The 456,205-nt window shown below is 69.5% G+C and carries 415 protein-coding genes, 7 tRNA genes, 3 rRNA genes, 1 other RNA gene and 5 pseudogenes (1 of these 431 running past the window's edge); 240 read left to right on the forward strand and 191 right to left on the reverse strand.

Going from position 1 to position 456,205, the window contains the following annotated elements:
- Window positions 1-138 precede the first annotated feature (138 nt).
- From AC2IPW_RS00515 to AC2IPW_RS00525, 3 genes are all read left to right on the forward strand, one after another.
- A complete protein-coding gene (locus AC2IPW_RS00515) occupies window positions 139-816 on the forward strand; it encodes a fasciclin domain-containing protein (protein WP_289380088.1) in 678 nt (225 codons plus the stop codon).
- A 23-nt stretch (window positions 817-839) separates the two neighbouring features.
- On the forward strand, window positions 840-1,421 hold the full coding sequence (locus AC2IPW_RS00520; RefSeq protein ID WP_003936574.1) for a lipocalin family protein: 582 nt from the start codon (window positions 840-842) through the stop codon (window positions 1,419-1,421).
- 227 nt (window positions 1,422-1,648) lie between these two features.
- On the forward strand, window positions 1,649-3,508 hold the full coding sequence (locus AC2IPW_RS00525) for a BCCT family transporter (protein WP_450120511.1): 1,860 nt from the start codon (window positions 1,649-1,651) through the stop codon (window positions 3,506-3,508).
- A gap of 51 nt (window positions 3,509-3,559) precedes the next feature.
- On the opposite strand, the gene AC2IPW_RS00530 is transcribed toward AC2IPW_RS00525, so the two are convergent.
- The 3 genes from AC2IPW_RS00530 to AC2IPW_RS00540 all read right to left on the reverse strand — a co-directional run bounded on the left by AC2IPW_RS00530 (window position 3,560) and on the right by AC2IPW_RS00540 (window position 8,070).
- Window positions 3,560-5,104, reverse strand: coding sequence for an SDR family oxidoreductase (locus AC2IPW_RS00530; RefSeq protein ID WP_486376020.1), 1,545 nt, complete (start codon window positions 5,102-5,104; stop codon window positions 3,560-3,562).
- On the reverse strand, window positions 5,101-6,465 hold the full coding sequence (locus AC2IPW_RS00535; RefSeq protein ID WP_486376021.1) for a TIGR01777 family oxidoreductase: 1,365 nt from the start codon (window positions 6,463-6,465) through the stop codon (window positions 5,101-5,103). Before AC2IPW_RS00535 ends, AC2IPW_RS00530 begins: the two co-directional genes overlap by 4 nt.
- 240 nt (window positions 6,466-6,705) lie before the next feature.
- Complete coding sequence (locus tag AC2IPW_RS00540; RefSeq protein ID WP_486376022.1) at window positions 6,706-8,070, reverse strand: cryptochrome/photolyase family protein; 1,365 nt, start codon at window positions 8,068-8,070, stop codon at window positions 6,706-6,708.
- Window positions 8,071-8,138: 68 nt separating this feature from the next.
- On the opposite strand from AC2IPW_RS00540, the gene AC2IPW_RS00545 reads away from it, so the two are divergent.
- Window positions 8,139-8,363 carry an RNA-binding S4 domain-containing protein gene (locus tag AC2IPW_RS00545; RefSeq protein WP_054370894.1) on the forward strand — a complete coding sequence of 75 codons (225 nt, stop codon included), beginning with the start codon at window positions 8,139-8,141 and terminating at the stop codon, window positions 8,361-8,363.
- A 3-nt stretch (window positions 8,364-8,366) separates the two neighbouring features.
- On the opposite strand, the gene AC2IPW_RS00550 is transcribed toward AC2IPW_RS00545, so the two are convergent.
- The 5 genes from AC2IPW_RS00550 to rraA all read right to left on the reverse strand — a co-directional run bounded on the left by AC2IPW_RS00550 (window position 8,367) and on the right by rraA (window position 11,572).
- Window positions 8,367-9,620 (reverse strand): SLC13 family permease, encoded by a 1,254-nt coding sequence (locus AC2IPW_RS00550; protein ID WP_450120514.1) that lies wholly within the window; start codon window positions 9,618-9,620, stop codon window positions 8,367-8,369.
- A 137-nt stretch (window positions 9,621-9,757) separates the two neighbouring features.
- Complete coding sequence (locus AC2IPW_RS00555) at window positions 9,758-9,964, reverse strand: hypothetical protein (protein WP_486376023.1); 207 nt, start codon at window positions 9,962-9,964, stop codon at window positions 9,758-9,760.
- 75 nt (window positions 9,965-10,039) lie between these two features.
- Window positions 10,040-10,444, reverse strand: coding sequence for a hypothetical protein (locus tag AC2IPW_RS00560; RefSeq protein ID WP_371384532.1), 405 nt, complete (start codon window positions 10,442-10,444; stop codon window positions 10,040-10,042).
- Between the two features lie 96 nt (window positions 10,445-10,540).
- Window positions 10,541-11,059, reverse strand: coding sequence for an acyl-CoA thioesterase (locus tag AC2IPW_RS00565; RefSeq protein ID WP_486376024.1), 519 nt, complete (start codon window positions 11,057-11,059; stop codon window positions 10,541-10,543).
- Between the two features lie 18 nt (window positions 11,060-11,077).
- On the reverse strand, window positions 11,078-11,572 hold the full coding sequence (rraA, locus tag AC2IPW_RS00570; RefSeq protein WP_371384534.1) for a ribonuclease E activity regulator RraA: 495 nt from the start codon (window positions 11,570-11,572) through the stop codon (window positions 11,078-11,080).
- 146 nt (window positions 11,573-11,718) lie between these two features.
- Between rraA and AC2IPW_RS00575 the strand changes: the two genes are divergently transcribed.
- Window positions 11,719-12,471, forward strand: a complete 753-nt coding sequence (locus tag AC2IPW_RS00575; RefSeq protein WP_054370897.1) for a FadR/GntR family transcriptional regulator — start codon at window positions 11,719-11,721, stop codon at window positions 12,469-12,471.
- 123 nt (window positions 12,472-12,594) lie between these two features.
- On the opposite strand, the gene AC2IPW_RS00580 is transcribed toward AC2IPW_RS00575, so the two are convergent.
- A complete protein-coding gene (locus tag AC2IPW_RS00580; RefSeq protein ID WP_003936562.1) occupies window positions 12,595-12,972 on the reverse strand; it encodes a DUF5313 family protein in 378 nt (125 codons plus the stop codon).
- Window positions 12,973-12,991: 19 nt separating this feature from the next.
- Window positions 12,992-14,830 (reverse strand): AMP-dependent synthetase/ligase, encoded by a 1,839-nt coding sequence (locus tag AC2IPW_RS00585; protein WP_486376025.1) that lies wholly within the window; start codon window positions 14,828-14,830, stop codon window positions 12,992-12,994.
- Window positions 14,831-15,289: 459 nt separating this feature from the next.
- Between AC2IPW_RS00585 and AC2IPW_RS00590 the strand changes: the two genes are divergently transcribed.
- The 8 genes from AC2IPW_RS00590 (at window position 15,290) to AC2IPW_RS00625 (ending at window position 26,831) form a co-directional block, all read left to right on the forward strand.
- The gene (locus tag AC2IPW_RS00590) at window positions 15,290-16,456 is read left to right on the forward strand and encodes an integrase (protein WP_486376026.1); all 1,167 of its coding nucleotides are present in this window, start codon (window positions 15,290-15,292) and stop codon (window positions 16,454-16,456) included.
- Window positions 16,457-16,458: 2 nt separating this feature from the next.
- Entirely contained in the window at window positions 16,459-17,484 is a 1,026-nt protein-coding gene (locus AC2IPW_RS00595; RefSeq protein ID WP_486376027.1) for a hypothetical protein, read from the forward strand.
- Window positions 17,485-17,664: 180 nt separating this feature from the next.
- A complete protein-coding gene (locus tag AC2IPW_RS00600) occupies window positions 17,665-19,212 on the forward strand; it encodes a type I restriction-modification system subunit M (RefSeq protein WP_486376028.1) in 1,548 nt (515 codons plus the stop codon).
- Between the two features lie 95 nt (window positions 19,213-19,307).
- Window positions 19,308-20,393 carry a restriction endonuclease subunit S gene (locus tag AC2IPW_RS00605; RefSeq protein ID WP_486376029.1) on the forward strand — a complete coding sequence of 362 codons (1,086 nt, stop codon included), beginning with the start codon at window positions 19,308-19,310 and terminating at the stop codon, window positions 20,391-20,393.
- A complete protein-coding gene (locus AC2IPW_RS00610) occupies window positions 20,390-21,316 on the forward strand; it encodes a restriction endonuclease (RefSeq protein WP_486376030.1) in 927 nt (308 codons plus the stop codon). The genes AC2IPW_RS00605 and AC2IPW_RS00610 overlap by 4 nt, the downstream gene beginning before the upstream one ends.
- 111 nt (window positions 21,317-21,427) lie before the next feature.
- Window positions 21,428-24,853 (forward strand): DEAD/DEAH box helicase family protein, encoded by a 3,426-nt coding sequence (locus AC2IPW_RS00615; RefSeq protein WP_486376031.1) that lies wholly within the window; start codon window positions 21,428-21,430, stop codon window positions 24,851-24,853.
- A 156-nt stretch (window positions 24,854-25,009) separates the two neighbouring features.
- A complete protein-coding gene (locus tag AC2IPW_RS00620) occupies window positions 25,010-26,161 on the forward strand; it encodes a toll/interleukin-1 receptor domain-containing protein (protein ID WP_486376032.1) in 1,152 nt (383 codons plus the stop codon).
- A 4-nt stretch (window positions 26,162-26,165) separates the two neighbouring features.
- Window positions 26,166-26,831 carry an SLOG domain-containing protein gene (locus AC2IPW_RS00625; protein ID WP_486376033.1) on the forward strand — a complete coding sequence of 222 codons (666 nt, stop codon included), beginning with the start codon at window positions 26,166-26,168 and terminating at the stop codon, window positions 26,829-26,831.
- Window positions 26,832-26,966: 135 nt separating this feature from the next.
- Here AC2IPW_RS00625 and AC2IPW_RS00630 read toward each other — a convergent pair whose 3' ends face one another.
- On the reverse strand, window positions 26,967-27,848 hold the full coding sequence (locus AC2IPW_RS00630) for an HIT family protein (protein WP_486376034.1): 882 nt from the start codon (window positions 27,846-27,848) through the stop codon (window positions 26,967-26,969).
- Window positions 27,845-28,330 (reverse strand): TIR domain-containing protein, encoded by a 486-nt coding sequence (locus AC2IPW_RS00635; RefSeq protein ID WP_486376035.1) that lies wholly within the window; start codon window positions 28,328-28,330, stop codon window positions 27,845-27,847. Before AC2IPW_RS00635 ends, AC2IPW_RS00630 begins: the two co-directional genes overlap by 4 nt.
- Before the next feature lie 553 nt (window positions 28,331-28,883).
- Here AC2IPW_RS00635 and AC2IPW_RS00640 point away from each other — a divergent pair.
- Window positions 28,884-29,324, forward strand: a complete 441-nt coding sequence (locus AC2IPW_RS00640; RefSeq protein ID WP_486376036.1) for a TIR domain-containing protein — start codon at window positions 28,884-28,886, stop codon at window positions 29,322-29,324.
- An 877-nt stretch (window positions 29,325-30,201) separates the two neighbouring features.
- Window positions 30,202-31,770, forward strand: a complete 1,569-nt coding sequence (locus tag AC2IPW_RS00645) for an IS1634 family transposase (protein ID WP_450121930.1) — start codon at window positions 30,202-30,204, stop codon at window positions 31,768-31,770.
- Between the two features lie 45 nt (window positions 31,771-31,815).
- On the opposite strand, the pseudogene AC2IPW_RS00650 reads toward AC2IPW_RS00645, so the two are convergent.
- The 3 genes and pseudogenes from AC2IPW_RS00650 to AC2IPW_RS00660 form a co-directional block, all read right to left on the reverse strand.
- Window positions 31,816-32,076: pseudogene (locus tag AC2IPW_RS00650) on the reverse strand (hypothetical protein); the annotation flags it as partial.
- 15 nt (window positions 32,077-32,091) lie between these two features.
- Window positions 32,092-33,252: a serine hydrolase domain-containing protein gene (locus AC2IPW_RS00655; RefSeq protein WP_486376037.1), complete on the reverse strand. Its 1,161-nt coding sequence runs from the start codon at window positions 33,250-33,252 to the stop codon at window positions 32,092-32,094.
- Window positions 33,253-33,334: 82 nt separating this feature from the next.
- Window positions 33,335-35,146: a flavin-containing monooxygenase gene (locus AC2IPW_RS00660; RefSeq protein WP_486376038.1), complete on the reverse strand. Its 1,812-nt coding sequence runs from the start codon at window positions 35,144-35,146 to the stop codon at window positions 33,335-33,337.
- Window positions 35,147-35,653: 507 nt separating this feature from the next.
- On the opposite strand from AC2IPW_RS00660, the gene AC2IPW_RS00665 reads away from it, so the two are divergent.
- Window positions 35,654-36,295 (forward strand): TetR/AcrR family transcriptional regulator, encoded by a 642-nt coding sequence (locus AC2IPW_RS00665; protein ID WP_486376039.1) that lies wholly within the window; start codon window positions 35,654-35,656, stop codon window positions 36,293-36,295.
- 635 nt (window positions 36,296-36,930) lie between these two features.
- Here AC2IPW_RS00665 and AC2IPW_RS00670 read toward each other — a convergent pair.
- From AC2IPW_RS00670 to AC2IPW_RS00690, 5 genes are all read right to left on the reverse strand, one after another.
- Window positions 36,931-38,328, reverse strand: coding sequence for a DUF7159 family protein (locus tag AC2IPW_RS00670; RefSeq protein WP_486376040.1), 1,398 nt, complete (start codon window positions 38,326-38,328; stop codon window positions 36,931-36,933).
- Between the two features lie 55 nt (window positions 38,329-38,383).
- Window positions 38,384-38,905, reverse strand: a complete 522-nt coding sequence (locus AC2IPW_RS00675; protein WP_486376041.1) for a DinB family protein — start codon at window positions 38,903-38,905, stop codon at window positions 38,384-38,386.
- A 75-nt stretch (window positions 38,906-38,980) separates the two neighbouring features.
- Complete coding sequence (gene selB, locus AC2IPW_RS00680; protein WP_486376042.1) at window positions 38,981-40,723, reverse strand: selenocysteine-specific translation elongation factor; 1,743 nt, start codon at window positions 40,721-40,723, stop codon at window positions 38,981-38,983.
- Window positions 40,723-42,027 carry an L-seryl-tRNA(Sec) selenium transferase gene (gene selA / locus AC2IPW_RS00685; protein WP_486376043.1) on the reverse strand — a complete coding sequence of 435 codons (1,305 nt, stop codon included), beginning with the start codon at window positions 42,025-42,027 and terminating at the stop codon, window positions 40,723-40,725. Before selA ends, selB begins: the two co-directional genes overlap by 1 nt.
- A 32-nt stretch (window positions 42,028-42,059) precedes the next feature.
- Window positions 42,060-42,154: transfer RNA gene (locus AC2IPW_RS00690), tRNA-Sec, on the reverse strand.
- 57 nt (window positions 42,155-42,211) lie between these two features.
- Between AC2IPW_RS00690 and selD the strand changes: the two genes are divergently transcribed.
- From selD to AC2IPW_RS00715, 5 genes and pseudogenes are all read left to right on the forward strand, one after another.
- The gene (gene selD, locus AC2IPW_RS00695; RefSeq protein ID WP_486376044.1) at window positions 42,212-43,234 is read left to right on the forward strand and encodes a selenide, water dikinase SelD; all 1,023 of its coding nucleotides are present in this window, start codon (window positions 42,212-42,214) and stop codon (window positions 43,232-43,234) included.
- Window positions 43,235-43,346: 112 nt separating this feature from the next.
- A pseudogene (fdh, locus tag AC2IPW_RS00700) lies at window positions 43,347-46,580 on the forward strand (formate dehydrogenase); the annotation flags it as partial.
- Window positions 46,581-46,714: 134 nt separating this feature from the next.
- Window positions 46,715-47,629, forward strand: a complete 915-nt coding sequence (locus tag AC2IPW_RS00705; RefSeq protein ID WP_289381632.1) for a 4Fe-4S dicluster domain-containing protein — start codon at window positions 46,715-46,717, stop codon at window positions 47,627-47,629.
- Window positions 47,626-48,645: an NrfD/PsrC family molybdoenzyme membrane anchor subunit gene (gene nrfD, locus AC2IPW_RS00710; RefSeq protein ID WP_289381630.1), complete on the forward strand. Its 1,020-nt coding sequence runs from the start codon at window positions 47,626-47,628 to the stop codon at window positions 48,643-48,645. Before AC2IPW_RS00705 ends, nrfD begins: the two co-directional genes overlap by 4 nt.
- A 35-nt stretch (window positions 48,646-48,680) precedes the next feature.
- On the forward strand, window positions 48,681-50,003 hold the full coding sequence (locus AC2IPW_RS00715; protein WP_486376045.1) for an L-lactate MFS transporter: 1,323 nt from the start codon (window positions 48,681-48,683) through the stop codon (window positions 50,001-50,003).
- A 115-nt stretch (window positions 50,004-50,118) separates the two neighbouring features.
- Here the strand turns inward: AC2IPW_RS00715 and AC2IPW_RS00720 are convergent, their stop codons facing one another.
- The gene (locus tag AC2IPW_RS00720) at window positions 50,119-50,682 is read right to left on the reverse strand and encodes a helix-turn-helix domain-containing protein (RefSeq protein ID WP_054370914.1); all 564 of its coding nucleotides are present in this window, start codon (window positions 50,680-50,682) and stop codon (window positions 50,119-50,121) included.
- A gap of 78 nt (window positions 50,683-50,760) precedes the next feature.
- Here AC2IPW_RS00720 and AC2IPW_RS00725 point away from each other — a divergent pair, with 78 nt between their 5' ends.
- Entirely contained in the window at window positions 50,761-52,332 is a 1,572-nt protein-coding gene (locus tag AC2IPW_RS00725; RefSeq protein WP_486376046.1) for an FAD-dependent oxidoreductase, read from the forward strand.
- Between the two features lie 554 nt (window positions 52,333-52,886).
- On the forward strand, window positions 52,887-57,452 hold the full coding sequence (locus tag AC2IPW_RS00730; RefSeq protein WP_486377068.1) for an AAA domain-containing protein: 4,566 nt from the start codon (window positions 52,887-52,889) through the stop codon (window positions 57,450-57,452).
- Between the two features lie 477 nt (window positions 57,453-57,929).
- Here the strand turns inward: AC2IPW_RS00730 and AC2IPW_RS00735 are convergent, their stop codons facing one another.
- Entirely contained in the window at window positions 57,930-59,081 is a 1,152-nt protein-coding gene (locus tag AC2IPW_RS00735) for an alpha/beta hydrolase fold domain-containing protein (protein ID WP_486376047.1), read from the reverse strand.
- Window positions 59,082-59,382: 301 nt separating this feature from the next.
- Complete coding sequence (locus tag AC2IPW_RS00740; RefSeq protein ID WP_486376048.1) at window positions 59,383-60,354, reverse strand: hypothetical protein; 972 nt, start codon at window positions 60,352-60,354, stop codon at window positions 59,383-59,385.
- 375 nt (window positions 60,355-60,729) lie between these two features.
- Here AC2IPW_RS00740 and AC2IPW_RS00745 point away from each other — a divergent pair, with 375 nt between their 5' ends.
- The 3 genes from AC2IPW_RS00745 to AC2IPW_RS00755 are packed head-to-tail and all read left to right on the forward strand — an operon-like array spanning window position 60,730 to window position 64,827.
- Window positions 60,730-62,283 carry a succinic semialdehyde dehydrogenase gene (locus AC2IPW_RS00745; protein WP_486376049.1) on the forward strand — a complete coding sequence of 518 codons (1,554 nt, stop codon included), beginning with the start codon at window positions 60,730-60,732 and terminating at the stop codon, window positions 62,281-62,283.
- Window positions 62,284-62,340: 57 nt separating this feature from the next.
- On the forward strand, window positions 62,341-63,672 hold the full coding sequence (locus AC2IPW_RS00750; protein WP_371384185.1) for a diguanylate cyclase domain-containing protein: 1,332 nt from the start codon (window positions 62,341-62,343) through the stop codon (window positions 63,670-63,672).
- 51 nt (window positions 63,673-63,723) lie between these two features.
- Complete coding sequence (locus AC2IPW_RS00755; protein WP_003939366.1) at window positions 63,724-64,827, forward strand: CapA family protein; 1,104 nt, start codon at window positions 63,724-63,726, stop codon at window positions 64,825-64,827.
- Window positions 64,828-64,837: 10 nt separating this feature from the next.
- Here AC2IPW_RS00755 and AC2IPW_RS00760 read toward each other — a convergent pair whose 3' ends face one another.
- Together AC2IPW_RS00760 and AC2IPW_RS00765 are read right to left on the reverse strand one after the other, a co-directional pair.
- Window positions 64,838-65,704 (reverse strand): DUF427 domain-containing protein, encoded by an 867-nt coding sequence (locus AC2IPW_RS00760; RefSeq protein ID WP_486376050.1) that lies wholly within the window; start codon window positions 65,702-65,704, stop codon window positions 64,838-64,840.
- Window positions 65,705-65,745: 41 nt separating this feature from the next.
- Window positions 65,746-67,221, reverse strand: coding sequence for a flavin-containing monooxygenase (locus tag AC2IPW_RS00765; RefSeq protein ID WP_486376051.1), 1,476 nt, complete (start codon window positions 67,219-67,221; stop codon window positions 65,746-65,748).
- Window positions 67,222-67,313: 92 nt separating this feature from the next.
- On the opposite strand from AC2IPW_RS00765, the gene AC2IPW_RS00770 reads away from it, so the two are divergent.
- Window positions 67,314-67,907 (forward strand): TetR/AcrR family transcriptional regulator, encoded by a 594-nt coding sequence (locus AC2IPW_RS00770; RefSeq protein ID WP_416062398.1) that lies wholly within the window; start codon window positions 67,314-67,316, stop codon window positions 67,905-67,907.
- A gap of 13 nt (window positions 67,908-67,920) precedes the next feature.
- Here the strand turns inward: AC2IPW_RS00770 and AC2IPW_RS00775 are convergent, their stop codons facing one another.
- Together AC2IPW_RS00775 and AC2IPW_RS00780 are read right to left on the reverse strand one after the other, a co-directional pair.
- Entirely contained in the window at window positions 67,921-68,223 is a 303-nt protein-coding gene (locus tag AC2IPW_RS00775) for a DUF1540 domain-containing protein (RefSeq protein ID WP_289379161.1), read from the reverse strand.
- 148 nt (window positions 68,224-68,371) lie between these two features.
- The gene (locus AC2IPW_RS00780; protein WP_486377069.1) at window positions 68,372-69,760 is read right to left on the reverse strand and encodes an MFS transporter; all 1,389 of its coding nucleotides are present in this window, start codon (window positions 69,758-69,760) and stop codon (window positions 68,372-68,374) included.
- 194 nt (window positions 69,761-69,954) lie between these two features.
- Here AC2IPW_RS00780 and AC2IPW_RS00785 point away from each other — a divergent pair, with 194 nt between their 5' ends.
- The 4 genes from AC2IPW_RS00785 (at window position 69,955) to AC2IPW_RS00800 (ending at window position 75,060) form a co-directional block, all read left to right on the forward strand.
- Window positions 69,955-70,458, forward strand: coding sequence for a MarR family winged helix-turn-helix transcriptional regulator (locus tag AC2IPW_RS00785; RefSeq protein WP_486376052.1), 504 nt, complete (start codon window positions 69,955-69,957; stop codon window positions 70,456-70,458).
- A 78-nt stretch (window positions 70,459-70,536) separates the two neighbouring features.
- On the forward strand, window positions 70,537-71,163 hold the full coding sequence (locus tag AC2IPW_RS00790) for a TetR/AcrR family transcriptional regulator (RefSeq protein WP_371384209.1): 627 nt from the start codon (window positions 70,537-70,539) through the stop codon (window positions 71,161-71,163).
- A gap of 25 nt (window positions 71,164-71,188) precedes the next feature.
- Window positions 71,189-74,377: an acetyl-CoA carboxylase family protein gene (locus AC2IPW_RS00795; RefSeq protein WP_486376053.1), complete on the forward strand. Its 3,189-nt coding sequence runs from the start codon at window positions 71,189-71,191 to the stop codon at window positions 74,375-74,377.
- Between the two features lie 44 nt (window positions 74,378-74,421).
- The gene (locus AC2IPW_RS00800; protein ID WP_003939375.1) at window positions 74,422-75,060 is read left to right on the forward strand and encodes a UdgX family uracil-DNA binding protein; all 639 of its coding nucleotides are present in this window, start codon (window positions 74,422-74,424) and stop codon (window positions 75,058-75,060) included.
- A gap of 55 nt (window positions 75,061-75,115) precedes the next feature.
- On the opposite strand, the gene AC2IPW_RS00805 is transcribed toward AC2IPW_RS00800, so the two are convergent.
- Genes AC2IPW_RS00805 through AC2IPW_RS00815 form a run of 3 tightly spaced genes read right to left on the reverse strand, consistent with a single transcriptional unit; the run spans window position 75,116 to window position 78,268 of the window.
- Window positions 75,116-76,489, reverse strand: coding sequence for an MFS transporter (locus tag AC2IPW_RS00805; protein WP_486376054.1), 1,374 nt, complete (start codon window positions 76,487-76,489; stop codon window positions 75,116-75,118).
- Window positions 76,486-77,409, reverse strand: a complete 924-nt coding sequence (locus AC2IPW_RS00810; protein WP_486376055.1) for an NAD-dependent epimerase/dehydratase family protein — start codon at window positions 77,407-77,409, stop codon at window positions 76,486-76,488. Before AC2IPW_RS00810 ends, AC2IPW_RS00805 begins: the two co-directional genes overlap by 4 nt.
- A gap of 46 nt (window positions 77,410-77,455) precedes the next feature.
- Entirely contained in the window at window positions 77,456-78,268 is an 813-nt protein-coding gene (locus tag AC2IPW_RS00815) for an SDR family NAD(P)-dependent oxidoreductase (RefSeq protein WP_416062401.1), read from the reverse strand.
- Between the two features lie 143 nt (window positions 78,269-78,411).
- Here AC2IPW_RS00815 and AC2IPW_RS00820 point away from each other — a divergent pair, with 143 nt between their 5' ends.
- Window positions 78,412-79,173 (forward strand): IclR family transcriptional regulator, encoded by a 762-nt coding sequence (locus tag AC2IPW_RS00820; protein WP_486376056.1) that lies wholly within the window; start codon window positions 78,412-78,414, stop codon window positions 79,171-79,173.
- 363 nt (window positions 79,174-79,536) lie between these two features.
- On the opposite strand, the gene AC2IPW_RS00825 is transcribed toward AC2IPW_RS00820, so the two are convergent.
- Together AC2IPW_RS00825 and AC2IPW_RS00830 are read right to left on the reverse strand one after the other, a co-directional pair.
- Entirely contained in the window at window positions 79,537-81,234 is a 1,698-nt protein-coding gene (locus tag AC2IPW_RS00825; RefSeq protein WP_486376057.1) for an alpha/beta hydrolase, read from the reverse strand.
- Window positions 81,228-81,368, reverse strand: a complete 141-nt coding sequence (locus tag AC2IPW_RS00830) for a hypothetical protein (RefSeq protein WP_416062404.1) — start codon at window positions 81,366-81,368, stop codon at window positions 81,228-81,230. Before AC2IPW_RS00830 ends, AC2IPW_RS00825 begins: the two co-directional genes overlap by 7 nt.
- 300 nt (window positions 81,369-81,668) lie before the next feature.
- On the opposite strand from AC2IPW_RS00830, the gene AC2IPW_RS00835 reads away from it, so the two are divergent.
- Window positions 81,669-82,406 carry a DUF998 domain-containing protein gene (locus AC2IPW_RS00835; protein ID WP_486376058.1) on the forward strand — a complete coding sequence of 246 codons (738 nt, stop codon included), beginning with the start codon at window positions 81,669-81,671 and terminating at the stop codon, window positions 82,404-82,406.
- Here AC2IPW_RS00835 and AC2IPW_RS00840 read toward each other — a convergent pair.
- The 5 genes from AC2IPW_RS00840 to AC2IPW_RS00860 all read right to left on the reverse strand — a co-directional run bounded on the left by AC2IPW_RS00840 (window position 82,359) and on the right by AC2IPW_RS00860 (window position 85,986).
- On the reverse strand, window positions 82,359-83,087 hold the full coding sequence (locus AC2IPW_RS00840; protein ID WP_486376059.1) for an ABC transporter substrate-binding protein: 729 nt from the start codon (window positions 83,085-83,087) through the stop codon (window positions 82,359-82,361). The genes AC2IPW_RS00835 and AC2IPW_RS00840 overlap by 48 nt on opposite strands.
- Window positions 83,088-83,243: 156 nt before the next feature.
- Window positions 83,244-84,191 carry a CopD family protein gene (locus tag AC2IPW_RS00845; protein ID WP_486376060.1) on the reverse strand — a complete coding sequence of 316 codons (948 nt, stop codon included), beginning with the start codon at window positions 84,189-84,191 and terminating at the stop codon, window positions 83,244-83,246.
- A gap of 16 nt (window positions 84,192-84,207) precedes the next feature.
- Window positions 84,208-84,783 carry a copper resistance CopC family protein gene (locus AC2IPW_RS00850; RefSeq protein ID WP_486376061.1) on the reverse strand — a complete coding sequence of 192 codons (576 nt, stop codon included), beginning with the start codon at window positions 84,781-84,783 and terminating at the stop codon, window positions 84,208-84,210.
- A gap of 31 nt (window positions 84,784-84,814) precedes the next feature.
- Window positions 84,815-85,300 carry a hypothetical protein gene (locus tag AC2IPW_RS00855; RefSeq protein WP_289379174.1) on the reverse strand — a complete coding sequence of 162 codons (486 nt, stop codon included), beginning with the start codon at window positions 85,298-85,300 and terminating at the stop codon, window positions 84,815-84,817.
- A gap of 11 nt (window positions 85,301-85,311) precedes the next feature.
- A complete protein-coding gene (locus tag AC2IPW_RS00860; RefSeq protein WP_054372574.1) occupies window positions 85,312-85,986 on the reverse strand; it encodes a DUF6474 family protein in 675 nt (224 codons plus the stop codon).
- 106 nt (window positions 85,987-86,092) lie between these two features.
- Here AC2IPW_RS00860 and AC2IPW_RS00865 point away from each other — a divergent pair, with 106 nt between their 5' ends.
- A complete protein-coding gene (locus tag AC2IPW_RS00865) occupies window positions 86,093-87,685 on the forward strand; it encodes a TM0106 family RecB-like putative nuclease (protein ID WP_486376062.1) in 1,593 nt (530 codons plus the stop codon).
- A gap of 121 nt (window positions 87,686-87,806) precedes the next feature.
- On the opposite strand, the gene AC2IPW_RS00870 is transcribed toward AC2IPW_RS00865, so the two are convergent.
- From AC2IPW_RS00870 to AC2IPW_RS00900, 7 genes are all read right to left on the reverse strand, one after another.
- Window positions 87,807-88,622 (reverse strand): alpha/beta hydrolase, encoded by an 816-nt coding sequence (locus AC2IPW_RS00870; protein WP_486377070.1) that lies wholly within the window; start codon window positions 88,620-88,622, stop codon window positions 87,807-87,809.
- 65 nt (window positions 88,623-88,687) lie between these two features.
- Complete coding sequence (locus AC2IPW_RS00875) at window positions 88,688-89,455, reverse strand: SDR family NAD(P)-dependent oxidoreductase (protein ID WP_486376063.1); 768 nt, start codon at window positions 89,453-89,455, stop codon at window positions 88,688-88,690.
- Window positions 89,456-89,637: 182 nt separating this feature from the next.
- On the reverse strand, window positions 89,638-90,858 hold the full coding sequence (locus AC2IPW_RS00880; RefSeq protein WP_486376064.1) for an MFS transporter: 1,221 nt from the start codon (window positions 90,856-90,858) through the stop codon (window positions 89,638-89,640).
- Complete coding sequence (locus AC2IPW_RS00885) at window positions 90,855-91,274, reverse strand: MarR family winged helix-turn-helix transcriptional regulator (protein ID WP_003939394.1); 420 nt, start codon at window positions 91,272-91,274, stop codon at window positions 90,855-90,857. The genes AC2IPW_RS00880 and AC2IPW_RS00885 overlap by 4 nt, the downstream gene beginning before the upstream one ends.
- A 124-nt stretch (window positions 91,275-91,398) precedes the next feature.
- Window positions 91,399-92,103: a TMEM165/GDT1 family protein gene (locus AC2IPW_RS00890; RefSeq protein ID WP_486376065.1), complete on the reverse strand. Its 705-nt coding sequence runs from the start codon at window positions 92,101-92,103 to the stop codon at window positions 91,399-91,401.
- Window positions 92,104-92,357: 254 nt separating this feature from the next.
- Window positions 92,358-92,885 (reverse strand): hypothetical protein, encoded by a 528-nt coding sequence (locus AC2IPW_RS00895; RefSeq protein ID WP_003939396.1) that lies wholly within the window; start codon window positions 92,883-92,885, stop codon window positions 92,358-92,360.
- A 179-nt stretch (window positions 92,886-93,064) separates the two neighbouring features.
- Window positions 93,065-93,688 carry a superoxide dismutase gene (locus tag AC2IPW_RS00900; RefSeq protein ID WP_003939397.1) on the reverse strand — a complete coding sequence of 208 codons (624 nt, stop codon included), beginning with the start codon at window positions 93,686-93,688 and terminating at the stop codon, window positions 93,065-93,067.
- 275 nt (window positions 93,689-93,963) lie between these two features.
- Between AC2IPW_RS00900 and AC2IPW_RS00905 the strand changes: the two genes are divergently transcribed.
- From AC2IPW_RS00905 to AC2IPW_RS00915, 3 genes are all read left to right on the forward strand, one after another.
- The gene (locus AC2IPW_RS00905; protein ID WP_054372570.1) at window positions 93,964-95,067 is read left to right on the forward strand and encodes an acyltransferase family protein; all 1,104 of its coding nucleotides are present in this window, start codon (window positions 93,964-93,966) and stop codon (window positions 95,065-95,067) included.
- Window positions 95,068-95,076: 9 nt separating this feature from the next.
- Window positions 95,077-95,745 (forward strand): peptide-methionine (S)-S-oxide reductase MsrA, encoded by a 669-nt coding sequence (gene msrA / locus AC2IPW_RS00910; protein ID WP_003939399.1) that lies wholly within the window; start codon window positions 95,077-95,079, stop codon window positions 95,743-95,745.
- Between the two features lie 141 nt (window positions 95,746-95,886).
- Complete coding sequence (locus AC2IPW_RS00915) at window positions 95,887-96,483, forward strand: Rv1733c family protein (RefSeq protein WP_003939400.1); 597 nt, start codon at window positions 95,887-95,889, stop codon at window positions 96,481-96,483.
- A 13-nt stretch (window positions 96,484-96,496) separates the two neighbouring features.
- Here AC2IPW_RS00915 and AC2IPW_RS00920 read toward each other — a convergent pair whose 3' ends face one another.
- Complete coding sequence (locus AC2IPW_RS00920) at window positions 96,497-97,423, reverse strand: LLM class F420-dependent oxidoreductase (protein WP_003939401.1); 927 nt, start codon at window positions 97,421-97,423, stop codon at window positions 96,497-96,499.
- A gap of 469 nt (window positions 97,424-97,892) precedes the next feature.
- Here AC2IPW_RS00920 and AC2IPW_RS00925 point away from each other — a divergent pair, with 469 nt between their 5' ends.
- From AC2IPW_RS00925 to AC2IPW_RS00940, 4 genes are read left to right on the forward strand one after another with little or no spacing between them, the layout of a single operon-like run.
- On the forward strand, window positions 97,893-98,234 hold the full coding sequence (locus AC2IPW_RS00925; protein ID WP_486376066.1) for a rhodanese-like domain-containing protein: 342 nt from the start codon (window positions 97,893-97,895) through the stop codon (window positions 98,232-98,234).
- On the forward strand, window positions 98,234-99,220 hold the full coding sequence (locus AC2IPW_RS00930) for a DUF4328 domain-containing protein (protein WP_486376067.1): 987 nt from the start codon (window positions 98,234-98,236) through the stop codon (window positions 99,218-99,220). Before AC2IPW_RS00925 ends, AC2IPW_RS00930 begins: the two co-directional genes overlap by 1 nt.
- Window positions 99,217-99,990, forward strand: coding sequence for a glycerophosphodiester phosphodiesterase (locus AC2IPW_RS00935; protein WP_054372568.1), 774 nt, complete (start codon window positions 99,217-99,219; stop codon window positions 99,988-99,990). The genes AC2IPW_RS00930 and AC2IPW_RS00935 overlap by 4 nt, the downstream gene beginning before the upstream one ends.
- A gap of 9 nt (window positions 99,991-99,999) precedes the next feature.
- Window positions 100,000-100,914, forward strand: coding sequence for a DUF5926 family protein (locus AC2IPW_RS00940; protein WP_486376068.1), 915 nt, complete (start codon window positions 100,000-100,002; stop codon window positions 100,912-100,914).
- Between the two features lie 122 nt (window positions 100,915-101,036).
- Here AC2IPW_RS00940 and AC2IPW_RS00945 read toward each other — a convergent pair whose 3' ends face one another.
- Complete coding sequence (locus tag AC2IPW_RS00945; protein ID WP_486376069.1) at window positions 101,037-102,326, reverse strand: LCP family protein; 1,290 nt, start codon at window positions 102,324-102,326, stop codon at window positions 101,037-101,039.
- 79 nt (window positions 102,327-102,405) lie between these two features.
- Window positions 102,406-103,209 carry a CPBP family intramembrane glutamic endopeptidase gene (locus AC2IPW_RS00950; RefSeq protein WP_054373418.1) on the reverse strand — a complete coding sequence of 268 codons (804 nt, stop codon included), beginning with the start codon at window positions 103,207-103,209 and terminating at the stop codon, window positions 102,406-102,408.
- Between the two features lie 249 nt (window positions 103,210-103,458).
- On the opposite strand from AC2IPW_RS00950, the gene AC2IPW_RS00955 reads away from it, so the two are divergent.
- On the forward strand, window positions 103,459-103,728 hold the full coding sequence (locus AC2IPW_RS00955) for a GlsB/YeaQ/YmgE family stress response membrane protein (protein WP_003939408.1): 270 nt from the start codon (window positions 103,459-103,461) through the stop codon (window positions 103,726-103,728).
- 16 nt (window positions 103,729-103,744) lie between these two features.
- On the opposite strand, the gene AC2IPW_RS00960 is transcribed toward AC2IPW_RS00955, so the two are convergent.
- Entirely contained in the window at window positions 103,745-106,786 is a 3,042-nt protein-coding gene (locus AC2IPW_RS00960) for a Kelch repeat-containing protein (RefSeq protein ID WP_486376070.1), read from the reverse strand.
- A 65-nt stretch (window positions 106,787-106,851) separates the two neighbouring features.
- Window positions 106,852-107,616 (reverse strand): DUF2470 domain-containing protein, encoded by a 765-nt coding sequence (locus AC2IPW_RS00965; protein WP_486376071.1) that lies wholly within the window; start codon window positions 107,614-107,616, stop codon window positions 106,852-106,854.
- Between the two features lie 82 nt (window positions 107,617-107,698).
- Here AC2IPW_RS00965 and AC2IPW_RS00970 point away from each other — a divergent pair, with 82 nt between their 5' ends.
- The 4 genes from AC2IPW_RS00970 (at window position 107,699) to AC2IPW_RS00985 (ending at window position 110,799) form a co-directional block, all read left to right on the forward strand.
- A complete protein-coding gene (locus AC2IPW_RS00970) occupies window positions 107,699-108,400 on the forward strand; it encodes a hypothetical protein (protein WP_416062416.1) in 702 nt (233 codons plus the stop codon).
- Window positions 108,401-108,455: 55 nt separating this feature from the next.
- Window positions 108,456-109,370, forward strand: coding sequence for a prephenate dehydratase (pheA, locus tag AC2IPW_RS00975; protein ID WP_486376072.1), 915 nt, complete (start codon window positions 108,456-108,458; stop codon window positions 109,368-109,370).
- Window positions 109,367-110,029 (forward strand): histidine phosphatase family protein, encoded by a 663-nt coding sequence (locus AC2IPW_RS00980; protein ID WP_486376073.1) that lies wholly within the window; start codon window positions 109,367-109,369, stop codon window positions 110,027-110,029. The genes pheA and AC2IPW_RS00980 overlap by 4 nt, the downstream gene beginning before the upstream one ends.
- A gap of 119 nt (window positions 110,030-110,148) precedes the next feature.
- Entirely contained in the window at window positions 110,149-110,799 is a 651-nt protein-coding gene (locus tag AC2IPW_RS00985; RefSeq protein WP_486376074.1) for a TetR/AcrR family transcriptional regulator, read from the forward strand.
- 9 nt (window positions 110,800-110,808) lie between these two features.
- On the opposite strand, the gene AC2IPW_RS00990 is transcribed toward AC2IPW_RS00985, so the two are convergent.
- Window positions 110,809-111,591 carry an enoyl-CoA hydratase gene (locus AC2IPW_RS00990; RefSeq protein ID WP_486376075.1) on the reverse strand — a complete coding sequence of 261 codons (783 nt, stop codon included), beginning with the start codon at window positions 111,589-111,591 and terminating at the stop codon, window positions 110,809-110,811.
- A gap of 32 nt (window positions 111,592-111,623) precedes the next feature.
- Window positions 111,624-112,592 (reverse strand): NADPH:quinone oxidoreductase family protein, encoded by a 969-nt coding sequence (locus tag AC2IPW_RS00995; protein ID WP_486376076.1) that lies wholly within the window; start codon window positions 112,590-112,592, stop codon window positions 111,624-111,626.
- A 188-nt stretch (window positions 112,593-112,780) separates the two neighbouring features.
- Between AC2IPW_RS00995 and AC2IPW_RS01000 the strand changes: the two genes are divergently transcribed.
- From AC2IPW_RS01000 to AC2IPW_RS01050, 11 genes are all read left to right on the forward strand, one after another.
- Window positions 112,781-113,581 carry a crotonase/enoyl-CoA hydratase family protein gene (locus AC2IPW_RS01000; RefSeq protein ID WP_486376077.1) on the forward strand — a complete coding sequence of 267 codons (801 nt, stop codon included), beginning with the start codon at window positions 112,781-112,783 and terminating at the stop codon, window positions 113,579-113,581.
- A gap of 100 nt (window positions 113,582-113,681) precedes the next feature.
- Window positions 113,682-114,875, forward strand: a complete 1,194-nt coding sequence (locus AC2IPW_RS01005) for a thiolase family protein (RefSeq protein WP_486376078.1) — start codon at window positions 113,682-113,684, stop codon at window positions 114,873-114,875.
- 32 nt (window positions 114,876-114,907) lie between these two features.
- Window positions 114,908-115,669 carry a 3-hydroxyacyl-CoA dehydrogenase gene (locus tag AC2IPW_RS01010; RefSeq protein WP_003939419.1) on the forward strand — a complete coding sequence of 254 codons (762 nt, stop codon included), beginning with the start codon at window positions 114,908-114,910 and terminating at the stop codon, window positions 115,667-115,669.
- Between the two features lie 37 nt (window positions 115,670-115,706).
- Complete coding sequence (locus tag AC2IPW_RS01015; protein ID WP_486376079.1) at window positions 115,707-116,345, forward strand: TetR/AcrR family transcriptional regulator; 639 nt, start codon at window positions 115,707-115,709, stop codon at window positions 116,343-116,345.
- Window positions 116,346-116,391: 46 nt separating this feature from the next.
- Window positions 116,392-117,549 (forward strand): acyl-CoA dehydrogenase family protein, encoded by a 1,158-nt coding sequence (locus tag AC2IPW_RS01020; protein WP_054373405.1) that lies wholly within the window; start codon window positions 116,392-116,394, stop codon window positions 117,547-117,549.
- A gap of 28 nt (window positions 117,550-117,577) precedes the next feature.
- Complete coding sequence (locus AC2IPW_RS01025; RefSeq protein ID WP_486376080.1) at window positions 117,578-118,336, forward strand: SDR family NAD(P)-dependent oxidoreductase; 759 nt, start codon at window positions 117,578-117,580, stop codon at window positions 118,334-118,336.
- Between the two features lie 46 nt (window positions 118,337-118,382).
- Window positions 118,383-118,670, forward strand: coding sequence for a putative quinol monooxygenase (locus AC2IPW_RS01030; protein WP_371384152.1), 288 nt, complete (start codon window positions 118,383-118,385; stop codon window positions 118,668-118,670).
- Window positions 118,671-118,804: 134 nt separating this feature from the next.
- Window positions 118,805-118,963 carry a hypothetical protein gene (locus AC2IPW_RS01035; RefSeq protein WP_003939424.1) on the forward strand — a complete coding sequence of 53 codons (159 nt, stop codon included), beginning with the start codon at window positions 118,805-118,807 and terminating at the stop codon, window positions 118,961-118,963.
- A gap of 77 nt (window positions 118,964-119,040) precedes the next feature.
- Window positions 119,041-120,099: an ATP-grasp domain-containing protein gene (locus AC2IPW_RS01040; protein ID WP_486376081.1), complete on the forward strand. Its 1,059-nt coding sequence runs from the start codon at window positions 119,041-119,043 to the stop codon at window positions 120,097-120,099.
- Complete coding sequence (locus AC2IPW_RS01045; RefSeq protein WP_486376082.1) at window positions 120,096-121,169, forward strand: SagB/ThcOx family dehydrogenase; 1,074 nt, start codon at window positions 120,096-120,098, stop codon at window positions 121,167-121,169. Before AC2IPW_RS01040 ends, AC2IPW_RS01045 begins: the two co-directional genes overlap by 4 nt.
- A gap of 6 nt (window positions 121,170-121,175) precedes the next feature.
- Window positions 121,176-122,468 (forward strand): MFS transporter, encoded by a 1,293-nt coding sequence (locus AC2IPW_RS01050; protein ID WP_486376083.1) that lies wholly within the window; start codon window positions 121,176-121,178, stop codon window positions 122,466-122,468.
- On the opposite strand, the gene AC2IPW_RS01055 is transcribed toward AC2IPW_RS01050, so the two are convergent.
- The 4 genes from AC2IPW_RS01055 to AC2IPW_RS01070 all read right to left on the reverse strand — a co-directional run bounded on the left by AC2IPW_RS01055 (window position 122,361) and on the right by AC2IPW_RS01070 (window position 125,123).
- Window positions 122,361-123,338, reverse strand: coding sequence for an NAD(P)H-dependent flavin oxidoreductase (locus tag AC2IPW_RS01055; protein ID WP_486376084.1), 978 nt, complete (start codon window positions 123,336-123,338; stop codon window positions 122,361-122,363). The genes AC2IPW_RS01050 and AC2IPW_RS01055 overlap by 108 nt on opposite strands.
- 100 nt (window positions 123,339-123,438) lie before the next feature.
- Window positions 123,439-123,837, reverse strand: a complete 399-nt coding sequence (locus AC2IPW_RS01060) for a nuclear transport factor 2 family protein (RefSeq protein WP_416062427.1) — start codon at window positions 123,835-123,837, stop codon at window positions 123,439-123,441.
- Window positions 123,838-123,906: 69 nt separating this feature from the next.
- Window positions 123,907-124,764 carry a crotonase/enoyl-CoA hydratase family protein gene (locus AC2IPW_RS01065; protein ID WP_193788770.1) on the reverse strand — a complete coding sequence of 286 codons (858 nt, stop codon included), beginning with the start codon at window positions 124,762-124,764 and terminating at the stop codon, window positions 123,907-123,909.
- 110 nt (window positions 124,765-124,874) lie between these two features.
- Window positions 124,875-125,123, reverse strand: coding sequence for a WhiB family transcriptional regulator (locus AC2IPW_RS01070; RefSeq protein WP_003939431.1), 249 nt, complete (start codon window positions 125,121-125,123; stop codon window positions 124,875-124,877).
- A gap of 521 nt (window positions 125,124-125,644) precedes the next feature.
- Here AC2IPW_RS01070 and AC2IPW_RS01075 point away from each other — a divergent pair.
- Window positions 125,645-126,406: a crotonase/enoyl-CoA hydratase family protein gene (locus AC2IPW_RS01075; RefSeq protein WP_010596001.1), complete on the forward strand. Its 762-nt coding sequence runs from the start codon at window positions 125,645-125,647 to the stop codon at window positions 126,404-126,406.
- A 73-nt stretch (window positions 126,407-126,479) separates the two neighbouring features.
- Here AC2IPW_RS01075 and AC2IPW_RS01080 read toward each other — a convergent pair.
- A pseudogene (locus tag AC2IPW_RS01080) lies at window positions 126,480-126,874 on the reverse strand (DUF6325 family protein).
- Between the two features lie 275 nt (window positions 126,875-127,149).
- Between AC2IPW_RS01080 and AC2IPW_RS01085 the strand changes: the two are divergent.
- The 3 genes from AC2IPW_RS01085 to AC2IPW_RS01095 are packed head-to-tail and all read left to right on the forward strand — an operon-like array spanning window position 127,150 to window position 129,556.
- Window positions 127,150-127,554, forward strand: a complete 405-nt coding sequence (locus tag AC2IPW_RS01085; RefSeq protein ID WP_003939434.1) for a DUF7144 family membrane protein — start codon at window positions 127,150-127,152, stop codon at window positions 127,552-127,554.
- Window positions 127,555-127,584: 30 nt separating this feature from the next.
- Entirely contained in the window at window positions 127,585-128,124 is a 540-nt protein-coding gene (locus AC2IPW_RS01090; RefSeq protein WP_003939435.1) for a potassium channel family protein, read from the forward strand.
- Window positions 128,125-128,137: 13 nt separating this feature from the next.
- Window positions 128,138-129,556 (forward strand): DUF2252 domain-containing protein, encoded by a 1,419-nt coding sequence (locus tag AC2IPW_RS01095; protein ID WP_003939436.1) that lies wholly within the window; start codon window positions 128,138-128,140, stop codon window positions 129,554-129,556.
- A gap of 75 nt (window positions 129,557-129,631) precedes the next feature.
- On the opposite strand, the gene AC2IPW_RS01100 is transcribed toward AC2IPW_RS01095, so the two are convergent.
- The 3 genes from AC2IPW_RS01100 to AC2IPW_RS01110 form a co-directional block, all read right to left on the reverse strand.
- Window positions 129,632-129,904, reverse strand: a complete 273-nt coding sequence (locus AC2IPW_RS01100; protein WP_003939437.1) for a hypothetical protein — start codon at window positions 129,902-129,904, stop codon at window positions 129,632-129,634.
- 223 nt (window positions 129,905-130,127) lie between these two features.
- Window positions 130,128-130,598, reverse strand: coding sequence for a DUF6325 family protein (locus tag AC2IPW_RS01105; protein ID WP_486376085.1), 471 nt, complete (start codon window positions 130,596-130,598; stop codon window positions 130,128-130,130).
- Between the two features lie 306 nt (window positions 130,599-130,904).
- Entirely contained in the window at window positions 130,905-132,140 is a 1,236-nt protein-coding gene (locus AC2IPW_RS01110; protein WP_416062431.1) for a cation:proton antiporter, read from the reverse strand.
- Between the two features lie 332 nt (window positions 132,141-132,472).
- Here AC2IPW_RS01110 and AC2IPW_RS01115 point away from each other — a divergent pair, with 332 nt between their 5' ends.
- Entirely contained in the window at window positions 132,473-134,827 is a 2,355-nt protein-coding gene (locus AC2IPW_RS01115) for an arylsulfatase (protein WP_486376086.1), read from the forward strand.
- 357 nt (window positions 134,828-135,184) lie between these two features.
- Here AC2IPW_RS01115 and AC2IPW_RS01120 read toward each other — a convergent pair whose 3' ends face one another.
- Window positions 135,185-135,598, reverse strand: a complete 414-nt coding sequence (locus AC2IPW_RS01120; protein WP_486376087.1) for an SHOCT domain-containing protein — start codon at window positions 135,596-135,598, stop codon at window positions 135,185-135,187.
- A gap of 240 nt (window positions 135,599-135,838) precedes the next feature.
- Here AC2IPW_RS01120 and AC2IPW_RS01125 point away from each other — a divergent pair, with 240 nt between their 5' ends.
- The 5 genes from AC2IPW_RS01125 to AC2IPW_RS01145 all read left to right on the forward strand — a co-directional run bounded on the left by AC2IPW_RS01125 (window position 135,839) and on the right by AC2IPW_RS01145 (window position 140,276).
- Complete coding sequence (locus AC2IPW_RS01125; protein WP_416062433.1) at window positions 135,839-136,456, forward strand: Rv1733c family protein; 618 nt, start codon at window positions 135,839-135,841, stop codon at window positions 136,454-136,456.
- 76 nt (window positions 136,457-136,532) lie between these two features.
- On the forward strand, window positions 136,533-136,760 hold the full coding sequence (locus AC2IPW_RS01130; RefSeq protein WP_054373396.1) for a hypothetical protein: 228 nt from the start codon (window positions 136,533-136,535) through the stop codon (window positions 136,758-136,760).
- 71 nt (window positions 136,761-136,831) lie between these two features.
- On the forward strand, window positions 136,832-137,293 hold the full coding sequence (locus AC2IPW_RS01135) for a DUF7144 family membrane protein (protein ID WP_486376088.1): 462 nt from the start codon (window positions 136,832-136,834) through the stop codon (window positions 137,291-137,293).
- Window positions 137,294-137,424: 131 nt separating this feature from the next.
- On the forward strand, window positions 137,425-138,924 hold the full coding sequence (locus tag AC2IPW_RS01140) for a hypothetical protein (protein ID WP_203011346.1): 1,500 nt from the start codon (window positions 137,425-137,427) through the stop codon (window positions 138,922-138,924).
- Window positions 138,921-140,276, forward strand: coding sequence for a diacylglycerol/lipid kinase family protein (locus AC2IPW_RS01145; RefSeq protein WP_416062435.1), 1,356 nt, complete (start codon window positions 138,921-138,923; stop codon window positions 140,274-140,276). Before AC2IPW_RS01140 ends, AC2IPW_RS01145 begins: the two co-directional genes overlap by 4 nt.
- On the opposite strand, the gene AC2IPW_RS01150 is transcribed toward AC2IPW_RS01145, so the two are convergent.
- The 4 genes and pseudogenes from AC2IPW_RS01150 to AC2IPW_RS01165 all read right to left on the reverse strand — a co-directional run bounded on the left by AC2IPW_RS01150 (window position 140,237) and on the right by AC2IPW_RS01165 (window position 144,524).
- Window positions 140,237-141,898, reverse strand: coding sequence for an MFS transporter (locus AC2IPW_RS01150; RefSeq protein ID WP_486376089.1), 1,662 nt, complete (start codon window positions 141,896-141,898; stop codon window positions 140,237-140,239). The genes AC2IPW_RS01145 and AC2IPW_RS01150 overlap by 40 nt on opposite strands.
- 103 nt (window positions 141,899-142,001) lie before the next feature.
- Entirely contained in the window at window positions 142,002-142,823 is an 822-nt protein-coding gene (locus AC2IPW_RS01155) for a class II glutamine amidotransferase (protein WP_003939449.1), read from the reverse strand.
- Window positions 142,824-142,882: 59 nt separating this feature from the next.
- Window positions 142,883-143,640 (reverse strand): annotated as a pseudogene (locus AC2IPW_RS01160) (SDR family oxidoreductase).
- On the reverse strand, window positions 143,637-144,524 hold the full coding sequence (locus tag AC2IPW_RS01165) for a slipin family protein (protein ID WP_486376090.1): 888 nt from the start codon (window positions 144,522-144,524) through the stop codon (window positions 143,637-143,639). The pseudogene AC2IPW_RS01160 and the gene AC2IPW_RS01165 overlap by 4 nt, the downstream one beginning before the upstream one ends.
- A gap of 182 nt (window positions 144,525-144,706) precedes the next feature.
- Between AC2IPW_RS01165 and AC2IPW_RS01170 the strand changes: the two genes are divergently transcribed.
- Window positions 144,707-145,081, forward strand: a complete 375-nt coding sequence (locus tag AC2IPW_RS01170; RefSeq protein ID WP_486376091.1) for a glutaredoxin domain-containing protein — start codon at window positions 144,707-144,709, stop codon at window positions 145,079-145,081.
- A complete protein-coding gene (locus AC2IPW_RS01175) occupies window positions 145,081-145,713 on the forward strand; it encodes a class I SAM-dependent methyltransferase (RefSeq protein ID WP_289379648.1) in 633 nt (210 codons plus the stop codon). Before AC2IPW_RS01170 ends, AC2IPW_RS01175 begins: the two co-directional genes overlap by 1 nt.
- Before the next feature lie 126 nt (window positions 145,714-145,839).
- Here the strand turns inward: AC2IPW_RS01175 and AC2IPW_RS01180 are convergent, their stop codons facing one another.
- The gene (locus AC2IPW_RS01180) at window positions 145,840-146,142 is read right to left on the reverse strand and encodes a metal-sensitive transcriptional regulator (protein WP_054373386.1); all 303 of its coding nucleotides are present in this window, start codon (window positions 146,140-146,142) and stop codon (window positions 145,840-145,842) included.
- 128 nt (window positions 146,143-146,270) lie between these two features.
- On the opposite strand from AC2IPW_RS01180, the gene AC2IPW_RS01185 reads away from it, so the two are divergent.
- Window positions 146,271-147,650, forward strand: coding sequence for an MBL fold metallo-hydrolase (locus AC2IPW_RS01185; RefSeq protein WP_486376092.1), 1,380 nt, complete (start codon window positions 146,271-146,273; stop codon window positions 147,648-147,650).
- A 136-nt stretch (window positions 147,651-147,786) separates the two neighbouring features.
- A complete protein-coding gene (locus AC2IPW_RS01190) occupies window positions 147,787-148,557 on the forward strand; it encodes a thioesterase family protein (RefSeq protein ID WP_416063758.1) in 771 nt (256 codons plus the stop codon).
- A 39-nt stretch (window positions 148,558-148,596) separates the two neighbouring features.
- Here AC2IPW_RS01190 and AC2IPW_RS01195 read toward each other — a convergent pair whose 3' ends face one another.
- Both AC2IPW_RS01195 and AC2IPW_RS01200 read right to left on the reverse strand, forming a co-directional pair.
- Complete coding sequence (locus tag AC2IPW_RS01195; RefSeq protein WP_486376093.1) at window positions 148,597-150,990, reverse strand: ATP-binding cassette domain-containing protein; 2,394 nt, start codon at window positions 150,988-150,990, stop codon at window positions 148,597-148,599.
- Between the two features lie 55 nt (window positions 150,991-151,045).
- A complete protein-coding gene (locus tag AC2IPW_RS01200; RefSeq protein ID WP_003937200.1) occupies window positions 151,046-151,495 on the reverse strand; it encodes a helix-turn-helix transcriptional regulator in 450 nt (149 codons plus the stop codon).
- A gap of 188 nt (window positions 151,496-151,683) precedes the next feature.
- Between AC2IPW_RS01200 and AC2IPW_RS01205 the strand changes: the two genes are divergently transcribed.
- Window positions 151,684-153,474, forward strand: coding sequence for a glycoside hydrolase family 15 protein (locus tag AC2IPW_RS01205; RefSeq protein ID WP_486376094.1), 1,791 nt, complete (start codon window positions 151,684-151,686; stop codon window positions 153,472-153,474).
- Between the two features lie 95 nt (window positions 153,475-153,569).
- The gene (locus AC2IPW_RS01210) at window positions 153,570-153,980 is read left to right on the forward strand and encodes a VOC family protein (RefSeq protein ID WP_407040536.1); all 411 of its coding nucleotides are present in this window, start codon (window positions 153,570-153,572) and stop codon (window positions 153,978-153,980) included.
- 222 nt (window positions 153,981-154,202) lie between these two features.
- On the opposite strand, the gene AC2IPW_RS01215 is transcribed toward AC2IPW_RS01210, so the two are convergent.
- Together AC2IPW_RS01215 and mihF are read right to left on the reverse strand one after the other, a co-directional pair.
- Window positions 154,203-155,111, reverse strand: coding sequence for a cation diffusion facilitator family transporter (locus AC2IPW_RS01215; RefSeq protein ID WP_416062441.1), 909 nt, complete (start codon window positions 155,109-155,111; stop codon window positions 154,203-154,205).
- Between the two features lie 113 nt (window positions 155,112-155,224).
- Window positions 155,225-155,542 carry an integration host factor, actinobacterial type gene (mihF, locus tag AC2IPW_RS01220; RefSeq protein ID WP_003937196.1) on the reverse strand — a complete coding sequence of 106 codons (318 nt, stop codon included), beginning with the start codon at window positions 155,540-155,542 and terminating at the stop codon, window positions 155,225-155,227.
- Window positions 155,543-155,740: 198 nt separating this feature from the next.
- On the opposite strand from mihF, the gene AC2IPW_RS01225 reads away from it, so the two are divergent.
- The 3 genes from AC2IPW_RS01225 to AC2IPW_RS01235 all read left to right on the forward strand — a co-directional run bounded on the left by AC2IPW_RS01225 (window position 155,741) and on the right by AC2IPW_RS01235 (window position 158,860).
- Window positions 155,741-156,370 carry a TetR/AcrR family transcriptional regulator gene (locus AC2IPW_RS01225; protein WP_248957412.1) on the forward strand — a complete coding sequence of 210 codons (630 nt, stop codon included), beginning with the start codon at window positions 155,741-155,743 and terminating at the stop codon, window positions 156,368-156,370.
- Between the two features lie 174 nt (window positions 156,371-156,544).
- Complete coding sequence (locus AC2IPW_RS01230) at window positions 156,545-157,606, forward strand: phosphotransferase family protein (RefSeq protein WP_416062442.1); 1,062 nt, start codon at window positions 156,545-156,547, stop codon at window positions 157,604-157,606.
- Between the two features lie 24 nt (window positions 157,607-157,630).
- Window positions 157,631-158,860, forward strand: coding sequence for an acyl-CoA dehydrogenase family protein (locus AC2IPW_RS01235; RefSeq protein WP_416062443.1), 1,230 nt, complete (start codon window positions 157,631-157,633; stop codon window positions 158,858-158,860).
- 235 nt (window positions 158,861-159,095) lie between these two features.
- On the opposite strand, the gene AC2IPW_RS01240 is transcribed toward AC2IPW_RS01235, so the two are convergent.
- The 4 genes from AC2IPW_RS01240 to AC2IPW_RS01255 all read right to left on the reverse strand — a co-directional run bounded on the left by AC2IPW_RS01240 (window position 159,096) and on the right by AC2IPW_RS01255 (window position 163,652).
- Window positions 159,096-159,269, reverse strand: coding sequence for a hypothetical protein (locus tag AC2IPW_RS01240; RefSeq protein ID WP_161628485.1), 174 nt, complete (start codon window positions 159,267-159,269; stop codon window positions 159,096-159,098).
- A 31-nt stretch (window positions 159,270-159,300) separates the two neighbouring features.
- On the reverse strand, window positions 159,301-160,842 hold the full coding sequence (locus AC2IPW_RS01245) for an acyl-CoA synthetase (protein ID WP_486376095.1): 1,542 nt from the start codon (window positions 160,840-160,842) through the stop codon (window positions 159,301-159,303).
- A gap of 79 nt (window positions 160,843-160,921) precedes the next feature.
- Window positions 160,922-162,268, reverse strand: a complete 1,347-nt coding sequence (locus AC2IPW_RS01250) for an MFS transporter (RefSeq protein ID WP_486376096.1) — start codon at window positions 162,266-162,268, stop codon at window positions 160,922-160,924.
- 460 nt (window positions 162,269-162,728) lie between these two features.
- Complete coding sequence (locus AC2IPW_RS01255; protein WP_003937190.1) at window positions 162,729-163,652, reverse strand: AEC family transporter; 924 nt, start codon at window positions 163,650-163,652, stop codon at window positions 162,729-162,731.
- A 46-nt stretch (window positions 163,653-163,698) separates the two neighbouring features.
- Between AC2IPW_RS01255 and AC2IPW_RS01260 the strand changes: the two genes are divergently transcribed.
- Complete coding sequence (locus AC2IPW_RS01260; RefSeq protein WP_486376097.1) at window positions 163,699-164,205, forward strand: CGNR zinc finger domain-containing protein; 507 nt, start codon at window positions 163,699-163,701, stop codon at window positions 164,203-164,205.
- A 171-nt stretch (window positions 164,206-164,376) separates the two neighbouring features.
- On the opposite strand, the gene AC2IPW_RS01265 is transcribed toward AC2IPW_RS01260, so the two are convergent.
- Window positions 164,377-164,502 carry a hypothetical protein gene (locus AC2IPW_RS01265; protein WP_268744397.1) on the reverse strand — a complete coding sequence of 42 codons (126 nt, stop codon included), beginning with the start codon at window positions 164,500-164,502 and terminating at the stop codon, window positions 164,377-164,379.
- A gap of 31 nt (window positions 164,503-164,533) precedes the next feature.
- A complete protein-coding gene (locus AC2IPW_RS01270; protein WP_010596221.1) occupies window positions 164,534-165,313 on the reverse strand; it encodes an acetoin reductase in 780 nt (259 codons plus the stop codon).
- 139 nt (window positions 165,314-165,452) lie between these two features.
- On the opposite strand from AC2IPW_RS01270, the gene AC2IPW_RS01275 reads away from it, so the two are divergent.
- From AC2IPW_RS01275 to AC2IPW_RS01290, 4 genes are all read left to right on the forward strand, one after another.
- Window positions 165,453-166,124 carry an IclR family transcriptional regulator gene (locus tag AC2IPW_RS01275; RefSeq protein WP_486376098.1) on the forward strand — a complete coding sequence of 224 codons (672 nt, stop codon included), beginning with the start codon at window positions 165,453-165,455 and terminating at the stop codon, window positions 166,122-166,124.
- Window positions 166,125-166,449: 325 nt separating this feature from the next.
- Window positions 166,450-167,877, forward strand: coding sequence for a rifampin monooxygenase (gene rox, locus AC2IPW_RS01280; protein WP_486376099.1), 1,428 nt, complete (start codon window positions 166,450-166,452; stop codon window positions 167,875-167,877).
- 249 nt (window positions 167,878-168,126) lie between these two features.
- Window positions 168,127-170,448, forward strand: coding sequence for a cytochrome P450 (locus AC2IPW_RS01285; RefSeq protein WP_486376100.1), 2,322 nt, complete (start codon window positions 168,127-168,129; stop codon window positions 170,446-170,448).
- Window positions 170,449-170,474: 26 nt separating this feature from the next.
- A complete protein-coding gene (locus AC2IPW_RS01290) occupies window positions 170,475-171,803 on the forward strand; it encodes an MFS transporter (protein WP_450120014.1) in 1,329 nt (442 codons plus the stop codon).
- Between the two features lie 262 nt (window positions 171,804-172,065).
- Here AC2IPW_RS01290 and AC2IPW_RS01295 read toward each other — a convergent pair whose 3' ends face one another.
- Window positions 172,066-172,404, reverse strand: a complete 339-nt coding sequence (locus AC2IPW_RS01295) for a metallopeptidase family protein (protein WP_017681155.1) — start codon at window positions 172,402-172,404, stop codon at window positions 172,066-172,068.
- Between the two features lie 13 nt (window positions 172,405-172,417).
- The gene (locus AC2IPW_RS01300; protein WP_486376101.1) at window positions 172,418-173,494 is read right to left on the reverse strand and encodes a septum formation family protein; all 1,077 of its coding nucleotides are present in this window, start codon (window positions 173,492-173,494) and stop codon (window positions 172,418-172,420) included.
- Window positions 173,495-173,542: 48 nt separating this feature from the next.
- Between AC2IPW_RS01300 and AC2IPW_RS01305 the strand changes: the two genes are divergently transcribed.
- Both AC2IPW_RS01305 and serS read left to right on the forward strand, forming a co-directional pair.
- Entirely contained in the window at window positions 173,543-173,932 is a 390-nt protein-coding gene (locus AC2IPW_RS01305; protein WP_003937182.1) for an ankyrin repeat domain-containing protein, read from the forward strand.
- A gap of 42 nt (window positions 173,933-173,974) precedes the next feature.
- Window positions 173,975-175,237, forward strand: coding sequence for a serine--tRNA ligase (gene serS / locus AC2IPW_RS01310; protein WP_486376102.1), 1,263 nt, complete (start codon window positions 173,975-173,977; stop codon window positions 175,235-175,237).
- A gap of 135 nt (window positions 175,238-175,372) precedes the next feature.
- Here the strand turns inward: serS and AC2IPW_RS01315 are convergent, their stop codons facing one another.
- Complete coding sequence (locus AC2IPW_RS01315) at window positions 175,373-175,765, reverse strand: hypothetical protein (protein WP_040782735.1); 393 nt, start codon at window positions 175,763-175,765, stop codon at window positions 175,373-175,375.
- Window positions 175,766-175,796: 31 nt separating this feature from the next.
- Window positions 175,797-176,216 carry a PaaI family thioesterase gene (locus AC2IPW_RS01320; protein WP_338012379.1) on the reverse strand — a complete coding sequence of 140 codons (420 nt, stop codon included), beginning with the start codon at window positions 176,214-176,216 and terminating at the stop codon, window positions 175,797-175,799.
- Between the two features lie 168 nt (window positions 176,217-176,384).
- Here AC2IPW_RS01320 and AC2IPW_RS01325 point away from each other — a divergent pair, with 168 nt between their 5' ends.
- Window positions 176,385-177,563, forward strand: coding sequence for an MFS transporter (locus tag AC2IPW_RS01325; RefSeq protein WP_486376103.1), 1,179 nt, complete (start codon window positions 176,385-176,387; stop codon window positions 177,561-177,563).
- Between the two features lie 11 nt (window positions 177,564-177,574).
- Window positions 177,575-178,549 (forward strand): hypothetical protein, encoded by a 975-nt coding sequence (locus tag AC2IPW_RS01330; RefSeq protein ID WP_486376104.1) that lies wholly within the window; start codon window positions 177,575-177,577, stop codon window positions 178,547-178,549.
- Window positions 178,550-178,578: 29 nt separating this feature from the next.
- On the opposite strand, the gene AC2IPW_RS01335 is transcribed toward AC2IPW_RS01330, so the two are convergent.
- Window positions 178,579-180,129 (reverse strand): Rieske 2Fe-2S domain-containing protein, encoded by a 1,551-nt coding sequence (locus AC2IPW_RS01335; protein WP_486376105.1) that lies wholly within the window; start codon window positions 180,127-180,129, stop codon window positions 178,579-178,581.
- 174 nt (window positions 180,130-180,303) lie between these two features.
- Here AC2IPW_RS01335 and AC2IPW_RS01340 point away from each other — a divergent pair, with 174 nt between their 5' ends.
- Window positions 180,304-181,065 (forward strand): lysophospholipid acyltransferase family protein, encoded by a 762-nt coding sequence (locus AC2IPW_RS01340; protein WP_003937175.1) that lies wholly within the window; start codon window positions 180,304-180,306, stop codon window positions 181,063-181,065.
- Between the two features lie 62 nt (window positions 181,066-181,127).
- Complete coding sequence (locus AC2IPW_RS01345; RefSeq protein ID WP_003937174.1) at window positions 181,128-181,949, forward strand: Cof-type HAD-IIB family hydrolase; 822 nt, start codon at window positions 181,128-181,130, stop codon at window positions 181,947-181,949.
- Window positions 181,950-181,961: 12 nt separating this feature from the next.
- Here the strand turns inward: AC2IPW_RS01345 and AC2IPW_RS01350 are convergent, their stop codons facing one another.
- Entirely contained in the window at window positions 181,962-183,977 is a 2,016-nt protein-coding gene (locus AC2IPW_RS01350) for an N-acetylmuramoyl-L-alanine amidase (protein ID WP_486376106.1), read from the reverse strand.
- Between the two features lie 326 nt (window positions 183,978-184,303).
- Between AC2IPW_RS01350 and AC2IPW_RS01355 the strand changes: the two genes are divergently transcribed.
- A complete protein-coding gene (locus AC2IPW_RS01355) occupies window positions 184,304-185,851 on the forward strand; it encodes a SpoIID/LytB domain-containing protein (protein WP_486377071.1) in 1,548 nt (515 codons plus the stop codon).
- A gap of 88 nt (window positions 185,852-185,939) precedes the next feature.
- On the opposite strand, the gene AC2IPW_RS01360 is transcribed toward AC2IPW_RS01355, so the two are convergent.
- Window positions 185,940-187,049, reverse strand: coding sequence for a glycosyltransferase (locus tag AC2IPW_RS01360; protein WP_486376107.1), 1,110 nt, complete (start codon window positions 187,047-187,049; stop codon window positions 185,940-185,942).
- 158 nt (window positions 187,050-187,207) lie between these two features.
- Window positions 187,208-187,798, reverse strand: coding sequence for a PadR family transcriptional regulator (locus tag AC2IPW_RS01365; RefSeq protein WP_289379600.1), 591 nt, complete (start codon window positions 187,796-187,798; stop codon window positions 187,208-187,210).
- A 124-nt stretch (window positions 187,799-187,922) separates the two neighbouring features.
- On the opposite strand from AC2IPW_RS01365, the gene AC2IPW_RS01370 reads away from it, so the two are divergent.
- Genes AC2IPW_RS01370 through AC2IPW_RS01380 form a run of 3 tightly spaced genes read left to right on the forward strand, consistent with a single transcriptional unit; the run spans window position 187,923 to window position 191,472 of the window.
- Window positions 187,923-189,038: an aromatic ring-hydroxylating dioxygenase subunit alpha gene (locus AC2IPW_RS01370; RefSeq protein ID WP_486376108.1), complete on the forward strand. Its 1,116-nt coding sequence runs from the start codon at window positions 187,923-187,925 to the stop codon at window positions 189,036-189,038.
- Window position 189,039: 1 nt separating this feature from the next.
- The gene (locus AC2IPW_RS01375) at window positions 189,040-190,077 is read left to right on the forward strand and encodes a PDR/VanB family oxidoreductase (protein WP_486376109.1); all 1,038 of its coding nucleotides are present in this window, start codon (window positions 189,040-189,042) and stop codon (window positions 190,075-190,077) included.
- A gap of 42 nt (window positions 190,078-190,119) precedes the next feature.
- On the forward strand, window positions 190,120-191,472 hold the full coding sequence (locus AC2IPW_RS01380) for an MFS transporter (RefSeq protein WP_486376110.1): 1,353 nt from the start codon (window positions 190,120-190,122) through the stop codon (window positions 191,470-191,472).
- A 10-nt stretch (window positions 191,473-191,482) separates the two neighbouring features.
- Here AC2IPW_RS01380 and AC2IPW_RS01385 read toward each other — a convergent pair whose 3' ends face one another.
- Window positions 191,483-191,947, reverse strand: a complete 465-nt coding sequence (locus AC2IPW_RS01385; RefSeq protein WP_416062459.1) for a DUF2231 domain-containing protein — start codon at window positions 191,945-191,947, stop codon at window positions 191,483-191,485.
- 162 nt (window positions 191,948-192,109) lie between these two features.
- Between AC2IPW_RS01385 and AC2IPW_RS01390 the strand changes: the two genes are divergently transcribed.
- The 14 genes from AC2IPW_RS01390 to AC2IPW_RS01455 all read left to right on the forward strand — a co-directional run bounded on the left by AC2IPW_RS01390 (window position 192,110) and on the right by AC2IPW_RS01455 (window position 214,354).
- Window positions 192,110-192,862: a MerR family transcriptional regulator gene (locus AC2IPW_RS01390; RefSeq protein ID WP_486376111.1), complete on the forward strand. Its 753-nt coding sequence runs from the start codon at window positions 192,110-192,112 to the stop codon at window positions 192,860-192,862.
- A 73-nt stretch (window positions 192,863-192,935) separates the two neighbouring features.
- Window positions 192,936-194,156 carry a UDP-galactopyranose mutase gene (gene glf / locus AC2IPW_RS01395; RefSeq protein WP_486376112.1) on the forward strand — a complete coding sequence of 407 codons (1,221 nt, stop codon included), beginning with the start codon at window positions 192,936-192,938 and terminating at the stop codon, window positions 194,154-194,156.
- Window positions 194,153-196,069, forward strand: a complete 1,917-nt coding sequence (locus AC2IPW_RS01400; protein ID WP_486376113.1) for a glycosyltransferase — start codon at window positions 194,153-194,155, stop codon at window positions 196,067-196,069. The genes glf and AC2IPW_RS01400 overlap by 4 nt, the downstream gene beginning before the upstream one ends.
- Entirely contained in the window at window positions 196,053-196,589 is a 537-nt protein-coding gene (locus AC2IPW_RS01405) for a phosphatase PAP2 family protein (protein WP_003937162.1), read from the forward strand. Before AC2IPW_RS01400 ends, AC2IPW_RS01405 begins: the two co-directional genes overlap by 17 nt.
- Window positions 196,586-197,491 carry a decaprenyl-phosphate phosphoribosyltransferase gene (locus AC2IPW_RS01410; protein WP_054372879.1) on the forward strand — a complete coding sequence of 302 codons (906 nt, stop codon included), beginning with the start codon at window positions 196,586-196,588 and terminating at the stop codon, window positions 197,489-197,491. The genes AC2IPW_RS01405 and AC2IPW_RS01410 overlap by 4 nt, the downstream gene beginning before the upstream one ends.
- Window positions 197,472-199,427, forward strand: a complete 1,956-nt coding sequence (locus tag AC2IPW_RS01415; RefSeq protein ID WP_486376114.1) for an arabinofuranosyltransferase AftB family protein — start codon at window positions 197,472-197,474, stop codon at window positions 199,425-199,427. The genes AC2IPW_RS01410 and AC2IPW_RS01415 overlap by 20 nt, the downstream gene beginning before the upstream one ends.
- A gap of 308 nt (window positions 199,428-199,735) precedes the next feature.
- A complete protein-coding gene (locus tag AC2IPW_RS01420; protein WP_029540191.1) occupies window positions 199,736-200,746 on the forward strand; it encodes an alpha/beta hydrolase in 1,011 nt (336 codons plus the stop codon).
- Between the two features lie 252 nt (window positions 200,747-200,998).
- A complete protein-coding gene (locus AC2IPW_RS01425) occupies window positions 200,999-202,864 on the forward strand; it encodes an alpha/beta hydrolase-fold protein (RefSeq protein WP_486376115.1) in 1,866 nt (621 codons plus the stop codon).
- 152 nt (window positions 202,865-203,016) lie between these two features.
- Window positions 203,017-203,568 carry a DUF732 domain-containing protein gene (locus tag AC2IPW_RS01430; RefSeq protein ID WP_054372885.1) on the forward strand — a complete coding sequence of 184 codons (552 nt, stop codon included), beginning with the start codon at window positions 203,017-203,019 and terminating at the stop codon, window positions 203,566-203,568.
- Window positions 203,569-203,579: 11 nt separating this feature from the next.
- Entirely contained in the window at window positions 203,580-204,542 is a 963-nt protein-coding gene (locus AC2IPW_RS01435; RefSeq protein ID WP_003937156.1) for a cutinase family protein, read from the forward strand.
- 151 nt (window positions 204,543-204,693) lie between these two features.
- Entirely contained in the window at window positions 204,694-205,695 is a 1,002-nt protein-coding gene (locus AC2IPW_RS01440; protein ID WP_003937155.1) for an LLM class F420-dependent oxidoreductase, read from the forward strand.
- Window positions 205,696-205,864: 169 nt separating this feature from the next.
- Window positions 205,865-207,754, forward strand: coding sequence for a long-chain-fatty-acid--AMP ligase FadD32 (gene fadD32, locus AC2IPW_RS01445; protein WP_003937154.1), 1,890 nt, complete (start codon window positions 205,865-205,867; stop codon window positions 207,752-207,754).
- 50 nt (window positions 207,755-207,804) lie between these two features.
- Window positions 207,805-212,802, forward strand: coding sequence for a polyketide synthase Pks13 (gene pks13 / locus AC2IPW_RS01450; protein WP_486377072.1), 4,998 nt, complete (start codon window positions 207,805-207,807; stop codon window positions 212,800-212,802).
- A 7-nt stretch (window positions 212,803-212,809) separates the two neighbouring features.
- Window positions 212,810-214,354 (forward strand): acyl-CoA carboxylase subunit beta, encoded by a 1,545-nt coding sequence (locus AC2IPW_RS01455; protein ID WP_003937152.1) that lies wholly within the window; start codon window positions 212,810-212,812, stop codon window positions 214,352-214,354.
- A gap of 68 nt (window positions 214,355-214,422) precedes the next feature.
- On the opposite strand, the gene AC2IPW_RS01460 is transcribed toward AC2IPW_RS01455, so the two are convergent.
- The 5 genes from AC2IPW_RS01460 to AC2IPW_RS01480 all read right to left on the reverse strand — a co-directional run bounded on the left by AC2IPW_RS01460 (window position 214,423) and on the right by AC2IPW_RS01480 (window position 223,251).
- Window positions 214,423-215,373 (reverse strand): hypothetical protein, encoded by a 951-nt coding sequence (locus tag AC2IPW_RS01460; protein ID WP_486376116.1) that lies wholly within the window; start codon window positions 215,371-215,373, stop codon window positions 214,423-214,425.
- A 221-nt stretch (window positions 215,374-215,594) separates the two neighbouring features.
- Complete coding sequence (locus tag AC2IPW_RS01465; protein ID WP_486376117.1) at window positions 215,595-215,969, reverse strand: hypothetical protein; 375 nt, start codon at window positions 215,967-215,969, stop codon at window positions 215,595-215,597.
- Between the two features lie 280 nt (window positions 215,970-216,249).
- Window positions 216,250-219,561 (reverse strand): arabinosyltransferase domain-containing protein, encoded by a 3,312-nt coding sequence (locus AC2IPW_RS01470; RefSeq protein ID WP_486376118.1) that lies wholly within the window; start codon window positions 219,559-219,561, stop codon window positions 216,250-216,252.
- Window positions 219,562-219,622: 61 nt separating this feature from the next.
- Window positions 219,623-222,874, reverse strand: coding sequence for an arabinosyltransferase domain-containing protein (locus AC2IPW_RS01475; protein WP_486376119.1), 3,252 nt, complete (start codon window positions 222,872-222,874; stop codon window positions 219,623-219,625).
- A gap of 107 nt (window positions 222,875-222,981) precedes the next feature.
- A complete protein-coding gene (locus AC2IPW_RS01480) occupies window positions 222,982-223,251 on the reverse strand; it encodes a helix-turn-helix domain-containing protein (protein ID WP_486376120.1) in 270 nt (89 codons plus the stop codon).
- Window positions 223,252-223,289: 38 nt separating this feature from the next.
- Between AC2IPW_RS01480 and map the strand changes: the two genes are divergently transcribed.
- The 3 genes from map to AC2IPW_RS01495 all read left to right on the forward strand — a co-directional run bounded on the left by map (window position 223,290) and on the right by AC2IPW_RS01495 (window position 227,459).
- Window positions 223,290-224,057 carry a type I methionyl aminopeptidase gene (map, locus tag AC2IPW_RS01485; protein ID WP_486376121.1) on the forward strand — a complete coding sequence of 256 codons (768 nt, stop codon included), beginning with the start codon at window positions 223,290-223,292 and terminating at the stop codon, window positions 224,055-224,057.
- A gap of 71 nt (window positions 224,058-224,128) precedes the next feature.
- Window positions 224,129-226,903, forward strand: a complete 2,775-nt coding sequence (locus AC2IPW_RS01490) for an FAD-binding and (Fe-S)-binding domain-containing protein (protein ID WP_486376122.1) — start codon at window positions 224,129-224,131, stop codon at window positions 226,901-226,903.
- Between the two features lie 136 nt (window positions 226,904-227,039).
- Window positions 227,040-227,459, forward strand: coding sequence for a DoxX family protein (locus tag AC2IPW_RS01495; protein ID WP_416062470.1), 420 nt, complete (start codon window positions 227,040-227,042; stop codon window positions 227,457-227,459).
- A 51-nt stretch (window positions 227,460-227,510) separates the two neighbouring features.
- On the opposite strand, the gene AC2IPW_RS01500 is transcribed toward AC2IPW_RS01495, so the two are convergent.
- From AC2IPW_RS01500 to dprE1, 3 genes are read right to left on the reverse strand one after another with little or no spacing between them, the layout of a single operon-like run.
- Window positions 227,511-229,424 (reverse strand): galactan 5-O-arabinofuranosyltransferase, encoded by a 1,914-nt coding sequence (locus AC2IPW_RS01500; RefSeq protein ID WP_416062471.1) that lies wholly within the window; start codon window positions 229,422-229,424, stop codon window positions 227,511-227,513.
- A gap of 39 nt (window positions 229,425-229,463) precedes the next feature.
- Window positions 229,464-230,261 (reverse strand): decaprenylphospho-beta-D-erythro-pentofuranosid-2-ulose 2-reductase, encoded by a 798-nt coding sequence (dprE2, locus tag AC2IPW_RS01505; protein WP_003937142.1) that lies wholly within the window; start codon window positions 230,259-230,261, stop codon window positions 229,464-229,466.
- Complete coding sequence (gene dprE1, locus AC2IPW_RS01510; protein WP_054372883.1) at window positions 230,261-231,685, reverse strand: decaprenylphosphoryl-beta-D-ribose oxidase; 1,425 nt, start codon at window positions 231,683-231,685, stop codon at window positions 230,261-230,263. Before dprE1 ends, dprE2 begins: the two co-directional genes overlap by 1 nt.
- Window positions 231,686-231,941: 256 nt before the next feature.
- On the opposite strand from dprE1, the gene AC2IPW_RS01515 reads away from it, so the two are divergent.
- On the forward strand, window positions 231,942-232,364 hold the full coding sequence (locus AC2IPW_RS01515) for a GtrA family protein (protein ID WP_052033982.1): 423 nt from the start codon (window positions 231,942-231,944) through the stop codon (window positions 232,362-232,364).
- A gap of 55 nt (window positions 232,365-232,419) precedes the next feature.
- On the opposite strand, the gene AC2IPW_RS01520 is transcribed toward AC2IPW_RS01515, so the two are convergent.
- On the reverse strand, window positions 232,420-232,998 hold the full coding sequence (locus tag AC2IPW_RS01520) for a dTDP-4-dehydrorhamnose 3,5-epimerase family protein (RefSeq protein ID WP_486376123.1): 579 nt from the start codon (window positions 232,996-232,998) through the stop codon (window positions 232,420-232,422).
- Window positions 232,999-233,001: 3 nt separating this feature from the next.
- Window positions 233,002-233,874, reverse strand: a complete 873-nt coding sequence (rfbA, locus tag AC2IPW_RS01525) for a glucose-1-phosphate thymidylyltransferase RfbA (protein WP_486376124.1) — start codon at window positions 233,872-233,874, stop codon at window positions 233,002-233,004.
- A gap of 56 nt (window positions 233,875-233,930) precedes the next feature.
- On the opposite strand from rfbA, the gene rfbB reads away from it, so the two are divergent.
- Window positions 233,931-234,938: a dTDP-glucose 4,6-dehydratase gene (gene rfbB, locus AC2IPW_RS01530; protein WP_486376125.1), complete on the forward strand. Its 1,008-nt coding sequence runs from the start codon at window positions 233,931-233,933 to the stop codon at window positions 234,936-234,938.
- Window positions 234,939-234,942: 4 nt separating this feature from the next.
- Here rfbB and AC2IPW_RS01535 read toward each other — a convergent pair whose 3' ends face one another.
- Window positions 234,943-235,938 (reverse strand): lysylphosphatidylglycerol synthase domain-containing protein, encoded by a 996-nt coding sequence (locus AC2IPW_RS01535; protein WP_486376126.1) that lies wholly within the window; start codon window positions 235,936-235,938, stop codon window positions 234,943-234,945.
- Between the two features lie 55 nt (window positions 235,939-235,993).
- Window positions 235,994-236,707, reverse strand: a complete 714-nt coding sequence (locus tag AC2IPW_RS01540; RefSeq protein WP_486376127.1) for a DapH/DapD/GlmU-related protein — start codon at window positions 236,705-236,707, stop codon at window positions 235,994-235,996.
- A gap of 96 nt (window positions 236,708-236,803) precedes the next feature.
- Between AC2IPW_RS01540 and AC2IPW_RS01545 the strand changes: the two genes are divergently transcribed.
- Both AC2IPW_RS01545 and AC2IPW_RS01550 read left to right on the forward strand, forming a co-directional pair.
- Window positions 236,804-237,907, forward strand: coding sequence for a DegT/DnrJ/EryC1/StrS family aminotransferase (locus AC2IPW_RS01545; RefSeq protein ID WP_486376128.1), 1,104 nt, complete (start codon window positions 236,804-236,806; stop codon window positions 237,905-237,907).
- Window positions 237,904-238,869 carry a Gfo/Idh/MocA family protein gene (locus AC2IPW_RS01550; protein ID WP_486376129.1) on the forward strand — a complete coding sequence of 322 codons (966 nt, stop codon included), beginning with the start codon at window positions 237,904-237,906 and terminating at the stop codon, window positions 238,867-238,869. The genes AC2IPW_RS01545 and AC2IPW_RS01550 overlap by 4 nt, the downstream gene beginning before the upstream one ends.
- Here the strand turns inward: AC2IPW_RS01550 and AC2IPW_RS01555 are convergent.
- On the reverse strand, window positions 238,866-241,064 hold the full coding sequence (locus AC2IPW_RS01555) for a hypothetical protein (protein ID WP_486376130.1): 2,199 nt from the start codon (window positions 241,062-241,064) through the stop codon (window positions 238,866-238,868). The two genes, AC2IPW_RS01550 and AC2IPW_RS01555, sit on opposite strands and share 4 nt — an antisense overlap.
- A 76-nt stretch (window positions 241,065-241,140) precedes the next feature.
- Between AC2IPW_RS01555 and AC2IPW_RS01560 the strand changes: the two genes are divergently transcribed.
- Both AC2IPW_RS01560 and AC2IPW_RS01565 read left to right on the forward strand, forming a co-directional pair.
- On the forward strand, window positions 241,141-241,917 hold the full coding sequence (locus AC2IPW_RS01560; RefSeq protein WP_486377073.1) for a glycosyltransferase: 777 nt from the start codon (window positions 241,141-241,143) through the stop codon (window positions 241,915-241,917).
- A 77-nt stretch (window positions 241,918-241,994) separates the two neighbouring features.
- Window positions 241,995-243,884, forward strand: coding sequence for a glycosyltransferase (locus AC2IPW_RS01565; protein ID WP_486376131.1), 1,890 nt, complete (start codon window positions 241,995-241,997; stop codon window positions 243,882-243,884).
- Window positions 243,885-243,944: 60 nt separating this feature from the next.
- Here the strand turns inward: AC2IPW_RS01565 and AC2IPW_RS01570 are convergent, their stop codons facing one another.
- From AC2IPW_RS01570 to AC2IPW_RS01590, 5 genes are all read right to left on the reverse strand, one after another.
- The gene (locus AC2IPW_RS01570; RefSeq protein WP_486376132.1) at window positions 243,945-244,799 is read right to left on the reverse strand and encodes a TylF/MycF/NovP-related O-methyltransferase; all 855 of its coding nucleotides are present in this window, start codon (window positions 244,797-244,799) and stop codon (window positions 243,945-243,947) included.
- 132 nt (window positions 244,800-244,931) lie between these two features.
- On the reverse strand, window positions 244,932-245,831 hold the full coding sequence (gene glfT1, locus AC2IPW_RS01575) for a galactofuranosyltransferase GlfT1 (RefSeq protein WP_289378949.1): 900 nt from the start codon (window positions 245,829-245,831) through the stop codon (window positions 244,932-244,934).
- Window positions 245,828-246,652, reverse strand: coding sequence for a galactan export ABC transporter ATP-binding subunit Wzt/RfbE (gene wzt, locus AC2IPW_RS01580; RefSeq protein ID WP_003939528.1), 825 nt, complete (start codon window positions 246,650-246,652; stop codon window positions 245,828-245,830). Before wzt ends, glfT1 begins: the two co-directional genes overlap by 4 nt.
- 12 nt (window positions 246,653-246,664) lie before the next feature.
- Window positions 246,665-247,540, reverse strand: a complete 876-nt coding sequence (gene wzm, locus AC2IPW_RS01585) for a galactan export ABC transporter permease subunit Wzm/RfbD (protein WP_054372839.1) — start codon at window positions 247,538-247,540, stop codon at window positions 246,665-246,667.
- 38 nt (window positions 247,541-247,578) lie between these two features.
- Window positions 247,579-248,166 carry a bacterial proteasome activator family protein gene (locus AC2IPW_RS01590; protein WP_054372837.1) on the reverse strand — a complete coding sequence of 196 codons (588 nt, stop codon included), beginning with the start codon at window positions 248,164-248,166 and terminating at the stop codon, window positions 247,579-247,581.
- A 156-nt stretch (window positions 248,167-248,322) separates the two neighbouring features.
- On the opposite strand from AC2IPW_RS01590, the gene AC2IPW_RS01595 reads away from it, so the two are divergent.
- Window positions 248,323-249,531 carry a cysteine desulfurase-like protein gene (locus AC2IPW_RS01595; RefSeq protein WP_289378940.1) on the forward strand — a complete coding sequence of 403 codons (1,209 nt, stop codon included), beginning with the start codon at window positions 248,323-248,325 and terminating at the stop codon, window positions 249,529-249,531.
- Window positions 249,532-249,546: 15 nt separating this feature from the next.
- On the opposite strand, the gene AC2IPW_RS01600 is transcribed toward AC2IPW_RS01595, so the two are convergent.
- On the reverse strand, window positions 249,547-250,533 hold the full coding sequence (locus AC2IPW_RS01600; RefSeq protein ID WP_289378938.1) for an NAD(P)H-quinone oxidoreductase: 987 nt from the start codon (window positions 250,531-250,533) through the stop codon (window positions 249,547-249,549).
- Window positions 250,534-250,629: 96 nt separating this feature from the next.
- On the opposite strand from AC2IPW_RS01600, the gene AC2IPW_RS01605 reads away from it, so the two are divergent.
- From AC2IPW_RS01605 to AC2IPW_RS01620, 4 genes are all read left to right on the forward strand, one after another.
- The gene (locus AC2IPW_RS01605; protein WP_486376133.1) at window positions 250,630-251,118 is read left to right on the forward strand and encodes a MarR family winged helix-turn-helix transcriptional regulator; all 489 of its coding nucleotides are present in this window, start codon (window positions 250,630-250,632) and stop codon (window positions 251,116-251,118) included.
- Between the two features lie 10 nt (window positions 251,119-251,128).
- Window positions 251,129-251,216, forward strand: a tRNA-Ser gene (locus AC2IPW_RS01610).
- Window positions 251,217-251,415: 199 nt separating this feature from the next.
- Window positions 251,416-252,723, forward strand: a complete 1,308-nt coding sequence (locus AC2IPW_RS01615; protein WP_486377074.1) for a DUF1254 domain-containing protein — start codon at window positions 251,416-251,418, stop codon at window positions 252,721-252,723.
- A gap of 127 nt (window positions 252,724-252,850) precedes the next feature.
- The gene (locus tag AC2IPW_RS01620; protein WP_054375152.1) at window positions 252,851-253,822 is read left to right on the forward strand and encodes an alpha/beta hydrolase; all 972 of its coding nucleotides are present in this window, start codon (window positions 252,851-252,853) and stop codon (window positions 253,820-253,822) included.
- A gap of 11 nt (window positions 253,823-253,833) precedes the next feature.
- Here AC2IPW_RS01620 and AC2IPW_RS01625 read toward each other — a convergent pair whose 3' ends face one another.
- Complete coding sequence (locus AC2IPW_RS01625; protein ID WP_486376134.1) at window positions 253,834-255,516, reverse strand: bifunctional metallophosphatase/5'-nucleotidase; 1,683 nt, start codon at window positions 255,514-255,516, stop codon at window positions 253,834-253,836.
- 105 nt (window positions 255,517-255,621) lie between these two features.
- Window positions 255,622-256,707, reverse strand: coding sequence for a histidinol-phosphate transaminase (gene hisC / locus AC2IPW_RS01630; RefSeq protein ID WP_003939519.1), 1,086 nt, complete (start codon window positions 256,705-256,707; stop codon window positions 255,622-255,624).
- A gap of 63 nt (window positions 256,708-256,770) precedes the next feature.
- On the opposite strand from hisC, the gene AC2IPW_RS01635 reads away from it, so the two are divergent.
- From AC2IPW_RS01635 to AC2IPW_RS01645, 3 genes are all read left to right on the forward strand, one after another.
- A complete protein-coding gene (locus tag AC2IPW_RS01635) occupies window positions 256,771-257,478 on the forward strand; it encodes a dienelactone hydrolase family protein (RefSeq protein ID WP_040784577.1) in 708 nt (235 codons plus the stop codon).
- A 76-nt stretch (window positions 257,479-257,554) separates the two neighbouring features.
- A tRNA-Ser gene (locus AC2IPW_RS01640) sits at window positions 257,555-257,646 on the forward strand.
- A gap of 64 nt (window positions 257,647-257,710) precedes the next feature.
- Window positions 257,711-257,783 (forward strand) — tRNA-Arg (locus AC2IPW_RS01645).
- Window positions 257,784-257,860: 77 nt separating this feature from the next.
- On the opposite strand, the gene AC2IPW_RS01650 is transcribed toward AC2IPW_RS01645, so the two are convergent.
- From AC2IPW_RS01650 to AC2IPW_RS01670, 5 genes are all read right to left on the reverse strand, one after another.
- Entirely contained in the window at window positions 257,861-259,210 is a 1,350-nt protein-coding gene (locus AC2IPW_RS01650) for an MBL fold metallo-hydrolase (protein WP_003939517.1), read from the reverse strand.
- 86 nt (window positions 259,211-259,296) lie between these two features.
- A complete protein-coding gene (locus AC2IPW_RS01655; RefSeq protein ID WP_003939516.1) occupies window positions 259,297-260,070 on the reverse strand; it encodes a sulfite exporter TauE/SafE family protein in 774 nt (257 codons plus the stop codon).
- A gap of 19 nt (window positions 260,071-260,089) precedes the next feature.
- A complete protein-coding gene (locus AC2IPW_RS01660) occupies window positions 260,090-260,512 on the reverse strand; it encodes a very short patch repair endonuclease (protein ID WP_486376135.1) in 423 nt (140 codons plus the stop codon).
- 17 nt (window positions 260,513-260,529) lie between these two features.
- The gene (locus tag AC2IPW_RS01665) at window positions 260,530-261,675 is read right to left on the reverse strand and encodes a DNA cytosine methyltransferase (RefSeq protein ID WP_040784567.1); all 1,146 of its coding nucleotides are present in this window, start codon (window positions 261,673-261,675) and stop codon (window positions 260,530-260,532) included.
- A 123-nt stretch (window positions 261,676-261,798) separates the two neighbouring features.
- Complete coding sequence (locus AC2IPW_RS01670; RefSeq protein WP_003939513.1) at window positions 261,799-262,047, reverse strand: hypothetical protein; 249 nt, start codon at window positions 262,045-262,047, stop codon at window positions 261,799-261,801.
- A gap of 620 nt (window positions 262,048-262,667) precedes the next feature.
- Between AC2IPW_RS01670 and AC2IPW_RS01675 the strand changes: the two genes are divergently transcribed.
- The 4 genes from AC2IPW_RS01675 to AC2IPW_RS01690 all read left to right on the forward strand — a co-directional run bounded on the left by AC2IPW_RS01675 (window position 262,668) and on the right by AC2IPW_RS01690 (window position 268,724).
- A 16S ribosomal RNA gene (locus tag AC2IPW_RS01675) occupies window positions 262,668-264,190 on the forward strand.
- A gap of 301 nt (window positions 264,191-264,491) precedes the next feature.
- Window positions 264,492-267,627 (forward strand): 23S ribosomal RNA (locus tag AC2IPW_RS01680).
- 155 nt (window positions 267,628-267,782) lie between these two features.
- A 5S ribosomal RNA gene (gene rrf, locus AC2IPW_RS01685) occupies window positions 267,783-267,899 on the forward strand.
- Together the 16S, 23S and 5S rRNA genes form the textbook arrangement of a ribosomal RNA operon.
- A 216-nt stretch (window positions 267,900-268,115) precedes the next feature.
- Window positions 268,116-268,724: a hypothetical protein gene (locus tag AC2IPW_RS01690; protein WP_040782585.1), complete on the forward strand. Its 609-nt coding sequence runs from the start codon at window positions 268,116-268,118 to the stop codon at window positions 268,722-268,724.
- Window positions 268,725-268,782: 58 nt separating this feature from the next.
- On the opposite strand, the gene AC2IPW_RS01695 is transcribed toward AC2IPW_RS01690, so the two are convergent.
- Complete coding sequence (locus AC2IPW_RS01695; RefSeq protein ID WP_003936925.1) at window positions 268,783-269,919, reverse strand: GIY-YIG nuclease family protein; 1,137 nt, start codon at window positions 269,917-269,919, stop codon at window positions 268,783-268,785.
- 217 nt (window positions 269,920-270,136) lie between these two features.
- Between AC2IPW_RS01695 and AC2IPW_RS01700 the strand changes: the two genes are divergently transcribed.
- Window positions 270,137-270,748 (forward strand): putative glycolipid-binding domain-containing protein, encoded by a 612-nt coding sequence (locus AC2IPW_RS01700; protein WP_072786589.1) that lies wholly within the window; start codon window positions 270,137-270,139, stop codon window positions 270,746-270,748.
- Here AC2IPW_RS01700 and AC2IPW_RS01705 read toward each other — a convergent pair.
- Window positions 270,745-272,103 (reverse strand): amidase, encoded by a 1,359-nt coding sequence (locus AC2IPW_RS01705; protein ID WP_486376136.1) that lies wholly within the window; start codon window positions 272,101-272,103, stop codon window positions 270,745-270,747. The genes AC2IPW_RS01700 and AC2IPW_RS01705 overlap by 4 nt on opposite strands.
- On the reverse strand, window positions 272,091-273,053 hold the full coding sequence (locus tag AC2IPW_RS01710) for a prephenate dehydrogenase (RefSeq protein ID WP_486376137.1): 963 nt from the start codon (window positions 273,051-273,053) through the stop codon (window positions 272,091-272,093). The genes AC2IPW_RS01705 and AC2IPW_RS01710 overlap by 13 nt, the downstream gene beginning before the upstream one ends.
- Before the next feature lie 48 nt (window positions 273,054-273,101).
- On the opposite strand from AC2IPW_RS01710, the gene AC2IPW_RS01715 reads away from it, so the two are divergent.
- The 3 genes from AC2IPW_RS01715 to AC2IPW_RS01725 all read left to right on the forward strand — a co-directional run bounded on the left by AC2IPW_RS01715 (window position 273,102) and on the right by AC2IPW_RS01725 (window position 274,251).
- Entirely contained in the window at window positions 273,102-273,641 is a 540-nt protein-coding gene (locus AC2IPW_RS01715) for a tRNA adenosine deaminase-associated protein (protein ID WP_054374157.1), read from the forward strand.
- The gene (locus AC2IPW_RS01720) at window positions 273,642-274,115 is read left to right on the forward strand and encodes a nucleoside deaminase (RefSeq protein ID WP_486376138.1); all 474 of its coding nucleotides are present in this window, start codon (window positions 273,642-273,644) and stop codon (window positions 274,113-274,115) included.
- Between the two features lie 45 nt (window positions 274,116-274,160).
- Window positions 274,161-274,251, forward strand: a tRNA-Ser gene (locus tag AC2IPW_RS01725).
- Between the two features lie 112 nt (window positions 274,252-274,363).
- Here the strand turns inward: AC2IPW_RS01725 and AC2IPW_RS01730 are convergent.
- The 4 genes from AC2IPW_RS01730 to AC2IPW_RS01745 all read right to left on the reverse strand — a co-directional run bounded on the left by AC2IPW_RS01730 (window position 274,364) and on the right by AC2IPW_RS01745 (window position 278,421).
- On the reverse strand, window positions 274,364-275,311 hold the full coding sequence (locus tag AC2IPW_RS01730; RefSeq protein WP_486376139.1) for a CobW family GTP-binding protein: 948 nt from the start codon (window positions 275,309-275,311) through the stop codon (window positions 274,364-274,366).
- Entirely contained in the window at window positions 275,308-276,591 is a 1,284-nt protein-coding gene (gene gntH / locus AC2IPW_RS01735) for a guanitoxin biosynthesis MBL fold metallo-hydrolase GntH (RefSeq protein WP_486376140.1), read from the reverse strand. Before gntH ends, AC2IPW_RS01730 begins: the two co-directional genes overlap by 4 nt.
- A 218-nt stretch (window positions 276,592-276,809) precedes the next feature.
- Window positions 276,810-277,769 (reverse strand): sterol desaturase family protein, encoded by a 960-nt coding sequence (locus tag AC2IPW_RS01740; RefSeq protein WP_486376141.1) that lies wholly within the window; start codon window positions 277,767-277,769, stop codon window positions 276,810-276,812.
- A gap of 76 nt (window positions 277,770-277,845) precedes the next feature.
- On the reverse strand, window positions 277,846-278,421 hold the full coding sequence (locus AC2IPW_RS01745) for a TetR/AcrR family transcriptional regulator (protein WP_486376142.1): 576 nt from the start codon (window positions 278,419-278,421) through the stop codon (window positions 277,846-277,848).
- Between the two features lie 94 nt (window positions 278,422-278,515).
- On the opposite strand from AC2IPW_RS01745, the gene AC2IPW_RS01750 reads away from it, so the two are divergent.
- The 6 genes from AC2IPW_RS01750 (at window position 278,516) to AC2IPW_RS01775 (ending at window position 286,887) form a co-directional block, all read left to right on the forward strand.
- Window positions 278,516-279,514: an ABC transporter permease gene (locus AC2IPW_RS01750; RefSeq protein ID WP_486376143.1), complete on the forward strand. Its 999-nt coding sequence runs from the start codon at window positions 278,516-278,518 to the stop codon at window positions 279,512-279,514.
- A gap of 100 nt (window positions 279,515-279,614) precedes the next feature.
- Complete coding sequence (locus AC2IPW_RS01755) at window positions 279,615-280,076, forward strand: RrF2 family transcriptional regulator (RefSeq protein ID WP_003936914.1); 462 nt, start codon at window positions 279,615-279,617, stop codon at window positions 280,074-280,076.
- A 96-nt stretch (window positions 280,077-280,172) separates the two neighbouring features.
- Window positions 280,173-280,769, forward strand: a complete 597-nt coding sequence (locus tag AC2IPW_RS01760; RefSeq protein WP_040782579.1) for a TetR/AcrR family transcriptional regulator — start codon at window positions 280,173-280,175, stop codon at window positions 280,767-280,769.
- A gap of 37 nt (window positions 280,770-280,806) precedes the next feature.
- On the forward strand, window positions 280,807-283,149 hold the full coding sequence (locus tag AC2IPW_RS01765; RefSeq protein WP_486376144.1) for an MMPL family transporter: 2,343 nt from the start codon (window positions 280,807-280,809) through the stop codon (window positions 283,147-283,149).
- 82 nt (window positions 283,150-283,231) lie between these two features.
- A complete protein-coding gene (locus AC2IPW_RS01770; RefSeq protein WP_289380980.1) occupies window positions 283,232-284,959 on the forward strand; it encodes an ABC transporter ATP-binding protein in 1,728 nt (575 codons plus the stop codon).
- Window positions 284,956-286,887, forward strand: a complete 1,932-nt coding sequence (locus tag AC2IPW_RS01775; RefSeq protein WP_003936910.1) for an ABC transporter ATP-binding protein — start codon at window positions 284,956-284,958, stop codon at window positions 286,885-286,887. The genes AC2IPW_RS01770 and AC2IPW_RS01775 overlap by 4 nt, the downstream gene beginning before the upstream one ends.
- Window positions 286,888-286,990: 103 nt before the next feature.
- On the opposite strand, the gene AC2IPW_RS01780 is transcribed toward AC2IPW_RS01775, so the two are convergent.
- The 4 genes from AC2IPW_RS01780 to AC2IPW_RS01795 form a co-directional block, all read right to left on the reverse strand.
- Window positions 286,991-288,178 carry an MFS transporter gene (locus AC2IPW_RS01780; protein ID WP_003936909.1) on the reverse strand — a complete coding sequence of 396 codons (1,188 nt, stop codon included), beginning with the start codon at window positions 288,176-288,178 and terminating at the stop codon, window positions 286,991-286,993.
- A gap of 95 nt (window positions 288,179-288,273) precedes the next feature.
- A complete protein-coding gene (locus AC2IPW_RS01785; protein WP_486376145.1) occupies window positions 288,274-289,590 on the reverse strand; it encodes a WS/DGAT/MGAT family O-acyltransferase in 1,317 nt (438 codons plus the stop codon).
- A gap of 37 nt (window positions 289,591-289,627) precedes the next feature.
- The gene (locus AC2IPW_RS01790; RefSeq protein ID WP_486376146.1) at window positions 289,628-290,572 is read right to left on the reverse strand and encodes an alpha/beta hydrolase; all 945 of its coding nucleotides are present in this window, start codon (window positions 290,570-290,572) and stop codon (window positions 289,628-289,630) included.
- A gap of 16 nt (window positions 290,573-290,588) precedes the next feature.
- Window positions 290,589-292,106 carry a flavin-containing monooxygenase gene (locus AC2IPW_RS01795; RefSeq protein WP_486376147.1) on the reverse strand — a complete coding sequence of 506 codons (1,518 nt, stop codon included), beginning with the start codon at window positions 292,104-292,106 and terminating at the stop codon, window positions 290,589-290,591.
- Window positions 292,107-292,291: 185 nt separating this feature from the next.
- Between AC2IPW_RS01795 and AC2IPW_RS01800 the strand changes: the two genes are divergently transcribed.
- The gene (locus AC2IPW_RS01800; protein WP_052033976.1) at window positions 292,292-293,479 is read left to right on the forward strand and encodes a PucR family transcriptional regulator; all 1,188 of its coding nucleotides are present in this window, start codon (window positions 292,292-292,294) and stop codon (window positions 293,477-293,479) included.
- A gap of 63 nt (window positions 293,480-293,542) precedes the next feature.
- On the opposite strand, the gene AC2IPW_RS01805 is transcribed toward AC2IPW_RS01800, so the two are convergent.
- The gene (locus AC2IPW_RS01805) at window positions 293,543-294,424 is read right to left on the reverse strand and encodes a LysR family transcriptional regulator ArgP (protein WP_054374174.1); all 882 of its coding nucleotides are present in this window, start codon (window positions 294,422-294,424) and stop codon (window positions 293,543-293,545) included.
- A 72-nt stretch (window positions 294,425-294,496) separates the two neighbouring features.
- Between AC2IPW_RS01805 and AC2IPW_RS01810 the strand changes: the two genes are divergently transcribed.
- A complete protein-coding gene (locus AC2IPW_RS01810) occupies window positions 294,497-295,096 on the forward strand; it encodes a LysE/ArgO family amino acid transporter (protein ID WP_450119563.1) in 600 nt (199 codons plus the stop codon).
- 24 nt (window positions 295,097-295,120) lie between these two features.
- Here the strand turns inward: AC2IPW_RS01810 and AC2IPW_RS01815 are convergent, their stop codons facing one another.
- Window positions 295,121-295,537: a pyridoxamine 5'-phosphate oxidase family protein gene (locus AC2IPW_RS01815; protein ID WP_003936902.1), complete on the reverse strand. Its 417-nt coding sequence runs from the start codon at window positions 295,535-295,537 to the stop codon at window positions 295,121-295,123.
- Window positions 295,538-295,690: 153 nt separating this feature from the next.
- Between AC2IPW_RS01815 and AC2IPW_RS01820 the strand changes: the two genes are divergently transcribed.
- Complete coding sequence (locus AC2IPW_RS01820) at window positions 295,691-298,414, forward strand: cation-translocating P-type ATPase (RefSeq protein WP_486376148.1); 2,724 nt, start codon at window positions 295,691-295,693, stop codon at window positions 298,412-298,414.
- Between the two features lie 165 nt (window positions 298,415-298,579).
- Here the strand turns inward: AC2IPW_RS01820 and AC2IPW_RS01825 are convergent, their stop codons facing one another.
- Window positions 298,580-299,104 (reverse strand): DUF6448 family protein, encoded by a 525-nt coding sequence (locus AC2IPW_RS01825; RefSeq protein WP_238586503.1) that lies wholly within the window; start codon window positions 299,102-299,104, stop codon window positions 298,580-298,582.
- 292 nt (window positions 299,105-299,396) lie between these two features.
- Here AC2IPW_RS01825 and AC2IPW_RS01830 point away from each other — a divergent pair, with 292 nt between their 5' ends.
- From AC2IPW_RS01830 to tgt, 4 genes are all read left to right on the forward strand, one after another.
- A complete protein-coding gene (locus AC2IPW_RS01830) occupies window positions 299,397-300,302 on the forward strand; it encodes an amidohydrolase family protein (RefSeq protein WP_152442235.1) in 906 nt (301 codons plus the stop codon).
- 180 nt (window positions 300,303-300,482) lie between these two features.
- Window positions 300,483-300,980: a cysteine dioxygenase gene (locus AC2IPW_RS01835; RefSeq protein WP_486376149.1), complete on the forward strand. Its 498-nt coding sequence runs from the start codon at window positions 300,483-300,485 to the stop codon at window positions 300,978-300,980.
- Between the two features lie 388 nt (window positions 300,981-301,368).
- Window positions 301,369-302,499, forward strand: a complete 1,131-nt coding sequence (locus AC2IPW_RS01840) for an MFS transporter (protein ID WP_486376962.1) — start codon at window positions 301,369-301,371, stop codon at window positions 302,497-302,499.
- 25 nt (window positions 302,500-302,524) lie between these two features.
- Complete coding sequence (tgt, locus tag AC2IPW_RS01845; RefSeq protein ID WP_003936896.1) at window positions 302,525-303,790, forward strand: tRNA guanosine(34) transglycosylase Tgt; 1,266 nt, start codon at window positions 302,525-302,527, stop codon at window positions 303,788-303,790.
- A gap of 42 nt (window positions 303,791-303,832) precedes the next feature.
- On the opposite strand, the gene AC2IPW_RS01850 is transcribed toward tgt, so the two are convergent.
- The 5 genes from AC2IPW_RS01850 to AC2IPW_RS01870 form a co-directional block, all read right to left on the reverse strand.
- Window positions 303,833-304,558, reverse strand: coding sequence for a queuosine precursor transporter (locus AC2IPW_RS01850; RefSeq protein ID WP_289382494.1), 726 nt, complete (start codon window positions 304,556-304,558; stop codon window positions 303,833-303,835).
- 94 nt (window positions 304,559-304,652) lie between these two features.
- A complete protein-coding gene (locus tag AC2IPW_RS01855) occupies window positions 304,653-305,675 on the reverse strand; it encodes a DUF2189 domain-containing protein (protein WP_450119559.1) in 1,023 nt (340 codons plus the stop codon).
- Window positions 305,676-305,724: 49 nt separating this feature from the next.
- A complete protein-coding gene (locus AC2IPW_RS01860) occupies window positions 305,725-306,678 on the reverse strand; it encodes a DUF2189 domain-containing protein (RefSeq protein ID WP_416062495.1) in 954 nt (317 codons plus the stop codon).
- A gap of 146 nt (window positions 306,679-306,824) precedes the next feature.
- Window positions 306,825-307,748: a tRNA glutamyl-Q(34) synthetase GluQRS gene (gluQRS, locus tag AC2IPW_RS01865; RefSeq protein ID WP_416062496.1), complete on the reverse strand. Its 924-nt coding sequence runs from the start codon at window positions 307,746-307,748 to the stop codon at window positions 306,825-306,827.
- A 54-nt stretch (window positions 307,749-307,802) separates the two neighbouring features.
- Complete coding sequence (locus tag AC2IPW_RS01870) at window positions 307,803-308,705, reverse strand: LysR family transcriptional regulator (protein WP_416062497.1); 903 nt, start codon at window positions 308,703-308,705, stop codon at window positions 307,803-307,805.
- Between the two features lie 123 nt (window positions 308,706-308,828).
- Between AC2IPW_RS01870 and AC2IPW_RS01875 the strand changes: the two genes are divergently transcribed.
- Both AC2IPW_RS01875 and AC2IPW_RS01880 read left to right on the forward strand, forming a co-directional pair.
- Window positions 308,829-310,214 carry an MFS transporter gene (locus AC2IPW_RS01875; protein WP_003936890.1) on the forward strand — a complete coding sequence of 462 codons (1,386 nt, stop codon included), beginning with the start codon at window positions 308,829-308,831 and terminating at the stop codon, window positions 310,212-310,214.
- A complete protein-coding gene (locus AC2IPW_RS01880) occupies window positions 310,211-310,948 on the forward strand; it encodes a 3-hydroxybutyrate dehydrogenase (RefSeq protein ID WP_450119558.1) in 738 nt (245 codons plus the stop codon). Before AC2IPW_RS01875 ends, AC2IPW_RS01880 begins: the two co-directional genes overlap by 4 nt.
- Window positions 310,949-311,038: 90 nt before the next feature.
- Here AC2IPW_RS01880 and AC2IPW_RS01885 read toward each other — a convergent pair whose 3' ends face one another.
- From AC2IPW_RS01885 to AC2IPW_RS01915, 7 genes are all read right to left on the reverse strand, one after another.
- Entirely contained in the window at window positions 311,039-311,623 is a 585-nt protein-coding gene (locus tag AC2IPW_RS01885) for a TetR/AcrR family transcriptional regulator (RefSeq protein WP_003936888.1), read from the reverse strand.
- 98 nt (window positions 311,624-311,721) lie between these two features.
- On the reverse strand, window positions 311,722-312,372 hold the full coding sequence (locus AC2IPW_RS01890) for a superoxide dismutase family protein (protein ID WP_054372980.1): 651 nt from the start codon (window positions 312,370-312,372) through the stop codon (window positions 311,722-311,724).
- Between the two features lie 48 nt (window positions 312,373-312,420).
- Window positions 312,421-312,825: a hypothetical protein gene (locus AC2IPW_RS01895; protein WP_003936886.1), complete on the reverse strand. Its 405-nt coding sequence runs from the start codon at window positions 312,823-312,825 to the stop codon at window positions 312,421-312,423.
- Between the two features lie 249 nt (window positions 312,826-313,074).
- Entirely contained in the window at window positions 313,075-314,595 is a 1,521-nt protein-coding gene (locus AC2IPW_RS01900; protein WP_486376150.1) for a metallophosphoesterase, read from the reverse strand.
- A gap of 19 nt (window positions 314,596-314,614) precedes the next feature.
- A complete protein-coding gene (locus AC2IPW_RS01905) occupies window positions 314,615-315,172 on the reverse strand; it encodes a TIGR03086 family metal-binding protein (protein ID WP_003936884.1) in 558 nt (185 codons plus the stop codon).
- Complete coding sequence (locus AC2IPW_RS01910) at window positions 315,169-315,981, reverse strand: helix-turn-helix domain-containing protein (RefSeq protein WP_416062503.1); 813 nt, start codon at window positions 315,979-315,981, stop codon at window positions 315,169-315,171. Before AC2IPW_RS01910 ends, AC2IPW_RS01905 begins: the two co-directional genes overlap by 4 nt.
- Window positions 315,982-316,041: 60 nt before the next feature.
- Window positions 316,042-316,692 carry a YoaK family protein gene (locus AC2IPW_RS01915; RefSeq protein WP_486376151.1) on the reverse strand — a complete coding sequence of 217 codons (651 nt, stop codon included), beginning with the start codon at window positions 316,690-316,692 and terminating at the stop codon, window positions 316,042-316,044.
- A 133-nt stretch (window positions 316,693-316,825) separates the two neighbouring features.
- Between AC2IPW_RS01915 and AC2IPW_RS01920 the strand changes: the two genes are divergently transcribed.
- The gene (locus AC2IPW_RS01920) at window positions 316,826-317,863 is read left to right on the forward strand and encodes a GmrSD restriction endonuclease domain-containing protein (RefSeq protein ID WP_486376152.1); all 1,038 of its coding nucleotides are present in this window, start codon (window positions 316,826-316,828) and stop codon (window positions 317,861-317,863) included.
- Window positions 317,864-318,000: 137 nt separating this feature from the next.
- Here AC2IPW_RS01920 and AC2IPW_RS01925 read toward each other — a convergent pair.
- A tRNA-Ser gene (locus AC2IPW_RS01925) sits at window positions 318,001-318,088 on the reverse strand.
- 117 nt (window positions 318,089-318,205) lie between these two features.
- Between AC2IPW_RS01925 and ffs the strand changes: the two genes are divergently transcribed.
- Both ffs and AC2IPW_RS01935 read left to right on the forward strand, forming a co-directional pair.
- Window positions 318,206-318,300: signal recognition particle sRNA small type (gene ffs / locus AC2IPW_RS01930), an RNA gene on the forward strand.
- A 49-nt stretch (window positions 318,301-318,349) separates the two neighbouring features.
- Window positions 318,350-319,639, forward strand: a complete 1,290-nt coding sequence (locus tag AC2IPW_RS01935) for an aspartate aminotransferase type Ic (protein WP_416062508.1) — start codon at window positions 318,350-318,352, stop codon at window positions 319,637-319,639.
- Between the two features lie 128 nt (window positions 319,640-319,767).
- Here the strand turns inward: AC2IPW_RS01935 and AC2IPW_RS01940 are convergent, their stop codons facing one another.
- Together AC2IPW_RS01940 and AC2IPW_RS01945 are read right to left on the reverse strand one after the other, a co-directional pair.
- On the reverse strand, window positions 319,768-321,252 hold the full coding sequence (locus tag AC2IPW_RS01940; RefSeq protein ID WP_486376153.1) for an alpha/beta hydrolase: 1,485 nt from the start codon (window positions 321,250-321,252) through the stop codon (window positions 319,768-319,770).
- A 57-nt stretch (window positions 321,253-321,309) separates the two neighbouring features.
- Window positions 321,310-321,477, reverse strand: coding sequence for a hypothetical protein (locus tag AC2IPW_RS01945; RefSeq protein ID WP_160320134.1), 168 nt, complete (start codon window positions 321,475-321,477; stop codon window positions 321,310-321,312).
- A 260-nt stretch (window positions 321,478-321,737) separates the two neighbouring features.
- Between AC2IPW_RS01945 and AC2IPW_RS01950 the strand changes: the two genes are divergently transcribed.
- Both AC2IPW_RS01950 and AC2IPW_RS01955 read left to right on the forward strand, forming a co-directional pair.
- Complete coding sequence (locus AC2IPW_RS01950) at window positions 321,738-322,190, forward strand: DUF6098 family protein (RefSeq protein WP_081005210.1); 453 nt, start codon at window positions 321,738-321,740, stop codon at window positions 322,188-322,190.
- Between the two features lie 100 nt (window positions 322,191-322,290).
- On the forward strand, window positions 322,291-322,866 hold the full coding sequence (locus AC2IPW_RS01955) for an HhH-GPD-type base excision DNA repair protein (protein WP_486376154.1): 576 nt from the start codon (window positions 322,291-322,293) through the stop codon (window positions 322,864-322,866).
- Between the two features lie 39 nt (window positions 322,867-322,905).
- On the opposite strand, the gene AC2IPW_RS01960 is transcribed toward AC2IPW_RS01955, so the two are convergent.
- The 4 genes from AC2IPW_RS01960 to AC2IPW_RS01975 form a co-directional block, all read right to left on the reverse strand.
- On the reverse strand, window positions 322,906-323,088 hold the full coding sequence (locus tag AC2IPW_RS01960) for a hypothetical protein (RefSeq protein WP_486376155.1): 183 nt from the start codon (window positions 323,086-323,088) through the stop codon (window positions 322,906-322,908).
- 218 nt (window positions 323,089-323,306) lie between these two features.
- Window positions 323,307-323,585 (reverse strand): GlsB/YeaQ/YmgE family stress response membrane protein, encoded by a 279-nt coding sequence (locus tag AC2IPW_RS01965; RefSeq protein ID WP_003936871.1) that lies wholly within the window; start codon window positions 323,583-323,585, stop codon window positions 323,307-323,309.
- Window positions 323,586-323,736: 151 nt separating this feature from the next.
- Window positions 323,737-324,012: a DUF4193 family protein gene (locus AC2IPW_RS01970; RefSeq protein ID WP_003936870.1), complete on the reverse strand. Its 276-nt coding sequence runs from the start codon at window positions 324,010-324,012 to the stop codon at window positions 323,737-323,739.
- Between the two features lie 174 nt (window positions 324,013-324,186).
- Window positions 324,187-325,332, reverse strand: a complete 1,146-nt coding sequence (locus AC2IPW_RS01975; RefSeq protein ID WP_486376156.1) for a beta-mannosidase — start codon at window positions 325,330-325,332, stop codon at window positions 324,187-324,189.
- 282 nt (window positions 325,333-325,614) lie between these two features.
- Here AC2IPW_RS01975 and AC2IPW_RS01980 point away from each other — a divergent pair, with 282 nt between their 5' ends.
- Both AC2IPW_RS01980 and AC2IPW_RS01985 read left to right on the forward strand, forming a co-directional pair.
- Window positions 325,615-325,944 (forward strand): hypothetical protein, encoded by a 330-nt coding sequence (locus AC2IPW_RS01980; protein ID WP_054372959.1) that lies wholly within the window; start codon window positions 325,615-325,617, stop codon window positions 325,942-325,944.
- 96 nt (window positions 325,945-326,040) lie between these two features.
- On the forward strand, window positions 326,041-326,382 hold the full coding sequence (locus tag AC2IPW_RS01985; protein ID WP_486376157.1) for a YciI family protein: 342 nt from the start codon (window positions 326,041-326,043) through the stop codon (window positions 326,380-326,382).
- Between the two features lie 96 nt (window positions 326,383-326,478).
- On the opposite strand, the gene AC2IPW_RS01990 is transcribed toward AC2IPW_RS01985, so the two are convergent.
- On the reverse strand, window positions 326,479-327,273 hold the full coding sequence (locus AC2IPW_RS01990; protein ID WP_486376158.1) for an SDR family NAD(P)-dependent oxidoreductase: 795 nt from the start codon (window positions 327,271-327,273) through the stop codon (window positions 326,479-326,481).
- 74 nt (window positions 327,274-327,347) lie between these two features.
- On the opposite strand from AC2IPW_RS01990, the gene AC2IPW_RS01995 reads away from it, so the two are divergent.
- The 3 genes from AC2IPW_RS01995 to AC2IPW_RS02005 all read left to right on the forward strand — a co-directional run bounded on the left by AC2IPW_RS01995 (window position 327,348) and on the right by AC2IPW_RS02005 (window position 331,945).
- Complete coding sequence (locus AC2IPW_RS01995; RefSeq protein WP_486376159.1) at window positions 327,348-329,576, forward strand: DNA polymerase III subunit gamma and tau; 2,229 nt, start codon at window positions 327,348-327,350, stop codon at window positions 329,574-329,576.
- Between the two features lie 147 nt (window positions 329,577-329,723).
- Window positions 329,724-331,139 (forward strand): amidase, encoded by a 1,416-nt coding sequence (locus tag AC2IPW_RS02000; protein WP_054372953.1) that lies wholly within the window; start codon window positions 329,724-329,726, stop codon window positions 331,137-331,139.
- A 92-nt stretch (window positions 331,140-331,231) separates the two neighbouring features.
- A complete protein-coding gene (locus AC2IPW_RS02005; RefSeq protein WP_486376160.1) occupies window positions 331,232-331,945 on the forward strand; it encodes a response regulator transcription factor in 714 nt (237 codons plus the stop codon).
- A 46-nt stretch (window positions 331,946-331,991) separates the two neighbouring features.
- Here the strand turns inward: AC2IPW_RS02005 and AC2IPW_RS02010 are convergent, their stop codons facing one another.
- Together AC2IPW_RS02010 and AC2IPW_RS02015 are read right to left on the reverse strand one after the other, a co-directional pair.
- The gene (locus AC2IPW_RS02010) at window positions 331,992-332,747 is read right to left on the reverse strand and encodes an IclR family transcriptional regulator (RefSeq protein WP_486376161.1); all 756 of its coding nucleotides are present in this window, start codon (window positions 332,745-332,747) and stop codon (window positions 331,992-331,994) included.
- Window positions 332,744-334,165, reverse strand: a complete 1,422-nt coding sequence (locus AC2IPW_RS02015; protein WP_003935394.1) for an APC family permease — start codon at window positions 334,163-334,165, stop codon at window positions 332,744-332,746. The genes AC2IPW_RS02010 and AC2IPW_RS02015 overlap by 4 nt, the downstream gene beginning before the upstream one ends.
- A 446-nt stretch (window positions 334,166-334,611) precedes the next feature.
- Between AC2IPW_RS02015 and AC2IPW_RS02020 the strand changes: the two genes are divergently transcribed.
- From AC2IPW_RS02020 to AC2IPW_RS02095, 16 genes are all read left to right on the forward strand, one after another.
- Window positions 334,612-336,117, forward strand: a complete 1,506-nt coding sequence (locus AC2IPW_RS02020) for an aldehyde dehydrogenase family protein (RefSeq protein WP_486376162.1) — start codon at window positions 334,612-334,614, stop codon at window positions 336,115-336,117.
- 198 nt (window positions 336,118-336,315) lie between these two features.
- Window positions 336,316-337,797: an APC family permease gene (locus AC2IPW_RS02025; RefSeq protein WP_486376163.1), complete on the forward strand. Its 1,482-nt coding sequence runs from the start codon at window positions 336,316-336,318 to the stop codon at window positions 337,795-337,797.
- A complete protein-coding gene (locus AC2IPW_RS02030) occupies window positions 337,794-339,740 on the forward strand; it encodes a primary-amine oxidase (protein ID WP_450119543.1) in 1,947 nt (648 codons plus the stop codon). The genes AC2IPW_RS02025 and AC2IPW_RS02030 overlap by 4 nt, the downstream gene beginning before the upstream one ends.
- 5 nt (window positions 339,741-339,745) lie before the next feature.
- Entirely contained in the window at window positions 339,746-340,210 is a 465-nt protein-coding gene (locus AC2IPW_RS02035) for a hypothetical protein (RefSeq protein WP_486376164.1), read from the forward strand.
- Window positions 340,207-341,052 (forward strand): polysaccharide deacetylase family protein, encoded by an 846-nt coding sequence (locus AC2IPW_RS02040; RefSeq protein WP_486376165.1) that lies wholly within the window; start codon window positions 340,207-340,209, stop codon window positions 341,050-341,052. Before AC2IPW_RS02035 ends, AC2IPW_RS02040 begins: the two co-directional genes overlap by 4 nt.
- Before the next feature lie 119 nt (window positions 341,053-341,171).
- A complete protein-coding gene (locus tag AC2IPW_RS02045) occupies window positions 341,172-341,858 on the forward strand; it encodes a cutinase family protein (protein WP_003935388.1) in 687 nt (228 codons plus the stop codon).
- Window positions 341,858-343,072, forward strand: coding sequence for a M50 family metallopeptidase (locus tag AC2IPW_RS02050; RefSeq protein ID WP_486376166.1), 1,215 nt, complete (start codon window positions 341,858-341,860; stop codon window positions 343,070-343,072). Before AC2IPW_RS02045 ends, AC2IPW_RS02050 begins: the two co-directional genes overlap by 1 nt.
- Window positions 343,073-343,165: 93 nt before the next feature.
- On the forward strand, window positions 343,166-343,798 hold the full coding sequence (locus AC2IPW_RS02055) for a hypothetical protein (protein ID WP_235157172.1): 633 nt from the start codon (window positions 343,166-343,168) through the stop codon (window positions 343,796-343,798).
- The gene (locus tag AC2IPW_RS02060; protein WP_486376167.1) at window positions 343,798-344,025 is read left to right on the forward strand and encodes a helix-turn-helix domain-containing protein; all 228 of its coding nucleotides are present in this window, start codon (window positions 343,798-343,800) and stop codon (window positions 344,023-344,025) included. The genes AC2IPW_RS02055 and AC2IPW_RS02060 overlap by 1 nt, the downstream gene beginning before the upstream one ends.
- Window positions 344,026-344,135: 110 nt before the next feature.
- Entirely contained in the window at window positions 344,136-344,273 is a 138-nt protein-coding gene (locus AC2IPW_RS02065; RefSeq protein WP_017681507.1) for a hypothetical protein, read from the forward strand.
- Window positions 344,274-344,507: 234 nt separating this feature from the next.
- The gene (locus AC2IPW_RS02070; RefSeq protein ID WP_054372939.1) at window positions 344,508-345,194 is read left to right on the forward strand and encodes a hypothetical protein; all 687 of its coding nucleotides are present in this window, start codon (window positions 344,508-344,510) and stop codon (window positions 345,192-345,194) included.
- Between the two features lie 44 nt (window positions 345,195-345,238).
- Window positions 345,239-347,173 (forward strand): sensor histidine kinase, encoded by a 1,935-nt coding sequence (locus AC2IPW_RS02075; protein ID WP_486376168.1) that lies wholly within the window; start codon window positions 345,239-345,241, stop codon window positions 347,171-347,173.
- Window positions 347,158-347,820 (forward strand): response regulator transcription factor, encoded by a 663-nt coding sequence (locus tag AC2IPW_RS02080; protein ID WP_486376169.1) that lies wholly within the window; start codon window positions 347,158-347,160, stop codon window positions 347,818-347,820. Before AC2IPW_RS02075 ends, AC2IPW_RS02080 begins: the two co-directional genes overlap by 16 nt.
- Window positions 347,821-347,969: 149 nt before the next feature.
- Complete coding sequence (locus AC2IPW_RS02085; protein ID WP_003935381.1) at window positions 347,970-349,184, forward strand: acetyl-CoA C-acetyltransferase; 1,215 nt, start codon at window positions 347,970-347,972, stop codon at window positions 349,182-349,184.
- A 43-nt stretch (window positions 349,185-349,227) separates the two neighbouring features.
- Window positions 349,228-351,363, forward strand: a complete 2,136-nt coding sequence (locus AC2IPW_RS02090; RefSeq protein ID WP_193788758.1) for a 3-hydroxyacyl-CoA dehydrogenase NAD-binding domain-containing protein — start codon at window positions 349,228-349,230, stop codon at window positions 351,361-351,363.
- Between the two features lie 120 nt (window positions 351,364-351,483).
- Window positions 351,484-352,518, forward strand: coding sequence for a type IV toxin-antitoxin system AbiEi family antitoxin domain-containing protein (locus AC2IPW_RS02095; protein WP_486376170.1), 1,035 nt, complete (start codon window positions 351,484-351,486; stop codon window positions 352,516-352,518).
- A gap of 38 nt (window positions 352,519-352,556) precedes the next feature.
- Here the strand turns inward: AC2IPW_RS02095 and AC2IPW_RS02100 are convergent, their stop codons facing one another.
- Both AC2IPW_RS02100 and AC2IPW_RS02105 read right to left on the reverse strand, forming a co-directional pair.
- Window positions 352,557-353,858, reverse strand: a complete 1,302-nt coding sequence (locus AC2IPW_RS02100) for a class I SAM-dependent methyltransferase (protein ID WP_486376171.1) — start codon at window positions 353,856-353,858, stop codon at window positions 352,557-352,559.
- The gene (locus tag AC2IPW_RS02105) at window positions 353,855-355,288 is read right to left on the reverse strand and encodes an FAD-binding oxidoreductase (protein WP_486376172.1); all 1,434 of its coding nucleotides are present in this window, start codon (window positions 355,286-355,288) and stop codon (window positions 353,855-353,857) included. The genes AC2IPW_RS02100 and AC2IPW_RS02105 overlap by 4 nt, the downstream gene beginning before the upstream one ends.
- 136 nt (window positions 355,289-355,424) lie before the next feature.
- On the opposite strand from AC2IPW_RS02105, the gene AC2IPW_RS02110 reads away from it, so the two are divergent.
- Window positions 355,425-355,859, forward strand: a complete 435-nt coding sequence (locus AC2IPW_RS02110; protein ID WP_003935377.1) for an SRPBCC family protein — start codon at window positions 355,425-355,427, stop codon at window positions 355,857-355,859.
- Here the strand turns inward: AC2IPW_RS02110 and AC2IPW_RS02115 are convergent.
- A complete protein-coding gene (locus AC2IPW_RS02115) occupies window positions 355,856-356,614 on the reverse strand; it encodes an Rv3717 family N-acetylmuramoyl-L-alanine amidase (RefSeq protein WP_486376173.1) in 759 nt (252 codons plus the stop codon). The genes AC2IPW_RS02110 and AC2IPW_RS02115 overlap by 4 nt on opposite strands.
- A 77-nt stretch (window positions 356,615-356,691) precedes the next feature.
- Between AC2IPW_RS02115 and AC2IPW_RS02120 the strand changes: the two genes are divergently transcribed.
- The 4 genes from AC2IPW_RS02120 (at window position 356,692) to AC2IPW_RS02135 (ending at window position 359,787) form a co-directional block, all read left to right on the forward strand.
- Window positions 356,692-357,015, forward strand: a complete 324-nt coding sequence (locus AC2IPW_RS02120) for a YbaB/EbfC family nucleoid-associated protein (protein WP_040781537.1) — start codon at window positions 356,692-356,694, stop codon at window positions 357,013-357,015.
- Window positions 357,016-357,024: 9 nt separating this feature from the next.
- On the forward strand, window positions 357,025-357,633 hold the full coding sequence (gene recR / locus AC2IPW_RS02125) for a recombination mediator RecR (protein ID WP_003935373.1): 609 nt from the start codon (window positions 357,025-357,027) through the stop codon (window positions 357,631-357,633).
- Window positions 357,630-358,187 (forward strand): TetR/AcrR family transcriptional regulator, encoded by a 558-nt coding sequence (locus tag AC2IPW_RS02130; RefSeq protein WP_003935372.1) that lies wholly within the window; start codon window positions 357,630-357,632, stop codon window positions 358,185-358,187. Before recR ends, AC2IPW_RS02130 begins: the two co-directional genes overlap by 4 nt.
- Before the next feature lie 100 nt (window positions 358,188-358,287).
- Window positions 358,288-359,787: an MFS transporter gene (locus tag AC2IPW_RS02135; RefSeq protein ID WP_054373314.1), complete on the forward strand. Its 1,500-nt coding sequence runs from the start codon at window positions 358,288-358,290 to the stop codon at window positions 359,785-359,787.
- 57 nt (window positions 359,788-359,844) lie between these two features.
- On the opposite strand, the gene AC2IPW_RS02140 is transcribed toward AC2IPW_RS02135, so the two are convergent.
- Together AC2IPW_RS02140 and AC2IPW_RS02145 are read right to left on the reverse strand one after the other, a co-directional pair.
- Window positions 359,845-360,819, reverse strand: a complete 975-nt coding sequence (locus AC2IPW_RS02140) for an oxygenase MpaB family protein (RefSeq protein ID WP_486376174.1) — start codon at window positions 360,817-360,819, stop codon at window positions 359,845-359,847.
- Window positions 360,820-360,824: 5 nt separating this feature from the next.
- The gene (locus tag AC2IPW_RS02145) at window positions 360,825-362,339 is read right to left on the reverse strand and encodes an aldehyde dehydrogenase family protein (protein WP_486376175.1); all 1,515 of its coding nucleotides are present in this window, start codon (window positions 362,337-362,339) and stop codon (window positions 360,825-360,827) included.
- A gap of 129 nt (window positions 362,340-362,468) precedes the next feature.
- On the opposite strand from AC2IPW_RS02145, the gene AC2IPW_RS02150 reads away from it, so the two are divergent.
- Both AC2IPW_RS02150 and AC2IPW_RS02155 read left to right on the forward strand, forming a co-directional pair.
- Window positions 362,469-363,620, forward strand: a complete 1,152-nt coding sequence (locus AC2IPW_RS02150) for an acyl-CoA dehydrogenase family protein (RefSeq protein ID WP_486376176.1) — start codon at window positions 362,469-362,471, stop codon at window positions 363,618-363,620.
- 3 nt (window positions 363,621-363,623) lie between these two features.
- Window positions 363,624-364,301: a GntR family transcriptional regulator gene (locus AC2IPW_RS02155; protein ID WP_486376177.1), complete on the forward strand. Its 678-nt coding sequence runs from the start codon at window positions 363,624-363,626 to the stop codon at window positions 364,299-364,301.
- Between the two features lie 193 nt (window positions 364,302-364,494).
- Here the strand turns inward: AC2IPW_RS02155 and AC2IPW_RS02160 are convergent, their stop codons facing one another.
- The gene (locus tag AC2IPW_RS02160; RefSeq protein ID WP_486376178.1) at window positions 364,495-365,772 is read right to left on the reverse strand and encodes a TetR/AcrR family transcriptional regulator; all 1,278 of its coding nucleotides are present in this window, start codon (window positions 365,770-365,772) and stop codon (window positions 364,495-364,497) included.
- 248 nt (window positions 365,773-366,020) lie between these two features.
- Here AC2IPW_RS02160 and AC2IPW_RS02165 point away from each other — a divergent pair, with 248 nt between their 5' ends.
- The 5 genes and pseudogenes from AC2IPW_RS02165 (at window position 366,021) to AC2IPW_RS02185 (ending at window position 369,429) form a co-directional block, all read left to right on the forward strand.
- A complete protein-coding gene (locus AC2IPW_RS02165) occupies window positions 366,021-366,185 on the forward strand; it encodes a hypothetical protein (RefSeq protein ID WP_486377075.1) in 165 nt (54 codons plus the stop codon).
- Window positions 366,182-366,961, forward strand: coding sequence for an enoyl-CoA hydratase (locus AC2IPW_RS02170; protein WP_486376179.1), 780 nt, complete (start codon window positions 366,182-366,184; stop codon window positions 366,959-366,961). The genes AC2IPW_RS02165 and AC2IPW_RS02170 overlap by 4 nt, the downstream gene beginning before the upstream one ends.
- A 271-nt stretch (window positions 366,962-367,232) precedes the next feature.
- Window positions 367,233-368,816: a fatty-acid--CoA ligase FadD5 gene (gene fadD5 / locus AC2IPW_RS02175; protein ID WP_486376180.1), complete on the forward strand. Its 1,584-nt coding sequence runs from the start codon at window positions 367,233-367,235 to the stop codon at window positions 368,814-368,816.
- Window positions 368,817-368,824: 8 nt separating this feature from the next.
- A pseudogene (locus AC2IPW_RS02180) lies at window positions 368,825-369,094 on the forward strand (ABC transporter permease); the annotation flags it as partial.
- Window positions 369,031-369,429 carry a hypothetical protein gene (locus tag AC2IPW_RS02185; protein WP_486376181.1) on the forward strand — a complete coding sequence of 133 codons (399 nt, stop codon included), beginning with the start codon at window positions 369,031-369,033 and terminating at the stop codon, window positions 369,427-369,429. The pseudogene AC2IPW_RS02180 and the gene AC2IPW_RS02185, both read left to right, overlap by 64 nt.
- A 44-nt stretch (window positions 369,430-369,473) precedes the next feature.
- Here the strand turns inward: AC2IPW_RS02185 and AC2IPW_RS02190 are convergent, their stop codons facing one another.
- Together AC2IPW_RS02190 and AC2IPW_RS02195 are read right to left on the reverse strand one after the other, a co-directional pair.
- Entirely contained in the window at window positions 369,474-369,614 is a 141-nt protein-coding gene (locus AC2IPW_RS02190; RefSeq protein ID WP_200863118.1) for a hypothetical protein, read from the reverse strand.
- A 214-nt stretch (window positions 369,615-369,828) separates the two neighbouring features.
- Window positions 369,829-370,062, reverse strand: coding sequence for a hypothetical protein (locus tag AC2IPW_RS02195; RefSeq protein WP_003935361.1), 234 nt, complete (start codon window positions 370,060-370,062; stop codon window positions 369,829-369,831).
- Window positions 370,063-370,318: 256 nt separating this feature from the next.
- On the opposite strand from AC2IPW_RS02195, the gene AC2IPW_RS02200 reads away from it, so the two are divergent.
- Window positions 370,319-371,035: an ANTAR domain-containing protein gene (locus AC2IPW_RS02200; protein WP_486376182.1), complete on the forward strand. Its 717-nt coding sequence runs from the start codon at window positions 370,319-370,321 to the stop codon at window positions 371,033-371,035.
- Between the two features lie 165 nt (window positions 371,036-371,200).
- Here the strand turns inward: AC2IPW_RS02200 and AC2IPW_RS02205 are convergent, their stop codons facing one another.
- The gene (locus AC2IPW_RS02205) at window positions 371,201-371,908 is read right to left on the reverse strand and encodes a type 1 glutamine amidotransferase (RefSeq protein ID WP_003935359.1); all 708 of its coding nucleotides are present in this window, start codon (window positions 371,906-371,908) and stop codon (window positions 371,201-371,203) included.
- Window positions 371,901-373,154, reverse strand: a complete 1,254-nt coding sequence (locus AC2IPW_RS02210; RefSeq protein WP_486376183.1) for a MurT ligase domain-containing protein — start codon at window positions 373,152-373,154, stop codon at window positions 371,901-371,903. The genes AC2IPW_RS02205 and AC2IPW_RS02210 overlap by 8 nt, the downstream gene beginning before the upstream one ends.
- A 156-nt stretch (window positions 373,155-373,310) precedes the next feature.
- Here AC2IPW_RS02210 and AC2IPW_RS02215 point away from each other — a divergent pair, with 156 nt between their 5' ends.
- Window positions 373,311-374,729 (forward strand): potassium channel family protein, encoded by a 1,419-nt coding sequence (locus AC2IPW_RS02215; RefSeq protein ID WP_416062537.1) that lies wholly within the window; start codon window positions 373,311-373,313, stop codon window positions 374,727-374,729.
- A gap of 42 nt (window positions 374,730-374,771) precedes the next feature.
- The gene (locus AC2IPW_RS02220; protein WP_486376184.1) at window positions 374,772-375,308 is read left to right on the forward strand and encodes a DUF488 domain-containing protein; all 537 of its coding nucleotides are present in this window, start codon (window positions 374,772-374,774) and stop codon (window positions 375,306-375,308) included.
- Here AC2IPW_RS02220 and AC2IPW_RS02225 read toward each other — a convergent pair.
- The 3 genes from AC2IPW_RS02225 to leuA form a co-directional block, all read right to left on the reverse strand.
- Complete coding sequence (locus tag AC2IPW_RS02225) at window positions 375,305-376,087, reverse strand: crotonase/enoyl-CoA hydratase family protein (protein ID WP_486376185.1); 783 nt, start codon at window positions 376,085-376,087, stop codon at window positions 375,305-375,307. The two genes, AC2IPW_RS02220 and AC2IPW_RS02225, sit on opposite strands and share 4 nt — an antisense overlap.
- Before the next feature lie 25 nt (window positions 376,088-376,112).
- Window positions 376,113-376,487, reverse strand: coding sequence for an SHOCT domain-containing protein (locus tag AC2IPW_RS02230; RefSeq protein ID WP_003935354.1), 375 nt, complete (start codon window positions 376,485-376,487; stop codon window positions 376,113-376,115).
- A 132-nt stretch (window positions 376,488-376,619) separates the two neighbouring features.
- On the reverse strand, window positions 376,620-378,428 hold the full coding sequence (gene leuA, locus AC2IPW_RS02235; RefSeq protein ID WP_003935353.1) for a 2-isopropylmalate synthase: 1,809 nt from the start codon (window positions 378,426-378,428) through the stop codon (window positions 376,620-376,622).
- Between the two features lie 354 nt (window positions 378,429-378,782).
- On the opposite strand from leuA, the gene AC2IPW_RS02240 reads away from it, so the two are divergent.
- Window positions 378,783-380,000 carry a glycoside hydrolase family 183 protein gene (locus tag AC2IPW_RS02240; protein ID WP_003935352.1) on the forward strand — a complete coding sequence of 406 codons (1,218 nt, stop codon included), beginning with the start codon at window positions 378,783-378,785 and terminating at the stop codon, window positions 379,998-380,000.
- 15 nt (window positions 380,001-380,015) lie between these two features.
- Here the strand turns inward: AC2IPW_RS02240 and AC2IPW_RS02245 are convergent, their stop codons facing one another.
- Entirely contained in the window at window positions 380,016-381,185 is a 1,170-nt protein-coding gene (locus tag AC2IPW_RS02245; RefSeq protein WP_486376186.1) for a low temperature requirement protein A, read from the reverse strand.
- 209 nt (window positions 381,186-381,394) lie between these two features.
- Here AC2IPW_RS02245 and AC2IPW_RS02250 point away from each other — a divergent pair, with 209 nt between their 5' ends.
- Together AC2IPW_RS02250 and AC2IPW_RS02255 are read left to right on the forward strand one after the other, a co-directional pair.
- The gene (locus AC2IPW_RS02250) at window positions 381,395-382,660 is read left to right on the forward strand and encodes an aspartate kinase (RefSeq protein WP_003935350.1); all 1,266 of its coding nucleotides are present in this window, start codon (window positions 381,395-381,397) and stop codon (window positions 382,658-382,660) included.
- A 3-nt stretch (window positions 382,661-382,663) separates the two neighbouring features.
- On the forward strand, window positions 382,664-383,695 hold the full coding sequence (locus AC2IPW_RS02255; protein ID WP_003935349.1) for an aspartate-semialdehyde dehydrogenase: 1,032 nt from the start codon (window positions 382,664-382,666) through the stop codon (window positions 383,693-383,695).
- Between the two features lie 91 nt (window positions 383,696-383,786).
- Here the strand turns inward: AC2IPW_RS02255 and AC2IPW_RS02260 are convergent, their stop codons facing one another.
- The gene (locus AC2IPW_RS02260) at window positions 383,787-384,173 is read right to left on the reverse strand and encodes an SPW repeat domain-containing protein (protein ID WP_486376187.1); all 387 of its coding nucleotides are present in this window, start codon (window positions 384,171-384,173) and stop codon (window positions 383,787-383,789) included.
- A gap of 101 nt (window positions 384,174-384,274) precedes the next feature.
- On the opposite strand from AC2IPW_RS02260, the gene AC2IPW_RS02265 reads away from it, so the two are divergent.
- Entirely contained in the window at window positions 384,275-384,832 is a 558-nt protein-coding gene (locus AC2IPW_RS02265) for a TetR/AcrR family transcriptional regulator (RefSeq protein WP_486376188.1), read from the forward strand.
- A gap of 82 nt (window positions 384,833-384,914) precedes the next feature.
- Here AC2IPW_RS02265 and couM read toward each other — a convergent pair whose 3' ends face one another.
- The 3 genes from couM to couN are packed head-to-tail and all read right to left on the reverse strand — an operon-like array spanning window position 384,915 to window position 387,207.
- Entirely contained in the window at window positions 384,915-385,394 is a 480-nt protein-coding gene (gene couM / locus AC2IPW_RS02270) for a p-hydroxycinnamoyl-CoA hydratase (protein ID WP_054373299.1), read from the reverse strand.
- A 14-nt stretch (window positions 385,395-385,408) separates the two neighbouring features.
- The gene (gene couO / locus AC2IPW_RS02275; protein WP_486376189.1) at window positions 385,409-386,299 is read right to left on the reverse strand and encodes a 4-hydroxyphenyl-beta-ketoacyl-CoA hydrolase; all 891 of its coding nucleotides are present in this window, start codon (window positions 386,297-386,299) and stop codon (window positions 385,409-385,411) included.
- Window positions 386,296-387,207: a 4-hydroxyphenyl-beta-hydroxyacyl-CoA dehydrogenase gene (gene couN, locus AC2IPW_RS02280; protein ID WP_450119518.1), complete on the reverse strand. Its 912-nt coding sequence runs from the start codon at window positions 387,205-387,207 to the stop codon at window positions 386,296-386,298. Before couN ends, couO begins: the two co-directional genes overlap by 4 nt.
- 115 nt (window positions 387,208-387,322) lie before the next feature.
- Here couN and AC2IPW_RS02285 point away from each other — a divergent pair, with 115 nt between their 5' ends.
- Entirely contained in the window at window positions 387,323-387,772 is a 450-nt protein-coding gene (locus tag AC2IPW_RS02285) for a MarR family winged helix-turn-helix transcriptional regulator (RefSeq protein WP_416062543.1), read from the forward strand.
- A gap of 399 nt (window positions 387,773-388,171) precedes the next feature.
- On the opposite strand, the gene AC2IPW_RS02290 is transcribed toward AC2IPW_RS02285, so the two are convergent.
- Entirely contained in the window at window positions 388,172-389,962 is a 1,791-nt protein-coding gene (locus AC2IPW_RS02290; protein ID WP_486376190.1) for an AMP-binding protein, read from the reverse strand.
- Between the two features lie 154 nt (window positions 389,963-390,116).
- On the opposite strand from AC2IPW_RS02290, the gene AC2IPW_RS02295 reads away from it, so the two are divergent.
- Entirely contained in the window at window positions 390,117-390,482 is a 366-nt protein-coding gene (locus AC2IPW_RS02295) for an HNH endonuclease (RefSeq protein WP_416062546.1), read from the forward strand.
- A 42-nt stretch (window positions 390,483-390,524) separates the two neighbouring features.
- Here AC2IPW_RS02295 and AC2IPW_RS02300 read toward each other — a convergent pair whose 3' ends face one another.
- Entirely contained in the window at window positions 390,525-391,115 is a 591-nt protein-coding gene (locus AC2IPW_RS02300) for a TetR/AcrR family transcriptional regulator (RefSeq protein WP_486376191.1), read from the reverse strand.
- Between the two features lie 89 nt (window positions 391,116-391,204).
- Here AC2IPW_RS02300 and AC2IPW_RS02305 point away from each other — a divergent pair, with 89 nt between their 5' ends.
- The 3 genes from AC2IPW_RS02305 to AC2IPW_RS02315 all read left to right on the forward strand — a co-directional run bounded on the left by AC2IPW_RS02305 (window position 391,205) and on the right by AC2IPW_RS02315 (window position 393,610).
- Window positions 391,205-392,446, forward strand: coding sequence for an oxygenase MpaB family protein (locus tag AC2IPW_RS02305; RefSeq protein WP_486376192.1), 1,242 nt, complete (start codon window positions 391,205-391,207; stop codon window positions 392,444-392,446).
- Window positions 392,447-392,573: 127 nt separating this feature from the next.
- Complete coding sequence (locus AC2IPW_RS02310) at window positions 392,574-393,122, forward strand: GNAT family N-acetyltransferase (RefSeq protein WP_486376193.1); 549 nt, start codon at window positions 392,574-392,576, stop codon at window positions 393,120-393,122.
- A gap of 80 nt (window positions 393,123-393,202) precedes the next feature.
- Window positions 393,203-393,610: a hypothetical protein gene (locus AC2IPW_RS02315; protein WP_289377593.1), complete on the forward strand. Its 408-nt coding sequence runs from the start codon at window positions 393,203-393,205 to the stop codon at window positions 393,608-393,610.
- Between the two features lie 13 nt (window positions 393,611-393,623).
- On the opposite strand, the gene AC2IPW_RS02320 is transcribed toward AC2IPW_RS02315, so the two are convergent.
- Entirely contained in the window at window positions 393,624-394,304 is a 681-nt protein-coding gene (locus AC2IPW_RS02320) for an NUDIX hydrolase (protein ID WP_486376194.1), read from the reverse strand.
- A 67-nt stretch (window positions 394,305-394,371) separates the two neighbouring features.
- On the opposite strand from AC2IPW_RS02320, the gene AC2IPW_RS02325 reads away from it, so the two are divergent.
- On the forward strand, window positions 394,372-395,370 hold the full coding sequence (locus AC2IPW_RS02325) for an ADP-ribosylglycohydrolase family protein (RefSeq protein WP_486376195.1): 999 nt from the start codon (window positions 394,372-394,374) through the stop codon (window positions 395,368-395,370).
- Window positions 395,367-395,876, forward strand: a complete 510-nt coding sequence (locus tag AC2IPW_RS02330) for an O-acetyl-ADP-ribose deacetylase (RefSeq protein ID WP_486376196.1) — start codon at window positions 395,367-395,369, stop codon at window positions 395,874-395,876. Before AC2IPW_RS02325 ends, AC2IPW_RS02330 begins: the two co-directional genes overlap by 4 nt.
- A 30-nt stretch (window positions 395,877-395,906) precedes the next feature.
- On the opposite strand, the gene AC2IPW_RS02335 is transcribed toward AC2IPW_RS02330, so the two are convergent.
- Together AC2IPW_RS02335 and otsB are read right to left on the reverse strand one after the other, a co-directional pair.
- Complete coding sequence (locus AC2IPW_RS02335; protein WP_486376197.1) at window positions 395,907-398,339, reverse strand: glycoside hydrolase family 65 protein; 2,433 nt, start codon at window positions 398,337-398,339, stop codon at window positions 395,907-395,909.
- A gap of 37 nt (window positions 398,340-398,376) precedes the next feature.
- Window positions 398,377-399,189 carry a trehalose-phosphatase gene (gene otsB, locus AC2IPW_RS02340; RefSeq protein ID WP_054373290.1) on the reverse strand — a complete coding sequence of 271 codons (813 nt, stop codon included), beginning with the start codon at window positions 399,187-399,189 and terminating at the stop codon, window positions 398,377-398,379.
- A gap of 164 nt (window positions 399,190-399,353) precedes the next feature.
- Here otsB and AC2IPW_RS02345 point away from each other — a divergent pair, with 164 nt between their 5' ends.
- From AC2IPW_RS02345 to AC2IPW_RS02435, 19 genes are all read left to right on the forward strand, one after another.
- A complete protein-coding gene (locus AC2IPW_RS02345; RefSeq protein WP_486376198.1) occupies window positions 399,354-399,746 on the forward strand; it encodes an ArsR/SmtB family transcription factor in 393 nt (130 codons plus the stop codon).
- Between the two features lie 72 nt (window positions 399,747-399,818).
- Window positions 399,819-400,148, forward strand: a complete 330-nt coding sequence (locus AC2IPW_RS02350) for a hydrogenase maturation nickel metallochaperone HypA/HybF (protein WP_003935329.1) — start codon at window positions 399,819-399,821, stop codon at window positions 400,146-400,148.
- A gap of 4 nt (window positions 400,149-400,152) precedes the next feature.
- The gene (gene hypB, locus AC2IPW_RS02355) at window positions 400,153-400,992 is read left to right on the forward strand and encodes a hydrogenase nickel incorporation protein HypB (protein ID WP_371383710.1); all 840 of its coding nucleotides are present in this window, start codon (window positions 400,153-400,155) and stop codon (window positions 400,990-400,992) included.
- A 111-nt stretch (window positions 400,993-401,103) separates the two neighbouring features.
- Window positions 401,104-402,159, forward strand: a complete 1,056-nt coding sequence (locus tag AC2IPW_RS02360; RefSeq protein WP_003935327.1) for an NADH-quinone oxidoreductase subunit B family protein — start codon at window positions 401,104-401,106, stop codon at window positions 402,157-402,159.
- 24 nt (window positions 402,160-402,183) lie between these two features.
- Window positions 402,184-403,968 carry a nickel-dependent hydrogenase large subunit gene (locus tag AC2IPW_RS02365; RefSeq protein ID WP_486376199.1) on the forward strand — a complete coding sequence of 595 codons (1,785 nt, stop codon included), beginning with the start codon at window positions 402,184-402,186 and terminating at the stop codon, window positions 403,966-403,968.
- Window positions 403,969-403,971: 3 nt separating this feature from the next.
- Window positions 403,972-404,844, forward strand: a complete 873-nt coding sequence (locus tag AC2IPW_RS02370) for a NifU family protein (protein WP_486376200.1) — start codon at window positions 403,972-403,974, stop codon at window positions 404,842-404,844.
- Window positions 404,844-405,470, forward strand: a complete 627-nt coding sequence (locus tag AC2IPW_RS02375; protein ID WP_003935324.1) for a DUF5947 family protein — start codon at window positions 404,844-404,846, stop codon at window positions 405,468-405,470. Before AC2IPW_RS02370 ends, AC2IPW_RS02375 begins: the two co-directional genes overlap by 1 nt.
- The gene (locus AC2IPW_RS02380) at window positions 405,467-406,138 is read left to right on the forward strand and encodes a DUF6084 family protein (RefSeq protein ID WP_486376201.1); all 672 of its coding nucleotides are present in this window, start codon (window positions 405,467-405,469) and stop codon (window positions 406,136-406,138) included. Before AC2IPW_RS02375 ends, AC2IPW_RS02380 begins: the two co-directional genes overlap by 4 nt.
- Window positions 406,135-407,508 (forward strand): hypothetical protein, encoded by a 1,374-nt coding sequence (locus AC2IPW_RS02385; protein ID WP_486376202.1) that lies wholly within the window; start codon window positions 406,135-406,137, stop codon window positions 407,506-407,508. The genes AC2IPW_RS02380 and AC2IPW_RS02385 overlap by 4 nt, the downstream gene beginning before the upstream one ends.
- Window positions 407,505-407,624 carry a DUF6893 family small protein gene (locus AC2IPW_RS02390; protein WP_003935321.1) on the forward strand — a complete coding sequence of 40 codons (120 nt, stop codon included), beginning with the start codon at window positions 407,505-407,507 and terminating at the stop codon, window positions 407,622-407,624. The genes AC2IPW_RS02385 and AC2IPW_RS02390 overlap by 4 nt, the downstream gene beginning before the upstream one ends.
- 4 nt (window positions 407,625-407,628) lie before the next feature.
- On the forward strand, window positions 407,629-408,123 hold the full coding sequence (locus AC2IPW_RS02395) for a hydrogenase maturation protease (protein WP_003935320.1): 495 nt from the start codon (window positions 407,629-407,631) through the stop codon (window positions 408,121-408,123).
- A gap of 3 nt (window positions 408,124-408,126) precedes the next feature.
- Window positions 408,127-408,384: a HypC/HybG/HupF family hydrogenase formation chaperone gene (locus AC2IPW_RS02400; RefSeq protein ID WP_003935319.1), complete on the forward strand. Its 258-nt coding sequence runs from the start codon at window positions 408,127-408,129 to the stop codon at window positions 408,382-408,384.
- Window positions 408,381-410,723 (forward strand): carbamoyltransferase HypF, encoded by a 2,343-nt coding sequence (gene hypF, locus AC2IPW_RS02405; RefSeq protein ID WP_003935318.1) that lies wholly within the window; start codon window positions 408,381-408,383, stop codon window positions 410,721-410,723. The genes AC2IPW_RS02400 and hypF overlap by 4 nt, the downstream gene beginning before the upstream one ends.
- Window positions 410,720-411,475, forward strand: coding sequence for a HypC/HybG/HupF family hydrogenase formation chaperone (locus AC2IPW_RS02410; RefSeq protein ID WP_486376203.1), 756 nt, complete (start codon window positions 410,720-410,722; stop codon window positions 411,473-411,475). Before hypF ends, AC2IPW_RS02410 begins: the two co-directional genes overlap by 4 nt.
- Complete coding sequence (locus AC2IPW_RS02415; protein WP_054373157.1) at window positions 411,472-412,152, forward strand: D-sedoheptulose-7-phosphate isomerase; 681 nt, start codon at window positions 411,472-411,474, stop codon at window positions 412,150-412,152. Before AC2IPW_RS02410 ends, AC2IPW_RS02415 begins: the two co-directional genes overlap by 4 nt.
- The gene (hypE, locus tag AC2IPW_RS02420; RefSeq protein ID WP_486376204.1) at window positions 412,149-413,234 is read left to right on the forward strand and encodes a hydrogenase expression/formation protein HypE; all 1,086 of its coding nucleotides are present in this window, start codon (window positions 412,149-412,151) and stop codon (window positions 413,232-413,234) included. Before AC2IPW_RS02415 ends, hypE begins: the two co-directional genes overlap by 4 nt.
- A 16-nt stretch (window positions 413,235-413,250) precedes the next feature.
- The gene (locus AC2IPW_RS02425; RefSeq protein ID WP_003935313.1) at window positions 413,251-413,523 is read left to right on the forward strand and encodes a HypC/HybG/HupF family hydrogenase formation chaperone; all 273 of its coding nucleotides are present in this window, start codon (window positions 413,251-413,253) and stop codon (window positions 413,521-413,523) included.
- Between the two features lie 27 nt (window positions 413,524-413,550).
- Complete coding sequence (hypD, locus tag AC2IPW_RS02430; protein ID WP_054373156.1) at window positions 413,551-414,684, forward strand: hydrogenase formation protein HypD; 1,134 nt, start codon at window positions 413,551-413,553, stop codon at window positions 414,682-414,684.
- An 18-nt stretch (window positions 414,685-414,702) separates the two neighbouring features.
- Window positions 414,703-415,443, forward strand: coding sequence for a DUF6390 family protein (locus AC2IPW_RS02435; RefSeq protein WP_486376205.1), 741 nt, complete (start codon window positions 414,703-414,705; stop codon window positions 415,441-415,443).
- A gap of 6 nt (window positions 415,444-415,449) precedes the next feature.
- On the opposite strand, the gene AC2IPW_RS02440 is transcribed toward AC2IPW_RS02435, so the two are convergent.
- From AC2IPW_RS02440 to AC2IPW_RS02455, 4 genes are read right to left on the reverse strand one after another with little or no spacing between them, the layout of a single operon-like run.
- Entirely contained in the window at window positions 415,450-416,202 is a 753-nt protein-coding gene (locus tag AC2IPW_RS02440; RefSeq protein WP_450119499.1) for an energy-coupling factor ABC transporter ATP-binding protein, read from the reverse strand.
- Complete coding sequence (gene cbiQ, locus AC2IPW_RS02445; protein WP_486376206.1) at window positions 416,199-416,957, reverse strand: cobalt ECF transporter T component CbiQ; 759 nt, start codon at window positions 416,955-416,957, stop codon at window positions 416,199-416,201. Before cbiQ ends, AC2IPW_RS02440 begins: the two co-directional genes overlap by 4 nt.
- Entirely contained in the window at window positions 416,954-417,313 is a 360-nt protein-coding gene (locus AC2IPW_RS02450) for a PDGLE domain-containing protein (RefSeq protein ID WP_486376207.1), read from the reverse strand. Before AC2IPW_RS02450 ends, cbiQ begins: the two co-directional genes overlap by 4 nt.
- Window positions 417,310-417,999, reverse strand: a complete 690-nt coding sequence (locus AC2IPW_RS02455; protein WP_289377575.1) for an energy-coupling factor ABC transporter permease — start codon at window positions 417,997-417,999, stop codon at window positions 417,310-417,312. Before AC2IPW_RS02455 ends, AC2IPW_RS02450 begins: the two co-directional genes overlap by 4 nt.
- Window positions 418,000-418,244: 245 nt before the next feature.
- Between AC2IPW_RS02455 and AC2IPW_RS02460 the strand changes: the two genes are divergently transcribed.
- Complete coding sequence (locus AC2IPW_RS02460) at window positions 418,245-418,547, forward strand: hypothetical protein (RefSeq protein WP_486376208.1); 303 nt, start codon at window positions 418,245-418,247, stop codon at window positions 418,545-418,547.
- 36 nt (window positions 418,548-418,583) lie between these two features.
- Here AC2IPW_RS02460 and AC2IPW_RS02465 read toward each other — a convergent pair whose 3' ends face one another.
- Entirely contained in the window at window positions 418,584-419,018 is a 435-nt protein-coding gene (locus tag AC2IPW_RS02465) for a hypothetical protein (RefSeq protein WP_054373152.1), read from the reverse strand.
- Window positions 419,019-419,148: 130 nt separating this feature from the next.
- On the opposite strand from AC2IPW_RS02465, the gene AC2IPW_RS02470 reads away from it, so the two are divergent.
- From AC2IPW_RS02470 to AC2IPW_RS02480, 3 genes are read left to right on the forward strand one after another with little or no spacing between them, the layout of a single operon-like run.
- Window positions 419,149-419,478 (forward strand): ArsR/SmtB family transcription factor, encoded by a 330-nt coding sequence (locus AC2IPW_RS02470; protein WP_003935304.1) that lies wholly within the window; start codon window positions 419,149-419,151, stop codon window positions 419,476-419,478.
- Window positions 419,478-420,215, forward strand: coding sequence for a cation diffusion facilitator family transporter (locus AC2IPW_RS02475; protein ID WP_486376209.1), 738 nt, complete (start codon window positions 419,478-419,480; stop codon window positions 420,213-420,215). The genes AC2IPW_RS02470 and AC2IPW_RS02475 overlap by 1 nt, the downstream gene beginning before the upstream one ends.
- Window positions 420,215-420,556 carry a DUF3703 domain-containing protein gene (locus AC2IPW_RS02480; RefSeq protein WP_003935302.1) on the forward strand — a complete coding sequence of 114 codons (342 nt, stop codon included), beginning with the start codon at window positions 420,215-420,217 and terminating at the stop codon, window positions 420,554-420,556. The genes AC2IPW_RS02475 and AC2IPW_RS02480 overlap by 1 nt, the downstream gene beginning before the upstream one ends.
- A 29-nt stretch (window positions 420,557-420,585) precedes the next feature.
- On the opposite strand, the gene AC2IPW_RS02485 is transcribed toward AC2IPW_RS02480, so the two are convergent.
- The 4 genes from AC2IPW_RS02485 to AC2IPW_RS02500 form a co-directional block, all read right to left on the reverse strand.
- Window positions 420,586-421,431, reverse strand: coding sequence for a PhzF family phenazine biosynthesis protein (locus AC2IPW_RS02485; protein ID WP_486376210.1), 846 nt, complete (start codon window positions 421,429-421,431; stop codon window positions 420,586-420,588).
- A 214-nt stretch (window positions 421,432-421,645) separates the two neighbouring features.
- The gene (locus AC2IPW_RS02490) at window positions 421,646-422,986 is read right to left on the reverse strand and encodes an MFS transporter (protein ID WP_003935300.1); all 1,341 of its coding nucleotides are present in this window, start codon (window positions 422,984-422,986) and stop codon (window positions 421,646-421,648) included.
- A gap of 25 nt (window positions 422,987-423,011) precedes the next feature.
- Window positions 423,012-424,535: an acyl-CoA synthetase gene (locus AC2IPW_RS02495; protein ID WP_486376211.1), complete on the reverse strand. Its 1,524-nt coding sequence runs from the start codon at window positions 424,533-424,535 to the stop codon at window positions 423,012-423,014.
- A 48-nt stretch (window positions 424,536-424,583) separates the two neighbouring features.
- The gene (locus AC2IPW_RS02500) at window positions 424,584-425,750 is read right to left on the reverse strand and encodes an acyl-CoA dehydrogenase family protein (protein ID WP_416062566.1); all 1,167 of its coding nucleotides are present in this window, start codon (window positions 425,748-425,750) and stop codon (window positions 424,584-424,586) included.
- Between the two features lie 190 nt (window positions 425,751-425,940).
- On the opposite strand from AC2IPW_RS02500, the gene AC2IPW_RS02505 reads away from it, so the two are divergent.
- Genes AC2IPW_RS02505 through AC2IPW_RS02520 form a run of 4 tightly spaced genes read left to right on the forward strand, consistent with a single transcriptional unit; the run spans window position 425,941 to window position 430,352 of the window.
- Window positions 425,941-426,519 carry a TetR/AcrR family transcriptional regulator gene (locus AC2IPW_RS02505; protein WP_059175027.1) on the forward strand — a complete coding sequence of 193 codons (579 nt, stop codon included), beginning with the start codon at window positions 425,941-425,943 and terminating at the stop codon, window positions 426,517-426,519.
- A complete protein-coding gene (locus tag AC2IPW_RS02510; protein ID WP_486376212.1) occupies window positions 426,516-428,021 on the forward strand; it encodes a flavin-containing monooxygenase in 1,506 nt (501 codons plus the stop codon). The genes AC2IPW_RS02505 and AC2IPW_RS02510 overlap by 4 nt, the downstream gene beginning before the upstream one ends.
- The gene (locus tag AC2IPW_RS02515) at window positions 428,018-429,733 is read left to right on the forward strand and encodes an FAD-dependent oxidoreductase (RefSeq protein ID WP_486376213.1); all 1,716 of its coding nucleotides are present in this window, start codon (window positions 428,018-428,020) and stop codon (window positions 429,731-429,733) included. The genes AC2IPW_RS02510 and AC2IPW_RS02515 overlap by 4 nt, the downstream gene beginning before the upstream one ends.
- The gene (locus tag AC2IPW_RS02520; protein ID WP_003935294.1) at window positions 429,726-430,352 is read left to right on the forward strand and encodes an acetoacetate decarboxylase family protein; all 627 of its coding nucleotides are present in this window, start codon (window positions 429,726-429,728) and stop codon (window positions 430,350-430,352) included. Before AC2IPW_RS02515 ends, AC2IPW_RS02520 begins: the two co-directional genes overlap by 8 nt.
- Window positions 430,353-430,367: 15 nt before the next feature.
- Here AC2IPW_RS02520 and AC2IPW_RS02525 read toward each other — a convergent pair whose 3' ends face one another.
- Window positions 430,368-431,165: a DUF5602 domain-containing protein gene (locus AC2IPW_RS02525; RefSeq protein WP_003935293.1), complete on the reverse strand. Its 798-nt coding sequence runs from the start codon at window positions 431,163-431,165 to the stop codon at window positions 430,368-430,370.
- A gap of 2 nt (window positions 431,166-431,167) precedes the next feature.
- On the reverse strand, window positions 431,168-431,962 hold the full coding sequence (locus tag AC2IPW_RS02530) for a DUF5602 domain-containing protein (RefSeq protein WP_124258499.1): 795 nt from the start codon (window positions 431,960-431,962) through the stop codon (window positions 431,168-431,170).
- A gap of 134 nt (window positions 431,963-432,096) precedes the next feature.
- On the opposite strand from AC2IPW_RS02530, the gene AC2IPW_RS02535 reads away from it, so the two are divergent.
- The 7 genes from AC2IPW_RS02535 to AC2IPW_RS02565 all read left to right on the forward strand — a co-directional run bounded on the left by AC2IPW_RS02535 (window position 432,097) and on the right by AC2IPW_RS02565 (window position 440,024).
- On the forward strand, window positions 432,097-432,528 hold the full coding sequence (locus AC2IPW_RS02535; RefSeq protein WP_289377562.1) for a Fur family transcriptional regulator: 432 nt from the start codon (window positions 432,097-432,099) through the stop codon (window positions 432,526-432,528).
- Between the two features lie 76 nt (window positions 432,529-432,604).
- Entirely contained in the window at window positions 432,605-434,065 is a 1,461-nt protein-coding gene (locus AC2IPW_RS02540; protein WP_371383729.1) for a catalase, read from the forward strand.
- 295 nt (window positions 434,066-434,360) lie between these two features.
- Window positions 434,361-434,834: a Dps family protein gene (locus AC2IPW_RS02545; protein ID WP_003935289.1), complete on the forward strand. Its 474-nt coding sequence runs from the start codon at window positions 434,361-434,363 to the stop codon at window positions 434,832-434,834.
- 155 nt (window positions 434,835-434,989) lie between these two features.
- On the forward strand, window positions 434,990-435,799 hold the full coding sequence (locus AC2IPW_RS02550) for a metal-dependent hydrolase (protein WP_003935288.1): 810 nt from the start codon (window positions 434,990-434,992) through the stop codon (window positions 435,797-435,799).
- 87 nt (window positions 435,800-435,886) lie between these two features.
- The gene (locus AC2IPW_RS02555; RefSeq protein ID WP_486376214.1) at window positions 435,887-437,662 is read left to right on the forward strand and encodes a cholesterol oxidase substrate-binding domain-containing protein; all 1,776 of its coding nucleotides are present in this window, start codon (window positions 435,887-435,889) and stop codon (window positions 437,660-437,662) included.
- Between the two features lie 126 nt (window positions 437,663-437,788).
- Window positions 437,789-439,237, forward strand: coding sequence for a family 43 glycosylhydrolase (locus AC2IPW_RS02560; protein ID WP_450119486.1), 1,449 nt, complete (start codon window positions 437,789-437,791; stop codon window positions 439,235-439,237).
- A 49-nt stretch (window positions 439,238-439,286) separates the two neighbouring features.
- On the forward strand, window positions 439,287-440,024 hold the full coding sequence (locus AC2IPW_RS02565) for a maleylpyruvate isomerase family mycothiol-dependent enzyme (RefSeq protein WP_450119485.1): 738 nt from the start codon (window positions 439,287-439,289) through the stop codon (window positions 440,022-440,024).
- A gap of 6 nt (window positions 440,025-440,030) precedes the next feature.
- On the opposite strand, the gene AC2IPW_RS02570 is transcribed toward AC2IPW_RS02565, so the two are convergent.
- The 3 genes from AC2IPW_RS02570 to AC2IPW_RS02580 all read right to left on the reverse strand — a co-directional run bounded on the left by AC2IPW_RS02570 (window position 440,031) and on the right by AC2IPW_RS02580 (window position 442,233).
- Window positions 440,031-441,050, reverse strand: coding sequence for an ABC transporter substrate-binding protein (locus AC2IPW_RS02570; protein WP_486376215.1), 1,020 nt, complete (start codon window positions 441,048-441,050; stop codon window positions 440,031-440,033).
- Window positions 441,051-441,151: 101 nt separating this feature from the next.
- A tRNA-Pro gene (locus tag AC2IPW_RS02575) sits at window positions 441,152-441,225 on the reverse strand.
- A 54-nt stretch (window positions 441,226-441,279) separates the two neighbouring features.
- The gene (locus AC2IPW_RS02580; protein WP_486376216.1) at window positions 441,280-442,233 is read right to left on the reverse strand and encodes a metallophosphoesterase; all 954 of its coding nucleotides are present in this window, start codon (window positions 442,231-442,233) and stop codon (window positions 441,280-441,282) included.
- 65 nt (window positions 442,234-442,298) lie between these two features.
- Here AC2IPW_RS02580 and AC2IPW_RS02585 point away from each other — a divergent pair, with 65 nt between their 5' ends.
- Window positions 442,299-442,775: a GatB/YqeY domain-containing protein gene (locus AC2IPW_RS02585; RefSeq protein WP_054373134.1), complete on the forward strand. Its 477-nt coding sequence runs from the start codon at window positions 442,299-442,301 to the stop codon at window positions 442,773-442,775.
- A gap of 42 nt (window positions 442,776-442,817) precedes the next feature.
- On the opposite strand, the gene AC2IPW_RS02590 is transcribed toward AC2IPW_RS02585, so the two are convergent.
- A complete protein-coding gene (locus tag AC2IPW_RS02590) occupies window positions 442,818-445,169 on the reverse strand; it encodes a penicillin-binding protein (protein WP_450119578.1) in 2,352 nt (783 codons plus the stop codon).
- A 301-nt stretch (window positions 445,170-445,470) separates the two neighbouring features.
- Here AC2IPW_RS02590 and AC2IPW_RS02595 point away from each other — a divergent pair, with 301 nt between their 5' ends.
- On the forward strand, window positions 445,471-445,794 hold the full coding sequence (locus AC2IPW_RS02595; protein ID WP_040781514.1) for a WhiB family transcriptional regulator: 324 nt from the start codon (window positions 445,471-445,473) through the stop codon (window positions 445,792-445,794).
- Between the two features lie 21 nt (window positions 445,795-445,815).
- Here the strand turns inward: AC2IPW_RS02595 and bagB are convergent, their stop codons facing one another.
- Window positions 445,816-446,955: an ATPase BagB gene (bagB, locus tag AC2IPW_RS02600; protein ID WP_486376217.1), complete on the reverse strand. Its 1,140-nt coding sequence runs from the start codon at window positions 446,953-446,955 to the stop codon at window positions 445,816-445,818.
- Window positions 446,952-447,965, reverse strand: coding sequence for an ATPase BagA (gene bagA, locus AC2IPW_RS02605; protein WP_486376218.1), 1,014 nt, complete (start codon window positions 447,963-447,965; stop codon window positions 446,952-446,954). The genes bagB and bagA overlap by 4 nt, the downstream gene beginning before the upstream one ends.
- A 42-nt stretch (window positions 447,966-448,007) precedes the next feature.
- On the opposite strand from bagA, the gene sp36 reads away from it, so the two are divergent.
- The 3 genes from sp36 to AC2IPW_RS02620 are packed head-to-tail and all read left to right on the forward strand — an operon-like array spanning window position 448,008 to window position 449,505.
- The gene (gene sp36 / locus AC2IPW_RS02610; RefSeq protein ID WP_006945567.1) at window positions 448,008-448,172 is read left to right on the forward strand and encodes a Sp36 family protein; all 165 of its coding nucleotides are present in this window, start codon (window positions 448,008-448,010) and stop codon (window positions 448,170-448,172) included.
- Between the two features lie 5 nt (window positions 448,173-448,177).
- The gene (locus tag AC2IPW_RS02615; RefSeq protein ID WP_003935276.1) at window positions 448,178-448,657 is read left to right on the forward strand and encodes a RidA family protein; all 480 of its coding nucleotides are present in this window, start codon (window positions 448,178-448,180) and stop codon (window positions 448,655-448,657) included.
- A gap of 59 nt (window positions 448,658-448,716) precedes the next feature.
- Window positions 448,717-449,505, forward strand: coding sequence for an MBL fold metallo-hydrolase (locus tag AC2IPW_RS02620; RefSeq protein ID WP_486376219.1), 789 nt, complete (start codon window positions 448,717-448,719; stop codon window positions 449,503-449,505).
- A gap of 66 nt (window positions 449,506-449,571) precedes the next feature.
- On the opposite strand, the gene AC2IPW_RS02625 is transcribed toward AC2IPW_RS02620, so the two are convergent.
- Together AC2IPW_RS02625 and AC2IPW_RS02630 are read right to left on the reverse strand one after the other, a co-directional pair.
- The gene (locus AC2IPW_RS02625) at window positions 449,572-450,246 is read right to left on the reverse strand and encodes a Crp/Fnr family transcriptional regulator (protein ID WP_003935274.1); all 675 of its coding nucleotides are present in this window, start codon (window positions 450,244-450,246) and stop codon (window positions 449,572-449,574) included.
- 198 nt (window positions 450,247-450,444) lie between these two features.
- Window positions 450,445-450,714 (reverse strand): hypothetical protein, encoded by a 270-nt coding sequence (locus tag AC2IPW_RS02630; RefSeq protein WP_026137871.1) that lies wholly within the window; start codon window positions 450,712-450,714, stop codon window positions 450,445-450,447.
- A gap of 72 nt (window positions 450,715-450,786) precedes the next feature.
- On the opposite strand from AC2IPW_RS02630, the gene nth reads away from it, so the two are divergent.
- From nth to AC2IPW_RS02650, 4 genes are read left to right on the forward strand one after another with little or no spacing between them, the layout of a single operon-like run.
- Window positions 450,787-451,581: an endonuclease III gene (gene nth / locus AC2IPW_RS02635; protein ID WP_486376220.1), complete on the forward strand. Its 795-nt coding sequence runs from the start codon at window positions 450,787-450,789 to the stop codon at window positions 451,579-451,581.
- Window positions 451,582-451,618: 37 nt separating this feature from the next.
- Window positions 451,619-452,242, forward strand: coding sequence for a TlpA family protein disulfide reductase (locus AC2IPW_RS02640; protein WP_416063604.1), 624 nt, complete (start codon window positions 451,619-451,621; stop codon window positions 452,240-452,242).
- Window positions 452,239-452,937, forward strand: a complete 699-nt coding sequence (locus AC2IPW_RS02645; RefSeq protein ID WP_054373128.1) for an NUDIX hydrolase — start codon at window positions 452,239-452,241, stop codon at window positions 452,935-452,937. The genes AC2IPW_RS02640 and AC2IPW_RS02645 overlap by 4 nt, the downstream gene beginning before the upstream one ends.
- Entirely contained in the window at window positions 452,934-454,124 is a 1,191-nt protein-coding gene (locus tag AC2IPW_RS02650) for a MarP family serine protease (RefSeq protein WP_486376221.1), read from the forward strand. The genes AC2IPW_RS02645 and AC2IPW_RS02650 overlap by 4 nt, the downstream gene beginning before the upstream one ends.
- 12 nt (window positions 454,125-454,136) lie before the next feature.
- Here the strand turns inward: AC2IPW_RS02650 and AC2IPW_RS02655 are convergent, their stop codons facing one another.
- The 3 genes in view from AC2IPW_RS02655 to nhaA are tightly spaced (at most 8 nt apart) and all read right to left on the reverse strand, a layout consistent with a single transcriptional unit that may run on beyond the window.
- A complete protein-coding gene (locus AC2IPW_RS02655) occupies window positions 454,137-455,081 on the reverse strand; it encodes an alpha/beta fold hydrolase (protein WP_486376222.1) in 945 nt (314 codons plus the stop codon).
- Between the two features lie 8 nt (window positions 455,082-455,089).
- Complete coding sequence (locus AC2IPW_RS02660) at window positions 455,090-455,590, reverse strand: phage holin family protein (RefSeq protein WP_003935267.1); 501 nt, start codon at window positions 455,588-455,590, stop codon at window positions 455,090-455,092.
- A protein-coding gene (nhaA, locus tag AC2IPW_RS02665) for a Na+/H+ antiporter NhaA (RefSeq protein ID WP_486376223.1) crosses the window boundary here: on the reverse strand, window positions 455,587-456,205 show its 3' portion. 599 nt of this gene lie beyond the right edge of the window; 619 of the gene's 1,218 nt are visible here — the last part of the coding sequence; its start codon lies off the right edge, out of view; it ends in the stop codon at window positions 455,587-455,589. Before nhaA ends, AC2IPW_RS02660 begins: the two co-directional genes overlap by 4 nt.

Raw genomic sequence — 456,205 nt, forward strand, 5'->3', positions numbered from 1 at the left:
TCGGAGCGTGGCCCGAATCGGATGGGTCGAAAAAAACTCTCGACATCCACCCATCCGCCTTCCCGACCGTGCCGAATGGCAGATGACACACCTGACCGACGTGGTCGCACGGATCACGACACCGAAGGGAAGAGGGCCATGGTTATCAACACGCGAAAGAGCTTGGCGGCAGTCGGAATCGGCGCGATGGCGATGATGGGTGTCGCGGCGTGCTCGTCCGACGACTCCGGTTCGTCGACGGAGACGACGGCCACGTCGGCGATGGAGAACGCCACGTCGGCGATGTCTCCGACCACCTCCGAGGACGCCATGGCGGCGGGCCTCGTCGGCCCGGGCTGTGACGCCTACGCGGCCGCGGTACCGACCGGGCCGGGCTCGATCGAGGGTATGGCGCAGGAGCCGGTGGCCGTCGCCGCGTCGAACAACCCGGAGCTCACGACCCTGACCGCAGCGGTGTCGGGTCAGCTCAACCCCGAGGTGAACCTGGTCGACACGCTCAACGGTGGCGAGTTCACCGTGTTCGCGCCGGTCGACGACGCCTTCGCCAAGATCGATCCGGCCACCATCGAGAGCCTGAAGACCGACACGGCCACCCTTACGAGCATCCTCACCTACCACGTGGTGCCGGGTCAGATCGCGCCGTCGGACATCGAAGGCACCCAGACCACCGTCCAGGGCGGTACCGTCGAGGTGACCGGTGAAGGCGAGGAATGGAAGGTCAACGACGCCAACGTCATCTGTGGCGGTGTGAAGACGGCCAACGCGACCGTCTACCTCATCGACACCGTCCTGATGCCGCCGGCGCCGCAGCAGTGACCCGGTAGCACCCGAGGAGTGACGTGAGACGAACGATCCGAGGCCTCGCGGCGGCTGCTCTGGCCGCCGCGGGCGCCGCCCTCATGGCGGCACCGGCGCAGGCAGCTCCGCTCACCCCGGTGGCGGAGCTGGACGTGAACCGGTACATGGGCACCTGGTATCAACTGGCCGCCAATCCCGCGCCCTTCAATCTCGACTGCGTGCTCGACACCACCGCGAACTACACGCTGATCGACGAGCGCAACGTGCGGGTGGAGAACTCGTGCACCACCGTCACCGGTGAGCGGCGGGGAATCGTCGGCAACGCGCGGGTCAACGACACCGCCTCGTTGCACGTGAGCTTCCCCAGCGTGCCGACCCAGGATTCCCTGGACGGGCCGAGCAACTACATCGTCGCCTACCTCGCGGACGACTACTCGTGGGCGCTCGTGGGGGATCCGACCCGGGTTTCCGGGTTCGTCCTGTCCCGGTCACCGGTGGTCGACGCCGCCGCGTGGCAGCAGATCCGGTCGGTGGTCGAGCAGCAGGGCTACAACAGCTGCCTCATGCTCACCTCGCCCACCACGGAGGGCCTGCAGGAGATCAAGCCGCTCTGCACCGTGTGAACGATGCTCTGCGCGTAGCGGTCTCGCTTCGGCCCCGCCCGCCCGGCCGAATGTCACATTGCGTCGGTTCGATCGACCGCATGTGACATTCGGTCGCGTGCGGGCGGCGCCGGAGCCCGGATGCGTTTCCCCCGGGCACGCCCCGGCTCTGTTAGGTTCGATTCGCGACGTGGACGAGCCTTCCGATCGTCGGACCCCGCTCGTCGCGACACGAGGAGCTGGTGAAGATGATCCGCGATGCATGGCGGGGTTTGCGCAAGCCCGTATTCGTTCCCGCCTCGCTCGTGATCCTGGGGATGATCGTATTCGCGGTCGTCTACGCGGGATCGGCAGAAGGGGCGGTCGACGCGCTCAACCGTGCCATCACCGACGGCGTCGGCTGGTGGTACATCCTGATCGCCACCGGATTCGTGATCTTCGCCCTGTACTGCGGCCTCAGCCGCGTCGGCAACATCAAACTCGGCCGCGACGACGAACAACCCGAATTCGGCCTGCTGTCCTGGTTTGCGATGCTCTTCAGCGCCGGCATGGGCATCGGTCTGGTGTTCTACGGTGTCGCCGAACCACTCTCGCACTACGTCGACCCTCCGCAGGCGGGCCGCATCCCCGGTTCGACGGATGCCGCCGCCAATCAGGCCATGGAACTGACCATGTTCCACTGGGGTCTGCACGCGTGGGCGATCTACGTCGTCGTCGGTCTCGGCCTGGCCTACATGACGTACCGCAAGGGCCGGCCGCTGTCGGTGCGCTGGCTGCTCGAACCGCTCCTCGGACGTGCCCGCGTCGAGGGTCCGATCGGGCACGCGATCGACGTGATCGCGATCGTCGGCACCCTGTTCGGCGTCGCCACCTCGCTCGGCTTCGGCGTCCAGCAGATCTCGGCGGGCCTCGACTACCTGGGCTGGATCGAGACGAACAACTGGCTCACCGTCGCACTGATCGTCGGGGTGACGGGCCTGGCGACCTTCTCGGTGGTCTCCGGCGTCTCGCGCGGTCTGAAATGGCTGTCCAACATCAACATGGTGCTGGCGGCCTCGCTTGCGGTGTTCGTCCTGCTGCTGGGGCCGACGCTGTTCCTGCTGCAGTCGTGGGTGCAGAACCTCGGCGGCTACGCGCAGGCCCTGCCGGAACTGATGCTGCGCACCTCACCGTTCGCCGAGGACGGCTGGTCGGGCGCGTGGACGATCTTCTACTGGGGCTGGTGGATGAGCTGGGCGCCGTTCGTCGGCATGTTCATCGCCCGTATCTCCCGCGGCCGCACGATCCGCGAGTTCGTCTTCGGTGTTCTGCTCGCCCCCACGTTCGTTGCGTCGCTGTGGTTCACGATCTTCGGCGACGCCGGAATCCTGCGGCAGCGCAACGAGGGCAACATGCTCGCCGCGGACGGCACCGTGGACACCGACACCTCGCTGTTCGTCCTCCTCGACGGCCTTCCGCTGGCCGTGCTGACGAGCCTGCTCGCGATCTTCGTGGTCGTGTTCTTCTTCGTGACGTCCTCGGACTCGGGTTCGCTCGTGATCGACATCCTCTCCACGGGTGGCAACCTCGAGACCCCGCGCATCACGCGTGTCTACTGGGCGGTGCTCGAGGGGATCGCGGCGGCGGTGCTGCTGCTCATCGGCGGAAGCGGCTCGTTGACCGCGCTGCAGACCGCATCCATCGCGACGGCGGTGCCGTTCTCGATCGTCATGGTGCTCGCCTGCGTGTCGATGCTCAAGGCGTTCCGCTACGAGGTGGCGACCGCGCCCCGGTACCTGCAGGTGGCGGTGGGCGCGGCGGCACCCGCCGCGGCCGGCCACGGCGCCCCGCACCGGCGGGGCATCTCCGCGACGCTCGCCGGACTCGACACCAACGGGAACGGCGCCGCAGCGCCGGACACCCGCGCACCGCTCGTCGTCGCCGTCCACGAGTTGCCGGCCAGTTCGGTCAGCGTCGACGCCGACACCGGACGGGTCGAGATCGACCACGGTGCCCGCCCGCAGGACCCGCTCGGTGGCGAGGTGTTCGACACCCCGGAGTTCGCCGAGTCCGCCGAGGGCGTGGCGCAACGGGAAGCCGACGAGCGACGCGCGGCCACGCGCGGCTGACGCTCGCCGCAACCTCCCGCCCGGACCCCCCGCCGCGGCGGCGACCCGATGTCACATTGCGTCGATCGAATCGACCGAATGTGACATCGGGTCCCCGGCAGACGGGGTGCGTGCCGGATCGCGGGCGGCGCGGTGCGCGGCGCCGGCGATGTTCTCGAGCATGCCCTTGAAGATGATGCCGTGGAACGGCACGAGCGCGTACCAGTAGACCCGTCCCGCAAGCCCCTTCGGGAAGAAGATCGCCCGCTGGTGCAGCCGGGCCCGGCCCGGATCGAGCGGTTCGATACGCCACTCGAGCCAGGCCCCGCCCGGCGCCCGCATCTCGGCCCGCAGCCGCAGCAGGGTGGGTCGCTCGAGGCGCTCGACGCGCCAGAAGTCCAGCGCGTCCCCGGTGTGCAGGGTGCGCGGATTGCGGCGTCCCCGGGACAGACCGACGCCGCCGGCGAAGCGGTCGAGCCATCCGCGGATCGTCCAGGCGAGGGGGAAGGAGTACCAGCCGTTCTCGCCGCCGATGCTCTCGACGACCTCCCACACCGTGCCGGCGTCGGTGTCGCAGTCGATGCAGCGTTCGTCGACGAAGACCACCTCGCCGGCCCAGTGCGGATCGGACGGCAGCGGTTCGGCCGGTGCGCCGACGGGTGACGCACTCGCCCAGGTGGTTTCGACGTCGCCGCGTTCGATCTTGCGTAGCGCCAGCCGGACCGCCTCGCGATAGCCGGTCAGTCCGCCGGGCGGCGGCGGGATCACGTCGTCGATGTCGTGTTCGGAGACCACCGCGTCGTTGCTCAGCGATTCGATCAGCGCCCGGCCCAGCGACGGTGGGATCGGGGTGACCAGCCCGATCCACAACCCGGCGAGCTTCGGGGTGAGCACGGGCAGCACCAGGATGCGCCGCCGGCGCAGACCCGCGACCTCGGCGTACACCTGCATCATCTCGCCGTAGCGCAGCACGTCCGGGCCGCCGATGTCGTAGGTGCGGCTGCGGGGGAGCGGAGCGGTGGCCGCGCCCACCAGGTAGTGCAGTACGTCGCGCACCGCGATGGGCTGGATCTTGTTGTTCACCCACTTCGGGGTGGTCATCAAGGGCAGGCGGTTGCTCAGGTGCCGGATCATCTCGAACGACGCGGAGCCCGAACCGATCACCACCCCGGCCTGCAGCACCAGGGTGGGCACCCCGGATTCGACGAGGATCCGGCCGACCTGCTCCCGGGACCGCAGATGGGTGGAGAGGTCGGCCGTGTCCGGATGCAGCCCACCGAGATACACGATGCGCCGCACCCCGGCCGCGCGGGCAGCGGCGGCGACGTTCTCGGCTTCCGCGCGCTCGGTGTCGATGAACTCCCCGCGCCCACCCATCGAATGCACCAGGTAGTACAGGACGTCGACGTCCCGGCAGGCGACGGCTAGGGACTGCGGATCGGTCAGGTCACCGCGCACGATCTCGACGTCGCCGGCCCACGGCACGTCCCGCAGCTTGTCCGGGGTGCGGGCCAGGACCCGCACCCGGTGGCCCGCGTCGACAAGCAGCGGCGCGAGCCGGCCCCCGATGTAGCCGGTGGCCCCGGTGACGAGGATGCGCAACACAGGGGTGTTCATTCGTTCTCCACGATGTGTCCGAGCTGGTGTCGCAGGCAGGCTTCGAGCTTCGGCCGGCGGAACCGATGTCCGTGATCGACCAGGCACTGCGGAACCACGAACTGATCGGCGGTGGCGACCTCCCGCGCGCCCTCGTCGCCGAGCAGCAGCCGGGGCCCGAACCCCGGCACCGGCAACAGCGCCGGCCGGTGCAGTACCCGCGCGAGCGTGCGGGTGTATTCGTCGTTGCGAACCGGTTCGGGCGCAACGGCATTGATCGGACCCTTCACCCTCGGATCGGCAAGGGCCCGGTGGTAGACGTCGAGCAGGTCGTCGAGGTCGATCCACGACAGCCACTGCCGGCCGCTGCCGAGCCGGCCACCGAGGCCGGCCTCGAACAACGGGCGCAGGAGTTGCAGCGGTCCGCCGCGCGGGGTCTGCACGATCCCGGTCCGCACCAGCACCACCCGCAGTCCGCCGGAGGCGGCAGGGGCGGTGGCGGCCTCCCAGTCGGCGACTACGTCGGCGAGGAACCCGGACCCCCGTTGCGCGTCCTCGGCGAGCGGTTCGTCGCCGCGGTCGTAGCCGTAGAGCCCGATCGCCGACGCGGACACGAACGTCGCCGGTCCGTTGGGGGTGCGTGCCGCGAGTTCGGCCAGCAGCCGCGTGGGCCGGATCCGGCTGTCCCGGACGGCGGCCTTGTGGGCGGCGTTGAAGCGCCCGGCGATCGAGGCGCCGGCGAGGTGGACGACGGCGTCGATGCCCTCGAGCAGGTCGGGCGCGGGCGAGTCCGGATCCCAGCGACGTTCGTCGTCGCCGCGCGGTTCGCCGCGTACGAGCCGCACGACCCGGTAGCCGCCGGTGCTCAGGTAGGCGCTCAGCGCGGTGCCCACGAGACCGGACGCTCCGGTGACGGCGACCGTGGCGGGGCGTACTCCCTGCTCGAGGAACCACTGATGGGCGGCGAGGTCGTCGGCGAGCTGGCGGTGCCGGTAGTAGAAGGTCTGCTTCAGCAGCGACTCCGGGACGGGCGTGTCGACCCGGTCGACGACCCGGGTGCGACGGGAGCCGAGTGCCTCGAAGGTGTGCTCGTGCCGCCAGGACATCACCAGTCCGGCGGGCAGTGAGGTGAGCCCGTCGCGGCCGACGCTGTCGACGAACCGCGCCGGCGGGTCGTAGGCGTCGGCCTGGTGTTCGGCGACCCAGCGCAGTCCGCCGGGCAGGCCGAGCACGGCCCGGCCCGACTTCAGGGACTCGGCCTCGGAGATCACCCGCAGCGGCTGCCACGGGGGGAGCAGACGCATGATCGCGCCCGGTCGGCTGTGCCAGTCGAAGACGTCGTCGCGCGGCGCGTCGACGACGCTCGAATACGTGATGCCCATCGTGCCTTCCTCCGCCTGGTCCGGGTTCGCGGAAGCGGGCGCCGGGAGCGACCCCGGCGCCGCCGCGGAATCAGCTGGGGATCATGTTGATCAGGATGGTGTAGGCGTTCACCAGAGGAGTGTGGATTGCCATGAATGCTGCCTCGACGAGTTCTCGCACGGTGGTGTTCCTCTCGGTTGTCCGTCCGGGACGGGCGTTCCGTCCCCTCGGTATTCGGAGTAGCGCGCGACCCGGATGGGTCAGCCTTTTCCGGCGATCCGCCCGTACCGGTCGAGCGCTACCTGTCTCTCGTGGGCGTGGTCGACGATCGGCTCCGGGTACCCGTCCGGCGGACCGTCCGGGAGCCGGTGCACGCGTTTGCCGTTCACACCTCGCAGCTCGGGTACCCAGCGGCGCACGTATTCACCCGTCGGATCGAACTTCTCCCCCTGCGTGATCGGGTTGAACACCCGGAAGTAGGGCGCGGCGTCGGTTCCGCTGCCGGCGGTCCACTGCCACCCGTGCTGATTCGAGGCCAGGTCGCCGTCGACGAGCCGGTCCATGAAGTGCCGGGCACCCCACCACCACGGCAGATGCAGGTCCTTGGCGAGGAAGGACGCGACGATCATGCGGAGCCGGTTGTGCATCCAGCCCTCGGCGAGCAGCTGCCGCATGCCCGCGTCGACGATGGGGAAGCCGGTCCGGCCCTGCTGCCATGCGGCGAAGTTGCGTTCGGCGTCGGGTCCGCTGTCGTAGGCGATGTCGTCGAAGCGGCGGTTGTAGTTGCGGCGGGCCGTGTCGGGCCGGTGGTGCAGCACGTCCGCGTAGAAGTCGCGCCAGGCCAGTTCGCTGCGCAGGCGGTTCGCGCCCGCGCTGCGATCGGAGCGCACGTCGTGCAGGAGGGTGCGCGGATGGATGCACCCGAATTTCAGGTACGGCGAGAGGCGGCTGGTGCGATCGAGGTCGGGCCGGTCCCGGTCGGTGTCGTAGTGCGGCAGGTCGTCGTCGCGGAACTCGTGCCAGCGGTGCAGCGCGGCAGCTTCCCCGGCGGGTGGCAGCGTGGTGCCGTCGAGATCGTCGTCGGCGGGGATCGCTACGCGCGCGTCGAGATCGCCGGGGTCGATCCACTCGACGGTGCCGGCGTCGGTGGCGGCGGGTGCGCGCCAGCCGTGTTCGTGCCACGCCCGCTGGAAGGGGGTGAACACCTTGTAGGGGGTGTCGTCGGCCTTGCGGATGCGTCCGGGCGCGACGGCGTAGGGCGAGCCGGTGCGCAACAGCGGGACGTCGCCGAGCGCCCGCTCGACGGCCTCGTCGCGGCGGGTGCCGTAGGGCCCGTGGTCGGCACTGACGTGCACCGCGTCGGCGTCGAGCTCCCGGGCCAGCGCCGGAACGACCGTGGCGGGGTCGCTGTGGGTGACGAGCAGACGTCCGCCGAGATCCTCGTCGAGGGCGCGCAGGCACCGCATCAGGAAGGTGCGGCGCGGGGACCCGGAGGGACGCAGCAGCGATTCGTCGAGCACGAACAGTGCGAGAGCACGGTCGGTGGAGTCGGCGACGGACAGCAGGGTGGGCAGGTCCCGCAGCCGCAGGTCGCGGCGGAACCAGACGATACCGGGGCGGCTCACCCGTCCAGTGTGCGGGAGAACGGGCCCGGGCGGGCGGGTAGCTGTCGGCCCGGTGAGAGACTGGCCCCATGTCCGACGTGTTCGAGGTGCCCATCCGCGACGAGTCCATCCGGCTCGGTCAATTCCTCAAGCTGGCGAGCCTGATCGAGTCCGGTGCCGAGGCGAAGGAAGTGATCGCCGAGGGACTCGTCAGCGTCAACGGGGAGGTCGAGGTGCGGCGTGGGCGGCAGCTGCACGTCGGGGACGTCGTGGAGATCGGGGCCGCGGCCGCGCGCGTGACGTCGGGGGCGTGAACCTCAGGTGACCGCCCACAGCGCCGCGACCGCGACGAGCAGGGTGAGCGGCGTCGTGACCGCGCCGAGCCGGGTGTAGGTGGACAGGTCCGGGCGGGCTTCGGAGCCGTCGAGCAGCCGTCGCCACAGCATCGTGGCCAGGGAGCCGACGTAGGTGAGATTGGGGCCGAGGTTCACCCCGAGCAGCATCGCGAGGATCAGAGCAGGCGGGGCCGAGGGGCCGAGCGCGGCCAGGAACATCAGTGTCGCCGGGATGTTGTTGACGAGGTTGGCGATCAGGGCGGCAGCGGCCGCCACCCCGAGCAGCGCGACGAACGTCGGTTCGGTGGGCAGCGCGGCCGCCAGTGCCTCGCCGGCCGCCCCGGCCGAGACACCGGCAACGACGACGGCCAGGGCGAGGACGAACACGCAGAACCACAGGTCGGCGGCGGCGAGGATGCGCCGGGGTGTGGTTCGTCGCCGGCGCAGTGCCGGGACGCCGAGAGCGACTGCGCCCGCTGCCGCGGCCCACACCGGTTCGATTCCCAGCGGGCCCGTGGCCGCGAACCCGGCGAGCGTGGCGGCGACGACCCCCAGGGCGTAGCGCGGGGCGTGGACGGGGACGGCCGGTGCCGCACCGGGCGACGTCGGCGACGGTGCGAGGTCGCGTGCGAAGAACCACCGGAACAACAGGGCCTCGACGAGCACGACCGCCAGCCACGGCAGCGCCATGAGCGCCGTGAAGTGCAGGAAGGTCAGCCCGGTCGCGGCGAAGGCCAGCAGGTTCGTCAGATTGGACACCGGCATCAGCAGCGACGCCGAGTTCGCCAGGTGGGCGGTGGCATACACGTGCGGTCGCGGTGACATCCGCAGTGTGGTCGCCGCGCGCAGGACGATCGGCGTGAGCAGGACGACGGTGGCGTCGAGGCTGAGCACGGCAGTGACGACGGCGCAGGTGACGAACACGGCGGTCAGCAGCCGCCGGGGGTCGCTGCCGGCACCGCGGACGAGGACCGACGCGACCCAGGTGAAGACGCCGAGCGCGTCGGCGAGATGACCGAGCACGAGGATCACGGCGAGGAACGCGACCGTCGGGAACAGCGTGTGCAGTTGCCGTCCGGCGAGTTCCGGCGTGACGATGCCGAGCGCGACGACCGCGAGGGCCGCCGGCAGGGCGACGAACACCTCCGGCAGTCCCCACGGACGCACGACGGCGAAGCCGAGCACGAGGGCGAGCAGCGCCGACGCCACGAAGGTCGCCGCCGCCACGGAAGTCACCGGGCCGATGCTGCCACGCGGCGCCGGCCGAACGGCCCCCCGGTCATCGGCCCGGCGGCGACGTCCCGGTCCGCGAAATCCTCGACCCTCAGGGCTCAGGGCTCAGGGCTCAGGGCACAGGGCACAGGGCACAGGACTCAAGGGACGTGCATCAGCTGCCGGGCAAGGCTGAACAGACGGCGGGCGAGCCGCATCACGGGGATGCCCAGCGGAATGAGGATGATCGTCACGCACAGCAGGCCGCCGACGAGCCACACGACGGCCGCGACGATTCCCAGCACCGTGCCGAGCACGGCCGTCACCAGTCCCAGCACCACATCCAGCAGGCCCCGAAGCGCGTTCATGACGACCTCCTGGTCACCAGTGTGCGCTTGCCCGGGCCGGTGCGCTCGCAGTTCGGGTCGCCCCCTCGGGCCGGATCAGCCGGTCTCGTCCGCGTCGGTCTCCTCGCGCCGGTCCAGGATCCCGGCGGTGACGCCGTAGGGCAGGAAGCGCACCGATCGGCGCGGGTCGGTGTTGTTCTTGTGCGCGCGCAGCGCCTCGAGTTCGGTGGGGAAGACCTGCTCGACGCGGGCGGTCCCGTCGTCGTCGAGTGTGTAGATCACCCACACGCCGTCGCCGGTCTCGCCGGCGGTGGGCGGTGCCGGGCGGGTGCGGGGTGCGCCCGCGAGGTCGGGGAAGATGCTCGCCCACGGGATTCCGGCGTCCGGTTGCTCGACGAACCGGCCGATCTTGGCGGCCAGGTCGCGCAACCCCTCTCCGGCGTCGCGGAAGACACGGTCGAGGTCCTCCGGGTCGAATCCGAACGGGTTGTTCTCGCCCATGAGGGCCTCCTGAGGTCGCGGGCCGCGCGTGCGGCCGTGATTCCTCCAGTGTGGGCACTGCCGCCGAACCGCGCCACATTCCGGCGTCACGCGAGGTCAGGAGGCGTGCGCCGTGCGGACGTTCTGCGCCCAGTCGTGTACCCAGTCGGGCAGGTCGGGTAGATCGGTGAGCGCGGGGAACGTCTGCGCGACGGTGTCCGGCGGGACGGAGCGGCCGTCGCGATCGAGCACGCGGAGTCCGATCACGGCCCGGGCACTGCTCGTCCCGTCCACCGTCACGTGCTGTTCGGCGTACAGGTTCCTGGCATCCGTACCGAGAAGGCGGGTCGCCACGTCGAACTGCTGCCGATGCCGCAGCGACCGGTGGTAGGTCGCCGTCTGGACGACGACGACCGTCTGCCACCGGTGCCGGCGCAGCACCTGCCAGAGTCCGGTGCGGACGAACAGCTCGAACCGGCCGAGGTCGAGGAGGGTGAGGTACCGGCCGTTGTTCATGTGCATCGCCGCGTCGAGGTCGGCGACGGCCACGCGGAACGGGGTGTGCACCGTCTCGTGCGGCCGGACCGGATCCGCCTTGCGGGCACGAAGGAAGGTCCGCGCGGTACGCAGCGCCATGAGCATGCCGGCCCCCGGTCAGTCCTCGGCGCGGACGACGATGCCGTCGTGGTCGCTGTAGAGCATCTCGCCCGGGTTGAACGTGACGCCGCCGAACTCGACCGGCACGTTCTTCTCGCCGGACCCGGTCTGAGTGCTCTTGCGCGGGTTGGTGCCGAGCGCCTTGATGCCGATCCCCAGGGTGCGCAGGATGGCCGAGTCCCGGACGGCGCCGTTGACGACGACCCCGGCCCAGCCGTTGTCGACGCCGCGGCCGGCGATGATGTCGCCGACGAGGGCGGTGTGCACGCTGGCGTCGCCGTCGACGACGAGGACGCCGCCGTTGCCCGGCTCGCTCAGGGTCTGCTTGACGAGCAGGTTGTCCTGGAAGCAGCGGATGGTGGTGATCCGGCCGGCGAAGACCTCGTGACCGCCGAACTGGATGAACTGCGTGTCGCAGCTCCGGATGTCGGGGCCGATCTCGTCGGCGAGGTCCGCGGTGGCCGGAACGTCGTTGGTGGAGGGTTCGCTCATGTCGCCGAGAGTAGTGGGGCGACGCCGTCCGTACGGCGCTGGGATGATACCGGCAGATCATCTGACTGTTTGAGTTTCATACCGGTAGATTCTTGTATCCTAAGAGCCATCGGGGCTGGGATGGATTACGCACACAGGACGGTCAAATGCCACTCGACGGAAGCTCTGCGGTCGTTCGCGTGCCCAAGGCAGGTGAGCTGATCGCCGCGAGCCTGCGCCGCCAGATCATCACCGGGGAACTGCACGCCGGCGAGCCGTTGCCGAACGAGGCCGCGCTGATGGAACGGTTCGGCGTCTCCCGTCCTACGTTGCGGGAGGCGTTCCGCATCCTGGAGTCGGAAGGCATCATCACCGTCCTGCGCGGCGCCCACGGCGGTGCCCGCGTGCAGGCACCGGACGGGTCGACCGCCGCCCGCTACACCGGACTGCTGCTGCAGTACCGGGGAGTCCCGCTGGCCGACGTCTACCGCGCGCGCACCGAACTCGAGGTGGACGGCGTCGGTCTGCTCGCGGCCGCCCCGGCCGAGCGGATCGACACGCTCGCCGACCTGGTCGAGCGGGGCGAGGACCTCCTCGGCGACCCCGCGGCCTTCGCCAAGTACGACACCGAGGTGCACCGGGCGGTGATGGAGCTGGCCGGCAACCAGACGATGGCGGCCCTCGCGGGGATGCTGCTCGACATCATGGACGCCCACAACGCGCTGTATCTCTCCACCCGCGCCGATGCGGCGGAACGTCCCGGAGCGTCGGCGGCGTTGCGCGCCAACCGCAAGCTCGTCACGTTGCTGCGCGAGGGTGATTCCGAAGCGGCACAAGCATTCTGGCGCAGGCACCTCGACAGCGTCGAGCGGTACATGACGGGCGATTCGGCGACCACGCTCGTCGAGGTCCTGTCCTAGCCGCGCCGCCGAACGGGGGGAACTCGTGGCGAGCGGGCGGTTGTCGCGCCGACGTGCGAGTGAGATCGACGGAAACCACCCGTTCGGCGGCGGAACCGCCCGCTCGGCTCGGTCTGCGCCGGATCAGCGCCCGAAACGTCGCTCGTACTCGTCGCGTTCGCGGTCGGCCCGCACCCGAGCCTTCTCGCCGAGCAGGTTCGGGTCGAGTCCGTGCTGCTCCAAGCGGTGCCGCCGCCAGATCTGCATCAGGGCGATCGCGAAGTACACCAGGGGGATGAACAGCAGCGCCATCATCGCCAACGGCACCCACACCGGCCCGGGGATGAGCAGGAACAGCGCGAGGAACGGCACGATCGGCAGGGTGAACCGCACGAGGTACCGCACCGTCGCCCCGGGCCCGACGAGGTCGTTGCGCACCCAGTCCTGAAGCGAGTCGGGGAGCGTGCGGCCAAACAGGTATCCGACGTACTGGGTGAAACTCGGTCGCGCACTACTCCTCATACCACCGAGGATAGGCCGCTCATCCGTACAGCCCGCTGAGCCGGTCGGAGAAGTTGTCGATGACGATCTTGCGACGCAGCTTCATGCTCGGCGTGAGGTCCCCGGCCTCCACCGACAGCTCGCGGTCGATGATGGTGAACTTCTTGACCTGCTCCCACCGGTTGAGCTGCTCGTTGAGCTGGTCGATGTAGCCGCCGATGAGGTCGCGGGTCTTCTCGTCGTGCGCGATCTCCTCGAACGACTTGCCGCCCAGTCCGTTCTTCTCGGCCCACTCGTGGATCGCCTCGGGCTCGAGGCCCACCAGGGCCACGCAGTACGGTTGGCCTTCGCCGTGGACGATGATCTCGCTCGCATAGGGGCACATGCCCTTGAAGGTCGCGGCGATGGCGGACGGCGCGACGTACTTGCCCTGCGAGGTCTTGAACATGTCCTTCTTGCGGTCGGTGATCCGCAGGAACCCGTCGGAGTCGATCTCGCCGATGTCGCCGGTGTGGAACCAGCCGTCGTCCTCGAACGCCTCGGCGTCCGCGTCGGGACGATCGTGGTAACCGCTCATCACCCCGGGACCCTTGACGAGGATCTCACCGTCCTCGGCGATCTTGACCTCGGTTTCCGGGAAGGGCCAGCCGACCGTGCCGAAGCGGTACGCGAGCGGCCGGTTGAGGAACGACGCCGCGGAGGTCTCCGACAGCCCGTAGCCCTCGAGGACGATGATGCCGACGGCATCGAACCACTGTGCGACGTCGCGGTCCAGCGGAGCGGACCCGGAGACGAAGAACCGCAGCCGGCCGCCGAACCGCTCCCGGATCTTGGTGAAGACGAGCTTGTCGGCGAGCTTGTACTGCAACCGGTCCAGCGGCGACGGGTCGCGGTCCTCCTGCTTTGCCTTGGAGACCCGCGTTCCGACGCCGACGGCCCAGTCGAAAATCTTCTTCTTGGAGCCGCCCTCCTCCTCCATCATCGCCTCGATGCGTGCGTGGGCCTTCTCGAAGACGCGCGGGGCCGCGCCCATGAAGGTCGGCCGCACCACGGCGAGGTTCTCCACGATCTTCTCGACTCGGCCGTCGATGGCGGTGGGCATGCCCACCTGTAGTGGCAGGCTCAGCAGCACCTTGCCGAACACGTGCGACAGGGGCAACCACAGGTACTGCAGATCGTCCGGACCGAGGATGCCGAGGGCGTCGACGGCGGCAGCGGTGTACGTCCACGCCGAGTGCGGTAGCCGTACGCCCTTCGGCTTGCCGGTGGTGCCGGACGTGTAGATGAGGGTGGCGAGGTGATCCGGCCGGATCGCCCGGACCCGATCCTCGACGACGTTCGGCGACTCCGCGATCAGTTGCCGGCCCCGCTCCTCGAGTTCCGCCAGGGTGATCACCCAACCCCCGTCCCCGGGGCCGTCGATCACGACCACCTGCTGCACGTCCGGCAGCTGGGCGCGCTGCTCGACAAGCTTGTCGACCTGGGCCTGGTCCTCGGCGACGACCACGCGGCTGCCCGAGTTGGACACGATGAACGCCACGTCGGGAGCCTTGGTGGTGGGGTAGACCGTCGTGGTGGCGGCGCCCGCGCACATCACCGCGAGGTCGATGACCACCCACTCGTACCGGGTCGACGACGCCAGTGCGATCCGGTCCTCGGGCTCGACACCGAGCGCGATCAACCCGGCGGCGAGCAGACGGACTCGGTCGCCGACCTGCTGCCAGGTCACGCTCTCCCACCCGTCGTCCTTCGGGAACCGGAATGCCTCCGTGCCCGGACTGGCCGCGATCCGGTCGAGGAAGAGCTGGGCCACCGACGGTGCCCGCTTCTCGATCTTCGAGTGGTCGACCGGCTCGTCGGAGATTCGCAGCGCTGTCATACCCCGAGTTTAGAAAGACCGCTCGAACCGTGGGGAGGGTTTGGCCTGTTCGTTCCGGCTTCCGGTCCATGCTCACCGCGCCTGCCGGTGCTGCCGGGCGTGGGCGAGAGCCACGGCCGTCCGCAGCACCCGCGGTGCGCGCCGGGCGGTGCGGAGGACGGCCCGGTCGAGCACGGACAGATCGAGGTATAGGTGTGCGATCGGGGGCGGGTCCGTGATCGCGGCGGTGAGTCGCACCCACTGCGCGACGAACCTCACGGCTGTCTCGGCGGGGTCGTCGTTGCCTGGGGGTGCCGTCCGCTTGCGGGACGATGAAGACATTTCTGCATTCGGTCTGGATCTACGACTTACAGATAGTGATGAAAAATGCCATTTACGCAGCTATCCCCGCGAAACCCCAGCTGAGCGTGTTTTCGGTCGCCGGGACGGTGTCGGAGGCCTCCGGTAGCGTGCCCACCCGTGGATCTCGAGACGAACGACGCGGGAGACGGGCAGATGATGGTGCCCGGGACCCCGGCGGTGCCCGCGGTGCCGGACCTCGCGCCCGGTGCGGCGGCGCGGATCGCCGAGTCCGTGGCCGCGGCCCGGGCCGCCGGCACCCGCCGCACCTACGCCTCCGCGTGGCGGGCCTTCACCACCTGGTGCGCCAATGAGGGGCACACCGCGGTGCCGGCGCATCCGGTCACCGTCGCCGCCTACCTGGTCGCCTGCGCCGACACCGTCACCGAGGCGGGACAGCGGGCCTACGCCCCGGCCACCCTCGCGCACCGCCTCGCCGCGATCGCCCACCACCACCGCACCGCCGGGCACCCCAGTCCCACCGGGGACGACCTGGTGAAAGCGACCATGTCCGGGATCCGCCGCGGCTACGCCACCGCGGGGGAGCGGCCCCGCAGCCCGCGGGCCCCGCTGCTCACCGCCGATGTCCTCGCCATCGTCGACAAGGCCCGCGCCGACTGCCAAGGCTGGGCGGACGAGGTGGTCGAACGCCGCGACACCGCAATCCTCCTATTGGGGTTCGCCGGGGCGTTTCGCCGCAGCGAACTCGTCGCCCTCACCTGCGGGGACGTCAGCCTGCACCGGCTCGACGGCCTGCACATCAAACTCCGCCGCTCGAAAACCGATCAGGAGGGCCGCGGCACCATCCGGGCCCTGCCCTTCACCCACAGCCACACCAGCTGCCCGCCCTGCGCGTGGATGCGGTGGGCCCAGATCGTCGCCGCCCACGACACCGCCGGGCGCCCCGGCGTGATCCGGCTGCTCCGGGGCGGCGAGCCGTTCGCGGCGCACGTGTGCCGCGGCCCCCGCCCCCGCACCATCTCCGGGGCGCCGTTGCTGCGCGCGATCCGCCGCAACGGCAACCTCTCCGCCACGGCACTCTCGGGGGCGGCGGTGCACGCAGCGATCCGCCGCCGCGCCGAGTCGGCCGGCTACGACCCCGACCTCGTGAAGCAGTTGGGTGGGCATTCGCTGCGGGCCGGGTTCGTCACCCAGGCCTTCCGCAACGGCGCGTCCGCGCACGCCATCATGCGCCAGACCGGGCACACCACCCCGGCCATGCTCGAGGTCTACGCCCGCGAACACGCCCCCCTCATCAATAACGCCGTGACGAACCTGGGATTGTAGGAATGGGCGCAGTCACGAAGCCACACAACGAATCTGGAGAACCAGGACCTGACCTGCAGGTCCCGGCGCGGTATCGGCACGACTGGGCGCTGTTCACTGACTGGTGCGCCGCCACCGACCAGCCCCCGCTGCCCGCCGACCCTGAGACGCTCGCCCTGTTCCTCCGCGAGCATCCCGCCGCGCCCGCCACCGAGCGGCGGCGCGTGTCGGCGATCAACACCGTCCACACCCACCACGACCATCCGGCGCCCGGCCGCAGCGAGACCGTCCGCCGCCGCCTCGATGCCGCCCGCGCCGCCCGGCTCGACCGCCTCGCCCCGCTCCTGCTGCACAAAGCCGCCGAGCTACCCACCACCGGCTGGCCGAGCGGGCTGTTCGGCCGCCGCGACGCACTCCTCCTGATTTTGGCCGCGACCGGGATGCCGTTCGCGCAGCTGGCCCGGCTGCGCCGCGGCGATGTCACCGTCGACACCGGCACCCTCGTCGCTACTACGGTGGGCGGTGAACGATTCTGCCTGCGACCGGAGCCCGGCACCGGTGAGAGTCCGGCGGTGGCGGTGTATCGCAGGTGGGCGGAGATTCTGGCGTTCCTGGACGCGTACCCGAACACCGACCTGCTCGCCCAACACCTCACCGACCCGCTCGCGGTCGCGGTCGACCAAGTTGTGCTCACCGACCGGCAGGCCCGGCAACCCCTGCTGACCCCGATCGACCGCTGGGGACACCTGCCACTGATGCCGCAACCGATGACGGCACAGTCCATCGCTTCGCTGGTCCGCGACCACCTGGCCGGCCGAGCCCCGGCCCGCACCCCGCTGCCCCTTCGCAAACAGAGGTACCGAGACGACGACCCGCACGTCCGGCTCGAGACCGCGGTCGATCTCGACCCGCATTATTACGAACGGGGTATTGCAGCACGCCGCCAGGCCCGCCACAGCCTCGACGGTCTCGCCGACGTCTTCGACGAAATCGAAGATCGCGCCGATGCCCTGCTCGAGGAGCTGCTCACCGTGCTTGATTCGCTGTGATCGTCCACTCTTCTGTCGGTATCGGCCGCGGACTCTAAGCCGAGACGGCCGCGGCGCAGTTCGGCGCGTGTGCTCGCACGAGCCAGGCGCATCTGAGGAGCCTCCTGCCCGGCCGTCTTGTCAGAGTGGGTCTGTATACAGTCCTGTTGGTCATTTTCAAGAAGGAACGGACGGTACGGCATGATCACAGGCGCAGTAAAAGGGCAGATCGACACGATCTGGAATGCCTTCTGGTCGGGCGGTATCGCCAACCCGCTGGAGGTGATGGAACAGCTCACCTACTTGCTCTTCATCAAACGGCTCGATGACCAGCACACCCTCGCCTTGAACAAGGCCAACCGCCTTGGCCGCCCTATCGAAGGCAATCCCTTCCCGATCGGCACCGACGACGAGGGCCGCGACTACGACGATCTGCGCTGGTCGAAGATCAAGAACATGCACCCCGACGAAGCGTTCGAGGTGGTCGGCCAGCGTGTCTTCCCGTTCATCCGCACCATGCGCTCAAACGACTCTACCTATGCGCACCATATGAAGGACGCGCGACTGTCTATCCCGAGCCCGGGTCTGCTGATGAAGGTCATCGATCTGCTCGACAAGGTGCCGATGGAAAATCTGGACACCAAGGGCGACGTGTATGAGTACATGCTCTCGAAGATTGCCTCTGCGGGTCAGAACGGCCAGTTCCGCACCCCTCGTCACATCATCCAGATGATGGTCGAAATGATGGCTCCTCAGCCCGGGGACCGGATCGTCGACCCGGCCTCCGGCACCTGTGGATTCTTGGTGGCGGCCAGCGAGTACGTGCGTACACACCATGCCGAGGAGATCAGCTCAGGCACTGGACGTGAGCAGTACCACCACGACATGTTTCACGGGTTCGACTTTGATAACACCATGCTGCGCATCGGATCGATGAACATGATGCTGCACGGCATCGAGAATCCCGATGTGCGCTACCGGGATTCACTCGCCGAGGCCAACACCGCCGATGCCGGTGCTTACTCGATGGTGCTGGCCAATCCGCCATTCGCCGGCAGCCTAGACTACGAGAATACCGCCAAGGACCTCCAGCAGATCGTCAAGACCAAGAAGACCGAGCTGCTGTTCATGGCGCTGTTCCTGCGGCTGCTTAAACCCGGCGGCCGAGCAGCGGTGATCGTGCCCGACGGCGTTCTCTTCGGCAGTTCCACAGCGCATAAGGCGCTCCGGAAGATGCTCGTGGAGGACCATAAACTCGATGCGGTCGTCAAGCTCCCTGCCGGTGCGTTCAGGCCGTACGCCGGCGTCTCCACGGCGATCCTTTTCTTTACCAAGACCGACTCCGGTGGCACCGACCATGTGTGGTTTTACGAGGTCACGGCCGACGGCTACTCACTCGACGACAAGCGCACACCGCTGTTGGACGAACAGAAGCTCGGTGTGCTCGCCGTCGGACTTACCGACGAGGAGCACGCAAAGAACAACCTGCCCGACGTCCTCTATAGGTGGAAGCAGCGGGACAGTAAGGAACTAGCTCGTCCCCGGACCGCGCAGAGCTTCTGCGTACAGAAGGACGATATTGCCGTTCAGGGATATGACCTGTCCTTGAACCGATACAAGGAGATCGTCCACGAGGAAATTGAACACCGGGCACCAGAGGAGATCCTCGACGTACTAGATCGGCTTGAGAAGGAGATCGTCGACGACCTGGCACAGCTGCGCGGAATGCTCACTGGTGGTGCGCAGTGACGAGATGGCCGGTCCTGGCACTCGGAAGGGTCGTCGAGGCACGATCAGGATTTGCATGTGGAGAGGTCGCGCCTGACGGTGTACCACAATTCCGAATGAACAACGTAACAAGGGATGGTCGCCTCGACTACACCAAGGTCCGCCGCGTTCCGCAGGACAAGGCGCGCCTCGATACGTTCCGCCTCCGTACAGGCGATGTTCTCTTTAACGCCACAAATAGTCCGGATCTGGTCGGCAAGACCGCCCTATTCGTCGAGCGGGATGAGCCGACCGTCTTCAGCAACCATTTCCTTCGCATCCGGACAAGCGAGGAATTGGACCCCGGCTACCTGACCCGCTGGCTCCAGAGGGAATTTGAGCGGAGAACGTTCCAGAGCATGTGCCGCCAGTGGGTGAACCAAGCAACTGTCGGCCGTGATGCTCTACTGGGTCTTAGCATCCCGCTTCCGCCCATGACAGAGCAGCGGCGGATCGCGGCGATCCTCGATCGTGCCGACGACGTCCGCACCAAGCGTCGCAAAGCCCTTGCCCAGCTCGATGACCTGAACCAGTCGATCTTCATCGACATGTTCGGTGATCCGGCGACAAACCCAAAGGGCTTACCGATCACAACAATCGGATCGATGTTGGAATCGGCCAACTACGGCACTAGCGAAAAGAGTGGGACGTCCGGTCAGTATCCCGTTCTTCGCATGAACAATATCACCTACCAAGGCCATCTGGACATTGCTGATCTGAAGTACATGGATCTTCCAGAAAACAAAGTCGATCGGTTCACCGTGCGAGACGGCGATGTTCTCTTCAATCGGACCAACAGTGCCGAACTCGTAGGAAAGACCGCTGTATTTCGCGGCGAGGTTCCTATGGCATACGCCGGCTATCTGATTCGGTTGCGGACCAACTCTACGAACTCACCGGAGTACCTCTCGGCTTTCTTGAACTCCGCCTACGGCAAGGCTGTTCTACGCGGTATGTGCAAGAGCATCATCGGCATGGCAAACATCAACGCTAAGGAAGTGCAAGGGATCAAGTTACCGCGGCCAACATTTGAGTTGCAGCAGACATTCGCAAACTATGTCGCGCAGATCGAGCGCATGAAGATCCCGCACCGTGATCACTTGACCGGACTCAACAGTCTTTTTGCTTCGCTGCAGTCACGTGCTTTCCTGGGGAAGTTGTGACCGGCTCGGGCCCGGTTTCCGCGATGCCGGTCTGGTACGGGTTCCTCACTCCGGTGCTGGAGGTACTCAGCGATGGTGCGGTCTGGCGGAAGCGGGATCTGCACGAAGCGGTCGCCAAGCACGTTGGGTTGACTGAGAACCAACGTGCCGAGCTCCTGCCTTCCGGGCAGCGGCGCGTCGACAATCGCATCGGCTGGGCCCTGAGCGGGCTCAATCGAGCGGGGCTGGTGTCCAAACCGGCGCGGGCGACGTTCACCATCACCACCGCCGGACGGGAGATCCGCGCTGCGCACCCCGGCGGCCTGGACGAGAAGATCCTCAAAAGCCTCCCCGCTTACCAGGACTACACCCCCATGAGGACTGCCGCAGTGGTAGGGGCAGCGACTGCCGAGGACGAGGAGACCACCGCCGACCCGTTCGAGCAGATCGAGTCCGGCGTGGCTCGCCTGCATGGTCATGTGGCAGCGGATCTTCTCAAGCGGTTGCGGGAGCTGCATCCGGATTTTCTGGAGCAGTCGGTGCTCGATGTGTTGGTAGCGATGGGGTACGGCGGGGCCGAGCAGCGGGCCACCCGCATCGGCGGCAGCGGTGACGGCGGGGTCGACGGCGTGATCGACCAAGATCCGCTCGGCCTCGAGCGGATCTATGTTCAGGCCAAGCGGTATGCGCAGGACAACACCGTCGGCCGCCCGGAGATTCAGGCCTTTGTCGGTGCCCTGCACGGTGTCGGCGCCGCTCGTGGCGTCTTCATCACCACCAGTCAGTTCACCCAGGGGGCGCGGGAGTACGCCGACAGCATCGCGACCCGGGTGATCCTGATCGACGGGACGCGGCTGGCATCACTGATGATCAAGTACGGCATCGGCGTGCAGAAGCGGGAAGTGTTCACCGTGGTCGAGGTCGACGAGGACTACTTCGAGTAGCTGACCACAGCTGAGTCGGTCTGGCTGGCGCCTAGCGTTGCAGGTCATGGCTCCGCGCTGCTCGGGTTGTGTCAAGATCACGGAATAGGGGAGTGAGGAAGTGGGGTGGGTATGTCGGGCAATTTCGGGTTCCTAGAGGCCGAGTGGCCGCAGCTGCATGCCGAGGCGCGCAAGGCGGAGCGCGATGCCTTGTTCGATCCGCGCACCACGTGCTTCTACGCCCGGCGCACCGTGGAGCTGACGGTCAAGTGGCTGTTCCAGGTCGAGGCCCTGCCCGAGCCGTACAAGGACGATCTGTCCGCCCGGATCCACGAGCCGGCGTTCGTGTCCCTGATCGGGCACGGGCTGCAGGCGAAGATGAACCTGATCCGCAAGCTCGGCAACACCGCGGTCCACGATCAGCGTCCCGTGCCCCCGGACGCGGGCCTGAAGGCATTGGCGGAGTTGTTTCACATCCTGTCCTGGCTGGCGCGCCGCTATGCGACGCAGTCGTCGAGCAAACCGGATCCGAAACTGCAGTTCAATCGCGAGTTGCTGCGCAAGCCGACCGGGCAGGCGGCGGTCGCCAAGACCATCGCCCAGCTCGGCAAGCTCGAACAGGACCTCAAAGCCAAGGACGAGCAGCTCGCGCAGGCCGAAGCGCAGAAGACACTGCTGCTCGAGCAGTTGCAGGCCCGCGACGCCGATCTGCAAGCCCGCGACGCCGAGAAGGCATCCACCGAGGAACTGATCGCGACTCTGCGCGCCCAGGTAGCCGCGGCGGAAAAGGCCGCCGCTGCGGCCCTGGACACCCACGACTACAACGAGGCCCAGACCCGATCGGACCTCATCGACCTGCTGCTGCGCGAAGCCGGGTGGACCCTCGACCAGGACCGGGACCGCGAGTACCCGGTCACCGGCATGCCCGGCGGGAAGAACGGCTTCGTCGACTACGTGCTGTGGGGCCGCGACGGCAAACCGCTGGCGGTCGTCGAGGCCAAACGCACCAGCCGGGACCCGGTAATCGCCCAGCAGCAGGCGAAACTGTACGCCGACTGCCTCGAACAGCAATGGGGCCAACGCCCGGCGATCTACTACACCAACGGCTACGAACACTACTTCTGGGACGACCTGCGCTACCCCCCGCGCCCGATCCAGGGCTTTCACACCCGCGACGAACTCGAACTGCTGATCCAGCGCCGCACCACCCGCAAGACGCTCGCCGAGTTCCCGGTGCCGACCCACATCGTGGAACGGCACTACCAGACGCGGGCGATCCGCCGCGTCGCCGAACGCTTCGAGACCGAGAACCAGCGCGAAGCCCTGCTGGTGATGGCCACCGGCGCCGGCAAGACCCGCACCGTGATCGCGCTGACCGACATCCTCACCCGCGCCAACTGGGTCAAACGGGTGCTGTTCCTGGCCGACCGGATCGCCCTGGTGAACCAGGCCGCGAACGCCTTCAAGACCTTCCTGCCGGACTCGTCCCCGGTGAACCTGCTGACCGAGAAGAACACCGACGGCCGGGTCTATCTGGCCACCTATCCGACCATGATGGGTCTGATCAACCAGGTCGACAACGAGCAGCGGCGGTTCGGGCCCGGATACTTCGACCTGATCGTCATCGACGAGGCCCACCGCTCGGTGTATCAGAAGTACCGGCACATCTTCGCGTACTTCGACTCCCTGCTCGTCGGCCTGACCGCCACCCCACGCGACGAGGTGGACCGCAACACCTACCAGCTGTTCAACCTCGAACACGGGGTTCCCACGGACCATTACGACCTGACCGAAGCGATCGCCGACGGGTTCCTGGTGCCGCCCCGCGCGGTGAAGGTGCCGCTGACCTTCCAGAGCCGCGGCATCCGCTACGACGACCTCACCGAGGACGAGCAGGCCGAATGGGAGTCCGCGGACTGGGGCGACGACGACCCCCCGGAGAAGGTCGAGGCCGAGGCGGTCAACAAGTGGCTGTTCAACATCGACACCGTCGACAAGGCCCTGCAGACGCTGATGACCCACGGCCACACGGTCGCCGGCGGGGACCGCCTCGGCAAGACCGTCATCTTCGCCAAGAACAACGCGCACGCCGAGTTCATCGCCGAACGGTTCAACAAGAACTACCCCGAGTACAAGGGCGCGTTCGCGCGGGTGATCACCCACGCCACCGAGCACAGCCAATCCCTGATCGACGACTTCTCCCAGCCGGAGAAGGCCCCGCACATCGCGATCTCGGTGGACATGCTCGACACCGGGATCGACATCCCGGAGATCGTGAACCTGATGTTCTTCAAACCGGTGCGGTCGAAGACGAAGTTCTGGCAGATGGTCGGCCGCGGCACCCGGCTGCGACCGAACCTGTACGGGCCCGGGCTGGACAAGAAGGACTTCTTCCTCTTCGACCTGTGCGGCAACCTCGACTTCTTCCAGGCCCACCCGGACGCATCCGAAGGATCGCTCACCCCCTCCTTGTCGCAGCGGATCTTCACCGCCCGCACCGAACTGCTCGCGCACCTGACCGCCAGCGACAACCAGCCCGAGCTGCGCAAGGCGGTCGCAGACGTGCTGCACGCCCAGGTACAGGGCATGCAACTCGACAATTTCCTCGTCCGCCCGAAGCAGCGCTACGTGGAGAAGTACGCGGACCGGGCGGCATGGGATGCGCTCACCCAAGACGATGTCGACGACATCGTAGAGAATCTGGCGCCGTTGCCGACCGCGGTGCGCGACGACGACGAGAACGCCAAACGGTTCGACCTGCTGCTGCTGCAGACCCAGCTCGCGGTCCTTGAGGACCTCGCGAAACTGCCACCGTTCCAGAGCCGGATCCGGGACATCGCCGACGGGCTGCTCGAGCAACTGTCCATCCCCGCGATCCGGGCGCAGGAAGAGCTGCTGCGGGAGATCGCCGACGAGGACTGGTGGATCGACGTCACCCTCCCCATGCTCGAGCAGGCTCGACGCCAGATCCGCAGCCTGGTCGGGCTACTGGAGAAGTCGAAGCGGCCGATCATCTACACCGACTTCACCGACACCCTCGGCGAGGTCGAAGAAGTGGATATGCCGCACCTGGTGACCGGCACCGACACCGACCGCTTCAACGCCAAAGTCCGCGACTACCTCTACCGGCAGCCCGACAACCTCGCCCTGCAGAAACTCCGCACCGGCAAACCCCTCACCGACGCCGACCTCGACTCCCTGCAGCAACTGCTCGAAACCAGCGGCGTCGGCACCGCGGAGGACGTACAGCGCGCCATCGACAACGCCCAGGGCCTCGGGCGGTTTATCCGCTCGCTCGTCGGCCTCGACCGGCAGGCCGCCACCGACGCCTTCGCCGACTTCCTGGGCGGCCGCACAGCCACCTCACAGCAGATCGACTTCGTCAACCTCATCATCAGCCACCTCACCCGGCACGGCGTGATGGATCCCGGTCTGCTGTACGAACCGCCCTTCACCAACAACGCCCCCATGGGCCTGGACCAAGTCTTCGAAGGCAATGACGCCGATCGAATTGTCACGGTCATACGGCAGATCAACGATTCGGCTCAGTCCGCATAAGTTCCTAGAAGTATGCGGGCATGCTATCTGTGTCTCTCATCCGATTCCCCGACGCAGTCGATACTACCCACCTACAATTAGAATCCCATCATGAACGGAACGCCTAGTATACTACTAGGCGCAGTATGGCACCGCGACAATCAGGAAGGCCTCGGTGTGAACGCAACGTATATCATTGAGGTGTTTCATTCGGACCGCGACGCTTGGGTTACCGAGCTTCGCCAAGCCGTAGCTAAAGAGATTCTAGAACTCGGGCTACACCGGACAGTAAGTGTGATAGTGACCGAGTCGGGCCCAGCTGCAGAAGGTCCAATTGTCGGCGCATACTTCGGCAGCCCGACTGCGGCCACCGACGCAGATCTCGGCGAACGGATTGCATCCGCCCTGGCTGCAGGAGTGGTCGTCATCCCAGTCGTGGAAGAGCTCGCGCAATTCGCCGTCAATGTTCATCAATTGCTGGCCTTTGCAAACGGGTTTGAGTGGCGCAATTCCAAGGATGCCCGAAGACTGGCTCGCATCCTTTTAGAAAATCTTGGAATTGAAGACCGAGATCGTCGAGTCTTCATCAGTCACAAACGTGAGGACGGGCTTGGTGCGGCCGAACAACTGCATGATCACCTCACTCACGCCGGATTCCGTCCCTTCATCGACCGATTTGCTATTCAGAGCGGTAAGGATGTCCAAGAAAGTATAGCCGACGCCCTGGAGGACTACGCCTTTCTGCTGCTGATAGAGACGCCTCTTGCCCACACATCGGAATGGGTGTTCGATGAGGTGGACTATGCCCTGAGCCATACGATGGGCATACTTATTCTTCGATGGCCCGGATCTCCGCCACCGGTGCCCGGCAGCCAAGGGATACCTCGCTTCCAGTTGCACAACGCTGATCTGATTGAGGACCGGCACCACTATGGCACCTTTACGCCGGAAGCTCTCGACAAAATCGTCGCCGCTATCGAGGAAGGTCATGCCCAAGGCCTAGTTAGACGGCGCCGAATGCTCATCCGTAGCATTGAAGAAGCTGCTAAAGCCTCCGGCAGTATATCTTGCCTTCCCTTGCCGGATTGGAGACTCTTGGTTGAGCACCCGGGGGCTTCGACGCTCGTGGGCATCACGCCCCGCCTGCCGAGCGCGACTGACCTACAGCAACTTGACCATGCTCGGGGTACGGTGAGCACCACCCCGAATGTTCTTTTGGTACACAGCGCCCGCGCTCTTCGACCAGCCCTACGTGAACACCTTGAGTGGGTAGCGGGGCCACGGGACCTTGCTTTGGCACCTGAGAATGCAATAGGAGGATGGTGGTAAAACGATGCCTTTGGTTTTCTCGCCGATGCAGCAAACACTTGATCGTTGCGAGTCCATCTTCGTTTCGGCCAGTATCCCCGATCCTCAACGATGGCGCGGCGAATTTGACGCTCTCGAAATTACCGATGCTGTCGTCGCACTGGCGCGAACCTTTTTGACTGCTGGTTTTCGACTCGTGACCGCCGCGCATCCCACCATCGCTCCGTTGCTTCTTTACGTTGCTGCAGAGTTCCCGTTTGAGACACGGGAGCGGGTTGCCGTCTACCAATCCGAACTGTTCGTCGACGTCCTGCCGCCTGCGACTCGGCGCTTCGAGGCCGAAGGCGTCGGCCACGTAATCTGGACAGCGGCGGCCAGCGGTGACCGTCCTGAGCCCGGTGCGTGGAACGACAGTCTTGAGATAATGCGTCACCGGATGCTCGTTGAGACAAATCCGATTGCTGCATGTTTCGTCGGGGGCATGGAAGGAATCCGAGACGAATACTCCCTATTCACGGATCATTTCCCAGAACGCCCGACCTACCCCGTCGGCCGACCTGGTGGCGAGGCTCGGGCGCTACTCACCTTCGACGATGACAGGCCATCGTGGCTAAAGACTCGATTGGCAACTGAGGATACGTACCCCGCCCTGTGGCGCGCAGTGATCGGTGATCTGGAAGAAAACAGATAACAGATACGTACTGGCGTCCTGTTATAACTATGAGGCAGGGACTCATCCACTGTGATTAAGCAGGCGACTATTGACAGTGGCCGCAGGCAGCTTCGTCTTTTCGATAAAAATTCCAATACAGGCTGTGCCGTTCTCTCATCTTGTGAGAATCGTGTGAATCCACGGACCGACAGAGATTACCACTCCACCAAGTATGAGTGGGACGTATACCGGCGCGATCGCCCATGACCAAATGTCACGGCGATCAGGCCAGTAGTTGTCTTTTCGGCCCTCGGTCGCTGCCAATGCTGGATTCATTGAGAAGTGAGGAACGTCCCCGCCCTCTGCGACCTCGTCGTAGAGCCTGCGGAAAGCGCGCTCCTGCTTCAGGTAGTTCGCGTCCAGAATTCCGAACACGAGGAGTGCGAACATACCCAACACCGCAACAAGTGGAGAACTCTCGGCCAGAGCGTACCCGTACGTCGCGGTCACGATCGGCAGTACCCACGTCTTCGCTGTCGCCGATGACTGAGACATCCGCGAAATGATCGACTGGATGAATGCAAGGTGCTGGCGTCGGTCATCCGCCGATGGTATTGGGGACGAGGTGCTCACTGTCCCTCGAACCGCGTCGGCGGCGCGGTCCAGTGAATCAGCGCTCTCGGCGGATCCATCCGGCCAGAGGTCCGGCATCCGGTCGCCTTCCCAACGCGGCACAAGATGTACATGCAAGTGCATCACCGTCTGGGTCGCCACCCGACCGTTCGACTGAATGACATTAAGCCCATCCGGCGCCAGGGCGGCTCGTATTGCGCGAGCTACCCGGACAGCTGCTTCCGAGACTGCCGCCGCTTCGGATTCCTGCAGGGCCCACAGGTCGGGGATGTGCCGCCGCGGAATGATGAGGGTATGTCCCCGCGTTGCCGGTTCGAGTGGAAAGAACGCAACCACCTGGTGGTCTCGATACACCTCGCGCACGTTAGGATCGCGCCCCTCCACGATGCGGCAGAAGGGACACGCGGGGTCAGTACCTGTCACGCCGTCCTCACGACACCGCGGTCCGACCAAGTCTCAAGGTTCTCCCGAAGCACGTTGTAGGTCGCTTGGGAATTGATCTTTCCGGCCCCGTCAATTCGAGTTGGGTCGAAAATCGGGACAGAGGTGCTGATCCCGGCCTCCTTGAATGGATCCGCTCCGGCGCGGTCCACGGACCCCATCGACGAGAGCCCATGGATCCGAACACCGAGAAGCGGCTTACGGTCTCGCCATGCCTTGGTTATTTCGTACTGCACCCAAGGTCGAGTAGCGGTCTGCTGGCCGACGAGCACGATCACCGCTCTCTTGTACTTCATCTTCTCGTCGATCCACGCCTCGACCGCAGCGCGCCCTCGCCCCTTCACCTGCTCCCACTCTTGTGCATTCAACAGCGGCTGTCCTTCCAGCGCGTTGACGTTGCGCACCAACTGCACGCGATGCACGTCGCGGGTGTAGTGGAAGCTATAAAAGACAGTCTTAGCCATGAGTCTCCACCGTGCCGGCGGCAGAGCTCATCTCTGCCAGTTGAGAAGAGAATAGCCGGATGCACCGACACCGAGTCCGGTCATGGAGCGGGGGATCAGCTCAAGGTCCGCCGCTCGTCGTTCATTGCTGGTTCAGTTCTGACCCGGCAGTGCGGGAACTCGACAGCGCGGGGAGGTGCTTGTACCGCACGGCCGGAACAGGGCAGGGGCTAATGAGGAGCCAGAGTTTGAGTATGGGGTACTGCGCGAGTTCGACATCCTACTCAAGAACGGGCACACCTAACTCCCCGTTTGAGCGACAGAGTGGGCTGCAGCCGAGCTCTACAAGAAAGCGCTAGATTGATTCGATGAGTCCCCACCAGGAGCGTCCAAAGACAAGATCGAAAAGTTAGGATATGCTGACGCTACGGATGCTGAATTGCTGAAAGAAATCATTGAAGCGCAAGTCCTGACTGCACGCTCCGCCTTCTTCTGTCTCACTGGTTAGTGCGAGTATCCACGCCTCGTTATCGAAAACCGTACGACCACCATCCTTTGTTCAAGAAAGGTCGCCATGCCGCATCGGACGTTCTTTAGCTTTCATTACGAGCTCGACGTTCAACGATCCTCGGTCGTTCGAAAAAGTTCGCAATTCAAGGAAGGAATTACGGCGGAATGGATTGATGCCTCACTGTGGGAAGAAACGAAGAAAGATGATTTCGCTATCCGTCGCCTCATCGCCAAGGCGCTTGAGCGGACAACCGTCACGGCTGTGTTGATCGGAAGCCGGACGGCAAACCGCCATTGGGTTCAACATGAGATAAGGGAAAGCCTTGCACGGCGCAATGGGCTTTTTGGAATATACACCCATAACATTCCGGGTTTTGATGGCAAGACTGCCATCAAGGGAGCAAACCCGCTTCCATCTTGGGCTCAAACATATGACTGGGTTTTAGACGACGGTTATCAAAATCTAGGAAAATGGGTAGACTCGGCATACGCATCTCGATCATAGAGCGCTAATGTTGCGAATGAGGCAGAGGAATAGAGGTGACCGCAGATGGCGTTGTACACGCAAAGCGAAGTTCGCGCAGTAGCGAATCGGCGCATCGCAGCAAGCCGATATACTGATGCTGGTGAACTGCTGACCAGATCTATGGTACCTAGTCCGGGTCAACGGTTCGATGTATTTCTTAGCCATAGTTTTCAGGATGCGCAGTTAATACTTGGCGTTGTGGAGATACTTCATTCGGTCGGTGTGTCCGTTTACGTTGACTGGGTGGTTGATCCAGGACTGCACCGATCGAATGTCAACCGGGCCACTGCAGAACGCCTACGAGTCCGGATGAAATCATGTAACTCATTGATTTTCGCAAGCTCGACTACATCTTCCACGTCGAAGTGGATGCCTTGGGAGTTGGGATTCTTTGACGGTCTCCGCGGTGAGCGGATAGCGATCATGCCGCTTGAGGGTTCTTCTGGAACTAGTCGTGGCCAAGAATACCTGGAACTTTATCCTCAAATCGAGAAAGTGGCTCTCACTGACGGGAGGAAAGTTCCCGCCGCTGTGCGTATAAACGGTCGACGGGAGTACATTCTCCTCGGAGACCTCGCTAGAAATCCTGTTCGGTACAGGTCTTTTAGTTAGACAGCGATGGGGAAACAACTGCGTTTCGGCTGGCCCTCCGCGCATCCAAAATGCAGCACTACCGCATGATTGATGGATAATCGTGCTTATCCATCAAATGCTGGGGCCTTGTAGGTGACACCTGACCCTCGGACCTGAGTTGCACCAGGTAAGTCGGTTTCCGGGGTAGTCGCGGACATTTGTGCAGGTAGCGGCGGTGCGTTGCCGGAAAGTGGCACACTAACGGCTCGGTAGACTCCGCCCCGTGGCCGCCTACATCCGCAAAGTCCGCACCGCCTCGGGAGCAACCGCGGTGCAGATCGCGGCCAAGCAGGGCCGCCGCGACAAGGTCCTCGAGCACCTCGGATCGGCCCACACCGACAGCGAACTCGCCGCCCTGCTCGAAACCGCTCGAACCAAGCTGCTCGCCGGCCAGCAAGAGCTCGACCTCGACCTGGGCACCACCAGCTCTGCACCGACGATCACCGGGAAACGCTCCCGCTGGCTGATCGAGGTCATCGCTGCGGCCTGGCGACGTCTCGGCTTCGATGTGCGCGACAACGACGCGTTCTTCCAGCTCGTGGCAGCCCGCCTCGTCGAGCCGACGTCGGTTGCGGATGCGGGCAGAGTGCTGCGGGAGATCGGGATCGCCCCGGCCCACCGCAACACCTTCGTGCGGACCCTGCAGCGATGCACTGGCCACGGGTACCGCGACGACATCGCACGACGCTGCTTCGAGCATGCCGCCACCGCGGGGGATCTGAACCTGCTGCTCTACGACGTCACGACCTTGTATTTCGAAGCGGAGAAGGAAGACGAGCTCCGTAAGGTCGGCTACTCCAAGGAGCGGCGGGTCGACCCGCAGATCGTCGTCGGGCTGCTCGTCGATCGCACCGGATTCCCGTTGGAGATCGGATGTTTCGAAGGAAACCACGCCGAGACCCGCACCATCGTGCCCATCGTGCGCCAGTTCCAGGCCCGCCACAATATCGAGGGGGTGGAGATGGTCATCGCCGCCGACGCCGGGATGTTGTCGGCGACGAATCTCAAGGATCTCGATGCCGCCGGGCTGAAGTTCATCGTCGGTTCGCGGGTGACGAAGGCCCCGGCGGATCTGGCCAGTCATTTCCACTGGAACGGGGACGTGTTCACCGACGGGCAAATCATCGACACCGTCACCCCACGGCACGCCAAGAGCACGGTCAACGACCTCACCCGTCGCAGCGAGCCGGTGTGGGCGCCGGCCGACACGACGGCGTGGCGGGCGATCTGGGCGTACTCGACCAAGCGTGCCCTGCGGGACAACCAGACGCTGAACGCGCAGGAAGCCCGGGCCCGGGAGGTCGTCGACGGCACCCGTGCTGCTAGAACACCGCGGTTCGTCAAGAGCACCGCGAAGGGCAAATCCCTCGATACCGATGCTCTGGCCCGGGCGCGTTCCCTGATCGGTCTGAAAGGCTACGTGACGAACCTGCCTGTCTCGCTGATGAATCCACAGGAAGTCATGGCGAAGTATCACGATCTGTGGCATGTCGAGCAGTCGTTTCGGATGTCGAAGACCGACCTGCGGGCCCGCCCGATCTTCAGTCACACCCGCGATTCCATCGAGGCGCACCTGACCACCGTGTTCGCCGCGTTGGCGATCTCACGCTATCTGCAGGACGCGACCGGGATGTCGATCCGGAAGATCGTGCGGACCCTGCGTCCCTTGCAGGAAGTCACAATCACGATCGCCGGCCACGAGCACACCGCCTTCGATCCGCTCACCGACGACGCCGTGCACATCCTCGATTCCCTCGGCATCGCGAATCCCCGGTCAGGGTTGGCACACTAATCTGGTGCAACTCGGGTGACCCTCGGCGCCGACTCGTCGTCGAACTCAAACCAATGAGAGCAGGTAGGTGAGGGCCGCGACGGCCGGAGTAGCACTCACTGCGACGAAACACTTCGTCGCCAGGGGGCGGGGGTCTTGCGGATCGGCGCGGTAGCGTCGGCGTCGCTGAGCCAGTCCTGTACAGGTGGCACCGATGGCGATGCAGCTCAGGGCAGTGGCGGCCAGCATGGGCAGTGATGGTCGATCCGTCCAACTTTGCCAGCAGACTACGGTCACACATGCGGCGGTGAGTACCGTACGTCGCCACGCGAGGGCTGTGTGTCACGCCATGACTGTCTCGCCGAGGGCGTCGTAGGCTGCACGCAGGTACTGCTCGCTACGGGCCGATCCGATGATGCCTGGCCCCATCTTGTTCATCACGTAGGTGAACGTCATCCGGCGGTCGAGGTCCATCACTGTCATCGATCCACCCCATCCACCCCAGAAGCAGATCCGGCCCTCCGGGATGCTCGGCGTGGTGTCGGGGCGCGGCAGCGCGTATCCGATGCCCCGCCGGAACGGCACACCGAGGACAAGGTCGACGTCGTTGTTCTGCTCTTCGAAAATCCTGTCGATCGAGGTGCTGTGGAGGAGGCGGATGCCGTTGCTCTCACCGCCCAGCGTGATCGGCGAGAGGATCCGAGCGAGCGAGCGTGCGTTGCCGTGACCATTGAGGGCTCCCATGTCGGCGTGCCGCCATCCGGAAGTATTGGCCGCGTTCGCGTCGGCTACCGGTCCCGTCATCGTCTTCACCATGACGCTGTCGGGATCGAGTGCGGCGAGATCGATGTCGAAGGGGGGCGGTGCGACGATCTCGGCGAGACGGCCCCAATCGTTCTCGCGGGCGCCGATCTGGAAGTCGGCAGCGAGCGGACCGGCGATATGTGTGGTGACGAACTCCTTGAACGGGCGGCCGGTGATGCGGCGGACGATTTCTCCGATGAGGTGGCCCTGGTTGTTGGCGTGGTAGCCGGCGGCCGAACCCGCCGGCCACCATGGTGCCTGCTGCGCGAGCAGGGTCGTCGACTTGTCCCAGTCGTACATGTCCTCGAGGACGAAAGGCTGCTCCCAGCCCGACACCCCGGAGGTGTGCGAGAGAATGTGCCGTACCTCGATGTCGCTCTTGCCGTTGACGGCGAACTCGGGCCAGTAGCGCGCGACGGGTGCGTCGAGGTTCAGCTCGCCGGCGTCGACGAGCATCAGTGCCGCCAATGCCAGTACCGACTTCGTGCTCGACCACACGTTGACGATGGTGTCCTCGGTCCACGGCGTGGACCGGGCCTGGTCGCGGAAACCTCCCCAGATGTCGACGCGCGTCTCTCCGTCGATGTCGACGACGAGGGAGGCACCGAGCTCTTCCCCGGACGAGACGTTCTGCTCGAAAATGTGGCGCACGGCGGCGAATCGGTCGTCGCAGAATCCGCCGATGGTCGGTTCATCCATAGTGGTGTCCTCGAGATCTGGGTGGGTGGGGGCGCCGGATCCCGTCGGGTCGACGGGATCCGGCGTGTCGTGGCCGGAGCGCTCAGCGGAAGGTGAGGCCGTCGAAGCTGTCCGCCGCAAGCCAGTGGTCCATCATGCGGAAGAACGCTGCCGAGCCTGCCGGATAGCCGACGTTGAGCCGATCCTTCAGTTCGGCGGGTTTGCCTTCGTTGTTGTAGTAGCCCGGAGTGCATTCGGGATTACCGAGGGGCCGGCCGTGGTCGAGGAGAAGCTGCACCCACGCCTGCTCGGCTTCCTTCGTCGTCTCGACGCTGGATGTGCCGGTGGTCAGCACGTGATCGACTATCGCGGCGACGACGCGGGCGGCTTCGACGAAGTTGTGGGGAATGTTGGATCCGAGGGCTGCGCCCTGCATCAACTGGAGCACGAACAGGTTGGGGAATCCGTAGGTGTGCATGCCGTGGAGGGTTCGTGTGCCCTCCGCCCAATGCTCCGAGAGTTTGACCCCGTCGCGTCCCGTTGTGTCGAATCCGGCACGGTCGGTGTAGTCGGTGCCGAGGAATTCGAACCCGGAGGCGTAGACGATGCAGTCCACCTCGTACTCGACGCCGGCAACGACCACGCCGTTCTCGGTGATGCGCTCCACCCCTTTGCCGCCGGTGTCGACGAGGTGTGTGTTGGGCCGATTGAACGCCGGCAGGTAGTCGTCGTGGAAGCACGGGCGCTTGCACATCTGACGGAACCAGGCCTTGAGCTGTGCGGCAGTGGCGGGATCGGTGACGAACTCGTCGACGCGGGCGCGGATGCGCTCCATCTGCTCGTCGTCGGCCTCCTCGAGGGCCCGTTGCACATTTTCCGGCGAGTACTGCTCGATCGGCACGGATCCGACGGCTGCACGCATCCTCTGGCCGAGCGCGGTCCACCCGTCCTGGACGAGATCCTCGTGTTCGATCGCCAACTCGCTCGGGTCGGTGAGCACGCCGTCCCAGATGGCGGTGAAACTGTCCAGCCATCGCTTCTGCCAACCGGGTGTCGCGATCTGCTCGAACCACTTCTCGTCGATCGGGTGGTTTCCCCGCTCATCGACCGCCGACGGCGTGCGTTGGACGACGTACAGCTCCCCGCAGTACTTCGCCAATTCAGGCACGCATTGCACCGCGGTCGCGCCGGTTCCGATCACCGCAACACGCTTGTCCGCCAGCTTGTCCATCGGCGCGCCCAGCACGTCGCCGCCGGTGTAGTCGTAGTCCCACCGACTGGTGTGGAACGACTTGCCGCGGAACGATTCGATCCCGGGGATGCCCGGCAACTGCGCCACGTGCAGCGGGCCGGTGCCCATACCCACGAATTGGGCCGTGAAGTGGTCACCCCGGTTCGTCGAGATCCGCCAGCGCTGGTCGCGCTCCTGCCAGACCAGGTCGGTGACCTCGGTGTGGAACAGCGCGTCGTCGTACAAACCGAAGTGTTTGCCGATTCGTTGGCAGTGTTCGAGGATCTCCGGGCCGTGCGCATACTTCTCGGTGGGCATGTAGCCGGTTTCCTCGAGCAGCGGCATGTACACCATGGCCGCGGTGTCACACATCGCGCCGGGGTACCTGTTCCAGTACCAGACGCCACCGAAGTCGCCGGCCTTGTCGATGATGCGAACGCTCTCGACTCCGGATTCTCGAAGGCGTGCGGCGGTGACCAGGCCGGAGAAGCCGCCGCCGATGAATGCGAACGTCACATGGTCGAGCTTGGGTTCGCGGGGCGTGACCGGCATGTACGGGTCGTGCGACCCGCCGTCCACGCGATCGAGGCGAATGTACTGGTCGTTTCCGTCCGGTCGGATCCGCTTGTCGCGCTCTTCCGCATACTTCCTCCGGAGCGCTTCACGGTCGATGCTCGTCGTCATCACGGGACCTTTCACAGTCGTGGTTCCTCGTCACCGGGCTCATCACGCGCAGCGCTGCGCTGTCACGTCTTTCGGCGACCGAGATCAGGGAGTCGCGGTTTCTGCGGCGCCGCTTCTTCCGGGCGAAGGCGGTGTAAGTAAGTATTTACTTTAATACCGGGTGTGTCAAGGGTCACAGGGAAAGGCGCTGGAGGTCACCTCTCGGTGTGCTCCCGCCTCGGCGCGCCGGGGACCGGCCGCGGCGTCGCCTCTCGACGCCGGTCCGTACGACACGAGCCGCCGGCGGGCCCTTCCCTCCGAGCGGGGCACCGCCAGCCCCCGGAGGGTGTTCCGGGCCGTGCGTGCCATCGCTTCCGGGCCCGGGGGTGCGTCTCGGTTCCGCTAGTCTTGGGCTATGGAGTACTTGCTTACTACCGTTGTCGCGTCGCGATGAGTGAAGCTCGCCGGCCCGCAGCGGCGCCGGCGTCCGCGGGGACGCAAACGCGATTGACCGCGGACGAACGCCGGGTGCAGATCATCGAGGCGGCTCGTCAGGTCTTTCAGCGCACCGGCCTCGCCGGTGCCCGGACCCGGGACATCGCCGCGGCAGCCGGGGTGAACGAGTCGCTGTTGTACCGCCACTTCAGGTCGAAGGAGGAACTGTTCGAGGCTGCGGTCGCAGCGCCCCTCGAAGAGGCGGTGGCCAAGCTGGTCGAGCTGTCCGGAACGCCGCCGGCCGATTTCGACAGTACCGGCGACCTCATGCACGAGCGAACGTACCGCTTCGTGCGCGACCTGCTGTCCGCCATGGACGAGATCGGTCCGCTGTTGGGGATCGTACTGTTCGGGCAGGCCGACCGGGCCGCCGAGTACTTCCGCAAGCGCATCGAACCATCGTTGGAACAAATCCGAAAGGTGGTCGACGCCAACATGGTTGCGTGGTCGCATCGGGAGTTCGATTCCGACCTGACGGTGCGCCTCACGCTGGGAATGACCTGGTTTCTCTCGATCTCGGACAAGCTGAGCGGCCGGCAGCGTGACCTGTCTGCAACGGCGGACAGCATCACGAAAATGATCTTGCAGGGACTGGGTTCCCCGCAGGGGAGCGGACCCGCAAAGCCCCCGCGTGCTCGCACATCGGCGCCTCGGAAGCGACCGTCGGGCCGCTGACCGTCTGCCGCCCTGTGTATCGGGCGCGTGCGCGCTCGAGTCGGCAACCTACGAGCGCCCCTCGCATCCCGTAATCGGCACGGCGGCGAGCGGAACGGACGATCTCACACGCGACGACTTCGCGACGGTGGTCGAAGTCCTCACCGGCACACCCCTGGCTCTGCGTCACAGTTGAACCGGCGATGACCACGGGGCATGCCGTCGGTGGCCGGTGTTCTGGGTATGGAGCACGTTAGGCTCCTGCGCTGTCACGAAACACCGTTCCGGCGCGATCCGACGTGAGACATGCAGGGGCACCCCGATATACGCACAAAGTTGGGAAAGTGCGAACGGTTGAGATTACGTAATATGTTGATCTACAGTAGTTTTCGTGCTCCATAAGTCCGAGCTCTCATGGGAACGAGAGGCAGGACGAGCGCACGCGCACGGCCTGGTCGGCGGTGGCGGCGCGGTGAAGGCGTTGTCGGGGGGGCGGCCATAGCGTGACTGCTGCGCTTGTCGTGCGTACCGGAGGGGATTGTCCGCGGCCGACAGCACCGACGTACCGGATGTCACCACGTGGGACGGGATGATTCACTGACTCGTCGAGTCGTTCACCGGCCAGCCGGTGGGGCTGGTCATCGACCTCGGACCGTTCAGAGCCCGGGTATCCGGGGCAACTCCGGTAGGGGGAGCGGCGGCGGAGGCGGGGGAAGTGCCGGCAGCTGGAACTGTGGCAGACCGGGTACGAGCGGGGCTGGTTCCGGCGGGGGTGCAGGAGCCGATGCGTCGGCAGGCGCGCTGTTCTGCGTCTGCGGGGTGAAGGGTGCCTGAGTCGCGCTCTGGGTTTGCGGCTGGTCCGCGGTACGACCCTGGCCGGGGGCCGGGGGCTGCGTGCCGGCCACCGGTGGGGTGCTTTCCGGAGGCGGAGCTACCGCCGGGATCTTCGTGGGCTGTGGCAACACTGCTTGCCGCGCCGGTGCCTGCGTGTTCTCTTGCGTGACGGTGGGGTGTGCGTCGGAACCCTGCAGCAACGCGGCGCCGAGGCCGATCGCAGCGACGGCGGTGACGACACTGCCGGCGAGAAGAAGGCCCCGACGCTTCCGCGACGGTGGGGTGGTGTCGACGGTGTGCCGGGTGTCGATGGTGTCGCTCGTCTCGTGTGGCGCGGGTACCTCGGTCGGGAACACGGCCGCGCCGGTTGCCGGGCGGGCCAGCAGCGCCGCACCCTCCGCCGCGACGAGCTCGGGCTGTGCGGGCACGATCACCGGAAGCTCGAGCCACGACTCCATCACGGAGGTGACCAGCGGAATGTTCGCGCCGCCCCCGATGAGAACCGCGGCGTCGGGGGTGCGTCCCGAGCGGCGGATGACCTCACGGGTGAGGCGGGCCGACGCCTTCACAGGGCTGTCGATGAGCGAATCGAAGTTGTCCTGGGAGAGCAGCAGCAGGCCACCGTCGCCCGGCATGCACACCGCGCCCTTGGTGGACAGCTGCTCCTTCGCGTCGCGGCACCTGGCGGCGAGGGCGAGCTGTGCTGCGGTGTCGTCGGGCTGGGTGAAGCGGTGCAGTGCGAGGTGGTGGTCGTAGATCAGCCGGTCGACGAGGTCGCCGCTGATCTGGTCCGAGCGTGCGGTGCTCAGCACGATCCCGGTGGTGCGGTCGACGACGGTGACGGTGAGGCCGGAACTGCCGAGGTCGTAGAACACGAGCGTCTCGTGGTCGCCGAGCTCCCCGGACGTCTCCAGCATCTCGAGCGCGGCCGTCACTTCGGGCACCAGGTGGAAGTTGCCGATCTCCAGTCGGGTCATCGCGGCCTGGACGGCACCGGCCTGTGCCTGGTTCCGGTACGCGACGCCGATGGCGTCTACCTCGTCGATCTCGTCGGTTTCGGTGAGCACCGTTTCGAGGGATTCGGCGGTCGGGTCCCCCGGCCGTTCGAGCGTCGCGGTCACCGACCGTGACCGGAAGACCGGACCGTGGGGGCTCTCGGCGTCGCGGCATGCGAAGCGCACAGCGCTGGCCCCGACCGACACACCGAGAACTGACGTCATGACGCCGACTATAACGGTTCGGTCACGGGTCGTGCGAGGTGCCGACTCGGCCGGATCAGCCCGCGACGTCGTGCAGATGGTGCTCGACGTCGTGCAGCAGGTATCGACACAACTGAGCAATGGTGAACCTGCGGCCGTCGCTGCGCAGGCCGTCGCGCTCCCAGTCCTCGACGCCCTCGACGATCTTCACGGTCTCGTCGGTGCGTGCCGCGATCTGCCGGGCGACCTCGGCGGGATCTGCTGCCCAGAACCGCCGACGGATCGCCTCGGCCTCGCCGTCGTAATCGGCGAACACCGGGGTGTCTTCGGTGATCATCGCCCGCCCCCGCTGCCCGAGGACGGCGATGAGGTCACGCGAGTGGCAGGCGTACTCGAGCGTCGACCACACCGTCGGAGCGGGACGCTCGGCGACGTCCGGCCGTCGCAGCACGGCCTGCCAGCGGTGCACGCCCGCTCGCAATCGTGCACCGGTCGTGGCCGGATCGTGCGGCGCGTACCCGCACTCGGGGCACCCTCCGTCGAGCACGAAGGTCCAGTCGCGAGTGTCGGGCGTAGCGGGTTCGGGCGCGATGTCCATGGCACCCATGGTGCCGCCGTACGGGCTCCTCCGGATCCGGATCGATCGGGTCGCCTCGGTATCGCTGTAGCGGCCTTACCGGGCGACCTCGCGGCGGTCGTCGGCGAGCCGTCGCGTGCGGCCCGCCCGGTCGAGTTGGTCGAGCAGCGGGAGCACCACCCGGCGAGTCGTCTGCAGCCGCTCGCGCGCGGCACTGGTCGTGAACGGCTGTTCGAGCTCCCGGAGCCGTGCGACGGCTGCGTCGCCGGCGTCGGGGAGCAGGACGATCCCCGGGGCGACCCGCCACAGCTGCCCGCTGCGATGCGCTGCTCCCAGAGCGCGGTCGTCGAGGCCGAGTTCGCGAAGCCGATCGGCGGTCGGGGCGACGAACGGAGCGGCCAGCAGGTCGCGGCGCACCACGTCGACGGCCTTCCGGACATCGCTCGGCAGCACGTCGGCTCCGGGTCCGACGACCCGGCCTCCGACGACCCGCAGCGGCGGGCGCACCAGCGCTCGGACCAGGTCGGGGGCAGGGAGTCGCAGCTGCGAGGCCAGAACGGTCAACGGGACGGCCGGATCCAGCGGGTGTGCGCGGGCATGCTCCTCGACGAGTGCGGGCAGCCGGTCGGCGACCGCTTTCGCGAAGGCGGGTGCGACGAGCCACGGCCCGACCACCAGGTGGTCGCCCTCCTGGCGAGGAATGCCCAGCTGACGTAGCCGATCCTGGTGCAGGAGTCCGCGGCGGCCGAGCTCGTCGGCCAGGTGTGGAGTGCCGTCGGCGCCCGCGAGTCGGCGGGCGCGGCGTGCCGCGGCACCGCGGCGCCGCAGGCGGGGCGGGTCCGGATCGAGTACGTCGGCCCGCCAGATCATCCGGCGGCCCGGGTCGCGCAGCAGGGCACGGTCACCGATTCGGAGTGGCAACGGCCGGTCGAGGGTGAGTCTGACGAGATCGTCTCCGAGTGGGCGGCAGCGGACACCGACGTCCGCGGCCCCGACGTGCAGCACGGGGCTGACAGGGGGCCGGTCCGAGCCCGTGATGCGCACGTCCACGACGGAAGTGTGATGCCACGCGCCGGGGGTCACGAGCACACGGCCGCGGGCCAGGTCGTCGATTCGGCCGGTGACATTGAGAGCGACCCTGGCCACGCCGCTCACCGCCTCCCGGTCGCGCCCGAGTGCCTGAACCCCGCGCACCCGCAGCGGTGTGTCGCCGAGAGCGAGGGTGTCGCCGACCCGGACCGTCCCGGCGGGAAGCGTTCCGGTGACGACGGTCCCGGCTCCGCGCACGGTGAACCGGCGGTCCACCCAGAGCCGGACATCGGCGTCCGGGTCCGGGTCCGGCAGGGCGGCGACCGTCGTCGCCAGAGCGGCGCGGAGGTCGTCGAGGCCCTCTCCGGTGTGGCCGCTCACGGCGACGACGGGAGCTCCCACCAGACCGGTGCGAGCGACCTCCGCGGCGGCCCGCGCGGCGGCGGGACCCGGATCGGCGAGGTCGGCGCGGGTCACCGCGACGACCGCGTGCCGCACACCCAGGGCGTCGAGCGCGGCGAGGTGCTCGGCTGCCTGGGGCATCCACGGGTCGTCGGCGGCCACCACGAACAGGGCGGCCGGGACCGGGCCCACCCCGGCGAGCATGGTGGTCAGGAACCGCTCGTGTCCGGGGACGTCGACGAAGGCGACCTCTCCCACCCCCGGCCAGGAGGTCCAGCAGTAGCCCAGCTCGATGGTCAGCCCCCGCCGCTGTTCCTCGGCCAGCCGATCGGGGTCGGCCCCGGTCAGCGCTTTCACCAGCGTGGACTTGCCGTGGTCGACGTGCCCCGCGGTCGCGACGACGTGCATCAACGCTCCTCGAGCTCGGCGGCGCGTCGTACGGCATCGACCAGGTGGTCGTCCTCCTCGGGAGCGACCGTCAGCAGGTCGAGCAGCAGCCGGCCACGCTCGAGGCGGCCGACGACGGGGGGCTCGCCCCGGCGCAGCGGACCGGAGAGGCGCTCGGGCAGCGCGATCGCGATGCTGGGCAGGACCACGTCCGGGGCTCCGCCGCCGCCCACCACGCCTTCGGAATCGACCACCTCCGGCTCCGTTTCGGCCGGGAGCGCCGCGCAGATCGTCCGGGCCCGGTGCCGAAGGTCGTCCGGCCGGCGGGCCAGCGCAGCCGGTACGGGAGGCGTCGGTCCGGTCAGCGTGGCCTCGAGCGCCGCCAGGGTGAGCTTGTCGACGCGCAGCGCACGGGCGAACGGGTCGCGTCGCAGCCGCTCCACCAGTCCGGCCTCGCCGAGCAGCAGCCCGGACTGCGGGCCCCCCAGCAGCTTGTCGCCCGAGGCGGTCACGAGGTCGGCTCCGGCGCGCAGCACGCTGGTGGCGTCGGGCTCGTTCGGCAGGCGCGGATGAGGGGCCAGCAGTCCCGACCCGATGTCGGCCACGACGGGAACGCCCAGTCCCGTCAGCTCCCGGACCGACACCGACGACGTGAAGCCGCTGACCGTGAAGTTGGAGGGATGCACCTTGAGAACGAAGGCGGTGTCGGAGTCGACCGCCGCGGCATAGTCGCTCAGGCGCACCCGGTTGGTCGTACCGACCTCCCGCAACCTGGCGCCCACCGACTCCAGCAACTCCGGGATCCGGAAGCCGTCGCCGATCTCGACCAGCTCGCCCCGCGCGATCACGACCGAGCGGCCGCCGCGGGCGAGCACCCGGGTGACCAGTGCGAGGGCGGCGGCGCCGTTGTTGACCACGTGGACGGCGCCGGCGTCGGGCACCTGCGCGGCGAGTGCCTCGAGAGCGCCGCGCCCGCGCCGGCCGCGCCTGCCGGTGGCCAGATCGAGCTCGACGTCGGTCGCGCCGGCCGCCGTGCTCACGGCGTCCACCGCGGCGCGAGAAAGCGGGGCGCGTCCGAGGTTGGTGTGCACCACCACGCCGGTCGCGTTGACCACGCGGCGCAGGGTGGTCGCGCCGGCCGGCAGCAAGGCGACCGCGTGGTCGACGACGGCGGCCGGCTCGATCTCGCCGTCGCGGCACCGCTGCTGGGCCGCGACCACCGCTTCCTTGACCAGACGGGTACCGAGCCGGTCGACGGCCGCACGCAGGCGCGGCTCCGCCAGGACCTGGTCGGTGCGGGGGATTCCCCGCCTCGGATCCGGCACGCGCCTCCTCATCCCACGGCTGACGGAAGAACTGGCGGAGGCGGACGGGAATCGAACCCGCCTGGCCCAGCTACTGGGCCACAACGGTTTTGAAGACCGCGTCCGTCACCAGACGAGAACCGCCTCCGCGCTCACCTTAACCGGAAGTCGAACCCGGGGTCGCAGTCGGCCGTATGTTGAGGCCATGACCGCACACGTCGACCTGCCCGAGGCCACCTTCCGGCTCACCCAGTTCGCCGCCGGTGGCGGCTGCGCCTGCAAGGTCCCGCCGGGTGAGCTCGAGCGAGTGCTCGGTGGTCTACCGGGAGGCCGCGCGACGGGCGACCTGTTGGTCGGTGTGGAGAACGGTGACGACGGCGCCGCGGTCCGGATCGACCCGGCGCCCGACGGGAGCGGCCGGGCGGTGATCGTGACTGCCGACTTCTTCACCCCGGTCGTCGACGACCCCTACGACTGGGGACGAATCGCCGCCACCAACGCCATGTCCGACGTCTACGCGATGGGGGGCACGCCGATAGTTGCGGTCAACCTGCTCGGCTGGCCGCGGGAGATCGTCCCCTTCGAACTGGCCGCCGAGGTGATGCGGGGCGGTGCCGACGCGTGCGCCGAGGCCGGCGCTCACCTCGCCGGCGGGCACAGCATCGACGACCGCGAGCCGAAGTACGGGCTCGCGGTCACCGGGCTGGGGGACCCGGACCGGTTGCTGCGCAACGACGCTGCCGAGCCGGGCCTGCCGCTCACCCTCACCAAGCCGCTCGGTCTCGGCATCCTCAACAACCGCCACAAGGCCACCGGCGAGCGGTTCGACGAGGCGGTCGCGGTGATGACGACCCTCAACCGCGACGCGGCACAGCTCGCCCACGCGGGCGGGGTCCGTGCCGCCACCGACGTGACGGGCTTCGGCCTGCTCGGGCACCTGATGAAGATGATGCGGGCCAGCGGCACGACTGCCGTCCTCGACGCCGCGAGCGTGCCGTATGTCGGCGGGGCGAGGGAATCGCTCGCCGAGGGGTTCGTGCCGGGCGGGAGCCGCCGCAACCTCGAGTGGGTTCGCAAGGAGGTGGACGCCGACGTGGACGAGGACGAACTGCTCCTGCTCGCCGACGCGCAGACGTCCGGCGGCCTGTTGGTCGTCGGGGAACTGCCCGGCCATCCCGTCATCGGCGAAGTGGTTCCCGCCGGCGCGCACGCGATCCGGGTGCGCTGACGCGGCGCCCGCGGGCGACATCCCGAGCGACCTGCGCCGGTGTCCCCGATACCCGGCACGACACGAACTCAGCCGGTAGGTTTGGGATCGACAGCGCACCGGAGGAGGTTCGATGGCGGAGAAGGATACGTCCCTCCCATGGCCCGTCCTGCGCCAGTTCCTCGGTAAGGATCTGCTCGGGCGCGGCAAGGCGGCGCGGTCGCGACGTACCGACGAGATCGAACCGCGCACCTCGACCGCCGATCGGGTCGCGCGCAGTGTGTGTCCCTACTGCGCCGTCGGATGCGGACAGAAGATCTTCGTCAAGGACGAGCGGATCGTCCAGATCGAAGGGGATCCCGACAGCCCGGTCAACCGCGGGCGACTGTGTCCCAAGGGATCTGCGAGCAAGAATCTCGTCACCAGCGATTTGCGCGAGACCCGGGTCCGCTACCGCCGGCCCTACGGCACCGAATGGGAAGACCTCGACCTCGACACGGCCATGGAGATGGTCGTCGACCGCGTGCTGCAGACCCGGCACGACACCTGGCAGGAACTCGACGAGAAGGGTCGCCGCGTCCGGCGCACGATGGGCATCGCCAGCCTCGGCGGCGCCACGCTGGACAACGAGGAGAACTACCTCATCAAGAAGCTGTTCACGGCGATGGGGGCGATCCAGGTCGAGAACCAGGCCCGCATATGACACTCCGCCACCGTCCCCGGTCTGGGGACCAGCTTCGGGCGCGGCGGCGCCACCGGCTACACAGCCGATCTGGCCAACGCTGACTGCATCATCATTCAGGGCTCCAACATGGCCGAGGCCCACCCGGTGGGCTTCCAGTGGGTCGTGGAGGCCCAGAAGCGGGGTGCCCGCGTCATCCACGTCGATCCGCGCTTCACCCGCACCAGCGCGGTGGCGGACACGCACGTGCCGATCCGGGTCGGCAGCGACATCGCCTTCCTCGGCGGCATCGTCAACTACGTACTGAGCAACGGGCTGGATTTCCGCGAGTACGTCGTCAACTACACCAACGCCCCGGTGCTCGTCAGCGACAAGTTCGTCGACACCGACGACCTCGACGGTCTCTTCTCGGGCTTCGATCCCGAGAAGCGGACCTACGACCCGACGAGCTGGCAGTACGACGTCGAGGACGAGCCGGGTGACCTGCACGAGTCCCAGGCCGACACCTCCGAGGATCACGCGAAGCACCGGGCGACCGCTGCAGGTATGCAGCACGAGGCGCACGGCATCCAGACTGCGGGCCACCCGAGGCGCGACGACACCCTGCAGCACCCCCGCTGCGTCTACCAGATCCTCAGGAGGCACTTCGCCCGCTACACCCCCGAGATGGTGGAGCAGGTGTGCGGCGTCTCGCAGGCGGATTTCCTCGACGTCTGCCGAGCGTGGACGGAGAACTCCGGTCGGGAGCGGACGACCGCGCTGGTCTACAGCGTGGGCTGGACCCAGCACAGCGTGGGTGTGCAGTACATCCGCACCGGCGCGATCCTGCAGCTGTTGCTCGGCAACATGGGCCGTCCGGGCGGCGGCATCATGGCGCTGCGCGGCCACGCGAGTATCCAGGGCTCCACCGACATTCCGACCCTGTACAACCTCCTTCCCGGCTACCTGCCGATGCCCAATCCCGACGAGCACGGGTCGCTCTCGGACTGGATCGACGCCGTCCGCAAGCCCGGCAGCAAGGGCTTCTGGTCGAAGGCCGATGCGTACGCGGTGAACCTGCTCAAGGCGTACTGGGGCGATGCGGCCACCGCGGACAACGACTTCTGCTACGACTACATGCCCAAGATCACCGGCGACCACGGCACCTACCGGTCGGTGCTCGACATGATCGACGGAAAGGTCAAGGGCTACTTCCTCCTCGGCCAGAACCCGGCGGTGGGGTCCGCCCACGGCCGCGCCCAGCGGCTCGGGATGGCGAATCTCGACTGGCTCGTGGTGCGCGATCTGTTCGAGATCGAGAGTGCGAGCTTCTGGAAGGACGCGCCGGAGGTCGAGACCGGGGAGATCGTGACCGAGGAGTGCGGCACCGAGGTGTTCCTGTTCCCGGCGGCCTCCTATGCGGAGAAGGAAGGCACCTTCACGCAGACCCAGCGGATGCTGCAGTGGCGCGAGAAGGCCGTCGAGCCGCCGGAGGACTGCCGGTCGGAGCTGTGGTTCTTCTATCATCTCGGGCGCATGATGCGGGAACGCCTGGCCGGGTCGACCGACGAGCGCGACCGTCCGCTGCTCGACCTGGCGTGGGATTATCCCGTGCACGGGGAGCACGACGAGCCCAGCGCCGAGGCGGTGCTGATGGAGATCAACGGATACGACCTGGCGTCCCGACGGCCGCTGTCGTCGTTCACCGAGATGAAGGCCGACGGCTCCACGCTGGGTGGCTGCTGGATCTACACCGGTGTGTATGCCGACGGTGTCAACCAGGCCGATCGTCGCAAGTCCCGCCACGAGCAGTCGCTCGTCGCTCCGGAGTGGGGCTGGGCGTGGCCGATGAACCGCCGCATCCTCTACAACCGGGCCTCCGCCGACCCCGAGGGCAGGCCGTGGAGCGAGCGCAAGGCCTACGTGTGGTGGGACGCCGACACGCAGCAGTGGACCGGCGAGGACGTGCCGGACTTCGAGAAGACGAAGCCGCCGAGCTACCGCTCGCCCGTGGGCTCCGAAGGCATCGAGGCCATCGAGGGCATCGATCCTTTCATCATGCAGGGCGACGGCAAGGGTGCGCTCTACGTGCCGCAGGGACTCGTCGACGGCCCGATGCCGACCCACTACGAACCCGTCGAGTCGCCGTTCCGCAATCCGTTCTACGGGCAGCAGGCCAACCCGACGCGTTTGGAATACCGGCGCGACGACAACCCGATGAATCCGGCACCGCCGGAGGAACACGTCGACGTCTTCCCCTTCGTCTTCACGACGAGCCGGCTCACCGAACATCACACCGCGGGCGGCATGAGTCGCTATCTCGAACACCTCGCCGAACTGCAACCCGAGATGTTCGTGGAGGTCTCTCCCGCCCTGGCCGCCGAGCGCGGACTCGAGCACATGGGCTGGTGCCACGTGATCACCGCACGTTCGGCGATCGAAGGCCGCGTGCTGGTGACCGACCGACTGCGACCGCTGAAGGTCGAGGGCCGGACCGTCCACCAGGTGTGGATGCCCTATCACTGGGGCAGCGGCGGCAAGGTGACGGGCGACTCGACCAACGATCTGATCGGGATCACGCTGGACCCCAACGTGCTCATCCAGGAAAGCAAGGTCGGCACGTGCGATGTGCGTGCAGGACGCCGTCCGACCGGAGCGGCGCTCCGGGAGTACGTCGAGGGATACGCGCGCCGGGCCGGGGTAACCGACGGTGTCTACCCGCCCATCGTCACGGTCGCGAGCGACCCCGTCGGCACGGTCGCGAGCGACCCCGTCGGCACGGTCGCGAGCGACCCCATCGGCACCGTCTCGGACGGCGCGCGCACCCCGGAGGAGAACGAGTGACCGGCCGCAACAGTCTTTTCGGACCGCTCGATCCGGCACCCGACGCCGGTTACGAGGATTCGCCGGCGCGGAAGGGCTTCTTCACCGACACCAGCGTGTGCATCGGCTGCAAGGCCTGCGAGGTCGCATGCAAGGAGTGGAACGACGTCCCCGAGAACCTCTTCGCGATGCTCGGCACGTCCTACGACAACAGCCATTCGCTCAACGCCAACCAGTGGCGCCACGTCGCCTTCATCGAGCGACCGGCCCAGAAGCAGGCATCGGTGTCGCTGGGGATGCCCACCGTCGGGGCGGCGGCGAGCGACCGCCCGGACGAGGAGAAGCCGGATTTCCAGTGGCTGATGTCCTCGGACGTCTGCAAGCACTGCACCCACGCCGCCTGCCTCGACGTGTGCCCCACCGGGTCGTTGTTCCGCAGCGAGTTCGGCACGGTGGTCGTGCAGGACGAGATCTGCAACGGCTGCGGTTACTGTGTGGCCGCCTGTCCGTACGGCGTCATCGACCGCCGCAAGGGACCGGACGGTGACCCGAAGGTCGGCATCGCCCAGAAGTGCACGCTGTGCTACGACCGGCTCACCGACGACCAGACGCCCGCGTGCGCGCAGGCGTGCCCCACCGAGTCGATCCAGTACGGCGACGTCGAGGAATTGCGTGCGCGGGCCGACGAACGACTCGCCCTGTTGCACGAGCGGGGCGTGGCGGAGGCACGGCTGTACGGCAACGATCCCGAGGACGGGGTCGGCGGAACCGGCGCCTTCTTCCTGCTCCTCGACGAGCCCGAGGTCTATGGACTGCCTCCGGACCCGGTGGTGACCACCAAGGACCTGCCGGAGATGTGGAACCGGGCGGCCGTCGCGGCGGTCGCGATGCTGGCGGGCGCGGCCGTGTCGTTCCTGAGGAGGCGCGGATGACCCAGGTGCAGCACGGCGGCAGCCCGGGCAGCCCGCACCGGTCGGGAGCCGGTCGCGGTGGCGACCAGCTGATGGTGCCGGAGGCCGACTTCGACTCCTACTACGGGCGCCCCATCGTGAAGCCGGCACCCTGGGAACACGACATCGCCGTCTACCTGTTCACCGGAGGGGTGGCGGCCGGATCCTCGTTGCTCGCCGCGGGCGCGGACCTGACCGGCCGTCCTGCATTGCGTCGGGTCGCCCGGTTCGGGTCGCTCGCGTCATTGCTCGTCAGTGTGGTCGCCCTCGTCCACGACCTGGGCAAACCGAGCCGTTTCCTCAACATGCTGCGGGTGGCCAAGCCGACCTCGCCGATGTCGGTCGGCACCTGGATCCTGTCCCTGCACGGTCCGTTCGCGGGTGTCGCCGCGGCAGCGGAACTGGCCGCAATGCTGCCCATTCGATGGCAGCGCGGACCGGTCCGGCTCCTGCTCGCCCTCGGCCGGCCCGCCGGGATCGTGGGGGCCGTGACCGCGCCACCCGTGGCCGCCTACACCGGAGTGCTGCTGTCCGACACCGCCACCCCGGCCTGGCACTCCGCCTACAAGGAACTGCCCTTCGTGTTCTGCGGGTCGGCGGCCGCCGCGTCCGGCGGTCTCGGCATCCTGGGTGCGCCGGTCGCCGAGGCCGGACCCGCGCGCGCCTTCGCTGTGGGCGGCGCGCTCGTCGAACTCGCGACCGAGCAGCGGATGGAACAGTCGATGGGTCTGCCGGCCGAGACGCTCCACCGGGGCAGGGCCGGACGACTCATGAAGGCCAGCAAGGCATTGACGACGGCAGGTGCCGTCGGTGCCCTCGTCGGCCGTCGCAACCGGGCGCTGTCGATGGTTTCCGGTGCCGCACTCATGGCCGGTTCGCTGTGCACTCGTCTCGGCGTCTACGAAGCCGGCATCGCCTCGGCGAAGGACCCCAAGTACACCGTCGTCCCGCAGCGTGACCGGGTCGATCGCGGGGAACCCGTGCGTTATCGGAGCTGACGGTCCGGCTCCCGGGCACAACGAAGGAGAACGGCATGGACTCCGAGAAGGTTACGCACGAGCGGCGCGACATCACTGCACGGGACGCACAACCGCCGGGAAGCTTCCGCTGGTTGCTGGTGGCCGGAGGACTACTGCTGCAGTTCTCGATCGGCGCGGTCTACGCCTGGTCGGTCTTCGGCGGGGCACTGGAGAGCGCCGACTCCTGGCAGCTCAGCACGGTCCAGGCCTCGTTGCCGTTCACCGTCACCATCGGCATGATCTTCGTCGGCACCTACGCCGGGGGTCGACTACAGGACGTGAAGGGCCCCCGCATCGTCGCGCTCATCGGGGGTGTCGTCTACGCCCTCGGCATCCTCCTCGCCTCGTTCACCAACGGTGCCGAGGACTACTGGCTGCTCATCCTCGGATACGGCATCATCAGTGGCTTCGGGCTGGGCTTCGCATACATCGTCCCGATCGCCATGCTGCAGAAGTGGTTCCCCGACAAGACCGGTCTCATCACCGGATTGGCGGTGGGCGGCTTCGGATTCGGCGCAGTGCTCACGTCGCCGGTCGCGCAGTGGCTGATCAACCGGAACCCCGAGGACCCGACCAGCGCGTTCCTGCCCCTGGGCATCGCCTATCTCGTGATGTCCCTGGCCGGCGCAGCACTCTTCCGCAATCCGCCCGAGGGCTATACGGTGCCCGGGTACGAGCCTGCTTCCGAGAACGGGGCGGGAGCCGACGGTGGTAAGGAGTTCACCCAGGGTGAGGCCTTGCGCACGCCCCAGTGGTATCTCCTGACCGCGATCCTCACCCTCAGCGTGGCAGCGGGCATATCCCTGATCTCCCAGGCCAAGCCGAGCGCTACGGACATCGCGGGCTTCAGCGTCACCGGTGCGGCGGCACTGGTGGGTGTGCTGGCGATCTTCAATGGAGCAGGCCGGATCGTGTGGGCGGCCGTTTCCGACTACCTCGGCCGGATGAAGACCTTCACCGCCATTCTCGTGCTCCAGGGTGTGTGTCTGATCGTGTTGCCGCACGCCGACAACATGGTCCTGTTCTCGATCCTGGCTGCGATCGTCTACCTGTGTTACGGCGGCACTTTCGGCACCATGCCCGCCACCGCCGGCGACTTCTTCGGGGTCCGCCACGCCGGTGCCATCTACGGATTGATGCTCGTCGGCTGGAGTCTCGGGGGCATCATCGGCCCGATCATCGCATCCACACTCATCGGCGAGGACAAGGCCTACACCCTCGCCTACACCACCATCGGCATCATCGCTCTGGCGTCGGTGCTGCTGACGTTCGTCACCAAAGTTCCCGCAGCACGCCGGACTCCGCCGCGATCCAGCTCTGAGGCACGTCTGCTGTGACGTGGCGAATCCACTGCCGAGCAAGGGCGTCGATCGAGGCCCATCGTCGAGCCGGCGGGGGCCCGCCGGTGTGGGGTGGGGTGTCGGGGGCGCGAGGGCGGGGACTGGGCGCTCGTCATGAGCGCACGTGCATTCGTTCTCCTTGGGGGCCGAAGATTGCGAGTACTTCGCACGGGGTGGGTCCGGGGTTGCCGATCCAATGTGGGGTGCGGGTGTCGAATTCGACTACCTCCCCGGGTTCGAGCACCATGTCGCGGCTGCCCAGGATCAGGCGCAGCCGACCGTTGAGCACGTAGAGCCATTCGTAGCCTTCGTGGGTTTGCAGCGTCGGGTGGGCGACGTCGTCCACGGTGGGCAGCACCATTTTGAACGACTGGAGGCCGCCGGGGCGGCGGGTCAAGGAGATGAAGGTCCGGCCGTGCCGGGTCACCGGCTTCGACCGGATTCTGGGGTCACCGGTGTCCGGGGCGTCGACGAGTTCGTCCAGGGCAACCCGGTGGGCGCGGGCCAGTGGAAGCAGCAGCTCGAGGGTGGGCTTGCGCTGTCCGGATTCCAGTCGTGAGAGGGTGCTGAGCGAGATTCCGGTCTCCTCTGCCAGATCGCTCAGGGTGGCTTCACGTTCCAGTCTGAGCTGTCGCAGCCTCGGGCCCACGTTCTTCAATACGTCCTGGTCCATCATGTCGCCCAGTGTGCCGGAGCTTTGCCATTTCGGCAAGAATGTTTGCTGTCATGCGGGAGGGGCCTGCACCCTGGAGACATGACTGAGAACGAGAGCTTCGATGTGGTGGTCGTCGGCGGCGGCGCTGCCGGTCTGAGTGGCGCGATGGTGCTGGGGCGGTCCCGTCGCCGGGTGCTGGTGATCGACGCGGGCGAGCCCCGCAATGCCCCCGCCGATCATGCCCACAACTATCTCGGCCGTGAGGGGGTCCCCCCGCTCGGCCTGCTGGCCGACGGCCGGGCCGAGGTGGCGGCGTACGGCGTGGAACTGGCGAGCGACCGCGTGACCGCAGTGACCCGTACCGAGCACGGCTTCACCGTGGCCACCGGAAGCGGACGCGAAATCACCACCCGGCGGGTGCTGGTTGCTGCAGGGGTAGTCGATGCGCTACCCGATGTCCCCGGCCTGGCCGAACGCTGGGGCCGCGACGTGCTGCACTGCCCCTACTGCCACGGCTGGGAGGTGCGCGGTCGAGCGATCGCGATACTGGCGACCAGCCCAGTCGCGGGACACCAGGGTCTGCTTTTCCGCCAGCTCACCGACGACGTCGTCCTCGTCGTCGCCGACGGAGTCGAATTGCCGCCCACCGACGTGGAGCGGATGGCCGCGATCGGCGTGCGGATCGAGCACGGCACTGCGCGTGAGGTCGTCACCGACGGCGACCGGCTGATCGGGTTGCGCTTGGCCGACGGCTCGCTGCTCGAGCGCGAGGCGATCGTGGTGGCCTCCCGGCCGCAGGTACACCTCGACTTCCTGGCACCCCTCGGCCTCGAGCCGCAGCCCGTCGAGCTGGGCGGGGCGCGGTTGGGATCGGTGATTGCGGTCGACCCCGTAGGAGCAACCACGGTGCCGGGCCTCTACGCGGCCGGCAACGCCACCGACATCAGCATGACCCTGATCGGCTCGGCCGCTCACGGCAACCGGGTGGGAGCCTTCCTCAACGCCGACCTGGCCACCGAGGACGCCGACCGTGCGGTCGGCGAGCGCCGCGCCGAGATGTTCGAGCAGCCCGCCTGGGAAGATCGCTACAGCGGGGAGCGGGTCTGGAGCGGACGGGTCAACCCCCAACTCGAGGCCGAGGCCTCGTCCCTGGTACCCGGACGGGCCCTGGACGTGGGCTGTGGCGAGGGCGCCGACACGGTCTGGCTGGCCGGCCGCGGCTGGTTGGTGACGGCCCTGGACTTCGCCGTCGCCGCCCTGGAGAAGACTGCCGCGCACGCCGCCGAGGCCGGCGTCGGTGACCGTGTCACCACCCTTGCCGCCGACGTCCGCAGCTGGCAGCCCGGCGAGGAACAATGGGACCTGATCTCCTCGCAGTTCCTGCATCTTCCCGACGGCGGGATGGTCGAGTTGACCCGGCGCCTCGGCTCCGCGGTCGCCCCCGGCGGCACCTTGCTCGTGGTCGGTCACCACCCCGACGACCTGGCCACCGGGCTCCGCCACGGCCACCACTGGTTCCTCTTCACTCCCGAGTCGCTGATTCCGGCGCTCGAGGACGGGCAGTGGGAGATCGAGGTCTGCGAGGTCCGGTCCCGGACCACGGCCCACCCGCACTCCGGGGAGCAGGTCACCGTCCGCGACTCGGTGCTGCGGGCGCGACGACTCGACTGAGCCTGCACGGTCGTGACGAGACAGGCCATCGACCGTGCAGTCGACACCCCCTACCGCGCGCCGCCGGTCGCTGTTGCCGAGCCCGTGGCACCGCTCGACGTTTCCCATCGTGTCGGGGTTCACGACCGACGACCCCGGCCGGGTCGGCGGCAGGTACCCGAGTAAGGGGAGGGAGGTTGCCATCTGAAGGTGGACACCGCTTTTCATGCAGCGAGGGACAGCGTCGACGTCGGTGTCGTCGCCGGTCCGCGGCAGACGCGAGTCAGGAGATATCGATCGGTGGGAACGGACCGCCTATGAGCGTGCGTCTGCCGTGACCTACCCGCCCGTACCATCCCCGTGCACTCGATAACTGTTCTTCCCACCGGCCAGGGGCGATCTCAGTGAGCAGTTCGGTGGGAGGCAATCGGCGACACGCGAGACCGGACACGGGCATGCCGGAGATGGTTCCTAAGCTGGGGTTGCCCGTTTCCGTCGACGGGCGGAAGGACGTCCGCAGGGTGAGTGGAGTGGGTGTGGAGCCGAGGGTGAGCGAACCTGAACTCAGGGATCGCGTGCAGCGCCTGCTTGCCTTTCTGGCCGAGCTCGTCAAAGCACGTAGCGCACCTGTCCGCACCCTCGACAAACACCGTGCCGTGATGTCTCTCGACGAGAAGAACCTCGACGTCGGCCTGACCGCCGACGCCGCGGCAGGCGACGTCTTCCTCCGTGCACGGCGCGTTGTTCTCGAAGATCCACCGCGTCCTCCCGCGCAGGTCGCGAAGTATGTGCAGGGGGCAATCGACAACTCTGCCGCGGAACCCACACTCAACCCACAGGCCCCCGACGCCGTCGACGGCTTCGAGACCTGGTCGGCGCGATGGCGGGCGTGGGCGGCCGTGGATCGGCAACGACGGCCCGCGTCGCAGCTGTACACGTTCCTGCAGCACGCGATGCTGGACCTCGACGCCCAACCGGAATCGCTCGAGCTCGTCGTCGCGTCGGGGTTGCTGCACCTGTCCGACGATGTTGCGGGCGCGCGGGTGCACACGCACTTGATCACCCAGTCCGCCCTCGTCGAGCGGCACGAGGAATCCGGCGACCTGCTGGTCCGGCTCAATCCTGACGCCGTCCCGTCGCTCGAAGACACCCAGCTCCTCACCGGACTGGACGTGTTCGATCCATCGAGTACCCGCGACCTGCACCGATCCCTCGCCACTCGGGTCGCGTCGCCGCTGGACCCCGCGGCTCGGGTGTTTCTCGAGGACTGGACCGACCGGGCGCTGACCGTGCGCGTGGACGTCGTCGACCAGGCGGAGGAGGCATCGACGCCCGAGTCGTTCGTGAGACCGTCGCCGGCCCTGGTGCTCCGCAAACGCGGCGCCTATGCACTCATCGAGTACTACCACCGCATGAGCGAGGCGATCGCCGACGAGTCGAACCCGGTGCCGCTGGGTCTGGCGCAACTCGTCGAAGCGATCGAACCGGCCGAGCGTGTCGCATGGCTCGACCGCATCGGCACACCGTCCGCGCTGTTCGCCGAGGATCCGTTGTTCCCGTTACCCGCCAACGATGAGCAACGCGACATCCTCGATCGGCTCACCGGCGACAGCGGCGTCGTGGTCGAAGGCCCACCCGGTACCGGTAAGACCCACACCATCGCCAACCTGGTGTCCGCGCTGCTCGCGGGGGGCCAGCGCGTGCTGGTCACCAGTGAGAAGGCGCAGGCGCTGCGTGTACTGCGCGACAAACTTCCGCCCGAACTGCAGGAGCTGTGCGTGGCGGTGACCGACCCGGTGCGCGGAGGATCGGCGGAGCTCAACCGCAGTGTCAGCGAGATCGCCACCCGCAAGGCGCAATTCAACGGGCGGCGCGCAGCGCAGCGCATCGAGGAGCTCACCACGCACCGCAACGACGTGCTCAGCCGTCGGGCGATGCTGACGGAACAGATCCGGCAGACGCGCGCGCAGGAGACGGTCGTTCACACCGCGGTCGCCGCCGGTTACGAGGGGACGGTCGCGTCGATCGTCCGGAGGGTCCGCGCACAGGAATCCCGACAGGGGTGGCTGCCCGTACCGCTGTTCACCGACACCCCACCTCTGAGCGTCGAAGAATTCATCACCCTCCATGCGCTTCATCAGCGGTCGAGCGTCGAGCGGGCGCGTCGCCGGCACCAAGCGTTCCCCGACTTGTCCCTGCCCACCCAGAAGGAGGTGCAGGACGCGTGCGCCGCGGTCGCACAGGCATCGCAGGACGTGACGGGCGAGATGCCGGAGTTGCTGCGGGTACTCGAGGGCGCGTCACCCGACAGGCTCGCTCGTATCCGCGATCTCTGCGAACAACTGCAGGGCGCTCTGCACGATGCAGAACGGCTCGACGTGGGATTTCGACGCGTGGCCGACGATGTCCTGTCGGGGAGGGCGCAGCACCTGTGGGGAAAGACCGCCGAGTTCGCAGGTCTCGTGCAGGCCGCGCAGGAGGCCGATCGCGTCGTCGGTGCCAGCACGGTGCAGACGCCGGTGACCGGGCGGCTCGCGTTCGAGGCGTACGACGCGCTGGCGCGCAAGCTGGAGGCGGGGGACCCATGGCGCAGTGGCTTCTCCCGGTTCCGCAGGAGCGACGAGCAGTCGGCGGTCGAGGCGCTCGGCGAGCCTGCGACCGTCGACGGGGTCGCAGCCACTACCGCCCACTCGGTGCGTATCGTCGCCGAGCACCTCCGGGCGCTCGACGCGGTGCGGGTCGTGGGGATCGTCCTGCGCGATCTCGGTATCGACATCGCGCTCGACGACTCACGCAGCCGTGCCATCGGCACCCTGGCACTGATCAACCGGGACCGTGGCATCGTGGACAACCTCGTTACCCGGGTACGAGATGTCGAATCGGCGCTGCGGGACCTCCACCCTGGTGCGCCGCGGATCGTGAGTGTCGAACACGCGCGGTCGGTTGCGGAGTCGGCGCGCGCAATCGCCGCGGTCGGCACTGCGCAAGCGAGCAAGGCCCGGCTCGAATCCGTCGGCCTGTATGTGCGGGGCCAGATCGCCGGGGGAGCGTCGCCCGAAGGGCGCGCCCTGGCACGGGCCTTCCACGATGCGGACGTCGACGGCATCAATGCAGCTCTGGATGCATGGGATCGTGCGGCCGGTGAACAGCGTGAGGAGCTCGAACTCTTGTCGCTGCACGCGCGTTTGACCGACGCCGCACCGGCGCTTGCGCAGGCCATCGCAGAAAATCCGTCGTGGCCGCAGTGGCCGGTTCGTCTGGCAGACATCGAGAGCGCGTGGGCGTGGCGTCGCGCAAAGGAGTGGGTGCGGAACCTCAACGAGAGGCGTGAGGACGGGCAGCTCGAACGTGACCTCGACGCGGTCGAGAAAGACCTCTCGCGGTTGACCACGCAGCTCGTCGCGGAGAAGGCGTGGAGCGCGTGTCTCGACCGCACCACCGCCGAGCAGGTCCAGGCCCTGCACTCGTACCGCGACCATGTCGCGAGCATAGGAAAGGGTACCGGCAGATACGCAGAGCGGTATCGGGCTGCAGCGCGTGAGGCCATGCAGGTCGCGCAGGGTGCGGTGCCGGCGTGGGTGATGCCGTTGCAGCAGGTGCTGTCTTCGGTTCCGCCCGTGCAGAACTTGTTCGATGTCGTCATTGTCGACGAAGCAAGCCAGGCCGATATCGGTAGCTTGTTCCTGCTGTGGTTGGCGCCGCGTGTGATCGTGGTCGGGGACGACAAGCAATGCGCGCCGAGTGCGGTGTCGTTGGGTGCGCTCGACGGAGTGTTCAGTCGTCTCGATTCCTCCCTGCCCGATATCCCGAAGTACCTGCGCGACAGTTTCACTCCCCGCTCGAGCATGTTCTCGTTGTTGCGTTCGCGGTTCGGGAGCATCGTCCGGTTGCGTGAGCATTTCCGATCGATGCCGGAGATCATCGCCTGGTCGAGCGAACAGTTCTATGCAGACGACCCTTTGGTTCCGTTGCGGCAGTACGGGTCCGATCGCCTTCCGCCCCTGCGCACCACCTACGTCGACGGTGGTGTCGTCACCGGGCAGAACTCGACGTTGACGAACCGTGTCGAGGCCGCTGCCCTCGTCGAGGCTCTCGTGCAGTGCGTCGACGACCCCGCCTACGACGGGAAGACCTTCGGCGTGGTGGTCCTGCAGGGGCAGTCGCAGGTCGACGTCATCCAGAACGAACTGCTCGACCGGCTCACCCCGCACCAATGGGACGAACGCAGACTCCGCGTCGGCACCCCTCCGGATTTCCAAGGCGACGAGCGGCACGTGGTGTTCCTGTCCATGGTGGTCGCGCCCGACCAGAACATCGCGGCGATGACGAGGACCGAGTACCGACGACGGTTCAACGTCGCCGCCTCGAGGGCACAGGACCAGTTGTGGTTGTTCCATTCGCGGACCGTCGACACGTTGCGGCCGACGGACCTGCGGTATTCGCTGCTCACCTACCTGCAGTCGACCTCGCCGATGCCGGCGGCGCCGATGCCGGCGGGGGTGACCGGTGAGGAGCGGCACGAGGCATTCGACAGTCTCTTCCAGCAGGCGGTGTTCCTCGACATCGCTGCCCGCGGATATCACGTGAACCCCCGGGTGGAGGTGAACGGTCACGTCCTCGATCTGGTGGTGACCGGTGCGGCAGGCAAGCTGGTTGTGGCGTGCGACGGCGAGCAGTGGCACATCACTCCCGACCGGCAGCGCGCCGACCTCGAGCGGGAACGTGAACTGCGCCGCAGCGGGTGGAGGTTCTGGCGGGTCCGCGAATCCGAGTACTACCTCGACCCGGACGCGTCGATGTCGGGGCTGTGGGGCGAACTCGCCCGGCGCGGCATCACCTCCGATCGTGCGGATGTCGTTGCCGTGTCCGACGCCGAGCCGTCCGGATTCACCGAGTCGTCGGTGGCCACGCCGGTGTCGTCAGCGCTGGCCGACACCATTGTGGAGGCCCTCGGGAACGAGGAATGTCCGGTCGTCGAGCTTGCCGATCGGCTCGAGATGGACTGGACGGTCGTGCTCGCGGTGCTCGAAGAGCTCGTCGTCGCGGGGCGGGTCGACGAGCTTGTTGCGCCAGGGCAACGGACGACCTATCGGGTTGCGGGTGTAGTCGATCGCACTGCCGACGATGGTGCCGGCTTCTGACCGACTCGGACGATCGGACGATTCGTAGATCGGGTTTCGAGACGTCGGTGCCGCTGACCTTCGCAAGCGCGTCGTCCACTCGTCGAATCCGACACCGCCGACGCCGAAGAACACCGTCGTACCCTCGAGGAGTGCTTCGCTTCCCAACGCCGGGGATCACGAAAGCTCCGGTGTAGAAATGGGATACGTGTACACCAGCCCGGTGATCGCATCGGACGGCAGCGTCGTCCCCGACAACGACGGTTCGACCTCAGCGGTATCGGGTCGGCGTCCAGACCGAGATCGGTCAGCCTTCGAACGGCCGAACAGCGCACCGCAGGGAGGGATGAGGACGATCACGGGGCGGCCGCCGGTGCCCTGGCCGACGTGTTCGTCACGGGCGGGCGGTAGCCCGGCACGGTGCGTCGTTCGGCTGGGTGGTGGTACAGATGGTCTCGGCCAATTCCTCGCCGGCACTTCCGTGCTCGACCACAGGGATCAATCCGCGAGTTCGTTCTCCAGGAACTCGCGGAGCTCGTGGCGGACGATCTGGGTGTCCCAGCCGCCCCAGGCGCCGTCGAACCCGTGCCTGGCCTCGGGCAGCCGGACGAGGCGGTGGGGGACGCCTTCGTCCTCCAGCCGGTTCGCCAGCAGCTCGGCCTGCTCCGGCGGAGTGACCTGATCAGCACCACCCTGAGCCAGGAACGTCGGCGGATCCGCCGGGTCGACGTGAGATGTCGGCGAGGTGAAGAGGAAGGGCTCCGCTTCGTTTTCGGTGCGGTCTCCCGCGGGGTCGTATTCGTCGCCGACGCTCGGCCTCCACCACGGTGGCCGCCACTCGTCGAGGCTTGTCTGGTCGGTGGCTGCGTAGAAGGCGGCCACGGCCTCGACGCCGGTGTCTCGGACGTCGCAGCTCGGCGCAAGCCGGGGGTCGCCGTCGTCGTAGGCCGCGAGCAGGGCCGCGACGCCGCCGGCGGAGCGGCCCAGGAGAGCGATACGGTCGGGGTCCACGCCGTAGCGCTCCGCATTCTGCTCGACCCAGCCGACCGCGCATTTCACGTCAGCGGTCACTTCCTGCCCGAGCGGTCTCTGCCCGAGCCGGTAGTCGATGCTGAAGACCACGTATCCCTCCTCGGCGAGCCACGCGCTCCAGAGGACGTCCTCGGTGCGGCTGCCGGTGACCCCACCGCCGCCGTGCACTGTGACCACCGCCGGTCGCAACTCCGGACCGGCTTCATGACCTTCGGGCGGCGGGCGGCGGATGTCGAGCATGAGCTCCTCGCCCTCCGGCCGCGCGTACGTGACGGTCTCGAGCGGACTGTCCAGGGAGGGAAGGGAGAAGTATTCCGAGAGCGAGAGCGGGACGTCCTCCTGCGAGGCGGTGCGCCATCCCTGAGCCACGGGCACCAGGGACAGCGCCACGGTCACCACGCCGAGCACCACCGCCACGAGTGAGGTCCTGCGTAGCCCGGAACGACGCGCGAGAGCGGCCAGGCCGAGGCCGAGTACGGCGAAAAGGGCGACCAGCAGGCTGTACCCGCCGACGAAGACGGCGAGGTACATGAGGACCAGGCTCGGCCACAAACCCACGGCCGGGGTGGGCAGCACGACGAGGAGCCCCAGGAGTAGGCCGACGGTTGCCCACCCCACCGCTGTCACCGCCAGCAGTCGTCGTCGAAACCCGTGTCGGGTATGACCTTTTCCGTCCGCTGGGGTATTCGCGGGTTGCGCGCTGTCCCGAGTATCCACTTCCCCCTCCTCGCGAACCTCGACGGGGCGCCGATCTGCCCTCGAGCGTCATCCCTGCTCCGGGTATGGCGCAGGAGAGTTCGGACATCGAACTGCTCCAGGCGTGCCGCCTGTGACGAAGATGGCTCGAAAGCGCTGCCGGAAATCATGATTCGATTCTGCGTGCCACCCATTCATGGAACGCTGATCGGATTCCGCCGGCTCATTGTCGTGGTGCCTTGGTTCGAGGCGGCAGAGGCGGCGGTGTGAACCACGGCGGCAGCGGCAGCGTCATCGGTATCTCGGTGGAGGTGTCGTACCAGAGAGCGCAGATGTGGCTCTTCCCGGAGGGGTCGTATCCGGGGTCGCGCGAGGTGAATACGACGTGCTGGGTGTGCTCGGGACCGAACGCGTGCCGAAGGTACGGCGGGTCGAAGACGTAGCCGATCGGGCCGCGGTCCAGGTGCGGGACGCCCGTGGCGGCCGTCAGATCGGTGTGGTGCCAGCCGGTGCTGTCCCACCGCAGCTCGTGGATGTGTTCGCCGTCCGGCTCGGCGCCGGGGTAGAGGACGTGCCGGGTGTACCAGGCCGCACACGCGTAGCTCGTCAGTCGTCGAGTGCGTTCCGCGCTGCGCTCGACGGGTACGGCAGGGGCGCCCGCGGCGGCGGTCAGGTCGGTGTGGTGCCAGCCGGCGCTGTCCCACCACAGCTCGTGGAGGTGGCCGTCCGCGCGGCCGATGTAGACGACGTGCTGGGTGTACTGGATGTCGAATGCGTACCCGGAGAGCCAGTACGACCAGTTCGGTTCCGGGGCGCCGGTGGCAGCGGTCAGATCGTGCAGATGCCAACCGTGGATGCCCTGCCATAGCTCCCAGATGTGACCGTTCAGGCTCGCGCACACGACGTGTGCCGTGCCGTGTGCGCGGAATTCGTAGCCGGCCAGAGGCACCAGCAGCGGGGCGCCGACGGCGGCGGTCAGATCGGTGTCGTGCCAGCCGGTGCCGTCCCACCGCAGCTCGCGAATGGACGACACCGTCGGAGTCGCTCCTGACTGCCCGCCCGCCGGAACGACGTCGCCGGCGGCGTAGACGATGTGTTGGCTGCCCGCCGCCTCGGACACGAAGGCGACGGGCTCGGACAATGCCGTCGGCGCCCCCGTGAGGGCGGTCAGATCCTCGAACTGCCACTTGGTCACCGGAGAGCCCCCTCCGCGTCGGCGGAACATCTCTGCGGGAACATCAACCGCGTCGGCCGCACCTGCGCCTGGCCACGCTGTTCCTCGTCACCCCCGTGCACTCCAGAATATGACTCGAGGAAGGTCGGTCGTGCCGGAACGGGTCCCTCACCCACCCCGCCGAATCCCGGCACCGGACGCCCCGAGAGCCTCCGAGTTCGGCTCCGTCCGAAACGCGAACTCGTGTCGGCGCGGGGGAGATGCCGAGTGGCAGGAGGACTCATTCCCCCAGTTCAGCGGGGTGGACGAGGGAGGACCAGTCCGCCCTGTGACAAGCGCCACGCCACACGGTAGGTTGGTGTAACTGCCAGAACTACTCACCAGTAGGGGTTCGACATGCCTGCTCCCAGCGCCGCCACCTTCGCACGGTTGGCCGAGCTCATCGCCATCCCGGACGCGGCGAGCCGTCCCACCCGCTCGGTCGTGGAGGCTTTCACCGGTCGTGAACTCGCGACGGTCCCGGTCGGCAACGCCGACGACGCCAGAGCCGCCATCGAGCGTGCTCGCGTCGCGCAGGCCGACTGGGCGCGCCGCTCCGTCGAGCAACGCGCCGAGATCTTCCACCGGTATCACGACCTGGTGCTGGCCCACCGCGAAGAGCTGATGGATATGGCCCAGGCCGAGACCGGCAAGGCCCGCGCCTCGGCGCAGGAAGAGGTCCTCGACATCGCCCTCACCGCGCGCTACTACGCGCGCACCGCGCCGAAGGTGCTGCGACCGCGACGCGCCACGGGCATGCTGCCCGGTCTGACGAAGACCACGGTGCACTACCACCCGAAGGGGGTCGTGGGGGTCATCGCGCCGTGGAACTACCCGATGACCCTCGCCGTCTCCGACGCCGTCGCCGCGCTGCTCGCCGGCAACGCCGTCGTCCTCAAGCCCGACAGCCAGACCCCCTACTGCGCGCTGGCCGTCGTCGAACTGCTCTACCGGGCGGGCCTGCCGCGTGACCTGTTCGCCGTCGTGCCCGGACCCGGCTCCGTCGTGGGCACCGCCCTCGTCGAGAACGCCGACTACCTGATGTTCACCGGCTCCTCGCAGACCGGCAGCCTCCTCGCCGAGCAGGCGGGCCGTCGCCTGATCGGGTTCTCCGCCGAGCTCGGTGGCAAGAACCCGATGATCGTCACCGCCGGGGCGAATCTGCGTGAGGTCACCGACGCCGCCGTGCGGGCGTGCTTCTCCAACTCCGGACAGCTGTGCATCTCCATCGAACGGATCTACGTCGAGAAGTCCGTCGCCCCCGAGTTCATCCGCATGCTCGGCGAGCGGGTGCGGAACATGACCCTCGCTCCGGGCTACGAATACGGCGTCGAGATGGGCAGCATGGTCAACGAGACGCAGGTCAAGGCCGTCTCCGGGCATGTCGACGACGCGGTCGCCAAGGGTGCCACCGTCGTTGCCGGCGGCAAGGCCCGGCCCGATCTCGGCCCCCTGTTCTACGAGCCGACGGTGCTCACCGACGTCCCCGAGGACGCCGAGTGCTATCGGGAGGAGACGTTCGGCCCGCTCGTGTCGGTGTACCCGGTGGACAACGTCGAGGAAGCGATCCGTCGCGCCAACGACACCGAGTACGGACTCAATGCCAGTGTCTGGGCGGGCACCAAGGCGCAGGGCGAGGCGATCGCGGCGCGGGTGCGGGCCGGCACCGTCAACGTCGACGAGGGCTACGCACCCGCATGGGGCAGCACCGACGCACCGATGGGCGGTATGGGCATCTCGGGCATGGGCCGTCGCCACGGCGCGGAAGGCCTGCTCAAGTACACCGAGCCGCAAACGATCGCGACGACCCGGGTGATGAACCTCGGTGGGCCCCGTGGGGTTCCGCCGAAGCTGTGGTCGAAGGTGATGCCGCCCTTCGTCAAGGCGATGCAGTGGCTGCCGGGCCGGTGACGCCGCGCATTTTCCCGAGCCGGACACGAACGGTGCGACGAACGGGATAATTCGGGTGTGGGCGATCGCCAGGTGCTGCACGGTGCGACGGAGAATCTCCGTGTCCAGCGGCGCCGTCTGCTCGCGTGGTACCTGGCGGTCAGCACAGGACTTGTTGCAGTAGGAATCCTTGCGGCTCTGCTGGATCCGACGATCACCCGATCCGGCAGCTTCGTCGGCATGGCCTCGGCGCTGGCGCTGGGCATCGCCGGGCTGGCGATCCTGCGGTGGGCGCCACGGCGTCTGGGACGCATCCCCATCGTCGCCGCCACCGCATGCGCGGTGGCCGCGATGCCGGCGGTGATCGCGTTCCACGTCGACCCCTCCCGCATCCTCATCAGCGTCATGGGCTCGATGTTCCTGTCGATGTACCTCGCGGCGTTCTGGCCGCCGCGGCAGGCCGTCCTGTGGATCGGGGCGCTCACCACGGCGACCCTCGCCGCCGCGGCCGTCGCCCCGACGCGCCTGCTGTGGGTCGGTTACGTGATCGTCGCCGCCGCCCTGCTCGGCTCCGGAGCGATCTTCGGGGCCGTCGGGCGCCTGCTGGTGAACGCGGCGACCCGGGATCCGCTCACCGGGCTGCGCAACCGCGCCGGCCTCGACCTCGAACTGCGTTCACGGCCACGCGACCGCAGCAACCAGGTCTGCCTCGGCCTGCTCGACGTCGACGGGTTCAAGGCGTTCAACGACGAGCATGGGCATCCCGCAGGGGACGCCCTGCTCCGTGATGCCGCCGAGGCGTGGGCGCAGCAGGTGCCACGCGGTGGGATCCTCGCCCGACTCGGTGGCGACGAATTCCTCGTCGTCCTCCCGGACACGGGGGAGGAGGAAGGGCGCGCGGTGCTCGAGAACATGGCCCGCGCGAATCCCGTACCGGTCAGTTTCGGCGTCGCAGCCGGCGTCGTGGGCGACCCCATGGATCTGTACCACGACGCCGACATGGATCTGTACCGGGCCAAGGCCGCAGCCTGGGCTCACCTGCCGGACCGACTGGCCCCACTGCCCCTGCCCGATGTCCTCGACCTGCTGCCCGTCCCCATCCTCGCCGTGCGCGACGGCGGGGCCGTCGCCTACGCCAACCCCTCCTTTGCCGCGCTGTTCGGTGTCGACGCCCGACAGGTGGAGAATCGGCCGCTGAACGAGATCCTCACCGGCGGCACATGGCCCGACGGGGCCGTCACCGTCCGCTCGCTGCACGACCGGACCGGGCAACTGTGCGAGTTCGGCCGGCCGGACGGGACGGTGGTGCAGGCGACGGTCGGCGCCGCCCGGATCCGGTGGGAGAACACCCTCGCGACCCTGGTGGTGCTCGGCGACGTCACCGAACAGCCCAGTTACGTATCCCGATGACCGCCGCTCGGTGACCACGCGGATCCGGGTTCGGCGACTACCCTTTCCTGTGTGCCGCGCACGGTGACGCTGTTCCTCGCCGGAGACGTGATGACCGGCCGGGGCGTGGACCAGATCCTCCCGCACCCCGGAGGGCCGAGGCTGCGCGAGTCCTACGTGAAGGACGCCCGGGACTACGTCGAGCTCGCAGAGACCCACAGCGGGGTGATCCCGCGGCCGGTGGATTTCGGCTGGCCGTGGGGTGTCGCGCTGCCCGTGCTCGACGAATGCGCCCCCGACGTGCGGATCGTCAACCTGGAGACATCGGTGACCACGTCGCGGGACTTCGCGCCGGACAAGGGCATCCACTACCGGATGAACCCGGCGAACGTCGAGGTGATCACCGTCGCGCGAGTCGACGTGTGCACACTCGCCAACAATCACGTGCTCGACTTCGGCATCCGCGGTCTGCGCGAGACCGTCGAGGTCCTCACGGCGGCGGGACTGCGGCTCACCGGTGCGGGCGGCGACGACCGGGCGGCACGGCAGCCGGCGACGGTCCCCGTCGGATCGTCCCGGGTCCGGGTGTGGTCGGTCGGTGCGGTGTCGAGCGGGATCACTCCTTCGTGGGCCGCCACGCCGACGCGGCCCGGCGTGGCCCTGCTGCCGGTGTCGGAGGCGGGCGCCGACGAACTGCTCGCCCGGATCGACGCCGACCGCGGGGCCGGCGACGTGGCGGTGGTGTCGGTGCACTGGGGGTCCAACTGGGGCTACGCCGTGCCGGACGCGCACGTGCGGTTCGCGCACCGGCTGGTCGACGGTGGCGTCGACGTCGTGCACGGGCACTCGTCCCATCATCCGCGCCCGCTGGAGATCTACCGCGGCAGGCCCGTGCTCTACGGGTGCGGCGACCTGATCAACGACTACGAGGGCATCGGCGGTTACGAACGCTTCCACGACGAACTGCGGCTGCTGTACCTCGTCACCTTCGACGCGGACACGCGGGAACTGCAGGAGATGCGGATGCTGCCGGTGCGGGCGCGGCGGATACGGCTCGAGCACGTCACGCAGTCGCAGCAGCGGTGGCTGCGCGCGACGCTCGAGGAGGCGTCTGCCGGTTTCGGCACCCGCCTGCAGCCCGGGGACGACGATCCGTGGATCCGGATCGCTTGCTGAGACCGCGTGGTCACCCGCCGGGACGCGGCACGGGCACACCGTCGACGACGAGGTCCACCTTCTCGTTGTAGAACGCGACGTGGCCGGCGATCGGTGCGACGGCGGGAATCGGATCCGGGTACGCCCACGCGACGTTCTCGACTCGCGGCGATCCGGTGAAGGTCCAGTACCGGGCCGTGCCCTTGTAGGGGCACGAGGTGTGCAGGTCCGTTTCCTCGAGCACCGAGAAGTCGACGTCCGCGGGCGGGAGGTAGTACCGCACCGGCAGCCGGGTCTCGAACAGCAGCACCGGCGTGCGGGTGTCGGCGACAATCGTGCCGGCGACGGACACCTGCACGTGCCGGCTGCTGGGCAGCGCATCGACTCGGTGATACGGGTCGCGGGGATGAACGAAGATTTCCGTGTCCTCCTCGTACCAGTGCTGAATGCCCGGCCCGCCGGGGTGCTGAATGCCCGGCCCGCCGGGGTGCTGAATGCCCGGCCCGCCGGGGTGCTGAATGCCCGGCCCGCCGGGGTGCTCGATGCCCGGCCTCTGGTGACCGACCCATTCGAAGCCGACGTACTCCTCGAGCCCCGCGACGTCGAGCCCGAACGCCGCGGCGGGCGACCGGGTCTCGCCGTCGGTCAGGTCGAACCACTGCCCGACGTCGTTCCTGTCGCCCGGTACCAGGGCGGGCGACAGGAGATCGGTGCGCACGTCGTCGCGGGGAAACAGGTAGAAGGGGACGGGGTGGCCGGGCGGCCACACCAGCAGCGCGCGGACGGTGTCGATCACGGTGTGGCCGGCCCAGGTTCCGCGGATCCGCCGCTCACTGGGCTCGTACAGGTAACCGTCCGATGGGGGTGGACGGCGGCGGACGGCGGACCTGCGGGCCATGCCCCGACGGTACGCCGGCAAGACGTGCGCCGAGGCCCGGATCACCCGGCGGGCACGCGTTCGTCGTCGCGCGTGACGGCGTAGACGTCCGGGTCGAACGCCGACACCCGGCGCCGGAGCGCGGCCGACGACCACGGCCAGTTGAAGCTGTTGCGGCCGTTGACGTCGAAGAAGTAGCTGCGGCATCCGCCGGAGTTGTAGACGGTGCCCGGAAGGGCGGCCTGAACCTCGTCGTCGAAGGCGTCCTGGGCCTCCCTGCGCACCTCGAGGGTGCGCCAGCCGTGGCGCAGGGCCGTGTCGATCGCCGTCACGACGTGGTCGAGCTGGGCTTCGAGAATCAGGAAGGCCGACGTGTGGCCGGTGCCGAGGCTCGGTCCGAGCAGGACGAACGCATTGGGGAAGCCCGCGACCGACGAGCCGAGGTAGGCCCGCGGGCTGCCCTGCCAGTGCTCGTCGAGGCTGCGGCCCTGCCCGTCGAACACCCGGCCCGCGATCGGCATGTCGAGAATGTGGAAGCCGGTGCCGAAGACGATCGCGTCGACCTCGGTCTCGCTGCCGTCCCGGGCGATCACGGTGGAGCCGCGGATCTCCTGTACCGCTGCGGGGTGGACCTCGACATTGGGCCGGGTCAGGGCCGGGTAGTACGTGTTGGACATGAGCAGCCGCTTGCAGCCGAGGGTGTAGTCGGGCGTCAGGACCCGGCGCAGCCGCGGGTCGCGCACCTGGGCGCGGAGCTGGGCCCGGCCGATCCACTGCAGCCGGCGCATGATCCAGGGGTGCCGGAAGCCGAGGCCGAGGGCCTCCATCAGGCCGTATTCGATCGTCTCGACCAACCGTCGCGCGCCCGGCAGGCGAGCGAGCAGCCGGCGTTCGGTCGCGGACAGGTGCCGGTCGGGTTTGGGCAGCACCCACTGCGCCGTCCGCTGGTACAGGTGCAGGCGTGCGACGTCGGGTGCGATCTCGGGGACGAACTGGACCGCCGAGGCGCCCGTGCCGACGACGGCGACGCGTTTGCCGCGCAGGTCGTAGTCGTGGTTCCAGCGCGCGGAGTGGAACACCTCGCCGGGGAACTGCGACAGACCGGGGATCTCGGGCACGAGCGGTTCGTTCCACGGCCCTGCGGCGGCGACGAGGAAGTGCGCCCGGACGGTGCCGGCGGTGGTGGTGATCGTCCAGCGCGCGTCCACGTCGTCCCAGTCCGCTCTCAGGACCTCGACTCCGAACCGGACGTGGGACGTCACGTCCTGTGCGTCTGCGGTGTGCTCGATGTAGTCGCGGATCTCCCGCTGTCCGGCGAACAGGCGGCTCCAGTCCCGGTTCCGGGCGAAGGAGTACGAGTACAGCAGCGACGGCACGTCGCATGCGCAGCCCGGGTAGGTGTTGGCACGCCACGTCCCGCCGAGGCTGTCGGCCTTCTCGAGGACGACGAAATCGGTGATGCCGCGCCGTCGCAGGGCAATCGCCGCGCCGATGCCGGATATCCCGGCGCCGATCACCACCACCCGGTGTTCGCCCATTGCGTTGCCTCTCGTCCGCGTCCGATCCGAATACCGCCGGTATTCGGATAACCACAGTATCCGAGTTTAGGCCGCTCCGGTACCGTCGAGCCGTGGCACGACAGACCCGGCAGCAGACTCAGGCACGCACACGCGAGGATCTGCTGGCCACGGCGACCGAGCACTTCCTCGACCGTGGTTACTCCGCGGCGTCGCTCGAGCAGATCGCCGAGGACGCCGGCTATTCCAAGGGCGCGGTGTACTCGAACTTCCGCAACAAGGACGAGCTGTGCTTCGCGGTGCTCGACCGGATCCGGGCCGAGCGCATGGGCGAGATCGCCGCGACGCTCGAGGGCGGTGCGTCGCTCGACGACGTGGTGGCCGCCTTCGGCGCCTGGGCCGAGCGCACCATCGGCGACCGGAGGTGGACCCTCCTCGAGATCGAGTTCTCGGTGCGCTCCCGGCACGACGAACTGATCCGTTCCCGCATCGCGGCCGGTGCCGCCGGGGTGCGGACACTGATCGCCGAGCTGATCCGATCGCTCGCCGCCCGGTTCGGCCTCGAACCGGCGGTCGAGCCCGAACAGGCGGCGACGATGCTGCTCGGGCTCGGCATCGGCCTCGGCCTGCAGCGCGCGATCAGCCCCGACCTGCCGGCCGCGGCGCTCACCGGCGCCGTGCGTGCGGTGCTGGGAGTGGGACGATGACCGGTTCGATCCGCTAGCGGGCCTGATAGGTCAGGCAGTTGGCGGCGTGCTCGCCGCTGCCGCTGCCACCGACCCGGATCTCGCTCGCGGTGCACTCGAGATCCTGGTTGTGCACGCAGTCGGCGCGCTGGCAGGCGCCGACCATGCTGGTGACGGTGTCCAGGCCGCCCTTGGTCGACAGCGGGATGAACGTCTCGCAGTCGGCGCTGCCGTTGTGGCCGGCGACGTTGATGGCGTAGGCGTGACAGCCGTCGTGGTTGTAGGAGCAGGTGCTGACGCTGCACGCGGTGACGTGCGGCATTTCCATCGTGGTCATGATCGAACCTTCCCGAAGGGGGTTGTCCACTGAGGGCTGCCCACCATGCTAGTGCCGCGCCAGGCGTCCGGACAGGTCGATCGGCCGACGGATGTCGTTGATACGCCGCCCATTTCGGACACGTCGCTGTTGCGCAATACCCGTGGGCTCACATCCGGGCGGGCTCGTGCACCGGCTCGAGGCCCGGTCGCCGGGCGGGGATGGCGAAGGTGACGGCTGCGGCGACCAGGGCGACACCGCAACCGATGAGCATTCCGGTGCGGAACCCGGCCTCGGTGGGCAGGGTGTAGCCGCCGGCCTGCACGCTCATCTGCGACAGGACCACGCCGACGACCGCGGCCGACACCGAGGTACCCACAGCGCGCATCAGGGCGTTGACGCTGTTCGCCGAGGCCGTCGCGGACTGCGGCACCGCACCCATGATCAGCGCGGGCATGGCCCCGTAGGCGAAGCCGACCCCGGCGCTGCAGATGCAGACGACGAGCATCAGACCCCACGTCGAGCCCATGAGTAGCAGCGACGAGCCGTACCCGGCGGCGATGACCAGGCAGCCGACCAGCAGGGTGACCTTCGGGCCCCGGGTCGCGGACAGCTTGCCGCCGATCGGTGACACGGCCATCATCACCAGGCCGCCCGGTGCCATCCACAGGCCCATGGCCAGCATCGACTGGCCGAGGCCGTAGCCGGTCTCGGCGGGCAGCTGCAGCAGTTGCGGCACGATGAGCGACTGCGCGTACATCCCGAAGCCCACCACGATCGAGGCGGCGTTGGTCAGCAGCACGGGGGGCCGGGCGGTGGCCCGCAGGTCCACGAGCGGATGCGGTCGGCGCAGCTCCCACCAGCCCCACAGCAGCAGTGCGACGAGGGCGGCGACGAACAGATCGAGTGTCGTCGTGCTCGTCCACCCCCAGTCGGCGCCCTTGGACACGGCGAGCAGCAGGCACACCAGGGCGATGCCGAGCCCGATCGCCCCGACGACGTCGAAGCTGCCGGCTCTGCCGTGCACCGGGATCTCGGGGATCACGACCCACAGCAGCGCGAAGATCGCCACGCTCAGCACCGCGACGGCCCAGAACAGCACCCGCCAGTTCGCGTGCTCGGCAACTGCCGCCGCGACCGGTAGGCCCAGGGCTCCGCCGATGCCCATGGAGGCACTCATCAGGGCGATGGACGAGTGCAGGCGGTGTGGGGGCAGCAGGTCCTTGAGGGCGCTGATACCCAGCGGGATGAGGCCCACACCGACGCCCTGCAAGGCCCGGCCCGCCACCATCGGCAGCAGCGACGACGACAGCGCGCACACCACCGAGCCCGCGACCAGTGGAACGGTGCAGATCAGCAGCATCCTCCGCTTGCCGTACATGTCACCCAGGCGTCCGGTGACGGGCGTGGCGACCGCACCCGCGAGCAGCGTCGCGGTGATCACCCACGACGCATTCGACGACGTCGTGCCCAGGATGGCGGGCAGATCGGCGATGAGGGGCACCACCAGCGTCTGCATCAGTGCGGCGACGATGCCGGTGAACGCCAGCACCCCCACCAGGGCGCCAGGTCGCACCGAGGGTGGTACGGGCGGTGCCGTGGCCGTTGTCGATCCGTCCACGCGGGTTCTCCCTCCGGGCGCGGGCCTGCGCCTCGCAATGTGTACTACACACAAAGTATGCATTATGCACATTTGGCGGCGATCAGCGGCCGGATAATGAGGACGGACGCTGTCGCCGACGGAAGAGACACATGGACAAGCCCACGCACTCGATCGAGTTCGAGATGATGCTGCTCGGCCGGCACCTGAACCTCTTCGGGCCCAAGGGCCGGGACGCCGGTCGGCTCGACCGCAGTGCCTACACCGTGCTCAGCCGACTCGCCGTGCAGGGACCGATGTCCATCGGCCAGCTCAGCGACGCCTTCGGCCTGGACGCGTCCACGCTGAACCGGCAGACGGCCGCGCTGCTCAAGGCCGGCCTCGCCGAGCGCATCCCCGACCCCGACGGGGGGATCGCGCGCAAGTTCCGCATCACCGCGGAAGGGGTCCGTCGTCTCGACGACGAACGCGCCAGCTCCGTCGCCGGCCTCGAGCGGGTGCTGGTGGACTGGGATCCGTCCGAGGTCGCCGAGTTCGCTCGCTGGCTCGCACGGTTCAACACCGACATCGAGCGCCTCACGGGACACCCCTGGCCCCGTCCGGCGGGTTCGTGCGGACCGTCCCCGTCCCGCAGCGAGGGCGACGGCGGGTCCTGACCGGCGCAACCGCCCGGGAGGGGGCTCGGACCGGTTCGGTCCCGATCGTTGACATTGACGTCAATGTCCACGCATGCTGTGCGGGTGACCACGAGCGAAGCCCAGGAGCGGGCCCGATCCGCGCGCCGCGACAGCGACGGACCGCGTCGGCGGGAACTGCTCGACGCCGCCCGCGACTGCTTCGGTGAACTCGGCTACGAGCGCACCACCGTCGCGGTGATCACCGACCGCGCCGCCGTCTCCCGCGCCACCTTCTACGCCTACTTCTCCTCCAAGGAGGAGGTGTTCCGCGCCCTCGCCACCCTCGTGTGCCGGCAGTTCCTCGACGCCCAGCACGTGGAGGGACCGACGGTGGACGATCTGCGGGAGGTGCTGCGCACGACGACCCGGGCTTCCATCGAATCCATGTACGCCAACGGCCGCATCCTCGAGCTGATCGAGCACCGTGCCCGCCTCGACGACGAGGTGGGCAAGGAATGGGAGAGCGTGCGCGAGCGGCTCGTCGGGCGCTACGTCCGCTTCGTCGAGCGCATCGACGCCACCGGCGACGTCACGCTCAGCGCGCACCCGGAACGGATCGCGCGCACCCTCGTCGACGCCCAGCGTGCCGGCGCCGTGCGCCTGCTCGATGCCCCGCGACAGGAACAGCTCTCCTACATCGACGACATGATCGCGATGTCCGAACGGCTCATCGGCTTCCGCTGACCGGCCCCGACCGACAGGACCACCCATGCTGCTCGTAGCCAACCGCGGCGAGATCGCGCTGCGCGTCGTCCGCTCCGCCACCGAACTCGGCATCGACACCGTCGCCGTGTATGCCGAGGACGACGCCGACAGCCCCCACGTCGCCGCCGCCACCCGCGCCGTCGCGCTGACCGGTGCCGGGCCCGCCGCCTACCTCGACGGCCAGGCCCTGTTGCGCGCGGCCACCGAGACCGGCTGCACCCTCGTCCACCCCGGATACGGATTCCTCAGCGAGAACGCCGAATTCGCCGACGCCTGCGCCGCGGCCGGGATGACGTTCGTCGGACCCGACCCGCAGGTGCTGCGGATCTTCGGCGACAAGGCCGCCGCCCGCCGCGCCGCCGTCGCCGCCCGGGTGCCCGTGCTGCCCGCCACCGACGGGGGCGTCACCGTCGACGCGGCCCGCGACTTCCTCGCCGCCCACCCCGGCGGCATCGTCCTCAAGGCGCTCGCCGGTGGCGGTGGCCGCGGCATGCGGGTGGTGCGCGACGCCGCGACCCTCGACGACGCCTTCCGGGCGTGTACCACGGAGGCGGAACACGGCTTCGGCAACGGCGCGCTGTTCGCCGAGGCGCTGTGCGACCGCGCCCGGCACATCGAGGTGCAGATCGTCGCCGCGGCCGACGACGCGGGCGGAGTGCGCGCCCTCGCGCTCGGCGACCGGGACTGCAGCGTGCAGCGGCGCCACCAGAAACTGGTGGAAGTCGCTCCCGCGCAACGGCTCGACGCGACCGTGCGACGCACGCTGCACGAGGCCGCGGCCCGGCTGTGCGCGTCGGTAGGGTACCGCGGCCTCGCCACCGTCGAGTTCCTCGTCGCCGGCGATCAGACGGTGTTCCTCGAGGTGAACCCGCGAATTCAGGTGGAGCACACGGTGACCGAGGAGGTCACCGGCATCGACCTCGTCGCGACGCAGGTGGCGATCGCCCGCGGTGCCCGGTTCGGCGAACTCGGCCTGCCCGGCGGCATCACCGCCGACGGCGCCGGGGTGCGTGGTGAGCCCGCCGCCGCACAGGGGATCGCCGTCCAGGCGCGCGTCAACACCGAGACCATGCGCCCGGACGGACGGGCCGTACCCGCGTCCGGCACGCTCACCGCGTTCACCCCGCCCACCGGGCCGGGCGTCCGCGTCGACACCTACGGCCGTCCCGGGCTGACGACCAGTCCGCGCTACGACTCGTTGCTGGCCAAGGTGATCACCCACACCCGCATCGACGACTTCGCCGCGGCGCTGCGCAAGACGGACGCCGCCCTCGGGGACCTGCTCGTCGCGGGGGTCGCCACCAACACCGAATTCCTGCAGAACATTCTGCGCGACAAAGACTTCGCCGCCTGCGACGTGCACACGTCGTGGCTGGACGAGCGGATCGCCGATCTCGCCGTCGCCGGCCCCGACGACGCACCGGCCGTCGCGCCGGAACTGCACGCCGGGGAGGAGGCGGTGCGTGCCGACATGGTCGGCACCGTCGTCGAGACCGCCGCCGACGGCGACGCGCTCACCGCGGGCGCTCCCGTCGTCGTGCTCGAGGCGATGAAGATGCAGCACGTGGTGTCCGCCTCCGGACCCGCCACCGTGGTGCGTCTGCTGGTGCGGCCCGGACAGACCGTGCAACCGGGGGAGGTGCTGGCCGTGGTGCGCGCCGAGTCCGGCGCAGCGGCCGTCGGTGACGACGGTGAGCGCGACCTCGACACCGTGCGCGACGACCTCGCCGAGATCCGCGACCGGCACGAACGCACCCTCGACGCCGCCCGCCCCGACGCGGTGGCCAAGCGGCACCGGACCGGGCGCCGCACGGCGCGGGAGAACATCGCCGAACTCGTCGACGACGGCACCTTCGTCGAATACGGGCCGCTCGTGCTCGCCGCGCAGCGCAGCCGCCGCAGCGAGGAGGACCTGATCGCCAACACACCCGCCGACGGCCTCGTCGGCGGCCTCGCCCGCATCGACGGCGCCGAATCGGTGGTGCTCTCCTACGACTACACCGTCCTCGCCGGTACGCAGGGCATGCGCAACCACGCCAAGACCGACCGGCTGCTCGAACTCGCCGCCCGGCGCGAGGTACCGCTCGTGCTGTTCGCCGAGGGCGGCGGCGGGCGTCCCGGCGACGTCGACGCCGGACCCGGACAGGGTCTGGAACTGTCGACCTTCCGGGCGATGGCCGCCCTGCGCGGACGCGTCCCGACGATCGCGGTGGTCTCCGGTCGGTGCTTCGCCGGCAACGCTGCCCTCGCCGGCGTGTGCGACGTGCTGATCGCCACCCCCGAGGCCAACATCGGCATGGGCGGTCCCGCGATGATCGAGGGCGGCGGTCTCGGCGTCTTCCGACCCGAGGACATCGGCCCGGTCGACGTGCAGCGCCGCAACGGCGTCGTACACCTCGCCGCGCGCGACGAGGCACACGCCGTCGAGCTGGCCCGGCAGTACCTCGGGTACTTCACCACCGCGACCGACGGCTGGCAGGCCCCGGATCCGCGGCTCGCGCGGCACGTGGTTCCGGAGAACCGGTTGCGCGCCTACGACGTGCGCGCCGCGATCGACGCGATCGCCGACGTCGGCTCCGTGCTCGAACTGCGCGGCGACTACGGCGTCGGCATCGTCACCGCCCTGGTCCGCGTCGAGGGCGCGGCGTACGGGGTGCTCGCCAACAGCAGCCACCACCTCGGCGGCGCGATCGACGCCGAGGCCGCAGACAAGGCCGCCGACTTCCTCGAACTGTGCCAGGCGCACCGCGTGCCCGTCGTGAGCCTGTGCGACACACCGGGATTCATGGTCGGACCCGAGTCGGAGAAGGAGGCCACGGTGCGCCGGTTCGGTCGGCTGTTCGTCGCCGGCGCGCGCCTGACCGTCCCGTTCGGCACGATCATCCTGCGCAAGGGCTACGGCCTCGGCGCCATGGCGATGGCCGGCGGGTCCTTCCACGCCCCCGAGTTCACCGTGGCGTGGCCCACCGGCGAGATCGGCGGCATGGGACTCGAGGGTGCGGTGCGGCTCGGCTTCCGCAAGGAACTCGAGGCCGCCCCCGACCCGGCCGCGCGTGACGAACTGTTCGCGCAGCTCGTCGCCGCCGCCTACCAGCACGGCAAGGCGCTGCAGGCCGCGACGATCTTCGAGCTCGACGACGTCATCGATCCGGCCGACACCCGGGCCTGGGTGTCGCGGCTGCGCATGTCCTGAGCGAGGGCGGGTACCCGTCCGGCACCGACGTGAAGGAGGTGGCGGTGAGCAGGCAACCGGGAGCCGGGGAGTTCGTGCCGGAAACGACCGACCTGGCCGAGCTGGCTGCCGCGGCGAGCGGCTGCCGCGGATGCGATCTGTACCGGAACGCCGAACGCACCGTGTTCGGCGCCGGTCCGGCCACGGCCCGGCTCGTGCTCGTCGGCGAACAGCCCGGCGATCAGGAGGACCGGGCGGGGGAGCCGTTCGTCGGCCCCGCCGGGCGGCTGCTCGACCGGGCCCTCGAGGAGGCGGGCATCGATCGCGGCGAGGTGTACGTGACCAACGCGGTCAAGCACTTCAAGTTCGAGCGGGCCGCCGCGGGCGGGCGTCGCATCCACAAGAAACCGGCACGCGGCGAGGTCGTCGCGTGCCGGCCTTGGCTGGTCGCCGAGCTGCAGGCGGTGCGACCCGAGGTGCTCGTGTGCCTCGGCGCCACCGCGGCCCAGTCGCTGCTCGGGCCGTCGTTCCGGGTGACCGCACATCGCGGGGAGATCCTGCACCCGGATGCGGAGATCCCGTCGGATCCGGCCGTCGTCGCCACGATCCACCCCTCGGCGATTCTGCGCGGACCGAGCGAGCAGCGGGAGGAGGCGCTCGCCGGGTTGGTCGCGGATCTGCGGGTGGCCGCCGGGGCGCTGTAACGGGCGTCCTCCAGGACCACTTCGTGATCTACCTCCTTCTCGAGCTGTCGATTCGTCAGACCGAGTTCTCGGACCCGGCGCCGACAGCATCCTCTCTCACAGAAGCGTCGACGTTTCCACGCTCACCTGCATCAGAGTCCGCTCCGAGCGCTACCCCGCGCGTTTCGGCGGTCAGAGCAATGGCGACGATCGAGATCCCGGCGGTCGCGGCAATGATCAGGCTCAACGGCCAACTGCCCCCACCGAGCGCTGCGAGCAGGGCGCTGGCGATCAGAGGTGTGAAGCCGGCACCGATCAGGCTTGCGCCCTGGTAGCCCAGCGATGCTCCCGTGTACCGCACGGTGGCGCCGAACATCTCCGACAGCAGCGGCACCAGCGGAGCGAACATGATGTTCTGGATGACCTGTCCGATGACCAGGCCGACGACCAGCAACACCACCGAGCCGGAGTCCACGAGCATGTACAACGGAAACGCGTAGAGCACTGCCGCGACGGCGCCGGTGAGCACGATCGGTCGGCGCCCGACTCGATCGGACAACGCTGACGACAGTGGGATGACGACCAAGGAGACCACCGACAACAGCACCAGCACCTGCATGACGGTGGATCGCTCGTAACCGATCCCGGTCGTGTAGGAGATGATGTGCGAGGTGATCAGCGCCGTCAGCGCGAACGGCGCGATACCGGCACCGCAGGCGAGCAGTACGGGGCGCGGCGTCCTCAGCACGCGCGCCAACGGTATGCGGTCGGCACTAGTGGCGGCAGCCTTCTTGACCGCCTGCTCGAAGATGGGACTCTCGGTGAGCTGCGAGCGAATGTAGAGACCGACCACCACCAGCAGTGCGCTGAACAGGAACGGCACGCGCCAGCCCCAGGTCTCCAGGCTTTCGTCGGGTAGCAGACTGACGGTCGCCACCGCGACGGTTGCCATGAGAAAGCCGATGGGCGAGCCCAGGTTCATCACGCCGGCCCACTTGCCGCGGTTGTCGGCATCAGCGTGCTCGACGACCATCAAGGCCGCGCCGCCCCATTCGCCGCCGATGGCAATCCCCTGCGCGAACCGCAGTACGACGAGCAGTATCGGGGCTGCCACACCGATGGTCGCGTAACCGGGCAGCAGCCCGATGAGGAAGCTCGCGCTACCCATCAGGGCCATAGTCACGAACAGGATGTATTTGCGGCCCACGCGGTCACCGAAGTGGCCGAAGATGAGCCCGCCCAGTGGCCGCGCAACGTAACCCACGGCCAGGGTCCCGAACGCGGCGATCGTCGACACTGCCGGGTTCTCTCCGGGAAAGAACACCTCCCCGAACACCAGGGCGGCCATTGTGCTGTACAGCAGGAAGTCGTAGTACTCCAGAACCGTTCCGAACAGGGCCGAGAGTGCGACCTTCCGAATGTGCTTGTCGGTGCCGGTGCCGGTGCTCATGCGACGCTCCGTTCGTACTCGCGGACCGTGTTCACCAGGGCGCGGATCGCGCGGGTGCAGTTGCCTCGGGGGTAACCGAGCACACGCATCGTCTCGGCGCTGGGCTCATAGGAGAGGGTGTTCCCGCGCCCCTGCATGATCGCCGCATCCGGCAAGAGCGGGTGCGGCTCGTCACGTTCGACGATCGTGCGCCCACCCCCGGCCGCGTCGACGAGACGTTGGAAGAACTCGCGGTACCGAAGGTTCTCGTCACCGACCAGGTACGCAGCACCGGGCTCGGCGTTGCGCAACGCTCCAGCGATGGCATGCGCCAACGACTCGGCAGACATGTAGTTCGTGCCGCCCGGCGGGGCGAAGTCCGGGATCTGCGGCTCGTTGCCCGCCGCCCACGAGACGAAACGGCGGTACCGCTCCGATGAAGGCCCCGGCACGGCCCCGATGATCGACGGCGGGTTCAGCGTGCACGCGACAAACGAATCGTCCGCGAGTGCCCGGGTCTGTTCGTCAGCTTCCTTACGCGCGGCGACGTACGGATTGCCGTCGGCGAATCGCTCATCGAGTTGGTGGTAGTAACTGCCTACCTGCACGAAGTGGCGAACTCCCGCCTCTTTGGCGAGAGCAGCGAAGCGAGGCACGCCAGCACTTTGGGTGTCACGCCAGAAACGTTCGTCGTCGCTTTCCCGCGGCTTGTGCCGCACATCCTGTCCTGCGGCGAACACGATGCCGTCGAACACCGACAACTGCTCCGCGGTGAAAGTGGGGACCGTATAGTCGCCGGCCGAGACTGGAAGGCCGGCCACCGGCGAAGCGCTCGGTACCGGGCCGCGCGCTGCGACGGTGACGTCGTCTCCCAGCTGCTGGAGAAGAGTCGCGGTGGTGGCGCCGATCATGCCGGTGCCGCCGACAACAAGGATCTTCATTACTGGACGTCCTTCGGGAAGGTGGGCGGGTCAGGGTCGGGTGTGGTCAGGGGTTGCGGGGGCGATTGGTCCACCCGGATCCGCGCGGCACCCAGCCGCCGGCCGCGTGAGTGCCGCCGTCGACGTGAATGGTTCCGCCGGTGACGAATCGCGCCAGGTCACTGGCCAGGAACAAGACGGCTCCGGCGACGTCCTCGGGCTGCCCGGGGCCACCGAGTGGCGACCAGTTCGGCCACAACGGCACGTCGTCGAGCGGAACAAGAGTGGCGTACGGGACCTGCACCGTTTCGATGAGATCAGGCGCGACGGCGTTCACCCGGACCCCCGACGGGCCGACCTCTGCGGCCAACGACCGGGTGAACTGCGTGAGCGCAGCCTTGTACGCCGAGTACACGGACTGCCCGGGGATGGCCCGGTGCGATTCGACTGTCGTCAGGTTGATGATCGAGCCGCCGCCGCGCTCCACCAGTCCCGGCAGCAGCGTCTGGGTCAGGCGCAGGACGTGCGCGAAATTGATCTCGTGCAGCTCGTCCCACAGCGAGGCAGCGTTGTCTGTGAACGGTTGCTGCGCGTGGAGGAAGTGTCCGACGTTGTTGACGATGATGGACGGCCGGTGATCGACGACTTCCGCAGGGCACGGCGAGGTGCGCACGTCCCAGTCGAGGGTGGTGACGGCACCACCGGCGGCGGCGTCGAAGACAGGAGGAGGTGCCGGTGTGCTGTCCACCACGAGGACGTGGGCGCCGTGTGAGGCGAATGCTGCGGTGATCGCGGCGCCGATCCCCGCCGCCCCGCCGGTGACGACAGCGCGCCGGCCCGCCAGTAACGCTGTTGGTGTAAACCGCTGTGCTCCGGTCATGTCCCGATTACAGGCCCGCCGACCGCATTGTCCTAGCCGTTGTTCCAGTGAATGGAAGAACCGGTGAGGTGGGACATGCGGACTGTTACTACTTGACGGGCGGCACTACCGACCGACCCAGCGATGGTGTGTAAGGACACAGAATGAGCTCGAAAAACCCGGAGGAACAGGACCCAGGACAACCGCCGACCGGAGTCCTGCGGCGTGCGGCACGGATCCTCGATGTCTTCGCGGCCAAGGCCGGCACGTCCCCGGCGGGGCTGACCCTGACGCAGGTAGTTGTGGCCACCGGTCTGCCGCAGGCGTCGGTGCACCGGGCGCTGGAGCAGCTGGTAGCGCTGGATTGGCTCCGCCGCGAGGGCATGGAGTATCGGCTGGGGATGCGTATGGTCGAACTGGGTTCGGCGGCGGTCGACGCCGACGCTCTCCGCCTGGCGGCCCTGCCCAGCCTGCGATGGCTTCACCAGCAGACCGGTTGCATCGTCCAGCTCGGGGTTCTCGACGGCGACGACGTGGTCTACCTGGAACGAATCGGCGGTGAATCCCTTCCCGCGATCAAGACGCGGGCAGGCAGCAGGACGCCGGCACGACAATCCACGATCGGCACGGCTCTGCTTGCGCTCGAATCGGCACCCTCCGTCGTCGACCTCGCGATCGTGCGTGTGCGTGAATCCCGCATCGCCTACAAGCGCGACGGCTGTCTGGAAGGATTCGCCTGCCTCGCGGCTCCCATCGGCCCGCAGGGGTACGGTCGTCCCGCCGCCGTCTCGGTGTTCGGATCGGCACGGCGGGTCGACAACGAGCAACAGGTCCGCATACCGCTGCAGAGCGCTGCCGCCGCCATCTGGCAACGACTCAACGCGCCGGCAACGCCCCACCCTATGGCGGAGAAAGTACGGGCCTGAACCGCATTTCGTGCCACGAGAGGGTCGCGTCGGGACAACTCACGAAGGCCGACGATCGCCGAGGCGCCGGGTAACCCGCAACTGGAAAGTCCAGATCCTCTGCTTGAAAAATCTGGACGATCGAAGTCTCGTGTCACATTGCGATGCAGTACTTTTCATGGGATTTCGGATCGACCGACTGGGGCGGTCCCGGCCCTGAACGAGCCCGAACGTGTGTTCGCGCGCGACATGGGCACCGGCGTCAGGGCAACGCGTTCGCCCCGCCGCGAGTTCCACGAGCACGCAGGCTTTTCGGTGATTCTTGTCGAGCGTGGCCAGGACCGTGCCCATTCCGTCGTAGGGAGTTCGACCGGGACGGGATGTTCAGCTGGGTGAGGTATCGCCGCCGAGCGCGTCGACCACCCGCTGGGTGACCGCGTCGTTCCAGCCCTCGGGGGCCAGGATGTCTGCCCACAACTCGGCGGCCTCGGGACCGTAGGCGTGCCCGAAGCCGGACGGCACGTCCGCGGAGAACACCATGTCCAGCGTGACCTGCCAGAACGTGACGAACGGCAGCCAGCGCATGCCGGGGTCCACATCCGGGCCGAGCGGTTCGCGCAGCCAGTCCGGCCGCTGCAGCAGCAGCCGGAACGACCACCAGGTGATCGGATCGCTCGCGTGCTGCCAGAACACCACGCGGGGGAACTCCCACGTCGCCGGCAGAACCGCATCGTCGGGGCGGGACGCGAACCGGATGTTGCGGCCGTCGTCCACCACGGGCAGCCGCTCGAGGGAGCCGGGGTCGCGGTCGGCGGTGATCCGGCCCCACGGTTGCGCGAAGTTCGGGGTGCCCACCAGCAGCGCCCCGTCGGTGCGCGCCACGATGTCCTGACCCGACGCGAACGCGGCCTGCCCGCCGTACGAGCCGAGGCTCTCGCCGAACACCACCAGCTTCGGACGCTGCCCCTCGGGCCGGGCCGACCACTGCCGGTACACCGCCTCGAACAGGGCCCGCCCGGCCTGCTGCGGGGTCTCGCGGTCGGCGACGAACGACAGCGCGCTGGGCAGGAACGAGTACTGCATGGCGGCGATCGCCGAGTCCCCGCCGTTGACGTACTCGAAGGCCCCCGCGACGTTCGCGTTCACCCACCCGCGGCCGGTGGTGGTCACCACCGCCAGCACGCGGCGGTCGAAGGCGTTCGTGCGTTCGAGTTCGGCGACGACCCGCTCGGCGATGCCCTCGACGGAGTCCGCCGATTCGCGCCCGGCATATACGCGGATCGGGGTGCGCGCAGGCGCGCCGGTGACGGCTTCGATCTGTTCGGCGGTGGGGCCGCCCGCGACGAAGGTGCGGCCCTCCCGGCCGAGGCTGTCCCACGGCTCGTTCGACGCCGGCGACCCGGACCGTTCCGTCAGCTGGGGCTGGGTGACGCCCTCGGCGGTGCCGGTGTCGGCGACGGCCGCCGACCGCTCCGCGGCGCCGAGCAGGACCCGGTCGACGGCGCCGTCGAGCACGAACACGGCCAGCACCACGACGACGAGCACCGCCGCCAGGCGGGCGACGGGCCCAGGCACGAACCGGCCGCCGAGGCGGGTCAACCGGTCGGTGCCCCGGCGCACCGCCCGGGCCACCGTGAGCAGCAGCAGCGCGACGGCCAGCGCGATCAGCAGCACCAGTAGGTAGAAGGAACGCTGAGCCCGCGGCACGCCCACCAGATCGCGGATGATCTGCTGCCACCACGACCCGAGCACCAGGAAGGTCGGCACCAGCACCAGCGCCGCGCCGGCGAGCACCCACCAGCCGATCCGCCGGGCCCGCTCGGACCAGTGCGGATCGACGCCGCAGCGCCGGACCACCCAGGCGATCAGACAGCCCACCCCGTAGCCGATGGCGACGCTGATTCCCGTCGCCACCCCCTGCAGGTACCACACGCGCGGCAGCAGCGACGGCGTCATCGACCCCACGAAGAACACCAGCGCCAGACCCAACCCGACCGGGTGGAACCGGCGCCCGTAGCCCCGCAGCCGAGCGCGCGGCGTGCCCGTCTGCTCGTGCTCGAGGTCGGCCGCGGCGGTCAGCACAGGGCCTCGGCTACGTCGGACGTGGAGCGATCACGGAACGGGTCCGTCGGCATCTGGAACAGGATCAGCAGGTACGCGAGGAACGCGAAGACGATGGGGTTGTGCAACAACGGGTCCCACAACGAATCCAGCATCACACACGCCCCTCAGGTTCGGAGGTGTCCGGATGCGGCCGGAACGGACACCCGGACGCAAACAGGTACACCATCTTCGCCGGGCACCGGGCACCGGGACACGGCGACGCACAATGTACGGCGCTGACGCCGAATTCACCACCCGGACGGTCGCGCTCGGCGTGATCGAGCCCAGGCAGACCCACGTCGCCGATCTCCGGAATCGGGGACGAAGGTCCCTGGCGCCGCCTCCCCGGCCGGATCATGCTGGACCCATCGGGCGCCCGCACCGCCGAGTCGGCGTCCGGGGGGAGGTCGACGGTGTCCACTCCTGGTCCGTACACATCCCAGCTTCGGCGCGACGGTCCGCGGCGTCCGGACACGACGTCGACGGTGCTGCTCGCCTGCGGGATCGTGTCGTTGCTGCTGTATGTGGGAGCGCACGAGGTAGTCGCGGCCGCCCTCTACGACGGCTACGACCGCTTCGATCAGGCGATCAGCGAGCTGACGTCGGTCGGCGCACCGACGCGGGCACCCCTGACCGTCGTGGGATTCGTGTACGACGCACTGATCGTCGCCTTCGGAATCGGCGTGTGGCGCACGGGCCGTGGAGTCCGCACCCTGCGCATCGCGGGAGTTCTCCTGGTGGCCTACGCATTCGTGGGACCACTGTGGCTACCGTTCCCGATGACCGGACGCGAGAACATCGAGGCCGGGGCCGCGATGCCGCTCGCCGACACGATGCACCTGGTGCTCAGCGCGGTGACGGTGTCGCTGTGGTGCGCGCTCATCGGGTTCGCGGCCGCTGCCTTCGGCACCTGGTTCCGGGTCTACTCCGCCGTCACGGTCGCGACGATCCTGGTATTCGGCGCATGGACGGGCCGGTACGTCCCGGCCGTCGCCGCCGCCGAACCCACCCCCGGCATGGGCGCGGTCGAACGGGTGATGTTCGGTGCGTTCGTGCTGTGGATCGCGGTGCTGGCGATCGTCCTGCTCGTCGGCCGCCCGGCGTCATTTCGTGCCGAGCGACGTGCCGTCGTCCGGGGCGAGCCAGCGTGAGATCAGCGCATCGAGGGTGCCGTCCTGTGCGAGTGCACGTTGCGCATCCTCGAGTTCGCCACGCAGCACGTCGTCGCCGAGGCGCACCGCAAGCGCGATCTCCTCGCGGGTGATGCCGTACTCGACGACGTCGACGTGGGGGCGGTCGCGCGTGAGCCACCTCAGCACGGGACCGAGTTTCATGAAGGCGTCGCAGCCGCCGGTCGACAACTCGTCCAGGGCACGGTCGATCTCGTGGTACGCATACACCCGGATTCCGCCGATACGGCCTTCGGCGAGAAGGCGTTTCACCACCGGCTCACTGGTGTTGCCCTGCTGCACCCCGACGGTCAGGCCTGTCAGGTCTGCCACCCCTCGTACCGCGGGATGGCGGGCGGTGTCCACCGCCAGGGACTGCCCGGACCCGAAGTACGGCGCGCAGAACGCGGCCCGCTCCCGGCGCGACCCGGTGACGGTGGTGCCGGAGGCCACGACGTCGAAGCGCCCCGAGGCCAGCTCGTCGAAGATCGTCTCGAAGTCGTCGCCCTCGTGCGGGACGAACTCCCAGCGCCGGCCGAGACGCCGGGCAAGCGCCTGGGTGAGATCGATGTCGAATCCGACGGGCCGGTCCCGCTCGTAGAACTCGAACGGTGGGTCGGGCATCGCCGATCCCACCCGAAGCGGGGAGGCCGGGGTGGTCATTGCGGACGGCCCGGGTGAGGCCGGACCCGTGTCGTCACATCGGTTTCGGACATCGGCAACGGTCCCGTCGGTTGTGCCTGTCCGTTCCGTCGCACACTTGTCGGCACCCACTCATTGTGCGCGGCCGCCCGCCCGCAATCCAGATTCGCGAGCGGTTCAGGCGCTGGTGGCCAGCGCCGCTGCGAGCCCGAACGCGACGGACGTCGCGGCGACCTCGAGCACCGCGTTGCGCAGCGACACCTCTGCGGTGACCCGGTGCGCGGCTGCGGCCGGCACCCACGTCCGTCGCCACCACCACGCCAGCGTCAGCAGCGCCAGCAGGGTCAGGGCCTTGGCCAGCACGATGCGGCCGTAACCGGTGTCGATCAGGGCCGTGACCGAGCCGAGTCGAACGGCAGCGTCGACGACGCCCGTCGCGACGAGCACGACGACGCATCGCGCCGCGAGCACCGAGTAGCGGGGGAGCAGCCGGGCCCACGCGCCGCGGGACCGGACCGTCAGCGCCAGCGCGACGAGGGTTCCGAACCACAGCGCCGCAGCGAGCGCGTGCGCGGCGTCGAGCGGCGATCCGAGGATCTGCTGCGACATGTGCCCGGTGACCGGCCGGGCGATGAGCGCCAGCGCCGCGGCGACGAGGACCGGCACCGTCGACCACGTCGCCGACCGGCGATACGCGAGTGCCGCGACGACGGTGCACGTCAGCACGCACACCAGCGCGGCCACCCCGATCCGGCCGGTGCCCGCGCTGCCGAGATACTCCGCGAAACGCGACAGCCCGAGCCGGGACACCGGGACGTTCGTCGTGTCCGCGGCCTGTTGCACGAGTTGCACGAGCTCCGTCAGGACCCAGATCCCGCCGAGCCCGGCGATCGCGCGCCAGAGGTCGGCCGGGGCGACTGGGGGCCGCCGCTCGTCGCGCACCATGACGCCGAGCGTGGCCAGGCCGAGCACCGTCGCGCCCAGGCACAGCGACAGCGCCCGGACCCAGCTCGACGCGGCCGGGTCCGCCAGCAGCCAGCCGGCGACGACGCCCGCGGTGGCGCCGACGCCGGCGGTGAGCAGCCACGCGCGGTGCGCGGCGGTGCCGGTGCCGCTCGTCGTCAACGCTCGGCCACCGGCGTCAGGCCTTCTTCGGCTTGCGCAGCACGAACCACAGCACGCCGGCGAGGACGACGACGCCCACGACGACAAAGATCCACACGGCCGGGCCGCTGTCCTCGTCGCTGTCGGACGCGGGCGCCGCGGCACCGGCGGCGGCTGCCGCACCGGGGGCGCCCGGGCCGTCCTGCGTGAGGGTGAAGACCTGGGTGCCGGTGACGGGATGCCCGTCCGCGGAGGTCACACGGTAGGCGATGGTGTACTCGCCGGCCGGTCCGAGATCGCCGACCGCCACGGACACCGTCGCGTCCTCGACGAGGGGATCGCCCTTGGACCACAGGTTGCCGTCCGGGCCGACGACGGTCAGGGCGGCGAAGGATTCCTGCAGGGCTTCGTTGAAGGTCAGGCTCACGCGCTCGGGGCCCTGGGCGATCTGCTCGCCCGGTGCGGGCGTGCTGGCGATGACGACCGAGTGTGCGGCGGCCGGCCCGGCAGCGAACAGCAACGCTGCCGCGATCGCGCCGAGGAGCCCGGCGAGCCGGGCGAGAACGAGTGGGGTCTGTCGCCGGCGTGCGGCGACCGTGTTCGGGATGTTCATGGACTTCTCTCTCCGGTGGGGTGGGTCGCGGTCATGCCGCGACCGGTGGCCCCCGCCGTGAGATGCCCGGTGCCGCCCGGGCCGCCGCGATCGGCCGCACCGTAGCGGGCGGCAGCAACGTCCGAACCACCTCGACGCGAGGGGGCACGGTGAGCCACGCGGCCCGCACTGCCCGGGTCAGCGGCCCGCACAGGCGTTGCGCCGCCTCGAGCAGGGCCGCACACGCGACGACCGCGACGGTGTGCGCGGCGAGCATCGGCACCGACGTGTGCAGATGACCCGTCGTCACCGCGGCCAGTACCAGGTGCGTCGCCACCTGCCCGCCCGCGAGCAGCACGATTGTGGGCACCGCGCGCAGGTGGGCCGCGACGAGCCCGATCCCGGCTGCGACGGCGACGAGCAGCGTCACCTCGGCATCGCCGGGCACGCCGCCGCCCGCACTGCCGTGGGCGGCGACCGCCAGGGCGGCGGTCAGCGCTCCCGCGGCGGTGCCGCGCAGGGTCGAGCCGGGTGCCACGGTGGTCGTCGCTAGCGCACGCCGAGCCGGGCCAGCAGGTCGGCCTCGATGCCGTCCAGTTCCCGCGAGATGCCGGCGTGCGCGGCCTTCCGGCGCGGCGCCGGCATCTGCTCGGCCGCGTGCACCGCCGCGGTCAGGTCGCTGAGCCGGCCACGGATGGCGTCGGCGAACTTCTGGGTTTCGGCGTCCTTGGGGTGGCGCTCGAGGATCTCGGCGAGCGATTTCTCGGCCCCGGCGATGCGGGCGCTCAGGTGCGCGCCGTGTCCGGTGTACTCGCCGAGCTGGTCGACGGCGACGCCCATGCGCTGGGCGCGCGCGGCGTCGAGCTGGCCGCGCAGCGCGGTCACCCCCTGGTACACCAGCGGCACGAGGACCGGTGCGAGCAGTCGCACGACGGCGAGGTAGCGCCGGACCTTCGCCGCGGTGAAGCCCTTCTGCGCGGCGGCCTTCTCCTGAGCCTTGAGCGTGGCGATCTGCTGCTTCTCGACCCGGGACTGCGAGGCGATCAGCGCCTTGTCGGCCTTGACCTGCGCCTTGGCCGCCTTGATCTCGGCCTTCGCCAGGCGGCTGTCGCGCCTGCGCTGGTTCTTCGCGTTGAGTTTGGCCTCGAGCTTCGCCTTGTGCTTGAGAGCCTTCGCCTCCGCCTTGCGGGTGGCGCGGCGCTTCCGCCTGCTGAACAACGCCATCGAACAGGACCCTCCATTCGGTGTACGGCACCCACGGCGCCACGATCAGCCTATCCGTGACGGTCGTTTCCGGTTGACCCTAGGTGGGCGAATACTGTTCTTCACTGTGAACGTATCCAGCGAGAGGCGGACCTCGCCGGTCCTGATCGAGGCGAGCGCGCTGACCCGGTGCCGGCACCGTGTCCATCTGGACGCGGCTTTTCCGGACGCGTTGAGCGCGGCCCCGGAACACCCGGGAGCCAAGCAGCGGCAGGAGGCGGCGGCCACGCACCGCGAGGCCGTGCGGCAGCGGCTGTTCGACGCCCACCCCGGTGAGTGGGTGTGGATCGATCCCGAGGGACCGGCGTCGCGGCGTGCCGAAGCCACCCTCGATGCGTGCCGTCGCGGCGCGAACCGGATCTGGGGTGCGGTCCTGCCGGCGGAACCCGATACCGGTCGGCGCGGCCGGGCCGAAATTCTGCTGCGCGACGTCGAACGCGGCGGCTACATCCCGGTGATCGTGGTCAATCACAAGGTCACCGACCCGGGTCGCGGTGCGGCGACCTCCGGGCTGTTCGTGTGGGAGCCGGTGGTCGACGAGACCCGCAAGGTACGCGGTCAGGTGCGCGACCAGATGCGGGTGGCCCACCTGTACCGGATGCTCGAGCGTCACGGGTTGGCCAGCCCCGCGCAGGTCGGGGGCGCCATCGGCTACGGCGGGGACTGCATCCTCGTGCACGACCTCGGCGCGATTCTCGAGGACTACGACACGCGGCTGGCCGACCGGCTCGCGATCGCGCGGGGCGAGACCCCGACGGAACCGTCGCAGATCGGGGAGTGCAAGACCTGCCCGTGGTGGCCACGGTGCCGCGAGCAGCTGAGCGCGACGCACGACGTGTCCCTGGTTGCGCCGGGACAACGCGCGACGGTGCTGCGCGAGCTGGGTGTGCACACGATCGACGAGCTGGCCCGCTGGGAGGGGGACCCGCCCGAGGTCTGGCCGCAGGGCTCGTTCGAGGACACCGTCGTGGTGGCCAAGGCATGGCTGGCGGGTGCGCCGCTGGTGCGACGGCACGACCACGTGCACGTGCGTCGGGCGGACATAGAGATCGACATCGACATGGAGAGCTACCACGAACACGGCGCGTACCTGTGGGGCACGCTGCTCAACGTCGACGGGATCTCCGCGTACCGGGCGTTCGTCAGTTGGGATCCGGTGCCGACCGACGACGAGGCCCGCTCGTTCGCGGAGTTCTGGACGTGGTTGTCCGCGGAGCGCGCCGCCGCCGCGGCGAGCGGGAAAACCTTTGCGGCCTACTGCTATTCCCGTACCGCGGAGGACAAGTGGCTGCTCGGCTCGGCCCGCCGGTTCGCCGGCTTCCCGGGGGTGCCGACCGAGGCCGAGGTGCGCGAGTTCATCGACTCGCCGCAGTGGGTGGACATCTACCAGGTCGTCACCGATCAGTTCGTGTGCCCGAACGGCAAGGGGCTCAAGAAGATCGCGCCGATCGCGGGTCACCGCTGGCGCGACGAGGAGGCCGGCGGCGAGGCGTCGATGAGCTGGTACCGCGAGGCCGTCGGCTACGACGGGGATCCGGACCCGCAGCAGCGACGCCGGCTGCTCGAGTACAACGAGGACGACGTGATCGCCACGAAGGTGCTCCGTGAGTGGATGAGCGAGCGTGCGGTGCACGAGATCCCGCACATCTCGGACCTGTAGGTCACTGCCGCGGTGCGGCGCCAGGTCACTGCCGCGGTGCGGCGCCAGGTCACTGCCGCGGTGCGGCGCCAGGTCACTGCCGCGGTGCGGCGCCAGGTCACTGCCGCGGTGCGGCGCCAGGTCACTGCCGCGGGGGAGGCACCGCCTCGGCGAGCCGGATCAGGGCGTCGACCACCGGCGGGCCGAACATCACGGGATCGTTGTGCTCGGCGCCCGGCAGGGCCACCTTCTCGACGAGCCGACGGGCGGCGGCGGCCACGGTTTCGCTCTGCCCGGGCGGGACGATCGTGTCCGCGGTCCCGTACACGACGGTGATCGGCACGTCGAGTCGCGCGACGGTCTCGGCGACCGGGAAGCGGTCCCACATGAGCGCGGTGGGCAGCAGCGGGTAGTGGTGCCGGCCGACGGTGGGCAGATCGACGAACGGCGAGCGCAGCAGCATGCCGGCGGGTGGATGCTCGGCGGCGAGGCCGGTCACCACCCCGGTGCCCAGGCTCTCCCCGAGGTAGAGCAGCCGGTCCGGAGGGACGTTCTCGCGCTCGAGGAGGTACTGCCGGGCGGCGCGCACGTCGCGGGCGAGGCCGTCCTCGCTCGGGCGGCCGGGGTTGCCGCCGTAGCCGCGGTAGTCGAAGAGCAGGGTGTCGAAACCCGCCCGGGCGAGTGCCGTCGCCAGCGGAGCGCGGTCGAGGCGGTTGCCGCCGTTGCCCGAGGCGAGCAGCACCGTGAAGCCGCGCTGGACGGGGCGGGCCGGGACGAACCAGGCGCCGAGTTCGAGCCCCTCGGAGGTCGTCAGCCGCACGTCGCGGGCTCCGGGGATCAGCGACTGCGCCGGCGGGGGCGGGGACCGGTCGGGCAGGTAGATCAGCCGGCGCTGCCCGAACCACAGCACCGAGGCGAGCACCGCGACGACCGCGACCACGAGCCATACCAGGCGCATGAGTTGCATGGTGTGTCCTTCGGGCGGCCCTGGCAACCCGAAGGACACACCGGCGGCGGAGCGGCCTACCGCGGCGCCATGCGCAGTGCGCCGTCCATGCGGATGGTCTCGCCGTTGAGGTAGTCGTGCTCGGCGATCATCTGCACCAGCTGGGCGTACTCGGTCGGCTGGGCGAGGCGGGACGGGAAGGGCACGCCCGCCTCGAGGCCCTTGCGGTACTCCTCGGTGACGCCGGCGAGCATCGGGGTGTCGACGATACCGGGGGCGATGGTGTTGACCCGGATGCCGTACTGGGCCAGGTCGCGGGCCGCGGGGACGGTCATTCCGTGGACGCCGCCCTTGGAGGCCGAGTACGCGATCTGGCCGATCTGGCCCTCGAACGCGGCGACGGAGGCGGTGTTGACGATGACGCCGCGCTGGCCGTACTCGTCGACGGGCTCGGTCTTGGACATCGCGTCGGCTGCCAGGCGCAGCACGTTGAACGTGCCGAGCAGGTTGACGGTGATGACGGTGCGGAACAGCTCGAGGTCGTGCGGGCCGTTCTTCGACAGCACCCGGCCGGCCCAGCCGACGCCGGCGCAGTTGACGACGATGCGCAGCGGCACGCCCGAGGCGACGATCTGGTCGACGGCGGCCTGCACGTCCTCGGCGCTGGTGACGTCGGTGGCGATGAGGGTGACGCCGGCGGGCGCCTTGTCGCCGACGCGTTCGATGGACTGTGCGAGGTCGAGACCGAAGACGGTCGCGCCGGCGTCGGCGAGACGCTGGGCGGTGGCTGCGCCGAGACCGGACGCCGCGCCGGTGACCAGTGCGGCGGTTCCCTGAATTTCCACTGCCGTGCTCCTTTCGTGGCGCCACCGTTCGGCGTGCGCCTTGTCGACGGTGGCACCTTAGCGCGCGCTAGCTCCGCTCGGTGCGCGGCGGCGGGCCGCATGCCACCCTCGGGGGATGGCGCGGACGTGGTTGCCGGTGCCGGTGGAGCCGCTCGGCACCCGCCGGCGCGCAGAGCCGGAACCTACCGCCGGTCGCCGCGTCCGAGGCGCGTCGCGCCGATTCCGGCGGCGACGAGGCACGCCGCGGCGCCGAGCAGCAGCCCGGCCCGCCCGCCCCACTGCTCGCTGACCCACCCCGCGATCGGGCCGCCGACGGCGGTGGAGCCGAGGAAGGCCACGGCGAACAGCGCCATCACCCGCCCGCGCATGCCGGGGGCCGCGGCGAGCTGCAGGGAACTGTTGGTGGTGGCGGTGAACGCGACGCTGAGGACGCCGACCAGCACCATCGCGGCGAGCATGAGCTCGAGGGTGGGCGCCGCCGCGGCCGCGATCAGCACCACGCCGAACACTGCGGAGGTGACCACGACAGCGGTCGTGCCGGTGCGACCCCAGGTGGCGACGGCGAGACCGCCGACGACGGCACCCGCACCCATCGCGGCGGTGAGAAAGCCGTAGGTCTCGGCGCCGGCGTCGAAGGTCTGTCGGGCGACGACGGGCAGCACCACCTGGAACTCGTACGCCAGGCAGCCCACCAGTGCCATCATCAGCAACGGAACCGCGAGGGCCGGGGTCTGCCGCACGTGGGCGAAGCCTTCGCGGAGCTGCCCGCGGGCACGGGCGGCCGGTGGCGACGGGCGCAGTAGGGACAGGTCCAGGCCGGCGAGCGAGGCGACGACGGCGACGAAGCTGAGCGCGTTGAGCAGGAAGCACACCCCGAGGCCGCCGACGGCGATGATCAGTCCCGCGACGGCCGGGCCGATCAGGCGCGCGACGGACGCCAGCACCGATTGCAGGCTCACGGCGTTGCGCAGGTCCTCCGGCCCGACGAGCTCGAGCATGAACGACTGGCGGGCGGGGTTCTCGAAGCACTGCTCGAGGCCGAGGACGACGGCGAGGACGTAGACGTGCCACAGTTGGACGGCGCCGGTGACGGTGAGCAGGCCCAAGACGAGGGCCTGCACGCCCATCGCGGACTGCAGGCCGATCATGAGCCGGCGCTTGTCGACGCGGTCGGCGACCACACCGCCGTAGGGGCCGAGCAGCAGCATCGGCACGGTCTGCAGGGCCAGGACGAGGCCGATGGCCGTGCCGGAACCGGTGAGTTCGAGCACCAGCCAGGACTGGGCGACCGTCTGCATCCACGTGCCGATCAGGGAGATCGCCTGTCCGCTGATGTAGCGACGGAAGTTGGCGCCGCGGAAGGCGGCGAAGGTCTGTCCGCGCAGGTCGGCGAGGACGGTCATCGGCGTTCCTCTGCGGAGCGACGGCACATCTGCTCGGCGAGCGCTTCCAGCGCCGGCAGGGCGTCGTGCAGGGCGTGGAGCCGATCGGGGGACAGTTCCGCGAGGTGCTCGGTGAACACCGCGGTACGCATGCGACGCAGGTCGGCGAAGGTGCGGGCACCGGTGTCGGTGATGTGGGCGCGGACGACGCGCTTGTCGTCGGGATCGGGGGAGCGGGTGAGCAGCCCGGCGTCCTCGAGCTTGCCGAGCATCCGCGAGAGCATGGTGGGGTTGAGGCCCTCGATCTCGGCGAGTTCGCGCACGCCGACGGTCTCGCGGCGGGCGACGGTGGCGAGGATCGAGAACTGGGAGCGGGTGAGTCCACCCGCCCCGGTGGTGCGGCGGTCGACGCGGCGCGCGATGCGGCCGAGCGCCACGCGCAGGCGGTTGACGTCTTCTTCGTCGAAGCGATCGTGTGCGGTCGTGATGCCACCTCCATTTAGTTGCCTATCGGCAAGCATACTCCTGGAGGCGGCCGCGCAGGCGTCCGGAGCGCGCCCTCTACCGTTTGACGGAGTCCGAGGGGACGGGGACCGGCCGGGCCTCGACGCGGCGGCGCAGCAGGGCTCGACCGGCCACGACGGCGAGCGCGAGGGCGAGCGTCACACCGCCCGCGACGGGGCCGACGGGCGAGCCGGGAAACAGGCCCTCGCCGAGCATCCAGGCGCCGAACCCGAAGAACAGCGCCGCCGCCGCCAGCCGGATCGCGTTCTCCGGCAGGTGCCTGCCGAGGACGGCACCGAGGACGATGGCCAGGGCGTCGGCGGCCACCATGCCGACCGTCGAGCCGACCCACACGCCGGCCCAGTCGTTGTCCGCGGCCAGGGTGATGGTGGCGAGCATGGTCTTGTCGCCGAGTTCGGCGAGGAAGAAGGCCGACAGGACGGCCAGGAAGGCCGAGCGGGTGACGCGGGCGGCCTTGCCCTGCTCGTCCTCGTCGAGAGAGTCGCCGCGCAGTGTCCACAGGCCGAAGAACAGGAAGGCCAGGCCGCCGACGACCGCCATGGCCGAGGTGGGGATCGCAAGACCCAGGTAGTGGCCCACGGCGACGGAGACGAGGTGCACGGCGGTCGTGGCCGCGAGAATGCCGGACAGCACCACCCACCAGCGGTAGCGAAGCGCGAACGTCATCGCCATGAGCTGCGACTTGTCGCCGAGCTCGGCCACGAACACCACGGCGAAACTCAGAACCAGGGCGGACCACATTCCGGGTTGCTCCTCCTCGTGTCGATGTGGAGGAGGTGGGGACCTTCCTCCGGCCGGGCGACGCGGATGCGTCACGGCCGAAGGTCTCGCCCACCGGTGCGGATTCCGGTTCGCCGGGCCGGGCTGAACGCCAGTATGTCGACCGGGCGATTGCGGGCTACTCCCCTTCGCTTAGGCAACCATAATTGGCACGGCACGAAATCGCAAAGGCGCCAACAAGTTTGGGAACCCGAACTTTCGGCTGCGGGTGCCGGTCAGGAGGCGAGCAGCATGGCCAGAACCGCGGTGTCGGGATCGCTGTTGGGGTCCACGCCAACCCGGCTGACCAGCGACGTCACTGTCCCGTCGGCCTCCGCCTCCACCCACGCGGCCCGGTGTTCGAGACCCAGGTGCGGCAGCCCCGGCAGCAGCACGCAGCCCGAGGCCGCCCCCGTGCACTCCGGCAGCGACGGCCGGGTCTCGGACGGCGGGTGGAGCACGATCAGGGCGGGCGGCTGATGCGCCGCGAACCGGCCCGGCTCCACCGCCTCGTCGCCGATCACCGGTCCCTCCGCGAGGACCAGGCCCACCGTGCCCGGCTCGGGGTCGTCCGGCAGCTCCTCGCGCACCCCGAACACCGTCGAGGTGGTCAGCAGGCCGGGCAGCGACGCCACCCGCACCGTCACCGCGAGCAACTGCGCCCACTCGCGCGTGCTCTCCGGCCACCGCCCCGACACCACGAATCCGCGCAGGGATCCTGCGGTGTGGAAGGCGGCGAGGCCGATCTGTTCGTTCCCGTTCATCCCGCTACCTCCTCGGTGTGACCACAGTCGATGACCGATACACGCCGTTGGGTAGGTGAAGAATGACCGTTTCGTCCGCTGGCACACAAGAGCCCCCGAGTGCCAGCTACGTCCGAGGCCCCTCGAACACGTGGAGGGGACGCCGGAAACCGGCGTCCCCTCCACGACGTGCGACGCGACTAGACCAGCAGACCGGAGGTCTGGGTGCGGGCGCGCTCGAAACGGGCCTGCACGTCGGCCCAGTTGACGATGTTCCAGAATGCCTTGACGTAGTCGGCCTTGACGTTCTGGTACTGCAGGTAGAAGGCGTGCTCCCACATGTCGAGCATGAGCAGCGGGGTCAGGCCGATCGGGATGTTGCCCTGCTGGTCGTACAGCTGGACGATGATCAGGCGCTGGCCGATGGAGTCCCAGGCCAGGATGGACCAGCCGGAGCCCTGGATCGAGTTGGCGTTCGCCGAGAAGTGGTCGCGGAAGGCGTCGAAGGAACCGAACGCGTCGTCGATCGCGGCACCGAGCTCACCGTCCGGCTTGTCGCCACCCTCCGGCGACAGGTTCTTCCAGAAGACGGAGTGGTTGGTGTGGCCGCCGAGGTGGAAGGCCAGGTCCTTCTCCAGCTTGGTGGCCTGCGCCGCCATCGTGCCGTTCTCCCGCGCCTCCGCCATCTTCTCGAGGGCGGTGTTGGCGCCGGCAACGTAGGTCGCGTGATGCTTGCTGTGGTGCAGCTCCATGATCTTCGCCGAGATGTGCGGCTCGAGCGCGGCGTAGTCGTAGGGCAGGTCCGGAAGTGTGTACTCAGCCACGAAGGGTCCCTTCTGTTCGGGCCCGGTGGGGCCCGTGCGTGATTTTCAAGTACTCCTGGGTTTCCACCCAAACCCATAAGTACACCCTCTGCAAGATCGCCCCCGCAGCCGGTCGGCGCCGGGACATCGGGCGCCGCCACGTCGACCTGGAGCAGACGGGTCGTCTACCTGCGGAAACGCCGCGCAATTCGGCCGGCACGTGAACGCCCGCTTAACATCGGCGGGTGTTTCGGCCCTTCGCGAGCGACGGGACGCGCGATGCCCCGGCGCCGCGCGTGGACCTGCCGGGTGTGAACCTGCTCCGCACCATTGCGGTCCTGGCGGTGCTGTACTCGCACATCTCCTTCTATCTGATCGACGACCTCGGCACCGGCTGGTGGGTCATCGACGTCGTGTACCGGGTCTTCGTCGAGGGCGCGGGTCTCAACCAGCACCTGTCCTTCCTCGGCGTCGCGATGTTCATGACCCTGACCGGGCTGCTCATCACCCGCTCCGCCATCCGCGACGAACCGCGCCGCTTCCTCGTCGCCCGCAGCGCGCGGCTGATCCCGGCGTTCTGGGTTGCGATCCTGGTCGCGATCCTGCTGGTGCGGCTCGGGGTCAACGGCATGTTCAGCGGCCAGACCGGCGTCTCCGACGTCGAAGCCGTACTCAGCTTCTTCCTGGGCGGGTTCTTCCTGAAGCCCGAGGTGGCGGTGCTCGGGGTCACCTGGACCCTCGCCGTGCAGATCACCTTCTATCTGTACTGCGTGGCCGCCCGGCCGCTCCTGCGCACCCGGCCCATCGTCGTCCCCGTCCTCGGGGCAGTGGTGTGCATGCTGGTGCTGCTGTACAACCTGTACCTGCCCGAGCCGTACACCGTGCCGTTCCTGTCCAAGGTCGCGGCCACGATGCCGACCGTGTTCCTGGGTCAGATCGTGTACCTGGGCTGGGCACGGGCGACGTCCCGTCGCTGGCTGATCGTCGCGTTGCTCGCCCAGGTCCAGGTGATCCACCTGGCCACCGACTACCACGTGTACTGGGCCGGCAGCCGCTACCTGTGGACCATCGTCGTGGTCACCGCGTGTGTGGTGCTGGTCTCCCGCATCGACGGCCGCTTCGCCCGCTCGCGGGTGCTGCACTGGACCGCCACCCGCAGCTACGCGATCTACCTGGTGCACACGCTGGTGCTGTACCGGGTGTACGAGAACACGGTCGCCCACCTCGGCCGCACCGGGGCCGTGCTCGCGTTCCTGGTGGTGTGCGCGGCCGTCTCCGAACTGCTCTACCGCGGCGTCGAGGTGCCGGCCGCCCGCTGGATCAGCGCCCGGTGGCTCCCACCCCGCCCGTCGCCCCAGGTCACGGCCGAGGCAGAACCCATGGAGAAGCCGCGCGCGTAACATCGAGGCATGTCCTGGTTCGACGACATCCTCGCCCGTGCGGGTTCGAAATCGGTGATGGTCGCGCAGGAGCAGGCGCTGCCCGGTCGCGCCGAGCCGCTGCCCGTCCCCGACACCCACTACGTGAACGGACACCGCCTCACCCCGCCGTTCCCCGACGGAATGCAGACCGCCGTCCTCGGGATGGGGTGCTTCTGGGGAGCCGAGAAGGAGTTCTGGCAGCTCGAGGGCGTGTACTCCACGGCCGCGGGATATGCCGGCGGATACACCCCGAACCCCACCTACGAGGAGGTCTGTTCGGGCCGGACCGGGCACACCGAGGTGGTGCTGGTGGTGTTCGATCCGAAGGTGATCTCCTACGAGGGCATCCTCAAGCAGTTCTGGGAGAACCACGATCCCACCCAGGGCATGCGGCAGGGCAACGACCACGGCACCCAGTACCGCTCGGCGATCTACACGTTCGACGAGGGACAGATCGAGATCGCCGAGGCCACCGCCGAGAGTTTCGGCGCCCGCCTCGCCGCCGCCGGCTACGGCGCCGTGACGACCGAGATCGCGCCGCTCACGCAGTTCTACTACGCGGAGGACTACCACCAGCAGTACCTGGCGAAGAATCCGAACGGGTACTGCCCCGTCCACGCCACCGGGGTGAGCTGCCCGGTCGGACTCGGCGCCTGACGGCAGCGTCCCGTCCCGGGCGGATCGGCCGCGGCGACGTCCGGAGCTTCTGTGACGTTGGCCGCGACACCTTGCAGTCCTTAGCTGTGCGTATCACTCTGGAGTGAGGGAGCTGTCGCGGGGGAGAGGATCGAGGCCGAGATGACGGGGAACACGAGCGAGTATCTGCGGGTTCTGCGGCGAGGGCTGCGGGGTCGCGACCCGCTGGTCCGGCGCACCGATCGCGTCGAGGCGCGACTCGCGGTCGCGGTGCTGGTCCTTCTCCTGGCGGCGATCCCCCTCGCCGGCTGGGTCGGCGCCCGTACCTGGGACACCCAGTCCGCCCTCGCCGTGCAGCAGACGGCCGAGCGCACCCTCGTGACGGCGACGACACAGGCCCCGGCCGAGACCACGGACGTCACTGCCGGCGAACTCGCGATGACGGCCTCCGCGTCCGCACCCGCCACCTGGACGTGGCGCGACGAGAAACGCCGGGGCGACGTCACCGTGGACTACGGCACACCGGCCGGCGCCGACGTGCAGGTCTGGGTCGATCCGAACGGCGAACAGGCTCTCGCGCCGCTGAGCGCGACGAGCGCGAAGATCTCCTCGATCCTGGTCGGGGTCGCCCTCTGGTGCGCCGCGGCCCTGCTCGCCGCCGCGGTGTTCGGCTACGGCCGGTGGCGACTGGATCGCACCCGCCGCCGGGAGTGGAGCCGCGAGATCGCGGCCTTCCTCGGTTCCACCAGCAGCCACTGACCGAGCCGGTTCGTCACACCTCCGGCATGACCTCCCGCGCCACCAGTTCGAGGTGGTCGAGGTCGGCCAGGTCCAGCACCTGCAGGTAGATGCGCTGCGACCCGGCCTCGGCGTAGCGGCCGATCTTGTCGATCACCTCGGCGGGCGTGCCGGCAAGACCGTTCTCCCGCAGCTCGTCCACCTCGCGTCCGATCCGGGCGGCGCGGCGGGCGATCTCTGCCTCGTCGCGACCGCAGCACAGCACGAGCGCGTTGGAGTACGTCAGTTCGGCGGGATCGCGGTCGGCCGCGCGGCACGCCTCCTGCACGCGCGCGAACTGGGCCGCGGTCGCCTCCGACGACTGGAACGGGATGTTGAATTCGTCCGCGTACCGCGCGGCGAGGGCCGGGGTGCGGCGCTTACCGCCACCACCGATCACGATCGGCGGACCGGAACGCTGGTGCGGCTTGGGCAGCGCCGGCGAATCGACGATGCGGTGGTGCGCTCCCTCGTACGAGAAGGTCTCACCCACGGGCGTCTGCCACAGGCCGGTGATCACGGCCAGGGACTCCTCCAGCTTGTCGAAGCGCTCCCCGAGCGAAGGGAACGGGATCCCGTAGGCGAGGTGCTCCTCCTCGTACCAGCCTGCGCCCAGTCCGAAGTCGACCCGGCCGCCGCTCATGGCGTCGACCTGCGCGACGGAGATCGCGAGGGGGCCAGGATGGCGGAAGGTCGCGGAGGTCACCAGCGTGCCCAACCGGATCGTGGAGGTCTCCCGCGCCAGGCCGGCCAGCGTGATCCAGGCATCGGTCGGACCGGGCAGGCCGGCGGAGTTCATTGCGAGGTAGTGGTCGGAACGGAAGAAGGCGCCGTAGCCGAGCCGCTCGGCCGTCTGCGCGACGGCGAGCAGGTCCTCGTAGGTGGCACCCTGCTGAGGTTCGGTGAAGATCCGTAGTTCCATGCCGTCGATCATTTCAGTTCGACGAAGACGATGTGGGTCGGCGTCGCACCGGCGTTCTCGGCGGAACGGACCCGTACGGGAGTCGGCCGCACTCCTCGGGCGCAACCGATCCCGACGTTTCGTCGCCGAGGCCCTTTCGCCGCACGCGCGGATCCGCCGGGGAAGCGGACGACGCGGTCGATCTTCGCGCTGCTGTGCGTGGTGGTGCAGAAGATGTCTGTGGGGCAATGGATGACGTGGGTACGCCGACGTCTCACCGCTGAAATGTTCCCGGAGTGAGGCGATGTGCCGCTGTGGAAACTGTGCCTTCTGTGGATGAAGCTGTGGAAACTGTGGATAACTCCCGCGCGGAGGCGATTTCACGCGACGCCCGGGACCCGGCGAATCGGACGGGTTCCAGTTTCTGCGGGGCCGCGCGGGATGCCTGTGCTCGCTGCATACGCCCCAGCGGCGTGCCAGTATTGACGATGTGAGCTTCTCCGACGTGCCCACCGTCAACGTCTCGGACGTGCCGCCGATCGGCCCCGAGGTCGTACTGCTCGACGTACGCGAAACCGGCGAATGGGATCTCGGGCATGCGCCCGGGGCCCTGCACATCCCCATGAGCGACGTTCCCGCCCGCCTGGACGAGATCGACATCGACGCCGAGGTGTACGTCGTGTGCCGGCAGGGCGGACGTTCCCTCGCCGTCGTCGAGTACCTGGCCCACGTCGGCTACGAAGCGATTCAGGTCCACGGCGGAATGGTGTCCTGGCAGCAGAACGGGCTACCCCTCACCGCCGACGGCGAGACCCCGGCGAAGATCTATTGATGGCTGCCTACCAGATCTGCGTCCGCTGCGGGCACCGCTGGCCCGTGTCCTGGCAGCCCCGGCAGTGGTGCCCGGGCTGCCGCGGCCTGTTGCTGTCGCCCGACGACACCACCGCCCCCGTGCCGCCGGGGCGCCGCAACTTCCGCTGGGTCGCACGGCCGCCGCAGGCCCGGTCCGCCGCGGACGGTCACCGGCCCCGGTGCCGGTCCGCGGGACCGACCCCGCACTACCGCGAGGTGCCGCGCTGGGGACTTGCCGACCCGCGTCCGGTCGACGAACCGGCGGAGCCGTCGCGGGAGGAGACCCTCGCCGACCTCGCCCCGACGCTCCTCGCGGGCGCGGCCGTCGTGTTCGGCCTCGCCGCCGTCGGCGAGGCCGTCCGGTACGGGCTGCTGCTGTACAACCGCACGCGCCTCGTCGACCCCCTCGCTCTCGCCGCCTCCGACGCCCTGGTGTGGGCCACCCAGCTGTGCGGACCCGCCGTCGCCCTCGCCGCGGGTGTCGCGGCGACGCTGCGCCTGATCCGGGTGCGGCGACGACTGTTCGCCGCCCGCGGGCTCGCCGACCCGCGCAGCCGGCTGTCTCTGCTGCTCGGCTGCCTCGTGCCCGGAGTGAACCTCGCGCTGCCCGGCGTCTTTCTCACCGAGGTCACCGGGCCCGACGACCCGCGGCTGCGACGAGCCGTGCGTACGTGGTGGGTGCTGTGGGTGCTCGGCGGCGTGCTGTTCGTCGTCAACGTGTTGTGGCGGCAGCGGGACGCCCTGCAGGCGCAGGCCGACGGCGTGCTGCTCGCCGCCGTGACCGCGGCCCTCGCCGCGACCGTCGCCGTCGCGGCCCTGCACGTCGTGCGGCTGTTCGACCACCACGATCTGCGCGGCCGTCCTCGTCGCCTGACCCGGCGCACCGTGGCGACCGGCCCGAAGTACGAGCCCATCGCTCCGATCGAACCGGTCGGCGCTCGCACCGACGAGGTGCCGGCCTCGTGACCGCGGGCCGGGAACCGCGCGTCGTCGCACACCGGGGCGCGTCCGCCGCCAAGGCCGAGCACACCCTCGCCGCCTACGAACTGGCGCTGCAGGAAGGCGCCGACGGCCTCGAGTGCGACGTACGGCTGACCCGCGACGGGCACCTGGTGTGCATCCACGACCGCACCGTCGACCGGACCTCCACCGGCAGCGGCATGGTGAGCGAGATGACCCTCGCCCAGCTCGAGGAACTCGACTACGGCACCCCCGGCGAGCCGGCGCGGCTGCTGACGCTGCGGCAGCTGATCGAGCTGACGCTCGATTGGACCAGCCGGCCCGTCAAGCTGTTCGTCGAGACCAAACATCCCGTGCGCTACGGCGGTCTCGTGGAGGCGAAGCTCCTCGCCGAGCTGGCCCGCTTCCGGCTCGCGACCCCCGCCTCCGCGGACTTCTCCCGCGTGGTCGTGATGTCGTTCTCCGCGGCCGCGGTGTGGCGGGTGCGCAGGTCCGCACCGCTGCTGCCGACGGTGCTGCTCGGCGAGACGTCGCGCTATCTCGGCGGCAGTGCCGCCACCACCGTCGGTGCCACCGCGATCGGCCCGTCGATCTTCACGCTGCGTCAGCATCCCGAACTCGTCGACAAGGCGGCTGCCGCGGGCCGCGCCACCTACTGCTGGACCGTCGACGATCCCGCCGACGTCGACCTGTGCCGCGACCTGGGCGTCGGCTGGGTGGCCACCAACCATCCGGGGCGCACCAAGCTTCTGCTCGGCGCTTCCCGCGGCGTGTAGTTTTGCGCCGTGGCCAAGAAGAGTAAGAGAAACAGCGGACCCAAGCCCGGCGGCAACCGCGCCGCGAAGCTCGAGCAGCGGCGGCTCGCCCGCGAGGCGGAGGCCGCCACGGTCACCCGGCCGTTCGAGGGTCTCGCCCTCGAATGCGACCTGGTGGCCCTGCGCGAATTCGTGCCGTCGGCGGTGTTCCCGTTGCCGACGACAACCCCCGGCCGGGTCGTCCGGGCGGCCACGGTGCTGCCCGGCGCCGTCGCCGCTCTCGTCCGCGAGGAAGGGGACGAGACCGCCGCGTACATCGGGCTGCAGCTCGCTGCCGCCGGCCCCGATCCGGCCGCCGAACTCGGCGCCGCGCTCGCATGGGTCCAGGAGGCGGACGCCGGGTCGTCCCTCGCCGTCGCCGAACCCGGACCGGACCGGCCGCGCCTGCACGACCTGATCGACGTCGACGTCGTCCCGGAGATCACCGTGTACCGGGATTTCGACTGGTGGATCCCCGAGGGCGTCGAGGTCTCGCCCGACGTCGCGAACACCGTCCGGCACGCCAACGATGCGATCATGCCGTCCGCGCGGCTCGAGGGCGAAGGACTCGTCGCCGCGTGGTGGGTCGACGCCGGGGAGAAGGCGCACCTGCGCTGGGTGCGACCGGAGGACGAGGACGCGCTGATGGCCGCGCTCTCGCGGGTTCACGCCGCGGGCGGGCTGCACCTGGGGGACGGTTCCCGGTTCGCCGGGTCGTTCCGCACCCACGGGCTGCTCGTGCCGGTGTTCGATCTCGATCCCGAGCGGCACCCGGACGAGTGGGTCGCACCCACCGCCGAGTTCGGTGCCCGGCTCGACGAGGCGCTGGCCGTGGACGCGCCGCTCACCGGCGCCGAACGGCGCTCGCGTGACGGCCTGCGCAGCCGTCAGGTCACTCTGCGCTGAGCGAGTTCCGGCGTCCGCCCCCGCCGAGCGAACGTGCCGTTCCGTCGGTCTACGGAGATGAGCGATACCTTCGCTCGGCGAGGGGGTCGCGGCGGCAGCGACCCGGCCGGCGCCCTGGGGGGTCACGACGGCGGCGTCAGCAACTCCGGTGAGATCTGCTCGTCCCGGGCCAGGGCGTCGAAGAACGGGACGGCTCGCGACCGATCCCACACGAGCACGTTGCCGATCCCGGAGACGTCCTCGAAGCCGCCGACCGGGACGGTGGCGGTCACCGTCTCGCCCCGCATCGCCCACCCGAGCCGGGCCAGGTGCCACATGTGGTCGCCCTCGTCGACCCGCAGGGAACCGGCGACCCCGGAGGCCAGCGACCACATCCGGACCGGGTTCAGCAGCGTGCTGAGACCGGTGGCCTTGCTGAGCAGGGCGGACATGAACAACCGCTGGTTGTTCATCCGGTCGAGGTCGGCCAGCGCCGTCGCGCGGGTACGCACGAAGCCGAGGGCTTGCGGACCGGTGAGTTCCTGGCATCCCGCCGGCAGGGAGATTCCCGCCAGCGGATCGTCGATGGCCTGCGGCAGGCACACGTCCACACCGCCGAGGTCGTCGACGATCGAGGCGAAGCCCCCGAACCCGATCTCGGCGTAGTGGTCGATGTGCACCCCGGTGGCGCCCTCGACGGTCTGCACCAGCAGCGACGGGCCGCCCAGCGCGAACGACGCGTTCAGCTTGTCCTGGCCGTGGCCGGGGACCGGGACGTACGAATCGCGGGGCAGGGACACCATCGTGGTGGGCCCGCCACCGCTGGGCACATGGATCAGGATGACGGTGTCGGTGCGGTCCGGGCCGGTCTCCCCGCCCGTCGCGAGTTCCTGCTCCTGCTCCGCGCTGAGACCGGTGCGACTGTCCGAGCCCACCAGCAGCCAGTTGGTCCCCGGGGTGTCGCCGACGCGGTCCGGGTAGTCGGCGAGCGCCTCGACACGGGTGAGCTTGCCGTCGAGGTAGACGGCACCGGCGCCGACGAGGGCGATCAGCACGAGCACGACGATCGCGGCACGGCGCACGACGCGACGGGCGACGCCGGGCCGGCGGCGCGGGGCCGGTTCGGGCGCGGGCGGGGCGGGCCGGCGCCGCGGTGGGGGCGCCGACGGTGGGGGCGGCGCCGCGCGGCGCGGCTCGTCGTACCGCTCGGGAGTCTGGGTGGGCGCCCAGTCGCGCTGTTGCCTCGGCGGCGGCGGTGGTGGTGGCGTCGGCCGCTGCTGCCGCGGCGGGGGCGCCGGCGGCCGGTACTGCGGGGTGGGCGCCTGCGACCAGGCCTGCTGCGGGCCGGGGGGACGTCCGTCGCGGCGGATGATCTGCGGTCCCTCCGGCGGTGGGGGCCGGTCCATCGGTGCCGGTCGGCGCGGCGGCGGCATCTGCGGAGGCTGCCGCGGCGGCCGGGGTCGAGGGTCGGGATGGTCGCCGTTCACGACCTCCCAATGTACGCAGGCCGGGTCAGGGCAGCCAGGACACGTGCCCGCGAAGTGCCTGGTAACCGACAAATGCGACGCTGTCGATCAGGGCGTGCGCCACCACCAGCGGCCACAACTGCGACGTGCGCTGCCAGTACCGGCCGAACACCAGGCCCATCACGACGTTGCCGATCCCGCCTCCGACCCCTTGGTACAGGTGGTAGCTGCCGCGCAGCAGCGCCGACGCGAGCAGGGACGAGTTCTCCGACCAGCCGAGCTGCCGCAGCCGGGTGATCAGGTACGCGACGACGAGGACCTCCTCGGCGGCGGAGTTGGCGATCGCCCACAGCACCAGCGCCGGCAGCCGCCACCAGTAGTCCTCGAGGGTGCTGGGTGCGACGGTGAGGTTGAGACCCACCGCGCGCGCCACCAGGTACAGGCCGAGGCCGGGGATCCCGATGAGCGCGGCGAGTCCCACTCCCGGCAGCAGGCCACGCCGGAACTGGTCGCGGGCGAAACCGATCGCCCTGGGGCCGATGCCGCTGCGCCAGAGCAGGTACACGCCCAGCGCCGCCCACGCCAGCAGCCGCACGATGCCGAGCAGCTGCCGGGCCAGGTCGATGAACTGCTGCGACGAGCGGGGAACGTTCAGCGCGACGGTCTGGTCGGACAGCGGCGCCGGCGCCAGCGCCGACTCGAGCAGCGACAGCATCGACGACAGGCCGCTCAGGCCGAACGTGACGAGCAGGACGATGGTGATCTCGATCCACAACGCGCGCCGGTCCGACGGGTCGAGGGGTTCGGCCGGTCGGCGCGGGGGCGGGGTCAGCCAGGTGCGGATCGTCACGGTCGCGATTGTGCCGGGTCGCCGCAAACCGCTCACCTCCTGATCGCGTCCCGGCGGGAGTCGAGGCCCGGCTTGCGGGAGATCGAGCGCGGCGATCTCCTCCGCCGTCCTCGGTGTGCGGAGGTAGGCGAGTATCTCCCGCTCCCGGGCGGACAGCCCGACGGCCGGGACCCCCGCAGCCGCGAGAATGACGAAAGACGTTCGCTCCGATAATCATTCGAATTCGGAGTCGGCGTCTATGCTGTCGCCATGTTGCTCATCGGAATCCTCGTGTTCGGGATGGTCGTCGGCGCCGCGGCCCAGTTGCTGCTGGGCAGGTCGACGGGAGGGATCAATTGGCCCCTCGCCTTCGCTGCCGGGCTCGCCGGGTCGTTCGTCGGCGGGCTGCTCGTCAGTCTTCTGGCCGGCGACGGACTGTCGCTACGGCCGAGCGGGATCATCGGCTCGCTCGTGGGGGCGCTGCTCGTCACCGGTGCGGTGGGCTGGTGGCGGGCGCGTTCCGCCACGCCGAAGCCTTGATCCGCGGAGCGGCCTGTCACCAGAAGTCGAGGGCTTCCGCGAGCGAGGTGGACTGGGCGTGGGTGGGCCGCTGCGCACCGTCGACGGTGTAGACGGTGGTGCCGACGGTCGCGACGACGAGTCCGTGCCGGGCGACGCCCATCGGCGGCAGCTCGGACCAGGTGCCGGTGGTCAGGTCGAACGCTTCGACGTCGGCGAGGACGCGGGTGGGTTCCTCGCCCCCGGCGGCGACGATGCGGCCGTCGAGATGGGTGACGCCGAGCCCGCCGCGCGGGGTAGGCATGTCGGGCAGGGCGGTCCAGGTGTCGGTGCCGGGGTCGTAACGCTCGACGGTGGCGACGTTCTTGTCGGCGGACAGGTCGCGGCCGCCGAGCGCGTAGGCGTAGGTGCCGTCGGTGGTGGCGGCGAGATGCTCGCGTGGGGTGGGCAGGTCCGCGACGCTGCTCCAGCTGGTGCCGTCGTACACGTCGGTGGTGGTGAGGAGGGTGTCGTCGGCCTGCCCGCCGAACACGTAGATCCTGTCCCCGATGGTGACGGCGGCCCCGGCGGCGCGTGCCTGCGGCATGGCGGGCAGTTCGGTCCACTCCCCGCCGCGCAGCGCGAACACCCGATCGGACGGCTGGGCGGTGAGATCGGCGCCCTCGGGCACCCATCCGCCGAGCACCACGAGTTCGTCCGCGTATTCGACGGCCATCGCGTGGTTGAGCGGAAGGGGGAGGTCGGGTCCCACCTTCCAGGTGTCGATGGCCGGGTCGTAGCCCTCCACCCGGGCCGTGGATCCGTTGTTGTCGAGACCGCCGAGGACCCACACGGTGCCGTCGGCGACGGCGGACGCGGTCTGCTGGCGGGCGGTGGGGGCGTCGCGCAGCTGCCGCCACGCCGGGCCGGGCTGGACGCGGCGCGGCGGGATCTGCAGCGCCTCGGTGACGGAGGTCGACTCGGCGTGGGTGGGTTCGGTGGCGCCGTCGATGGCGTAGACGGTGTCGCCGACCGCACCGAGTGCCAGCCCGTGCCGCGGCGTCCGCAGATCCGGTAGCTCGGACCACGTCCCGGTGGTCAGGTCGAACGCCTCGACGTCGGCGAGGACACGGGTGGGTTCCTCGCCGCCGGCGGCGACGATGCGGCCGTCGATGTAGGTGGCGCCGAGCCCGCCGCGCGGGGTGGGCATGTCGGGCAGGGCGGTCCACGATCCGGTGGTGGGGTCGAAGCGTTCGACGGTGGCGACGTTCTTGTCGGCGGACAGGTCGCGGCCGCCGAGCGCATAGGCGTAGGTGCCGTCGGTCGCGGCCGCGAGGTGCTCGCGTGGGGTGGGGATGTCGGCGACCGTGCTCCAGGCGGTGCCGTCGAACACGTCGGTGGGCCGGATCAGGGTGTCGTCGGCCTGACCGCCGAAGACGTAGATCTTGTCCCCGATGGTGACGGCGGCCCCGGCGGCCCGGGCGCGGGGCATGGGCGGCATCTCCACCCATTCACCGTTGCGGACGGCGAAGACCCGGTTCGACGGGGTGGCGGTGAGGTCGGGCCCGTCCGGGATCCAGCCGCCGAGGACGACGGGCACGCCGTCCCACGTGACGGCCATCGCGTGGTTGAGCGGGATCGGCAGGTCCGGTCCGGCCTTCCAGGTGTCGATGGCCGGGTCGTAGCCCTCGTGGGCGGGCGACGCCCCGGAGTCGTCCAGGCCGCCGAACACCCACACGGTGCCGTCGGCGACGGTGGCGGCGGTCTGCTGGCGGGCGGTGGGCGCGTCGCGCAGCGGTCGCCACTCGGCAGTCGGGGCGACCTCGGTGGTCTCGCCTGCCGCGGCGGTCCCGGCGTCGCCGGCCTGCCGGGTCGCCACGTAGACGGCCGTGGCCGCGACGGCGAGCAGTGCGACGGCGAGCACGGCGAGGAGAACCGGTAGACGCACGGTCCGTCGCGCGGGGGACTCGCCCGGGCGGGGTGGACCGGACGGTGGCCGCGACCCGGATGTGGGCGGAGGACCGGAGGAGGGCGGGGGACCGGACGACGGTGGTGGACCGTTCGGGCGCGGTGGGGCGGACCCGGCGGAGACCGCGGTGACCGTGGCAGGCGCGGCTGTGCCGGGCCCGGTACTGCCAGGCCCGGCTGGGTGGGGTCCGGCGAGGGGGTGCCGGCCCGTCGGCTGGTCGTGGAACCGCGACTCGCCCGGCAGGGCCATGTCGTCGACGTGGCGGCCGTGCCGGGCCTGGGTCTGCTGCAGCTCCCGGCCGAAGTCGGCGGCCGTGGCGGGCCGCCGGGCCGGATCCACCGACATGGCGTGCTCGATGGCGGTGCACACGTCGTCGGGGATGCCGTGGGGGCGCAGATCCGGGATGGGCTGGCTGGTGATGCGCAGGAACTGGGCGATGATCTCCTCGCCCGTGCGTCGCTCGAACGCGGCGCGGCCGGTGATGAGGGCGAACAGGGCGGCGCCGAGGCCGTAGATGTCCGAGGCGGGGGTGGGTGGCTTGCCCTCGAGCACCTCGGGGGCGGTGAACGCGAGCGATCCGGTGAACGCGCCGGTGGCGGTTTCGAAACCGCCGGCGATGCGGGCGATGCCGAAGTCGGTGAGCTGTGGCTCGCCGTACTCGGTGACCAGGATGTTGGCGGGCTTGACGTCGCGGTGCAGGGTGCCGGCGCGGTGAGCGGTCTCGAGGGCGCCGGCGAGTTTGACCCCGACGCGGACGACGTCCCACCACGGCATCGGCCCGTCGCGGCGAACCCGCACCGCCAGCGAGTCGTTGGGGTGGTACGGCATCACGATGTAGGGCCTGCCGGTGGAGGTGACGCCCACCTGGAGGATGTTGACGATGTTCGGGTGGCCGGACAGGCCGCCCATCGCGAACCCCTCGCGCAGGAACCGTTCGCGGTTCTCGGCGTCGAGGTCGGAGGAGAGCACCTTGATCGCGACGGTGCGTCCGAGGGAGCGTTGCCGGCATCGATAGACCACTCCGAAGCCGCCGCGGCCGACGACGAGGGCGTCGTCGAATCCCGCCGCGGCGAGTTCGGCCGCGATCCCCTGTCCCGCGGGGCGGGTGGCTTCCGGATCGAAATCGGCCATGGTTTGCGGCTTTCGACATGCGACGCACTGCTGACTCGAGGATACCGCCGAAGCGGGCGGGAAGATCAGTGCCGGGCGCGCAGTCCGTTGGCGAAGGGGCAGCCCACGAGTCGGCGCAGGGCGCGACCGAGGGAGTCGGCGTCGGCGACGGGTTCGGGGAACGGAATCCGCACGTCGTGGTCGCCGTGCCCGGACTCGAGGCGCAGGCGCAGGCCGTAGCGGTCCAGGCCGAGGGGCCGGATGCGGCCACGCCGGTCGGCGGCGGGGATGTGCCGGGCGATGCGGTGGACCAGGTCGCTGTGGTCCTGCTCGAGGTGCTCGAGCCAGGCGGGCTCGACGGCGGCGAACGGGTCCGGGGTGGCGGCGAGGACATCGGCGACCTCCACGGCCTCGGCGCCGGTGGTGTCGGCGGCGACGACGGATGTGAGCCGCAGGCGCAGCAGTTCGGCGCGGTGCCCGACGTCGAGCAGCGCGGGGTGCGGCAGGATCGCGGCGATGTCGGCGGCGAGCTGCCGGGGCTCGGCGACGGTGTGAGCGGTGCCGCGGAGCCAGATGAGCGAGCGGACGGGGTTGCGCAGGCGCAGCGGCGAATGGTCGGTCAGTTCCAGCACGGCATGCAGACCCGCGGCGCCTTGCTGCCAGGTCAGCGCGACGGCAGCGCAGTCGTCGGGGACGACGACGAACAGGTCGCCGTCGCTGTGCAGGTGGTGCAGCACCGTGGTCACGGGCGCGGCTCCGTCGGTGGCGAGCACGGCCGAGTCGGCACGGACCACGGCGGTGCGGACGGTCTCGGCAGTGGAAGGCGCGGGGAGTGCGGTGGTGGCCGGCATCGGAACCTCCTTGAGTAGTAGGTGAGGCAAACCTAAGTCATGGTGACCGGGGTCGCAACACCCCGGCGACTAACCTGGTGAGGTGCCCATCCCGCTCACGCTCGGAATGCCGCCGTCCCGCGAGGAGCCCCGCGGCCTGCTCACCGCCCTGCTCACTCGTCGGCACCCGACCCTCGCCGATGCCCTCGACGCCCCCGACCACGCCGCGATCGGCGACCCCGTGGTGCCGGTGTCCGCGCTGACCGAGGCTCCCGGGGAGGCCGCCGCGCTGCGGATCGTCGGTGAACTCGACGTCGCGCCCGACGCCGAGCACCTGTCCGGCCTGCACCCCGCCCCGGTCCGCTACCAGCTCGAATGCCCCGCGGCGGAGCTTGCCGAGGCGCTCGCGATCGCCGTCCCCGCTCCCCTGACCGTCTACGTCGACACCGGTGACCTGCCCGAGACGGCCCGCGCTCTCGTCGGCGCCGGGCACAGCCCCGGTCTGCCCGCCGGACGCGACGCCGGCGAGATCGCCGACTTCCTGTCCGTCCTCGCCCATGCCGGCACCGGCTTCGCCGCGCGTGCTCGCGACGCCGGCGAGGTGCTCGCCCTGCTCGCCGCCACCGTCGCCGCCCTGCGCGGCGACGACGTGCGCGCCGCGCTCGCCGCACCCGACCCCGCCCGGCTGACCGGCCTGATTCCCGAGGCCGCGGCCGCGGTGCGCGAGATCCTGCTCGCCGTCGAGGTCGACGACCCGGCGGCCGTCGCGCGGGATCTCGCCGGCCTCGGCCTGCCGCCGCGATGATTCCGTTTGCCGCGACGACAGGGTCCGGACGAATTCGGTGCGTACCCTTCTAGGCGTGCCACGCATCGCCTACTTCGGTCCCACCGGAACCTTCACGGAGATGGCCCTCGCCCGGTTCGAGGACGCCGGAACCTTCGACGGTCCGGTCGAGCGGGTGTCGGCCGCCAGCCCGCCCGCGGCGCTGCAACTCGTGCGCGACGGCGTGGTCGACGCCGCCGTGGTGCCGATCGAGAGCTCGGTGGAGGGTTCCGTGCCCCCCACGATGGACGCCCTCGCGGTGGGCCCGCGCCTGCAGATCGTGGCCGAGACCGAGCTGGACGTGGCCTTCACGATCGTGGGCCGGCCCGGCGTCACGCTCGGCGACGCCCGCACCGTGCACGCCTACCCGGTGGCCGCCGCGCAGGTGCGCCAGTGGATCGCCGAGCACATGCCGCGCGCCGAGGTGGTGGCCGCCTCGTCCAATGCCGGGGCCGCCGAGGACGTCGCGGCCGGCAAGGCCGACGCGGGCGTGTCCACCGCGCTGGCCGGGCAGCGACTCGGCCTGCCGGTCCTCGCCGACGGCGTCGCCGATCACGCCGGCGCCCGCACCCGCTTCGTGCTGGCCACCCGGCCCGCCGCCACCCCGGCCCGTACCGGCGTCGACCGCACCTCGGTGATCCTGCAGCTGCCGAACGAACCGGGCTCCCTCGTGCGGGCCATGACCGAGTTCGCCACCCGCGGCATCGACCTCACTCGCATCGAGTCCCGCCCCACCCGCCAGGAATACGGGACCTACTTTTTCCACTTGGACTGTGTCGGCCACATCGACGACGCACTCGTCGCCGAGGCGCTCAAGGCGCTGCACCGCTTCGCGCAGGTGCGGTTCCTCGGCTCCTGGGCGGCGGTGTCCCAGCACGGTGTGGCCCCGGTGTCGGACGAAGAGGATGCGCAGTGGCTGCAACGGCTGCGGCGCGGGGAGGAAGAGCGTTGAGCGGCCGATTGATCCTGGTCCGGCACGGACAGACGGTGGCGAACGTCGCGCGTCGCCTCGACACCAAGCTGCCGGGCGCCGAACTGACCGAACTCGGCGTCGCGCAGGCCCGCACCCTCGGGCGGGGGTTCTCGCAGCAGCCGCCGACAGCCCTGTTCGCCTCGCAGGCCCTGCGCGCCCGGCAGACCGCCGAGCACGTCGAACTCGCCGCAGGGGTGCCCACCGTCGTCCGCGAAGGCCTGCACGAGGTGCAGGCCGGGGAGCTCGAGGACCGCAGCGACGAGGAATCCCACACGCTGTTCATGAAGGTGTACGAGTCCTGGCACACCGGCGACCTGCGCGACCGGGTGCCCGGCGGCGAATCGGGCATGGAGGTCCTGGATCGCTACCTGCCGGTGGTCGAGTCGGTGCGGGCCGACTATCTCGACAACGGTTCCGGGGACGTCGTGGTGGTCAGCCACGGCGCCGCCATCCGCCTCGTCGCCGCCCACCTCGGCCGGGTGCCGGGCAGCTTCGCGACCGGCAACCACCTCGCCAACACCGAGAGCGTCGAGCTGGTCCCGCGGCCGGGTGGCGGCTGGGAGTGCGTGCGCTGGGGCACCTTCCATGGGCCGTTCCACGACACCGGGCGTGCCGGCGCCGACGATCCGATGGGCTGAGTTCGCGCCCGACCGTCCGCCTCCGGGAGCGTCCGGGCGCGGAGGCGTCCCGCGTGCTGCCGGCGCACGGGTATCCTCGAGCCGTCCGAATGTAGCGATCGATAGGTTGGGTACGGCACATGGGAACTTCCACCGACGGCACCGTCGCGGACGGTGTCGCTGGGCCGGACTGGCGACGTCTCGAGCCGATGGAGCTGACTCCCATCCTCTCCGCGGCGCTCGATGCGTTCTACGAGACCGGGTTCCACGGCACCTCGGTGCGGGAGATCGCCCGCCGGGTGGGCGTGACCGTGCCCGCCCTGTACTACCACCACGAGAACAAGGAAGGCCTGCTCATCGCGCTGCTCGAGCTCTCGACCAGTGACGTGATGGCCCGCGCCTACGCCGCGGACGCCGACGGCGGCGACGACCCGGTGCAGCGGCTCGCCAACGCCGTCGAGGCCATCGTGCTGCGCATGACGAACCGTCCCCGCCTCGCCGCGCTCGAGGGCGAGGTGCGCTACCTCAGTCCCGAGAACCGGCAGCGTTACCGCGCGGTGCGCAAGGAGATCGAGAAGCTCGTCCTCGAGATCGTCGAGGACGGGACCCGGCGCGGGGTGTTCGACGTCGACGACCCGGCCGAGACCACCCGCGCTTTGCTGGGCATGTGCCAGTCCATCCCGCGGTGGTATCACCGCGAGGGCTCCCTGACTCCGGAGGAGGTGGCGCGCAAGTACGTCGCGATCGCCCTCAAGACGGTCGGCGCCACCCCCCCTGCCTCGAAACCCTGACGGGCGGGCTCAGCCCCGCCCGAACACCGCCGTCCGCTTCTCCTGAAAGGCGCTCACGCCCTCGTGGAAGTCCGCGGACGCCAGCAGCTCGAGCTGACCGGCCCGTTCGCGGCCGAATGCGCTGTCGAGCTCGCCGAGGGTCGCGTCGTTGATCGCGTCCTTGGTGGAACGGAAGGCCTCGACGGGGCCGGCGGCGAGCCGGGCGGCGAGCGCGTCGACGGCGGCCGCGAAACCGTCGTCGGGGTACACCTCGGCGATCAACCCGGCCGCGAGAGCCTCGCGTGCGGGCAACCGTTCGGCGAGCAGCGCCATCTTCAGCGCCCGGGCCCGGCCGATCGACGCGGCGACGAGTGCCGTCGCACCGCCGTCGGGCATGAGGCCGATCCGGGTGAAGGCGAGCAGCAGGTAGGACGACTCCGCCGCGACGGTGAGATCGCAGCCCAGGGCGAGGGACACACCGACGCCGGCAGCGGGACCGTTGACGGCGCCGACGACCGGCCGGGGGAAGGCGCGGATCGCGGCGACGGTGCGGTTGGCCGCGTCGATGGTCTCGGCCGACGGCGGCGCGGACAGGTCCTTGCCGGCGAGGTCGGCGCCGGTGCAGAACGCGCGGCCGGCGCCGGTGAGGACCGCGACGCGCACGGCGTCGTCGCCGGCGTACTTCTCGAAGGCGTCGGCGACGGCCTCGAGGGTGGCGGTGGTGACGGCGTTCATCCGGGCGGGCCGGTCGAGGGTGATGCGCAGGATGCCGTCGCCGACGGTCACGTCGACACCGATCGGGTCGATGGTCATAGGGTCCTCCGTGGGTCGGGTGCTCGGGACGATCAGGGGCGCAGGCTCAGGGCGACCTTGCCGGTCGCGGTCCGGTCGGCGAGTGACCGCAGCGCCTCGGCGGCGTGCGCCATGGGGTGGACGGTGGGTTCGGGGACCTGCAGGGCCCCGGAGCGCAGCAGCGGTTCGAGCTGCGCCCATTGGCGGGCGGTGTAGTCGGGGGAGGTGCGCACGTACTCGCCCCATCCGGCGCCGAGGACCGAGATGTTGTTGAGCAGCAGGCGGTTGACCTTGACCGTGGGAATCTCGCCACCCGTGAAGCCGAGGACCACGAGGCGTCCGTTCGGTGCCAGGCTGCGCAGGCTGTCGGTGAACCGGTCCCCGCCGACGGGGTCGAGGACGATGTCGACCCCGCGGCCGCCCGTGAGTTCGAGGACCCGGTCCTTGAAGCCGTCCGCGAGGACGGTGTGGGTGGCGCGGTTGGCCTTCGCGACCGCCGCCTTCTCCGCGGTACTGACCACCGCGACGGTCTCGAGGCCGAGGGCGGCCGCGACGTGCAGGGCGGCGACGCCGACACCGCCCGCGGCGCCGTGCACGAGCACCGTCTCGCCGGCGCGGTATCGGGCCCGTTCGTCCAGCGCGAAGTGGACGGTGAGGTAGTTCATGAGGAACCCGGCGCCGGCGGTCAGGGACACCGAATCGGGAAGTGGGAACACCGATTCCGGGGCCACCGCGACGGTCTGCTGCCACGCGCCCGCGGCGGCGAGCACGGCGACGCGCCGCCCCGGTGTCAGGCCGCTGCCTTCCGGGGCGGAGCGCACGACGCCGGCCCCTTCGACGCCGAGTACACACGGCAGGGGGCGGACAACCTGGTAGCCGGCGGTGGTCTGCAACAGGTCCGGAAACGAGACGCCGGCGGCGTGGAGGTCGACGAGGACACTGCCCTGTGGGTCGGGTTCGGGGAGGTCCACGAGCCGCACGCCGTCGGGCCCGGTTCTGTCGGTCAGCTGCACGGCCTGCATGGGCTCTCCTGCCGTCCTTGTGGCCGAGCGGGTTTCGGTGCTCCGCGGCCCGGTGATCGCGTACCGCTCATCCATACCAGAACGTCCTGATCGGACGCTAGCTCGAGGAAATCGTTGACCGATCGATCGATCCGTGATAGTGATTTAGCGATCGATAAGTAGACCTGACCGTTTCCGGGAGGAGCCCCATGGCCGACGAGTCCACCGTCACCGAAGCCGCCGCGCTGTACGAGCGGCGCGGCAACGTCGCCGTCATCACGCTCAACCGTCCGAAGGCGCTCAACGCCGTGAACGCGGCGCTCTCGACAGCGGTCGGCACGCTGCTCGAGCAGGCCGAGGCGGACGAGCAGGTGCGCGTGGTGGTCCTCACCGGCGCCGGCCGCGCGTTCTGCGCGGGCGCCGACCTCAAGGTGCTCGCCACCGGCGGGAGCATCGCCGCCGACGGGCATCCCGAATGGGGCTTCGCCGGCTACGTCCAGCACTGGATCAGCAAGCCGACCATCGCCGCGGTCAACGGCTTCGCCCTCGGCGGCGGCACCGAACTGGTGCTCGCGTCCGACCTCGCGATTGTCGACGAGGACGCCGAGCTCGGCCTGCCCGAGGTCAAGCGGGGCCTGTTCGCCGCGGCGGGCGGGGTCATCCGCCTCCAGCAGCAGATCCCGCGCAAGATCGCCCTCGAGATCGCGCTGACCGGCGAGCCGATCTCCGCCGCCCAGGGCAAGGAACTGGGCCTGGTCAACCGGGTCGCCCCCGCGGGGACCGCGCTCGAGGTGGCGCTCGAGCTCGCCGAGACGATCGCCGCGAACGCGCCGCTGTCGGTGCGCGAATCGAAGGCGATGATCCACCGCACCGCGCACGGCGACGACTGGGAGCAGGGCGTCTGGGACGCCAACGCCGCCGCGCTGAAGGTGGTGTTCACCAGCGAGGACGCCAAGGAAGGCCCGACCGCGTTCGCGCAGAAACGGGCCCCCGTCTGGACGGGTCGCTGATCCCCTGATCTCGGCCCGGGGTCTCGCCGATCCCCTTCGGGGCAGTCACCTCGACCCCTCCGGGGCCCCGGGCCGCTCCAACTCTCGAAAGGAACTCCTCATGACCAACGCTGTCATCGTCGACGTGGTCCGCACCGCGGTCGGCAAGGGCAAGCCCGGCGGCGCCCTGTCCGGCACGCATCCCGTCGAACTGCTCGCCCACGTCCTGCGGGAGATCACCGCCCGCAACGACCTCGACCCCGCGCTGGTCGACGACGTCATCGGCGGCTGCGTCAACCAGGCCGGCGAACAGTCCCTGAACATCTCCCGCACCGCGCTGCTGTCGGCCGGGTTCCCCGAATCGGTGCCGGCCACCACCATCGACCGCCAGTGCGGCTCGAGCCAGCAGGCCGCGCACTTCGCCGCGCAGGGCGTCATCGCCGGCGCCTACGACATCGTCATCGCGTGCGGTGTCGAGTCGATGAGCCGCGTGCCGATGGGCACCTCGTCGATGGGCCAGGACGCCGCCGGCCCGGGCATCGCCGCCCGCTACCCGGAGGGCCTGGTCAACCAGGGCATCTCCGCCGAACTGATCGCCGCGAAGTGGAAGTTCGACCGCGAGGCGCTCGACGCGTTCTCGGCGCAGTCGCACCAGCGCGCCGCCGAGGCGATCGCCGCCGGGTTCTTCGACCGCGAGATCGTCCCGATCACGGTCACCAACGCCGCCGGCGAGCAGGTCCGGCACACCGTCGACGAGACGGTGCGCGCCGCGACCACCGTCGAAGGCCTGGCCGGACTGAAGCCCTCGTTCTACACCGAGGCGTACGCCCAGCGCTTCCCCGAGGCGCAGTGGCTCATCACGCCGGGTAACTCGTCGCCGCTGACCGACGGTGCCTCCGCGGCGCTGATCATGAGCGAGGAGACGGCGGCCAAGCTGGGGCTGACCCCGCGGGCCCGGTTCCATTCCTTCGCCGTCGCCGGCGACGACCCGCTGTTCATGCTCACCGCGCCGATCCCGGCCACCCGCAAGATCCTCGCCAAGTCCGGGCTGAGCATCGACGACATCGACGCCTACGAGGTCAACGAGGCGTTCGCCCCGGTGCCGCTGATGTGGGCGCACGAGTTCGGCGCCGACCCGGCCAAGCTCAACCCGCGCGGCGGCGCCATCGCCCTCGGCCACGCCCTCGGCTCGTCCGGCACCCGCCTGCTGACCACGCTGGTGAACCACCTCGAGGCCACCGGCGGCCGCTACGGCCTGCAGACCATGTGCGAGGGCGCCGGCATGGCCAACGCCACCGTCATCGAACGCCTCTGACCGACAACCACACTCGAAAGGATCCCCACCACATGATCGTCAACGACAGCGTCGCCGTCGTCACCGGTGGCGCCTCCGGCCTCGGCCTCGCGACCGTCAAGGCCCTGCTCGCCGACGGTGCCCAGGTCGTCATCATCGACCTGCCCTCCTCCAACGGCGAGACCGTCGCCAAGGAACTCGGCGACCGCGTCCGCTTCGCCGCCGCCGACGTCACCGACGAGGCCGCCGTAACCGAGGCCCTCGACCTGGCCGAATCGCTCGGCCCGCTGCGGGTGGCGGTCAACTGCGCCGGCATCGGCAATGCCGTCAAGACCGTGAGCAAGAAGGGCGCGTTCCCGCTCGACGCCTTCAAGAAGGTCGTGGACGTCAACCTCTTCGGCACGTTCAACGTCATCCGCCTGGCCGCCGAGCGCATCGCGAAGACCGAGCCCGTCGACGGCGAGCGCGGCGTCATCATCAATACCGCGTCCGTCGCCGCGTTCGACGGTCAGATCGGGCAGGCCGCCTACTCGGCATCCAAGGGCGGTGTCGTCGGCATGACCCTGCCGATCGCCCGCGACCTCGCGTCGCTGCTCATCCGCGTCGTCACCATCGCGCCTGGCCTGTTCAAGACCCCGCTGCTCGGGTCGCTGCCGGAAGAGGCCCAGAAGTCCCTCGGCCAGCAGGTCCCGCACCCGGCCCGCCTCGGCGACCCGTCCGAGTACGGTGCCCTGGCTGCGCACATCGTCTCCAACCCGATGCTCAACGGCGAGGTCATCCGCCTCGACGGCGCGATCCGCATGGCCCCCCGCTGATCGTCGCGGACGATCGACATGTGAGAGGACGGGGTCGATGACTGCCCAGCCCACACCCCGCCGGTTGGCGAACTGGCGGGAGTTCGAGGCGCTGCAGCTCGACCCCATCCTCGAGCATGCCCTGGACGCCTTCGGCGAGAACGGTTTCCACGGCACCAGCGTCCGGGATCTGGCCCGCCGGATCGGAGTGACGGTACCCGCGCTGTACTACCACTACGAGAACAAGGAAGCCGTCCTCGTCGCGCTCCTCCACACCGCCGTACGTGATCTCACCGAACGCGCCCTCGCGGCCGTCGCCGCGGGCGGCGACGACCCCGTGCGGCGCTTCACCCACTTCGTCGAGGCGATCGTGCTGAACTCGACCTACCGATCCCGGCAGTCCGCCCTCGACTCCGAGCTGCGCCACGTGTCGCCGCAGAATCGCCGCCACTACGCCGAGACCCGCAAACATGTCGAGTTGATCGCCCTCGACCTGGTCGACGAAGGCGTCGAACGCGGCGTGTTCGTCGTGGACGACATCGCCGAGGCGGTGCGGGCCCTGCTCGGCATGTGCCAGTCCATCGCCCGCTGGTACCGGATCGGTGGGCCACTGACCCCCCACCAGGTCGCCGCGCGCTACACCGTCATCGCGCTGCGCATCGTGGGGTGCCCGTCCGCGGCGGCGCGCGCACGGTGACTGTCGTGCCGCACCGCCCGCCCTGCACACCGAGGTAAGGACTTCCATGAAGCGCCACTTCTTCGACGCCGACCACGACGCGTACCGGGAGACGGTACGCGAGTTCCTCGCCCGCGAGGTCGAACCGAACTACGAACGCTGGGAGGACGAGCGGCTCATCGACCGCTCCGCCTGGATCGCCGCGGGCAAGGCGGGCGTCGTGGGCCTCGGCGTTCCCGAGGAGTACGGCGGCTCCGGCGTGAGCGACTACCGGTTCCGCTGCGTCGTCGCCGAGGAGATCGCCCGCACCGGCACCACCTCTTTCGGCTCCGGCATGAGCCTGCAGGACGACATCGCCGTCCCCTACATCGCCGACCTCGGCACCGAGGAGCAGAAGCGCCGCTGGCTGCCCGGCATGGCCGCCGGCGAACTCATCGGGGCCATCGCCATGACCGAGCCCGGCACCGGGTCAGACCTGCAGGGGATCAAGACCACCGCCGTGCGCGACGGTGACGACTGGATCCTGACCGGGCAGAAGACGTTCATCACCAACGGAATCCACTCCGACCTGGTGATCGTCGTGGCCCGCACCGACCCGAAGGCCGGCGCCCGCGGCTTCTCCCTGCTCGTCGTCGAACGCGACATGCCGGGCTTCACCCGCGGCCGCAAACTGCACAAGGTGGGCCTGGCCGGCCAGGACACCGCCGAGCTGTCCTTCGACGCCGTGCGGGTGCCGGCGGGCAACCTGCTCGGGACCGAGGGGCAGGGGTTCGTCCACCTCATGGAACACCTTCCCCTCGAACGTATCTCCATCGCCGTCGGTGCCGTCGCCGCGGCCCGGGCGGCGTACGAGTGGACCAAGGACTACGTGTTCGAACGCACGGCATTCGGCAAGCCGATCGGCGCCCTGCAGAACACCCGCTTCGCTCTCGCCGAGATGCTCACCGAGATCGAGGTGACCGGTTCGCACGTCGACCGGTGCGTGCTCGCGCTGAACGCCGGGGAGCTGACCGCCGTCGACGCCGCCAAGGCCAAGTGGTGGGCCACCGAGCTGCAGAAGCGCGTCGTGGACCGGTGCGTGCAGTTGCACGGCGGCTACGGGTACATGATGGAGTACCCCATCGGGCGCGCCTACGTCGACACCCGCATCCAGACCATCTACGGTGGCACCACCGAGATCATGAAGGAGATCATCGGCCGCGACATCGCTGCCGAATTCGCCTGATCCACTCCACCTTCGAAGGAGCGACACGATGTTCGATCTGTCCGGTAAGCGGGCACTCGTCACCGGCGGCTCGGCCGGCATCGGCCTGGGCATGGCGCGCGGGCTCGCCTCCGCGGGCGCCGACGTCGCGCTGTGGGGCCGCGGCACCGAACGTCTCGCGAAGGCGGCGGCCGACCTCGAATCGACCGGGGTCCGCGTGCTCACCCGATCGGTGGACGTGTCCGACGAAGCGGCCGTCCGTGACGGTGTCGCCGCGACGGTCGAGGAACTCGGCGGGCTGGACGTCGTCGTGGTCAACGCCGGAATCGGGGGGCGGTCCGCGCGATTCGTCGACTCGAGCACCGAGGACTACCGGAAGGTGATGGCGGCCAACCTCGACGGCGCGTACTTCACCCTGCGCGAGACGGCCGGGGTCCTCGTCGGCCAGGGCACCGGCGGATCGATGATCGTCACGTCGAGCCTGGGCGCGATCCACGGCGCCGGACGCAATCAGGCATACGCCGCCACCAAGGCCGGGGTCCTGGCTCTGGCCAACGGCTGCGCGGTGGAACTCGCCCGGCACCGCATCCGCGTCAACAGCGTGCTGCCCGGCTGGATCGCCACCGACATGACCGGGCCGCTGCAGGACTCGGAGACGTTCGAGTCCCACGTGATCTCGCGGGTACCGTTGGGCCGGTGGGGAACTCCCGAGGACTTCGCCGGCATCGCCGTGTACCTTGCGAGTGACGCCTCCGCGTTCCAGACCGGATCGTCCACCCTGATCGACGGCGGATACTCGATCTTCTGAACCGCCGGAAGTGTTGTCCAGCAAGATTCGACCACGAGGAGGAGCTATGGCACTGACCGCATTCCTGGAGCTCGAGTTCAAGCCCGAGACGCTCGGGGAGGCCCGCGCACTGATGGACCGGGTTCTGAAGGAGACCCGTGCGTTCGACGGCTGCCTCGGCATCGAGGTGCTCGCCGACCGGTCGAACGAGGCGCACTGGGTCGTCGTGGAGAAGTGGGAGTCGGAGCAGCACGACGCCGCCTACCGCGAGTTCCGGGCCGGGCCCGGCGCCATCACCGATCTCGGTCCGCTGCTCGCCGGCGCGCCGAAGCTTACCTACTACGACGAGGTCTGACCGGTAGGGGGTGAGCAGATTCCGCCCTGGGGTGCCTGGGCGGAGGCGGCGCCGTCGCCGACGATCGGTATGTCGGATCGACGCCCGCCCACCCGGTCCGGGGACGGCGGAACCTCCCAGGAAAGGCGGACGCCATGAACGTCGAAGAGATGGCCCGGACCCTGCTCACCCTCGACGACGAAGCGGCGCTGCGCAGCGCCGCAGCGATCGAGGACGCCACCTTTGCCGCCTACGCGAGCGACTACGTCGAGGCCATGACCCGGCCCGGCTGCAAGGGGTGTCACGGCGGCTGATCGACGGACGTGCAGCGGCCGGAGTACCACGGTGCTCCGGCCGTCCCGTCCCCACGACCGCCACCGAAGGAACCCTCATGACCGCTGCGCTGCCGCTGTTGTTGCGCTCGCACCCCCATCTCACCGCGGCCTCCGCCGAATCCCTGGACTTCCAGGCCCGCGTCGGGCATCCCACGGGGCCGGATCCCGCGCCGTGCGTCCTCGTCCTCACCCGTGCCGCCGACCGCGAGGTCGACGATCTGTCGCTGTGGCTGGCCGCGCGCGGCACCGCGCTGGTGCGGCTGGACAGCGACCGGTGCGCCGGCACGGACGTGCAGTGGGATCCGCTCACCGGCCTGCTCGTCCGTGACGGCCGGACGTTCCGGCCCCGGGTGTGCTGGCTGCGGTACTTCGACGTGGACGCCCTGCGCAGCGGGCACCCCGCGCCCGACGCGACGCTGCACGTGCGTGACCAGTGGCAGGCGTTCGTCACCGCCCTCACAGCGCACGAGGGGGTGCGCACGCTCAATCCGGCCGCGCGGCCCGGAACCCCCGATCGCCTCACCCAGCTCGCCGCCGCTCGGGCGGCCGGGCTGCGCGTCCCCGCGACCCTCGTGACGACGCGGCTCGACGTCGCGGCCCGGGCCCTGCCGGGCACCGGCGATCTGCTGGTCAAGAGCCTCGGCCGGCACTGCGTCGAACCGCGGCCCGGCCGTCTGCTCGGTGTCTACCCGCAGCGCATCCCCCGCACGGCGCTCGACGATACACAGCACACGGGCGCCCCGGTGCTCGTCCAGGAATATGTGGCCGCCGACCGAGAGCTGCGCATCCACGCCGTCGGCGGAACGCTGATCGGGTACGCCGTCACGCGCCCCACCCCGGAGTCGCTGTGGACCCGTCCGGAGTCGATCACCGTGCGGCGCTGCGACATTCCCGCCGACGTCGACGGCGCCGTGCGGAGGCTCCTCGACCGGTTCCGGCTCGACCTCGGCGCCGTCGACCTGCTCGACACCCCCACCGGCCCCGTCTTCCTCGAGGTCAATCCCGAATTCGATTGGCGCTGGACCGAACACGGCGCCGGTGACTCCGACACGACGAACGCGGTGCGTGCTCTGATCGCCGCCGCCGTCCCCGCACACCGAGGAGAGAACCGATGACCCGTGTCGCCGTCGCCGAGTACGCGGTGCTGTTCTGGCGCAACGGCACGCTGGTGTGGGACGACTACCTGCACCACCGGCAGTTCGCCCTCACCCCCGACAGCGAGCGGGTCCTGCGCTGGTTCGCGTCGTGGCGCGAACTCGACAGCATCGCCGAACTAGGGGAGGTGCCCCTCGGAATCGCCCACCGGCTGCTCGAGGCACAGGTGCTCGTCGCCGAGGGTTCGGCCGAGCACGCCGAGCAGGAGCAGATGCTCGTCGAATGGGGCACGTGGGGTCCGTCGGCCCGTTACCTGCACTTCGCGGCCCGCACCGGCTCGGACGTCCGGTTCGCGGACGTGGTCGACGACGAACTGCGGTCGGCTGCCAAGGCGAGCGAGCAGCCGGCGCCCGCAGCCGCCAAGTCCTATCCGCAGCACCCGATGATTCCCGTGCCCGGCGACCGGCCGGACTCGTCGGGATGGCAGCGTCCGGGCCTCGTCGATGCCCTGTTCGAGCGCCGTTCGGTCCGGCAGTTCACCGCCGATCCCGTGTCTCTCGACGCCGTGCGCACCGTCGCCCGCGTCGCGGCGGGGCCCGTCACGGTGATCGACCATCCGCAGGTCGGGCAGGTGCTGCTGAAGACCAGCCCGTCCGCCGGTGCCCGCACCCCCCTCGAGCTGTATCTCTACGCGAACCGCGTCGACGGACTCGAGCCGGGGTTCTTCCACTACGCGCCGATGCGCGGTGGGCTGGAACGGATCGGGCAGAGCGTGCCCCGGTCCGTGCTGGACGCGGCGCTCGGCGAGCAGCCGTGGCTGTCGGACTGCCCGGCGCTGCTCATCTACACGGCGGTACCGGCCCGGACCCGGTGGCGGTACGAACACTCCCGCGCCTACCGCGACATCCTCGTCGAGCTCGGCCACGTCAGTCAGACCGTCCTGCTCACCGCCACCGCGCTCGGGCTCGGTGCGGTGACGGCGACGGCGATGCGCGACCGCGAGCTCGAAGACCTGCTCGGCTGCGACCCCACCGCCGAACCGGTCCTGGCGGTCACGGCGCTCGGGCACCCCGCCGCCGGACTCGGGTGACGTCCGGTGTCCAGTGCGCTCGGTAATCCCGACTTCGCGCGGCTGTGCGCCGGGCAGGCGGTCGCGCAGCTCGGCAGCCGCGGCTACGGCGTCGCGATCATGCTGTGGGTGCTCGCGGTCAGCGGGTCGGCCGCGACGGTCGGCCTGGTCTCCACCGTGACGATGGGTGCCTTCACGGCCGCCACGGTGCCCGCCGGCTGGATCGTCGACCGCTTCGATCGCCGCCGCGTCATGCTCACCGTCGACGCCTGCTCGGCCACCGCCGCCGCGGTGCTGGCGTTCTGCGCGTGGCGCGGCGCATTCGACCCGGTGCCCGTCCTCGCCGCCGTGTCGGTGCTCGGGGCGGGGTGGGCGGTGCGCGGCCTCGCCGAGGACGCGGCGGTGCCGCAGGTGGTCGAGCGCGAACAGCTCGGCGCGGCGTACGGGCTGTTCGAGGCACGGGGATATGCGACGGGCGTGGCCGGGCCACCGCTCGCGGCCACCCTCTACGGCCTCGGTGCCGCGCTGCCCTTCGCAGGACATGCCGTGTCGTTCGTGGTGGCAGGGGCAGCGGCGTCCCGGGTCCGCACCCCGCTGCAGGCACCTCGCGTCCACGGCCCGGTCGTGGAGCGACCGGGGGTCGCGATCCGGGAAGGGTTGCGCTGGTTCGCATCCCACCCGTTCGTTCGTACCACCGCGGCGCTGACGGCCGTCGCCGAGTTCGTGGTCAACGGCTGCGGCCTGGTGGTGGTCGTGCTCCTGGTCGGCAGCGGCGCGCCGTCCTCGACGGTCGGCATCGTGCTCGCCGGCGCGTACGGCGGGGGCATGCTCGGAGCCCTGGCGGTGCCGTGGCTCCGGCGCCGGATTCCGGCGCACCGTCTGCTCCTGCTCTCGGCGGCCCTCGGCGCTCTGGCGGTCCTCGCGGCAGCCACGGGTTCTCCGGTCGCGGCCGCCGCCGGTTACGCGGCCCTGCTGGCGGTGACTCCGTCGTGGTCGGTGGTGGTGACCGCCCGCTGTGCCGAACTGGTACCCGACGAGGTGCGGGGACGGGTCGGCGCGGCGACCGGTCTGGTCACGTCGCTGCCGGCGATGTTCGCTCCGCTGACGGTGGGCGTGCTGACGACGACCGTCGGCGCGGCGAGCACCGCGGGGGTGCTCGCCGCGCTCCTCGGCGGGGTGCTCGTGGCGACCGCCGTCAGCCGGACGGTGCGCCTACAGGCCGGCGAGCCGCTCGCGCGCCGCGCGGTACTCGCTGGTGAGCCGGTCGACGAGTTCGGCAGCGGGTACGACGGCGTCGACCGCGCCGATGCCCTGTCCTGAACCCCAGATGTCGCGCCACGCCTTGGCCGCCGGTGCCGATCCCGAACTCTCGCCGGTGCCGAAGTCCATGGCCGACGGGTCCGACACGGCGAGGTTGTTCGGGTCGAGGCCTGCGGCTTCGATGCTGCCGCGCAGGTAGTTGCCGTGCACGCCGGTGAACAGGTTCGAGTAGACGATGTCCGCGGCGGTCGAGTCGACGATCATGTCCTTGTAGCGGTCGTCGGCGTTGGCCTCTTCGGTGGCAATGAATGCCGACCCGACGTAGGCGAGATCGGCGCCGGCGGCCTGCGCGGCGAGGATCGAGCGGCCGTGCGCGATCGAGCCCGACAGCAGCAGCGGGCCGTCGAACCACTCGCGGATCTCCTGGACCAGCGCGAACGGGGACTGGGCGCCGGCGTGCCCGCCGGCGCCGGCGGCGACGGCGATGAGCCCGTCGGCGCCCTTGTCGATCGCCTTGCGCGCGAAGGTGTTGTTGATGACGTCGTGCAGGACGATGCCGCCGTAGGAGTGGATGGCGTCGTTGACGTCGGTGCGGGCGCCGAGGGAGGTGATGACGACCGGGACCTCGAATTCGACGATGGTGGCGAGGTCTTCCTCGAGGCGGTCGTTGGAGCGGTGCACGATGAGGTTGACCGCATAGGGCGCGGACGGCGCCTCGGGGTGGTTGGCGTCGTGCTTGGCCAGGGCCTCGGTGATGCGGGTGAGCCACTCGCGCAGCATCGCCTGGGGACGGGCGTTGAGGGAGGGGAACGAGCCGACGACGCCGGAGGTGCACTGGGCGATCACCAGGTCCGGGCCGGAGACGATGAACATCGGCGACGCCACCACGGGCAGGCGCAGCCGGTCTTGCAGGATCGTGGGCAGGGCCATGCGGAACTCCTTGTGCTGTGCGGTCTTACGGTGCTTTTTCGGAGGCGGTGCTTTTTGAGACGGTGCGGTCTTGCAGGCGGTGCGGTCGTACGGTGCGGCCTTACGATTGCCCGAGCTGGGCGGCCATGAGCGGCATCAGGGCGTGCAGGCCCTTGACCGGCCGGATCATCACCTTGAACGAGGTGATCTGCCCGGCGTCGTTCCAGTGCATCATGTCGATGCCGTCGACGTGGATGCCGTCGAGGTCGGCGGTGAACTCGAGCACCGCCGACCCGTCGGAGTACCACTCGCCGACGTACCGGAAGTCCCGCCCGGTGAACACGGCGAGCGCGGCCCGCAGGTAGGCGAGGGTCAGGGCTTTGCCCTCCTGCGGCGTGAACACCGCGGGGGAGTAGAAGACGGCGTCGTCGGCGATCAGATCGTCCAGGGCTGCCTCGTCGCCGTGCTCGACGATGTGGTGCCAGCGTTCGACGACGTCGGGTCGGACGTGGGTCGGCATGCGGATCCCCTCTCGGTTCGTCGCCCCCGAGCGTAGGGGCCTCCGACCTAAACAGTCAATGGTGACCGTTCAGGGGTGGAACGGCGGCGTCGGCAGGTCGTCGCCGAACAGGTCGGGCAGATCGCTCGACACCCGGTCCGGGAACGACGCGGGGCGCTTCTCGAGGAAGGACGAGATGCCTTCCCGTGCGTCGGGGCCCGTGCCGCGGATGTTGATGCCGCGAGTCTCGATGCGGTGCGCGATCATCGGGTGCTCCGCGCCGAGCGTGCGCCACATCATCTGCCGTGACAACGCCACCGAGACCGGCGCCGAGTGTTCGGTGAGGCTGCGGGCCAGCGCACGGGCCCGATCGAGCAGATCGGCTGCGGGATGGAGCGCGTAGACGAGCCCGGCCGCGTGGGCCTCGGTCGCGTCGAAGATCCGTCCCGAGTACACCCAGTCCAGGGCGGTCTGCAACGGAACGAGGCGGGGCAGGAACCAGGTGGAGCACGACTCGGGGACGAGGCCGCGGCGGTTGAAGACGAAGCCGATGCGGGCGTCGTCGGCGGCGAGGCGGAAGTCCGCCGCGAGCGTCATGGTGATGCCGACGCCGACGGCCGGGCCGTTGATCGCCGCGATGATCGGCTTGCGGCACTCGAACATGCGCAGGACGACGCGACCACCGCCGTCGCGCCGGACGTCGTCGGCACCCGGTTCGTCGAGCCGCTGCGCGAATGTGTCGGCGCCCGCGGAGAGATCTGCACCGGCGCAGAAGGCGCGTCCGGCGCCGGTGATCACGACGGCGCGTACGGAATCGTCGGCGTCGCAGCGGTCGTAGGCCTCGATCAGCTCGTGCTCCATCGTGGTGGTGAAGGCGTTGAGCTGGTCGGGGCGGTCGAGGGTGATGGTGGCGATGCCGTCGGCGACGGACAGGGCGATGTGTTCCACGTCGGTCAGCATGACAGGTTTACTGAGCGATCGGTAGGTGTGGGGTCACGCACAGCGCGTCGCCCCCGTCGGAAGCCGATGACGGGGGCGCAGGCGCGACGTGCAGGGGGCTATCCGCGGGTCACGCGGCCGCGGCGGAACTCCTTGCCGCCCCAGATGCCGGACTGCCGGGTTTCGCCGGCGTAGGTGGCGCATGCGGCGACAAGGGGGCAACGGTCGCACACCCGGCGGGCGTAGTCGAACGACTCAGACGGGTCCGGGAACCAGGCGTCCGGTGTCGCGTCGCCGCGGCACGCGGCCAGGTCCCAGTCCGGTGTGGTGTCCGACGGGGCGAGCAGGTCGGTGAGCATCGTAGTCACGGGCAGGTCCTCCTTCCGAGGATGGAATGCGGGTTCGGTCGGGGCGGCGCAGTGCCCCGGCATGAAGTCGTGGCAGAACGAAACGCGTTGTGGCGCAGAACGGTGTCGAGGAACGGATGGATGCGGAGGCGGCGGTCAGCAGATGCCGGGTCGCGTCGTCGGCGACCCCGCCTGCCGGGGTCCCGCTGGGGGAAGGACGCACGCGACGGGATGTCGCATCGGCTGCGGCGCCGGTCGTTCCGGCGGGGCAGCCGGTGGCGCTGTGCGCATCGCGTGTCTCCTTCCATGTCGTGGTCGTCGTCGATCGGTCGAGTCCAACGCCCCCCGCCGCCCGGGTTCTTCCCCTCGGTGCGAGAACAGTGACGGGTACCTCACGGCCCGGGTTCCGCTACATAGGTTTCGGCTATGGGTCGATCTCCCGTTCGGACTTTGTCCCGGGCGCCGGTCCGGTGATCGACTCGACGGGACGCTCCGGCGGCGCCGCGGGTGCGGCCGGAACCCCCGCGACGAGGAGACGCCACGTGAGCGCTGTACTGACCGAGTTCGGCGACGGCATCGCCGTCATGACCATCAACCGGCCCGAGGCGCGCAATGCCGTCGATCTCGAGGTCGCCAAGGCGCTCGCTGCCGCCGTCGACGAGTTCGAGGCGCGGCCGGACCTGGTCGTCGGGATCGTCACCGGCGCCGGCGGCACCTTCTGCGCCGGCATGGACCTCAAGGCGTTCACCCGGGGCGAGCGGCCGTCGCTGCCCGGCCGGGGATTCGCCGGGCTCACCGAGCGTCCGCCGACGAAGCCGCTGATCGCCGCGGTCGAGGGCTGGGCTCTCGCCGGCGGATGCGAACTCGCGCTCTCGGCGGACCTCGTCGTCGCTGCCCGGGGCGCTAAATTCGGGCTGCCCGAGGTCAAGCGCGGACTCGTCGCGGCAGCCGGCGGCCTGCTGCGCCTGCCCAAGGTGCTGCCGTACCAGCTCGCCATGGAGATCGTGCTGACCGGCGACCCGCTCACCGCCGAGGTGGCGCACGCGCACGGTCTGGTCAACACCCTCACCGAGCCGGGTGCGGCGCTGGACGGGGCGCGGGCGCTCGCCGCCCGCATCAGCGGCAACGGGCCGCTCGCCGTCCGGGCGTCCAAGCAGATCATGTCCTCGGCGGTGCAGTACACCGATGCGGAGGCGTTCGCGTCGCAGCGGGCGCTCGTCGAGCCCGTGTTCGCCTCCGCGGACGCGCAGGAAGGCGCCCGCGCGTTCGCCGAGAAGCGCGCGCCGGTATGGCGCGCGGAGTAGAGAACTCCTGGAAACCGCTACGAGCCGAGGACCGAGTTCTCGGCCTCGAGCTCGGTCAGTGCTCCCTGGCACTTCAGGTCTGGTCTTCGAGCACCTCGAGTGAGGCGACGAGTCGGGTGCCGTTGGGGCGCACGGTGGCCGCGAAGGGTGCGGCCCTGGTGTTCTCGTAGACGACGATCGCCGCCGAGCACCCGAGGGCCGCACCGGTCTCACCGAGGTCGGTGTCGTCGAGCATGCAGGTGGCCGCCCCGGCGAAGAGGATCACGTCGATGTCGTCCTCGAGCCGATCTCGGAGACGTCGATCCCGCCCAGGGAGGCGTCGGTGTCCTTGCGGACGAAGGCGAGGTCCGGCACCGCGATGATCCCGCGCGCGACGAGGCCGTCCGGCAGCAGCAGGGCCGAGCCGTCGGTCTGCGGTAACTCGACGACGAGATGGTCGACGGGACCCAGGATGTCGGCATCGCCGATGGGATTCCTCTTTCCGCTGTGCCGGGAACAGGTGGTCGGGCCGTGTCCGGCTGTGTCGACGCGGTGACTGGAGCGCACGACCGGCAGTGGCGTCGTTCTCCGCTCGGCCGCGGACGACTCGCCCTTCGGTCGATGTGGTGACCGAAGACCTTTCGGATCCCTCCCGCGCAGCCATGCGGTCGGGATCGCACGAAGATCGTCAACTCGATGCGGGGTGGCCGGTGGCGCGCGCACAATACCGTACGTCGGGCCGGAGCGAAGGGAAGGCGAGTGGCATGTCCCAGGACACGAGTGTCAAACAGGGTGTGGCGGCCGGTACGTCCATCGGCGCCGCGATCATCCTCACCACGATCGGTATCCTCCAGATCTTCCAGGGGATCGCCGCCGTAGCCGAGGACGAGTTGTTCGTCGTCGGGATCGAGTACACGTACAAGTTCGACTTCACCACCTGGGGATGGATCCACATCGTGCTCGGTGCGGTGATCACCCTCGTCGGTCTTGTCCTCTTCACCGGCGCGACCTGGGCGAGGGTTGCGGCCATCGTGCTTGCGGCACTGTCGATTCTCGCGAACTTCATGTGGCTGCCCTACTACCCGTGGTGGTCGATACTGATCATCGCGCTCGATGTGGTCGTCATCTGGGCGGTGTCGACGTGGAACCCGCGTCGGGACTCCTACTGACGGCTTCGCCGGCAGGCCGGGACGTCGCCGATGACCGACGGTGACGCCCCGTCCGGCCTGCCCGACGTAGGAGGCCGACGGCTGCTCTGGCTGGCGGTGCTGCGGCCGCTGCTCACCACGGTGTTGCTGGTGATCGCGTACTTCGTGCTGCCGCTCGAGGACATCGACGATGTCTCCACCCTGGCGTTGCTGATCGGCGGGACCCTCCTGGTGTGCGCAGTGTGCGCCTGGCAGATCCGGCAGGTGCTGCGGTCCCCGTACCCGGCCGTGCAGGCGATCGAGGCGCTGCTGCTGTCGGTCGCCGTCTACCTCGTCGGGTACTCGACGGTGTATCACGTCCTGTCCTACAACTATCCGGAAGCGTTCGACGAGCCGCTCTCTCGGATCGACGCGCTGTACTTCTGCATGACCGTCTTCGCGACGGTGGGCTTCGGCGACATCGTCGCGACCACCGAGGGCGCGCGGGCGCTCGTCACGGCGCAGATGGTCGGCAACCTTGTCCTTATCGCGCTCGGCATCCGTTTCCTGACCGCGGCCGTGAAGTGGCGCCAGCAGCAGAAGAAGACGTGAGAGGAAGAATCCGATGGCCGAGACCTCGAGAAGCGCAACAGCAGTCGAACACCTCACCAGGGAGGAGCGGGCGGAACGCGGCCGGGCCGCCCGCGCCCGGACCCCGCTCTCCGCGCTGGCGGAGTTCGAGACGAGCGGTCGGCCCGATCCGCTCGACCTGCTGGAGAGGCAGGCGAAGTCCCGGGTGCCGGAGCTGGTCCCCGTGCGGTACGGCCGCATGGCAGAGACTCCGTTTTCGTTCTACCGGGGTGCAGCGCTGGTGATGGCCGACGATCTGTCCCGCGGACCGACCACGACCGTCCTCACTCAGCTGTGCGGGGACGCGCACCTGAGCAACTTCGGTATCTTCGCCACCCCGGAACGCAAGCTGACCTTCGACATCAACGACTTCGACGAGACGTATCCCGGGCCGTTCGAGTGGGACGTCAAGCGGCTCGTCGCCAGTCTCGTGATCGCCGCGCAGGACAACGGATTCACGAGCAAGCAGCAGGCGCGCATCGCCCGCGCCTGTGCCGCCGAATACCGCGAGACGATCGCCCGGCAGGCGGAGCGTGGGAATCTGGCGGTCTGGTATTCGCACATCGAAGCCGGCGCGGAACTCGCGGAGCTGCGCGACGAACTCGACTCGTCCATGAAGAAGCGCCTGCGCAAGACTCTCGAGAAGTCCCGGCACCGGGACAGCGTCCAGGCGCTGGCCAAGTTGACCGAGGTGGTCGACGGCCGGCGCCGGATCATCAGCAACCCGCCGCTCATCGTCCCCATCGAGGAGGTGCTGCCCGACGCGGACGCGGACGAACTCTACGCCGACCTGCACCAGCGCCTGCGCCAGTACCGCTCGACCCTCCAGTGGGATCGGCGGGTATTGCTCGAGCAGTTCGAGTTCGTGCAGGCGGCGCGCAAGGTGGTCGGTGTCGGTAGCGTCGGGACCCGGGCGTGGATCTTCCTGTTGCGCGGCACGGGTGACGACGACCCGCTCTTCCTGCAGGCCAAGGAGGCGCAACGGTCCGTGCTCTCGTACTACGTGGACGGACCGACGTTCGCCAACGAGGGCGAACGGGTGGTCAACGGCCAGCGGCTGATGCAGGCGGCCAGCGACATCTTCCTCGGCTGGCAGCAGGGCCCCGGCCCGGACGGGATCCGGCGCGACTTCTACCTGCGGCAGCTGCGGGACGGCAAGGGCTCTGCGGTCGTCGAGGCGATGACCCCCACCGGCATGACGCTGTACGGGCGGCTGTGCGGACGGGTGCTGGCGTACGGGCACGCCCGATCCGGCGACCGCATCGCGATCGCCGCATACCTCGGATCCGGAACCGAATTCGACGACGCCATAGCGGCTTTCGCGGTCGCCTACGCCGAGCAGAACGTCCGGGACCACGCTGCGCTCGTCGATGCGATCGCCGCGGGGCGGATCACCGCTCAGCGCGGTCTCTGATCCGAGGGAGCGCCGCCCGCCCCGTCCCGGCGTTGCTGTCCGGACGCCTGCCGGACCGCCTCGCCGAGCTGGAGCTCAGGCTTCCTCCAGCGCCTCGCCGATTCCCTGGAGCAGGCGGTGGTGATGCGCCTCGGCCAGAAGGTGGCCCGCGGTGATGGCAACCGCCACCGGCCACTCGAGGAGCTCGAGGGCCACCAGGGTGCCGACGCCTGCGAGGTATGCGAGCTGCTCGGGCGGCGGGAGGCTGATGTGGCCCATGACAGGCAGTTCCAGGACGAGGTGTTCGGCCTCACGCAATCGTTCGAGGGCGGGCCGGCGCGGCGACACCGCTGACGTCGTGGCAGCCATGGCAGTCCCTTCCACTGTCGGGCTTACGGACGAGCCGGCCGTGTTCCGGCCGTCGGGTCAGCGCCGGTCTCTGCGGTCTTCTCGCCGATCTTCCCGGCGGTCGGAACGCCGGCGGACGCCGTGAGCGACCACCGCTGCGGTTGCGACAGTCGTGGCCGTACGAGCCACGGGCGCGGGCCCGATCACTGCGGCGCGGCGCATGCGCCTGGCTGCGAGAGGCATGTCAGTCTCCTTCCGATTCGTCGGCTTCGATCGCGGCCAGCAGGGCCTGCACGGGAATGCGGCCGCTGGCCACCAGCTGTCCCCCGGCGCGGCGTACCGCCGATGCGAACGGTGCGGCCCACAGGTTCTCCCACACGAGCAAGGCCGCGGTGCTGCCGGGCTCTACGGCCGCGGCGACCGCCTCGACGTCCTCCTCGCTGAGCAGCATCGCCAGCTCGGCTTCGTAGGAGCGCAGCGCGCCGATCTCGGCTTCGTCCAGGTCGGCGAGCTCGAACGCTTCGAGCGATCCGTCGGTGTCCTTCTTCAGCAACAGCAGATCCAGGACGCGTACTGTTCCGCGTTCGACGAGTTCTTCGAGGGCGGGTGCGATCTCGCCCCTGAACCTGCTGCCCGGGAACTCCACTACGATCCAGTCCACCGGACCGAGTTCGTCGATGTCACTGTCGATTTGTCGTTCGACCTGTTCGGTCATCGCGTCGTCTCCTTTGCCGAGTTGCCGTCGATGGAGTGGCAAGGCCACATACCCGTGGCGGGTTCCACGTCTGATTCGGCGGCGTCCACGTGCCGCCTCGTCCCGGACGGCCGGCTTGTCGGAGAGTCCGATGACGACCTGGCAAGTCGGTCTGCCGGTGGGTTCTACGCAATCGACGGTAGACCTGATGGCCGCGCCCGGAAAGGAGCTCGGTGAAGACCGCTCGATCCGGTGACCTACGGCGCCTGAAATGGACCCGAGCAGGACAGACCGGATATTCCGGACGCAGATCCGGGGCCGCGGCGTCTACGCCTCGTGTGCCGGCTTCCGTTCGGGTCGGGGGTGGCGGCGGAACCATGCGGCGTACCGGTCGGCGAGGGGGGCGGCGGTGACTCCGTGGGCGAGGACCGACAGGCCCACGGTGACGACAGCGGTGAGCAGTAGCAGGTCTTCGTGGGGCAGGGTACCGGGTTCTTCGAGAATCAGGATGACGAAGACGATGGTGGCCAGTCCGCGGGGGCCGAACCAGCCGAGGAAGGCGAGGGTGGGGGTGCGGGCATGGGTGCCGAGCAGCGACAGTGCGACGGGGACCATGCGCACGACGGTCAGGCTCAGCGCGGCGTACGCGAGTACCGGCCACGACAGGTGTTCGAGAGCCGGGCCGAGCAACACCGCCCCGAGGACGACGAACGTCACGGCGTTGAACACATCCCCGGCCTCGTCGATCAGTTGGGAGACCTCCCCGTCGGCGCGGCGCCGGATCGTCCCGAAGGTCAGCCCACCGACGAACGCGGCGATGAATCCCGAGCCGCCGAGGGGCAGGGCGACGGTGTAGGCCAGCGTGGCTGCGGCCACCGGCACGATCTGAACCCATAGGGGGTCGATCGTGCGGTGCCGGCCGGCGAGGATCAGCACCGCCGCCGCGACCGCCCCGGCACCTACCCCGGCGAGGATGCCGTAGCCGATCTGCTCGGTGACCAACCGTACGGCTGCACCGCCGCCGATCGCCCCGGACTCGGCGCGTGCGATCGCCAGTACGATCAGGAACAGCGGTACGCAGATGCCGTCATTGAGGCCGCTTTCGACGTTGAGTCCCTGGCGCACCCGCGTCGGCAGGATCGGCAGGGTGACCACCGCCTGCCCGAGAGCGGCGTCGGTGGGCGCGAGGAGCACGGCGAGCAGCAGCGCCTCGGGCCAGGAGAGGTCGCCCAGCACGAGTACCGCGGCGGCGAAGCCGGCCGCGATGGTCAGCGGTAGCCCTATACCGAGAAGTCGTGCAGGAAGAGAGATCTCGGACCGTAGAGCGGTCGGGTCCACACCAGCGGCGTCGGAGAACAGCACGAGGGCAAGGGTGACCTCGGCGAGGAGTTTCACCGTTTCGCTGGTCGCCTCGATGTCGATCAGCCCGGCAGCCTGTGCGCCCAGCACGAGGCCGCCGACGGTGAAGACCATCGGAGCCGTGACGGAAGTGCCCGCAACCCGTCCGGAGATCGCCGCGAAGACGAGCAAGATGCCGGCGATCGCCGGGAGTGCCCAGGTCATGCTGCCCCCTCCGCGGGCGGAGGGCGGTGGCGGGGTGCGCCGGCCGGCCATCGGCGTCCGCGCGGCAGAACGAGAGCTGCCACACCCGACCACAGTGGAACTCCCAGGAACACCAAGATGATCCACATCATGAGTCGGGTCCTTGCCTCGCCGCACCGGAGTTCCGGGACAGGCGCGACCGGAGGGGCGGCGTCGTCATATTCTGCCGAATCCGAGACATCGTGCGACGAAATTTCGGCGGATCGCGCCGTTTGCACGTGCGGCGATTCGGCCGGTCGATACGCTCGGAATGCCGGAAAACGACAGGTCTGCTCGAGATCGGGAGCGTTGCCATGGCAAGAACCCACCACGGAAAGATCGCGGTCGACATTCGTGATTCCGTCCCGGATTGGGCGCCGTATCTGCCCGCGCAGGCGCCGGAGGGTGCCCCGAACGTTCTGATCATCGCCTGGGACGACGTCGGGTACGGCAGTATGGACATCTTCGGCGGCCCGATCGAGACCCCGACGATGCGGCGGATCGCGGACCGCGGCGTCAAGTACTCGAACTTCCACACCACCGCGCTGTGTTCCCCGACCCGGGCGTCGCTGCTGACCGGACGCAACGCGACGACCAACGGAATGGCGACCATCGCCGAATTGAGCTCCGGATTCCCCGGCATCAGCACCCACATCCCGTTCGAGAACGGGTTCGTCTCGGAGGTCCTGGCCGAGCGGGGGTGGAACACCTACTGCGTCGGCAAGTGGCACCTGACGCCGGGAGAAGAAATGAACATGTCGGCGGTCAAGAGCCGGTGGCCGCTGGGCCGCGGATTCGAGCGCTTCTACGGATTCCTCGGCGGCGAATCCAGCAGTTGGTACCCCGACCTGGTCTACGACAATCACCCGATCGAAGCGCCCGGAACGCCCGAGGACGGCTACCACCTGTCCAAGGACCTTGCGGACAAGGCGATCGAGTTCATCCGCGACGCCAAGACCATCGACCCCGACAAGCCGTTCTTCATGTACGTGGCCCCGCAGGCCGGGCACGCCCCGCACCACGTGTTCACCGAGTGGGCCGATCGGTACAAGGGCAGGTTCGACCAGGGCTACGAGGCCATCCGCGTCGAGATCCTGCAGCGGCAGAAGGACCTCGGGTTGTTGCCCGGGAACACCGAGCTGTCGCCGATCAATCCGCACGGGGAGCCGGCCACCACCGGGCCCGACGGTCAGCCGTGGCCGCTGCTCGACACCGTCCGGCCCTGGGACTCGCTCACCGCCGACGAGCAACGCCTGTTCGTCCGGATGGCCGAGGTCTTCGCCGGTTACATCTCCTACACGGACGACCAGCTCGGCCGGGTGATCGACATGCTCGAAGCGAGCGGTGAGCTCGACAACACCCTCGTCGTCGTGGTTTCCGACAACGGTGCCAGCGGGGAAGGAGGACCCAACGGATCGTTCAACGAATGGCGCTTCTTCAACGGGATCCCCGACACCACCGAGGGCACCCTGCCGCACCTCGACGAGCTGGGCACACCGGCGTCGTACAACCACTACAACACCGGCTGGGCGTGGGCCTTCGACACCCCGTTCCCGTACTGGAAGCGCTGGGCCGGCTACGAAGGTGGAGTCGCCGACATGTGCGTGGTCTCGTGGCCGGCGCGGATCGAGGCGTCGGCCGAACCTCGCTCGCAGTACGTCCACGCCGTCGACGTCGTCCCGACGATCTACGAGCTGCTCGGCATCACCCCACCCGCGGTTCTGAAGGGATACACCCAGAGCCCACTCGAGGGAGAGAGCTTCGCGGCCTCCCTGACCGATCCCACAGCACCGGGCAAGGACGTGCAGTTCTACACGATGCTGGGGCAGCGTTCGCTGTATCACGAAGGGTGGCTCGTCTGTTCCGTGCATCCGCCCCTGTCCGGGTGGGGGCACTTCGACAAGGACGTGTGGGAGCTGTACCACCTCGCGGAGGATCGAGCCCAACTGCACAATCTCGCAGACGCCGAACCCGAGCGGCTGGAAGCTCTGAAGAGCCTGTGGTTCTACTACGCGGGTCGTCACCACGGGCTACCGCTGGACGATCGCAGCGCCCTCGAACAGGTGCTCGCCGAACGTCCCCATCCCGGGAAGAAGCGCGACCACTATGTCTACTATCCGGACTGCGCGGACGTCCCGGAGGCGGCCGGCGTCGCCATCACCGGACGGTCCTACACGATCGTCGCCGGTGTGCACGTGGAGTCGGCCGCTGCCGAGGGAGTTCTGTACGCCCACGGCGGCCTGGCCGGCGGGCACAGCCTGTACGTCAAGGACGGTCGTCTGCGCTATGCCTTCAACTGGGTCGGCACGCACCTGCAGACCGTGGTCGCCGACCGGGACCTGACCCCCGGCGCTCACGTGTGCACCGCCGAATTCGCCGTATCGGGGAAGAACACCGATCCGGCAATGCCGGGTTTCGCCGGCACCCTGACTCTCTATGTCGACGATCAGCAGGTGGCCTCCGATGAGATCGTCACCCAGCCGGGGGCGTTCTGCCTCGTCGGTGACGGCATCTGCGTCGGGCGCGACAGCGCCTCGCCGGTCACCCCGGACTACGTGTCCCCGTTCCGCTTCGCCGGAGGCACGATCGACAAGGTCGTCGTCGACGTCTCCGGCGAGCGCTACGTCGACCACGAGGCGCAGGTACGGGCCTGGTTCTCGATCGATTGACCCGCGTCGCTCAGCGACCGCGCACGATGGAGTAAGACGCGATGAGGCAGGGGAACCCGATGAGGCAGGTGGACCTTTCCGTACTTTCCCCTTGCCTGGCTGCGGGCCGGTAGCGCCGGCAGTAGTCGGTGCGCAGAGGTGTGATCCGCCCTCGAGGACCCGCCGGGGTGGGTGTCGGCACCGTCGTCCATTCCCGCACGTTGCCGGTGGTGTCCTCGGGGCGGAACTCCTCCGACCCAAACCGGAAGGCCTCGCCCGGAACCACCTCATGTCCTTCGGTGCGGGGCCTGCTGGTTGCCTGCTCCGAGCATCTCGGAACCGGCTCGCCCGTTCTCCGGATGCCGTGCAGGACCTGTCCTACCGGACCTGCATGCCCGTCTGCCCAGCGGATGTCCGTCCCAGCGCCGTGGCCTTGAGTTGCTCGAACTCGGCCTCGGTGATCACTCCCGAGTCGTACAGCGCCTTCGCATCGGCAATGTGCTCGGCCGGGGACTTGTCGGCGACCTGCCGGATGTACTCGTCGGTGGCCTGCTTGGTCTCCTGCTGGGCGCGCATCGACCGCTCCGCCATACCGCGGCCCCGGGCGATCAGATAGACGAAGGCGGTCAGGTACGGCAAGAGGACCAGCCCGATGACCCAGAGGGTTTTGGCGAAGCCGGACACGGTGTGATCGCGGAACAGGTCGACCAAGATCTGGAACAGCACGATCAGGTAGGCCACGAAGGCGAAGACGATGATCGTGTACCACACGTAATCCCAGAACGAATCCATGATGTGCACTTCCTGTGTTCGGACCCCGGGTGGGGCGGAGCTCCCGAGGACCCGGGCGACTCACATCGAGAATGACACCGCGACCGGCCTCTCCCCAGGGGAGAAAGACCCTCGATCCCACCGCCGGGCGGCGGCTCCGGATCCCTCCCGCGACCACCCGAATCGAGCGGTGACCTTGTGCTCTACACCACCGGCCGCCGGCGGCGGAACACTGTAGTCGAGCAACGCAGGAGTATCGAGATGAACGCAGAGCAGCCCCTGGCCCTCCGGTTGTGGCGCCGCGCTCCGTGGAGCGGCAATCCCCTGATGCGACGATCCGAGCGAGTGGAATCCGCACTCGTCCTGATCGTGGCCCTGTTCGTGCTCGTCTTGATTCCGTTCGCCGCCGCCTACGGGACGGCGACCTACGCCCGGATCGGCCAACTGGCGATGCAGGAGCATCAGCAACGGCACCAGGTGGCGGCGGTCCTTCTCGGGGAACCGGCACCTGCGCGGGCCGATGCACTGACGGACACCGCGACACGGGGTCCGGGCAACCCGGATCGAGCGACCGCGCGGTGGACGACCGGAACCGGTGAAACACGCTCGGGCAGGGTGGAGGTGCCCTTCGGTGCGAAACCCGGCGAGACGATCGATATCTGGATCGACTCGAACGGTGATCCCGTCGCCGCGCCCAGAACAGGTTCGGACGGCGTCGTAGCCGGTGTCATTGCGGCGCTCACGGTGTGGGGGATGGGCTCCGGGGTCGCGCTGATGCTCCTGTACGGAGTGCACCGGGCAGGTGTGAAGCGGAGGATCTCGGCGCTGGATCGGGAGTGGAACGACGTCGGAAGGAGCCCGGGATGGTCGATGGGTTGACCGTCGGGATGCCGGCCGGCGCGAAGCGGCATGCTCGATCTTCTTGCCGGGTAATATCTTGCGTCGGGAGGCCCGGATGAGCGACTGGGTGTGCCGGCTGACGATGCCGAAGGATTCCGGCGACAGTCCGGCTCAATTGCATCTGGTGCTCCGCGACGATCTCACGGACGCGGAGGTGCTCGTCCGCGTCCTAGGCCTGGTTCACGAGTTCTACGGTCCCCGCGTGCAGGTCGACGATCTGAGGCCCGAGTCCTGGGCGCAGACCCGGGTCGCGTCCCGGCTCCGAAGCTCACCCGCCGGATGAGGAACGGAGGCGATACGGCAGGTCGTTTCACCGCAGATCATCGAGCCGGATCTCAGGGAAGGGGACGGGGCGTGTCCGAGGATGTGCGTGTCGGTTACGGCGGTGCGGGCCACGGCAGCGTGAGCCGGGGCAGTACCGCCGAGAGGAGCGTCGGGCAGAAGATCGCGACGGGCATTTCGGTCGGTGCCGCCGTCGTTCTTGCCACCGTGGGAATTCTGCAACTGCTGCAGGGCATCGCGGCCGTCGCGGAGGGCGAACTGTTCGTGGTGGGGCAGAAATACACCTTCGAGTTCGATCTCACCACGTGGGGTTGGATCCACATCGTCACCGGTGCCGTCCTCATCGTGGTAGGCGCTGCCCTCCTCACCGGGGCCACCTGGGGGCGGGTCGCGGCGATCGTCGTCGCGGCCCTGTCGATCCTGCTCAACTTCATGTGGTTGCCGTACTACCCGTGGTGGTCGATCCTGATCATCGCTCTCGACGTGGTGGTCATCTGGGCGGTCTCGACCTGGGATCCACGGCTGGACTACTAGGTTCGCGTGAAGGCCGGACCGAGGTGATCGACCCCGGGCCGTCCACCGATCGGCGGAATATCAAAGGGTGCAGAGGTTTCGATCCCCCTGAAGCGCTTCGTCCGCCGCCGTGTCACACCGAGTGGAATGAGATGACGATGGACAGCGAGCCTACGCGCAGCGGCACGGGCACCGCTCCGCTCGACACCGCCGAACGGGCCGAGCTGGAGCGGTTGCGGGCCGAGGTGGCCGCACTGCGGGCGCGGACGGAGGCCGCACCCGAGGCGCCCCCGCCGTCGCCCCCGCCCGTGTCGCGTCCGCCGCGGCACGGGCTTCGCTGGACTGCGGTGGCGATCCTGACCGTGCTGGTCGCTCTGCTGGCGATCACGTCGGTGACGGCACGGTTCGTCCGCAGCCAAATCCTCGACACGGACCGGTACGTCACCACGGTGGCACCGCTCGGTTCCGATCCCGCGGTGCAGACCGAGATCGCGGGCACGATCACCGACGAGATCTTTGCGCGGGTCGATGTCGAAGGCCTCACGTCCGACGCGCTGACCGCCCTGACCGATGCCGTTCCGGCGACCGCGGACGCGCCGCGCGTGGACCGGGCGGTGGAGGGCCTCGCGCCGGTGATCGCCGGGCAGGCACGCAACTTCGTGTACGAGACGGTGCTGTCGCTGGTGCAGACCGACCAGTTCGAGGACCTGTGGATCCAGGCCAACCGAGCCGCGCACACCGGTCTGGTGGCAGTCGTCACCGGTGAGGGCGGGCCGTCCTCGGTGACGGTAGACGAGAGCGGCACGGTCAGCATCTCCCTCGGCACGATCATCGACAACGTCAAGGCTCGTCTGCTGGACCGGGGATTCACCTTCGTCGAGAGGATCCCCGACATCGACAAGCAGTTCGTGCTGTTCCAGTCCCCGGAACTGATCAAGGCGCAACGGGCGGTCAGTGCACTGGACACGGCGTCGGATGTGCTGCCGTGGCTCACGATCGCCGCCGCGGTGGCCGCGGTGGCAGTGGCTCCGCCCGGCCGTCGTCGTCGTGCCCTGGCGTTCGTCGGAGCGGCACTGCTCGTGGGGATGCTGATCCTCGCGGTCGCGCTGATCGTCGTCCGATCGCTCTACCTCGGCGACATTCCCCCGGACGTGCTGTCCCCGGACGCCGCCTCGGCGATCGTCGACACGGTGTTGGTGCCGCTGCGGACCGCGCTGCGGGCGGTGGCGGTCCTCGGCCTGGTGATCGCGGTCGGGGCGTACCTGACCGGGGGATCGGCCTCCGCGGCAGCCGTCCGTCGTGGATTCGGGCGAGGAATGGACGCGGTGCAGCGGTCCCGTAAGCCGCGACCACCGAACCAGGTGGAAGCCGGGGCCTACCGGGCCCGGACGGCGTTGCGGCTGGCGATCATCGGCGTCGCCGCGCTGATGCTGATGTTCTGGCGCTATCCGACCGGCATGGTGGTCGTGTGGATCGTTCTCGGTGCCCTGCTGGCCCTGCTTGCGCTCGAGGTGCTGATCCGGCCGGCACGAACCTGGGACCAACCGACTGAGGATGTGATGTCGGCACCGCCGACGGAGGGCGTGGTGTCGGCACCGCCGACGGACGAACAACCGACGGAGAAACTCCCGGGCACGAAGACGGGGACGTGAGCCCGGTGGACGCCGTTCCCGGTGACCACGTGCCGACCTCGCGCCGATGGTGGGCGCGGGCGGCGTTCGCCGCCGTCCTCGGCGCTGCCGCCGTTCCGGTGATCGTCGCGGGCCTGCGTGGCGCCCTCGCGCTCCTGGCGGTGAGCGTGGCGGTGGCAGCGGTGACGGTCGCGGCCCTGTACTGGTTCCTCGCGACCCGTGGGCTGCTGCGTGCGCTGTCGCTGGGTCTCGCGGTGGTCGTCCCCCTCGCCCTGCCCGTGCTGTTCGTGCGGGAACGCGTGCTCTGGGTCGCGTTGGTGTCGGTCGCGCTGGTGCTGCTCGCCCTGGCGTGCGCGCGGGCGGCCCTGCGCCGTGACACCGGGATGCCCGAGTACCCCGCCCCGCCGGTCCACCGCCCGTTCCTGGTGATGAACCCCCGTTCGGGGGGCGGCAAGGTCGTGAAGTTCGATCTGCAACGCAAAGCCGAGGAACTCGGCGCCGAGGTGGCCCTGCTCGCCGGACCGGGCCCCGTCGACGTCGAGGCCCTGGCCCGGCAGGCGGTGGAGCGGGGTGCCGACCTGCTCGGCGTCGCCGGAGGTGACGGAACACAAGCCCTGGTGGCGGCGATCGCGGCCGAGCACGGGCTGCCGTTCCTCGTGATCAGCGCCGGCACGCGGAACCATTTCGCGCTGGACCTGGGACTGGACCGGGAGGACCCGGCCGCGGGCCTGGACGCGCTGCGGGACGGGGTGGAACTCCGCGTCGATCTCGGCAGGATCGGAGAACGGGTATTCGTCAACAACGCCTCGTTCGGCGTCTACGCCGACGTGGTGCAGAGCCCGGAATACCGGGACGACAAGGCCGGGACGGCCCTGCGGATGATGCCCGACCTGCTCGCCCGCGACAGCGCCACCCGGCTGCGGGCCCGCATCGACGGCGACACGACGGTGGAGGGCGCGCAGGCCGTCCTGGTGAGCAACGACCCGTACGCGACCGACGACCTCGCGGGGATGGGACGCCGGCCCCGGCTGGATCGCGGGGTGCTCGGGGTGGTGACGATCTCGGTAGCCGGCGCGGGGCAGGCGGTCGACCTGCTGCGCCGCACACACAGCCGGGGGCTGGTTCAGCGCGTGGCCACCGAGGTGATCGTCGACGCGGAAACCCCGGAGATACCGGTCGGAGTGGACGGGGAAGCGCTGACGCTACCAACACCGGTGCGCTGCACCGTCGAACCACAGGCGCTGCGGGTGCGGGTGCCCCGACGGCGTCCGGGAACCCTGGTCTCGGCACCGACCTGGGACTGGGTGCGGCTCCGGGACCTGGCCTTACGGCCTCAGCGTTCGTCGTCGTCGGTCTCGTCGGGCCTGCGCTGACCTTCCCCGGGCCGCGAGCCTACCGGCACGCGCGGCAGCGATCCGGTGCCGAACAGGGCGGCGACGGCGAGCAGCGCCGTGACGGCGAAGGCCACCTGGAGCGCCTCGAGCCGCGCGTCCGAGTTGACCTCGACGATCGCATCCGCGGTGGACTCGTCCACCCCGGCATCGGCCAACGCTCCCTCGAGCTGGGTGTCGGACAGGAACGGCACCCCGGCAGCCATGTCCGTGGTGGCCTGCTGCTGCACCGACTCCGGTACCGCCGGGTTGTTCTCGATACCGGCGATGACGGAGGTGGTCAGGGTGGCGATGAGGATGGACCCGATCAGGGCGGTTCCCAGTGATGCTCCGAGATTGGTCGCCGTGTTCTGCAGACCGCCGACCTCGGCGCTCTGCGAGTCCGGCACCGCGGACACAGTGACCGCACCGAGCTGGGAGGCCAACGCCCCCAGGCCGAGACCCATCAGCAGCATCGGGATCGACACGACCGCCGCGCTGGCGCCGGGATCCATTCCGCCCACAAGGATGAGGATGCCGACGGCCATGGTCCCGAGACCGAGCCGGACGACGAGCCGGGGATTCGCGTGAGGTCGCAGCTTCGGGATTCCGATGGCCGCCAGGACCAGAGCGATCGACAGCGGAAGGATCCGCACGCCCGTCTCGAGCGCACTGAGTTCGAGAACCACCGACAGGAACAGAGGGACGGAGAAGAACACTCCGGCCTGGATGAGGAACTGGGCGAAGAACATACTCAGCCCCCCGGTGAGCTGGCTGTTCTTCAACAGCGCGGGATCGACCAGCGGTTCGCCGCCCGTCTTCGCCAGGTACGTCTCCCGGCGCAGGAACAGGTAGATCACGAACAGGCCGCCGAGCAGCAGCCAGATGACGGGGGACAGACCCAGGATCTGCGGTCCGCCGGGTTTGGCCTGGATCCATCCCCACTCGCTCGAGCGCAGCACGCCGTAGACGAACATTCCCAGGCCGACCACCGACAGGAGCGAGCCGACGAGGTCGAGCCGGATCCGCTGGGGTGGAATGTCTTCCACGCGGCGCAGCGTGAGCAGGATCAAGACGACGACGACGACCTCACCGAAGAAGACGTAGCGCCAGGACGCGAACGTCGTCACCGCCCCACCGAGCAGCGGCCCCACCGCGACTGCCGCAGCGCCCGCGGCGGCCACCAGTCCGTAGGCGGCGGGACGGCGTTCGGCGGGGAAGTTCGCCGCGACCAGGGAGACGATCGCGGGCATGATCAGGGCCGCACCGATGCCCTCGAGCAGGGACCAGCCGATGAGCAGGACGGTGAGATTCGGCGCGATGCCGGTGACGAACGAGCCGGCACCGTAGATGATCAGGCCGAGCCCGAACGCCCGGCGCCGGCCGAGAATGGTGCCGACCTTGCCGCCGGTGATCATCAGGGTGGCCATCACCAGCGTGTAGAGGGTGATAGCGGTCTGGATGCCGGTGATGGTGGTGTTCACGTCCGCGGCCACGGTCGCCATCGACACGTTCATCACGGAGCTGTCGAGCGTCATCAGGAACTGGCCCGCAGCCAGCACCGCGAGCACCAGGGCGGAACCCGAGGCCGTCGCCGGCCCCTTCTGTGAACTCTCGAGACTCATGGCATCGACCTCTCGGGGGCCCTCGACACTGCTGCGTTCACGCAGGTTAGACCATCGCATGCTGCCGACGCACAGCTACAGGGCACAACGTCCCGGATCTCGGCTACACCGGCTCGAGCGGCCGGAACCGCCGGATGTCGTTGCCCGCGGGGCCGACCACGGCGGCCGAGGACTCGGGCATCTCGTTCCATGCGCCCGGCAGATCGCGGAGCGGTTCGGACACGACGAACCGGGTGTCGATGCCCAGACGATGGAACATCTCCACCTCGGGGTGCAGCTCGCGGAGTTTGGCGACCTCGGTGGAGTAGAACAGCGACCGGGTCCGGCCTTCAGTGGAGTAGCGGAACACCCAGATCGTGTCGCCGGCCGTGGTGGCCACGGTCATCTGTACGGGGTCGTCGATTCCGTGGTCGCGGGCGACCTTCTCGACCATCCCGACCGCACGGCCGACCGCGGTGAACGGATCGTCCCGGAGACCGAACGTGAGAGCGAGGAAGAACAGCACCTCGGAGTCCGTGGTACCCGCGACATCCGGGTACAGCGACGGATCCACGGCCATCATCAGTTCTCGTTTGATCTCCCGGAAGCCGAGTATCTCGCCGTTGTGCATCCACAGCAATTTCCCGTGCCGGAACGGATGGCAGTTGCTGCGTTGTACCTGCGTGCCGGTCGAGGCGCGCACGTGCGCGAACAGCAGTGGGGTGCGGATCTGCCCGGCGATCTCCCGCAGGTTGTGGTTGTTCCATGCCGGATCGATGCTCTTGAACAGGGCCGGCTCGGAACCTATTCCGTACCAGCCGATTCCGAATCCGTCACCGTTGGTGGTGGTGGCTCCGAGATGGGAGTGCAGGCTCTGGTCGATGAGCGAATGCTCGGGCTTGAACAGCAGGTCCTCAACGAGGATCGGCTCGCCCGAGTAGGCCATCCATCTGCACACCCGGTCATCGAATCACTCCACCGGCGCCGGTGCTCTGGTTTCCCGAGCTATTGTGTCGCTGGGGAATCCGTTGTCTCGAGGTCCAGCACCGAGCCGGTGGTGGCACCCCCGTCGACGAGGAATTCGGAGCCGGTCGAGTAGGTGGCCTCGGTGACGACGAATCGCACCATCCGGGCCACCTCCTCGGGGCTGCCGAAGCGGGGGATCGGCTGCGTGGCGGCGATGCCGCGGTCCATTCCCGCCGTCATCGGTGTGTCGATGGGGCCGGGGTGCACCGAGCACACCCGGACCCCGTCGGGGGCGAACTCGAGCGCGGCGGTCTTCGTCAGGCCGCGCAGGGCCCATTTGCTCGCCACGTAGGCGCCGAGGCCGGCGTAGCCGATGAGGCCGGCCGTCGAGGAGATGTTGACGACGACCCCGCGCCCGCGACGCAGCGCCGGGCCGGCGACGTGCATTCCCAGCCACTGGCCGACGAGATCGACCTGCAGCACGCGTTCGAACTCGACTCGGGTCTGCTCCTCGATGGTGCCGACGGCCAGGATGCCGGCGTTGTTGATCAACGCCCGCAACGGACCGATGGATTCGGCCACGGCGACCGCCTCCGACCATTGCGCTTCGTCGGTCACGTCGAGGTGCACGAACTTCGAGCCTTTGCCGAGTGTCGCGGCGTGGCGGGTGCCTTCGTCGTCGAGCACGTCGGCGACGACGACACCGGCGCCTTCACCGGCGAGGATCGTGGCGACGGCGGCGCCGATGCCGCGGCTGCCCCGGTGACGAGGACCGAACCTCCGTCGAGTTCCGTCATGACCCCAACCCCTCGTGTGCCGATACCGTTGGTGCCGGGGTGCCGTTTCGGGCGATCTCGGATTCCGGTGGTCGTGCGCTGTCCGCGGCGCTACGCGGCGGACCCGCCGTGGCGGCGGTGATCTCGCGGTCGAGGAACGTCTTCAGTTCGGAGATGGCGCTCATCATGGGGGCCGGGAACACCACGGTCGTGTTCTTCTCGACGCCCAGTTCCACCAGTGTCTGCAGGTTGCGCAACTGAAGGGCGAGCGGGTGGGCCAGCATCGTGTCGGATGCCTGCCCGAGGGCGGTCGCGGCGATCGACTCGCCCTCGGCGGCAATGATCTTGGCCCGCTTCTCCCGCTCCGCCTCGGCCTGCCGCGCCATGGCCCGCTTCATGCTGTCGGGCAGCTGGATGTCCTTCAGTTCTACCAGCGTCACCTCGACACCCCATTCCAGAGTGGACACGTCGAGGAACTCACGGATGTTCGCGTTGATCACGTTCGTCTCGGACAGTGCCTCGTCGAGCGTGTGCCGGCCGACGACCCTGCGCAGCGTGGTCTGGGCGATCTGATCGATCGCCGCTGCCACGTTCTCGATCGCGACGACCGACTTCACGGCATCGATGACCCGGAAGTACGCCACGGCAGAGATGTCGACACTGACGTTGTCGCGGGTGATGATGCCCTGGGACTGGATCGGCATCGTCACGATCCGCAGCGACACCTTCGTCAACCGGTCGACGAGAGGGATGATCAGATGCAGTCCGGGCTCCTTGATACCGATGAGCCGGCCGAACCGGAACAGCACGCCCTTCTCGTACTGGGTCACCACATGCACGGCCTGCGACAGGACGAACAGCGCGACCACCAGGAGCACGCCGGCCAGGACGATCCACGCGGCCACGGCTTCTCCTTCCGCATCGCTTCGCGGCTGTGGTTCCACGGTCCACCCCTGGGGCATCGCCGGAAAGGGTCGAAGGTCACCGTGCCGGGAACGGTGTCGGACGCGCAGCGCGGACCGGGCCGGTACAGTGAAGACTGTATACCCCCTTGGGTATGCCGAGCCTACCTGGAGGGAGTGTCGGGATGACATCGGCCGACTTCGTCGACGGAGTCGAGGTGCTGTGGCGACCGGGCTGCTCGTTCTGCTCGAGGCTGCGCCGGGGCCTGCGCAGGCGCGGCATCGAGACCGCCGAGACCGACATCTGGCAGGACCGGACCGCCGCCGAACGGATCCGCGCGGTGACCGGCGGTGACGAGATCGTGCCGACCGTCTTCATCGGACCGGTCGCACTCGTCAATCCCTCTGTGCAAGAAGTCGAATCGGCGATCGAGCGGTATCTCCCCGGCCGGGTCGGCGAGCTGGTCGGGCCGCGGCCGACGACGCTGTGGTCCCGACTGTCCGAGACGTTCCGCAACCGGCCGCTCGAATCCCCGTCCCGACGATCGAAGGAGTCGTGATGTCCGAACATCCCCAGGACGAAGAACTCTGGGACGAGCGCTACCGCTCCCGCCCCACGCTGTGGAGCGGTGAGCCCAACCGTCACCTCGTGGGGGAGGCGGCCGATCTCGCACCCGGGCTCGCCCTCGACGTAGGCTGCGGCGAGGGTGCGGACGCCATCTGGCTCGCGCAGCGCGGCTGGCGGGTCGACGGCGTGGACGTCTCCGGCGTCGCCCTGCAACGCGCCGCCGAGCATGCGGAGCGGGCCGGCGCCGAGGTCGCCGGCCGCATCTCGTGGCTGCACGAGAACCTGACGGCCTGGGATCCGGGCCGAGGGCGGTACGACCTCGTCTCCGCGCAGTACATGCACCTGCCCCAGCCGGAACGTGATGTCCTCTTCCGGCGGCTCGGGGAGGCGGTCGCCCCCGGCGGCACGCTCCTGGTCGTCGGACACCATCCCTCCGACCTGCAGACCACCGTGCCGCGTCCGCCGCGACCCGAGTTGTTCTTCACGGGGGCGGACGTCGTGGCACTGCTCGATCCCGACGGCTGGGACGTCGTCACCGACACCGCCGTCGCGCGGCCGGCCACCGACCCGGACGGACGGGTCGTCACGGTGCACGACACCGTGGTCAGGGCCCGACGGCGCTGATCCCGTCGCGAATATCGTCACCGGGCGGTAGCCCTCAGTGTCACCGGGCGGTAGCCCTCAGTGTCACCGGGCGGTAGCCCTCAGTGTCACCGGGCGGTAGCCCTCAACGTTGCCGGGCGGTAGCCCTCAGGCCAGTGCGAGGAAGAGGCGCTCGAGCTGCTCCTCGGTGAGCCGGTCCGGGCATGTGTCGTCATCTTCGTCGAGCATGCACCGACGAAGCTGTGCGGCAACGATTTTGAAGCCGGCTCGGTCGAGTGCCCGGGAGACTGCGGCGAGCTGGGTCACCACGTCCCGGCACTCGCGGCCGGATTCGAGCATGGCGATGACACCCGCGAGCTGCCCCTGGGCGCGGCGCAGCCGGTGCAGAACCTGGGTATCGGCTTCGGGGGTGACGGCGGTCCGGGCGACGGGGGCGGCAGGAGTGTTCATCGTGGTGCTTCCGGTTAGGGGGCGCGGGGTCCGTTTGGATACCCCATGGGGTACTTGACATACCCTAGGGGGTATGTGGCAGGGTTGTCCACATCGAGGACGAAATCGACTCATACGGAGGAACCACGATGATTCTCGAGCAGTACTACATCGAGTGTCTGTCGCACGCGTCGTACCTGATCGGTGACGAGGGCACCGGCCGGGCGGTCGTGGTCGATCCGCGCCGCGATGTCGGCGAGTACCTCGACGACGCGCGTCGGCACGGGTTGACCATCGAGGGTGTGATCAACACCCACTTCCACGCCGATTTCGTCTCCGGGCACCTGGAACTGGTGGAGGCGACCGGCGCGTGGATCGGGTTCGGTGAGGCCGCCGAGACCGACTACCCGATCCGCCGGTTGCGCGACGGCGAGCACCTCTCGCTCGGGGAGGTGGACCTCGAGATCCTGGCCACCCCGGGGCACACCTGGGAGTCGATCTCGGTGCTGGTGCGCGAGCATCCGGGCGCCACCCCGACGGCGGTGCTGACCGGCGATTCGCTGTTCATCGGCGACGTGGGCCGGCCCGATCTGGTGAACCTGGGGGAGTCGTCGACCGAGGATCTGGCCCGGGCGATGTACCACACGGTGCACGAGAAGCTGCTGACCCTGCCCGATGCGGTCACCGTGCTGCCCGCGCACGGCGCCGGCTCGTCGTGCGGGAAGAACCTGTCGACCGAGCTGACCTCGACGATCGGGGAGCAGCGGGTGAGCAACCCGTCGGTGCAGCCGATGAGCGAGGAGGCGTTCGTGGCGCTGGTCACCGAGGGCCAGCCCGCGGCCCCGTCCTACTTCTCGGTCGACGCCGCGATGAACAAGCGGAGACACCCGCTTCTGGTGCAGGATCGCGCGATTCCCGAGTTGAGCCCGGAACGGGTCGAGGCCGAGCTCGCCGCCGGGACGCGGGTGCTCGATGCGCGCAGTGTCGACGACTTCGCCGCGGGGCATCTGGCCGGGTCGGTCAACGTCGGGTTCGACGGGCGGTTCGCCGAGACCGGCGGGATGGTCGCCGAGGTGGGGGAGCCGATCGTGTTGATCACCTACCCGGGGCAGGAGCAGGACGCGGCGGTGCGGCTGGCCCGGATCGGGTCGGACAATGCGTTGGGGTATCTGACGGTCGGGCCGGACGGGGTGTTCCCGGCGGAGCTGGCGGGGCTGGTGGTCCCGGCGCCGCGGACCACCGTCGCCGAGCTCGAGGCGTTGCTCGCCGCGGATGCGGTGACGTTGGTCGACATCCGCAATCCCGGGGAGCGGGAGGTCGGGACGATTCCGCAGGCGGTGCCGATTCCGTTGGCGCAGCTGCGGGCGCGGCTGGCGCAGGTGCCCACCGGTAAGCCGATCGTGGTGCACTGTGCCGGGGGGTGGCGGTCGAGTGTGGCCGCGTCGCTGCTGCGGGCGCAGGGCTTCGAGAACGTGTCGGACCTGCTCGGCGGGTACAACGCCTGGGCCGACGCCCACGTCCCCGCCTGACCGGCGCCGCAATTCACGACAGCCCGCCCCTGGTCGACCAGGGGCGGGCTGTCGCCGTCCCGCACCGCCCGGTCCGCGGAGGATCGTGCCCGCCTGGGATCATGCCTGGACGAGTCCCCGATTTCTGGAGCAGCAGATGGCCTACTTCGAACGGATCGGTCCGGCCGCGTTCCGGCCGACCCATCACGTGGGCGGCGCCTGGAACCCGCAGGAACAGCACATCGCGCCCGCCCTGGGGCTACTGGTCCACGCCGTCGAATGCGACCGGGACGCCCGCCGCGACGACGGACTGGTCGTCGCGCGCCTGTCCTACGACATCCTCGGCACCGTCCCGGTCGACACGGTCGAGACCACCGTGACCGTCCTGCGTCCCGGGCGCACCATCGAGCTCGTCGAGGCCGTCCTCGCGCACGACGGTCGCGCCGTGGTACGGCTGCGGGCCTGGCTCATGCAGCCGCGCCCCACCCCGGCGCTGGAAGCGACGTCGCTGCCGCGGATCGACCCGCCCGAGGCCATGGCCCCGTGGGACGCCTCGACGGTGTGGCCGGGCGGGTTCATCGCCTCCACCGAAGTCCGCCGCACCCAGCTCGAGCCGGGCCGGGCGGCGTACTGGGTGCGCACGCCGCTGCCCCTGGTGCTCGACGAGAAGGTCAGCGCGCTGGCCGGTGCCGCCGGACTGTTCGACATCGCCAACGGCATGACCGTGCGGGCGTCCCCGGACGACGTCGCCTTCCCCAACGTCGACCTCACCGCCCATCTGTTCACCGAGCCTCGTGGTGACTGGCTCGGCTTCGACACCACCGTCTCGTTCGGTCCCGACGGTCTCGGCCTGACGAGCAGCGTCCTCCACGACACTCGCGGTCCCGTGGGCACCGTGTCCCAGATCCTCACTCTCCGCCCCAACTGACCGTCGTGCCGGCGGGACGTACGCACGCGACAGGCACGGTCAGGCGCCGACGTAGGCCGCGAGGTGTTCGCCGGTGAGGGTGGACCGCGTGGCGACGAGGTCGGCGGGCGTGCCCTCGAACACGATCCGGCCACCGTCGTGGCCGGCGCCGGGTCCGAGGTCGATGATCCAGTCGGCGTGCGCCATGACCGCCTGGTGGTGCTCGATGACGATGACCGACTTGCCGGAGTCGACCAGCCTGTCGAGCAGACCGAGCAATTGTTCGACATCCGCGAGGTGCAGACCGGTCGTCGGTTCGTCGAGGACGTAGACACCGCCCTTCTCGGCCATCCGGGTCGCCAGCTTGATTCGCTGCCGTTCACCGCCGGACAGCGTGCTGAGCGGCTGGCCGAGGCTGAGGTAGCCGAGCCCCACGTCGGCGAGCCGCTCCAGGATCTTGTGCGCCGCCGGGATCCGCGTCTCGCCCGCCCCGAGGAACTCCTCGGCCTCGGTCACCGGCATCGCGAGCACGTCGGCGATGTTGCGGCCGCCGAACGTGAACTCCAGCACCGCGGACTGGAACCGCTTGCCTTCGCATTCCTCGCAGGTGGATTCGACGGTGGCCATCACTCCCAGGTCGGTGTAGATGACCCCGGCGCCGTTGCACGCCGGGCACGCGCCCTCGGAGTTGGCGCTGAACAATGCCGGCTTCACGCCGTTGGCCTTCGCGAACGCCTTCCGGATCGGGTCGAGCAGCCCGGTGTACGTTGCCGGATTGCTTCGCCGCGAACCCCTGATCGCCCCCTGGTCGACCGTGACCACGCCCTCGCGCCCGGCCACCGAACCGTCGATCAGCGAGCTCTTCCCGGAACCCGCCACGCCGGTGAGGACGACCAGCACGCCGAGTGGGATGTCCACGTCGACGTTCTGCAGGTTGTGCGTGTCGGCGCCGCGCACCTCCAGCACCCCCGACGGGGTCCGCACCGCGGGCTTCACCGACGCGCGGTCGTCCAGGTGCCGCCCGGTGAGCGTGCCACTGGTACGCAGCCCCTCGACGGTGCCCTCGAACACCACCTCGCCGCCCTCGGTGCCGGCCCCCGGCCCGAGGTCGACGACGTGGTCGGCGATCGCGATCGCCTCCGGCTTGTGCTCGACGACGAGCACGGTGTTGCCCTTGTCGCGCAACTGCAGCAACAGGTCGTTCATCCGGGCGATGTCGTGCGGGTGCAGTCCGATGGTGGGCTCGTCGAAGACGTAGGTGACGTCGGTGAGGGAGGAACCGAGGTGTCGGATCATCTTGGTGCGCTGGGCTTCTCCCCCAGACAGGGTGCCCGCCGGCCGGTCGAGGGAGAGGTATCCCAAGCCGATCTCGGTGAACGCGTCGAGGAGGTGCTGCAACCCGGTGAGCAGCGGAGCCACCGACGGCTCGTCCAGGCTGCGGACCCAGTCGGCCAGGTCGCTGATCTGCATGGCGCAGACGTCGGCGATGTTCCTGCCGTCGATCTTCGACGACAGGGCCTCCTGGGCGAGCCGGGTGCCGTTGCACTCGGGGCAGGTGGAGAAGGTCACGGCCCGTTCCACGAACGCCCGGATGTGCGGCTGCAGAGCGTCGACGTCCTTGGACAGCATCGACTTCTGGATCTTCGGGATCAGCCCCTCGTACGTCAGGTTGATCCCGTCGACCTTGATCTTGGTCGGTTCCTTGTAGAGCAGGTCGTGCAGCTCCCTCTTGGTGTACTTGCGGATCGGCTTGGCCGAGTCGAAGAATCCGCAGCCCCGGTAGATCCGGCCGTACCAGCCGTCCATGCTGTAGCCGGGGATCGTGAGCGCGCCCTCGTCCAGCGACAGGTTTTCGTCGTACAACGCGGACCGGTCGAAGTCGGTGACCGAACCCATCCCCTCGCAGCGGGGGCACATGCCGCCGAGCCGGTGGAAGGTTGCCTTCTCGGTCTTCGTCCTGCCGGCGCCGCGCTCGACCGTGATCGCACCGCTGGCTTTCACCGAGGGGACATTGAACGAGTACGCGTTGGGGGAACCGATGTGCGGTTGCCCCAACCGGCTGAAGAGGATGCGCAGCATCGCGTGCGCGTCCGTGGCGGTGCCGACGGTGGAGCGGGGATTCGAGCCCATCCGCTCCTGGTCGACGATGATCGCCGTCGTCAATCCTTCGAGCAGGTCGACGTCGGGACGCGCCAGGGTCGGCATGAAACCCTGTACGAAGGCACTGTAGGTCTCGTTGATCAGTCGTTGCGACTCCGCGGCGATCGTGCCGAACACCAGCGAGCTCTTGCCCGAGCCGGAGACCCCGGTGAACACCGTCAACCGGCGCTTCGGGATCTCGACGCTGACGTCGTGGAGGTTGTTCACGCGCGCACCGTGGACGCGAATCAGATCGTGGCTGTCGGCAGTGTGCAGCGTGGGGGATTGCGTGTCCGTCTTCGTGGCCATGCTCATGGTGTCTCCATCCGCCGGGAGGGGAAAGCTCGGGTCAACGGTGACGTCATGGCGGTCAGGCTAGTTGCGGCTCCGCAGCCCCCGCTTCTCGATTCCTGATCGGTCGGGTCACGGTCTTCGCGACACACGACGGCATTCCCGCCGCCGCGTGCGCCGCCTGACGCCGGTAGACGCTGGGCGGCACACCGACCAGCTCGGTGAAGCGGGTGCTGAAGGTGCCCAGCGACGAGCAGCCCACCGCGAAACACACCTCGGTGACACTCAGATCGCCGCGACGCAGCAGTGCCATCGCGCGTTCGATGCGCCGCGTCATCAGATACGCGTACGGCGACTCCCCGTACGCCGCCCGGAACTGCCTGCTGAGGTGTCCCGCCGACATGTGCACCCCGCGAGCGAGCGCCTCGACGTCCAGCGGCTGGGCGTACTCCCGATCGATCCGATCACGAACGCGGCGCAGCCGCGCGAGATCGCGCAGGTGCTGCGCGTCAGCAGGTCCCCCGGTCACCTACGCGATCGTGCCACGTCGCAGCGGAGTTGCCCAGCGGTAGCGGGGCCCTGTTTGTACCCCGCGGTTTCGCCGGGCTCGGCATACTGGACGGGCACAGCGCCCGTGGACGGCTACGTCGCGCTCATGGTCGGTGCCTGTCCACACCGGCGGGGCGATGTGCCGGCACCCCGGGAGGTCGATGGGTGATGCAGCAGCGTATCGAGGACTATGCGTTGGTCGGTGATCTGCACACTGCGGCGCTGGTGGGCCGGGACGGCTCGATCGACTGGTTGTGCCTGCCCCGGTTCGATTCTCCGGCGTGTTTCGCGGCGCTGCTCGACGGTGAGGAGGCCGGACGATGGTTGCTCGCCCCCGCTGACGGCGGGGTGTGCACCCGGCGGGCGTACCGCCGCGACACCCTCGTTCTGGACACCGAGTGGGTCACCGCGACCGGGACCGTGCGGGTGACCGACTGTATGCCGGTGCGGGCCGAGGCCGCCGACGTCGTCCGTGTCGTCGAAGGACTGACGGGATCGGTGCGGATGAGCACCGAGGTGCGGCTGCGCTTCGACTACGGGCACGTCGTGCCGTGGGTGCGCCGCCTTCCCGGATGTCTGACCGCGGTCGCCGGCCCGGATGCGGCCTGGCTGCGCACCCCGGTGCCGTTGCACGGCCACGACATGAGGACCACCGCGGAGTTCGAGGTCCGGGCCGGCGAGAGTGTCCCGTTCGTGCTGACCTATGCGTTGTCCTACGGGCACACCCCGCGTCCGCTCGACGCCCTGCGGGCGATCGCCGACACGGAGGCGTATTGGACCGAGTGGATCGAGCGGTGCGACTACACCGGGGAGTACTCCGAGGCCGTGCATCGTTCCCTGATCACCCTGGAGGCCTTGACCTATCGGCCCACCGGGGGCATCTTGGCTGCGGCCACCACCTCATTGCCCGAGCAGATCGGCGGCAGCCGGAACTGGGACTACCGGTACTGCTGGCTGCGGGACGCCACCTTCACGCTGCAGGCGCTTCTCGGCTGCGGATTCGTCGTCGAAGCCAAGGCTTGGCGCAACTGGCTGGTGCGGGCGGTGGCCGGTAACCCGGCGGACCTGCAGGTGATGTACCAGCTCGACGGAGCCCGGCGTGTCCCGGAATACGAGCTGTCGTGGTTGTCCGGTTACGAGAACTCGGTGCCGGTGCGCATCGGCAACGCCGCCGCCGAGCAGTTCCAGCTCGATGTGTGGGGTGAGGTGCTCGACGGACTGCACCAGGCCCGGCAGAGCAGCCTGCGCGGTGACCCGGCCTGGGACATCGAGGTGGCGTTGCTGGATTTTCTCGAGAGTCATTGGCAGGAACCCGACAACGGTCTGTGGGAGGTGCGCGGGCCGAGGCGCCCGTTCGTCCATTCCAAGGTGATGGCGTGGGCGGGGGTCGACCGGGGGATCCGGGCAGTCGAACGGTTCGGGCTTGCCGGGCCGGTCGATCGGTGGCGCGTGCTGCGCGAGCAGATCCGCACCGAGATCCTGGCGAAGGGATTCGATTCCGATCGCGGCACCTTCACCCAGTTCTACGGCAGCCGCGGCGTGGACGCGGCGGCGCTGCTCATTCCCCGCACCGGATTCCTGCCGTGGGACGATCCGCGCGTGCTGAGTACCGTGGCCACCGTAGAGCGCGAACTCGGTCACGACGGCTTCTTGCTGCGGTATCGGCCGGAACTCGACCACGTCGACGGCATCGTCGAGCCGGAAGGAGCGTTCCTGGCCTGCAGCTTCTGGCTCGCGGACGCGCTGCACGGGGCCGGCCGCACCCGCGAGGCTCGGGCGTTGTTCGAGCGGTTGTTGTCGGTGTGCAACGACGTCGGGTTGCTCGCCGAGGAGTACGATCCGCACGCCCGTCGGCAACTCGGCAACGTGCCCCAGGCATTCAGCCATGTGGCGCTGGTCAACACCGCACGTCACCTCGCCGGCCATGCCGTTCACACCCACCGTCCCACCTCGCGGTGATCACTGTGTAGCCGTCCTGGTGCGGCGAACTGGTTGCCTCGATCGATCAGGAATCGAGAAGCGCGGGACGCGGAGACGCTCCTACTCTGCTCGTCATGGATATCACCATTCACACCAGCTTCCTGCCGCACGACGACCCGGAGGCGTCGCTCGCCTTCTACCGCGATGTTCTCGGCTTCGAGGTCCGCAACGACGTCGGGCAGGGCAAGATGCGCTGGATCACAGTCGGTCCCGCAGGTCAGCCCGACACGTCCATCCTTCTGGCGCCACCGGCCGTCGACCCGGGCATCACCGACGACGAGCGTCGTACCATCGCCCAGATGATGGCCAAGGGCACCTACGGCTGGATCCTGCTGGCCACCCGCGATCTCGATGCCACGTTCGAGAAGGTGCAGGCCGGGGATGTCGAGGTCGTGCAGGAGCCGACCGAGCAGCCGTACGGCATCCGCGACTGCGCCTTCCGAGACCCGGCGGGCAACATGGTCCGTATCCAGGAACGTCGCTGAGTCGCGCGACGGCGCCGAAGTAGACGAAAGTCCTTGCATCGATGGTGATCTGGTATCCGTAGTCCACGTGCCACGGTAGCCGCGCCTCCGCCCCCTCCGCGTCTCCGCGCCGTCGCCCAACGTCCCGACGGGTGCCGCCAGGATCGCTCGGCGCGCCTCCGGTTCGCTCGCGCTCGAGGTGTCGAACTCTCGCTCGACCGGGCCGCGACGAGGTGGCTGCCGTCAGGCGTTCTCCGGTCCGGCCGGTTCCACGTGGATGAAGGTCTCGGTGTGCGGCAGCACCGCGTCGATCGCCGCCTCGATGCGGTCGGCCATGTCGTGGGCGGTCCGCACGGTCCAGTCGCCGGGCACGGTCACGACGACGAACACCTGACGCTGCCGGCCGGATTCGACGGTGCGCAGCGGCGCGAACTCGACGGGGCACTCGGCACGGAACCGGTCCAGTACGGCGTTGACCTGGTCCTGTTCGTGCTGGGGGAGGGCGGCGCTCAGCAGGCCGCTGACCGAGCCGCGAAGCAACCGGTACCCGGTCCACAGGATGTTGACGCCCACGGCGAGCGCCACGATCGGGTCCAAGGGCTCCCAGCCGGTGACGGCGACCAGGGCGATGCCGACGATCACTCCGGCGGAGGTCCACACGTCGGTCAGCAGGTGCTTGCCGTCCGCGACGAGCGTGATCGAGCGGTGCGTGCGTCCCACGCGCAGCAGGGTGAGGCCGACGCCGAGGTTGATCACCGAGGCCACGGTCGACAGGGCCAGTCCGAGCCCGGGCTGGACGAGCGGAACCGGGCTGATCAGGCGTTCGATCGCGGTCCAGATGATGGCGGTGGCGGCGACGAAGATCATCGCGCCCTCGACCAGAGCGGAGACGTACTCGGCCTTGCCGTGGCCGAAGTGGTGGCTCGCGTCCGGGGGGCGGGCCGCCACCCGCAGCGCGATCAGCGCCACCACCGCGGCGACGAGGTTGACGCCGGATTCGAGGGCATCGGAGAGGAACCCGACCGATCCGGTCGCCCATGCGGCGCTCGCCTTGAGGGCGATGGTGACCACCGCGGCGGCCAAGGAGAGCAGCATGAATCGGAACAACAGCCGGTCCTGCTGTTGCCGCGATTCGGGCACGGACGTCGTCATCCGACTCCTCCCGCTCGGTCGGTTTCCGTGGTCGCGGAGCGCGTGGTCGACGCGCCCGCGCAGGTGTTCCCCCTTCGGGACGCGGGAACACCTGCGCCGGGCCGAACGACGGGTCAGGCGGCCGTCGTGGCGTCGAGCAGCGCCTGACGCTGGTTGGCGCCGAGGCCCCCGATGCGGCGGGTGTCCGGGATCGACAGCTGCTCGAGGAGCTTGGCGGCCTTGACCGCGCCGACTCCCGGCAGCGCCTTGATCAGGGCGGAGACCTTCGTCTTCTTCACGACCTCGTCGGTCTCCGCCTTCTCGAGCACGGCCGGGACGTCGAGCTCGCCGGCCTTGACGGCGGCGAGCAGCTCGCTGCGGGCCTTGCGCACTTCGGCGGCCTTGGCGAGTGCGGCGGTGCGCTGTTCGTCGGTGAGAACGGGTGCTGGCATGACGCCCCCTGTGTTGTCCGATGGTGAGCGGCCCCGGGCGAGGCTGCCGCGGCTGATGCTGCCAGGTCGGACCGACATCCGTCGGTTCGGCACGCGGAGACGGCCGTCTCGGGATTCGCGGGGCGGATCCGGCCGATTCGGGCACCCGCCCTGCGACTACGCTGTCAGCGGTTCACGACCGGCGGGACGGAGTAGACGATGAGCGCGGCGAAGGCGGCTACGGTCGGGACCGGTAACGGCCGGCAGGCGATCCTCGACTCGGCGTTGCGGAACATGAACGAGCGCGGGTACCACGGCACCTCGATGCGGGACATCGCCCGCGACGCCGACATCACCGTCGCCTCGATCTACCACCACTTCAAGTCCAAGCAGGAGATTCTGCAGGACATCATGACCCGGGCGCTGCACGATGCGATCGCCATGACCCGGGGGGCGTTGCTGCGGGCGGGTGGTTCGCCGGACGCGCAGTTGCAGGCGCTGGTGCGGGCGTGGGTCATGTTCCACACCACCCGGCAGCTCGATGCGCTGGTGGGTGCGACGGAACTGCGCAGCCTGAACGAGGCCGGTCGCCGGCTCGTCGTCGCGCTGCGCGACGAACAGGAGGGCCTGTTCCGCGACGTCGTCGAGCGGGGCGTCGAAGAGGGGGCCTTCGAGGTGGAGTTCCCGCGCGATGCGGTGCGCGGGATCATCAACATGGGCCAGTCGGTGTGCACCTGGTGGCGGTCCGACGGGCCGCTGCGGGCGGAGGAACTCGCGGACCGCTACGCGGATCTCGCCTTGGCGATGGTGCAGCACCGCCCCCGTCGCGTCGGCGCCCCTGCTTCCTAGCGGTCGATCGGCTGCCCGGTCTCGAGCGTGGCAGTCTTCCCTCTCTCCGTCAGCGTTTCCTCAGTTCGGATCCTCTCGTCGGCACCGAGGTTGACACCGAACGCTCGTTCGGTGACTCTGTAGGTCACCCGAACGATCGTTTGGCCGACAGGCCGACGCAGGAAGGAATCCGCGATGACTGCATCGCCTGCGGGCGCCGTCGCCGGCCTCGATCTCGACGCCCTGACCGCCCACCTGCAGCGCGTACTCGACGGTGGAGTCTCCGGGGCACTGACCGCCTCCCTCATCGGCGGTGGCCGCTCCAACCCCACCTACCGCCTCGCCGACGACGAGCACGTATGGGTGCTGCGCCGACCGCCGTACGGACACGTCCTGCCGAGCGCGCACGACATGCGGCGCGAGTTCACCGTCATCGACGCCCTCGGCGGCACGTCCGTGCCGGTGCCCCGCGCGGTGCACCTGTGCGAGGACGAGAGCATCCTCGGCGCGACCTTCTATCTGATGGAACTCGTCGACGGTGTGGCCGTCGGCACCGTCGACCAGGCCTCGGCCCTCACCCCGGACGAACGCCGCCGCCTCGGATTCTCGCTCGCCGACACGCTCGCGGCGCTGCACGACCTCGACCCCGGCGCCGTCGGGCTCAGCAGCTTCGGCCGCCCGGACGGCTACCTCGAGCGCCAGCTCGGCCGGTGGGCGAAGCAGTGGGAGGCGTCCCGCAGGGTCGACCGGCCCGAGGTCGCGGTGCTGCTCGACAAGCTCTGGCGCGCGCTGCCGCAGACCCGCCACCCGGGGATCGTCCACGGCGACGTCAAACTCGACAACGTCCTCGCTACGCCGCAGGACCGCGGTCACATCGCCGCCGTACTCGACTGGGAGATGGCCACTCTCGGCGACACCCTCGCCGACGTCGGAATCATGCTGAGCTTCTGGGACGTTCCCGGCGCGACACCCAACCCCATCACCCGCGGCCTCGCCACCCTCGACGGCTTCCCCACCCGCGCGGAGCTGCTCGAACGCTACGCCGGAGCGCGTGGCATCGACCTCGCCGACATCGACTGGTACATCGTCTTCGCCGACTTCAAGATCGCCGTGATCCTCGAGGGTATCGGTGCCCGCCACGAGCGGGGCGAGACGGTGGGAGCGGGCTTCGACGGCATCGCGGACATGGTCGGACCGTTGCTCCGGCGCGCCCTCGATCTCGCCGCCACCTCGGCCCTTCCCGCATTGCGCCGCTAGGCGACCACTCGAACCGGAGGAACAATGGATTTCGAATACAGCCCCAAGGTCCGCGAACTGCAGGACCGCCTCACCGGCTTCCTGCAGGAACGCATCCTGCCGGCCGAGCCGATCGCCACGCAGCAACTGGCGAGCAAGCCCGACTACTGGGGTGCCCCGCCGATCATGGCCGACCTCAAGGCTTCCGCCAAGCGGCAGGGGCTGTGGAACCTCTTCCTCCCCGAGGCGGGCGGGGCCGGCCTGACCAATCTCGAATACGCCCCGCTGGCCGAATTGACCGGATGGAGCCCGCATCTCGCCCCGGAGGCGCTCAACTGCGCCGCACCGGACACCGGGAACATGGAGCTGCTCGCCCGCTACGGCACCGACGCTCAGAAGCAGCAGTGGCTCGGCCCCCTGCTGGAAGGTGAGATCCGGTCCTGCTTCTCGATGACCGAACCCGACGTCGCCAGCTCGGACGCGAGCAACGTCCGCCTCGAGATCGCCGACGACGGCGACGAGTGGGTGCTCACCGGCCGCAAATGGTGGTCCACCGCCGCACTGCGGGAGGACTGCCGCGTCGCGATGGTCATGGGCGTCACCGACCCCGACGCCCCCGCCGGCTCGAAGCACTCGATCGTGCTGGTCCCGATGGAGACCCCGGGCCTGGACATCGTCCGTTCCACGACCGTGCTCGGATTCGACGACCGGCACGAGGGCGGGCACGGCGAGATCGTCTTCGACCGGGTGCGGGTGCCCAAGGAGAATCTGCTCGGCCCGCGCGGCCAGGGTTTCGCCGTCGCGCAGGCCCGCCTGGGTCCGGGCCGGATCCACCACTGCATGCGTCTGATCGGCATGGCCGAACGCGCCGTCGCGCTGATGACGGAACGGGCGCGCACCCGCGTCGCATTCGGCAGGCCGCTGGCCGACGAAGGGGTCGTGCAAGCCACCGTCGCCGACGCGCGCATCCGGGTGGATGCGGCTCGGCTGATGGTGCTGCGGGCCGCCTGGCGGATGGACGTCGAGGGCGCCAAGGCCGCCCGGCACGACATCGCCGCCGCCAAGGTGCTGGTGCCGCAGACGGTGAAGGAGATCGTCGACGACGCCGTCCAAATCTTCGGCGGTGCGGGCCTGTCCCAGGACACTCCGCTCGCGATGCTGTACTCGCAGGCACGGTTCCTGCAGATCGCCGACGGCCCCGACCAGGTGCATCGCCGGTCCCTCGCCCGCGCCGAGTTCGCCGCCACCCCGGTGCTGCACGAGGTGCGCGGATAGGACCACCCGGGGGCGCCCAGTCGACAGACCCCCGGAGCAACTCGTGCAGGTGCCTCCGCCGCTCGGATAAACGCGCCCCGTGAGTGCCGCACTCGGCGGCAGTCACGGGGCGCGTGCGGCGCAGTGGGCGGTGAACAGCGCCCCGTGCACGCATGGGCGGTGAACAGCGCCCCGTGCACGTAGGTGCGGTGACCAGCGCCCCGGGCCGGTAGTGCCCGTCAGAGGGATCGCGCGATCACACCCCCATCGCGGCAACGATGCCGGCCGGATCCACCACGCGCACCGGACTGGTGGTGCGCAGCTCGCCGAGCACGCGTCCGGCGATCGCAAGGGGTGCCGAACCGGCCGGGACGCGACCTCGAACCGACGATTCGGCCTGCCGCTCGCAACGAGCGGCAGGCCGAATCATATTCGTAGTCGACAGGATTCGTGGTCCGGTGTCACACCGGAGTGTCGACGAAGCGCTCCTTCAACTTGCGCTTGACGAGCTTGCCGGTCGGTGTGCGGGGCATGTCGTCGCTGAACACGATCCGGCGCGGAAGCTTGTACTTGGCGAGGCGGCCGCGGAGGTGGTCGGCCAGTTCGGCGGCGAGCGTGTCGTCGCCGTCGACGCCGGGAGCGGGCTGGATCACCGCGGTCACGATCTCACCCATCTCGGCATCGGGCACCCCGATCACGCCGGCGTCGAGGACCTTGGGGTGCTCGACGAACGCGTTCTCGATCTCCTGCGGGTAGATGTTGACCCCGCCGGAGATGATCATGAACGAATCGCGGTCGGTGAGGAACAGGTACCCGTCCTCGTCCAGGTAACCGACGTCGCCGGTCGTCGTCCACGCCGGGTGGCGCGGGTGCTGGGCATCGCGGGTCTTCTCCGGCGCGTTGTGGTATTCGAACGGCAGCACGTCGCGTTCGAAGTAGATCGTGCCGATCTGCCCCGCGGGCAGGTCGTCGCCGTTCTCGCCGCAGATGTGGACGATCCCGAGCGCGGCCCGGCCCACCGTTCCGGGCTTACGCAGCCATTCGTCCGTGCCGACCAGGGTGAGGCCGTTGAGTTCGGTGGAGGAGTAGTACTCCGACAGGATCGGACCCCACCACGCGATCATCTGTCGCTTGACCTCGATCGGGCAGGGGGCTGCGGCGTGCACGGCGACCTGCAGGCTGGACACGTCGTAGCGGGAGCGCACGTCCTCGGGGAGTTTGAGCATGCGCACGAACATGGTGGGCACCCACTGGCTGTAGGTGACGCGGTACCGCTCGATGTACTCGAGGGCCTTCTCGGCATCGAAGCGGTCCATCACGACCACCGTGCCGCCGAGGGCCTGCACCGCGGCGCACGTGCGCAGCGGCGCCGCGTGGTACAGCGGTGCGGGGGACAGGTACACAGTCTCCGAATTCACGCCCCACACCGAGGCATTCATTGCGGTCATCGTGTCGCCGGGTTCGTGGACCTGGCGGTCGGGCAGGGCAGGCTTGATGCCTTTGGGGCGGCCCGTGGTGCCCGACGAGTAGAGCATGTCCGTCCCCCGCGGCTGATCCGCAAGTGCCACGTCGGACTCGGCAGCTGCGGCCGCGTCCAGGTCGGCATACCCGGGAAGCGTGCCGCCGAAGCCGAGGCGGTGCTCGGTGTTCGGCAGCAGGGCAGGGAGCTCACCGGCGATCTCCGTGAGCGCGGCGTCCACGATCACGGCCTTCGCGCCGCAGTCGTCGACGATGTACGCGGCCTCGCCGGGGGTGAGATGCCAGTTCACCATCGTGACGTAGAGACCCGACCGCATCGCCGCCCAGTAGATGTCGAACACCCGGGGTGTGTTGGTGGCGAGCACCGCGACATGATCGCCGCGGCACAGTCCCAGTGCGCGGAGGTGGCGGGCGATGCGGATCGAATTGGCTTCGAGTTCGGCGAAGGTGACCGTCCGGCCGGTGTCGGCCATGATCACGGCGGGCTTGTGTGCAGCGGTGTCGAGATAGGCACCGGGATACATGGGTTCTCCAGGGTTCGTTCGGTGGGCGACGAGCTCAGTGGCAACGAGCTCAGGGGCAACGAGCTCAGTGGCAACGAGCTCAGGGGCGCCGACGGGCGAGGGCCACCAGGCAGGCGAGGGCGAGGACCGAGAGCGCCGCGATGAGCAGACCCACGCGCCAGAGGTTGGCGACCTCCCCGTTGATCAGCGCGACCATCGCCATGGGCGCCATGCCACCGAGGATCGCCGCGGCCTGGTATCCCAGAGATGCTCCGGAGTAACGGATCTCCGGCGGAAAGAGCTCGGCGAACAGGGCGGCCTGCGGTCCGGTCTGGAACGACATGACCACGCAGGAGACGATGAGCGCGACGGCCAACGGCAGGATGTCGCCCGACGACGACGCCCCGATGAGCAGCCACATCGGCACGGCCCACAGACCCATGGCGACGATGCCGATGCCGTAGATCAGCTTGCGGCCGTAGCGGTCCGACAGGTAGGCGGTCAGCGGCACCATCGGTACGAGGACGCCCGCGGCGATCAGGATGATCGCCAGCACGTCCGAGCGCGCGATGCCGAGGTTCGTCGTAGCCACCTGCACGGAGCCGGTGATGGTGATGTAGAACATCACGATGCCGACCAGATAGGTGCCGCCCGCCATGAGCACGGTGCCACTGTTGTGCCGGAGGACCTCGAGGACCGGGGAACGTCGCTGGGCCGGCGCGGCCGCGAGCTTGGCCTCGACCTGCTGGAACTCGGGGGTCTCCTCGAGGTAGCGGTGGATGGCGAACGCGACGAAGAGCATGAACAGGCTGATCCAGAACGGCACGCGCCAGCCCCACGACGTGAACGCCTCGGGCGAGACCGCCCACGCCACCGCCAGGAAGACCGCGTTACCCATCACCACGCCGATCGGGATGCCGAGCTGGGCGAAGCTTCCGTAGAAGCCGCGGCGATCGGCCGGAGCGTACTCGGTGGCCAGCAGAACCGCGCCACCCCACTGCGCCCCGACGGCCAGGCCCTGGCAGATGCGCAGCAGGACCAGCATCGCGGGAGCGAGCCAGGTGATCGACGTGTTCGGCACGAAGCCGATCAGGGTGGTCGCGACACCCATGAGCAGGATGGCGGTCACGAGCACCGGCTTGCGCCCGTACTTGTCGCCGAAGTGGCCCGAGACGATCCCGCCGATCGGGCGGGCGACGAAACCGACGGCGACGGTGGCGAACGAATTGAGCGCGGCCACGACCTCGCTGCCGGTGGCGAAGAACGTCTTGTTGAACACGAGCGCCGCAGCGGTGGCATAGATGAAGAAGTCGTACCACTCGAGGGACGTCGACACCGCTGCGGCGAACGCGGCCTTACGGGCCGCCCGCCGCGTGTTCTGCGGGGCGGCGTGCTGTGGAGCGCCGGGCGTCGTCTCCTGCGCCTGTGAAACCGAGGGGGTGGCCATGGCTGCCCTTCCTGCGAACGTATGTAGCCAATCGATCGTTCGGTTAGCAGTCGACAAGTTATGTGACGCGCCGCACAAAGTCAAACTCGTGTCGGGGCGCGGGGACGCACCCGGTGGGAGCTTTCCGGCGAGGGGTTCGCGGGTCCGGCGTCCCCTGGTGTGTGTGGCGTACCGCCTGGAACTGGTCGGATGGCATTGCGAGCTGCCGAAGAGACGGTGACCGGGGCAACTCCCCGTCTTCGTGGGCGCGAACAGTGCGAGGGCGCGTGGATGAGGCCGGATTCTCTACTGAAGCTTACGTGTTCTCAGCCGACCGACTGTTTACTCGGCCTGACTGGGAAGCATGGGCCGGGACGTTGCCGCGAGGTGTCTCGCCGTCGGTGATCATTGGGCGGGCATGTCGCCTCCGGCGGTGCAGCACGGTGCTGCGCTCACGCGTCACGTCGTTGCAGGCCGTGGGTCATGTCGCTGTGGTCAGGTGCAGGACCAGCGGCAGAGTCGCCGTGGAAAGGACTGTCTGCGCTCCGGTGATGGATGCCATCAGTTGCGCGTCGCCACCCATGCGGCCGGCGAGGATGTACGCCGAGGGCGCGGTGGGGACGGCGCAGATGAGCACGACGGCGGTCAGGGCCGCGGCGGTCAAGCCCAGTGCACTTGCGAGGGCCGCGGCAGCCAGCGGAAGGGCGATCAGTTTGATCGTCGACGCGATGGTGATGTCGAGGCCGTCGCGCAGCCGCACCCGAAGAGTGATCGCCGCCCCTGCCACGAGTGTGCCGGTGACGAGTGCGGGTTCTGCCAGCATCTCGACCGGCACCGCGATCGCCGAGGGCAACCCGATTCCGGTGAGGTTGAGCGTCAAGCCCGCGAGGCATCCCAGGATCAAGGGGTTGGTGGCCAGGTGGCGCCACGTACTCGTCGTCGCAGCCTCGTGATCGCGGGCACCGAAGAACGACAGCGCGGTGACCGAGACGACGTTGACCAACGGAACCATCACCGAGGCCGCGAGTGCGAACGCGGCCACCCCGGCGGTGCCTTCGAGCGCCGAGGCGAACACCAGTCCGATGTAGGTGTTGATGCGGATGCTTCCCTGCACCAGCGAGGTGAGCTGCGGCCCCTCGGCCCGAAGCGGTCGACGCAGGGCGACGAGCAGCATCGACACGGCCAGGACCGGGATCGACAGGCTGAGAAGCAACGGAACCGGCGAGACCTCCCGCAGCGAGGTCCGTGCGATCGATTCGACGAACAACGCAGGCGTGAACACGTGGTAGCTCAGCCACTCCATTCCACGCCAGAAGCCGGCGTCGGTGACGACACGGCGACGGAGGACAGCGCCCAGGGCGAGGACGAGAACGACGGGGAGGACGGCGGTGGTGACCAGGTGCACGCGACCACCGTGATGCAATCGGTCAGTGCAGTTCAACCATGACAACATGACCGGCGCGCTGCTGGCCGCGGACCTCGTGAACCTTCAGGCGCGGGGCGTGTGGACCGTCCCGGAGGTCGAGGCGGTGCTTCGCGAGCACGCGATCCGGTGGTCGGATGTCGGCGAAAGCGACTTGCCGGCGCTGCGCCGGTGGTCGACCCGGCTCCGGACGGTGTTCGTGGCACCCGACGAGGAGCAACGCTGCCGATCGATCAACGCCCTGCTGCTCGACGGGGTAGCCAGCGTGTACCTCACCACTCACGACAACCGTCGTCCCCATCTGCATTTCACGCCGGACGAGAACGACGTCGTCGGACGCGTGACGGCGGTCACCGCGGGCGGGCTCGCGATCTTCACCGTCGAGGCCGAGGGGGGACGGCTGGGCGCATGCGCGAACACGGGACGCAGTCTTGTGTTCGTCGATACCAGCCGCAACGGCCGCCGAGCGTACTGCAGTGCCCGTTGCGGAAATGCGGACGCGGTACGCCGCCACCGAGCCAGGAAGTTCCGCTGAACACTCGTGCCGACGGCGCGACTCGTGCGCGGCCACATCGTCACGCAATCGGTCAGTGCGGAACAGGCATTACGCGCCGGTTTTCCGGCCCGGCGGAAACGCCGGACCTCGCCGGCCTGTGGCGGTAAGGCGCGGCGAGGTCCGGCGGCGAACCGGCACCGGTCGCGCCGATCAGTCGGGTCGGTCCGCGAGCTGCTCGGAGAGCTCGAACAGCTCGGGGCAGTGCTTCGGCGCCATCATGTGGTCGAGGAACACGAGCAGGGGAACCGCCAGTGCCCGTACCGTTCTGGTCAACACGGGAATGTCCTTCCGGTGCAGCGGGTTCGGGTCACCGATAGACCAGGCCACCGTCGATCAGCCCGGACTGCCCGGTCATGTAGTCGGAGTCCGGGCCCGCGAGGTAGGAGACGTAGGCCGCGACGTCCTCCGGTGTCTGCGCCCGGCCGAGCGCGATGCCGCCGACGAACTTCTCGAACGTCGCTCCCTTCGGTGCCCCGGTCAATGCCGCGAAGCGTTCGTCGATGGTGACCCACATGTCGGTGCCGACGACGCCGGGGCAGTAGGCATTGACGGTGATCCCGTCGGACGCGTACTCCTTGGCCGCCGCCTGCGTGAGCGCCCGGACGGCGAATTTGGTCGCGGAGTACACCCCGAGCATCGCGAAGCCTTCGTGACCGGCGATCGAGGACGCGTTGACGATCTTTCCGCCGTGCCCACGCTCGCGGAACTTGGCGGCGGCGACCTGGATGCCCCACAGCACACCTTCGACGTTGACCGCCATGATCCGCGACACCTCCTCCGGCGTCACGTCGGCAATCGGGTTGACCTGTGCGATGCCGGCGTTGTTGACGATGATGTCGAACCCGCCGAGTTCGGCCTCCGTCCGGTCGACGGCGGCTCGGATCTGCTCGCGGTCGGTCACGTCCGCGACGACGGAGATCGCCTTCGAGCCGGCCGCCCGCACCTCGCCCTCGACCGCGGCCAGCTTTCCGCCGTCGACATCGAGCAGTGCGACGTCCGCACCGTCGGCCGCCAGGCGCAGCGCGATCGCCCGTCCGATGCCCTGTCCGGCGCCGGTGACCAGCGCGACCTTGCCTTCGATGCCCATGCCGACTCCTGTTCGTAGTGACCTGCGTCACTCGAAGGCAACCAGTGCGGCGCGCGGTGCTCAAGCGTTGCAATGCGCTGCATCGGGGGCGATGCCCGCGCCGGTAGGGTCGGATCCGGACGGACGGACGGAGGAAACCATGAGTACGCTGCAGACGCTCGATCGTGGTCTGCGCGCGCTCGACCTCATCTCCCGGTCACCCGCCGGTATCACGGTCGCGGACCTCGCCAAAGAGCTCGAGATCGCGCGGGCGATCTGCTACCGGATCGTTGCCACGCTCGAATCCCACTCGCTGGTGGTACGGGCCGACGACGGCCGGATCCGGCTCGGCGCCGGTGCCGCCGTCCTTTCGTCGCGGTTCGTGCCGCAGTTCCAGCACGCGGCCGGTTCGGTGCTGCACGACCTGGCCGAGCGCACGCAGGCGACGGCCTTCGTCTCCGCCGCGCAGGGGGACGAGTGCATCGTCATCCTCGTCGCGGAGCCGGAGGGGGCGCTCCTGCACGTGGGCTACCGGGTGGGCAACCGGCACCCGCTCCACCGCGGTGCGGCCGGGATCGCGATCCTCGCGCTGCGGCCCGAGGACGCCCGCGACCCCGACGCGGTGAAGCAGGCCCGGGAGCTCGGCTACAGCGTCACCCGGGGGCAGCTCGAACACGGCGCCGTGGGTGTCGCTGCCGGGGTCCGCGCGCCCCGGGGGGCCGGTCTCGAATGCAGTGTGGGGGTGGTGGCCATCGCCGGTCTCGACGTCGACGCCGCGGCGCTCGCCGTCCAGGACGCGGCCGCGCGGCTGAGCGTTCTGCTCACCGACTGACACTCCCGCCACCGGACACGAGTCCGGGGATCGACGGAACTCCGGTGCGCATCGAATGCGGTGCGGGAGAAAGAACGGCGGGGATGTCTTCGATTCCCTGCCCCTTTCAACGTATATCGCGCACCGGGTCTTGCCGCAAGGCCCCGGTCGTGCTGCAGAATCGCCAGTCGAAGCCGGGACCTGCGGAAAGTGGGGATTCGCAGGTGGGATCGGCCGGCGGACGAGATCCCCGAGGGGAGTCGCGCCGCCGGGTGGGGGTCTGCGGGCGTGGGGCGCCGGTCCGCGTGGAGGGGTGGCCGAAATTCAACCAGTGAACGGGGTTTTCATGATCGATGTGATCGTCGTCGGCGGTGGGCCGACCGGTTTGATGCTGGCCACCGAGTTGCGGCTGCACGGCGTGCGCACGCTCGTGCTGGAGAAGCTGACCGCACCGAGCGGGCAGTCCCGCGGGCAGGGGCTGCACGCGCGCAGCGTCGAGATGATGGATCAGCGCGGCCTGCTGGATCGGTTCCTCGCCGTCAGCGAGAAGTTCCGGTTCGGCGGGCTTTTCGGCGGAATCGTCAAGCCGTGGCCGGATCGGCTGGACACGGCGCACCCGTACGGCCTCGCCACTCCGCAACCGGTCACCGAGCGGTTGCTCGACGAGCGTGCCCTCGAACTCGGTGCCGAGATCCGGCGCGGCTGCGAGGTGGTCGGACTGAGCCAGGACGATCACGGGGTGACGGTCGAAACGGCCGACGGCGCTCGGCTGTGCTCGCGGTATCTCGTCGGTTGCGACGGCGGCCGCAGCACGGTGCGCAAGCTGCTCGGCGTGGGTTTTCCCGGTGAGCCCAGCAGGGTCGAGACGCTGCTGGGGGAGATGCGGATGACCGAGGACCCGGCGACGGTGGCCGCCGTCGTCACGGAAGTCCGCAAGACCCAGCTGCGGTTCGGTGCGGTACCGCTCGGGGACGGGATGTACCGCGTCGTCGTGCCCGCCGACGGGGTGAGCGAGGACCGCGCGGCCGCACCGACCCTCGGGGAGTTCACGCAGCAGCTGCGGGCGATCGCCGGCACCGACTTCGGTGCACACTCGCCGCGCTGGCTCTCCCGCTTCGGTGACGCCACCCGGCAGGCCGAGCGCTACCGGGTCGGGCGGGTGCTGCTGGCCGGCGACGCCGCGCACATCCATCCGCCGACCGGGGGGCAAGGACTCAACCTGGGCATCCAGGATGCGTTCAACCTGGGCTGGAAACTGGCTGCGGCGGTCGACGGCTGGGCGCCGGAGGGGCTGCTGGACAGCTACCACGCCGAGCGCCACCCGGTGGGCGCCCGCGTGCTGGCGAACACCCGCGCGCAGATCGCGCTGATGGGAACCGATCCGGGCGCGACCGCGCTGCGGGAACTGTTCTCCGAGCTGATGGATTTGGATGAGGTGAACCGGTACATCACCGAGATGATCACCGCCGTCGGGGTCCGCTACGACTTCGGCGATGGGCACGAGTTGCTCGGCCGGCGGATGCGGGACGTGGCGCTGAAGCGAGGCCGTCTCTACGAGCTGATGCACGGCGGCCGTGGGCTGCTGCTCGATCGGACCGGCCGGTTGTCGGTGGCGGGCTGGGCGGATCGGGTCGACCACGTCGTCGACGTCAGCGAGGAACTGGACGTGCCCGCGGCGCTGCTGCGGCCGGACGGCCACGTGGCGTGGGTCGGTGACGATCAGCAGGATCTGCTCGGGCGGCTGTCCGAGTGGTTCGGTGCCGCCGCCGGCTGAGGGCGCGATCGTGGCTGTTCCGGCCGAGCGGGTATTTCTCGGGACGTCCGGTTTGCCGGGTTCCGGTGTCGGGCACAGGTTGCCGGGTGCGGGGGAGAGACGTGTTCCCTCGAGCGGGGTCCGCCGGATGTGACCGCCGCTGCGGCTTGACCTCCTCTGTGACGCCCCTTACTCTGCTCCTTGTCCTCATATAGGACGAAACTGTTCGATAAAAGTAACAGTGCAGGTGGAGAGGTTTTCGGTGTCAGTATGAGTGCATCAGTTCCGGCGTCGGCGTCCGCGTGCCCCGTCGATCACACGGCCCTGGCCGGCGGCTGTCCGGTGTCGGCGAACGCCGCGGCGTTCGACCCGTTCGGGCCCGCCTACCAGGCCGATCCGGCCGAATCGCTGCGCTGGTCCCGCGACGAGGAGCCGGTGTTCTACAGCCCCGAACTCGGCTACTGGGTGGTCACCCGCTACGAGGATGTGAAGGCGGTGTTCCGCGACAACCTCGTGTTCTCGCCGGCGATCGCTCTCGAGAAGATCACCCCGGTCTCCGAGGAGGCCACCGCGACCCTCGCCCGCTACGACTACGCCATGGCGCGGACCCTCGTGAACGAGGACGAGCCGGCCCACATGCCGCGCCGCCGCGCGCTCATGGACCCGTTCACCCCGAAGGAACTGGCGCATCACGAGCCGATGGTGCGACGTCTCACGCGCGAATACGTCGACCGCTTCGTCGAATCCGGCAAGGCCGACCTCGTGGACGAGATGCTGTGGGAGGTTCCTCTCACCGTCGCCCTGCACTTCCTCGGCGTGCCGGAGGAGGACATGGCGACGATGCGCAAGTACTCGATCGCCCACACCGTGAACACCTGGGGCCGTCCCGCACCCGAGGAGCAGGTGGCCGTCGCCGAAGCGGTCGGCAGGTTCTGGCAGTACGCGGGCACGGTGCTCGAGAAGTTGCGGCAGGACCCGTCGGGACACGGCTGGATGCCCTTCGGGATCCGCATGCAGCAACAGATGCCGGACGTCGTCACCGACTCCTACCTGCACTCGATGATGATGGCCGGCATCGTCGCCGCCCACGAGACCACGGCCAACGCGTCCGCGAACGCGTTCAAGCTGCTGCTCGAGAACCGCCCGGTGTGGGAGGAGATCTGCGCGGATCCGTCGCTGATCCCCAACGCCGTCGAGGAATGCCTGCGCCACTCGGGATCGGTCGCGGCGTGGCGACGGGTGGCCACCGCCGACACCCGCATCGGCGACGTCGACATCCCCGCCGGTGCAAAGCTCCTCGTGGTCAACTCGTCCGCCAACCACGACGAGCGGCACTTCGATCACCCCGACGAGTTCGACATCCGGCGCCCGAACTCGAGCGACCACCTCACCTTCGGGTACGGCAGCCATCAGTGCATGGGCAAGAACCTCGCCCGCATGGAGATGCAGATCTTCCTCGAGGAACTGACCACGCGGCTTCCCCACATGGAACTCGTGCCCGATCAGGAGTTCACCTACCTGCCGAACACCTCGTTCCGCGGTCCCGATCACGTGTGGGTGCAGTGGGATCCGCAGGCGAATCCCGAGCGCACCGACCCGGCCGTGCTGCAACGGCGCCATCCGGTCACCATCGGCGAGCCCTCGACCCGGTCGGTCTCGCGCACCGTCACCGTCGAGCGCCTGGACCGGATCGCCGACGACGTGCTACGCGTCGTCCTGCGAGACCCCGCCGGAAACGCGTTGCCCGCGTGGACTCCCGGCGCCCACATCGACGTCGACCTCGGTGCGCTGTCGCGGCAGTACTCGCTGTGCGGCGCGTCCGACGCGTCCACCTACGAGATCGCCGTTCTCCTGGACCCCGAGAGTCGCGGCGGCTCGCGCTACGTCCACGAACAGCTCCGGGTGGGGGGCTCGCTCCGGATTCGCGGCCCCCGGAACCACTTCGCGCTCGACCCCGACGCCGAGCACTACGTGTTCGTCGCCGGCGGCATCGGCATCACCCCCGTCCTGGCCATGGCCGACCACGCCCGCGCCCGGGGGTGGAGCTACGAACTGCACTACTGCGGCCGGAACCGTTCCGGCATGGCCTATCTCGAGCGTGTCGCCGGGCACGGGGACCGGGCCACCCTGCACGTCTCGGAGGAAGGCACCCGGGTCGACCTCGCCGTCCTCCTCGCGACGCCGGTGCCCGGCACCCAGATCTACGCGTGCGGGCCCGGACGGCTGCTCGCCGGACTCGAGGACGCGAGCCGGCACTGGCCCGACGGTGCGCTGCACGTCGAGCATTTCACCTCGTCCCTCACGGCACTCGACCCGGACGTCGAGCACGCCTTCGACCTCGAACTGCGCGACTCTGGGCTCACCGTGCGGGTCGAGTCCACCCAGACCGTCCTCGACGCGTTGCGCGCCAACAACATCGACGTACCCAGCGATTGCGAGGAAGGCCTCTGCGGCTCCTGCGAGGTCACCGTCCTCGACGGCGAGGTCGACCACCGCGACACCGTGCTCACCAAGGCCGAGCGGGCAGCGAACCGGCAGATGATGACCTGCTGTTCGCGTGCCTGCGGCGACCGCCTGACCCTCCGACTCTGACTCACCCGATCCGAAAGGGACCCGCCATGGGATCCACGCTCGACCCGATCGCCGTGCGCACCGCGCCGGACGTGCCACGCAGCAGCTTCAAGCGGGTTCTCACCGGCAGTATGGCCGGTGCCGTGCTCGAGTGGTACGACTTCGCGATCTACGGCATCCTCGCCGCCACCGTCCTCGGTCCGCTGTTCTTCCCCGGCTCCGACGGCATCACCAAACTGCTGCTCGCCCTCGCCACTCAGGGACTCGGCTTCATCGCCCGACCGCTCGGCGGCATCGTCTTCGGTCACCTCGGTGACCGGTTCGGCCGCAAACCGATGCTCGTGATCACGTTCGTGATGCTGGGTACGGCCACCGCGTCGATCGGACTGCTGCCGACCTACGAACAGATCGGCATCTGGGCGACGGTTCTGCTCGTCGCGCTGCGCATGATCCAGGGTTTCGCGCTCGGCGGTGAATTCGGTGCGGCGGTGCTGCTGGTGAGCGAGTACGGCGAACCGAAGCGCCGCGGCTTCTGGGCGTCGTGGCCCCAGGCGGGCGCACCGTCGGGGACCGTGCTCGCCGCCGTGGTCGTCTCGACCCTGGTGCTGCTGCTTCCGGCCGACGCGTTCGACGCATGGGGCTGGCGGATCGCATTCCTGTTCGCCGTTCCCCTCCTGGTCATCGGCTTCTGGATCCGGCACGGCGTCGAGGAGTCCCCGGTGTTCCGGGCGGCGCAGTCCGCCGCGGCGGACCGCCCCGAGTCCCGGTCGAGCATCGTCGAAGCGCTGTCCCGTCCCCGCCCGCTGCTGATCGGCATCGGCATGCGGCTCGGCGAGAACATCGCCTTCTACGTGTACACGATCTTCGTCATCGCGTACGCCACCACCTATCACGGCTTCGCCCGCGGGGACGTGATGCTGGCCGTGACCTTCGCGTCGGTGTTCCAGTTCGTCGGCATGATCGGTGGCGGCCGCTGGTCCGACCGGGTCGGCCGCCGCGTCGCGATGCTCGTCCCGGCCGTGGTGCTCGTGGTGTGGGCACCCGTGTTCTTCTGGCTCGTGCAGATGCAGAGCGTGCCGTTGCTGTGGGTGGGGGTCTGCGTCGGTGCCTTCTTCCACGGCGCGCTCGCCGGTCCCGAGGCCGCCTGGATCACCGAGCTGTTCCCGACCCGGTACCGGTATGCCGGATCCTCGCTGGTGTTCCAGGGCTCGTCCATCATCGCCGGTGCGCCCGCGCCGTTCATCGCCGTCTGGCTCGTCGACCGGTTCGGGGTCGGGACCGTCGTCGCGTATCTGGTGGTGACCATGATGATCACCGTCGCCGCGGTGCTGAGCAGCCGCGAGACCAAGGGCGTCGATCTCGACCGCATCGAGTGACCGGTGGCTGTTGCCGGGCGCCCGCCGCCCGGCAACAGCACTCCCGGTTACCCCGTCCGGACCGCCGTCCCGCGGTACGGTCGGACCGGAGGTGATCGACACATGGAAGAGATCGCGAAGATCGTCGGTATTGCTTTCGTCTACATCGTCGTCGCAGAGGTGATCATCGGAACGCTCGCCCTGCTGATCATTTCGACGATCAACCCGCACTTCCTGCAGCGCAAGCCGAAGTACGGCGCGACGGGACCGCGCTACGGAGCCACTAGCCCCACCCCAGCTCGTGCAGACGAGCATCCTCGATTCCGAAGTAGTGAGCGATCTCGTGAATGACCGTCACCGCGACCTCGTGCACCACGTCGTCGTCGGAGTCGCAGATGTCGAGAATCGCGTCGCGGTAGATGGTCACGGTGTCCGGTAGCGCCCCCGCATAGTGGCTGTCGCGCTCGGTGAGCGCGATCCCGTGGTAGAGCCCGAGCAGATCGGGCTCTTCCTCGTTCCTGGGCTCGACCAGCACCACCACGTTGTCGATGGCCCGCGCGAGTTCCGGGGGGATCAGATCCAGGGCCTCTCCGACGAGTTCCTCGAACCGCTCGTCGCCCATCCGTGCCCTCACCTCAGGAGCCCGGCGGGGGGCCCGCGCCCGGCAGCGGAGTCGGCAGCGAGCGGCCCTCGGGCGCGGCGGGCGGCGGCACCGGCGGCTGGCCGTCGATGAGGATGTCGCCCTTGGCCGTGCCGGTGACCGATGCGAATCCGCCGCCCTCGACCTGCTTGCCCACCGAACAGTTGACCTTGCGGCTGCCCGCGAGCCAACTGTCGAAGTCGAGGTTGTCCCAGAACAGCGTGAGCGTCTTGTTGCGCAACGCGTCGGGACTGCCCAGGTAGGCGTTGGCGTTCTCGGTGCACGTCCCTTCGAGGTACCGGTCCTGGTCCTCGACGCCGGGCAGACCGCCGGGGAACTGCCCGGACAGATCCACCACGGAGATCACCTCGAAGGCGTGTGGCTGGGCGCAGTCCACCGGGTCCGCCGGCACGCCGTTGTTGATGCCGATGCACGTGCCCACGTCCCAGACCTTGGACTGGTCCTGGTCGGCCACGCTGCCCTCGATCGGCAGCAGGTTGCCGGTGGTCGAGGAGAACTGCAGGCCGCAGCGCAACGTCCGCTCGCCGGCCGCCCAGCCCGCCTCCCCGGGGTTGATCAGGCCCACGCTGAACTTGCCGTGCGGGTCGAACCGGCCGTCGAGATAGTCCATCGCGGCCGGTGCGCACAGTTCGTCGCGCAGCTCGGTGAAACGCAGCACCGACGGGAAACGCGACCCGGGACCCCACTCGGCGCCCGGGTACACGCTCAGATCGATGTCCTTCACCACCTCGAACAGGTGCGACTCGGCGCAGTCCACCTTCGCGAGGTCGCTCGCATCGAGCTCGGTCCAGTTCAGGCAGTCCCCGGCGACCGCAGTGCCGAAGGCCTCGCCGGCCACCGCGCCGGTGGTCACGACGGCACCGGTCGAATCGCCGGGTTCGTCGTCGGACCCGCCGAATCCCGCTACCACCGCCGTGCCGACGGCCGCGAGCACCGCGCCCGCGGCAACCAGCATCAGGGCGCGACGGGTCAGCTTCGCGGACGGGGCACGCCGGACCCGCGACCCGGACGGTGCCGTCCGGTCGGACTGCTGCTCACTCTCCTCGGCCATCACCGTCCATCATGCCTGTGCACGGAGCCCCGGGTAACTTCAGTGCCCATGACGGACCCCATCGATCCCGAAGTTCAGGAGATCGCGCAGCAACTGTTCGATGCCGCCCGCGCCGGGCACGTCGAGACCCTCACCGCCTACGTCGACGCCGGAGTGCCGGTGAACCTGTGCAACGAGAAGGGCGACACCCTGCTCATGCTGGCGTCCTACCATGGCCACGCCGACGCGGTGCGGGCGCTGATCGAACGGGGTGCCGACGTCGACCGGCTCAACGACCGCGGTCAGTCGCCGATCGCCGGCGCCGTGTTCAAAGGGGAGATCGACGTCGTGCGGGTGCTCACCGAGGCCGGAGCCGACCCGCATGCCGGGCATCCGAACGCCGTGGACTCGGCGAAGATGTTCGAACGCGAGGACTGCCTGCAGCTGTGGGCGCAGTAGGCCGCAGTCGCCTGCAGGTGGCGCCGAGTAGGCTGTGACCTCGTGATCGACCTCAAGTTCCTCCGCGAGAATCCCGACGCCGTCCGTGCCTCGCAGCGCACCCGAGGCGAGGACCCCGGTCTCGTCGACGCGCTGCTCGAGGCCGACGCGGCCCGCCGCGCCGCGGTGCTGGCCGGCGACAACATCCGTGCCGAGCAGAAGGCACTGGGCAAGAAGGTCGGCCAGGCCTCCCCGGAGGAACGGCCCGCGCTGCTCGAGGGCGCGAAGGAACTCGCCGCGAACGTCAAGAAGCTCGAGGCCGAGCAGTCCGCCGCCGAGGAGGCGCTGGAGCGCGCGCACATGGCGATCTCCAACATCGTGCAGGAGGGTGCCCCCGCGGGCGGGGAGGACGACTTCGTCACCCTCGAGACCGTCGGCGAGCTGCCCACCTTCGGCTTCGAGCCGAAGGACCACCTGACCCTCGGGGAATCGCTGGGGCTGATCGACATGGAACGGGGTGCGAAGGTTTCCGGCGCCCGGTTCTACTTCCTCACCGGCTACGGCGCCCTGCTGCAGCTCGGCATGCTGCAACTCGCGGCCCAGCGGGCCGTCGCCAACGGCTTCCAGATGATGATCCCCCCGGTGCTCGTGCGCCCGGAGATTATGCAGGGCACCGGTTTTCTCGGCGCCCACGCCGACGAGATCTACCACCTCGCCGACGACGACCTGTACCTCGTCGGCACGTCGGAGGTGCCGCTCGCCGGCTACCACTCCGGCGAGATCCTCGACCTGTCGGGCGGCCCGAAGCGGTACGCGGGCTGGTCGTCGTGCTTCCGCCGCGAGGCCGGCAGCTACGGCAAGGACACCCGCGGCATCATCCGGGTCCACCAGTTCGACAAGGTGGAGATGTTCGTCTACTGCAAGCCCGAGGACGCCACCGCCGAGCACCAGCGGCTGCTCGCGTGGGAGCGCGACATGCTCGCCGCGATCGAGGTGCCCTACCGGGTCATCGACGTCGCCGGCGGCGACCTCGGCTCGTCGGCGGCCCGCAAGTTCGACTGCGAGGCATGGGTGCCCACCCAGGAGCGTTACCGGGAGCTGACCTCCACCTCGAACTGCACCACCTTCCAGGCCCGCCGCCTCGGCGTCCGGTACCGCGACGAGAACGGCAAGCCGCAGATCGCCGCCACCCTGAACGGCACCCTCGCCACCACGCGCTGGCTCGTGGCGATCCTCGAGAACCACCAGCAGGCCGACGGCTCCGTGAGCGTCCCGTCGGCGCTCGTGCCGTTCGTCGGACGTGAGGTGCTCGAACCGCCGGCGTGAGCCGTCCCGTGCGTGTGGGGCCGGCGGCGGCGGTGGCCGAATGTCACATCGCATCGATCTGACCGAACCGATGTGACATTCGGCCCCGGAAGGCAGGCCCCGGAAGGCAGGCCACGGACGGTGGGGCGGGCGGGCTCAGCTGCCCGGGTCGCAGCCGACGGCCACGTACGCGTGCAGGCCCTCCGGATCGTCGCGCAACAGGTACTCGTAGTCGCTCGTGCCCAGCACGCTGTCGTTCGCATCCCGGAAGGACCAGCGCACCCGGGCCCGCACGATCTTCTCGGTGACCGGGGAGAGGTCGAGCAACTCGTGCCCCACACCGGCGAGACCGTGCTCCCGGTAGGTCTGGTTGCTCTGCGCGAGTGCCTGGGTGATCTCCTTCCGGGTCGCCAGCGATCCGGCGAACGAATCCGTGAGGATCGTGCCCGGTTCCCCCCACAGCGCGGCCGAGGCCTCGGCATCGAACCCGGCGAGTGCCTCCCCATAGAGGGTGAAGAAGCGGTCCAGTGCGGTGCGTTCCACGCTCATGTTCTTCAGTGTGCAGGCCCGGCGACGGTTGTCAGCGCAGAATCAGGCACGTGGTCGACGCGGTCGCGAGCAACCGGTCGTTCTCGTCGCGGGCCTCACCGCGGGCGGTGGCGGTGCGACGGCCGCTGTACTCGCAGATGCCGTGCACGCGCACGACGCCGCTGCCCGCCTGGATGCCGCGCAGATACCGCACCTGCAGGTCCAGGGTCGTGTATCCGACACCGGCATCGAGCGTGCTCGACACACTGAAGCCCATGGCGGTGTCGAACATCGTCGCGATCACCCCGCCGTGCATGCTGCCTACCGCGTTGGCGTGGAACTCCTGCGGCTCCATGCTCACCTCCACCCAGCCTTCCCGGGCGTCGGTCACCCGGAAACCGAGGGTGCGCGACGTCGGATGGTGCGGGATGGAGCCGTCGATCAGTCCGCGCAGGAAGTCCAGGCCGTGCATGTCGCGGTTCGCGGCGGACGTCGGGGCGGGGTCGTCCCAGGTGTAGGTGCGCTGGCGTTCGGTCACCTGCCGACCGTATCGCGCGGTGACAAACCCGTCCGCGCGTGCCACGCTGGAGTCATGCGACACCGATGTTGATCCGGCTCCGCTCCTTCCCTGACCGTTCGTGTGGTGGCGTACGCGGCCACCCGCGAACTCGTGCCGCTCTACGGCCTGTACGCCCTGCTGTTCGAGGACCACGGCCTCGGTACGGGCGAGATCTCGTCGCTGTTCGTGCTGTGGTCCGTCGTCGCGTTCGTCGCGGAGGTGCCGTCGGGCGCATGGGCCGACACGGTGTCCCGTCGCGGTCTGCTGCTGCTCAGCTCGGCCCTGTTCACCGCGGGATTCGCACTCTGGCTGCTGTTCCCCGGCTACTGGGGATTCGCGGCGGGCTTCGTGGCGTGGGGGATCAGCGAATCGCTGAAGTCCGGGACCTTCGAGGCCCTGGTGTACGACGAACTGTCCGCGCGTGGGGAGGCGCACCGGTTCCCGGCGGTGCTGGGCTACGCGAACGCCGGCGAGACGACGTGCGTTCTCGTCGCGACGCTGTCGGCCGCCCCGCTGTACGCGCTCGGCGGCTATCCGCTCGTCGGATGGCTGTCGGTGGGAATCACCGTGGCCAACGGGTTGCTCGTGCTGACCCTGCCGTCCGCACCCCGCGACACCTCGGCGGACGAGACCCGTTTCGTCCCGGGCGGTTTCGTGACTCGCTATCGTGCGGTGCTGCACGCCGGGACGGCCGAGGCGCGACGCAGCGCCGGCGTCCGGCGCGTGGTACTGCTCGCGGCGCTGCTGTCGGCGTGCCTCGCCTTCGAGGAGTATTTCGCGCTGCTCGCGCGCGAGGGCGGGGCGAGCACGTCTACGGCGCCGGCGCTGGTGGCGATCACCGTGGCGGGACAGGTGCTCGGCGCCGCGACCGCCGGCCGCACCGCGGCGACGACCGGTCGCGCGATGGGGGCGGTGATCGCCGTCGGTGGCCTGCTGCTGGCGACCGGGGCCGTGCTCGGCGGAGTGGTCGGCTTCGTGGCGATCGGGATCGGCTACGGGGCCCTGAACAATGCGATGATCGTCGCCGAGGCGCGGATGCAGGACACGATGAGCGGAACCGCCCGCGCGACCGTCACGTCGGTGTCGGGCGTCGTCGGCGAGGTCGTGTCGGTGGCGGTCTACGCCGGATTCGCACTCGGAACAGTGTGGCTGCCGCTGGCGGTGGTGCTCGCGGCATGGGCGGTGCCGCTGCTCGGCCTGGCCGCCGTCGCGGTGCGGTGGCTGCCGCCGTCTCAGAGCCCTCTCAGATTGCCGGACTAGCGTCCTCCGCCGTGCGTGCCAGTCTCCTCCCCGCCCTGTTCGTCGCCGCCGGTCTCGGCCTGATCGGCACCGGCAGTGCCTTCGCCTACGCCGACGCGGCCACCGTCGCGACGACGACCGAGGTGCCGCCCCCGTCGACCAGTGACCCGCTCACCGACACCCGCGACAACCTGCAGCAGGCCGGCCTGCCGCTCGCTCTGCTCGGCGGCGGAATCGGGCAGCTCACCGACGGCAGCCGGCAGCTCGACGACGGGGCGCACCAGCTCGCCGACGGACTCGCGCAGGCCAGTGCGGGTGGGCAGCAACTCGCCGACGGGCTCGGGCAGCTGCAGGGCGGAGTGGACCAGCTCGGCGACGGTGCGACCCAGGTCAGTGGCGGCGTCGACGAGGTCGTCGACCGGCTCGGTGGTTTCGGCGAGATGCAGGCGGGCGTCACCGAGCAGCTGACGGCCGTCGCCGGCACCTTGCGGCGCTCACCCGACCCGGTGTCCCAGGAAGCCGCCGCCCGGCTCGACGGGCTCGTCGGCCGGCTGGACAGCGAGGGGCTCGGACCGGAGACGCTCGCGCAGCTCGAGCAGTTGCGCGGCGGCGCACGGCAGCTCGCCTACGAATTGAGTGACCCGGACGCGCAGTTCGTCGCCGGCGTGACGCAGGCCGCCGACGGCTCGCGGCAGCTGCGCGACGGACTGATGCTCCTCGACGACGGCGGCCGGCAACTCGTCGACGGCACCGGCCAGCTCGTGGCCGGAGTGGGTCCGGTCACCGGGGTGCTCGAGGGTGTCTCCGACAACGTGCGGGAAGCGACGGCCGCGCTGCCGAAGTCGCCGGCCGCTTCGTCGCCCGACGTCGCGCCGGTGGTGGAGACGACCGGCGAGCGGCAGTGGTGGCCGTTCGCACTCGTCGCGTCGGGGGCGCTGGTGCTTGCCGTCCCCGCCCTGGGTGGGGGCCGAATGTCACATCGCGTCGATCGCATCGACCCGATGTGACATTCGGTCACCACACGAGGCGCGAGGGGTCAGAGTTTGCGGGAGCGCAGCTCGTGACCGCGGGAGGTCTTGCAGCGGCCGGTGACGAGGTCCCACTGCCAGCCGTGCAGGTTGCAGGTGAGGCTGGTGCCCTCGACGACGCCGAACTTCGACAGATCCGCCTTCAGGTGCGGGCAGCGGCGCTGGATCTCGAAGCCGCCCAACTCGATCGACGCGGAATCGTCGTGGGCCTCGGCGAACCAGCCGTCCGCGTAGGCGATCCGCTCGTCGGTGAGGCACTTGAAGAACGTGTACAGGAATTCGTTGTACCCACCCACCCGCCACGCCTCGAACCGGGTGGACAGGAAGATGGTGTTCACCCAGTCCGGTTCGTCGTCGCGCAGGACCGTGCGCACCAGCTCCGGGGAAATCCGGAAACCGTAGCGGTACTTGCCTTCTCCCTCGATGGGTTCGCGGACGACCCGCTTGGGGAAGTCCAGCACGACCGTCTCCTCACCCATCACGAGGCCGACGGGGTAGCCGATGCCGTCGCAGATCAGATCGGACTGCGCCATGATCGGCTCGAACTTCGCCTTGAGCGGACCGATCAGCGGCTCACCCTCGGCAGGGGCCCACGTCGCCTTCTCGGCCTCGAGCACCGGGGCCAGGCGCTGGGCCATCTCCTCGATGTACGCGGCCTTGTCGGTGAAGATCTTCTCGACGTCGGCGTCGGGGATCGGATGGGTCAGCGTCATCGACTCGCTGCCGTGCACGTCGAGGACCGAGCCGGGGATCATCAGCACGCCACCGTCGTTGCCGTGCAGGCGCATCTGCTCGAGGAAGACCCGCTGGTCGGGGAAGATGTTGCCCTCGTCGCCGTGGTCGTCGTTGAGGTGGCGCAGCGCCGGATCGAGGAACACCGGCGGACCGGCCGACGGGACCACCCACGTCGCACCGACCTGGTCGATGTAGCTGCGGCAGCGATCCATGCCGCGCTGGCGCTTCTGCTTGCCGAAGTTCGCCTTGGTGCGCTTCGGGATGTCGTAGACCATCGGGTACCAGATCGCGCCCGAGTACTGCAGCAGGTGGACGTCGATCGTCCCGAACGCCTCGAGCATCGTGTCCATCTCGACCGGGCGGGCGTCGTTCATGTTGAACACCGTGGTCTCGCCGTCCGAGACGACGAGACCGGAGTCGCCGATCGGCCCGTCCGCGGGCGCGCGCAGGGCGATGATCATCACGTCCAGCTCGCCCTTGGGTCCGCTGACGGTGTGCTTGACGGAATCGGTCGTCTCGAGGAACTTCGTGAACCCGAGCTTCTCGAGCTCGCGGCGCAGGTCCGGAACCGGGAAGTCGGGCAGCAGTACCGTCGCGTCCTTGCGGACGTGCTTGCTCAGATTCTCCGGGTCGAAGTGATCCTTGTGCAGGTGCGAGACGTACAGGTAGTCGACGTCGCCGAGCGCACCCCAGTCCAGCTGCGTGTTGTCCGGGAAGGGGAACCACGACGCGAAGTACGCGGGGTTGACCCACGGGTCGCACAGGATCGATCCCGCTTCGGTCTGAATGTGGAACCCGGCGTGTCCGACGCTGGTGATCTGCACTTCGTTGCCTCCTGACGTGCTGACCGACGTACCTCCCAGGGTAGGGGGACGCCGGTGGGACGCCTCGCCCAGGCGGTGAACCCGGGCCGGATACGGGCCGTTGATCCCGAATCGGGCGGGCCCGCGGACATCGAGCAGAGCCCGCCGGCGCCGATCCGGCTACTCTGACCGACTGTGGAACCCTTCTACCGGACCGTCATCGGCCTCGCCCGGACCGTCTTCGCCGCCCAGGGACTGAAGTTCACCGTCACCGGCGCCGAGAACATCCCCGCCGTCGGTGGCGCGGTGATCGCCATGAACCACGTCGGCTACATGGACTTCACCTACGCCGGCCTGCCCGCCCGCACTTCCAAGCGCTACATCCGGTTCATGGCTAAGAAGGAGGTCTTCGACCACAAGATCTCCGGTCCCCTGATGCGGGCTATGAAGCACATCCCCGTCGACCGCGCCGACGGCGCCGACTCCTACCGCGCCGCCGTCGACGCGTTGCGGGCCGGTGAGCTGGTCGGCGTGTTCCCCGAGGCCACGATCAGCCGCAGCTTCGAGATCAAGGGGTTCAAGACCGGTGCCGCACGGATGGCGCTCGAGGCGAACGTCCCGATCATCCCGGTCGTCCTGTGGGGATCGCAGCGGGTGTGGACCAAGGGCCACCCGAAGCGGCTCGGCCGCACGAAGACGCCCATCTCCATCGCGGTGGGCGAGCCCATCCGGCCGTACGAGCCGGCATCGGAGCTGACCGCGGAGTTGCACAGCACGATGGAACGCATGCTGCGGGAGCTGCAGAGCAGCTACGTGCACGAGCCCGGTGCCTACTGGGTGCCCGTGCGGCTCGGCGGCACCGCTCCCACGCTCGCGGAGGCCACTGCGCTCGACGACGCCGACACCGCCGCACGTAAGGCCCGCCGCGCGCAGAAGGATGCCGGCACCGACGGGTGACGGCCGCACGGCGCGCTGACTCCCGGATGCGCCGCGCCGCGGGGGACCGGCACAATGGCGAAGTGAGACGAGATCTGCCGAGCCTGGTTGCCTCCGACGTCGACGGCACCCTCATCGACGACGAGGAGCGCGTCTCGGACCGGACCCGCGCAGTAGTACAGGCCGTGGTGTCCTCCGGGACGCCGTTCGTCCTGGCCACCGGCCGTCCTCCACGATGGATCCCGCCGGTGGTCGAGCAACTCGGCTTCGCGCCCCTGGCGGTGTGTGCCAACGGTGCGGTGCTCTACGACAGTGCCGCCGATCGGGTTCTCAGCGCCGCCGTGCTCTCCGCGGACGAGCTGGCCTGGGTTGCCGACGTCGCCAACAGTGTGCTGCCCGGCTGCGGTCTGGCCGCCGAGCGGATCGGGGCGAGCGCCCACGACGCCGCGACACCGCAGTTCGTCAGTGCCCCCGGCTACGAGCATGCGTGGCTGAATCCGGACAACACCGAGCTCGCCGACCACGAGGTGATCGCCGAGCCGGCGGTCAAGCTACTGATCCGGTTGGCGTCGGCGACGAGCCACGAGATGGCCGAGGCGCTGGCTCCGCAGCTCTGCGGCATGGTGGACGTCACCTACTCCACGGACAACGGGCTGATCGAGATCTCCGCCTCCGGTGTGACGAAGGCGTCGGGCCTGCATCTGATGGCCGAACACCTGGGGGTGGCCGCCGACGGGATTGTCGCGTTCGGGGACATGCCCAACGACATTCCGATGTTGTCGATGGCGCGCCACGGGGTCGCGGTGGAGAACGCGCACCCGGACGCGAAGGCGGCCGCGGACGAGGTCACCGCCACCAACACCGAGGACGGGGTGGCCCGCATCCTCGAGCGCTGGTGGCGGTGACGGATCGATCGGTCAGGGCGCCGGAGCAGGGGCCGGCGCTTCCGGGGCCGGGGCCTCGGGGGCGGGAGCCGGAGCCGCGGGAGCCGGGGCCTGTGCCTGTTCGTACGCGTCGTTGTAGGCGCGCAGCACCTTCGTCACCGCGCCGGTGAGCTCGTTGAAGATCAGCGAGCCGAACTCGAAGTCCGAGCGCCAGCCGTCCGGGACGCGGTACTCGTCGCTGGTCGGCAGACCGAGTTCACCCGCGTCGAGGCCGCTGCGCTGCCACGTCTTGTAGATCTCGCCGAGCACCGTCCACACGCCGCCGTTCGGCGAGGTGTAGATGGCGCCGTTGACGAACTCGGCGCGCTCGTACCCTGCCTTCGCGGGCAAGACGCCGGACACAGCAGCCCCGAGACGGCCGGTCTCGCCGCCCTCGGCGATCCACTTCTGGGCCAGCGGCGAGTTGTCGGTGAGCCGGATCAGCTCTCCGACGAGGTCCGCGACCTTCTCGGTCGAGCCGGTGTCGGGCAGGCGGTCCGCCGAGCCGGTGGCCGGGGCCCCCGCGTCGACGTCGGGCACCTGTTCGCGAGGGTTGTCGGTGACGAGGTCGGACGAGTCGTCGCTCGGTGTGGACGGCGTGGTGCTCTGCCCGGCGGCGGTGGCCGCGGCGATGTCGCGGATCTCGTCCATCTTCGAGTAGCCGGAGTCGCCGGGACAGCTGGTGTTGCCGACGTCGCGGTGCGCGAAGATGATCGGCAGGTCGACGGCCGCGCCCTGCGGGTACGGGGTGAAGGACGTGCCCTCCGAGTACATGGTGGTCTCGCCCTTGGGGTCGAGGCCCGCCTTCGCGAGGCGCCAGCCGAGGAAGCGGCCCACCGCGTCGACCGTGGCCTTCGGAGGCTCCACGTTGGAGAAGTCGCCCATCATCGCGATGCCGACGGTGTTCTCGTTGAAGCCGCCGGCGTGTGCGCCCTGCACGGGCTTGTCCAGGCCGCCGGCGCGGCCCTCGAAGATCTGGCCGTAGCGGTCGACGAGCACGTTGTAGCCGACGTCGCACCAGCCCAGGGTCTGTGCGTGATAGGCGTAGATGGCGCGCACGATCTCCGCCGATTCGGCCTTGGAGTAGTCGTTGTTGCCGGCGGTGTGGTGCACGGTGGCTCCGCCGAGCGAGTCGTCGTAGGTGGCGTCCTGGCAGCGGATGGACTCGTCGGCGCCCCACTGCGCTCGGGTGATCACCTTCGGCCCGGACCCTCCGACCGGACCGGCGATGTCCTCGAGCGCGGCGTCGGCGCTGCTCGACCCCGGGTCGATGAGCACGGCACTGACGTCCTCGGTGGCGGCGCGTTCCTGCGCGTGCAGGGGCCGTGAGGACGACGCGGGCGCATAGCCCAGCTCCGGCTGCGCGGGTGCGGGTGCCGGTGCTGGTGCGGGTGCCGGAATCTCGGCGCCGGCGAGTGTCGGTTCAGGCCCCGGGCGCGGGGTGAGCAGCACCTGCACGACCTTCGTGGCGCCGACGTAGATCGGTTCGGTGCCGGCCCGCTCGTCGGGCGTCTGGTCGTCGCGGCTCGTGTCGATCGGTTCGGTGGCCGTCCACGGCCCCCAGCTGCCGTCCTCCCGCTGGGCCCGGATCCGTGCGTCGGTGTCCGCGACGTCCTTGGCGGCCAGCGCGATCATGCTGAACGGGGCGTCCCGGGTGAGCTGCTTGACGGTCGCTCCGATGCGGTCGACGACGTCCGCGGCCGCGGGAGCCGGTGCCGGGGTGGTCGACGGGGCGGGCGCGGCGATCTCCGGCAGCCCCGCGGCGAGTTCCCTCAGGCTCAGGTCGGGCAGGTTCAGGCCGGTGAGTTCGTGGATCGGGATCACGATGTCGGGCACGGATGCGAGGACGACCTCCGCGATCTCGGGCGGTACGACGGTCGGGACGGACTCGTTGGTGGAGCGGACGTCCGATGTGGTGCTCGTGACGCCGTAGACGGCGAATGGGCTGGCGACGGCCAGGGCGGCGACGGCACCCAGGACGATCGACGGCTTCGGTCGGCGATGCGGCACGGTGCTTCTCCCTGTCGATGTTCGCGGCGGTCCTCGGCGGCCGGGCGGCGCTCGGCCGAGGCCGAGGAGCCGGCTCGAATCGAACCGAATCCTCCGTCATCCGGACGACCCGAAGTGCGGAACGGCCGAGAATCGTGTGCAACTTGTGATTCTGCTGTTACTGGTGTGGCTGTTGTTGCTTCATCCAGTCACTCTTGCCACACTAGTCGCAGACAACCTTAAGCCTCAACCTGAGCTTGAGGATCCGTCTCGAATGTCCGATACGCGCGGACCTGCGTCCGGGCGGCACACGGTGCGAGAACGAGGGAGTGCAGCGCATGCCACGAATGTCCATCCGCCGGACCCACCGCCGGCGGCGTCTCGTCGTCGGACACCCCCTCCGCAACGGCTGGCGACCCGCCACGGCCCGCGCCGCGGCCATCGGTCTCGCGCCCGCGCTGCTGATCGGCGCGGCAGTCGGTGGGGTGATGCACGTGCGCACCGCCGGACCCGAGGTGACGCAGGCCGTCGCCGCCGACACCCCGTTCACCTTCGTGGGCTTCGGCCACGGTCACGGACGCGGCATGGGTCAGTGGGGTGCCTACGGCTACGCCTCGCAGCACGGATGGTCCGCCGATCGAATCCTCGGCCACTACTACGGCGGCACCACCCTCGGCGCCCTCCCCGAGAACACCATGATCGCGGTCCGGCTCGTCGGGCAGGACGACGCCCCCCTCGACGTCTACTCCGACACCGGGATGACCGTCGCCGGCCGGCAGACCGGGCCCGGCGAGGCTGCCCACCTGACGCCCACCGCCGACGGGGGAGCGGACGTCGTCGTCACGGCCGGATGTTCCGGCGAGGTGCTGTGGCAGGGCCGCGCCGACCTGCCCTGGGTCGACCCCGCCGACATGGGTGAGGCCCGGCCCGCCGCCGAACACCTGAAGCTCTGCGGCAACAGTGCCCCCTACCGTGGCTCGCTCGGTGTCGTCCTCGACGGCTCGGCGCCGCGCACCGTCAACCGGCTGTCGATGGAGGACTACCTGCTCAGTGTCGTCCCGGCCGAGTCGCTGCCCAGCTGGGCCGACACCGGCGGTGCCGAGGCGCTGCGTGCGCAGGCCATCGCCGCCCGCTCCTATGCCGCGGCAGAGAACCGCTCACCGCTGTGGCAGACGTGCGACAGTCAGAACTGTCAGGTGTACGCGGGATCGAGCAAGGAGGACCCCCGCACGAGCGAGGCGGTGAACTCCACCCGCGGCACCGTCCTCATGAAGGACGGCAAGGTCGTCGCCAGCGAGTTCTCGGCCTCGACCGGTGGCTACTCGGCCGGGGGCGTGTTCCCCTCCGTCGAGGACCTCGGTGACGCCGTCGCGCCCAACCGGCAGTGGGCGAAGACCATGACCGCCGGGGAGATCGGCACGGCCTTCGGGATCGGTGAACTGCAGGCGTTCGAGATCGTCGGCCGCAACAACCTCGGTGCCGACGGCGGCCGCGTCACCCACGTCCGCATCGTCGGTGCCGATCGCACGGTCGAGACCACGGGCGCCGAGGCGCGCGCCAAGCTGGGTCTGCGCTCCGACTGGTTCACGGTCCAGGAGGGTGCGGAGGCCGCGGTTCCGCCGTCCACTCCCGCACCCGAGCCCGGTCCCGAGGTCGGCGACGAACCCTTCGAGACCGGCCAGGGCTCGCCCATCGAGGAGAAGTACCTCGAGCTCGGCGGACACGACGGAGCGCTGGGCGCCCCGGTCGGCCCGGAACTGATGTTGCCCGACGAACGCGGCAAGTTCCGCGTCTTCACCGGCGGCATCATCGTCTGGACCCCCGACCTCGGCGCGCAGGTGATCGACTCGAGCATCATGCGAGAGTGGCTGCCGGGGACGGGAAGCGCCGAGTAGCACCCGGTTTCGTGGCCGAATGTCACATTGCGTCGATCCGATCGATGCGATGTGACATTCGGCCAAACCCCCACGGGTCGGGGGAAAGCTATCCGCAGGCGCCGAGCGCCGCGAGCATCCTGTCGACCGACGCCGCCCAACCGAACTGCTCCGCTCGACGACGTGCGGAGCGGCGCAGGACATCATCCGGGCCGCAGAGTATTTCGTCGACGGCCTCGGCGAACGCGGGTCCGCGATCGGCCGACAGGGCGCCGCAATCGGGGGTGAGGATCTCCGTCAGCGCCGACGAGCGCGAGGCCACCACCGGCGTGCCGGCGGCCAGCGATTCGAGCGCCGACAGGCAGAACGTCTCGTGCGGGCCGGGGGCCAGCGACACGTCGGCGGTGGCGAACAGCGCGGCGAGCCGGCCGGCGTCCCCGATGAATCCGGTGAACGTCACCGGCAGTCCTCTGGCTTTGTGTTCCAGCGCATGTCGTCTCGGGCCGTCACCGGCGACGACGAGGTGCACGTCGTGCCCGCGACGACGCAGCAGACGCGTCGCGTCGATGCTGCGCTCGACCTTCTTCTCGACGGACAGCCGGCCGCAGTGCAGCAGCAGCCGCACCGAGCCCGGTACGAACCGCTCGCGCAGGCTCCGATCGTGACGATCGGGATGGAAGCGGTCGAGATCGACGCCGAGCGGCACCCGCACGAGGTTCGGTGTTCCGATGCGGGTGAACTCCGCACCCGCGAACTCCGTCGTGCACACCACCGTGTCGTAGTCCGCGGCCATCCGGCGGTTGGCCAGGTCGGCGGCCCGGCGTGCGGCCGGCGACGGCAGCACCTGGCCGAGCAGGCGGTCGAGCCGCTCGTGGGAGACGACGACGCTGCGGACGTCGCGGCGTCGCGCCCACCGACCGAACCCGCGCAGGGTCAGCCGGTCCGACACCTCCACCGCGTCGGGCCGCAGGCCGCGCAGCACATCCGCGACACGCCGCGGGTCGGCCACCCGGTATCCGCCGGTCCACGGCACGACCGGCGCCGGAACGGTGATCCGCAGGACCCCGTTCCCGAGCAGTTCCTCGCCGCGCCGGGCGCCGGGCACCACCAGCGCGACCTCGTGCCCGCGCGTGACGTACCCGCCGCCCCACTGGTGCAGCGCGGTGCGCAGGCCGCCGGACCGGGGACCGTAGAAGTTGGCGAGCTGAACGATGCGCACCGGTCTCAGTGAGCCGCACCGCGGCGACGGGCGCGCCAACGACGCCGGGCGGCGCGGTGAACGCCCGCGGAAACCTCCCGCGCCGCGGCGGTGGTTCCGGAGTGTGCGCCACGAGGTGGTAGTTCCCGCCCACCCGGAACGGTTCGCCGGGGCCGGGATCAGGGCGACGGGGGGGACAGCTTGTCGACGAGAGCCAGGCCGTCGTGCGCCCATTCGATCTCGGCGGTCGCGCGGTCGACGAGCCCCTGGTAGGCGAATGCCTTGTAGGCGATGATCCGTTCGTGTTCCTGCGCGGGGTATTTCTCGATGCGAGTGGCGATGGTGGGGTGGGAGGCGTCGAGGATCGAGGCGCGCATGGCGGCCCATCGAGCCCGTTGCTCGGTGTAGTAGTCGATGTGCCGCTGTAGGTTCTCGCGGACGCAGTCGGGGTCGGCCCACTCGAAGTAGGCCGCTCGCATGTGCGGGGCGTCGCGGATCGGCCCGTAGTCCATCGGGGCGTTGATCCAGTCCCGGAACGCGCGGATGCCGTCGTCGGTGATCGAGTAGCGGGTCTTGGTGCTGTTCGGTCCCCACCGGACCTGCTCGCCTTCGATCAGGCCCTCCTTCTCCATCCGGCGGAGTTCGGGGTAGATCTGCGAGTCCGGGGCGTGCCAGACGAAGCCCACCGAGCCGCCGAAGCGTTTGGCGGCGTCGTACCCGGTGAGGGGCTCGGCCGTGAGCAGCGCCAGCAGGGCATAGCGGAGGCTCATCTCGTCCTCACCTCTCGTTTCGGGGCAGGTCTTGCCAACCACTATATCGATAGTTAGTGTGTGGTTCACGTCACCAACTATCTATGTCGATAGGTAGTCTTTCCGCTCATCCCGAAGGAACGACATGACCGATCTGGGGCCCGCCGGGGCGACCGCGAAGAACATGGCCTACCCCCTCGACGCCTGGTACGTCGCAGCCTGGGACCACGAGGTCGGCAGGCGCGAGATCCTGGCCCGTACCATCGCTGGCACACCGCTCGCGCTCTACCGCACCGAGGACGGCCGGCCGGTGGCCCTCGCCGACGCGTGCTGGCATCGCCTCGCCCCGCTGTCGATGGGCACCCTCGTCGGCGCCGACGGAATCCAGTGCCCCTACCACGGCCTGCAGTTCAACTCCGCCGGACGGTGCACCCACATGCCCGCCCAGCAGACGATCAACCCGTCCGCGATGGTGGCCTCGTACCCGGTCGTCGAGCGGCACCGCTTCGTGTGGGTGTGGCCCGGTGATCCGATGCTCGCCGATCCCAGCACCATCCCCGACATGTTCCAGATGGATTCACCCGACTGGGCCGGCGACGGGCGCACCATCGACGTGCAGGCCAACTACCAGCTCGTGCTCGACAACCTCATGGACCTCACCCACGAGGAGTTCGTGCACTCGTCGTCGATCGGGCAGGACGAACTCAGCGAATCCGATTTCGTCGTCACCCACGACGACCGCACCGTCACCGTCACCCGGTGGATGCACGACATCGACTCGCCCCCGTTCTGGCTGAAGAACATGCGCGACAAGTTCCCCGGCTTCGAGGGCAAGGTCGATCGCTGGCAGATCATCGAATTCCAGGCGCCGTCGACCATCCGTATCGACGTCGGGGTGGCGAAGGCCGGTACGGGCGCCCCCGAAGGCGACCGCAGCCAGGGCGTCAACGGATTCGTGATGAACACCATCTCGCCGGTCGACGAACGCACCGCCCTCTACTTCTGGGCATTCATGCGCAACTACCGGCTCGACAGCCAGCTCATCACCACGCAACTGCGCGAGGGCGTGCACGGCGTCTTCGGGGAGGACGAGGCGATGCTCACCGCCCAGCAGAAGGCGATCGAGGCGAACCCCGGCCACGAGTTCTACAACCTCAACATCGACGCCGGCGGCATGTGGGTGCGCAGGATCATCCAGCGCATGATCGAGGCCGAACGGATCGTCGCTGCCGGCACCGCGGTCCCCGAGGCGGTGCGCTGAGATGAGTGCCACCAACCAGGCCTCCTGGCAGCGCGGCCGCGTCGTCTCGATCGACCCTGCGGCCGACGCGATCGCCCGGATCGTCCTCGCCCTCGACACCCCGGTCCGAGCCGAACCCGGATCCCACGTCGACGTGCGCCTCGACACCGGCGAGGTGCGGTCCTACTCCGTCGTCTCCACCGGCACCGCCGGCACCGTCGTCTCCACCGGCACCGCCGGCACCGTCGTCTCCGCCGGCGCCGACGGCCGGACCGTCACCCTCGGTGTGCACCTGTCCCCGACCTCGCGGGGCGGATCGCGATTCATGCACGCGCTGCGACCAGGCGACGAACTCGACGTCACCGCACCGCTGCAGAACTTCCCGTTGCGGATCGGCGCGCCGCGCTACATCCTGCTCGCCGGCGGAATCGGCATCACGGCGATCTCCGCGATGGGCACGGCGCTGAAGGGGGTCGGCGCCGACTACCGCCTCGTCTACGTCGCGCGCACCCGCTCGGCGACGGCCTTCCTATCCGAACTGGCCGGGCTCCACGGGGACCGGCTCGAGCTGCACATCGACGACGAAGGCACCGGCCTCGACGTCGGCACCCTGGTCGGCGGCGTCGATGCCCACACCGAGTTGTACATGTGCGGGCCGATCCGGCTGATGGACGCGGTCCGTCGCGCCTGGGTGGACCGCGAGCTCCCGCTGCCGAACCTCCGTTACGAAACCTTCGGCAACAGTGGCTGGTTCGACGCCGAAGAGTTCGTCGTCAAGGTTCCCGACCTCGGCGTCGAAACCACCGTCGGAACCGACGAGTCCCTGCTCGACGCGCTCGAACGTGCCGGCGTCGACATGATGTTCGACTGCCGCAAGGGCGAATGCGGTCTGTGTCAGGTCGGTATCGCCGCGGTCGACGGCACCGTCGACCACCGCGACGTCTTCTACAGCGAAGAGCAGAAGACGGCCGCGACGAAGTTGTGTGCCTGCGTGTCGCGAGTGGTGCGCCGTCCCGGCGCCCCGGCCGTGCCCGGCACCGTCACCCTCGCCGTCCACTGACGGCCTGGTCATCGGATACACCCTCCCTCAAAGGAATTCGGCATGGACCTTCGTGCTCGCATCGACACGTCGCCGATGCGCCCCTACCAGTGGCTGATCGTCGCCCTGTGCGTAGTGCTCAACATCCTCGACGGCTACGACGTCATGGCCCTGGCCTTCACGGCCAAGAGCATCGGCGCCGACTTCGCGCTCGGCGGCTCGGCGATCGGTGTGCTCCTCAGCGCCGGACTGATCGGTATGGCCGTGGGCGCGATCACCCTCGCCCCGGTCGCCGACCGGGTCGGCCGCCGGCCGCTCATCCTCCTGTCGGTCGCACTCGCCACCGCCGGAATGGCGCTGTCCGCCACCGCGGGATCGGCCTGGCAGCTCGGAACCTGGCGGGTGCTCACCGGTCTCGGCATCGGCGGAGTGCTCGCCTGCACCACCGTCATCGCCAGCGAATACTCCTCGGCGCGCTGGCGCGGCCTGGCCATCAGCATCTACACCGCCGGGTACGGCGTCGGCGCCACTCTCGGCGGCTTGGCCGCGGTGGGCCTGCAGACCGAATACGGCTGGCGGGCAGTGTTCGTCGTCGGTGCGGTGCTGACCGGAACGGTGCTGGTGCTGTTGGCTGCGCTGCTGCCGGAATCGATCGAGTTCCTCGGCGCCCGCGGCCGAGACGGCGATCTCGCCTCGATCAACCGGATCGCCCGTCGTATCGGCCAGGACCCGATCGACTCGCTCGACGGCTCCACCCGCGGCACCGGGGCGGGGGCCGGCCGCATCGCGGACCTCTTCACCGGAAGCCGCGCCCGCCCGACCCTGCTGTTGTGGGCGGCGTTCTTCACCACCATGTTCGGCTTCTACTTCGTCAATTCCTGGACCCCGTCGCTGCTCGAGACGGCCGGGCTGACCAAGGATCAGAGCGCGACCGCCGGCATGATGCTCACCCTCGGCGGCACGGTCGGCTCCGTGCTGTTCGGCGTCCTGGCCAGCCGGTGGTCGACTCGGTCCGTCCTGATCACCTTCACCGGCCTGTCGGCTGCGGCCATGGCCGTGTTCATCGCCTCGATCTCGGTACTCGCCGTCGCGTTCGCGCTGGGAATCGTGATCGGCGGTCTGATCAACGGCTGCATCGCCGGTCTGTACACCCTCGCCCCGTCCCTCTACGGCCCGCGGGTGCGCAGCACGGGCGTCGGCTGGGCCATCGGCGTCGGCCGCGCCGGCGCGATCCTCGCCCCCACTGCCGCGGGCATGCTGCTCGACGCGGGCTGGTCGCCGGCGCAGTTGTACTTCGCCGTCGCCGGCGTGGTCGTCCTGGCCGCAGTGGCGCTGCTGCTGCTGCGACCGGCACGCACCCCGGTCGCGACCCCGGACGCAACGACACCGGACACAGGGGCACCCGCGACGGTCTGACGCACCGCCGTCACGGCAGCCGTCCGGTCCAGACGGCCTCGGCGCCGGACTCGCCGACCCGGACGGTCTGCACCGTCGCACCCACCGCGGCGACGACGGCCAGCGCGGCCGCGACGACGGTCAGGGCTCGTCGCCCGCTGCCGTCGCCGCGGCCGCGCAGCACGTGCGCACCCGTGAGCAACATCGTCGCGGCGAACAACAGCGCGACGACGAGGGTCATCGTCTCGCCGAGTTCCTCGTGCGTCTCGATCAGCGGAGACGGGCCCAGGACACCGGCGAGCTGCTCGCCGGTCTCGGCGGTGATCGGGGTCAGGACCAGCGCCGCGGCCGCGAGCACCACGACCGGCCACAGCAGGCGCCGGCGCGCGGCCGGCCACAGTGCGCACAGGACCAGTCCCAGCGACACCAGGGGCACCAGAACGACGACCCCGTGCACGAGCAGGGGGTGGGCGGGCAGTCCACTGATCAGTGTCATACCGCTCAGTGTCATACCGCTCAGTGTCATACCGCTTCTCCTGTCGGCCGGGACGTCAGGAGAACCGTAGGCGCGGATCCGGACGAACGGGACCGGAATGCACTTGACGTTGACGTTGCGTCAAGACGCATCCTGGGGATACCCGACGAGAGAGGCCCGCGAATGAAGGGCGAATGGTCCATCCAGGAACTGGCCCGCGCGGCCGGCGTCACCAGCCGCACGCTGCGTCACTACGGCGACGTCGGCGTGCTCGAGCCCAGCCGCACCGGCCCGGGCGGCATGCGGTTCTACGACGCCGACGCCCTGGTCCGGTTGCAGCGCATCCTGCTGCTGCGCGACCTGGGGTTGGGCCTGCCGGCCATCGGGGAGGTGCTCGAAGGGCACCGCGACGCCACCGCGGCGCTGCGCGTGCACCTGGAACTGCTCGAGCACGAGCAGCAGCGGCTGGCCCGGCAGATCGAGTCGGTGCGCACCACCATCCGCAGAACCGAGAGAGGTGAGGAACTGATGGCAGACGAAGTATTCGACGGGTTCGACCACACGCAGTACCGCGACGAGGTGATCGAACGCTGGGGCGAGGACGCCTACGAGAGCAGCGACCGCTGGTGGCGGGGGATGAGCGACGACGAGCGCGCGGACTGGAAGACCGTCGCCGCCCGCCTGGGCGCGGACTGGACGGCCGCCGCGGCCGCCGGCCTCGACCCCGCCGGCCCGGAAGGACAGAACCTGGCCCGTCGCCACATCGCGTGGCTCGGCAGCATCCCTGGCACCCCCGGGTACGGGGAGAAGCCGAACCGGGACTACATCCTGGGCCTGGCCGACATGTACGTCGCCGACGAGCGGTTCGCCGCGAACTACGGCGGCCCGGACGGTGCGAAGTTCGTCCGGTCTGCCCTGCGGGCCCGCCTCGCCTGACTCGTGTGTGTTTCCGGTCGCTCCCGCTACCGGAAACGCGCACGGGCGCGCGGGTCGCCTACCCTGGTCTTCCGTGACCGCTGCACCCTCGCCCCAGCCTGCCACCGGTGAGCACGACCTGATCGTCGTCGGCTCCGGGTTCTTCGGACTGACGATCGCCGAGCGTGCCGCCACGCAGCTCGGCAAACGCGTGCTCGTCGTCGAGCGCCGCCACCACCTCGGTGGCAACGCCTACTCCGAGCCCGAACCCGAGACGGGTATCGAGATCCACAAGTACGGTGCCCATCTGTTCCACACCTCCAACAAGCGGGTGTGGGACTACGTGAACCGGTTCACCGACTTCACGAACTACCAGCACCGCGTGTTCGCGATGCACAAGGGCCAGGCCTACCAGTTCCCCATGGGGCTGGGACTGGTGTCCCAGTTCTTCGGCCGGTACTTCAGCCCGGAGGAGGCCCGGGCACTGATCCGGGAGCAGGCCGCCGAGATCGACACCGCGCAGGCGCAGAACCTCGAGGAGAAGGCCATCTCCCTGATCGGCCGGCCGCTCTACGAGGCGTTCGTGCGCGACTACACCGCCAAGCAGTGGCAGACCGACCCGAAGGAACTGCCCGCCGGCAACATCACCCGGCTGCCGGTCCGCTACACCTTCGACAACCGGTACTTCAACGACACCTACGAGGGTCTGCCCGTCGACGGTTACACCGCGTGGCTCGAGAACATGGCGAAGGACGAGAAGATCGAGGTGCGACTCGACACCGACTGGTTCGAGGTGCGCGACGAGATCCGCGCCGCGAGCCCCGACGCCCCCGTGGTCTACACCGGCCCGCTCGACCGCTACTTCGACTACGCCGAAGGCCGGCTCGGCTGGCGCACCCTCGACTTCGAGACCGAGGTGCTGCCCACCGCGGACTTCCAGGGCACCCCGGTGATGAACTACAACGACGCCGACGTGCCCTACACCCGCATCCACGAGTTCCGGCACTTCCACCCCGAGCGGGACAGCTACCCCACGGACAAGACCGTGATCATGCGCGAGTACTCGCGCTTCGCCGGCAACGACGACGAGCCGTACTACCCGATCAACACCCCGGAGGACCGCGCCAAGCTGACGGCCTACCGGGAGCGGGCCAAGCGGGAGGCCACCGAGAACAAGGTGCTGTTCGGCGGTCGGCTCGGCACCTACCAGTACCTCGACATGCACATGGCCATCGCGAGCGCCCTGAGCATGTTCGACAACGCGCTCGCGCCGTACTTCGAATCGGGCACCCCACTGGCGGGGGACGCCTCGTGAGCGCCCGGCACCTGCTCGTCGAGCCCGACGCACCCGTCGACGAGCGGCTCGGCAAGGCACTGCTGCAGCGGGTGATCCTGCCGCGTCCGGGCGAACCGCTCGACGTGCGCACCCTCTACCTGGAGGAATCATCCACCAACGCGCGGCGCGCCCACGCCGTCGGCCGGACGTCGCTGAACATCGGCGCCGAGTCCGAGGTGTCGATGTGCACCTACTTCAACGCCTTCCCGGCGAGCTACTGGCGACGGTGGAGCACCCTCACCTCCGTGGTGCTGCGGCTCGAACTCACCGGGCACGGCCGGGCCGACGTGTACCGCTCGAAGGCCGACTCGAGCCGTATCCATGTCGAGGGCCGCGAGTTCTCCGCCGCGCACGACGCCGCGACGGTCGAGTTCGAGATCGACCTCGGCCCCTTCGAGGACGGCGGCTGGATCTGGTTCGACATCACCACCGACTCCGACGTCACGTTGCGCTCGGCAGGGTGGTACGCGCCGGTGGAGGCGCCCGGCGAGGCGTCCGTCGCCGTGGGCATCCCCACCTTCAACCGCCCGACGGACTGCGTGAAGGCCCTGGTCGCCCTGGCCTCCGATCCGCTGGTCCTCGACGTCGTCGATGCCGTGATCATTCCGGACCAGGGCACCCGCAAGGTTCGTGACGAGCCCGGCTTCACCGAGGCGGCGGCCGAGCTCGGCAACCGGCTCGCCATCCACGACCAGGGCAACCTCGGCGGCTCGGGCGGCTACAGCCGCATCATGTACGAGGCGCTGAAGACGACCGACTGCCCGTACATCCTGTTCATGGACGACGACATCGAGCTCGAGCCCGACTCGATCCTGCGCGCTCTCGCCCTGTCCCGATTCGCCAAGACCCCGATGCTCGTCGGTGGTCAGATGCTCAACCTGCAGGAACGCAGTCACCTGCACACGATGGGCGAGGTGATCGACCGGGCGAACTTCATGTGGACGGCGGCGCCGAACGTCGCGTACGACCACGACTTCTCCACCAAGCCGCTGCGCGACCGCGAGCAGTCGAAGCTGCTGCACCGGCGCATCGACGTCGACTACAACGGCTGGTGGATGTGCATGATCCCGCGGCAGGTGGCCGAGGAGATCGGTCAGCCGCTGCCGCTGTTCATCAAGTGGGACGACGCCGAGTACGGGCTGCGGGCGCGTGCCGCCGGTTACCCGACCGTCACCATGCCGGGCGTTGCGATCTGGCACATGGCGTGGAGCGACAAGGACGACGCCATCGACTGGCAGGCGTACTTCCACCTGCGCAACCGTCTCGTCGTCGCGGCGCTGCACATGCCGGGCGACGGACGTGGCCTGGTCCTCGACACCGTCAAGGCCACGCTCAAGCACCTGCTGTGCCTCGAGTACTCGACGGTGGCGATCCAGAACAAGGCGATCGAGGACTTCCTGGCCGGCCCGGACCGTCTGTTCGAGCTGCTGCCGACCGCGCTCGGGGAAGTGCACGCGCTGCGCCAGCGGTTCTCCGACGCCGTGGTGCTGCCGTCGTCGACCGAGCTGCCACTGCCGTCGGGCGCCGAGGTCGGGGCGGTCGGTGAGCCGCGCGGAGCCGTCGGCAAGATGGTGCGCCTCGCCAAGGGCCTGGTGCACAACGTGCGCCCGGCGCATCCGGAACACCACGAGCGCCCGCAGCTGAACGTGCCGACTCTCGACGCCCGCTGGTTCCTGCTGTCGCAGGTCGACGGTGTGACCGTGACCACCGCGGACGGGCGCGGCGTCGTCTACCGTAAGCGCGACCCGCGGCAGGCGCAGGCGCTGCTGTCCGAGGCCGTGCGGCTGCGCCGCGAGCTTGCCCGCAGGTTCCCCGAGTTGAAGGACGAGTACCAGGCCGCGGTTCCCGCCCTGACGAGCAAGGAGGAGTGGGAGCGTGTCTTCGAATCGTGAATGGCCGACCACCGAGGCCGAGATCCAGGTGCTGCAGGTCGTGCAGTCCACGGTCGGTTCGCGTCCCGGGGCCCTCGCGGTGGCCCGGGGGATGTCGCACTTCGGTGAGCACGCCTTCGGCTGGGCGGTGATCGGCGGTATCGGGGCCCTGGTCGACCGTCCGCGCCGGCGCCGCTGGGCCGGTGTCGCGATCGGCGCCGTCGGCGCCCACGCCGCGTCCATCGCGGTCAAGCGGGTGGTGCGGCGGCCGCGGCCCGTGGACCCGACCGTCCAGGTCAACGTGTCCACGCCGAGCCGGCTCAGCTTCCCGTCCTCGCACGCCACCTCGACGACGGCCGCTGCGGTGCTGCTCGGCCGGCTGACGGGGCTACCCTTACCGGCGGTGTTGGTCCCGCCGATGTTGCTGTCCCGCCTCGTGCTCGGAGTCCACTATCCGACGGATGTGCTGGCGGGGGCTGCGCTCGGCGCCGCGTCCGCCGCGGCCGTAGTGCGGGCCGAGAAGAAGTTTGGAGAGAGATGAGCGAGGAACCGGTAGCCGTCGCGGCACCTCCGAAGAATCTGCCCGAGGGCATCGTCAAGGCGGTCCGCCCCCGGCAGTGGGTGAAGAACGTGCTGGTGCTGGCAGCGCCGCTCGCGGCCGGCTCGGCGACCGAACTGGACGTCCTGATCCCGGTCGCCCTGGCCTTCGTGGTGTTCTGCATGGCTGCCTCGGGCATCTACCTGGTCAACGACGCGATGGACGTCGAGGCCGACCGCGCCCACCCGACCAAGCGGTTCCGGCCGATCGCCGCCGGCGTGCTGCCGGTGAACCTGGCCTACGGAATGGCGGTGGTGCTGCTGGTCGGCGCGATCGCGCTGTCGTTCCTGGCGAACTGGCAGCTCGCGGTGGTGATGGCCGTCTACATCGGCATCCAGCTCGCGTACTGCTTGGGCCTCAAGCACCAGCCGGTGCTGGACATCTGCATCGTCTCGTCCGGGTTCCTCATCCGCGCGATCGCCGGTGGTGTGGCCGCAGAGATCCCGCTGTCGCAGTGGTTCCTGCTGATCATGGCGTTCGGTTCGCTGTTCATGGCGGCGGGCAAGCGGTACGCGGAGCTGCGGCTCGCGGAGCGGACGGGCGCGAAGATCCGCAAGTCGCTCGAGTACTACACGGGCACCTACCTGCGGTTCGTGTGGACGTTGTCGGCGACGGCGGTCGTCATCTGCTACGGCCTGTGGGCGTTCGAACGCGACCAGGCCAACGACACCAACTGGTTCGCGATCTCGATGGTTCCGTTCGTGATCGCGATCCTGCGGTACGCGGTCGACGTGGACGGCGGGGAGGCCGGCGAACCCGAGGAGATCGCCCTGAAGGACCGGGTGCTGCAACTCCTCGCGGTGGCCTGGATCGGGGCGGTCGGCGGTGCTGTCTACCTCTTCTGACCTCGACGAGGATCTCGACGCCCCGGCCCGCCGGGCCCGGCCGGCCCGCCGGGACGGCGTGCGGCCGTGGGTACCGACCGCGGTGTTCTCCGGTGGCGTCGCACTGACGGCCCTGCTGATGTTCTGGGGCGCGTGGGAGCGCCGCTGGATCGCCGACGACGGCCTGATCGTGCTGCGCACCGTGCGCAATCTGCTGGCGGGCAACGGCCCGGTGTTCAATGCCGGCGACCGCGTGGAGGCGAACACGTCGACCCTGTGGACGTATCTCGTGTACGCGATGGGCTGGCTCACCGGTGTGCGGCTCGAGTACGTGGTCCTGGCCACGGCGCTCGTGTTGTCGACCGCGGCGGTGGTGCTGGCGATGCTCGGCACGGGCCGGCTGTACCGGTGGCGGCTGCGGGGCAGCGGTGCCACCTTCCTGCTGGTTCCCGCCGGCATGTTCGTCTACATCGCGGTGCCCCCCGCGCGGGACTTCGCCACCTCCGGCCTCGAGAGCGGACTGGTGATCTGCTGGATCGCCCTGTTGTGGCTGTTGCTCATGCGGTGGGCGACGGCGCCGGGGGTCCCGTCGGCGCCGTCGGTGCTGGCGACGGCGTTCGTGGCCGGCCTCGGCCCGCTCGTGCGTCCCGAACTGGCGCTCCTCGCGCTCCCGGCCCTGCTCATGCTCTTCCTCGCCGCGGGCCTCACGTGGCGGGTGCGGATCGCGATGGTGGCGGTGGCCGGTGCCGTGCCGGTGGCCTATCAGATCTGGCGGATGGGCTACTACGGACTGCCCTACCCGAACACGGCGGTGGCCAAGGATGCGGGCGGCGCGAAGTGGGCGCAGGGCTTCGAGTATCTCGGGAACCTGGTGAGCCCGTACCTGCTGTGGCTGCCGTTGCTGTTCCTGTTGCTCGGCGCCGCGCTCGCGTGGCGCTCCCTGACACCGCTCGCAGCGAGTGCGCCGAAACGTGAAATCCGTCACACGGAAGCGCCGTTCGTGGTCCGCGCGCAGCGGGCGTTGCGCACCCCGTCCGCCGTGGTCGTCTTCATGCTCGGCGCCGGACTGTTGCTCACGCTCTACGCCCTTCGGGTCGGCGGCGATTTCATGCACGGCCGGGTGCTGCTGCCGCCGCTGTTCTGTCTGCTCGTTCCCGTCGCTGTGATTCCCTTGCGTCTTCCCGCGCGCGCCGAGATCGGCCGCAATCGCACGACGGCCGTCGCGGGTGCGGCAGGCGCGTTGTGGCTCGGGGTGGTGGTGTGGTCGGCGATCGCCGCGAACACCACCGGAATGCCCGAGGGGGCGGTAGTGGGCCGTTCCGGGATCGTCGACGAGCGGGCGTTCTACGCCCTCAACACCGGCCATCTGCATCCCGTCCGGGCCGAGGACTACCTCGACTATCCGCGCATGCGGGCGATGGTCGAGGCGATCTCGAACACCCCCGACGGCGGACTGCTGCTGCCGACACCGTCGTTCGACGCCTGGGACGTCGTCCCGCCGCCGGAACCGGTACCGCCGGGCGGGGCCGGCCACACCGTGTACTTCCTCAACCTCGGCATGACCAGCATGAACGTCGGGCTCGACGTGCAGGTGCTCGACCAGATGGGGCTCGCATACCCGTTGGCGGCGCACACCGAGCGGCTCGAGGACGGGCGCATCGGGCACGACAAGCTGCTCTACTCCGACTGGGTCGTCGCCGACACGGGGATGGTGGATGTGCACCCGTGGCTGCCCGCCTACCTGGACGAGGACTGGGTGGCGCAGGCGCAGGTGGCGCTGACGTGCCCGCAGACGCAGGAACTGCTCGCGTCCTCCCGCGCGGAATTGACCTGGCCGCTGTTCAAGCGAAATCTTCGCAATTCGTTCGAATATGCGGACTATCGACTCGACCGGGTGCCGAAATACGAGATCCAGCGCTGCGACCTCGAGCTTCCGCCCCCACGTGACGGGGGCTGAACGCGGGCGTCCGGGCTGCGAATCACACCGGCGTCGTTTTCGTTCCGGGCGGCCCGGAGTAGACCGCCGCATATATCTCGGTATGATCACAGCCGATAACGGACGAGTAACGCATCGGCAGTGTGGGCCGATATCGAAGCCGACACACGGTTCGTCGACCTGGGTTACCAAGGGTTTGTCAGAGCCCACGGTGTCCTTTACAGTCTTGACCGCAGTGTGACTTGTGACGGCCCGCTCGGTCGTCGCCGCCGGTATCCGACGGGGGACGCGCACGCGGACGCCGCAGATCGAGAAAGAGAGCATTGTTCATGCGTTTTGTCCCGAGGTTGTCGCAGCGCCTCCGCAGGCGCGTGCTCGGCGTGGGCGCCGCAGCCCTCGTTCTGCCGGTTGCCGCCGGCGTCGCCGGAAGCACCGCCGCGCTCGCCGCTCCCGCAGCCGCCACCCCGATCTCGCACCGGGCACCGGCCGGTGGGTTCGAGGAAGTCTTCGTCGACTCCGACATGGGCCCGATCAAGGTGCAGATCCAGTGGGCCGCCCGCGGCGGTGACGCGGCGCTGTACCTGCTCGACGGCCTGCGCGCCCGGGACGACGCGAACGCGTGGAGCTTCGAGACCAACGCGCGCGACCAGTTCGCCAACGACAACGTCACCCTGGTGATGCCGGTCGGCGGCCAGTCGAGCTTCTACACCGACTGGTACGCGCCCAGCAACCTCAACGGCCAGGACGTCACCTACAAGTGGGAGACGTTCCTGACCGAGAACCTGCCGGACTACCTCGCCACCCGCGGCGTCTCCCGCAGCAACAACGGCATCCTGGGCCTGTCGATGGGCGGTAGCGCCGCGCTGACCCTGGCCGCCTACCACCGCGACCAGTTCAAGTTCGCGTCCTCGCTCTCCGGCTACCTGAACCTGTCGGCTCCCGGCATGCGTGAGGCCATCCGCGTCGCGATGCTCGACGCCGGCCGCTTCAACGTCGACTCCATGTGGGGCCCGCCGTGGAGCCCGGCCTGGCTGCGCAACGATCCGTTCGTGTTCGCGCCGAAGCTCGCCGGCCTGTCGATGTACATCTCGGCGGCCAGCGGCCTGCCCGGTCAGCACGACAACCCGCAGGGCCTGGTGGGTGTCTACAACACCGCCAACGCCATGGGCCTCGAGGCGCTCGCCCTCGCCCAGACCCGTGCCTTCCAGATCAAGCTGGCCACCCTCGGCATCCAGGCCCGTTTCGACTTCCCGGCGCGCGGCACGCACTCCTGGAAGTACTGGGAAGAGGAGCTGTGGAAGGCTCGTCCCCAGATCCTCGAGGCACTGAACGCCTACTGATCGCGCCGAACCACCCGGCACACACTGACGGTCCGCATGCCGCCCCACGACCCGAGAGGGACGAGGGGCGGCATGCGCCGTTTCCCGGATAGTTGACAAAAACCACAGCCGTCACAGCGCGGCACCCCCACCCGGCGCCCGTTCACGTGTAGAAACAGTCTTCGAGACGCGGGGCCCGGTCGCCCGTCGACGCCCCAGCAACGCAGAAAGTGAGCGATGCCGATGCGAACTGTGCTTGGCGGACGTCCAACCGTGCGCGCCCGGCAGCCGGTGCCGCCCGCACGACGGAGGCGGCGGGTCTTCGGGGCGGTCGCCGCAGCTCTCGTCGCCCCCCTCGTCGCCGGAACCCTCGCCGTCGGCGCCGCGCACGCGGTGCCGGTGGACCGCAGCGAACCCACCGCCGCGCAGGCCCCGTCCGGGGTGACGGTGCAGCGGGTGGACTGGCTGACCGACCGGCGCGTGGCCCTCTGGGTGAACTCGCCGGCGATGGGCACGCCTATCCAGGTGCAGTTGCTGCTGGCCCGGGACTGGAACATCGAACCGGAAGCGCGGTTCCCCGCTGTCTACATGCTCGACGGCCTGCGCGCCCGCGACGACGAGAACGGCTGGACGATCGAGACGGACGCCGAGGCCTTCTTCGCGGACAAGAACGTCAACGTCGTGCTGCCGGTGGGCGGACAGTCCAGCTTCTACGCCGACTGGGTGGACCAGAACAACGGGCGCAACTACCAGTGGGAGACGTTCCTCACCAAGGAACTTCCCCCGATCCTCGAGGGCAACTGGCGCACCACGAAGGAGCGCGGAGTCGTCGGCCTGTCGATGGGCGGCACCGCCGCGATGTTCCTGCCTGCACGCAATCCCGGCTTCTTCAAGTTCGCGGGGTCGCTCTCCGGCATCCTGACCACCACGACCCTCGGCATGCCGCAGGCGATCCAGTACGCGATGCAGGACGCCGGTGGCTTCGACTCGTCGGCCATGTGGGGCACCCCCGGCGGCGAGCAATGGGCCGCCCACGATCCCTACCTGCTCGCGGACAAGCTCGAGGGCGTGAGCCTGTACGTCTCGAGCGGCAGCGGCAGCACCGGACCGTACGACCAGCCGTCGGGTGTCCCGGGCGTGAGCACGAACTACGCCGGCATGGGCCTCGAGATCCTGTCGCGGCTCACCTCGCAGGCGTTCGCCACCAAACTGAACAAGGTCGGCATCCCCGCGCAGGTGGTCTACCGGCCGTCGGGCACCCATTCGTGGCCGTACTGGGAATTCGAGCTGCACCAGCTGTGGCCGCAGCTCGCCAACGCCCTCGGCGTGGAGGTCACGAAGCCGAACTGCAGCGCATCCGGCGCGATCGGCGACGCCGCCGCCGCGTGGATCGGCGACTGCCTCACACCGGAGTACGCCGTCGCGGGCGGGCGCGTCCAGGACTTCCGCTTCGGCCGGATCTTCTCCTCCACCGAGGGCGGCGCCCGCCCGGTGGCGGGTGCCGTCGGCGGGGCCTACCAGGCCGCCGGCGGGCCGGCCGGTCCGCTCGGCTACCCGACCACCGAGGAACGTGGCACCCCCGACGGCCGCGGCCGGTTCAACCACTTCCAGCACGGCTCGATCTACTGGACCCCGCAGACCGGGGCGCACGCCGTGCGCGGCGCCATCCGTGACGAGTGGGCGCGCCAGGGCTGGGAGGGCGGTCCGCTCGGCTACCCGGTGGCCGACGAGGTGGCCACCCCGAACAAGCCCGGAGTGGTGCAGGGCTTCGAGATCGGCGCCCTCTACTGGACCGAGCCGCTCGGCGCCCACGCCGTGCAGGGGATGATCATGGGCAAGTACGCCGAACTCGGCTACGAGAACAGCTGGCTCGGATTCCCGAAGACCAGCGAGATCCCCGTCAAGGACGGCGGCCGGTTCAACGAGTTCGAGGGCGGCAACATCTACTGGAGTCCGCTCAGCGGCGCCTGGTCCGTTCGCAACGGGCCCGTGTTCGACGCGTGGAAGAGCGCCGGCTACGAGAACGGTCGACTCGGCTTCCCCATCGGCGACGAGTTCCCCATCCCCGGCGGTGTCCAGCAGAACTTCCAGGGCGGATTCGTCACGGTGGTCGACAACGTGGCCACCGTCCGCCCCTAGGATCGTCACCCGCAGTTCCGGTGCCGCCGCGGCGGCCCGTAACCACCGGATCGGGCGGTGACCGCGACGCACGGGTCGCGGTCACCGCCCGGTTCGCATCTGTAGCCTGGGCACTGCCCATTTCCGACGATTGGATGCGAGGACACCACCACATGCCTGCACGGACCCGTTCGAGCCTGACCCGCGTCCTGGGCGCCGGCGCCGCGGCGCTCGCCGCCACCGCCCTCCTGGGCGCCTGTGGAAGCGACGATTCCACGGCGACGAACACCCCGTCGACGTCTGTGTCGGCGACCACCTCGACATCCGCCGCCGAGACCACCGCCGCCAAGGCAACGACGACCGCTCCCGAGGGCGCGGCCACCACGAGTCCGGGCGAGGCCGCCACCGCACCCCCGGCGCAGCCGGAGACCGAACCCGGATTCCCGGGCCCGGCCGAGGTGCCGGTGGACGACCGCGGCCAGGCGTTCCTGGACGGGTTGCGCGAGCAGGGCGTGGAACCCGCCGCCGACGGCAGTATCGCCATCAACACGGCCAACTACATCTGCGCCGCGACCGCACAGGGCAGCTCGCCCGAGGAGATCAAGACGATCGTCACCGCCGCAGTGGGCAGCGAGGCCACGGCCGCCGGCAAGGAGATCTCCGACGCCGACGCCGCGACGACCGCCGACGTCTACATCACCGTCGCCCGCGACACCTTCTGCTAGGAGCAGCAACCATGACGGCCCGAGCGAAGCAACGACGCCGGAGGCGGGGAATCCTCGTACTCGGGATTCTGGTCGTCCTGGCGGCCGTGCTCGCGATGTGGTACATCCTCGCGGGCCGGCTCCCGGTGCCGGGGCCGCCGGGGCCGCTCGGGCCCGAGAAGCCCCAGGCGCAGCCGGCCTCGTGCCCCGACGTCCAGGTGGTGGCGGTGCCGGGCACGTGGGAGTCGGCCGCCTGGGACGATCCGTACAACCCGACGTTCAATCCGCTCTCGCTGATGCTGAACGTCACGCGTCCGCTGCAGGAGCGCTTCGACGCGCAGCGTGCCGATGTGTACACCGTTCCGTACGTGGCCCAGTTCTCGAATCCGGTGGCACTCCCGCCGGACGGTCAGCAGTCCTACAACAACAGCCGCACGGCCGGCACCGCGGCGACCGAGGACATCCTCGAGCGACGGTTCGCCGAGTGCCCGCTGACCAATTACGTGCTGACCGGATTCTCGCAGGGCGCGGTCATCGCGGGCGACGTCGCGTCGCGCATCGGTGCCGGTGACGGGCCTGTTCCGGCGGACCGCGTGCTCGGGGTGGCGCTCATCGCCGACGGCCGTCGCGATCCGGGGACGGTCGAGACGATCGGGCCGCCCGTCGCGGGTGTCGGCGCCGAGCTGTCGCTGAACGGATTGCGTCTGCCGGGGATCACCATGACCGGCGCGCGGCCGGGTGGATTCGGCGAGCTCGAGGACAAGGTGGTGGACATCTGTGCACCGACGGACGGGATCTGCGACGCTCCGCCGAATGCGCTCAATCCCGGCAACTGGCTCGCCAGCGCGCCGCGATTGCTCGAGTACATGAACAACCCCGTGCACGCGCTGTACAACACCTTCGTCGTGGACGATTCGGGTACGACGGCGACGCAGTGGGTGGCGAACTGGGCGAGCGAGAAGATCGAGGAGGCGCCGACCCCTCCCGAGGAGTGATCGCTCCTCGTTGTTACCGGCCGGTAGTGTCGGGGATCACCACCCGATACACTCACTGGTCGGTCGGCGCTTAGACTCGACCTTCGGTCACGACCCGGGAAGTCCTTCCGGGGCCGTGACGCGCGACCACTGCCACACGAGAAGAGGTTCGATGAGCGCCACCGACGGCTCGGCTGTCACGCAACCGCGGAAGTTCCGTTTCGCCGCGGGTGGCGAGGGCAACGCCGAGGAGGGCGGTGCCCGGCGCTTCGTCGAGCTGGCGCGCAAGGCCGAGGAACTCGGCTACGACAGCTTCATGATCCCGGACCACCTGGGCAACCAGGTCGGACCCATGGCCGCTCTCGGTGCGCTCGCCGTCGCCACCGACAAGATCCGCCTCGGCACCGCCGTCCTCGCGAACGGCTTCCGGCATCCCGCGATCCTGGCCAAGGACGCCGCGACCGTCGACGTCCTCTCGGGCGGCCGGCTCGAACTCGGGATCGGCGCAGGGTGGATGAAGGAGGAGTTCGACAAGGCGGGCATCGCCTACGAACGTCCCGGCGTCCGGATCGAGAAGCTCGAGGAGACCCTGCAGATCCTGGACGTGCTCCTGCGCGGCCGGGAATGCAACTTCGAGGGCAAGCACTACCGCATCGACGGCCTCAAGGGCAGTCCGCGTCCGCGGCAGGGCCCGCGCCCGCCCATCGCGGTCGGCGGCGGGGGGCCGAAGATGCTCGCCCTGGCGGCGAAGTACGCCGACATCATCTCGGTGGCCACGCCCACGAATCGGGACGGCCGTTTGTTGCTGTCGGGGATCACGATGGGCAAGACTGTGGAGCGGGTGGACGTGATCCGTCGCGCAGCGGGGGATCGGTTCGATGACATCGAGCTGAACTGGACCATCACGATGATTCTCGTCACGGATGATCGGGAGCAGACTGCCGAGATGGCACTGGCTGCTCTCGACCAGGGCTTCCCCCCGAACATCGAGGTGGACGTCCGGCTCACCGTGGACGAGATCCTCGAATCGCCGTATCTCGCAATCGGTTCCTACGAGGAGATCGCCGAGCAGATCCGTAACGTGCGGGCGAAGACAGGGATGTCCTATGTGGGGGTCTTCCCTACTCAGATGGAGGCGTTCGCACCGGTGATTCCGCTGTTGGCGGGGGAATGACCGATGCGGATCTGTAACATAATCGTGATTTCGGATCGATGGACAGATTCGTGAGACGCACGGCCGGATGCTGTTGAGCTGTACAGGTACGACGATCCGCTAGCGCGAGGACAAGGACGGGGCGCAACCATGTCGAGTGGTTGTGGGATCGCTTCGACAGGGAGAAGGAATGAGCGTCGGGTTCGAAGAGTTCATCGATGAGAACGGACAGATCGTGTTGCCCGAGGGCAACACTCTGCTCGACCACCTCGAGCAGCATTTCGCCGAGAACGGCGACGATCTTGCGTACCGTTACATCGATTACTCGCGGGAACGTGACGGCGAGGTCCACGAGCTGACCTGGCAGCAGTTCGGGGTCCGCCTGCGCGCGATCGCGGCCCGGCTGCAGCAGGTCACCGAACCCGGCGACCGCGTCGCCATCCTCGCCCCGCAGGGCCTGGACTACGTCGTCTCCTTCTTCGCGGCCATCTATGCCGGCACCATCGCCGTCCCGCTGTTCGACCCCGACGAGCCCGGCCACACCGACCGGTTGCATGCCGTCCTCGGCGACTGCACGCCCAGCGCCATCCTCACCGCCACCACCTCCGCGGCCGGGGTCCGGCAGTTCTTCCGGCCGCTGCCCGCCGCGCAGCGCCCCCGCATCATCGCGGTCGACGCGATTCCCGACACCGTCGCCGAGTCGTGGACGCGACCCCGGATCGGCACCGACGACATCGCCTACCTGCAGTACACCTCCGGATCGACCCGCGTGCCCGCGGGCGTCGAGATCACCCACCGCGGTGTCCTCACCAACTGCATCCAGATGGCCGACTCCATCGAACTCAACGAGGGTTCGCGTGGTGTGACGTGGCTGCCGCTGTTCCACGACATGGGCCTGCTCACGATCATCCTGCCGGCGATCGGCGGCAAGTACATCACCATCATGAGCCCCCGCGCCTTCGTGCAGCGGCCGGGCCGGTGGATCAAGGAACTCGCCGCGGTCTCCGACGGCGCCGGCACGTTCGCCGCAGCGCCGAACTTCGCGTTCGAGCACGCGGCCGCGCGAGGACTGCCGAAGCCGGGTGAGACCCTCGACCTGAGCAACGTGATCGGCCTGATCAACGGCAGCGAGCCGGTGACCACGTCCTCGATGCGCAAGTTCAACGAGGCGTTCGCGCCGTACGGCCTGCCGAAGACCGCGATCAAGCCGTCGTACGGCATGGCGGAGGCGACGCTGTTCGTCTCGTCCACCCGGCACACCGACGAGGCCAAGGTCATCTACGTCGACCGCGACGAGCTGGGCGCCGGCCGCATCGTCAAGGTCGACAAGGAGGCGCCGAACGCCATCGCGCAGGTCTCCTGCGGTTACGTCGCGCGCAGCCAGTGGGCCGCGATCGTCGACGCGGAGACCGCCGCCGAGGTGCCGGACGGGCACGTGGGGGAGATCTGGCTGCACGGCGAGAACATCGGCATCGGGTACTGGGGACGAACTCAGGAGACCGCGGAGACCTTCCACAACACGATCGCCGACCGCCTGACCGACGGCAGTCACGCCGAGGGCACGCCTGCCGACGCGCACTGGCTGCGCACCGGCGACTACGGCGTGTACGTCGACGGCGAGCTGTACATCACCGGCCGCGTCAAGGACCTGGTCATCGTGGACGGGCGTAACCACTACCCGCAGGACCTGGAGTTCTCGGCGCAGGAGGCCAGCTCCGCGCTGCGTCCCGGCTTCGTCGCCGCCTTCGCCGTGCCGGCCAACCAGCTGCCGCAGGTGGTGTTCGAGAACTCGCACTCGGGCCTGCAGTTCGACGCCGACGATGCCTCGGAGCAGCTGGTCATCGTCGCCGAGCGTGCGCCGGGCGCGGGCAAGGCGGATCCGCAGCCGGTCGCGGACACCGTGCGGGCGGCGATCTCGGCACGGCACGGCGTGACCGCACGCGACGTCCTGCTCGTTCCGGCCGGGTCGATTCCGCGCACGTCGAGCGGCAAGATCGCGCGTCGCGCGTGCAAGGCCGCGTACATCGAGGGAACCCTGCGCGGCGGTTACACGCAGCAGGCCTTCCCCGATAGCGTTTAAACATTGTTCTCTTTCCCGGGTAGCGTGGTGGGTTGATGGCTGACACTGAAATGACCGTCGCGCAGCTGCGCGAATGGCTGCGGAACTGGATCGCCGAGGCCACCGGGCAACCGGTGGCACAGATCTCCGACGATCGTCCGATGGAGGAGTTCGGTCTCTCGTCCCGCGACGCCGTCGCGCTCAGCGGTGAGATCGAGGAACTGCTCGGCGTCACCCTCACCGCGACGATCGCGTACCAGCACCCCACCATCGCGTCGCTGGCCACGCGCATCATCGAGGGCGAGCCCGAGCTCCCGGAGGGTGACGACAGCGCCTTCTATGCCGCCGGTCCGGCCGGCCGGGCACACGACATCGCGATCGTCGGTCTCGCCACCCGGCTGCCCGGGCACGTGAGCACCCCCGCCGAGATGTGGGAGCTGCTCGCGCAGGGCCGCGACGGGATCACCGACCTCCCCGAGGGACGGTGGTCCGAGTTCGCCGACGACCCGCAGATCTCGTCCGCCATCGCCGCGGCCAACACCCGCGGCGGGTACCTCGACGACGTCAAGGGCTTCGACGCCGAGTTCTTCGCGATGTCGCCGCGCGAGGTCGAGATGGTCGACCCGCAGCAGCGTCTCGCTCTGGAACTCACCTGGGAGGCGCTCGAGCACGCCCACATTCCGGCCAGCGACCTCAAGGGCCGCCCGGTCGGTGTGTTCATCGGCAGCTCCGCCAACGACTACCAGCTCCTCGCGGTGAGCGACCCGTCCGCCGCGCATCCGTACGCGCTGACCGGCACGGCGACGTCCATCGTCGCCAACCGGGTCTCGTACTTCTTCGACTTCCGCGGCCCGTCCGTCGCCCTGGACACAGCATGCTCGTCGTCGCTCGTGGCCGTGCACCAGGCGGTGCGGGCCCTGCGCGACGGCGACGCCGTCGTGGCGCTGGCGGGCGGCGTGAACATGCTCGTCGCGCCGGCCGCGACACTCGGCTTCGACCAGCTCGGCGTGCAGGCCCCCGACGGCCGCATCAAGGCCTTCTCGGCCGACGCCGACGGCATGGTCCGCGCCGAGGGTGGTGGCCTCGTCGTGCTGAAGCGGCTCGAGGACGCCGAGCGGGACGGCGACACCGTGCTCGCCGTCATCGCCGGTTCCGCCGTCAACCAGGACGGCCGCTCCAACGGGCTGGCGGCACCGAACCCCGAGGCCCAGGTCGACGTGTTGCGCCGCGCCTATCGGGACGCGCGCATCCTGCCGTCCGGCGTCGACTACATCGAGGCCCACGGCACCGGAACCGTGCTCGGCGATCCGATCGAGGCGGACGCCCTCGGCCGGGTCGTCGGCCGCGGCCGCGACGCCGACAAGCCGGCGCTGCTCGGTTCGGCGAAAACCAACTTCGGCCACCTCGAGGCGGCCGCCGGCGCGGCGGGCCTGATCAAGGTGGTCCTCGCGATGCAGGAGAACCATCTGCCGGCGACGCTGAACTACACGGCGCCGAACCCGTACATTCCGTTCGAGCAGGCCCGCCTGAAGGTCATCCCCGAGGGCTCCGAGTGGCCGCGCTACACCGGCAAGGCGATCGCCGGCGTCTCCGGGTTCGGCTTCGGCGGCACCAACGCGCACGTCGTGGTCCGCGAGTACACCGGCCCCGAGGCAGACACGGGGACACCGGCACCGGCCGAGCCGGAGTCGAGCGAAAGTGTCGTTCCGTCGGCGCAAGGAGCCGAAGGGCACGTTCGCTCGGACGAGAACGCCGAGCGCCCGGTGCTGCTCGCGGTGTCCGCGGCGATGCCGTCGCGCCGTCGCCGGGCCGCCGCCGACCTCGCCGACTGGCTCGAGACGGAGGCCGGCAGCACCACGCCGCTCGCCGACGTCGCCCGCACCCTCTCCCGCCGCAACCACGGGCGCTCGCGTGCCGTCGTGATCGCCACGACCCGCGCCGAGGCCATCGCCGGGTTGCGCGCCGTCGCCGCCGGTAAGCCCGCCCAGGGCGTGTTCTCCGCCGACGCCCCCGCCGCCAACGGGCCGGTGTGGGTGCTGTCCGGATTCGGGTCGCAGCACCGCAAGATGGCCAAGCAGCTGTACCTCGAGAACCCGGTGTTCGCGGCGGCCGTCGACGAGATCGACGAGCTGATCGAGGACGAGGCGGGCTACTCCATGAAGGAGAAGTTCCTCGACGACGCCCAGGACTACGACGTCGAGACCTCGCAGGTCGGCATCTTCACCATCCAGGTCGCCCTCGCGAAGTTGCTGCGCCACCACGGCGCCGAGCCGTCCGCCGTCGTCGGCCACTCCATGGGTGAGGCCGCCGCCGCATACATCTCGGGTGGTCTGTCGCTCGAGGACGCCGTCCGCGTCATCTGCGCGCGCTCGCGCCTGATGGGTGAGGCCGAGGCGCTGCTCGAGGGCGACGACATCCGCCTCATGGCACTCGTCGAGTACAGCGCCGCGGAGATCGAGCAGGTCCTCACCGACTACCCGCACCTCGAGGTCTGCGTCTACGCCGCGCCGACACACACCGTGATCGGCGGCCCGCAGGCCGAGGTCCACGCGATCGTCGCGCGGGCGGAGTCGGAGGAGAAGCTCGCCCGCGTGCTGCAGACCAAGGGCGCCAGCCACACCTCGCAGGTGGATCCGCTCCTCGGCGAGCTCGCCGCCGAACTCGCCGGCATCGAGCCGCACCGGCTGAAGGTCGACGTGTACTCGTCGGTCGACCAGGACACCCACTACCGCGCCGGGCACGAGCCCATCCACCAGGTCGAGTACTGGACCAAGGGGCTGCGGCACAGCGTCTACTTCACCAACGCGGTGAAGCTGGCCGTCACCGACGGGCACACCACCTTCGTCGAGCTGGCCCCCAATCCGGTCGCGCTGATGTCCGTGGCCGCGACGGCATACGCGGCCGGGGTCATCGACACCCAGCTGATCCAGACCCTCAAGCGCAAGGAGGACGAGCCGCTGGGCGTGCTCACCGCCCTCGCGCAGCTGTACGTGCACGGCCACACCGTGGACCTGCACAGCCTGCTCCCCGCCGGCGCGTACGCCGATCTGCCGCGGACGGTGTTCCTGCGCAAGCCGTTCTGGCTCGAGACCCGCATCGGGACGGGCGGCAGTGCCCGCGTGCCCGGTGCGCACGTCGCGCTGCCCGACGGCCGGCACGTGTGGGAGGTGCGCGCCGACGCCGTCACCGACCTCGGCGAACTCGCCGTCGCCGCCGCGTCGCAGGTGCTCGCCGACGTCACCCTCACCGCGTCCGTCCCGTACGGCGACGTCCCCGCCACCGGCACCCTCACGACCACGCTGACCCGGCACCTCGGCGGCGCGTCGCTGCACGTGCACGGGCGTGACGCGGCGGACGGCGAGTTCCGGTTGCTGTTCGACGCGGTCGTCGCCTCCGGTGATGCACTGCCGGCCCCCGCCCCGGCGCCCGCGCCGGCCGAGCGTTCCGCCGGCCCGGTCGAGACGCTGCCCGAGGTGGTGGAGACCTTCGGCGACAAGTGGGATCCGAACGGGTCGCAGACCCTCGAGGATCGGCTGGCGCTGATCGTCGCCGAATCGATGGGCTACGCGCCCGAGGACCTGCCCGTCGAGATCCCGCTGATCGAGCTGGGCCTGGACTCGCTCATGGCGGTGCGGATCAAGAACCGCGTCGAGTACGAGTTCGACATCCCGCAGTTGCAGCTCGCCGCGGTGAAGGACGCCAGCCTGCGCGACGTCGCGAAGTACCTGCGGTACGCCGTGGAGAACCGCGAGGAGGTCGCCGCGCTGGCCGCACAGCAGGCCGCGGACCGCGACACCGCCGAGCGGGAGGACGCGGCGCTCGAGCTGCCTCCGATCTCGCCGGTGGAGGACACCGGGGTGGTGCACGAGGCCGAAGCGATCCTGGAGGCTGCCGAGGCCGCAGACGCTGGGAAGGCAGACGCTGGGAGGGCCGGGGCGAGCACCGACGAGGCCACCGACGTCACCGACCGGCAGGCGGTCGCGGAGGCCTCCGGCACCGACGTGCCGCCGCGCGACGCCGCCGAGCGGCTCACGTTCGCGACCTGGGCCGTGATCACCGGACAGTCCGCGAAGGGCATCTTCAACACCCTGCCGATCCTCGACGACGAGACAGCCGAGCGTCTCGCCGCCCGGCTGACCGAGCGGGCGAACGGCGAGATCACCGTGGACGACGTGCTCGACGCCGAGACCATCGAGCAGCTCGCCGAGAGCGTGCGCCGGCACCTCGAATCGGCGGATCGCATCGACGGGCTCGTCCGTACGCTGCGCCCGCGGCCCGAGGGCTCGAACGCCGTGCCGGTGTTCGTGTTCCACCCCGCCGGCGGATCCACCGTCGTGTACGAGCCGCTCCTGCGCCGGTTGCCCGAGGGCACCCCGATGTACGGCTTCGAACGCACCGAGGGCCCGATCGAGCAGCGCGCCCAGGAATACCTGCCGCAGATCAAGGCGATCCAGGGCGACGGTCCGTACGTGCTGTACGGCTGGTCGCTCGGTGGTGTGCTCGCCTACGCGGTCGCCCGGCTGCTGCGGGCCGAGGGCAAGGACGTGCGGATCGTCGGTCTCATCGACACGGTCATGGCGGGGGAGAAGGTCGAGGACACCCCCGAGGAGATCACCGCGCGCTGGCAGCGATACGCGCGGTTCGCGAAGAAGACCTACGGGGTCGACGCTCCGCTGCCGTACGACAAGCTCGCCGCGACGGACGACGAGGGTCAGGTGCGCATCCTCATGGACCTGCTCAAGATGAGCGGCACGAAGATCCCCGGCGGCATCATCGAGCACCAGCGCACGTCGTGGCTGGACAACCGGGCCATCCAGACGGCGAAGCTCGAACCGTACGACGGCGACGTGGTGCTGTACATGGCGGACCGCTACCACGACGACGCCATCGAGCTCGAGCCCGCATTCGGGACCAGGCAGCCCGACGGTGGCTGGGGTGAGTCGGTCCGTAATCTGGAGGTCATCCGTGTCGGCGGCGATCACCTCCAGGTGGTCGACGAGCCGTACATCGGGAAGGTGGGGGCCGACCTGACACGCAAGCTGGCCGACATCGAGGCCACGAGGAGCTGATCGAGTAGTGACCACGACGACGGCCGAGAAGCTGGCCGAGCTGCGCAAGAATCTCGAGATCGCCAAGGAGCCGGCCGGGGAGGCCGCGGTGGCCAAGCGCGCCGCAAAGGGCATCCCCAGCGCCCGCCAGCGCATCGACATGCTGCTCGATCCGGGCAGCTTCGTCGAGATCGGTGCGTTGATGAAGACGCCCGGCCGCGACGACGCGCTCTACGGTGACGGCGTCGTCGTCGGTCACGGCACCGTCGAGGGCCGGCCCGTCGCGGTGTTCTCGCACGATCAGACCGTGTTCGGCGGCAGCGTCGGCGAGATGTTCGGCCGCAAGGTCGCGGCGATCCTCGACTTCGCGCTGAAGATCGGCTGCCCGGTGGTCGGCATCAACGACTCCGGTGGCGCGCGGGTGCAGGACGCGGTGACGTCGCTGGCGTGGTACGCGGAACTGGGCAAGCGGCACGAGCCGCTGTCGGGGCTGTGCCCGCAGGTGTCGATCATCCTCGGCAAGTGCGCCGGTGGCGCCGTGTACGCCCCCATCAACACCGACGTGGTCGTGGCCACCGAGGAGGCGTACATGTTCGTCACGGGACCGGACGTCATCAAGTCCGTCACCGGTGAGGACGTCAGCCTCGACGAGCTCGGCAGCGCCCGCAAGCAGGCCGAGTACGGCAACGTGCACCACGTCGCGCCGGACGAGAAGGCCGCGTTCGAGTGGGCCCGCAAGTACCTGAGCTACATGCCGTCGAACGCGCAGGAGAAGCCCCCGGTGATCAATCCGGGGCTCGAACCGGAGATCACCCCGGACGATCTCGAGCTCGACACGTTCATGCCCGACGCGGACAACTCCGGCTACGACATGCACGACATCCTGCTCAAGATCTTCGACGACGGCGACTTCTTCGAGATCCGCTCGCAGGTCGCCCCGAACATCATCACCGGCTTCGCCCGCGTCGACGGCCGGCCCGTCGGGGTGGTGGCGAACCAGCCGCTGTACCTGTCCGGGGCGCTCGACGCCGCGAGTTCGGACAAGGCCGCGCACTTCGTGCGGGTGTGCGACGCGTACGACATTCCGCTGGTGTTCGTCGTCGATACCCCCGGCTTCCTGCCGGGCGTGGAGCAGGAGAAGATCGGGGTCATCAAGCGCGGCGGCCGGTTCCTGTTCTCGTTCGTCGAGGCGTCGGTGCCCAAGGTCACCGTGGTGGTGCGCAAGTCCTACGGCGGTGGCTACGCGGTGATGGGGTCGAAGCAGCTCGGCGCGGACGTGAACTTCGCGTGGCCGACGGCACGGATCGCGGTGATGGGCGCCGAGAGTGCGGTGGCGGTCATCGGCCGTCGCCAGATCGAGGCCGCGGGCGAGAACGCGCCGGCGGTGCGTCAGCAGCTGATCAACTTCTACAACGAGCACATCGCGACGCCGTACATCGCGGCCGAACGCGGCTACATCGATGCGGTGATCGAGCCGCACAAGACGCGTCTGGAGATCCGCAAGGCGCTGACGTTGCTGCGCGACAAGAAGGTGTTCAAGAACCCGCGCAAGCACCACCTGCTTCCGCTCTAGTGGTGGGCCGAATGTCACATTGCGTCGATCGTATCGACGCAATGTGACATTCGGTTCGTCGCGCGGGGTTACCGCAACCGGACATCGGGCCGTGGACGTTCGAGACCCTGCTGATAAGCCGCCGCAAGGTCGGCGAGCACGACCGCCGGTTCGTGCCGGATCTGCCTGGGCAGATGGGTGACGACGATGATCCCGTGCCGCTGCATGACGGCCCGGCGCCGCATCGTCGCCTCGTGATCTCGTGCGCTGAGATGATGTGCGAACGAGTCGATCTCCCACGCCAGTGCCACGGCGTCGAGCCAGCCGTCCGGACGGGCGATCCAGGTTCCGTTCGAGTCCTCGACCTCGCGGTTGTGCACCATTGCGGGCAGGCCCGAGGTGGAGTACAGCTTCTGGGCCTTGATCTCGGCGACCGAGTGCGCATCGTCGACGAGCTCCTGGATCACCTTGCGGGGCACCGCCGTTCCTCGGCTGCTGCCGTCTGCAAGCTCGCGTGCCAGATGGTCCACGGTGACATCGCCGCGTTGGAGTGCGGCGGCGAACAAGGCGCGGCAGTCGTCCGTTCGTGACGTGCGCCGTCCGGCATCGAGCAGGCTGCGCGCGACGGGTGCGATCCGCAGCGTGCCCTTGCGTACGGGTTCGGGTACACGCCAACTACGTTCGACAGTGACGAACGAGAAGTTCCTGCGATGCCGATTTTGCGGGATGAGCAGCAGGATGTCGCTCTTCGTCGCCGAGGGGGCGTATCCGTGTACGCCGAGCGCGGCGTGGCCGGAGATGACGGCCTCGTCGCCTCCGTACATCTGCGCTGCCGTCTGTCGGTGCAGTTGGGTGAGCGGGCCGCTGTGCAGGGCAACGACACCGGGCAGAATCCGTTGCCACGGACCACCCTTCCGGCAACGACCGGAAATTGTGCTGCTGCTCATCCCGCAACCCAACAGTGTCGAGGTGCGGATGATGCCGTTGACACTCAACCCGACGAGCTGTTCGACGTCGTCCCCCCACGTACCGCGTCTCATGCCGCACATGATCACCGGAAAATGCCGCGTTCGAGGGGCACAACGGGAGGGTGGGGGAAATCTGTGGATGAACCGTGTGGTTGTGGACTACCTGTCCTCGACGGACGGACGGACGGACGGACGGGCGGGCGGACGGACGGGCGGACGGGCGGACGGGCGGACGGACCGAATGTCACATGGGTTCGATTCGATCGACGCGATGTGACATTCGGTCCGAACGGTCAAGGGGCGACCCAGGTCCCGACTCCTGGGAGGTACGTGAAGCCGTTCGGGACGGTGACGGTGGCGACGATTCGGCCGGAGCCGGTCTCGGCGCGGGGTGTACCGGTCATCCCTCCGCCGAGCACCGGCCGGGACGGGAGTTCGTTGGTCCCGCTGGCCCCGGTGGTGAGGTTGGTCCAGGAGATCTTGCAGTAGCACCACATGCTGCCGCCGAACCAGCTGATGCCGGGCTCGTCGGGGTCGACGCGCACCGTGACCGCTTCGTTCACCATGGCGCCCCCGTAACCGAACGAGCCGGACTCGCCCGATCCGATGACACGCGAGAGCGTCGTGGCGGTTTCGGGAGCGGCGACGGCCACTGGGGCGGTTGCCACGCCGGCTCCGAGAACCGCGGCGGTAACGGCCGCGAGCCCGAATGCACGCTTCTTCGACATACAGTTCCTTCCGTAGCCGGCCCACCCCCGCTGGCCCGATGAACAGTTCGCGATCGAGCAGAATCGAACATTCGTGACATCGCGCCCGAACCGGACGCCGTTACCGGCGGCGCGACTGCCGTTGACCGAATGTCACATTCGGTCGATAGAGGCGAAGCGATGTGACATTCGGTCCAACGGGCACGAGGTCCGCACGCGGGATCGGCGGCAGAAGGGTGGCCTACTCGTACACGCGCAGCGTGGCCGGGTTCCACAGCCCGGAGCGGGTGACCTCGGCGGTCTGCGGCTGTGCCGGCACCGCGTCCGGGTAGAACCGCACGTACCGCTCGAGCGAGCCCCAGTCGCGGGCCCAGTCGTTCTTCAGATACGTGGGGATCTGCTCGGGGCGCGCGAGGGCCTCGGTGAAGCCGAGGGGGCCGCCGTTGTCCGCGGACTGCCAAGTGTCGGTGGAGGATACGGCCAGCGGTCGGTCCGGCAGGATGCGGTAGTTCGGCATCTCGGCGATGCCGTAGCGGTGGTCGAACGGGCGCTGGCAGGGGAACTGCAGGCCGACCGCCCAGTCGAGCAGCACCGGCTGCTGGGAGCCGACCACGGCGTCGAGCGTCTCGAGTTTCGGCACGCGCGGCGGGGTGAACGCCAGCCACTGGTCGCCGGTGAGGTTGGGGTCGTTGGCGACGATGCGGACGGCGTCGGTGTCGGCGGGCAGCTCCGACAGCGGGATGCGCAGGTTCCGCCACGACGGCGCGGGCCCGATGTCGCGCGGCAGATAGGTGCCCTGCGGCTCGACGGTGCCGTCGGGCAGGCGCCTGCCGTACTCGACGAGCAGCGACTGCCCGTAGGTGGTGGCGCCGGTGTCGTCGACGGACCAGATGCGGCCCGCTGCCGAGATGACGACGAGCGGCGCGTCGTCGGTGCGCTCGGGCAGCCCGTACCAGCTCGACGTGAGCAGCGCCGGTTCCTGCACGCCCTCCTGGTAGCTGCCGAGCACGGGGGTGACGGCCGGGTCGAGGCCGAACGGCAGCTTGGCGTCGGAGCCGTTGACGGTGCGGGCGCCGGTGCCGCCGGTGGTGCCGCCGCCGGCGCCGGTCTCGAACGTCGGCCCGACGCTCTGGTTGTCGGTGTTGCCCTGGCCGGGCTTGACCTCGACGTAGTCGGCCGTGAGGTCCGACGGGATGCCGTTGGGATCGAAGCCCACGGGTTCGGCGCCGGCGAGGGCGTCGCCGCCGCGGGGTGGGTTGTCCGGGTCGACGATGGGCGCGAGCCGACCGGAGTTCGGGTCCGATTCGACGAGGACGTCGTCGGCCAGCCCGCACGTCTGGCCGGCGAGCGCGCCGACGTTGGACCGGGCGAGCGAATACGCCGGATACTGCGATACCGCGCCCTTGAGCAGCGACAGCACCTCGAAGAGCACCATCGCTCCGGCGACGACGGTCAGGGGCGCCGCGGCGAACTTGCGGATCCGGCGGCCCTTGCGGGTCGTGGGTCTGGGTTGCGGCGGCGCGTAGCCCTCCCGCAGGTACTGCCACGCGACGAGCCCGAGGGCGAGCCCGAAGAGGATCAGGAACAGTGAACTGGACTGGTTGCCCTTGAAGGAGACGGTCTTGTCGAACCACGGGATGCCGTAACTCGACACGTACCACCAGCCGTTGATGCCCGCGAACGACACGGCCAGCACGAACAGCAGTCCGGCGAGGAAGATCGTGCGGTTGCGCCGCGACCGCAGCGCGCTCGCGGAGACGACGACCGCGGTGAGGGCCGCGAGGGACCCCGCGATGCCCGCGTACGCCCCGAAGTGGTGGGTCCACTTCGTGGGGTTGAACATCATGAAGAAGATCGTGCCGAAGACGATGCCGATCAGCCGCCACGACGGTCCCGTCGCGACGCCGGGGATCCGGCGCCGGCGCAGCAGCACCAGCAGCGACGTGAACAGGCACAGCAGCATGACGAGGAACGCGAACCGGCGGGCGAGCGAGCCGTCGACGGTCTGCACGAACAGGTAGTAGTAGCGGAGGAAGTCGTTCCACCACTCCTCGTTCGGGCCGATGATCGTGCGCACGCGGGTGGCCTCGAGCACGGCGGCGAGGGTCTGGTCGGAGAACACGACGACGAGCACGAGCGTGCCGGCGGCGGCGATCGGGGCGAGCAGCGGCAGCGTCCCGACCTCGCGGTGGCGGCGCACGACGATCCGGGTCATGGGCCGGATGCCGGCGAGCAGGGCGGCGATACACATCAGGCCGGTCGGGGCGGCGGCGAGGGTGAACGCGCCGATCATCACGGCCGTCGCGGCCGGCAGCAACCGGCCCGTGGCGATCGCCCGTTCGATCGAGCACCAGGTCAGCAGGGCGCCGAGCGCGACGATCGGCTCCGGACGCAGGCCGTTGTTGTAGGGCAGCCAGAAGGCGAGGAACACCAGGCCGCCGGTCCACAGGGCGACGGTGTTGTGCCGGACGGCCCGCCCGAGGCGGGGCACCACCTCGCGGCTGATCACCATCCAGCAGGTGATGCCGGCGAGCAGGGCGGGCAGGCGCATCCAGACGCTGGCGGTGGAGATCTCGGCGAACGCGGCGAGCACGTCGTAGTACCAGCCGAAGGGGGCCTCGGGGACGCCGAACCAGCGGAAGTAGTTGGCCATGTAGCCGGAGTGCTCGGACACCCGGGCCATGGTCAGCAGGTAGCCGTCGTCGGAGGTGTTCGCTCCGAAGAAGTGCCACCCGACGAGGGTGCCGACGACGACCGCGTCGACACCGGTGAACTTCCACCAGCGCGACGGCAGGAAGCGGCGATGTCCCCGGCCGTCGGTGCCGTCGAGTTTGGCGAGCGCACCGACCGCCAGCGCGGTCGACAGGGCCGCCAGGATCATGGCGAGGAGCTTGACCACCGTCGGCGACGACGAGAACCGGGAGTCGACGTCGACGGTCACCGACATGCCGGGCACCGGGGTGTCCAGGTCGCTGAACACGCCGACGACGAGGGGTCGCAGATCGCCGGTCAGCTCACCGGCGCGCGGGTTGCCGTTCTCGTCGCTCAGGCCGACGAACTCCGCGGTCGTGCGGTCGACGTCGGAGAAGATGCTGATCTCGGCGCACGCGGCGGACTCGACGTCGCTGCGCGGGGCGGTGGCCACGACGACGTTGCGGTCGAGAACGTCGACGTTCTCGGCGCCCACCCGCACGAACATCGCGTTGAGTGCGGCGCCCTCACCGCTCGGCGGCGCGGTCGCGAGGAGCATGCCGCCGCCGGGCGGCATGCCGGCGACGGCGGTGCACGGCACGGTCGCGCTCAGCTGCAGCGGCACCTGCGACATGAGCGGCACCTCGACCGGTCCGGTCGAGCCGTTCTGCGGCCAGGTGACGGTGGCTTCGGTGACCTTGACGGGCAGGAACGGGGTCGCGACGGCGAGGAGCACACCGAGCAGGCCCGCCACCACGGCGACGAGCCGGGCGGTGCGGTACTGCGCCCGCAGATCCCGGGCAACCGGCGGCCGCGAAACGGCTGCGGAGGGGGCGGGAACTGTGGTCACGTCGTCGGGCACGATTGTCGATGGTATCGGGCGCAGATGAGCGGACGCACCGTCCCTACCGCCGCGTAGGACCTCATTCACGCATTACGGGCACACCGTCGCGGATCGGGCCGGGTGTCCACCAGCCCCAGCGGACGACGTCCTCGGTGGTGATTTCGGCAGGTGTCGCGCCCGGATCGATGGGCGCGTACCGCTCCAGCGAGCCCCAGTCGCGGTCCCAGTCGTGATTCAGATAGGTGGGGACGGTCTCGGCGGTGAGCAGCAGCGGTATCCAGCCGAGCGGGCCGCCACCGACGTCGTCCTGCCAACCGTTGGTGGAGTCGGCCCCGACCCGGTCGGGCAGGATCCGGAACTCGGGGACCTCGGCGACACCGTAGCGGTGGTCGAAGGGACGCTGGCAGGGGAACGCCAACCCCACCGACCAGTCGAGCAGGACCGGTGCCGTGGAGCCGACGACGGTGTTCAGCGTCTCGAGGCGGGGCATCCGCGGCGGCGTGACCGCCACCCACTGGTCGGGTGCCAGGTTGCCGTCGGTCACCACCAGCCGGACGGTGTCGGCGTCGGCGGGGATCCGGTCGCTCGGCACCCGCAGGTTGCGCCACGACGGAGACGGTCCGATGTCGATGGGCGCGACGCGGGCCAGCGGCTCGACGCTCGACCCGTCGCCGGTGCGGCCGAACTCGAGCAGCACGTCCGCGCCCGGGGTGAGGACGCCGTCGGGGTCGACGTAGTGCACGCGACCGGCGACGGTGACCACCAGCAGCGGCGTGGCGTCGGTGCGCTCGGGCAGCGCATACCAACCGGACTCGAGCACGGCTTCCTGCTGCGCGCCGGTGCGGTAGCTGCCGAGCACGGGGGTGCGGGCGGGGTCCAGGCCGAACGGCAGCGCGACGGTGCTGTCGTTGATGCCGGCGGCACCGCGGCCGCCGCCGGTGCCGGCGCCCGTGGAGGTGGTGGTGCCGCCCTCCTCGGTGTCGACCGTGTTGGCGCCGCCCGTGGTGGAGATCTCCTCGTCGGCGGTGAGATCGAGGGCGACGCCGTTCGGGGTGAAGCCGTCGGCGGTGCCGGCGCCGAGGGCTCCGGCGACGTCGCCGTCGACGGGGGCCAGCGCGGTGGCATTCGGGTCGGTCTCGACGAGGACGTCGTCGGCGAGGCCGCAGCTGCCGCCGGTCAGGGCGGCGGCGTTGGACCGGGCGATCGAGTACGCCGGATACTGCGCGACCGCGCCCTTGACGAGCGAGAGCACCTCGAACAGGACCACGCCCGCGGCGACGACGGTCAGCGGTGCCGAGGCGATCGCCTTCACGCGGCCGTTGCGGTCGGGTTTCGGGGTGGCGAACGGTTCACGCAGATGGAACCAGGCGGCGACGCCGAGTGCGACCAGGGCCAGCGCCAGCAGGCCGGTGGAGAAGGCGCGTCCGGAGATCGACGGCGGCTTGTCCCACCAGGGAATCCCGTAGCTGGAGACGTACCACCAGCCGTTGGAGCCGGTGAATGCGAGCGCCAGCACGAACAGCACCCCGGCGGTGAAGAGCGCGCGGTTGCGGGCGGAGCGGATGCCGACGGCGCCGACCCCGACCGCGGCGAGCGCGGCGACGGATCCGGCCAGTCCGGCGTACACGCCGAAGTGGTGGGTCCACTTGGTCGGGGTGAGCATCATCAGCAGCAGGGACGCGAAGACGATGCCGAGGATGCGGCGCGACGGCCCGAGGGCAGTGCCGGGGATGCGGCCCTTGCGCAGGATCAGCATCACGCACACGATCAGGCACAGCAGCATGACGAACACGCCGAACCGGCGGCTGAGGGATCCGTCGGGGGAGACGGTCAGCAGCGCGTCCCAGCGCAGCCGTTCGTCGAACCACGGCACGTTGGGTCCGACCGCCGAGCGCACCCGGGTCGCCTCGAGCACCGACGCGAGGGTCTGGTCGGCGAAGACGACAACGAGGACGACGGTGCCCGCGGCGAGGATGGCGGCGATGGGCGGGATCACCCCGACGAGCCGGCGGCGGCCGACCAGCCGGACGACGACGGGTCGCGCCCCGGCGACGAGCGCGGCGACCGCGATGAGTCCCGTGGGGCCGGCGGCGAGGGAGAAGGCGGCGAGCAGCACGGCGATCGCGGCGGGCAGCATGCGGCCGGTGGCGACGGCGCGTTCGATCGAGCACCAGGTGAGCAGGGCGCCGAGCGCGATGACGGGCTCGGGTCGCAGGCCGTTGTCGTACGGCAGCCAGAAGGCGAGGAACACCAGTCCCGCGGTCCACAGCGCGATGCGGTTGCGGCGGACGGCGACGCCGAGCCGGGGGATGACCTCGCGGCTGATGACCATCCAGCATGCGATCGCGGCGAGCAGGGCGGGCAGCCGCATCCACACGCTGGCGGTGGAGACCTTCGCGAGCAGGACGAGCACGTCGTAGTACCAGCCGAACGGGGCCTCGGGGACGCCGAACCACCGGTAGTAGTTGGCCATGTAGCCGGCCTCGTCGGAGGCGCGGGCCATGGTGAGGATGTAGCCGTCGTCGGAGGTGTTGGCGCCGATGACGTGCCACAGCAGCAGCGTGCCCACGACGACCGCGTCCACTGCGGTGAACCGCCACCAGTGCGCGGGCAGGACCCGGCGGGCGCGGCGGTTGTCGACGCCGTCGAGCCGGTGCAGCGCCACGAGCGACAGCAGGGTCGCGAGGATGCACACGAGCATCGCGACGAACTTGACCAGCGTCGGGGTGGAGGTGAACCGCGAGTCGAGGGCGGCGCGGACGGACAGCCGCTCGGCGTCCGGGCCGGAGGTGAGGGTTTGCGCCGACCCCTGCAGGTCGGAGTAGACGCCCACCATCTGCGGCCGGTGATCGCCGTCGAGCGTCGCGATGTGGTGCCCGTCCTCGTGTTGCTCGAGGCCGACGATCTCGGCGGCGGTGCGGTCGGCGTTGGCGGCGACGGTGACGGCCGTGCATTTGTGTTCGTCGTCGACCGGTGCCGACACGACCACCGAGTTGCGCAGCACCACCTCCATGGTGACGGGCCCCCCGTCGGTGCCGGGGACGGTCCGGATCACGAGGGCGTTCTCGGTCGCGTCGGGGGCGTCCGGCGGCACGGTCGAGACCAGGGTGCCGCCGTCGTCGCCGAGCAGCGGGAAGGCCGAGCACGGCACGCTCGCGCGCAGTTCGAGGGGGGCGTAGGAGACGAGGGGTGCCTCGACGTTGGTCAGGTCGGTGCCCTGCGGCCAGCTGACGGTGGCGGCCTCCTGCCGGACCGGCAGGAAGGGCACCGCCAAGGCGAGCAGCACGCCGAGCAGTCCGCTGACCGTCGCGACGATCCTGGCCGTGCGCACGCGCGCCTTGGTATCGGCGTAAGCGGGCGTTTCGGGCGAAAGGACATCGACGGGCACAAGGATCGATGCTAGGCGAGGGACGGGGAGGCGGGGGTGGCCTCCTCCGGTCAGGAGGCGGCCTCGTGCTCGGCGGGATCGTCCGTCAGGTCGCCGGCCAGGTCGTCGAGGGAGAGTCCGAGTACCCGGGCGAGCGCGGTGACGGTGAAGAAGGCGGGCGTGGCGATGCGTCCGGTCTCGATCTTCCGGAGCGTCTCGACGGAGATTCCGGCCTCGCCGGCGATCGTGGCCATGCCGGCGGTGCCGCGCGCCGCGCGGAGGCGTTCGCCGAGTCGTCGCCCTCGTTCGAGTTGGGCCGGAGTAAGCGGTTCGCGCACCATTCCCGTATAGTAATACCGGTATTTCTATTGGAGGTGAGATGGTCGAGTTGAAGACGCCCGGCGAGATCGAGGCGATGCGCGCCGCCGGTGCCGTGGTCGCGGAGGCGCTGGCAACCGTGCGGGCCCACGCGGGAATCGGGGTCTCCCTGAAGGACCTCGACGACGTCGCCGCCGAGGTCCTCCGCGCCGCCGGCGCGACCTCCCCGTTCCTCGGCTACCACCCGGACTGGGCGCCGTCGCCGTTCCCCGGCGTCGTGTGCGCGAGCGTCGGCGACGCCGTCGTCCACGGCATTCCCGGGGGGTACCGGCTTCGTGACGGTGACCTGGTGAGCATCGACTGCGGGGCGGTGCTCGACGGCTGGTGCGGGGACGCCGCTGTGAGCTTCACCGTCGGGACCGCCGACCGCGAGGCCCTCGCCCTGATCGCCGCGACGGAAGAGGCCCTCGCGCGCGGCATCGCCGCGGCCGTGCCGGGAAACCGTCTCGGTGACATCGGCGCGGCGATCGGCGGATACGTCCGGTCCTGCGGCTACGGCATGCTCGCCGACCACGGCGGTCACGGCATCGGCCGCCACATGCACGAGGACCCGCACGTGCCCAACGAGGGCCGGGCGGGGCGCGGGATGCGGTTGCGGCCGGGGCTGGTACTGGCCGTCGAGCCGATGCTGCACGCCGGGGGCGGCGACGCCTACCGGCACGACCCGGACGGATGGACGCTGCGCACCGCCGACGGCAGCCGGGCCGCGCACTGCGAGCACACCGTCGCGATCACCGAGGACGGACCGGTCGTCCTCACCTCCCGCTGACGGTGTATCGCCCTCGGTCGTACCGGTCCGACCTGCGACGAAGCGACCCCGGCAGGCACTAGCATCGGCCTATGGCCCGGGCGAGGACGATCGGCGAGGCCCTGCGTGACGCGGGCATCCCCGAGGTGTTCGACGACACCACCACCCGGGCCCTCTACTCGTCCGACGCCTCGCTCTACCGGGTACCCCCGCAGGCGGTGGTGCGGCCCCGCGAGGTCGACGACGTCGCCACCGCGCTCGAGGTGTGCCGCCGGCACGGCGTTCCGCTCACCTCACGCGGCGGCGGAACCTCCGTCGCCGGCAACGCCGTCGGCCCCGGCGTCGTACTCGACTTCGCCCGCCATCTCGACCGGGTCCTGCGGATCGACCCCGAGGCGCGCACGGCGACCGTGCAGCCCGGCGTCGTCCAGTCCGAACTGCAGCGCGCCGCCGCCCCGTACGGACTGCGCTTCGGACCCGACCCGTCCACCCACAACCGCTGCACCGTCGGCGGGATGATCGGTAACAACGCCTGCGGTGCCCGCACCCTCGGCTACGGCCGCACATCCGACAACGTGCTCGGGCTCGAGGTGCTCACCGGCGCGGGCCGGCACCTGTCGCTGCCCGACGACGCTCCCGTTCTCGAATCGCTGCGCCGGCTCACGCTCGACCACCTCGCCACCATCCGCACCGAGTTCGGCCGGTTCGGCCGGCAGGCTTCCGGCTACGCCCTCGAACACCTTTTGCCCGAGAACGGGTTCGACGTCCTGCGCTTCTTCGTCGGCAGCGAGGGCACACTCGGTGTCGTCACCGAGGCGACGGTGCGGCTCGTCGCCGACCCCGCGGTGCGCGTGCTGGTGGCCCTCGGCTACCCCGACATCGCGACGGCGGGCGACGCCGCGCACACCTTGCTCGGCTTCGGTCCGACCGCGTGCGAGGGACTCGACTCGCGGATCGTCGACGTCGTGCGCGCGCGGCGCGGCGCGGCGGCCGTGCCCCCGCTGCCGCGGGGGGCGGCATGGCTGTTCGTCGAACTGTCCGGTGACGACGCCGACGAGGTCCTGACGCGGGCGCGATCCGTCGAACACGCTGCGGCGGCAGTGGATTCGCTGATCGTGACCGACCCGGACAAGGCCGCGCAGCTGTGGCGCATCCGGGAGGACGGGGCGGGACTGGCCGGGCGCAGCCCCGCCGGACTGCCCGCCCACTCCGGCTGGGAGGACGCCGCCGTCCCGCCGGAACGGATGGGGGAGTACCTGCGCGAATTCGAGTCGCTGCTGTCCCGGTACGGCGTGACCGGCTATCCGTACGGTCACTTCGCCGACGGCTGCATCCACATCCGCCTCGACGTACCGCTCGAGATGCCCGGGATTTTCCGCGAATTCCTTTTCGCTGCAGGAGAACTCGCGGCGTCGTTCGGGGGGTCGATGTCGGGCGAGCACGGCGACGGCCGGGTGCGCAGCGAACTGCTGCCCCTGATGTACTCGCCGGCCGCGCTGCGGCTGTTCGGCGCCGTCAAGGCGGTGCTCGACCCCGAGGGCCTGCTCAATCCCGGTGTGCTCGTCGACCCGGCCCCCGTGGACCGGGACCTCCGGATTCCGGCCGCGCACCGGGTCCGGGACGAGCTCGCCTTCCGGTACACGGGCGACGACGGCGACTTCCGGCAGGCCGTGCACCGCTGCACCGGCGTCGGCAAGTGCCGCGCCGACACCGCCGGCCTCGGCGGGGTGATGTGCCCGTCCTACCTGGCGACCCGGGAGGAGAAGGACTCCACCCGCGGCCGGGCCCGGGTCCTGCAGGAGATGCTCAACGGCACGCTCGTCACCGGGTCCTGGCGCTCACCGGAGGTGCACGAGGCCCTCGAGCTGTGCCTGGCGTGCAAGGGCTGTGCCTCCGACTGCCCGACCGGTGTCGACATGGCGACGTTCAAATCCGAAGTGCTGCATCAGAGTTACCGGGGTCGGCTCCGTCCCGCCTCGCACTACACGCTGGGACGGCTCCCGCGCTGGGCGGCGCTGGCCGGCCGCGCACCACGCGTCGTGAACACCCTCGCCAAGCTGCCGGGGGTGGCGTCCGCCGGGCTGACCCTCGCCGGTGTGGACCGGCGTCGCCGTGTACCCGAGTTCGCGCCCCGCACGTTCCGCCGCTGGTTCGCGGACACGGCGGGCGAGCGTCGCACGGACGGCGCGCCCGTCCTGCTGTTCGTCGACACTTTCACCGAGTACTTCACGCCGGAGGTGGCGATCGCCGCGGTGCAAGTCCTCGAGGCCGCCGGTCGCCGGGTGTGCGTGACCGAACGGCAACAGTGCTGCGGGCTGACGTGGATCACCACCGGCCAGCTGGATACGGCCCGGAAGATCCTGGGCCGCACCATCTCCGCGCTGTTCCCGACCGGAATTCCGATCGTGGGGCTCGAGCCGTCGTGCACCGCGGTCCTGCGCTCCGACGCCGTGGAGCTGCTCGGGTTCGAACCCGCACGCGCCGTCGCCGACTCGACGGTGACGCTGGCCGAACTGCTCGGCGACTGGGAACCGCCGTCGCTGTCCGGGACGTCGGTGGTGGCCCAGCCGCACTGCCACCACCACGCCGTGATGGGCTGGGGCGCCGACGCCGCGCTGCTGCGCCGGGCCGGTGCAACGGTCACCCGGCTCGGCGGATGCTGCGGTCTGGCCGGCAACTTCGGGGTGGTGCCGGCGCACTACGACGTCTCGGTCGCCGTCGCCGGGCACCAGTTGCTGCCCGCGGTCGCGGCGGCGGGCCCGGACGACGTCGTGCTCGCCGACGGCTACTCCTGCCGCACCCAGATCGCCGATCTCACCGAACGTCGCGGCGTCCACCTCGCCGAATTGCTGGCGTCCCGATTGTGAGCCGGGGCTCGGTCCCGGGACCCGGCCGGAGGAGGCGGGCTCGGGTCGCCGAACCGGAACCGCGCGGCGCGATGAGTTTTCCGGGGCCGGCCGGTCAGTCCGTAGCGAGACCGCCACCCCGACCCAGGAGCCTGCCATGATCTCGACCACCACCCGACCCGCCGAGCGCCCCACCGACCGGAAGTTCCGCATCGCCGGCCTGGTGATCACCGGCCTCGTCGTGCTGTTCCTGCTGTTCGACGCCGCGATCCACGTCCTCAACGTCGACCAGGCGCGGCAGGCGATGATCGATCTGGGCTTCGATCCGAACCTCAACTACGTCATCGGCGTCGTCCTGCTCGTGTGCCTGGCCCTGTACCTGGTCCCGGCCACCTCGATCCTGGGGGCGGTGCTGCTGACCGGGTACCTCGGCGGCGCCGTGGCCACCAACATGTTCAACGAGATGCCGCTCTTCAGCACCATCCTGTTCCCGGTCTACGTCGGTGTCTTCGTCTGGGCCGGGCTGTATCTGCGCGATCCGGTGGTGCGGTCGGTGATGCCGCTGCGCCGCGCCTAGGACGTCGACGCCACGACCGTCCGCGAACTGTGTCCGCGGACGGTCGCGGCGCTATCCCGTGCGGGTGACGACGACGAACGGACCGATCTCCGAGACCGTGAAGCGCGGGTCGTCGAACAGCGACTTCGGATACGTCACCGAGTAGCGACGGACATTGGGGTCGTTGGGGTACACGTCCTCGGCGAGCCGGAGGGTGTAACCCTCGGCGCCCTGCCGGAACACGATCGCATCGGGTCCCCGCCACGGGGACTCGTCCCACGCGGCGAGCAGCTCGTCGGTCGTCTCGACCGACGCCCAGTCCTCGATCGCGGCGGCGCGTCCCTCGAAGTCCGCCAACGGGTTCGCGTAGTGCGACGTCAGCGCCTGGAACCCGAGATAGGGGTAGTAGGCGAGGAAGGTGGTGTCGGCGGTGAGGACGACGATCTCGTCGCGCGGCCGGCCCAGCGCCGCGGTGATCGTCTCGTCCAGCTCGGCGTAGTAGGCGCCCGCGCCGGGCGGACGCTGATCCGCGCGTTCACCGTTGCCGTCGGTGTCGGTGTAGGCGACGGTGATCTCGTTCGCGAGGACCTGGGGGATGTTCTGGGTGAACGCGAGCGCTCCCAGCGCGCCGACCGCGATCAGCGACCACCGCACCCGCTGGTTCTCGCTGGTGGCCAGCACGATCCACCGGGTGAAGTCGACGAACGCGAACGTGCCGGCAGCCGCGAGCAGCACGAGCAGGATCACCTCGAGGCGGAAGGCCAACAGCGTGTTGCCCAGCGCGGTCAGCGCCATCGACGCCAGGTACCACAGGTACACGGACACCACGCCGAGCCCGAGGGCCTGCGCGCGCCGCGACGACGTGGCCCGCCCGACCAGCCACACCGTGCCGAGCAGGCACAGCAGCCCGATCAGGGAGCCGTGGAACATCGGCAGCGGCAGCCGGGCGCCGGTCTCGGGCAGGTAGTGCGTCGCCGTGCCGGATCCGGCGGTGGACCCGCCCCGCAGCACCTCGAGCACGAACGGCGCCCACACGAGCAGCGCGACGACGACGGCGATCCCCGCGATCACGCCCAGCCGTACCAGCACGGGGACCGCGGCGCGCCAGGTGCCTGCCGCGCGGCGCGCCAGCACCGCCGCGACGACGGCCATCACCGTCACCGTGAACGCCGCGATCCCGAGATAGAGGGAGTAGAACGTCGCGGCCAGTCCCAGGAAGAGCCCGGTCCCGACGACGGCTCCGCCGCCCGGTGCGTCTTTTGGGCTGCCCCAGCCGCCCGAAGGACGCACCGGGCGCGACAGCGCCCCCCACGCCATGACGAGGGCAGGTGCGATCAGCAGCGCGACGAACGCGCCGTACGGCTCCGGAGAGCCGTAGGCGAGGACGACGGCCGTGGTGGCGGTGGCGACCAGCACGGCCAGGTCGACCCGCACCAGCGCGGTCCACAACACGAGCCCGACGACCGCGGCGACGGCCAGCGACACGATCGACCACGGCTTGAACGCCTCCCAGCCGTCCAGGCCGAGCAGACTCGCGAAGCGGCCGCCCACCCAGAACCAGCCGGCGGGGTAGAACGGCGGCAGATCCGCATACGTCATGTCCCGCAGCGCCGGGGAGTCGGTGAGCCGGGTCAGGTACTCGGTGCGGAACTCCTGGTCGACCGAGATGCCGTGCAGATAGAGCTTCGTCGCGGCCAACGGCATCCCGAGGGTGACGGTGACCAGGCCGGACAGGCCCGCCCACGACAGCACCCGGGCGAACAGCGTCCACCGCCGCCGGCGCAGCAGCACGACGGAGCAGGCGAGCACGACGAGCGCCCCCACCTGCAGCACCGTCGTGACGGCCTGCGTGACGTTCGAGGAGTTGAATGCGGGCCACTGCACGCGCGCGAACGCGAACAGACCCACTGCGGCGACGATCGTCGCGACGACAACCGCAGCGGCCCCCTCGCCGGCGGTGCGGAGGGCTCGCCGGTAGGGGGCCACGTCGGAAGAGGATACGGCTGGGTCGGACACCCCCGCAGCCTAGATCGGCAGCTTCCGGAAGATCGCGCGCGGGACGTGCCGCAGCACCATCATCACGTACCGGAAGGCGCCCGGAGCCCAGACGATCTCCTTGCCCTTCGCGGACGCGGCGACGGCCAGCGCGGCGACGTCCTCCTTGTCGACCGTCAGCGGGGCTTCCTCGACGTGGGCGCTGAACTTGGTGCGCACCTGTCCGGGACGCACCACCGTCACCCGCGGACCGAACGGCGCCAAGGCCTCGCCGAGACCCAGGTAGAAGCCGTCGAGCCCGGCCTTCGCGGAGCCGTACACGAAGTTGGCGCGCTTGACCCGCTCACCGGCGACGGAGGACATCGCGATGATGCGTCCGTAGCCCTGCGCCTTCATCTTCTCGCCGAGCAGCACACCGACCGACACGGCCGCGGTGTAGTTGATCTCCGCGACCCGGATGGCCTTGGTCTGGTTCTGCCACAGCTCCTCGGCGTCGGCGTCCATGCCGAACGCGACGATCGCGACGTCGACGTCGCCGGCGGGAGCGGAGCCTGCGGAGCGACCGTTCCCGGCGAGGTCCCACGCCCGAGCGATCACTTCCGGGTGGTTTCCCGTGTCGAGGGCGTCGAAGTCGATCAGGTCGACCTTGGTGGCCCCCGCGCCCTTCATCTGCGCGACGGCGTCGTCACGCAGGGGGTCGTTCGGCAGGGCGGCGAGGATCACCCGGGCCGGCGCCTTGCGCAGGTACTCCTCGACGATGGCGAGGCCGATCTCGGACGTGCCACCGAGGAGCAGCAGGGTCTGGGGGTTGCCGACGGCGTTGATCATCAGTGCAGTTCCAACCTTCTGGACATATCGGAGGCGAACACATTGGTGGGGTCGACCGAGCGGCGGATCTTGATCCATTCGCCGATGCGCGGGTACATCGCGTGGAACGTCTCGGCGGAGGTGCGCGAGTCTTTCGCGGTGTAGAGGCGGCCGCCGAACTCGAGGACGCGGCGGTCGAGTTCGCGGACGAACTCGTTGAGTCCCGCCTTGATGGGGAAGTCGACGCAGATGTTCCAGCCGCGCATCGGGAAGCTCAGCGGCGCCTTGTTGCCCTCCCCGAACAGCTTGAACACGTTGAGGAACGAGTAGTGCCCCGAGCGCTGGATGTCGACGATGATCTTCTTGAACTCCTCGACCGCCTCGGTCGGCACCACGAACTGGTACTGCAGGAACCCGTTCGAGCCGTAGGCGCGGTTCCACTCCCCGAACATGTCGAGCGGGTGATAGAACTGCGTCAGGTTCTGGACCTTGCCCGTGTAGTTGCCGGACTTGCGGTACCACAGCTCACCCACGGCGCTGAAGGTGTACTTGTTGGCCAGGCCGTTCGGGAAGATGTCCGGGAACGTCAGCAGCGTCGGCGCGTCGAACTTCAGCGGGTTCTTCTGCAGCTTCTTCGGCAGCTGGTCGAGCTTGGCCAGCGAACCGCGCGAGATCGCGGCCCGGCCGAGCTTCGGCAGCGGCGCCACCGCGTCGAACCAGGCGCTCGAGTAGTCGTAGTTCGCCTCGGAGCCGTCGCTGTGCACGGCGATCGTCTCGTCGAGGGTGCTGGTGACCACGCCGTCGGCGATGAAGTACGCCGTCTCGGTGGGCGTCATCTCGATGGTGGCGCGCAGGATGATGCCGGTCAGGCCCATGCCGCCGACCGTCGCCCAGAACAGCTTGGAATTGCGTCCGTTGGGGGTGAGGGTGCGCACCTGGCCGTCCGCGGTGAGCAGGTCCATCGACCGGACGTGGTTGCCGAAGCTGCCCGCGCTGTGATGGTTCTTGCCGTGGATGTCCGCGCCGATGGCACCGCCCACGGTCACCTGCCGGGTGCCCGGCAGCACCGGGACCCACAGACCGAACGGCAGCGCTGCGCGCATCAACTGGTCCAGGTCGACGCCTGCGTCCACGGTGACCAGCCGCGATTCGCGGTCGATCGTGTGGATCCGGTCCAGCGCCGTCATGTCGACGACGAGCCCGCCCGCGTTCTGCGCCGGGTCACCGTACGAGCGGCCGAGACCGCGGGCGATGACACCGCGGCGCAGGTGCGACGGCTTCGACTCGTTCTGCTCCGCGACCCGGGCGACCGCCTGCGCGATCACCTCGACGTCGGGGGTGGACAGCACTTCCGCGGTGGTCGGGGCGGTGCGCCCCCAGCCGGTCAGAGTGCGGGTCTGGGTGGGGAGCGGCGCGGCGGCCGGCTCTGCAGCTGTCGTGGACATCGCCGTACAGGTTACCCGCCGGTCGCAGCGGCGAGAGTGTGCCGCCGGTGACGCCCGGAGTCCCGGCGTCGGTGACGCCCGGAGTCCCGGCGTCGGTGACGCCCGAAGTCCCGGCGTCCGGATTGCCGGATGCGTCCGGCTGCGCTCCGTCGCGCAGCGGGGACGCCCGCGCCGCTCGCATAGGCTGTCGCCCGTGTCCGAGCATCCGCAGCACCCGCATTGGCAGACGCAGCCGGAGCATCATGCCCCCCTGCCGGTGGAGATCCCCGTCACCGACAGCACCGCGGACGAGGCGCTCGATCTGAAGACGCAGATCGTGCGGTTCGTCCTCACCGGCGGGCTGTCCGCGATCGTCGACTTCGGTCTCTACGTGCTGCTGCTCGCCGTGGGGCTGCACGTCAACGTCGCGAAGTCGCTGTCGTTCGTCGCCGGCACCACCACCGCGTACCTGATCAACCGGCGCTGGACCTTCAAGGCCGAACCCAGCCGGGCCCGGTTCGTCGCGGTGGTGATCCTGTACGCGATCACCTACGCCGTCCAGGTCGGCATCAACTACGTGCTGTACGACGCACTGCCCGACGAGTGGTGGCGCGTGCCGCTGGCGTTCGTCGTCGCGCAGGGCACGGCCACCGTCATCAACTTCGTTGTGCAGCGCGCCGTGATCTTCCGCCTGCGGTGACGGTTGTGAGGATCGAAGCCCCGACCTGGACATGGATCCATACGAGCGCGTGCAGCTACCGCGGCAACACCCCGGCCTCGCGTGCCCACGCCAGCGACGGCGCCGCGCTGTCCTTGGCCGAGAGCTGGTAGCGGAGGGGCGCGCCGTCGCGGCCGGTGGTGGGCCACTTGATGCCGATGTCCGGATCGAAGGGGTCGATCTCGTGTTCGCGGCCGGGGTCGTAGGTGGTCGAGCACAGATAGACGACGGTGGAGCCGTCGGCCAGCGAGCAGAAGGCGTGGCCCAGGCCCTCGGCGAGGAAGACGGCACGACGGTCCACCTCGTCGAGCAGCACCGCGTCCCACCGGCCGAAGGTTGGCGAGCCGGTGCGCAGGTCGACGACGACGTCGAGCACCGCCCCGGACACGCACGTGACGTACTTGGCCTGGCCCGGTGGGACGTCGGCGTAGTGGATGCCGCGCAGCACCCCGGCGGCGGAGACGGAGCAGTTGGCCTGGGCCAGCTCGAGCGAACGACCGGCCGCGTCGGTGAAGGTGGCCTGCTTGAACCATTCGTAGAACACGCCGCGGTCGTCGCCGAACTGGCGGGGGGTGATCTCCCAGGCGCCGGGGATCTTCAGTTCGCGGTAGTGCACGCTCTAGAGTCCCTTCCGGTCGAGCAGGTCGAGCAGGTAGCTGCCGTAGCCGGACTTGACCAGCGGTTCGGCGAGGGCGCGCAGGTCGTCGTCGGTGATGAAGCCGCGTCGCCACGCGACCTCCTCGGGCGCGCCGATCTTCAGGCCTTGGCGTTGTTCGATGGTGCGGACGTAGTTCGCGGCGTCGAGCAGCGAGTCGAACGTGCCGGTGTCGAGCCAGGCGGTGCCGCGTGGGAGGACTTCGACCTGGAGTCGGCCGGCCTCGAGGTAGGTGCGGTTGATGTCGGTGATCTCGTATTCCCCCCGGTCCGACGGGCGTAGGCCGTGCGCGATGGCGACGACGTCGTTGTCGTAGAAGTACAGTCCCGGCACCGCGTACGGCGACTTCGGGGTGGCCGGTTTCTCCTCGAGCGACAACGCGCGGCCCTCAGAGTCGAATTCGATGACCCCGTAGGCGCTCGGATCGGAGACGCGGTAGGCGAACACCGCGCCGCCGTCCAGATCGGCGAAGCGGGTGAGCTGCGTGCCCAGGCGCGGGCCGTAGAAGATGTTGTCGCCGAGGATCAGCGCCACGGATCCTCGGCCGATGTGCTCGGCGCCGAGCACGAACGCCTGGGCGAGTCCCTTCGGTCGGGGCTGCTCGCAGTACGACAGGTTCACTCCGAAAGACGACCCGTCGCCGAGCAGCCGGTGGAACTGCGGCGCGTCCTCGGGCGTCGTGATGATCAGGATGTCGCGGATCCCGGCGAGCATGAGCGTCGAGAGCGGGTAGTAGATCATCGGCTTGTCGTAGACCGGGACCAACTGCTTGCTCACCCCCAGAGTGATCGGATGCAGCCGGGACCCGGTTCCGCCGGCCAGAATGATTCCGCGCATGTCGGGCAGTCTCCCATCCGCGGTGGGCGCGGACCAGCGCCCGGTAGGGTCGACGCATGCGGTTGCTCGTCACCGGCGGTGCCGGTTTCATCGGGGCGAACTTCGTGCACCAGACCGTCGCCGACCGTCCCGAGGTGCAGGTGACGGTGCTCGACAAGCTCACCTACGCCGGCAACCTCGCGTCGCTCGAACCGGTGGCCGGGCGGATCCGCTTCGTGAAGGGCGACGTCGCCGACGCCGCGCTCGTCGACGAACTCGTCGCCGGCGCCGATGTGGTGGTGCACTTCGCCGCCGAATCGCACAACGACAACTCCCTGACCGATCCGTCGCCGTTCGTGCACACCAACCTGGTGGGCACGTTCACCCTGCTCGAGGCGGTGCGCCGGCACTCGGTGCGATATCACCACATCTCCACGGACGAGGTTTACGGCGACCTCGCCCTCGACGATCCGTCGCGGTTCACCGAGGCCACCGCCTACAACCCGTCGAGCCCGTACTCCTCGACCAAGGCGGGCTCGGACCTGCTGGTGCGGGCTTGGGTGCGCTCGTTCGGGGTGGCGGCGACGATCTCGAACTGCTCGAACAACTACGGCCCGTACCAGCACGTGGAGAAGTTCATCCCGCGGCAGATCACCAACGTCCTCGACGGGGTGCGGCCCAAGCTGTACGGCACCGGCGCGAACGTGCGGGACTGGATCCACGTCGACGACCACAACCGGGCGGTGTGGACGATCGTCGACAAGGGGACGATCGGCGAGACGTACCTGATCGGCGCCGACGGCGAGACCGACAACCTCACCGTCGTCGAGACCATTCTCGAGCTGTGCGGCAAGGACCGCGGCGAGTTCGACTTCGTCCCGGACCGGCCGGGACACGACCTGCGGTACGCGATCGACGCGACCAAGCTGCGCGCCGAACTCGGCTGGGTTCCGCGCTACCGCGACTTCCGCGACGGCCTGGCCGCGACGATCGACTGGTACCGCACCCACGAGGCGTGGTGGCGGCCGCAGAAGGCGCTCACCGAGCGGGCTTATGTCCGTACCGAGCGAGCCGCCGACGCCTGACCGCTCAGGCCGACACCCGCGACGCCTCCCGCACCAGGGCGTTGCGCAGCACGCGGGAGCCGGATATCGCCGCGATCGCGCCGGCGGCCACCTCGCACAGCGTGAACAACAGCCGCGACACCAGCGCAAGACCGAGTGCCGTCCCCGCACCCACGACGGGGGAGAGCGTTGCGACGATCACTGCCTCGCGCACTCCGATTCCCGACGGTGCCACCACGACCAGCACGCCGGCACCCATGCCCAACGCGATCGCGCCGATGCAGCGGACCAGTCCGCCGGTCTCGAACCCCGGCGTCCCCCACATCACCAGCCACAGGTGCACGCCGTAGGCCACCCAGCTCGCCGAGCACCACGCGAGCGCGAGTGCGATCCGGCTGGGAACGAGGGCCCGGGGCAACGACGGTCGCCGCAGCAGCCGCAGCACCAGATTCACGAGCCGGGTCAACACCGGCGGATATGCACAGATCAGCGAGATGGGGACCAGCGCCAGAAGCACCACGGATACGGTCACGCCGATCTCGCGGAGACCGGGGAGGGCGAGCAACCCCACTGCCAGCGCCGACGTGGTGCTCAACCCCACGGTGACGAGGACTGTGACGAACCCGGTTGCCCGCGACACCCCTGCTCGGCGTACCAGTTCGGTTTGCAGCACGAACGCCCACACGCTGCCGGGCAGGTATTTGCCGAGCTGTCCGACGAGATAACACCGGGCCGCATCGAACGCCGGGATGGGGGCATCGGCGGCGGCGAGCGCTTGCTGCCAGGCCCGTACGGCTGCGGCCATGCCGAGGAAGACGAAGAGCGCCGAGACCGCCAGCGCCCACCTGTTCAGGCCCGAGATCGCGTCCTGAACAGCGGCCCATTGGGACCGCACGGCGATCGCGATGGCGACGAGGATGGCGAGGGTGACCAGCACCCGGACCGCGTTGACCGCGGAGGTACGGATCCTTCCGGGACCGGACGACGACGGGTCGGCCGGGCCGGGCGGGGAATCGGTCACGGTCGGCCCTCCTCGGCAGCAGCAGCCCGGGGCCGACGATATCAAGCGTCGAACACTACAACGACGCGAGCGGTTTCCCGGCATGGGCCCGCCACCAGTCGAAGGCACCGGCGACGGCTGCCGGGAGCGGCCCGGTGTCGCTACCGGCGTAGAGGGAGGCGACTGCCGCGATGTCGGCTTCGTCGAATCCAGCCCGGCGCATTCCGACGGTGTTGGCTCCGTGCAACCGGACCGGATTGCCGAACGCCTTGGCGAACGGCGGCACGTCTTTGACGATCACGGTACCCATCCCTGCCATCACACCACTGCCCACGATGCGATGCTGGTGCACGACCGTGTGCATCCCGATGTTCGCGCCGTCGCCGACCGTGACGTGCCCGGCGAAGGTGGTTCCGGACGCGACGACGCACCGGTCGCCGATCTGGACGTCGTGCTCCACTGCGACCCGGTTCATGAGAAAGCAGCCGGCACCGATCACAGTGGTCCGCTCGCTGCCTTGGTGCACCGTGCTCAGTTCGCGGATCGTCGTATGCGCCCCGATCTCCACTCCGCGGTACGGGCTGCGCTCGTGCCAGTCGTGGGGATGCGCGGCACCCAGGATCTCGGGAGGGGCACCGAGTACGACCCCCGCGCCGACCCAGCAGCGGTCGCCGAGGGTCAGCGGGCCGGTCAGCACTGCGTGTGGGCCGATCGTGACGTCGTCGCCGATGGTGACCCCGTCGCCGACGACGGCGGTGGGGTGGATGTGACAGTTCCTGTGCCGGAACATCGTGGTCAGCTCCCTTCACGGCGGGTGACTCACCCTGGTTAGGCTCAGCATGAACACGTGCAGGGCGTGATCAAGCTACCCGAGGGGGGAAGACCCATGATCGTCATCTCCAGCGTCGTGTTCGGCGAGGACGTCGAACGGGAGGTGCTCGACACGCTGCGCTCCGGCGTCGTGGCCCAGGGCCCGAAGGTTGCGCGGCTGGAGCAGGCGATGGCCGAGCTCGCCGGGACCCGGCACGCCGTCGCGGTGAACAGCGGCACCACTGCGTTGAGTGCGGCGCTGCGCGTGCAGGACCTGGAGCCCGGCGACGAAGTGCTCACCTCGCCGTTCACGTTCGTCGCGACCGTCAACGCAATCCTCGAGGCCGGTGCGACCGTCCGCTTCGCGGACATCCGCGAGGCCGATTTCGCCCTCGATCCCGACCTGGTCGCGGACCGGATCACCGACCGCACCCGGGTGCTGATGCCCGTGCACCTGTACGGGCAGACCGCCGATATGGGCGCACTGATGTCGCTCGCCGGGCGGCACGGGCTCACCGTCGTCGAGGACGCCGCCCAGTCCCACGGCGCGACGTTCGACGGTGCTGCCGCGGGCAGCTTCGGGCTGGGCTGCTTCTCCTTCTACGCCACCAAGAACATCACGACCGCCGAGGGCGGGGCGATCACCACAGACGACGACGCCCTCGCCGATCGGCTGCGGGTGCTGCGCAACCAGGGAATGCGGCAGCGGTACGTGTACGAGACCGTCGGTCACAACTACCGGATGACCGATCTGCAGGCCAGCCTCGCCCTTCCCCAGTTCGCCACGTATCCACAGCAGGTGGCAGCGCGTCGACGCAACGCGGAGCGGCTGAGTATCGGTCTGAAGGACGTGCCGGGCCTGCTATTGCCCGCTGAGCTGCCCGGCCGGGGACACGTCTGGCACCAGTTCACCGTCCTGGTGACCGAGGAGTCACCGGTCTCCCGGGACGACCTGGCGGACCGCCTCGCGGAACGCGGAGTCGGTAGCGGCATCTACTACCCGCGGACGGCGTACGACTACGACTGCTACCGCGAGCATCCCCGCGTCCGGGTGGACGACACCCCGGTCGCGACGTCCGTCGCGCGGCGGTGCCTGAGTCTTCCGGTGCACGCGAGGTTGTCCGACGACGACGTCGAGCAGATCGTCGCCGCGGTTCGCGACGTGCTGGGGGTCCGGTGAGCCCCGCGCGGCCGAGGATCGCCCTGATCGGCTCGGGACAGATGGGCTCGCTGCACGCGCGCGTGCTCGCCCAGTCTGCTCGCTGTGAGCTGACGCTGCTCGTCGAGCCGCGCCGCGCGCAGGGTGAGGCGGTGGCCGAGCGGTTCGGCACGCGGTGGGTCGCCGACTTCGACGGCCTCCGTGACATCGACGCCGTGGTCGTCGCCGCAGCCACCCCGGTGCACTACGAGATCGCCGGACGCGTCCTCGAGCTGGGCAAGCCGCTGCTGGTGGAAAAGCCTCTCGCGGCGACCTACAAGGAGAGCGAGGATCTGGTCCGCCGGGCCGAGGCGGCCGACCTGCCGCTGATGTGCGGTCTGCTTGAGCGGTTCAATCCGGCGGTGCGCACGGCGCGCGAGTTCGTCGGGGAGATCGTGCAGGTCACCGGCGTTCGGCACTCGCCCTTCGTGCCGCGGATCCCTACCGGGGTCGCGACCGATCTGCTCATTCACGACCTGGATCTGGCGATCGGATTCGTGGGGTCCGAACCCACCGAGACCAAATGCGTGTTCGGATACTTCCACCCCAGCTCGGTGAGCAACGACGCGGAGGACACCGCGGACGCGGTGGTGCGGTTCGGATCGGGCGCGGTCGCCGCGATCTCCGCGAGCCGGGTTAGCCAGCGAAAAGTCCGCCAGTTGTCACTGCTCGAGCGGGATCGCCTGATCGAGATCGACCTCCTGCGCAAGGACGTGACAATATACCGGCACGTCGACCAGTCATTCCCGGCCGACCGGGACGGGTACCAGCAGCAGACGGTCATCGAGATCCCGATGATCCGCTACAGCGAGGAACCACTCGCCGCCCAACTGCACCACTTCCTCGACCTGCTCGGCGGCGGTCCCGGTATCGAGGCCGAGCGGGCGGCGATCCTGCCGGCACACCGCGCGGTGGACGACGCCGTCCGCTCGGCGACCGCCTAACGGGAGCGCCGTCGCCGGCGCAGCACCGCGTGGCCGGCGCCCTGGACAAGTGCGATCACCGTTCCGGCCAGCAGCGCCACGGTGCCGAGCTCGCGGCCGGGCACTTCGAATCGGAGGGTGAGCTCGCCGGGACCCGGCGGCACGCTCACCCGCAGCAGCCCCTGCTGCTCGGCGACCGACTCGACCGGTGTGCCGTTCACCCAGGCGTGGTAGCCGGGCCAGGCCAGCCGGGCGAACACGATGTCTCCGCCCTCGCCGGTGAAGCGGACGGTCTCGGAGAGGGCGTCGGCCTCACCCGAAAGCACCTGTACCCCCGCGGACACGCACCCCACTCGCCCCGGTAGCGGCATCGGCTCGTCGCGCACGATCACGGAGCGCTCCGCCTCGCGCCGGGTGACGTGCCAGCCCGGAGGAGGCGAACCCTTGCGCATCTGTTCGACGAGGGCGTGCTGAACGACAAGGGTATCGACGCGCAGGCAGTCGGCGAGCGGTACAGGGACGTGTGCGCTCATCGGCTGCCATAGTCCGTCGTACAGTCCGGCGCAGGTGGAGCCCCGGTAGTCCATGCACAGCGCTGCGTTGAAGTCGGTGAACGAGATTCCCGAATACCGGTTGATGCTCGACTGCACCGGCGTCACCACGATTTCGTTGCCGAAGAGCATCCGCCCCGAGGTGATGTCCCGTGCTGGCGTGAGATCGCGATCGGCGATCTGCAGCACGGTGCCCTCGTACTGCTCGCTACGCGCGGACAGGGCCGGCACGTCGGCGGGACTCGCGAGGGCGCCCGGGTCCGGCCGGTCGATCAGCACGGTGGTCTGCAGCGCCATCACGAGGGCGGTTCCGAAGACTGTCACGATGCCGACGCCCGTGAACCGGAGCCGGTGCCAACTCTGCACCACCAGATAGATCAGGGCGACGACGACAAACGATCCCAGCAGGTGCAGCCAGGTGCGTTCCGGCGTCGCCGAGAACGCGACGAAGAACCCGAGAGCGACGAGCGCACCGGAGAGCGCGGCACGGCGCCGGGGGCGGGTGGCGTTCAACCCGAACGAGAGCGCCACCACGAACAGCATCAGCAGCGCCAGGTAGAGATACTCGACGAGCCGCACGGGCCAGCGGAACATGCCGACGTTGGACGGTCCGAACGAGAACAGGGCGTAGATGCCGCCGATGATTAGCAGACTCGCCACCGGCCGCACGCCGCGAGCCTGCACGACGCGCCCCAGCGCGGACCAGCGCAGCCACGGCAGCAGCGGAAGAACCACCCACGACAGGTACATCGACGGCAATACCTCGACGGGGCCGCCGAATGTGGTGATCACCGGCAGGAAGCTCGGGGTGCTCATGCCCAGGAGGTCACCGATGCCTGGTTGCATGAACGTGTCGTTGAAGATCCCGGAGTCCTCGGATCGGGTGGTGACGTCGGCGGTGAGGAACAGGGGGAGGTAGACCAACACCGCTGCGGTGCCCGCGCAGGCGCCGGTCACCAGGAGCGACACGAACGACCGGATCCGGCGTCGGGCCAGGGGGATTGCGACGCCCGCGAGGACGATCACGGCGCCCAAGGCCGCATAAGGGTTACCCATCGAGACGGTGAGCGCCCCGATCAGGAAGGTGACGATCGGGTTCATCCGGTCGCGGGACTGCTGTAGCACGGCCCACCAGAACAGGGTGACCCACGCGACCGCCATCATTCCCGACGGCCATCCTCCGGCCTCGTAGAAGAGGGTGAATCCGGTGAACGGAGCGATCACCCCGGCGCCGAAGGCGAGCGGTCGCCGTGCCCCATACGCGCGGGCCAGCAGGTAGGTGGCGACGGCGAGGAGGACGAGAAATTCGGCCGCGACAAGCAGACTCGCCACCGAGAGGTCGTCGAAGAACGAGACCAGCACGTAGTTGGCGAGGTTGACCGGATTCCAGATGCCGTACGCAGCCTCGGCGGCGTAGTTGCCTCCGTACCATCCGTCCGGGTCCATCGGAGTCCAGTTCCCCGAGCGCAATTCTCGACCGAGGTGATGCCAGAGCGGAATGAACGACTCGAGGGTGTCGCCGGCGTAGTAGAACAGGCGATTCGACAGCCAGGGGATCAGCGTGAAGACGGCGGTGACGACGGCGACGAGCGTCGCGACGCACCACTCGCGGCAACGCGGACGGGAACGTCCGGTGCGCTTCGACGGGGCTGCCTCGATGACCACGAGGGTCGAGCCTACGAGACGGGGCGAACCGGACGTTAGGATGCCGGAGGGGTAAGGAAAGCAGGTGAGCGACGCGATGGCAGACGGTGTGACGGATGTGGTCGATCTGAGCGTCGTGGTGCCTGCGCACAACTCCTCGACCGTGATCGAGAACACCGTGGCGCGGCTGATGGAGCGGCTGTCCGGCCACAAGGCGGAGATCATCCTGGTGGAGAACGGCTCCACGGACGACACGTACGCCCGCTGCGCAGCGCTGGCGGACGCGTCGTACGGTGGGCCGATTCCTGTCACCGTCCTGCGCAGCGACAAGGGCATGGGCAATGCCCTGCGAGCGGGCGCGCAGGCCAGCAGGGGCCGGTCAGTGCTGCTCACCGCCGACGATCTGCCCTTCGGTTTCGACGACATCGATGGGGCCGAGCGGATCGCCGCAGAAGACGACGGCCGGATCCCGACGGTGGTGATCGGTTCGAAGGCACACCCCAGGTCGGCTGTGCAGCGCGGTGTTGTCCGGGACATCCTCACCTGGGGTTTCGGGACCCTCCGGCGTGTGGTGCTGGGGATGCGCACCGGCGACCCGCAAGGCACCGTTCTCGTCGACGGTGATCTGCTGCGCTCGGTGGCCGCGAACCTCGCCGAGCCGGGCTTCCTGTTCACCACCGAGCTCGTCTACCTGGTCGAACGGAACGGAATGCGGCCCGTCGAGGTTCCGGTGCGGCTCGCCGACGGCCACGACCGGCACGGCACTCGCATCTCCGGCGCGGATGTCGTCTCGATGGGGACCGGGCTGCTCCGGCTGCGCCGCCGGCACCGTCGTCAGCAGATCGGCCGGACCAGCTCGAGCAGCCGTCATTGATATCCTCTGATCCGGGGCAGGCTCCTGGGCGGGCCGCAAGCCCGATCGGACCAGCAGTCGAGAGCGGTAGGAAGTACATGAACGATCCAGCGTCGGTCGCACCGGTGGACGGGAGCACTGCCGCGGTACGTGCCGCTCTCGTGGAACATCGCCCCCCGGACCGTCTGGTCGTCCAGCGGGGGGTGTTTACCGGCCCCACGGGTCGCGTCGATGACGCCATGTACGCGCGGATCGTCGGTGGAAAAGCGCATCGGGAGCGATTTGCCCTGCACCTCGAGAAGGGAGCCACGGTAGATACCGACACGTACTTCGGTCGGTTCGCCGCCAGTTACTTCCAGCGCTGGACCACGGTGACGTCGGTCCGGGTCGCGTTCCGGTACGACGCCAAGGGCCGGGCCACGGTGCGGCTGCAGGCGTCGGATTCCGGCGGAAACGTGCGGACCGTGGCGGTCGCCGAGATCGAAGGCACGGGAACGGCCACGATGAGCGCGCCACTGGACAGCTTTCTCGACGGCGGCTGGCTGTGGACCGAGTTCACCGCCGTCGACAGCCGGCTGGACGTGAGCGAACTCGAATGGACCGTCGCGGCGCCGCCCACGATCCGGCCCGCCGCGATCGCGATCTGCACGTTCAACCGGGCGGACGACTGCGCGAGCACCGTCGCCGCGATCGCCGGTGATCCGGGCACGGTGGCGGGCATCGATGCGGTGTACGTCGTGGACCAAGGCGCCGACCACGTCTCCGACCGTGAGTTGTTCGTAGAGATGGCGGATCGCCTCGGCGAGAAGCTGGTCTACCTGCGGCAGCCGAACCTGGGCGGCGCCGGCGGCTTCACCCGCGGGATGTACGAGGTGGCGGCGGTCAACGAGCACGCCAACGTGATCCTGATGGACGACGACATCCTGTGCGAGCCGGAAACGGTGCTTCGGATGAACGCGTTCGCAAACGTCACCACGGAGCCCACGCTGGTCGGCGCTCAGATGCTGTACCTGATGAACCCGAAGCACCTGCACGTCAGCGCCGAGGAAGCCGATTTGGGGAAGCTGAAGGCCGGTCGGTGGGCGGCGAATTCGCTGCACGACGCCAACATGGTCAAGAAGCGTCAGGACAAGCGCGTCGACGCGGGCTACAACGCCTGGTGGTCCTGCCTAATCCCCGCCGAGGTGATCAGGCGGATCGGTCTGCCGCTGCCCGTGTTCTTCCAGTGGGACGACATCGAGTACGGAATTCGCGCGCGCGAGGCCGGGTTCGTGACCGTCACCCTACCCAACGCCGGTGTGTGGCACGCGGATTTCCACTGGAAGGACCGCGACGACTGGGCCAAGTACTTCAGCATCCGCAACTCGATGATCGCGGCAGCGTTGCACAGCGCCTTCGATACCAAGTCGCTGAGCAAGCTGCTCACCCGAGAGATCACCGAGTACCTGGTGTCCATGCAGTACGGTCTGGCGTACACCACGCTTCGCGGTATCGAGGACTTCCTTGCGGGGCCGCAGGTACTCGCCGACGGCGGTCAGGCGGTTCTGAAGTCCATCCGAGCCGAGCGCGCCCGCTTCCCGGAGACCGTCAAGCACCCGGCGTCGGACATACCGGGCGTCCGTTCCGCGGATCTGGTCGTCCGGCGGGCCGGGTTCGAGCCCGACAAGGACCGGCTCGATCTGGTCCGCGCCAAGCGCGCCGCCTACCAGTGGCTCGGCCGCACCCAGCGGGGCGTCGTGAACATACCTGCGGCTGAGGCGCATTGGTGGCATGTGTCGCTGTTCGACCATGTGGTCGTCACCGACGCCTCGCAGTCGGGCGTGCGAGTACGCCAGCGGGACAAGCAGACCGCCCGGGAGTTGACTGAGCAGATGGTGCGACTGATGCGGCGCTTGCGCGACGAGGGTGCCGACATCCAGCGGCAGTACCGGGAGGCGTTGCCCCAGTTGTCTAGCCGCGAGAACTGGGCCCGCCTCTACGGCGCGTAGATCGCCGCGCCGGTCGGCCTCGTCACCCGGGCCGCCGCGGCGGGCATGCGGTGCCGATCCTCACCCCAGCCGCACGACGACCTGCTCGTTGTCGGCCGTGTACGCCAGGTACTCGAACGCGACCCCAGTGCGCGCGACGAACTCGGTCCACGCCCGGTACTCGTGCTGCTGCCAGCCGGGATAGTTGAAGAACTCGTCGAACACCAGCACGGTGCCGGGCACCAGACGGTCCTCGAGCAGGTCGAGCACCGTCGTCGTGGACGAGTACAGGTCGGCGTCGAGGTGGACGAACGCGACGTCGCCGGGATGCGCGGCGAGGAAGCGGGGAAGCGTGTCGGCGAACAGGCCGGGCACCAGGTCGGCGCCGGGCACCTCCGGCGGGGCGTCCTGCGCGAACTCGCCGGCCGGGAATCCGCTGCGCCACGTCTCCGGCAGGCCGGTGAAGACGTCGAACCCGAACACCGGGCGGTCCGCGCCCAGCGCCTCGGCGACGATCCGCAGCGTGGTGCCCGACGCGACGCCGAACTCGAGGGCCAGGCCGGGCCGGGACACCCGGTCGAGCGCGAACCGCAGGGTGTCGTGCGGGGTGTCGAGGACGGTGGCGGTGGGCATGTTCGCGACGGCGAACGCCGCTGCGGTGTCGGTGGCGGCGTGGTCCATCGCGTAGCGCAGGTCGCGGCGCTGCCGGTGTTCGAGGTCGGCGACGCGTTCCCGCAGCAGACCCACCTCGGATCGGGTCTGCGCGAGTTCGGCCAGCACCTGCCGCAGCTCCGCGGTGGTCGCGGTCAGTTCGGCGAGAGTCCGGTCGTGGTGGTTCTCCTGCAGCTCGCGGGTGCGTCGCGCGGAGAGGTCGACGACCTCGGCGACGGCCCGCTGCAGCTTGCCCCGGGTCGTCGCCCGCCACCGCCCCAGCATCGCGCCCTCCCGTGCCGCTCGAAATCTTGCCCCGAACCTAGACAGTGGGCCCACGGGGTGCAATCGCACTCCTCGGGACGGCCGAATGTGACATTGCGTCGGTTCCATCGACGCAATGTCACATTCGGCCCCTCACGCGGGACGTTCGAACCGCTCCTGCCGGCCCAGCTTGCGCAGCCGCACCCACTCGCGCAGCGCGGCCGGGTCACGACGGGTGACGAGGAAGTACCAGCCGAACCGCACCCACTCCTGCGGCAGCAACCGGCGCAGGCCCGGCTGCGAGAGCAGGTAGCCGCGGTTGCGGTAGGTGAAGAACCGCTTGGTGTCGTTGTCCGGGTACTGGGTGTGCATCCGGCCGCCGAGGATCGGCTTGAACTCGTCGGCGCCGTTGGGGTGCAGGTAAGCGGTGCGCAGACAGGTGCCGAACGGCAGACCCGAGCGGACCAGGCGACGGTGCACCTCCACCTCGTCGCCGCGCACGAACAGCCGCAGGTCCGGCACGCCCACCGCGTCGATCGCGGCGGCGGTGAACAGGGCGCCGTTGAACAGCGACGCGATGCCCGGCAGCAGGTCGTCGGTCTCGACGTCGCCGAGTTCGCTGCGGTGACGCCGCCATGCCACGCCCCGGCGCAACGGGAACGCGAGGCGGTCGGGGTCGTCGATGTCGCACACCACCGGCGAGACCTCCGCCAGGCCGTGCCGCTGGGCGCAGTCGAGCAGAGTCGCGAGGACGTCGGGGCCCTCCGGCCGGCCGTCGTCGTCGGCCAGCCACACCCGGTCCGCGCCGAGCGAGAGCGCGTACAGCATGCCGAGCGCGAAGCCGCCGGCGCCGCCGAGGTTGTGCCGGGAACCCAGGTAGCTGGTCGGCAGCGGGCACGACTCGACCAGCTCGCGCACCGCCGCCTCGTCGGCATTGTCGACGACCACCAGGTGGTCGAGCGGCCGCGTCTGGGTGCTCAGCACCTTCAGCGACTGCGCGAGCTGCTCGCGTCGCCGATGGGTGACGACCACGCCGACGATGCGTTCGCTCACGCCGAGCGCTCCTGCGGCAGACCCTGCTCGCGTTCCAGCTCGGCGATGACGTGGTGCACATGATCGGCCGCGTCGTCGCCCTCGTATGCGCGCACGACCTCCTCGATGCCGCCTTCCATGCGGATCTGCCCGTGGTCGATCCACAGCGCACGGTCGCACAGCTGCGCGAGGAACTCGTTGGAGTGGCTGGCGAAGACGAGGATGCCGGAGCGCTCGACGAGCTTCTGCAGGCGCACCCGGGCCTTCTTCATGAACTCGGCGTCGACCGCGCCGATGCCCTCGTCGAGCAGCAGGATCTCGGGGTCGATGCTCGTGACGACACCCATCGCGACGCGGACGCGCATGCCGGTGGAGTACGTGCGCAGCGGCATGTTCAGGTACTCGCCGAGCTCGGTGAACTCGGCGATCTCGTCCATCTTGGCGAGCATCTGCTTGCGGGTCTGCCCGAGGAACAACCCGCGGATGATGATGTTCTCGTAGCCGGAGATCTCCGGGTCCATGCCCACACCGAGGTCGAACACCGGCGCGACGCGGCCCCGGATCCGGGCGCTGCCGCGGGTGGGCTCGTAGATCCCCGCCAGCAGTCGCAGCAGGGTGGACTTGCCGGCGCCGTTGTGGCCGACCAGGCCGATGCGGTCGCCTTCCTTCAGCGACATGGTGATGTCGCGCAGCGCCTCCACCACCACCACGTCGGAGTTGTTGCGGCCGATCGAGCCGCCGGCCTTGCCCAGAAACGCCTTCTTCAGCGACCGGGTCTTCGCGTCGAAGATCGGGAAGTCGACGCACGCTCCGCGCGTCTCGATGCTCACATGTTCGGTCATATCGACGGCCCCTCAGACCCAGTAGGGCACGCGTGCCCGGTACTTACGCAGTGCCAGCAGCGCCAGTGCCCAGCCGGCCACGGTGATCGCCAGCACGATGTACCAGTGGTAGGCCTGCTGATCCTGGCCGATCATCGGCGCCCGGATGATGTCGAGATAGTGGAACAGCGGATTGATCTCGGCCAGCTTGACGCGCTCGGCGGCCTGCCCGCCCTGCGCCTCGAGGCTCTGCGTGGTCCACATGATCGGGGTGAGGACGAACAGCAGCAGCGTGAGGCTGGACAGGATCGGCGCGATGTCGCGGTAGCGGGTGGCGAAGATGCCGAACAGGATCGCCACCCAGACGGCATTGAGCACGATCAGGGCCAGCGCCGGGATCGCCGCGAGAGATGTCCACGTCAGGTCTCGCCACACCCCGAAGGCGACAAGCATGATCACGTAGATCACCAGGTTGTGGGCGAAGAACAGCAACTGCCGCCACACCAGCCGGTAGATGTGCACGCTCAGCGCCGACGGCAGCTGCTTGATCAGCCCCTCGTTGGCGATGAACACCTCCGAACCCTCCAGGATGGAGGCGCTGATCATGTTCCACACGATCAGCCCGACCGTCACGTACGGCAGGAACTCGTCGAGCGGAATATCCAGCAGCGCGGCGTACAGGATGCCGATGGCGGTGGCCTGGACACCGGTGGCGATCGTGATCCAGAACGGGCCGATCACCGAGCGCCGGTAGCGCTGCTTGATGTCCTGCCAGGCCAGGCTGAGCCACAGCTCACGCTGGGCGAAGCCGTCGCGCAGATCCTTCAGGCCGCGCCGGAAGGTCTGCGAATCCGACACCACCGGGGAGTCCGCGGCGGTGGGCTCGGGATCGAGGGCAGAAGCTGACACGAGGTTCGAGCCTACCGGGGATCGGGGCCGGGCCGGCGCTACAGGTACTGCCCGGTACCCGGTGCACCCGGTCCCGGGCCGTGCCTTTCGTCGGGACGCGGCCCGCCCCCGAGCATGCCGGGCGGCAGCGCACCCTGACGCATCTGCTCGAGCTGCGCCCGCGCCGCCATCTGCTGCGCGAACAACGCCGTCTGGATCCCGTGGAACAAGCCTTCGAGCCATCCGACGAGCTGAGCGTGCGCGATCCGCAGCTCCGCGTCGGACGGCACCTCGTCCTGACCGAAGGGCAGCGCGAGCCGTTCGAGTTCCTCGCGCAGCTCCGGCGCCAGGCCCTCGCCGAGCTCCTGGATGGAGGACTGGTGGATCTCCCGCAGACGGGCACGGCTCGCATCGTCCAGCGGAGCGGCGCGGACCTCCTCGAGCAGCTGCTTGATCATCGTGCCGATCCGCATGACCTTCGCCGGCTGCTCGACCATGTCGGCGAGCGACTCGCCGTCGTCCGGCTTCTCCTGAGGCTCGGCGGCCGACTCTCGCGGATCACCGGAGGCGGTACCGTCGCGCTGGACCGGGACGGGTCGGCCGTCGGGCCCGATCACGAGGACGTGCTCATTCTCCGAATGCGTCATGGTTCCATCTTGTCCTCTCGCCGGTGCCGCTGCCGAGTCAGGTTCCCGATACGAGAGGTTTCGCCCCACATTCCGCTCCTCGACGTGCACCTGTGGAGGGTATGCAGGACCGACGTGGACGACATCCGATTGACACCGGGATTTAGAGTGTCACGCATGGCTTACGACGTTGCCCGGATCCGGGGGTTGATTCCCTCGCTCGGCGACGGTTGGATCCATCTCGATCCCCAGGCCGGAATGCAGATCCCCGACGCGGTCTCCCGTGCGGTGTCGACGGCATTCCGCAACGCCGCGGCTTCTGCGACGGGCCGGCACACGTCCAACCGCCGGAGCGCGTCGCTACTGCAGGCGGCGCGGGCCGCCGTGGCCGATCTCGTCGGCGGGGACCCGGCCGGTGTGGTGCTCGGACCGGATCGGGCGGTCCTGCTGGCCTGGCTCGCGGAGTCGCTCAGCTCCCGGCTCGGCCTCGGCACCGGGCTCGTGCTGTCCCGGCTCGACGACGAGGCGAACGTCGCGCCGTGGTTGCGCGTCGCGAGCCGGTACGGCGCGCAGGTGCGGTGGGCCGAGGTCGAAATCGAGACGTGCGAGCTGCCGAGCTGGCAGTTCGAGGAACTGATCACCCCCACGACGCGGCTCGTCGCGCTGACCGCGGCGTCGTCGCTGGTGGGGTCCGCGCCGGACGTGCGCGTCGCCGCCGACCGGGTTCACGAGGTCGGCGGCCTCATGGTGGTCGACGCGGCCGGGGCCGCGCCCTACGCGCACGTCGACATCCACGAACTCGGTGCCGACGTGCTCGCCCTCGACGCTTCCGCATGGGGAGGACCGCAGGTCGGCGCCCTGGTGTTCCGCGACCCGGCACAGCTCGACCGGATCCCGGCGGTGTCCCTGGACCCGCACGCCCGCGGCCCCGAGCGGCTCGAAGTCGGCGGCCACCAGTTCGCGATGCTCGCCGGGCTCGTCACGTCCGTCGACTTCCTCGCGGCCCTCGACGACGAGGCGACGGGTACACGGCGTGAGCGCCTCGAGACGTCGATCAGCTCGCTCCAGGGCTACCAGGACCAGCTCTTCGAGCGGCTCATGCGCCTGCTCGACAACCTGCCCGACGTGATGGTGATCGGCCGTGCGTCGAGCCGGGTCCCGACGTTGAGCTTCACCGTCGCGGGGGTGCCGGCCGAGAAGATCGCCGCGCATCTCGCCGACCGTCGCATCGCCTCCGTCGCGGTCAGCCGCGGCACGAGCCGCCTGCTCGACTCCCTCGGCGTCAGCGACGAGGGCGGCGCGGTCACCGTCGGACTGGCCCCGTACACCACGCGCTACGAGCTCGACCAGCTCGTGCGCGAGCTGCGCAACCTCACCGCCCCCTGATCCGGCGGATCCGGTTCAGTGCCGGTCGATCAGCAGCACGACCTTGCCGACGGTGTCGGGGGAATCCAGCATCTCGTGGGCCCGCGCGGCCTCGGTGATCGGCACCTCTGCGTGGACGACGGGACGGACCCGCGCCTCGGCGATCATGGGCCACACGTGCTCACGGACCTCCGCGACGATCGCGCTCTTGCCGGAGCGGCCGGTCTCCGGTCGCCCTCGCAGACCCGTCGCGAGGACGTGCCCCCGCTTGGCGAGCAGCTTGCCGAGGTTGAGTTCGCCCTTCGCGCCGCCCTGCATGCCGATCACGACGAGCCGGCCGTCGGGGGCGAGCACGTCGACGTTGCGGGACAGGTAGGCCGCACCCATGTTGTCGAGCACCACGTCGGCGCCGCCGAACGCATTCCGGACCTCGGCGACGAAGTCCTGCGTGCGGTAGTCGATCGCGAGGTCGGCACCGAGTTCTCGGCAGTAGTCGAGCTTGCCGGCCGAGGCGGTCACCGCGACCTTCGCGCCCAGCGCCTTGCCGACCTGGACGGCGTGGGTGCCGATGCCGCCACCGCCGCCGTGGACGAGGAGCACCTCGCCGCGGCGCAGTCCCGCCGCCATCACCACGTTGGACCAGACGGTGCATGCCACCTCGGGCAGCGACGCGGCCACCGCGAGATCCACTCCCTCGGGCACGGGCAGGACCTGTCCGGCGGGGACGACGACCTGCTCGGCGTAGCCGCCACCGGCGAGCAGTGCACACACCCGGTCGCCGATCGACCAGCCGCTCACGCCCTCGCCGAGCTCGGCGATCACCCCGGAGCATTCGAGGCCCAGGATGTCGCTGGATCCGGGCGGCGGCGGGTACAGGCCGCGCCGCTGCAGCAGATCGGCACGGTTGACGGCCGTCGCGGCCACGTCGATCAGGACCTGTCCGGGACCGGGCGTGGGGTCGGGCTGTTCGGCCCACTGCATGACCTCGGGGCCGCCGGGTTCGGTGATCGTGATTGCGCGCATGGCTCCGACGCTATCGCGACACGCCGACGCAGGGGCGACACGCAGCGAACTGACCGGTGGGTAACACCGGTGGTGGCCTGCCCTTACACTGCCCGCGTGACAGCCGAACCGTATGCCGAACGTCCCGACCCGCGCTGGCTCGACACGGACGAGCAGCGGGCATGGCGGGCCTACATCGACGGCAATCACCGGCTCATGGATCGACTCAATCGAGACCTGCAACAGGCCCACGGCCTGTCCCTTGCCGAGTACCGGATCCTGGTGCTGCTCTCCGAGGCCCCGGACGGGTCGCTGCGGATGAGCGACCTCGCCGACGGCGTGCTGTCCTCCCGCAGTCGCCTCACCCACCAGATCCGTCGCATGGAGGGGGCGTCGATGGTGGTGCGCAGTTCCTGCGCCGAGGACGGGCGCGGTGTCCTGGCGACGCTCACCGACGAGGGCCGGCGTCTCCTCACCGAGGCCGCGCCCACCCACGTCGCCGGGGTGCGCCGCAACCTCGTCGACCTGCTCACGAGGACACAGATCCGCACCCTCTCCGAGATCTTCACCAAGGTGGAGGCGGCCGTCGACGAGCGGTGTGGTTAGGATTTGCCACGGAAGCGTGGCAGAGCGGCCGAATGCACTCGCCTTGAAAGCGAGCGTCGTGAGAGCGACCGGGGGTTCAAATCCCTCCGCTTCCGCCAGAGCCCGTCACCCGTATGTCAGGTGACGGGCTTCCTCGTCGGACGCTCGCGCGGAAAAGTGCTTGTCGCGCGCGTTCGGACGCGCGCAAGTGGCACCGGAGCGCGCGGCTCCGCCGGTGACCGTCCCATCGCACGCGCTGTCGCCTCCTACACTGGCGCAATGGTCGGCGCAGTGGTTCGAGCGGCGGCAGCGCTGGCAGTGGGCCTGCTGACCGCCTGCGCGGCGCCGCAACCGGCGGCCGAACGGACAGCGGTCGACGTGGCCGCCGACGGTTACGTCTACGGCTACGCGCCCGTGACGCTCGCGCGGACGCGGGCGAACATGCTCTGCCTGCTGCCGGTGAACCAGCTGCACCACCAGTCCGCGACGGCCGATCCCACCTCGCGTGTCGTCGTCGCCCCCAACGTCGACACGCTGTATTCGATCGCGTGGCTCGATCTTCGCGGCGGTCCGGTGCTGCTGACCCATCCGGACATGGGAGCCCGGTACGTCGACTTCCAGTTTCTCGACATCTATACCGACGTCTTCGCCAACGTCGGCACCCGGACGACGGGGGCGGCGGCCGGTGCGCACGTCGTCGTCCCGCCGGGGTGGGACGGTCCGCTGCCCCCGGACGCGGCCGTCGTCGAGTCGCCCACATGGGACGCGTGGATGATCGGCCGGACGCTCGTGGAGTCGGCGACCGACCTCGAGGCCGCCCGTGCTCTGCAACGGCAGTACTCGCTGACTGTGCTGACCGCGCCCGTCGCCGAGGCACCGCCGCCGCTGCCGCCGACCGCGTGCGGCAGCAACCCCGATCCGCAGGCGCTCGCGGCGTCGGGTCCGCAATTCTTCGACGAGCTGTCGGCGATCCTGGCCGCGAATCCGCCACCCCCGGCCGACGCACCGTTGCTCGACGAACTGGCGGACCTCGGGGTCCGGCCGGGCGCCCGGCCGAGTGCCGGTTCTGCGGACACCGTCGCTGCACTCGCCACCGGCGTGGTGCGCGGCGAGCGACGCATCCGAGATCTCGTCGACTCGGATCGACAGTCCGGGCAGGTGTGGCATTCGCTGTCGACCGCGGGCCGGTACGGCACGGACTACCTCCAGCGCGCGGTGGTCGCGATGATCGGGCTCGGCGCGAACGTGCCGGAGGAGTCGACGTACCACGTGGCCCGCGTCGCGGCTGACGGAACGACCCTGCGGGGTGAGACCGGCTACCTCCTGCGCTTCCCACCCGGTGCCCTGCCGCCGGTCGACGATCGCGGCTTCTGGTCCGTCACCCTCTACGGCCCGGACATGTTCCTAGTCGCCAACCCCGTCGACCGCTACGCCGTCGGCGACCGCACGCCCGGGCTCGTCCGTGGTCCCGACGGCGGGCTCGACGTGTGGGTTTCGTCCCGGCCGCCGATTCCGGCCGGCTCGAACTGGCTGCCGGCGCCGCCGGGCGAGTTCGTGCTGATGTTCCGGTCGTACCTGCCGACGGACCGGGACTGGGTTCCGCCGGAACCGGTCCCGCAGCCGTAGCCTGCGTGCTCGTGCTCGCCGTCACCAAGGGCTGCGCTCCGCGTTGGTGACGCGCCCCACTTTCTTGACCAGTCCCGGTCCGTACTGTGGAATCGGTGTTTCCGAAGTCGGGGGACAAAGGAACTTGATGCTCAGATCTGTGGTCGCGGCGCTCGTCGCGGCATTCGTCGTGCCGCTGTCCGCACTGTCCGTCGCGTCCGCCGAACCGGCGATGTCCGCGCGGGTGGAGCGGGTCGAGTCCGTCACTCCTCGCCGCTCGGCGGTGTTCGTGTACTCGCCGTCGATGCAGCGGGTCGTGCAGGTGCAGGTGCTGCATCCCGCCGGGGACGCGCCGCGCCCGTCCCTCTACCTGCTCGACGGCGTCAGCGCCGGAGCCGAGTCGGACTACCGCGAGAGCACGTGGACGCAGCGCACGGACATCGTCGATTTCTTCGCCGACAAGAACGTGAACGTCGTGTTGCCGGTCGGCGGGACCGCGAGCTACTACACGGACTGGCTCGCCCCGGACCCCGTCCTGGGCGTGAACGCGTGGGAGACGTTCCTGACGAAGGAACTGCCGCCGCTGATCGACGCCCGTTTCGCGGGCAACGGGGTGAACGCAGTCGGCGGCCTGTCGATGGGTGCGACGGGGGCGGCGAGCCTGATCGCCCGGAATCCGGACCTGTACCGGGGCGTGGCCGCGCTCAGTGGATGCCTGGACACGTCGAAGGCGTCCGCCCAGGACGCGGTCCGCGGCACCGTCGCCTACAAGGGCGGCAATCCGGACAACATGTGGGGGGCGCCCGGGGATCCGGCGTGGGCGGCGCACGATCCGTACGTCCTCGCCGAGCGGTTGCGCGGCAAGGAGATCTTCATCAGTACCGGCAACGGTCTGCCCGGCCCGTACGACGTCGGACCCGATGCGGAGGCCCTCGACGTGGGTGGGCCGCTCGAGGTGGGCGCCTTCGTGTGCACGATCGGCTTCGACCGGCGGCTGCGGGAGCTGCGGATTCCCGCCACAATCGTCTACCGTCCGTACGGCACGCATTCGTGGCCGTACTGGCAGGACGATCTGCGCACCGCCTGGCCGACGCTCGAGCGCGCTCTCGGACTCGACTGAACGGGGTTCGGTCAGGGCACCGTGATGCGGTCGGTGGCCGGCGGCGCGACGGGCGAGCGTGCCCCCAGGTAGTCGTTCAGGGCGTCGAGTTCGGCGCCCGCCCCGGTCGTCCGTCGCGCGTGCGTGAACCCGGTGAACCCGTCACCGCCGTCGGCGAGGAAGCCGTTGACGACCACCCGGTACGTCGCAACCGGATCGAGCGGTCGGCCTGCGACGGTGACGTCCCGGATCCGGGTGCCCGGCGCCGCGGCCCGGTCGAGGACGTAGCGCAGGGTGTGCGACGGTGCGAGGATCCGCTCGCGGGTCGCGCCGCTCCCGTCCTGCTGGAACTGTTGTTCGAGGACCCCGACAAGTTCCGCACCGGTGAGCTCGAGCACCTGCAGCCGGTTCCCGAACGGCTGGGCCGCGTAGGTGTCGCCGTGGGTGACGACGCCGTCGTCGGAATGCAGCAGGTCGGCCCGTACTCCGCCGGGATTGGTGAGGGCGAGCTGCGCGCCGGCAGGTTCCGCGGCCGCCAGCTGCGCATCCGCGACGAGATTGCCGAGGGCGGACTCGCCGCCGGCCGTGACGTCGCGTGTCAGGTCGGCGGTGATGCGGCCGACGAAGCGTTCGGCGACGTTGCGGGACTTGTCGACCGCCCGGTCGACGAACTGCTGCGTGCGCGGGTCGGGAGCGATGTCGTGGGTGACGATCTGATTGAACGCGTGGGTACGGTCACGCAGCACCTCACGGCTCTCGCGATCGATGGTCACGTCCGCGACCGAGACGATGCGGCCGTGCGAGGCGCCCTGCAGCACGGTCCGGGGATTGCCCGCCGGATCCGGATAGCTGCAGTTGAAGCTGTCCTCGCCGTCTGCGGTGACGACGACATCGACCTTCGGTGACACCCGGGAGGCGAGGGTGCGGGCGGGCCCGGCGGCCGGGTCGCACGGGTCGGTCCCGGCCGAGGGCGTCAGCGCCCCCTTGTAGAGCAGGACGATCGAGCGGACCCCGAGGGCATCGAGCGCGTCGGCGGTGCGGTCGACGGCCGTGATCTCGTCGGTGAACTGCAGCCCGGTGATGTCGTCGCCACGCACCACCTGCGGTGTGTCCTGCGGAGCGACACCGATGACGCCGACCGGCACCCCGTCGACGTAATCCACGCTGAACGGCAGGGCCGCGGGACTGCCGTCGGCCTCCGCGACGTTCGCCGCGATCAGCGGGAAAGCGGTTCCGGCGTATTCCTCGTCGTATCGGCAGCCCTCGGGGTGACAACCCCCGTCGCGCAGGCGCTGCAACTCGGCGTAGCCGTTGTCGAACTCGTGGTTGCCGAGGGCGGCCGCGGTCACGTCGAGGCCGTTGAGCAGGTCCACGGTGGGCTCGTCGTGGAACATCGCCGATTCGATGGGCGACGAGCCCCACGTGTCGCCGACGGAGTAGAGCACCGAGTTGTCCGCCTGCGCACGCAGCTGCCGGACGTAGGCGGCGAGATATGCCGCGCCGCCCGCGGGGACGGAGGCGCCGTCGGAACGGACCACCTCGCTGCGGGGACCCTGGGGTGGGAGGAGGCTGCCGTGCAGGTCGCGGAAGGCGATCAGGCGCAGCGGCAGGGCGTCCGGAGGTAGTGCGGTCGCGGGGACGGCGAGCGACGTCCACAGGATCCCGGTCAGCAGGGCCGCGGACAGGGTCCACCGGCGCGTCACGCCTGAACCCATCCGCACACTCCGCTCCCGTAGTCGACCGGACGAGTGTGCCAACGGTTGGTCACGTGATCGCCACCCGCTGATAACGGTTGGGTCTCGCGGGCGTTCGCCCGCAGGTCAGGACGTCGAAATTTCCGCGATCTCGAGACCCTTGCCGGTCGCAAATGTCAGGAATGCGTCGTTCTCGTGCGGATCGCCGACAGTCACCCGCACCCCGTCGTCCGCGTACTGGCGGACCAGCACGCCGGCCTCCGCGCATGCCTCGGCGAACGCCGCCGACCGGTCGCCGAGCGGCAACCACACGAAGTTGGCGTAGCTCTCCGGCACGGGATATCCGGCGTCGACGAGTGCCGTCCGCACCCGGTCGCGCTCGGCGAGCACACCGTCGGTGCGCGTCAGCAGTTCGTCGGCCGCCGCCAGGGAGGCGATGGCCGCCTGCTGCGCGAGCGAGCTGACGCTGAACGGGGTGTGCACCTTGTTCAGGATCTTGATCACCGACGGATCGCCGACCAGGTACCCAACCCGCAGGCCGGCCAGGCCGTAGGCCTTCGAGAACGTGCGGAGCACCACGACGTTCGGTCGGCCGGCGGCGAGCACGATTCCGTCCGCCAGTTCCGCGCCGGGCTTCGGGCGGGTGTACTCGAAGTACGCCTCGTCGAGCGCGACGAGCACCTGCGGCGGCACCGCGTCGAGGAACCGCTCCAGCTCCGCTCTGCCCAGCAGCGCACCGGTCGGGTTGTTGGGATTGCACACGAACACCACGCGGGTGCGGTCGGTGATCGCGGCGAGCATCGCGTCGAGGTCGTGGCCGTGCTCGGGGGTGTTGGGCACCGGCACCGGCTTCGCGCCGGCTACCGCCGTCACCACGGGGTACGCCTCGAACGAACGCCAGGAGAACACCACCTCGTCGCCGTCGTTGCAGGCCGAGAGCACCAGCTCCTGGCACAGGCTCACCGAACCGTTGCCCACGGCGATGTTCTCGGGCCCGACCCCCAGCCGCTCGGCCAACGCGCCGATGAGCACGGCGGCCATGTTGTCCGGGTACCGGTGAACCGAGTACGCCGCCTCGGCGATCGCGTCGCGCACGCTGGGCAGGGGACCGACCGTGGTCTCGTTGCTGGCGAGCTTGATCGCGCCCGGAAAGCTGCGGCCGGGCACGTAGGACGGGATCGAGACGAGGTCGGGGCGGGTCCGTGGGGTCACCAGCCGATTATGCGCCCGGCGATCACGTGCACGGTCGCAGTGGGTCGTGTCATCGTGGACGGTATGTCGGGAATCCACACTGCCGCGGCCCGGTTGCCGGACGGGTCGGGGCAGGTACCGCTGACCGTGTTCCGGCCGGAGGGCGCCCTCCGCGGTGGCATCGTGGTGTTGCACGAATCCCGGGAGTTTCCACCGGCCCTCCTGGCCTTCATGGAGGCGCTGGCTGCAGAGTGCTGGCTGGTCGTGGGACCGCATCTGTTCCATCGCGAGTTCACCGAGGACGACGAGGTGTTCGGACAGAACCTGTTCGACGACGTCGACGCGGCGATGGACTGGCTGATCCGCAGCGGGGTCTACCCCGATGCGGTCGGCGTGATCGGATTCGACGACGCCGGCACGGCGGCGCTCATCGTCGCCGCGAACCGGAGGGTGGGTGCCGCGGTCACCGTCGCCGCGCACGGCATCGTGGAACCGTTGCGGCCCGACGTCCCCGCCCTCGTCGAGGCCGTGCACGGTCTGCAGGCGCCGTGGCTCGGTCTGTACGGCGAGGACGACCCCACCACCCCGCCCGGCGACGTCGAGCAATTGCGCGAGGCGGCCGGAAGGGCCGATGCACCCACCCTGGTCATCGGATATCCGGGTCTGGCACACCGCCCCGACGAGCCGCCCGTCGAGCACGACACGGCCGATCCCGAGACCGATCCGGCCGAGGCGGCGATCATCGACGCGCGGCGCCGGATCTTCGACTGGTTCGACTCACACCTGCGCTGACCAGCTGTTTTGCGTTTGCTGTCCGAACGTGTGTAATCTTTCGTCCCGGCGGTTCGAGAGAATCGAAACCCCCCAGGGAGGCGTGCCAGAGCGGCCGAATGGGACTCACTGCTAATGAGTTGTCCCCTTTACGGGGGACCGGAGGTTCAAATCCTCTCGCCTCCGCCACGTCGGTGCAGCGTCACCGGCGACAACTGAATACGAGAACTGCATGCACCTGCATGCAAGAACTGCGCCCGTAGCTCAACGGATAGAGCATCTGACTACGGATCAGAAGGTTAGGGGTTCGAATCCCTTCGGGCGCACAGTGAAGAACCCCCACCCGTTCCGGTGGGGGTTCTTTGGTCGTGTCGGTCCCCGGCTCCGGTGCGGAACGGACCCGCTACGAGCCGGTCAGGCCGTGGTCGTACGCCTTCTCGAAGTCGTCGTTCACGAGGACGACGGTGCGGTCGATCCGGTCGATCATGGAGGCGGCGATCGATGCCCGGTAGCCGGACCCACAGTGCACCCAGACCTCCCCGTGCGGCACCTCGTCGAGGCGGCCGGCGAGGTCGTGCAGCGGGATGTTGACTGCGCCGCGCACGTGGGCATCCTCGAACTCGTCCTTCTGGCGGACGTCGAGGACCCGGACCTGCTCGTTGTCGATCTCCCGGGTGAGTTCCGCGAAGTCCGAGACGCGGTACGACCGCAGTTCGTGTCCGTGGACGAGGGTGTGGATCTCGCCGACGGCCGCGCCGGCGAGTTCGTCGACCCCGATGCGGACCAGCTCGCGCTTGGCTTCGGCGATCTGCTCGTCGCTCTCGCCGATGAGGGTCAGGGGCGCACCCCACTTGTATAGCCAACCCAGGTACGTGACGAAGGAGGTGGACAGTTCGAACCCGAGTGTGCCGCCCAGGTGTCCCGCGGCGAAGGCGGTGCGCTCCCGCAGATCGACGACCCACTCGCCGGCGTCGATGCGTCGGCGCAACTCGGCCGGGTCGACCGGCTCCGGTGGCGACAGGTCGACCGGCGACGGGCCCGCCTTGTTGATCACACCCATGTGGGCGTAGTACGCGGGGTACGTGTTGAGTCCCCCGATGAGTTCGTCGACGTAGGCCTGCTCGTCACGGGTCAGTGCCGGGTTGACGTCGCGTTGCTGTCCCACGGTGGACGAATCGCCGCTGGTGGGGGTGGCCGAGCAGAAACTGCCGAAGCCGTGGGTGGGATACACCGGGGTGTCGGCCGGCACTTCGTCGGCGATCCGTCGCACGGAGTGGAACTGCGCGTGCGTCAGTTCCTCGGTGTACTGCGGGCCGACGAGATCGGTGCGACCGGTGGATCCGTACAGCATCGACCCGCCGGTGAAGATCCCGTGCGTCGCACCGGTCTCGTCGAGCAGCACATAGCTGACGTGGTGGTGGGTGTGCCCGGGTGTGTGCATCACTCGCAGCCGGATCGGGCCGGCGTCGATCAGGTCGCCGTCGTGGACGGCGTGTCGCTCGTAGTCCACATCGTCGCCGGCCGGGACGATGTACTCGGCCTCGAGGGCGCGGGAGAGTTCCAGCCCTCCGGTGACGTAGTCGTTGTGGATGTGGGTCTCGAGGACATGGGTGATGCGCGCTCCGCGGTCGTTGGCGAGCGCGAGCACTCGATCGATGTCCCGCTGGGGATCCACCACGACGGCGACGTCCGCCTCGGTGATCAGATAGCTGCGATCGCCGAGGCTCGAGGTTTCGATAATCGATACGTCCATGTCAGTGCCTTCCCATGGTCTTCTCACTATGCCCCCGGATACCCGGGGGCGTACGAAGAATGCGCGGGTACGCGCCGAGTTCCGGCTCAGCGCAGGACCAGGGTGTCCACCAGCACGTACGCGGCCACGGCGAACACGAGCCAGGCGAACCACCGCCGCAGCCGGCCGGTTTCCATGCGGGTACCGAGGTGACCGGCAACGAGTGACGTGACGACCGCGGCCCCGGCGAACGCCGCGGTGATCGGCCAGTCGATGTCGGCGTCCCCGAGGTGCGCGACGAGCCCGGCTGCCGAGTTGGCGACGATGACGATCAACGAGGTCCCCACGGCGACGCTCATCTCCAACCCGAGGAGGATCACCAGCGCAGGGATGATCAGGAAGCCGCCGCCGACGCCGAACAGCCCGGTCAGAAAGCCCACCCCCACGCCGGCCGGAATCGATCTCGGCGCGCATCGCTTCCAGTCGATGCCGGAGTCGCCGGTCTTGCACGCGGTTCCGGTGTCGTCGTTCTCGCGCAGCATCCGGATCCCCGCGACCACCATCACGGCGGCGAAGCCCACCAGCAGTACCGGCTGCGGCAGCAACGTGCCGACCGCCGTGCCCGCGAACGTCGCAGGGATGCCCGCCGCGGCGAACACCGCGGCCAGCCGCCAGTCGACCTGCCCGGCCCGGATCTTGGGGATCGCGCCGGACAGGGCTGCCGCCCCGACGACGATCAGCGAGATAGGGATGGCCTGGCGGAACTCGAGTCCGAGGCCGTACACCAGAGCAGGAATCGCGAGGATGGATCCGCCACCACCGAGGAGGCCGAGCAGGATCCCGAGGATCGCTCCCAGAACGAGCGCGATTACCGGTTCCACCGCGTCCTCCCTTCAGTAGTCAGGAGTCGGCAGTACCTGGTTGCGCGGACAATGCGGCCTGCACCCGGTCCGCGGCCTCCACAGGGTTCTCGTGCTCCCAGATCCGCACGACCGTCCACCCGGCCGCGGCGAGCGCCGCGTCGGTGTTCCGGTCCCGGGCCACGTTGGCGGCGAGCTTGGCGGCCCACCACTCGGCGTTGTTCTTCGGATCGGTGGCGTGCTGCGGGCAACGATGCCAGAAGCATCCGTCGACATACACCGTCACTCGGCGACGCGGAAACACCAGGTCGGCGCGACGACGGATACCCTTCAGAGGCGCCCGATCGACGAAGTAGCGCACCCCGCGCCGGTGCAGTTCCCGGCGCAGGGCCACCTCGGGAACGGTGTCGCGGCGCCGCTGCCGTCTCATCCGGGCGCTGGTCTGCGGGTCGGTGGCGGGCACGGCAGCCGGATCCGTCCTCAGGCCGCGGCTTCGGGGAAGCCGCCCATGCGGTCCAGGTGGGACTCGACGTCGTCGAGGAAGCCGGGCACGAATCTCAGGTTGCCGGACCGGGCCCGGCGCAGGAATCCGGCCGTGGCCCGCGCGGACAGCAGTCGCGCGTCCTCCAGGTATCCCGCGAGGTCCTCGTACGGCTCCTGGACCGGCCAGTGCGACTCGTGCACCCGGAACGCTCGCCGCCGAGCTCCCCAGGCGGCGCTCGGCCAGGGGTCACCCGGCCGAAGCGGTGTCTCGTGGTCGGGGGAGTAGTCGATCGGCCGGCCGAGCCGACCCCCGACCCAAGCGGCCATACGGACGCTCACGGCGTTTCCGACGAGCCGCCACCGATGCCCGGTTCGCACGCCGGGCGCCTGGGTCGCGGGCGCGGTCCAGTCCGGGTCGAAGCCCTGCAGTCGTTCGGCATCGATCAGACCGGGCGTGACGATCTCACCCGACGGCAACCGCACCGCCGGCGGGCTGGCGATGCCCACCGTGGAGCCACCCTTGAGGGTGGGTACGGCGTTGACCGCCCAGCCCAGACCACGTACGCCCTCCGTCCAGTAGAAGCCGCACGGGTGGGTGTCGGGGTCGCCTTCCACAGGGGCACCGGCGTCCTCGCCGAAGAGCACCGCGCGGGGATCGTCGGTCCGCGAGGCGAGCATGAGCACCCGCTGTCGCCGCTGCGGAAGTCCGAACGCGCGGGCGTCGACGACCCGGTACGCCCACGCGTACCCGAGATCTTCTAGCGCGTCGGTGATGTGACGCATCGCGGCGCCTCGTCCGAGTTGCAGCATGAAAGGAACGTTCTCGATGAGTAGCCAGCGCGGTCCCTGCTTGCGCCGCACCAACCGGAACACCTCGTCGACGAGTCCCGACCGGGAGCCGGTGATGCCGGCGGTGCGGCCGGCCTGCGACAGGTCCTGGCACGGAAAGCCGGCGGTGACGATCTCGGTTGCCTGAGGTAGGGAACGAAGACGGGTGACGTCGGTGTGTAGCGCCACGTCGGCGAAGCGAGCGCGAAGTACGGCCTGCGCTCCGGCGTCGATCTCGCAGAGCAGTTCGGTGCGCCAGCCGTGCTCGGCCAGTCCGAGTTCGAGTCCGCCGATTCCGGCGAACAATCCCACCATGTTCCCGGTCGACGTCACGGCACCCTTTCTCGCTTTGCTCACGGAGCACGTTACTCGAGAAATCGGGCGACCCGTGCCGCGACGCGAGATGCAGTGATCACTGCCGCAGAAAGGCCGGGGCGGCTATCCGAGGGGACGCGACGACTCGAACGCGGCCTTCATCCGGGCCACGGCCGCGATCCTTGCGGCGATGCCCGGTTCGAGGTCACACGCACAGCCCCCGGACCCGTCTACGCCGAGTCCGACGAGGGCCTCGTCGAGTGCGGTGAGGAAGTCGTCGCAGGCGGCAGCGCACAGCGCTACCGCGAGGGAGCCCGGGTCGGACCCATCCACCCGGGCCGGCTCGACGATCTTCGTGGGAAAGCCGCTCATGGGTCTCCTCTACCTGATCGGGAGTGGGCCACGCGTAGCCCTCGGTAGATGAGACGCAGCCGGACAGGGGACGGTTCCGCGCCCCGGAAATACGCGCATTCGAGAGCAAACAACCGCTCTGAACTGGCGATTTGGCGTACAGCCGGATGTTCACGTAACTTATTCCAGGTCAGAGCGACACGGACACCGACCCGGCCCGCAGGGGCTCGGGAAAACGAGGTTGGACGCAGGCGCCTGATTACCTTGATTGAGAGCCTTCTGGTAAGGTCTCCAATCGCCCTGAGATCGGATCGGCCGCAGATTTTGATTCCGAAAGCCCCCGATGTTAGGCTGGAACGGTTGCCCCGGAGCAATGCACTGACGGTGCGGAGTGATGGTGTGTGCGTGTTCTTTGAGAACTCAACAGTGTGCCGATGAATGTCAGTGCCAAATTTTTTATTTGGTGCGATCAGATCAGACGCCGACCATGGTGTCAAGCCGATGAGGTGTCGTGATGATCGTTGCTGACTGCCGCATTCTTCCGTCTGTGGTGGTCAGTGTTTTTGCTAGTTTGAGTTTTTTGCTAGTGATTCGGCTCTACGCTTATGGCTGATTACTCTTTCGGGAGGAATCGAGAGTCTTCAACGGAGAGTTTGATCCTGGCTCAGGACGAACGCTGGCGGCGTGCTTAACACATGCAAGTCGAACGATGAAGCCCAGCTTGCTGGGTGGATTAGTGGCGAACGGGTGAGTAACACGTGGGTGATCTGCCCTGCACTTCGGGATAAGCCTGGGAAACTGGGTCTAATACCGGATAGGACCTTCTGCCGCATGGTGGGGGGTGGAAAGGTTTTCCGGTGCAGGATGGGCCCGCGGCCTATCAGCTTGTTGGTGGGGTAACGGCCCACCAAGGCGACGACGGGTAGCCGGCCTGAGAGGGCGACCGGCCACACTGGGACTGAGACACGGCCCAGACTCCTACGGGAGGCAGCAGTGGGGAATATTGCACAATGGGCGCAAGCCTGATGCAGCGACGCCGCGTGAGGGATGACGGCCTTCGGGTTGTAAACCTCTTTCAGTACCGACGAAGCGCAAGTGACGGTAGGTACAGAAGAAGCACCGGCCAACTACGTGCCAGCAGCCGCGGTAATACGTAGGGTGCGAGCGTTGTCCGGAATTACTGGGCGTAAAGAGCTCGTAGGCGGTTTGTCGCGTCGTCTGTGAAAACCCGCAGCTCAACTGCGGGCTTGCAGGCGATACGGGCAGACTTGAGTACTGCAGGGGAGACTGGAATTCCTGGTGTAGCGGTGAAATGCGCAGATATCAGGAGGAACACCGGTGGCGAAGGCGGGTCTCTGGGCAGTAACTGACGCTGAGGAGCGAAAGCGTGGGTAGCGAACAGGATTAGATACCCTGGTAGTCCACGCCGTAAACGGTGGGCGCTAGGTGTGGGTTTCCTTCCACGGGATCCGTGCCGTAGCTAACGCATTAAGCGCCCCGCCTGGGGAGTACGGCCGCAAGGCTAAAACTCAAAGGAATTGACGGGGGCCCGCACAAGCGGCGGAGCATGTGGATTAATTCGATGCAACGCGAAGAACCTTACCTGGGTTTGACATACACCGGACCGCCCCAGAGATGGGGTTTCCCTTGTGGTCGGTGTACAGGTGGTGCATGGCTGTCGTCAGCTCGTGTCGTGAGATGTTGGGTTAAGTCCCGCAACGAGCGCAACCCTTGTCCTGTGTTGCCAGCAAGTCAAGTTGGGGACTCGCAGGAGACTGCCGGGGTCAACTCGGAGGAAGGTGGGGACGACGTCAAGTCATCATGCCCCTTATGTCCAGGGCTTCACACATGCTACAATGGCCGGTACAGAGGGCTGCGATACCGCGAGGTGGAGCGAATCCCTTAAAGCCGGTCTCAGTTCGGATCGGGGTCTGCAACTCGACCCCGTGAAGTCGGAGTCGCTAGTAATCGCAGATCAGCAACGCTGCGGTGAATACGTTCCCGGGCCTTGTACACACCGCCCGTCACGTCATGAAAGTCGGTAACACCCGAAGCCGGTGGCCTAACCCCTCGTGGGAGGGAGCCGTCGAAGGTGGGATCGGCGATTGGGACGAAGTCGTAACAAGGTAGCCGTACCGGAAGGTGCGGCTGGATCACCTCCTTTCTAAGGAGCAACTCCTCGTGCACCCCGAACAGTCGGGGACGGTAAACGCACGCAGGCAGAGCCACTTCGGATTCACACGTAATCCGGTGGTGCTCACGGGTGGAACGCTGACAAGTACTTCTCATCGATTCTTCTCCATGCAGAAGAATCCGGGAGGTTATATCGGTGCACTGTTGGGTCCTGAGAGAACACGCAATGTGTTTTGTCAGCGACGATGACCGGGAACGGGAAGGGTGTTCTTTCTCCAGTATCGGTTGTTGTGTGTTGTTTGAGAACTGCACAGTGGACGCGAGCATCTTTGTTGTAAGTGTTTATGAGCGTACGGTGGATGCCTTGGCACCAGGAGCCGATGAAGGACGTGGGAGGCTGCGATATGCCTCGGGGAGCTGTCAACCGAGCTGTGATCCGAGGATTTCCGAATGGGGAAACCCAGCACGAGTGATGTCGTGTTACCCGCGCCTGAATATATAGGGCGTGTGGAGGGAACGTGGGGAAGTGAAACATCTCAGTACCCACAGGAAGAGAAAACAACATGTGATTCCGTGAGTAGTGGCGAGCGAAAGCGGAAGAGGCTAAACCGCGGGTGTGTGAGAGCTGGCAGGCGTTGCATCCGTGGGGTCGTGGGGCCCTTCTTCCCATCACTGTCATGGTGGGCGAGAGTAAGAAACCGGTGTGTTAGTCGAAGTGGTCTGGAACGGCCTGTCGTAGAGGGTGAGAATCCCGTAGACGAAAACACGCCGGCTCTCGTGGAGGGTACCCGAGTAGCAGCGGGCCCGTGAAATCTGCTGTGAATCCGTCGGGACCACCCGATAAGCCTGAATACTCCCTGGTGACCGATAGCGGACTAGTACCGTGAGGGAAAGGTGAAAAGTACCCCGGGAGGGGAGTGAAATAGTACCTGAAACCGTGCGCTTACAATCCGTCGGAGCCTTCGAGCAGTTTGGTCTGCTGGGGGTGACGGCGTGCCTTTTGAAGAATGAGCCTGCGAGTTAGTGGCATGTCGCGAGGTTAACCCGTGTGGGGTAGTCGTAGCGAAAGCGAGTCCGAACAGGGCGTATCAGTGGCATGTTCTAGACCCGAAGCGGAGTGATCTACCCATGGCCAGGGTGAAGCGACGGTAAGACGTCGTGGAGGCCCGAACCCACTTAGGTTGAAAACTGAGGGGATGAGCTGTGGGTAGGGGTGAAAGGCCAATCAAACTCCGTGATAGCTGGTTCTCCCCGAAATGCATTTAGGTGCAGCGTCGCGTGTTTCTCACCGGAGGTAGAGCTACTGGATGGTCTAGGGGGCCCACAAGCTTACCGAAATCAGCCAAACTCCGAATGCCGGTGAGTGAGAGCGCGGCAGTGAGACTGCGGGGGATAAGCTTCGTAGTCGAGAGGGAAACAGCCCAGATCGCCGGCTAAGGCCCCTAAGCGTGTACTAAGTGGAAAAGGATGTGGGATCGCTGAGACAACCAGGAGGTTGGCTTAGAAGCAGCCACCCTTGAAAGAGTGCGTAATAGCTCACTGGTCAAGTGGTTCTGCGCCGACAATGTAGCGGGGCTCAAGTACACCGCCGAAGCCGCGGCACTCACACAACACCCACTCGTTCCTGCGGGGACGGGTGCAGTGGTGTGGGTGGGTAGGGGAGCGTCGTGCCGCCGGGGAAGCGCCGGAGTGATCCAGGTGTGGAGGCGGCGCGAGTGAGAATGCAGGCATGAGTAGCGAAAGACGAGTGAGAAACTCGTCCGCCGAATGACCAAGGGTTCCTGGGCCAGGTTAATCCGCCCAGGGTGAGTCGGGACCTAAGGCGAGGCCGACAGGCGTAGTCGATGGACAACGGGTTGATATTCCCGTACCCGTGTGAACGCGCCCCTGGTGAATCAGTGATGCTAACCGTCCTGAAGCCGGCCGGTTCCTTCGGGAATCGGTTGTGTGGATGCACGGGACCCGATCTGGTAGTAGCCAAGCGATGGGGTGACGCAGGAAGGTAGTGGGGCCGGTCAGTGGTTGTACCGGTGTAAGCCTGTAGGGCGTGACATAGGCAAATCCGTGTCACATCAAGCCTGAGAGGTGATGCGTAGCCGAATGAGGCGAATTCCATGATCCTATGCTGCCGAGAAAAGCCTCTAGCGAGCTTTCACACGGCCCGTACCCCAAACCGACACAGGTGGTCAGGTAGAGAATACCGAGGCGATCGAGAGAACTGTGGTTAAGGAACTCGGCAAAATGCCCCCGTAACTTCGGGAGAAGGGGGACCACGCCCGGTGAAGACCTTCGCGGTCGGAGCTGGGGGTGGTCGCAGAGACCAGAGAGAAGCGACTGTTTACTAAAAACACAGGTCCGTGCGAAGTCGTAAGACGAGGTATACGGACTGACGCCTGCCCGGTGCTGGAAGGTTAAGAGGACCGGTCAGCGGAGTTCACTCCGCGAAGCTGAGAATTTAAGCCCCAGTAAACGGCGGTGGTAACTATAACCATCCTAAGGTAGCGAAATTCCTTGTCGGGTAAGTTCCGACCTGCACGAATGGCGTAACGACTTCTCTGCTGTCTCAACCACAGACTCGGCGAAATTGCATTACGAGTAAAGATGCTCGTTACGCGCGGCAGGACGAAAAGACCCCGGGACCTTCACTACAGCTTGGTATTGGTGTTCGGTTCGGTTTGTGTAGGATAGGTGGGAGACGGAGAAGCCCGCACGCCAGTGTGGGTGGAGTCGTTGTTGAAATACCACTCTGATCGTATTGGACCTCTAACCTCGGACCCTGATCGGGTTCAGGGACAGTGCCTGGTGGGTAGTTTAACTGGGGCGGTTGCCTCCCAAAATGTAACGGAGGCGCCCAAAGGTTCCCTCAGCCTGGTTGGCAATCAGGTGGCGAGTGCAAGTGCACAAGGGAGCTTGACTGTGAGACCGACAGGTCGAGCAGGGACGAAAGTCGGGACTAGTGATCCGGCACCGGCATGTGGAAGCGGTGTCGCTCAACGGATAAAAGGTACCCCGGGGATAACAGGCTGATCTTCCCCAAGAGTCCATATCGACGGGATGGTTTGGCACCTCGATGTCGGCTCGTCGCATCCTGGGGCTGGAGTAGGTCCCAAGGGTTGGGCTGTTCGCCCATTAAAGCGGCACGCGAGCTGGGTTTAGAACGTCGTGAGACAGTTCGGTCTCTATCCGCCGCGCGCGTTAGAAACTTGAGGAAGGCTGTCCCTAGTACGAGAGGACCGGGACGGACGAACCTCTGGTGTGCCAGTTGTCCCGCCAGGGGCACGGCTGGTTGGCTACGTTCGGAAGGGATAACCGCTGAAAGCATCTAAGCGGGAAGCCTGTTCCAAGATGAGGTTTCTCACCCCCTCGAGGGGGTAAGGCCCCCGGCAGACCACCGGGTTGATAGGCCGGAACTGGAAGTGCGGCAACGCATGCAGGTGACCGGTACTAATAGGCCGAGGACTTACCACGAAGAAGCTACGCGTCCACTGTGCGGTATCTGAAACAACACACTCGATTCACACGCTTTCCGTGAATCGAGTGAGGGCGAAGCCCCCCAGAAAAGGAGGGAACAGCGTTCACTCGATCATTCACGAGCGAAGCGAGTGTGTGTCGTTTCACAGAGTTACGGCGGCCATAGCGACAGGGAAACGCCCGGTCCCATTCCGAACCCGGAAGCTAAGCCTGTCTGCGCCGATGGTACTGCACCCGACAGGGTGTGGGAGAGTAGGACACCGCCGAACACCCGTTACCGGAAGCCCCCCGACACCGTCGGGGGGCTTCCGGCATTTCTGCATGCTCCGGCCCGTCCGCTCTTGTCCGTGGTCCGGCACAGGCGAATCATTGACTCCACGGTGGTCGCGATCGCCGGCCGTCGCGTGACGTCGATGGTGGACGGTGACGGGTCGGCCACAGAAGTCGTTGGGTGCGGGCTCGTCCCGCACGCGGAGGCGATGAAGATGTTCATTCAGGTCTGGCAGGGGACGGTTCGCGACGAGCAGGGACTGAAGGCCTGCCTGCAGCGGTGGACGGACGAGCTGCGCCCGGGCGCGGTGGGCTATCTGGGTAGCACGTCGGGATTCAGCGACGACGGCACCTTCGTGTCGGTGGCGCGGTTCGAATCCGAGGAGGCGGCCCGCCGGAACAGCGAGCGTCCGGAACAGGGCGAGTGGTGGGCCGAAGCGGAGCAGTGCTTCGACGGCGAGATCGTCGTCCACGACTGCCGTGACGTCGAGGTGTGGATGGAGGGTGGCTCCGACACCGCAGGGTTCGTTCAGGTGATGGAGGGGCACAGCCCCGATCTCGGGCGGATGAAGAGCCTGCTCGCGCAGGGCCAGGAACGGGTGCATCAGTTGCGCCCCGAGATCATCGGCGGCACGTTCGCCACCTACGGCGACGACGGATACGTCGAGACGGTGTACTTCTCGTCCGAGGACGAGGCGCGTGCCCACGAACGAATGGAGATTCCCGACGATCTGCGTCCACTGCTGGAGGAGGAGATGCGGCTACAGGGCGATGTGCACTACTACGACCTGCACGAACCCATTCTCACCTCGAGCGGCAGGTGATCTGGGAGAGCCGTCGGTAGGAAAGTCCGGGCCGTGACGACACGGCCCGGACAAGGGTTCAGGGTCTCGGCCTGTGGGGCAGGGCCCGGGTGAGCCGCGGCGCCCAGCCGTGGGACGGCCAACGCTTGAGCCCCAGCCGATCCGGCGTCAGGCGGGTGTCGACGAAGAGCTTCTCGAGTTCGGGATCGGCGTCCCCCAGGAAGCGGTAGAGGATGGTGCCGCCGTTGTCCTCGGTGCGGGACGCCGCTTCCCAGCCGGTTGCCCGGTAGGCGCCGCGGACGATGTTGTCCGCGACCACCAGGATCGGCAGGCCGTCGATCCGGCGTGCCGACGCTCCGGCCGGCCACGGACGGTCGGCGAGTCCACGGACCTGCTCGGCGGAAGCCGATTTCGCCTCGGTGATCCGGAGTACGACGCACGGCGTGGGCAGCTCGGGTGCGGCCTCCGCGGAGTACTGACGAATCAGCTCCTCGACGGGACGTGCCACCCGGTCGGATTCCTCGCTGGCGCCGACGAGATTGGTCAGCACGAATTCGCCGTCGTGCGGTTCGAGCAACCCCAGTACCGAGACGAGGGCCTGGGTGGTGAAGCCGGCGGCGTGATCGGCGTCGACGGCCGGGGCCACCCGGTCGGCCACGACGTAGTGACCTACCGAGTAGCCGGAGTCGTAGACGGCACGGATCCGGCGCACGGCTGCGTCGGCTTCGGGGGTCTGCGCGGGAGCGGCTTCGCCGCCGGCGGCGAGTTTGTGGTCTTCGCCGAGCGCGGTCCACGTCAGGACGAACATCCGGTTCCCGCGGCCCTGTCCGACGTGCAGGACGGTATGGTCGCGCGGATCGACGAGGGCGTACACGTAGGCACCGAGCTGTTCGACGACCGTCGCCGGCAGCGGGTCCGGGGTGGGGGTGCGGTCGTCGACGTCGGTGACGATCTCGCGCAGGACGGCGAGTCGCAGTGCCACCGGCACGGTTCCGGCAGAGCCCCCGAACAGTTCACGGTTGGCTGCGTCCACGGAGGCGAAGGTGCGTCCGGTGTGGCGGGCCAGGGCGGCGAGCGCATGCGTGAACTCGGCGAGCCGCTGGCGAGGGTCCGCGGCGGTGTCGGGCAGCTCGTTGCTGGTCAGGAACATCTGGATCTCGGGGGACTCCAGAAGGATCTGGGCGATGTTCTGAGGAACTGTCCACACGGTACGCATGAGGCGACTGTAGGCCAGTCTTTCCCGGGCAGCGGGTTACGTGCTCAAACGCGCTGCACAAGGATGTCGGTCACCGTGCGGTCACCGCATCGTGGTGTCGTGGACATGTCCCTGTGATGTGACGCCGGACACGTTCCGAGTGGTCGTGTGCTACACGAAGGGCACGATTCGCGGCACCCCTGCGCCCCGGGAGCGGCTCGTCGCTTAACGTAGACACGTGAGCATCCCAGTCCCCGATGCCGCGCGGTCTGCGGCGAGCCCAGCATCGAACTGGCCCGCGATTCTGACGTGGCGGGCGTACGACGTTCCTCGGATGGAATCGGTGCGTGTCCAACTGAGCGGCGATCGCATCAAGGCGGCGGGCCGGATCGTGGGCGCGCAGTGCGCGGAGCATCCCGCGTTCAGCGCGTCGTACGACCTCGTGACCGACGAGAACGGTGTCACGCGCCGGTTGTCGGTGCGCACCACCCTGGCCGCAGGTGAGAGGCACATGTCGATCAGCCGGTCCGAGGAGGGCATCTGGATGGTCGACAACGGCACCCAGCACCAGCGGTCGGCATTCGGCGGCGCACTCGACGTCGACGTCATCCTCAGCCCGTTCTTCAATGCTCTGCCGATCCGCCGCTACGGGCTGCAGTCCGGCGCGGACGAACTCGAGGTGCCAGTCGTCTACGTGAATCTACTCGATCTCGGCATCGAGGAGGCCACCCTCGTCTACAGCAGCGCAGCCGACGGCATCCACGTCCTGTCCCCGGTGTCCAGTTCCTCGGTGACGGTCGACGGCGACGGCTTCGTCGTGAACTACCCCGGACTGGCGGGACGGATCTAGGACGGGTCGGTCAGGAGGTCGGTGCCCTCCACCGCCATCGCCAGTGCCAGAGCTGTGGACTCTCCGGGATGACTGCCGTGCCCGCTGGTCCCGGAGGTCAACCCGACTACCTGTACGCCGATGGGGAGATCACGGTCTCCTGGGGCAGGGACGGACACCGCCGGTACGCCCAGCACGCTGAACGGAATGCACATCTGCAGCAGTGGCCCGCGGAGGGCGGCGGGATCGCTGTCGAGCGGGGCCGACCGCAGCGGGGTCGTGACGGTGATCAGCGCGTCCAGCCCGTCGTCGCGCCGTAGCCGGCGCAGGATGTCGCGGCGCAACCGGGCGGCCGCCCGCACGGCCCGGACGTAGTCCGTCGCCGGACGGTCTCGCTGAGCCGCGAGCAGTGCCGCGGTGGCCGGCTGGTAGAGGTCGGGGTCGTTCTCGAACCAGCGCTGATGGGTTTCGTACGCCTCCGAGCCGGTGACGACGGGATAGACGCCGAGGAGTTCGTCGGTTTCCGGCAGGGTCACGTCCCGCACCTCGGCACCGAGATCGGTGAGGGTGCGGCAGGCGCCGTCGAGCGCGGACTCGAATGCAGCGGGCACGTCCCAGATGCCGCCGCGCAGCCGTCCGATGCGCAGCCCCGAGACGGGTGTGCGCAGGTGTGCTATCCCGGGCAGCGCGCCCCAGGCCAGTGCCGCGTCGAGGACGTCGCGGGCGAGCAGACCCACGTGATCGAAGGTGGTGGACAGCGGGAAGACCCCGTCGACCGGCAACGCGCCGAACGTGGGCTTGAGGCCGACGACTCCGCACAGCGCCGCCGGGGTGCGCACACTGCATCCGGTGTCGGTGCCCAGTGCCAGCGGCACGACGCCCTTGGCGACGAGCGCTGCCGACCCCGACGACGAGCCACCGGTGATGCAGGTGGGATCGTGCGGGTGCCGGGCCGGTCCGGCCGCGTTGACCAGGCCGCTGGGCCCGTACGCGAACTCGTGCAGGTGCGTCTTGGCGACCACGACGGCGCCGGCCTCGCGGAGCCGCTCGACGATCCTGGCGTCCTGCGCGGCCGGCGCGACGTCGGCGAGGACGTTGCTGCCGCAGCGGGTCGGCATGCCCGCGACGTCGATGTTGTCCTTGACGGCGACGGCGACGCCGTGCAGCGGACCGATCCAGTTGCCGGCCGCGAGCTCGGCATCGGCGCGGGCCGCCGATTCGAGGGCCGCGGCATCGTTGCGGGCGGCCACGAGATTCGACCACGGTGTGCCGTCGAGCGCGTCGAGGTCGGCCAGCACCTGCCGGACGTGTTCGGAGGCGGTCAGCTCGCCTTTCGCGAGTGCCGCGGTGATGTCGCGCAGTGTCACCGCGTCCACACCTCGCCGCGACGGCCCGCCTCGCGCAGCCGGGCGAGCCAGTCCTCGTCGCCGGGGACGACGCCGGTGACGGGTCGGCGGTTGCGTTGCTCGAACCGTCGCCGGGCGGCGTGACCGGCGGCGGTCAGCTCGGCGGTGCTGCCGTCGGCGAGTTGTTCGCGAGCGACACGCAGCACCTCGAGGGTCTCGTCGAGGGCTGTGAGCAGCGCCGGGGCGTTGCCCTCACACATCGCGTCGACCAACGTGGGGGTGGTTCCGGCGACCCGGGTGCCGTCGCGGAACGATCCCGCCGCCAGGCCCAGCGCCAGGTCGCCGCCGGCGGCCCCGGACAGTGCCAGTGCCTCGGCGAGCAGGTGGGGCAGGTGCGAGACGCGGGCGACCGCCGCGTCGTGCTCGCCCGATTCGGCGGGTACGACGACGGAACCGCAGTCGAGGGCGAGATCGGCGACCTGCGTCCACACGTCGGGATCGGTGCCGTCGTCGACGGTGACCACCCACACCGCGTCGCGGAACAGTTCCGCGAATCCCGCCGACCACCCGGACTCGGCGGTGCCGGCCATGGGATGACCCCCGACGAAGCGTGCGGAGAGCCCGTGGGCGGCGACGAGGGCGGCGACCTGCGACTTGACGCTGACCACGTCGGTCAGCGCCACGTGCGGGGCGTGCTCGGCGACCGCCGCGAGCACGGCGCCGACCGCGGGCACGGGCACGGCGACGACGACGAGGGCGTCGCATTCCGCGGCGCGCCGCAACGTGGCCGGCAGGTCGGTGGAGGCGTCGAATCCGTCGGCGCGGGCGGCTTCGACGGGCTCCGAGGAGCGGTTGTACCCCCAGGCCTCGCGGCCCGCGGCGACGGCCGCACGCAGCAACGATCCGCCGATCAGGCCGAGGCCGAGTACACACACGGGCGGGGTGGACGCGGAGATGGGCACCCGACCAGGTTGGCACATCGCCCGCTGGACTTCATTCACGGGACCGCGCCGACTACCGTTGCGCCCATGGCTGCGCAGCGTGCGGGGAACAAGAGCCCTTCCGTGAGTTCGACTGAGGACCTCGACGGGTTCGGGGTCGCCGTGACGCGGGAGGACGGTCGCTGGAAGTGCAAGACACTGTCGGCGGCGGTGTTGACGAGCCTCGAGGTGGCCGACCGGGAGCTGCGCGAGTTGCGCAGCACCGGGGCGATCTTCGGGTTGCTCAACGTGGACGACGAGTTCTTCGTCATCGTCCGGCCGGCCCCGTCGGGCACGCGTCTGCTGCTGTCGGACGCGACGATGGCGGTCGACTACGACATCGCCGCCGACGTGCTCGATGCGCTGAACATCGAGATCCCGGACATCGACCCCGATGAGCTCGACGACATCGAGCCGTGGGAAGAGGGTGACCTGGGAATCCTGGCGGATCTGGGGCTGCCGGAGCCGGTGCTGGCGGTGATCGCCGCCGAGACCGACCTGTATCCGGACGAGCAGATCGACGAGATCGCCCAGCGGCTCGGGTTCGACGATGTGCTCGCCACGGCGCTGGACAAGCTGCGCCGCTAGATGGGCCTGCGCGACGACGAGGCGATGATCCGGGCCGCGTTGGAGGCGGCCGCCGCGGCGCCGGCCGGGGACGTGCCGGTGGGTGCCGTCCTGTTCGCCGCCGACGGGACCGAATTGGCCCGGGCGGCGAATTCGCGGGAGGCGACAGGCGATCCGACGGCACACGCGGAGATCCTTGCGTTGCGGGCGGCCGCGAAGGCTCACGGCGACGGCTGGCGCCTCGAGGGCACGACGCTGGCCGTGACGCTGGAGCCGTGCACGATGTGCGCGGGCGCGCTGGTGCTGGCCAGGGTGCATCGCGTGGTGTTCGGGGCATGGGAGCCGAAGACGGGCGCGGTGGGGTCGCTGTGGGACGTGGTGCGTGATCGTCGGCTCACCCATCGTCCGCAGGTGCGCGGCGGGGTGCTCGAGAAGGAATGTGCCGCGGTGCTCGAGGACTTCTTCCGCGCGCAGCGGCTCGCGGAACGTTCGTGACCTGGGGATTTCAACTCCGGGACCGAATCCGGTAAAGTCGTGGGCGGTGGCGTGTCCGAGCGGCCTAAGGAGCACGCCTCGAAAGCGTGTGACGGGTAACCCCCGTCCGAGGGTTCAAATCCCTCCGCCACCGCCACGGGAACGGTCCCGGTCCGGTTCATTCGGACCGGGACCGTTCTCTTTGTCGCTGCCGCGCCGTTCCGGTCGCTTCGCCCGGCGGCGTGTCCGGACGAGACGTCGGCACTGCCTCATCCGTTCTCGGCGACAGGCGCACGGCACCCTTCCAGAGCGTTGTGCAGCATCTCGTTGTCCAGGGCTCCGGGCGCGCCGACGACGACGATGCGGGTACGCGGGGGGTGGGTACCCCAGTCGCCGTCCAGGGTGAGGTCGACCCGGCTCCCGACCATCTGGAGGACCGCCCTGCGCCCCGGTGCGTCGGCGGGATCGACGAGCCCCTTGGCCCGGTAGACGGTGGTGGGCATCGCGGCCATCGCGGTGTGCAGCGCCTCCAGTGACAGCGGCCGGTCCGTCTCGTAGGTCCAGGTTCCGAACCCCTGCGTATGGTCGCCGTGCGTGCGGGCGGCGTCGCCGGCCGGGTCGAGGCGGCCCACGGACAGCAGGATGGGCAGCGGCACGTCGCCGTGCCGGGACTCGACGAGCCGGTAACGGTGGAACCGGTCGTCGAGCCAGGTCTTTATCCGGGCGATCGCGTCCGGGCCGACGAGGTCGACCTTGTTCAAGACGATCATGTCGGCGCAGGCCATCTGGAAGAGGCGGAGCTCCATGTGCTCGGGCGTCGTGAAGACGTGTTCCGCGTCCACCACACACAGCACGCTCTCGAGCCTGATCCCGGCGGGCAGGCCGGGGTTGTTGAAGGTCTGGACGATCCCTACGGGGTCGGCCACGCCGCTGGCCTCGAGAAGGACGTATTCCGGCCGTTCCGGGCGGGCGAGTACCGCGGCCACCGCCTCGACGAGGTCGTCGCGGACGGTACAGCACACGCAGCCGTTGGCGAGGCTGATCACGTCGCTGTGCACCCCGACGACCAGTTCCGCATCGATGTTCACGGTCCCGAAGTCGTTGACGAGCACCGCGACTCTCAGACCGTGGTCGCCGTTGAGGATGCGGTTGAGGAGCGTGGTCTTGCCGGCGCCGAGGAATCCGGTGAGGACGGTGACGGGGACGGGTGCGCTCACGCGGACTCCGGCGGCGGTGTTCTCGGCAGGCCGAGCGTCATCGCCGGGTCCATGGGGAGTGTCTCCCCGGTCGGTCTGGCGAACGGACGCATCTGGTCCTCGGGCGTGAACAACGCCGGATCGATCTCGAGATCGCGCACGGACTGTTCCTGGTTCGCGAAGAAGGGGTTCGTCACCGTGCTCGGTTCGGGCAGTTCGTCGTCGAAGTTGGTGTGCAGCAACCATTCGGGGGACGGACGCACGATGTTGGTGGTCTCCGGGAATGCGGCCTCGCGGATCCAGACGTGATCCTTGGTCACGTTGACCACGGTGTGGTCGATGCCGAACGCGAACATGCCCTTGTAGTGCAGACGCACGCCGGCGAGCATCTCGCCGACCAGCTCGCGGTCGTAGGAGACGTGGGTGGCCATCGCCAGTCGGGGCCGGACCAGGTTTGCGAGGTAACCGGCGCCGTAGTGACTCGTGTGGAAGTTGTCGAGCGTCAGGGCCGCCATGACAGGTGACACGCCCTGCTTCAGCGCCCACAGGTTGACCAGGTCGACGGCCATCTCCGTGACGAAGACGTCGACGCCTTGCGCATACTCGGCGGTGAGCCGATCGGGTTTGCCGTCGCCCGTCCACACGAACGACAGCCCGTTCCAATCCAGCCGGTAGGCTGAGGCGCCGTCGATCGCATGCGATCTCCGCCAGTGGGTCACTTTCACGCCGTCGCGGTCGTAGCAGACACCGCCGTCGTCGCGGAAATCGAACTCGGTCACCTCGATGTCGTAGCCGTCGGCCATCGGACCGATCGCCCAGGCCGCGGTCCAGGCGCCCATCTTCTTCAGGTGGTCGCACATGGCGGCCGTGCCCATCTCGGGCGTGCGTCCGGACGGACCGATGACGTGCAACGGCTTGAACCGTCCGTTGAACGGGGCGAACTGCCACAGGTAGGGCAGATCGCCGTAGTGATCGATGTGCAGGTGACTGATGAAGATGTCGTTGATCTCGGGTACCGGGACCTGGTTGGCCACGATGTTGCGTACCGAGCCGGGACCGAGGTCGAAGAACAGGCGCTTGGCAGGTCCGAGTTCGACCATCATGCACGTGCTGGCCTGCGACATCCGGGGCGGCCACGGGTTGCTGCCCATGAAGATGATGCGCATCTCGTCCGGGCCGAGTGGTTCCGTCTGCGGGATGTAGTTGTTGCGGTTCTTCACCGACGGCGTCGGCTGGTAGTACGGCGGCATGGAGATGCCGGTGCCCGGGGGCGCTCCGTATGCATTCGACTCGGCTGCCATGTGCCCGCTCCGATGAGTGCGCGTATTCCGACCCGATTTCGTCCCTACCGGACGTTCTCTGCTGCGCGGCCGGGCAAGGAGGCTGCTCACACCGCCGTCGGCCTCGGCGCAATGCCGAGTCCTCGTAACACCGTCGTCGGTGCGGACTCTACCTCTCGAGCCGTGCTGCGATCACAGGGTTGGGGAGATCGGTGGCCGGAAACCGCTGTGCCCGAGCGTCAGCCGGCCTGTGATTTCCCGGCCACCCGGGTTGCGAAGTCCGGCATCGGGGCGACGTCCCGCGGCGCCCAGCCGGGCGGGCCGAACGTATAGCCGAGCTTGTCGCGCAACCGCGCGGCAGCCCGCCAGTCACGCGCGATGGCCTGATATTCGTGCGTCTGCAGCCGCCAGATGTTGTAGGTGCCGACGGGCTTGGTAAGTCCGTACGTGGGGCGGTGGGTCTCGCGGCGGAAGGTGCCGAACAGGCGGTCCCAGATGATCAGGATGCCGCCGTAGTTGCGGTCGAGGTATTCGGGGTCGCAGCCGTGGTGCACCCGATGGTGCGACGGGGTGTTGAAGACGAACTCGACGGGCCGGGGCAGCGTGCCCACCCGTTCGGTGTGCACGAAGAACTGGTACACGAGCGAGACGGAGAATCCGACGAACACCATCCACGGCGGGATGCCGAGGAAGGGCAGCGGCAGCCACATGAGGATCTCGCCGCTGTTGTTCCACTTCTGGCGCAGGGCGGTGGCGAAGTTGAAGTACTCGCTCGAGTGGTGCGCTTGGTGGGTGGCCCACACGAGCCGCACCCGGTGCGCCGTCCGGTGGTACCAGTAGTAGAGCAGGTCGATACCGAGGAGCAGGATCACCCACGTGTACCAGGCGTTCGCCGGTAGGTGCCACGGCGCGAGATACACCCAGATCGCCGAGTAGCCGACGAGAGCCAGCATCTTCCAGGCGGCGCTGGTGCCGATGGAGACGAGTCCCATGGAGATGCTCGTGCGTGCGTCACGGGCCTCGTAGCCACCGCGGGGCGGGCGGGTGTGCCCGTCGGCGCCGGGTTCGACGTGCTCGAGGGTGCGCGCGGCGGCCCATTCGAGCGCGAGGAACAGCAGGAACGCCGGGATGGCCAGCGCGACAGGGTCGTGCAGGGGCTCGAGCAGCGACGCCCAGGACGCCGTCAGGGTCTCCCACATGCGGTCCTCCGGGAGTGATGTGAACAGGCGTCCAATCTACCGGAATGTGGTTCCGGTCACTACGGAGGTCCGGCGGTCAGCGGGGCAGCGGCCGGCCGTCCGGCCGCAGGCCGGCGAGGTAGATCGCGATCATCCGGGGCACGAGGGCGGGCACGACCTCGTCGACGAACTGCACGTGGGGGCGGGTGAGCCGGGCGATCGCCATGATCACCTCGATCGGCTGGACGTCGTCGCGGACGAGGCCGGCTCGCTGTGCGGTGTGGACGAGTTCGGTGACACGCGCCTTGGTGTCCTCCCGGACCTCGAGGACGTCACCGGGCAGTTCCCGGTAGCTCTCGACGATGAGAGCCGGGATCAGGGCGCCGAGCCGCAACCGGACGGCGGTGCCGACGAATTCCGTCCAGGCACGTTCGGGGTCTGAGGCCATCGCGGCGAGGGCGTGCTCGGCGGCCGCGGCCGCCTCGGTGAGGGTACGACGGGCCACCGCATGGGCGAGATCGTCGCGCGTGGGGAAGTTGCGGTAGAGGGTGGCGATGCCGACGCCGGCACGATCGGCGATGGCGTCGAGGGGCGCGTCGTGTCCCCGTTCGGCGAGCACGTCGCGGGCGGCGAGGATCAGGGCCTCGCGTCGGCGGGCGGCGTCGGCGCGCATGCAATCTCCTGTGGTCGGCGGGTTGACACCCGCTCCTAGCGGAGGAATATACTCCACATAAACGGAGAGCAATCCTCCACTTCAAGGAGTCGTCATGGCCGCCTCGACCTCCGCCCCGAACTCCACCACCGCCCGGCACACCCCGCCGGACACCGTGCGTGTCGTCGGCGTCGTGCTTGCGCTCACCGCCGTGATCGCCCTGATGCTGTTCGCCTTCGCCGCCCCGGCGGTCGAGAGCGGTCCGCACGGGCTGAAGATCGGGGTGGTCGGACCGGATCCGGCCGTCGCCCGGATCGAGGCCGGTCTCGCCGATGCCCGACCCGGCGCGTTCTCGCCGCAGCGATACGCCGACGTGGAGGCGCTGCGCACGGCGATCGAGCAGCGTGAGGTCGTCGGCGGTCTCGCCGTCGAACCGGACGGGCCCGCGATGTATATCGCCGGCGCGGGCGGAGCCCCGGTCGCGCAGGTGCTGACCGCCACGGCCGCCGGACTGTCGCAGACGCTCGGCCGGCCCGTCCCCGTACGCGACGTCGTGCCGCTGCCCGCAGACGACCCGGCCGGGGCCGGTCTGAACTCGCTGGCCCTGCCACTGGTCCTCGGCGGTCTGGTACCGGCGATCGCTCTCGTCAGGTTGTTCCCCGGACGCGTCGGCCTGCGAGTGCTCGGCGCGATCGGCTTCGCGGTGCTCGCGGGGCTGACTCTCACCGCCGTCCTGCAGTTCGGGTTCGGCAGCCTGACCGGGAACTACTGGGCGACCGCGGCGGCGCTCACGTTGAGCCTGGCCGCCGTCTCGCTGCCCCTGCTGGGCCTCGAGTCGCTCTTCGGTCTGCCCGGCTTCGGTGCCGGTGCGGTCCTGATGATGTTCCTCGGCAACCCGCTGTCGGGCTTCGCGACCACCGCGGCGTGGTTGCCGCAGGGATGGGGTGCCTTCGGCCAGTTGCTGCCACCGGGCGCCGCGGGGACCGCGGTCCGCTCGGTCGCGTTCTTCGACGGACACAGCGGTGGGACGGCGGTGCTGGTGCTGAGCGCATGGGTCGTCGTCGGGCTCGCGCTGTGTGCAGTCTCGGCACGCCGGCGCACGGTCGCCGCGTGACCCCGAGCGCCGGACGGGGCTCGCGCGCTTTTCCCTCGGTTTGGTAGGAATTCTGTGTCCGTCACCGCCGGCGGCGCAGGGTCGAACCGAGGAGCGCGACGTGCACATCACCGCCCGGGTGGACTATGCCGTGCGCACGCTGCTCGAACTCGCGGCGGCAGGCGAGGCGCCCGCCAAGGCCGAGAACCTGGCGCGGGCGCAGAACATCCCGCACAAGTTCCTCGAGGCGGTGCTCGGCGACCTGCGCCGGGGCGGTCTGGTGCACAGTCGCCGCGGCCCGGAGGGCGGGTACTGGCTGGCGCGCCCGGCCGAGGAGATCTCCGTCGCGGACATCATCCGCACGGTGGAGGGCCCGCTCGCGTCGGTGCGTGGCCAGCGGCCGGAGGACGTGGTCTACACCGGACCGGCCGAACGCCTGCGCGACGTGTGGATCGCGGTGCGGGTGAACCTGCGGGCCGTCCTCGAGGAAGTCACCCTCGCCGACGTCGTCGCGGACGATCTGCCACGGTTCGTATCCGACCTGACCGCCGACCCGGGCGCCTGGGAGCGTCGCCGCACGTGAGCGCCGCCACACCGCTCGGAGGGGTGTGGGCAAACACATATTTTTGCAGGACTCTGCAAATTTGCAGGACTCTGCAAGGTGCGTACCGTGGAAGACGTGACCACTTCGCCCGGCCTGCGCGACCGCAAGAAGGCCGCCACGCGAGCAGCGCTCGTCGCGGCCGCGGCCGATCTTGCGCGGGAGAAGGGACTCGACGGTGTCACCGCCGACGCCATCGCCGCCCGGGCCGGGGTGTCCACCCGCACGTTCCACAACTACTTCGCCGGCAAGGAAGAGGCCGTCCTCGCACACCTCGAGGGGCTGGTGCACGCGTGGGTCGGGCGCCTGCACGCGCGGCCCGCCGGTGAGCCCGTGTGGGAATCGATGGAAGCCGTTGCACGGGAGATAGTTTCGGATCCCGGCGGTGACTTCGTGGAACTGTGCACGACCATGGAGCTGCTCGAACAGAGCCCCGCCCTGCTGGCGCGCCGGGTCGAGATGGAAGTGCGCGCCTCGCAACTGCTCGTCGAGGCCATCGCCGAGCGCACCGGCACCGACCCCCGGGTCGACCTGTATCCGAGTCTGGTCCGCTACGCCGCGGTCTCGGCCATGAAGTCGGCAGTCGAACTGTGGCTCGCCGGCACCTCGGGGGCGACGTCCCCCGAGGAGCTCGTCCTGGCCGCCTTCGAGCAACTGCGACAAGGCCTTTCCTAAGACATCTGCACGACACATCCGGAAGACGAGGTTCCCCGTGGCGACCTATCTCTATCGGATCGGCAAGTTCGCCTATCGGCGAAAAGGCACGGTCCTCTCCCTCTGGCTGGCGATCCTCGTCCTCTTCGGGGTGGGTGCGGCCACCCTGTCCGGACCGACGACGGACTCGTTCTCCATCCCGGGCACCCCCGCGCAGCAGACGCAGGACCTGCTCGCCGAACGGTTCCCGAACGCCGCGGACCCGACGAACGCGCTCAGCGCGCGCTACGTGTTCGCCGCCCCCGACGGGCAGACCCTCGACGAGCCGGACAACCTCGCGGCGATGAACGAGGTGCTCGCGGCGATCCGCGGCATCGACAAGGTGACCGCCGCCGCCAAGATCGACCCGGCCGTCGCCACCCCCGAGCAGCAGGCCGCCGTCCTCGTCGACCCCGTCACCGCGAACGCCGGTCTCGTCGAACAGATGAAGGCCGCCGCGGAGCAACAGGGCAAGCCGGAGGAGACCGCGCTCGCCGATGCGGCCGCGCTGTCGCCGCTGAGCCCGGACCGCACCGTCGGCTTCGTCACCGTCCCGTTCGAGGGCGGCTTCGGCGACGTCGACGACACGATGCGCGAGCAGATCACCGCGGCCGCGGAGATCGGCCGGGACGCGGGCCTGAACGTCCAGGTCAGCGGAACCGCCGCCGCGGAGGCCGAGATGCCCGGTGGCGTCACCGAACTCATCGGCATCGGCATCGCCGCCGTCGTCCTCGCCATCACCTTCGGCTCGCTCGTCGCCGCGGGCCTGCCGTTGATCACCGCCATCATCGGCATCGCCATCGGCAGCCTCGGCATCACCGTCGCCACCGGCTTCGCCGACCTGAGCTCGATGACCCCGACGCTGGCGATCATGATCGGTCTCGCCGTCGCGATCGACTACTCGCTGTTCATCGTCTCCCGGTTCCGCCACGAGATCACCGTCACCGCCGACCGGGCGGAGGCGGCCGGACGTGCCGTGGGCACCGCAGGCTCGGCCGTCGTGTTCGCCGGCCTGACCGTGATCATCGCCCTGATGGCGCTGAGCGTGGTGGGGATCCCGTTCCTGTCCGCGATGGGATACGCGGCCGCCTTCACGGTGTTCATCGCCGTGCTCATCGCGATCACCCTGCTGCCCGCGATCCTCGGCCTCTTCGGGCGCAAGGCGTTCGCCGGCCGTATCCCGGGCCTGAAGGACCACGATCCGGAGGCCGACACCGACACGCCGAGCGCCGCCCAGCGCTACATCCGCTGGTCCACCGGCAAGCCGCTGATCCCGCTCGTCGCCGGCGTCCTGCTGCTCGGTCTGCTCGCGCTGCCCGGCGCGAACCTGCAGCTGGCGCTGCCCACCGAAGCGACCGGTGACCCGAAGACCAGCGCCCGGCAGGCCTACGACCTCGTGAACGAGGGCTTCGGTCCCGGCCGCAACGGTCCGCTGCTCGTCGTCGCCGACGCCCGGGAAGCCACCGTCGCGCCGCAGGAGGCGTTCGGTGCGGTCGTGCAGCGTCTGTACGAGCAGGACGAGGTGGTCAACGCCCAGGTCGTCGCCGTCGACCAGGCCGGTGACACAGCGCAGATCATGGTCACGCCGCGGTCGGGCCCCAGCGAGCCGGCGACGATGGACCTGGTGTCGAGCATCCGCGACCAGGAGGCGCAGCTCGACGACGAGATCGGTGTCTCCTACGGCGTCACCGGACAGACCGCCCTCGAGGGCGACGTGTCGGAGACGCTGCAGAGTGCACTCGTGCCGTACCTCGCGGTGGTCGTGGGACTCGCGTTCATCCTGCTGATGCTCGTCTTCCGCTCGATCCTGGTGCCGCTGACCGCGACCCTCGGATTCCTGCTCAGCGTCCTGGCGACGTTCGGCGCGACCGTGGCGGTCTTCCAGGAGGGCTGGGGCGGGCTCGTCTCCAACCCGCAACCGATCGTCAGCTTCATGCCGATCTTCCTCATCGGTGTGGTGTTCGGGTTGGCGATGGACTACCAGGTCTTCCTGGTGACCCGCATGCGGGAGGAATTCGTCCACGGCGCCTCCGCGAAGGAAGCCGTGCGGATCGGCTTCGCCCACGGCGCCCGGGTGGTCACGGCCGCCGCGGTCATCATGATCTCGGTGTTCGCGGCCTTCATCGCCGAGCCGAACTCGTTCATCAAGTCGATCGGCTTCGCCCTCGCGGCGGCCGTGTTCTTCGACGCGTTCGTCGTGCGCATGGTGATCATCCCGGCGGTGATGGCGCTCCTCGGCGACAAGGCCTGGTGGCTGCCGAAGTGGCTCGACCGCATCCTGCCGAACGTGGACGTCGAGGGCGAGAAGCTCCGCCGTGAGCTGACCGCCCCCGAGCCCACCCGCGAGCCGGCGCACACATGACCGGGCCCGGGCACCTCTTCCCCTCCCGCGGGAGCGGAAAAGGTGCCGGGAACCGGGCCGCTGCACCGGTAGCGTGGTGATCATGCTGGTCCGGTTGCTCCTGCGGTTCCTGCGCCCGCACCGCGGGGCGCTGCTCGCGGTGGTGCTGCTGCAGACGGTCGCCACCGGCACCATGCTGATCCTGCCGGCGCTCAACGCCGACCTGATCGACTACGGCGTCGCCCGCGGCGACATCGGCTACATCCTGTCCACCGGCGCGGTGATGCTGGCGATCAGTTCGGTGCAGATCGGCTGCTCGATCGGTTCGGTGTACTTCGCGGCGCGCACGGCCATGGCGGTCGGCCGCGACGTGCGGCTGGCCGTGCTCCGCCGCGTCGGCGGGTTCTCCGCCCGCGAGTTCGGCCGGTTCGGTGCGCCGTCGCTCATCACCCGCAACACCAACGACGTGCAGCAGGTGCAGATGCTCGTGCTGATGAGCTGCACCATCGTGGTGATGGCCCCGATCATGGGCATCGGGGGCATCGTCATGGCGCTGCGCGAGGACGTCGGCACGTCGCTGGTGCTCGTCGCCGCCGTGCCCGTTCTCGCGGTCACCATGTTCGTCCTGATCGCCCGGATGGTGCCGGCCTTCCGCGTGATGCAGGTGCGCATCGACGCCGTCAACCGGATTCTCCGCGAACAGATCACCGGGATCCGCGTGGTGCGGGCATTCGTCCGCGAGCACACCGAACGGGAGCGATTCGAGGTCGCCAACGCGGAACTGACCGACACCGCGCTGCACGTCGGCCGCATCAACGCGCTGCTGTTCCCGCTCGTGATGCTCATCGCCAACGCCACGAGCGTGGCCGTGCTGTGGTTCGGCGGCCACCGGATCGACACCGGCGACATGCAGGTCGGGTCTCTCACCGCGCTGCTGAGCTACATCATGCAGATCCTCATGGCGGTGATGATGACGTCGTTCGTGGCGATGATGGCGCCGCGCGCGGCAGTGTGCGCCGAGCGGATCCTCGACGTGCTCGACACCGAGTCGTCGCTGCCGACGCCGGCCCGGCCCGTCCGCACCCTCGGCTCACCCGTGACCCTCGAGCTGCGGAGCGCGGCGTTCGCGTACCCCGGTGCCGACGCGCCCGTCCTGCGCGACGTGACGTTCCGGGCCGAACCCGGCAGCACGACCGCCGTGATCGGCGGTACCGGCTCCGGCAAGACGACCCTGCTCCGGCTGATCCCGCGGCTGATCGACGTCACCGCCGGCTCGGTCCTGGTGGGCGGCACCGACGTGCGTGACCTGGATCCGCAGGTGCTGCGCGCCGCGATCGGTCTCGTACCGCAGCGGGCGTACCTGTTCTCCGGGACCGTCGCCGAGAACCTGCGGTACGGACGCGCCGACGCCACCGACGACGAACTCTGGCACGCCCTCGAGGTCGCGCAGGCGGCGGACTTCGTCCGGGCGATGCCGGCGGGACTCGACACCCTCGTCGCCCAGGGCGGCACGACGGTCTCGGGCGGGCAGCGCCAGCGCCTGGCCATCGCCCGGGCACTGGTCCGCCGGCCGTCGATCTACCTGTTCGACGACGCGTTCTCGGCCCTGGATCAGGCCACCGACGCGCGGCTGCGGGAGGCACTGTTCCCGGAGACCCGCGATGCGTGCGTCGTGGTCGTCGCGCAACGGGTGTCCACGGTGCTCGACGCCGACCGCATCGTCGTTCTGGACGGCGGGGCCGTCGTCGGCTCGGGCACGCATCTGGAGCTGCTCGCGAGCTGCCCGACCTACGCCGAGATCGTCGAGTCGCAGCGCATGGTGAACGCATGACCGAGCGCAAGGAGGCGGGACCGCGGCTCGGGGGTGTGGACCCGGGCGCACCGGAGAACCGGGCGCGACAGAAGTGGCCGGCCACCAAACGGCTCGTCGGCCTGTTGCGGCCGCATCGGTGGGCCGCATCCGCGGTGCTCGTCCTGGCCGTGCTCGGGGTGGTGGCGTCGTCGGTGGCGCCCCGGGTTCTCGGTCACGCGACCGACCTGATCTTCAGCGGGGTGATCGGCCGGCAGCTGCCCGCCGGGCTGTCGAAGGAGCAGGCCGTCGAGGCGCTGCGCGCGCAGGGACGCGACCAGTTCGCGGAGATGGTGTCGGCGATGTCGCTCGTGCCGGGCGCGGGCATCGACTTCGCCGCCCTCGGCCGCACCCTCGTGTTCGTACTCGCGCTGTATCTGCTGTCGTCGGGCCTGATCTGGCTGGCGGCGTACGGACTCAACGAGATCGTCCAGCGCGTCATCCGCGACCTGCGCTCGCGGGTGGAACGCAAGGTGCATGCGCTGCCGCTGCGTTATTTCGACTCCCACTCCCGCGGTGACCTGCTCAGCCGCGTCACCAACGACATCGACAACATCTCGCAGGGTCTGCAGCAGTCGATCAGCCAGCTGGTGCTGGCGGTGCTCACCCTGCTCGGCCTCGTCGTGATGATGGTGTGGATCTCGCCGCTGCTCGCACTCGTCGCCATCCTCATGGTGCCGGCGTCGGTGGTGGTGACCGCAGTGGTGGCGAAGCGGTCGAAGCGGCACTTCGTGACCCAGTGGAAGACCACCGGCAACCTCAACGGTCAGATCGAGGAGGCTTTCACCGGCCACGAACTCGTCACCGCGTTCGGCCGCACCGCCGAGGTCGAGCGCCGCTTCACCGAAACCAACGACGAATTGTTCCGGGCCGGGTTCCGGGCCCAGTTCGTCTCCGGACTGGTGATGCCGCTGGTGATGTTCATGAGCAATCTCAGCTACGTCGCGATCGCCGTGCTCGGCGGATTGCGGGTCGCGTCGGGCACCGTCAGTCTCGGCGAGGTGCAGGCCCTGATCCAGTACTCGCGCCAGCTCGGTCAGCCGCTCGGTCAGATCGGCGCGATGGTCAATCTGCTGCAGTCCGCGGCGGCGTCCGCCGAGCGGGTCTTCGAGATCCTCGACGAACCCGAACAGGAACCCGATCCGCCGGCCCCCGTCACTCCGTGGGGGCGGTACGGCCTGGTCGAGTTCGAGGACGTCTCGTTCTCGTACCTGCCGGAGCAGCCGCTGATCGAGCATCTCGACCTGCGGGTCGAGCCGGGGCAGATGGTCGCGATCGTCGGACCGACCGGCGCCGGCAAGACCACGCTGGTGAACCTGATCCTGCGCTTCTACGAACTGGATTCGGGACGCATCCTCGTCGACGGCGTGGACGTCACGACCATGAGCCGCGACGAGCTGCGCTCGCGCATCGGGATGGTGCTGCAGGACACCTGGCTGTTCGGCGGCACCATCCGCGACAACATCGCCTACGGCCGGCCGGACGCCACCGAGGACCAGATCCTCGAGGCCGCACGCATCAGCTACGTCGACCGGTTCGTGCGGTCCCTGCCCGACGGCTACGACACCGTGATCGACGAGGATGCCGGCAACATCAGCGCGGGGGAGCGGCAGCTGATCACCACCGCCCGCGCCTTCCTCGCGCAACCGTCCATCCTGATCCTCGACGAGGCCACCAGCTCGGTCGACACCCGCACCGAGCTGCTCGTGCAGCACGCGACGGCGGTACTGCGCCGGGACCGCACCAGTTTCGTCATCGCGCATCGGCTCTCGACCATCCGCGACGCGGACCGGATCGTGGTGATGGAACACGGACGCATCGTGGAACAGGGCACGCACGACGAACTCCTCCGAGCGGGCGGTGCCTACTTCCGGTTGTACGACGCGCAGTTCCGCGCCCTCGTGGAGTGACGGGCGGCAGGATCGTCGCGCCGAGTGTGGATCCGCGCCCGGCACGGCCGGAGCGGATTCCGGAGCGGCGAGCAAATTCCCGGCGGGGAGGCCGGATCATCCTTCATCCGCGCGGCACGTCCACGGCGCGGGGGTGCTCGGCGACGGCCAGCCGGCGGGCCCGCACCAGCGCGACGGCGAACGCCGGGACGGCGAGCGCGAACAGCGGCAGGCTCGCGCCGGTGGCGGGTTCGAGCACGACGAGCAGCACCGGCAGCGCGAAGCCGAGGTAGGTGCCGACGTAGAAGACGCCGGTCAGCGTCCCACGTGAGGTCTTCGGCGCGAGCGACTCGAGGTCGAGCAGGCCCTCGCGCAGGCACAGCCCGTACGCCACCCCGAGCACGGGTGCCGCGACGGGCAGCAACCACAGCGGCGGGTGCGTCCCGCCGGCGCCGACGAGGAGGAACCCGAGCCCCGCGAGGACGGCGCCGACCGTCCCGGCCTGCGGTCCCCACTCGCGTCGCCGCGCCGCCGCCTGCACGACGATCCCGGAGCCCAGGGCGAGCAGCGCCGCGGCGCCGGTCAGGGCCGGACCTGCGTACTCGCTCGAGATCCGGGCCGGGAAGGTCACGAATGCGACTGTGACGCAGGCGAACACCCAGGGCGCCAGCGGTAACGACCAGGACAGCGCGCCGGCGACCGACCGGTCGTGCCCCGGCACGACCGGTTGCAGTTCCGCCGCCGCGTAGTGCGCGGACCGGCTCCACACCGCCGCGGCGGCGACAGCCGCCGCCGACAGCACGGCCGAGAGCACGAAGGGGAGGGAGAGCGGTCGCGGACCGAACTCGGCGAGCAGACCGGACACGAAGGGCCCCAGGGCGAATCCGGAGCTGAGGGCGACGCCGGCGAGCACCGTGCCGACCTTCCCGCGCAGATCCGTGGCCCACGCCGTACCCGCACCGATGGCCAGCCCTGCGCCGATCCCGACGACGAGACGGCCCGCGACGAGTCCGGCGGCGTCGTGCCGGACGAGCAGCAGCACGGTACCGGCGAGGGCGATCGTCGCGCCGGGGAGCACCACCGCGGCTCGGCCGACCCGGTCCGAGAGAGCGCCGCCGCCGACGAGCCCGGGCAGCAGTCCGAGCGCATAGATGCCGAACACCGCGTCGAGCAGTGCGCGCGAGAGTCCTTCGTGCTCGCGCAGCACGGGGATCATCGCGGCGAAGTGGTTCGCGGCCCATCCGGTGGTGACGAGGACGGCCAGCACGCCGGCCAGGGCCCGGCTCAGCTGTCGTGCCGATGCTGCGGTCATCCGTCTGTCCTCTCGTCGGGGCCGGACCGTCACGCTAACCGATCGGCCGCTCGGGCCGGACAGGCGGATGCTCCTGTGACATCGAGCGGCGGCGATCAACCCAGTGCCGCCAAACCAGTGTCCAGACAGCCGAGTATCCGCTGAAGGTGTGGAACGTTGCGCCGGCAGGCGATCAGGCCGAACTCGATGTTCTCGGCGTAGCTGAGGACTGTGATATTCAGGGCTTGGCCTTCCACTGGCATCGACACCGGATACCAGCCTTCCATCATGGCGTCGCCCCAGAAGAGTCGCGTGCGCGGCCCGGGCACATTGGAGATCACCACGTTGTACGGCGGCGCCGCGATCGACGTGAAGCCGGGCACGGCGGCCAATCCGGTGGGACCGATCGCGGTCAGCATGCCGATCGTCGAAAGGTGGAGTGCGCTGCGCCCGCGCATCACCTCCTTGGCGGCCAGCATGGAGGCCCGGATGCGGTGCAGGCGTTCCACCGGATCGGCGACGTCGGTGGCCAACCGGCACAGCACCATCGTGACCGCGTTGCCGTCACCGTCGGTACGCGGCAAAGCCACGGGCACCGCGGCGACCAGTGACTTCTCCGGTAGGTCGGCGGTGCTGGAGAGGTACTCGCGCAGCGCGCCCGAACACATCGCCAGCACCACGTCGTTGATCGTTGCGCCGTGGCGCTCGGCCACCGCGGAGATCGCGGCCATCGGCCACGACTGGGCGGCAAAGCGCCGCGCCCCGGTCAGCGGGCGGTTCAAGACGGTCTTCGGAGCGGTGAACGGCAACGCCGCATCGGGTGTGCGCAGCCCCTTGGCGACCACCTGCGCCGCGGCGGGCAGGGCACCGGCGAGGTCCTTGACGAATCCGCGCGGGCGGGCCGGATCCTGGGCCGGCCGCGGCCGCGGGCCCCACAGCGGGCGCGGTGTGCTGGTCGGCTGGTCCGACAGCATGGCCGCGGTGTTGCGGACCGCGTTCACACCGTCGGTCAGCGCGTGGTGCACCTTGCCGTACACCGCGAACCGGTTGTCGTCGAGTCCCTCGATGAGGTGGAACTCCCACAGCGGCCGGTGCCGGTCGAGCAGTGTGCCGTGCAACCGTGCCACCAGGGCCAGCAGTTCACGCACCCGGCCGGGCCGCGGCAGCGCCGACAGCCGCACGTGGTAGTCGAGGTCGACGTCGTCGTCGTCTGCCCAGCGCAGCGCCCCCGCCAGCGGACCCGGCCAGGCCGGTTTGCGGCGGTACATCGTCGCCAGCTCGGTGCTTTCGAGCAACCGCTGATACAGATCGTGCACGTAGTCCGGCGCAGCGCCGTCGGGCAGCCGGAACACGTGCAGGCCGCCGACGTGCATGGGGTGTTCACGGGTTTCCGACGCCAGGAACATCGCGTCGGACGGCGTGATGAATGCCATGGTGGTACCTCGAGCGAAATGTGATCGGTGTCGAGCGTCAACGGCTCGGCGGAACAGTGACAGTCGGCAGGGGGCGCGTCGGTTCGAGGACACGGGTCAGGAAGTCGATCTGGTCACGCAGCAACCGTTGTTGCCAAGGACCGTCGTAGACGTCGAAGTGATCGACGGGGTATTCGCACAACAGTGCAGAAGCTCCGGCTCTCTTCGCGGTCCTGCACGCGGCAGCGGGCGGGGCGACACGGTCATGTGTCCCCACCTGCAGGAGGATCGGGCAGCCGAGGCGGCCGGCAGAGGTGACGGGACGGTTCACGGCCACCTCCAGTGCTGTACGCGCGCAGATCTCGTTGCGCCACGTCGCGCCGGCGATCGAGGTGTAGGCCTCCTCGGCACCGGAGGTGCTGATGATCGCCACGTTTCCCGGCTGTGCCACCACCGGGATGTGGTGCGGTCGCCGCCCGGCGATCCGGCGAACAAGGTCCCGCAGCCCGTGGCCGATGGTGCGCACCAGTTGACCGGCTCCGGCGTAGCGGACGATCTGCACCGCCGCTGCCAACCCGTCGGTCGCCGGGGTCATCGATACGACTGCCGCGACCCGCCTGTCCTGGGCGGCGACCGCGATGACATGACCACCGGAGTACGACGTTCCCCACAACGCGATTCGATCGGCGTCCACGCCGGGCAGATGACGGGCGGCGGCGATCGCCGCGTGATAGTCCTGGCGCTGACGCCGGAAGGAAACATCCTGACGCGGTGTTCCTTCCGAGTCGCCGAAGCCACGGTAGTCGAACACCAGTACGTCGATTCCGTTGTCGGCGAACCCCTCGGCATAGCCGATCAGGCCGGTGTCCCGGGTGCCGCCGAAGCCGTGGGCCATTACCACGCACGGGCGGCCGGCCGTGCCGGCCAGCACGTCGGAGTTCGCCGGAATATGCCAGGCCGCGCAGGCGACGCCGTGACTGGGGAAGATCAAGTCCTTCTTCATCTCGGTCGCTCCGTTCCTACGACGTGACCGCTGTCGTGCGGCTGGGCGCGAACTCGAGCGCCGGATCCTCGACCGGCCCGCGACGCAGCCGTTCGACGTCCTTCTCGTAGGCCATCTGTACGGTCCACGGGCCGCTGGTGCCGCCGCGCGGGAACTTCGCGACGGCCCGCTGGACGTATCCCGAGCTCATTTCGACCACGGGGACACGGTCCATGTGCGGATCGTCGAGCACTGGTTCGACGGTGCCGTAGCCGTGGCTGTCCATGTAGTCGAGCAGCCGGCAGAAGTGCTCGCACACCAAGTCCACCTTGAGCGTCCAGGAGATGTTCGTATAGCCCAGCGCGAACACGAAATTCGGGACACCCGACAGCATCATCGCCTTGTAGACCGTCGTGTCGGGCAGATTCACAGGCCGTCCGTCCACGCTCAGCGTGATCTTGCCGAACGGTGCCATGTTGAGCCCGGTCGCCGTGATGACGATGTCGGCGGTCAACTCCTGACCCGATTCCAGCAGAATCCCCTTCTCGGTGAACCGCTTGATCCGGTCGGTCACCACCGAGGCCCGGCCGGCGGATATCGCCTTGAACAGATCCCCGTCGGGAACCATGCACAGGCGCTGGTCCCACGGGTTGTATCGCGGGGTGAAGTGGGTGTCCACGTCGAAGTTCGCCGGCAGCTGCCGGCGAACATCGGCGATCAACAACTTGCGCATGAGCTTGGGCGCGCGCCGGCAGGCCTTGTAGATCCCGCGGTTGAGCATGATGTTCTTGCGCCGGATGATTCGGTGCGCGCGGGTGGGACCCACCACCTTGTTCAAGGTGTTCGCGATCGCGTCTTCGGCCGGGATCGAGAACACGTAGCTCGGCGAGCGCTGCAGCATCGTGACGTGACCGGCCTTGCCGGCCATCGACGGGATCAGCGTCACAGCGGTCGCGCCGGAGCCGACGACCACCACGCGCTTGCCGGCGTAGTCGAGGTCCTCGGGCCAGTGCTGCGGATGGATCAGCCTGCCCGTGAACTCCTCCGCGCCCTCGATTCGAGGCGTGAAGCCTTCCTCGTAGTCGTAGTAGCCGGTGCCCAGGAACAGGAATCGCGCGGTGAAGTGCACGGGTTCGGCACTGCCTGCCTGCTGCGCGGTGACGGTCCAGATTCCGTCCGTCGAGGAGAACTCTGCGCCGCTGACCCGGTAGCCGAAACGAATGTGCTCTTCGAGCCGGTTCTCGGTGACGGTCTGCCGTAGGTAATCCATGATGATGTGCCCGTCGGCGATCGACTTCCGATGTGTCCACGGCTTGAATCCGTAGCCGAAACTCGGCATATCCGAATCCGAGCGGATGCCCGGGTAGCGGAACAGACTCCACGTGCCGCCGATCGAATCCCGGCCTTCCAGGACCGCGAACGTCGTACCGGGACGGCGCGTCCGGAGGTGGTAGGCCGCACCGATGCCGGAAATGCCGGCGCCGACGATCAAGACGTCGAAATGCGTGTCTTCCGTGGGGCGACCGCTCTGTTCGGTGGTCGTCGGGGTACTCATGGTCGGTCTCCTCGAGCGGTGTGCTGATGTGTGACGGCGTTCACATTAGAACCGCGACTGCACGTGCTGACATGTCTGCCGGCACATTCTTTTCCTGCCGATGTGTGCCGTGGCACACTTGAATCGTGCTCCGTGAGGCAGTGGCACCCGAAGTTCTTTCTCTCGTCGGTGACGTCGCCGAACTGATGCTGCGCGAAATCGATCAGCTCGTCGCCGAGATGGACGCCGCCGAGGTGGCGGTAGCCCCGATGCTGGGCGCAGACGCGGCGATCGCCGCGGAGATGTCGGCGAGCAATCGCGCCAACGCCGCGCGCCTACTGACCACCCTTGCCCGGCGTGACGCCGGGGGTGCGCCGATCGACGTGCCACCCGAAGCCCTCGACATCGTCCGCACTGTCGTGCGTCGCGGCATCGACCTCGAGGTGATCTACCAGGCCTACCGCCGGGGCCAGAACGTCGCCTGGCAGCGGTTTCTGGCCCATGCCGGACGTATGGTCCCGCCGGGGCCGCAGTTCGTGACGTTGTTGGAGGTCACCTCGCAGCTGATGTTCGACTACGTCGACCATGTGGTGAGTCGTGTCATCGCCGACGCTCAGCGGGAACGCGAGGAGGTGCTCGGCGGCGCGCTGGCCCGCCGCGCCGAGACTGTGCACCTGATCCTCGACGGCGCCCCCGTCGACCACCGCCGAGCCAGTGAACGCCTCGGATACCAGCTCGCTCGCCACCACACCGCACTCGTCCTCTGGGCCGAACCGGCGAGCGGCACGCAGGGGGCACTGGAGTCTGCCGCGACGCTGCTGGCCCAGGCCGCCGGCGCCCGTACGCCACTCACGCTGCCCGCGGGCACCTCGACGCTGTGGGCGTGGCTGGGCACCGGATCCGAACCCGCACTCGATGCGCTGCGCGAAGCAATAACCAAGGCGCAGCCGAACATTCGGGTGGCCGTCGGTCCCGTCCGAGTGGGCATCGACGGCTTCCGTCGATCACACGACGCGGCACTGGCCATGCACCGCCTGCTCAGCGGGCAACGCGGCGGCGACCGCGTCGCGCTCTACCGCGAGTTCGAAGTCACCACGTTGGCCGCTCGAGACCTGGATCGCGCGGCCGAATTCGTCGCCACGACGCTGGGTCCGCTCGCTGCGGACACACTCGGTGCGGCGCGTCTCCGCCAGACATTGCGGGTGTTCCTCGAAGAAGCCGAAAACGCCCCTCGCGCCGCCGCCCGCCTGCACACCCACCGCAACACCGTCCTCCAGCGTGTCACCCGGGCAACCGAACTGCTCGGACACCGCCCCGGCGCGCGCCGGCTTCCCGTCGAGCTAGCGTTGGAGTTGGCCCACCATCTCGGGCCACGAGTCCTGGCCCGTGAGTGAGGGGCGACGACCGCGCTCGATGGTCGGTCTCGACGCCCGGTGGGTCCAGCGTCCATCCCGCTGTCAGCGCAGCACCTCCCCGGCGGTCCGCCGGACGACGTCGGTGAGTGCGTCGAGGACCGGCGACTCGAGCCGCCAGCGCTGCCAGTACAGCGGCACGTCGAACGGATCGTCCGCGGCGAGGAACACGAGTCCGTCGGTGTGGGTGAGCATCGGTTCCGGCAGCATGCCCCAGCCCAGACCGAGCCGCGCAGCCTCGACGAACTCGGCGGCGCCCGGCACATAGTGCCGCGGCGGATCGAGGCGGTGCCGGGTGCGGCGCCGCAGGAACCGGTCCTGCAGGTCGTCCTTGCGGTCGAAGGTGAGCATCGGGGCGTGCCGCAGGGCCTCGGCGTCCGGTCCGCCGGGAAACCAGCGGTCCGCGAAGTCGATGCTCGCCATCGCGTGATACCGCATGGCGCCGAGCTTTTCGGAGACGCATCCCTGCACCGGTTCGGGCACCGACGTCACGGCGGCCATCGCGGTGCCGTCCCGCAGCCGCGCGGGGGCGTGGTACTCGTCCTCCCGGTGCAGTTCGAACAGGGCGCGGTGGCGCTCGGGCATGCGGGCCAGGGCGCGCAGCATCCACGTCGACATCGAGTCGGCGTTGACGACGAGGGGAACCGACACGTACTCGTCCCGGCCGGCGGTGAGGCCGAGTGCCTCGGCGGTGTCCTGCTCGAGGCGCGCCACCTGACGGGCCAGTCGCATCACGGCCTCACCGGCGGCCGTCGCGGACACCGGCCTGGTGCGCCGCACCAGGACCCGGCCGACGTGCTGCTCGAGCGCCTTGATCCGCTGGCTCACCGCGGAGGGGGTGAGGCGCAGAGCCGCGGCCGCGCCGTCGAAGGTGCCCTCGTCCAGCACCGCGGCGAAGGTCCGCAGCTGCGCGAAGTCCAGATCCACGTGAAGAAACTCTAACGGTAGTGAAGAAAAATCAACTGTTCTTCATCGAGCCGGATTCCTAGCGTGGGAGACATGCACCTCGTCGTCGCCGGATTCTTCACCGGCCTGTCGCTCATCGTCGCGATCGGTGCGCAGAACGCATTCGTGCTGCGCCTGGCGATCGCCCGGCGGCACGTGCTGCCGGTGATCGCGGTCTGCGCGCTGTCCGACGCGATCCTCGTCGCCGCCGGCATCGCCGGCATCGCCACGGTGCTCGACCGGGTTCCCGGCGCGCTCGGGGTGATCCGCTGGGCCGGCGCGGCGTTCCTCGTGGGCTACGGCCTGCTCGCGGCGCGGCGGGCGCTGCGTCCGGCGGCCCTGACCGCTGCGGCCGGCGGTCCCGTCACCGTAAGCGCAGCACTGGCCACCTGCCTGGCGCTGACCTGGCTCAACCCGCACGTCTACCTCGACACCGTGCTGATGCTCGGCTCCGTCGCCAACCATCACGGGGACCCGGGACGCTGGTGGTTCGGCGCCGGCGCGGCGCTGGCCAGCGTCGTGTGGTTCCTCGGGCTCGGTTACGGAGCCGCGCTGCTGCGCGGGGTGTTCGCGAAACCCGCCTCGTGGCGCGTGCTCGACGGTGGCATCGCCGTGCTCATGGTCGGCCTCGGCGTCGGCATGGTGGCGGGCTGACGCCGAGGCAGCGTCGATCCTCGGTCAATCCTTGACCAGCGCGAACCGGCGGCCGCTGATCTCGCTCGCGGTGACCTCGACGAAGTTGTACTTCGGAGTGGGCACCCAGGCTTGCAGCCCCAGTTCCTCGGCCTCCTGGATCTCGTTGTAACGAACCAGGTTTCGAGCCCGTCCGTGCAGCACCACGCTCCAGGCCCGGTCCTGCTCCACGTGGTCGGCTTCGAAGGCCACCTCGGCGTTCAACGTCAGTTCGACCAGTTTGCTGCCCTCGGCCGTCCGGAAGTACAGCTTCCGGTCGCGCACCGCGTAGTTGATCGGGAAGACGTCGGGCCGTCCGCCCGAGACCACGACTAGCCGGCCGATCCGCTCGGTGCCGAGCAGCTCCCAGCTCTCCTCGTCGCTCAGGACCACGACGGGATCGTCGACGTTCGGCTCACTCATGGCTCCTCCGATCCGGCGGCGTGCGCCTCGATATCACCGCCTCCAGCACATCACGAATCCGGGCGCGGCACAGGCGGATCGTGCGTCGAATCGCGCGGCATCCGTCACATCGATAGCGTGGGAGCCGCCCGACCTCACCGAGGAGCGTGCGAGATGACCCTGGCCACCACGTGGCACACCCGCGGCGCCGACGCCGTCGCGGCGGCCCTCGACGTCGACCCCGCGGTGGGGCTGTCCACCGGCGCGGTCGAGGAACGCCGGCGCGAACACGGGCCCAACGCCCTCGTCGAGGCGCCGACCGTGCCCGGCTGGCGCAAGGTGCTCGCCCTGCTCGCCGACCGGATGACCCTCGTTCTCGTCGTCGCGGCCGTGGTCAGCGCCGTGGTCTCGCGCGAATGGGAGACCCCTGTGGTCATCCTCGCCGTCATCACCCTCAACACCGTCCTGAACTACGTGCAGGAGCGACGCGCCGAGAACAGCCTGCAGGCGCTGCGGCAGATGGCCGTCGACACCGCCCGTGTCCGCCGCGACGGCCGCGAACAGCACCTGCCGCGCACCGAACTGGTGCCCGGCGACGTCGTGCTCCTCGAGGCCGGCGACTCCGTGCCCGCCGACGGCCGGGTCGTCACGGCGGCACGGTTGCAGGTCGCCGAGTCCGCGCTCACCGGTGAGTCCCATCCCGTCGACAAGACCGTCGAACCCGTCGACGACGAGCAGGCCCCGCTGGGCGACCGCGCCGACATGCTGTTCATGAACACCGACATCACCCGGGGCCGGGGCACGATGGTGGTCACGGCCACGGGAATGCAGACCGAGATCGGCGCGATCGCCACCCTGCTCGGTACCGCGGGGGTGGAGAAGACCCCGCTGCAGCGCCGCATCGACCAACTCGCCAAGACCCTCACCGTCGTCGCCCTCACCGTCGTCGCCGTCGTGTTCGTGCTCGGCCTGCTGCGCGGGCAGTCGTGGTCCGACCTGCTGATCACCGCGGTCTCGCTCGCCGTCGCCACCATCCCCGAGGGGCTGACCGCGGTCGTCGCGTTCACCCTCGCGATGGGGGCGTCGCGGCTCGCCGCGCGCGGCGCCATCGTCAAACGGCTCGCGGCCGTCGAGACCCTGGGCAGCACCACCCACATCGCCACCGACAAGACCGGCACCCTCACCCTCAACGAGATGACGGTGCAGCGGCTGCTGGCCCGCGGCCGCAGCTTCCGCGTCACCGGAACCGGATACGAAACCAACGGCAAGATCCTCGTCGGCGACGGGCTGCCGGCCCCGGACCTGACCGCGCCGCTGCTCGGGATGGCACTGTGCAACGACGCCGTCGTCCGCGACGGGGTGCTCGTCGGCGATCCCACCGAAGGCGCGCTGGTGGTGCTCGCCGAGAAGGGCGGCATCGACGTCGAGGGGGCGCGCCTCGCGGTGCCGCGGCTGGCGGAGGTGCCGTTCGACTCCGCCTACAAGTACATGGCGACCTTCCACGCCCTGCCCGAGGGTGGTTACCGGTGCTTCGCCAAGGGGGCACCCGGTGCACTGCTGGACCGCGCCACCGCGATGCTCGACGGGGACGGCCCCGTCCCGCTGGACGACCGCCGCCGCGACCGCCTCCGCGCCGCGGTGCAGGCGCTCGCCGCCGAGGGGCTGCGCACCCTGATGATCGCCGGCCGGGACCTGCACGCGGTGCCGCGGGGCGACGCGGAGGCCCTGCAGCGTGCGGTGTCCGGCCTGACCCTCTACGCCGTGGTCGGCATCGTCGATCCACCGCGGACGGAGGCCGAGCGGGCCATCGAGGTGGCCCATGCCGCCGGCATCGAGGTGCACATGATCACCGGCGACCACCTCGTGACCGCGTCGGCGATCGCCGGCCGGCTGGGCATCGGTGGTGCCGCGGCCACCGGCGCCGACCTCGATGCTCTGAACGACGACGAGTTACGCTCCCGGGCAGCAGATTTCGGAGTACTGGCCCGGGTGGCTCCGGAGCACAAGATCCGAGTCGTCAAGGCGCTGCAGGCGAACGGGGAGGTCGTCGCCATGACCGGCGACGGCGTCAACGACGCGCCGGCTCTCGAACAGGCCGACATCGGTGTCGCCATGGGAATCACCGGCACCGACGTGTCCAAGAGCGCGGCCGACATGATCCTCACCGACGACAACTTCGCGACCATCGTCGCCGCGGTCGAGGAAGGCCGCGGCATCTACGCCAACATCGTCAAGTTCGTGAAGTTCCAGCTGACCACGGCGTGGGGGTTCGTGCTGATCTTCCTCGTCTCCGGGGCGCTCGGACTGGCCGGGGGCGCACCGTTCACGGCGCTGCAGATCCTGTGGGTCAACATCATCATGGACGGCCCGCCGGCCCTCGCCCTCGGCGTCGACCCCACGGAGCCGGGCACCATGTCCCGGCCGCCGCGGCCGGCGCGCGAGCGTCTGCTCAGCCGCGACCGGCTCCGTCGCATCCTGGGACTGGGCATCGTCATGACCGCCGGAACCGTCGCGGTCCTGCACTACGCGCCGCAGTGGTTCCCCGAGAGCGCCGACGATCCGCTGTTCGCCACCACCCTCGCGTTCACCACCTTCGTCTTCTTCCAGGTGTTCAACCTGCTCAACGTCCGTTCGGAGCTCGGCTCGGTGTTCTCGCTGCAGACCCTCACCAACCACAGCATCTGGATCGCGCTGGTCGTGGTGGTCGTCCTGCAGGTGTGCGTGGTCCAGACGGCGTTCCTGCAGGGCTTCTTCGACACCACCGCGCTCACCTCGCAGCAGTGGGCGCTCGCCGTCGGCGTCGGGTCCTCGGTGCTGTGGGTGGACGAACTCGTCAAGGCCACCGGGCGGAGCATGCGGCGCCGGCGTGGTGACCTGCACGCCCGATCGGGTGCATAGTGGAAGTGGTGTCGCCCTCCGACGAGCACCGCAGGACGCGGAGGTGGGAACGATGGATATGGGCTGGATGCACATGCTGCACATGCTGATGATGCAGATGCACCACATGCTGATGCCAGGAATGCCGATGCACCACATGATGCCGATGTGACGGCGGCGCCCGGGTCAGCCGTGCGGGTGCCCGCCCTCGTGCGGGTCTCTGTGCATGCTCTTGTAGAGGTGGTGGCTGTACACCTGGAAGCCGAGCATCGCCTCGGTGTACTCCCGGCGCTCCGCGGTGGTCACGGCGTCGGTCAGGGCGACGATCCGTTCCAGGCGGGACTGCAGCTGCCGGTGCAGTTCGGCGGACAGGAAGGCGTAGAGCTTCTCGATCGAGCCTGTCTCGATCGCGCGCTCGGCGAGCGGGATCACCGGGCCGACGTCGCCGCCCGCAGGCTTCACGCCGGTGAACGAGGCGCCCTCGCCCGCACGGTGCAGCCGGACCACGGTGTCGAAGAAATAGAGATCGGCCACCTCGTGGGCGATCGGACCCTCGGCGCGCGCGGCTGTCGCCCGTTCGAACGCCGTGCGCACCTCGTCCTCGGCTTCGAGGGGAACAAACGGCAGGATCAGCTCGACGTTGTCGTCGCCCAGGGCCGCTTCGGCGGCCTTGACGACGGGACCGTCCATGGAATCGCAATGGGGAGGCACGGAGTGCTCCTTCCGACGATCGGCGAACACGCTCGGTCCCAGGCTAGTGCCGTGGTGTGTCCGGCGTCGAAGGAGCGGGCCGCGAGCGCCTCGGCGGGGTCCGGGCGGAGGCGTGCGGGTCGATCGTGCCGGACGAGGTCCGGGCCGACACCGTACATACGGTACGTACGGCGTGGGAGGTCCGCGCCGCGGGGTCGGCCACGCCCGAGCCTCGCGTCGGCCGGCGGCCGGGTTCGTCGCCGGGATGCGAACGACTGTTGACACGGGGGTGCGCGGCGGCGAACGTGGACGCATGAGGCGACGTCCCCGCGTCGACGTGCATCAACATGTGTGGCCGGCGTCCTTCGTCGACGCCCTCCGGGCGCGCAGTGCGCCGCCCCGGCTCGACGGCTGGGTGCTGCACCTGCCGGGCGAGCCGCCGTACCGGGTCGACCCCGCCGATCATTCTGTCGCTGCGCGGACCGCCCTCGCGGTCCGGGACGGAATCGACCTGGCGCTGGTGTCGCTGTCGAGCCCGCTCGGGATCGAGGAGCTGCCCGCCGAGGAGTCCCGGCCGCTGCTCGACGCGTATCACGAGGGGGCGTTGAGCCTGCCCGACCGGTTCGGGGTGTGGGCCGCAGCCGGTCTCGCCGAACCCGACCCGGAGACGCTGCGTGAGGTTCTCACGGCCGGGTGCGTGGGTCTGCAGCTGCCGGCGACGGCCCTGGCCGACTCGGCGGGCTTCGACCGGTGTGCGCCGCTGCTGGCGGAACTCGAGCGGGTACACAAGCCGCTGTTCGTGCATCCCGGTCCGGCCGCCGCGCCCGGCGCTCCGCCGTGGTGGCCGGCGATGGTGTCGTACGTGACCCAGATGCACACCGCCTGGTTCGCCTGGCACGAGTTCGGGTCGCGCCGGTTCCCGGCGCTGCAGGTGCTGTTCGCGATGCTCGCCGGCCTGGCCCCGTTGCATGCCGATCGGATGGCGATGCGCGGCGGTCCCGGCAGCATCCCCGGGGCCGGGGTCTATGTGGAGACGTCGTCGTACGGACGGGAGGTCGTCGCTGCGGTGACCGCACGCCTGGGCGAGGGCCGGGTGCTGCTCGGCTCCGACCGGCCCTACGCGCCGCCCCTGGTGCTCGGCGGTGCCGCCGGCATGCGCCTGCGGACGGACAACCCGGCGCGCTTCTTCGCAGCAAAAGTGCCTGCGCAGAACTCTTGACGCGCGGACCCGGCCGGGGTGGCATGGTCGTCGTGACATTCTCGGTGAACGCGCGGCAGCGCGGACTGTGCACGGCGTCGGCCCGTGCCGCCGAGTCGTGTCCCGGCTGTCGTCGCTGAATCCGTCCCTGTCCAGCCCAGCCCGGGGCACGTCCGTGCCTCCTCGTTCCAGGACTTCTCCATGCTCTCCACTTCTGCTCTGCCGGCGCGCGCCGACCTCACCTCTCTCGCCCTGCGGATCGCGCACGATCCCGCCCGCTGGATGCCGATCGTTCGATTCGACGAGCAGCAGCGCTGGTACACGCGCCTGGTCGTTGCCGACGACCACGAAGTGTGGCTGCTTTCGTGGCTGCCCGGGCAGAGAACCGAAATCCACGATCACGGCGACAGCGCGGGCGCCTTCGCGGTGGCGCAGGGTGTGCTGATGGAGACCACCGTCTGCACCCCGGCGGACAGGGGTCTCGATGAGGTCGAAGTAGGGTTGTCACGCAAGAGGATTCGCGCCGGTACGGCTCGCGGATTCGGTGCCGATCACGTCCACGAGGTGACGAACGACACGGATTCTCCGGCCGTCAGCATTCACGTGTACGCGCCTGCCCTGACGACGATGAACCGGTACCGGATCGACGACGGGGTGCTCCGGCTGCGCGCATCCGAACGGGCCGGCGCGAACTGGTGAATTCTGTCGCCTGTCCCGGTCGTGTCGGTCTTCGAAGTCTTTGTTGCAGAAGGGTTTCGGATATCGTCGCTGTGGGTGCGGCAGCCGGCCCGCAGCGCGATCTGCTCACCCCGTCCCGGGCGCGGCGGGTCGTGTACCGATCCTTCGCAGGGCGCGGCTCGTGCCGGGGTGGCCGAACTCACGTCCTCTCGATTCGAGGTCGAATCGGCATGTGCAAGAGAATGGAGACTCGGCTGGTTTCGCACGCCGATCCAGCGCATCCCGCACTATTCGAAGGTTCCCGCTCATGACGACGACGGCATCCGCATGCCCACCTGCCTCCGCAGCGCCGGGGGCCGTCCACGAAACCACGACGACACCGCACGCCCGATCGCGGCGGGCCCGCGCGATGTGGGCGCTCGCCCTCGGCGGATTCGGCATCGGGACCACCGAGTTCGTCGCGATGGGCCTGCTGCCCGACATCGCGACCGGCCTCGGGGTCTCCGAGCCTACCGCCGGGCACGTCGTGTCGGCGTACGCCGCCGGTGTCGTCGTCGGTGCCCCGCTGATCGCGGCGCTCACCGCCCGGTTGCCACGCAAGACGCTGCTGATCGCGCTCATGATCGCCTTCACCGTCGGCAATGCGGCGACGGTGTTCGCGCCGAGTTACGGACTGCTCGTCGCCTCCCGGTTCGTCGCCGGGCTGCCGCACGGTGCGTACTTCGGGGTCGCCGCGCTCGTCGCCGCGCATCTGGCCGGCCGCGGGCAGCGCGCCCGGGCGGTGGCGCTGGTGATGATGGGCCTGTCGGTGGCGAACGTCGTGGGGGTGCCGGTCGCGTCGTGGCTCGGCATGGCGCTGGGCTGGCGCTCGGCGTTCGTGCTGGTGGCGGTGATCGGCACGGTCACCGTCGCTGCGATCGCCGCGTGGGTGCCCACCCTGGCGATCCGCACCACCAGCGTGCGCACCGAACTCGGCGCGCTGCGGCGCGGGCAGGTGTGGATGACGCTGGCGGTCGCGATGATCGGCTTCGGCGGCGTGTTCGCCGTCTACACCTACATCAGCACCACCCTCACCGACGTCGCCGGAGTGTCGAGGGCGCTGGTCCCGGTCGCGCTGATGCTCTTCGGTCTCGGCATGGTGCTCGGCAACGTGGTCGGTGGCCGCGTCGCCGACCGGGCCCTGGTGCCGGGCATCTTCATGACCATGACGACGCTGGCGGTGCTGCTGGCCGTGTTCGTCGCGGCCGCGCACAACCCGTACACGGCCCTGGCGATGGTGTTCCTCCTCGGTGCGGGTTGCGCCGCGGTCGGACCGGGCCTACAGATCCGGCTCATGGACGTCGCGGAGGACGCCCAGACCCTGGCCGCGTCGCTCAACCACGCGGCGTTCAACCTCGCCAACGCGTTCGGCGCCTGGATCGGGGGCGCGGTGATCGCCGCGGGCTTCGGCTACACCGCGCCGGCCGCCGTGGGCGCGGGGCTCGCGCTCGCCGGTGTCGCCGTCCTCGCCCTCGCGGTGCGGCTGCCGTCGGCGCCGTGACCGGACCTCGTGATTGGATACCGACGTGACCGACCCCAGCACCACCGCTTCCGCCGTGCCCACCCCGCCCGACCCGTTCTTCACCGTCCGGACCCGGCTCGACAACGGACTCGGACGCACCGGCACGATCCACACTCCGCACGGTGACATCCATACCCCGGCATTCGTCGGTGTGGGCACCAAGGCGACGGTCAAGGCGGTCCTGCCCGAGGCGATGAAGGAACTCGGGGTGCAGGCGCTGCTCGCCAACGCCTACCACCTGTACCTGCAGCCCGGGTCGGACATCGTCGACGAGGCCGGTGGGCTCGGCAGATTCATGAACTGGGACGGGCCCACCTTCACCGACAGCGGCGGATTCCAGGTGATGTCCCTCGGGGTCGGTTTCAAGAAGGTCCTGGCGATGGACGCCGTCGGCGTGCAGTCCGACGACGTCATAGCCGAAGGCAAGGAGCGCCTCGCGCACGTCGACGACGACGGTGTCACCTTCAAGTCCCACCTCGACGGTTCCCGGCACCGGTTCACGCCCGAGGTGTCGATGCGCATCCAGCATCAGCTCGGCGCCGACATCATCTTCGCGTTCGACGAGCTGACCACCCTGATGAACACCCGCGGCTACCAGGAGCGGTCCGTCGAGCGGACCCAGGCATGGGCGGTGCGGTGCATCGCCGAGCACGAGAAGCTCACGGCGCAACGAGCCCACCGTCCGTATCAGGCGCTGTTCGGTGTGGTGCAGGGTGCGCAGTACGAGGATCTGCGCCGGCAGGCGTGCCGCGGTCTCGAGTCGATCGTCGGCGAGTCGGGCCGCGGCTTCGACGGCTACGGCATCGGCGGCGCCCTCGAGAAGCAGAACCTCGGCACCATCGTCCGGTGGTGCACCGAGGAGCTGCCCGAGCACAAGCCGCGGCACCTGCTCGGCATCAGCGAGCCCGACGACATGTTCGTCGCGATCGAGCACGGTGTCGACACGTTCGACTGCGTGAACCCGTCCCGGGTGGCGCGCAACGCGGCCATCTACCACCCGGACGGCCGGTTCAACATCAACACCAGCCGGTTCCGCCGCGACTTCACCCCGATCGACGAGGACTGCGACTGCTACACCTGCCGCCACTACACGCGTGCCTACATCCACCACCTGTTCAAGGCCAAGGAGATGCTGGCGGCCACGTTGTGCACCATCCACAACGAGCGGTTCACGGTGCGGCTCGTCGACGACATCCGCGCCGCCGTCGACGGCGGGTACTTCGAGGAGCACAAGGCCGAGACCCTGGGCCGGTTCTACGCGCGGCGGTGAGCGAGTTCGGCGCTACGCGTCGGCGGACGTCCGGGCCGGCGGTCACTCGGCGTAGGTCGGCTCCCGCCTCTTCACGTACGCGATGACCGCGTAGGTGACCGGCATGACGACGATCTCGACGAGGGTCTTCCACAGGAACCCGACCACCACGTAGTTGACGAAGTCCGCCCACGTGGTGATGCCGATGACGCCGGCGGCGATCGCGCAGAAGATGAGCGTGTCGGCGAACTCGCCGACGACGGTGGAGCCGATCAGCCGGGCCCACAGGTGCTTCTCCTTGGTGATCTCCTTGATGCGCACCAGCACGTAGGAGTTGAGCAGCTGCCCGACGAGGTAACCGGCGAGACCGGCCAGCAGCAGCCGCGGCACCACCCCGAGGACCGCCTCGAACGCGGGCTGGTTCTCGTAGAAGTCGGCGGGCGGCAGCTGCTGGGCGATCCAGAAGCACAGCGCGGCCAGCGCCACCGCGCCGAAACCGTAGTACACGGCGCGCCGGGTCGCGGCGAAGCCGTAGACCTCGCTCAGGACGTCGCCGACGATGTAGGCGAGGGGAAACAGGAAGAACGCGCCGTCGGTGATGATCGGCAGGATCTGCAGCGGGCCGAGCGCCCATTCGGCGTCGCCGAAGAACGCCACGCCCTTGCCGGCGGCGACGTTGGAGATGATGAGCACCGCCGTGAACAGGGCCACCAGCCCGGGGTAGTGGCTGCGGACCACGCGGGCGAAGTGCGTGTGGTCGGATTGCTGAGTCTGCACGTGCTCTGTCACCCGGCCATCCAAGCACTCGGGCGGTCGGAAGGCGAAGAACGGACGAACAGGACGCGGGCTCCGGCCCGGCGGATCCGGGACCCGCGACCTGCTGTCAGGGAGCTACGCGCCCACCCGTGGCGACGCGGTAGGCGTACGCGTAGGCGATGGTGGTGACGGGCACGGTGACCAGCAGGCCGACGTAGCACAGCAGCGCGCCGACGAAGTTGATCGCGGACAGCACCAGCCACAGCAGGATCAGCTGCCCGACGTTGGCCGCGGCCGCGGACGCGCTCGACTTGATCGCCGTGACCGCGTCCTGCCGCTGGTCGATGACGAAGTGCAGCGTCCACACGGTCAGGAAGGCGACGACGATGCCACCGACGATGACGAGCGAACCGAGCAGGGTTCCCAGCGCGATGAGCAGGGACGCGAGCAGGATGGGACCGAGGCTGCCGACGCGGAAGAAGTCCTTCAGCGCCGGCTTGTGGCCGTCCAGCTCGTACAGGGCTCCGCGCACCCCGGCCGCCTGGACGACGAGCATGCCGATGACGAACGCGACGATCAGCACGATCATCACGGCGATCCCGACGCCCGACATGCCGGTGGTGTCGCCGTAGCGGTCCGTCGTGGTCGAGGCCATCACGACCCCGAACATCAGGGCGCCGAACACCAGCGCGGCCACGACGATCACGCCGGCGAGGCTCAGCCAGCCGCCGACGTTCTCACTGAACTTGCGCCACCCGTAGCTCAGGGCGGCGCCGATGTCGATCTGCGGGCGGGGCGAACCGAAGCCGGGCGGTGGGTAGCCGCCGGGGGCTCCGTAGCCGGGGGGCGGTCCGTACCCGGCAGGGCCGCCCGCCGGCGGTGACCCGTACGGTGCTCCGGGCTGCTGCGGTGCCCCACCGTACTGGGGGCCACCGTGCTGGGGGCCACCGTACTGGGGAGCGCCGTACTGGGGAGCGCCGTACTGCGGTGGCGGCCCCTGCGGCGGACCGTAGCCGGGCGGTGGTGCGCCGTAGCCCGGTGGGTAACCCTGGGGCGGGCCGTACCCGGGCGGTGGGCCGTACGGCTGCGCGCCCGGGTACTTGTTCGGATCCTGCGGATCGGGAGTGGGTTCGTAGCCCCCGCTGGTCATCGTGGTCCTCGTGATTCGTGACGTGCCGCTTCGTGGAACGCCGTACCCGTCAGGGCGCGACGCCGCGCCCGGTGGTCACCCGGTAGGCGTAGGTGGAAGCGATGATCGTGAGCGGGACGGTGACGAGCAGGCCCAGCCCGCACGGGATCGCGCCGAGGATGTTGATGCCGACGAGAGCGAGCGCCAGCAGCAGCAGCGGTCCCACGTTGGACGAGATGGCACGGAAGCTGGACTTGATCGCGTCCACCGGCGGCTGGTTCCGGTCGATGACGAACTGCAGCGTCCACCAGGTCAGGAAGATCACGATGAAGCCGGGGATGATCAGCAGGATGAAGCCGACCACGGTCATGAGCGAGACGAGCAGGCTCGCGACCACCACGGCGCCGATGTTCTCGAACTGGAAGAAGGACCCGAACGACGGACGGTTGCCGTCGGTTTCGTGCAGCGCGCCGCGCACGTAGGCAGCCTGGATCAGGATGCTGACGAACACGCTGACGATCGCGCCGATGATGCTGAGCGCCGACAGCTCGTTCGTGTCGAAGCCGCCGAAGATCACATTGATCACGAACTGGATCAACGCCGCCGCGACGACGAACGCGATCCAGACGCCCGCGTTCTGGCTGAACTTCTTCCAGCCGTAGCTGATGGCCTCGCCGACGTTGAGCTGCGTGGGGCCACCGAAGCCCCCGTACTGGCTACTGCCCGAGGGGTAGTTGCCCGGCGGGGGTGGGTAGCCGCCCTGGGGCGGGTAGTTCCCCGGCGGGGGCGGGTAGCCGCCGGCAGGCGGATAGTTGCCCTGCGGAGGTGGGTAGTTGCCCTGCGGGGGCGGGTAGTTCCCGGGCGGGGGATAGTTGCCGGGAGGCGGGTAGTTGCCCTGCGGGGGCGGGTAGTTCCCGGGCGGGGGGTAGTTCCCGGGAGGCGGCGGGTAGCCGCCCTGCGGAGGGTTGGGTGCGCCGCCCTGGTTGTCGGGCTCTTTGCTGGGGTCGTATCCGCCGGTCGTCATCGGATCCTTCTCGAGGGGAGGGTGGAGCCAATCGCGTTGTCGACTGCGCACACTACGTCCGGCGCGCCCGAATTGCACGATCACCGGAACTTCCGCGAGCCGGACGAGCGGCACGAAACGGACCGACACCGGTCGCGCGGGCGGTGTCACCAGCTGCCGTCGTACACCCACGGCTCCCGCGGGAGCCGGGCCGGATCCCAGCGCCCGAGCAGCAGCTCCAACGTGACGGGCTCGTCCTTGTCCGCCAGGTCGAGCGAGACCGCGATCCGGCCCAGTACGTCGGCCGCGGTGTGGCCCAGCGCCGCCTGGTCGGTGAGCGTCACCGCGCCGTCGCGTTTGGCGAGGCGCTTGCCGTGCACGTTGAGCGCCAGCGGCACGTGCGCGTACGTCGGCACCGGAAGCCCCAGCAGCGCCGCGAGGTAGGCCTGTCGCGGAGCGGAGCTCAGCAGGTCGTCGCCGCGGACCACCTGGTCGATGCCCTGGGCCGCGTCGTCGACGACGACGGCCAGGTTGTAGGCGGGAATCCCGTCGCCGCGGCGCAGCACCAGGTCGTCGACCACACCCGCGAAGTCGCCGTGCACCACGTCGTGCACGGTGAAGGTGGCGGCGCCGGATCGCAGGCGGATCGCGGCCGGCCGTCCGGATGCGCGTTTCGCGGCCCGCTCGGCCTCGGTGAGCGTGCGGCACGTGCCCGGATAGGCCCCCTGCGGGGCGTGCGGCGCAGACGCCGCGTGCTGGATCTCGCGTCTGGTGCAGAAGCACTCGTAGGTCAGGCCCGCCCGGGTGAGACGGGCGATCGCGGCGTCGTAGAGCGGCAACCGCAGCGACTGGTGGACGACCTCGTCGTCCCAGTCCAGGCCCAGTGCGGTGAGATCGGCGAGCTGGCGTTCCTGTGCGCCCGGCCGGACGCGGTCCAGATCCTCGACGCGGATCAGAAACCGGCGCCCGGTGCTCCGGGCGAACAGCCACGCGAGGACCGCCGTGCGCAGGTTCCCCAGGTGCAGGTCGCCCGACGGGCTCGGGGCGAACCGGCCGGCCCCTGCGCGCGCGTCCCCGGCCGAATGTGACATCTGGTCAGACTATCGACTGCGATGTCACATTCGGCCACGTGCACGGCGGGTGGGTCACGCGGCGGGGCGGCCGAGCAGGACGGAACGCTGGGCGTGCACGGTCTCGCGGATCGCCGCGACGACGGCGGCGACCTCCGGCCGGCGCAGCGTCTCCGATCGCGCCACCATCCAGTAGTTCAGCCGCGCCTCCACCTCCCCGGGGAGGATCCGTACCAGGTCGGCGTGCCGGTCGGCCATGAAGCACGGCAGCAACCCGAGCCCGGCTGCGGCGCGAGTTGCCTCGACGTGGACGAACACGTTGGTCGAACTCACCGACTCGTGCATGTCCGGGGCGATGCGACGGGCCAGGTCCAGGTCGTCGACCTGCAGCATCGAGTCGATGAAGTACACCAGCGGGTGACGGCCCAGCTCGCGCACCGTCGTGGGAGCGCCGTGCTCGTCGACGTAGGCCCGCGCCGCGTACAGGCCGAGGGTGTAGTCGGCCAGCCGGTGCGCCTCGGCGCGGTGCACCTGGGGGCGTCCCACCACCACCTCGAGGTCGAGTCCGGACCGCTGCTGCGACGCGCGACGGGTGGCCGCGACGATCTCCACCGCGACGCCCGGGTGCCGTCGCCGCACCAGCGCGCCGGCCGGCGCCGCGATGTAGGCGCTGAAGCCGTCGGTGGCCGAGACCCGCACGACACCCTCGAGGCCGCGGTCCCCGTCGGGACCGGCCAGTCCGGCCACTGCGGCCTCGATCCGCTCGGCCGCGGCGAGTGCCGAGCGGCCGAGCTCGGTGAGTTCCCAGCCGCCGGACGCGCGGGCCAGCACGCGCCCGCCGAGGCTCTTCTCCAGCGCCGCGATCCGACGGGCGATGGTGGTGTGGTTGACGCCGAGGTCGTCGGCGGCGGTCGTGAAGCGGCCGGTACGGCCGACCGCCAGCAGAACCAGCAGGTCATCGGCCGACGGCGCGCTCATGTGTGCATTCTTGCAGATCCGCTCTGCGGATCGCGTCATTGTGCATGCAGATCTGCGCATCGATACTCGGCACATGCCTTCAGAAGTGTTGCCCGTCACAGTCGAACCGAGGAGGACGAACCCATGAGTGTCGAACAGTCACGGCCCGGTGGCCGCGCACCGGACGAGACCCCCACCTCGGGTCTGCGCAAGGTCGTCGGCGCCTCGATGGCCGGCACCGTCGTCGAGTGGTACGAATTCTTCCTGTACGGCACCGCCGCCACCCTGGTGTTCTCCAAGGTCTTCTTCCCCGACAACGGCAACGAACTCGACGCCATCATCGCGGCGTTCGTCACCTACGCCGTCGGCTTCGTCGCACGGCCCCTCGGCGGCGTGGTGTTCGGGCACTTCGGCGACAAGTTCGGCCGCAAGAAGCTGCTGCAGACCAGCCTCGTGCTCGTCGGCGTCGCCACCTTCCTCATGGGCTGCCTGCCCACCTTCGGCGCCATCGGTTACTGGGCGCCCGCGCTGCTCGTCACGCTGCGCTTCGTGCAGGGCTTCGCCGTGGGTGGCGAGTGGGGCGGCGCGGTGCTGCTCGTCGCCGAGCACAGCCCGGACCGTTCCCGCGGCTTCTGGGCATCGTGGCCGCAGGCCGGTGTTCCGATGGGCAACCTTGTCGCCACCGTCGTGCTGCTGATCCTGACCACCACGCTGTCCGACGCGGCGTTCCTCTCGTGGGGCTGGCGCATCGCGTTCTGGCTGTCGGCGGTCATCGTCCTGGTCGGCTACTACATCCGCACCAAGGTCACCGACGCACCGATCTTCCTCGAGGCTCAGCGTGAGGCCGAGCAGCTGAAGTCCAGCTCGTACAGCGTCGTCGAGGTCGTCAAGCGTTACCCGCGCGGTGTGTTCACCGCCATGGGCCTGCGCTTCGCCGAGAACGTCATGTACTACCTCGTGGTCACCTTCTCGATCACGTACCTCAAGGTGGTCGTCGGTGCGGACACCGCCACCATCCTGTGGTGGATGCTCGCCGCGCACGCCGTGCACTTCGCGATCATCCCCGTCATCGGGCGCCTGTCCGACACCTTCGGCCGCCGCCCCGTGTACATGGTCGGAGCCGTCACGGCCGGCACCTGGGGCTTCTTCGCCTTCCCCATGATGGACAGCGGTCACAACGCCCTGGTCATGTCCGCCATCGTCATCGGCCTGGTGTTCCACGCGTTCATGTACGCCGGCCAGCCTGCGATCATGGCCGAGATGTTCCCGACCCGGATGCGCTACGCGGGCGTCTCGCTCGGCTACCAGGTGACCTCCATCGTCGCCGGCTCGCTCGCGCCGATCATCGCGACCGCACTGCTCAGTCGCTACGGCAGTGCCGTGCCCATCGCGATCTACCTGGCCGTGGCCTCGGTGGTGACGATCATCGCCGTCGTCGCCGCCCGGGAGACCAAGGGGCTCAGCCTGCGCGACGTCGACGCCGCGGACGTGCGGGCCGTCGACGCCGAGAAGACGGCGGTGCCCGCATGAGTGCCCGCACCGCACTGGTCACCGGCGGAGCGAGCGGCATCGGTGCCGCCTGTGCCCGGAAGCTCGCCGCCCGCGGCGTGCACGTCACCGTCGCCGACGTCGACGAGGTGGCCGCCAAGACCCTCGCCCACGACATCGGGGGACAGGCGTGGGGGGTGGACCTGCTCGACACCGACCAGCTCGACGGCCTCCGGCTCGAGGTGGACGTCCTCGTCAACAACGCCGGTATCCAGGTCGTCCGGCCGATCGAGGAGTTCGCGCTCACCGACTTCCGCCGCATCCAGACGCTCATGGTGGAAGCGCCGTTCCTGCTCGTGAAGGCGGCCCTGCCGCACATGTACGAGCGCGGCTTCGGGCGCATCGTCAACGTGTCGTCGGTGCACGGCCTGCGGGCGTCGGCCTTCAAGTCGGCGTACGTCACCGCCAAGCACGGCCTCGAAGGACTGTCGAAGGTCACGGCCCTCGAGGGCGGGCCGCACGGCGTCACCAGCAACTGCGTCAACCCGGGTTACGTGCGAACGCCATTGGTGGAGAAGCAGATCGGTGACCAGGCCCGGCTGCACGGCATCGACGAGGAACGCGTGCTCGCCGACGTGCTGCTCACCGAACCCGCGATCAAGCGGCTCGTCGAACCCGAGGAGGTGGCCTCCCTCGTCGCGTGGCTGGCCTCGGACGACGCCGGCATGGTCACCGGCGCGTCCTACACGATGGACGGCGGCTGGACCGCGCGCTGACCCACCCCCGTGCATGTGTGGCCGAATGTCACATCGCGTCGATCGGATCGACGCGATGTGACATTCGGTCACAAGCATTGTGGAAGGCAGTCAGTGGGCGTCGGCGCCGTCGAGGGACAACTGGATCTGGGTGTGCAGCGCGTGGGTCAGATACTCCGGCGGATACAGTTCCGGACTGGCGATCGCGTCGAGAGCCAGACCGTTGACCGCGGCCAGCAGCAGAGCCGCCCGGGTCTCGGCCTCCGCGGTGCCCATCCGGATCAGGACGGCGGACACCGCGGTGCGCATCGTGAACAACGTCGTGTGCCGGATCCTGCTCAACGAGGGCGACGTCGCGGCGCGCACGGTGAACGCCGCCATCACGTGTGCCTCGGCGGTGCGCTGCTCGTCGAGCGGCAGCAACTGGCTCAGCGCCGCGAACAGGGTGCGCGCCGGATCGATGTCCGGGTCGACGGTGCTCAACCGTGTCAGCACCCGCTCGGCGAGCGAACGGAACGAGTAGGCGAGCATCTCGTCCTTGGTGGGGAAGTGGTGCTGGACGGCGCCGATCGATACACCCGCATGGCTGGCCACCTCGCGCACGCTGGCGCCGTCGAGCCCGATCCGTGCCGCGACCTCGAGCAGGGCAGCGGCGAGACGCGTGGGGCTGGTGGTGGCATAGGGACGCGCGCGCATGGATGCACCGTACCTGCAGGTATCTCCATACGCCGGTATGGGGCACCGCGCGACACCTGCCCGATGTGTCCGGTCCACCTTCCGTGGTCGGACCCCGGTCAGAAGTCCTCGTCGATGCACGCCAGACGAGCACCGGCCATGCCGGCTTCCCCGGGGCCGGTCTTGGTGCGCTCGGCGTGGAGCACCACGGAGTTCGCCTCGCCGTCGCGGAACTCCCAGTCGACCGTCGTCGACGCCTGAGCGTTGCCGTTGCCGTCGGTGGTGATGTCGAGCCAGACCTCGTTCCCGGGATTGGCGAAGGCGGGATCCGTCGACGGGGACTGCGGGGTGGCCGCCGGATCCACGTCGTTCTGATAGTGCGGACCCGCGTCCGACGGCTGCGGCCCGCACGGCTGCGTATGGACGTGCACGCCGAAGTCACGGGTGGGTGCCAGCCCGCTCGCCTCGAGCGTGACCGTCGTACGGCCACCCTCCTCCTCGGATTCGACGGTCACCGTCGAACCCACCGGGACGGCGACTTCGTCGTAGGTGAATGCCTTGTCGTCGTCACCGCCCTCGCCGGGCAGCTGGAAGGCCATCCCGTCCGTGCCGGGCAGTGCCGTGGGCATGCCGGTGGTCGTCGTCTCCGACGTGGGGGGCGGCTCGACGGTGGCCTGGTCGTCCGTCGAGGAATCACCGCCACCGCACCCGGCCACGACGAGTGCGGTCAGGGACACGCCTGCCATCAAGGTTGTGCGTCGTGAGTTCATGTTTCCGCGGTACCCACGGCGCGTCGTGTCGAACCAGCGACGGCGCCCTTACCCGGACATCCCGCCGATGATCAAGGACAGGCCCGCCCCGAGGAGCCAGACGTCCTTGGCGATCGGCGTGCCCTGCTGGGTCGGGCGGAAGGACCCGCCCTCGTGCATGCCGGGCATCTTCCAGTACATCGCGAGCAGGCCCGAACTGAACGCCGTCAGCGCGGAACCGGCGACCACCGGGGAGACGAAGGGGGCCAGCAGCAGGGCGCCGACGCCGATCTCGGCGGCCGACAGGGTCTGGCCGAACGTCTCCGGCCGCATCTTCCCGAGCCGGGGGAGCGCCTTGCTCGCCATGTCCTGCAGCCCTGCCGCGGCCTCGGGCGGGAGATCACGCTTGCCCAGCCCGGAATTGAGGATGAAGGCGCCGGTGGCCAGCCGGAGCGGAACGTTGCTCAGTCGCACGGGAACCTCCGGAAGATCGGATGGGGCCGATTATCCCGCATTCCCCCGGCAGCGGGAACTCCCCGGACCGTCCGGGTGCAGCACGACGTACCGGTCGGCCCGTCCGCCGGGGACCCCGGCTGCGGCCGGCCGCCCGGGGTGACGCGATCGCTGCGAACGGCAGACCGCACCGCCGACGCACTCGGGGAGGCCCTCGTCGGGAACGAACGGCGTCTGCCGAACGTGTCTCTGCTGCAGGGTGATCGGTGATCATCCGGGTATCACCCCCCGGGGTACGCCGGCACGCAACTGCACATCCACCACGAAATCGCCGTCCTCGGGGGTGTAGCGGCGCCGCGGGTCGTGATCCTCCACCCGGAAACTGCCGAGGGTGGGCGAGTGGGTGGTGACGGCGACCGTGCCGCCGTCGAGATCGAACTGCAGCAACCGCTGGAAACCCGTCGCGCGCCGGCCGTCGACCAGGAAGTACTGGTAGTCGGCGAGCATCTCGACCACGCGCCGGTCGCTGCCGGGGATCGGGCGGTCGGTCACGGTCGTCTGCCCGTCGACGTGCCCGGACAGCACCATGAACACCGACTCGTGCGGCACGACGAGCCGGTTCCAGATCTGCTGGCCCGAACTGCCGCCGATGTCGCCGAATCCACTCATCCGGAGACGGCCGTCCTCGTCGAGGTAGTAGTGCGCGGCGACGATCGTGTTGCGGTCGGGATGGCGGGCCAGCACCTCCTCGGCCCAGTTCAGCACGTGCTCCGGCGGGTTGTAGCCGAGGTAGAGGACGAGGAACGGGGTGCCGGCGATCTCGAACAGGTCGTAGTGCGCCGAATTGTCGGCGTCGGTCACCGAGTCGCCCCACTGCGGCCGGTCCCGGAATCGCTGCGGCCCGAAGTACTCGTTGTACAGCGCATGGTTGCGTTCGTGCTCGCCCGGCACGAGCCGGCCGGCGACGTTCCACAGGTTGTCGTGGTTGCCGGGCAGGACACCGTAGGGCACGCCGGCCGCCTCGAGGATTCCCATCGCCTCCGACGCGACCTCGAACTCCGTGCGGGCGCGGGTGTCCGGGGCGCCCGGCCGGATCCACGACTGGATCAGGTCCCCGGTGTGCACGGCGTAGGCGATCTTCCGGGCGCGGGCCTGCTGCGCCGTCCACGTGGTCATGTCCCGGAAGACGGCGGCGTCGTCGCGGGCGAGGTACTGGGTGTCGGTGAGGTGCTGGATCGCGAAGTCGTAGTCCGCCGGGTCGGCGAACGCCTGGTCCGGTGTGGCGTCGCGGAAGCTCCGGTCGCGACGGGGCGCGTCGATCACCATGATCTCCAGAAGGCCGGCGACGTCGGTGACCCGCGCCTCGAGCACGATCGGCCCGCCGGGCACCTCGGGCCGGGCGACGGCCCGCGGCTCGCCCCACGAACGGCCGGTGCGCACGTGCAGGGCGAGGTCGTCGAGGTTGACGCTGCGGCCCTGCCACCGGATCGTCACCGCCTCGGTTCCGGCGGGAAATTCGAGTTCGTAGCGGACATAGGGGTATTCGTCGAACTCGTTGCCGACGGACGCCGGTGCGCCGCGCTCGCCGACGGCGCGCGGGAGCGGCGGGTCGGCGGAATCGGTCACGCCTGCGTACATCGTCGCGGACGTCGCCGGGACGTCGGTGGTCAGTCCCGTCGCCGGGATGCCGACGGACGTGACGGGCACGGGCGGGGTGACCTCGGCGGGGCCGGACAGGAGGGCGGCCACGGCCAGCAGCGACACCGGAAGCCACCAGCCCGGAGCGCGCATGCCCCGAGGCTACCGCCGCTCAGGCGCGACGCCCCAGGTGTGCGAGCACCCGCGTCTGCCGGTCGGCGTCCGCCGGCACCTCGACCGCCGGTCCGCAGACCCCTTCCATCCGGATCGAGTCACCCAGGGCCCGCGCCGTCGCCTCCACGAAGTCGAGGTCCTCGGCGTCGACGGTGTCGTCCAGACCCGCGGCGCGGGCGAGATCCCAGGCGTGCACCACGAGGTCGAAGTTGTAGAACCGCGCGACGGTCGCGGCGAGGGTGGTGCGGCCGAAGTGGCCGTCGTACTCGAGTCCGGCGCGCCGCGGATCGTCGAGGATCGCCTGCATGCCGTCGCGGGTGGTGGTCCACGCTCCGGACGGGTCGGTGTCCGGCGACGGTCCGGCGGGCAGTTCCAGGCCGACGACGGTGACGATCTGCCGCTGTGTGTCCACGACGTGCCGCAGCACGTCGCGGGCGGTCCAGCCCTCGCAGGGCGACGGGTAATCCCATCGGTCGGCGGGCACGGCCTCGACACGTGCGGTGAACTTCGCCGCGAGGTCGCGGTAGTGACGGGCGGGGGAGAGGGTCTCGGTCATGCGGCAGATTCTGCCGTTGCCCGGTCGCCGCGGGATTGGATACTTCGGACATCGAGGGCCGAGCCGGTGCCGTGCCACCGCGGCGCCTCCCCGGCGAGCAGGGCGGTGGGCGTGAGGGAGGAGATCCTGCGCGTCTCCCGGTTCAGGTGCGACTGGTCGCTGTAGCCGGCGGCCGCGGCGAGCTCGGCCAGTCCGCGCGCGGGTCCGGCGTCGGCCAGGGCCATGAACCGTTGCAGGCGCAGGATCGATCGCAACGTGGCCGGGCCGTACCCGAACGCCTCGTTGCAGCGGCGCTGCAGCTGACGTTCGGTGAGCGCGGCGGTCTCGGCGAGCGCCCCCACGCTCCACGAGTGCCCGGAAAGCGCCTGCCGCAGGTGCCCGATCAGCGGGTCGGGGGCGAGGTCCTGCGCGAGCCAGCGCCGCACCGCGGACTGGAACACCTCGAGCCGTTCGGCGGCGGTCCGGGCATTGTCGAGCCGGTCGGCGAGCGGTCTGGCTCCGGCCGAACCGAGCAGGTCGTCCAAGCCGACGCGGGTGTCGCGGAGTTGCGCGACCGACGCGCGCAGCGCAAACGAGGCGAGACCCGGGCGGAACCGCACGCCGGCGGAGACGACACCGGCCGGCAGCGTGAACGACCACGCGGACGTCTCCGGGCCGCACACGCGGATGCCGACGCCGGCGATCCACAGGACGTCGACGCATCCGTCCGGGACGAGGAGATGGGTCTGCCCGTCGGAAACCGCCGACCACACGCACACCAGGTGCTCGGCGAGGTCCGCGCTGGGAGTGCTCGGCACATACCACCTCATGGCCCACGAGCGTAGGCGCCGGCACCGACAATCGCTGCCCGCGTGGGGAACCGGCTTCCGCTACGGCCGGTAGGGCAGGTGCCGCACCGCGAGGGTGAGCGCGACGGCGACCGCGGCGGCGATCCACAGGGCGTGCAGTCCGAGCATCCGATGCGCCGCGGCGCCGCCGACGGCGCCGGTCACCAGTCCCAGCCACAGGCCCAGGTACGGCAGCCAGGTCCAGCGGGGGCCGCCGAACATCGCGGCGGCGAGCCGCTGCCCGATCTTGACGAGCGCCCCGGTCATGTACGTCAGGGCCACGCTCACCTCACCGTCGCGCTGGAACACCGAGTTCTCCACACCCATGGCGAGGGTCATCGCCACCACCGCGACGGGCGTCCAGCCCGCGGTGTGGGCGAGCGCACTGAGCAGCAGGAGCGCGGAAACCGTGGCGAGTACGGCGGTCTTGCGGGCGCGACGGCTGCGGTCGGACAGTTGCGCGACCACTCCACCGAGGACGACGCCGACGAGGAAGAGTCCGATGACACCGGCGGTGAGTGCGGCCGGACCCCAGGCGCCCTCGGCCAGGCCGACGCTCAGCCGGGTGGAGTTCCCGCTCATGAACGACACGAACACGCCACCGAGGGTGATGAACCCGAGGGCGTCGACGAACCCGGCGAGGCCCGACAGCGCGACGGCGAGGGCCGTGAGTTGTCTGCCGTATCCGACCACGGACGAATCGTAATCAATCCGTGCTGTTACCTCTGGTAACGAAAGGGATGTCCGGTGCGACCTCCCGGAGACACCCTTTCGTCCCCCGCGGAGGGTGCTGCCGTGCCGCATCCCGTCCCCAGGAGTACCCAGCGTGTTCGCTTCACCGTCCCGCCCGTCCCCGAATCACCGCACACTGGGATGGAGCGCCGGACTCGCTGCGGCCGCCCTGCTGCTGACCGGATGCGCCACGGCGACGGACACCGGCACCCGGTCCCACGCGCCCACCGTCGCCGCGACCCCGACGGTGACGACCACCCCGGCACCGGCTCCTGCGGCCTCGCCGACCCACGTCCCGGCGGACGCGTCCGCCACGCCGGCGCTGGCCACGCTCGCGACCCTGCCGATCAAGGGCCGAGCGCCCAAGACCGGCTACGACCGTGAGCTCTTCGGACCGGCGTGGAGCGACGACGTCGACGTCGACGGCGGCCACAACGGCTGCGACACCCGCAACGACACCCTGCGGCGCGACCTGGTCGACATCACCTACAAGACCGCCACCCGGGACTGCGTCGTCCTCTTCGGCACCCTCCACGACGCCTACACCGGCACGACCATCGACTTCCGTCGCGGCCAGGACACCTCCGCCGACGTGCAGATCGATCACGTCGTCGCTCTGTCGGACGCGTGGCAGAAGGGTGCCCAGCAGCTCGACGAGCAGACCCGCGCGAACTTCGCCAACGATCCCCGCAACCTGCAGGCCGTCGACGGTGCTGCCAATCAGCAGAAGGGCGACGGCGACGCCGCGACCTGGCTGCCGCCGAACCGGTCGTACCGGTGCACGTACGTCGCGCGCCAGATCGAGGTCAAGGCCCTCTACCGGTTGTGGGTGACCCAGGCCGAGCACGACGCGATGGTCCGGGTCCTTGCCGGGTGCGGTGCCGCCGCCCCGGAACCTGCGCCTGCCGCGACCACGGTGCCGGAACCGGTCCCGTCGGTAGCTCCGGAGCCGGTCCCGCCGGTAGCCCCGGAACCGGTCCCGTCGGTAGCCCCGGAGCCGGCTCCGGCCCCCGCCGTGGCGTACCGCAACTGCGCCGAGGCGCGGGCCGCGGGCGCGGCGCCGCTGTACGCCGGTCAGCCCGGGTACAGCGAGAAGATGGACGGCGACGGCGACGGCGTCGCCTGCGAGTGAGCTGGTGTGGACAGCCGCGCCTCGACTGCGGACGGCGCGGCTGTGTGCCCGACGAATCGTGTGCCCGACGAACTGTGTGCCCCTTGAACGGGCAACGGCCCGTGATCGGTGTTTCCACTGATCACGGGCCGTTGCCGTGGCGGAGGATAGGGGATTTGAACCCCTGAGGGCGTTAACCCAACCCGCGTTCCAGGCGAGCGCCATAGGCCACTAGGCGAATCCTCCGTGGGGAAGCATACCGAATACGACCTGGTAGATGCCAAACGGGGAGGTCGCCGCGGGTTTCGGAGGGGCGCAACAGGGTCGATTCACGGTCGCAGGCGATGTGTGTCTACACTGGCCGATGGATCCCGCGCGGCGCGCATCCTGTGAACTCCCCCAGGGCCGGAAGGCAGCAAGGGTCAACGGGCTCTGCCGGGTGCGCGGGGTCCCCTAGCTTCCGATGCCGATGCCCGTGCCGTTGGGCGCGGTGAAAGGTCCTTCCGCATGCCTACCCAAACCCAGATTGGGTTGATGAGCCATGAGGAACTCGTCGCAGAGCACGAGCGCCAGTCCCACAACTACGCGCGACTCGAAGCCGAGAAGCTGACGCTGGACCTGACTCGCGGCAAGCCGTCCCCCGAGCAGCTCGACCTCTCCGCGGAGTTGCTGTCGCTGCCCGGGGCCGACGACTACCGCGACGCGTCCGGTACCGACTGCCGCAACTACGGCGGCCTGCGCGGCCTGCCCGAACTGCGCGCCATCTTCGGTGAGCTCCTGAACATCCCCACCGAGAACCTGATCGCCGGCAACAACGCCAGCCTCGAGATCATGCACGACCTGATCGTCGCGTCGCTGCTGCACGGCACGGTGGATTCGCCGCGCCCGTGGTCCCAGGAGCCCGTCGTCCGGTTCCTGTGCCCCGCGCCCGGCTACGACCGGCACTTCGCGATCACCGAGTCGTACGGGATCGAGATGATCCCGGTGCCCATGCGCGACGACGGACCGGACATGGCGAAGGTCGCTGCGCTCGTCGGCTCGGACCCGCAGATCAAGGGCATGTGGGCGGTTCCCACCTACTCGAATCCGACCGGTGCCGTGTACTCCGAGCGCGTCGCCCGCGAGCTGGCGTCGATGCCGACCGCCGCGCCGGACTTCCGGATCTTCTGGGACAACGCTTACGCCGTGCATCCTCTGGTCGAGGAAGCGGCTCCCGCCCTGGACATCCTGAGCATGGCGGCCGAGGCCGGTCATCCGAACCGCGTGTTCGTCCTCGCCTCGACATCCAAGATCACCTTCGCCGGCGCCGGCGTCAGCTTCTTCGGCAGCTCGGCCGAGAACCTGGCGTGGTACGAGAAGTTCCTCGGCATCAAGACCATCGGTCCGGACAAGGTGAACCAGCTGCGTCACCTGCGCTTCTTCGGCGACGCCGACGGGGTGCGGGCACACATGGCCAAGCACCGCGACCTGCTCGCGCCGAAGTTCGCGCTCGTGCTGAAGATCCTCGAGGACCGGCTCGGGTCGTCGAAGGTGGCGTCCTGGACCGAGCCGAAGGGCGGCTACTTCATCAGCCTCGACGTGGTGGAAGGCACCGCCAAGCGGGTCATCTCCCTTGCGAAGAACGCGGGGATCGCGCTGACGGCGGCGGGCTCGGCGTTCCCGTACAAGAACGACCCCGACGACAAGAACATCCGGCTCGCCCCGAGCTTCCCGTCGCTGGACGAACTCGCTACCGCCATGGACGGCGTGGCGACGTGCGTGTTGCTCGCGGCGACCGAGAAGGCCCTCGGGAAGTAGCCGGCGAGTAGTTCTGTCCCTCGGCCCCGGCTGTCACACGACGGCCGGGGCTGAGCGTATCCACCACCTGTGGACAACCCTGTGGACAAGCCGTGGACAACCGGTGGAGAACCGCTGCCACCGCGTCGTCACCGGCCGGACGTTCGTGGGATCACGTCGTCCCGAAGCAGCTGCTCCACGGCGTCGGCCTGCTCGAACGCGACCGCATGGGCAGCGTCGTCGAACGTGATCAGTCTCTTCTCCGGCGCGTCGAGCAGGGTGAACCATTCCAGGACCAGTTCCCGGCGCCCGTCGAGTTCGGCCGCCCCGTCGAGGATGTACACCGGCACCTCGAGGCGGGTCGCGTCCCGCCGGAAGTCGACGTCCTGGATCTGCGGATACATCACGGCGAAGGTGTCGATCAGCCCTCGCAGCACGTTCGCCTTGTCCATGAGCGAGTACTCGGTGCCGAGAATCCCGAAGCCGTCCAGGCCGCTCGCCTCGCCCCGCGCGCGATACCCCGCCGCCGGCTCGTACGGATCGTAGAGGTAGTCGTAGGCGGCGAGGACCTGAGCGTTCGCCCACGGGATGTCCGCGTACGGCGGCTCTCCGATCTCCTGCAGGGTCGCTGCGAGGTCCGTGTCACCCGTCCGGGTCGCGTACTCCTGCAGATCGCGGTAGATCCGGCGGTCCGTCTCCCGGACGTTCACCATCTGTCCGCTGCCGAGGTACGCGGCGAACAGGTCGGGGCGCTGCTGCACGGTGCGGACACCGAGGATCGTGCCCCACGACTCACCCATGAGATAGATCCGGTCCTCGTCGAAGCGGTCCCGAAGATGCTCGGCGACCTCGACGGTATCGGCGACGGCCCGTTCCAGCGTGGTCTCGTCGGTAGGGAACAGCGCGCCGTAGGACTTGCCGTTGCCGCGCTGGTCGTAGGTTGCGAACACGACGTCGTCCACCCACGGCTCCGACAGGGCGCGTGCCAGCGCCATGTCGGACTGGCCGGGGCCGCCCGACAGGTAGAGCAGCACAGGCTTGCCGGGATCCGCGGCGCGGATCATCAGCGCGTGGTCGTCGCCGCCCAGGGACACCGTCTCGAGTGCTGCCACTCCCACCGGCTGCCCGTCGGGTCCGAACACGGCAGGTGTGGAGGCGGGGCGGACGACCAGGACTGCCAGTACGAGCGTCAGCACGCCCAGGACCGAGGTGAGCACGAGTCCTCGACGGGGACCGGGCGGGGTGCCGGCACGTCGTCGGACGAGCACGACCCCGACGCGGGCACCGACCAGCATCGGCAGCAGCAACAGGATCGCATGCAGGCCTCGGCTCACGGCCAGCGCCAGCACGCCGTAGATCGAGTCGAGCCGCACGTCGTCGATCGTCGGTACCGACACGTCCAGCCGGACGATCTCCAGTGCGATGCCGTAGGCAAGGAAGAGCGGAACCACCATCCAGGCCGAGCGCCCGGCCCAGCCGCCGATCGCACCGAGCAGCAGGCCGGTCGCCATCACCGCAAGGGCGTGGACCGTCGTGACCGGCCCGACGGGCAGCGCCGCCGCGGTGACCGCGCCCGCCACGGCCGCCGTGACGAGCGCGAGCGCGATCCGCACGCTCGAGCCGGCCTGGGCCATCCGTCCCCTTCCGGTTGCGCGCCGGCCGAATATCACAGCGCTACGGTCGAACCCGTGTCACATTCGGTCCGAGGCTGCAGCGTCCTCGACGTACCGGTCGATCTGTCCGTGCCAGAACTCCCGGACGCTCTCCGCGGAATTCCCCGCACCGATCGCGTGTGCGACGAGGTCCCGGATGTCTTCGAGAACGCGCGTGTACTCCGATTCGTCGCCGTGGAGTGGCATATCCGAACGATACTCCGCACGCCGTCGCGGACGGCGCGCTTCTCGCACGCGTGCCCGCTCGTGTGATCCACCGCGGTGATCGCGTTGCGTCGGCCGGACCCGGATTCGGGAGTATCGTGCGGGTCAGCGGGTGCGGCGCTCGCACCGGAACCGTCGACGAAGGGAGCCGTCGTGGCCACCGGTGAGCCGATTCGACGACGGCGGTCCTCGCCTCGCCCGGTGCGGGACCCGAGCTGACGGCCGGACGAGACGCGTCGATGATGCTGCGTGAGGAGATGTATCCCGATCCCGACGACATGCAGGTGATCACCGGCCTCGACCAGCTCGCTGCGCTCGTTGCCGGGAATCCGCTGCTCTACCTGCGCTTTTCCCGGGGTCCGGTTGCGGACGCCGCGGACGGTCCCACACGCGATCGGGCGGCCAACCTCACCCTGCCGGGGTGGTCCGTCCTTCCCGTTGCCCCGGAACCGTGGTGGCGGCGTCCTGTCGAGGACTGGGTTGCGCGTCGGCTCCACCGGTACGCCGCCTGCGGCGAGACCGACGGGCGCTTCCTGTGGCTACTCGAGGGCACGATGGTCGGCCGCGGTCTCGACCAGGAGCCGTTGGTGATCGACATTCGCCCGCACGCCCGGTTGAGTCCGAAGGTGCTGTGGGAGGCGGAAAGACGTTACCGCGAGTGCTTCGAGGCGGAGCCGGATTCCGGGCGGTGGTGAGCCGGCACCCGCTCGCTCTGCCCCCGCCGACGGGACGCTACCGGGTGTCGGTGCGAAGGTCGCTACGCGCCGGGCTCCCGTGGATGCGAGGATCGTGAGCATGGCACCGACGTTGAACCTCGTAGGTGATGCCGACGCCGATGCGTTGCTCGCCGCCGACCCGCTCGCCCTGCTCATCGGGATGCTCCTCGATCAGCAGGTGCCGATGGAGACCGCATTCGCCGGACCGAAGAAGCTCGCCGACCGCCTCGGCGGTCTGGACGTGCACCGTATCGCCGAGGCCGATCCGGACGAGTTCGCCGCGATCTGCGCCGGGCCTCCGGCCGTGCACCGGTTCCCCGGATCGATGGCCGAACGGATCCAGGCACTGTGCGCCGAGATCGCGGACCGCTACGACGGTGACGCGGCGGCCCTGTGGACGAGCGGCGACCCTGACGGCCGGGAGGTGCTGAAGCGCCTGAAGGCACTGCCCGGCTACGGCGACCAGAAGGCCCGAATCTTCCTCGCCCTGCTGGGAAAGCAGATCGGAGTGCAGCCCGCGGGGTGGCGGGAAGCCGCAGGGGAGTACGGCGAGGACGGGTCGCGGCGGTCCATCGCCGACGTCGTCGATGCGCAGACCCTGCAGGAGGTCCGGGAGTTCAAGAAGTCCTCGAAGGCGGCCGCGAAGAAGAAGTGAGCCGCACGGCCCGGAGCGGCGGGCTCGTCGGCCGGCGATTCAGGTCTTCTTCCGGGGCGACCGGCGTCGCTTCGGGGCCTGGGTGGGCTCCGGCACGCCTGCCGGCCGCCCGGTCAGTGCCTCGACGACGGCGGCCAGATCCTCCTGGGACAGTTCGGGTGTCTCCTGGGGGGTGCGGCTCCCGGAAGCGGAGCGTGCCTTCGTTGCTGCGGTGTCGTCCATCGGTGTCCCTCTCGTCGCTCGGCCGCGGTTCCGGGTGACCCCTGCGCTCACCGCACGCGCCATCCACCCGGTCAGCATGCCGGAAAAGTCCTCTTTTCGCAGCGTGCGACACCACGACACGCCCGGTGCGGATCCGGCTCGCGCAGCGAAGCGGCCCCCCGTGTCCCGGAACTGGGACGACGGGAGGCCGCTGCGCGTGTGGTGACTGAACTGCGAGATTACCGGCGGGTGACCGGACGGCGACCGGTGACGGCCTTGACCACGAACAGCAGGATCACCGCACCGAGGAGACAGGTGAGGAAGCTGAAGATCAGTCCGCCGCCTGCGACGTCGACGCCGAAGAGCTTGAGCAGGAAGCCACCGAGCAGACCGCCGATGACACCCACGACGATGTTCAGCAGGATGCCCTGCTGCTCGTCGGTCTTCATGATCTTGCTGCCGATCCAGCCGGCGAGGCCGCCGATGATGATCCACCCGATGATTCCGAGTCCGAGCACGCTCCACTTCCCTTCGCTCAGGGACCTTTCCGATCCCCTCCGGTCTTCACCCGCCGTTGCCGGCGTGGTCACGACTACTGTTACCCCGGACGGTCGAGGATTACACCTCGACGGAAAAACGTTCTCGTTCCGTCCTTTCGGCCGAGATCCGTCAGCTGCAGTCCCGGCAGCGCATCGCGCCGTCGTCGGACAGTGCGAGCCGACTGTGGTGGTGGACGAGGAAACAGCTGTCGCAGACGAACTCGTCGCTGCGCCGGGGTACGACCGGGGCGGTGAGCTCCTCACCGGACAGGTCGGCGCCGGGGAGTTCGAAGAATTCGGCGATGTCGCTGTCGTCGGGTTCCACGGTCTCGGTCACCGCCGGGAGCGTGGGGGTGGTCAGCTCGTCCGTGTCGAGCTCTTTGCGGGTGTCGTAGTCGAGTGTCATGACCCCTCCTGTGCTGGCCGCGAATACCTGTCGGTGTCACCTTCCGGCGGGTGCCGGTGAGGGCGACGCCGGGCCGTGATCGCCCTCCTTTACCCGGGCCGGGGCGATGCCAAACCATGTCGGTGGGCCGGGAAGACCGGCCGACCGTACGGGGTGCTGTCGCGCGGTGGCCGGTCAGCCGGTGGCCGGGGTCGACCCGGCGGCGTTCCCGGTGGTTCCGAACTGTTCGATCACGCCCCACAATTCGTCGTCGGGGCCGACGTCGTACGTGCAGGAGTCCGGCCGGGGGTCGGGCACGAACGCCCAGATGAGCGCCCCGGCGGTGCCGGCTGCCTTCTGTCCCGCGATCTTCGTGGCGATGTGCTCGGCGCGGTCGGCCGTGGCGCCGCACCAGCCCGCCAGCTCGCCGATCTCCGCGACCAGGAGTGGTTTGCCGATCTGCTGGGCCTGGGCGATGCGGCGTGCCAGACCGTTCCACTGGTCACCCGGAAGCGGGACCGCGTCGGCGCCGTAGTCGTGGTACTGGACGACGTCCACCCACGGCGACGAGCCGACCGTCGCGTACTCGTCGCCCTGGGTACCGCACTGCCCGCCGCCGGTGAACCCCGCGGTGATCAGGGTGCGCGGATCGAGGGTGCGAACCTGTGCTCCCGCCACGTCGAAGAACCCGCGCAGGACGGCTGCCGCGTCCGAAGGGCACTGCCGCAGCCACCACGAGCAGGCGGCGTCGGTGCACACGCTGGTCTCGGGTTCGCCGACGAGTTCCCATGCGGCCAGTGCAGGGGAGTCCTTCCATCGCGTCACCGCCGTGGTCACCCAGTCCCGGAAGCTCAGGACCGCGCGCTCGTGAGCGACCGGTTCCGTCCATCCGTCCAGATACCACTGCCGGTCCTTGAACACTTCGTCCTCGCACGCGCCGTCCTGGGCGGCGAGGACCGGGATCACGAGTTGGCCGTGGGCCTCGGCCGCGGCGAACACGGCGTCGAGCGGGCCGAAATCGAGTTCGCCGGTGAACCGGTCGATGGCCAGAGCCTGGAACGCGTTGAAGCGAGTGAGTGAATGTGGTGGCAGGGCACCGAAGTAGGCATCCAGATCGACCATGGCGCCGCAGCCCCAGTTCACCGCCCAGTTCGTGCCCAGCTGGTAGGCGTTGAAGCCGGTCGGCCACCAGGGCTGCCCGTCGAGCCGCAGCGCCGTGCCGTCGGTGGTGACCCGCGCGCCCGGATCCGGATCGGCGGTGGCGGTGCCGGTAGTGCCGAATGTCGCGGCAAGGGTCACCAGGGCCGCCGCCCACACCTTCGCCGTCCTCCCCGAGCGCATGAAGGAACTGTACTGGCGCGGAGCCGGATCGGTGACCGGAGCGAGCAGAGTCGGCAGCGTTAGCACTCGCCGTCGGCGAGTGCTAATCTTTGCTGCGTAGCAGCCGGACCGAGGGGTGAGGTCGAGACGAGATGTCGTGCGCCGTATCCGTCGCCTCGCGCCGAGCGTCGGTCACCGTGCCGTCACGGATCTCGGAATTCTTGTCCTGCAGAAGGTTCCGTACGGCTCCGCCTCCGGTTGCTGCATTCCGTTCCGCCATCTCCGACGAGGATTCGAAAGACCATGTCCGTCCTGCAGACTCCCTTCCGCTCCGGACCGCACCGTGCCCGTCTCGGCTTCCCTGCGCTGTCGAGGCTGCGTGAGACAGTCGGGGACAAGGGCGCAGATCTGGCCCTGATGCTCGGCGCCCTCTCGATCGTGACCTTCTGGACGTTCGGCTTCGGCATTCTGCTCGGTGCGGCCGCCGTCGGGACCGGCATCGCCGCCACCCGGCGGCCCACCGTGTTCACCGACGAAGCGAAGTCTCTCGATGCGCTCGTCGGCATGCTCACCGGCATCTTCGGAATCCTCGCGGGCGTGGTGTTCCTCAGCTGGGCGCTGCCCCATCTCTGACACCTGCCACGACGGGGGCGGGCGAGCGAGTCTCGTACGCAGCGTGCCCGCATCGGCGAGGATGGGTCCGATCCCCGGGAAGTAGGAGCCGACGCGATGACGAAGTACCTGATCTCGTTCCCGAGTGGCGCCATGGTCGTTCCCGACGAGGAAATGCAGGCAGTGTCGGATGCGGCGCACGCCGTGGTGGAGGAGGCGAAGGACGCCGGCGTCTGGGTGTTCGGCGGGGGAATCGACGAGAGCGTTCCGCCGGTCCTGGTCGACGGGGACGGCACGGTGACCGAGGGCACGTACCCGCAGACGACGCAGATCGGAGGCGGCTACGCGGTCCTGGAGTTGCCTTCCCGTGAGGCCGCACTGGAATGGGCCGCGAAGCTCGCGGTCGCGTGCCGCTGCGCGCAGGAGGTGCGCGCGTTCGGGTACGACCCCGCCAGCTGACGGGGAGTGGCGCGGCATCGCGATCCTCGCCCGCGACTACCGTGCCGTGATCTGCCTCGCGGCGACCCCGATCGAGACCGCCTCGATCGACACGGCCTACCGAGGCGCGGACGCTGGCTTGGCCATGAAGCGGTGGAGGAATGCCTTCACCGAATCCGGCATCACCGCCGCCGTGACCGCCATGGTCTTGGACATGGGCGAACTGGCCACCACCTTCCGCTTGCCCGCGCGCATCGCCTGGTATCCCTTGCGCGCGACCTTCGCCGGATCGTCCTTCGGGCCGCGAGCGATCGGCGCGTCCGCCATCTCGGCCTTGCGGAAGAACGGAGTGTCGGTCGCGCCCGGCATCAGCGCGGTGACGGTGACCCCCGTCCCGCGCAGTTCCTCGTGCAGTCCCTCGGAGAACGACTGCAGGAACGACTTGGAGGCGTTGTAGACCACCTGATACGGCCCCGGAATCTCCGAGACCACCGACGAGGTGATCAGCACGCGGCCGGCGCCGCGCTCGGTCATACCGTCGAGAACGTACTTGGCCAGGTGCACGGTCGAGCGCACGTTGACGTCCACCACCTCGAGCTGGTCGTCGAGGCCGGTGTCGACGAACAAGCCACCCTGTCCGGTGCCGGCGTTGAGCGCCGCGGCGGCCAGCGGCCGGCCGGTGGCGGTCACGGCGGCGCACACCTCCTCCACGCCGGCCGCGGTCCGTAGGTCGGCGCGCACCGGAATCGTGGCGGCGCCGGTGGCGGCGAGTGTGCGGGTGGCGTCGTCGAGCGCATCGGAGTGGGCCACCAGGATGAGGTCGTAGCCGTCCCGGCCGAACAGTTGGGCGAGTTCCAGGCCGATTCCGCTCGACGCTCCGGTCACCAGGGCCAACGGTCGTGTTTCGGTCATGGCCGTCGGATACCCGCATCGCTTCGTCGCAACCACACGGTCGGTCTGTCGGTCGGCGCCGGTAGTCTCGGCGCGTGGCCCTCTACCGTAAGTACCGACCGGCGACCTTTGCCGAGGTGGTAGGTCAGGAGCACGTCACCGAGCCCCTGAGCATCGCCCTCGACGCCGGCCGCATCAATCACGCGTATCTGTTCTCGGGCCCCCGCGGCTGCGGCAAGACTTCCTCGGCCCGGATCCTGGCGCGCTCGCTGAACTGCGCGGAGGGTCCCACGTCGGCGCCGTGCGGGACGTGCCGGTCCTGTGAGGCGCTCGGTCCCGGCGGTGGCGGCAACCTCGACGTCATCGAACTCGACGCCGCGAGCCACGGCGGCGTCGACGACACCCGCGAACTGCGCGACCGCGCCTTCTACGCCCCGGCCGAGTCGCGGTACCGCATCTTCATCGTGGACGAGGCGCACATGGTCACCACGCAGGGCTTCAACGCCCTGCTCAAGATCGTCGAGGAGCCACCGGAGCACCTGATCTTCGTGTTCGCCACGACCGAGCCGGAGAAGGTGCTGCCGACGATCCGCTCGCGCACCCACCACTATCCGTTCCGGTTGCTGCCGCCCCCCGTCATGCGCGGGCTGCTCGAGAAGATCTGCACGCAGGAGAACGTGCCGGTCGAGGACGCCGTCTACCCGCTGGTGATCCGTGCGGGCGGGGGCTCGCCCCGCGACTCGCTGTCCGTGATGGACCAGCTGCTCGCCGGGGCCGGCGAGGAGGGTGTGACCTACGGCCGGGCACTCGCGCTGCTCGGGGTCACCGACGTCGCTCTCATCGACGAGGCCGTGGACGCCCTCGCCGCCGGCGACGGGGCGGGTCTGTTCGGAACCGTCGAGAAGGTGATGGACGCCGGTCACGACCCGCGGCGGTTCGCGGTCGACCTGCTCGAGCGGCTCCGTGATCTCATCCTGATGCGGTCGGTGCCCGACGCCGCCGAACGCGGTCTCGTCGACGCGCCGGGTGACGTGCTCGAGCGGATGCGGGAGGAAGCCGACCGGATCGGTCCCGCCACTCTGACCCGGTACGCGGAGATCGTGCACTCCGGCCTGGGCGAGATGCGCGGGGCCACGGCGCCGCGCCTGCTCCTCGAGGTGATGTGCGCGCGGATGCTGCTGCCGGCCGCGTCCGATTCGGAATCGGCTGTGCTGCAACGTCTCGAGCGTCTCGAAAGCGGGATCGCGGCAGCGCCGACGGGCGCCGTTGCGGAGGGCGCCGTTCCCCCGGGCGCTGCGTCGCCGAGCGCTGCGCCGCGGGCGGTCCCGCCGGCCGCGCCCGCGCCGATCGCGCCCGACGAGCCGGCCGCCAGGTTCCAGCGTCCTTCCCAGCGGCGGGCCGCGCCCGCGCCCGCTGCCGTCGCCGAGTCCGCGCCTGTCGTCGAGCCCGTTTCCGCCGTCGAGCCCGCGGCCGAGCCGGTCCCGGCGCCACCGTCGGTTCCCGCCGCGCCGGCACCCGAACCGGAGCCGGCACCGCGCCCCGTCGTGCGGGAACCGGAACCTGCGTCACGCCCCGTCGTACCGGAACCGGAACCGAGCGAGCCGGAACCCGGACCGCAGCCCGTGTCGGCTCCTGGGCCACAGCCGGCGCCGGAATCCGAACCGGCGCCCGCCGCTGCCGCCGGTCCCGACGCGGCGGCCGTCCGCGCGGTGTGGTCCGAGGTCCGCAGCAAGGTCCGCGAGCGCAGCCGCACCGTCGAGGTCATGCTGTCCGGTGCCACGGTCCGCAGCGTGGACGCGGGCCGCATCGTCCTCGGCCACGATTCCGCGCCGCTGGTCAAGCGGCTGGTCGAACCGCGCAACTCCGCGGTGATCGCGGACGCCCTGCGGGCGGTGTTCGGGGTGGACTTCGAGGTGACCTGCGTCCAGGGTGCTGCGACACCCCCCGCCTCTGCGAAGGCGGCCCCGGCACAGTCGGCGTCGCGCGCCTCCGGCCAGCCGCGGTTCTCCCGGCCCAGCCAGGCACGGCAGACCCAGCCCGCTCCGCAATCGGGTGCGACGTCTCCGGCCGCCACCCCGGCTCCGCCGCGTCCCGAGGTCGACGACATCCCACCGCCCGAGGCGCCGGACTACCCGGACGACCCCGGCCCCGAGCCCGGCTACGAGCCGCCGCGGATCAGCCCCGCCGACGTCACCCCCGAGGACGAGGAGGAGATGTTCGCCGAGGCCGCCACCCCGGTCGATCCGACGACGCGGCGGGAGCCGGAGGACGTGGCGATCGAGTTGCTGCAGGACATCCTGGGAGCGAAGAAGATCAGCGAATGATCGGTCCCGGTCCGGCGCCGCACCGGCGTCCGGGCCGGTAGGGCGCACCGGCCGGTCCGAAATATCGGTAAGTTGACCGATTGTCGGCGGGATCACCGGGTTCCTATGGTCGAGCCACCTCGACCGGACCGATCCACGGAGACGACCATGACCGACAACCTTTCCTGGCTCACTGCAACCGAACTCGCGAACAACGTTCGCCGAGGACAGATCAGCGCGAGCGAAGTCGCGGAGCACTTCGTGGGGCGCGTGGAGAGCGTCAACCCGGCGATCAACGCGATCGTCGACTTCGATCGCGAACAGGTCCTGTCCGATGCGCGCGCACTGGACGAGAAGCTCGTCGGCGGTGAGTCCGTCGGCCCACTGCACGGAGTGCCCTTCACGATCAAGGACCTGACGGCCGTGGCGGGCCGGCCCCTGACGTTCGGCATGGTGCCCATGAAGGACAGCATCGCCGACCACGACGCGGTGATCGTCCGGCGGCTGAAGGCCGCAGGCGGTCTCTACCTGGGCAAGACCAACACGCCGGAGAGCGGCTACTACGGCGGCACGGACAACCACCTGTTCGGTCCCACTCACAACCCGTGGAAGCGCGGATACAGCGCGGGAGGTTCCAGCGGCGGCGCTGCTGCCGCCGTCGCAGCCGGTCTCGGCCCGCTGGCCGAAGGCAGCGACGGGGCAGGATCGGTGCGCATCCCCGCGTCTCTCTGTGGCGTGGTCGGTCTCAAGCCCTCGACCGGACGGGTGCCGCAGACCATCCTGGCCGGTCGCTTCTATCACTGGGCCTACCACGGTCCGATCACCCGCACGGTCGAGGACAACGCCCTCATGCTCGGTGTCGTCGCCGGCCCGGACGAATCCGATCCGCTCAGTCTCCCGGCCTCGGACACCGACTACGTCGCCGAAACGACGAAGGACATCACCGGGTGGCGCATCGCGTGGTCGCCCGACCTGGGCTTCGCGACGGTCGACCCGGAGGTGGCGGCGATCTGCGCGGAGGCCGTCCGGGTGTTCGAGGACCTCGGAGCCCGGGTAGAGGAGGCGACACCCGGCTGGGGAGACCCGGAAGAAGCTATGTGGCACGGCATCTGGGTTCCCGGCTTCGCGGCCGAACACGACATGCTCGACTGGGACGAGTGGCAGGGTCAGGTGGACGACAATCTCGTCGAACTGATGCGTGAGGGGGAGCGTCTCACGGGCGTCGACGTCGGGCGGGCAGACCTGTTCCGTGGCCGGATGTGGGATACGTTCTCGGCGTTCATGCAGAACTACGACCTGCTGGTCTCGCCCACGTTGTGTGAAGCGGCTCATCCGCTGGGGCAGTTCGCTCCCGACCGGCTGGCGGGGGCGTCGCTGCGCTCGCAACTGCTCGGCTGGCTGATGACCTATCCGTACAACATGCTGACCACCCCGGCCGTCACCGTCCCCGCCGGATTCACCTCGGACGGACGTCCGGTCGGCCTGCAGATCGCGGGACGGCTGCACGCCGACGCCGCGGTCCTGCGCGCAGCGGCGAACTTCGAACGCGCTCGCCCCTGGTCGCATCGGGTCCCGGAACTGTGACAGGACGGACGAGCGCCCGCACGAACCGGAACGTATCTGTCCGATAACAGGATTCGGCTCCGCTGGACACGGGATTCGACTATCGTCGAGCGATGGTCGAACCCGTGTTCAGTGGACTGGTCTCGGTGTTGCTGGGAGAGAACGCCGTCGATCGCATGACCGGGCTCACCCGGTACATGACGGATCAGCTCGGGTGCGCGGCCGCGGCCGTGACCCGCGTGGCCGGCGGGCGGCATGCGGTGGTGGCCAGCCGTGGATACGACGACCGCACCCTGGACTACCTGGTCACCGATTTCGTCGACGGGGATCCGGGCATGCAGGCGGTTCGGGCCGAGCCCTCCGCGGTACTGACCTGGCGCGACATCCCGTCGTATCGCGAGACCTGCTCGGTGCGCGAAGTGTTCGTTCCCGCTGGATTCTCCGAAGGTACCTCCGTCGTCCTGACGTCTCCCACCGGGATCGCAGTGGGTGCGCTGCACGTCAGTGTGACGCGTGATTCGGTGCCCTCCGGGGTCAAGACGACACTGAGCGATGCCCGGGAGTACGCCGCCTGGTCGGTGGACACTCTGACGCGACAGGAAGCGGTCGCCCTCACGCCACGGGAGCACGAGGTTCTCGAACTCGTGATCGCCGGCCTGTCCAACCGTGAGATCGCGCAGCAGATGCAGCTCTCGCGCAGCACCGTCAACACTCACGTGGAGCATCTGCTGCGAAAACTCGATGCCCCCAACCGGGTCGGCGCGGTGGTCCGGGCGGTGCGGCTCGGTCTGGTGTCGAACCGGGATGCGTGGGTGCAGTCCACGTAGCAGGCCGTTCCGAGTCGGCAGCGGGCTCGTCGGGTGTGCCCTTCCTTCAGGTGAGCAGGGGCACGAGTTGCTGCGCGTGCTCGCGGAGCGACTCGAGGTGGCGCGTCATCAGATGCTGGTGGTCGATGCTGCCGGACAGGACCAGGCCCGCAACCAGGGTGCCTGCGGCGGACCGGACGGGGACGGCGAGACACGCGCAGTCGTCGCGCAGCTCGCCGAGCTGGGTGGCGAAGCCCCGGTCGCGGATCTCCGCGAGGTGACGGAGCAGGTCGCCGCGCACGACGATCGTGCGACCGGTGAATGCCTGGAGGTCCCACCGCGGGAGGACCGCGTCGAGGTCGTTCTTCTCGGCGAGCAGGAGCTTGCCGACGGCGCTCGCATGGAGGTGCCGAGTGAGGATCGCCTCGTCCGTGCGGGGCGGATACTCGGGGTCGGCGTCCGCGAGGCGGAGCGCCGTGTCGGTGTAGTAGTACAGGTGGACGCCGAAGCGGACGGTCAGCCGAAGCTCGGTCAGCAGGGTGCGTGCGGCCGTGCAGACGGTCGGGACGACGGCCGCGTCGACGAGTACGCCGATCTTGCGCCCCAGGGCGAAGCCGGACAGATCGGGCAGCCGGACGACGTAGCCTTCGCCGGCGAGCAGGTTCAGGAGCCGATAGGTCGTCGCCGGCGGCAGGGACAGGTGTGCTGCGATGTCCTTGGCGGTGACGCCGGGGCCCGCCCGGGCCACTTCCTCGAGGACGCGCAGGGCGCTGATCACGGCCTTCGGCTGACGGCCCGACAGGGTTCCGTCGACGGGGCTCACCGCTGCACCTGCCAGGGGCGGTGCCGGCCGAGCAGATCGTCGGCCACGGTCTCGTCGTAGACGCCTATCCGGTCCGCCACGCCCGGGTCCCGATGCACCCGCACCGCGAGCAGCAGAGCCCCGAGGAGCATCAGGACCGCGTACACGGCGGTCATCGCGCCCGCCACGTAGATCCTCGACGCGGCTGCCCACACGATCAGCGCCACCAGGCAGACGGCGGTGACCGCGCCGACGATCAGCGGCATCCGGGTCAGCTCGCCGATCCGGTGCAGGAATGCGGGCGTAGCGACACAGACGAGGATGTAGGCGAGGACGTACCCGTGCGCCGAGAGGGCCAGCAACCCGATCAGGACGTCGCGGGTCGAGCCGGTCGCGATCAGAAACACCACGGGCACGACCACGACGACAGGCATCGCGACGATCAGGGCGACGTGCGGCGTGCGGAACCGGGCGTGGGCCCGGCCGACGATCGCCGGGGCGACACCCTCACGGCCCATCGCGAACAGGGTGCGCGACAGCGCGGTGGTGGAACCCATGACGCATGCGAACCACGACGCGGTGATCCCGAGTTCCATCACGACCGCCAGCACCGCCGAACCGCTCCCGGCAGTGTCCGGGAGGGTGAGCACGATCCGCAGGGAGCCGACACCCTCCCTCGCGGACTCGGGGGACTGCATCGCTGCGGCGAACACATAGAGCGCCGCGAGCACGATCGGCGTCCACCGGATCGCGCGCGGCACGCTGATCAGCGGGTTGTGGGCCTCACGGGCCACCGTTCCGGCGCTCTCGAAACCGACGAACGAGGTGATCGCCAGCAGGAGCGCGAAACCGATCGCGGATTCCGAACCGGTCCCCCTCGGAGCCGAGGGGGACGCGCCGTCCCGGACGGCCACGACGAACGCGATCACCAGGACGACCGAGGCAGCGACGATGGCGAATGCCTCGACGCCCAGCATGATCCGGGCGGAGAGCTGGACGCCGCGCACCATCAGCAGCAGTGCGACCACCCCGACGATTCCGGCGAGCACCGCGCTCGTCGCCGCTCCGGCGGGCAACCCGACCCGTTCGAGCAGCGACGCCAGATAGCTCGCGGCGCCCACCGTGCTGGCCATGGCGGCGGCCGCGTACCCGATCAGCAGCGACCATCCCCCGGCAAAGCCGAGGCGGGGACCGAGTCCTTTCACCGTGTAGCTGTACAGGCCGCTGACCGCGACCATGCGGGCGGCGAACTGCCCGATGCAGTAGCCGACGGCCGCCATCAGGACGGCCGCCGTGACGAACACCGGGATCGCGGCGCGCCCGGCTTCGGGGATGACGAGAGCCGGCAGGGTGACCATCACCGCCGAGGGGGCGACGGCCGAGACGGACTGGGCCAGTACCTCGACGAACGTCAGGCGTCCGCGCTCGAGGCCCGCCACCGGCGAAGTCCCTCTGATCTGTGGTGTACCGGACACCTTGCACCTGCTTCCACACTCGCCAGGGGACGTCGAGCGTCGGCAGCCGGACGATCCCGTGGGGTGCACGGTAGCGCAGGCGCGCTGTGCGCTGTACCGATCGCACATCAATTTTCGGTCACCCGAATGAGAATGCCGGGCTCGCCGGTCGTGCCCCGGGGCGGGCCCGGCGGTGCACGCACGACCGTCACCTGGGGCGCCGACGAGAAGTCGAACGAGAATCGGGAAACGGTCTGGGCCCCAGTCGAATGAGAATCGGACAGGCCGCAATTTCCATCCGGAATCGGGGGTGACTCCCGCCACATCGTGTGGTTATCGTGGGTTCGGGTCACAGCGACGGAAACCGACGATTCAACGTCGAAAGCACTGTGCCCGAGAATTTTTCATCTTCCCTCAGAGTCGGAGACAACATGACTGCAGTTGCGCAATCCGCCACCGCTCTGCTTCCGGAGGTGGCCGAGTTCCTCTCGTCGCCGAAGCAGATGCTGATCGGCGGCCGGTGGGTGGAGTCGGCCTCGGGCCGGCGGTTCGACACGGTCGACCCCGCGACCGGGCAGGTGCTGACCACGGTGCCGCACGGCAGCGCCGAGGACGTCGACCGCGCCGTGGCCGCCGCCCGCCGGGCGTTCGAGGAGGGGCCGTGGCGACGCCTGACCCCGGCCGAACGCCAGCGCATCCTGTGGCGGATCGGCGAGGGCATCCTGGCCCGGGCGGACCAGTTCGCCCAGCTCGAGTCCCTGGACAACGGCAAATCGGTGGTCGTCGCCAAGGCCGTCGACGTCACCTGGGCGGCCGAGATCTTCTTCTACTACGCCGGCTGGGCGACCAAGATCGAGGGACGCACCGTCCCGGTGTCGGTTCCGTGGGCACCCGGTGCCCGTTTCCACGCGTTCACCAGCCGCGAGCCGGTGGGTGTGTGCGCCCAGATCGTGCCGTGGAACTTCCCGCTGGTGATGGCCGCCTTCAAGCTCGCCCCCGCGCTGGCGTGCGCGAACACTCTGGTGCTCAAGCCCGCGGAGCAGACCCCGCTCACCGCCCTGCTGCTCGCCGAGGTAGCCACCGAGGCCGGCACACCCGACGGCGTTGTCAACGTGGTCACCGGGTTCGGGGATGCGGGTGCGGCCCTGTCGGCCCACGACGACGTCGACAAGGTCGCCTTCACCGGCTCGACCGAGGTCGGCAAGAAGATCGTGACCGCCGCCGCCGGGAACCTGAAGAAGGTCTCGCTCGAACTCGGAGGCAAGAGCCCACAGGTCGTCTTCTCGGACGCCGACCTCGAGGCCGCGATCCCGGGCGTGGCGAGCGGCTTCCTGTTCAACCACGGGCAGGCGTGTACCGCGGGTACGCGACTGTTGGTGGAGGACCGGATCTTCGACGAATTCACCCAGGGTGTCGCCGAATTCGCGAAGTCGCAGAAGATCGGTCCGGGGCTCGACCCGACGAGCGACATCGGGCCGCTGATCTCGGCGGAACAACTCGGCAAGGTCACCGGCTACATCGACGCCGGGCTCGAGGACGGCGCGCGTGCCCTGTCCGGGGGAAAGCGCCACGGCGACAGCGGCTTCTACGTCGAGCCGACGCTGTTGGTCGACGTGCGCAGCGACTTCGGCGTGTACCGGGAGGAGATCTTCGGTCCGGTCGCCGTGGCGGTGCCCTTCAACCGGGGGGAGGGGGTTCGCGCCGCCGCCAACGACACGCCCTACGGTCTCGCGGCGAGTGTCTGGACGCGAGACGTGTCCCGGGCGCACGAGGTCGCCGCCGAGATCAAGGCAGGCACGGTCTGGATCAACTGCCACAACGCGTTCGACACCGCCCTCCCCTTCGGGGGGTACAAGCAGTCGGGGTGGGGGCGGGAACTCGGTGAGGGAGCCCTGGCGGAGTACACCCAGACCAAGTCGGTCAACATCGCACTGTGATCGGTCGGGGCGGTGTCCGGCACGACGTGGGCACCGCCGCCCGTACTCCCGGTCGAACGAGAACCCGGCCCTTGCCCTTCCCGTCAGCCGTCGACGAACCGTGACGCCGACCGCACCGACAGCGGCCGGGCGCACGCTTCTCGCGGCGGTCGGCGCCGAACCGCCGGTACACCCCCTCTCCCGAAAGCCGAAGCACCGATGACCCTCAACGCTCGCGCACACGAACCTCCCACCCACCGGTTGTCCGGCAGCCTCGGCCCCGGCGCCGTCGTCTTCATGGTGGTCGCGGCCGCGGCCCCGCTGACCGTGATCGCCGGCACGGTCCCGCTCGGTATCTCCGCCGGTAACGGCCCCGCGTTCCCCGCCTCGTACGTCGTCTGCACGGTGGTCCTGCTCTTCTTCGCCGTCGGCTTCACCGCGATGGCGAAGCATGTGCCCGGAGCGGGGGCGTTCTACACCTTCGTCACCCACGGTCTCGGCCGGCACGCCGGTCTCGGTTCGGCGTTCCTGGCGCTGTTGTCCTACACGGCGGTGCAGGGCGCGGTCTACGGGTACATCGGCGCGGCCCTCGGCGACTTCGTGACCGCGCACGGCGGTCCCGAGTTGCCTTGGTATCTCTGGGCTCTGATCGTGCTGGCGGCGGTCGCGGTGCTCGGCTACCGTCACATCGACCTGTCCGGGAAGGTCCTCGGGGCCCTGTTGCTGTGCGAGGTCGGCATCGTGCTGGTGATCGATGCGGCGGTGGTCGTCCGGGGTGGAGCGGAAGGTCTGTCCACCGCTGCGCTGCGGCCGTCCGAGTTCTTCTCGGGCGCACCGGGAATCGCCTTGATCTTCGCCGTTGCCGGCTACATCGGTTTCGAGGCGACCGCGGTCTTCCGCGACGAGGTGCGTGATCCCGCCCGGACCATTCCCCGGGCCACCTACCTCGCCCTGGTGGTCATCGGCGGCTTCTATGCGCTGTCGAGCTGGGCGCTGGTCAGCGCGTGGGGTGACGAGGGTGCGGTCGTCCTGGCCACCGAGAACCCCGAGGGCATGATCGTGGAGACCGCGACCCGTTACGTGGGAGCGGCGGCCGGTGACGTCGTGCAGGTGCTCCTCGTCACCAGTCTGTTCGCGGCACTGCTGTCCTTCCACAACGTGCTCTCGCGCTACATCTTCTCGCTCGGCAACAGCGCGGCACTGCCGGCACGATGCGGCCGCTCGCACGAACGTCACGCCTCGCCCTACGTGGCCTCGGTCGTGCAGACGGTGTCGGCGCTGGTTCTCGTCGTGGCCTCGGCCGTCGGCGGCCTCGATCCCGTCACGGAGGTCTTCGCCTGGTTCGCCGGTGTCGCGTCCGTCGGTGTGCTCGCCCTCATGGCGCTGACGTCGATCGCCGTCCTCGTCTTCTTCCGCCGTTCCCGGGCCGACACCCGGCCGTGGCCCACACTGATCGCGCCGGCGCTGGGTCTGGCGGGACTGGGCGCGCTGCTCACGATGACGATCGCGAACCTGCCACTGCTCGTCGGCGGATCGAGCACCCTCGCCGCCGTCATCGCCGTCCTTCTCGCCGGGACGTTCGCCGGCGGAGCGGCCGTGGCCGTGCTCCGCCCCCACGCTGCACGAAACGACCACCCCCACGGCGGCATCGCGTCCGCCGTCACGACCGAACCCCAGATCGACAAGGAGATCGCACGATGAGCACTGCCACCACGCCGTTCACCGAAGCGGCAGCGACGCCCGCGCCGGACCATCCGCTCACCCCGCTGACCGCCGACGAGATCACCGCAGTCAAGGAAACGGTGTCGGCGGCGGGACTGGTGACCGAGCACGTCCGGTTCGTCTACGTCGGGCTCGAGGAACCCCACAAGTCGACGGTCCTGGCGTTCCGGCCGGGGGACCACCTCGAGCGTCGTGCCCGCGTCCTGCTCCTCGACCGCGCGACCGGTGCGGGGTCCGACCACGTCGTGTCCGTCACCGAACGCAGGATCCTCGACACCGTCGCCGTCGACGCCGCCACCGACGGGCATGTCCCGATCCTCGACGAGGAGTTCGAGGACATCGAATCGTTCCTGCTCTCGAGCTTCGACTGGATTGCGGCGATGGCCGCACGCGGCATCGACCCGGCGAAGGTGCGCGCGGTTCCGCTGTCGGCCGGGGTGTTCGGGCACGAGGACGAGGTGGGGCACCGGATCGTCCGCGTGCTCGCGTTCCATCAGGAGGACCGGGCCGACCTGCCGTGGGCACATCCGATCGACGGTGTGGTCGCCTACGTCGACCTCACCGAGCAGCGGGTGGTGAAGGTGGTCGACGAGATCACCCTTCCCGTGCCGGCCGAACGCGGCGAATGGGACGCCGCGCCGCACGCGAAGCCGGTCCGTACCGATCTCAAGCCGATCGAGATCACCCAGCCCGAGGGGCCGAGCTTCTCGGTCGAGGGCAACCGGATCACCTGGGCGGACTGGACGTTCCGGTTCGGATTCGACGTCCGCGAGGGCCTGACCCTGCACCAGCTGTCGTTCTCCGACGACGGTGTGGAGCGACCGGTGATCTACCGCGCATCCATCGCCGAGATGGTCGTGCCCTACGCCGATCCGTCGCCGGTGCGGTACTGGCAGAACTACTTCGACCAGGGCGAGTACCTCTTCGGCCGCTACACCAACTCACTGGAACTCGGGTGCGACTGCCTCGGCGAGATCCAGTACTTCGACGTCACCATCGCCGACGAGAAGGGCGATCCCCGGGTGATGAAGAACGCGATCTGCCTCCACGAGGAGGACTACGGCGTCCTGTGGAAGCACTCGGACATGTTCAACGGCATGACCGAGACCCGTCGCTCGCGCCGGCTCGTGATCTCGTTCTTCCTCACGATCGGCAACTACGACTACGGCTTCTACTGGTACCTCTACCTGGACGGCACCATCGAGCTCGAAGCCAAGGCCACCGGCATCGTGTTCACCTCCGCCTACCGCGGCGAGGACGGGTTCGCCACCGAGATGGCTCCCGGCCTCGGTGCACCGTTCCACCAGCACCTCTTCTCCGCGCGCCTGGATATGGCGGTCGACGGAAACGTCAACACGGTCGAGGAGGTCGACGCTGTACCCGAACCGATGGGACCGGACAACCCCTGGGGCAATGCGTTCCGCTGCCGCAAGACCACCCTCGCCACGGAGGCCGACGGGCAACGGCTGGCCGACAACACCAAGGCCCGGGTCTGGCACATCACCAACCCGACCAAGCAGAACCGGCTCGGTCGGAACGTCGGTTACGCACTGCACCCGGAGGGCCAGCCCGTGCTGCTGGCCGACCCGTCGAGTTCCATCGCCGCTCGCGCCGCATTCGCCACCAAGCACCTGTGGGTCACGCAGTACGACCCGGCGCAGCGGTATCCGGCCGGCGACTTCGTCAACCAGCATCCGGGACAGGGGGGACTGCCGACGTTCGTCGCCGGCAACCGGAACATCGAGGGCGAGGACCTGGTGCTGTGGCACACCTTCGGGCTCACCCATTTCCCGCGCCCGGAGGACTGGCCCGTGATGCCCGTCGACTATGCCGGATTCAAGCTGAAGCCGGTCGGGTTCTTCGATCGCAATCCGGCGCTCGACGTCCCGGCCGGCACGTCGAAGCACTGCTGCACGGACTGACGGCCGTGACCACCGTCGACCCGGCCGCCCGCCGCACCACGCCCACGTGGTGCGGCCGGGCGGCCGCGGCCCTGGCCGTCGCGTCCGCCGTGCTGCACGTCGGCGCGCTGGGGGAGCACGCAGCGTCCCCGGCGTCGGCCGCCCTGACGGTCGTGATGACCGCCGGGTGTCTCTACTGCGCGCGCCATCTGTGGAGGCGCGGCGACCAGCGGGACTGGATCCTGGTCACCGTCATGAACGTCGTGATGATCATGCTGCACCTGACCACCATGAGCCCCGGAGGGGCGGGAGGCGGTCACCACGGGCACGCTGTGCCGCTGGTCGCCGGTGCAGCGGACGCGTCGCTGCCTCCGCTCATGGCCGCCGCGCTGGCGGTCGCGTCCGCGGAGGTCCTCCTCGCCGTGAGTGTGGTGTTCCACCGCACCCGGGGGCTCGACCCGGCGGGATCGAGCGGCACACTGTCCGCATGAACATCCGGCGGGGAGCGCTCGTCGTCGCGGCGTCGATCCTGGTCGTGACGGCGTGCGGTACCGGCACGCCCGACGAGTCGTCCGAATCCACCGCGACGAGCGGCCCGACGTCGGAAGCGGCGACGACACCGCCGTCCGAGGTGCCGGCACCCGCCCCGTCCGCCACCTTCCCGGTGCCCGTTCCGGGGCCACGTACCGGTGTGCCCGAGGCCCTGCGCGGCGTCGATCTCGAACGCATTCCCACCGGGGAGAAGGTGGTGGCACTGACCTTCGACGGGGGAGCCTCCGACACGGCCGTCTCCCGCATCCTCGCCACGCTGGCCCGGTACGACGTACCGGCGACGTTCTTCGTCACCGGGGAGTTCGCGCGGACGTATCCCGACCGCGTCCGCGCCATCGCGGCGGCCGGGTATCCGGTGGGGAACCACAGCGACACCCACCCGGCCTATCCGGATCTGACGGACGAGCAGATCAGAGCCGATCTTGCTGCGGCCGAGGCCGCGATCACGGCACTGACCGGACGTCCGGCCATGCCGTTGTTCCGGTTTCCGTTCGGTGCCCGCACCGACGCCGACATCCGGGTCGTCAACGATGCCGGGTACGTGCCGGTGCGCTGGACGGTGGACTCGCTCGGCTGGAAGGGCACCAGCGGTGGTCTCGACGCCGGGGCGGTCACCGAACGGGTCGTCACCACAGCCGTGCCCGGGCAGATCGTCCTGATGCACGTGGGCGCGAACCCCGACGACGGCACGACCCTGGACGCCGATGCGCTGCCCGCGATCATCGACGGTCTGCGGACGCGGAGTTACAGTTTCGTGGATCTGACCGATTTCGTCCGTTGAGCCCACCACGGTGCGTCGCACCCGTGTCTTTCGATTTGCGCGCTTACGATCGCTGTGCTTACTTATGAACGCGGTCGGGAATCGTTGGGGTGGATCCCATGGGTTGAAGGACGGTTTCGATGATCCTTTCCGCTGTCCGGGTGGCGATCGTCGGCGCGCTGACCATCGGTTCGATGTTCGGTGCCGTGTCGATCGCCCATGCCGACCCGTCCCCGGCTGCCTACTGTGCGCCGACGGTGGTGCTCGCCGTCGACGGCACGAAGGGTCCCGAAACGCCGGACTCGATCGATCCCGACAGCCCCCTCAACTCCTACACCGATCAGTACCGTGACAGTCCCGACTTCGCCGTGCGGCACGTGCGGTACCCGGCGGGCATGGTCGCCGGGGTGTTCGGCTGGGACACGTTCATGGACCAGTCGGTGCAGATCGGCGTGCAGAACCTGTGGGCGGAGATCGGCCGGACCGAGGCCGCCTGCGGGCCGCGCACCCGCTACGAGCTGTACGGCTACTCCCAGGGCGCGATCGTCGTGCGCCGGGTTGCGACGGAGATCGATGCGGTGCCGCCCGTGCACGACGACGGCACCGACCTCCAGGACCGCGTGCGGGTGCACCTGATCGCCGATCCGGCGCAGGGCCGGCCCGCCCAGTACGCCGGCCCGCTCGTTCCCGGCATCACCCTTCCGCAGCCGGCCGACGAGCTGCGGCACATCCCGGTCACCACCGAGTGCCTCGAGGGCGACATGATCTGCGACCCGGAGGGCAACGTCAGCGGATACATTCGCGAGCACGCGACGTATCACCCCTGATGTTCGCCCTCGGCGTCGCGCTGTTCGCGCTCGCCCTCGCCGTGTCCGTCGCCCTGCACGAGGCCGGTCACCTGTGGGCGGCGCAGCGTCTCGGGATGAAGGTGCGCCGCTTCGTGGTCGGGCGCGGCCCGACGGTCTTCTCGTTCCGCCGCCGGGAGACCGAGTACGGTCTCGGCCTGTTCCCGATCGGGGGTTTCTGCGAGATCGCCGGCACCACCGCACTCGACGAACTGGCCCCCGGTGAGTACGAACGGGCGTTCTATCGGCAGCGGACGTGGAAGCGCCTGGCCGTGATGTCCGGTGGCGCCGGCATGAATTTTCTGCTGGCCGCGGTGCTCGTCGTCGGGCTTGCGGTCGGGTGGGGTCTGCCGGACCTGCACCCGAGGATCGTGGTCGAGTCCGTCGGGTGCGTCCCGCCGTCGCAGGAGGCGGCGCCCGGGTACGGCATCGCCGGGTGTGACGGGCCGGGACCGGCCGCCTCGGCGGGGATACGCCCCGGCGACGTCGTTCTCGCCGTGGACGGTGAGGACGTCGACCGATTCGGCGATCTCGTCGAAAGAGTCTGGCAGAGTTCGGGAGTCGTCGACCTTGTGATCGATCGGCAGGGCCGGGAGCTGCGGGTGCCGGTCACTGTCGAACCGGTGCAGCGCTGGGTGGTCGACCACCGGACCGGGGCCGAGCGGTCGGCGACCGTCGGGGCGATCGGCCTCTCCGCGCAACCGGACGCCGGTCCGGTCCGCTACGACCTCGTCGCCGCCGTTCCCGCCGCGTTCGCGTTCACCGGGGACCTCGTCGTGGCGTCGGCGCGGACGCTGGTGAGCGCCCCGTCGAAGGTGGCGCCGCTGTGGCACTCCGTGGCGAGCGGCGAGCGCGATACGGACACCCCGGTCAGTGTCGTGGGCGCCGCGTCCCTGGGCGGCCAGGCCGCGGAACGGGGCATGTGGGAATCGTTCGTGTTGCTGATGGTCGGGCTGAACCTGTTCGTCGGCCTGGTCAATCTGTTGCCGCTGCTGCCCCTCGACGGCGGGCACATGGCCGTGGCCGTCTACGAGGGATGTCGTAACCGGTTGCGCCGGCTGCGAGGTCTGCCCGCCGCAGGGCCCGTCGACTTCGGGAGGTTGCTGCCGGTGACCTACGCGTTCGTCGTCGCCGGTGGTGCCTTCACGGTGCTGACCGTCGTCGCGGACGTCGTCGCCCCGATCCGCCTGGTGTGAGCCGATCCGCCGCGTGCGGTCCCGCCACACCGGCCACGTTGCCGCCCATATCGATTATCGATAGGGTATCGATAATCGATATGGGAGGGTGTCATGAGTACGTCTTCGGTGTCCGTTCTCCGGCCCACCGCGAAGGATCGGCGCGACCTGTGGGCGAGCATGGCTGTGTTCGCCGGTACCGCGGCGGTGGTCGTCGCCGACTACGTCGCCACCCTGTCCGGTCAGCTCTCGGCCGCGACGGTGACCGCGCGTATGGAACTCGGCGAGGCTGCCGCACCCGTCCCCACCCCGTCCGGTGTGCAGGCGGCACTCGACGGCGCGGTGACCACCTCGCTGCCGGTCGCCGAGCTGTCGCCGGTGACCGTCGCGCTGCTGCGCACGGGCGACGCGGCGCAGACGCTGAGCTACCTGGCCGTGCTGGGGCTGCTGGCCCTGCTCGTGCGCCGGTTCGTGCAGGGCCGGATGTTCGACCACGGCACCTACCGGCTCACCTATCACCTCGGCTGGGTGGCGCTGACCATCGCCCTGGTCCCGATGTTCCCGCGGATCATCGGCACCAACATGGCGATCCGCGATCTCGGTCTCACCCACGTCCCCGGCGTCGAGGGCAGCTGGCTCGGAGCCGAGTTCTGGCTGGTGTACGCCGGGGCGATGGTGCTCTCGGCGGTGGCGATCGCGATCCGGGTGGGCAACCGGATGGCACGCGACCAGGAAGGGCTCGTGTGATGCCCCCGGAGACCGAACACGCCGTCCACTGCCGGCTCGACGACCTGCTCTCCGAGCGCGGCATGACCCTCGCGACGCTGTCCGAACGCGTCGGGGTCAGCGTCGCCAACCTCTCGGTGCTCAAGAACGACCGCGCTCGTGCCATCCGGTTCTCGACGCTGACCGCGATCTGTCACGTGCTCGACTGCTCCGTCGGGGATCTGCTGACCGTGCAACCACCGCGGTGACCACCCGAAGAACTCCTGCGGTACGGGGTGCGCGGCGCACATTGTCCGGTCCTCGCGGCGAATGCCTCCAGGCCGTTGCGGATGCGCGCCCGAACCGCTTCCATTGAGTGATGCCGCGGTGGTGCTGGGACGAGGACGAACCGCTGTTCGGTGACGTCGAGTCGCCGGCCGGTGGTGTGGCTATCGCCGGTTGCTCGGCGCTGATCGCTCTCGTCGCGCTGCTGGTGATCGGCCCCGCCCTGGTGTGAGCGGCGTCCGGCCACCCACCCGCCTTTCGTGATCGGCGCGGGAAAGTGCCTGTTGCGCCCGTACTTACGCGCGCAACTCGCACCGACGCGCGCAACTCGCACCGACGCACGGCCGGCGTCGCGTCCGGGAGAATTCCCACCGGGACGGGACGGGTGTCCCTGGCGACCGGGACACCGGGCGCAGCAGCCTCTCCGTCAGGCGCAGAGCGCGCCGGGACGAGGGGAGGAACACCGATGAGCACAGCGAGCGTGACGGAGGACAGCCGCACGGGCGCACGGCGCGCGTCGTCGAGCGCCTGGGCATGGGCCGGGGCCGTCGCCGGTCTCGCCGGGGTGATCGCCGTCCAGGCGAGCATGGGCATGGGGGCCGCCTACGACGAATCCACCGCGGGCAACGCGCCTGCCATCGCCGACGCCTTCGCGGGCGAACGCACCGAACTGCTGGTGATGCACCTGTCGCTGATGGTGTCGACGGTGCTGCTGCTGATCTTCGCCGCGGGCCTGCAGCGCCGCCTGCGGATCGCCCTGCCCGACGACAGCCTGCTGCCGGCCGTCGCGGCGTTCGGGCTGCTGCTCACCGCGACGGCCTGCCTGCTCGGCGCCGGCCTCGACACCGAGTTGCTGTTCGGGCTGAGCGAGCCGGGACAGATGGTCGCCGAGGTCGCCGTCGTCGGCTCGCACTGGGTCGGCACGATCCCGTGGCTGTGGGTGGGCGCGGGTGTCAGCGGCCTGGCGGTGGCCGCCGCATCGCTGCGCCACGGCGCGACGCCGCGGTGGCTGGGCTGGGCGAGCGTGGTGCTCGGCGGCCTGACGGCGCTGCTCGGGATCTCCCCGCTGCAGTACATGGCCGGCTTCGTCGGTCCGGTGTGGGTGCTGGTCGCCGGCGTCGGATTCGTCGTCTCCGACAGGGCACGCCGATAGGCTGCCGCGCGACGGGACCGGCCGCGGGGCATACTCACCGCACCATGGCTGTTGCGGACGCGTCCGAGACGGCGGCGGGCACCGGTGGCGCACCGGTGCCCGCCGCCGTCGTCGCCGTGCTGTCGTGCGGTCTCGCCGTCACCGCCCTCGCCGTCTTCGCGGCCGCTCGTCCGGGCCTCGATTCGGATCAGCTGTTCTTCCTCGTCGACGTCGTCGGCGCCGCCGTGTACGGCACCGTCGCCGGGGTGGTGCTCGCCCGCCGGGTGCATCCGGTGCCGCTGCTGCTGTCGCTCGCATCGATCGGCGTCGGGCTCTCGGCCTTGAGCTATGCCTGGACGAAGCTCGCGCAGGTGCGGCCCGGGCTGCCGTTCGCCGGAGTCCTCGCGCCCCTGCAGAGCACCACGTGGATCCCCGGCACCCTGGCGCTGTTCCTGGTGGTGCCCTGGCTGGTCCGTGATGCACCGCTCGACCGGCGCGCCCGTCTCGGTGTACTCACCGGTGCCGCGGTCACCGCCTGGTTCTTCTGGGCCCGCACCTTCACCGGCACCGCCGTCGGCTGGCTCGTGCTGCCTGTCGTCACCGTCGGTCTGCTCGCGGCTGCGGACGTCACCTACCGGTGGCGGCGCGGCCCGGTCTCCGACCGCATCGGCCTGGGCTGGCTCGCGCTCGGCACCGCCCTGATGGCCGTGTCCTACATCCCGCTCGCGGTGCCCGGGCTGCCGTGGATGCTCACACCCCTGCTGCATCTGGCCACCCAGGCGTTCTACCCGGTCGCGATTCTCGTGGTGGTGCTGCGGCAACGATTGTGGGGGCTCGACCTCGCCGTCAGCCGCGCCGCCGTCGCCGGCAGCCTCGTCGCGGTACTCGCCACCGGCTACCTCGTCGTGACCGTCACCGTCGCCCTGATCCTGCCGACGGACGGCTCGGTCGTGGCCCAGGCCGTCGCCGCGGTCGCGGTGGCGCTGGCCGTGCAGCCGGTGCGGGCCTGGCTGACCCGCCGCGTGCACACTCTCGTCTACGGCGAGGGCGACGATCCGGCGAGTGCGGTGCGCCGGCTCGGCCGGCACTTCGCCGGGGCACAGACGCCCCGACAACTGCTCGAGGACCTCGCCGCCGGCATCGGCGTCGCGCTGCGACTCGAGTCCGTGACGGTGCGCCGCGACGACGAAATGCTCGCCCGCTGGGGCACACCCACCGGCCCCGGCGAGGAGGTCGTCCTGCGCGACGGCCGGGTCGAGGTGACGGCGCCACCCGGCGAGACCCTCGGTCCCCGCAGCCTCCGCGCGCTCGGCGAGCTCGCCTCCGTGGTCGAGGCCGGCCTCGTGGTGCTGCGGTCCTCCGAGGAGCTCGACGCCGCCCGCGCCCGGCTCACCGAGGCCCGGCTCGCCGAACGTCGCACCATCCGCCGGGAACTGCACGACGGGCTCGGTCCGTCGCTGGCCGGCATCCGGCTCGGGCTGCAGGGCGCCCGCAACCTCGTCGATTCCGACTCCGCCGACGCCGTTCCGCTGATCGACTCCCTGCTGCGCGAGCTCGACCACCAGGTCGAGGGGGTGCGCGAGCTCTCCCGGGGGCTGCTGCCGCCCGCGCTCGACGAGCTCGGTCTCGCCGCCGCGCTGGAGGAGATGTCGGCTGTCCACTCGCGCAGCGGGTTTCGCGTCGAGGTGGATGCCGACGTGCCCTCGGGCCGCAGCGGTGCGGTCGTCGCGGCGGCGTACGGCATCGCCGCCGAGGCGGTCACCAATGCGCGCCGGCACAGCGGGGCTGCCGGATGCCGCGTGCGCGTGCGGTCGGCGGCGGACCGGCTCACCCTCGAGGTGCGCGACGCGGGCCGGGGGATGGACCGGAACGCGCGACGGGGAGTGGGGACGCACAGCATGCGCGAACGCGCCGAGGACGTCGGCGGCAGCGTCGAGATCACCGCGGCGCAGCCGCACGGCACCGTCGTCACGGCGCATCTGCCGTGGGGACCGTCGTGAGCACCCCCACGGCGATCGCCGTCGCGGTCGTCGACGACCATCCCGTGTTCCGGCTCGGCCTCGTCGCCCTGCTGGGCACCCTCGACGGCATCGAGGTGGTGGCGCACGCAAGTTCGGTCGCCGAGGCGCTCGAGGTGATCACCGCGGACGTCGACGTCGTGCTCATGGACCTCGAACTCGGGGACGGCTCGGGCATCGAGGCGACCCGCCTGTTGCTCGGACGGTTCCCCGGGTTGCGGGTGCTGGTGGTGACCATGCACGAGGACGAGGACTCGCTCGTCGCCTCGGTGCGCGCCGGAGCACGCGGCTATCTCGTCAAAGGAGCGGACCCGTCGGGTGTGGAGCGGGCGATCCGGGCCGTCGCGGACGGCGAGGTCATCGTCGGTGCCGCCGTCGCCGCCAAGGCGATCGGCGCGATGGCCGCCTCCCGCACCCTGGCGCCCACGGTGTTCCCGGAACTGACCGACCGGGAACGCGAGGTGCTGGACCTGATGGCGCGCGGGCACGACAACGCCACCATCGCCCGTCGGCTGGTGCTGAGCCCGAAAACGGTGCGCAACCACGTGTCGAACGTGCTCGGCAAGCTCGGCGCGGCCGACCGGTCGACCGCGATCGTGCGGGCCCGCGAGGCCGGCCTCGGGGCGTGAACGTCCGCTCGGTTCGGTCACGGACTCCGCTCGGTTCGGTCCTTCAGTCCGCGGCGCTCCGGCTCCTAGGGTGGACGACGTCGGGCGTGACGGCTGTCACGAGCTGGCGCCCCTCGCATCCGCAAAGCACGGGAAGGAACCTGCGCACTGTGACCTCCGAGGCATTCATCTACGAAGCCATCCGAACTCCGCGCGGCCGCGGCAAGAAGACCGGGTCGCTGCACTCGGTCAAGCCGATCTCCCTGGTCACCGGTCTGATCGACGAACTGCGCGTGCGGTTCCCCGACCTGGACGAGAACCGCATCTCGGACCTGATCCTCGGCGTCGTCGGGCCGGTGGGTGACCAGGGCGCCGACATCGCCCGCACCGCGGTCACCGCGGCGCGCATGCCCGACACCGTCGGCGGCGTGCAGATCAACCGCTTCTGCGCCTCCGGCCTCGAGGCCGTGAACATGGCCGCGCAGAAGGTCCGCTCCGGCTGGGACGAACTCGTCGTCGCGGGCGGCGTCGAATCGATGTCGCGGGTGCCGATGGGCTCCGACGGCGGCCCGTGGGCGCTGGACCCCGCCACCAACTACGACACCTACTTCGTGCCGCAGGGTGTCAGCGCCGACCTGATCGCCACCATGGAGGGCTTCAGCCGCGAGGACGTCGACGCGTACGCGCTCCGCTCGCAGCAGCTCGCCGCGGCGGCCTGGTCCGGCGGCTACTTCGCCAAGTCCGTGGTGCCGGTCAAGGACCAGAACGGCCTGACCGTCCTCGACCACGACGAGCACATGCGTCCCGACACCACCCTCGCGGGTCTGGCCGGACTGCAGCCGTCGTTCGCGATGGTCGGCGAGATGGGCGGCTTCGACGCCGTCGCGCTGCAGAAGTACCACTTCGTGGAGAAGATCGACCACGTTCACCACGGCGGCAACAGCTCCGGCATCGTCGACGGCGCCGCGCTGGTGCTCGTCGGTTCCGAGCAGGCCGGCAAGGACATGGGCCTGACCCCGCGGGCGCGCATCGTCGCCACCGCCACGTCGGGTGCGGACTCGACGATCATGCTCACCGGCCCCACCCCGGCCGCGCACAAGGTGCTCGCCGCTGCCGGCCTGACCGTGGACGACATCGATCTGTTCGAGATCAACGAGGCGTTCGCGTCCGTCGTGCTCAAGTTCCAGAAGGACCTGAAGATCCCGGACGAGAAGCTCAACGTCAACGGCGGCGCCATCGCGATGGGGCACCCGCTCGGCGCGACCGGCGCCATGATCATGGGAACGATGGTCGACGAGCTCGAGCGCCGCGGTGCCCGCCGCGCCCTCGTCACCCTCTGCATCGGTGGCGGCATGGGTGTGGCCACGATCATCGAGCGCGTCTGAAACTTCGGAAGGGACTGGGGAATTCACAGTGACTGAGAACAACATGATCGGCTGGGAGCGCGACGCCGACGGCATCGTGGTGCTGACCCTCGACGACCCGAACCAGGGCGCGAACACCATGAACGAGCTGTACAAGGCGTCGATGAAGGCCACCGTCGACCGCCTCGTCGCCGAGAAGGACGACATCACCGGTGTCGTGATCACCTCCGCCAAGAAGACCTTCTTCGCCGGCGGCGACCTGAAGAACATGATCAAGGTCGGCCCGGAGGACGCGCAGCAGATCTTCGACGAGGTCGAGGCGATCAAGGCGGACCTGCGCCGGCTCGAAACCCTCGGCAAGCCCGTCGTCGCCGCGATCAACGGCGCGGCCCTCGGCGGCGGCCTCGAGATCGCGCTCGCCACTCACCACCGCATCGTGGCCGACGTCAAGGGCGTGCAGATCGGCCTGCCCGAGGCGACGCTGGGTCTGCTGCCCGGCGGGGGCGGTGTCACCCGCACCGTGCGGATGCTGGGTCTGCAGACCGCGCTGATGCAGGTGCTGCTGCAGGGTCAGCGCTACAACCCGGCCAAGGCGAAGGAGATCGGCCTGATCGACGAGATCGTCGGCAGCATCGACGAACTCGTCCCCGCCGCCAAGGCGTGGATCAAGGCCAACCCCGAGGGCGGCGTGCAGCCCTGGGACAAGAAGGGCTTCAAGATCCCCGGTGGCACCCCGGCGTCGCCGGCGTTCGCGGCGAACCTGCCGGCGTTCCCGGCGAACCTGCGCAAGCAGCTCAAGGGTGCCCCGATGCCGGCGCCGCGGGCCATCATGGCCGCCGCAGTGGAGGGCTCGCAGGTCGACATCGACAACGCGTCGAAGATCGAGGGCCGGTACTTCACCGAGCTCGTCACCGGCCAGGTCGCCAAGAACATGATCCAGGCGTTCTTCTTCGACATGCAGGCCATCAATTCCGGTGCGTCGCGGCCGAACCAGGCCGACGGCACGCCGTTCCCGAAGACCACCTTCCGGAAGGTCGCCGTGCTGGGCGCCGGCATGATGGGCGCGGGCATCGCCTACGTGTGCGCCAAGGCCGGCATGGACGTGATCCTCAAGGACGTCACGATCGAGTCGGCGCAGAAGGGCAAGGCGTACTCGGAAGGCCTCGAGGCCAAGGCGCTCTCGCGCGGCAAGACGACGGAGGAGAAGTCCGCGGCGCTGCTCGCCCGCATCACCCCCACCGCCGACGTCGCCGATCTGGCCGGCGCGGACCTCGTCATCGAGGCGGTGTTCGAGAACACCGAACTCAAGCACAAGGTGTTCCAGGAGATCCAGGACGTCGTCGCGCCGGACGCGGTGCTCGGTTCGAACACCTCGACGCTGCCGATCACCGGTCTCGCGGAAGGTGTGACGCGGCAGGAGGACTTCATCGGCCTGCACTTCTTCTCGCCGGTGGACAAGATGCCGCTGCTCGAGATCATCGCCGGGGAGAAGACCTCCGACGCGACGCTGGCCAAGGCGTTCGATCTCGCTCAGCAGATCCGTAAGACCCCCATCGTCGTCAACGACTCGCGGGGCTTCTTCACCTCGCGCGTCATCGGCACGTTCGTCAACGAGGCGATCCGCATGGTCGGCGAGGGCATCGAGCCCGCGACGATCGAGCAGGCCGGCTCGCAGGCCGGCTACCCGGCGCCGCCGCTGCAGCTGTCGGACGAGCTGAACCTGACACTGATGCAGAAGATCCGCAAGGAGACCGAGGCGGCGACCGAGGCCTCGGGTCTGAAGGTGCCGCAGGACGATTCGTCCACCGTCGTCGACTTCCTCGTCGACGAGGGCCGTCCGGGCCGCGCGGGCGGCGGCGGCTTCTACGAGTACGTCGACGGCAAGCGCACCCGCATCTGGCCGGGTCTGCGTGAGAAGTTCAACAGTGCCCCCACCGACGTCCCGATCCAGGACCTGATCGAGCGGATGCTGTTCATCGAGGCCATCGAGACGCAGAAGTGCTTCGACGAGGGCGTGCTGCGCACCACCGCCGACGCCAACATCGGCTCGATCCTCGGCATCGGCTTCCCGGCCTGGACCGGTGGCGTCGCCCAGTACATCGTCGGCTACCCCGGCGGCAAGGCGGGCTTCGTCAAGCGCGCCGAGGAACTCGCCGCCAAGTACGGCGAGCGCTTCACCCCACCCGCGTCCCTGCGCTGACCCCCGTGCGTGGTTTTGGTAGCCATCGCTACCAAAACCACGCACGAGTTCTCCACAGGTGAGGGCTCCCGACCACGGTCGGGAGCCCTCACGCGTCGGGGGTCCGCCATCATCGGTCGTGTGGGGGACTTCGGGAAGAGCGACGTGCAGAAGCTGTTCGACGATCGAGCCGGCCTGGTGACCCAGGCCGGGCTGACCGCCCTGGGGGTGGGGCGGGGAACGGTGCGGCATCTGCTCGACTCCGGGCGGTGGCAGCGCGTCCTGCAGGGCGTCTACGCCGTCAGCAGCGGGCCGCTGACGCGGACCATGGTGCTCGAGGCGGCTCTGCTCTACGGGGGCGGAGCGGCGATGCTGAGCCACCGCACCGCGGCGGAGCTGTGGGGCATGCTCCCGGTCGACGACACCGCACCGGTGCACATCACCGTTCCCGTGGGCAAGTCCGCGCTGCCGCAGCGAGCGACGATGCGGGCACCCGGACGGAAGGCGACGCTACCGGTGTCGAAGCCGGACGCCGTTCTCCATCCCGGGGTGATCGTGCACCGGTCCCGGGCGCACGCCCACATCGGCGTCGATCGGTACCTGCCGCGCACGACGAAGGTCGACACCGCACTGGATCTGGCCACCGCGCAACCGTCGCCGCGGGAGGCGTACCTGTCGCTGATCTCCACGGTCACGAACGCCGGAATCCGGCTGCACAACGTGCGTCTGCGACTCGAGGAGCGGCCGCCGTACCGGTATCGGACCGCGCTCGGCGAGGCCGTGACATTGCTCGCGGACGGCGTGCAGTCCGTCCTGGAGTACCACTACGCGACCGACGTCGAGCGTGCGCACGCCCTGCCCGTGGCGGACCGGCAGAGCCCGGTCGTCGTGGACGGCAGGACCCTGTACGAGGACTGCACGTACGACGGCGCCGGATACTCGCTCACGGTCCGGTTGGACGGCAGATGGGTGCATTCGATGCGCGAAGTCGCCTTCCGCGACCGGCGTCGCGACAACGCCGCCGAGCTGGCCGGTCGGTCGCGGCTGGTTTTCGGCTACCGGGAGGTGGCGTCGTCGCCGTGCGGCGTCGCGCACGAGGTGGAGACGGTGCTGACCCGGTTGGGCTGGGTCCGGGACGAGCCGAACCCCTGCTCGTGCCGTGCGCGGTTCTGGTAGTGGGTACTACCAGAACCGCGCACGGGCCGCGGAGCGGCCTAGGCGACCCACCAGGGACGCAGCGGGACGTTCGGCTCCTGGTCCGGGCCGAGCTTGACGGCCAGGACGTGGTGCAACTGCACGACGTTGCGTTCGAAGCCGAGGCGGGATCCGGCCATGTACAGACCCCACACGCGGGCGGTGCCCTCGCCGACCTCGGCGACGCACGCGTCCCAGTTGGCGACGAGGTTCTCGCACCAGCCCTTCAACGTCAGCGCGTAGTGCTGGCGCAGGTTCTCCTCGTGCAGCACCTCGAGGCCGACGTCCTGCACCTCGGTGATGATGCGCCCCGAGCCGGTGAGTTCCCCGTCGGGGAAGACGTACCGGTCGATGAAGCCCCCGGCCTTGACGGGACCGCGGTTGACCGGACGGGTGATGCAGTGATTGAGCAGCAAGCCGCCCTCGCGCAGCTTGTCGTGCAACCGGCGGAAGTACGCCGGATAGTTCTGCACGCCGATGTGCTCGGTCAGCCCGATCGAGGAGATCGCGTCGAAGCCCGTCTCGGGCACGTCGCGGTAGTCGGAGAAGCGGACCTCGGCGAGATCGGTGAGTCCCTCGTCGGCGATGGTCTTCTGCGCCCACTCCGCCTGCTCACGCGACAGGGTGACGCCGAGTGCCTTGACGCCGCGCCGTGCCGCGTACCGCACCATCCCGCCCCAGCCGCAACCGATGTCGAGGAGCCGGTCCCCGGGCTGCAGCCGCAGCTTCTCGAAGATGAGGCGGTACTTGTTCTCCTGTGCGTCCTCGAGACTCTGCGCCTCGGAGTCGAACAGCGCGCACGTGTACGTCATGGACGGGCCCAGGACGTGCTCGTAGAACGCATTCGAGACGTCGTAGTGATGATGGATCACCTCGGCGTCACGGCTGCGCGAATGCCGGAGCCCCTCCGCGAACCGGCGCCAGCGCGGCAGGTGCTCCTGCGGGGGCGGCGCGATGGGCTTGAGCGTCTCCAGCCCCAGCGAGCGGGCGATCTGCGCGAGCGTCAGTGCCGGTGGGCGCTGGAAGTGCAGGTCGCCCAGGGCCTTCAGGAGCTCGTACGGGTTGCCGGGGTGGACTCCTTCGGCTTCGAGGTCACCCGAGACGTAGGCGCGGGCCATGCCGAGGTCGCCGGGTGCAGTCGCCAGATAGGTCGTGCCGCGCGTGGAGGTCAACCGCAGGCCGTACGGGGCGTCCGTCGGGCCGGCGCTGGAGCCGTCGTACGCGGTGAACCGCACCGGCAGCTCACCGCCGGTGACGGTCTCGAGGATCTGGGCGAGGGTGAGCCGGCCGTCGGGCGTGCGTGGTTCTCGCAACGTAGTCATTTGTTGTGCACCGCCTTCGAGAAGAGGTCCAGCAAACGGGATTCGGGATCGTAACGCTTCTTCAGGGTGGGATAGTCCCCACCGCCGTAGTAGAGCTGTTCGAACTCCGCGCGCGTGTAGTACGAGTCGGAGTACAGCGATTTGTGGCCGTCGAGCTCGGCGACCTTGTGTTCGATGCGACGGTTCGCGGCGCCTTCGATCTCGCCGGCAACGGTCGGGACCGACGACCAGAAGCCGACGTTGACGTAGGTGCGTTTCGGTTCGAGCGGGTACAGGGGCCACGGCCGCTGGGCGTCGCGTGCCGCCGGACCGCCCTCGCGTAACCGCAAGGGGCACAGCCAGACCGGCTCGATCGGAATCTCGTCGAGAAACCAGCGCAGGAACTCGGCGGTCCGTTCGATCGGCACCTCGATGTCCTGCACGACACGTTCGCGCGGCAGGTTGCCCTTACGCCGCTCGATACGGTCGGCGACGCCGTAGCGGTGGTCGAGGGCGATCAGTTTCCAGTAGAAGCTGCTGCGGAGCAGCCGCTTCGGCCACAGCCGCCGGATGCGGGGATTCTGGGCGCCGAAGGCGCGCGAGCACCAGAACCAGTCGGTGTCCCACCGCCACAGGTAGTCCCGGACGGTGAGGCGGTCGGTCCGGGGATGGTTGACGGACGCGTGCTGGATCGAACGGTAGTAGATGTGCTCGCCGGTGTAGTCGCTGAGCGGACCCGGGGCGTCGGTCTGCGTCCCGAGGGTCAGGTAGGACTCGGTGGCGGAGAACATCACCCCGTCGAGGTAGTCGACCGGCACCCCGGCGTGCACCCGCTCGGTGGCGATGCGATCGAGGGCCGACTGCATCTCGTCGAGCGTGTCGAACCGCAGATGCCGCAGCGCCACGTACGGTTTCACCGCTTCGAGCTCGATGCGCAGGCGCGTGGCGTAGCCGAGGGTGCCGTAGGAGTTGGGGAAGCCGTGGAACAGGTCGGCGTGCTCACCGTCGGGAGTGGCGGTGACGATCTCGCCCGCGCCGGTGAGGATGTCCATCTCGAGGACCGACTCGTGGGGCAGGCCGTTGCGGAAGGAGGTCGACTCGATGCCGAGCCCGGTGACCGCGCCGCCGAGCGTGATCGTCTTCAACTGCGGCACCACCAGGGGTGCGAGGCCGTGCGGCAGGGTCGCGTCGACCAGGTCCTCGTAGGTGCACATGCCGGCGACGTCGGCGGTGCGCGCGACGGGGTCGACGGCGACGACACCGCCGAGGCCGGATACGTCGAGGCCGGGCGCGTTCACCCGGGCCCGGGCCCGGAAGAGATTGGAGGTCTTCTTCGCCAGGCGCACGGGGGCGTCGGCCGGGATGGCGCGGTAGGAGCGCAACAGGCGCTCGACACCCGCCCGATGTGCGGATTCTCCGCTCGGGACAACGACGGACTTCGGTTTCTGCATACGACTCCCTGGGGCGACGCACGGTGGCGACCTTCACAATAGCCCCGCGGGCCCGGCCGGGCGCGACGATGCAGCAGGCAGGATGGGAACCGGTGACGGCCGCGCCACGAGCGGCCCACGAGCAACAGGAGGAACAGTGGGACAGGTAAGCGCCAGCAGTTCGATTCAGCTCACCGCGGCACCGGAGCGGGTGCTCGAGGCGCTCGCGGACTACGAGTCGGTGCGTCCGCGCATCCTCACCGAGCAGTACCGCGACTACCGGGTGCTCTCGGGTGGCCGCGGTGACGGCACGGTCGTGCACTGGATCCTGCAGGCGACGAAGAAGCGGGCCCGCGACGTCGAGGCGCGAGTGGCGGTCTCGGGCAGCACGATCACCGAGCGAGACGCGAACTCGTCCCTGGTGACCACGTGGAGCGTGGTGCCCAACGGCACCGGCTCGACCGTGGTGACGTTGACCGAGTGGAAGGGGGCGGGTGGCATCGGCGGCTTCTTCGAGAAGACCTTCGCGCCGCTCGGGCTGCGCAAGATCCAGGAGCAGGTGCTGGCGAACCTGAAGCGCGAACTGGACTAGAGGGCCTCGGCGGGGTCGCCGGCGAACGTGACGATCCCGGCGACGACGGCGGTGGCGTAGCGCTGCCGCCCGTCGGGATCGGTCATCGTCGCGGCGTCCGTCGCATTGCGCATGTTGCCGAGCTCGACCAGCACCGACGGCCGTCGCGCCAGATTGAGGCCGGCCAGGTCGTCGCGGCCGAGCAGGCCGTCGGTGCCGAGGTAGGTGGACGGGGTCAGTCCGGCGTCGACGAGGGCGTCGCGCACGGCGACGGCGAGGGCGACGGACGGACCGGCCTGCACCTCGTCGAGCGGGGGCGCCGAGTAGTTGACGTGGAAGCCGCGACCGTCGGCGGGACCGCCGTCGGCGTGCAGACTGACCACGACGTCCGCGCCGGAGGCGTTGGCTTCCTCGGCGCGCCGGTCCACGCAGGCTGCGACGGACACATCGTCGGGGCGGCTGAGCAGCACGTGCGCGCCGAGCCGCTCGAGTTCGGCACGCACGAGCATCGCGACGTCCCAGTTGAAGGTGTGCTCCGCGTAGCCCGAGTCGGTACTGGTGCCGGTGGTCTGGCAGTTCTTGGTGCCGCCGCGGCCGGTGGGCACCTGGGTGGTGATGCTCGCGTCGTTCGCGCCGTTGTGGCCGGGGTCGAGGATGACGGTGCGCCCGGTCAGCGGCAGGTCCTGGGTCGCGGTCGCCGGGACTGCCGGCAGGGACAGGGCCAGCACGCAGGTGGCGGCGACGGTGATCCGGCGGGACAGTCCACGCACGCGCATTCCGTCACGGTACCGGGGACGGACTACCCTGAGTTGCGAAATCCCGCGGAAAGGACATGCCTGTGGAACCCGGTGGAATGCCCGACATGCAGCAGCTCCTGGCGCAGGCGCAGCAGATGCAGCAGCAGCTGATGGCCGCCCAGGCGGAGATGGCGCAGGCGGAGGTGACCGGCCAGGCCGGTGGCGGCCTGGTGACGGCGACGGTGAAGGGGACCGGTGAGGTCGTCGGGCTGCGCATCGACCCGAAGGTCGTCGACCCCGAGGACGTGGAGACGCTGCAGGATCTGGTGATCGGGGCGATCGCCGACGCGTCGGCGAAGGCGCAGGAGATCGCCTCCGAGAAGCTCGGCCCCCTGGCCGGTGGGCTCGGCGGCAGCATCCCCGGTCTGCCCGGCTTCTAGAGGAGTCACGTGTACGAGGGACCGGTCCAGGATCTGATCGACGAGCTCGGCAAGCTGCCGGGCATCGGTCCGAAGAGCGCCCAGCGCATCGCGTTCCACCTGTTGTCGCTCGAGCCACCGGAGATCGACCGGCTGCAGGCGGCCCTGCAGCAGGTGCGCGACGGTGTCCGGTTCTGCGAGGTGTGCGGCACGGTGTCGGATCAGGAGCGGTGCCGGATCTGTTCCGATCCGCGCCGGGACCGGACCCAGATCTGCGTGGTCGAGGAGCCGAAGGACGTGCAGGCCATCGAGCGCACCCGCGAGTTCCGTGGGCGCTACCACGTGCTCGGTGGCGCGCTCGATCCGCTCAGCGGCATCGGTCCCGACCAGTTACGGATCCGTGAGCTGCTCACGCGCATCGGCAATCAGGAGGACGGCGTCGACGTCACCGAGGTGATCATCGCGACGGACCCCAACACGGAGGGCGAGGCCACGGCGACGTACCTCGTGCGGATGCTGCGGGACTTCCCGGGTCTGACCGTGACGCGGCTGGCATCCGGTCTGCCCATGGGTGGCGACCTCGAGTTCGCCGACGAGCTGACCCTCGGGCGGGCGCTCTCGGGCCGACGCACACTGTGACCGCCCCGAGACGCACCGGGGAGCAGACGCGCCGCCGGATCCTCGACGCGGCCGGCGTGGCGTTCGCGACGCGTCCGTACCGGGAGATCACCCTCAAGGACATCGCCGAGGACGCCGGGGTCAGCCCGGCGCTGATCATCAAGTACTTCGGCTCCAAGGAACAGCTGTTCGACGCGCTGGTCGACTTCCAGAGCGCAGCCGACGTCTTGTTCGACGGACCCCTCGAACAACTGGGGGAGCGGATGGTGTCGATGCTGGCGCGCCCGCTCGAACCGTACAAGCCGCTCTCGATGAACATCCTCTTCATGAGTGGGGCGAGCGAGGAGAGCAACCGCAAGCTCCGGGAGAACTACTCGAAGCAGATGATCGACGCGCTCGCGGCACGGCTGCCCGGCCCGGATGCACGGTTGCGGGCGGAGCTGGCGATGTCGATGGTGATGGGTCTGGCGATCATGCGGCGGCGCATGCTCGGGGAGCGGGCCACCGGTTCGGTGCCGGACGTGGTGGCGCGGTACGCGCCGCTGGTGCAGAAGCTGCTCGACGGGGCGGAGTGACCGACGGCCCGGAGTGAGATGCGGGTCACCTCTGTTGCGGGGTAAACGGCTATTCACTTAGCCTTGTAAACAATTATTCACCCCGCACGGAGGAGGACCGATGGCGTACGTGTCCATCCACCCCCTCCGGCTGCGCGGGTCCCGGCCGGACCGGTCGCTCGCCGTGCCGTCCGTCCGCGGGGCGACGACGGCGGCCGCGCCCCGGCCGTCGCGCTTCGTCTTCCCGATCCTCGCGGTCGGGGCGATTTTCCAGGCGATCATGCAGACGGTCATGGTGCCGCTGCTGCCGAGCATGCCGGCGCTGACCGGCGCCGGCACCACGGCCGTGTCGTGGCTGGTGACGACCACCCTGCTCGTCGGGGCCGTGATGACCCCGATCTTCGGGCGGCTCGCCGACATGGTCGGCAAGAAGCGCATGCTGCTCGTCGCGCTGGTCCTGATGACCGTCGGATCGCTGCTGTGCGCGATCAGCTCGAACATCGCGGTCCTCATCACCGCCCGCGGCCTGCAGGGCGCGGGCGCGGCGGTCATTCCGATCGGCATGTCGATCCTGCGGGAGGAACTGCCCAAGGCCCGCGTCGGACGCGCCATCGCCCTGCTCAGCTCCACCCTCGGTCTGGGCACCGCGCTGGGTATCCCGTTCGCCGCCGCCATCGTCCAGTTCGCGGACTGGCACGTGCTGTTCTGGGTCACCACCGCGATCGGCACGGCGGTGGCGACCGCGGCCGCGGTGTTCATCCGCGAGTCCCGCACCCGCACCGGCGGCCGGTTCGACGGCGTCGGCGCGGTCGGCCTGAGCGCCGCGCTGGTGAGCCTGCTCGTCCCCCTCACCCAGGGCAGCACCTGGGGCTGGACCAGCCCCGCGGTGCTGTCGATGTTCGCCGCCGCCGTGGTGCTGTTCGGACTGTGGGGATTCCAGCAGCTGCGCAACCGCAATCCGCTCGTCGACCTGCGGGCCTCGGCGCGGCGCACGGTCCTGATGCCGCACCTGGCCGCCCTGCTGGTCGGATTCGCGTTCTACGGCAACACCCTCATCACCACGCAGTTGCTGCAGGCCGACCCGGACCACGGCGCCGGATACGGGCTGCCGATCCTGCTCGCGGCCCTGTGCCAGCTGCCGGCGAGCTTCGCGATGATGTCGTTCGCCCTCGTCGCCGCGCGGTTGTCCGACCGGTGGGGCACGAAGGTCCCCATGCTGGCCGGCGCGTTGTTCCTGCTGGGCGGGTACTCGCTGCATGCGGTGCCCGACAAGCCGCTGTGGTCGGTGGTGGTGGCGCTCGGCGTCGCCGCCATCGGCACCACGCTCGTCTACTGCACACTGCCGGTGCTGATCATGGGTGCGGTCCCGCTCGAACAGACCGCCGCGGCGAACGGCGTCAACGTGCTGCTGCGCACCACGGGCAGCACGGTGTGCAGCGCCGTGGTCGCGACCGTGCTCGCGGCGCATCTGGTGAACGGCGGCATCAGCACGGCCGGATTCTCGATCGCCTACCTGGCGTGCGCCGCCTGCGCGGTGGTGGTGTTCGTGGCTGCGCTCGCGCTGCCGGCGGCGAACCGGCGGCCCGTCGAGCACGTCACCTCCGAAGTGCCGTCCGTGTGAGTGCGCCGGTCCGCCGCCTGCGCGCAGACGGCGAACCGGCCTCCTCCCTCCCCGGGTCTAGTACTCCACGCCGAGGTCCCGCGGGCGATAGCCCTCCGGGTAACCCGGATACGTGCGGTTGCTCGGATTGCTCGCGGCCATCGAGGTCCGACGTTTCGGCAGCCGGCGTACCACCGCCGACCGGGCCCGCAGCGCGGCTTCCGCGACGGCCCGGACCCGCGGGGAGCCCTGCGGGAACCCGAATGCCGTAGCCATCCGCTCGTCGATGAGCGAGTACACGGCCGTGGCGACGGCGGGTGCGAGCACCTTCGGGTACCACGACTGGAACAGCCGCAGGGTGTAGGTGCCGATGCGGTGGTTGTCGTCGCTGTAGGTGAAGTGCTCGTCCTCGTAGTCCAGCTTGAACCGCTGGAAGTCCTGGTACGACCCCGGAATGTTCTTGATCCCCATCCGGATTCCCACCTGGCGGTAGAAGTGGAACGAGGCGAGACGCTCGTGCGGGTGCAACCGCCGCCAGCCGTAGCGGTCGATCCAGTCGATCGGGTCGTAGACGAACGTCGAGAGGACGTAGAGCATGTCGTCGTTGTCGATCGAATATCTGCCGTGCATCCGGTTGACGTTGCGCAGCGACTCGCGACCCCGGTCGGAATCGTAGCCGTGCTCGACGAGTTCGGACATCAGGATCGCGGTGTCGTCGTAGCGCTTCTGCGGACGGTGCTCGAACTCGCCCGTGCGGGCCAGCAGCGCGGAGATGCTCGGCACACAGTACGTACGGAACAGCGCGAACTCGAGCGACCGCTGGTAGTCCCAGGGGAACTCGTACCCGGCCGTGATCCGCAGGATGTCCTGGTGGTGGGTGACCGGGTCCAGGCCCTCGATCACCTTCAGCCAGCCGAATCGGCCGAATCCGGCGTGCGGGTCCTGGTTCGGCGCGGGGAAGGTGGCGGCTTTCTCGGTCCGGGCGTCGGGGTGGGCGACGACGGACGCCCCGCGCGTGCGTTCCCGGGTGCGGTCGGGGGAGGTCGACGTCATCGCCGTCACCGCCCGTGCCGGGTGCGGAGCATCCACGCGGCGATCTTCATGTCCCGCGCGCTGCGTTCGAGGGTGAGCAGGTTCAGCGGGGCCCGGAACTTTTCGACGGTCACCGACTTGGGCCGGCTGAATTCGCGCAGGCCGTCGGCGCCGTGGATGCGGCCGAACCCGGATTCGCCGATGCCGCCGAACGGCAGCGACGGGATGCCCGCGAAACCGAGCACCGAGTTCACCGACACCATGCCGGTGCGCAGGCGGTCGGCGATCTTCCGTCCGCGAGCGCGGTCCTTGGTGAACACCGATGCGCCGAGGCCGTAGTCGGTGGCGTTGGCGCGCTCGACGGCCTCGTCGAGATCGCGCACCTTGTTGACCACCACCGTCGGGCCGAACGTCTCCTCGCACACGGCCGACGACCGCTCCGGGACGTCGGTGAGGATCACCGGGTCGACGTAGCGGTCGTGTACCGACTCACGGCCGCCGACGACGGCGCGGGCGCCGTGCCCGAGCGCGTCGTCGATCTGGCCGCGCACGATGTCGATCTGCCGGGGCAGGGTCATCGGTCCGTAGCTCGCGTCGTCGCTGCCGCCGGGGCGCACCCGCTCGATGGTCGCGGTGAGCTTGTCGAGGAACTGCCGGTAGACCGAATCGACGACGTAGATGCGTTCGACGCCGGCGCAGGTCTGTCCCGCGTTCCCGAACGCGCCGAACGCGGCCATTTCCACGGCCTTGTCGAGGTCGGCGTCCTCCGCGACGATCATCGCGTCCTTGCCACCGCACTCGGCGACGAGCGGGGTGAGGGTCTCGGCGCACACGGCCATGACCTTGCGGGCGGTGGCACCGGAGCCGGTGAAGGCGATCTTGTCGACGCCGGAGCGGGCGAGTGCCGCCCCGGTCTCGCCGAGACCGGTGATCACCTGGAACACCGGCTGCGTGGGGGCGAGCGCGTTCCACTTCTCCTCGAGCCACTTGCCCACGCCGGGGGTCAGCTCGGACGGCTTGAACACGACGGCGTTGCCGGCGGCGAGGGCGTAGGAGATCGAACCCATCGGGGTGTAGACCGGGTAGTTCCACGGTCCGATGACGCCGATGACGCCGAGCGGCTGGTATTCGAGGGTGGCCCGCTGGTTGGCGCTGGCGAGGCCGGACGGCACCCTGCGCGGGCGCAGCACCTTCCTGGCGTTGCGGGCGGCCCAGTCGAGGTGCTCGATCGCGAGCATCACCTCGAGGAAGGCGTCACCGCGCGGCTTGCCGGTCTCGGCGGAGACGAGGGCCGCGAGGGACTCGGCGTCGGCGGCGACGGCCTTCTTGAACTCGAGCAGCCAGTCGCGGCGGCCACGGAAGCCCTGGTCGGCCCACCATCGGGCTGCCGAATGCGCGCGGTCGACGGCAGCGGCGACGTCGGCGGCGCCGGCGATCGGATACTCGGCGAGGACGGACCCGTTGCGCGGGTCGAGACTCGCGAAGGTCTCCCCCGGAGGGTTCGGGGGCTGGGTATCGGTGGGCGTGAGTTCCTGGGTCATGGGCGCCGCTTCCTTCGATGGGCCACATCAAATATATTTGATGTGATTCACTGTCGTGGATATCACACTAGGCGGCGCGTCCGATGTCGACAACCCCCTACTACTTGTCCAGGCCAGGAGGCCGATCCCATGCACACGAACCTGACGGAATTCACTCCCGAGCAGCAGGACTTCGCGGCAGCCGTCGCCGATTTCTGCCGACGGGAGGTCGGCACCCGCGAACAGCGCGACGCCCTCACCGACCACGGCAAGCACAGCCACAGCCAGGAGCTGTACCGGAAGATGGCCGAGCTCGGCTGGCTCGGGGTGACGGTGCCCGAGGAGTTCGGCGGCTCCGCCGGCAGCACGGTCGACCTGTGCATCCTGCTCGAGCAGAGCACGACGGGCATGGCACCGATCGGCGGCATCGGACCCACCCTCATCACCGGCGCCGCCTACGAGAAGTTCGGCACGCAGGCGCAGAAGGAGACGGTGCTCGGCGGCATCGTCGAAGGCAGATCCCAGTCCATCTCCATGTCCGAGCCCGAGGCCGGGTCCGACGTCGGCGCCCTGACCTGCCGCGCCGAGAAGGTCGACGACGGCTGGCTGATCAACGGCCAGAAGACCTGGTGCTCCAACGCGCACTTCGCCGACAACATCCTGCTCGTCGCCCGCACCGACCGCAGCGGTGCCAAGCATCAGGGCCTGACGATGTTCCACCTGCCGGCCGGCACTGCGGGACTGAAGATCAGCGGCATCGAGACCATGGGCGGCAAGGAGGTCAACGACCTCTACCTCACCGACGTGCATCTGCCGGAGGACGCCGTCGTCGGCGAGGTCGGCAACGGCTGGACCCAGTTGATGGCCGGATTGAACACCGAGCGGCTCATCCTGGCCGCGATGATGCTCGGCACCGCGCAGCGCGCCTTCGACGACGCCCTGAAGTTCGTCACCGAACGTAAGCAGTTCGGCCGCCCGGTCGGCACGTTCCAGGTCATCCGCCACCGCGTCGCCGACCTGGCCACCGAGATCGAGGCCACGCGCCTGCTCGTCTACCGCGTCGCGCGGCTCGTCGACGACAACCCGGGCAAGTTGTTCCCGCGCGAGGCGTCCATGGTCAAGCTCAAGGCCACCGAGGTCGCCAAGAAGACGGCCCTCGAAGGCATGCAGATGATGGGTGGCTACGGATACGCCACCGAGTTCGACATGGAGCACCACGTCCGTCGCACGGTCGTGTCGACGATCTTCGGCGGCACCAACGAGATCCAGCGCGACATCATCGGCAAGAGCTACGGGCTGTAGACGATGGCGGCACCGGCCCGGGCGGCCCGTTCCCTGCGGCGACGGCCTCAGCTCTCGGAGGAGGTCGCGATCCACCTGCGGGGCCTCATCATCTCCGGCGCGCTGCGGTCCGGCGACTTCGTGCGGCTCGACGAGACCGCAGCCGAACTCGGGGTCAGTGTCACCCCGGTCCGGGAGGCGCTGCTGACCCTGCGCGGGGAAGGGCTGGTGGAGTCGGTGCCCAACCGCGGTTACGTCGTCTCACCGCTCGGGCGGGGCGACGTGACCGACATCTTCTGGCTGCAGGAACAGATCGCCGTGGAACTGGCGGTGCGGGTACTGCGCGTCGCGGAGCCTGAGGATCTCGATCGGCTCACCGCGCTGAACGACGAGCTGCGGCGCGCGGTCTCGTCGGCGGATGCCGACTGGATCGCCGCCGCGGAGTTCGAGTTCCATCGCGAGGTCAACCGGATCGCGGACAGTCCGAAGCTCGCCTGGTTCCTCTACAGCGCGGCCCGCTACACCCCCTATCGGCTCTACACGGCGGACCCGGAGTGGGGCCGGTCGGCCGTCGACTCGCACGCCCGATTGATCGACGCGTTCCGCAGGGGGGATCGCGACGAGGTGATCGCGCAGACCGCGGGGCAGTTCGACGATGCGGTCCGCCGGCTGCTCGAGCACCTGGACCGGCGCCCCGATTGACCGAATGTGACATCCGGTCGATGTGATCGACCGGATGTCACATTCGGCCCCGGCGCGCGGGGGTGCCGCCGCACTGGGGCGGCTGCGCAGTGCGGCCAGCTCGTCGGCCACGGTCATGGTCACTCCTGACGGTCGAAGGTGAGTACTGCCTCGACGGCGTCGCCGGCCCGGACGACGGCGAGCGCCGTGCGCGTCACGCGTCCGCCGCCGTGTCGCCGAGAAGGGTCGCCAGCATGAGTTGCTGCATGCGGGTCTCGTTGGTGGGTGTGGCGTCGAAGTGCAGGAGACGTCCGACGTCGAGCACGAGGTTGAGCGCGGCGTGCACCAGGAATCGGCACTCGACGGCGGACAGGTCCGGACGCACCTCGCCGAGCAGGCGGGCCCACTCCTCGACGTTGAGGCGCTGGATGTTGCGCAGGTCGGTGCGGTGCGAATCGGGCAGGTTACCGATCTCGGTGAAGTACACGACCATCAGCTCGCTGCGGGCGAACGACAACTGCACGTACACGCGGGTCAGGGAGCGCAGCGCCTCGGCCGGAGTCGTGGAGTCGGCCAGCGTGCCGTTCACGGCGACGGCGAGCCGGTCCGCGGCCCGGTGGAAGGCCGCGGCGAGCAGGTCGGCCTTGCTCGCGAAGTGCCGGTAGACGCCGGAGGCGTTGATGCCGGCCGCCGCACCGATCTCCTCGATGCTCACGTCGTGGTACCCGCGGGCGTAGAACAGCAGGATCGCCTCGTGCAGCAGCACCTCACGCTTGTTGGCGACGGCGAGGCCCGGGGCGCGGGGCGGCTCGTCGTGTGACGGGTCGGTCGTCGCCGGACGGACACGCGCGACGGACCGGCAGGCATCGAGGAGCAGCCGCTCGATCCGGCGGTTGGCCAGCGGGGCGCGGTGTGCGGTGATGCTGCCGACGACGCTGAGCATGGCCGCGCTGAGGACGACGTTGTCCGGTTCCGGGAGCTCGGGGCGCAGCGCCGCCAGCGCGGCCCCGATCCGGCGGTTGACCCCCCAGATCTCCCGCCGGACCGCGTCGCGGTCCTCCGCGGTGAGATATCGGCTCTCCCACCGGTAGAGCCCGGCGGTGCGGCGGCATTCGACGGTGGTGCGGATGGCGGCGAGCAGCAGGCGGTCGAGGCGTTCGGCGGGGTCGGCGATCGAGGCGCACACGGCGTCCGCTTCGGCGACCGCCGTCCCGAGCGTTGTGCCCAGGCTCAGCGCGGCGTCGCGGAACAACGCGTACTTGTTGGGGAAGTGCCGGTAGAGGGCGGGGCCGGAAATGCCGACCGCGGCGGCGATCTCGTCGATCCCGACGCTGTGGTACCCGCGTTCGCTGAACGCCTCGGCGGCGACCGCCGCGATCTGTGCCTTGCGGTTCTTCGGCCGTTGTCGCGGAGCCGGTGCGCCTTCGGTCGCCGTGCGGGCGGTCGACCGTGTCCGCGTCGCCCGCGAACCGGCCCGGGTCTGCTCCGCCACCGTACCTCCATCCGTGCCGGGCGTGATGCCGGCAGCCTATCGCAAACGTTAGCGGCCAACACCATATTCGCGTCGGCGAATCGGAGTGCGGTACTCGACGGAAAGGCCAGCGGAGGACCCTTGACAAACGCGACTGCGCACCACGAAAGTTAACGAGCATTCCCGATGTACCACGGTGTCCGGCCGCTGCGCCGGACGTGTCCGTCCGATGCGCGTCGCGGCGCAGGTCCAGGATTCGAGGAGGTCCCGTGAGAACCCGATTCACCGAGGCATTCGGGGTCGAGCACCCCATCGTCCAAGGCGGGATGATGTGGGCCGGCCGCGCCGAACTCGTCGACCGCACGGTGTCCGAGGCGGAGTCGATCATCGGAGGCCGGCTGCGCGGATTCGTCGCACAGGGGGCCGGGGCGTGAGCACACCTCCAGTGGAAGGGCTGCGCTCGGAACTCGCCGACGGCATCCTGCGGCTGACCATCGACCGGCCGGAGCGGATGAACGCCGTCGATCTACCGACCATGCGGGCCCTCGGCGCCGCGCTGGACGAGGCGGGCACCGATCCCCGGATCCGCACCGTCGTCCTCACCGGTGCGGGGACCGCGTTCTGCACCGGCGCCGATCTCGCTGCCGCAGCGACGAACCCGGCCGACCCGTCCGAGGTCATGGACGTCGCGAACGCGGTGATCCGATCCATCGCGACGGTTCCGGTGCCGGTGATCGCCGCCGTCAACGGCCCCGCCGCGGGCGTGGGGGTGTCGATGGCCGTTGCAGCGGACCTCACCTACGCCACCGAGAGCGCCTATTTCCTGCTGTCGTTCGTGAACATGGGGCTGATGCCCGACGGCGGAGCGAGCCTGCTCGTCCCGGCGGCGGTCGGGCGTGCGCGGGCCGCGGAGATGGCGTTGCTCGGCGAGCGGGTGTCCGCCGCGGATGCCGACCGGTTCGGCCTCGTCGCGCGCGCCCTGCCCGACGCGCAGTTCGCCGCGCATATCGCGGACGTGGCGGCCCGGACGGCGACGAAACCACGGCGCGCCTTCGAACTGACCAAGCGGGCACTTCATGCCGCGACGCTCGGCCTGCTCGACGACGCGCTGGCACGGGAGAAGAGCGGCCAGACCGAGCTGCTCGCCTCGGCGGACTTCGCCGAGGCGGTCATGGCGATGCTCGAGAAGCGACCACCGCGCTTCTCCTGACGACAGTCCGTGCACTTTCGGTAGGGAAACCAGGCCGCTGCCCGAGCGCGCGCACGCCGGAGTATCCGGTTCAGCCGTTGGGCAACAGAATCATTCGATGTCGACGGCGATTCGTGACGCACGTGGCCGTCACTCCTCCGCGCGCTTGATCCGACGAGAATCACCATTAACAAAGCGCTGGCCGAACATGGCCGCTGCCGGTAATGTGCCTCACATCGAGAACCGGGATCGCGTCCCGTTGGCACCCCGCCACGCCCCGAGAGGAATCCTCATGGTCACCGCCTCCACCCTCGCCGAGACGCAACGCCTGCGTCGCAACAACTGGAACAACCACCTCGGGCGGCACGCCCTGATGATCCCGAACCGCACCGCGCTGCGGTTCCAGGGCCGGTCGATCACGTGGGCGGAGTTGCACGACCGGGTCGAGCGGCTTGCCGACGCCCTCGCGCGGCGCGGCATCGGCTTCGGTGACCGGGTCGTCGTGCTCATGCTCAACCGTCCCGAGTACCTCGAAACCGTGCTCGCCGCGAACGCCCTCGGCGCGATCGCCGTGCCGGTCAACTTCCGTCTCACCGCACCCGAGGTGGCGTACCTGCTGAACGACAGCGGGGCCTCGGCAATCGTCGTGGAGGCGCCACTCGCTCCGCTGGCCGCCGCGGCCCGCGCGGAGAGCGACGGGCTCGGCCTGTCCGTCACCGTCGGCGGGGCTCCGGACGGCGGCAGCCTCGCCTACGAGGACCTGGTCGCCGAGACGGGCGAGCCGCACCCGGCCGTCGACGTCCCGGACGACACCCCCGCCCTGATCATGTACACGTCCGGGACCACGGGACGGCCCAAAGGCGCGGTGCTCTCCCACAGCAACATGTCCGCGCAGGCACTCACATGCATCCGTGCGTTCCACCTGTTCGACGAGTCCGGCGTCGGGTTCTGCGCCTCGCCGATGTTCCACATCGCGGCACTCGGTGCGATGGCACCCAACCTGATGCTGGGCCTCACCACGGTGATCCATCCGGTGGGGGCGTTCGACCCGAACGAGCTGCTCGACGTCCTCGAGGCCGAGCAGGTCACCAACCTGTTCCTGGTACCGGTGCAATGGCAGGCGGTGTGCGCGGCACAGCAGGCGAACCCGCGGAAGCTGGCCCTGCGCAACATCTCCTGGGGTGCCGCACCGTCGTCCGACACGATCCTGCGCGCGATGGCCGCGACGTTCCCCGACGCGTCGAACGTCGCGGTGTTCGGCCAGACCGAGATGTCGCCCATCACCTGCGTACTCGACGGCGAGGACGCGCTGCGCAAGCTCGGCTCCGTCGGCCGCGTCATCCCCACCATCCAGGCGCGGGTCGTCGACGACGAGATGAACGACGTGGCTCCCGGTCAGGTCGGCGAGATCGTCTATCGCGGACCCACCATGATGAGCGAGTACTGGAACAACCCAGCCGCGACGGCGGATGCGTTCCACGGCGGCTGGTTCCACTCCGGTGACCTCGTGCGCGTCGACGACGAGGGATTCGTCTACGTCGTCGACCGCAAGAAGGACATGATCATCTCCGGCGGCGAGAACATCTACTGCGCCGAGGTCGAGAACGTGCTGTTCTCGCACCCGAAGATCCTCGAGACCGCCGTGATCGGACGTCCGGATCCGAAGTGGGGCGAGGTGCCGGTCGCGGTGATCGCGTTGCGGCCCGGCCACGATGATCTCCCCCTGGACGAGTTGCAGCCGTTCCTCGACGAGCGGCTCGCCCGCTACAAGCATCCGAAGGACGTCGTGATCGTCGAGGCCCTGCCGCGCAACGCGAGCGGCAAGGTCGTCAAGCACCAGTTGCGCGGCGGCCTGTCGGCGGTCGTCCAGGGCTGAGACGCCGAAGAGCCGTCGCGGGCCGTCGTCTCGCGCTCCGCGAGACGATCACGCAGGCGCTGTTCATGGCGAAGGTGTGCAGCGGCCCGGCGCTGCTGCTGATGCTGCCCGTCGGCGTGCTCCTCGCGGTCTCCGTCGGCTCCCTCGCCGGCCGGCTCGGTGCCGGCGCGTACTCCGGCGCGTTCGTCGGGGTGGGTCAGGCCGCGGCGCTGGTGTGCGCGCTGATGCTCGGCGGTTCCGCGATCTGCGCCGACCTGGGTTCCCGCACCATCCGCGAGCGGACGCGACGATCGCCCGGGTCGAAGGGGCGGCCGAGGGGATCGGCGTCTCGCTGGAGACCTTCGACCGCGTGCTCGGCCGGTTCGACGAGCAACTCGGCAACTGCGCGGTGGCTGTGGACCGCCTCGGCGCGTCGATCGACCGGGTCGACCGGACCCTCCGCAAGATCGAGCGGATCGTGGACACCGCCGATCGGCTGCTCACTCCGGTCACCGCGGTCCGCGGACAGCTGTCCCGATGGTCCCCGGGAACAGTGCCGGTCCTGTCCGGAGCGTGGCACCGCGCCTCGGGGCCGGCCGGCGCCGCGCTCCGCGGGTTCGGCCGTCCGGAATGAGGAAACCCGTCCGGAAGGCAGTCTTCCGGACGGGTGCTCTGTCGTCAGTATCGGGGCGGGCGGACCAGGTCGTCGGATACGGGCGGATGCGTGGAATCCGGTCGCGCCAGGTAGGCCTTGAAGGCTGCGGTGCCGCCCAGTGCGGCACCGAGCAGCAGCAGCAGCTCGACCACGTTCGCGTTCATATCTGTTCTCCTCTCGACGTGCGGCCCGAGCGCCGACCGTCAGTCGGCCGTCGGGCGCTCCTGCTGGTCGTGGTCCGCGAACATGGCCTCGATGCGGGCCTTGATCTCCTCGGTGCTCATGGAGCGACGGGGTGCGGCGACAGCGGAGGTGTGCATGTGTGGTGGTGTTCCTGTCTGTGGTGTCGGATGAACGGGGCTCGGTCGACCTGGACGATCAGTTCGTCCGGAGGAAGGACACGAGACCCGTGACGGTGGTGGTCGCACCGACCGCGGTGAGGCCGGTGACCATGAGGGCTGCGGCGCCGACCGAGACGGCGGTGCCGAGTGTGTGCCCGAGAGCGGCGCGCCACCCTCGCGTCGACGAGCTGGTGGTGGACACCAGCACCATCGGGACGCTCCGGACGTCCTCGTAGCGTGCGGTGTGCTGGCGCGTTGCCGTGCCTGTCATATTCGGTTTATCCCCCTGCAAGCAATCCGTGACTTGGTTCACAAAACCAATGCCGATGTGTTGTACCCCATCACAGCGACAAGTGCTACTCGAGCGACTGTCCAACTCGGGCCCCGGGTCGCTCGTCGGGGCTGAATTCGCTCGTGGCGAGCGGATTCGCCGTCCCAGCGGATCGTGGGTGTTTCCGCATGTCTGATTGAATGGCGGTTCGAGGGCCCGCGCCGGAGGCGCGGCAAGAAGAGGGCGAGGAGCGCTCATGCACAACGGTCAGTCCGCGGCCGATCCGGCGACGGTGTTCACCGCGCTCGCCGAGATCGTCTATCGCGGCGCCGGCCCTTCCGAGACGTACTCGGCGATCTGTGTGGCCGCCACGATGCTGGTCCCCGGCTGCGACCGTGCCAGTCTCATGCTGCGGGAAGGTAAGGCGTACGTCACCGTCGGTGCCTCCGACGACGTCGCGCGGCACATCGACGACCTCGAGCGCGTGACCGGTGAGGGGCCGTGCCTGGACGCGATCGAGGAAGACGCCGCCCAGATCGAGCCGGACCTGAACGTTTCCGAGCAATGGCCGCACCTGGCGCCCGGCATCGTGACGCAGACGCCCGTGCGTGGAGCGATGGGATTCCGGTTGCGAGTCGACGACCGCAAGGTCGGGTCGCTGAACCTGTTCTCCGATACACCGGGGGCCTTCGACCTCGCGTCCGCCACCCACGGCAGCGTTCTGGCTGCCTTCGCCGCCGTTGCCGTCGCCGCCGCGTCCCGGGGCGAGGACATCGCCTCACTGCGCAACGGCATCGAGAGCAACCGGGAGATCGGCAAGGCAGTCGGTCTTCTGATGGCGCTGAACAAGATCTCCGACGTCGAGGCGTTCGACCTGCTCCGCCGGACGTCGCAACAGCTCAACGTCAAGGTCGCCGAACTGGCCCGCACCGTCGTCGAGCAGCATCACCACGAGACGAAAAAACGCAGTTGAGTCCTGACCCTTGCGCTCGGGGTGTGATGCAGATAACATCGGTAGTGCGAATCGAGCAGACGTCCGAGGACGACAGAGGCTCGTGAAGCAGAGATCCGGCCCGGTGAACGCGAAAGCGATTTCCCGGGCCGAACCCCTGTCCAGGGGATGTGCGCGGGCGCCGGGTCAGGCCAGTCGTTCGCGCCGCAACTGCTCGACCTCCGGCAGATCCAGCGGCGGCAGCGAGTCCACGCCGAGCGCGCGTGCCAGCAGCAGGTCCGCCAACTCGGGATTGCGGGCCAGGACCGGTCCGTGCATGTAGGTGCCGATCACCGAACCCTGCACCGCGCCCTCGACGCCGTCGCCCACGCCGTTGCCGACACCCCGGGTGACACGGCCCAGGGCACGGGCATCCGGCCCCAGGGTCGTTCCGCCGCGGTGGTTCTCGAATCCGGTCAACGGCAGGTGCAGCGCGTCGTCGAGGGGAGTGGTCACCACCTCGCCGATGGCGCGGGTCTGCTGCGGAGCGGTGGTCACGTCGAGCAGGCCGACGCCGTCGACTCGTTCGCCCGCCGACGTCTGGTACCAGTTGCCGAGCACCTGGATGGCCGCGCAGATCGCCAGTACCGGGGCGCCCCGCTCGGCCGCCCGTTGCAGACCCGGATGCCGCTGCAGATGCCGTGTGGCGAGGCGTTGCGCCGAGTCCTCGGCCCCGCCGAGGGTGTACAGGTCCAGGGAATCGGGCACCGGGTCGGTCAGGTTGATCGATACGACCTCGGCGTCGTGGCCGCGCATCCGCAGGCGCTGCCGCAGGACCAGCGCATTGCCGCTGTCGCCGTAGGTGCCCATCACATCGGGCAGTACGAGGCCGATCCGCACGGTGGACTCAGACATGCGCAGCTCCCTTCGCCAGGGCGGTGTTCAGATCCCGGAACGCGGTGTAGTTGGCCAGGACCTCGACCCGTCCGGGCGGGCACGACGCAATGGCCCGGACCGGATCGGCCACCAGCGTGTGCTCGACCCCGGCGTAGGTCAGCCGCACGGCCAGATCGGTGCCGCGTTCGCCGGACGCCACCACCTGCACGCTTTCGAAGTGCTCGAACCGCACATCCCACAGCCACGACAGGTCCTCCCCGTCGGGTACCTGCCCGTTGACCGCGATGACCAGACCGTCGACCGTCGGGTCGATCATCGACAGGGCCTCCTGCCAGCCGGCCGGGTTCTTCGCCAGCAGCATGTGCACCGAGTGCGGACCGACCTGCACGGTCTTGTACCGGCCGGCGACCTCCTCGACGACACCCGCGGCGGCGACGGCCGCGGCCGGATCTGCGCCGAGGGCGACCGCCGCGGCCACCGCCTGCGCGGCGTTGCCCCGATTGGCGCGCCCGGGCAGGGTCAGCGTCATCGGCAGCACCAGCCCGTCCGGGCCGTAGAGATTCTCGTCGTCGACCCACCAATCCGGTTCGGGCCGCGCGAATTCCGAGCCCGTGCTGCGCCAGTGCCCGTCCTCCCACAGGATCGGCTCGCCGGTGCGGGGGCAGCTGACCGAGTCGCCCGCCCACCCGGCACCCGCTGCCACCCACACCACGTTCGGGTGGTCGTAGGCGACGGACGTGACGAGCACGTCGTCGCAGTTCGCGACGACCACCGCGTCCGGGTGCCGTTCGAGACCGGCCCGCAGCTTGCGTTCGATCATGTTGATCTCGCCCACCCGATCGAGCTGATCGCGGCTCAGATTGAGCAGCACGATCGCTTCGGGGTCGAGGGCGTCCGCGACGTGCGGGGTGTGCAACTCGTCGACCTCGATCGCCGCGAGCGGCGCGTCCTGGTTGGCGACCAGCGCCGCGACGATGCCGGCGTCCATGTTCGCCCCGTCGGCCTGGGTGGCGACGGAGTCCATCGTCTCCAGTGCCGCCGCCGTCATCCGGGTGGTGGTGGACTTGCCGTTGGTGCCGGTGACCAGGACGGTGCGCCGGCCCTGGCCGAGCTGCTCCATCAGGCGCGGATCGATCTTCAGCGCGACGAGACCGCCGATCATCGACCCTTTGCCACGTCCCGCCTTCAGCGACGCCCACGAGGCGGCCTTCGCTGCGCGCAGCGCCAGCCGCCCGCGCCCGGTGATTCGAGTGCTTGTACCCACGTCGCGAGTTTTCCACAGCGGACACGGCAGCGCCGCGGCGCCGCCGTGTCCGCGCCGTCACACGCCGCTGCGCCGGTGTGAATCGCTCACAGAACCGTCGGTGCCGGATGCGTCCCCCCAGGTGGCGTGGTCCCCTGGGGCGGGGAGGTGGTCGCCGTGGCGGATGCGGACACAACCAGCGGGAACACGGGTACCTACGTCGTGGTGGGTGACACCACGGTCGCGCGCCGGGTCTGCGCCTCGCTCGTCGCCCTGGGCTGCGCCGTGCGGCACGCGCCGCGGCCCGACGACGAGGAGCTGCGGGCCCTGCTGGACCGGTCGCCGGTCGCCGGGATCGCGGTGCTCCTGCAGGACGACGTGGTCGCGCTGCGGTATGCGCTCGCCGCGGCGCATCTGCAGCCGGACGCACCGATGGTCGCGACGATCTTCGACCGCACGATCGGCGATCAGCTCGCGCGGTTCCTGCCGCAGTGCGACGTGACGTCGCCGGCCGACCTTGCTGCCGCGTCCCTGGCCGGTCCGTGCGTGGCCCCCGACCTGCTGGCCGTGACCTCCACCCGCGAACCGCGCGGCATCCGCGTGGCCGGTGACGTGCTCGACGAGGTGCCGGTGGCGGTGCCGCGCCGCATGGTGTGGCAGCGGTGGGCCGGTCAGCTCACCGCGGTGCTGCGCACGCACGAGACCGGCACGCGCATCCTGCTGGCCGGGCTGCTCGGGCTGGCGGCGGTGCTGTTCGGCGACTGGGCCTGGCTGACCTTCGGGGAGGGCAAAGGAACGATCGACGCGTTCCACGAGGCAGTCCGCGTGGTCACCACGGTCGGACCGGCGGCCGACCCGCACAGCAACGAGGCATACGCCGCGATCGCGTCCACCGCGATGCTGGCGACGATCGTGTTCACCGCCATGTTCACCGCCGGGGTCGTGGACCGGCTGCTGGGCCCGCGCCTGACCGCGTTGTTCGGCCCTCGTTCGCTGCCCCGCTCCGGGCACGTGATCGTCGTGGGCCTCGGGCAGGTGGGTCTGCGACTGTGCCGGGAGCTGCGGGACCTCGGTATCCCGGTGGTGGGTGTCGAGCGGGACACCAATGCGCGCAATCTGCGGCTGGTGCGCGACCTGAACATCCCCGCAGTGGTCGGCGACGGCGGCGACCGCCGGCTGCTCGAGCGCGTCGGGGTCCGTCGGGCGGTCGCGCTCGCCGCGGTGGGGTCCGACGACCGGGACAACGTCGCGGTCTCGCTCGCCGTCCAGGGCATCGCACCGGGCCTGCGGCTGGTGTTGCGCGCCGGGGAGCGCGAGGTGCTCGCCGAGACGGGCTCGCTGCTGCCGCTCGGCGTGATCCGCGACGTGACCAGCCTGAGCGCGACCTACGTGCTCGCGCGCCTGCTCGGTCGCGAACCGCTGGGGGTGGTCGCCGGGGCGGTGCATGTGCACCTGCGCCTCCCGGACGGCCGGTTCGAGGAACTGCCGATCGCGTCGCCGGGTGGCTGCCGGCACGCGCCGGCCGCGGGCGTGGGGACGGGCATGCGACAGCCGGCAGCGGGGTATGCCGGGCGGGTGGGTATGCCGGCGGAGTGAGTACGCCGGAGGGAAACCGACCCGAGGGAAGGGATCGTCGCGATGCTGCTCTCCGTAGGGCACGGACGGCTCGACCGGACGCAGCTGGCCGAGCTGCTGCATTCCGCCGGCGTCGAGTCGCTGGTCGACGTCCGCCGCTTCCCGGGCAGCCGGCGCAACCCGGACCTGTCGAGCGACGCGATGACGCAATGGCTGGCCGATGCCGGCATCGACTACCGGCTCGAGCGGCGGCTCGGCGGCCGGCGGCGGCTCCCTGCCGGGACCACACCCGAGGACTCGTGGTGGCGGGTCGAGCAGTTCGCCGCCTACGCCGCCCACACCCGCACCGAAGAGTTCGCCGACGCGCTCGACGGGCTGCTCGAGGAGTCCGCACGGCGCCGGACCGCGATGATGTGCAGCGAGAGCGTGTGGTGGCGATGCCACCGCCGCCTCGTCGCCGACATCGTCGTGCTGCGTTTCGACCGCGACGTCGAGCACCTCATGCACGACGGCCGCCTACTGGCGCACGAGGCGGCGCCGGGTGCCCGCATGCGGGCGGACGGGCAGGTGGTGTGGGACGGCAGTGGCGCGGACGGTTAGGTACCGGGCTCACTGAAACTGCCGTGCCGCCCGGCACCGCCGGCGAACCGGGACGCGCCCTCGAGCGTGTCGTGCGCCAGGGAGACCGCGCCGTGCCGGAACTCGTTGAGCAGGGCCTGGTCCTCGGCGAGCCCGTGCTGCTCGAGCAGCGAGAGGCGGTCCCGTCGCAGGCAGGTCTGCGGGAAGGCGGCGATCTCGGCCGCGAGCGCCCGGGCCGCGGTGAGTGCCTGGCCGACGGGGACGAGCCGGTTGACCAGCCCGATGCGCAATGCCTCCTCGGCGTCGACGGCGCGGCCGGTCAGGACGAGATCCATCGCGCGGCTCTCGCCGATGAGCCGCGGCAGCCGCACCGTGCCGCCGTCGATCAGCGGCACGCCCCAGCGGCGGCAGAACACCCCCAGCACCGCCCCCTCCTCGGCGACGCGCAGATCGGCCCACAGGGCCAGTTCGAGCCCGCCCGCCACGGCGTGCCCCGAGATCGCGGCGACGACGGGCTTGGACAGCCGCATGCGCGACACACCCATCGGCCCGTCCCCGTCCGGGGCGACCCGGTTCGGCTGTCCCTCGCTGATCGCCTTCAGGTCGGCGCCGGCGCAGAAGGTGCCACCGGTGCCGTGCAGCACGGCGACCGCCGCGTCGTCGTCGGCGTCGAAGGCGCGGAAGGCGCCGGCCAGCGCTTCGGCCGTCGCCCGATCGACGGCGTTGCGCACGTGCGGACGGTTGATGCCGATGCTGGTGACCGGTCCGTCGCGGTCGACCAGCACCGGATCCGACGTCATCGCTCTCGGTCCTGCGGACGGGTGGTCAGGACAGCGCCTTGGCCTTGAGCGCCTGGTACTCGGCTTCGGTGATGGTGCCCGCGTCGAGCAACGCCTTGGCATCGGCGATGTGCTCGGCGGGGGACTTGCCGGCGACCTCGCGGATGTAGCTGTCCTGGGCCTGCTTGACCTGCGCGTATTCCTTAGCGGAGCGCTCGGCCATGCCCTTGCCGTTGACGATCAGGTAGATCAGTGCGGTCAGGAACGGCACGAAGATCAGGAAGACGATCCAGATCGCCTTGATCCAGCCGGACTGCTGGTGGTTGCGGAACAGGTCGCCGATGATCGAGAAGAGCACCATCAGGTACGCGATGAACGCGAAGCTGACGATGATGAACCAGATGATGTCCCAGAAATCCATGTGACGCTCCCTTTCGTGGGGCACGCGCGAGGTGGGAAAACGCGGAATGCGGCGGCACTCCCCGGGGAAGAGTACCGCCGCATTCGTCCGGATTCCTGCCGAATCGACAGGCGTTCGTGGGACTCGAAAGGCTCAGTGCGCCCGGTTCACCGCCGACACCACCGCGCGCAGCGAGGCCGTCGTGATGGACGGTGCGATTCCGGCGCCCCAGACCAGAGCTGTGACGCCGTCGGGCCGGGTCACGTCCGCCTCGACGTACGCGGCGGCGAGCGCGTCGTCGCCGGCCGACATGGCGTGCTCGGCGTAGCCGCGGACGGCCACCTGGTAGCCCAGGGATTCCAGGGCGTCGACGAAGGCCGCGAGCGGCCCGTTGCCGGACCCGGTGATCTCCTGCTCCTTGCCGTGGTACTTCACGACCGCGGTGACGGTGTCGGTGCCGTCGTCGGTCTCGGCCGCCGTGACCTTCTGCCGCATCCGCTCGAGCGGAGTGGTCGGAGCCAGGTACTCCTCGTGGAAGATGTCCCACATCTCCTTGGGGCTGACCTCGCCGCCCTCACCGTCGGTGACCCGCTGCACCGCCTGCGAGAACTCGATCTGCAGCCGCCGCGGCAGGTTCAGGCCGTGGTCGTGCTTCATGATGTACGCCACGCCGCCCTTGCCGGACTGCGAGTTGACCCGGATCACGGCCTCGTAGCTGCGGCCCACGTCCTTCGGGTCGATGGGCAGGTACGGCACCGCCCAGGTCAGGTCGTCGACGTCGGTGCCCGCGGCGTCGGCGTCGGCCTTCATCATGTCCATGCCCTTGTTGATGGCGTCCTGGTGGCTGCCGGAGAAGGCGGTGTAGACCAGGTCGCCGCCGTAGGGGTGCCGCTCGGGCACGGGCAGCTGGTTGCAGTACTCGACGGTGCGGCGGATCTCGTCGATGTCGGAGAAGTCGATCTGCGGATCCACGCCCCGGCTGAACATGTTCAGGCCTAGGGTCACCAGGCACACGTTGCCGGTGCGCTCTCCGTTGCCGAACAGGCAGCCCTCGATGCGGTCGGCGCCGGCCTGGTAGCCCAGTTCGGCGGCCGCGACGCCGGTGCCGCGGTCGTTGTGCGGGTGCAGCGACAGGATGATCGAGTCGCGCTTGGCCAGGTTGCGGTGCATCCACTCGATCGAGTCGGCGTAGACGTTCGGCGTGGCCATCTCGACCGTGGCCGGCAGGTTGATGATCACCGGGTTCTCGGGGGTCGCGCCCAGGGTGTCGACGACCGCGTCGCACACCTCCTTGGCATACGACAGTTCCGTGCCGGTGTACGACTCGGGGGAGTACTCCCACCGCCAGTTCGTGTCGGGGTGGTTCTTCGCCTCTTCGAGCACCAGCTCGGCCGCGTCGGTGGCGATCTTCTTGACCGTGTCCTTGTCCGCCCGGAACACCACGCGGCGCTGCAGGATCGACGTCGAGTTGTAGAAGTGGACGATGGCCGTGTGAGCCCCTGCGCACGCCTCGAAGGTGCGCTTGATCAGTTCGGGACGGGCCTGCGTCAGCACCTGAATGGTGACGTCGTCGGGAATCGCGTTGTCCTCGATGATCTCCCGGACGAAGTCGAAGTCGGTCTGGCTCGCCGACGGGAAGCCGACCTCGATCTCCTTGTAGCCCATGCGTACCAGCAGGTCGAACATGCGCCGCTTGCGGGCGGGGCTCATGGGGTCGATGAGCGCCTGATTGCCGTCACGCAGGTCCACGGCGCACCAGGCGGGTGCCCGGTCGATGATCTTGTCCGGCCAGGTGCGGTCGGGCAGCGTGACCGGCTCGACCTCCTCGGCGAACGGCCGGTACCGGTAGGTCGGCATCGAAGAGTTCTTCTGCTTGTTCCACCCCGGCTGATCAGCGGGAGCGGGCTTGCTCGGCGGCGTGATCGTGCGCGAGCCGGAGGTGAATGCGTCGGCGGGTGACATGACGTAGCTCCAAAAAATGGGGACCGGTGAGTCCGGATGAGGATACGACCGGCGCGACAACACCCCGCGACGGGAAGCCGGTCTGGTCAGATCCCGCCGCGGCGGCCGAGGAGAAGCGCGCGCTGCATGCCAGGCAGTGTACTCGTCGGCCCCGCCGGAGCCCACCCGGAGGTGGGAGGTTCCACGACCGGTCCCCGGCAGCCCGGCTCGCGCGAACGTGACGGGATCGATACGGAGGGCCCAGTCGCGGTCCGTGCCGATCCAATACGTTGACCTCATTCGTCACATGAGCATCACCTGTCACAGAAGTCCTGCGGAAGATGCGATCCGGTCATCCGGACGGGAGGAGAGTCCATGAGCGCGGTCCGGTCGGCGACGACGTTCTCCTCCGCGCTGCTGCTGGCGCTCGGCTGCGCGGTGCCGTTCGCCGCCACCGCTCACGCCGAACCCTGCGGGAATTCCGGACCCGGAAGCAGCGGTTTCGGCAGCAGCAACCCCGGTGCCGGGACACCACAGGGACCCCTTCCGACGCTCACCTCCGGTCCCACCCGCACCGTCGCCTGGGTCACCGGGCCGCGCAGCCCGAACTGGACCGGCACCCGGTTCTCCGTCTCGGGTACCGATCTGGGAATCATGTGGGACAACGGTGAAACCGGCCCCGGCCGCCAGGTGCTCATGGCCTTCGGCGACACCTTCGGCGACTGCTCGGTCGAGGGCGACGAATGGCGCCGCAACATCCTCATGCGCAGCGCGGACACCGATCTGTCGGACGGCATCGCCGTACCCGACCCCCGTCCCGGCGATCGCTATTCCGGTGCGCCGGTGCTCGCCTCCGACCCGAACTTCGCCCGGGAGATCCTCGGCAGCATCGGCATCGACGGCGTCGAGACCACCGTCGTGCCCACCGCCGCCGTTGCCGTCGGCGGCACCCAGTACATCAACTTCATGTCGGTACGCGCCTGGGGCGACCCGGGAGAATGGTGGACCAACGCCTCCGCCCTCGCGTACTCGACCGACAACGGTGAAACGTGGACCGTCGACCCGGCCACCGCGCGGATCAACACACCCGTGGAGGTGCCCGGCGTCCAGCAGCTGGCCGTCGGCAATGCCGGGTTCCAGCAGCACGCGTATGTGAAGCACGAGGGATACGTCTACGACTTCGGCACGCCCAACGGCCGCTTCGGACCGGCCTACGTCTCCCGCGTGCCCGAGGCGCAGATCCGTGACCTCGGCGCTTACGAGTTCTGGACCGGCACCGGCTGGGTGCTCGGCGGAATCGATGCGGCGGTGCCCGTCGTCGACGGCCCGGTCGGCGAGATGTCGGTGCACTGGACCGGCAGCACGTTCGTCCTCCTCTACGGCAACGAGGAAGGCGGCCGGATCGAGATGCGCACGAGCGCGCGGCCGGAGGGCCCGTGGAGCGCGCCGCGCGGGCTCGTCACCAGCGATCGGATCAGCGGCCTGTACGCGCCGTACATCCACCCGTGGTCCAGCGGCAACGATCTCTACTTCGTCGCGTCCCGCTGGAACGACTACAACGTGATGCTGCTGCGCACGACCATCGGGGGATGAGCCGTCCGTCCGGGCTCAGCCCCCGTGACGGATCGTCTCGCGCGGCTCGGCATAACGGACGGTCTCGTACCCGATGAGGACGAGCAGCGCCGCCACCAGGATGCCGAGGGTCGCCAGCGCCGGGACGTGCCCCACCACGGGAAGGAGTGCGAGCAGGACGACCGCCGTCGCCGCCCGGGGAACCTCGACGCGACCATCCGCGTAGGCGCGGAAGAACACCAGGGCGAGGAGATAGAGCGCGGCCCCGCCGTACAGGCCGGCCAGCGGCCAGCCCTGGAGGGGATCGGTGAGCCGATGATGGTTCCCGTCCCCGACGTAGGCGAGGATCTTCTTCAGGCCCAGCGAGAGCATGACGATTCCGATCACCATCGGGAGGTGGGCGTAGCTGTAGCAACGCTGGGCGATCCGGATCAGCCGAGTCCCGGTCGCCGCGTCGAAGGCCTTCTCGACGGCCAGGGATGTGACGTCGAAATACGCCCACCACAGCAGCGCCGAGACGGACAGACCCAGCAGCGACGCGACGATGATCGCCCAGGAGATCGGCAACGCCGCGACGCCGATCCCGATCGAGACGATCGACTCACCGAGGGCGACGATCACCATGAGTCCGTGCCGCTCCGCGAAGTGGCTCACCGAGCGCAGCCGCCATCCGGTGCCCCCGGCCAGGGTGCCGAGGTAGTCGCCCGCCAGGGCGAGGATCCACAGCACCGTCTGTGCGGGTCCGGACAGCTGCGAGGCGATCAGCAGGAACGCCGTTCCCGCCAGCATGCTCGGAAGGAACCGGAGCACCTGCCGCCGCAGCGGCGGATCGTCCCGGCTCAGGACGAGGAACGTCGACAGGTGGATCAGGCGCACGGTGAAGTAGCCGACCGCGAAGATCACCGGTCCGTCGAGGCCACCCGGCATGTCGTCGAACGCCTCGGGAATCGTCAGGGCGACGACGAACACGGCCCCCATCGCGGCGAACATCACCACTCGCATGAGCCCCTCGTCGGCCCGGGCGAGATTGCCCAGCCACGAGTAGCCGACCCACACCCACCACAGCACCGCCATGACGAGGGCGGCGCGCAGCACGTCGACGCCGCTGGTGTCCACCGCCATGAGGTCGGTGACCCGGGTCAAAGCGAAGACGAACACGAGATCGAAGAACAACTCGATGGGGGAGGCGGAGGAACGTTCGTCCACCGCTCGGACCTGGAGGCGCCTGCCGATGCTCACGCCAGGAGATGCTGTCACCGCCCGAGACTGCTGTCACGCCCGACGGTTCCGGCCCTCGCCGCAGGCCGGGATCGGACGGCTGCCGGGTGGCGGGGCAGGTCGGGCCGCATCCCTCCGGGCCGCATCGGTAAGCTGGTCCCCTGGACTTGCACCCAAGACCCCGGAGGTTCGCCAGCGTGGCACTCGTCGTCCAGAAGTACGGAGGATCCTCGGTCGCGACGGCCGAGCGGATCCGGCGCGTCGCTGAACGGATAGTCGAGACCAAGAAGGCGGGCAACGACGTCGTCGTGGTCGTGTCGGCGATGGGCGACACGACCGACGAGCTGCTCGACCTCGCTCAGCAGGTGTGCCCCGCCCCGCCGGCGCGTGAGATGGACATGCTCCTCACCTCCGGTGAGCGCATCTCCAACGCCCTGGTCGCAATGGCGATCCACTCGCTCGGCGCCGAGGCACGCTCGTTCACCGGCTCCCAGGCCGGCGTGATCACGACGGGCAGCCACGGCAACGCGAAGATCATCGACGTCACCCCCGGCCGCGTCCGGACCGCGCTCGACGAGGGCAGCATCGTCCTCGTCGCCGGTTTCCAGGGCGTGAGCCAGGACAGCAAGGACATCACCACCCTCGGCCGCGGCGGGTCCGACACCACCGCCGTCGCCCTGGCCGCGGCGCTGGACGCCGATGTCTGCGAGATCTACACCGACGTCGACGGCGTCTTCACCGCCGACCCGCGCATCGTCAAGGACGCTCAGCGGCTCGAGAAGGTCTCGTTCGAGGAGATGCTCGAGCTCGCGGCCTGCGGCGCGAAGGTGCTCATGCTGCGCTGCGTCGAGTATGCCCGCCGCTACAACGTGCCCGTGCACGTTCGTTCGTCGTACACCACCAAGCCCGGCACCATCGTGTCCGGATCGATGGAGGACATCCCCGTGGAAGAGGCTCTGATCACCGGCGTCGCGCACGATCGCGGCGAGGCCAAGGTCACCGTCGTCGGCCTGCCCGACACTCCCGGCTACGCCGCGAAGGTGTTCCGCGCCGTCGCCGAGGCCGAGATCAACATCGACATGGTGTTGCAGAACATCTCCAAGGTGGAGACCGGCAAGACCGACATCACCTTCACCCTGCCCAAGAGCGACGGCCCGCGTGCCGTCGAGCTGCTGAGCAAGCAGCAGGAGGAGATCGGCTTCACCCAGGTGCTGTTCGACGACCACATCGGCAAGGTCTCGCTCGTCGGTGCCGGCATGAAGAGCCATCCGGGCGTCACGGCGAAGTTCTGCGAGGCTCTCGCGGACGCGGGCATCAACATCGACCTCATCTCGACCTCGGAGATCCGTATCTCGGTGCTCGTCGACGACACCGAACTCGACGACGCGGTGCGCGCCCTGCACGCCGCTTTCGAACTCGGTGGTGACGAGGAAGCCGTCGTCCACGCCGGAACGGGACGGTAGATCATGACCACCATCGCTGTCGTAGGTGCCACCGGCCAGGTCGGCATCGTCATGCGCACCCTGCTCGAGGAGCGCAACTTTCCCGCCGACAAGGTGCGGTTCTTCGCCTCGGCCCGCTCGGCCGGCAAGAAGCTGCCGTTCCGCGGTGAGGAGATCGTCGTGGAGGACGCCGCGGCGACCTCCGACGAGGACCTGAAGGGCATCGACATCGCCCTGTTCTCCGCCGGTGCGACGCTCTCGCGTGCCCAGGCGCCGCGGTTCGCCGCCGCCGGGGCGGTCGTGGTCGACAACTCCTCGGCCTGGCGCAAGGACCCCGAGGTGCCCCTCGTCGTGAGCGAGGTCAACCCGCAGGAGGCGAAGAACCCGCCGAAGGGCATCATCGCCAACCCGAACTGCACCACCATGGCCGCGATGCCGGTCCTGAAGGTGCTGCACGACGAGGCCGGCCTGCAGCGGCTGATCGTCTCGAGCTACCAGGCGGTCTCCGGCAGCGGCATCGCCGGCGTCGAGGAACTGCTCGGTCAGGCCCGCGCCGTCATCGGCGACGCCGAGAAGCTCGTGCACGACGGCAGCGCCGTCGACTTCCCGGCCCCGGACAAGTACGTCGCGCCGATCGCGTTCAACGTCCTGCCGCTCGCGGGTTCGCTCGTCGACGACGGCAGCGGCGAGACCGACGAGGACCAGAAGCTGCGCAACGAGTCCCGCAAGATCCTCGGGCTGCCGGATCTGCTGGTCTCGGGTACCTGCGTGCGTGTGCCGGTGATCACCGGTCACTCGCTGTCGATCAACGCCGAGTTCGAACGTCCCCTGTCGGTGGAGCGCGCGAAGGAACTGCTCGCGAACGCCCCCGGCGTGCGCCTCGTGGACGTTCCGACGCCGCTGCAGGCCGCCGGCCAGGATCCGTCGCTGGTGGGCCGGGTCCGGCAGGACCCGGGCGTGCCGGACGGTCGCGGACTCGCGCTGTTCGTCTCGGGGGACAACCTGCGGAAGGGCGCTGCCCTCAACACCATTCAGATCGCCGAGCTGCTGGTGTAGGTTCTTCGGACGCTCGAAGGGGAGGTTGCCGCGACACGTCGCCGGCAACCTCCCCTTCGGCGTTCTCGGTGGGCGTTCTCGGTGAGTCTTCTCAGGGGGCCGTCGATGCGTAGGCGCGGCGTTCCTGCTCCCGGGTCGACGCCGTGACGTCGGCGGACTCGTCGGCGAGGTACGCGCTGCTGCCGACGAGCATGATGAGCGCGCCCGCGATCCACGCGGTCCAGGCTGCTCCGTCGCCGGCGAACTGTCCGATCCAGGGCGAGATGAACAGGATCAGGCCGACGACGGACAGGGACCAGTGATCCTTGGTGGGATCACGGGCGATCAGCGACCACAGGGCGTAGATCGCGGCGATGGCACCCAGTCCGAGAGTGACGCCGGAGCCGACGGCGGTGGTGTCGAACCACACCGACGCGGTCATGGTGACGATGCCCAGGACCAGAGCGATCGCTCCGGCAAACGAGTTCGAGATCTTCATGTGCGCACCTCTCTTCGAATCGCTACATGTTTCGTAGCTACATAGAGTGTAGCGCTGTTGTAGGATGATCGTCGAAGTCGGGACGGCGGACGGAGTGGTGCATGCGGTCGGGTGAAGGCACTGCCACGCCGGAGGAACGCATCGCCGACGCCGTGCTCGAGCTGCTGCGTCGCAAGGGGCCCAAGGCGGTGACGATCGAGGCCGTGGCCGCACACACGGGCATGGCCCGCACCACCATCTACCGCCGCTACCGCGACCGGGACGAGATGCTCACTGCGGTGATGGAGCCGATCGCGCAACCGTCGCCTCCCGCGCCGGATGCCACCGCGCAGCAGGTGCTCACGTGGCTGGCCGAGCAGTCCCTGCGTTCGGTCGACGGGGGCGTCGGCTTCGGCGGCCTCGCTGCGCTGGTGACCGATGCGGATCCCGCGTTCACCGGTCTCATCCGCTCGGTACTCGTGCGCCACCGCAGCACCTTGACCGAGGTCGTGCGACACCACATCACGCGGGGACTCGTGCGAGCCGACCTCGACGTCGAAACATTTCTGGACTGCATCGTCGGTGCCTACTTCGCGGAACGGGCCCGGAGCGGTGACATCGACGCCGGCTGGAACGAACGGGTCGCGCAGACGCTGCTGCCCGCGTTCGTGCAACCGTGAGGCGGCCTGAAACGAGCGAATGTACCCTTCCCCCTTGTAGATCGACGGAAGGGTGCATTCGCTCGACTGCAGGCGGCGGCCGCTACTCGAACATGCGGTAGACCGCCTCGACGACGACGGCGGGCCGCTCGCTGCCCTCGAGCTCGATCATGCCGTCGATCGTGATCTGCACGCCGCCCTTCGGCAGCTTCTCGAGCGACTTCAGTGTCGCGTCGAGGCGGACCTTGCCACCGGCGGGCACGGGATTGGTGAAGCGGACCTTGTTCAGGCCGTAGTTGACGGCCATAGTGACACTGTCGACCTTCAGGACCTCGCTCCACATCGGGATGATCAGGGAGAGCGTCAGGTAGCCGTGGGCGATGGGCCCACCGAAGGGGCTCTCCTTCTTCGCCCGCTCGACGTCGAGGTGGATCCACTGATGGTCGTCGGTGGCGTCGGCGAAGGTCTGGATCCGGTCCTGCTCGATCGCCATCCACGAGCTGACGCCGAGCGGTTGCCCGACGAATGCCTCGAGGTCGGCCAGGGTGGCGACGTGGGTGGTGGAGGTGGCGGGGATGGTCATGGGGCCTCCTGTGCTCAGCGCTTGATGCCGAGAACGCGCAGTGCGTTCTGCTTGAAGATCATCGGGGCGATCTCGGGTTTGATGTCGAGAGTGGCGAAATCGTTGCGCCATCGATCCACTTGGATGACGGGGAAGTCGGAGCCGAACAGCACCTTGTGGCGCAGCATCGTGTTGGCGGCCTTGACCAGTTGCGGCGGGAAGTACTTCGGGGACCAGCCGGAGAGGTCGATGTAGACGTTGGCCTTGTGGGTGGCGATGGAGATCTGCGCGTCGACCCACGGTACCGCGGGGTGGGCCATGACGATGGTCAGGTCGGGGAAGTCGGCGGCGACGTCGTCGAGCAGCATGGGGTCGGAGTAGCGCAGCTTGATGCCGTGCCCGCCGGGCATTCCGGCGCCGATACCGGTCTGGCCGGTGTGGAACAGGGCGGGCACGCCGGCCTCGACGAGAGCCTCGTAGAGGGGGTAGAACTGCCGGTCGTTCGGCTCGAAGCCCTGCATGCTGGGGTGGAACTTGAAGCCTTTGACGCCGTACTCGTCGATCAGGCGGCGCGCCCGTTTCACAGCGGCCTTGCCCTGCAGTGGGTCGACGGAGCCGAAGGGGATGAGCACGTCGTTGTGGGTGGCGGCGAGCTCGGCGATCTCCTCGACCGAGTTGGGGGCGTGGCCCGTGGCGGACTGGGCATCGACGGTGAACACGACGGCGGCCATGTTGCGTTGCCGGTAGTGCTCGGCGATGGAGTCGATGGTGGGGGTGCGTTCCTCGCCGGACTTGAAGTACTTCTCCGAGGCCGCCATCAGCTCGTCGTCCATGGAGCGGTGTCCGCAGCCGTCGATCTCGACGTGGGTGTGGATGTCGATCGCCTCGATCGCCTCGAAGTCGATCCCGTATTCGTAGCGGCTCACTTGGCGAGCACCTCCTCGGGGAATTCCTCGCCGACGGACTCGACGCGGTCGGCGAACACGATGGGCCACTGCGCGGCCACGTCGTCGGCGGAGAAGCCGCCGTCGTGGAAGGCGGTGGCGGTCAGCTGCGGGTGCGACCACAGCGCCAGGCGGTCGCCGCCGACGGAGAACGCCTGCCCGGTGATGTCGGCGGCGTCGTCGGAGGCGAGGAAGGCGATCAGGCCGGCGACGTCCTGCGGGGTGCCCATGCCGACCTCGCGGCGGATCACCGCGGGCAGCTCACCGGTCTGCTTCATCTGCTCGATGTAGGGCGCGAAGATCGGCACGGTCTCGGTCATCGCGGTGACGGCGACGGGGCACACGGCGTTGGCGGTGATCCCGGCGCGCTGCAGTTCCATCGCCCAGGTGCGGACCATCCCGACCACGGCGGCCTTGGCGCCGGAGTAGTTGGTCTGCCCGAAGTTGCCGCGCTGCCCGGCCGGGGAACCGATGGCGATGATGCGGCCGCCGTCGCCCTGCTCACGGAAGCGCAGCACGGCCTCGCGCACGCACGTGAACGTGCCGCGCAGGTGCACGTCGATCACGGCGTCGAAGTCGTCGTCGGTCATCTTCCACAGCACCTTGTCGCGCAGGATGCCGGCGTTGGTCACCATCACGTCGAGGCGGCCGAAGTGCTCGACCGCGGCGGCGACGAGCTGCTTCGCCGTCTCGGTCGGCCCGACCGGGGCGACGACGGCGACGGCGCGTCCACCCGCGGCGGTGATCGTCGCGACGGCGGCATCGGCGGTGCCCTGGTCGACGTCGTTGATCACGACCGCGGCGCCGTGACGTGCCAGCTCGGTGGCGTAGGCAAGGCCGAGGCCCTGTCCGCTACCGGTGACGACGGCGACTTTGTTGCTGAGGTCCACGAGATCCTCCGTTGCTCGAACCGATGTACTCCCAATCACATGGGAACATCTACTATTGAAAATGTCAACGATTGAGGAACTGATACCCTGAGGGTCGCGACGAAAGGCTGCCGGAATGGAACGTCGACGCGTCCTCGAGGACGACCTGGGATTTCTGCTGACGCGTGCCAGTGCGATGGTGGTGCGATCGGTGAACGAGGCCCTCGCCCCGCTCGGGCTGCGGGTGCGCCCCTATACGGTGCTCTCCCTCGCATGCGACGAACCTGCCGGTGTGGCGCAGCGCCGCATCGCCGCGGACATGGGGCTCGACCCCAGTCAGATCGTCGCGATCGTCGACGAACTCGAGAGCCGGAATCTCGTCGCCCGTACTGCTGATCCGGGAGACCGGCGCAACAAGCTCGTCGTCGCCACCGACGAGGGCCGAAAGCTCTGCGACGAGGCGCGCCGACTCAGCGAGGAGGTGTCGGCGCGGCATTTCGCCGGAGCCGACCCGGCGCTGCTCGACGAAATGCGAAAGGTGCTGGGCCGCATGGTATTTCCTGAGTCGGTGGACGCCGTCCGGTGACTGCCCGCTCGTCGCCGAGCGCGGACGGGGCGTCCGGGGTATGGAGGTGTCGACCCATCGAGGGTCGGCGGGGTATCAGCAGCCTGACGAGCTGGCTGAGGTGCGGACCGGCGTGCGCTCCAGCCGTCTCGGCGTCGTGGGGCAGACCGGCCTCGGCGCAGTCGAGCCGAAATCGGCGGAGCATGTCCACGCTGCCGTCGGAACACACCAGGGGGTAGCCGGCCTCGAGCAGTCGGAGGGTGCCGAAGCCGGTACCGACGGCACAGTCGAGAACCGGACCGTTCAGGCCGACGGTGTCGAACGCAGCGACGGACTGAGCCACGAAACGGTCCTCGTCGGCACACACGCGCAGGTAGGTGTCGATGATCTCGGACGGATGCTCGACGACGGAAGTAGTGGTCACAGGCCCTCCGTCGCGACGAGGTGCTCGACGAGGCGGCGCAGTTGCCCGCGGTCGATCCTGCTGTTGTGCCGCGGGTCGGTCGGTAGCGCGGTGGACAGGTGCACCGGGGTGGGCCGGGGCAAGTGCAGTCGCTGGGCGAGGGCGGCCATGGTGTCGAGGTCGACGGCGCGGGGATCCTCGTCGTGGGGAAAGACGTAGAACAGGCGGTCGAGATCCTCGAGATGCACCACTGCGCTGAGCAGGAACCCGGTGACCATGTTCCACATCTGTTCGAGCGCATCGGGATGGATCGGGCCGTGTCGGGAGTCGACGACGTCCTTTACACGACACAGGTACCACACCAGGCCCGACGGATCGATATAGCCGAAATCCCCGGTACGATGCCAAATCTCACCGGTTCCCGTGTCGCGAAGTTTGGCGGCGCGCACGGCGTCGTCGCGGTGGAAATAGGTGGTGCTCACCCGAGCGCCGGAAACGACGATCTCTCCGGTCCGGTCGGCAGGGAGGCCGTCGAGCGCTACGTCGAAGTACGGCCCCTCGAGCTGCGGTTCGACGACAGCGACGTCCATGTCCGCGGCCGGCCGTCCGAGCGGGGTGCCCTTGCCCGTCCAGGTTCCGAGTTTCGAACGGTATACGTGCTCGTCGGCGCCGATCAGGGTGATCGGCATCAACGCTTCAGTGCTCGCATACGGCACCACGACCTCGGCCGGGGCGAGCCTGTCCTGCATGCGTTCGACCAGCCGGGCACCGATGGCCGAACCCGCGGTGGCCACCCGCCGCAACGCCGGGGCGGGCAGGTGATGCTGATCCGTATAGGTGATCAGGCGATGCCACACCAGTGGCGAAGCGAACAGGTAGTCGCTGCTCGAGCCGGCCAGCTGCTGGTAGAGCGCAGCGACGTCGAGACGGGCGGGTTGAACGGTGGCCAGGTCCGGCAACACCACGCGTCGGCCCATGACCACGGCCACCAGCGCCAGGTGCGGAAACAGGCAGAACTCGGAGGAGATCTCGTCGCTGCGGTAGTAGCGCATCTGCGAGGCGAGTTCGCGCGAGGTCCACGGCACACCCTTGGGGATGCCCGTGGTTCCGCTGGTGTAGAGCAACAACACGGTATCGGCGATGTCCCACTGCCTTTCGCTCCGACTCGGGTCGGGCAGAACCGTACCGAGGTGATCGATGTCGAAGCCGGCGCTCGTCGGGGCACAGACGATGCCGTCGTAGAGATCCACTCCGGGACAAGGCAGCTCGGAGACCCACACAGGAGCTTCGAGGTCGGTCAGGCACGCGGCCAGCATGTCCGGGGGCTGGTTGGGGTCGAGGAACGCGGGGACTGCTCCCACCATGAATGCGCCGTAGCAGTACGCGATCAGCTCGACCCCCAGCGGCAGCGTCACCACCACGTTGTCGCCTGCCCGTACACCCAACTGGTGCAGGTGCGTCCCTGCGGACTCGGCCGCGTGCTGGATGCCGGAAAACGAGTGCTGCGACGACGAGCGCAGATCGGTCGCCGCGATCCGATCGGGGCACTCGAAGCATGAAGTGGCCAGCCCGTCCAGAAGTGCATGTCCGGACGTGACGACGATGTGGCGAGAATGCATGACCCCCCTCGGTGGAACCGAAATTGCATGACGGCGTGATACAAGTAGGAAAACTGCGCGTGAAGCCGTCCAGATCCCGAACTGTCGTTCGGACCCCTCGAATGTCGTATCCCCCCGGAACCCCACCCGCGCAAGATGGTACGGCGGGGGGAACGTGAATGCCTGTCGGATGAACATGATCTCCGACACGGAGATTCCGGCGGCCGAGCTACGTCGAAGTTGTCTCGGGGCCACTTCTGCAAGTGCCTGTAATCCCTGAGCGAACGGGACGACAACGCTCGGCCCCGCATCGCAGTCCACAGGGGCACTGGCGCTCGGGGAGCGACTCGGTCAGGATCGACAGGTGGACCGCGCCGCCAGACTCACGCTCGCCGTCGAACGACAGGACGGTTGCTGCCTGTGGTGTGGCCGGCGGTTCGGACCGTTGATTCCGCCGACCACCGAACATCTCGTGCCACGAGTCAAGGGCGGTCCCAGCATCGCGGCCAACGAGGCCGCCGCGTGTCGGCGATGCAACGCCGACCGCGGTCACCGGGGTCCGGTCGAGTGGCTCGCCGAGTGCCGGAACCGGCACGGCTGGGCCCCGCAGGCGAGCCTGCTCGCGACGCTCCTGAACGCGCTGGACCTCGAACTCGACAGCGTGGGTGGACATCGCCGCGCCAAGCGATACCTGGCCGGCCAGCTGCGACGCTGCCGGAGCAGCTGCTGAGGCGTGCGGGGTGGGTCGTCGCGGAACGATGGAGGCGAGGAGTCAGAACAGGATCTCTCTGAGGTAGGCGGTGATCATGGCTGTCAGCTGGTCCGCGACCACGTCCGGCTCGATCGGTGGCTGATCGAGCACATAACCGACCGCGACGTTCTCGACGGTGCGGACGAGCATCCACGCGATGGCATCGGGATGCTCGATCCGGCGCCGGCCGGGGTTGAAGCGCAGCCACATCGCCAGCAGCGCGTCGATGCGGTGTTCGAACGCGACCAGCCGGCTGTCCGGCGTGCGGGGGAGTTGCTCGACGAGCACGCGCAGCAGTCGGGGGTTCTCGCCGAGCGCCTCGAGCAACACCCGCATGTTGGTCCGCACCGATTCGGTCCAGGTGGGGGCGTCGAGCGCGTCGGTGAACACGTGCGAAATGCGAGTCTGCACCTCCTCGGTCCACCGGTCGACGACTTCGGCCACGATGGCGTCCTTGCCGGGGAAGTACTGGTACAGCGAGCCGGGGCTGATGCCGGCCGCGGCGGCGATCCGGTTGGTGGAGGCGCCCTCGTAGCCGTGGGTGAGCAGGACTTCCCGGCCGGCGGTCACGATGCGCTCGACCATCGCCTGGGAGCGGCGTTGTTGCGGCACCCGGCGCAGCCGATTCTGCTCCGCCGGCCTCACCGGCGCCGCCCGAACGCGAATTGAACGCGAGTATTTGCTCGTGTCAGCATCGGCTCATGGTGGCACACGAGATTCGGCAGGACCCGCAGGCGGCCCGCTACCCGAGCCGGTACGCCGGCATCCGGCCCAGGAACCAGCGCATCGGACGCCCCCTGCGCGCCTACGCGCGGATCGACGCCGTCGACGAGGAACTGCTCGACCGGATCGGCCGGCGGATGTTCGCCCGCGACGAGGTGGGCGCCGATCTGGTGCATGCGATGCGCCGCCCCCGGACGGACGCCGAGCGGGTGAGCATGGCGCAGTTCCATCGGGCGCTCGAGCACGGCATCGACGCGGTGCCGGATGCGCCGGAGGCTCTGCGGCGGTTCTTCGCCGTGGTCGACGACCTCCCGGAGTGGGTGGACTTCGACCTGCTGGAGAAGGGCGCCCGGGCCTTCCGCAGGATGGGCCGCAGCCGCATCGACGTGCTGCTCCAGTTGTCGCTCATCGGCGGCTACCGGTTCGGCGGACCGCCGGATCTGCTCGTCGAGACCGGGGGCCTGACCGGTTCGACCGCAATGCGGCGCCTCGGCGAAACGCAGAAGTGGGGAACCGCGGTCGGCGAGCCGGGCGGGATGCGCAGGAACGGTCAGGGATTCAAGCTCACGGTGCACGTGCGCGCGATGCATGCGCTGATCAACCACCAGTTCGAGACCAACGGCCGATGGGACGTCCAACGCTGGGGTCTGCCGATCAACCAGACCGACCAGGCGGCAACTCTCGGGCTGTTCAACGGCACGCTGCTGCTCGGCATGCGGGCACTCGGGTACTACGTCACTCGTGAGGAGTCCCGGGCGGTGATGCACCTGTGGAAGTACGTCGGATGGCTCATGGGCATCGACGAGGACTGGCTGTTCGACACCGAACGCGAGCAGCACGTGTTCAACTACCACGTGCTGCTGGTGCAGGACGACGTCACGCCCGCGGGTGCCGCGTTGTCCGGAGCCCTCGTGGAGGGCCAGCGCACCCTCGACTACGGGAGGTTCGGCGACGTGCGCGGCCGGTACGAGCGGCAGCGCCTGCTGAGCATGCTCCGGTACTTCCTCGGGACGCAGAGCCTGCGGGAGCTGGATCTGCCCGTCGCCTCGGCTTGGGCCGTTCCTGCCGTGCTGGTCAAGAACGTCGTCGCCTCCACGGTGGTCGCCCGCACGCGCACCGGCAGGCGGTTCCTCGAACGGGCCGGCGACCGGGCCGCCCGGCGTGAACTCGCCTCGAAGTTCGGGGCATCGAGGCCCGCCGTCGGCGCGCTGCCCGGCTGAGCGGTCCGTCCGCTCGGCAGCCGGGACGGTCGCGTCGCCGCTGTCGGCTAGGCTTGTTCCGGCAAGCCGGACCGCCCGTTCTCCGCTGAAGCGGGCGGCGGTCGTCGAGAAATTCGGGTGAAAGACGTTGACGGACTCTGGGGAACTGAGCATCGCGCCGCTGGTGCGCTCGACCGACGGTAGTGACGACACCGCCAAGGTGGTCGCCGACCTCGTCAATGCCGTCTATGCCGTCGCCGAGGACGGCATGTGGCCGGAGGGGGCCACCCGGACGTCGGCGACCGAGATCGCCCAATGTGCCGGTGCCGGTCAGCTCTTCGTCGCATCGTTCGGCGACCGGATCGTGGGCTGCGTGAAGGTGGTGCAACTCGATGCCCGCGTCGCCGAGTTCGGGATGCTCGCCGCCGACCCGGAGGTGCGGGGCGCAGGCATCGGCAGTGCCCTCGTGCGGTTCGCCGAGTCCCACGCTGCGCGGCTCGGGAACGAGATCATGCAGCTCGAGATCATCCAGCCCAGAGACTTCGAGCACCCGTCGAAGGTGTTCCTGTCGCAGTGGTATCCGCGAATGGGATACGTGCCGGTGCGGATGGAGGGCCCCGAGGTCATGTACCCCGAACTGGTTCCGCTGCTCGCCGTTCCGTGCGACGTCGTCGTCTTCCACAAGCGGCTCGGCTGACCGGTCCGTCTCCGCGTGGCGCCCGCCGCGGGCGACGGCGACGTGCTTCCATGGTCGGACGAGTTCCGCGAGGAGGCGAGATGACGAGCAACCGTATCGGCCGCCGTACCCGGCGAGCGGGAGCAACGCTGCTGCTGACGGCCGCCGCAGTCTTCGGCGCATCCGGCCCGGCGACGGCCCAGGACGAGTGGCCCGAGATTCCGTCCTATCCGACACCGATGGTGCCCTACGAGACCAAGGACTTCCTGACCCCTGCGGACCTCGACTACTGGAATCCGCTGGTGAACCGGAATCGGCTCACGTCACCGTTCGGCACCGGCACCCGGATCGTCTGCGTCGGGTTCCACGGCGTGACCACCGACTGCTGGCAAGCGGATGGAAACGGTCAGCCGCACAAGCTGATCCGACTGCCCGCCAACCTCCCGAACGTCACCGGTTCGAGTCTGCCGGGCGGCGGACCCGGGCACTTCGTCTACCCGATCCTGTGAACCCGCGGGCGCCTCAGCCGGTGAACAACACCGCCGCCTGAGCCGGCAACCGGGCGCCGTCCTTGCGGCGGAACAGTTCCGCCGGCCGGCCGGTGCCCGGACTCGACATGCGCCCGGTGCTGTCGAGAGCGTCGACGACGTGGCGGCGGAACGAGTCCTTCTGCAGCGGAAGGCCGAATACCACCTCGTACAGCCGCCGCAATTCGAGGACGGTGAACTCGTCGCCGAGCAGCCCGTCGGGATCGACCCGCTGCGCGTAGCGTGCCCGCAGATCCGCGACGGCCGCGGCCACCATCTCGGAATGATCGAAAGCCAGCGGCTGCCCGGCCTTTCCGTCGCGCACGCCCACGAGGAGGGCGCGGGGCGGGAGGTCCTCGCGGGGCACCGCCGCGGCATGGGCGATGGAGATCACCCATCCGCGCGGGTCCCGGTCGGGGGCGTCGAACGCACCGATCTGGTGGAATCGGATGCCGGTGAGGTTCGTCTTGTCGCGCAGTACGCGCCGGGCGGCGTCGGCGAGCCGTTCGCGTTCGCGGAGAAATGTGCCGGGCAGGGCGAGGAGGTCGTGGCCGTGCTCGACGGCCAGCACCCGGAGTTCGCCGTCGGAACAGGTCAGCACAGCGACGTCCACCGCGGCCGACGGGTGCGGATAGTCGGCCAGCGTCCGGCCGGTCTCGTCCGTCCACTCGTTCACGGTTGCACCTTAGCGCCGATATGATCTAAATTGATAGCGCAGATTTGATCGAAGGGTGGAGCGGGCGATGACATTGACGACACGACAGTGCGATCGGGCGGTGGGGGTGCTGCTGGCGACGGCGGCCGGGGACGCCCTCGGCGCCGGCTACGAGTTCACGCACCCCGCTGCGGACGCGGAGATCGACATGGTCGGCGGCGGCGTGTTCGGGTGGGAACCGGGGGAGTGGACCGACGACACCGCGATGGCCGTCGCCGTCGCCGAGGTCGCGGCCACAGGCGTCGACCTCGCCGGCGCCGCCGGCCTCGACGCGGTGGCGGCGCAGTTCGTGCGGTGGTTCGACTCGCACCCGAAGGACATCGGCAACCAGACCCGCGCGGTGCTTTCGCACCGCCCCGCGGGGGGCGCCGCGATGCAGGCCCGTGCCCGCGCCGTCCCCGGCCGCAAGGGCGGCAACGGCGCTCTCATGCGCACCGCCCCCGTCGCCCTGTCCTGTCTCGGCGCGGGCGGTGCGGACGCTGCGCTCGTCGCCGCGGGGCAGGTGGCTTTGCTGACCCATGACGACCCGCAGGCGGTCCAGGCCTGCCGGCTGTGGACGTACGCGATCCGCCACGCCGTCCTGCACGGCACCTTCGACGGTGTCCGCGGGTACCTGCAGGTCTGCCCCGCCGACGTCGCCGGCTACTGGGGTCCGTTGCTCGACCGGGCCGAGCGCGGCTCGCCCGACGACTTCGCGAACAACGGATGGACCGTCCACGCCCTGCAGACCGCGTGGTGGGCGATCAGCACGACCGACGATTCCGACCCCGGGCACCTGCAGCGCGCACTCGAGGCCGCGGTCCGCGCCGGTGGTGACACCGACACCACCGCGGCCATCGCGGGCGGACTGCTCGGCGCTCGCTGGGGCGCCTCGGCGGTCCCGGATCGTTGGCGACGCATCCTGCACGGCTGGCCCGGGCACACCGCGCACGACCTGACCCGGCTGGCCACGGCGGCCGCCCGGGAGGGATACGGTCGTCCCGCCGCCGTCCCCGCTCGTCCCACTACGTTCCAGGAGCAGTCGTGACCCTCATCGACGTCGTCCACGGCGACATCACCGCCCAGCACGTCGACGCGATCGTCAACGCCGCCAAGTCCTCACTCCTCGGAGGCGGCGGCGTCGACGGCGCCATCCACCACGCCGGCGGTCCGGAGATCCTCGCCGCCTGCAAGGCCCTGCGCGCGACGACCCTGCCCAACGGCCTGGACGTGGGTGCGGCGGTAGCCACCACCGCCGGAAAGCTCCCGGCGCGCTGGGTGATCCACACCGTCGGACCGGTCTACTCGCCCCACGAGGACCGCTCGCGCCTTCTGCGGTCGGCCTACACCCGCAGTCTCGCCGTCGCCGACACCGTCGGCGCCCGCACCGTCGCGTTCCCGCTCATCTCCGCCGGTGCCTACGGCTGGCCGAAGGAGGACGCGATCCGGCAGGCGGTCACGGCCCTGACCTCCGCCCGGACCGCCGTCGAGATCGTCACACTCGTCGCGTTCGACCGGAGCGTCGCCGAACTGATGCGCCGCACGTTGCCCTAGGACGCCGGCGCCGAAACGGTTGTGCGGTGCTCAGGGCATCGACGGTTCCTGCGAGGGGAGGGTGAACACACAACTCTCGCCGGAGCCGAGTTCGCAGATCTGGCCGTCGAGACCCACCCGGACGGGTCCGTGGAACCCCTCGGACTGGGCGAGCACCGTCAGTTCGCCGCCCACGATGCGCACCCGTAGCGGGGTGCCGCGGAACCGGATCGAGAAGGACACGCCGTCGAGCCGGTCCACGAGCCGGGGCCGGAACAGCAGCACGCCGTTGTAGACCCGGGCGCCGACGAAGCTGCTCTGCAGCAGGTCCAGCGTGCCGGACATGACGCCCATGTGGATGCCTTCCTTGGTGGTTCCACCTTGGATGTCGCTGACGTCGCTCTCGAGCGCCAGCATGAAGCGCTCCCACGAGCTGGGCGGATGGATGTCGGCAAGTACTCCGGCGAAGGTGACGTGGCTGAGCGTCGACCCGTGCGAGGTCCGCTGGTCGTAGTACTCGATGGTGCGACGGGCCAGCTCCTGGTCGTACGGGTAGCCCAGCCGCTCGAACGTCGCATGCAGTTCGTCGTCGTCGAGCAGGAAGAACAACATGACCGTGTCGGCCTGCTTGGCCATCTTGAACCGGTTCGGATCCTCGCCCTCCGCCCGGAGGATGCGATCGAGCCGCTGGATGTTGGGGTATGCGGCGCGGTAGTGCTCCCAGTCGAGTTCCTCGAGTTCGTCGTAGCCCTCGAACTGGCTGACGACGCCCTCGTGGAAGGGCACGAACATCCGCCGGCTCATGTCGTCCCACGTGCGCAGCTCCTCGTCGGTGACCGCGAGCTGGGCGAGCAGGGCGCGCCGTCGGCTGGCCGAGAGCGAGTCGAGCACCGCCGGGACCGTCGCCATGATCCAGGCCACCATGACGTTGGTGTAGGCGTTGTTGCGCAGGCCCGCCTCGGCCGCGCCGGGGTGGCGTTCGTGGAACTCGTCCGGCCCCATCACGCCGTGGATCTCGTACCGTTCGCGCTCGGGGTTGTAGTGGGTCGCCGACGCCCAGAACCGGGCGATCTCGAGCATCAGCTCGGCGCCGTAGTCGGCCAGGAACTCCGTGTCGTCGGTCGCCTGCAGGAAGCGCCACACGTTGTAGAAGATCGCCGCGTTGACGTGCCGCTGATTCCGGCTGAGGTCTGGATCCCACTGCCCGGAAAGGGGATTGAGATGGACGGCCTGAGTCTCCTCGGTGCCGTCGCTGCCGCTCTGCCAGGGGAACATCGCGCCCCGGTACCCGGCTTCCTCGGCCGCGGCCTGGGCCTCGGACAGCCGGCGGTACCGGTAGAGCAGCAGGCTCCGGGTCACCTCCGGCATCCGCAGGTTCAGGAACGGCTGGATGTACATCTCGTCCCAGAACACGTGCCCCCGGTACGCCTCTCCGTTGAGGCCGCGCGCCGGCACGCCGACGTCGTGCCGCGCCGTGTGCCGGGAACAGACCTGCAGCACGTGCGCGACGTGCAGCCGCAGCAGGAGGTCGGCCCGGGGTTCGCTGGGCAGCCGGACGTCGCAGATGTCCCACAACTCGTCCCACGCCGCTTCGTGCTCGGCATACGCGGGGGCGAAATCCGGGTACCGCAGCACGTGCCGGCCGGACGCGGCCAGCGCCTCGGTGATCGCATTGTCCCGGGAGGTGAACAGCGACACCATCTTCTCCACACGCGTCGGCCGGCCCTGCTCGACGTCGAAGGAGAGCACCTGCTGGATGTAGTCCTCCATCTGGTACAGCGAGCGGTCGACCTCCAGGGGGCCGTCGTCGTAGCCCTCTCCGCGGAAGACCCGGGTGCGTGCGGCCTCGGCGATGTAGATGTCGGACTGCCGGGTCTGCACGCGCAGTGCGATGGTCTCGTTGCCGAAGGTGCGCGGGGACACCGGATCCAGGTGGCGGCCCTCGAGCTGCCGGTAGCGGGCGACGATCTGGTTCGTGACGCGGCCGTCCAGTGCCGAGACCACCTCCACCGCACCGGACCAGTTCTCCGGCACGAGCGTCCACTCGATCCCGGCCTGATGGCTCTGCGCCATGCTCACGAAGCGACGGCTCCGCAGGGTGGTCTCCCGCCCGAACCGGTCCCGGAATCGCAGCTCGCGCTTCACCGTGGCGAGCCGGATGTCGTAGGTGTGCCGATAGGACAGCACGTCGACGTCGTCGAGCCGGACGGCGTCCCCGCCTTCGATACGAAGCTTGAGGACCAGCCAGTTCGAGACGTTGACCAGGTCCTCGTTCAGCACCGGGCGTCCGCCCATGATGGTGGTCTCGCGGTTGTAGATCCCGTGCACGTAGGTGCCGGGGTAGTGGATGGGACTCATGTCCTCCCACTCGGCGGTGCCGCGCGTGCAGAAGTAACCGTTCCCGGTGGAGGTCAGCGCCTCCCGCAGTCCCTCCGACGCGCTGTCGAACCGGTCGTAGTCGAGTCCGAACTTCGGGTCCTGCACGACGTCCCCCTGGATGTCCCTGGGCGTGGTCCCCCGATCACCGCGCCAGTGTGGTCAAGAAGCGCTCCACCTCGTCGACGGAGGCGAGTGCGAACTCGGCGGCCGTGTTCCGGCCCGCCATCTCCGGATCGTCCGGCCGGCCCACGAGGATGCCGATCCCCCGGCCGCGCAACGCCCGGAAGGCGTCCTCGTCGGTGATGTCGTCGCCCAGGTACACCGGGACCGTGTCGGCGGAGTCGAGGCCGAGAACGTCGACGAGGTACAGCACCGCCCGGCCCTTGTCCCAGTCGATGGCGGGTGCGAGTTCGTACACCATCTTCCCTGGGGTGACCTTCAGTTCGCCGTGATGGTCGGTGAGCAGCGTCTGCACGATCGCCTCGATCCGGTTCCGGTCCGCGGGGTCGACGAGCCGGTAGTGCACCGCGACCGACGCGCGCTTCGGCTCCACCAACGCACCCGGGATCGTCCCGGTCTCGGTGCGGAGCCGCTCGGTCACCGCGGCGACGAGGTCCGCGAACCGGGCCACGCGGTCGTCGGAGACGGAGCCGCGCTGCGGAGTCCAGATGTCGAAGCCGTGGCTGCCGGCCACCACCAGGTCGTCGACGCCCATCAGCTGCTGCACCACAGCCCGGTCCCGGCCGGTCACGACGCACACCGGACACCGTGATGCGAGGTCGCGGACGACGGTACGCATGCCGTCCGAGATCACGGCGTCCTCGGGCCGCGACACGATCGGAGTGAGCACTCCGTCGTAGTCGAGGAACACCGCCGGCCGGCACGCCGCCAGCCGGCGGGTCAGGTCTTCGTTCCCCAGCGCGCGAGGCAGGTCGCGGACCGAAGTTTCCTCCATTGTCGGAGCACCCCCTGTGACGCGGCGGACGCCGCGCGTGCGGCGCGGCCACGGTCTACCCCTCCTACTGTAGGGCCGGCTCGTGGGGCGAGGGACCATCCGGTCCGCACACGGGGTACGGCTGTGGGCACAACGACGGCCCCCGGGTTCGTAGACTCCATCCCATGACGTCCGGCGCAATGTTCGACCCCGCCGACGTGCAGCGCGCCGTTGCGGCACTGCACACGCCGGACATCGACCGGTGGGCCCACCGCTTCGAACTGTTGTCGGACGTGAACCGGCTGCGCTTGCTGCTGTGCCTGCACCACGCGCCGGGCATCTGTGTCACCGACCTTGCCGCAGCCCTGGAGATGACCGGCACCGCGGTGTCCCACGCGCTGCGCCTGCTGCGCAACCAGGGCTGGGTGGCGGCGGAACGTGAGGGTCGAATGGTGCGGTACCGCCTCGTGGACGAGACGGTCCACGAGTTGCTGCATTCGATCGGCGCGACCCACCAGCACGCCGGGCACACACACCCGGACCGTGGCCACGCCGGCCCGGAGAGTGGAAGCATCTGATTCCGCGTCCCCGAGGCGGGCCCACGGCCTATCGTGGAGACGAGCCCGTGAGGTGGGCGGAGTGGGGCCGCGATGCACGAATTGTCGATCGCGCAGAGCGTCGTGGACGCGGTGTGCGAGCACGCCGGCGACCGTCGCGTGCACAGTGTGCGCGTCGCGGTGGGAGCGCTGTGTGCCGTGATCCCCGACTCGATGCTGTTCTGCTTCGAGCTGGTCACGGTGGGCACCGTCGCGGAAGGTGCGCGATTGGACATCGAGACGCCCGCCGGTGTCGGGCAGTGCCGGGACTGCGGTGCAGAATTCGCTCTGTCGGATCCGATCCTGTTGTGCTCCTGTGGAAGTGCCGATGTCGAAGTGCGGTCGGGCCGCGAGCTTCGAATCGTGTCGATGGAGGTGAGCTGAAGCGATGTGTGCCACCTGTGGCTGTGACGACGAGGCGGGGCCGCGGATCACGGTGCCGCACGAGCACGACCTTCCTCACGGCCACGGCCACGGCCACGGCCACGGCCACGGCCACGGCCACGGCCACGGCCACGGCCACGGTGACGGGCACGAGCACGAGCACGGGCACGACGGTGCGCCGGTGCAGACCGAGACCGTCACGCTCGAACAGCAGGTGCTCGCGAAGAACGACCTGCTCGCCGAGCGTACGCGGGGGTGGCTCGCGGGTCGCGGCGTGACGGCGATCAACGTGATGAGTTCACCGGGGGCCGGCAAGACCACCCTGCTCGAACGAACGATCCGGGAGTTGTCCGGCTCTGCGCCGATCGCGGTGATCGAGGGCGACCAGGAGACCCTGCTCGATGCCGAGCGCATCCGCTCGGCGGGATGTGTCGCGGTGCAGGTCAATACCGGCGCCGGATGCCATCTCGACGCACAGATGATGCATGACGCGCTCATCGCCCTGGATCCGGCTCCGGGCACGCTGGTGTTCGTCGAGAACGTGGGCAATCTGGTGTGCCCGGCCCTCTTCGACCTGGGGGAGCAGGCCAAGGTGGTGATCATCTCGACGCCGGAGGGAACGGACAAACCGCTCAAGTATCCGCACATCTTCGCGGTCGCCGATCTCGTCGTCGTCAACAAGGTCGACCTGCTGCCGTACGTCGACTTCGAGCTCGAAACCTGTGGCCTCCACGCCGGATCGGTCAACCCCGGCGTGGAGGTGCTCGCGGTGTCGGCCTCCACGGGGGAGGGCATGGAGGCGTGGTACCGCTGGATCGCCGACCGCCGGTCGGGACGATCATGATTCGTTGACATCCCTCCGGAACGGGGCGTTAATAGAGAAAGCGCCGCGCAAGTGGGCCGAAGGTCGACTCCTGCGGCGCAGGAGCGTGGGGCGCTCCGGAAAGTGGTCGGCATGCCCACACCCGAAGCTCAGGCGGCCGAAGAGGCCTTGATCCACGTGCTGTGGATCAACGCCGGGCTCAGTTGTGACGGCGATTCCGTGGCTCTCACCGCCGCCACGCAACCCAGTGTGGAAGAGATTGCACTCGGCGCGCTGCCGGGGCTGCCGAAGGTCGCGGTGCATTGGCCGCTGATCGATTTCGAATGCGGCCCCGAGGGTGGTGCGGACGACTTCCTCGAATGGTTCCGCAAGGCGGACCGCGGCGAGCTCGAACCGTTCGTCCTGGTGGTCGAGGGCTCGATCCCCAACGAGAAGCTGCACGACGAGGGGTACTGGTCCGGCTTCGGCAACAACGAAGAGACCGGACAGCCGATCACCACCAGCGAGTGGCTGGACCGGTTGGCGCCGAAGGCCACGGCGATCGTCGCGGCGGGCACCTGCGCCACGTACGGCGGCATTCACGCCATGGCCGGTAACCCGACCGGCGCGATGGGTGTGCCCGACTATCTGGGCTGGGAATGGAAGTCGAAGGCGGGTATCCCGATCGTGTGCGTGCCGGGATGCCCCATCCAGCCGGACAACCTGTCCGAGACGCTGACCTACCTGCTGTACCAGGCGACGAATCAAGCGCCGATGATCCCGCTGGACGAGGCGCTGCGGCCGCAGTGGTTGTTCGGCATCACTGTGCACGAGGGCTGCGATCGCGCCGGGTACTACGAGCAGGGCGACTTCGCCACCGAGTACGGCTCCCCGAAGTGCATCGTGAAGATCGGCTGCTGGGGACCGGTCGTCAAATGCAATGTCCCCAAACGGGGTTGGATGAACGGAATCGGTGGATGCCCCAACGTCGGGGGTATCTGCATCGGCTGCACGATGCCCGGCTTCCCGGACAAGTTCATGCCGTTCATGGACGAGCCGCCCGGGGGGAAGCTCTCGACGAGGGCCGTGGGCGTGTACGGCTCGGCGGTGCGGCAGCTGCGAAGTCTGACGAAGAGCACATTGGACAAGGAGCCGTCCTGGCGTACGCCCGGCACGGAACTCACCACCGGCGCGACCCGTACCTGGTAGTCCCGCCCCGAGAGAGGCAGCCCGATGACAGCCACCGTCCCCGATCCCGCCGCCGGCAGCAATCTGGTGGAGATGGCGTGGGATCCGATCACCAGAATCGTGGGCAGTCTGGGTATCTACACGAAGATCGACTTCGCGAACCGTGAAGTGGCCGAATGTCACAGCACCTCGTCGATCTTCCGCGGCTACTCGCTGTTCATGAAGGGCAAGGACCCGCGCGACGCGCACTTCATCACCAGCCGCATCTGCGGCATCTGCGGGGACAACCACGCGACCTGTTCCTGCTACGCACAGAACATGGCGTACGGCGCCAAGCCCCCGCACCTGGGCGAGTGGATCGTCAACCTCGGCGAGGCCGCGGAATACATGTTCGACCACAACATCTTCCAGGAGAACCTGGTAGGGGTCGACTACTGCGAGAAGATGGTCTCCGAGACCAACCCGGGGGTGCTGGCGAAGGCCGAGAACACCCGTGCCCCCCGGGAGGACCAGCACGGCTACCGCACGATCGCGGACATCATGCGCTCGCTCAATCCGTTCACCGGCGAGTTCTACCGCGAGGCACTGCACGTGAGCCGCTCGACCCGGGAGATGTTCTGTCTCATGGAGGGTCGCCACGTACACCCGTCCACCCTGTACCCGGGCGGCGTCGGCACGGTCGCCACCATCCAGCTGATGACCGACTACCTGACCCGGCTCATGCGCTACGTCGAGTTCATGAAGAATGTCGTGCCCATGCACGACGACCTGTTCGACTTCTTCTACGAGGCGCTGCCGGGGTACGAAAAGGTGGGACTGCGGCGCACCCTGCTCGGGTGCTGGGGGTCGTTCCAGGACCCGGAGACGTGCAACTTCGCCTACCGGGACATGGAGAACTGGGGCCGGAAGATGTTCGTCACCCCGGGGGTGGTCGTCGACGGCAAGCTGGTGACGACCTCGCTGGTGGACATCAACCTGGGCCTGCGCATCCTGCTCGGCTCCTCGTACTACGAGGACTGGACGGATCAGGAGATGTTCGTGAAGACCGATCCGCTGGGCAACCCGGTGGACCGGCGCCATCCCTGGAACCAGCACACCAATCCGAGACCACAGAAACGCGATCTCGAGGACAAGTACAGCTGGGTGATGTCACCCCGCTGGTTCGACGGCACCGACTACCTGGCCCTCGACACCGGGGGCGGGCCGCTGGCCCGGTTGTGGTCGACGGCGCTGGCCGGGCTCGTCGACATCGGTTACGTCAAGTCCACCGGGTCGAGCGTGCAGATCAACCTCCCCAAGACCGCGCTGAAGGGGCCGGTGACGCTGGAGTGGAAGATCCCGCAGCACGGCAGCAACACTCTCGAACGCAACCGGGCCCGCACCTACTTCCAGGCCTACGCCGCGGCGTGCGCCCTGCACTTCGCCGAGAAGGCGCTGGTGGAGATCCGGGCCGGCCGCACCAAGACCTGGGAACCGTTCGAGGTGCCCGACGAGGGCATCGGCTGCGGATTCACCGAGGCGGTGCGGGGCGTCCTTTCGCATCATCTGGTGATCCGTGACGGGAAGATCGCCAATTACCATCCGTATCCGCCGACGCCGTGGAACGCCAGCCCGCGGGACAGCTACGGCACGCCCGGCCCGTACGAGGACGCGGTGCAGGGGCAGCCGATCTTCGAGGAGAACGACCGAGAGCACTTCAAGGGCATCGACATCATGCGCACCGTGCGCAGTTTCGACCCGTGCCTGCCCTGCGGGGTGCACATGTATCTCGGAGACGGGAAGACCCTCGAGAAACTGCACTCGCCGACCCAGTCGGTCACCGGGGAGTGACGGATGGAGCGATGGCGCGAGTCGGGTGAACGGATCGAGGCACTGCTGGACGCGACCTCTGCGGCCGGGCCGGCGGCGCGCGAACGGGCCGAGGACCTGGTCCGGGAGGTGATGGGACTCTACGGGGCGGGACTGGCCGGAATCTGCGAGGTGCTCGCCCGGCATCCCGGCGCGATGGACGACCTGGCCCGCGACGATCTGGTCGCCAGCCTGCTGCTGGTCCACGGGCTGCACCCGCACGACGTGGAGACCCGGGTGCGCACGGCACTGGACGGGGTGCGCCCGTACCTAGGGTCCCACGGCGGGGACGTCGAGCTGGTCGCGATCCGCGACGACGTGGTCCGGTTGCGTCTGCTCGGCAGCTGCCACGGATGCCCGTCGTCGGCAGTGACCCTGGAGCTGGCCGTGCAGGAGGCGGTGCGGGCGGCAGCGCCGGAGATCACCGAGCTCGAGGTCGAGACCGCCGACTCCACGGGGCAAGGACTCATCCCGGCGGCGGCACTGTTCACCCGAGTGCATTCCGATGTTCGTGGAACATGGTGTGCCGCGCCAGAACTCGACGAGATACCGGAAGGGGAGGTCGGCGGCTTCGTCGTCGCCGGACTGCCGGTCCTGGTGTGCCGCGTCGCCGGTGAGCTCCTCGCCTACCGGGACCGGTGCCCGGTCTGCACCCGTGCGTTCGTCGGCGCGACGCTGCACCGGCGAGCCGGGGCCGGCACGGACGCGGCGGTGCTGCGGTGCCCGACCTGTGCGGCGCACTTCGACGTGCGCGCTGCCGGGGTCCGGCTCGACGGGGGCGACGAACACCTCGAACCGGTGCCGGTGCTGGTGCGGGACGGGGTGCTGTCGGTGGCCGTGCCCGCCGGGGTGGCGTGATGCCGTCCCCCTTCGAGGTCCTGCAGCGTATCGCCGCACCCCGGCCGAAGGGGGAGCGCTGCGAGATGTGCGCCGTGGGCATCGACGACGGGCACGGGCACGTCGTCGACGTGCAGGCACGCCAGCTGATGTGCGTATGCCGGGCCTGCTGTCTGCTGTTCACCGATCCCGGGGCGGAACTGCGCTACCGGGCGGTGCCGGAGCGGTACCTGTCCTTCCCGGAGTTCGCGCTCACCGCCGGCGCGTGGGAAAGCCTCGAGATCCCGGTGAACCTGGCGTTCTTCTTCCGGAATTCGTCCCTGGACCGGACCGTCGCGTTCTATCCCGGCCCGGCCGGCGCGACGGAATCGGAACTGCCGCTGGACGCCTGGGAGGCGCTGTGCGGCGGCAACCCGTCGCTCGTGCCCCCGCTGCCGGACGTGGAGGCGCTGATCGTGCGGGTTCCGCGACGGGGCGCCGCCGTCTGTCATCTGGTACCCATCGACGCCTGCTACGCGCTGGTCGGCCGGCTGCGACAGGTCTGGCGCGGCTTCGACGGCGGCACCGAGGCCCGTGCCGAGCTCGACGCCTTCTTCGCGGAGGTCGCCCGGCGGAGCCGGCCCGTCCAGGGGAGGGGGCAGTCGTGACCGCCCTGGACTTCACGGTCGTCGACATCGCTCCCGAACCGTATGCCGCCACCCCGAGCCTCACCGCGCGCCTCCGGATCCGGGAAACCACGGGTGCGCCGGTGCACAGCGTGGCGCTGCGCTGCCAGGTGCGCCTGGAACCGGCACGCCGACGCTACGGTCCGGACGCCGAGGCCGCGTTGGGAGACCTGTTCGGCACGCGCGACCGGTGGGGCAGCACCCTCTCCTCGTTCGCGTGGTTGCAGACCTCCACGATGGTGCCGGGCTTCGTCGGCGAGTGCGAGACGGCACTACCGCTACCCTGCACGTACGACTTCGAGGTCGCGGCCGCCCGGTATCTGCACGCCCTCGGCGACGGCGCGGTGCCGCTGCTGCTGCTGTTCAGCGGAACGGTGTTCGGCCGCGGCGACGGTGGGGTGGCCGTCGAGCCGGTGCCGTGGGACCGCGAGGCCCGCTACGACCTGCCGGTCGCGGTGTGGCACGAGATGATCCGCAGCCACTTCCCCGGCACCGGGTTCGCCCGCATGGGACACGACACGCTGGCCGCGCTGACCCGGTACAAAGTGGCGCACGGGCACACCGATCTCGACGCGGCGGTCACCGAACTGCTCGGCGCGGCCGAGGCGAGGCCGGCCGCGGCCACCGGGGCGGGGGAGGCGGCGTCGTGACCGTGCAGGGGCAGGCCGATCGGGTGCGGGCCGTGGCCGACGCTGTGCTGTACGAGGGCTACCTGCTGTATCCGTATCGGGCGAGTTCCCGTAAGAACCACTCCCGCTGGCAGTTCGGTGTGCTCGGTCCGCCCGGTGCCGCCGCCGGGATCGGTGAGGAGCCGGCGCTGGCCACGCAGTGTGTGCTGCGCCCGCTGCGCGCCGACGCCACGATCGACGTGGTCGTGCGGTTCCTGCAACTGCAGACCCGGACGGTGCAGCGCCGCGACGGCCACGACTACGTCACCGTGCCCGAACTGACCGTCGCGGGCCGCTCGTGGATCGGGTGGGACGAGGCCGTGGAATGCGAGATTCCCCTCGGGCCGATGCCGGTCGGCGAACTCACCGCCCCACACACGGTTCCGGTCGCCGTCCCCGGCGGCACGGACGTCGAACTGCTCACCGCCGCGGACGGTGCGGTCACCGGCCGGGTGGTACGCACGCGACGGCCGGTGCACGCCGTCGTCCGCGTGGAGGCAACTGCGTCCACCGGAGTCGATGCGCCGATGCGCCTGGACCTCGCCGTCGAGAACACCGGCGACCCGCCCGGGGACGCCGCCGACGCGCTGCGACGGTCGCTGATCGGCGCGCATCTGATCCTCGCCGCGCGCGGCGGGCGGTTCGTCTCGCTGCTCGAGCCGCCCGCCGACGTCGCCGGCCTCGTGGACGAGTGCGCACACACCCGCTGTTTCCCGGTCCTCGTCGGCGACGCCGACCCCGCCGTGCCCGGCGAGGCAGCCACGCTGCTGGTGTCCCCGATCATCCTGTACGACCATCCGCAGGTCGCCGAGCAGAGCGGCGGGGACCTGTTCGACGCCACCGAGATCGACGAGATCCTCACCCTGCGGGTGCTGACCCTGACCGACGAGGAGAAGGCCGAGGCGCGGGCCACCGATCCGCGGGCCGCGCAGATCGTCGAACGCTGCGAGACGATGACCCCCGCCGAGATGCAGGCCCTGCACGGGATCCTGCGGGACCCGCACCGCGAGGGCGGGCTGATTCCCGAACTGCCCGACGGCGTCGACTGGTGGACCCCCGAGGCGGACACCAGCGTCCGGCCCGAAACGGACGGGGTGCTGGTCGGTGGGGTCCGGGTCGCGCAGGGCAGCCTGGTGCGGCTGCACCCGTCGCGCCGGGCCGACGCGCAGGACCTGTTCTTCCGGGACCGGGTGGCGCGCGTGGCCACCGTGCACGCCGACGTCGACGGCGAGACCCATGTCGGGGTCGTCCTCGTCGACGATCCGGCCGCGGACCTGCACGACTGGTACGGGCGCTACCTGTACTTCGCGCCCGACGAACTCGAACCGCTCGGGAGGAAAGAGGAGCTATGAGATTCATCGGAATGCTGACCACTGCGGCACTGGCCGCCGCGGTGATCGGCGGTGTGGTCGTGACGGTGCAGTCGCTGCCGGACATCCAGCGGTACCTGCGGATGCGCAGGATGTGACGTAATGCGGATCCTGGTGGCGGGCATCGGCAACATCTTCCTCGGCGACGACGGCTTCGGCCCCGAGGTGGTGCGGCGGGTCCCGGCCGACACACCCGGAACCAGGGTGGTGGACTATGGGATCCGCGGCATGCACCTGGCCTACGACCTACTCGACGGGTGGGACGCGCTCGTGCTCGTCGACGCCGTGCCCGGCGCCGGCGAGCCGGGTGCCGTGCGGGTCTTCGAAGCCGACACCGCCGTGCGGGGTCCGGTGGGCCTCGACGCGCACGGCATGGACCCGGCCGCGGTGTTCGCGAGCCTCGCGGCGCTCGGCGGGCAGGCGCCCCCTACCGTGGTGGTGGGCTGCCAGGTGGCGGCGGTCGAGGAGGGCCTCGGGCTGTCCCCGGCGGTGGCCGCGGCCGTCGGCCCGGCCGTCGATGCCGTCCTCCGCACCGTGCGCCGCCTGCATGCGGAGGCGCAGCCGGCGGGAGCCGCGGTCGCCGGGGACGAGGGCTGAGCGGTGTGCCTCGGCATCCCGGGACGGGTGATCCGGCGGCTCGACGGTTACGCCGGGCAGCTCGCCCTCGTCGACGTGGCCGGCGAGGAGCGCAAGGTGAACGTCGGCATGCTCGACGACCCCGACCTCGCGCCCGGCGACTGGATCGTCATCCACATGGGCTTCGCGATGGAGCGGGTCGACGAGGCCGGCGCGCGGCGCGCGATGCAGGGGCTCGAACTGATGGGACGGCCCCGGGACGAACCGGGAGCGGCGCCGTGAACCCCGTGGCCGAGCGCCGGCGTCTGGTGGTGCGGGGTGTGGTGCAGGGCGTCGGATTCCGGCCGTTCGTCGCCGGGTTGGCCCGCGAGTTGCGCCTGGGCGGGTACTGCGGCAACGACGACTCCGGGGTGTTCCTCGAGGTCGAGGGTGCCGCCGCGGATCTGGACGAGTTCACCCGCCGCCTGCGCGGCGACGCACCGCCGCTCGCCGTGCTCGTCGATGTGACCGCCGTGCCGCGAATACCTCTCGGCGAGGACGACTTCCGCATCGTCGAGAGTCACCACGCCGACGGGGCGCGCACCCTGATTCCGCCGGACGTGGCGACCTGCGCCGACTGCCTGCGTGAGTTGAACGATCCCGCCGACCGGCGCTACCGGCATCCCTTCGTCAACTGCACCCACTGCGGGCCCCGCTACACGGTGATCACCGACCTGCCGTACGACCGGCCGGCGACGACCATGGCCCGGTTCCCCATGTGCCTGAGCTGCGCCCACGAATACACCGATCCGACGGACCGCCGCTATCATGCCCAGCCGATCTGCTGCCCGGACTGCGGCCCGCGGATCTTCGCCGTCCGCGGCGGCCGCCGAGTCGACGGAGACGCGGAGGTGCTGGCCACGGTGCAGGCGGCGCTCGCCGCCGGGGACATCGTGGCGGTCAAGGGACTCGGCGGCTTCCATCTCGTGTGCGATGCCACGAACCCCGCCGCGGTGAACCGACTGCGGGAGCGGAAACACCGTCCGGACAAGCCGTTCGCCGTCATGGCTCCGGACGTGGCGGCCGTCGCGGCAGTGTGCCGGACGTCCGCGGCCGAGCGGGCCGCGCTCACCGCGCCGGCCCGGCCGATCGTGGTGCTGCGGTCCCGTCCCGGCGCGGCCGTCGCCGACGCGGTGGCACCCGGGCTCGACGAGCTCGGGGTGATGCTGCCGTACACCCCGCTGCACCATCTGCTGTTCGCGCCGGTACCCGGGCACGAGAACCCCGTGCCGCGGCTGCTGGTGGCGACGTCGGGAAACCTGTCCGGCGAGCCCCTCTGCTTCCGCAACGACGATGCCGTGGCCCGGCTCGGTGGCATGGCCGATCTGTTCCTGATGCACGACCGGGACATCGCGGTGCCGTGCGAGGACTCGGTGGTCGCGGTCGCCGACGGCGTCGAACTGCCGCTGCGGCGCTCCCGGGGATTTGCGCCGATGCCGGTGCTGCTCGGTGGTGCGGCGCCGGTGGTCCTCGCTGTCGGCGGCGAGGTGAAGAACACCTTCTGCCTGACCCGGCAGGACTATGCCTTCTGTTCGGCGCATCTCGGGGACATGGGCACGGTGGAGAGCCGTCGCGCCTTCGAGGCGTCGGTCGCGCAGTTGATCGCCCTGCACCGCGTCACCCCCGAGGTGGTGGTGGCCGACGCCCATCCCGGCTACGCGACCCGGGAGTGGGCCGAACGCTACTGCGAGGATCACGACGTCGAGCTGCGCACAGTGCAACACCACCACGCGCACGTCGCGTCTCTGCTCGCCGAGCATCACCGGCTCGGGACCCCCGTGCTGGGGATCGCGTTCGACGGCACCGGGTACGGCTGCGACCGCACCGTCTGGGGCGGGGAACTGCTGCTGGTGGGAGCGGATCCCCGCGACGCCCGGCGCGCCGGGCACCTGCGTTCGTTCCCGCTGCCCGGCGGCGACGTCGCCGTGCGCACTCCGGCCCGGATCGCGCTGGCCGTGCTGCGGGAGGCCGGCATCGAGGAGATCGAGGACCTGCCGTGCGTGAGGGCGCTCGGTGCCGCCGAATGCGCCGTGGTGGACTCGCAGCTGGCGTCGGGCTTCGGCTGCGTGCGCACCACCAGCGCCGGCCGGCTGTTCGACGCGGTGGCCTCCGTGCTGGGGGTGCGGCACCGGATCAGCTACGAGGCGCAGGCTGCGATCGAACTCGAGGTGCTGGCGCGTACCGCCACGGATGCCGCGCCGATGCATTCGTCGCTGCGCGGGAACGAGCTGGATTGGGCCGGCACGCTGGCCTGCCTCGTCGCCGGCGTCCGGCTCGGGATCCCGGCCGCGGACCTCGCGGCAGGCTTCCACCGTGCGCTGGCATCGGCAACAGTGCGGCTGGCGGCCCGGATCGCTGACGCGGCGGAGGTACGCACCATCGGCTTGACGGGCGGCGTGTTCCAGAATCGGCTCCTGCTGGACATGATGCGAACTATGCTGCAGGACAGAGGGTTCGAAGTGCTGACACACAGGCGGGTGCCACCGAACGACGGTGGCCTGTCGCTGGGGCAGGCGGCGCTCGGCGCCGCGTTCGCACACAGCCGGGCCGTGGACCCTGCCGGGACGGGACGAGCGCGATGACATCGACACACGACACCGAGCCGATCGGCGCGGAACTCGCTGCCGACCTCGCCGCGACGGCGCTGGGCCTGGCCCGCCGGTTCCATGCCGGGGCGACCTTATGGGTGGTGTCCCCGCAGTGGGAGCCACACGCCCATCACGTGGCGGTCGAGTTCGTGCACCCCGTGATCATGGGGAAACGGGCATTGCCGTCGGTGTCGCTCGTGGAGCCGGACCCGGTCGCCCAGTGCCGGGTCGCCGCCCGCCCCGGCGACGTGATTCTGGCGGTCGCCTCCGCCGATCAGCCGGCCGTGCGCGAGATCGCCCGGCGCGCACCCGCGTGGGGCACCGACACCATCTGGATCGGGGCCGGTCCGCGGCCCGCGCCCGGTGCGGCCACTCATGTGCTGTGGGTGGACTCGGACGATCCGATGGTGCCCGCCACCGGGCGATTCGTGCTGCTGTACCACCTGCTGTGGGAACTGACGCACGTGTGCTTCGAGCATCCCGGTCTGCTCACCGATCCGGGCTGCACCGACGAGGTGTGCGTGACCTGCAGCGACGAGGGCCGGCTCGGTGAGGTGGTGTGGCCGGCCGACGACACCGGCGCCGCGCCGGTGCGGACCGCGGCCGGCCGGGAGCGGGTCGACGTCTCCCTCCTCGGCGACGTCGAGCCCGGTGATCTGGTGCTGGTGCACGGCGGCGTCGCCATCGCCAGACTCGACGCGCGGGAACTCGATGCTGGGGAACTCGATGAGGGGGGACGGCTGTGAGCACCGAACCGGACGACACCGACTTCCTGTACCCGTTCATCGACGCGCAGGAGCACGACGCCACCACCCTGTTGCGCGATCTTGCAGCGTCGGCCCGCGGCAAGGCGGCCGACAGTGCGCGTCTGCAACGGGCGTCGCTCGAAGAATGGGGCGAGGACCTCGTCGCGGCAGGCCGGCGCATGGCCGAGCGCTTCGCCCGCGGCGGCCGGCTCTACACCTTCGGCAACGGCGGCAGCTCCACCGACGCGGCGACCCTGGCGACGCTGTTCAGCCGGCCGGCCCGGGGACGGCCGGTGCCGGCCTGGTCGCTCGCCGCGGATCAGGCAGTGGTGACGGCGCTCGGCAACGACGTCGGGTTCGAGCTGATCTTCTCGCGGCAGATCATCGCGCACGCGCACGGCGACGACGTCGCGATCGCCCTGTCCACCTCCGGCAACTCCGACGACCTGATGACGGCGCTGGCGGAGGCGCGGCGGCGAGGACTGCTCACCATCGGATTCGCCGGGCACGACGGCGGCCGGATGGCCGCCACCGACGATCTGGACTTCTGCTTCACGATCCGCTCGCAGAGCATCCACCGGATCCAGGAGAGCCATGCCCTGATCGGGTATCGGCTGTGGTCGGCCGCGCAGGAACACCTGGCGCGCGCGGAATCGGCGACGGGAGGCGGACGGTGAGCACATCGGCCGAACGCGAGGACCGGGTCCTCGAACGGATCGAGGCGTTCCGGCGGCGCCGGCCGCGCCTACGCGACACGGTGATCTCGCTCTCGCACGGCGCTGGGGGCAAGGCCTCCGCGGCACTGGTGGATTCGGTGTTCGTCGATGCCTTCCGCAACACCGAACTCGAGCAGCTCGGCGACGCCGCCACCGTGCGCCTCGACGCAGCGGAGAGACTGTCGTTCTCCACCGACTCGTTCGTCGTCAAGCCGCTGTCGTTTCCGGGCGGTTCGATCGGGCACCTGGCCGTGCACGGCACAGTCAACGACCTCGCCGTGTCGGGCGCGCGGCCGCGGTGGCTGTCCGCGGCGTTCGTCATCGAGGAGGGCTTCGAGATCGCGCGGCTGCGCGAGATCGTCGCCGACATGGCTGCGGCCGCCACCCGGTCCGGGGTCGAGATCGTCACCGGCGACACCAAGGTGGTGGGCCGGGGCGCCGCCGACGGGCTCTACATCAGCACCGCCGGGGTAGGCCTGGTACCCGCCGGGCGCCGCCTCGGGCCCGACCTGGTGCGCCCCGGCGACCGGGTGCTGATCTCCGGAACGCTCGGCGATCACGGCATGGCGGTGCTGCTGGCTCGCGGCGACCTGGCGATCGAAGCGGATATCGCCTCCGACACGGCGCCGGTGCACGAGCTGGTGGCGGCCCTGCTCGCGGCCGCGCCGTCGACCCGGTGGATGCGCGACCCCACCCGCGGTGGCGTCGGCACCGTCTGCAACGAGCTTGCGCAGGCCACCGGGCTGGCGGTGGTGCTCGACGAGGCCGCGCTGCCGATCCGGCCGACGGTCACCGGGGCGTGCGACATGCTCGGTATCGACCCGCTGTACGTCGCCAACGAGGGCAAGTTCGTCGCGGTCGTCGCCCCGGACGAGGCGGACGCCGCCCTCGCCGCACTGCGGGCGTGCCCCGGCGGCGGCGACGCCGCGGAGATCGGGGAGATCCTGGCCGAACCGGAGGGCATCGTCGCGTTGCGTACCGCGTTCGGGGGCAGCCGGATCGTGGACATGCTCGTGGGCGACCCGCTGCCCCGGATCTGCTGAGGTGAGGAGAGACGTAATGTGCCTGGGAATTCCCGGCCGGGTGGTCGACATGGTCGACCCCGCCCAGGATCTGGCGAAGGTGGACGTCAACGGCGTGCAGCGCGCAATCAGCGTCCGGCTGCTCGCCGGCACCGGCCTGCAGGTCGGGGACTGGGTGCTGGTGCACGTCGGCTTCGCGATGGCCCGGATCGACGAGGACGAGGCGAAGCTGACCCTCGAGCAGGTGCGCAAGATGGGCGCCGACTACGTCAACGAGATCGAAGCCTTCAGTGCGTCCGAGATCGCCTGAGCACCGGATGAAAGGCGGAGCAGGATAATGAAATTCGTCGACGAGTTCCGCGACCCCGCCGCGGCGCGCGCCCTGGTGGCCTCGATCACCGACCTCGCCGCCGGGGACGAGTTCAAGTTCATGGAGGTGTGCGGCGGCCACACCCACACCATCTACCGGCACGGCATCGAACACCTGCTGCCCGCATCGGTGGAGTTGGTGCACGGCCCCGGCTGTCCTGTGTGCGTGATCCCCATGGGTCGCATCGACGACGCCATGTGGTTGGCCGAGCAACCGAACGTGGTGTTCACGACGTTCGGGGACATGATGCGGGTGCCCGGCTCGCGCGGAAACCTGCTCGAGGCCAAGGCCCGCGGCGCCGACGTCCGATTCGTGTATTCCCCACTGGACGCCCTGAAGATCGCGGTGGACCACCCGGACCGGCATGTGGTGTTCTTCGCCGTCGGCTTCGAGACCACCGCTCCGTCCACGGCGGTGACGCTCGTGCGGGCGAGACAACTCGGCCTGAGCAACTTCACGGTGTTCTGCAATCACGTGACAATCGTGCCGCCCATCAAGGCGATCCTCGAGTCGCCGGATCTGCGGCTCTCGGGATTTCTCGGACCGGGTCACGTGTCGACGGTGGTGGGACTGCGTCCCTATCGCTTCGTCCCCGCCGTGTACGGAAAACCGATCGTGGTGGCCGGATTCGAGCCGCTCGACATACTCGCCTCCGTGCACATGCTGCTGCGGCAGATACGGGACGGCCGATGCGAGGTGGAGAACCAGTACAGCCGGGTGGTGCGGCCCGAGGGCAACGTGCAGGCACTGCGGCTGCTGGCGCAGACGTTCGCGCTGCGGCCGCACTTCGAGTGGCGGGGACTCGGATTCATCTCGCAGAGTGCGCTCGGCATCCATCCCGACTATGCGAACTTCGACGCCGAGCAGCGGTTCTCGATGCCCGGCCTGCGCGTCGCCGACCCGAAGGCGTGTCAGTGCGGTGAAGTGCTCAAGGGCGTCATCAAACCGTGGGAATGCAAAGTCTTCGGCACGGCGTGCACGCCGGAGACACCCATCGGCACCTGCATGGTGTCGCCGGAAGGGGCATGTGCGGCCTACTACAACTTCGGCCGGCTGCACCGGGACACCGCGGCACTGGTGGGGCAACGCGGAACGGCCTGATCGGTGGCGGTGGCAGTGGTGACGGAGGGGCAGGTGCTCTTCGCCCGCTACGCCCACGCGCCGAACGCGCTCGGTTATTGCGGCCCGGCAGGGGCGGCGGCCCTCGAGGCGGCCGCATGTGGGCACGGCGACGGCGCGGCGGTCGTGGCCGCCGCCCGACGGTTCACCGGAGCGTGGCCCTATCAGGAGCTGATCGCGGCCCTGGCCGGCCGGAGCGACCCCCTCGACGCAGAGGTGGTGCGCGCCTACTGGACGGGCAACGCCCTGACGGACCGGATCGACCCGGTGGAGTTCGGGACCCGGCTGCTCGAGCGGTTGGGCACGCAGGCGGGGCACTACTGGACTCACCTGACACCCGAACTGATTGCCGAGGCTGCGCCGACGCACGCGTTCCACGTGCTGGGGGTGTACCCGTGGTCGCGACTGCTGACGACCGGGATGCCCCAGCCGGTGCAGGTTCTCGATTCCTGCCGGATCCGCTGGGGCACCGTCGTCGACGTCGGCCCCGACACGGCGACGGTGCGCAGCCGCCGGCTCGAGTTCGACGGTGCCCGCCTGCGTCTCGGCGCGGAACGCGCCGAGACGGTACGGCGCCGCACCGGTGCGGGGGTGTTCGTGCCGGGACTGCGGCTCGGAGAACATGTTGCGCTGCACTGGGATTTCTTGTGCGACCGGCTCCGGGAGGAGGAGGTGGGACGGCTGGAGGCCGCGACGGTGCGGCAGCTCGACCGCACCAACGGCCGGCTCGCCGCGGGGTGACGGCACTCAGCGCGGGTCGGTCTGCGGCAGGGTGAAACCCCACGGTAGTTCCAACCGGTTCGCGGTGAGCAGGTCCGAGTCGGCGAGCAGGGTGGCGATCGGACCGTCCGCGACGAGTCGTCCGTCGCTCACGATCACGGCCCGGCTGCACACCTGCGCGGCGTACGGCAGGTCGTGGGTGACCAGCAGCAGGGTGGCGTCGATGCCGAGGAGGACCTCGGCCAGTTCCCGCCGGGCGACGGGATCGAGGTCTGTGGACGGCTCGTCCAGGACCAGAACGTCGGGCCGGCACGCCAGCACGGTGGCGAGGGCGACCCGTCGACGCTGCCCCGCGGACAGGTGCGCAGTGTTGCGGTCGGCGTGCTCGGTCATGCCGACCGCCTCGAGGGCCTCGCGAACCCGGGTGTCGAGTTCTTTTGCGGGAACGCCGAAGTTGGCGGGCCCGAACGCAACGTCCTGTGCGACGGTCGGCATGAACAACTGATCGTCGGGATCCTGGAACACCAGTCCGACTCGACGCCGGATCTCACGCAGGGTGTCACGCCCGACCGGCAGCCCGCCGATCCGGACGGTCCCCGACGACGGGGTCAGTACGCCGTTCAGGTGCAGCATCAGGGTGGTCTTGCCGGCGCCGTTCGGGCCGAGGACCGCGACCCGCTCACCGGCGGTGACGGCGAGGTCGATGCCGTCGAGGGCGCAGTGCCCGTCGGGGTGGACGTGCCGTACCCCCGTCAGCAGCACGGCCGGTTCCGGGGTCATGCCGTCACCCAGGCAGCGGCGCACACGGCACCGGCGGCGACGGCCGGCAGCAGGCCCACGGCCCAGGCCACTGCGGCGGCGGGAGGACCGAAGATCGGGACGGCGCCGGTGAATCCGCGGGAGATCATGGCCAGATGCACCCGCTCACCGCGCTCGTAGGCGCGGACGAACAGTCCCCCGATTCCCCGGGCCGTCGCTCCGATGCGGTGGAGGGTGCGTGGGTCGTCACCACGGGAGACCCGGGCACGGTGCATTCGGTTCGCCTCGGCGGCAAGCAGTTCGAGGTAACGCAGCATGAGCACCGCTACCGTCGTGATCAGTGGTGGAACCCGGAGGCGGGCCAAACCGGCGGGCAGGTCCTGGGCCGGGGTGGTGGCCGCGAGGACGAGGGAGACGAGCACCCCGAGGGTGCCCTTGACCAGAATGCCCCACGCCGCATACAGGCCTGGAACCGACAGCGAGACCCCCAGGACGCCGACCCGCTCGCCTGCCTCGGCGAAGGGGAGCAGGACGGCGAGCACGACGAACGGTGCCTCGATCGACATGCGCGGCGCCAGCCAGGCGCAGCGGATCCCGGCGAGTACACAGATCACCGCGACGACCGCGAAATGGAGGGCGAATGCCCACATCGCCTCGCGCGGAGTGGCGACAACGGCGAAGACGAATGTCGTTGCGGCGACGATCTTCACCTCGGTGGGCAGACGGTGCACCGCAGTCGTCGCGCGTGCAGGCCCGATCGGCAGCGCGGTGGTCACGGCTGCGGTCCCGGAGGGTTCCCGGATGCGCCCCGTCGGCGGACGAGGAGACGGAACAGTATCGTGGCAACCACCGTCGTCACGGCGACGCCGAGAACTCCGGCTACGCCGGTGGCTCCGGTGTGACCGGCTACCGTGTAGCCGGCCAGCGGTCCCGTGTCCCACGGATGATCCGCGGCCTCACTCGCCGGGCACTCCCCGGTCATGACGGTGCTACCGTCGACTTCGGCCACGGCACATCCCCGCGCGGTTGCGGCCTCGAGTCCGTCGGGGCTCGAATCGGCAAGGTAAGACAGCACCCCCGCGCACAGGAACGCCGCCACCGCGAACAAGATCGACACACGCCGGCGCGTCATGCCGGTGCCCGGGTCGGCTGCCGCAGCGGGCGGAACAGATAGACGAGGTCGGGCCGCGCCCGGGCCACCGCGACGACGGTGACGGCGGTGACGAGTCCTTCACCGGCGCCGATGAGTACGTGGGTGCCGAGCAGGAACGCAGCGACGGTGCCGGCAGACCCGGCGGTGCCGCCGACCGCGTACTCGACCAGGAACCCGGTTGCCGCTGCGACAGTCGCGACCAGCGCTGCGCCGAAAGAGATCACGCCGAGGGCCGGTCCGGACGGGTACCGGCGCAGCAGTGGACGCAGCGCCACGGCCGTACCGTACCCGGCGACGACGCCGAGCAGGGCCATGTTGGTGACGTTGGCGCCGAGGGCGGTGAGACCGCCGTCGGCGAAGAGCAGTGACTGCACGACCAGGACGACCGTCAGGCACAGGGCAGCGGTCGCGGGACCGACCAGGACGGCGGCGAGCGCGCCGCCGAGTACGTGCCCGCTCACTCCCGGCAGGACCGGGAAGTTGATCATCTGCAGGGCGAAGACGAACGCCGCGACGAGGCCGGCCAGGGGAGCGGTGCGCTCGTCGAGCTCGGACCGGGCCTTGCGGAGCGCCACCGCGAGGCCGAGCGCGGCGACGACCAAGAACAGCAGGGAGGTCCGCGCGTCGAGTAGACCGTCGCTCATGTGCATGGCTACGACGTCCATCGGAAGAACCTCCGAGACGTGAGGATGCGTCCACGCGATTCTAGCTGCCCACCTGAACAACTGAACAGGCTTTCGGCCGTCGGGCCGGTTCGTCCGGTTCCGCCGGGACCTTCGTGCGGGGCGGTCCGCGGTCGGGCCTCCTGCCGTCTCCCGGCGAGATCGGCTGTCGACAAACGCGGCGCCGCGTGCTCGGATGGAGTGAGGGGGTCCATTCGTCGGAATGCTCGAATCCCCGAGGAGAAACGATGAACGACGGAACCGGAAGGCAAGAGGAACCGCAGTCGGAGCGGGGTGCCCCCGGCTCGCGCGATTTGGGCTCCACCGGCCCCGGAGGAGGGCCCGCGGACCGTCCCGCCGGCGCGTTCGAGGACGACGAGATGATCTCTGCCGAACCTGGCGACGCGGAGTCGCACCGCCCCGGGCACACCACGACGGTCGGGGACGCGGACGCGGTCGTCCCGCCCTACGAAGGGCGGACGGAGCACGGGGATGTCCGTCCCGCACCGGACGACAGGGCAGAGGTGCACCGCGCCGAGGACACGCGCTGATCGGGCAGAGCGTCGAGCCCGGTGCGCCGGGTCCGGTCAGACGAACGTGCGCGCCAGAACGATCGCCAGCGCGATCAGCAGGGCGACCTTGACGACTTCGAGCGCCACGTAGGCGTAGTGCACCTTCGAGCGGGGTGCATCCTCGCCGGCGAGGATGCGGTTCGATCGGCGTGTCAGCGGCGGCCGGATCACCGCCACCTGCACCACCAGCACGGTCACGGTCACCAGCAGCAGCACCCAGCCCGCCGTGCCCGGCGGGAGGATCAGGCACGCGACGATCAGCACGACGGCGAGAACGACCTCGACCGTGTTCAGGGCCCGGAACACCAGGCGGCCGATGCCGAGCCCGAGCGGGACCGTGATCCCCGGTGCCCGGAACTTCAAGGGCGCTTCCAGGAAGGAGATCGCGAGCACCATTCCGAGCCAGAGCATCGGCACGAACAGTTCGACGTAACGCGCGAGAGTGTCCATCACCCGTCCTCGGCTGCGGTCGGCATGTGGTCGCCGAGTCTAGTGGCGGTGCGACTTTCGGCACCGCACTTCGCGGCCGCCCCCCGATACACCCTTTTCTGAATACAGAATTCGATGTACATTCGAGCTCGTGGAGGCGGTGGAGCATCACGAGGCGCTGTCCCGGTTCGGTCATGCCCTCTCGGATCCGACCCGGACGCGGATTCTGCTGACCCTACGGCGTGGTCCGGGGTATCCCTCGGAACTGGCCGAATCGATCGGCGTCAGCCGGCAGATCCTCTCGAATCACCTGGCGTGCCTGCGTGGGTGCGGTCTGGTCGTCGCGGTGCCCGAAGGCCGGCGCAGTCGTTACGAACTCGCCGATCGCCGGATCGGGCACGCGCTCGACGACCTGCTCGGCCTGGTCCTGGCCGTGGACCCCTCGTGCTGCCCCACCGCCGCAGCCGAGGACTGCTGCTGATGTCCGCGCGACGGCCCGCCGCGTCGTCGACGCCGTCCCGGGCGGTGCCCACGAAACGCAGGTCCGTGCTCACGAAACGGATCCGGCTGCTGGTGACCGCGACGATCGCGTACAACATCGTCGAAGCGAGCGTCGCGTTGACCGAGGGCGCGCGGGCGTCGTCGACGGCGCTGATCGGGTTCGGGCTCGATTCGCTGATCGAGGTGTCCTCCGCCGCCGCGGTGGCCTGGCAGTTCGCCGGCCGAGATCCGAAAGCCCGCGAGAAGGCCACGCTGCGGATCATCGCGTTCTCGTTCTTCGGGCTCGCCCTGTATGTCGGCGTCGACTCGATCCGATCGCTGCTCGGGATCGGCGAAGCCCGGCACTCGCCGGTCGGGATCGCGCTGGCCGCGGCGAGCCTGGTGATCATGCCCGTGTTGTCCTGGGCTCAGCGGCGTACCGGGCGCGAACTCGGATCTGCCTCCGCCGTGGCCGATTCGAAGCAGACGCTGCTGTGCACGTACCTCTCGGCCGTGCTGCTGATCGGGCTGGTACTCAACAGCGCATTCGGTCTGTCGTGGGCCGATCCGGTCGCGGCACTCGTCATTGCGGTCTTCGCGGTGCGGGAAGGACTCGAAGCCTGGAGAGGCCGAACCTGCTGTCCCGTACCCGCAGTGGTGACCGATGACGCGCCGGAATGCTGCTGCGGATCCGAATGCGATTGCTGCCGAACCACCCCCGACCCGAAGGATCGATGATGCCTCGTATCGGTGCCACTGCCCGAGCCCTCTACCGACAGGAGATGACGGCGTCGAGAACCGCCCGCGACGCGCAACAGCGGTGGCGCCATCTCGAACGCGCACACATCCTCTCGCAGCCGGACCCGTGGCTGCACACCTGCAACCACGCCGCGATGCTCGCCCTGGCCCTGCGCTGCCGTGACCGCCGCGAGGCTCTCGGGCAGGTCGTGCGGATCCTCGTCGCTGCCCCCGGTTCGATGACCGGCCGGTACCCCGAAGGCAACACCGGACGGGTCGCTGCCGGACTGACCACGCCGATGCCGGTCCCCGACGATCTGGCCCGGGCGCTGTCGGCGTAGTCGCAGGCGGACCCGCCCGCGATCGGTGCTCACAGGTGCACGGTGCCTCGGATACAGGTCGTGCTGGATCCTCCGATCCACACCTCGTCGCCCGACGAATGCACGGTCAGGATGCCGTGGCGGCCGACGCGAGTGCCCTGACGCGCCCGGTAGTCGGCCGGCGCGAGGCCGGCACCGATCAGCCACTGGGCCAGGCCCGCGTTGAGGCTTCCCGTCACCGGATCCTCCCGGATGCCTACGGGTGCCGCGAAGGCGCGCACCTCGAACTGGTGCGGTGATCCCGGCGGGTAGGGACCGACGACGCCGAGGACGAGGTCGCGCATGTGCTGGTCGTCGGGTTCGAGGTCGAGCACCTCCTGCGCGGACCCGAGCAGGACCGCGGCCCAGCCGGGTCCGTTGTCGACCCAGTTGTGCGCCACGATTCGCGCACGGTCGATCCCGAGCCCCCGGGCGATCCGGGACAGGTGTTCGTCGTCGAGGTCGCCGCGACGGACCGGTTCGGGAGCCCGGAACGCCAGGGACTCGTCGCCGCGGCGCAGCGCGACGAGTCCGGCTCCGCACTCCTGAACGAGCAGACCCGGGCTGTTCGGCACCCCGCCGGCCTCGAGCCACGCGTGCGCCGAGCCGAGGGTGGGGTGACCGGCGAACGGGATCTCCGCGGCCGGGGTGAAGATGCGTAGCCGGTAGTCGGCCCCGGCGGTCGTCGGGGGAAGGACGAACGTGGTCTCGGACAGGTTCGTCCACGCCGCGAACTGCGCCATCGCCTCGTCCGGGAGGCCGGCGCCGTCGAGAACCACCGCGACCGGGTTCCCCCGGTACGGTTCGGCGGCGAACACGTCGACCTGCGAGAACTCCCGGGACCGTGGCTGCACCATTGCGTCTCCTTCGTCGATGCCGTCCCATTGTGGTCGCGGAGCCGGCGGTACGCACCCGAATATCCGGCCGCTCGAGGCGGCGTTCGAGCCGTTCCCCGGGCGGTGGAGACCTCGGCGGGGGCGTATCCGGAGCACCGGCCGACGCGACGCCGACCGGGGGCGGAAACTCCGAGGGCGCGCAGGGATTCCCTGCGCGCCCTCGGAGTTTCGTGGATCAGTGCTCGTAGGTGCTCAGATCGCGGTCCTTGCTCTCCTTCGCCAGGAGGATGAACACCGCGCTCAGCACTGCCAGGCCGATCATGAACGCCGCGACGAGTCCGGTGCCGCCGCCGGCGGCCGCCTGCAGCGACGCGAGGATCACCGGGGTGAAGCCCGCGCCGAGCAACGTCGCGCCCTGGTAGCCGAGCGAGGCGCCGGTGTACCGGGCTGCGGTGCCGAACTGCTCGGCGATGTACGCCGCCATCGGACCGTAGGTCGCGGACTGGCAGACGCCGAAACCGAGCACGAACCCGAGCGTCACCAGCGCGACGTTGCCGGACGACAGCAGCACCAGGATCGGCACGATCAGCACGACGAACGCGCCGAGGCCGAAGAGCATCACCGGGCGCCGGCCGACGCGGTCGGAGAGGCGGGCGAACCCGAGCAGGGTGAAGATCGCGACGAACTGGCAGACGGCGAACGCCATCAGCGCCTGCGATCGGGTCACCCCGGAATGGGACGCGTAACCGATGGCGAACGTGGTGAACATGGTCTGGATCCCGAAGCTGGCCATGCAGCCCAGGGCGACGAGCAGCAGATTCCGCGGTCGGCGCAGGATGCTCAGAATCGGCGGGGTGGGCCGGTCCGCGGCGGCGGCATCGACCTCGGCCTGCCGCGCCATCGCCTCCCGGAACAGCGGGCTCTCGGACACCCGGGCCCGGACGAACAGGCCGACGGCCAGCATCACCGCGGACAGCAGGAACGGGATGCGCCAGCCCCACGACAGGAAGTCGTCCTCGGGCAGCAGCGCCACCAGCGCCAGGGCGAGGGTGCCGAGCAGCGAACCGGTGGGTGCCCCGGCATTGGTGAACGCCGCGGCGAAACCGCGTCCCCGTCCCCCGACGTGTTCGAGGGACATGAGCGCCGCCCCACCCCACTCGCCGCCGACGGCGATGCCCTGACACACGCGCAGCAGCACGAGAATGATCGCGGCCCACGATCCGATCGCCGACGCGGGCGGGACGAGGCCGATGAGGAACGATGCCACGCCCATGACCGTCATCGAGATCAGCAGCATCGACTTGCGGCCGTACCGGTCGCCGAAGTGCCCGAAGACGATGCCACCGAAGGGGCGGGCCAGATAACCCGCAGCGAACGTCCCCATCGACGCGATCGTTCCGGCGAGCGGGGACAGATCCGAGAAGAACACGGGGGCGAAGACGATCGCCGCCGCGGTCGCGTAGAGCAGAAAATCGTAGAACTCGATCGTGCTGCCCAGATAGCTCGACAGCACGACGCGTCGAACTTCCTTCTTCCTCTGGGCCGCAGTGATGTCCGCGGATGCGGTGACGGTCATGTGAGCTCCTGCAGTGACAGTCGGGTCAGTGGGCGTACTGCTCGCGCAACGTGTCCTTGCGGACCTTTCCGGTGGCGTTGCGGGGGATCTCGTCGAGAACGAGGAGGGACTTGGGGATCTTGTACTTGGCGAGACGCTCGCCGAGGAAGGCGAACATCTCGTCCTCGGTGAGGGTGACGCCGTCGGCGAGGGTGACCGCCGCCCGGCCGACCTCACCCCATTTCTCGTCGGGCACACCGAAGACGGCGCAGCCGATCACGCCGGGCAGGTCGAGGATGGCGGCCTCCACTTCCGCGGGGTAGATGTTCTCGCCACCCGAGATGATCATGTCCTTGAGCCGGTCGACGATCGTGACGAAGCCGTCCTCGTCGGGAACGCCCACGTCGCCGGAGCGGAACCAGCCGTCGCCGGTGAAGGCGTCCGCGGTGGCGTCGGGCCGATTCCAGTAGCGCTGCATCACATTCGGCCCGGAGATCTGGATCTCGCCACGGTCGCCGGCGGTGACCGCGGAGCCGTCGGGATCGACGACGCGCACGTCGGTGAAGAAGTGCGGGGCGCCCGCGGTGCCGATCTTGCGTTCGGCGTCCTTGGGGGTGAGTATCAGTGCGCCCGGTCCGGTCTCGGTCAGCCCGTACCCCTGGCAGAGGCGGACGCCCCGGGCGGTGTAGGTCTGGAGGGTCCGCGGTGGAACCGGTGCGGCCGCGACGATCCAGCGACGAATCGAACTCAGGTCGGTGCGGTCCCAGTTCGGGTGGGCGCTCATCGCGTCGAGCATCGTAGGCACCCCGAACGAGTAGGTGACTCTTTCGGTTTCGATCAGGTGCAGGATTCGGCCCGGCTCGAAACCTTCCTCGACGAGCACGGTGCCACCCTTGAGCAGGGTGGGCAGGGCGACGAAGTTCAATGCGGCGGTGTGGAACAGGGGTGCGGCGACGAGAGCCACCTCGTCCGAGAGGAAGTCGAGGTCGACGATCGGGTTCATCACCGCGAACACCACGTTCCCGTGGCTGAGGACGACACCCTTGGGCCGGCCCGTCGTGCCGGAGGTGTACATGATGAAGCACGGGTCGTCGTGTGTGACCGGGACGTCGAGGCGGTCGGCGGGGGCGGCCGCGACGATCGTCTCGTAGCCGACAGCCCGGTCGTCGGGCTCGCCGTCGAGGACCACGCGCCGGGTGGTTCCGGCCGCGGTCGCGGCGGCCTCGGCGACGTCCGTGAGGGCAGCGGAATGGACCAGGACGGTGCTGCCGGAGTCGGCCAGGCAGTACTCCACCTCGGGGGTGGTCAGCCGGGCGTTGAGTGGCACGAACACCGCCCCGAGCAGACCGGCGGCGAACAGTACCTTGAGATAGGCGGGGTGGTTCGCCGACAGCAGCGCGACGCGGTCCCCGGGGCCGACGCCCAGGGCACGCAGGGCGTGGGCGAGCCGGGTGACCCGCTCGTCGAGTTCGCGGTAGGTGATGCCGGTGCCGCGGAAGGCGAGCGCGACCGCGTCGGGGGCCTGCCGGGCGCGTCGGTGCGGCCACGTACCGGTGCCTTGGTTGAGCACGGGATCTCCTCGATGCCTAGGGGTTCGGGATTTTCTGGACCGGAGCGGCTACGGCCGGGTGAGCCTGCGACCGACGATCTCCTTCATGATTTCCGTGGTGCCGCCGTAGAGCGTCCCGGCCCGGGAGTCCAGATAGTCGCGGGCGACGTCGTACTCCTTCATGAAGCCGTAGCCGCCGTGCAGTTGCACGGCCCGGTGCACGACCTTCAGGTGCAGCTCGGTGACCCACCACTTGGCCATCGCCGCGGTCACCTCGTCGAGGCGGCCGTGTGCGGCGTCGAGGATGCAGCGGTCCACGAACACCTGCGCGATCTCGATCTCGGTGGCCAGTTCGGCGAGGTAGAAGCGGTTGGCCTGGAAGTCGGCGATGCGCTGCCCGAACGCCCTGCGGTCGGTGGCGTGGCGCAACGCCGTCTCGAACGTGCGGGTCATCAGGGCCATGGAGGTCACCGCGATGCTCAGCCGTTCCTGCGGCAGGTTGTGGCGTAGGTATCCGAAGCCCTTGTTCTCCTCACCGAGCAGGTTGGCGCGGGGTACCCGGACGTTGTCGAACACCAGCTCGGCGGTGTCCTGGGCGGACAGGCCCACCTTGTCGAGCGGGCCGTTCTTCGTGAAGCCGGGCATGCCGTCCTCGACGACGAGCAGGCTCACCCCGTTCTTCCCGGCGGCGGGATCGGTCTTCGCGACGACGATGATCGTGTCGGCGAGGATGCCGTTGGAAATGAAGATCTTGCTGCCGTCGAGGACGAAGTGGTCGCCGTCGGGGATCGCGGTGGTGGTGACGGCGGCGAGGTCGCTGCCGGCGCCGGGCTCGGTCATTGCGATCGCGCCGACCGCCTCGCCGGCGACCATGGGGGCGAGCCAGCGGTGGTTCTGTTCGTCGGTACCGAGGGCCGTGAAGTACGGCGCGACCAGGTCGTTGAATCCCGACAGCCCCATGGTGACGGCCTGGGCGCCGACGCGGGCGAGCTCCTCGATGAGCACGGCCCCGAACCGGAAGTCGTCGATGCCTCCGCCGCCGAACCGTTCCGGCACGGCGACACCGAGCAGGCCGAGCTTGCCGGCCTGCCGGTAGAGCTCGCGATCGACGCGGCCCGCTGCGGCCCACTGCTCGAGGTGGGGTGCGACCTCGCGCTCGGCGAAGCGTCGCGCGGTTTCGCGGAACGCGTCGTGGTCGGATTCGTAGATGGTGCGTTCGAGCGACACGGCACTCATGGAGACGGTGGCCCTCCTTCTGCGACGTTTGTCGCGCAGATCACAGTAGACCAATAATGATTGAAATAGTCAACGGTTGAGTTTCGATTGCTTTTCGGGGGTCAGGCCTCCCATCTGGCACGACGTCGGCCCGTCGCATATTTGCAAGCAGTCTGGACTGTTTGTTGATTGCCTGTTACCGTCCGTTCTTGTGACTCGAACCACATCCACGGGCACCGGGCGCACACAGGCCGAGCGCACCGCCGTGACCCGGGCGAAACTCCTCGACGCGGCCGTCGACTCGCTCGTCGAACTCGGCTACGCACGCACCACCACTCAGGTGATCGCCAAGCGGGCCGGGGTGTCCCGGGGTGCGCAACTGCATCACTTCCCGACCAAGGAATCACTCGTCGTCGCCGCGGTCGAACACCTCGTCGACAAGCGCCTGACGGAGATTCTCGAGGCCAGTCCGGACCCCGAGCGCGGCCTCGACGTCCTCACCGACGCGTTCTGTGGGCCGCTGTTCCACGCCGCGCTCGAGTTGTGGGTGGCCGCACGGACCGATCCCGCCCTGCACGAGGCGGTGATCCCCCTCGAGCGCAAGGTCTCCGATGCGCTCCGGGTCGGCTGCCTGGAGATCATGGGCGACCGGATGGGACCCGACGAGATCGACCTGAGCATCGAACTCGCTCGCGGACTTGCCGTCGCCGCCCTGATGCGCACCCCCGAATCCGATCGTGAGATCCGGGAGCGGCTGCTCCCGGTCTGGAAGGAACTGGTGATGAAGTGAGCATCGAGACCCTCCCGCCGCACGTACACACGCTCGTCGTCGGGGCCGGCTTCGGGGGCATCGGCATGGCCGCCACCCTCCTGCGCGAGAATCCACGGGCCGACGTCCTCGTGATCGAGCGAGGCGACGACGTCGGCGGCACCTGGCGGGTGAACACCTACCCGGGTGCGGCCTGCGACGTGCCGAGCGCGCTGTACTCGTTCTCCTTCGCGCCCGAACCGGACTGGTCGAAGGTCCACGGCACCCAGGACGAGATCTACGCCTACCTGCGCCGGGTCGCGAAGGAGCAGGGCGTCACCGACCGGACGATGTTCGGGTGCGCACTGCGCGACGCGCAGTGGGACGACGAAAGCGCCCGCTGGATGGTGGCGACGTCGCGTGGTGACCTCACCGCCGACGTGCTCGTCTCGGCCACCGGGGCACTGTCCACCCCCACCCTGCCGAAGGTGCCGGGGTTGGAATCGTTCCGCGGCAGGATGTTCCACTCGGCGCAGTGGGACCACGACTACGACCTGACCGGCAAGCGCGTCGCCGTGATCGGCACCGGTGCCTCCGCGATCCAGTTCGTCCCCGCCATCGTCGGCACCGTCGGGCACCTGACGCTGTTCCAGCGCACCGCCTCGTGGGTCATGCCCAAGCACGACCACACCATCACCCGTCCGGTGCGGGCTCTCTACCGGCGTTTCCCGCTCGCCCAGAAGGTCGTTCGCGGGGCTGTCTACGGGCAGAAGGAGACGTACGTCGTCGGGATGACACGTCCGTTCGCGCGCCGGTGGCTCGTGCCGCTGTTCGAACGCCGGGCGCTGTCGGTGCTCGACAAGCAGGTCTCCGATCCGGAGCTGCGGACGAAGCTCACCCCGAAGTTCCGGATCATGTGCAAACGGATCCTGCTGTCCAACGACTGGTTCCCGGCGATCACCCGGCCCGACGTCACCGTCGTGGCCTCCGGGCTGACGGCACTCACCGAGAACGGTGTCGTCGACGAAGCCAACAACGAGTACGAGGTCGACGCCGTCATCTTCGGGACCGGCTTCACCGTCACCGAACCGCCGGTGGCCCAGCACATCCGGGGGAGCGACGGCCGTACCCTCGCCGAGACCTGGAACGGCAGCCCCAGTGCCTACCTGGGCATCGCCGTCCACGGCTTCCCCAACCTCTTCCTGATGTACGGGCCGAACACCAACCTCGGGCACAGCTCGATCGTGTACATGCTCGAGTCACAAGCCACTTACATCGCGGATGCCCTGCGCACCATGCGGTCCCGGGAACTGGGCACCGTCGAGGTGACTGCGGGTGCGCAGCGCACCTACAACGCCGAACTCGACCCCGCCCTCGCGGGCACGGTGTGGAACGCGGGTGGCTGCGACAGCTGGTACCTCGACCGCAAGGGCCGGAACTCGGTGATGTGGCCGACGTTCACCTGGCGGTACCGCGCCCGGACCCGGCAATTCGATCCCGAGAACTACCTGGCCCGCCCCGTGGCCGAAAGGATTGCGGCATGACCCATTACGACGTGCTGGTCGTCGGCTCCGGCTTCGGCGGCAGTGTCGCCGCACTGCGCGCAACCGAGAAGGGTTACCGCGTCGGCGTCCTCGAGGCGGGCCGGCGCTTCGCCGACGACGAACTGCCGAAGACCAGCTGGCGGCTGCGCAAGTACCTGTGGGCGCCGGTGCTGGGCTGCTACGGCGTGCAGCGCATCCATCTGCTGCCCGACGTCCTGGTCATGGCGGGCGCAGGCGTCGGCGGCGGGTCGCTCAACTATGCCAACACCCTCTACCGCCCGCCCGTCCGTTTCTTCCAGGACCCGCAGTGGGGGCACATCACCGACTGGCAGGCCGAGCTCGGACCGTACTACGAGCAGGCCGCGCGGATGCTCGGCGTGCGCCCGAATCCGCTGACGACCCCCGCGGACGAAGTGATGCGCTCGGTGGCCGAGGAGATGGGGGTGGGGGAGACGTTCACCACCACGCCGGTCGGGGTGTTCTTCGGTGAACCGGGGCAGACGGTCCCGGACCCGTTCTTCGGTGGCGCCGGCCCGGCCCGGACCGGCTGCACCGAGTGCGGCGGCTGCATGACCGGTTGCCGGGTGGGCGCGAAGAACACCTTGGTGAAGAACTACCTGTACCTCGCGGAGCAGGCCGGTGCGACGATCCATCCGCTCACCACCGTCACTGCTGTCCGTCCGCGCGCCGGGGGCGGATACGAGGTCCGCACCCGCAGCACGAACCGGATCCGCAAGCGCCACGACGTATACACCGCCGACCAGGTGGTGCTCGCCGCGGGCACCTACGGCACGTCGCGGCTGCTGCTCGCGATGCGGGAGACCGGTGCCCTGCCGCGGTTGTCGCCGCGACTGGGCACAGTGGTGCGCACCAATTCCGAAGCGGTGCTCGCCGCGACGGCACAGGACCGCACCGTGGACTACTCCCGGGGTATCGCGATCACCGCCTCCTTCCACCCGGACCACCACACCCACATCGAACCGGTGCGGTACGGCAAGGGCAGCAACGCTATCGGACTCCTGCAGGCCCTGCTGGTCGACGGCGGCGGCCGGACACCGCGGTTGGCGAAATTCTTCGCCGTGGCGGCCCGCAATCCCGCGGCGTTCCTGCGCACCCTGTCGGTGCGGCGCTGGTCCGAGCGGACCGTGATCGCACTGGTCATGCAGACCGACGACAACTCCCTCGAACTGGCGAGCAAGCGCGGTATCCTCGGGCGCCGGCTCACGAGCCGCCGCGGACCCGGCGCGCCACCGCCGGAATGGATCCCGGTGGGGCACGAGGCCATCCGGCGGGTCGCCGACAAGATCGACGGCGACGCAGGCGGATCGATCGCGGACCTGGTCGACATCCCCATGACCGCGCACTTCCTCGGCGGATGCGTGATCGGGGATTCGCCCGAGTCCGGTGTCGTGGACCCCTACCTGCGCGTCTACGGTCACGACGGTCTGCACGTCGTGGACGGATCGGTCGTCAGTGCCAATCTGGGTGTGAACCCGTCGCTCACCATCACGGCGCAGGCCGAGCGGGCGATGGCGTTGTGGCCCAACAAGGGCGAGGCCGATCCCCGTCCGGCGCCCGGCTCCGGTTACGTGCCGGTCACCGCCGTGCGACCGGTGCGACCCAGCGTTCCGGACTCCGCGCCCGGGGCGCTGCGCCTGCCGATTTATCCCGTCCGACGAGAGGAGGCCGCCCGTGTTGTGGAGCGTGCCTGAGAGCACCGACGAACGCACCGACTGGCCGACGTCCGCCCCGCCACCCTGGTCGGCGCAGGCGCGCGCGGCCCTGTGGTGGCATCGCAGCGCGCCCGGGGCGGCGCAGTTCGGCCCCGGTGGCCGGACCCTGCCGTTCACCCTCGCGATGGTGGTGGACTATCTCGACTCGCCCGTCGGCCCCTACCGTGAGGTGCTCGCCAGCCCCGTCCTGCGCCCCGGCCTGGTCCCGGCGATGGCCGTGCCGTTCATCGCCGTGGACTCCGAGGCATCCGTGCACGGCGGCCGCGAGCACTGGCACCTGCCCAAGGTGCTCGCCTCGTTCGACGGCGACGTCACCGGCCGGTTCTCGGCCACGGGCGACACGTGGAAGGTGGACACCGACGCGTCCCCGCGCGGTCCCGAACTGCCGATCGTCGGTGGGCTGGCCTTCGCCCAGCCCGAACCGGACGGCAGTCAGGCCCGGGCTACGGCGCGGCTGAGAGGACGGTTCCGGTACGCACGGGTCCGTGTCGAGGCGCAGGGCCCGACGCTCGGGCAGTGGCTGCTGCCGGGGACACACCACGGCATCGTCGTCACCTCGGGCCGGATGAGCATCGGTCCGGCCCGGACGGTGCGCTGACGGGCGGCGCCGGGCTCACGACGCCTCACGCATCGTGAGCCCGCCGAGCTCGACGACGTACTGTCCGGCCGTGTCGTCCCACGTCACGGAGTAGGTGGTGGGGTAGTAGCCGGACTGCTGGTACGCGCTCGGCTGGCGCAGGTCCTCGTGCAGGTCGGGCCGGGAGGCCAGCCAGTCCCTGGTCATCATCGGCTCGATGAAGATGTGCCGGCCGTCCCACGAACCCTGCAGGACCGTTTCCGTGAAGTGCCCGTGCGGCTCGGTGGTGTCGAGCCAGTGCAGTCCCATCTTGGCGACGGTGCCGAGAATCGGCTGGGGGTCCGACGGTGCGTAGCCTTCCGGCAGGTACTTCGGGTCCGGCAGCTTCGCGGCCCGCTCGAGATAGCCGGGGACGAACGGGTGGATCGATTCCACCGTCGCGGTGTCCACGAGGTAGAAATGCACGTCGAAGTGCGGCTGGTCGAACCCGTGCTCGGGATTGTGGCCGTGCGAGTTCCAGTCCAGCGTGACGTGGTCGACGACGGTGTCGGGCGCCCCGGCAGGCACGTCGAGGACGTAGGCCTCGGTGGTGGGCAGCAGACCGCTCGTGAGGCCGTCGAGCGCGGCGGCGTCGAGGCGGACGCCGATCGCGGTGGGAGCGCCGTCGGGGCCGACGGTGACGTACGTGTGGGCCGATCCGTTGCCGACCGGGTGCGGCGGGCCGTCGAGGGCCGTGGAACCCTGGGCGCCGGCCGCCGAGCCGAGGACGAGCACTGTCGTCGTCGCCGTCGCACCGACGACTCCGAGCACCGCGAACGTGCGAAGACGCACCACTGTCACGACTCCTCTCGCATGGTGAGGCCACCGAGTTCGACGACGTACTCCTGCTCCTGGTCGTCGAAGCTCACCGAGTAGGTGGTGGGGTAGTACGCACTCTGCTGATAGGCCTCCGGCTGCTTCACCGGTTCGTCGACGGTGGGCCGGGTGAGCAGCCATTCGCGGGTCATCATCGGTTCGACGAACGTCCATTCGCCGTCCCAGGATCCCTCGATGAGGATCTGGGTGAAGTCGTACTGTCCGGGTGCGATCGGCAGGGTGCCGTCGACCCAGTGCATCCCCATCTGCGGGACGAGCGCCATCTCGGGCGGGCCGGCGGGAACGTAGTCGGCAGGCATGTACCGAGGCTCGGGCATGTTGGCCGCCGCCTCGGCGTATCCCGGTGCAGCCGGGTCGATCTCGTCGACCTTCTCGGCCGGGATCATGTAGAAGTGGATGTCGAAGTGGGGCTGGTCGAACAATCCCACCGGTTCGTGCCCGTGCGGGTTCCAGTCCAGGGTCAGGTGGTCGAAGGCGGTCTCGTCCGCCTCGGCCGGGAACTCGAGCGTGTGCACCTCGAGGACGTCGGCGAGCCCGTCGAGTGCCGTCGCCGAGAAGCGCAGCCCGATCGCCCGGGGGGTGCCGTCGTCGCCCGTCTCGACATAGGTCCGCGCGGTGCCGTCGCCGACGTCGACGGTGGGCCCGTAGGAGTAGGGCTCCGAGTCGGAGCCGCTGGAGCAGCCGAGCAGCAGCGTGAGCGCGGTGCCGGCCGCGATCGCGATCCCGGAGGCGCGAGAAATCGGGATGGTGCGCATGGCGGACCTCTTCCGGTGGGCTGAGAAGCAGGGTAGACCGCACCGAGGGGTCAGTTGTGTGGAATCGGAGGATCGTGCGCGCACCGATCCGGTCCTTTTCTTGACTAATTCCAGATTGGGGGCATACTGGGGTCATGCACCGAACGGACGAGCCTGTCGATACCCGGGCGCAACTGCGCGCCGCGGGTCTGCGGGTGACCGCTCCGCGCGTTGCCGTGCTCGGTGCGGTTGCCGCACACCCGCATTCCGATGCCGACGAGATCGCGGCCGCGGTGCGGAGCGAACTCGGTTCCGTCTCCACGCAGGCGGTCTACGACGTGCTCAAGGCGTGCGTCGGAGCCGGGCTCCTGCGCCGCATCGAACCCGCCGGCTCGCCCGCCCGGTACGAGACCAGGATCGGCGACAACCACCACCACCTGGTGTGCCGCAACTGCGGTGCGGTGACCGATATCGACTGCGCCGTCGGAGCGGCCCCGTGCCTCGAGCCCTCGGACGATCACGGATACACCGTCGACGAGGCGGAAGTGACGTTCTGGGGTTTGTGCCCCGACTGTCGAGAATCATAGTTACGCAACGCTTCTCCCTCCAATCGCACCGCACCCCGCGGTGTCGTGACGTGCACCCTTCCTCAGGAGGACCACCATGACGAATCCCCGCCCCACCACGACCGCCGTCGGCATCCCCGTCGCGAGCGACAACGAATCGCTCACCGCCGGAACGCAGGGCCCCATCCTGCTGCACGACCATTACCTGATCGAGAAGCTCGCCCAGTTCAACCGGGAGCGGGTCCCGGAGCGTGTCGTGCACGCCAAGGGCGGCGGCGCGTTCGGCGAACTCGTCGTCACGAACGACGTCAGCGCGTACACCGCGGCGAAGCTGTTCCAGCCCGGCGCGAGAACCGAATCCCTCGTGCGGTTCTCGACGGTGGCCGGGGAGCAGGGTAGCCCCGACACGTGGCGTGACCCGCGCGGGTTCGCGGTGAAGTTCTACACCGAGGACGGCAACTACGACCTCGTCGGCAACAACACCCCGGTGTTCTTCGTCAAGGACCCCATCAAGTTCCCCGACTTCATCCACTCCCAGAAGCGGCTGCCCGGCTCGGGACTGCGCGACCACACCATGCAGTGGGACTTCTGGACGCTGCGTCCCGAGAGCGCGCACCAGGTGACATGGCTGATGGGCGACCGGGGCATCCCCCGAACCTGGCGCCACATGGACGGTTTCGGCTCCCACACCTACCAGTGGGTCAACGCCGGAGGTGAGCGGTTCTGGGTCAAGTACCACTTCAAGACGAACCAGGGCATCGAATTCCTCACCCAGGCCGAAGCCGACCGGCTCGCCGGTACCGACCCGGACTACCATCGCGCCGACCTCCACGACGCGATCGAGCGGGGCGAGTTCCCCAGCTGGACGCTGAAGGTGCAGATCATGCCCGTGGCCGAAGCGGAGGGGTATCGCTTCAACCCGTTCGACCTGACCAAGGTGTGGTCCCAGCGCGACTACCCGCTGATCGAGGTCGGCACCTGGACGTTGAATCGCAACCCGCGCAACTTCTTCGCCGAGATCGAGCAAGCCGCGTTCGCGCCGTCGAACATCGTGCCGGGCATCGGCCTGTCGCCGGACAAGATGCTGCTCGGCCGGGTGTTCTCCTACGCCGACGCGCACCGCTACCGCATCGGAGCGAACCACGCGCAGCTGCCGGTCAACGCGCCGAAGAACGAGGTGAACTCGTACTCGCAGGACGGCGCGATGCGGTACTCGTTCAACGACCCGGGCACCCCGGTGTATGCGCCGAACAGCTTCGGCGGCCCGCACGCCGACCCGCGGGTGGCCGGCGACGAAGGCCGGTGGGAGTTCGGCACCGAGGCGGTACGGGCCGGCTACGTCCGGCATGCCGAGGACGACGACTTCGGTCAGGCCGGCACGCTCGTGCGCGAGGTGCTCGACGACGCCGCCCGGGAGCGGCTTGTGGGCAACATCGTCGGACACATCCTCGGCGGAACTTCGGAGGCGTTGTACGACCGGATCTTCGAATACTGGTCGAACGTCGACACGGACCTCGGAAAGAAGGTCGAGGAGGGCGTTCGGTCGGGCCGGGCCTGACCGCGCGTCAGAGCAGGCCCCACCAGTAGAGGAGGGTGGCCAGTATCCACACGACGACCGTCTGCATCTCTCTGTCCTCCCTCGGTGTGGATTCTTCCTCCATCATCCGCCCACGGGGGCACGGCCGCCACGGACACTCCGGAAACAGGGAATCCCGTGTCCACTTCGTTGCCTGCGGCCCCAGGGAACCGGGTCACCGCCTCGGGCGTTGAACCAGGGGAGTATGTCCGAAGCACGGCCGGCGCGACATCCGTCGCCGCCGGGACGCACATCGACACGGATAGGAGCTCGGATCATGACCGGACCGATCACCAGCACGCTGAATCCGGAGCAGCAGAAGATCGCGGGGGACGCCCTCCAGGGCACCCTGGTCGACATGATCGACCTGAGCCTGATCGCCAAGCAGGCGCACTGGAACGTCGTCGGCCCGCAGTTCCGCAGCCTGCACCTCGCCCTTGACGAGATCGTCACAGCCGCCCGGACCTACACCGACGAGGTGGCGGAGCGACTCACGGCGATCGGCGTCAGCCCGGACGGACGGGCCACGACCGTCGCCCAGGACTCGGGCACCAAGGGATTCGGCGCGGGCTGGACCAAGGACGAGCAGGTCGTCGCGTCCATCACCGACAATCTGTCGGCCGTCATCGGCCGCCTGCGTGAGCGCATCGCGGCGACGGACGAGGCGGACCCGGTCACGCAGGACCTGCTCATCGCCCAGACCGCCGGTCTCGAGCAGACGCACTGGATGTGGCAGGCCCAGCTCGCCTGAGCCGGCACATCCGTCAGGGCCACCCGTTCCCGCGGGTGGCCCTTCGTGCGCTCCGGCGAGCACTCCGGGCGATCGAACACCTGTGTTACTGAAGTGTCGGATGTGATTGCTACGTTGGCACCGGTCCGTTCTCCGATCGAAAGGTGCCTGCAGCGATGGTCATGGGTCCTACCCACGCGGTGTCCGGGGCGCTGGTCGGCCTCCTCGTCGCCGACGTGCTGCCCCCGGAGTGGGGTGGGCCCGCCTCCACGGCGGAGACCTTCGCGTTCGCCGCGGTCTGTGCCGGCTCCGCCCTGCTGCCGGATCTCGACACCCCCCAGTCGACGGTGGCGCGGTCCTTCGGGCCGGTCAGTCAGGTGGCGGCGCGCGGCATCGACAACCTCTCGCTCGGCTACTACACGCTCACCAAAGGCCGCCGTGACCGCAGCCGCCGGGGCGGCCATCGCACGCTGACGCACACGGCCCTGTTCGCGGCCCTGCTGGGGGCGGGGGTGTCCATGCTCGTCGCCCGGTTCGACCGGGTCGCGGTCGTCGCCGTCCTGTTCGTCACGCTCGGCCTGGCGCTGCGCGGGCTCGCGGACGGCTGGGCCAAGCGCAACGGGTGGCTCGTGGTGACCGCGACCTCGGCGGTGCTGTCGGTGCTCATGTGGAACTGGTTCCCCGGCGAGGTGGGTTCGGTGGGCCTCGGGGTGGCGGTGGCGCTCGGGTGCGCGACGCACTGCCTCGGCGACGCCGTCACCAAGGAGGGTATCCCGTTCCTCGCGCCGTTCGTGCCCTGGCGGGGTGAGCGCTGGTGGGAGATCAGGATGCCCGGGTTCCTCGCCATCCGCGCCGGCGGCGCGTTCGAGCTGGCGATCCTCGGCCCGGCGCTGACGATCGCCGCGGTCGCGATGGCGGTGTGGTCGATCGACGGCGCGCCCGAACTCCTGCGCGAAGCCGTCGGGGTGTCGCGCGCGGGCAGCTGACGCGGATTCCGGAACCACTGGCATCGAAAGGGAACGTGTTCTATTTTTGCTCTGTTTCTGCCTCTCGCCAGATCGGAGCCCTGCCCGGTGAAAGCCCGCGACGCCCGGACGGACGGCACCCCCGTCTCCACCACGCCCCTCAGTCGACGAGGCTTCCTCGGCGCCGCCGGCGCCGTGGGATTGACCGGTCTCGCCTGGAAACCCGCCGGCGCCGTCCCGGTCGGTGATCCGCGCGCCACCATTCCGGCGCCCCCCGCGTTCCCCGCGGATATCCCGCTGGCCCAGCAGCGCTTCGAGAACTGGGCCCGGACGATCCACTTCGACGCGGTGTGGACCGCCACCGCGCGCGATGCGCACGACGTCGTGCGCATCGCCGACTGGGCCCGCTCCCACGGCTACCGCGTCCGCCCGCGCGGCACCATGCACAGCTGGAGCCCGCTGACCGTCGTGCCCGGCGAGAGCGTCGAGAAGATCGTGCTGATCGACACGATGGCACACCTGAACTCCGTCACCGTCGACCCCGCGGGAACGCCCGCCACCGTCACCGCCGGCGCGGGCGCGAGCATCGAGTCGATCCTCACCGCGCTGGAGCGGCACGGCCTCGGCTGGGCCAATGCGCCCGCCATCGGCGACATCACCATCGCCGGAGCGCTGTCGATCGGCGCGCACGGCGCCACCTACCCGGCCGCGGGGGAGCGGGCGATCCCCGGCCAGTCGTTCGGCTCCCTGTCGAACCTCGTCGTCGCACTCACCGCCGTCGTGTGGAACGCCGCCGCCGGGGCCTACGAACTACGGGAGTTCCGTCGGTCCGAACCCGAGATCACGCCCCTGCTCGCCCACCTGGGCCGCAGCTTCGTCACCTCGGTGACCCTGCAGGCCGGGGCCAACTACCGGCTGCGCTGCCAGAGTTTCACCGACGTGCCGTGGCAGGAACTGTTCGCCCCGCCCGGCGCTCCGGGACGCACCTTCGAGCGGTTCGTCGAGGAGTCCGGCCGCGTCGAGGCGATCTGGTTCCCCTTCACCCGGACGCCGTGGTTGAAGATCTGGTCGGTGTGCCCCGAGAAGCCGTCGACCGCGCGCGAGGTGCACGGCCCGTACAACTACTTCTTCTCCGACAGCATCCCCGAGGAGGTCACCACGCCTCTCGGTCAGGTGGCGAGCGGGATGCAGGCCGCCACCCCGGCATTCGGCGCCGCCCAGTTCGGTGCCGTCGCCGCCGGTCTCGCCGCCACCGGCACCGCCGACCTGTGGGGCTGGTCGAAGGACCTGCTGTTCTATCTGCGGGCCACCACGCTGCGCGTCGTCGCCGGCGGTGGGGTGGTCCTCACGCGGCGCGCGAACATCGCCCGCGTCATCCACGAGTTCACCACCTGGCTGCACGAACGGATGACCCACTACGCCTCACTCGGGCAGTACCCGGTCAACATGCCGTTCGAGGTGCGGCTGTGCACCGTCGACGATCAGTCGGAGGTGCTCGTCGAGTCGGCGGGCGCGCCGAACCTGTCGGCCGTGCGGCCCCGTCCCGACCGGCCCGACTGGGACACGGCCATCTGGATGAACGTCGTCTCCGTTCCCGGCACCGCGGGACAGTCCGCCTTCTTCCAGGAGATGGAGCAGTGGATGGCCGACCACTACTCCGGTGACTACGCGACCTTCCGGTCGGAGTGGTCGAAGGGATGGGCATTCGACGCGGAGGGTGGGTACCGGGATCCGAGGTTCCTCGGTGAGGTCGTTCCGGCGATGTACCGCACGGGGCTGTCCGCCGACGAGGGCTGGGACGCGGCGCGCGCGTCGTTCGACCGGCACGACCCGCACCGGGTGTTCACCAACGGATTCCTCGATCGGTTGCTGCCGCCGGGGTGAGGCCCGGGACCGATCGGAGGGCACGGTTCGGTTTCGATACGGCGGCTTCCGCCGTTCACAACTCTCACATCAGTCACATCCGTATACATTTGCCCCGTTCCATGTGAGTGCGACGGTGGGAGCGACGTGCGGAAGTTCGAGACGGGGAAGAACGCAGGAGGCACACACGCGGCGCGACGCCACGTCCGTCGGGGATCCGCCGCCGCTGCAGCGCTGCTCGCCTGCCTGATCGCCCCGGCGCCGTCGGCCGCGGCGAACCCGATCGTCGAACCGGTGGCGGCCGACCCCAGCATCGTGCGCGCCTCCGACGGGGCCTACTACATGTACACCACGGGCGACGACTGGGGCGACGGGCAAGGACTGCGAGGGATGTCCGTCTTCACGTCCTTCGACCTCACCGACTGGAAGTTCGTCGACGACGTCTTCTCCGAGATTCCCGGCTGGCACCCGGCGGACAACTACGTCTGGGCCCCCCACGTGATCGAGTCGGACTCCGGCTACAGCCTCTACTACGCGCTCCCGGACGGCGCGAATCCGTGCATCGGTCTCGCCACCGCCCCCGGACCGGCCGGCCCCTGGACCGACCTGGGTCGTCCCGTGTTCTGCGCCGAGGACGTCGGAGTCCAGGGCACGATCGATCCGTTCGTCTGGGACGACGGCACGACGAAGACGATGTTCGTCGGCAATTTCAAAGGCGTCTATGCCATCCCGCTGAATGCGGAGGGAACCGCGCCTGCCGGCGAACCGGTCCGGGTCGCGGACGAACGCTTCGAGGGGCCGCACGTCGAGTATCGCGACGGTTACTACTACCTGTTCCTCTCCTCCGGCCACTGCTGCAACGGCGCCGACACCGCGTACCGGGTGCTCGTCGGCCGGTCCGAGTCGTTGACCGGCCCGTACGTCGACCGCAAGGGCGACGATCTCGACGGGGGCGGCGGCGCGCTCATCCTGGCCGGCAGCGACCCGTGGGCAGGGCCCGGGCACAACACGGTGGTCACGGACGACGCCGGCGACGACTGGATCGTCTACCACGCGATCCCCCGCGACGATCTCCAGTTGCCCAGCGGCGCTCAACGGCGGGAAGGCATGATCGACCGCATCGTGTGGGCCAACGGCTGGCCCGAGATCGGCGACGGCTCCCCGTCGTCGACCCGTCCCGCCGTTCCCCGAACGGATCTGCCCGTGCGCGTCTCCCTGACCGCGGACACGTCCACGAAGCTGCCCGCATCCGGTGGGGTGATCGAGGCCACCCTGCTGGTCGAAGCGCCCGACGATGCGCCCTACACAGGGCAGGTGTGGGCCGGCGCGGTCCGCCCGAACGGCGAGGAAGGCGAGCCGGTCCTGGACCCGATCGACGTCGACCTGGCGGCGGGGGAAACCCTCGAGGAGCGGATCGCGTTCACGGTGAGCGACGGTGCGGCGAACGGCACGTACGGTCTGTACGCGTTCGCCGGCACCCACGGCGGGGAGATCGTCGAGTTCGGCGCCGTCACCGCGCGCAAGTCCGACGGGCTCTCGGACGTCGGGGAGCCGGTCGACGTGGTGACACTGCGCGTGCGCGAGACGGCGCGCTGAGAGGGGCGCTCCGGCGGGAAACCAGGTGCCCTCGCCGCATAATCGAGGCGTGGATCGAGCGTCCTACCTGAAGCTGCTGCGCGCGGACACCGAGCGGCTGCTCGCCGTCGGTGGAGGCCGGCTCGACCGGCCGGTCCCGACGTGCCCGCGGTGGTCCGTCGAACGGCTCGCCGGGCACGTCGGCCGCGTGCACCGGAACGCGGCAGCCTGGCTGCGGGCCGGCCGTCGCACCGAGATCCCACCGGCTCCGGCCGGCGCCGCCGTCCTCCCGTGGGTGCGGGACGGACTCGACGAGCTGACCGAGGCCGTGCAGGCGGCCGACCCACACGGGGAGGAGCAGACCTTCGCCGGACCGCAGCCGGCGTCGTTCTGGGTTCGTCGCATGGCCGTCGAGACCGCGCTGCACCGGATCGACGTCGAGCTCGCCGCAGGTGTGGGCACCACGCCCGTGGAGACCGCGCTGGCCGTCGAAGGCATCGACGAACTCTTCGGGGTACTGCTCCCGTTCCGTGCCCTCGGTGGGGTGGACAGTGCCGGCTCGCTGTCGCGATCGGGGAGGACGATGCACCTGCACGCGACCGACCCCGCGGTGGAGGGCGAATGGACGATCACCTTCACGGCCGACGGGCCGACCCTGGTGCCCACCCATGCTGCAGGAGACGTCACAGTGCGCGGACGGGCGTCGGATCTGCTGCTCCTGCTGTGGAACCGCGCGTCCCTCGGGCAATTCGACGTGTCCGGTGACGCCGCTCTGCTGACCCGATGGCGCGACGAGGTGCGGATCTGACGCCGGTCACTGCCGTGCGAGCAACCGTTCGAGGTCGTCGAGAACGAGCATCGCGCCGGTCGGGCCGAGGGCGAGGAACCACGTCTCGTCGCTCACCGCGACCGCGCGTCCCTGCCGCACGGCTGGAAGGCTCGACCACAGGGGGCCGCCGACCACGGCCGCCTCGTCGGTTTCCCGGCCGTAGCTCGAATAGAAGATCCAGTCGCCGTCTGCCTCCGTGATTGTTTCCGGGCTGACCTCGGCGGCGAGCTCGTCGAGGTCCTGGACCGGCGGCCGCCGCAACCCGACGTCCTGCAGGATGACCCCGATGAACGAGAGGTTCCCGTACAAGCGGATCCTGCCGGACATGAACCGCACCAGCGAGATGCTCGGATCGCCCTGGATCGACTCCCGCACCTCGTCGGCGCGGGTCTGGTAGTCGTTCAGAACGGACTCCGCCTTCTCCTCCCTGCCGAGTGCGTCCGCGACGAGCAGGAAGTTCTCCTTCCACGGGAAGCCGGGGCGGATCGAGAAGACGGTCGGGGCGATGGCAGACAGCTGCGAGTACATCTTGTCTGCGCGCAGCTTGCTGCCGAGAATCAGATCCGGTCGCAGCGCGCCGATGGCCTCGAGATCGAGGTTGTTGATCGTGCCCACGTCGGCCACGTCGGTGAGCCGGTCCGCCAGATACGACGGCTGCTCCGCGGCGCCCTCGGGACTGGCGATGCCGACGGGCGTGAGGCCGAGGGAGAGGACGTCGTCGAGCTCGCCGCCGTCGAGCACGACTACCCGCTGCGGCTCGGCTGCGAGCGTCGTCTCACCGGCGGCGTGGGTGACGACCCGAGGGAACTGTCCGGGTGCCGCGTCGCTGCCGAGTTCCGCCGTCGCCTCGTCCGCTGTGGCGAAGAGCCGGCCCCCGGTGGCCACGTCGGCGTTGCCGGCGCCGGTGTCGCGGGTGGACTCGGCCGCCCCGCCGCATGCGGCGACGGTGAAGGTGACGAGCAGGGCCGCAGCGGTGCGGCGGCAGAGATGTCCGAGCTGATGCATGAGGGGAGGCTACCCTCACCCACGAGTCCGGTCTCGGCACCCCCGCAAAACGAAAGGACCCTCTCCGTGAGTGGAGAGGGTCCTTCGATGTTCTTCACGAGTCGGGGTGGCGGGATTCGAACCCACGACCTCTTCGTCCCGAACGAAGCGCGCTACCAAGCTGCGCCACACCCCGTTTCGAACCTCGGTCAGCTTACAGCACGATGGGGTTGACGGTTAAATCGCCTGGTCAGTGCGGCGAAAACGTACTACGGGTACCCGCGTCCGCGGTGCTTCGAACCTGCTCCCGCGGCGCCGGAACGAGCGTCAGCAGCGTCGCCTCGGGACGGCACCAGAACCGGGCGGGTGCCGTCGGTGACGTGCCGATGCCCGCCGAGACGTGCAACCGCATGTGCGACCCCCAGCGCGACGGTCCCTTGACCCGCGACCGGTCCAGCCCGCAGTTGGTCACCAGCGCGCCGACCAGTGGCAGGCACAACTGACCACCGTGGGTATGGCCCGCCATCACCAGGTCGTATCCGTCGTCCGCGAACCGGTCCAGCACCCGCGGTTCGGGCGAGTGGGTCAGCCCCAGCCGCAGATCCGCCGCCGGATTCGCGGGACCGGCGACGGTGTCGTACCGGTCCCGGTCGATGTGCGGGTCGTCGACACCGGCCGCGCTGATGCGCACCCCGGCGATCTCGAGCTCGCGTCGCACGTGCGTGACGTCGAGCCAGCCGCGCTCGCTGAACGCGGCGCGCAGATCGCTCCAGGGCAGCGGCGCGCCGTGCACGCGCTCGTGGTCGCGGTCGAAGTACTTCAGCGGGTTCTTCACCCGCGGCCCGAAGTAGTCGTTGCTGCCGAAGACGAACAACCCCGGCCGGGCGAGCAGACCGCCGAGCGCCTGCACGACGGCGGGGACCGCCTTCGGGTGCGCGAGGTTGTCGCCGGTGTTGATCACCAGGTCGGGTTCGAGGCGATCGAGTTCGCGAAGCCAGTTCTGCTTGAGCCGCTGCCCGGGCGTCATGTGGATGTCGCTCAGGTGCAGCACGCGCAGCGTCGAGGCATCCGGCGCGAGCACCGGCAGCGTCACCTCCCGCAGAGCGAAGGCGTTGCGTTCGACGAGCGTCGCATAGCCGAGGCCGAGAACAGCGGCACCGGCCGCGCCGATCGCGGCACGTCGGAGAATGGGAACGTCTGGCACGTCTCCAGCGTACCGCCGGGGCTCGTCCGCGCACGGGTTCGCAGGGCACCGCGTAGCGTCGAGGCATGTCCGAGACCACGTCCTCGCTCAAAGCCACGCTCCGCGCCGACCTCACGTCCGCGATGAAGGACAAGGATTCGCTGCGCACCAACACGCTGCGCATGCTGCTCGCCGCCGTGCAGACCGAAGAAGTCGCCGGCAAGCAGGCACGCGATCTCACCGACGAGGAAGTCGTGAAGGTGCTCGCGCGCGAAGCGAAGAAGCGCGGCGAGGCTGCCGAGGTGTACACCGAGAACGGCCGCGGAGAGCTGGCCGCCAAGGAGCACGCCGAGGCCCGCATCATCGACGAGTACCTGCCGACCCCGCTCACCGACGCTGAACTGGCCGACGTGGTGGACACCGCCATCGCCCAGGTCGCCGAGGAGATCGGGGAGCGGCCGGGGCCGCGGCAGATGGGTCAGGTCATGAAGGCGGCGACCGCGATCGCCGCCGGGAAGACCGACGGCAAGCGCCTGTCCGCCGCCGTCAAGTCGCGCCTGTAGACGACGGCGTCGCCCGGTCGTCGCGCGACCGGGCGGCGGCGGTCATCGTCCCGGGATGGGTGCCGGCGCGGCCGGAACCGTCGTGTCCGGCACCCGGCTCTCGCTCGGCCGGGCCGGTGTCGCACTCGGGCTCGGCGGCGCGGCGCGCACCGAACCGTCGCTGACGAAGATCGTCACCGTCGAGCCCGGGACGGCGGAACCGGACGGCGAGACCGAGGCGACGGTGCCACTGCGGCCTTCCGCCTTGACGGTCGTCTCCGTCACCTGGAACCCGGCGTCGATCAGGCGCTGGCTGGCCTGCTGCCGGTTCAGGCCCACGACGTTGGGAACCTGCGCGTTGCCGGCGCCGCGCACGTACTTCTGGTCCACGGGTGGCAGCTCGGTGGGGCCGAACTTGTTCGCGACCGGCAGCAGCGCATCGAACCACGTGCGTGCGGGCTCGGTGCCGCCGAACAGGTTGCCGTCGTAGCAGGGGCGCACCGGCCCGGAACAGATCTGCCCCGGCGTAGGCGAGTCGCCGTACGTGTAGACGGCTCCGGCGAGATTGTTGGTGAAGCCGAGGAAGGCCGAGGACATGTGCGACTCGGTGGTTCCCGTCTTGGCCGACACCGGCAGGTTCCAGCCCACCGACCCGGCCGCGCCGGATGCCGTACCGCCGCCCGAGGTGTCCTTGCTCAGGGCGTTGGCGAGCGTGTCGGCCAGGCCCGGTTCGACGACCTGCTCGCATGCCTGCTGGGTGATCGGTACGGGTTTGCCCTCGCGGTCGAACACGGCGTCGATCGGCGTGGGCGGGCACCACTTGCCGTGGGAGGCGAGCGTCGCCGCGACGTTGGACAGCTCCAGCGGGTTGACCCAGGTGGGTCCCAGGGTGAACGAACCGAGGTGCTGCGCCTTCTGCATCTCGGACATGCTCTGCTCGCCGAAACCGGAGGAGTTGGGTTGGGCGTAGGAGCGCAGGCCGAGCCGCACCGACATGTCGACGACGGAGTCCACACCGGTGGCCTCGATCAGCTTGACGAAGGCGGTGTTGGGGGATTGCGCCAGTGCGTCCGTGACCGACAGCTTCGACGGGTACGGCGCGGCGTTCTCGACGCAGTAGGTTGCCGGCGGGCACCCGGGGGCGCCGCCGTCACCGAGACCGCGGGCGTTGTAGCGGGCCGGCACGTCCAGCACGGCGCTCGTGCCGAGGCCCTTCTCCATCGCCGCGGCCACCGTGAAGATCTTGAACACCGAGCCGGCGCCGTGACCGGTCAGGGAGTACGGCTGCGGCTGCACCGTCTGGTTGGCCTCGCCGTCGAGGCCGTACACGCGGCTCGACCCCATCGCGAGGACACGATGCGAATCCTCCCCGGGCCGGATCACGTTCATCACCGTCGCGACGTCATCGACGGTCGGGCTCGTGAACTCGTCCAGCGACGACTTCACCGAGTTCTGGATTTCGGGATCGAGCGTGGTGCGGATGAGGTACCCGCCCCTGTCGATCTGCTCGCGGGACAACCCGGCCTCGGCCAGGTACTGCAGCGCGTACTCGCAGAAGAACCCCCGGTCGCCCGCGGCGATGCACCCGCGCGGCAGGGTCTTGGGCTCGGGCAGGACGCCGAGCGGCTGCTCCTTCGCGGCGCGGATCTCGGCGGCGCGCTCGGGAATGTTCTGGATCATCGTGTCGAGCACGACGTTGCGCCGCGCCAGCACGCCGTCCGGATTGGTGTACGGGTTCAGCGCGGAGCTGGACTGCACCATGCCGGCGAGCATCGCGGACTGGGTGACGTTCAGGTCCTTCGCGTCGATGCCGAAGTATGTCTGGGCCGCGTCCTGCACACCGAAGGATCCGTTCCCGAACGGCACGAGGTTCAGGTAGCGGGTGAGGATCTCGTCCTTGGTCAGCTCGTCGTCGAGCGTCAGCGCCATCCGGATCTCCCGGATCTTGCGCGCGGGTGTCGTCTCGATCGCGGCGCGGCGCTCGGCGTCGGTCTTGGCGACCACGTGCAGCAGGTAGTTCTTCACGTACTGCTGATCGATCGTGGACGCGCCCTGCTCGACCTGCCCGCTGGTCGTGTTGGTGAGGAAGGCACGGATCGTGCCCTGCCAGTCGACGCCCTGGTGTTCGGCGAAGCGCTTGTCCTCGATGGAGACGATGGCGAGTTTCATCTCGTTGGAGATCTGGTCGCTCGGCACCTCGAACCGGCGCTGGTCGTAGAGCCAGGCGATGGGCGTGCCCGCGGCGTCGGTCATGGTGGTGACCGCGGGCACCACCCCCTCGACGAGTTCGGCGGAACTGTTGTCCACCGTGTCCGCGGCGCGGTTCGAGACGTACCCGAACCCTCCGGCCGCCGGGAACATCACACCGGCCAGCAGGACTCCGCCCAGTGCCGTGCATCCTGCGAGCTTCGCCACCGTTTTTCCGATCGACACGCCTACACAGTACGTGCCGAGGCGGAGCACGGACCCCGCCGCACACGTTCCCGTGTCCGCGTTGCGCTGGCGAAAACCCTCCGACGTGCAGTGATGCACGGGCGTACCAGAAAAGTGTTTCTCCACCTTGCGCACGGGGAACTCTTTACCTAGATTGAGTCCTCAGTGTGATGCAGATAACACCTGAATAGGAATGTGGCGCAGAACGGTCGTGCTAGGCCGCCGCTACTGCGTGCCTTCCAGGACCCCGTGACACGGCGTTCGGAGAGTAAGGGGCAACTGAATGCACATGACCACCCCGATGGCCCGGCTCGACGTAGACCAAGCAGAAGCACGCATCGCATGGGTGTCGAAAGCCCGATGCCGTGAAGTGGACCCCGATCAGTTGTTCGTCCGTGGCGCCGCCCAGCGCAAGGCCGCAGTCATCTGCCGGCACTGTCCGGTGATGCTCCAGTGCGGCGCCGACGCCCTCGACAACCGCGTCGAATTCGGCGTCTGGGGCGGGATGACCGAACGTCAGCGCCGGGCGCTGCTCAAGCAGCATCCCGAAGTCGACTCCTGGGCCGACTTCTTCGAGGCTCAGCGTCAGCACCAGAGCGCCGTCTGACCGATCGGCGAACCCGCGAGGTCATGCCTCGCGGGTCATCTGATCGGCGACGGCGCGCAGTGCCTCGAGATCCGAGACCTCGAAGGGCAGCGACGGCACACCGACGACCGGCACCCGCGGATGCGCACTCGTGAATCGGGCCAGCAGCCGCAGCTCCCGCTTCGCCGTCACCGCCCGGTGCGCGTGGACCCGCAGCACGGCCTCGGCCGGCGCGTTCTCCTTGCGGCCCTGCTCCTCGAGCAGATCTACCGCGGTCAGGGCGTGGTCGGCCGGTAGCGAGCACAGGGTCGGGTGCGTGCGGTTGAGGACAAGCCCCGCGAGCGGCATGCGGTCCTCGGACAGCCGCTCGACGAAGAACGATGCTTCCCGCAGCGCGTCCGGCTCGGCCGCCGCGACCACCATGAAGTGGGTGCCCGGCTGCTGCAGCAACTGGTAGGTGCGATTAGCCCGCTCCCGGAAGCCGCCGAACATCGAGTCCAGGGACTGCACGAAAGCCGATGCGTCCGAGAGCATCTGGCTGCCGACAATCGTCGAGACCGCTTTCAGGGCCAGTCCCATGGCGCCCGTCACCAGCCGTCCCAGCCCTCGCCCCGGCGCGGTGAACATGCGGATCATCCGGCCGTCCAGGAACGCGCCGAGCCGCTGCGGTGCATCGAGGAAGTCCAGCGCATTGCGCGAGGGCGGGGTGTCGACCACGATCAGATCCCAGGTGTCGCTCGCCGCGAGCTGCCCGAGCTTCTCCATCGCCATGTACTCCTGAGTGCCGGAGAACGACGAGGCCACGGTCTGATAGAACGGGTTGTCGAGGATCTGCTGTGCCTTCTCCGGTGTCGAGTGCTCGAGCACCATGTCGTCGAAGGTGCGGCGCATGTTCAGCATCATCGCGTGCAGTTCGCCCTTCGCGCCCGGCCCCAGCTGCACGAGCTGCGGACTGTTGTCGAGGGCCTGCACACCCAGTGCCTGGGCCAGCCGCCGGGCCGGATCGATCGTCAGCACCACGACGTTGCGGCCCTGCTCTGCGGCACGCAACGCCAGCGCCGCAGCGGTCGTGGTCTTCCCGACCCCGCCCGCGCCGGTGCACACGATGATGCGCGACGAGGGATCGGCCAGGATGGACCGGACGTCGAGCGGCGGCGCATGGTGCGCCCGCGGCGCGGTCACCGCACACCCTGTTCGCCGAGCTGCTCCGCGAGCTCGTACAGCCCGCCGAGATCCACACCGTCCGCCAGCGCGGGCAGATGCATTCGTGCCACGTTCACCTCGTCGAGTTGGGCGGCGCTGACCTGCTGCGCCTGCAGGGTGGATGCATGCTCGATCGTTTCGGTCAGCAGACCCGCGAAGTCCTCTTCGTCGAGCGCGACCCCCGCCCGGTCGAGGCCCTCACGTACCGCGGCCGCGTCGATCCGGCCGGCCGCAGCCTCGTCCACCATCTCCTCGGGCAGGAAGTCGGGGGCGGTCCGGTTGACGATCACGGTGCCCAGCCGTAGGTCCGCCTCGAGGAGCTCGCTTACCGCGTCGGAGGTTTCCTGCACCGGCAGCGCCTCGAGCAGCGTGACCAGGTGGACCATGGTCTCGTCGGAGTGCAGCAGCCGCACGACCCCTTCGCTCTGGGACCGGATCGGACCCGACTTGGCGAGGTCGGCCATCGCCTTGGTCACGTCGAGGAAGCTGCCGATGCGTCCCGTCGGCGGAGAGTCCACCACGACCACGTCGTACACGGGTTCACCGGTGCGGTCGGTGCGCACCACGGTCTCCTTGATCTTGCCGGTGAGGATCACGTCCCGAAGACCCGGCGCCAGCGTGGTCGCGAATTCGATGGCACCGATCCGGCGCATCGCCCGACCCGCGAACCCGAGGTTGTAGAACATGTCCAGGTACTCGAGGAAGGCCGTCTCGATGTCGAGAGCCAGGGCGTACACCGCGCCACCGCTGTCCGTCGTGGCGATCTTGGTCTCGGCCGGCGGCAGCGGCGGCACGTCGAACAACTGGGCGATGCCCTGCCGTCCCTCCACCTCCACCAGGAGCACCTTGCGGCCCCCGGCCGCCAGCGCAAGGGCCAGGGCCCCCGCGACGGTCGACTTACCGGTGCCGCCCTTGCCCGAGACGAAGTGCAGCCGCGCCTGCGCGGCCTTCGCCGGCCAGACGTCGTGTTCAGCAGTCGTTGATGCCACGACGTCGAGCCTATAAGTCCCGTGCGCATATAGGGTCGAGACATGAGCGAATTGACAACGTGGGAGTACGCGACGGTGCCCCTGCTGACCCATGCCACGAAGCAGATCCTGGACACGTGGGGAGCCGACGGCTGGGAACTCGTATCGGTGCTTCCGGGACCCACCGGTGAGCAGCACGTCGCGTATCTCAAGCGCCCGAAGGGCTGATCGGCGTGGCAACAGAGGATTCCGCCGGAAGGAACTGGACGGCACGACTCGCCGAGCTGGGCCTGAGCCTGCCGCCGGTCGCGGCGCCCGTCGCCGCCTACGTTCCCGCCGTCCGCACCGGTGACCACGTCTACACCTCCGGCCAGCTGCCGTTCGTCGACGGCGCACTGGGCCTGGTGGGCAAGGTCGGCGCCGAGGTCACGGCCGAGGACGCGAAGGCCGCGGCGCGCATCGCCGCGCTCAACGCGCTGGCCGCGGTGGACGACCTCGTCGGCATCGACAACCTCGTCCGCATCGTCAAGGTCGTGGGCTTCGTCGCGTCGGCGGAGGGTTTCACCGGTCAGCCGGGTGTGATCAACGGCGCATCCGAACTCCTCGGCGAGGTGTTCGGGGAGGCAGGCGTGCACGCCCGGTCCGCCGTCGGCGTGGCCGAGCTGCCGCTCGGCGCGCCCGTCGAGGTCGAGATCATCGCCGAGGTGCGCTGACTGGGGCGGGGTGGACCGGATCTAGAGTGGGACGCACCCCACATGGAGGAGGCCGGATCGTGACGCTGGTTCACCCCGCGTACGCACAGCTGCGTCAGGTCACCGCCAACGCCGCGGTGGTGCTGGCGGAGAACCCGTCGATGATGACACTCGACGGCACCAACACCTGGATCCTGCGGGCTCCCGGCAGCGACGAATGCGTCGTGGTCGATCCGGGCCCGCTCGACGAGGCACACCTCGCCCGCGTCGCCCGCGTTCCCGTGGCGCTGACATTGGTCAGCCATCGGCACGGCGACCACACCGACGGCGCCGGACGGTTCGCGGAACTCACCGGCACCGAGGTACGGGCCGTGGACGCGCGGCACCGGCACGGCGGGGGAGCGGGCCTGGCCGACGGCGAGGTGATCGAGGCAGCCGGGCTGCGGATCCGGGTGCTCGCGACGCCGGGTCACACCGCGGACTCGCTGTCCTTCGTCCTCGAGGACGACCGCAGCGTGCTCACCGCCGACACCATCCTCGGCCGGGGCACCACCGTTCTCGACGACTCCGACGGCGACCTCGGCGACTACCTCGGGTCGCTGCGCCGGCTGATCGACCTGGGTGGCGGCTACACGGTGCTGCCCGGTCACGGACCGGACCTGCCCGACCTGGAGACCATCGCCCGCGGCTACCTCGCCCATCGGGAGGAACGGCTCGATCAGGTGCGGGCCGCGTTGCGGGTGCTCGGGGACGACGCCACGCCGCGATCCGTCGTCGAGTACGTGTACGCCGATGTGGACCCGTCGCTGTGGCCGGTCGCGGAGAAGTCGGTCAACGTCCAGCTCGAGTACCTGCGCAGCTTCGCCTGACATCGGAAGACCCGAGGCCGGTGCATCGTCGATGCACCGGCCTCGGTCGTTCTTCGGAAGGGGTGGCTACCGCGCGCGGCGGGCGAGGCGCTCCGAGTCGGAGATGAGCACGCTCTTGCCCTCGAGCCGCAGCCAGCCGCGGTGGGCGAAGTCGGCCAGCGCCTTGTTCACGGTTTCGCGGGAGGCGCCGACGAGCTGTGCGATCTCCTCCTGCGTCAGATCGTGCGTGACACGCAGCGCACCCGCCTCCTGGGTGCCGAACCGCTGCGCGAGCTGCAACAGCGCCTTCGCGACGCGACCGGGCACGTCGGTGAAGATCAGGTCGGCCAGGTTGTTGTTGGTGCGGCGCAGGCGGCGCGCGAGCACGCGCAGCAGCTGCTCGGCGATCTCCGGACGCTGGTCGATCCAGGCCTTGAGGGCGTCGCGGTCCATGCTCACAGCGCGGACCTCGGTCACGGTGGTCGCGGTGGAGGTGCGCGGGCCCGGGTCGAAGATCGACAGCTCGCCGAACATGTCGGACGGACCCATGATGGTCAGCAGGTTCTCGCGGCCATCCGGGGAACGGCGGCCGAGCTTCACCTTGCCGGAGACGATGATGTACAGGCGGTCGCCCGGCTCACCCTCGTTGAAGATGACATGTCCGCGGGGGAAATCGACCGGCTGAAGCTCTTTGACCAGCGCCGCAACCGCCGAGGGTTCGACTCCTTGGAAGATGCCTGCTCTGGCCAGGACGTCGTCCACGTGCGCTCCTTTGGGGGTAATTCTCATCGTCATGCTGCCGGGTCTGCACGACGTCCACGGGCGCCCGGACAGGCCGCCTGCAACGCGTACGGAATCGAAGTCTACTGTGCGCGCCCTCGGCACGAGTGATTGACACCACGACAACCGTCGTGCCGTTCCCGCAGCAGCGCCCACGCATTCTATCGAAGCGTCCCGAAATCAGCTCGCGCGACGCTCTCCTATGTCGGACTCCGCATCGTCGAACTCCATGACGAGGACCCGCCGCCGGCGGCGGTGGAACCGGGCGAGAGCATGGGGGAATCCCTCCCTGGCCAGGGTGGCGACGTCGTCGTGGCTCGCCTTGTCGAGGAACTCCTCGACCTCCTGCTGGCGAACGGACAGACGGCTCAGCCGGGACTCGACCCGCTCCATCGCCAATGCGAACAGCATGAGCAGCACGGGGAAGAGCACGACAGCAAGAGCTTGCATACCGGGAAGTAAACACAAGAAAGGTCTCAGAAGCGACACAGCGCCGAATCCGCGACGGGCCGGGTACGTACAGTGGAGCAGGTGCATGCGACCCCGTCCGAGAGTCCCGACGTGCGCCGACGGCGCGCGTCCGGAGGCGAGCGCCCACCCGAGAGTCGGCTCGCCCTGGTGCGCCGGGCGCGCCGCATGAACCGGCGGCTCGCCGAGACGTTTCCCCACGTGTACTGCGAACTCGACTTCACCACGCCACTCGAGCTGGCGGTCGCCACCATCCTGTCCGCGCAGTGCACCGACGTGCGGGTCAATCAGGTGACCCCGGCTTTGTTCGCTCGCTACCCGGATGCCCGCGCCTACGCCGAGGCCGACCGCGCCGAGCTCGAGGAGTACATCCGGTCCACCGGCTTCTACCGCAACAAGGCCAACTCCCTGATCGGTCTCGGCCAGGCCCTGCTCGAGCGTTTCGACGGCGAGGTACCACGCCGGCTCGAGGATCTCGTCACACTTCCCGGGTTCGGGCGCAAGACCGCCAACGTCGTCCTCGGGAATGCGTTCGGCATCCCCGGCATCACCGTCGACACCCACTTCCAGCGTCTCGTGCACCGCTGGAAGTGGACCGGGGAAACCGACCCGGTCAAGATCGAACACGCCGTCGGTGCGCTCGTCGAACGCAAGGAATGGACCCTGCTCTCGCATCGGGTGATCTTCCACGGCCGGCGCGTGTGCCACGCCCGCAAACCCGCCTGCGGCATCTGTGTACTGGCCAAGGACTGCCCGTCCTACGGCATCGGACCGACCGACCCCGTGACCGCCGCCGCGCTGGTGAAGGGACCGGAGACCGAGCACCTGCTCGAGCTGGCCGGACGGTGACCCGGTGCAACTGACCCGCGCAGGCCGTTGGAGCCTGGTGGCCCTCGTCGTCGTGGTGGCGCTGATCGTCGCGATCTGGCCCCGCGATACCGACGATCCGGCATCGGCCGTCGACGGTGCCCGGCCGACCGCGGCGCCGGTGGACCGCCGTGCCCAGGACACCCCCGAGGCCCTCGCGCCGTTGCGTGCCGCGGCGGCGCTCGAGGCCTGCCCGGCTCCGGCCGGAAACGGAGCCGGACCGCTCGCGGGGCTGCGGTTCGAGTGTCTCGGCGACGGCAGCAGCGTCGATCTGGCGGGTGCGCTCGCGGGACGGCCCGCCCTGGTGAACCTGTGGGCGTGGTGGTGCGGGCCGTGCGCGGAAGAACTGCCCTACCTGCAGGAGTACGCGCAGCGCGCCGGGGACGCCGTTGCGGTGGTCACCGTCCACACCGATCCCAACGAGGCCAACGCCCTGTCCCGGCTCGCCGAGTACGCCGTGCAGCTGCCGGGCGTGCAGGACGGGTCCGCGCGGGCACAGGCCGCGGTGCAGTCGCCCCCGGTGCTGCCGGTGACGGTGCTGCTGCGGCCCGACGGTTCGGTCGCCAAGGTGCTGCCCCAGCCGTTCCGCAGCGCCGACGAGGTCGCCGCCGCCGTGGAGGATCACCTGGGAGTGAAGGTATGACGCCGTACTGGCTGCGCCACGTGTCCACCGTCCTGCCGAGCGATCCGCACCGGGTCAATCCGGTGCTCGACCGCCGGGCCCCGAGCGGGATTCCGGTTCGTCCCGCGGCCGTGCTCGTGCTGTTCGGCGGCTCGTCCGAACCCGATCCTCTCGCCCGGGGTGGACTGCCCGCCGACGCGGACGTCCTGCTCACCCAGCGGGCGCCGACGATGCGTCAGCACAGCGGGCAGGTCGCGTTCCCGGGTGGTGCCGCCGACCCGGAGGACGACGGCCCGATCGCCACGGCGCTGCGCGAAGCACAGGAGGAGACGGGCCTCGACCCCGCGGGGGTCCGTCCGCTGACGGTGCTGCCCGAGATCTTCATCCCGCCGTCCGGATTCGACGTCACCCCGGTGGTGGCCTTCTGGGAGAAGCCCACACCTATCGGGGTGGTCGACCCCCGCGAGGCTGCCCGGGTGGTCCGGGTGTCCCTGCACGACCTGCTCGACCCGGACAACCGCTTCCAGATCCGGCACGAGCGCGGCTATCAGGGGCCGGCGTTCCTGGTGGACGACATGCTCGTGTGGGGATTCACCGCGGGGATCCTGGCGGGTCTGTTCGCGGTGTCGGGCTGGGAGATCGAGTGGGACCACACCGACATCCGTGACTTCGACGTCACGCTCGCCGAGCTCGAGACAGGGGTGGTCGAACCGTGACGCCGTCCGGATGGATCGACCTGCTCATCCTGCTGGTCGTGCTCGTGGCCGCGTCGTCCGGCCTGCGGCAGGGCGCGGTGGCGTCCGCACTGGCGTTCCTCGGCGTGGTGCTCGGCGCGGTTGCCGGCATCCTCATCGCCCCGCACGTGCTCGTGCACGTCGAGGAGGGACGGATGCGGATCCTCGCGGGGATCGCACTCATCGTCGTCCTCGTCATCATCGGCGAGGTCGCGGGCATGGTGCTCGGCCGAGCGGCCCGGAGCAACATGCACAGCCCCGTTGCGCGGGGCGTCGACAGCGTGGTCGGGGCCGGCCTGCAGGCCGTGGCGGTGCTGGTGGCTGCATGGCTGCTCGCCATTCCGCTCACCGCCTCGTCCCAGCCGGAGATCTCCGCGGCCGTTCGCGGGTCGCGGGTGCTCAGCACGGTGGACGTGCTGGCCCCGGACTGGTTGCGCGGTGTCCCGAAGGAGTTCTCGGCACTGCTCGACACCTCGGGGCTGCCGGACGTCATCGGTCCGTTCGGGCGTACTCCGGTCGCCGAGGTGGAGCCGCCGGACCCGAGTGTGCTCGCCAGTCCTGTCGCGCTCGACCTGCATCCGAGTGTGCTGCGCATCAACGGCATCGCGCCGACCTGCCAGCGCGCGCTCGAGGGCTCCGGGTTCGTCGTCGCACCCGAACGCGTCATGACCAACGCCCACGTCGTCGCCGGCACGTCGGCGGTGTCGGTGCAGACGCTGGGCGGGGTGCTCGACGCCGAGGTCGTGCTCTTCGATCCCGCGGTCGACGTCGCGATCCTCTCGGTGCCGGGACTCGACGTGGCACCTCTCGAATTCGCCCCGGACCCGGCCGCCTCGGGACAGGACGCCCTCGTCCTGGGCTACCCCGGCGGGGGCCCCTACACGGCGAGTGCCGCGCGCATCCGAGAGACGCTCGACCTGCAGGGACCGGACATCTACCGCTCGGGCACCGTCGAACGGGAGGTGTACACCGTCCGCGGGTCCATCCGCCAGGGCAACTCCGGCGGTCCGCTCGTCGACGAGCAGGGCCGGGTCCTGGGCGTCGTGTTCGGGGCGGCCGTGGACAACAGCGATACCGGATTCGTGCTGACCGCGGCCGAGGTCGGCAGCCAGTTGGACCTGGCCGACGATTCGTTCGCGGCGGTGGCGACGGGGACCTGCATCGCCTGAGTGCCGGGGCGCCTACAGCCCGGCGGCGAAGTCGAGCAGCGCGGCGGTGACGTCGTCGGCACGTTCCTGATGGGCGTAGTGCCCGGCGTCGTCGATCATGCGCAGTTTCCGGCCCGGAGCGTGGCGCACGCACCGGCGCACGGTCGCCGGTACGACGTACGGGTCCAGCGCGCCGTGCAGTTGCAGTACCGGCAGCGTCAGCGTCTTGTCCATCGCCGCCATGAACCGTCGTCCGTCCGGCCGCCACTGGCTGCGGAAGGCCCAGCGCTGGTATTCGAGCGTGCAGTGCGCGGTGCCGGGAATCCGGATGGCCGAGCGCATCCGCTCGGCGACCTCCCGGAATTCGTCCGTCTGCTGCCATCGGGTGCTCGCGCGGGCCCGCAGCAATCGTTCGATTTCCCAGCCGTCGTCGCGCACGAGCTTGCGTTCGGGCCGCCACGGCACCTGATAGGCGAGGAACGTGGGCAGCAGCGCCGCGCGCTGCGCACGGTCGTGCAGCGTCGCGTCCCGCAGTGAGATCGGGTGCGGCGAGTCCACGAGGGCGATGGCCCGGACGAGCCGCGGGTGCAGCACGGCCGTCGCCCAGCACACCAGCCCGCCGTCGGCGTGCCCGACCAGCGTCGCTTCCGAGCAACCCAGGGCGCGGATGAGTCCTGCGACGTCGCCCGACAGGGTCCAGCCGTCGTAGCCGCGCGGGGGCTTGTCGGAGTCGCCGTAGCCGCGCAGGTCGACGGCGACGGCGCGGTAGCCGGCGTCCGCGAAGGCGGTGAGCTGGTGACGCCACGACCACCACAGGTCGGCGAACCCGTGCAGGAACAGCGCCAGCGGTGCGTCGGGGCCGGACGGCCCGGCTTCGACGGCGTGCAGGCGGATGCCGTTGGCATGGATGTCGCGGTGCGTCCACGGTCCGGGGAACCGGACCGTGGACGGGTCGGGGAGGGACACGGTGCCCTGCATGTGGAGGGTCAGCGCGCGTGCCGGGGGCCCGCTGCCGGCTCCGCGTCGTGCTGCTGCGGCAGGACGGTACGGGCCTGCCTGAGCGAGTCGATGGTCTTCTCCGGGGCGCGCAGTTTGCGCACCCGGAGGTACCCGATCAAGGCGAAGATCGCCGTGACCACGACCATGATGAGGAAGACGATCAGGAACGCCAGCCAGCGGGGCGTCCAGATGTCGATCAGTTCGGCGAGGAAGAAGAAGAAGAAGAACGAACTGAACACCAGGACCGCGAAGGCCAGGATGAAGAACAGACTGCCCTGCAGGCCCTTCTTCACCTCGCCGGTGACCTCGGCCTTGGCGAGTTCGACCTCGGCGCGGAACAGCGTCGAGACCTGTGCTGTGGCGTCGCGGACCAGGTCCCCGATGCTCGCTTCCTGAGGAGTGCGGGCGCGCACCTCGGTCAGCGGAATGGACGAGATGCTCGTCGGTACCCCGTCACCCTGCTTCCGGTTCCCGTTCGTCACGCTCACTTGTCGACCCCTCCAGTTGATTCGTAATGACTGCGGTGGGCTCGCCCACGCCGTAACAGTAGCGTCGATCCCAGCAGCGAGGCGATCAGTGACGTGACGAGGACCGACGCCTTCGCGATCTCCGCGGGCGCCCCGCCGTCGATACCGGCGAGCGAGAGGTCGGCGATGAGCAGGCTCACGGTGAACCCGATGCCGCCGAGTACGGCGAGGGCCAGCAGGTCCGCCCATGCCAGCCCGGCGGGCCTGGTGGCCACGCCCACCCGGATCGCGAGCCAGGACGCGCCGAAGATGCCGACCGTCTTGCCGATCAGCAGGCCCAGCAGAACGGACAGGCCCACCGGGCTGGTGAACACATCGGCGAGGACCTCGCCGTTGATGGGAACGCCGGAGGCGAACAGCGCGAACAGGGGCACGCACAGGCCGGCGGACCAGGGCTGGATGTCGTGGGCGAGCCGCTCGGCCGGTGCCCGTCGCTCGCCGGGGTCGGCGCGGACGCGGGTGAGCAGCCCCAGCACGACGCCCGCGATGGTGGCGTGGATGCCGGCCTCGTGCATGCCGTACCAGGTGAGCAGCGCGAGCGGGACGTACAGCCACGGGGTCGTGATCCGCCGGTGC

Source organism: Rhodococcus sp. NS-SX18 (genome assembly GCF_057367935.1).

What these genes read in the sequence shown, in the direction of transcription:
- AC2IPW_RS01115 (WP_486376086.1), top strand. Translation starts at nt 132,473, where the DNA reads ATGGCAAGAACCCACCACGGAAAGATCGCGGTCGACATTCGTGATTCC.
- AC2IPW_RS00760 (WP_486376050.1), bottom strand. Translation starts at nt 65,704, where the DNA reads ATGGCCCGCAGGTCCGCCGTCCGCCGCCGTCCACCCCCATCGGACGGT.
- AC2IPW_RS00525 (WP_450120511.1), top strand. Translation starts at nt 1,649, where the DNA reads ATGATCCGCGATGCATGGCGGGGTTTGCGCAAGCCCGTATTCGTTCCC.
- AC2IPW_RS02540 (WP_371383729.1), top strand. Translation starts at nt 432,605, where the DNA reads ATGACGAATCCCCGCCCCACCACGACCGCCGTCGGCATCCCCGTCGCG.
- AC2IPW_RS02480 (WP_003935302.1), top strand. Translation starts at nt 420,215, where the DNA reads ATGCCTCGTATCGGTGCCACTGCCCGAGCCCTCTACCGACAGGAGATG.
- AC2IPW_RS01690 (WP_040782585.1), top strand. Translation starts at nt 268,116, where the DNA reads ATGTTCATTCAGGTCTGGCAGGGGACGGTTCGCGACGAGCAGGGACTG.
- AC2IPW_RS01885 (WP_003936888.1), bottom strand. Translation starts at nt 311,623, where the DNA reads ATGCGCGCGCGTCCCTATGCCACCACCAGCCCCACGCGTCTCGCCGCT.
- leuA (WP_003935353.1), bottom strand. Translation starts at nt 378,428, where the DNA reads ATGTCACCCGCCGACGCATTCACCTCCGGCTCGCGCACGATCACGCCG.
- AC2IPW_RS02005 (WP_486376160.1), top strand. Translation starts at nt 331,232, where the DNA reads ATGGTCGAACCCGTGTTCAGTGGACTGGTCTCGGTGTTGCTGGGAGAG.
- sp36 (WP_006945567.1), top strand. Translation starts at nt 448,008, where the DNA reads ATGAGCGAATTGACAACGTGGGAGTACGCGACGGTGCCCCTGCTGACC.
- AC2IPW_RS01020 (WP_054373405.1), top strand. Translation starts at nt 116,392, where the DNA reads ATGAAGCGCCACTTCTTCGACGCCGACCACGACGCGTACCGGGAGACG.
- AC2IPW_RS01900 (WP_486376150.1), bottom strand. Translation starts at nt 314,595, where the DNA reads ATGCGCGCTCCGGGCTGGTGGCTTCCGGTGTCGCTGCTGGCCGTGGCC.
- AC2IPW_RS01710 (WP_486376137.1), bottom strand. Translation starts at nt 273,053, where the DNA reads ATGTGCCAACCTGGTCGGGTGCCCATCTCCGCGTCCACCCCGCCCGTG.
- AC2IPW_RS01560 (WP_486377073.1), top strand. Translation starts at nt 241,141, where the DNA reads ATGGCAGACGGTGTGACGGATGTGGTCGATCTGAGCGTCGTGGTGCCT.
- AC2IPW_RS01945 (WP_160320134.1), bottom strand. Translation starts at nt 321,477, where the DNA reads ATGCCACTCCACGGCGACGAATCGGAGTACACGCGCGTTCTCGAAGAC.
- AC2IPW_RS02350 (WP_003935329.1), top strand. Translation starts at nt 399,819, where the DNA reads ATGCACGAATTGTCGATCGCGCAGAGCGTCGTGGACGCGGTGTGCGAG.
- AC2IPW_RS02440 (WP_450119499.1), bottom strand. Translation starts at nt 416,202, where the DNA reads ATGACCCCGGAACCGGCCGTGCTGCTGACGGGGGTACGGCACGTCCAC.
- AC2IPW_RS01005 (WP_486376078.1), top strand. Translation starts at nt 113,682, where the DNA reads ATGACCAACGCTGTCATCGTCGACGTGGTCCGCACCGCGGTCGGCAAG.
- AC2IPW_RS00660 (WP_486376038.1), bottom strand. Translation starts at nt 35,146, where the DNA reads ATGACGACGAGCATCGACCGTGAAGCGCTCCGGAGGAAGTATGCGGAA.
- AC2IPW_RS00860 (WP_054372574.1), bottom strand. Translation starts at nt 85,986, where the DNA reads ATGGCGTTGTTCAGCAGGCGGAAGCGCCGCGCCACCCGCAAGGCGGAG.
- AC2IPW_RS01420 (WP_029540191.1), top strand. Translation starts at nt 199,736, where the DNA reads ATGCGTTTTGTCCCGAGGTTGTCGCAGCGCCTCCGCAGGCGCGTGCTC.
- AC2IPW_RS02020 (WP_486376162.1), top strand. Translation starts at nt 334,612, where the DNA reads ATGACTGCAGTTGCGCAATCCGCCACCGCTCTGCTTCCGGAGGTGGCC.
- AC2IPW_RS01195 (WP_486376093.1), bottom strand. Translation starts at nt 150,990, where the DNA reads ATGAGCATGGCCACGAAGACGGACACGCAATCCCCCACGCTGCACACT.
- AC2IPW_RS00715 (WP_486376045.1), top strand. Translation starts at nt 48,681, where the DNA reads ATGGACTCCGAGAAGGTTACGCACGAGCGGCGCGACATCACTGCACGG.
- AC2IPW_RS01035 (WP_003939424.1), top strand. Translation starts at nt 118,805, where the DNA reads ATGAACGTCGAAGAGATGGCCCGGACCCTGCTCACCCTCGACGACGAA.
- dprE2 (WP_003937142.1), bottom strand. Translation starts at nt 230,261, where the DNA reads ATGATCAACGCCGTCGGCAACCCCCAGACCCTGCTGCTCCTCGGTGGC.
- AC2IPW_RS01150 (WP_486376089.1), bottom strand. Translation starts at nt 141,898, where the DNA reads ATGAGTCTCGAGAGTTCACAGAAGGGGCCGGCGACGGCCTCGGGTTCC.
- AC2IPW_RS00595 (WP_486376027.1), top strand. Translation starts at nt 16,459, where the DNA reads ATGGGCGCAGTCACGAAGCCACACAACGAATCTGGAGAACCAGGACCT.
- fadD5 (WP_486376180.1), top strand. Translation starts at nt 367,233, where the DNA reads ATGGTCACCGCCTCCACCCTCGCCGAGACGCAACGCCTGCGTCGCAAC.
- AC2IPW_RS00745 (WP_486376049.1), top strand. Translation starts at nt 60,730, where the DNA reads ATGCCTGCTCCCAGCGCCGCCACCTTCGCACGGTTGGCCGAGCTCATC.
- AC2IPW_RS00625 (WP_486376033.1), top strand. Translation starts at nt 26,166, where the DNA reads ATGCCTTTGGTTTTCTCGCCGATGCAGCAAACACTTGATCGTTGCGAG.
- AC2IPW_RS02475 (WP_486376209.1), top strand. Translation starts at nt 419,478, where the DNA reads ATGTCCGCGCGACGGCCCGCCGCGTCGTCGACGCCGTCCCGGGCGGTG.
- AC2IPW_RS02450 (WP_486376207.1), bottom strand. Translation starts at nt 417,313, where the DNA reads ATGACGCGCCGGCGTGTGTCGATCTTGTTCGCGGTGGCGGCGTTCCTG.
- AC2IPW_RS01240 (WP_161628485.1), bottom strand. Translation starts at nt 159,269, where the DNA reads ATGATTCGGCCTGCCGCTCGTTGCGAGCGGCAGGCCGAATCGTCGGTT.
- pks13 (WP_486377072.1), top strand. Translation starts at nt 207,805, where the DNA reads ATGACCGTCGCGCAGCTGCGCGAATGGCTGCGGAACTGGATCGCCGAG.
- AC2IPW_RS00655 (WP_486376037.1), bottom strand. Translation starts at nt 33,252, where the DNA reads ATGGATGAACCGACCATCGGCGGATTCTGCGACGACCGATTCGCCGCC.
- AC2IPW_RS01285 (WP_486376100.1), top strand. Translation starts at nt 168,127, where the DNA reads ATGAGTGCATCAGTTCCGGCGTCGGCGTCCGCGTGCCCCGTCGATCAC.
- AC2IPW_RS02135 (WP_054373314.1), top strand. Translation starts at nt 358,288, where the DNA reads ATGGCGTACGTGTCCATCCACCCCCTCCGGCTGCGCGGGTCCCGGCCG.
- AC2IPW_RS01940 (WP_486376153.1), bottom strand. Translation starts at nt 321,252, where the DNA reads ATGGCCCAGGCCGGCTCGAGCGTGCGGATCGCGCTCGCGCTCGTCACG.
- AC2IPW_RS01830 (WP_152442235.1), top strand. Translation starts at nt 299,397, where the DNA reads ATGAGGCGACGTCCCCGCGTCGACGTGCATCAACATGTGTGGCCGGCG.
- AC2IPW_RS02240 (WP_003935352.1), top strand. Translation starts at nt 378,783, where the DNA reads ATGAGCGCGGTCCGGTCGGCGACGACGTTCTCCTCCGCGCTGCTGCTG.
- AC2IPW_RS01480 (WP_486376120.1), bottom strand. Translation starts at nt 223,251, where the DNA reads ATGGTGCGCGAACCGCTTACTCCGGCCCAACTCGAACGAGGGCGACGA.
- AC2IPW_RS02345 (WP_486376198.1), top strand. Translation starts at nt 399,354, where the DNA reads ATGACGTCCGGCGCAATGTTCGACCCCGCCGACGTGCAGCGCGCCGTT.
- AC2IPW_RS01235 (WP_416062443.1), top strand. Translation starts at nt 157,631, where the DNA reads ATGGATTTCGAATACAGCCCCAAGGTCCGCGAACTGCAGGACCGCCTC.
- AC2IPW_RS01100 (WP_003939437.1), bottom strand. Translation starts at nt 129,904, where the DNA reads ATGGCTGCCACGACGTCAGCGGTGTCGCCGCGCCGGCCCGCCCTCGAA.
- AC2IPW_RS00775 (WP_289379161.1), bottom strand. Translation starts at nt 68,223, where the DNA reads ATGACCACGATGGAAATGCCGCACGTCACCGCGTGCAGCGTCAGCACC.
- AC2IPW_RS01380 (WP_486376110.1), top strand. Translation starts at nt 190,120, where the DNA reads ATGGACCTTCGTGCTCGCATCGACACGTCGCCGATGCGCCCCTACCAG.
- AC2IPW_RS02425 (WP_003935313.1), top strand. Translation starts at nt 413,251, where the DNA reads ATGTGCCTGGGAATTCCCGGCCGGGTGGTCGACATGGTCGACCCCGCC.
- AC2IPW_RS02305 (WP_486376192.1), top strand. Translation starts at nt 391,205, where the DNA reads ATGGTGGCACACGAGATTCGGCAGGACCCGCAGGCGGCCCGCTACCCG.
- AC2IPW_RS01890 (WP_054372980.1), bottom strand. Translation starts at nt 312,372, where the DNA reads ATGAACTCACGACGCACAACCTTGATGGCAGGCGTGTCCCTGACCGCA.
- AC2IPW_RS01185 (WP_486376092.1), top strand. Translation starts at nt 146,271, where the DNA reads ATGATTCTCGAGCAGTACTACATCGAGTGTCTGTCGCACGCGTCGTAC.
- AC2IPW_RS01205 (WP_486376094.1), top strand. Translation starts at nt 151,684, where the DNA reads ATGCAGCAGCGTATCGAGGACTATGCGTTGGTCGGTGATCTGCACACT.
- AC2IPW_RS01375 (WP_486376109.1), top strand. Translation starts at nt 189,040, where the DNA reads ATGAGTGCCACCAACCAGGCCTCCTGGCAGCGCGGCCGCGTCGTCTCG.
- AC2IPW_RS02190 (WP_200863118.1), bottom strand. Translation starts at nt 369,614, where the DNA reads ATGAACGCGAACGTGGTCGAGCTGCTGCTGCTGCTCGGTGCCGCACTG.
- AC2IPW_RS01650 (WP_003939517.1), bottom strand. Translation starts at nt 259,210, where the DNA reads ATGGACGTATCGATTATCGAAACCTCGAGCCTCGGCGATCGCAGCTAT.
- AC2IPW_RS01095 (WP_003939436.1), top strand. Translation starts at nt 128,138, where the DNA reads ATGGCCGAGACCTCGAGAAGCGCAACAGCAGTCGAACACCTCACCAGG.
- couM (WP_054373299.1), bottom strand. Translation starts at nt 385,394, where the DNA reads ATGACCATCCCCGCCACCTCCACCACCCACGTCGCCACCCTGGCCGAC.
- AC2IPW_RS00820 (WP_486376056.1), top strand. Translation starts at nt 78,412, where the DNA reads ATGAGCTCGAAAAACCCGGAGGAACAGGACCCAGGACAACCGCCGACC.
- AC2IPW_RS02065 (WP_017681507.1), top strand. Translation starts at nt 344,136, where the DNA reads ATGCCGCGGTGGTGCTGGGACGAGGACGAACCGCTGTTCGGTGACGTC.
- AC2IPW_RS02515 (WP_486376213.1), top strand. Translation starts at nt 428,018, where the DNA reads ATGACCCATTACGACGTGCTGGTCGTCGGCTCCGGCTTCGGCGGCAGT.
- AC2IPW_RS01495 (WP_416062470.1), top strand. Translation starts at nt 227,040, where the DNA reads ATGATCTCGACCACCACCCGACCCGCCGAGCGCCCCACCGACCGGAAG.
- AC2IPW_RS01635 (WP_040784577.1), top strand. Translation starts at nt 256,771, where the DNA reads ATGTCGGGAATCCACACTGCCGCGGCCCGGTTGCCGGACGGGTCGGGG.
- map (WP_486376121.1), top strand. Translation starts at nt 223,290, where the DNA reads ATGGTCGAGTTGAAGACGCCCGGCGAGATCGAGGCGATGCGCGCCGCC.
- selD (WP_486376044.1), top strand. Translation starts at nt 42,212, where the DNA reads ATGACCGCACACGTCGACCTGCCCGAGGCCACCTTCCGGCTCACCCAG.
- AC2IPW_RS01955 (WP_486376154.1), top strand. Translation starts at nt 322,291, where the DNA reads ATGGCACCGACGTTGAACCTCGTAGGTGATGCCGACGCCGATGCGTTG.
- AC2IPW_RS00575 (WP_054370897.1), top strand. Translation starts at nt 11,719, where the DNA reads ATGCCACTCGACGGAAGCTCTGCGGTCGTTCGCGTGCCCAAGGCAGGT.
- AC2IPW_RS01990 (WP_486376158.1), bottom strand. Translation starts at nt 327,273, where the DNA reads ATGACCGAAACACGACCGTTGGCCCTGGTGACCGGAGCGTCGAGCGGA.
- AC2IPW_RS00545 (WP_054370894.1), top strand. Translation starts at nt 8,139, where the DNA reads ATGTCCGACGTGTTCGAGGTGCCCATCCGCGACGAGTCCATCCGGCTC.
- AC2IPW_RS01855 (WP_450119559.1), bottom strand. Translation starts at nt 305,675, where the DNA reads ATGACCAGCGGGGGCTACGAACCCACTCCCGATCCGCAGGATCCGAAC.
- AC2IPW_RS01875 (WP_003936890.1), top strand. Translation starts at nt 308,829, where the DNA reads ATGAGTGTCGAACAGTCACGGCCCGGTGGCCGCGCACCGGACGAGACC.
- AC2IPW_RS01820 (WP_486376148.1), top strand. Translation starts at nt 295,691, where the DNA reads ATGACCCTGGCCACCACGTGGCACACCCGCGGCGCCGACGCCGTCGCG.
- AC2IPW_RS02315 (WP_289377593.1), top strand. Translation starts at nt 393,203, where the DNA reads ATGACGAGCAACCGTATCGGCCGCCGTACCCGGCGAGCGGGAGCAACG.
- AC2IPW_RS01975 (WP_486376156.1), bottom strand. Translation starts at nt 325,332, where the DNA reads ATGCGCTCGGGGAGGACGGCGAAGGTGTGGGCGGCGGCCCTGGTGACC.
- AC2IPW_RS01720 (WP_486376138.1), top strand. Translation starts at nt 273,642, where the DNA reads ATGGGCCTGCGCGACGACGAGGCGATGATCCGGGCCGCGTTGGAGGCG.
- AC2IPW_RS02460 (WP_486376208.1), top strand. Translation starts at nt 418,245, where the DNA reads ATGAACGACGGAACCGGAAGGCAAGAGGAACCGCAGTCGGAGCGGGGT.
- AC2IPW_RS01120 (WP_486376087.1), bottom strand. Translation starts at nt 135,598, where the DNA reads ATGGATTCGTTCTGGGATTACGTGTGGTACACGATCATCGTCTTCGCC.
- AC2IPW_RS01545 (WP_486376128.1), top strand. Translation starts at nt 236,804, where the DNA reads ATGATCGTCATCTCCAGCGTCGTGTTCGGCGAGGACGTCGAACGGGAG.
- AC2IPW_RS01210 (WP_407040536.1), top strand. Translation starts at nt 153,570, where the DNA reads ATGGATATCACCATTCACACCAGCTTCCTGCCGCACGACGACCCGGAG.
- AC2IPW_RS01950 (WP_081005210.1), top strand. Translation starts at nt 321,738, where the DNA reads ATGCTGCGTGAGGAGATGTATCCCGATCCCGACGACATGCAGGTGATC.
- AC2IPW_RS01190 (WP_416063758.1), top strand. Translation starts at nt 147,787, where the DNA reads ATGGCCTACTTCGAACGGATCGGTCCGGCCGCGTTCCGGCCGACCCAT.
- AC2IPW_RS02030 (WP_450119543.1), top strand. Translation starts at nt 337,794, where the DNA reads ATGAGCACTGCCACCACGCCGTTCACCGAAGCGGCAGCGACGCCCGCG.
- AC2IPW_RS00635 (WP_486376035.1), bottom strand. Translation starts at nt 28,330, where the DNA reads ATGGCTAAGACTGTCTTTTATAGCTTCCACTACACCCGCGACGTGCAT.
- AC2IPW_RS02205 (WP_003935359.1), bottom strand. Translation starts at nt 371,908, where the DNA reads ATGTCTGAGTCCACCGTGCGGATCGGCCTCGTACTGCCCGATGTGATG.
- AC2IPW_RS02570 (WP_486376215.1), bottom strand. Translation starts at nt 441,050, where the DNA reads ATGCATCAGCTCGGACATCTCTGCCGCCGCACCGCTGCGGCCCTGCTC.
- AC2IPW_RS01590 (WP_054372837.1), bottom strand. Translation starts at nt 248,166, where the DNA reads ATGACGCATTCGGAGAATGAGCACGTCCTCGTGATCGGGCCCGACGGC.
- AC2IPW_RS01670 (WP_003939513.1), bottom strand. Translation starts at nt 262,047, where the DNA reads ATGAGCGGCTTTCCCACGAAGATCGTCGAGCCGGCCCGGGTGGATGGG.
- AC2IPW_RS01695 (WP_003936925.1), bottom strand. Translation starts at nt 269,919, where the DNA reads ATGCGTACCGTGTGGACAGTTCCTCAGAACATCGCCCAGATCCTTCTG.
- fadD32 (WP_003937154.1), top strand. Translation starts at nt 205,865, where the DNA reads ATGAGCGTCGGGTTCGAAGAGTTCATCGATGAGAACGGACAGATCGTG.
- AC2IPW_RS00960 (WP_486376070.1), bottom strand. Translation starts at nt 106,786, where the DNA reads ATGGCCGATTTCGATCCGGAAGCCACCCGCCCCGCGGGACAGGGGATC.
- AC2IPW_RS02325 (WP_486376195.1), top strand. Translation starts at nt 394,372, where the DNA reads ATGACATTGACGACACGACAGTGCGATCGGGCGGTGGGGGTGCTGCTG.
- AC2IPW_RS01740 (WP_486376141.1), bottom strand. Translation starts at nt 277,769, where the DNA reads ATGTGGGAGACCCTGACGGCGTCCTGGGCGTCGCTGCTCGAGCCCCTG.
- wzt (WP_003939528.1), bottom strand. Translation starts at nt 246,652, where the DNA reads ATGACCGAACATGTGAGCATCGAGACGCGCGGAGCGTGCGTCGACTTC.
- AC2IPW_RS01935 (WP_416062508.1), top strand. Translation starts at nt 318,350, where the DNA reads ATGCCTACCCAAACCCAGATTGGGTTGATGAGCCATGAGGAACTCGTC.
- AC2IPW_RS01625 (WP_486376134.1), bottom strand. Translation starts at nt 255,516, where the DNA reads ATGGGTTCAGGCGTGACGCGCCGGTGGACCCTGTCCGCGGCCCTGCTG.
- AC2IPW_RS00810 (WP_486376055.1), bottom strand. Translation starts at nt 77,409, where the DNA reads ATGAAGATCCTTGTTGTCGGCGGCACCGGCATGATCGGCGCCACCACC.
- AC2IPW_RS01870 (WP_416062497.1), bottom strand. Translation starts at nt 308,705, where the DNA reads ATGAGCGCGCCGTCGGCCGATGACCTGCTGGTTCTGCTGGCGGTCGGC.
- AC2IPW_RS00895 (WP_003939396.1), bottom strand. Translation starts at nt 92,885, where the DNA reads ATGAACGGGAACGAACAGATCGGCCTCGCCGCCTTCCACACCGCAGGA.
- AC2IPW_RS02040 (WP_486376165.1), top strand. Translation starts at nt 340,207, where the DNA reads ATGAACATCCGGCGGGGAGCGCTCGTCGTCGCGGCGTCGATCCTGGTC.
- rfbA (WP_486376124.1), bottom strand. Translation starts at nt 233,874, where the DNA reads ATGCGCGGAATCATTCTGGCCGGCGGAACCGGGTCCCGGCTGCATCCG.
- AC2IPW_RS01250 (WP_486376096.1), bottom strand. Translation starts at nt 162,268, where the DNA reads ATGGCCACCCCCTCGGTTTCACAGGCGCAGGAGACGACGCCCGGCGCT.
- AC2IPW_RS02045 (WP_003935388.1), top strand. Translation starts at nt 341,172, where the DNA reads ATGATCCTTTCCGCTGTCCGGGTGGCGATCGTCGGCGCGCTGACCATC.
- AC2IPW_RS02145 (WP_486376175.1), bottom strand. Translation starts at nt 362,339, where the DNA reads ATGACCCAGGAACTCACGCCCACCGATACCCAGCCCCCGAACCCTCCG.
- AC2IPW_RS00605 (WP_486376029.1), top strand. Translation starts at nt 19,308, where the DNA reads ATGAACAACGTAACAAGGGATGGTCGCCTCGACTACACCAAGGTCCGC.
- AC2IPW_RS00565 (WP_486376024.1), bottom strand. Translation starts at nt 11,059, where the DNA reads ATGGCGCTGCGTACCGCGCGGACCTTCCTTCGTGCCCGCAAGGCGGAT.
- AC2IPW_RS00535 (WP_486376021.1), bottom strand. Translation starts at nt 6,465, where the DNA reads ATGGGCATCACGTATTCGAGCGTCGTCGACGCGCCGCGCGACGACGTC.
- AC2IPW_RS01180 (WP_054373386.1), bottom strand. Translation starts at nt 146,142, where the DNA reads ATGAACACTCCTGCCGCCCCCGTCGCCCGGACCGCCGTCACCCCCGAA.
- AC2IPW_RS01460 (WP_486376116.1), bottom strand. Translation starts at nt 215,373, where the DNA reads ATGAGACGCGGTACGTGGGGGGACGACGTCGAACAGCTCGTCGGGTTG.
- AC2IPW_RS01795 (WP_486376147.1), bottom strand. Translation starts at nt 292,106, where the DNA reads ATGAGTACCCCGACGACCACCGAACAGAGCGGTCGCCCCACGGAAGAC.
- AC2IPW_RS00995 (WP_486376076.1), bottom strand. Translation starts at nt 112,592, where the DNA reads ATGCAGGCCGTGCAGCTGACCGACAGAACCGGGCCCGACGGCGTGCGG.
- nrfD (WP_289381630.1), top strand. Translation starts at nt 47,626, where the DNA reads ATGACCCAGGTGCAGCACGGCGGCAGCCCGGGCAGCCCGCACCGGTCG.
- AC2IPW_RS01365 (WP_289379600.1), bottom strand. Translation starts at nt 187,798, where the DNA reads ATGAGCCTCCGCTATGCCCTGCTGGCGCTGCTCACGGCCGAGCCCCTC.
- AC2IPW_RS02595 (WP_040781514.1), top strand. Translation starts at nt 445,471, where the DNA reads ATGCACATGACCACCCCGATGGCCCGGCTCGACGTAGACCAAGCAGAA.
- AC2IPW_RS02455 (WP_289377575.1), bottom strand. Translation starts at nt 417,999, where the DNA reads ATGGACGTCGTAGCCATGCACATGAGCGACGGTCTACTCGACGCGCGG.
- AC2IPW_RS02115 (WP_486376173.1), bottom strand. Translation starts at nt 356,614, where the DNA reads ATGCGCGTGCGTGGACTGTCCCGCCGGATCACCGTCGCCGCCACCTGC.
- AC2IPW_RS01435 (WP_003937156.1), top strand. Translation starts at nt 203,580, where the DNA reads ATGACGGCCCGAGCGAAGCAACGACGCCGGAGGCGGGGAATCCTCGTA.
- AC2IPW_RS00530 (WP_486376020.1), bottom strand. Translation starts at nt 5,104, where the DNA reads ATGAACACCCCTGTGTTGCGCATCCTCGTCACCGGGGCCACCGGCTAC.
- AC2IPW_RS00555 (WP_486376023.1), bottom strand. Translation starts at nt 9,964, where the DNA reads ATGAACGCGCTTCGGGGCCTGCTGGATGTGGTGCTGGGACTGGTGACG.
- mihF (WP_003937196.1), bottom strand. Translation starts at nt 155,542, where the DNA reads ATGCCAGCACCCGTTCTCACCGACGAACAGCGCACCGCCGCACTCGCC.
- AC2IPW_RS00890 (WP_486376065.1), bottom strand. Translation starts at nt 92,103, where the DNA reads ATGTGGTCCGCCCTGGTTCTGAGTTTCGCCGTGGTGTTCGTGGCCGAG.
- otsB (WP_054373290.1), bottom strand. Translation starts at nt 399,189, where the DNA reads ATGGAGGAAACTTCGGTCCGCGACCTGCCTCGCGCGCTGGGGAACGAA.
- AC2IPW_RS01810 (WP_450119563.1), top strand. Translation starts at nt 294,497, where the DNA reads ATGCACCTCGTCGTCGCCGGATTCTTCACCGGCCTGTCGCTCATCGTC.
- AC2IPW_RS00880 (WP_486376064.1), bottom strand. Translation starts at nt 90,858, where the DNA reads ATGACCGTCCTCGCCGACCTGCGCGGACAGACCTTCGCCGCCTTCCGC.
- AC2IPW_RS00965 (WP_486376071.1), bottom strand. Translation starts at nt 107,616, where the DNA reads ATGCCGGCCACCACCGCACTCCCCGCGCCTTCCACTGCCGAGACCGTC.
- AC2IPW_RS00920 (WP_003939401.1), bottom strand. Translation starts at nt 97,423, where the DNA reads ATGGAACTACGGATCTTCACCGAACCTCAGCAGGGTGCCACCTACGAG.
- AC2IPW_RS01835 (WP_486376149.1), top strand. Translation starts at nt 300,483, where the DNA reads ATGCTCTCCACTTCTGCTCTGCCGGCGCGCGCCGACCTCACCTCTCTC.
- AC2IPW_RS01055 (WP_486376084.1), bottom strand. Translation starts at nt 123,338, where the DNA reads ATGGCCCTGCCCACGATCCTGCAAGACCGGCTGCGCCTGCCCGTGGTG.
- AC2IPW_RS00560 (WP_371384532.1), bottom strand. Translation starts at nt 10,444, where the DNA reads ATGGGCGAGAACAACCCGTTCGGATTCGACCCGGAGGACCTCGACCGT.
- AC2IPW_RS01275 (WP_486376098.1), top strand. Translation starts at nt 165,453, where the DNA reads ATGAGTACGCTGCAGACGCTCGATCGTGGTCTGCGCGCGCTCGACCTC.
- AC2IPW_RS02195 (WP_003935361.1), bottom strand. Translation starts at nt 370,062, where the DNA reads ATGACAGGCACGGCAACGCGCCAGCACACCGCACGCTACGAGGACGTC.
- AC2IPW_RS00955 (WP_003939408.1), top strand. Translation starts at nt 103,459, where the DNA reads ATGTTGCTCATCGGAATCCTCGTGTTCGGGATGGTCGTCGGCGCCGCG.
- AC2IPW_RS01440 (WP_003937155.1), top strand. Translation starts at nt 204,694, where the DNA reads ATGAGCGCCACCGACGGCTCGGCTGTCACGCAACCGCGGAAGTTCCGT.
- AC2IPW_RS01715 (WP_054374157.1), top strand. Translation starts at nt 273,102, where the DNA reads ATGGCTGCGCAGCGTGCGGGGAACAAGAGCCCTTCCGTGAGTTCGACT.
- AC2IPW_RS02375 (WP_003935324.1), top strand. Translation starts at nt 404,844, where the DNA reads ATGCCGTCCCCCTTCGAGGTCCTGCAGCGTATCGCCGCACCCCGGCCG.
- AC2IPW_RS00850 (WP_486376061.1), bottom strand. Translation starts at nt 84,783, where the DNA reads ATGAACATCCCGAACACGGTCGCCGCACGCCGGCGACAGACCCCACTC.
- AC2IPW_RS00615 (WP_486376031.1), top strand. Translation starts at nt 21,428, where the DNA reads ATGTCGGGCAATTTCGGGTTCCTAGAGGCCGAGTGGCCGCAGCTGCAT.
- AC2IPW_RS00600 (WP_486376028.1), top strand. Translation starts at nt 17,665, where the DNA reads ATGATCACAGGCGCAGTAAAAGGGCAGATCGACACGATCTGGAATGCC.
- AC2IPW_RS02150 (WP_486376176.1), top strand. Translation starts at nt 362,469, where the DNA reads ATGCACACGAACCTGACGGAATTCACTCCCGAGCAGCAGGACTTCGCG.
- AC2IPW_RS01770 (WP_289380980.1), top strand. Translation starts at nt 283,232, where the DNA reads ATGCTGGTCCGGTTGCTCCTGCGGTTCCTGCGCCCGCACCGCGGGGCG.
- AC2IPW_RS02465 (WP_054373152.1), bottom strand. Translation starts at nt 419,018, where the DNA reads ATGGACACTCTCGCGCGTTACGTCGAACTGTTCGTGCCGATGCTCTGG.
- AC2IPW_RS01225 (WP_248957412.1), top strand. Translation starts at nt 155,741, where the DNA reads ATGAGCGCGGCGAAGGCGGCTACGGTCGGGACCGGTAACGGCCGGCAG.
- AC2IPW_RS01815 (WP_003936902.1), bottom strand. Translation starts at nt 295,537, where the DNA reads ATGAGTGAGCCGAACGTCGACGATCCCGTCGTGGTCCTGAGCGACGAG.
- AC2IPW_RS01105 (WP_486376085.1), bottom strand. Translation starts at nt 130,598, where the DNA reads ATGACCGAACAGGTCGAACGACAAATCGACAGTGACATCGACGAACTC.
- AC2IPW_RS00930 (WP_486376067.1), top strand. Translation starts at nt 98,234, where the DNA reads ATGGCTGCCTACCAGATCTGCGTCCGCTGCGGGCACCGCTGGCCCGTG.
- AC2IPW_RS02585 (WP_054373134.1), top strand. Translation starts at nt 442,299, where the DNA reads ATGTCCGAGACCACGTCCTCGCTCAAAGCCACGCTCCGCGCCGACCTC.
- AC2IPW_RS02140 (WP_486376174.1), bottom strand. Translation starts at nt 360,819, where the DNA reads ATGACGTCGACCTCCCCCGACCGCACCCGGGAACGCACGCGCGGGGCG.
- AC2IPW_RS01620 (WP_054375152.1), top strand. Translation starts at nt 252,851, where the DNA reads ATGCTCAGATCTGTGGTCGCGGCGCTCGTCGCGGCATTCGTCGTGCCG.
- AC2IPW_RS02360 (WP_003935327.1), top strand. Translation starts at nt 401,104, where the DNA reads ATGCCCACACCCGAAGCTCAGGCGGCCGAAGAGGCCTTGATCCACGTG.
- AC2IPW_RS02490 (WP_003935300.1), bottom strand. Translation starts at nt 422,986, where the DNA reads ATGACCGTCACCGCATCCGCGGACATCACTGCGGCCCAGAGGAAGAAG.
- AC2IPW_RS00675 (WP_486376041.1), bottom strand. Translation starts at nt 38,905, where the DNA reads ATGGACATCGCGCCCGAACCCGCTACGCCCGACACTCGCGACTGGACC.
- AC2IPW_RS02050 (WP_486376166.1), top strand. Translation starts at nt 341,858, where the DNA reads ATGTTCGCCCTCGGCGTCGCGCTGTTCGCGCTCGCCCTCGCCGTGTCC.
- AC2IPW_RS00515 (WP_289380088.1), top strand. Translation starts at nt 139, where the DNA reads ATGGTTATCAACACGCGAAAGAGCTTGGCGGCAGTCGGAATCGGCGCG.
- AC2IPW_RS01060 (WP_416062427.1), bottom strand. Translation starts at nt 123,837, where the DNA reads ATGCCGACCCACGTCCGACCCGACGTCGTCGAACGCTGGCACCACATC.
- AC2IPW_RS02410 (WP_486376203.1), top strand. Translation starts at nt 410,720, where the DNA reads ATGACATCGACACACGACACCGAGCCGATCGGCGCGGAACTCGCTGCC.
- AC2IPW_RS02255 (WP_003935349.1), top strand. Translation starts at nt 382,664, where the DNA reads ATGACCACCATCGCTGTCGTAGGTGCCACCGGCCAGGTCGGCATCGTC.
- AC2IPW_RS01880 (WP_450119558.1), top strand. Translation starts at nt 310,211, where the DNA reads ATGAGTGCCCGCACCGCACTGGTCACCGGCGGAGCGAGCGGCATCGGT.
- AC2IPW_RS02055 (WP_235157172.1), top strand. Translation starts at nt 343,166, where the DNA reads ATGAGTACGTCTTCGGTGTCCGTTCTCCGGCCCACCGCGAAGGATCGG.
- AC2IPW_RS01745 (WP_486376142.1), bottom strand. Translation starts at nt 278,421, where the DNA reads ATGCGCGCCGACGCCGCCCGCCGACGCGAGGCCCTGATCCTCGCCGCC.
- AC2IPW_RS02100 (WP_486376171.1), bottom strand. Translation starts at nt 353,858, where the DNA reads ATGACTACGTTGCGAGAACCACGCACGCCCGACGGCCGGCTCACCCTC.
- rox (WP_486376099.1), top strand. Translation starts at nt 166,450, where the DNA reads ATGATCGATGTGATCGTCGTCGGCGGTGGGCCGACCGGTTTGATGCTG.
- AC2IPW_RS02230 (WP_003935354.1), bottom strand. Translation starts at nt 376,487, where the DNA reads ATGGATTTCTGGGACATCATCTGGTTCATCATCGTCAGCTTCGCGTTC.
- AC2IPW_RS00985 (WP_486376074.1), top strand. Translation starts at nt 110,149, where the DNA reads ATGGGAACTTCCACCGACGGCACCGTCGCGGACGGTGTCGCTGGGCCG.
- AC2IPW_RS02395 (WP_003935320.1), top strand. Translation starts at nt 407,629, where the DNA reads ATGCGGATCCTGGTGGCGGGCATCGGCAACATCTTCCTCGGCGACGAC.
- AC2IPW_RS02500 (WP_416062566.1), bottom strand. Translation starts at nt 425,750, where the DNA reads ATGAGTGCCGTGTCGCTCGAACGCACCATCTACGAATCCGACCACGAC.
- AC2IPW_RS01390 (WP_486376111.1), top strand. Translation starts at nt 192,110, where the DNA reads ATGAAGGGCGAATGGTCCATCCAGGAACTGGCCCGCGCGGCCGGCGTC.
- AC2IPW_RS00580 (WP_003936562.1), bottom strand. Translation starts at nt 12,972, where the DNA reads ATGAGGAGTAGTGCGCGACCGAGTTTCACCCAGTACGTCGGATACCTG.
- AC2IPW_RS01385 (WP_416062459.1), bottom strand. Translation starts at nt 191,947, where the DNA reads ATGACACTGATCAGTGGACTGCCCGCCCACCCCCTGCTCGTGCACGGG.
- AC2IPW_RS01540 (WP_486376127.1), bottom strand. Translation starts at nt 236,707, where the DNA reads ATGTTCCGGCACAGGAACTGTCACATCCACCCCACCGCCGTCGTCGGC.
- AC2IPW_RS01315 (WP_040782735.1), bottom strand. Translation starts at nt 175,765, where the DNA reads ATGAGCGTGGAACGCACCGCACTGGACCGCTTCTTCACCCTCTATGGG.
- AC2IPW_RS00945 (WP_486376069.1), bottom strand. Translation starts at nt 102,326, where the DNA reads ATGCCGCCGCCGCGCCGACCGGCACCGATGGACCGGCCCCCACCGCCG.
- AC2IPW_RS00830 (WP_416062404.1), bottom strand. Translation starts at nt 81,368, where the DNA reads ATGCTGGATTCGTTGTGGGACCCGTTGTTGCACAACCCCATCGTCTTC.
- AC2IPW_RS01775 (WP_003936910.1), top strand. Translation starts at nt 284,956, where the DNA reads ATGACCGAGCGCAAGGAGGCGGGACCGCGGCTCGGGGGTGTGGACCCG.
- AC2IPW_RS01295 (WP_017681155.1), bottom strand. Translation starts at nt 172,404, where the DNA reads ATGGGCGACGAGCGGTTCGAGGAACTCGTCGGAGAGGCCCTGGATCTG.
- AC2IPW_RS01595 (WP_289378940.1), top strand. Translation starts at nt 248,323, where the DNA reads ATGGCTTACGACGTTGCCCGGATCCGGGGGTTGATTCCCTCGCTCGGC.
- AC2IPW_RS01305 (WP_003937182.1), top strand. Translation starts at nt 173,543, where the DNA reads ATGACGGACCCCATCGATCCCGAAGTTCAGGAGATCGCGCAGCAACTG.
- AC2IPW_RS02200 (WP_486376182.1), top strand. Translation starts at nt 370,319, where the DNA reads ATGCACAACGGTCAGTCCGCGGCCGATCCGGCGACGGTGTTCACCGCG.
- AC2IPW_RS00765 (WP_486376051.1), bottom strand. Translation starts at nt 67,221, where the DNA reads ATGGGCGAACACCGGGTGGTGGTGATCGGCGCCGGGATATCCGGCATC.
- AC2IPW_RS01270 (WP_010596221.1), bottom strand. Translation starts at nt 165,313, where the DNA reads ATGGGCATCGAAGGCAAGGTCGCGCTGGTCACCGGCGCCGGACAGGGC.
- gluQRS (WP_416062496.1), bottom strand. Translation starts at nt 307,748, where the DNA reads ATGTCACATTCGGCCGGGGACGCGCGCGCAGGGGCCGGCCGGTTCGCC.
- AC2IPW_RS02225 (WP_486376185.1), bottom strand. Translation starts at nt 376,087, where the DNA reads ATGACGTCGGATCCGGTGCTGGTCGACCGCGACGGACCGGTCACCAGC.
- AC2IPW_RS01110 (WP_416062431.1), bottom strand. Translation starts at nt 132,140, where the DNA reads ATGACCTGGGCACTCCCGGCGATCGCCGGCATCTTGCTCGTCTTCGCG.
- AC2IPW_RS01910 (WP_416062503.1), bottom strand. Translation starts at nt 315,981, where the DNA reads ATGAGGTGGTATGTGCCGAGCACTCCCAGCGCGGACCTCGCCGAGCAC.
- AC2IPW_RS01490 (WP_486376122.1), top strand. Translation starts at nt 224,129, where the DNA reads ATGGCCCGGGCGAGGACGATCGGCGAGGCCCTGCGTGACGCGGGCATC.
- AC2IPW_RS01780 (WP_003936909.1), bottom strand. Translation starts at nt 288,178, where the DNA reads ATGACCGCAGCATCGGCACGACAGCTGAGCCGGGCCCTGGCCGGCGTG.
- AC2IPW_RS01750 (WP_486376143.1), top strand. Translation starts at nt 278,516, where the DNA reads ATGGCCGCCTCGACCTCCGCCCCGAACTCCACCACCGCCCGGCACACC.
- AC2IPW_RS01790 (WP_486376146.1), bottom strand. Translation starts at nt 290,572, where the DNA reads ATGAAGAAGGACTTGATCTTCCCCAGTCACGGCGTCGCCTGCGCGGCC.
- AC2IPW_RS00670 (WP_486376040.1), bottom strand. Translation starts at nt 38,328, where the DNA reads ATGACGTCAGTTCTCGGTGTGTCGGTCGGGGCCAGCGCTGTGCGCTTC.
- AC2IPW_RS01410 (WP_054372879.1), top strand. Translation starts at nt 196,586, where the DNA reads ATGAGCGAGGAACCGGTAGCCGTCGCGGCACCTCCGAAGAATCTGCCC.
- AC2IPW_RS00795 (WP_486376053.1), top strand. Translation starts at nt 71,189, where the DNA reads ATGCTGCTCGTAGCCAACCGCGGCGAGATCGCGCTGCGCGTCGTCCGC.
- AC2IPW_RS01370 (WP_486376108.1), top strand. Translation starts at nt 187,923, where the DNA reads ATGACCGATCTGGGGCCCGCCGGGGCGACCGCGAAGAACATGGCCTAC.
- AC2IPW_RS02285 (WP_416062543.1), top strand. Translation starts at nt 387,323, where the DNA reads ATGGAACGTCGACGCGTCCTCGAGGACGACCTGGGATTTCTGCTGACG.
- AC2IPW_RS02550 (WP_003935288.1), top strand. Translation starts at nt 434,990, where the DNA reads ATGGTCATGGGTCCTACCCACGCGGTGTCCGGGGCGCTGGTCGGCCTC.
- AC2IPW_RS01215 (WP_416062441.1), bottom strand. Translation starts at nt 155,111, where the DNA reads ATGACGACGTCCGTGCCCGAATCGCGGCAACAGCAGGACCGGCTGTTG.
- AC2IPW_RS01155 (WP_003939449.1), bottom strand. Translation starts at nt 142,823, where the DNA reads ATGGCCTACTCGGGCGAGCCGATCCTCGTTGAGGACCTGCTGTTCAAG.
- AC2IPW_RS00990 (WP_486376075.1), bottom strand. Translation starts at nt 111,591, where the DNA reads ATGACCATCGACCCGATCGGTGTCGACGTGACCGTCGGCGACGGCATC.
- AC2IPW_RS01785 (WP_486376145.1), bottom strand. Translation starts at nt 289,590, where the DNA reads ATGGCATTCATCACGCCGTCCGACGCGATGTTCCTGGCGTCGGAAACC.
- AC2IPW_RS02120 (WP_040781537.1), top strand. Translation starts at nt 356,692, where the DNA reads ATGCCCGACATGCAGCAGCTCCTGGCGCAGGCGCAGCAGATGCAGCAG.
- AC2IPW_RS01125 (WP_416062433.1), top strand. Translation starts at nt 135,839, where the DNA reads ATGAACGCAGAGCAGCCCCTGGCCCTCCGGTTGTGGCGCCGCGCTCCG.
- AC2IPW_RS00915 (WP_003939400.1), top strand. Translation starts at nt 95,887, where the DNA reads ATGACGGGGAACACGAGCGAGTATCTGCGGGTTCTGCGGCGAGGGCTG.
- AC2IPW_RS01300 (WP_486376101.1), bottom strand. Translation starts at nt 173,494, where the DNA reads ATGGCCGAGGAGAGTGAGCAGCAGTCCGACCGGACGGCACCGTCCGGG.
- AC2IPW_RS00805 (WP_486376054.1), bottom strand. Translation starts at nt 76,489, where the DNA reads ATGAGCACCGGCACCGGCACCGACAAGCACATTCGGAAGGTCGCACTC.
- AC2IPW_RS00870 (WP_486377070.1), bottom strand. Translation starts at nt 88,622, where the DNA reads ATGCGCCTGGTATGGCTCGTGGTCGCGGTCGTCGCGGTGCTCGCCTCG.
- AC2IPW_RS01290 (WP_450120014.1), top strand. Translation starts at nt 170,475, where the DNA reads ATGGGATCCACGCTCGACCCGATCGCCGTGCGCACCGCGCCGGACGTG.
- AC2IPW_RS01355 (WP_486377071.1), top strand. Translation starts at nt 184,304, where the DNA reads ATGTCCATCCGCCGGACCCACCGCCGGCGGCGTCTCGTCGTCGGACAC.
- AC2IPW_RS00815 (WP_416062401.1), bottom strand. Translation starts at nt 78,268, where the DNA reads ATGACCGGAGCACAGCGGTTTACACCAACAGCGTTACTGGCGGGCCGG.
- AC2IPW_RS02105 (WP_486376172.1), bottom strand. Translation starts at nt 355,288, where the DNA reads ATGCAGAAACCGAAGTCCGTCGTTGTCCCGAGCGGAGAATCCGCACAT.
- AC2IPW_RS00720 (WP_054370914.1), bottom strand. Translation starts at nt 50,682, where the DNA reads ATGATGGACCAGGACGTATTGAAGAACGTGGGCCCGAGGCTGCGACAG.
- AC2IPW_RS01170 (WP_486376091.1), top strand. Translation starts at nt 144,707, where the DNA reads ATGACATCGGCCGACTTCGTCGACGGAGTCGAGGTGCTGTGGCGACCG.
- AC2IPW_RS01960 (WP_486376155.1), bottom strand. Translation starts at nt 323,088, where the DNA reads ATGGACGACACCGCAGCAACGAAGGCACGCTCCGCTTCCGGGAGCCGC.
- AC2IPW_RS01175 (WP_289379648.1), top strand. Translation starts at nt 145,081, where the DNA reads ATGTCCGAACATCCCCAGGACGAAGAACTCTGGGACGAGCGCTACCGC.
- AC2IPW_RS02365 (WP_486376199.1), top strand. Translation starts at nt 402,184, where the DNA reads ATGACAGCCACCGTCCCCGATCCCGCCGCCGGCAGCAATCTGGTGGAG.
- AC2IPW_RS01230 (WP_416062442.1), top strand. Translation starts at nt 156,545, where the DNA reads ATGACTGCATCGCCTGCGGGCGCCGTCGCCGGCCTCGATCTCGACGCC.
- AC2IPW_RS01980 (WP_054372959.1), top strand. Translation starts at nt 325,615, where the DNA reads ATGTCCGTCCTGCAGACTCCCTTCCGCTCCGGACCGCACCGTGCCCGT.
- AC2IPW_RS01665 (WP_040784567.1), bottom strand. Translation starts at nt 261,675, where the DNA reads ATGGTGGGATTGTTCGCCGGAATCGGCGGACTCGAACTCGGACTGGCC.
- selB (WP_486376042.1), bottom strand. Translation starts at nt 40,723, where the DNA reads ATGCACGTCGTCGCGACCGCGGGGCACGTCGACCACGGCAAGTCCACG.
- AC2IPW_RS02370 (WP_486376200.1), top strand. Translation starts at nt 403,972, where the DNA reads ATGGAGCGATGGCGCGAGTCGGGTGAACGGATCGAGGCACTGCTGGAC.
- AC2IPW_RS01985 (WP_486376157.1), top strand. Translation starts at nt 326,041, where the DNA reads ATGACGAAGTACCTGATCTCGTTCCCGAGTGGCGCCATGGTCGTTCCC.
- AC2IPW_RS00585 (WP_486376025.1), bottom strand. Translation starts at nt 14,830, where the DNA reads ATGACAGCGCTGCGAATCTCCGACGAGCCGGTCGACCACTCGAAGATC.
- AC2IPW_RS02025 (WP_486376163.1), top strand. Translation starts at nt 336,316, where the DNA reads ATGACCCTCAACGCTCGCGCACACGAACCTCCCACCCACCGGTTGTCC.
- AC2IPW_RS02535 (WP_289377562.1), top strand. Translation starts at nt 432,097, where the DNA reads ATGCACCGAACGGACGAGCCTGTCGATACCCGGGCGCAACTGCGCGCC.
- AC2IPW_RS00840 (WP_486376059.1), bottom strand. Translation starts at nt 83,087, where the DNA reads ATGACCACCCCGGCCTCCCCGCTTCGGGTGGGATCGGCGATGCCCGAC.
- AC2IPW_RS01260 (WP_486376097.1), top strand. Translation starts at nt 163,699, where the DNA reads ATGACCGGCGCGCTGCTGGCCGCGGACCTCGTGAACCTTCAGGCGCGG.
- AC2IPW_RS02545 (WP_003935289.1), top strand. Translation starts at nt 434,361, where the DNA reads ATGACCGGACCGATCACCAGCACGCTGAATCCGGAGCAGCAGAAGATC.
- AC2IPW_RS01565 (WP_486376131.1), top strand. Translation starts at nt 241,995, where the DNA reads ATGAACGATCCAGCGTCGGTCGCACCGGTGGACGGGAGCACTGCCGCG.
- AC2IPW_RS01010 (WP_003939419.1), top strand. Translation starts at nt 114,908, where the DNA reads ATGATCGTCAACGACAGCGTCGCCGTCGTCACCGGTGGCGCCTCCGGC.
- AC2IPW_RS02075 (WP_486376168.1), top strand. Translation starts at nt 345,239, where the DNA reads ATGGCTGTTGCGGACGCGTCCGAGACGGCGGCGGGCACCGGTGGCGCA.
- AC2IPW_RS02630 (WP_026137871.1), bottom strand. Translation starts at nt 450,714, where the DNA reads ATGCAAGCTCTTGCTGTCGTGCTCTTCCCCGTGCTGCTCATGCTGTTC.
- AC2IPW_RS01860 (WP_416062495.1), bottom strand. Translation starts at nt 306,678, where the DNA reads ATGACGACCGGCGGATACGACCCCAGCAAAGAGCCCGACAACCAGGGC.
- AC2IPW_RS01570 (WP_486376132.1), bottom strand. Translation starts at nt 244,799, where the DNA reads ATGCTGGGGCGGTGGCGGGCGACGACCCGGGGCAAGCTGCAGCGGGCC.
- hypD (WP_054373156.1), top strand. Translation starts at nt 413,551, where the DNA reads ATGAAATTCGTCGACGAGTTCCGCGACCCCGCCGCGGCGCGCGCCCTG.
- AC2IPW_RS01245 (WP_486376095.1), bottom strand. Translation starts at nt 160,842, where the DNA reads ATGTATCCCGGTGCCTATCTCGACACCGCTGCACACAAGCCCGCCGTG.
- AC2IPW_RS01085 (WP_003939434.1), top strand. Translation starts at nt 127,150, where the DNA reads ATGTCCCAGGACACGAGTGTCAAACAGGGTGTGGCGGCCGGTACGTCC.
- AC2IPW_RS01800 (WP_052033976.1), top strand. Translation starts at nt 292,292, where the DNA reads ATGCTGCGCGAAATCGATCAGCTCGTCGCCGAGATGGACGCCGCCGAG.
- AC2IPW_RS01090 (WP_003939435.1), top strand. Translation starts at nt 127,585, where the DNA reads ATGACCGACGGTGACGCCCCGTCCGGCCTGCCCGACGTAGGAGGCCGA.
- AC2IPW_RS01025 (WP_486376080.1), top strand. Translation starts at nt 117,578, where the DNA reads ATGTTCGATCTGTCCGGTAAGCGGGCACTCGTCACCGGCGGCTCGGCC.
- rraA (WP_371384534.1), bottom strand. Translation starts at nt 11,572, where the DNA reads ATGAGCGAACCCTCCACCAACGACGTTCCGGCCACCGCGGACCTCGCC.
- AC2IPW_RS02155 (WP_486376177.1), top strand. Translation starts at nt 363,624, where the DNA reads ATGGCGGCACCGGCCCGGGCGGCCCGTTCCCTGCGGCGACGGCCTCAG.
- msrA (WP_003939399.1), top strand. Translation starts at nt 95,077, where the DNA reads ATGTCCTGGTTCGACGACATCCTCGCCCGTGCGGGTTCGAAATCGGTG.
- AC2IPW_RS01040 (WP_486376081.1), top strand. Translation starts at nt 119,041, where the DNA reads ATGACCGCTGCGCTGCCGCTGTTGTTGCGCTCGCACCCCCATCTCACC.
- AC2IPW_RS02645 (WP_054373128.1), top strand. Translation starts at nt 452,239, where the DNA reads ATGACGCCGTACTGGCTGCGCCACGTGTCCACCGTCCTGCCGAGCGAT.
- AC2IPW_RS02530 (WP_124258499.1), bottom strand. Translation starts at nt 431,962, where the DNA reads ATGCGCACCATCCCGATTTCTCGCGCCTCCGGGATCGCGATCGCGGCC.
- AC2IPW_RS02655 (WP_486376222.1), bottom strand. Translation starts at nt 455,081, where the DNA reads ATGCAGGGCACCGTGTCCCTCCCCGACCCGTCCACGGTCCGGTTCCCC.
- rfbB (WP_486376125.1), top strand. Translation starts at nt 233,931, where the DNA reads ATGCGGTTGCTCGTCACCGGCGGTGCCGGTTTCATCGGGGCGAACTTC.
- AC2IPW_RS01000 (WP_486376077.1), top strand. Translation starts at nt 112,781, where the DNA reads ATGGCCGACGAGTCCACCGTCACCGAAGCCGCCGCGCTGTACGAGCGG.
- hypB (WP_371383710.1), top strand. Translation starts at nt 400,153, where the DNA reads ATGTGTGCCACCTGTGGCTGTGACGACGAGGCGGGGCCGCGGATCACG.
- AC2IPW_RS01045 (WP_486376082.1), top strand. Translation starts at nt 120,096, where the DNA reads ATGACCCGTGTCGCCGTCGCCGAGTACGCGGTGCTGTTCTGGCGCAAC.
- AC2IPW_RS02260 (WP_486376187.1), bottom strand. Translation starts at nt 384,173, where the DNA reads ATGAAGATCTCGAACTCGTTTGCCGGAGCGATCGCTCTGGTCCTGGGC.
- AC2IPW_RS01015 (WP_486376079.1), top strand. Translation starts at nt 115,707, where the DNA reads ATGACTGCCCAGCCCACACCCCGCCGGTTGGCGAACTGGCGGGAGTTC.
- AC2IPW_RS00725 (WP_486376046.1), top strand. Translation starts at nt 50,761, where the DNA reads ATGACTGAGAACGAGAGCTTCGATGTGGTGGTCGTCGGCGGCGGCGCT.
- AC2IPW_RS02000 (WP_054372953.1), top strand. Translation starts at nt 329,724, where the DNA reads ATGACCGACAACCTTTCCTGGCTCACTGCAACCGAACTCGCGAACAAC.
- AC2IPW_RS01970 (WP_003936870.1), bottom strand. Translation starts at nt 324,012, where the DNA reads ATGACACTCGACTACGACACCCGCAAAGAGCTCGACACGGACGAGCTG.
- dprE1 (WP_054372883.1), bottom strand. Translation starts at nt 231,685, where the DNA reads ATGTCCACGACAGCTGCAGAGCCGGCCGCCGCGCCGCTCCCCACCCAG.
- gntH (WP_486376140.1), bottom strand. Translation starts at nt 276,591, where the DNA reads ATGGCAGCCGAGTCGAATGCATACGGAGCGCCCCCGGGCACCGGCATC.
- AC2IPW_RS01905 (WP_003936884.1), bottom strand. Translation starts at nt 315,172, where the DNA reads ATGACCGAGACCCTCTCCCCCGCCCGTCACTACCGCGACCTCGCGGCG.
- AC2IPW_RS02060 (WP_486376167.1), top strand. Translation starts at nt 343,798, where the DNA reads ATGCCCCCGGAGACCGAACACGCCGTCCACTGCCGGCTCGACGACCTG.
- AC2IPW_RS01130 (WP_054373396.1), top strand. Translation starts at nt 136,533, where the DNA reads ATGAGCGACTGGGTGTGCCGGCTGACGATGCCGAAGGATTCCGGCGAC.
- AC2IPW_RS01600 (WP_289378938.1), bottom strand. Translation starts at nt 250,533, where the DNA reads ATGCGCGCAATCACGATCACCGAACCCGGCGGCCCCGAGGTCATGCAG.
- AC2IPW_RS01840 (WP_486376962.1), top strand. Translation starts at nt 301,369, where the DNA reads ATGTGGGCGCTCGCCCTCGGCGGATTCGGCATCGGGACCACCGAGTTC.
- AC2IPW_RS02220 (WP_486376184.1), top strand. Translation starts at nt 374,772, where the DNA reads ATGCTGCTCTCCGTAGGGCACGGACGGCTCGACCGGACGCAGCTGGCC.
- AC2IPW_RS02390 (WP_003935321.1), top strand. Translation starts at nt 407,505, where the DNA reads ATGAGATTCATCGGAATGCTGACCACTGCGGCACTGGCCGCCGCGGTG.
- AC2IPW_RS02090 (WP_193788758.1), top strand. Translation starts at nt 349,228, where the DNA reads ATGATCGGCTGGGAGCGCGACGCCGACGGCATCGTGGTGCTGACCCTC.
- AC2IPW_RS00640 (WP_486376036.1), top strand. Translation starts at nt 28,884, where the DNA reads ATGCCGCATCGGACGTTCTTTAGCTTTCATTACGAGCTCGACGTTCAA.
- AC2IPW_RS01320 (WP_338012379.1), bottom strand. Translation starts at nt 176,216, where the DNA reads ATGCACGGCCTGGACTTCCTGCGCGGACTGATCGACGGCTCCATCCCG.
- AC2IPW_RS02070 (WP_054372939.1), top strand. Translation starts at nt 344,508, where the DNA reads ATGAGCACAGCGAGCGTGACGGAGGACAGCCGCACGGGCGCACGGCGC.
- AC2IPW_RS02485 (WP_486376210.1), bottom strand. Translation starts at nt 421,431, where the DNA reads ATGGTGCAGCCACGGTCCCGGGAGTTCTCGCAGGTCGACGTGTTCGCC.
- AC2IPW_RS01430 (WP_054372885.1), top strand. Translation starts at nt 203,017, where the DNA reads ATGCCTGCACGGACCCGTTCGAGCCTGACCCGCGTCCTGGGCGCCGGC.
- AC2IPW_RS02265 (WP_486376188.1), top strand. Translation starts at nt 384,275, where the DNA reads ATGCGGTCGGGTGAAGGCACTGCCACGCCGGAGGAACGCATCGCCGAC.
- AC2IPW_RS01140 (WP_203011346.1), top strand. Translation starts at nt 137,425, where the DNA reads ATGACGATGGACAGCGAGCCTACGCGCAGCGGCACGGGCACCGCTCCG.
- AC2IPW_RS00785 (WP_486376052.1), top strand. Translation starts at nt 69,955, where the DNA reads ATGGACAAGCCCACGCACTCGATCGAGTTCGAGATGATGCTGCTCGGC.
- AC2IPW_RS01030 (WP_371384152.1), top strand. Translation starts at nt 118,383, where the DNA reads ATGGCACTGACCGCATTCCTGGAGCTCGAGTTCAAGCCCGAGACGCTC.